General features: G+C 61.3%; 402 protein-coding genes, 3 tRNA genes and 1 pseudogene (2 of these 406 cut by a window edge). 177 read left to right on the plus strand and 229 right to left on the minus strand.

What is annotated here, in order from left to right; translation table 11 throughout:
* The 6 genes in view from tssF to ASD58_RS32195 are tightly spaced (at most 30 nt apart) and all read right to left on the minus strand, a layout consistent with a single transcriptional unit that may run on beyond the window.
* On the minus strand, positions 1-601 hold the 5' portion of the coding sequence (gene tssF, locus ASD58_RS12700) for a type VI secretion system baseplate subunit TssF (RefSeq protein WP_057261539.1). It extends 1,244 nt beyond the left edge of the window; only the first 601 of its 1,845 coding nucleotides appear in the window; its start codon is at positions 599-601; the stop codon falls past the left edge of the window.
* A gap of 1 nt (position 602) precedes the next feature.
* Entirely contained in the window at positions 603-1,094 is a 492-nt protein-coding gene (tssE, locus tag ASD58_RS12705; RefSeq protein WP_057261540.1) for a type VI secretion system baseplate subunit TssE, read from the minus strand.
* 11 nt (positions 1,095-1,105) lie between these two features.
* A complete protein-coding gene (locus ASD58_RS12710; protein ID WP_057261541.1) occupies positions 1,106-1,597 on the minus strand; it encodes a type VI secretion system tube protein Hcp in 492 nt (163 codons plus the stop codon).
* Positions 1,598-1,627: 30 nt separating this feature from the next.
* Positions 1,628-3,109 carry a type VI secretion system contractile sheath large subunit gene (tssC, locus tag ASD58_RS12715; protein ID WP_057261542.1) on the minus strand — a complete coding sequence of 494 codons (1,482 nt, stop codon included), beginning with the start codon at positions 3,107-3,109 and terminating at the stop codon, positions 1,628-1,630.
* 1 nt (position 3,110) lies between these two features.
* Positions 3,111-3,614, minus strand: coding sequence for a type VI secretion system contractile sheath small subunit (gene tssB / locus ASD58_RS12720; protein ID WP_057261543.1), 504 nt, complete (start codon positions 3,612-3,614; stop codon positions 3,111-3,113).
* Positions 3,615-3,640: 26 nt separating this feature from the next.
* Positions 3,641-4,258, minus strand: a complete 618-nt coding sequence (locus ASD58_RS32195; RefSeq protein WP_229209971.1) for a M48 family metallopeptidase — start codon at positions 4,256-4,258, stop codon at positions 3,641-3,643.
* Between the two features lie 204 nt (positions 4,259-4,462).
* Between ASD58_RS32195 and tssK the strand changes: the two genes are divergently transcribed.
* The 14 genes from tssK (at position 4,463) to ASD58_RS12785 (ending at position 18,419) form a co-directional block, all read left to right on the plus strand.
* Positions 4,463-5,803: a type VI secretion system baseplate subunit TssK gene (gene tssK, locus ASD58_RS12730; protein ID WP_057261545.1), complete on the plus strand. Its 1,341-nt coding sequence runs from the start codon at positions 4,463-4,465 to the stop codon at positions 5,801-5,803.
* Positions 5,804-5,816: 13 nt separating this feature from the next.
* Complete coding sequence (icmH, locus tag ASD58_RS12735; RefSeq protein WP_057261546.1) at positions 5,817-6,575, plus strand: type IVB secretion system protein IcmH/DotU; 759 nt, start codon at positions 5,817-5,819, stop codon at positions 6,573-6,575.
* Positions 6,575-9,514 carry a type VI secretion system Vgr family protein gene (locus ASD58_RS12740; RefSeq protein ID WP_057261547.1) on the plus strand — a complete coding sequence of 980 codons (2,940 nt, stop codon included), beginning with the start codon at positions 6,575-6,577 and terminating at the stop codon, positions 9,512-9,514. Before icmH ends, ASD58_RS12740 begins: the two co-directional genes overlap by 1 nt.
* A 5-nt stretch (positions 9,515-9,519) precedes the next feature.
* Positions 9,520-10,065: a hypothetical protein gene (locus tag ASD58_RS12745; protein WP_057261548.1), complete on the plus strand. Its 546-nt coding sequence runs from the start codon at positions 9,520-9,522 to the stop codon at positions 10,063-10,065.
* Positions 10,066-10,071: 6 nt separating this feature from the next.
* Positions 10,072-11,790: a TIGR02594 family protein gene (locus tag ASD58_RS12750; RefSeq protein WP_057261549.1), complete on the plus strand. Its 1,719-nt coding sequence runs from the start codon at positions 10,072-10,074 to the stop codon at positions 11,788-11,790.
* A gap of 2 nt (positions 11,791-11,792) precedes the next feature.
* Entirely contained in the window at positions 11,793-12,305 is a 513-nt protein-coding gene (locus ASD58_RS12755) for a hypothetical protein (protein WP_057261550.1), read from the plus strand.
* A gap of 318 nt (positions 12,306-12,623) precedes the next feature.
* Positions 12,624-13,181, plus strand: coding sequence for a hypothetical protein (locus ASD58_RS31205; protein WP_156401262.1), 558 nt, complete (start codon positions 12,624-12,626; stop codon positions 13,179-13,181).
* Positions 13,163-14,011 (plus strand): hypothetical protein, encoded by an 849-nt coding sequence (locus ASD58_RS31210; protein WP_156401263.1) that lies wholly within the window; start codon positions 13,163-13,165, stop codon positions 14,009-14,011. Before ASD58_RS31205 ends, ASD58_RS31210 begins: the two co-directional genes overlap by 19 nt.
* Positions 14,012-14,077: 66 nt before the next feature.
* A complete protein-coding gene (locus ASD58_RS12760) occupies positions 14,078-14,635 on the plus strand; it encodes a hypothetical protein (protein ID WP_057261551.1) in 558 nt (185 codons plus the stop codon).
* Between the two features lie 109 nt (positions 14,636-14,744).
* Positions 14,745-15,356, plus strand: a complete 612-nt coding sequence (locus ASD58_RS12765; protein ID WP_057261552.1) for a hypothetical protein — start codon at positions 14,745-14,747, stop codon at positions 15,354-15,356.
* A 17-nt stretch (positions 15,357-15,373) separates the two neighbouring features.
* The gene (locus ASD58_RS12770; protein WP_156401264.1) at positions 15,374-16,021 is read left to right on the plus strand and encodes a hypothetical protein; all 648 of its coding nucleotides are present in this window, start codon (positions 15,374-15,376) and stop codon (positions 16,019-16,021) included.
* 14 nt (positions 16,022-16,035) lie between these two features.
* Positions 16,036-16,569 (plus strand): hypothetical protein, encoded by a 534-nt coding sequence (locus ASD58_RS12775; protein ID WP_082565385.1) that lies wholly within the window; start codon positions 16,036-16,038, stop codon positions 16,567-16,569.
* A gap of 5 nt (positions 16,570-16,574) precedes the next feature.
* Positions 16,575-17,057, plus strand: a complete 483-nt coding sequence (locus ASD58_RS12780) for a hypothetical protein (RefSeq protein WP_057261555.1) — start codon at positions 16,575-16,577, stop codon at positions 17,055-17,057.
* 189 nt (positions 17,058-17,246) lie between these two features.
* Positions 17,247-18,419 carry a hypothetical protein gene (locus tag ASD58_RS12785; RefSeq protein WP_057261556.1) on the plus strand — a complete coding sequence of 391 codons (1,173 nt, stop codon included), beginning with the start codon at positions 17,247-17,249 and terminating at the stop codon, positions 18,417-18,419.
* A gap of 43 nt (positions 18,420-18,462) precedes the next feature.
* On the opposite strand, the gene ASD58_RS12790 is transcribed toward ASD58_RS12785, so the two are convergent.
* From ASD58_RS12790 to ASD58_RS12800, 3 genes are all read right to left on the minus strand, one after another.
* A complete protein-coding gene (locus ASD58_RS12790) occupies positions 18,463-19,530 on the minus strand; it encodes an acyltransferase family protein (RefSeq protein ID WP_057261557.1) in 1,068 nt (355 codons plus the stop codon).
* Complete coding sequence (locus ASD58_RS12795; protein WP_057261558.1) at positions 19,527-20,465, minus strand: hypothetical protein; 939 nt, start codon at positions 20,463-20,465, stop codon at positions 19,527-19,529. Before ASD58_RS12795 ends, ASD58_RS12790 begins: the two co-directional genes overlap by 4 nt.
* A 70-nt stretch (positions 20,466-20,535) precedes the next feature.
* Complete coding sequence (locus ASD58_RS12800) at positions 20,536-23,187, minus strand: TonB-dependent receptor (RefSeq protein WP_057261559.1); 2,652 nt, start codon at positions 23,185-23,187, stop codon at positions 20,536-20,538.
* A 281-nt stretch (positions 23,188-23,468) separates the two neighbouring features.
* Between ASD58_RS12800 and ASD58_RS12805 the strand changes: the two genes are divergently transcribed.
* Positions 23,469-24,209, plus strand: coding sequence for a GntR family transcriptional regulator (locus ASD58_RS12805; RefSeq protein ID WP_057261560.1), 741 nt, complete (start codon positions 23,469-23,471; stop codon positions 24,207-24,209).
* 19 nt (positions 24,210-24,228) lie between these two features.
* The gene (locus ASD58_RS12810) at positions 24,229-25,446 is read left to right on the plus strand and encodes a hypothetical protein (RefSeq protein ID WP_156401265.1); all 1,218 of its coding nucleotides are present in this window, start codon (positions 24,229-24,231) and stop codon (positions 25,444-25,446) included.
* 7 nt (positions 25,447-25,453) lie between these two features.
* Here the strand turns inward: ASD58_RS12810 and ASD58_RS12815 are convergent, their stop codons facing one another.
* The 8 genes from ASD58_RS12815 to rpsP form a co-directional block, all read right to left on the minus strand.
* On the minus strand, positions 25,454-28,147 hold the full coding sequence (locus tag ASD58_RS12815; protein ID WP_057261562.1) for a pitrilysin family protein: 2,694 nt from the start codon (positions 28,145-28,147) through the stop codon (positions 25,454-25,456).
* Positions 28,148-28,187: 40 nt separating this feature from the next.
* Positions 28,188-28,493: a DUF3579 domain-containing protein gene (locus ASD58_RS12820; protein WP_057261563.1), complete on the minus strand. Its 306-nt coding sequence runs from the start codon at positions 28,491-28,493 to the stop codon at positions 28,188-28,190.
* An 82-nt stretch (positions 28,494-28,575) separates the two neighbouring features.
* On the minus strand, positions 28,576-29,535 hold the full coding sequence (locus tag ASD58_RS12825; protein ID WP_057261564.1) for a CobD/CbiB family protein: 960 nt from the start codon (positions 29,533-29,535) through the stop codon (positions 28,576-28,578).
* Positions 29,536-29,579: 44 nt separating this feature from the next.
* Positions 29,580-30,242 carry a CoA pyrophosphatase gene (locus tag ASD58_RS12830; protein ID WP_057261565.1) on the minus strand — a complete coding sequence of 221 codons (663 nt, stop codon included), beginning with the start codon at positions 30,240-30,242 and terminating at the stop codon, positions 29,580-29,582.
* A 74-nt stretch (positions 30,243-30,316) separates the two neighbouring features.
* Positions 30,317-30,694 (minus strand): 50S ribosomal protein L19, encoded by a 378-nt coding sequence (rplS, locus tag ASD58_RS12835; RefSeq protein WP_057261566.1) that lies wholly within the window; start codon positions 30,692-30,694, stop codon positions 30,317-30,319.
* Positions 30,695-30,798: 104 nt separating this feature from the next.
* Positions 30,799-31,545 (minus strand): tRNA (guanosine(37)-N1)-methyltransferase TrmD, encoded by a 747-nt coding sequence (trmD, locus tag ASD58_RS12840; protein ID WP_057261567.1) that lies wholly within the window; start codon positions 31,543-31,545, stop codon positions 30,799-30,801.
* Positions 31,546-31,559: 14 nt separating this feature from the next.
* Complete coding sequence (gene rimM / locus ASD58_RS12845) at positions 31,560-32,102, minus strand: ribosome maturation factor RimM (RefSeq protein WP_057261568.1); 543 nt, start codon at positions 32,100-32,102, stop codon at positions 31,560-31,562.
* A gap of 15 nt (positions 32,103-32,117) precedes the next feature.
* A complete protein-coding gene (gene rpsP, locus ASD58_RS12850) occupies positions 32,118-32,363 on the minus strand; it encodes a 30S ribosomal protein S16 (RefSeq protein WP_057261569.1) in 246 nt (81 codons plus the stop codon).
* A 186-nt stretch (positions 32,364-32,549) separates the two neighbouring features.
* On the opposite strand from rpsP, the gene ASD58_RS12855 reads away from it, so the two are divergent.
* Complete coding sequence (locus ASD58_RS12855; RefSeq protein ID WP_057262076.1) at positions 32,550-32,966, plus strand: hypothetical protein; 417 nt, start codon at positions 32,550-32,552, stop codon at positions 32,964-32,966.
* Here the strand turns inward: ASD58_RS12855 and ASD58_RS12860 are convergent.
* Entirely contained in the window at positions 32,957-33,349 is a 393-nt protein-coding gene (locus ASD58_RS12860; protein ID WP_057261570.1) for a GtrA family protein, read from the minus strand. The genes ASD58_RS12855 and ASD58_RS12860 overlap by 10 nt on opposite strands.
* Positions 33,339-34,274, minus strand: coding sequence for a glycosyltransferase (locus ASD58_RS12865; RefSeq protein ID WP_057261571.1), 936 nt, complete (start codon positions 34,272-34,274; stop codon positions 33,339-33,341). The genes ASD58_RS12860 and ASD58_RS12865 overlap by 11 nt, the downstream gene beginning before the upstream one ends.
* Before the next feature lie 151 nt (positions 34,275-34,425).
* Here ASD58_RS12865 and ASD58_RS12870 point away from each other — a divergent pair, with 151 nt between their 5' ends.
* Positions 34,426-34,839 (plus strand): glycine zipper 2TM domain-containing protein, encoded by a 414-nt coding sequence (locus ASD58_RS12870; RefSeq protein ID WP_057261572.1) that lies wholly within the window; start codon positions 34,426-34,428, stop codon positions 34,837-34,839.
* Here ASD58_RS12870 and ASD58_RS12875 read toward each other — a convergent pair.
* Positions 34,836-35,456 (minus strand): LysE family translocator, encoded by a 621-nt coding sequence (locus tag ASD58_RS12875; RefSeq protein WP_057261573.1) that lies wholly within the window; start codon positions 35,454-35,456, stop codon positions 34,836-34,838. The genes ASD58_RS12870 and ASD58_RS12875 overlap by 4 nt on opposite strands.
* 60 nt (positions 35,457-35,516) lie before the next feature.
* Here ASD58_RS12875 and ASD58_RS12880 point away from each other — a divergent pair, with 60 nt between their 5' ends.
* From ASD58_RS12880 to ASD58_RS12890, 3 genes are all read left to right on the plus strand, one after another.
* On the plus strand, positions 35,517-36,506 hold the full coding sequence (locus tag ASD58_RS12880; protein WP_229209972.1) for a proline dehydrogenase family protein: 990 nt from the start codon (positions 35,517-35,519) through the stop codon (positions 36,504-36,506).
* Entirely contained in the window at positions 36,503-37,411 is a 909-nt protein-coding gene (locus ASD58_RS12885) for a polysaccharide deacetylase family protein (RefSeq protein WP_057261574.1), read from the plus strand. Before ASD58_RS12880 ends, ASD58_RS12885 begins: the two co-directional genes overlap by 4 nt.
* Before the next feature lie 97 nt (positions 37,412-37,508).
* The gene (locus ASD58_RS12890) at positions 37,509-38,573 is read left to right on the plus strand and encodes a bifunctional transcriptional activator/DNA repair enzyme AdaA (RefSeq protein WP_057261575.1); all 1,065 of its coding nucleotides are present in this window, start codon (positions 37,509-37,511) and stop codon (positions 38,571-38,573) included.
* Here ASD58_RS12890 and ASD58_RS12895 read toward each other — a convergent pair.
* The 6 genes from ASD58_RS12895 to ugpQ form a co-directional block, all read right to left on the minus strand.
* Positions 38,570-40,360: an acyl-CoA dehydrogenase gene (locus ASD58_RS12895; protein ID WP_057261576.1), complete on the minus strand. Its 1,791-nt coding sequence runs from the start codon at positions 40,358-40,360 to the stop codon at positions 38,570-38,572. The genes ASD58_RS12890 and ASD58_RS12895 overlap by 4 nt on opposite strands.
* Before the next feature lie 123 nt (positions 40,361-40,483).
* Positions 40,484-41,416, minus strand: coding sequence for an electron transfer flavoprotein subunit alpha/FixB family protein (locus ASD58_RS12900; RefSeq protein WP_057261577.1), 933 nt, complete (start codon positions 41,414-41,416; stop codon positions 40,484-40,486).
* An 84-nt stretch (positions 41,417-41,500) separates the two neighbouring features.
* Positions 41,501-42,250, minus strand: coding sequence for an electron transfer flavoprotein subunit beta/FixA family protein (locus ASD58_RS12905; RefSeq protein WP_057261578.1), 750 nt, complete (start codon positions 42,248-42,250; stop codon positions 41,501-41,503).
* Positions 42,251-42,397: 147 nt separating this feature from the next.
* Positions 42,398-42,625: a sulfurtransferase TusA family protein gene (locus ASD58_RS12910; protein WP_055936746.1), complete on the minus strand. Its 228-nt coding sequence runs from the start codon at positions 42,623-42,625 to the stop codon at positions 42,398-42,400.
* 189 nt (positions 42,626-42,814) lie between these two features.
* Positions 42,815-45,427 (minus strand): alanine--tRNA ligase, encoded by a 2,613-nt coding sequence (gene alaS, locus ASD58_RS12915; protein ID WP_057261579.1) that lies wholly within the window; start codon positions 45,425-45,427, stop codon positions 42,815-42,817.
* An 87-nt stretch (positions 45,428-45,514) separates the two neighbouring features.
* On the minus strand, positions 45,515-46,267 hold the full coding sequence (ugpQ, locus tag ASD58_RS12920; RefSeq protein ID WP_057261580.1) for a glycerophosphodiester phosphodiesterase: 753 nt from the start codon (positions 46,265-46,267) through the stop codon (positions 45,515-45,517).
* Between the two features lie 70 nt (positions 46,268-46,337).
* Here ugpQ and ASD58_RS12925 point away from each other — a divergent pair, with 70 nt between their 5' ends.
* Positions 46,338-47,564 (plus strand): CaiB/BaiF CoA-transferase family protein, encoded by a 1,227-nt coding sequence (locus ASD58_RS12925; RefSeq protein WP_057261581.1) that lies wholly within the window; start codon positions 46,338-46,340, stop codon positions 47,562-47,564.
* A gap of 81 nt (positions 47,565-47,645) precedes the next feature.
* On the opposite strand, the gene ASD58_RS12930 is transcribed toward ASD58_RS12925, so the two are convergent.
* A complete protein-coding gene (locus tag ASD58_RS12930) occupies positions 47,646-47,975 on the minus strand; it encodes a hypothetical protein (protein WP_057261582.1) in 330 nt (109 codons plus the stop codon).
* A gap of 73 nt (positions 47,976-48,048) precedes the next feature.
* On the minus strand, positions 48,049-49,248 hold the full coding sequence (locus ASD58_RS12935; RefSeq protein ID WP_057261583.1) for an MFS transporter: 1,200 nt from the start codon (positions 49,246-49,248) through the stop codon (positions 48,049-48,051).
* A gap of 76 nt (positions 49,249-49,324) precedes the next feature.
* Here ASD58_RS12935 and ASD58_RS12940 point away from each other — a divergent pair, with 76 nt between their 5' ends.
* The gene (locus ASD58_RS12940; protein WP_057261584.1) at positions 49,325-50,215 is read left to right on the plus strand and encodes a LysR family transcriptional regulator; all 891 of its coding nucleotides are present in this window, start codon (positions 49,325-49,327) and stop codon (positions 50,213-50,215) included.
* Between the two features lie 87 nt (positions 50,216-50,302).
* Here the strand turns inward: ASD58_RS12940 and ASD58_RS12945 are convergent, their stop codons facing one another.
* From ASD58_RS12945 to ASD58_RS12960, 4 genes are read right to left on the minus strand one after another with little or no spacing between them, the layout of a single operon-like run.
* On the minus strand, positions 50,303-51,175 hold the full coding sequence (locus ASD58_RS12945) for a hypothetical protein (RefSeq protein ID WP_057261585.1): 873 nt from the start codon (positions 51,173-51,175) through the stop codon (positions 50,303-50,305).
* Entirely contained in the window at positions 51,175-51,951 is a 777-nt protein-coding gene (locus ASD58_RS12950; protein ID WP_057261586.1) for a hypothetical protein, read from the minus strand. Before ASD58_RS12950 ends, ASD58_RS12945 begins: the two co-directional genes overlap by 1 nt.
* A gap of 2 nt (positions 51,952-51,953) precedes the next feature.
* On the minus strand, positions 51,954-52,454 hold the full coding sequence (locus ASD58_RS12955; protein WP_057261587.1) for a hypothetical protein: 501 nt from the start codon (positions 52,452-52,454) through the stop codon (positions 51,954-51,956).
* Positions 52,455-52,474: 20 nt separating this feature from the next.
* Positions 52,475-52,768: a DnaJ domain-containing protein gene (locus ASD58_RS12960; protein ID WP_055936718.1), complete on the minus strand. Its 294-nt coding sequence runs from the start codon at positions 52,766-52,768 to the stop codon at positions 52,475-52,477.
* A 265-nt stretch (positions 52,769-53,033) separates the two neighbouring features.
* Here ASD58_RS12960 and ASD58_RS12965 point away from each other — a divergent pair, with 265 nt between their 5' ends.
* The 3 genes from ASD58_RS12965 to ASD58_RS31640 all read left to right on the plus strand — a co-directional run bounded on the left by ASD58_RS12965 (position 53,034) and on the right by ASD58_RS31640 (position 58,155).
* Positions 53,034-54,794, plus strand: a complete 1,761-nt coding sequence (locus ASD58_RS12965; RefSeq protein ID WP_057261588.1) for a glutamine--tRNA ligase/YqeY domain fusion protein — start codon at positions 53,034-53,036, stop codon at positions 54,792-54,794.
* A gap of 120 nt (positions 54,795-54,914) precedes the next feature.
* The gene (locus tag ASD58_RS12970) at positions 54,915-56,699 is read left to right on the plus strand and encodes a CHASE domain-containing protein (protein ID WP_082565386.1); all 1,785 of its coding nucleotides are present in this window, start codon (positions 54,915-54,917) and stop codon (positions 56,697-56,699) included.
* 337 nt (positions 56,700-57,036) lie between these two features.
* A complete protein-coding gene (locus ASD58_RS31640; RefSeq protein ID WP_162253014.1) occupies positions 57,037-58,155 on the plus strand; it encodes a glycine-rich domain-containing protein-like in 1,119 nt (372 codons plus the stop codon).
* Between the two features lie 75 nt (positions 58,156-58,230).
* Here ASD58_RS31640 and ASD58_RS12980 read toward each other — a convergent pair whose 3' ends face one another.
* Positions 58,231-58,473, minus strand: a complete 243-nt coding sequence (locus ASD58_RS12980; RefSeq protein WP_055936706.1) for a hypothetical protein — start codon at positions 58,471-58,473, stop codon at positions 58,231-58,233.
* A 482-nt stretch (positions 58,474-58,955) separates the two neighbouring features.
* Entirely contained in the window at positions 58,956-59,840 is an 885-nt protein-coding gene (locus tag ASD58_RS32200) for an SDR family oxidoreductase (RefSeq protein ID WP_057261590.1), read from the minus strand.
* A 12-nt stretch (positions 59,841-59,852) separates the two neighbouring features.
* Between ASD58_RS32200 and ASD58_RS32205 the strand changes: the two genes are divergently transcribed.
* From ASD58_RS32205 to ASD58_RS13010, 4 genes are all read left to right on the plus strand, one after another.
* On the plus strand, positions 59,853-60,878 hold the full coding sequence (locus ASD58_RS32205) for a CDP-6-deoxy-delta-3,4-glucoseen reductase (protein ID WP_057261591.1): 1,026 nt from the start codon (positions 59,853-59,855) through the stop codon (positions 60,876-60,878).
* A gap of 66 nt (positions 60,879-60,944) precedes the next feature.
* Positions 60,945-62,168, plus strand: coding sequence for an MFS transporter (locus ASD58_RS13000; protein ID WP_057261592.1), 1,224 nt, complete (start codon positions 60,945-60,947; stop codon positions 62,166-62,168).
* A gap of 13 nt (positions 62,169-62,181) precedes the next feature.
* Positions 62,182-62,826: a DUF1345 domain-containing protein gene (locus ASD58_RS13005; protein WP_057261593.1), complete on the plus strand. Its 645-nt coding sequence runs from the start codon at positions 62,182-62,184 to the stop codon at positions 62,824-62,826.
* Positions 62,827-62,880: 54 nt separating this feature from the next.
* Positions 62,881-63,237 (plus strand): HPF/RaiA family ribosome-associated protein, encoded by a 357-nt coding sequence (locus tag ASD58_RS13010; RefSeq protein WP_057261594.1) that lies wholly within the window; start codon positions 62,881-62,883, stop codon positions 63,235-63,237.
* 3 nt (positions 63,238-63,240) lie between these two features.
* Here the strand turns inward: ASD58_RS13010 and ASD58_RS13015 are convergent, their stop codons facing one another.
* Positions 63,241-64,014 carry a helical backbone metal receptor gene (locus ASD58_RS13015; RefSeq protein ID WP_057261595.1) on the minus strand — a complete coding sequence of 258 codons (774 nt, stop codon included), beginning with the start codon at positions 64,012-64,014 and terminating at the stop codon, positions 63,241-63,243.
* Between the two features lie 66 nt (positions 64,015-64,080).
* Here ASD58_RS13015 and ASD58_RS13020 point away from each other — a divergent pair, with 66 nt between their 5' ends.
* A complete protein-coding gene (locus ASD58_RS13020; RefSeq protein ID WP_057261596.1) occupies positions 64,081-65,055 on the plus strand; it encodes a GGDEF domain-containing protein in 975 nt (324 codons plus the stop codon).
* 76 nt (positions 65,056-65,131) lie between these two features.
* Here the strand turns inward: ASD58_RS13020 and ASD58_RS13025 are convergent, their stop codons facing one another.
* Positions 65,132-65,692, minus strand: a complete 561-nt coding sequence (locus tag ASD58_RS13025) for a DUF5610 domain-containing protein (protein WP_057261597.1) — start codon at positions 65,690-65,692, stop codon at positions 65,132-65,134.
* A gap of 50 nt (positions 65,693-65,742) precedes the next feature.
* Here ASD58_RS13025 and sbcB point away from each other — a divergent pair, with 50 nt between their 5' ends.
* Entirely contained in the window at positions 65,743-67,188 is a 1,446-nt protein-coding gene (sbcB, locus tag ASD58_RS13030; protein ID WP_057261598.1) for an exodeoxyribonuclease I, read from the plus strand.
* A 15-nt stretch (positions 67,189-67,203) separates the two neighbouring features.
* Here the strand turns inward: sbcB and pyrF are convergent, their stop codons facing one another.
* Complete coding sequence (pyrF, locus tag ASD58_RS13035) at positions 67,204-68,025, minus strand: orotidine-5'-phosphate decarboxylase (protein ID WP_057261599.1); 822 nt, start codon at positions 68,023-68,025, stop codon at positions 67,204-67,206.
* 124 nt (positions 68,026-68,149) lie between these two features.
* Between pyrF and ASD58_RS13040 the strand changes: the two genes are divergently transcribed.
* From ASD58_RS13040 to ASD58_RS13055, 4 genes are read left to right on the plus strand one after another with little or no spacing between them, the layout of a single operon-like run.
* On the plus strand, positions 68,150-68,740 hold the full coding sequence (locus ASD58_RS13040) for a LemA family protein (protein WP_057261600.1): 591 nt from the start codon (positions 68,150-68,152) through the stop codon (positions 68,738-68,740).
* 9 nt (positions 68,741-68,749) lie between these two features.
* Positions 68,750-69,886: a YgcG family protein gene (locus ASD58_RS13045; RefSeq protein WP_082565387.1), complete on the plus strand. Its 1,137-nt coding sequence runs from the start codon at positions 68,750-68,752 to the stop codon at positions 69,884-69,886.
* A complete protein-coding gene (locus tag ASD58_RS13050; protein WP_057261601.1) occupies positions 69,886-70,410 on the plus strand; it encodes a TPM domain-containing protein in 525 nt (174 codons plus the stop codon). Before ASD58_RS13045 ends, ASD58_RS13050 begins: the two co-directional genes overlap by 1 nt.
* Positions 70,411-70,442: 32 nt before the next feature.
* Positions 70,443-71,207 (plus strand): SDR family NAD(P)-dependent oxidoreductase, encoded by a 765-nt coding sequence (locus ASD58_RS13055; RefSeq protein WP_057261602.1) that lies wholly within the window; start codon positions 70,443-70,445, stop codon positions 71,205-71,207.
* A gap of 145 nt (positions 71,208-71,352) precedes the next feature.
* On the opposite strand, the gene ASD58_RS13060 is transcribed toward ASD58_RS13055, so the two are convergent.
* A complete protein-coding gene (locus ASD58_RS13060; RefSeq protein WP_057261603.1) occupies positions 71,353-71,889 on the minus strand; it encodes a hypothetical protein in 537 nt (178 codons plus the stop codon).
* A 133-nt stretch (positions 71,890-72,022) separates the two neighbouring features.
* Here ASD58_RS13060 and ASD58_RS13065 point away from each other — a divergent pair, with 133 nt between their 5' ends.
* From ASD58_RS13065 to ASD58_RS13075, 3 genes are all read left to right on the plus strand, one after another.
* Entirely contained in the window at positions 72,023-73,885 is a 1,863-nt protein-coding gene (locus ASD58_RS13065) for a methyl-accepting chemotaxis protein (RefSeq protein ID WP_082565388.1), read from the plus strand.
* 80 nt (positions 73,886-73,965) lie between these two features.
* The gene (locus tag ASD58_RS13070) at positions 73,966-74,427 is read left to right on the plus strand and encodes a VanZ family protein (protein ID WP_229209973.1); all 462 of its coding nucleotides are present in this window, start codon (positions 73,966-73,968) and stop codon (positions 74,425-74,427) included.
* Between the two features lie 76 nt (positions 74,428-74,503).
* Positions 74,504-74,869, plus strand: a complete 366-nt coding sequence (locus ASD58_RS13075) for a hypothetical protein (protein WP_057261606.1) — start codon at positions 74,504-74,506, stop codon at positions 74,867-74,869.
* On the opposite strand, the gene ASD58_RS13080 is transcribed toward ASD58_RS13075, so the two are convergent.
* The 3 genes from ASD58_RS13080 to ASD58_RS13090 all read right to left on the minus strand — a co-directional run bounded on the left by ASD58_RS13080 (position 74,866) and on the right by ASD58_RS13090 (position 78,154).
* Positions 74,866-75,807, minus strand: a complete 942-nt coding sequence (locus ASD58_RS13080; RefSeq protein WP_082565389.1) for a TraB/GumN family protein — start codon at positions 75,805-75,807, stop codon at positions 74,866-74,868. The genes ASD58_RS13075 and ASD58_RS13080 overlap by 4 nt on opposite strands.
* Positions 75,808-75,939: 132 nt before the next feature.
* Positions 75,940-77,436, minus strand: coding sequence for a dipeptidase (locus tag ASD58_RS13085; RefSeq protein ID WP_082565390.1), 1,497 nt, complete (start codon positions 77,434-77,436; stop codon positions 75,940-75,942).
* Positions 77,437-77,440: 4 nt separating this feature from the next.
* Positions 77,441-78,154, minus strand: a complete 714-nt coding sequence (locus ASD58_RS13090) for an ABC transporter substrate-binding protein (RefSeq protein WP_057261607.1) — start codon at positions 78,152-78,154, stop codon at positions 77,441-77,443.
* 55 nt (positions 78,155-78,209) lie between these two features.
* Here ASD58_RS13090 and ASD58_RS13095 point away from each other — a divergent pair, with 55 nt between their 5' ends.
* On the plus strand, positions 78,210-79,391 hold the full coding sequence (locus tag ASD58_RS13095; protein ID WP_057261608.1) for an MFS transporter: 1,182 nt from the start codon (positions 78,210-78,212) through the stop codon (positions 79,389-79,391).
* On the opposite strand, the gene ASD58_RS13100 is transcribed toward ASD58_RS13095, so the two are convergent.
* From ASD58_RS13100 to ASD58_RS13115, 4 genes are read right to left on the minus strand one after another with little or no spacing between them, the layout of a single operon-like run.
* Positions 79,385-79,846, minus strand: a complete 462-nt coding sequence (locus ASD58_RS13100) for a hypothetical protein (protein ID WP_057261609.1) — start codon at positions 79,844-79,846, stop codon at positions 79,385-79,387. The genes ASD58_RS13095 and ASD58_RS13100 overlap by 7 nt on opposite strands.
* Positions 79,843-80,709, minus strand: coding sequence for a DUF6160 family protein (locus ASD58_RS13105; protein ID WP_057261610.1), 867 nt, complete (start codon positions 80,707-80,709; stop codon positions 79,843-79,845). The genes ASD58_RS13100 and ASD58_RS13105 overlap by 4 nt, the downstream gene beginning before the upstream one ends.
* Positions 80,709-81,500 (minus strand): hypothetical protein, encoded by a 792-nt coding sequence (locus tag ASD58_RS13110; RefSeq protein ID WP_200951604.1) that lies wholly within the window; start codon positions 81,498-81,500, stop codon positions 80,709-80,711. The genes ASD58_RS13105 and ASD58_RS13110 overlap by 1 nt, the downstream gene beginning before the upstream one ends.
* 43 nt (positions 81,501-81,543) lie before the next feature.
* Complete coding sequence (locus ASD58_RS13115; RefSeq protein ID WP_057261611.1) at positions 81,544-82,056, minus strand: DUF6160 family protein; 513 nt, start codon at positions 82,054-82,056, stop codon at positions 81,544-81,546.
* A gap of 449 nt (positions 82,057-82,505) precedes the next feature.
* Here ASD58_RS13115 and ASD58_RS13120 point away from each other — a divergent pair, with 449 nt between their 5' ends.
* The 7 genes from ASD58_RS13120 to ASD58_RS13150 are packed head-to-tail and all read left to right on the plus strand — an operon-like array spanning position 82,506 to position 88,746.
* The gene (locus ASD58_RS13120; protein ID WP_057261612.1) at positions 82,506-83,273 is read left to right on the plus strand and encodes a C39 family peptidase; all 768 of its coding nucleotides are present in this window, start codon (positions 82,506-82,508) and stop codon (positions 83,271-83,273) included.
* A 10-nt stretch (positions 83,274-83,283) separates the two neighbouring features.
* Positions 83,284-84,291: a transporter gene (locus ASD58_RS13125; RefSeq protein ID WP_057261613.1), complete on the plus strand. Its 1,008-nt coding sequence runs from the start codon at positions 83,284-83,286 to the stop codon at positions 84,289-84,291.
* Positions 84,292-84,301: 10 nt separating this feature from the next.
* Positions 84,302-85,903, plus strand: a complete 1,602-nt coding sequence (locus ASD58_RS13130; RefSeq protein WP_057261614.1) for an OmpP1/FadL family transporter — start codon at positions 84,302-84,304, stop codon at positions 85,901-85,903.
* A gap of 11 nt (positions 85,904-85,914) precedes the next feature.
* Positions 85,915-86,448, plus strand: a complete 534-nt coding sequence (locus ASD58_RS13135) for a hypothetical protein (RefSeq protein ID WP_057261615.1) — start codon at positions 85,915-85,917, stop codon at positions 86,446-86,448.
* Positions 86,449-86,463: 15 nt separating this feature from the next.
* Positions 86,464-87,426: an AraC family transcriptional regulator gene (locus ASD58_RS13140; protein ID WP_057261616.1), complete on the plus strand. Its 963-nt coding sequence runs from the start codon at positions 86,464-86,466 to the stop codon at positions 87,424-87,426.
* A complete protein-coding gene (locus ASD58_RS13145; protein WP_057261617.1) occupies positions 87,413-88,117 on the plus strand; it encodes a hypothetical protein in 705 nt (234 codons plus the stop codon). The genes ASD58_RS13140 and ASD58_RS13145 overlap by 14 nt, the downstream gene beginning before the upstream one ends.
* Positions 88,114-88,746 (plus strand): SRPBCC family protein, encoded by a 633-nt coding sequence (locus ASD58_RS13150; RefSeq protein ID WP_057261618.1) that lies wholly within the window; start codon positions 88,114-88,116, stop codon positions 88,744-88,746. Before ASD58_RS13145 ends, ASD58_RS13150 begins: the two co-directional genes overlap by 4 nt.
* A 16-nt stretch (positions 88,747-88,762) precedes the next feature.
* Here ASD58_RS13150 and ASD58_RS13155 read toward each other — a convergent pair whose 3' ends face one another.
* A complete protein-coding gene (locus tag ASD58_RS13155) occupies positions 88,763-89,578 on the minus strand; it encodes a DUF4019 domain-containing protein (RefSeq protein ID WP_057261619.1) in 816 nt (271 codons plus the stop codon).
* 81 nt (positions 89,579-89,659) lie between these two features.
* On the opposite strand from ASD58_RS13155, the gene ASD58_RS13160 reads away from it, so the two are divergent.
* On the plus strand, positions 89,660-90,409 hold the full coding sequence (locus ASD58_RS13160) for an FCD domain-containing protein (RefSeq protein WP_057261620.1): 750 nt from the start codon (positions 89,660-89,662) through the stop codon (positions 90,407-90,409).
* Between the two features lie 276 nt (positions 90,410-90,685).
* Here the strand turns inward: ASD58_RS13160 and ASD58_RS13165 are convergent, their stop codons facing one another.
* From ASD58_RS13165 to ASD58_RS13175, 4 genes are all read right to left on the minus strand, one after another.
* The gene (locus ASD58_RS13165) at positions 90,686-91,348 is read right to left on the minus strand and encodes a hypothetical protein (protein WP_156401268.1); all 663 of its coding nucleotides are present in this window, start codon (positions 91,346-91,348) and stop codon (positions 90,686-90,688) included.
* Entirely contained in the window at positions 91,308-91,886 is a 579-nt protein-coding gene (locus ASD58_RS30500) for a tetratricopeptide repeat protein (protein ID WP_082565392.1), read from the minus strand. The genes ASD58_RS13165 and ASD58_RS30500 overlap by 41 nt, the downstream gene beginning before the upstream one ends.
* A gap of 439 nt (positions 91,887-92,325) precedes the next feature.
* Complete coding sequence (locus tag ASD58_RS13170) at positions 92,326-92,886, minus strand: dihydrofolate reductase family protein (protein WP_057262082.1); 561 nt, start codon at positions 92,884-92,886, stop codon at positions 92,326-92,328.
* Between the two features lie 55 nt (positions 92,887-92,941).
* Positions 92,942-94,582 (minus strand): M28 family peptidase, encoded by a 1,641-nt coding sequence (locus tag ASD58_RS13175; protein ID WP_057262083.1) that lies wholly within the window; start codon positions 94,580-94,582, stop codon positions 92,942-92,944.
* A 116-nt stretch (positions 94,583-94,698) separates the two neighbouring features.
* Between ASD58_RS13175 and gluQRS the strand changes: the two genes are divergently transcribed.
* Complete coding sequence (gluQRS, locus tag ASD58_RS13180) at positions 94,699-95,616, plus strand: tRNA glutamyl-Q(34) synthetase GluQRS (RefSeq protein ID WP_057261622.1); 918 nt, start codon at positions 94,699-94,701, stop codon at positions 95,614-95,616.
* 47 nt (positions 95,617-95,663) lie between these two features.
* A complete protein-coding gene (locus ASD58_RS13185; protein WP_156401269.1) occupies positions 95,664-95,972 on the plus strand; it encodes a DUF4124 domain-containing protein in 309 nt (102 codons plus the stop codon).
* 8 nt (positions 95,973-95,980) lie between these two features.
* Here ASD58_RS13185 and ASD58_RS13190 read toward each other — a convergent pair whose 3' ends face one another.
* The gene (locus ASD58_RS13190; RefSeq protein WP_156401270.1) at positions 95,981-96,337 is read right to left on the minus strand and encodes a hypothetical protein; all 357 of its coding nucleotides are present in this window, start codon (positions 96,335-96,337) and stop codon (positions 95,981-95,983) included.
* 206 nt (positions 96,338-96,543) lie between these two features.
* Between ASD58_RS13190 and ASD58_RS13195 the strand changes: the two genes are divergently transcribed.
* A complete protein-coding gene (locus tag ASD58_RS13195; RefSeq protein ID WP_057261625.1) occupies positions 96,544-97,329 on the plus strand; it encodes an alpha/beta fold hydrolase in 786 nt (261 codons plus the stop codon).
* A 49-nt stretch (positions 97,330-97,378) separates the two neighbouring features.
* On the plus strand, positions 97,379-97,564 hold the full coding sequence (locus tag ASD58_RS13200) for a hypothetical protein (protein ID WP_057261626.1): 186 nt from the start codon (positions 97,379-97,381) through the stop codon (positions 97,562-97,564).
* Positions 97,565-97,577: 13 nt separating this feature from the next.
* Here ASD58_RS13200 and ASD58_RS13205 read toward each other — a convergent pair whose 3' ends face one another.
* Positions 97,578-98,456, minus strand: coding sequence for a LysR family transcriptional regulator (locus tag ASD58_RS13205; protein ID WP_057261627.1), 879 nt, complete (start codon positions 98,454-98,456; stop codon positions 97,578-97,580).
* 90 nt (positions 98,457-98,546) lie between these two features.
* On the opposite strand from ASD58_RS13205, the gene mdtH reads away from it, so the two are divergent.
* Together mdtH and ASD58_RS13215 are read left to right on the plus strand one after the other, a co-directional pair.
* On the plus strand, positions 98,547-99,746 hold the full coding sequence (gene mdtH, locus ASD58_RS13210) for a multidrug efflux MFS transporter MdtH (RefSeq protein ID WP_057261628.1): 1,200 nt from the start codon (positions 98,547-98,549) through the stop codon (positions 99,744-99,746).
* Positions 99,747-99,884: 138 nt separating this feature from the next.
* A complete protein-coding gene (locus ASD58_RS13215) occupies positions 99,885-100,763 on the plus strand; it encodes an SMP-30/gluconolactonase/LRE family protein (RefSeq protein ID WP_057261629.1) in 879 nt (292 codons plus the stop codon).
* Position 100,764: 1 nt separating this feature from the next.
* Here ASD58_RS13215 and ASD58_RS13220 read toward each other — a convergent pair whose 3' ends face one another.
* The 18 genes from ASD58_RS13220 to ASD58_RS13305 all read right to left on the minus strand — a co-directional run bounded on the left by ASD58_RS13220 (position 100,765) and on the right by ASD58_RS13305 (position 124,148).
* Positions 100,765-101,706, minus strand: coding sequence for a LysR family transcriptional regulator (locus tag ASD58_RS13220; RefSeq protein WP_057262084.1), 942 nt, complete (start codon positions 101,704-101,706; stop codon positions 100,765-100,767).
* A gap of 44 nt (positions 101,707-101,750) precedes the next feature.
* Entirely contained in the window at positions 101,751-102,707 is a 957-nt protein-coding gene (locus ASD58_RS13225; RefSeq protein ID WP_057261630.1) for a glycoside hydrolase family 43 protein, read from the minus strand.
* A gap of 11 nt (positions 102,708-102,718) precedes the next feature.
* A complete protein-coding gene (gene yjfF / locus ASD58_RS13230; RefSeq protein WP_057261631.1) occupies positions 102,719-103,672 on the minus strand; it encodes a galactofuranose ABC transporter, permease protein YjfF in 954 nt (317 codons plus the stop codon).
* Positions 103,669-104,694, minus strand: coding sequence for an ABC transporter permease (locus ASD58_RS13235; protein ID WP_057261632.1), 1,026 nt, complete (start codon positions 104,692-104,694; stop codon positions 103,669-103,671). Before ASD58_RS13235 ends, yjfF begins: the two co-directional genes overlap by 4 nt.
* Complete coding sequence (locus tag ASD58_RS13240) at positions 104,691-106,232, minus strand: sugar ABC transporter ATP-binding protein (RefSeq protein WP_057261633.1); 1,542 nt, start codon at positions 106,230-106,232, stop codon at positions 104,691-104,693. The genes ASD58_RS13235 and ASD58_RS13240 overlap by 4 nt, the downstream gene beginning before the upstream one ends.
* A complete protein-coding gene (locus ASD58_RS13245) occupies positions 106,232-107,194 on the minus strand; it encodes an ABC transporter substrate-binding protein (protein ID WP_057261634.1) in 963 nt (320 codons plus the stop codon). Before ASD58_RS13245 ends, ASD58_RS13240 begins: the two co-directional genes overlap by 1 nt.
* Before the next feature lie 89 nt (positions 107,195-107,283).
* Complete coding sequence (locus ASD58_RS13250; RefSeq protein ID WP_057261635.1) at positions 107,284-109,662, minus strand: glycoside hydrolase family 127 protein; 2,379 nt, start codon at positions 109,660-109,662, stop codon at positions 107,284-107,286.
* The gene (locus tag ASD58_RS13255; RefSeq protein ID WP_057261636.1) at positions 109,659-110,669 is read right to left on the minus strand and encodes an arabinan endo-1,5-alpha-L-arabinosidase; all 1,011 of its coding nucleotides are present in this window, start codon (positions 110,667-110,669) and stop codon (positions 109,659-109,661) included. The genes ASD58_RS13250 and ASD58_RS13255 overlap by 4 nt, the downstream gene beginning before the upstream one ends.
* A 2-nt stretch (positions 110,670-110,671) precedes the next feature.
* A complete protein-coding gene (locus ASD58_RS13260) occupies positions 110,672-112,213 on the minus strand; it encodes a glycoside hydrolase family 43 protein (RefSeq protein ID WP_082565393.1) in 1,542 nt (513 codons plus the stop codon).
* Position 112,214: 1 nt separating this feature from the next.
* On the minus strand, positions 112,215-113,744 hold the full coding sequence (locus ASD58_RS13265; protein ID WP_057261637.1) for an alpha-N-arabinofuranosidase: 1,530 nt from the start codon (positions 113,742-113,744) through the stop codon (positions 112,215-112,217).
* Positions 113,745-113,757: 13 nt separating this feature from the next.
* Positions 113,758-115,644, minus strand: a complete 1,887-nt coding sequence (locus ASD58_RS13270) for a glycoside hydrolase family 97 protein (protein ID WP_057261638.1) — start codon at positions 115,642-115,644, stop codon at positions 113,758-113,760.
* A gap of 16 nt (positions 115,645-115,660) precedes the next feature.
* On the minus strand, positions 115,661-116,428 hold the full coding sequence (locus tag ASD58_RS13275; RefSeq protein ID WP_057261639.1) for an SDR family NAD(P)-dependent oxidoreductase: 768 nt from the start codon (positions 116,426-116,428) through the stop codon (positions 115,661-115,663).
* A gap of 33 nt (positions 116,429-116,461) precedes the next feature.
* Complete coding sequence (locus tag ASD58_RS13280; RefSeq protein WP_057261640.1) at positions 116,462-118,033, minus strand: aldehyde dehydrogenase (NADP(+)); 1,572 nt, start codon at positions 118,031-118,033, stop codon at positions 116,462-116,464.
* Positions 118,030-119,022 (minus strand): AraD1 family protein, encoded by a 993-nt coding sequence (gene araD1, locus ASD58_RS13285; protein WP_057261641.1) that lies wholly within the window; start codon positions 119,020-119,022, stop codon positions 118,030-118,032. Before araD1 ends, ASD58_RS13280 begins: the two co-directional genes overlap by 4 nt.
* A gap of 9 nt (positions 119,023-119,031) precedes the next feature.
* A complete protein-coding gene (locus ASD58_RS13290) occupies positions 119,032-120,771 on the minus strand; it encodes an IlvD/Edd family dehydratase (RefSeq protein WP_057261642.1) in 1,740 nt (579 codons plus the stop codon).
* 86 nt (positions 120,772-120,857) lie between these two features.
* Entirely contained in the window at positions 120,858-121,838 is a 981-nt protein-coding gene (locus ASD58_RS13295; protein WP_057261643.1) for an aldose epimerase family protein, read from the minus strand.
* Between the two features lie 7 nt (positions 121,839-121,845).
* Positions 121,846-122,790, minus strand: a complete 945-nt coding sequence (locus tag ASD58_RS13300; RefSeq protein WP_057261644.1) for a family 43 glycosylhydrolase — start codon at positions 122,788-122,790, stop codon at positions 121,846-121,848.
* Positions 122,791-122,792: 2 nt separating this feature from the next.
* Positions 122,793-124,148: an MFS transporter gene (locus ASD58_RS13305; protein WP_229209975.1), complete on the minus strand. Its 1,356-nt coding sequence runs from the start codon at positions 124,146-124,148 to the stop codon at positions 122,793-122,795.
* Positions 124,149-124,383: 235 nt separating this feature from the next.
* Between ASD58_RS13305 and ASD58_RS13310 the strand changes: the two genes are divergently transcribed.
* The 11 genes from ASD58_RS13310 to ASD58_RS13360 all read left to right on the plus strand — a co-directional run bounded on the left by ASD58_RS13310 (position 124,384) and on the right by ASD58_RS13360 (position 138,949).
* Positions 124,384-125,481 (plus strand): sialidase family protein, encoded by a 1,098-nt coding sequence (locus ASD58_RS13310; RefSeq protein WP_057261645.1) that lies wholly within the window; start codon positions 124,384-124,386, stop codon positions 125,479-125,481.
* Positions 125,482-125,484: 3 nt separating this feature from the next.
* Positions 125,485-126,036, plus strand: a complete 552-nt coding sequence (locus ASD58_RS13315) for a hypothetical protein (protein WP_156401271.1) — start codon at positions 125,485-125,487, stop codon at positions 126,034-126,036.
* A 58-nt stretch (positions 126,037-126,094) separates the two neighbouring features.
* Entirely contained in the window at positions 126,095-126,430 is a 336-nt protein-coding gene (locus tag ASD58_RS13320) for a hypothetical protein (protein ID WP_057261647.1), read from the plus strand.
* Positions 126,431-126,498: 68 nt separating this feature from the next.
* A complete protein-coding gene (locus ASD58_RS13325) occupies positions 126,499-128,592 on the plus strand; it encodes a TonB-dependent siderophore receptor (protein ID WP_082565395.1) in 2,094 nt (697 codons plus the stop codon).
* A 122-nt stretch (positions 128,593-128,714) separates the two neighbouring features.
* A complete protein-coding gene (locus tag ASD58_RS13330) occupies positions 128,715-131,894 on the plus strand; it encodes a glycoside hydrolase family 2 TIM barrel-domain containing protein (protein WP_057261648.1) in 3,180 nt (1,059 codons plus the stop codon).
* Positions 131,891-134,272 carry a beta-galactosidase gene (locus ASD58_RS13335; RefSeq protein ID WP_057261649.1) on the plus strand — a complete coding sequence of 794 codons (2,382 nt, stop codon included), beginning with the start codon at positions 131,891-131,893 and terminating at the stop codon, positions 134,270-134,272. Before ASD58_RS13330 ends, ASD58_RS13335 begins: the two co-directional genes overlap by 4 nt.
* A gap of 102 nt (positions 134,273-134,374) precedes the next feature.
* The gene (gene dgoD, locus ASD58_RS13340) at positions 134,375-135,523 is read left to right on the plus strand and encodes a galactonate dehydratase (RefSeq protein ID WP_057261650.1); all 1,149 of its coding nucleotides are present in this window, start codon (positions 134,375-134,377) and stop codon (positions 135,521-135,523) included.
* Complete coding sequence (locus tag ASD58_RS13345; RefSeq protein ID WP_057261651.1) at positions 135,517-136,467, plus strand: 2-dehydro-3-deoxygalactonokinase; 951 nt, start codon at positions 135,517-135,519, stop codon at positions 136,465-136,467. The genes dgoD and ASD58_RS13345 overlap by 7 nt, the downstream gene beginning before the upstream one ends.
* Position 136,468: 1 nt before the next feature.
* Positions 136,469-137,122 carry a 2-dehydro-3-deoxy-6-phosphogalactonate aldolase gene (locus tag ASD58_RS13350; RefSeq protein ID WP_057261652.1) on the plus strand — a complete coding sequence of 218 codons (654 nt, stop codon included), beginning with the start codon at positions 136,469-136,471 and terminating at the stop codon, positions 137,120-137,122.
* Positions 137,100-137,969 carry an SMP-30/gluconolactonase/LRE family protein gene (locus tag ASD58_RS13355; protein WP_057261653.1) on the plus strand — a complete coding sequence of 290 codons (870 nt, stop codon included), beginning with the start codon at positions 137,100-137,102 and terminating at the stop codon, positions 137,967-137,969. Before ASD58_RS13350 ends, ASD58_RS13355 begins: the two co-directional genes overlap by 23 nt.
* Positions 137,970-138,001: 32 nt before the next feature.
* Positions 138,002-138,949 (plus strand): LysR substrate-binding domain-containing protein, encoded by a 948-nt coding sequence (locus tag ASD58_RS13360; protein WP_057261654.1) that lies wholly within the window; start codon positions 138,002-138,004, stop codon positions 138,947-138,949.
* Between the two features lie 6 nt (positions 138,950-138,955).
* Here the strand turns inward: ASD58_RS13360 and ASD58_RS13365 are convergent, their stop codons facing one another.
* Genes ASD58_RS13365 through ASD58_RS13380 form a run of 4 tightly spaced genes read right to left on the minus strand, consistent with a single transcriptional unit; the run spans position 138,956 to position 145,640 of the window.
* Positions 138,956-140,236, minus strand: a complete 1,281-nt coding sequence (locus ASD58_RS13365) for a DUF2264 domain-containing protein (RefSeq protein WP_057261655.1) — start codon at positions 140,234-140,236, stop codon at positions 138,956-138,958.
* Between the two features lie 13 nt (positions 140,237-140,249).
* On the minus strand, positions 140,250-141,380 hold the full coding sequence (locus tag ASD58_RS13370) for a glycoside hydrolase family 88 protein (protein WP_057261656.1): 1,131 nt from the start codon (positions 141,378-141,380) through the stop codon (positions 140,250-140,252).
* Between the two features lie 17 nt (positions 141,381-141,397).
* Positions 141,398-144,289 (minus strand): TonB-dependent receptor, encoded by a 2,892-nt coding sequence (locus tag ASD58_RS13375; protein ID WP_057261657.1) that lies wholly within the window; start codon positions 144,287-144,289, stop codon positions 141,398-141,400.
* 28 nt (positions 144,290-144,317) lie between these two features.
* Positions 144,318-145,640: a BNR repeat-containing protein gene (locus ASD58_RS13380; protein ID WP_082565396.1), complete on the minus strand. Its 1,323-nt coding sequence runs from the start codon at positions 145,638-145,640 to the stop codon at positions 144,318-144,320.
* A 145-nt stretch (positions 145,641-145,785) separates the two neighbouring features.
* On the opposite strand from ASD58_RS13380, the gene ASD58_RS13385 reads away from it, so the two are divergent.
* Positions 145,786-146,106, plus strand: a complete 321-nt coding sequence (locus tag ASD58_RS13385; protein ID WP_057261659.1) for a hypothetical protein — start codon at positions 145,786-145,788, stop codon at positions 146,104-146,106.
* Here the strand turns inward: ASD58_RS13385 and ASD58_RS13390 are convergent.
* Both ASD58_RS13390 and ASD58_RS13395 read right to left on the minus strand, forming a co-directional pair.
* Positions 146,101-147,114: a YafY family protein gene (locus tag ASD58_RS13390; RefSeq protein ID WP_057261660.1), complete on the minus strand. Its 1,014-nt coding sequence runs from the start codon at positions 147,112-147,114 to the stop codon at positions 146,101-146,103. The two genes, ASD58_RS13385 and ASD58_RS13390, sit on opposite strands and share 6 nt — an antisense overlap.
* A 39-nt stretch (positions 147,115-147,153) precedes the next feature.
* Positions 147,154-147,360, minus strand: a complete 207-nt coding sequence (locus ASD58_RS13395; RefSeq protein WP_057261661.1) for a hypothetical protein — start codon at positions 147,358-147,360, stop codon at positions 147,154-147,156.
* Positions 147,361-147,502: 142 nt separating this feature from the next.
* Between ASD58_RS13395 and ASD58_RS13400 the strand changes: the two genes are divergently transcribed.
* Positions 147,503-148,399 carry a 5'-nucleotidase gene (locus ASD58_RS13400; RefSeq protein WP_057261662.1) on the plus strand — a complete coding sequence of 299 codons (897 nt, stop codon included), beginning with the start codon at positions 147,503-147,505 and terminating at the stop codon, positions 148,397-148,399.
* On the opposite strand, the gene ASD58_RS13405 is transcribed toward ASD58_RS13400, so the two are convergent.
* Complete coding sequence (locus ASD58_RS13405; protein WP_057261663.1) at positions 148,325-149,101, minus strand: pseudouridine synthase; 777 nt, start codon at positions 149,099-149,101, stop codon at positions 148,325-148,327. The genes ASD58_RS13400 and ASD58_RS13405 overlap by 75 nt on opposite strands.
* Positions 149,102-149,227: 126 nt before the next feature.
* Between ASD58_RS13405 and ASD58_RS13410 the strand changes: the two genes are divergently transcribed.
* A complete protein-coding gene (locus ASD58_RS13410; RefSeq protein WP_057261664.1) occupies positions 149,228-150,010 on the plus strand; it encodes an EAL domain-containing protein in 783 nt (260 codons plus the stop codon).
* Here ASD58_RS13410 and ASD58_RS13415 read toward each other — a convergent pair.
* Together ASD58_RS13415 and ASD58_RS13420 are read right to left on the minus strand one after the other, a co-directional pair.
* A complete protein-coding gene (locus tag ASD58_RS13415; protein WP_082565397.1) occupies positions 150,007-152,859 on the minus strand; it encodes a PAS domain S-box protein in 2,853 nt (950 codons plus the stop codon). The two genes, ASD58_RS13410 and ASD58_RS13415, sit on opposite strands and share 4 nt — an antisense overlap.
* Positions 152,860-152,943: 84 nt before the next feature.
* Entirely contained in the window at positions 152,944-153,717 is a 774-nt protein-coding gene (locus ASD58_RS13420) for a trypsin-like serine protease (RefSeq protein WP_057261666.1), read from the minus strand.
* Between the two features lie 154 nt (positions 153,718-153,871).
* Between ASD58_RS13420 and ASD58_RS13425 the strand changes: the two genes are divergently transcribed.
* A complete protein-coding gene (locus ASD58_RS13425; RefSeq protein ID WP_057261667.1) occupies positions 153,872-154,525 on the plus strand; it encodes a DUF6445 family protein in 654 nt (217 codons plus the stop codon).
* Positions 154,526-154,540: 15 nt separating this feature from the next.
* Here the strand turns inward: ASD58_RS13425 and ASD58_RS13430 are convergent, their stop codons facing one another.
* Positions 154,541-154,996 carry a MarR family winged helix-turn-helix transcriptional regulator gene (locus ASD58_RS13430; protein ID WP_057261668.1) on the minus strand — a complete coding sequence of 152 codons (456 nt, stop codon included), beginning with the start codon at positions 154,994-154,996 and terminating at the stop codon, positions 154,541-154,543.
* A gap of 54 nt (positions 154,997-155,050) precedes the next feature.
* On the opposite strand from ASD58_RS13430, the gene ASD58_RS13435 reads away from it, so the two are divergent.
* From ASD58_RS13435 to ASD58_RS13455, 5 genes are all read left to right on the plus strand, one after another.
* A complete protein-coding gene (locus tag ASD58_RS13435) occupies positions 155,051-155,425 on the plus strand; it encodes a VOC family protein (protein ID WP_057261669.1) in 375 nt (124 codons plus the stop codon).
* A gap of 387 nt (positions 155,426-155,812) precedes the next feature.
* Positions 155,813-156,262 carry a thiol-disulfide oxidoreductase DCC family protein gene (locus ASD58_RS13440; RefSeq protein ID WP_057262088.1) on the plus strand — a complete coding sequence of 150 codons (450 nt, stop codon included), beginning with the start codon at positions 155,813-155,815 and terminating at the stop codon, positions 156,260-156,262.
* A 13-nt stretch (positions 156,263-156,275) separates the two neighbouring features.
* A complete protein-coding gene (locus ASD58_RS13445) occupies positions 156,276-156,935 on the plus strand; it encodes a class I SAM-dependent methyltransferase (protein WP_057261670.1) in 660 nt (219 codons plus the stop codon).
* A gap of 200 nt (positions 156,936-157,135) precedes the next feature.
* Positions 157,136-157,549, plus strand: a complete 414-nt coding sequence (locus tag ASD58_RS13450; RefSeq protein ID WP_057261671.1) for a helix-turn-helix transcriptional regulator — start codon at positions 157,136-157,138, stop codon at positions 157,547-157,549.
* Between the two features lie 148 nt (positions 157,550-157,697).
* Positions 157,698-158,279 carry a HipA domain-containing protein gene (locus ASD58_RS13455; protein ID WP_057261672.1) on the plus strand — a complete coding sequence of 194 codons (582 nt, stop codon included), beginning with the start codon at positions 157,698-157,700 and terminating at the stop codon, positions 158,277-158,279.
* A gap of 609 nt (positions 158,280-158,888) precedes the next feature.
* Here ASD58_RS13455 and ASD58_RS13465 read toward each other — a convergent pair.
* The 3 genes from ASD58_RS13465 to ASD58_RS13475 all read right to left on the minus strand — a co-directional run bounded on the left by ASD58_RS13465 (position 158,889) and on the right by ASD58_RS13475 (position 160,477).
* Positions 158,889-159,326, minus strand: a complete 438-nt coding sequence (locus tag ASD58_RS13465; protein WP_057261674.1) for a hypothetical protein — start codon at positions 159,324-159,326, stop codon at positions 158,889-158,891.
* A 99-nt stretch (positions 159,327-159,425) separates the two neighbouring features.
* Complete coding sequence (locus ASD58_RS13470; protein ID WP_057261675.1) at positions 159,426-159,734, minus strand: hypothetical protein; 309 nt, start codon at positions 159,732-159,734, stop codon at positions 159,426-159,428.
* Between the two features lie 311 nt (positions 159,735-160,045).
* Complete coding sequence (locus ASD58_RS13475) at positions 160,046-160,477, minus strand: hypothetical protein (protein WP_057261676.1); 432 nt, start codon at positions 160,475-160,477, stop codon at positions 160,046-160,048.
* A 326-nt stretch (positions 160,478-160,803) separates the two neighbouring features.
* Here ASD58_RS13475 and ASD58_RS13480 point away from each other — a divergent pair, with 326 nt between their 5' ends.
* The 5 genes from ASD58_RS13480 to ASD58_RS31645 all read left to right on the plus strand — a co-directional run bounded on the left by ASD58_RS13480 (position 160,804) and on the right by ASD58_RS31645 (position 168,152).
* Positions 160,804-163,551 carry a type VI secretion system Vgr family protein gene (locus tag ASD58_RS13480; RefSeq protein WP_082565399.1) on the plus strand — a complete coding sequence of 916 codons (2,748 nt, stop codon included), beginning with the start codon at positions 160,804-160,806 and terminating at the stop codon, positions 163,549-163,551.
* Between the two features lie 33 nt (positions 163,552-163,584).
* On the plus strand, positions 163,585-165,759 hold the full coding sequence (locus ASD58_RS13485) for a hypothetical protein (protein ID WP_057261677.1): 2,175 nt from the start codon (positions 163,585-163,587) through the stop codon (positions 165,757-165,759).
* Positions 165,756-167,234, plus strand: a complete 1,479-nt coding sequence (locus ASD58_RS13490) for a virulence factor (protein WP_082565400.1) — start codon at positions 165,756-165,758, stop codon at positions 167,232-167,234. Before ASD58_RS13485 ends, ASD58_RS13490 begins: the two co-directional genes overlap by 4 nt.
* A gap of 13 nt (positions 167,235-167,247) precedes the next feature.
* The gene (locus ASD58_RS13495; RefSeq protein ID WP_057261678.1) at positions 167,248-167,511 is read left to right on the plus strand and encodes a PAAR domain-containing protein; all 264 of its coding nucleotides are present in this window, start codon (positions 167,248-167,250) and stop codon (positions 167,509-167,511) included.
* Positions 167,512-167,612: 101 nt separating this feature from the next.
* Positions 167,613-168,152 (plus strand): hypothetical protein, encoded by a 540-nt coding sequence (locus ASD58_RS31645; RefSeq protein WP_162253012.1) that lies wholly within the window; start codon positions 167,613-167,615, stop codon positions 168,150-168,152.
* On the opposite strand, the pseudogene ASD58_RS31225 reads toward ASD58_RS31645, so the two are convergent.
* Both ASD58_RS31225 and ASD58_RS13510 read right to left on the minus strand, forming a co-directional pair.
* Positions 168,101-168,606 (minus strand): annotated as a pseudogene (locus ASD58_RS31225) (transposase); the annotation flags it as partial. The gene ASD58_RS31645 and the pseudogene ASD58_RS31225 overlap by 52 nt on opposite strands.
* 133 nt (positions 168,607-168,739) lie before the next feature.
* Positions 168,740-173,047: an ATP-binding protein gene (locus ASD58_RS13510; RefSeq protein WP_156401272.1), complete on the minus strand. Its 4,308-nt coding sequence runs from the start codon at positions 173,045-173,047 to the stop codon at positions 168,740-168,742.
* 327 nt (positions 173,048-173,374) lie between these two features.
* Between ASD58_RS13510 and ASD58_RS13515 the strand changes: the two genes are divergently transcribed.
* The 4 genes from ASD58_RS13515 (at position 173,375) to ASD58_RS13525 (ending at position 177,652) form a co-directional block, all read left to right on the plus strand.
* On the plus strand, positions 173,375-173,584 hold the full coding sequence (locus tag ASD58_RS13515; RefSeq protein WP_057261682.1) for a hypothetical protein: 210 nt from the start codon (positions 173,375-173,377) through the stop codon (positions 173,582-173,584).
* Positions 173,581-173,940 carry a hypothetical protein gene (locus ASD58_RS31230; RefSeq protein ID WP_156401273.1) on the plus strand — a complete coding sequence of 120 codons (360 nt, stop codon included), beginning with the start codon at positions 173,581-173,583 and terminating at the stop codon, positions 173,938-173,940. The genes ASD58_RS13515 and ASD58_RS31230 overlap by 4 nt, the downstream gene beginning before the upstream one ends.
* The gene (locus tag ASD58_RS13520) at positions 173,937-176,276 is read left to right on the plus strand and encodes a phage/plasmid primase, P4 family (protein WP_082565401.1); all 2,340 of its coding nucleotides are present in this window, start codon (positions 173,937-173,939) and stop codon (positions 176,274-176,276) included. Before ASD58_RS31230 ends, ASD58_RS13520 begins: the two co-directional genes overlap by 4 nt.
* Positions 176,277-176,695: 419 nt before the next feature.
* Positions 176,696-177,652 carry a hypothetical protein gene (locus ASD58_RS13525; protein ID WP_057261684.1) on the plus strand — a complete coding sequence of 319 codons (957 nt, stop codon included), beginning with the start codon at positions 176,696-176,698 and terminating at the stop codon, positions 177,650-177,652.
* A gap of 127 nt (positions 177,653-177,779) precedes the next feature.
* Here the strand turns inward: ASD58_RS13525 and ASD58_RS13530 are convergent, their stop codons facing one another.
* Entirely contained in the window at positions 177,780-178,313 is a 534-nt protein-coding gene (locus tag ASD58_RS13530) for a hypothetical protein (RefSeq protein ID WP_156401274.1), read from the minus strand.
* 98 nt (positions 178,314-178,411) lie between these two features.
* On the opposite strand from ASD58_RS13530, the gene ASD58_RS13535 reads away from it, so the two are divergent.
* From ASD58_RS13535 to ASD58_RS13545, 3 genes are all read left to right on the plus strand, one after another.
* Entirely contained in the window at positions 178,412-178,717 is a 306-nt protein-coding gene (locus tag ASD58_RS13535) for a helix-turn-helix domain-containing protein (RefSeq protein ID WP_057261686.1), read from the plus strand.
* Positions 178,718-178,810: 93 nt separating this feature from the next.
* Positions 178,811-180,163, plus strand: coding sequence for a hypothetical protein (locus ASD58_RS13540; RefSeq protein WP_057261687.1), 1,353 nt, complete (start codon positions 178,811-178,813; stop codon positions 180,161-180,163).
* Positions 180,164-180,801: 638 nt separating this feature from the next.
* Positions 180,802-181,191: a phage tail length tape measure family protein gene (locus tag ASD58_RS13545; protein WP_162253015.1), complete on the plus strand. Its 390-nt coding sequence runs from the start codon at positions 180,802-180,804 to the stop codon at positions 181,189-181,191.
* Between the two features lie 230 nt (positions 181,192-181,421).
* Here ASD58_RS13545 and ASD58_RS30505 read toward each other — a convergent pair whose 3' ends face one another.
* The 7 genes from ASD58_RS30505 to ASD58_RS13570 all read right to left on the minus strand — a co-directional run bounded on the left by ASD58_RS30505 (position 181,422) and on the right by ASD58_RS13570 (position 188,762).
* A complete protein-coding gene (locus tag ASD58_RS30505; protein ID WP_082565402.1) occupies positions 181,422-182,192 on the minus strand; it encodes a plasmid recombination protein in 771 nt (256 codons plus the stop codon).
* Positions 182,192-182,602, minus strand: a complete 411-nt coding sequence (locus ASD58_RS30510) for a helix-turn-helix domain-containing protein (protein WP_082565403.1) — start codon at positions 182,600-182,602, stop codon at positions 182,192-182,194. The genes ASD58_RS30505 and ASD58_RS30510 overlap by 1 nt, the downstream gene beginning before the upstream one ends.
* A gap of 667 nt (positions 182,603-183,269) precedes the next feature.
* A complete protein-coding gene (locus tag ASD58_RS13550; protein ID WP_156401275.1) occupies positions 183,270-183,893 on the minus strand; it encodes a hypothetical protein in 624 nt (207 codons plus the stop codon).
* Between the two features lie 38 nt (positions 183,894-183,931).
* A complete protein-coding gene (locus tag ASD58_RS13555) occupies positions 183,932-185,170 on the minus strand; it encodes an integrase arm-type DNA-binding domain-containing protein (protein WP_057261690.1) in 1,239 nt (412 codons plus the stop codon).
* A 166-nt stretch (positions 185,171-185,336) separates the two neighbouring features.
* Positions 185,337-185,427 (minus strand) — tRNA-Ser (locus ASD58_RS13560).
* A 134-nt stretch (positions 185,428-185,561) separates the two neighbouring features.
* Positions 185,562-187,553, minus strand: coding sequence for an acetate--CoA ligase (acs, locus tag ASD58_RS13565; RefSeq protein WP_057261691.1), 1,992 nt, complete (start codon positions 187,551-187,553; stop codon positions 185,562-185,564).
* Positions 187,554-187,622: 69 nt separating this feature from the next.
* Positions 187,623-188,762, minus strand: a complete 1,140-nt coding sequence (locus tag ASD58_RS13570; RefSeq protein WP_057261692.1) for an acyltransferase — start codon at positions 188,760-188,762, stop codon at positions 187,623-187,625.
* Between the two features lie 114 nt (positions 188,763-188,876).
* Between ASD58_RS13570 and ASD58_RS13575 the strand changes: the two genes are divergently transcribed.
* From ASD58_RS13575 to ASD58_RS13595, 5 genes are all read left to right on the plus strand, one after another.
* Positions 188,877-189,485, plus strand: coding sequence for a YqhA family protein (locus ASD58_RS13575; protein WP_057261693.1), 609 nt, complete (start codon positions 188,877-188,879; stop codon positions 189,483-189,485).
* A gap of 18 nt (positions 189,486-189,503) precedes the next feature.
* Positions 189,504-191,030, plus strand: a complete 1,527-nt coding sequence (locus ASD58_RS13580) for a fumarate hydratase (RefSeq protein WP_057261694.1) — start codon at positions 189,504-189,506, stop codon at positions 191,028-191,030.
* Positions 191,031-191,867 carry a glutamate racemase gene (gene murI, locus ASD58_RS13585; protein WP_057261695.1) on the plus strand — a complete coding sequence of 279 codons (837 nt, stop codon included), beginning with the start codon at positions 191,031-191,033 and terminating at the stop codon, positions 191,865-191,867.
* Positions 191,868-191,945: 78 nt separating this feature from the next.
* Positions 191,946-192,021 (plus strand) — tRNA-His (locus tag ASD58_RS13590).
* A gap of 115 nt (positions 192,022-192,136) precedes the next feature.
* Entirely contained in the window at positions 192,137-193,867 is a 1,731-nt protein-coding gene (locus tag ASD58_RS13595; protein ID WP_057261696.1) for a site-specific integrase, read from the plus strand.
* Between the two features lie 36 nt (positions 193,868-193,903).
* Here the strand turns inward: ASD58_RS13595 and mobF are convergent, their stop codons facing one another.
* From mobF to ASD58_RS13615, 4 genes are all read right to left on the minus strand, one after another.
* On the minus strand, positions 193,904-196,534 hold the full coding sequence (mobF, locus tag ASD58_RS13600) for a MobF family relaxase (RefSeq protein WP_057261697.1): 2,631 nt from the start codon (positions 196,532-196,534) through the stop codon (positions 193,904-193,906).
* Positions 196,528-197,802 carry a type IV secretion system DNA-binding domain-containing protein gene (locus ASD58_RS13605; RefSeq protein WP_057261698.1) on the minus strand — a complete coding sequence of 425 codons (1,275 nt, stop codon included), beginning with the start codon at positions 197,800-197,802 and terminating at the stop codon, positions 196,528-196,530. The genes mobF and ASD58_RS13605 overlap by 7 nt, the downstream gene beginning before the upstream one ends.
* A 328-nt stretch (positions 197,803-198,130) precedes the next feature.
* On the minus strand, positions 198,131-198,484 hold the full coding sequence (locus ASD58_RS13610; protein WP_057261699.1) for a hypothetical protein: 354 nt from the start codon (positions 198,482-198,484) through the stop codon (positions 198,131-198,133).
* A complete protein-coding gene (locus ASD58_RS13615; RefSeq protein WP_057261700.1) occupies positions 198,481-198,684 on the minus strand; it encodes a hypothetical protein in 204 nt (67 codons plus the stop codon). Before ASD58_RS13615 ends, ASD58_RS13610 begins: the two co-directional genes overlap by 4 nt.
* A 269-nt stretch (positions 198,685-198,953) precedes the next feature.
* On the opposite strand from ASD58_RS13615, the gene ASD58_RS31235 reads away from it, so the two are divergent.
* From ASD58_RS31235 to ASD58_RS13655, 7 genes are all read left to right on the plus strand, one after another.
* Positions 198,954-202,325, plus strand: coding sequence for a hypothetical protein (locus ASD58_RS31235; RefSeq protein ID WP_156401276.1), 3,372 nt, complete (start codon positions 198,954-198,956; stop codon positions 202,323-202,325).
* An 83-nt stretch (positions 202,326-202,408) separates the two neighbouring features.
* Positions 202,409-202,783, plus strand: coding sequence for a hypothetical protein (locus tag ASD58_RS13630; RefSeq protein WP_057261703.1), 375 nt, complete (start codon positions 202,409-202,411; stop codon positions 202,781-202,783).
* Between the two features lie 305 nt (positions 202,784-203,088).
* The gene (locus ASD58_RS13635) at positions 203,089-204,012 is read left to right on the plus strand and encodes a hypothetical protein (protein WP_057261704.1); all 924 of its coding nucleotides are present in this window, start codon (positions 203,089-203,091) and stop codon (positions 204,010-204,012) included.
* Positions 204,013-204,031: 19 nt separating this feature from the next.
* Entirely contained in the window at positions 204,032-205,009 is a 978-nt protein-coding gene (locus ASD58_RS13640; RefSeq protein WP_057261705.1) for a hypothetical protein, read from the plus strand.
* Entirely contained in the window at positions 205,002-206,324 is a 1,323-nt protein-coding gene (locus ASD58_RS13645; RefSeq protein ID WP_057261706.1) for an adenylosuccinate synthetase, read from the plus strand. Before ASD58_RS13640 ends, ASD58_RS13645 begins: the two co-directional genes overlap by 8 nt.
* A 30-nt stretch (positions 206,325-206,354) precedes the next feature.
* Positions 206,355-207,059, plus strand: coding sequence for an NIPSNAP family protein (locus ASD58_RS13650; protein ID WP_057261707.1), 705 nt, complete (start codon positions 206,355-206,357; stop codon positions 207,057-207,059).
* A 79-nt stretch (positions 207,060-207,138) separates the two neighbouring features.
* On the plus strand, positions 207,139-207,579 hold the full coding sequence (locus ASD58_RS13655; RefSeq protein ID WP_057261708.1) for a hypothetical protein: 441 nt from the start codon (positions 207,139-207,141) through the stop codon (positions 207,577-207,579).
* Between the two features lie 214 nt (positions 207,580-207,793).
* Here ASD58_RS13655 and ASD58_RS13660 read toward each other — a convergent pair whose 3' ends face one another.
* From ASD58_RS13660 to typA, 9 genes are all read right to left on the minus strand, one after another.
* A complete protein-coding gene (locus tag ASD58_RS13660; RefSeq protein WP_057261709.1) occupies positions 207,794-208,138 on the minus strand; it encodes a hypothetical protein in 345 nt (114 codons plus the stop codon).
* A gap of 80 nt (positions 208,139-208,218) precedes the next feature.
* Positions 208,219-208,782 (minus strand): hypothetical protein, encoded by a 564-nt coding sequence (locus ASD58_RS13665; protein ID WP_156401277.1) that lies wholly within the window; start codon positions 208,780-208,782, stop codon positions 208,219-208,221.
* Positions 208,783-208,862: 80 nt separating this feature from the next.
* Entirely contained in the window at positions 208,863-209,198 is a 336-nt protein-coding gene (locus ASD58_RS13670) for an energy transducer TonB (protein ID WP_057261711.1), read from the minus strand.
* Between the two features lie 33 nt (positions 209,199-209,231).
* Entirely contained in the window at positions 209,232-209,564 is a 333-nt protein-coding gene (locus tag ASD58_RS13675) for an energy transducer TonB (protein WP_057261712.1), read from the minus strand.
* A 49-nt stretch (positions 209,565-209,613) separates the two neighbouring features.
* The gene (locus ASD58_RS13680; RefSeq protein WP_200951605.1) at positions 209,614-211,344 is read right to left on the minus strand and encodes a methyl-accepting chemotaxis protein; all 1,731 of its coding nucleotides are present in this window, start codon (positions 211,342-211,344) and stop codon (positions 209,614-209,616) included.
* Between the two features lie 336 nt (positions 211,345-211,680).
* Positions 211,681-212,676 (minus strand): tRNA dihydrouridine(20/20a) synthase DusA, encoded by a 996-nt coding sequence (dusA, locus tag ASD58_RS13685; protein ID WP_057261714.1) that lies wholly within the window; start codon positions 212,674-212,676, stop codon positions 211,681-211,683.
* A 168-nt stretch (positions 212,677-212,844) separates the two neighbouring features.
* Positions 212,845-214,989 carry a DUF3141 domain-containing protein gene (locus tag ASD58_RS13690; RefSeq protein ID WP_057261715.1) on the minus strand — a complete coding sequence of 715 codons (2,145 nt, stop codon included), beginning with the start codon at positions 214,987-214,989 and terminating at the stop codon, positions 212,845-212,847.
* 66 nt (positions 214,990-215,055) lie between these two features.
* Positions 215,056-215,673 carry a DUF1080 domain-containing protein gene (locus ASD58_RS13695; protein WP_057261716.1) on the minus strand — a complete coding sequence of 206 codons (618 nt, stop codon included), beginning with the start codon at positions 215,671-215,673 and terminating at the stop codon, positions 215,056-215,058.
* A 49-nt stretch (positions 215,674-215,722) separates the two neighbouring features.
* Positions 215,723-217,558, minus strand: coding sequence for a translational GTPase TypA (gene typA / locus ASD58_RS13700; protein WP_057261717.1), 1,836 nt, complete (start codon positions 217,556-217,558; stop codon positions 215,723-215,725).
* Between the two features lie 167 nt (positions 217,559-217,725).
* Between typA and ASD58_RS13705 the strand changes: the two genes are divergently transcribed.
* From ASD58_RS13705 to ASD58_RS13715, 3 genes are all read left to right on the plus strand, one after another.
* Positions 217,726-218,916, plus strand: a complete 1,191-nt coding sequence (locus tag ASD58_RS13705) for a tetratricopeptide repeat protein (RefSeq protein WP_057261718.1) — start codon at positions 217,726-217,728, stop codon at positions 218,914-218,916.
* Positions 218,916-220,067 carry a polysaccharide deacetylase family protein gene (locus ASD58_RS13710; RefSeq protein ID WP_057261719.1) on the plus strand — a complete coding sequence of 384 codons (1,152 nt, stop codon included), beginning with the start codon at positions 218,916-218,918 and terminating at the stop codon, positions 220,065-220,067. Before ASD58_RS13705 ends, ASD58_RS13710 begins: the two co-directional genes overlap by 1 nt.
* Before the next feature lie 152 nt (positions 220,068-220,219).
* Positions 220,220-220,732 carry a DUF6622 family protein gene (locus ASD58_RS13715; RefSeq protein WP_057261720.1) on the plus strand — a complete coding sequence of 171 codons (513 nt, stop codon included), beginning with the start codon at positions 220,220-220,222 and terminating at the stop codon, positions 220,730-220,732.
* Positions 220,733-220,744: 12 nt separating this feature from the next.
* Here ASD58_RS13715 and ASD58_RS13720 read toward each other — a convergent pair whose 3' ends face one another.
* From ASD58_RS13720 to ASD58_RS13790, 15 genes are all read right to left on the minus strand, one after another.
* Positions 220,745-221,353 (minus strand): hypothetical protein, encoded by a 609-nt coding sequence (locus ASD58_RS13720; protein WP_057261721.1) that lies wholly within the window; start codon positions 221,351-221,353, stop codon positions 220,745-220,747.
* On the minus strand, positions 221,350-222,768 hold the full coding sequence (locus ASD58_RS13725) for a serine hydrolase (protein WP_057261722.1): 1,419 nt from the start codon (positions 222,766-222,768) through the stop codon (positions 221,350-221,352). Before ASD58_RS13725 ends, ASD58_RS13720 begins: the two co-directional genes overlap by 4 nt.
* 18 nt (positions 222,769-222,786) lie before the next feature.
* Positions 222,787-223,719, minus strand: a complete 933-nt coding sequence (truB, locus tag ASD58_RS13730; protein WP_082565407.1) for a tRNA pseudouridine(55) synthase TruB — start codon at positions 223,717-223,719, stop codon at positions 222,787-222,789.
* Positions 223,716-224,117 carry a 30S ribosome-binding factor RbfA gene (rbfA, locus tag ASD58_RS13735; RefSeq protein WP_057261724.1) on the minus strand — a complete coding sequence of 134 codons (402 nt, stop codon included), beginning with the start codon at positions 224,115-224,117 and terminating at the stop codon, positions 223,716-223,718. The genes truB and rbfA overlap by 4 nt, the downstream gene beginning before the upstream one ends.
* An 89-nt stretch (positions 224,118-224,206) precedes the next feature.
* On the minus strand, positions 224,207-227,095 hold the full coding sequence (gene infB / locus ASD58_RS13740) for a translation initiation factor IF-2 (protein WP_057261725.1): 2,889 nt from the start codon (positions 227,093-227,095) through the stop codon (positions 224,207-224,209).
* A gap of 63 nt (positions 227,096-227,158) precedes the next feature.
* Positions 227,159-228,724: a transcription termination factor NusA gene (gene nusA, locus ASD58_RS13745; protein WP_057261726.1), complete on the minus strand. Its 1,566-nt coding sequence runs from the start codon at positions 228,722-228,724 to the stop codon at positions 227,159-227,161.
* Positions 228,721-229,209: a ribosome maturation factor RimP gene (rimP, locus tag ASD58_RS13750; RefSeq protein ID WP_057261727.1), complete on the minus strand. Its 489-nt coding sequence runs from the start codon at positions 229,207-229,209 to the stop codon at positions 228,721-228,723. The genes nusA and rimP overlap by 4 nt, the downstream gene beginning before the upstream one ends.
* A 229-nt stretch (positions 229,210-229,438) precedes the next feature.
* The gene (rluB, locus tag ASD58_RS13755) at positions 229,439-231,466 is read right to left on the minus strand and encodes a 23S rRNA pseudouridine(2605) synthase RluB (protein WP_057261728.1); all 2,028 of its coding nucleotides are present in this window, start codon (positions 231,464-231,466) and stop codon (positions 229,439-229,441) included.
* On the minus strand, positions 231,453-232,187 hold the full coding sequence (scpB, locus tag ASD58_RS13760; RefSeq protein ID WP_057261729.1) for an SMC-Scp complex subunit ScpB: 735 nt from the start codon (positions 232,185-232,187) through the stop codon (positions 231,453-231,455). Before scpB ends, rluB begins: the two co-directional genes overlap by 14 nt.
* 180 nt (positions 232,188-232,367) lie before the next feature.
* A complete protein-coding gene (locus ASD58_RS13765) occupies positions 232,368-233,378 on the minus strand; it encodes a glucokinase (RefSeq protein WP_057261730.1) in 1,011 nt (336 codons plus the stop codon).
* A gap of 211 nt (positions 233,379-233,589) precedes the next feature.
* Entirely contained in the window at positions 233,590-234,579 is a 990-nt protein-coding gene (locus ASD58_RS13770) for a VTT domain-containing protein (protein WP_057261731.1), read from the minus strand.
* Positions 234,580-234,608: 29 nt separating this feature from the next.
* On the minus strand, positions 234,609-236,831 hold the full coding sequence (locus ASD58_RS13775) for a response regulator (RefSeq protein ID WP_057261732.1): 2,223 nt from the start codon (positions 236,829-236,831) through the stop codon (positions 234,609-234,611).
* Positions 236,832-236,901: 70 nt separating this feature from the next.
* Positions 236,902-238,575: an ABC transporter ATP-binding protein gene (locus ASD58_RS13780; protein WP_057261733.1), complete on the minus strand. Its 1,674-nt coding sequence runs from the start codon at positions 238,573-238,575 to the stop codon at positions 236,902-236,904.
* 1 nt (position 238,576) lies between these two features.
* Entirely contained in the window at positions 238,577-239,608 is a 1,032-nt protein-coding gene (locus ASD58_RS13785) for an ABC transporter permease (protein ID WP_057261734.1), read from the minus strand.
* Positions 239,609-239,617: 9 nt separating this feature from the next.
* Positions 239,618-240,553: an ABC transporter permease gene (locus ASD58_RS13790; protein ID WP_057261735.1), complete on the minus strand. Its 936-nt coding sequence runs from the start codon at positions 240,551-240,553 to the stop codon at positions 239,618-239,620.
* Between the two features lie 387 nt (positions 240,554-240,940).
* On the opposite strand from ASD58_RS13790, the gene ASD58_RS13795 reads away from it, so the two are divergent.
* Positions 240,941-243,832: a TonB-dependent receptor gene (locus ASD58_RS13795; RefSeq protein ID WP_057261736.1), complete on the plus strand. Its 2,892-nt coding sequence runs from the start codon at positions 240,941-240,943 to the stop codon at positions 243,830-243,832.
* 434 nt (positions 243,833-244,266) lie between these two features.
* Positions 244,267-247,056, plus strand: a complete 2,790-nt coding sequence (locus ASD58_RS13800) for a TonB-dependent receptor (protein ID WP_057261737.1) — start codon at positions 244,267-244,269, stop codon at positions 247,054-247,056.
* 66 nt (positions 247,057-247,122) lie between these two features.
* Here ASD58_RS13800 and aroG read toward each other — a convergent pair whose 3' ends face one another.
* Entirely contained in the window at positions 247,123-248,181 is a 1,059-nt protein-coding gene (gene aroG, locus ASD58_RS13805; protein ID WP_057261738.1) for a 3-deoxy-7-phosphoheptulonate synthase AroG, read from the minus strand.
* 400 nt (positions 248,182-248,581) lie between these two features.
* On the opposite strand from aroG, the gene ASD58_RS13810 reads away from it, so the two are divergent.
* A complete protein-coding gene (locus ASD58_RS13810; RefSeq protein WP_229209976.1) occupies positions 248,582-251,245 on the plus strand; it encodes a TonB-dependent receptor in 2,664 nt (887 codons plus the stop codon).
* 45 nt (positions 251,246-251,290) lie between these two features.
* Here ASD58_RS13810 and udk read toward each other — a convergent pair whose 3' ends face one another.
* The 4 genes from udk to ASD58_RS13830 all read right to left on the minus strand — a co-directional run bounded on the left by udk (position 251,291) and on the right by ASD58_RS13830 (position 258,428).
* Positions 251,291-251,923, minus strand: a complete 633-nt coding sequence (gene udk / locus ASD58_RS13815) for a uridine kinase (protein ID WP_057261740.1) — start codon at positions 251,921-251,923, stop codon at positions 251,291-251,293.
* Between the two features lie 63 nt (positions 251,924-251,986).
* Positions 251,987-253,447, minus strand: coding sequence for a metalloprotease TldD (gene tldD, locus ASD58_RS13820; RefSeq protein WP_057261741.1), 1,461 nt, complete (start codon positions 253,445-253,447; stop codon positions 251,987-251,989).
* 38 nt (positions 253,448-253,485) lie between these two features.
* A complete protein-coding gene (locus tag ASD58_RS13825) occupies positions 253,486-254,283 on the minus strand; it encodes a carbon-nitrogen hydrolase family protein (RefSeq protein ID WP_057261742.1) in 798 nt (265 codons plus the stop codon).
* Positions 254,280-258,428 (minus strand): YhdP family protein, encoded by a 4,149-nt coding sequence (locus ASD58_RS13830; protein WP_229209977.1) that lies wholly within the window; start codon positions 258,426-258,428, stop codon positions 254,280-254,282. Before ASD58_RS13830 ends, ASD58_RS13825 begins: the two co-directional genes overlap by 4 nt.
* A 101-nt stretch (positions 258,429-258,529) precedes the next feature.
* On the opposite strand from ASD58_RS13830, the gene glnE reads away from it, so the two are divergent.
* Both glnE and ASD58_RS13840 read left to right on the plus strand, forming a co-directional pair.
* Positions 258,530-261,259, plus strand: a complete 2,730-nt coding sequence (glnE, locus tag ASD58_RS13835; RefSeq protein ID WP_057261743.1) for a bifunctional [glutamate--ammonia ligase]-adenylyl-L-tyrosine phosphorylase/[glutamate--ammonia-ligase] adenylyltransferase — start codon at positions 258,530-258,532, stop codon at positions 261,257-261,259.
* Between the two features lie 120 nt (positions 261,260-261,379).
* Entirely contained in the window at positions 261,380-264,232 is a 2,853-nt protein-coding gene (locus ASD58_RS13840; RefSeq protein ID WP_057261744.1) for a TonB-dependent siderophore receptor, read from the plus strand.
* On the opposite strand, the gene ASD58_RS13845 is transcribed toward ASD58_RS13840, so the two are convergent.
* Positions 264,233-264,811 (minus strand): glutathione S-transferase family protein, encoded by a 579-nt coding sequence (locus ASD58_RS13845; RefSeq protein WP_057261745.1) that lies wholly within the window; start codon positions 264,809-264,811, stop codon positions 264,233-264,235. It lies immediately after the preceding gene.
* A gap of 93 nt (positions 264,812-264,904) precedes the next feature.
* Here ASD58_RS13845 and ASD58_RS13850 point away from each other — a divergent pair, with 93 nt between their 5' ends.
* Positions 264,905-265,876, plus strand: a complete 972-nt coding sequence (locus ASD58_RS13850; RefSeq protein WP_057261746.1) for a YafY family protein — start codon at positions 264,905-264,907, stop codon at positions 265,874-265,876.
* Here ASD58_RS13850 and ASD58_RS13855 read toward each other — a convergent pair.
* From ASD58_RS13855 to tkt, 4 genes are all read right to left on the minus strand, one after another.
* Complete coding sequence (locus tag ASD58_RS13855) at positions 265,873-266,085, minus strand: hypothetical protein (RefSeq protein ID WP_057261747.1); 213 nt, start codon at positions 266,083-266,085, stop codon at positions 265,873-265,875. The two genes, ASD58_RS13850 and ASD58_RS13855, sit on opposite strands and share 4 nt — an antisense overlap.
* 160 nt (positions 266,086-266,245) lie before the next feature.
* Entirely contained in the window at positions 266,246-266,746 is a 501-nt protein-coding gene (locus ASD58_RS13860) for a DUF3592 domain-containing protein (RefSeq protein WP_057261748.1), read from the minus strand.
* Between the two features lie 73 nt (positions 266,747-266,819).
* A complete protein-coding gene (gene gap / locus ASD58_RS13865; RefSeq protein WP_057261749.1) occupies positions 266,820-267,830 on the minus strand; it encodes a type I glyceraldehyde-3-phosphate dehydrogenase in 1,011 nt (336 codons plus the stop codon).
* Between the two features lie 24 nt (positions 267,831-267,854).
* A complete protein-coding gene (gene tkt, locus ASD58_RS13870) occupies positions 267,855-269,846 on the minus strand; it encodes a transketolase (RefSeq protein ID WP_057261750.1) in 1,992 nt (663 codons plus the stop codon).
* A 126-nt stretch (positions 269,847-269,972) separates the two neighbouring features.
* On the opposite strand from tkt, the gene ASD58_RS13875 reads away from it, so the two are divergent.
* On the plus strand, positions 269,973-270,698 hold the full coding sequence (locus ASD58_RS13875; RefSeq protein WP_057261751.1) for a 16S rRNA (uracil(1498)-N(3))-methyltransferase: 726 nt from the start codon (positions 269,973-269,975) through the stop codon (positions 270,696-270,698).
* 125 nt (positions 270,699-270,823) lie between these two features.
* Here the strand turns inward: ASD58_RS13875 and ASD58_RS13880 are convergent, their stop codons facing one another.
* Positions 270,824-273,616 (minus strand): TonB-dependent receptor, encoded by a 2,793-nt coding sequence (locus ASD58_RS13880; RefSeq protein WP_057261752.1) that lies wholly within the window; start codon positions 273,614-273,616, stop codon positions 270,824-270,826.
* 230 nt (positions 273,617-273,846) lie between these two features.
* Entirely contained in the window at positions 273,847-276,750 is a 2,904-nt protein-coding gene (locus tag ASD58_RS13885; protein ID WP_057261753.1) for a TonB-dependent receptor, read from the minus strand.
* A gap of 561 nt (positions 276,751-277,311) precedes the next feature.
* On the opposite strand from ASD58_RS13885, the gene ASD58_RS13890 reads away from it, so the two are divergent.
* On the plus strand, positions 277,312-278,946 hold the full coding sequence (locus ASD58_RS13890) for an NAD(P)/FAD-dependent oxidoreductase (RefSeq protein WP_057261754.1): 1,635 nt from the start codon (positions 277,312-277,314) through the stop codon (positions 278,944-278,946).
* On the opposite strand, the gene ASD58_RS13895 is transcribed toward ASD58_RS13890, so the two are convergent.
* From ASD58_RS13895 to glnA, 7 genes are all read right to left on the minus strand, one after another.
* On the minus strand, positions 278,921-280,264 hold the full coding sequence (locus ASD58_RS13895) for a sensor histidine kinase (RefSeq protein ID WP_057261755.1): 1,344 nt from the start codon (positions 280,262-280,264) through the stop codon (positions 278,921-278,923). The two genes, ASD58_RS13890 and ASD58_RS13895, sit on opposite strands and share 26 nt — an antisense overlap.
* Before the next feature lie 9 nt (positions 280,265-280,273).
* On the minus strand, positions 280,274-281,800 hold the full coding sequence (locus tag ASD58_RS13900; protein ID WP_057261756.1) for an HD domain-containing phosphohydrolase: 1,527 nt from the start codon (positions 281,798-281,800) through the stop codon (positions 280,274-280,276).
* Between the two features lie 57 nt (positions 281,801-281,857).
* Positions 281,858-282,823, minus strand: coding sequence for a magnesium/cobalt transporter CorA (corA, locus tag ASD58_RS13905; protein WP_057261757.1), 966 nt, complete (start codon positions 282,821-282,823; stop codon positions 281,858-281,860).
* A gap of 130 nt (positions 282,824-282,953) precedes the next feature.
* A complete protein-coding gene (gene ntrC, locus ASD58_RS13910; RefSeq protein WP_057261758.1) occupies positions 282,954-284,450 on the minus strand; it encodes a nitrogen regulation protein NR(I) in 1,497 nt (498 codons plus the stop codon).
* A gap of 9 nt (positions 284,451-284,459) precedes the next feature.
* Complete coding sequence (gene glnL, locus ASD58_RS13915; RefSeq protein ID WP_057261759.1) at positions 284,460-285,551, minus strand: nitrogen regulation protein NR(II); 1,092 nt, start codon at positions 285,549-285,551, stop codon at positions 284,460-284,462.
* Positions 285,548-286,033: a DUF4124 domain-containing protein gene (locus ASD58_RS13920; RefSeq protein WP_057261760.1), complete on the minus strand. Its 486-nt coding sequence runs from the start codon at positions 286,031-286,033 to the stop codon at positions 285,548-285,550. Before ASD58_RS13920 ends, glnL begins: the two co-directional genes overlap by 4 nt.
* Positions 286,034-286,132: 99 nt before the next feature.
* A complete protein-coding gene (gene glnA, locus ASD58_RS13925; protein WP_055933143.1) occupies positions 286,133-287,548 on the minus strand; it encodes a type I glutamate--ammonia ligase in 1,416 nt (471 codons plus the stop codon).
* 217 nt (positions 287,549-287,765) lie between these two features.
* On the opposite strand from glnA, the gene ASD58_RS13930 reads away from it, so the two are divergent.
* Positions 287,766-288,227, plus strand: a complete 462-nt coding sequence (locus tag ASD58_RS13930) for a rhodanese-like domain-containing protein (RefSeq protein ID WP_057261761.1) — start codon at positions 287,766-287,768, stop codon at positions 288,225-288,227.
* Between the two features lies 1 nt (position 288,228).
* On the opposite strand, the gene ASD58_RS13935 is transcribed toward ASD58_RS13930, so the two are convergent.
* The 9 genes from ASD58_RS13935 to ASD58_RS13975 form a co-directional block, all read right to left on the minus strand.
* On the minus strand, positions 288,229-289,653 hold the full coding sequence (locus ASD58_RS13935) for a sulfatase-like hydrolase/transferase (RefSeq protein ID WP_057261762.1): 1,425 nt from the start codon (positions 289,651-289,653) through the stop codon (positions 288,229-288,231).
* A 136-nt stretch (positions 289,654-289,789) separates the two neighbouring features.
* The gene (locus tag ASD58_RS13940) at positions 289,790-292,282 is read right to left on the minus strand and encodes a TonB-dependent siderophore receptor (RefSeq protein WP_057261763.1); all 2,493 of its coding nucleotides are present in this window, start codon (positions 292,280-292,282) and stop codon (positions 289,790-289,792) included.
* A 106-nt stretch (positions 292,283-292,388) separates the two neighbouring features.
* Positions 292,389-293,687: a TAXI family TRAP transporter solute-binding subunit gene (locus tag ASD58_RS13945; protein WP_057261764.1), complete on the minus strand. Its 1,299-nt coding sequence runs from the start codon at positions 293,685-293,687 to the stop codon at positions 292,389-292,391.
* Positions 293,688-293,799: 112 nt separating this feature from the next.
* Positions 293,800-297,009, minus strand: coding sequence for a transglycosylase domain-containing protein (locus ASD58_RS13950; RefSeq protein WP_082565411.1), 3,210 nt, complete (start codon positions 297,007-297,009; stop codon positions 293,800-293,802).
* Between the two features lie 312 nt (positions 297,010-297,321).
* Positions 297,322-298,107: a molybdopterin-binding protein gene (locus ASD58_RS13955; RefSeq protein WP_057261766.1), complete on the minus strand. Its 786-nt coding sequence runs from the start codon at positions 298,105-298,107 to the stop codon at positions 297,322-297,324.
* A complete protein-coding gene (locus ASD58_RS13960; protein WP_057261767.1) occupies positions 298,092-298,919 on the minus strand; it encodes an EI24 domain-containing protein in 828 nt (275 codons plus the stop codon). Before ASD58_RS13960 ends, ASD58_RS13955 begins: the two co-directional genes overlap by 16 nt.
* Positions 298,920-298,922: 3 nt before the next feature.
* Positions 298,923-299,888 (minus strand): sterol desaturase family protein, encoded by a 966-nt coding sequence (locus ASD58_RS13965; RefSeq protein ID WP_057261768.1) that lies wholly within the window; start codon positions 299,886-299,888, stop codon positions 298,923-298,925.
* Positions 299,885-300,688, minus strand: coding sequence for a polysaccharide deacetylase family protein (locus ASD58_RS13970; protein ID WP_057261769.1), 804 nt, complete (start codon positions 300,686-300,688; stop codon positions 299,885-299,887). The genes ASD58_RS13965 and ASD58_RS13970 overlap by 4 nt, the downstream gene beginning before the upstream one ends.
* Entirely contained in the window at positions 300,688-301,656 is a 969-nt protein-coding gene (locus ASD58_RS13975) for a cytochrome D1 domain-containing protein (protein ID WP_057261770.1), read from the minus strand. The genes ASD58_RS13970 and ASD58_RS13975 overlap by 1 nt, the downstream gene beginning before the upstream one ends.
* A gap of 141 nt (positions 301,657-301,797) precedes the next feature.
* On the opposite strand from ASD58_RS13975, the gene ASD58_RS13980 reads away from it, so the two are divergent.
* Positions 301,798-302,154, plus strand: coding sequence for an FKBP-type peptidyl-prolyl cis-trans isomerase (locus ASD58_RS13980; RefSeq protein WP_057261771.1), 357 nt, complete (start codon positions 301,798-301,800; stop codon positions 302,152-302,154).
* A 19-nt stretch (positions 302,155-302,173) separates the two neighbouring features.
* On the opposite strand, the gene ASD58_RS13985 is transcribed toward ASD58_RS13980, so the two are convergent.
* Both ASD58_RS13985 and ASD58_RS13990 read right to left on the minus strand, forming a co-directional pair.
* A complete protein-coding gene (locus tag ASD58_RS13985) occupies positions 302,174-302,932 on the minus strand; it encodes an anti-sigma factor (RefSeq protein ID WP_057261772.1) in 759 nt (252 codons plus the stop codon).
* Entirely contained in the window at positions 302,929-303,432 is a 504-nt protein-coding gene (locus ASD58_RS13990; protein WP_082565412.1) for an RNA polymerase sigma factor, read from the minus strand. Before ASD58_RS13990 ends, ASD58_RS13985 begins: the two co-directional genes overlap by 4 nt.
* A gap of 89 nt (positions 303,433-303,521) precedes the next feature.
* Between ASD58_RS13990 and ASD58_RS13995 the strand changes: the two genes are divergently transcribed.
* From ASD58_RS13995 to ASD58_RS14040, 9 genes are all read left to right on the plus strand, one after another.
* Positions 303,522-304,877 (plus strand): S8 family serine peptidase, encoded by a 1,356-nt coding sequence (locus ASD58_RS13995; protein WP_057261773.1) that lies wholly within the window; start codon positions 303,522-303,524, stop codon positions 304,875-304,877.
* Between the two features lie 106 nt (positions 304,878-304,983).
* Positions 304,984-306,372: a hypothetical protein gene (locus ASD58_RS14000; RefSeq protein ID WP_057261774.1), complete on the plus strand. Its 1,389-nt coding sequence runs from the start codon at positions 304,984-304,986 to the stop codon at positions 306,370-306,372.
* A gap of 173 nt (positions 306,373-306,545) precedes the next feature.
* Positions 306,546-306,833, plus strand: coding sequence for an HU family DNA-binding protein (locus ASD58_RS14005; RefSeq protein ID WP_057261775.1), 288 nt, complete (start codon positions 306,546-306,548; stop codon positions 306,831-306,833).
* A gap of 296 nt (positions 306,834-307,129) precedes the next feature.
* Positions 307,130-307,381, plus strand: a complete 252-nt coding sequence (locus ASD58_RS14010; protein ID WP_028100729.1) for an acyl-CoA-binding protein — start codon at positions 307,130-307,132, stop codon at positions 307,379-307,381.
* A gap of 81 nt (positions 307,382-307,462) precedes the next feature.
* Positions 307,463-307,801 carry a hypothetical protein gene (locus ASD58_RS14015; protein WP_057261776.1) on the plus strand — a complete coding sequence of 113 codons (339 nt, stop codon included), beginning with the start codon at positions 307,463-307,465 and terminating at the stop codon, positions 307,799-307,801.
* Positions 307,780-308,319, plus strand: a complete 540-nt coding sequence (locus ASD58_RS14020) for a DUF2867 domain-containing protein (protein WP_307177515.1) — start codon at positions 307,780-307,782, stop codon at positions 308,317-308,319. Before ASD58_RS14015 ends, ASD58_RS14020 begins: the two co-directional genes overlap by 22 nt.
* A gap of 14 nt (positions 308,320-308,333) precedes the next feature.
* Positions 308,334-308,882, plus strand: coding sequence for a hypothetical protein (locus tag ASD58_RS14025; protein WP_057261778.1), 549 nt, complete (start codon positions 308,334-308,336; stop codon positions 308,880-308,882).
* 30 nt (positions 308,883-308,912) lie between these two features.
* Positions 308,913-309,827, plus strand: a complete 915-nt coding sequence (locus ASD58_RS30520) for a GNAT family N-acetyltransferase (protein WP_229209978.1) — start codon at positions 308,913-308,915, stop codon at positions 309,825-309,827.
* Positions 309,824-310,435, plus strand: coding sequence for a hypothetical protein (locus ASD58_RS14040; protein ID WP_057261779.1), 612 nt, complete (start codon positions 309,824-309,826; stop codon positions 310,433-310,435). Before ASD58_RS30520 ends, ASD58_RS14040 begins: the two co-directional genes overlap by 4 nt.
* A gap of 31 nt (positions 310,436-310,466) precedes the next feature.
* On the opposite strand, the gene ASD58_RS14045 is transcribed toward ASD58_RS14040, so the two are convergent.
* Positions 310,467-310,748 carry a polyhydroxyalkanoic acid system family protein gene (locus tag ASD58_RS14045; RefSeq protein ID WP_057261780.1) on the minus strand — a complete coding sequence of 94 codons (282 nt, stop codon included), beginning with the start codon at positions 310,746-310,748 and terminating at the stop codon, positions 310,467-310,469.
* Between the two features lie 121 nt (positions 310,749-310,869).
* Here ASD58_RS14045 and ASD58_RS14050 point away from each other — a divergent pair, with 121 nt between their 5' ends.
* The 8 genes from ASD58_RS14050 (at position 310,870) to ASD58_RS14085 (ending at position 316,891) form a co-directional block, all read left to right on the plus strand.
* A complete protein-coding gene (locus ASD58_RS14050; protein ID WP_057261781.1) occupies positions 310,870-312,279 on the plus strand; it encodes a hypothetical protein in 1,410 nt (469 codons plus the stop codon).
* Between the two features lie 44 nt (positions 312,280-312,323).
* Complete coding sequence (locus tag ASD58_RS14055) at positions 312,324-312,602, plus strand: protealysin inhibitor emfourin (protein WP_057262094.1); 279 nt, start codon at positions 312,324-312,326, stop codon at positions 312,600-312,602.
* A 139-nt stretch (positions 312,603-312,741) separates the two neighbouring features.
* The gene (fdxA, locus tag ASD58_RS14060) at positions 312,742-313,065 is read left to right on the plus strand and encodes a ferredoxin FdxA (protein WP_055933073.1); all 324 of its coding nucleotides are present in this window, start codon (positions 312,742-312,744) and stop codon (positions 313,063-313,065) included.
* 82 nt (positions 313,066-313,147) lie between these two features.
* Positions 313,148-314,215, plus strand: coding sequence for an NAD(P)/FAD-dependent oxidoreductase (locus ASD58_RS14065; RefSeq protein ID WP_057261782.1), 1,068 nt, complete (start codon positions 313,148-313,150; stop codon positions 314,213-314,215).
* 208 nt (positions 314,216-314,423) lie between these two features.
* On the plus strand, positions 314,424-315,659 hold the full coding sequence (locus ASD58_RS14070; protein ID WP_057261783.1) for a polyhydroxyalkanoate depolymerase: 1,236 nt from the start codon (positions 314,424-314,426) through the stop codon (positions 315,657-315,659).
* Between the two features lie 74 nt (positions 315,660-315,733).
* Complete coding sequence (locus ASD58_RS14075; protein WP_057261784.1) at positions 315,734-316,039, plus strand: metalloregulator ArsR/SmtB family transcription factor; 306 nt, start codon at positions 315,734-315,736, stop codon at positions 316,037-316,039.
* A 4-nt stretch (positions 316,040-316,043) separates the two neighbouring features.
* Positions 316,044-316,475: a YeeE/YedE family protein gene (locus ASD58_RS14080; RefSeq protein WP_057261785.1), complete on the plus strand. Its 432-nt coding sequence runs from the start codon at positions 316,044-316,046 to the stop codon at positions 316,473-316,475.
* Positions 316,472-316,891, plus strand: coding sequence for a DUF6691 family protein (locus tag ASD58_RS14085; protein ID WP_057261786.1), 420 nt, complete (start codon positions 316,472-316,474; stop codon positions 316,889-316,891). The genes ASD58_RS14080 and ASD58_RS14085 overlap by 4 nt, the downstream gene beginning before the upstream one ends.
* Here ASD58_RS14085 and ASD58_RS14090 read toward each other — a convergent pair.
* Both ASD58_RS14090 and ASD58_RS14095 read right to left on the minus strand, forming a co-directional pair.
* Entirely contained in the window at positions 316,888-317,493 is a 606-nt protein-coding gene (locus tag ASD58_RS14090; protein WP_057262095.1) for a DOPA 4,5-dioxygenase family protein, read from the minus strand. The genes ASD58_RS14085 and ASD58_RS14090 overlap by 4 nt on opposite strands.
* A 78-nt stretch (positions 317,494-317,571) precedes the next feature.
* Positions 317,572-318,348, minus strand: coding sequence for an ABC transporter substrate-binding protein (locus ASD58_RS14095; protein WP_057261787.1), 777 nt, complete (start codon positions 318,346-318,348; stop codon positions 317,572-317,574).
* Between the two features lie 114 nt (positions 318,349-318,462).
* On the opposite strand from ASD58_RS14095, the gene rsxB reads away from it, so the two are divergent.
* Together rsxB and nth are read left to right on the plus strand one after the other, a co-directional pair.
* Positions 318,463-319,140: an electron transport complex subunit RsxB gene (gene rsxB, locus ASD58_RS14100; protein ID WP_057261788.1), complete on the plus strand. Its 678-nt coding sequence runs from the start codon at positions 318,463-318,465 to the stop codon at positions 319,138-319,140.
* On the plus strand, positions 319,137-319,784 hold the full coding sequence (gene nth, locus ASD58_RS14105) for an endonuclease III (protein WP_057261789.1): 648 nt from the start codon (positions 319,137-319,139) through the stop codon (positions 319,782-319,784). Before rsxB ends, nth begins: the two co-directional genes overlap by 4 nt.
* Positions 319,785-319,793: 9 nt before the next feature.
* Here the strand turns inward: nth and ASD58_RS14110 are convergent, their stop codons facing one another.
* From ASD58_RS14110 to rplU, 5 genes are all read right to left on the minus strand, one after another.
* On the minus strand, positions 319,794-320,411 hold the full coding sequence (locus ASD58_RS14110; RefSeq protein ID WP_057261790.1) for an SMI1/KNR4 family protein: 618 nt from the start codon (positions 320,409-320,411) through the stop codon (positions 319,794-319,796).
* Between the two features lie 87 nt (positions 320,412-320,498).
* A complete protein-coding gene (gene proB / locus ASD58_RS14115; protein WP_057261791.1) occupies positions 320,499-321,617 on the minus strand; it encodes a glutamate 5-kinase in 1,119 nt (372 codons plus the stop codon).
* 137 nt (positions 321,618-321,754) lie between these two features.
* Positions 321,755-322,864 carry a GTPase ObgE gene (obgE, locus tag ASD58_RS14120; protein ID WP_057261792.1) on the minus strand — a complete coding sequence of 370 codons (1,110 nt, stop codon included), beginning with the start codon at positions 322,862-322,864 and terminating at the stop codon, positions 321,755-321,757.
* 91 nt (positions 322,865-322,955) lie between these two features.
* Positions 322,956-323,216: a 50S ribosomal protein L27 gene (gene rpmA / locus ASD58_RS14125; protein ID WP_057261793.1), complete on the minus strand. Its 261-nt coding sequence runs from the start codon at positions 323,214-323,216 to the stop codon at positions 322,956-322,958.
* Positions 323,217-323,259: 43 nt separating this feature from the next.
* Entirely contained in the window at positions 323,260-323,571 is a 312-nt protein-coding gene (rplU, locus tag ASD58_RS14130; protein WP_057261794.1) for a 50S ribosomal protein L21, read from the minus strand.
* 228 nt (positions 323,572-323,799) lie between these two features.
* On the opposite strand from rplU, the gene ispB reads away from it, so the two are divergent.
* Positions 323,800-324,750 carry an octaprenyl diphosphate synthase gene (ispB, locus tag ASD58_RS14135; RefSeq protein ID WP_057262096.1) on the plus strand — a complete coding sequence of 317 codons (951 nt, stop codon included), beginning with the start codon at positions 323,800-323,802 and terminating at the stop codon, positions 324,748-324,750.
* Between the two features lie 32 nt (positions 324,751-324,782).
* On the opposite strand, the gene ASD58_RS14140 is transcribed toward ispB, so the two are convergent.
* Positions 324,783-325,595 (minus strand): hypothetical protein, encoded by an 813-nt coding sequence (locus ASD58_RS14140; protein WP_057261795.1) that lies wholly within the window; start codon positions 325,593-325,595, stop codon positions 324,783-324,785.
* A complete protein-coding gene (arsC, locus tag ASD58_RS14145; RefSeq protein WP_057261796.1) occupies positions 325,596-325,943 on the minus strand; it encodes an arsenate reductase (glutaredoxin) in 348 nt (115 codons plus the stop codon).
* 93 nt (positions 325,944-326,036) lie between these two features.
* Here arsC and ASD58_RS14150 point away from each other — a divergent pair.
* Positions 326,037-326,113, plus strand: a tRNA-Pro gene (locus ASD58_RS14150).
* Between the two features lie 67 nt (positions 326,114-326,180).
* Here the strand turns inward: ASD58_RS14150 and ASD58_RS14155 are convergent.
* Together ASD58_RS14155 and ASD58_RS14160 are read right to left on the minus strand one after the other, a co-directional pair.
* Positions 326,181-327,545 carry a type II toxin-antitoxin system HipA family toxin gene (locus tag ASD58_RS14155; protein WP_057261797.1) on the minus strand — a complete coding sequence of 455 codons (1,365 nt, stop codon included), beginning with the start codon at positions 327,543-327,545 and terminating at the stop codon, positions 326,181-326,183.
* Positions 327,546-327,575: 30 nt separating this feature from the next.
* Entirely contained in the window at positions 327,576-328,010 is a 435-nt protein-coding gene (locus tag ASD58_RS14160) for a helix-turn-helix domain-containing protein (protein WP_229209979.1), read from the minus strand.
* Positions 328,011-328,165: 155 nt separating this feature from the next.
* Here ASD58_RS14160 and ASD58_RS14165 point away from each other — a divergent pair, with 155 nt between their 5' ends.
* Positions 328,166-330,742 (plus strand): MXAN_6230/SCO0854 family RING domain-containing protein, encoded by a 2,577-nt coding sequence (locus ASD58_RS14165; protein ID WP_057261798.1) that lies wholly within the window; start codon positions 328,166-328,168, stop codon positions 330,740-330,742.
* 161 nt (positions 330,743-330,903) lie between these two features.
* Here the strand turns inward: ASD58_RS14165 and ASD58_RS14170 are convergent, their stop codons facing one another.
* The 10 genes from ASD58_RS14170 to ASD58_RS14215 all read right to left on the minus strand — a co-directional run bounded on the left by ASD58_RS14170 (position 330,904) and on the right by ASD58_RS14215 (position 348,601).
* Complete coding sequence (locus ASD58_RS14170) at positions 330,904-333,261, minus strand: TIM-barrel domain-containing protein (RefSeq protein WP_057261799.1); 2,358 nt, start codon at positions 333,259-333,261, stop codon at positions 330,904-330,906.
* Entirely contained in the window at positions 333,248-334,504 is a 1,257-nt protein-coding gene (locus tag ASD58_RS14175; RefSeq protein ID WP_057261800.1) for a sugar MFS transporter, read from the minus strand. The genes ASD58_RS14170 and ASD58_RS14175 overlap by 14 nt, the downstream gene beginning before the upstream one ends.
* A gap of 23 nt (positions 334,505-334,527) precedes the next feature.
* Positions 334,528-336,930: a GH92 family glycosyl hydrolase gene (locus ASD58_RS14180; RefSeq protein WP_057261801.1), complete on the minus strand. Its 2,403-nt coding sequence runs from the start codon at positions 336,928-336,930 to the stop codon at positions 334,528-334,530.
* Positions 336,930-337,853: a carbohydrate kinase gene (locus ASD58_RS14185; RefSeq protein ID WP_057261802.1), complete on the minus strand. Its 924-nt coding sequence runs from the start codon at positions 337,851-337,853 to the stop codon at positions 336,930-336,932. Before ASD58_RS14185 ends, ASD58_RS14180 begins: the two co-directional genes overlap by 1 nt.
* A complete protein-coding gene (locus ASD58_RS14190) occupies positions 337,846-339,060 on the minus strand; it encodes an AGE family epimerase/isomerase (protein ID WP_057261803.1) in 1,215 nt (404 codons plus the stop codon). Before ASD58_RS14190 ends, ASD58_RS14185 begins: the two co-directional genes overlap by 8 nt.
* Positions 339,061-339,079: 19 nt before the next feature.
* Positions 339,080-340,066, minus strand: coding sequence for a LacI family DNA-binding transcriptional regulator (locus ASD58_RS14195; protein ID WP_057261804.1), 987 nt, complete (start codon positions 340,064-340,066; stop codon positions 339,080-339,082).
* A gap of 191 nt (positions 340,067-340,257) precedes the next feature.
* Entirely contained in the window at positions 340,258-342,906 is a 2,649-nt protein-coding gene (locus ASD58_RS14200) for a glycoside hydrolase family 2 protein (RefSeq protein WP_057262098.1), read from the minus strand.
* Entirely contained in the window at positions 342,903-344,423 is a 1,521-nt protein-coding gene (locus tag ASD58_RS14205) for a tryptophan halogenase family protein (protein ID WP_057261805.1), read from the minus strand. Before ASD58_RS14205 ends, ASD58_RS14200 begins: the two co-directional genes overlap by 4 nt.
* A 64-nt stretch (positions 344,424-344,487) precedes the next feature.
* On the minus strand, positions 344,488-347,586 hold the full coding sequence (locus ASD58_RS14210; protein ID WP_200951606.1) for a TonB-dependent receptor: 3,099 nt from the start codon (positions 347,584-347,586) through the stop codon (positions 344,488-344,490).
* A gap of 250 nt (positions 347,587-347,836) precedes the next feature.
* Entirely contained in the window at positions 347,837-348,601 is a 765-nt protein-coding gene (locus ASD58_RS14215; protein ID WP_057261806.1) for a carbohydrate-binding family 9-like protein, read from the minus strand.
* Positions 348,602-348,735: 134 nt separating this feature from the next.
* Between ASD58_RS14215 and ASD58_RS14220 the strand changes: the two genes are divergently transcribed.
* Together ASD58_RS14220 and ASD58_RS14225 are read left to right on the plus strand one after the other, a co-directional pair.
* Entirely contained in the window at positions 348,736-349,500 is a 765-nt protein-coding gene (locus ASD58_RS14220; RefSeq protein ID WP_229209980.1) for an AraC family transcriptional regulator, read from the plus strand.
* 35 nt (positions 349,501-349,535) lie between these two features.
* Entirely contained in the window at positions 349,536-350,462 is a 927-nt protein-coding gene (locus tag ASD58_RS14225) for a DMT family transporter (protein ID WP_057261807.1), read from the plus strand.
* On the opposite strand, the gene ASD58_RS14230 is transcribed toward ASD58_RS14225, so the two are convergent.
* The 3 genes from ASD58_RS14230 to ASD58_RS14240 are packed head-to-tail and all read right to left on the minus strand — an operon-like array spanning position 350,454 to position 354,949.
* Positions 350,454-352,907, minus strand: a complete 2,454-nt coding sequence (locus ASD58_RS14230; protein WP_057261808.1) for an FtsX-like permease family protein — start codon at positions 352,905-352,907, stop codon at positions 350,454-350,456. The genes ASD58_RS14225 and ASD58_RS14230 overlap by 9 nt on opposite strands.
* A gap of 12 nt (positions 352,908-352,919) precedes the next feature.
* Entirely contained in the window at positions 352,920-353,600 is a 681-nt protein-coding gene (locus ASD58_RS14235; protein ID WP_057261809.1) for an ABC transporter ATP-binding protein, read from the minus strand.
* 20 nt (positions 353,601-353,620) lie between these two features.
* Positions 353,621-354,949 (minus strand): efflux RND transporter periplasmic adaptor subunit, encoded by a 1,329-nt coding sequence (locus ASD58_RS14240; protein WP_229209982.1) that lies wholly within the window; start codon positions 354,947-354,949, stop codon positions 353,621-353,623.
* Positions 354,950-355,095: 146 nt separating this feature from the next.
* On the opposite strand from ASD58_RS14240, the gene ASD58_RS14245 reads away from it, so the two are divergent.
* The 4 genes from ASD58_RS14245 (at position 355,096) to ASD58_RS14260 (ending at position 361,005) form a co-directional block, all read left to right on the plus strand.
* On the plus strand, positions 355,096-356,412 hold the full coding sequence (locus tag ASD58_RS14245; RefSeq protein ID WP_057261811.1) for a sigma-54 dependent transcriptional regulator: 1,317 nt from the start codon (positions 355,096-355,098) through the stop codon (positions 356,410-356,412).
* On the plus strand, positions 356,402-357,601 hold the full coding sequence (locus ASD58_RS14250; protein WP_057261812.1) for a PAS domain-containing sensor histidine kinase: 1,200 nt from the start codon (positions 356,402-356,404) through the stop codon (positions 357,599-357,601). The genes ASD58_RS14245 and ASD58_RS14250 overlap by 11 nt, the downstream gene beginning before the upstream one ends.
* A 94-nt stretch (positions 357,602-357,695) precedes the next feature.
* Positions 357,696-358,211: a hypothetical protein gene (locus ASD58_RS14255; protein ID WP_156401278.1), complete on the plus strand. Its 516-nt coding sequence runs from the start codon at positions 357,696-357,698 to the stop codon at positions 358,209-358,211.
* A gap of 82 nt (positions 358,212-358,293) precedes the next feature.
* Positions 358,294-361,005, plus strand: a complete 2,712-nt coding sequence (locus ASD58_RS14260; RefSeq protein WP_057261814.1) for a TonB-dependent receptor — start codon at positions 358,294-358,296, stop codon at positions 361,003-361,005.
* Here the strand turns inward: ASD58_RS14260 and ASD58_RS14265 are convergent.
* Positions 361,002-363,317, minus strand: a complete 2,316-nt coding sequence (locus ASD58_RS14265; protein ID WP_057261815.1) for a DNA polymerase II — start codon at positions 363,315-363,317, stop codon at positions 361,002-361,004. The genes ASD58_RS14260 and ASD58_RS14265 overlap by 4 nt on opposite strands.
* Before the next feature lie 120 nt (positions 363,318-363,437).
* On the opposite strand from ASD58_RS14265, the gene ASD58_RS14270 reads away from it, so the two are divergent.
* Positions 363,438-363,914, plus strand: a complete 477-nt coding sequence (locus ASD58_RS14270; protein WP_057261816.1) for an outer membrane beta-barrel protein — start codon at positions 363,438-363,440, stop codon at positions 363,912-363,914.
* 45 nt (positions 363,915-363,959) lie between these two features.
* Here ASD58_RS14270 and ASD58_RS14275 read toward each other — a convergent pair whose 3' ends face one another.
* The gene (locus ASD58_RS14275) at positions 363,960-365,300 is read right to left on the minus strand and encodes a S41 family peptidase (RefSeq protein ID WP_057261817.1); all 1,341 of its coding nucleotides are present in this window, start codon (positions 365,298-365,300) and stop codon (positions 363,960-363,962) included.
* Between the two features lie 143 nt (positions 365,301-365,443).
* On the opposite strand from ASD58_RS14275, the gene ASD58_RS14280 reads away from it, so the two are divergent.
* A complete protein-coding gene (locus ASD58_RS14280; protein ID WP_057261818.1) occupies positions 365,444-367,807 on the plus strand; it encodes a S9 family peptidase in 2,364 nt (787 codons plus the stop codon).
* A gap of 50 nt (positions 367,808-367,857) precedes the next feature.
* On the opposite strand, the gene ASD58_RS14285 is transcribed toward ASD58_RS14280, so the two are convergent.
* Genes ASD58_RS14285 through ASD58_RS14295 form a run of 3 tightly spaced genes read right to left on the minus strand, consistent with a single transcriptional unit; the run spans position 367,858 to position 370,755 of the window.
* Positions 367,858-368,307: a thioesterase family protein gene (locus ASD58_RS14285; protein WP_057261819.1), complete on the minus strand. Its 450-nt coding sequence runs from the start codon at positions 368,305-368,307 to the stop codon at positions 367,858-367,860.
* A 13-nt stretch (positions 368,308-368,320) separates the two neighbouring features.
* Positions 368,321-369,550, minus strand: coding sequence for an ArgE/DapE family deacylase (locus ASD58_RS14290; RefSeq protein WP_057261820.1), 1,230 nt, complete (start codon positions 369,548-369,550; stop codon positions 368,321-368,323).
* The gene (locus ASD58_RS14295) at positions 369,547-370,755 is read right to left on the minus strand and encodes a urate hydroxylase PuuD (RefSeq protein ID WP_057261821.1); all 1,209 of its coding nucleotides are present in this window, start codon (positions 370,753-370,755) and stop codon (positions 369,547-369,549) included. Before ASD58_RS14295 ends, ASD58_RS14290 begins: the two co-directional genes overlap by 4 nt.
* Before the next feature lie 113 nt (positions 370,756-370,868).
* Between ASD58_RS14295 and ASD58_RS14300 the strand changes: the two genes are divergently transcribed.
* Positions 370,869-371,801 carry a LysR substrate-binding domain-containing protein gene (locus ASD58_RS14300; RefSeq protein WP_057261822.1) on the plus strand — a complete coding sequence of 311 codons (933 nt, stop codon included), beginning with the start codon at positions 370,869-370,871 and terminating at the stop codon, positions 371,799-371,801.
* A gap of 5 nt (positions 371,802-371,806) precedes the next feature.
* Here ASD58_RS14300 and yidD read toward each other — a convergent pair whose 3' ends face one another.
* Positions 371,807-372,235 (minus strand): membrane protein insertion efficiency factor YidD, encoded by a 429-nt coding sequence (yidD, locus tag ASD58_RS30525; protein ID WP_082565415.1) that lies wholly within the window; start codon positions 372,233-372,235, stop codon positions 371,807-371,809.
* A gap of 118 nt (positions 372,236-372,353) precedes the next feature.
* Between yidD and ASD58_RS14310 the strand changes: the two genes are divergently transcribed.
* Positions 372,354-374,111: an allantoate amidohydrolase gene (locus ASD58_RS14310; RefSeq protein ID WP_057261824.1), complete on the plus strand. Its 1,758-nt coding sequence runs from the start codon at positions 372,354-372,356 to the stop codon at positions 374,109-374,111.
* On the opposite strand, the gene ASD58_RS14315 is transcribed toward ASD58_RS14310, so the two are convergent.
* The 6 genes from ASD58_RS14315 to ASD58_RS14340 all read right to left on the minus strand — a co-directional run bounded on the left by ASD58_RS14315 (position 374,095) and on the right by ASD58_RS14340 (position 380,516).
* A complete protein-coding gene (locus tag ASD58_RS14315) occupies positions 374,095-374,301 on the minus strand; it encodes a helix-turn-helix transcriptional regulator (protein ID WP_057261825.1) in 207 nt (68 codons plus the stop codon). The genes ASD58_RS14310 and ASD58_RS14315 overlap by 17 nt on opposite strands.
* A gap of 4 nt (positions 374,302-374,305) precedes the next feature.
* The gene (locus tag ASD58_RS14320; protein WP_057261826.1) at positions 374,306-374,752 is read right to left on the minus strand and encodes a hypothetical protein; all 447 of its coding nucleotides are present in this window, start codon (positions 374,750-374,752) and stop codon (positions 374,306-374,308) included.
* A 185-nt stretch (positions 374,753-374,937) separates the two neighbouring features.
* Positions 374,938-376,017 carry a CaiB/BaiF CoA-transferase family protein gene (locus ASD58_RS14325; RefSeq protein ID WP_057261827.1) on the minus strand — a complete coding sequence of 360 codons (1,080 nt, stop codon included), beginning with the start codon at positions 376,015-376,017 and terminating at the stop codon, positions 374,938-374,940.
* Position 376,018: 1 nt separating this feature from the next.
* The gene (locus ASD58_RS14330; RefSeq protein WP_057261828.1) at positions 376,019-378,151 is read right to left on the minus strand and encodes a 3-hydroxyacyl-CoA dehydrogenase NAD-binding domain-containing protein; all 2,133 of its coding nucleotides are present in this window, start codon (positions 378,149-378,151) and stop codon (positions 376,019-376,021) included.
* 12 nt (positions 378,152-378,163) lie between these two features.
* Positions 378,164-379,369, minus strand: coding sequence for an acetyl-CoA C-acetyltransferase (locus ASD58_RS14335; RefSeq protein ID WP_057261829.1), 1,206 nt, complete (start codon positions 379,367-379,369; stop codon positions 378,164-378,166).
* A 10-nt stretch (positions 379,370-379,379) separates the two neighbouring features.
* Complete coding sequence (locus tag ASD58_RS14340; protein ID WP_057261830.1) at positions 379,380-380,516, minus strand: acyl-CoA dehydrogenase family protein; 1,137 nt, start codon at positions 380,514-380,516, stop codon at positions 379,380-379,382.
* A gap of 93 nt (positions 380,517-380,609) precedes the next feature.
* Between ASD58_RS14340 and ASD58_RS14345 the strand changes: the two genes are divergently transcribed.
* The gene (locus ASD58_RS14345; RefSeq protein ID WP_057261831.1) at positions 380,610-381,245 is read left to right on the plus strand and encodes a TetR/AcrR family transcriptional regulator; all 636 of its coding nucleotides are present in this window, start codon (positions 380,610-380,612) and stop codon (positions 381,243-381,245) included.
* 146 nt (positions 381,246-381,391) lie between these two features.
* On the opposite strand, the gene ASD58_RS31240 is transcribed toward ASD58_RS14345, so the two are convergent.
* Genes ASD58_RS31240 through ASD58_RS14385 form a run of 9 tightly spaced genes read right to left on the minus strand, consistent with a single transcriptional unit; the run spans position 381,392 to position 392,627 of the window.
* Positions 381,392-381,853, minus strand: a complete 462-nt coding sequence (locus ASD58_RS31240; RefSeq protein WP_156401279.1) for a hypothetical protein — start codon at positions 381,851-381,853, stop codon at positions 381,392-381,394.
* A gap of 30 nt (positions 381,854-381,883) precedes the next feature.
* Positions 381,884-383,119, minus strand: a complete 1,236-nt coding sequence (locus ASD58_RS14350; RefSeq protein ID WP_057261832.1) for a Zn-dependent hydrolase — start codon at positions 383,117-383,119, stop codon at positions 381,884-381,886.
* A 10-nt stretch (positions 383,120-383,129) separates the two neighbouring features.
* Positions 383,130-384,524: a dihydropyrimidinase gene (gene hydA, locus ASD58_RS14355; RefSeq protein WP_057261833.1), complete on the minus strand. Its 1,395-nt coding sequence runs from the start codon at positions 384,522-384,524 to the stop codon at positions 383,130-383,132.
* Positions 384,525-386,003: an NCS1 family nucleobase:cation symporter-1 gene (locus ASD58_RS14360; RefSeq protein WP_057261834.1), complete on the minus strand. Its 1,479-nt coding sequence runs from the start codon at positions 386,001-386,003 to the stop codon at positions 384,525-384,527.
* A complete protein-coding gene (preA, locus tag ASD58_RS14365) occupies positions 386,000-387,286 on the minus strand; it encodes an NAD-dependent dihydropyrimidine dehydrogenase subunit PreA (protein ID WP_057261835.1) in 1,287 nt (428 codons plus the stop codon). The genes ASD58_RS14360 and preA overlap by 4 nt, the downstream gene beginning before the upstream one ends.
* Positions 387,286-388,653 (minus strand): NAD(P)-dependent oxidoreductase, encoded by a 1,368-nt coding sequence (locus ASD58_RS14370; protein WP_057262101.1) that lies wholly within the window; start codon positions 388,651-388,653, stop codon positions 387,286-387,288. Before ASD58_RS14370 ends, preA begins: the two co-directional genes overlap by 1 nt.
* Positions 388,654-388,664: 11 nt before the next feature.
* Positions 388,665-390,167 (minus strand): CoA-acylating methylmalonate-semialdehyde dehydrogenase, encoded by a 1,503-nt coding sequence (locus tag ASD58_RS31245; protein ID WP_057261836.1) that lies wholly within the window; start codon positions 390,165-390,167, stop codon positions 388,665-388,667.
* Between the two features lie 15 nt (positions 390,168-390,182).
* Positions 390,183-391,298: an alanine dehydrogenase gene (gene ald / locus ASD58_RS31250; RefSeq protein ID WP_057261837.1), complete on the minus strand. Its 1,116-nt coding sequence runs from the start codon at positions 391,296-391,298 to the stop codon at positions 390,183-390,185.
* 12 nt (positions 391,299-391,310) lie between these two features.
* The gene (locus tag ASD58_RS14385) at positions 391,311-392,627 is read right to left on the minus strand and encodes an aspartate aminotransferase family protein (RefSeq protein ID WP_057261838.1); all 1,317 of its coding nucleotides are present in this window, start codon (positions 392,625-392,627) and stop codon (positions 391,311-391,313) included.
* 163 nt (positions 392,628-392,790) lie between these two features.
* On the opposite strand from ASD58_RS14385, the gene ASD58_RS14390 reads away from it, so the two are divergent.
* The 6 genes from ASD58_RS14390 to ASD58_RS14415 all read left to right on the plus strand — a co-directional run bounded on the left by ASD58_RS14390 (position 392,791) and on the right by ASD58_RS14415 (position 398,997).
* Complete coding sequence (locus ASD58_RS14390) at positions 392,791-394,245, plus strand: PLP-dependent aminotransferase family protein (RefSeq protein WP_057261839.1); 1,455 nt, start codon at positions 392,791-392,793, stop codon at positions 394,243-394,245.
* Positions 394,232-394,858, plus strand: coding sequence for a TetR/AcrR family transcriptional regulator (locus ASD58_RS14395; protein WP_057261840.1), 627 nt, complete (start codon positions 394,232-394,234; stop codon positions 394,856-394,858). Before ASD58_RS14390 ends, ASD58_RS14395 begins: the two co-directional genes overlap by 14 nt.
* 62 nt (positions 394,859-394,920) lie before the next feature.
* Positions 394,921-396,330, plus strand: coding sequence for a circularly permuted type 2 ATP-grasp protein (locus ASD58_RS14400; RefSeq protein WP_057261841.1), 1,410 nt, complete (start codon positions 394,921-394,923; stop codon positions 396,328-396,330).
* A gap of 12 nt (positions 396,331-396,342) precedes the next feature.
* Positions 396,343-397,281 (plus strand): alpha-E domain-containing protein, encoded by a 939-nt coding sequence (locus ASD58_RS14405; RefSeq protein WP_057261842.1) that lies wholly within the window; start codon positions 396,343-396,345, stop codon positions 397,279-397,281.
* 9 nt (positions 397,282-397,290) lie between these two features.
* Complete coding sequence (locus ASD58_RS14410; RefSeq protein ID WP_057261843.1) at positions 397,291-398,112, plus strand: transglutaminase family protein; 822 nt, start codon at positions 397,291-397,293, stop codon at positions 398,110-398,112.
* 42 nt (positions 398,113-398,154) lie between these two features.
* On the plus strand, positions 398,155-398,997 hold the full coding sequence (locus tag ASD58_RS14415; protein WP_057261844.1) for a hypothetical protein: 843 nt from the start codon (positions 398,155-398,157) through the stop codon (positions 398,995-398,997).
* 170 nt (positions 398,998-399,167) lie between these two features.
* Here ASD58_RS14415 and ASD58_RS14420 read toward each other — a convergent pair whose 3' ends face one another.
* The 3 genes from ASD58_RS14420 to ASD58_RS14435 form a co-directional block, all read right to left on the minus strand.
* Complete coding sequence (locus tag ASD58_RS14420; protein WP_057261845.1) at positions 399,168-399,602, minus strand: nuclear transport factor 2 family protein; 435 nt, start codon at positions 399,600-399,602, stop codon at positions 399,168-399,170.
* A 236-nt stretch (positions 399,603-399,838) separates the two neighbouring features.
* Positions 399,839-400,210: a VOC family protein gene (locus tag ASD58_RS14430; RefSeq protein ID WP_057261847.1), complete on the minus strand. Its 372-nt coding sequence runs from the start codon at positions 400,208-400,210 to the stop codon at positions 399,839-399,841.
* Positions 400,211-400,255: 45 nt separating this feature from the next.
* Positions 400,256-400,858 carry a hypothetical protein gene (locus ASD58_RS14435; protein ID WP_057261848.1) on the minus strand — a complete coding sequence of 201 codons (603 nt, stop codon included), beginning with the start codon at positions 400,856-400,858 and terminating at the stop codon, positions 400,256-400,258.
* Between the two features lie 99 nt (positions 400,859-400,957).
* On the opposite strand from ASD58_RS14435, the gene ASD58_RS14440 reads away from it, so the two are divergent.
* The 7 genes from ASD58_RS14440 (at position 400,958) to ASD58_RS14470 (ending at position 404,829) form a co-directional block, all read left to right on the plus strand.
* Positions 400,958-401,509: a GNAT family N-acetyltransferase gene (locus tag ASD58_RS14440; protein WP_057261849.1), complete on the plus strand. Its 552-nt coding sequence runs from the start codon at positions 400,958-400,960 to the stop codon at positions 401,507-401,509.
* Positions 401,510-401,622: 113 nt separating this feature from the next.
* On the plus strand, positions 401,623-401,865 hold the full coding sequence (locus tag ASD58_RS14445) for a hypothetical protein (protein WP_156401280.1): 243 nt from the start codon (positions 401,623-401,625) through the stop codon (positions 401,863-401,865).
* Positions 401,858-402,754, plus strand: a complete 897-nt coding sequence (locus tag ASD58_RS14450; protein ID WP_082565417.1) for a sensor histidine kinase — start codon at positions 401,858-401,860, stop codon at positions 402,752-402,754. The genes ASD58_RS14445 and ASD58_RS14450 overlap by 8 nt, the downstream gene beginning before the upstream one ends.
* Positions 402,755-402,757: 3 nt before the next feature.
* Positions 402,758-403,546, plus strand: a complete 789-nt coding sequence (locus ASD58_RS14455; protein ID WP_057261852.1) for a LytTR family DNA-binding domain-containing protein — start codon at positions 402,758-402,760, stop codon at positions 403,544-403,546.
* A 78-nt stretch (positions 403,547-403,624) separates the two neighbouring features.
* Positions 403,625-404,050 (plus strand): VOC family protein, encoded by a 426-nt coding sequence (locus ASD58_RS14460; protein WP_200951607.1) that lies wholly within the window; start codon positions 403,625-403,627, stop codon positions 404,048-404,050.
* Positions 404,050-404,448 (plus strand): VOC family protein, encoded by a 399-nt coding sequence (locus ASD58_RS14465; protein WP_057261854.1) that lies wholly within the window; start codon positions 404,050-404,052, stop codon positions 404,446-404,448. Before ASD58_RS14460 ends, ASD58_RS14465 begins: the two co-directional genes overlap by 1 nt.
* Positions 404,449-404,829: an SgcJ/EcaC family oxidoreductase gene (locus ASD58_RS14470; protein ID WP_057261855.1), complete on the plus strand. Its 381-nt coding sequence runs from the start codon at positions 404,449-404,451 to the stop codon at positions 404,827-404,829.
* Here the strand turns inward: ASD58_RS14470 and ASD58_RS14475 are convergent.
* From ASD58_RS14475 to xapA, 7 genes are all read right to left on the minus strand, one after another.
* On the minus strand, positions 404,822-406,036 hold the full coding sequence (locus ASD58_RS14475) for a nucleoside deaminase (RefSeq protein WP_057261856.1): 1,215 nt from the start codon (positions 406,034-406,036) through the stop codon (positions 404,822-404,824). The genes ASD58_RS14470 and ASD58_RS14475 overlap by 8 nt on opposite strands.
* Before the next feature lie 10 nt (positions 406,037-406,046).
* Complete coding sequence (locus ASD58_RS14480; protein ID WP_057261857.1) at positions 406,047-406,451, minus strand: cytidine deaminase; 405 nt, start codon at positions 406,449-406,451, stop codon at positions 406,047-406,049.
* Positions 406,452-406,530: 79 nt separating this feature from the next.
* Positions 406,531-407,853: a thymidine phosphorylase gene (gene deoA, locus ASD58_RS14485; protein ID WP_057261858.1), complete on the minus strand. Its 1,323-nt coding sequence runs from the start codon at positions 407,851-407,853 to the stop codon at positions 406,531-406,533.
* 93 nt (positions 407,854-407,946) lie between these two features.
* Positions 407,947-410,334, minus strand: a complete 2,388-nt coding sequence (locus ASD58_RS14490) for an aldehyde dehydrogenase family protein (RefSeq protein WP_373994449.1) — start codon at positions 410,332-410,334, stop codon at positions 407,947-407,949.
* A 12-nt stretch (positions 410,335-410,346) separates the two neighbouring features.
* A complete protein-coding gene (gene deoC, locus ASD58_RS14495) occupies positions 410,347-411,309 on the minus strand; it encodes a deoxyribose-phosphate aldolase (protein WP_057261860.1) in 963 nt (320 codons plus the stop codon).
* On the minus strand, positions 411,306-412,499 hold the full coding sequence (locus ASD58_RS14500) for a phosphopentomutase (protein ID WP_057261861.1): 1,194 nt from the start codon (positions 412,497-412,499) through the stop codon (positions 411,306-411,308). The genes deoC and ASD58_RS14500 overlap by 4 nt, the downstream gene beginning before the upstream one ends.
* 126 nt (positions 412,500-412,625) lie before the next feature.
* A complete protein-coding gene (xapA, locus tag ASD58_RS14505; protein ID WP_057261862.1) occupies positions 412,626-413,465 on the minus strand; it encodes a xanthosine phosphorylase in 840 nt (279 codons plus the stop codon).
* Between the two features lie 221 nt (positions 413,466-413,686).
* Here xapA and ASD58_RS14510 point away from each other — a divergent pair, with 221 nt between their 5' ends.
* The 3 genes from ASD58_RS14510 to ASD58_RS14520 are packed head-to-tail and all read left to right on the plus strand — an operon-like array spanning position 413,687 to position 416,605.
* Positions 413,687-414,787, plus strand: coding sequence for a carbohydrate kinase (locus ASD58_RS14510; RefSeq protein ID WP_057261863.1), 1,101 nt, complete (start codon positions 413,687-413,689; stop codon positions 414,785-414,787).
* A 4-nt stretch (positions 414,788-414,791) separates the two neighbouring features.
* Complete coding sequence (locus ASD58_RS14515) at positions 414,792-415,718, plus strand: pseudouridine-5'-phosphate glycosidase (protein WP_057261864.1); 927 nt, start codon at positions 414,792-414,794, stop codon at positions 415,716-415,718.
* Complete coding sequence (locus ASD58_RS14520) at positions 415,703-416,605, plus strand: LysR family transcriptional regulator (RefSeq protein WP_057261865.1); 903 nt, start codon at positions 415,703-415,705, stop codon at positions 416,603-416,605. The genes ASD58_RS14515 and ASD58_RS14520 overlap by 16 nt, the downstream gene beginning before the upstream one ends.
* Positions 416,606-416,691: 86 nt before the next feature.
* Here the strand turns inward: ASD58_RS14520 and pcp are convergent, their stop codons facing one another.
* The 5 genes from pcp to ASD58_RS14545 form a co-directional block, all read right to left on the minus strand.
* Positions 416,692-417,336, minus strand: coding sequence for a pyroglutamyl-peptidase I (gene pcp, locus ASD58_RS14525; protein ID WP_057261866.1), 645 nt, complete (start codon positions 417,334-417,336; stop codon positions 416,692-416,694).
* Positions 417,333-418,283, minus strand: coding sequence for a DUF979 domain-containing protein (locus tag ASD58_RS14530; RefSeq protein WP_057261867.1), 951 nt, complete (start codon positions 418,281-418,283; stop codon positions 417,333-417,335). Before ASD58_RS14530 ends, pcp begins: the two co-directional genes overlap by 4 nt.
* The gene (locus tag ASD58_RS14535) at positions 418,280-418,984 is read right to left on the minus strand and encodes a DUF969 domain-containing protein (protein WP_057261868.1); all 705 of its coding nucleotides are present in this window, start codon (positions 418,982-418,984) and stop codon (positions 418,280-418,282) included. Before ASD58_RS14535 ends, ASD58_RS14530 begins: the two co-directional genes overlap by 4 nt.
* Positions 418,985-418,999: 15 nt before the next feature.
* On the minus strand, positions 419,000-419,506 hold the full coding sequence (locus ASD58_RS14540) for a hypothetical protein (protein ID WP_156401281.1): 507 nt from the start codon (positions 419,504-419,506) through the stop codon (positions 419,000-419,002).
* Positions 419,507-419,666: 160 nt separating this feature from the next.
* Positions 419,667-421,916, minus strand: a complete 2,250-nt coding sequence (locus tag ASD58_RS14545; RefSeq protein WP_057261870.1) for a TonB-dependent receptor — start codon at positions 421,914-421,916, stop codon at positions 419,667-419,669.
* Positions 421,917-422,308: 392 nt separating this feature from the next.
* Here ASD58_RS14545 and ASD58_RS14550 point away from each other — a divergent pair, with 392 nt between their 5' ends.
* The 4 genes from ASD58_RS14550 to ASD58_RS14565 all read left to right on the plus strand — a co-directional run bounded on the left by ASD58_RS14550 (position 422,309) and on the right by ASD58_RS14565 (position 426,980).
* On the plus strand, positions 422,309-423,307 hold the full coding sequence (locus ASD58_RS14550) for a BMP family protein (protein WP_057261871.1): 999 nt from the start codon (positions 422,309-422,311) through the stop codon (positions 423,305-423,307).
* 82 nt (positions 423,308-423,389) lie between these two features.
* Positions 423,390-424,919 carry an ABC transporter ATP-binding protein gene (locus ASD58_RS14555; RefSeq protein WP_057261872.1) on the plus strand — a complete coding sequence of 510 codons (1,530 nt, stop codon included), beginning with the start codon at positions 423,390-423,392 and terminating at the stop codon, positions 424,917-424,919.
* Between the two features lie 2 nt (positions 424,920-424,921).
* Complete coding sequence (locus tag ASD58_RS14560; RefSeq protein ID WP_057261873.1) at positions 424,922-426,004, plus strand: ABC transporter permease; 1,083 nt, start codon at positions 424,922-424,924, stop codon at positions 426,002-426,004.
* A gap of 4 nt (positions 426,005-426,008) precedes the next feature.
* Positions 426,009-426,980 carry an ABC transporter permease gene (locus tag ASD58_RS14565; RefSeq protein ID WP_057261874.1) on the plus strand — a complete coding sequence of 324 codons (972 nt, stop codon included), beginning with the start codon at positions 426,009-426,011 and terminating at the stop codon, positions 426,978-426,980.
* On the opposite strand, the gene ASD58_RS14570 is transcribed toward ASD58_RS14565, so the two are convergent.
* On the minus strand, positions 426,967-427,527 hold the full coding sequence (locus ASD58_RS14570; protein WP_162253016.1) for a PEP-CTERM sorting domain-containing protein: 561 nt from the start codon (positions 427,525-427,527) through the stop codon (positions 426,967-426,969). The two genes, ASD58_RS14565 and ASD58_RS14570, sit on opposite strands and share 14 nt — an antisense overlap.
* Before the next feature lie 147 nt (positions 427,528-427,674).
* Between ASD58_RS14570 and ASD58_RS14575 the strand changes: the two genes are divergently transcribed.
* Positions 427,675-428,577: a hypothetical protein gene (locus ASD58_RS14575; RefSeq protein ID WP_229209983.1), complete on the plus strand. Its 903-nt coding sequence runs from the start codon at positions 427,675-427,677 to the stop codon at positions 428,575-428,577.
* On the opposite strand, the gene ASD58_RS14580 is transcribed toward ASD58_RS14575, so the two are convergent.
* The 11 genes from ASD58_RS14580 to puuE all read right to left on the minus strand — a co-directional run bounded on the left by ASD58_RS14580 (position 428,567) and on the right by puuE (position 446,357).
* Positions 428,567-429,709 (minus strand): MFS transporter, encoded by a 1,143-nt coding sequence (locus ASD58_RS14580; RefSeq protein WP_082565440.1) that lies wholly within the window; start codon positions 429,707-429,709, stop codon positions 428,567-428,569. The genes ASD58_RS14575 and ASD58_RS14580 overlap by 11 nt on opposite strands.
* A 76-nt stretch (positions 429,710-429,785) precedes the next feature.
* Positions 429,786-430,811, minus strand: a complete 1,026-nt coding sequence (locus ASD58_RS14585; RefSeq protein ID WP_057261876.1) for a S1/P1 nuclease — start codon at positions 430,809-430,811, stop codon at positions 429,786-429,788.
* Positions 430,808-432,064: a phospholipase D-like domain-containing protein gene (locus ASD58_RS14590; protein WP_057261877.1), complete on the minus strand. Its 1,257-nt coding sequence runs from the start codon at positions 432,062-432,064 to the stop codon at positions 430,808-430,810. Before ASD58_RS14590 ends, ASD58_RS14585 begins: the two co-directional genes overlap by 4 nt.
* Positions 432,065-432,077: 13 nt before the next feature.
* On the minus strand, positions 432,078-433,736 hold the full coding sequence (locus ASD58_RS14595) for a bifunctional UDP-sugar hydrolase/5'-nucleotidase (protein ID WP_057261878.1): 1,659 nt from the start codon (positions 433,734-433,736) through the stop codon (positions 432,078-432,080).
* Positions 433,737-433,860: 124 nt separating this feature from the next.
* Positions 433,861-437,295 (minus strand): TonB-dependent receptor, encoded by a 3,435-nt coding sequence (locus ASD58_RS14600; RefSeq protein ID WP_057261879.1) that lies wholly within the window; start codon positions 437,293-437,295, stop codon positions 433,861-433,863.
* 423 nt (positions 437,296-437,718) lie between these two features.
* On the minus strand, positions 437,719-439,137 hold the full coding sequence (locus tag ASD58_RS14605) for an adenosine deaminase (RefSeq protein WP_057261880.1): 1,419 nt from the start codon (positions 439,135-439,137) through the stop codon (positions 437,719-437,721).
* Between the two features lie 35 nt (positions 439,138-439,172).
* Complete coding sequence (guaD, locus tag ASD58_RS14610; protein ID WP_057261881.1) at positions 439,173-440,480, minus strand: guanine deaminase; 1,308 nt, start codon at positions 440,478-440,480, stop codon at positions 439,173-439,175.
* Positions 440,481-440,482: 2 nt separating this feature from the next.
* Complete coding sequence (gene xdhC, locus ASD58_RS14615; protein WP_057261882.1) at positions 440,483-441,499, minus strand: xanthine dehydrogenase accessory protein XdhC; 1,017 nt, start codon at positions 441,497-441,499, stop codon at positions 440,483-440,485.
* 1 nt (position 441,500) lies between these two features.
* Complete coding sequence (xdhB, locus tag ASD58_RS14620; RefSeq protein WP_057261883.1) at positions 441,501-443,852, minus strand: xanthine dehydrogenase molybdopterin binding subunit; 2,352 nt, start codon at positions 443,850-443,852, stop codon at positions 441,501-441,503.
* Positions 443,853-443,861: 9 nt separating this feature from the next.
* A complete protein-coding gene (gene xdhA, locus ASD58_RS14625; protein ID WP_057261884.1) occupies positions 443,862-445,328 on the minus strand; it encodes a xanthine dehydrogenase small subunit in 1,467 nt (488 codons plus the stop codon).
* 78 nt (positions 445,329-445,406) lie between these two features.
* Positions 445,407-446,357, minus strand: coding sequence for an allantoinase PuuE (gene puuE / locus ASD58_RS14630; RefSeq protein ID WP_057261885.1), 951 nt, complete (start codon positions 446,355-446,357; stop codon positions 445,407-445,409).
* 93 nt (positions 446,358-446,450) lie between these two features.
* On the opposite strand from puuE, the gene uraH reads away from it, so the two are divergent.
* Positions 446,451-446,795 carry a hydroxyisourate hydrolase gene (uraH, locus tag ASD58_RS14635; RefSeq protein WP_057262104.1) on the plus strand — a complete coding sequence of 115 codons (345 nt, stop codon included), beginning with the start codon at positions 446,451-446,453 and terminating at the stop codon, positions 446,793-446,795.
* Here uraH and ASD58_RS14640 read toward each other — a convergent pair.
* Entirely contained in the window at positions 446,792-447,280 is a 489-nt protein-coding gene (locus ASD58_RS14640) for an NADH-quinone oxidoreductase subunit B family protein (RefSeq protein ID WP_057261886.1), read from the minus strand. The genes uraH and ASD58_RS14640 overlap by 4 nt on opposite strands.
* Before the next feature lie 79 nt (positions 447,281-447,359).
* Positions 447,360-448,241, minus strand: coding sequence for an AraC family transcriptional regulator (locus ASD58_RS14645; protein ID WP_057261887.1), 882 nt, complete (start codon positions 448,239-448,241; stop codon positions 447,360-447,362).
* Between the two features lie 70 nt (positions 448,242-448,311).
* Here ASD58_RS14645 and ASD58_RS14650 point away from each other — a divergent pair, with 70 nt between their 5' ends.
* The 8 genes from ASD58_RS14650 (at position 448,312) to yacG (ending at position 456,691) form a co-directional block, all read left to right on the plus strand.
* The gene (locus ASD58_RS14650) at positions 448,312-449,805 is read left to right on the plus strand and encodes a hypothetical protein (protein ID WP_057261888.1); all 1,494 of its coding nucleotides are present in this window, start codon (positions 448,312-448,314) and stop codon (positions 449,803-449,805) included.
* 75 nt (positions 449,806-449,880) lie between these two features.
* Positions 449,881-451,170 carry an HlyC/CorC family transporter gene (locus ASD58_RS14655; RefSeq protein WP_057261889.1) on the plus strand — a complete coding sequence of 430 codons (1,290 nt, stop codon included), beginning with the start codon at positions 449,881-449,883 and terminating at the stop codon, positions 451,168-451,170.
* An 83-nt stretch (positions 451,171-451,253) separates the two neighbouring features.
* The gene (gene pilB / locus ASD58_RS14660) at positions 451,254-452,987 is read left to right on the plus strand and encodes a type IV-A pilus assembly ATPase PilB (protein WP_057261890.1); all 1,734 of its coding nucleotides are present in this window, start codon (positions 451,254-451,256) and stop codon (positions 452,985-452,987) included.
* Positions 452,988-452,998: 11 nt separating this feature from the next.
* On the plus strand, positions 452,999-454,210 hold the full coding sequence (locus ASD58_RS14665; protein WP_057261891.1) for a type II secretion system F family protein: 1,212 nt from the start codon (positions 452,999-453,001) through the stop codon (positions 454,208-454,210).
* 5 nt (positions 454,211-454,215) lie between these two features.
* Positions 454,216-455,085, plus strand: coding sequence for an A24 family peptidase (locus tag ASD58_RS14670; RefSeq protein ID WP_057261892.1), 870 nt, complete (start codon positions 454,216-454,218; stop codon positions 455,083-455,085).
* A gap of 1 nt (position 455,086) precedes the next feature.
* Positions 455,087-455,689 carry a dephospho-CoA kinase gene (gene coaE / locus ASD58_RS14675; protein ID WP_057261893.1) on the plus strand — a complete coding sequence of 201 codons (603 nt, stop codon included), beginning with the start codon at positions 455,087-455,089 and terminating at the stop codon, positions 455,687-455,689.
* Between the two features lie 61 nt (positions 455,690-455,750).
* On the plus strand, positions 455,751-456,506 hold the full coding sequence (gene zapD / locus ASD58_RS14680) for a cell division protein ZapD (RefSeq protein WP_057261894.1): 756 nt from the start codon (positions 455,751-455,753) through the stop codon (positions 456,504-456,506).
* A gap of 5 nt (positions 456,507-456,511) precedes the next feature.
* Positions 456,512-456,691, plus strand: coding sequence for a DNA gyrase inhibitor YacG (gene yacG / locus ASD58_RS14685; protein WP_057261895.1), 180 nt, complete (start codon positions 456,512-456,514; stop codon positions 456,689-456,691).
* A gap of 67 nt (positions 456,692-456,758) precedes the next feature.
* Here the strand turns inward: yacG and ASD58_RS14690 are convergent, their stop codons facing one another.
* From ASD58_RS14690 to argJ, 3 genes are read right to left on the minus strand one after another with little or no spacing between them, the layout of a single operon-like run.
* A complete protein-coding gene (locus ASD58_RS14690; RefSeq protein ID WP_057261896.1) occupies positions 456,759-457,163 on the minus strand; it encodes an NUDIX domain-containing protein in 405 nt (134 codons plus the stop codon).
* Positions 457,160-458,026 carry an ATP-binding protein gene (locus ASD58_RS14695; protein WP_057261897.1) on the minus strand — a complete coding sequence of 289 codons (867 nt, stop codon included), beginning with the start codon at positions 458,024-458,026 and terminating at the stop codon, positions 457,160-457,162. The genes ASD58_RS14690 and ASD58_RS14695 overlap by 4 nt, the downstream gene beginning before the upstream one ends.
* Positions 458,027-458,030: 4 nt before the next feature.
* Positions 458,031-459,269 carry a bifunctional glutamate N-acetyltransferase/amino-acid acetyltransferase ArgJ gene (gene argJ, locus ASD58_RS14700; protein WP_057261898.1) on the minus strand — a complete coding sequence of 413 codons (1,239 nt, stop codon included), beginning with the start codon at positions 459,267-459,269 and terminating at the stop codon, positions 458,031-458,033.
* Between the two features lie 250 nt (positions 459,270-459,519).
* On the opposite strand from argJ, the gene ASD58_RS14705 reads away from it, so the two are divergent.
* The 3 genes from ASD58_RS14705 to ASD58_RS14715 form a co-directional block, all read left to right on the plus strand.
* Positions 459,520-460,752 carry a porin gene (locus ASD58_RS14705; RefSeq protein ID WP_057262105.1) on the plus strand — a complete coding sequence of 411 codons (1,233 nt, stop codon included), beginning with the start codon at positions 459,520-459,522 and terminating at the stop codon, positions 460,750-460,752.
* A 12-nt stretch (positions 460,753-460,764) separates the two neighbouring features.
* Positions 460,765-461,172, plus strand: a complete 408-nt coding sequence (locus ASD58_RS14710) for a hypothetical protein (protein ID WP_057262106.1) — start codon at positions 460,765-460,767, stop codon at positions 461,170-461,172.
* A gap of 144 nt (positions 461,173-461,316) precedes the next feature.
* Positions 461,317-461,373, plus strand: partial view of an ATP-binding protein gene (locus ASD58_RS14715; RefSeq protein WP_057261899.1) — the 5' end (the start) only. Its footprint extends 1,920 nt past the window's final position; 57 of the gene's 1,977 nt are visible here — the first part of the coding sequence; it begins with the start codon at positions 461,317-461,319; its stop codon lies beyond the right edge, outside the window.

Genomic DNA, 461,373 nt, shown 5'->3' on the forward strand with positions numbered 1-461,373 from the left:
GCAGGGCGGCGCAGAATGAAGGCTCGCCGTCGATGAACACGCGCAGGCTGGAAACATCCATCGCCGGCAAGCCCACCTGCTCGGACAAGGAATCGATCGTGACCGCCAGGCCGGCGCCGGCGCCGGGTGGCAGTTGCACAGCTTCCGGCGATGCCAGTGCGGCGCTGAACGAGGCCCGGCTCAGCGCCAACGGCGCCACCGTCACTGGATAGGAGGTACGGAAAGTGCACGCGACACCGTTGACCGGCCGCGTGGTGAGCACCGTGCCGCGCGCAATCTCGCTGGCCGCCGTCAACTGGGCGGCGGTAGCGGCGTAGTCCATGCGTGCGATCGAGCAGGATGGAAACGGACGCAGGTAGTGCGGATACAGCACTTCAAACAGTGCTTCGGTAAATTCGGGGTAATCGTCGTCCAGCCGCTTCGACACGCGCGAATTCAGCAGCGCGAAGGACTGGATCATGCGTTCGATATGCGGGTCTTCGCATACCTCGCCGCCAATCAGCAGGCGGCCGGCAATCTTGGGGTAACGCTCGGCGAATTCGCGCGCATAGCGCCGCAGGAATCCGAGTTCGCGCTCGTAATACGGCAGTAACTCTTCCAAATCAAGCTCCCGGCAGCGCGCGGCGTGCCTTGCTAATCGTGTATTGCAGGCTGGATGGTGTCAGGACCGCGTCGAAGTTGACCGGTTCCTGTGCTGCATGCAGCACCAGCAACGCCGTAATGGCGAAATTCAGGCGGTCGATGCCGCCCTCTTGCATTTCAAGTGAAGCGCGTACATTGCGCAGGCGAGGCTCGTGCCGTGCGATGGCACGTTCCAGGCCCTGGCAAATGGCAGCGCGGTCGTCCGGGCTCGCCAGCGACATGCCGGCGAAATCGTTCAGCCCATAGCTGACGATGGAGCGACCGCACTCCGGAAAGCGTTTGAGCAGATGCTCAGGGATGACGGTGCGGGTATTCAGCAATGCTTCCAGGTCGCGCGCGACGGAGTCCTTCATCTCGTCGAGCGACATCCGGTAGACGGCCGCACTGCCGGAGCCGTCGCCAGGCTGGAGCAACCGGTCCATCAGCCCCGGTGCGAATCCCCTTACCGTCATTCAGTCCCCGCTTAAGCTACTTTGTTGGACGACAGGTCCCAGCCGCCCGAGGTGTTGCCACCGGAGCCGCCGCCAACTTTCTGCTGGGTGTACTTCCACTTCACTTTCGAGTACTTCAGCGAAACGTCTTCGGCCAGGATGTCGCCTGGCTTGACTTCTGGAGCCACGCTGGAGATCAGCACGTTTTCCAGTTCGATTTCGAAGTATTTGACGCGGTCGCCCTGGCCGTCAGCACGCATGAATTCGATTTTTGCTTTTGGCAGGGTTTTGCCCGAGGAGCAATTCTGCAGCAGCAGTGGCGAAGCCAGGTCGGCCAGCTTGGAAACAACGATATCGCGGTGCTCGGTGCGTTCCGCGGTGTGGCCGCCGCCAGTAGATGCGGTGGCCGACTTTGGCTGCAGGACTTCCCACTGGACGGATTTGACTTCGATCCAATCCTTGTGGGCGGTATCGGTGGACTCGCCTTTGATACCGTCGATTTGCAGGTAAACGTCGATTGCCATGGTATTCCTTTCTGTGTTTGAAAATAAAAATTAAGACTTGGTCGATTGCGGCAGCTCCGCGACCAAACGGAGTGAGACGGACAGCTCGTCGAGCTGGAAGTGGGGACGCAGGAAGGACACAGCGCGATACACGCCTGGACGGCCAGGCACTTCAGACACTTGCACGTTAGCTTCACGCAGTGGGAACTGCGCTTTTTGCTCCTGGCTGGCGTTGTCGTCCAACAGCACGTACTGGGTCAGCCAGCGGTTCAGGTAATCCTCGACGTTGGCGGCAGCCGCAAAGCTGCCGATCTTGTCGCGCATCATGGCCTTCATGTAGTGGGCGATGCGAGATACGGCGAAGATGTACTGAAGCTGGGCCGACAGCACGGCGTTGGCGTTAGCAGCGTCGGTGTTGTACTTGCGCGCTTTCTGCGCGGACTGCGCGCCGAAGAAGGCCGCGTAGTCGGTATTCTTGCAATGCACCAGCGAGATGAAGCCAAGGTCGCTCAGCTCTTTCTCGCGGCGGTCGGTAATGGCGATTTCGGTCGGGCATTTCAGCGCGACTTCGCCTTCGTCGGTCTTGAAGGTGTGGGTCGGCAGGTCTTCCACCAGGCCGCCGCCTTCCACGCCGCGGATGGCGGCACACCAGCCGAAGTCCTCGAAGGCACGGGTCAGGCGCACGCCGAAGGCGTAGGCTGCGTTACACCACAGGTATTTCTCGTGGTCGGTGCCGTCCACGTCTTCCACGTAGTTGAAGCCTTCCACGGTGGCGCCATCGGCCGGGTTGAACGGCAGGCGGCCCAGGAAGCGCGGCAGGGTCAGGCCGACGTAGCGCGAATCCTCGGACTCGCGGAACGACTTCCACTTGGCGTATTCCACGGTATCGAAGACTTTCGACAGGTCGCGCGGCTTGCCCAGGTCGGCGTAGGTCTCCAGGCCGAACAGCTCTGGCGAGGCGGAGCTGATGAAAGGCGCGTGGGCGGCTGCCGCCACGTGCGACATCTGTTCGATGAAGTACATGTCTTCCGGCTGGCGAGTGATCTCGAAATCGCCCAGCAAGGCGCCGAACGGCGCGCCGCCGAAGGTGCCGAATTCTTCTTCGTAGACCTTCTTGAACATCGAGCTCTGGTCGAATTCCAGGGCGCCCTGGAAGTCCTTGACCAGTTCCTTCTTGGTCGCATTCAGCATCTTGATCTTCAGGCCGGTGCTGGTAGCGGTGTTCTTGACCAGGTAATGCAGGCCGGTCCAGCTGCTTTCCAGCTTCTGGAATTCCGGCGCATGCATGATGACCGACAGTTGCGAGGAGATCAGGCGGTCCAGTTCGGCCACGCGGGCGTCGATGGTGGCGGCCAGGTTATCCGACACCACCACGGTGCCGGCCATGACTTGCTGCGCCAGTTCGGCGATGATGTCTTTGGCACGGGCGTGCTCGGTGGTCGATTTGGCGACCTTGCTTTGCTCGACGATCTGGTCGAGCAGGTTAACTTCCGCGGTGGCCAGTGCACCGCCGGCGTTCAGTTGGGCCGACATCTCATTCTCCTTTTTCGGACTTCTGGCCCAGTTCGGCCAGTTTCTCGGTGCTGCGCAGCACGTCGTTCAGCAAATCTTCCAGCTTGTCGTTACCAGCCAGCTTGTTGCGCAGGTCGGCCAGCTTGTTGCGCGCTTCCAGCAGTTGGCGCAGCGGTTCCACCTGTTCCACCACCGCTTCAGGACGGAAGTCCGAAATGGCCTTGAATTTCAGGTCGACGCCGAACTGGCCTTCGCCGCCCAGCTCATTCGGCACGCGGAAGGCCGCGCGCGGTTCCACGCCCTTCATCACTTCGTCGAAGTTGTCGCGGTCGATGTTGACGAAGCTGCGATCCTTCAGGCGCTTCTTCTCCACCTCGGAATTGCCGCCGAAATCGCCGACAACCCCCATCACAAAGGGCAGTTCCTTGTTTTCGATTGCGTCGCCGATTTCCACGTCATAGGTCATCTGGACCCGTGGCGGACGGATTTTCTGCAGGCGCTTCTGGACGCTTTCGTTCTTGGACATGGCTTCTCCTTCTTTGGACTTGGTGGTTATTTCAGTGCGCCGAATGGATCGGCGCTAGGGGTGGATGCAGGTGGTTTGGCGCCCTGTACCCGGTTGCGGACAGCATTGGCAGCCGCATTGGCGGTGGAATTGCTGTTGGAGCGAACTGGCGGTTTTTTATCGGCGGTCGGCACCAGCACAGTTTCGCCCAGGCTCTCGCGCAGCAGCTTGGCCAGGTCTTGGGATTCGGTACGGATGGAACCGGACAGGTTGTTCTGGCGGCTCAAGTCACCCAGGGCACGAGTCGACAGGCGCAGGCCGGAAATGGCGATGATGCTGTTGGCTAGCTGGTCGGACGGATCGCGTACCAGGATCTCCTGGGCGCTGATGATCGCCTCGCCATATTGCCCTGCGTCATAACGGGACTGGGCGATGTTCACCCATGGCGATTTGTCGGCAGGGTAGGCAGTGGCGGTTTCCTTCCACAGGGTGATGGCCTGCTCTTGTTTACCGGCCACCTTGGCTTCGGTTGCCCGGGCCAGCATGTCTTCCAGCTTCGGTTTTACCGGAGCGGCGACCTTGGGTTCCACAGTCTGGCAAGCAGACAGGGAAGCAGCGATTGCTGCGATGCACAAAATACGGGAGATAACAGTGATTTTCTTCATAACTAACCTCATCGAACGGACAAATAGCTTTTTTACAATAGTTGCGTCCGACGAACGTTAGCAGAAAAAAAATATTACCCCCGCACAATTGAATCTCACCAATATTCACACCCCCGCGCACGATTGAGCCTTTTAATACAGGCTTTCCAAGGAAGTGTTATTGTTCTGGCACTTACCAGAAAACAATTATCAGAAGGATCATAGATGGCCAGCAAGGTGTTATGGGGGGAAGGTTTGTTTCTGCGCCCCCAGCATTTCCAGCAGCAGGACCGCTATCACGAGCACCGTTTGCATCGCAGCGTAAAAGCCGTGCACCCGTATGCGTGGGGCGTTGATCGCATGTCGATCGACATGGAAGCCCTGGCGCATAACACATTGCGCCTGCTCGAACTGTCTTTGGTATTGCCGGATGGTGAATTGATCGAAGCGCCGGGTCACGACAACCTGCCGGAAGCGATCGACCTGGGCCAGCTGGCACAATCGCAGCACAGCGTGACGTGGTATGCCGCCCTGCCCGTGTTCAAACACTTCGGTGGAAATTTTGCGGCAGCCGGCCAATCGTCGAACGGAGCCCGCTTCTCGCAAGCCAATGCCGAAACGCCCGACCTGTACACCCAGGCTGCGCAAGCCGAACTGGCCTACCTGAAAAAGTCGCTGCGCCTGGTATCGGACGCCGAACCGCGCGAAGGCTATGTGTGCCTGCCACTGCTGCGCCTGCGCCGCCTGTCCACTGGCGGCTTCGAACTCGATCCGGGCTTTGTACCGCCAAGCCTGACCATCCGCACGGCCCAGCCCTTGTTCCTGCAATTGCGCCGCCTGCTCGATGCGCTGCAGGCCAAGGTCAATGCGCTGTACGGGCACCATCGCGAGCCAAGCCGCAACGTGATCGAATTCCGCAGCGGCGACATGTCCACGTTCTGGCTGCTGCATACTGCCAGCACCGCTTTCGCCTCGCTGTCGCACTACTACCATAACCCCGAGCTGCATCCGGAACGCTTGTACGAACAACTGCTGTCGCTGGCCGGCGCGCTGATGACGTATTCGCGCAGTTGGTCGCTATCCGACCTGCCGCCATACCGCCACGACGATCCGGGTCCGGCATTTACACAACTTTACATGATCGTGCGCGAATTGCTGGATACGGTGATTTCCTCGCGCTACTTCGCCATCGCCCTGTCGCAGCCAAAGCCGGCCCACCACCGCGGCATGCTCGATTCCGGCAAGATCAGCGAAGACACCACTTTCTACCTGGCTGTCGGCGCCGAAATGCCGGCCGTGGAACTGGTGGAGGTAGTGCCGCTGCGCTTCAAGGTCGGCGCGCCGGACGACGTCGAAAAGCTGGTGCTGTCGGCCATGCCGGGCGTGCGCCTGGCGCACGCGCCGCAAGTGCCGGCGGCAGTGCCGGTGCGTCCGGACACCTGCTACTTCACGCTGGACTCCAAAGGCCCGCTGTACGAGCGCATGCTGCAGGCCCAGTCCATCGAAATCTATGCCCCCGCCGGCATGCGCGAATTGCGTCTTGAATTGATTGCTGTGAACTCCTGAACCAGAGCAGAACATGAACACCATCGCCCCACCTTCACTTATTGCCGAACCAATTGCCGCACCGGCCGCCAACGGCTCCCTGCTGGACATGATGTACGACGGCTTCTACGCCCTGTTCATGCTGAAGAACGGCAGCGCCCCCCAGGACCACACCGAATTCCAGTCGCGCATGACGCGCTTCCTCGACGACTTCGGCCGCAACGCACGCAAGAAGAACGCCTCCGCCGACGATATCGACGCCGCCAAATACGCCTTCTGCGCAGCGGTCGACGAGATCATCCTGCGCTCCCACTTCTCGATCCGCGATGCCTGGGAAATGAGGCCACTGCAACTGACCCTGTTCGGCGACCAGCTCGCCGGTGAAAACTTCTTCAACCGCCTGGACGCACTGCGCACCCGCAGCAGCGAGCACGTGGAAGCGCTGGAAGTGTTCCATATGTGCCTGCTGCTTGGCTTCCAGGGCCGCTATATCCTGGAAGGCTCGGAAAAACTGGGCTACCTGACCAGCCGCCTGGGCGACGAAATCGCCCACATGAAGGGCCGCCGCCCAGGCTTCGCGCCGCACGCCGAACGTCCCGACCAGGTGATGCACAAGCTGCGCAGCGACCTGCCGCTGTGGGTGCTGTGCTCCGTGTTCGCACTGATTTCCGCACTGGCCTATATCGGCCTGCGCACTTCGCTGTCCAGCCATACGGCGCAGCAAGTGAGCGCCTATAACGACGTGGTGCGCATGGCGCCGCGCCAGGCCCACGTCACCATCACCCTGCCGTGATGCGGTCGCTGTTTGGAACAGGCCTGGCCCAGCACGGCCGCCTGTTGACGCTCTCCAGCGCCCAGGAATCCGGCTTGCCGGAAAGCCTGATGGCGGAACGCTTTGTCGGCCGCGAAGGCGTGAATGAACTGTTCTGCTTCGACGTCGACGCGCTCAGCACATCCACCAGCCTGGACCTCGGCCAGTTCATCGGCGAAGAACTCACCATCCGCCTGTTGCAGCCGGATGGCAGCCGCCGTTCGTGGCACGGCTTGTGCACCCAAGCGAGCTGGCTTGGCGCCGACGGCGGCGTGGCGCGCTACCGCATGCGCCTGGAACCGGCGCTGGCCCTGCTGCGCCTGCGGCGCGACAACTTCATCTTCCAGGACAAGTCGGTGCGCGACATCGTGCAGGACCTGCTGGCCGATTACACGCAAATACGGCTCGATTTCGACACCACGCAGGAGCTGGCCCCGCGCGCCACCACCACGCAATACCGCGAAAGCGACTTCGAGTTCCTGTGCCGCATCCTCGCCTCCGAAGGCTTGAACTGGCGCTTCGAACACGACCAGGACGAACAGGCTACGCAAGACGGCCAGTCGCGCCACCGCGTGGTGGTGTTCGACAGCCAGGCCGCGCGTCCGGCCGTGCAAGCCCTGCGCTTCCACGGCGTGCGCGCCACGGAACGCGACGACTCGATCGACCAGTTTGCCGCGCGCCGCGCCATCGCGCCGAACGCCATCAGCATCGCAAGCTGGGACCCGGCCCAGGTTTCGGCACCAGCCGCCGAACAAACCAGCAACCTCGATGCCGGCGAACTGCCATCGATGTCGATTTACGACGGCAGCGAAGAGCGCAGCTATACCGCCAGCGGCGAGGCGGACGGCCATAGCCTGCTGATGCTGCAGGCCGCCGAACTGGCCAACAAACAATTCACCGGCGAAGGCTCGGCACGCCGCCTGGCCGCCGGCAGCAACTTCGCGCTGACCGGACATGACCGCTTCGACGGCGACGAGTTCACCACGCTGTGGGTGGAACACGAAGCCCGCAACAACTTCACGCCATCGCTGAAAGCCGGACCCGGCGTCGCTCCTGGCACTTACCGCAACCGCTTCGCCTGCGTGCGCTCCGCCGTTCCGCTGGTGCCGCCTGCCACCGCCCTGCGCGTGCCAGGCGCCGCACTCGGTGCGCAAACGGCCCTGGTGGTCGGCCTGCCTGGCGCAGCCAACACCACGCAGCGCGGCCAGCAGATCCGCATCCAGTTCCCATGGCAGCGCGGCCCCGGCGCCAATCCGGGCGGCGCCAACCACAATACGGACACGGAAGGCAATGCCCCGGGCGACGACAGCTCCGGCACCTGGGTACGCGTCTCCGAAGCATTGGCCGGGCCGAATTTCGGCAGCCAGTTCACCCCGCGCATCGGCACCGAAGTGCTGGTCGACTTCATCGAAGGCGATATCGACCGCCCTATCGTGGTGGCCCAGCTCTACACCGGCAGCGACCGTCCGCCCTTCTCGGCCGGCGTTGACTCCAGCGCCAACCACGCCGGCGTCATTTCCGGCATCCACAGCCACGCCCTCGACGGCAGCGGCTACAACCAATGGGTACTGGACGACACCAGCCAACAACTGCGCATGCGCCTTGCCAGCAGCACGGCCGCCAGCCAGTTGAACCTCGGGCACATCGTGCACCAGGCGCCCGATTCCGCAACCCGCGGCGCGCACCGCGGCACCGGCTTCGAGCTGCGCACCGACGCCTGGGCCGTACTGCGTTCGGGCGAAGGCCTGCTGCTGACCACCAGCGGCCGCGCAGCGCAAGGCAGCGGCATCAGCTCGACCCAGCTCGAAGTTGACGACGCGCTGGAACGCCTGCGCGCCAGCCAGAAGCTGGCCGACAGCCTGGCCAAGCCGGCCGCCCAGCAGCACGCCTTGTACAGCGCCGAAGCAATCAAGGCGCAGCAGGACATGCTCAAGCAGCTCGATCCGAAACAAGACGGCAAATACGCCGGTGCGGTCAACGGCCACACCGCCCAGCGCGCCCAAGACGGCACACGCGACCTCCATTCCGACAAGCCGGTGGAACGCTTCGCCAGCGCCGTCGCGGTGATCGACAGCGTGGACAGCATCAACCTCGCCACGCCCGCCTCCACCCTGCTGTTCGCGGGCGAGCAACTGCATTGGACCAGCGGCTCCGACCTGCACCTGACGGCCGGCCAGACCTATTCCAGCGTGGCAGGCAACGCCACAACCCTTTTCACCCGCGAAGGCGGCATCAAGGCCATCGCGGGCAATGGCGACGTCTCGCTGCAAGCCAATACCGGCGAACTGGAAATCCTGGCGGACAAGGAAGTTGTGGTCCTCTCTGTCAACGACGGCATTGAAATCAAGGCTAGCAAGAAGATCGTGCTGCATGCTGGCCAATCTTCCATCGTCCTTGAGGGCGGCAACATCACTTTCGCCTGTCCTGGCAACTTCACCGTCAAATCGGCCAAGCATGACTTCCAGGGCGCGGCCAGCGCCGGTGCGACGCAGTCCCCACTGCCAGATGGTTTGGTAACACTTCCGGCGGCGTTCAAGTCAGAAGCTGGCCCGCACAGCCTGCGCTTTGCATTTGCTGGTGCAGACGACATGGCCAACAGGATGGGGCTAGTCGGCAAACCATATCGCATTGAAGATGCCAAAGGATCGATCTTAGCGCAAGGCACAGTCGGCGAGGATGGCCGATTGCCGCGCCAGGACTTTTCTGGTCAACACGACCTGCGCCTCGAACTCGGCACCGATGAATGGCGTCCGTTCACAGTTCCAAATGAGGATGACACGTCATTGAGTCTCGGCCCCATTCAGCCAGAGGATACTGCTGAAGACCCATATTACGATCGTCTAAGCCACGGCTCCGACTCGTTGCATCTTCCAAGCGCACTCTTGGCGAAGTTGATTGAAGATCCACAAGGAGAGGAATAGTTTCAATGATTTTGAAGAAATTTAGCCCAGCATTTCTCGCGCTTTCACTGGCTATGGCGCTCGCTATGCCCGCGTCAGTACTCGCAAAGGCTGCGTCTCAAATCATCCCGTCAACAAAGCAAGGCATTCAAAAGTTCCCGCAGTTTGGCGGCAATCTCATTTTGATCGCGGGCAGCTACCAGGACGTCACCACCTATAACCGCAGCCTTACCTTTTACTTCACCGACAAGGATGGCGGCACTTGGAATCACGTTCCAATCTATGACGTTGAAGTTGGCAATACGCTGACATGGACCAGTATTTCGGCGGGGGAAACTACGACTGCTGATGCGATTCTCGTCATCAATAGCGATGCAGCCTACCTCGTCATAGCCGAGCGTCCCGCCAAAGGCCAGATCAATGCAACGTGGTTCAAGTTGATCGAGGCAGACGGCAACACAAACGACGGGCCTGCACACCAATTCGTCAAGATTGGCATGCACAACCATGCCCGCTCCAAGAGCATTGAAGACGTCTTGAAGGCCGAATCGATTCTGAAACCAAATAAGTAATAGAACATGGCAGCCCGATTCGTTAGCGCAAAGTATGACGTGAAAACGTTCACGGTAGACTACGCCTCAAGTGATGGAACACATTTGCTGCGCACCGGTGGCACCGTCGCCTGGCGATTCAACAATCCTGGCAATCTGCGTCCCACCGACAACCTGAAGCCCATCATGGGTGCAATTGGCGTTGGAACTACGGAAGGCAACGGTTCGTTCCTGATTTTCGCCAGCTATGAAGAAGGCCGCGCGCAAAAGAAGGCCCTGCTACGGCGGAAATATAACAATCGTACAATTTATACGATGTTGGCCGGTGTTCCGGATAAAAAAGGCAAGCTGATTGAAGGCTATGCACCGGCGGAAGACAACAATGATCCGCAGGCATATGCGCAAGAGATTAGCGATCATACCGGCCTACCGACAACAACCAAATTGTCCGACATCTCCGATGCAAAGCTCGAGTCTGTACTTGATGCAATGGAGAACAAGGAAGGATTCCATGGCAGGAAAAAAACCAGGAAAGAAAAGCTCATTCCTACGACGACAGTAACAATTTCAGACGGAGCGTTGCCCAAACCGGACGTGCCCGCGCGCGTGCAGATTGGGGACAAGACTTACGAGCAAAAGACAGATAAACACGGTCAATTGCCACGGATAGCGCACACCGAACCAGGAGCAACAGTCAAAGTTCATGTCCCGAATAACAAGGGCGAATGGATTGAAGCGCTGGTATTTGCCATGAATCCGACGTCGGCCGCATTCGTCCTATTCCACGATCTTCTTGCCTACACAGGCACTAGCGCACCAAAAGTTGCACCGCGTCCCGAACCTGAAGCTAAGCGCACGCCGATCAGGCACGTCGTCGCCCGCAAGGAAACCTTGGGAAGGATTGCGGATAAATTCGAAACCACCATTGCGGAGATCCAGAAGGACAATCCCGAAATAAAGGATCCTGGAAAAATCTACGTGGGCCAGGTTATCGGCATTTATGGTCCGGTAAAGCCTATGCCATCTGCGCCGCAACCACCTGCTCGCCCCTCCGCTTCAAAAGAGAAGCCTGCGGCAACCGCGACTGAGACCACTCGCAGCAAAAAAGGCGAAGGCGCGCCGATTGCCGTGGTGCCAGTAAATCAAAAAGAAGCGCCATGGATGGTCTCCGCAATTGCCGAAGCCAAGACCTGGGCAGGAAAGAAAGAGAGCGTCATCACAAAGACATCGAACTACCATAAGAAGATCGGCGGGGCTGGGAACATGAACTCTACGCCTTGGTGCGCATCGTTCGTCAACTTTTGTCTTAAAGAGTCAAACACGCCATTTGAGGCCAGCCAATCGTCACAGTTCCCAACTTCATCGAAGAAGTTCGTCAAGATTACTAAACCTGTATATGGCGCGCTAATGGTAATGAGAAATTACGTCAAAGCCACGGGAAAGTTCGATGGTACGGGACACGTTACCTTTGTCTATGCAAAAGATAAGAACGAAAAAATCGCAGCGTTAGGAGGCAACCAAAACGACTCCATCAAACTTTCAGGCTATGCCACGAGCGGGGTTGCATCCGAATTTATGTTGCATGGCGTAAAAATGGAGCAGCGATTCCACGCTTTTTATATTCCGGCGACATACGTAGAATATGCCAAGAACCAGGAAGACCTGGCTATCGTCGACATCGACACCGCAAACAAGGCATTACTGAAGGTAGAAGTCGCTTCTGCCGCGAACGAAGGAACACACTAGAAATGAAATTAAGGCATCTATCAATCGCAGGCCTACTGACAGCCCTTCAGATGGCGGCACATGCCGGCTCACCTGGCGGCTTACAGCTTGTTGTTTTGGGTACCTCCGGTGCTGCGGACTATAGGGTGAAGGTAGAACAGTTTTTCTCTGCATACGAGACTGATCCCACTGGATTCGATTGCGACAATCGCCAGCTAAACATTGAGAGTACAGTTCAGAAACCACTGAAAGCGATCACGGCTGACGTAGCCTCGGTAGCTGCAACCGATACAAAAAAACGACGATCATTTTCCAAAACGATCTCGAAATATCGTGATCGAGACCACGACCGAGGATTTGATGGGGCACTTCTGTATGACGTCATAAATGGCAAGCTCGTGTTCTATGGCATCTCAGCCTGGGATAAGGAACCTATTCAAAAAGTCGAGTTGTCGGCAAGTGAGTCGGACGACAAGCGAAAGTTCAATCTCGCCATTTGCAGGGCGTTACATATGCCGGTGCTGCAAGCTCCATAATTGCAACCTTGGATTTGAAGGGCTATGGTACGTTCACCTAGAAGACTGGCGAGGATCTCATTTCTGTTGATGATCGACCGACATAACATGCCCATAAAATCAGTCTGTGTCTTTACAATCCTTTGTGCCCTCCAATCGTTAGCACTCGCTCAAACTTCCGCGGCATCAAGCTCCATTTCCAGCGCCGAAGAACCGCAGGATCGTGCTGTGAGAGAAGGCATGGCGAGAATTGAGCGCCTTCGACACAATGGCGCCGACGAAGAACGTTGGTCGAGTGTTTGGTTATACTCCGAATCAACAAATCCATCTGAGTTGTCAATGACAGTAATCAAAGTAGCTGGAACGCAGATGGCTTTGGATCCAAACAAGGGCGATATCACCTTCACTGGCAAACAGGCAACGCATCGATTTCATCTGACCTCTGTCAGAGGAGATCCGAAGTCGGCTTGTCCGGACTACACAGTACGGATAGTCGAAGCCTCCGCTACCTATGCATTGGTTCGCCATACATGCAATACCTTCGAGTACCGACGGAATAAATTCATGTCGTCAGTGGACTACTTCCTCTACGACTTGGAAACCGGCAGCATGCGATCGATTTGGGCTAACACCGTTACTGGAAAGGGAGCGCCGCTCCCGTATGCAGATCCAGCGCCCGTGCTCAAAGTGACACCTGATGGCTATAAATTTAACTGGAAACCGCGCCCCGAGAATAAAGGTGACCAATTTGAACGTCACATTAGCTCAACACCTGACACGTGCCGAACCATAACAACTCCTGACAAGAAATCGGACATGAATTCTATCTGCCAGTGCTGCAAACTCTCCATAATCGCTTCCGTCGTATTTGAAGGGCAATGCTACATTCATCTATAAAACTGTCGTGGACCTCACTCCTGTTGGTAATCAACAGTTGGGCTATCGCACAAGTGTCTTCGAGCAGGGCCGATCTGGCCCTCGCGTGGGATGCCCCTAAATCGAAGTCCAATTGCTCTAGCATTTCTTGTGCAAACACGCCTACCGGCGAACACCCTGGCCAGGTCGCGCAAAGAAAAGCCGATGAGCTTAACGCTACGATTCGAGCGAGCGATGATGACAGGAAGCGCTGGTCCCGCTTTGTGATTTATGCGGATTCGACGGCCTCAGAGGATCTTAAGCTCGAAATACATAAGAAAAGCGGTTTGACCATCGAGCTCTCCCCGAGCAAGGGAGACTTGAAGTTCAGCCGCCTTGGAATGGCTCAGACTTTTCATATCGCGGCCCCCAGAAAAAGTACAAACGATCCCTGTCCTGAATATGATCTAAAGGTCTTAGACGCATCTGCAGATCATGCGGTCATCAGGAAAACTTGTCCAATTTTCGAATACCGGCCGGGAAGGAAGTATCGAGGCTACGAATATTATTTGTACGATCAAAAAAGTGAAACGATGCAGCAAATTTGGGCTGCCTCCGCCCTAGAAAACGTACAGCAATTGTTGCTACCGAAACCCGAGCCAATCGTGACGAAGACTCCGGACGGATTTAGTTTCAAATGGAAGAGCGAATCTCCTGGATCAACTGACTCAGGAGCCATTTACAACAACTTGTACACCCGCACTCGATCAAAAAATGGTGAGGTATTACTTTCCTGCAGAGATCTTTCTACCCCGAAAGGGGAAGAAGCTGGCGGGACCTGTGAAGGCGGAGTGCTTCCACTGATTAAGTGAGCTGAGATCTCGGTGTGGCTCAATAATCCCCCCTGACTTACATGCATAAGATGGCCAGCCAAGCCCATGAACTTGAATAGAACTAACCTGGTCAGCCTCGTGCTGCTACTAACAACCACAACCCCATTTGCGTCAACTCTCACTGATGAGCAAATAACGGCAATCAGTTACACCTACCCAACTCCCTTTGGCGACCTGAAGTTTTACAACGAGAGTGGCCAGCTCGGCGTCATGTCTGCGCGCGTCGATCTGGATTCGAAACCATTTCTCACCCCAAGCCCAATTCCCGATGGTTGGGGCAACACGCTCCAGTTCTTTCCGTTGGACACGATAAAAGCGATTGACGCCTTCCCTAGAGCAGGCAAAAAAATCGGTCGTCGCCTAACGAAGCGTCTGATCCTAGCCGAAGCTCCAGATGGCAACTGCATTACGCAATTCGTCATTCTGGACTTTACTCTCGATAAGCCTTATATAAGCAAGCGCTTTGGGGAAAACCCTGACATGAAATTCTGTCTGATTTTTGAACGTGCAAAATGGGGCAAGAGTGAATCGCGCATTGTTCTGGGCAATGGTACTTTCATTTATAAAACCGGCGGAGATCTCACTCCGGTCAACGATGAATGACGCGAGGGTTTTGCGCTCCAGTAGAGATCTTTCAGCTTCAAATGTAGGAAGCTGGCGGACTTATGGAGGCGGGGCACTTCACCGATTTAATACAGGAACTCAAACGAAAATGCGTATCCTCACGATACTCGCCTTATGTGGGGCCTTTTCTGCACAAGCGGCCGATGTGAAAGACTTCGGCTGCACGGCCGATGGAAAGCTACAACGACCAGGTGCCTCCCTTTGCCTCCCCGCGAAGACCCTGACACTCGACTACCAGCCGAAAACGCGCGCGGTCAACATCGTGATCAACGGCCGCCCTCACACAGTCGAACGGATCGATAAGAACTATGGCCCAGAGCTGATCGGCATGGCAAAGTACATCCGCTTCCTTCCCATGGAATTGCAGCCATACCTGTCGCGCAATGTGGTTCTGTTTAACTCCGTTGTGCGCAGCAGCGGCGGCGAGGGGATGGGCCAGTGTGGCTCAGGAGCTGAAAAATATTTGAATGCTGTAAGCATCAGCGGCACCAAGGTCAAAGTGCTCGGCAAGGTACATGTCGGAAGCTGTTACGAGCCAATAGAACCCGATGGCGAGGCGGGGAACGAAACGGACTTCTCCGCATACTCGGTCCAGGACGGCAAGCTGGCAATCAAGTTCCTCTATTACCAAGGGTTAATGGACCCGATCGGCGTCCTGTCAAAAGATTTTCAGCGTCTCGAATTTCCCCAAACCGACTAATGAAGACCCAGCACCTTATGGCAGCGCTGCTGGCATACATCGCAGCGGGGCTCAGCCCTGCTGCCGCAAGAACCAACGCGAGCGAGACACTGATCATCTTTGATCACTCACGCTTGATTGCCACGACTTCCAGCAAAGGAATTCGCGGCTATTTCAATACGCAGCACCAGATCCTTCATTTATCCTGCAGCTTCCTGTTCAAGGAAACCAGTCGCCAAGCCGATTCCGCAATCGTCATTAACTCGTTCCCCATTGAGGGCGGAACCAAAGAGGATGACATCCCGGGCAGAGTTTGGGAAAAGAACGGGGAATGGATCATTCAGACCGACGAACCCCAAGCGGGTTGCGGTAGTGCTGCAGGTACTTTTGACAAAGGCCCGGACGATGACCATCCGACACGCTATACCATCGTAAAAAAGATGCCTGCCATCGGTATACGCGTTGTCTTGCGCGCAACAAGGCTTAACGACAAAAGTGGCAGCGCCTTTAAGGAACGAAAGGGTTTCCTCGTTGCCGGAGACGTAGTTGCGGCACTTGATGATGACGAAGTTTTTACACGCATACGGTACGTACATCCTGCAACCGGTAAAACCACAACTGCCTGGGTAAGCACGGGCAACTTAGGTAATCCGTTCACTCCTTCGGCCACAAAAAAATCTCAATGAAATCGAGTTCGCTAATGAAGAAAGCCATCCTGGCATCACTCGCCCTCCTCTTCTGCTGCACCGCGTCGGCGCAAGCGCCAGGATTTGGGATGGAGGGTGAATACAACCTCACATCGTCGACCACCGCGCCGGTGAGCAACTGGGGCTTCAGCAAGGCCCATATCTCCATCAGGAAGCTGGACGAGAAGCACGTGGTGATCCTGTTTGCCTGCGAATGGAAGCGCGAACCGAAGGCGGCGTGTGATGATTACTATTTCGCCGAATGGCGGGGTGGCAGCTTCTATCTGCAGGACATGAACACTGATTTCATCCGCATGTACTTCACCCCAGCATCGCGCACCTTAACGATGATCAGGCGCGGTGCAGACGAAAAGGCCAGTGTACGGCGCGACGTGTTCTTGCCGGCGGGCGGTGCGCCTGAGGATACAACTCTTGCGCGACGCCTGAAGCGTGCCGAGAAGAGCTACGTGCATCCGGAAAACGTGCGGGTCTTCGGCCCTTACGCCAAGTGGAAATACGAAAACAATCGAATCGAAATCCAGAATTGAAAACGATGAACCGAATTCCAGCTGCTGCCACTATTCTGCTGCTAGCGGGATGCTCTTTCGGAGATCCGAAGCCGCAATCGGAAGACATAGGCGCGTTACGGGCAATTATCAATATTCCCGCTGCGGCCAAATCGGCCCGCTGGGATATGTTTGAAACTCCCGAGCCGGACGGCTTAATCCCTGGACCAACTGACTTCCACACTTTAGTCGCAGAACTGGAGTTGGACCAGGACTGGTTCAGCTCCCTCAAAGAACCGACTGGGGACATTTTCATTGTTCCGGAAGCCGGCCGCCGCTGGCTCACCAAGGAATTCCGCGATCTCCTGCACAAGAACAAGACCTCGAGAGCCAATTTATCCAGCCAGGCCGACTGCCGCAAATACTCGACTACGGTCACGCGTTCTGGCCGACAGGTCGATGGATTCGTCTGTAAATCCGCTGATAAAATATTGATGTACCTGCCGCTAGATCCGCCCTCGGCTTCATGATGAAAAGCTCACCTCTTGCACTGCGCCTCACCATCGAGGTCAGAGCAAAATCATTGTCAGGAAAAGCTCCTCGTCCGACGAGAATGCAATCGTTAGCCTCTACCTGACTCCTAAGCCAAACGGAGTCGACTACAACGTGAAAAACTATTAGGCGCCTGCGCACCTTCCGCTGGCCCAGCCAAACCCAATATGTTCTCAAAATTAGCAATTGCCCTGGCCATCCTGAGCTGTCTCCATTCATCCGCTTCAGCCAGTGTCATCGTCTCCCCATCGGTCAAATACCGAGTGTCTCCTGTCAAGCAGATCAATGGTAAGAAGGTCTCGAAAGACATCCTGATTCAAAAAGTGCAGCTCGACGCAGCATCGGGTATCAGTAATAACGCCATTAAGGCCATCAACCTCGAACTAGCGCGGGCAGTAAAGGCATTCAAGCGCGATGCGGACGAATGTCATAGCTACGCCGAGGGGAACCCTTGGGGCTATGAATCAAGAATTGAAAAGATCATGCTGACAAAGAAGTACATCAGCTTTGTCTTTGCGCGCGAAACGGTTTGCGCAGGATCCCCAGATTTCGAAAAGGATCCATTAGTCTTCTCGACCAAGGACGGAAAGGTCGTCTCCGTGGCAGAGCTCTTCGAAAATACCTTTCCAGGACGGACGGTGCCGGAAGTTCGCGACTATAACAAGCGGCGCATTGGACTGAGCGCGGAAATGGCCAGAGCGCTCCTCCATGATAGCCAGGCCGCGCTGAAGGACGTCCCCGAGGAATGTGCGTTCTTCTTGAAGGGCGCCTCCTACATGGCTTGGATGGAAGACAAAGGCATGGCCCTTGTTCCTGAATTCATTCAAGCCGAGTCAATATGTCAAAAGGAATATGTAATCAACCTGGCGCTTGCCGCTACACCTGGCATCAAATACGACAAAAAGAGTCGAACCATTTCGCTGACCGTCGATGGCCAAACGGTAGTTCTCGAACGCCTGGCTGAAGACGAAGCCCCGGAGTTGGTCGGCATGGACGAATATATCCGCATCCTTCCGGATGAACTGCAGCCATACCGTGATCGCGGCATCCTCCTGCTAAACACGACGGCCAGCAGTCGTTGCGCTAACGGCCCAGGCCAGTGCGACAGGGATTACGAAATGTATTTGCACGCCGTCGATATCGATCACGGTCCGCCACGGCAAGTAAGCAAGGTTCCGCTCGTGAGTTGCCCCATGCGCGTCCAACCCGATGAATTGAATCGCGGCACTGGCGACTTCTCAGCCTTTGTGGTTGACGATCACGAGAAGCTGAACGTCTTTTCTTGCGGACGTTCGGCAACGCTTTCAGACGACTTGAGCAAACTCAAATTTGATGAATAATCGCTGGAGCCTTCGAATACCCATCGCATCGAGTTTGTAAACGCTACACCTTGATGTAAATTTTCCGTTTGTCCAACCAATACCCTACCAGCCAGCAGGCAAGCATGAACAGCAACGCGAAAGCCAGCGAAGCCGCTTCTGGGCTGCCGACCGGCTCCAGCGCCGCGGCAAGCGGTGCGTATGTGCCAGTCTTGTCCAGCGCCACCACGGCCACTTGCGACAGCATATAGATGAACAGTGTGTTCTTGCCGAACACTTCGAAGAAGTAAGCCCAGCGCCGCGCGCCGCGTACTTCGATAATCCACGCCAGCGCGGCCAGCACGAGCAACGCGGTCCCGGTGGAGAGCAGCACATAACTGCCCGTCCACAATTTTTTATTGATCGGCAGCAGCGAGGCCCAGCATAACGCCAGCACAGACAGTACGACACCGGCGGCAGCCAATACGCCGAGCGTGCGCACACTGGCACCGTTCGCGCGCAGGTAGCGGCCCGCGAAGTAACCGCCGATGACGTTCACTGTGGCCGGCAAGGTACCGAGCAAGCCTTCAGGATCGAAGGGAATACCCTCGCCTTTGTACAGATGGCTGGCGCCAAACACCCAAAGATCAAGGGCTCGCCCCGCGTTGCCTTCGAGACTGTAGTCGCCGAACAGCACCATGACCAGCCAATGGCCCAGGAGCGCGACAACACTGAACGCCACCGCGCCACGCGCGCCCAGGTAATGCAACACCAGCGCAGCGATGCCGAAACACAGGCCAACGCGCTGCAGCACGCCCGCCAGGCGCACTTCGCTTAAAGGTCCTCCCAGCCTGGGCAAAAGGCATAGCAGCAATCCGAGAGCAATGATGGTAAGGGTTCGCTTGGTGATTTTGGCCAGCACCGCACTGCCGCCCATGCCCTCATAGCGAGGCAAGGTGAACGCAAGCGCGTTCCCCACCACGAACAGGAAACTTGGAAACACCCAGTCCGTCGGCGTGAAGCCGTGCCACGGTGCATGCAGCAGCGGCGCATAGACATGGCTCCAACTGCCGGGCGTATTCACAATAATCATCAGCGCGACCGTTAAGCCGCGCAGGACGTCCAACGATTGGTAACGGGTCGCAGTCGTCATTGCGCTGCCTCGCGTGCAAGTGCGGCGGTTGGTGCCAGGATGCGCTTGTAAGCTCCCGCCGGCACGTTCGCCATCGAGCTGCAGTTTGCTTCCGCCCCCTTGGACGGTTTGCAGCACGGCTGGTCGCGGTCGAACGACCAATAGTGAATTCCCGCCATTCCCAACTTGCGTGCTTCGGTGACAGTGAAGTGCGCATCCTCCAGGGTGTACACGTTTTCCACCACGTCATTCACCCCGATCATTGGTGTCAGTTCTATTTGCGCGTAAGGTACTTTGTACTTGCGATGCACATTGTGCGCAGCCTGCACGGCAGATGCGCCCATGTTGCAGCGCCCGCGCCGCACAACGCACGCCTTGCGGCTTGCAGGTCCATAATCCATCACCATCAGGTTCAGCACATAATCCTGCACCCCATGCTTGCGCAGCGCGGCCAGCACCTGCTCGCCTGTCTCGTTAAGGCTGCGCTCACTTCCGTCGGACGCGGCATGGGTGGCGATAGTAAAACTGAAGCGCAAGTGCGGGTGCGCGCTCTGCGCCAGCACGATGCGGCCGATCAACGAATCGATCTGCGCAGCCGTCTGGCCATGCTCGATGTCGAAGTCAAAGCCGAGCAACTGCGGCGATGCATAGCGCGATACAAAAGCCTCCATGCCTTCATCGGTGGCGCAGGTGAAGATATTGCCCTGCCCTCCCGTGGAAACGATATAGCCAACGCCAGCTTGCACAAAGCGCGGCACGTTTTCAGCAGCTACTGCTGCGCCTTCGACCTCGCCCCAGCGCTCTTCGCCGCATTCACCGCGCGCGAAGGCCCAGGTCTGCACGCCCTGCGCCGGATCCCATGGCGACAGGTATTTATAAGGACTATGGACCACGGCCGGCGCCGCGGCGGCTGCAGTCGAAATGGCGGTGAGCGCCGCCAGCAATACATTACGCATTCAAACTCCGGATACAAAAAAGGCAGGGCCCCGGAGGAACCCTGCCATAACACTCTCACATCGGGATCATTTACATCTTGCCGCGCACGCCGAAGAACAACTGCTTGCCGTTCTTGTAGAACGCGCGTGGCTGGTCACGGGACGTCGCGTAGGACTTCAGGGTTGGATCGTTCAGGTCCTTGCCTTCCAGCGACAGCGTGATGTTTTCGGTCAGGTTGTAGTTGAACGCAGCGGACAAGGTGCCTACATCATCCTGGTAGATTGCGCTGTTGCGGTCCAGGCCATTCAGGAACGCCGAGCGGAAGCTGTAGTTGATGCGCGCGCTGAACTTGCTGGTCTCGTAGAACACGCCCAGGTTATAGGAGTTCTTCGAGGTACCGATCATGCTGCAGTCGCCCAGGTCCGCACAAGCCGACTTCGGCGCTGCTGCGGTTTCCTTGCCATCGGCGTAGGTGTAGTTTGCGTTCAAGCCGAAGCCGTTGCCCAGGTCCTGTACATACTGCAGTTCCACGCCACGCACGCGGGCCTTGGTATTGACCGCGGAGCTCATGTTGTAAGTAGTGATCTTGCCGACCGACTGGTTGAAGAAGTCAGCTTTCGAGGAACCGAAGGTCACATACGAACCCATGTTCATGTTGTAGATGTTCATGCCCAGCAGGGATTTCGGCATGAAGTACCATTCCAGGCCCACATCCACGTTGTTCGACATGATCGGACGCAGGTTCGGATTACCGCCGGAACCGGAGAAGGTCAGGTCGTTCAGGCTCAACGCACCCAGCGAACCGAAGTCAGGACGTGCCAGGGTGCGGCTTGCAGCACCACGCAGTTTCAGGTCCGGCGTCAGGTTGGTGTACAGGTTGATGCTAGGCAGGAAGTCGTTATAGGTGTTCGAGCTGTGGGTCGGATTCCAGACGTTGTTCGGCGAGCCGTTGTCCACGTCGATCTTGGTCTTCACGAAGCGCACGCCGACGTTACCGCCGAAGTTGCCGAACTCCAGGTCACCCATCACATACGCCGCGGTAGCTTTTTCCTTGATCAGGAATTCGCTCTGGTAGGCGTGATTGGCGAAGGTGACATACTGGTCGCCCCAGGCCTTCATCGACTCGGCGTCGAAGGTCCATGCCTTGTTCAGCAGGTTAGGCAGCGGGCTGTCCGGGAAGGTGGTCAAGCCGGTTGGGCGGTTGGCCAACTGAGAACCGGCAGGAGCCACGGTGCCGCCCAGCCAGGTCAGGGAGCGCTCGTGGTTCGCATTGCGCACGCCGAAATGCAGGGTCGGCACGCCGTTCCACTGGGTCTTGTACTGGCCGTCAATCTGGCCGTAGGTTTCCTTGTCCTTTGCGGTTACGTCGGAAGCCCAGCCGCCGAAGAAATCGGCGCCAGTGCGCGGGTTGAAGGTGCCAGCATTGTCCACGGTCACGGTGGCAGGAGACTCCAGGCCATGGGTGGTCAGGCTGCTGCCCGAGTAGGCAAGCCAGGCTTCGTAACCGTAGTCGCGGGCGTAGCCGGTACCGCGGGTGGTACCAATCTGGCCTTTGAACTTCAGATCCTGGGTAGGACGGTAGTTGAAGTCGAAGTTGAGGAACTTCGAATCGCTATACGAACCTGGGCGGGCAATGATGTCCTGCACCGATGGACCCATCTTCGAGCAGTCCGCCACTGGGCAGGTGCTTGGGAAGGTGATCGAGGTGATGGTGTCGCCAGTGACGGTCCACTTGGAAGGGATCACGCCGCCCACGCCGGACCAGTTATTGGTCAGCGGCTGGTAAGGCGCCAGCATGAAGTTGGCATTGATATTGTCCGCATCCAGGCGGGTGTAGAAACCGTTGATGTCGAAGTCGAACTCTTTGTTGACCTTGACCTGCAGGTCGATCATGCCACCCTTGCGTTCACGTTCCTGGTTGAACATGGCGGTACCGGTCAGCAGGGAGATGTATTTGCCTGCCACTTCAGGATTGGCGGCCACCCACTGCGGCGCATAGCCTGCGCTCAGTTTGTCCCACCACAGGAATTCCTGGCCGATACGGCGCAGGGTGCGCTTCTCGTCGAACACCTGGACCAGCACGCCCACGTTGTTCTGTTCATTCTTCCAGTTGCCCAGCGCGCTGAATTGCGGATCGGTCTTCTTGGAGCCTTCACTGTACACCCCGGTCACGGCGCCCATGATGGTAAATGGATCCTTGAAGCTCAATGGCTTGCGGGTTTCGATGTCGACGTTGCCCGATGCGCCGCCTTCGATCAGGTCGGCCTGCGAAGACTTGTGCACGGTTACGCGGCCGATCAGCTCCGACGGGAACATCGAATAGCTGACGGAACGGCCGCCGTTGGTGATGTTGGAGATATACCAGTCGCCGCTCGACACGGTGTGGCCATTCAGGGTGGTCAGCGCCAGGTTGGATGGCGTACCTTTCAGGCTGACGCGGTCATTCTCGCCGAAGCCGCCTTCCGAACCGCCGGCCGTGGCAACCGATACGCCTGGCACACGTTGCAGCGAGTCAGCCACGCTCTTGTCCGGCATCTTGCCCACGTCTTCAGCGGTAATGACTTCAACCAGCGAATCGGCATTGCGCTTCTGGTTGATCGATTGGGCCAGCGCGGCACGCACGCCGGTCACGATCACGACGTTCTGCTCGGCTGGAGCGGCAGCCTGCTGTGCTTGCGCCATGCCAGTGGTGGCGATCAGGATGGCGACTGCGGTCGCGATCGGTGTCATATTGCGGTTCATTTACTCCCCCTAAGTATGGGCTGTCTCAAAGCCCGGTCTATTGTTACCAGTTTCTAAAACCACGTTCAAACCAATTGGACGCCAATATACCCCGATTGAATACCAGATCACTACCAATTTTCATATTTTTTTCACATGTTGTACTGAAAAGACATACCACTTTTGCCAGAAAGACTGATTGTTAGCGCTATCCCATGGGGAGGCGGAGCGCGAGTGGCAGCATACCGCTGGTCTTAAGGTCTTTTTTGGTATTATCAGCCGCACCACAAACGGGAGACCAAATGGCATCGCTCGCGCAGATCATGGAAGACCTGGTGCAGACCAGTAGCCAGCCGCTTTACCAACTTCTGCAACGCGCCTTGCGTGAAGCGATCAACATGCATGTCTTTGGTCCCGACGAAGCCCTGCCCGCCGAACGCGTGCTGGCTGCCGACCTGAATATCTCCCGCATCACGGTGCGCAAGGCCATCGACGGACTGGTGGAAGAAGGCTTGCTGGTACGGCGTCCTGGCTCCGGCAACTTCATCAACACCCGGATTGAAAAGAACTTCGCCAAGCTGACCTCCTTCTCGGAAGACATGCGCTCACGCGGACGCACCCCGCGCAGCGTCTGGCTGAAGAAATCGGAAGGCACCGTGACGCCGGAAGAAGCCCTGCGCCTGCGGCTAAGCCCGGGCGCTCCGGTGTACCGGTATCACCGCATCCGCTTTGCGGACGAAGTGCCGATGTGCGTGGAATACGCGACAATCGTGGCCGATGCATTGCCGACGTTGGAGTCGGTGGATGTGTCGATGTATGAAGCGCTGGAAGCGGCTGGCCACCGGCCGGTGCGCGCGCTACAGCGCCTGTCCGCCCTGCTACTGACGGGCGAACAGGCCAAGCTGCTGCAGGCGAAGGAAGGCGATGCCGGCCTGGCCGTTGAACGTTTGGGCTTCCTGCGCGATGGCCGCGCAGTAGAGTTTTGCCGATCCATCTTCCGCGGCGACATGTACGACTTCGTCGCAGAACTCTCTACGCCTTGATATGACCAGCCTGACGCAAATGATCGATGCATTTTGCAGCGGACGTCCCGGCAAGGATGCCTATGAGTTGCTGCCAGCGTTCTTGCACAATCCACCCGGCGTGATCGAACAGTTCGTCGATGCCGTTATGGCCACGCAGCCTGATGGCGGAACATTCCTTGATGCGGCGCTGTCCCACATGCCCGAGGAAGCGTTTGACCGCCTGGCCACCAAATGGCTGCCCCATGCGGCAACCGAAGGACTGACAGGCGCCATCGAAGCGCTGGTGGCCTATGCCAGCCTGCAGCGTCCAGCTGCCTTAAGCCCTTATCTCGACAAACTGTCCGAGATGGATGCCAATGGCTCGAGCTACTACGCGTGCTGGCCATGGCGCGCCTCGCCGCAAGCGACCGTTGCCGAACTGCTGGAGCAGGCGCGTACAGGCGCGTCAACGGAAGAACGGTTGCAGGCATTCGAGCGCCTGCTGGAAACCAGGCAGCCCGCCGCGTTGCAGGCGTGCGCCTCGATTGCGGCAGATATTCCTGTGCCGCATTCCATCGGCCTGTATCTTCAGGAAGTCGGTTTTGATGAGAACCAGCGCCAGCTCTTTCCGGACGAGGTGGCGCATGTGATTTTCCCGGCAGCGTATCTTCCTGCTCCACACGCCAGTTGGAGCCTGCAGGGATTGCATCCAAGCTGGCACCTGCCCGCAACTTCCACTGGTCGCTTTGGCGGAGCGGGTACCGGCACCTGCGGCCTGTGCGGCGGCAAGCTGCACAACTTGCTGGAAATTCCCGAGAAACAGGCCAGCTTGTCGGATAGCGAACAAGTCGTTTCACTGCAGGCCTGCCTGTCCTGCCTGGGCTGGGAAAAACCCGTCCTGTATTACCGGCACGGCGGCCCCGGCGAGGTGCTTGCGCTGGACGAGGGAACATGCAGTCCGCAGTTTCCCGCGCAGGGTCTGCGCGAGTGCACCGCGGAGCTGGCCCCGACACCCGCGCGCTGGCGCTGGCAGGACTGGGCACTCTCCAATTCGCGCGAAAACCTGAACCGGCTTGGCGGTCATCCCACCTGGGTCCAGGGCGCAGATTATCCGGATTGCCCTTGCTGCAAGAAGAAAATGCGCTTCATGCTGCAGCTTGACTCGCAACTGCCCGACCAGGATAGCGAGGAATGGCTATGGGGCAGCGGCGGCGTTGCCTACGGCTTCAATTGCGCCACGTGCCGCACCACCGCCTACATTTGGCAATGCACCTGAACTGAACTTAGCGCTTGGCCTTCGAGGCATCGCTGGCGATCACCACGGACAACTTGGCGGGGTCGATGTGCTTGCGGAACGCGGCACTCACCTGCTCCGCAGTCAACGCCTTCAGCTTCGCCTCGTACTCCTTGCTCCACACGAAAGTGCGATTCAGGTAGCGGAAGTGCGACCAGGCGCCTGCCACTACGTCATCCTTCGAACGGTTCTGTACGCGCTGCTGCATCAGGCCCGACTTGGCTCCAGCCACTTCGGCTGCGGTAAAGCCGTTCTTCACAGCGCGCTCCAGTTCCTGGCGAATCGCCGCTTCCAGCTTGACCATATTCTGCGGGGCGGCAATCGCTTCAACAGTGAAGCCGCCCGCATCGTCCTGGTCGCCGGCATCGAGCGAGGAACCGCCGCCGTAGGACAAGCCTTCCTTCTGGCGAATCCGGTCCATCAGGCGAGATTTCAGGCCGCCGTTGCCGAATATGTAGTTCGCCACTTCCAGCGCCGGATAATCCGCATCGTCCGAGCGCAGCGGGATATTGATGCGCGCCGCGAACATGCCGTTCTCCTTGTCCGGCGCATCCAGCGTGATGCGGGTCGCCGCCTTCTCGACATGCTTGTCCAGGATCGGTGCGTAAGCGGCCTTGCTTTGCCAGCCGGCCAGTTCCTCGCCTACCACCTTGACCAGTTCCGCCTTGTCGAAGTCCCCCACCACCGACAACTCGCCGCGCGACGTGCCATAGAACTCGGCGTGATAAGCCTTCACGTCGCCCAGCTTCATCGTCTTGACTGCCTCGATCTGCTCATCGAGCGTCATTACGCTGCGCGGGTCGCCTTTCGGCCAATGGTCGAAGTATTCAGCCAGCGAGCGGCCGGCCATCGCCTGCGGGTCGTTGCGCGAAGCTTCAATGCCGACGATCCACTGCTGGCGCATCTGCTCGAATTCCGCTTCAGGGAAGGTGGCATCCTTCAGCACATGCGCCACCAGCCGCAATGCATCACCCAGGTGCTCGCGCGTCGTTTCAAAGTGATACAGGCTGCCGGACATCTTCAGCTTCGACATCGCATCGGCCAACTGGGCACGCGAGTATTTGCTGGTGCCCCGCGGCAGCATCTGGTCGGCCGCTGCCGACAGCATCTGCTTGCCGAACTGGTTCTTTTCATCGCCCCAGTGCAGGCGCATGTCGACTGCCACAGTCTCGCCGCGATTCTTCTTCGGCAGCAGCGCCAGTTTCAGGCCGCCAATCTCCTTGAGCTCCGTGCGCGCCATGATGTTGTCCTGGCTCGGGTCGAAGTTCTCGGACGTCAGCGCGCTGGCCTTGCCCTTGTAATCTTTCAGCAGTTCGGCCGCCGTCGGCGACGCCCCGATTTCCGCGCGCTGCGGTGTATCGTCCGGAACGAAGGTGCCAACAGTGCGGTTATCGCGCTTCATGTAGCGCCCTGCCGCTTCCGCAACCTGTTTGGAGGTGATCGCTGGAAGGCCGTCGCGGCCCTGGAACAGCAGGCGCCAATCGCCCAGCGCGATATGCTCGCTCAGTGCCACCCCCACCTGCTGCGGATTGTTCAGCGACTTTTCGATCGCGTTGCTGTACTCGCGGCGCGTGCGCTCCATTTCCTCCTCAGTCGGAGGGGCCTTGGCAAAGCCTTCCACCGCTGCAATCAGCTCATCGCGCACCGGTTCGATCGGCTGCCCCATCTTCACCACCGCACCGAACACTTGCAGGCTTGGCGCGAAGCCAGGCTGGCTCATGGCAAACACCTGCGCCGCCTTGCCGCTTTCTACCAGTTGCTTGTGCAAGCGGCCGTTTGGCGTGTCGCCCAGCACCTGCCCCATGAAGGCCAGCGGATCGGCATCGTTATGCAGGCCCGATGGAATCTTGTAGCCCACCAGCACGATCTGCACGTCGCCCTTGCGGTGCACCGTGTACTGGCGCTCGCCGTCCTGCGTCGGCTCCACGGTCCAGAACTGCGGCAGCTTGCGCTTCGGCTTTGGAATCGCGCCGAAGGTCTTGCTGATCCAGGCCAGCGTCTGCGAGGGATCGAACTTGCCCGCTACCAGCAGCACCGCATTGTCCGGCTGGTAGTAGGTGTGATAGAAGGCTTGCAGGTTCTCGATCTTGACGTTCTCGATATCGCTGCGGTTGCCGATGGTGGAACGGCCGTAGCTGTGCCAGTCGTAGGCAATGCTTTCCATGCGCTTGTACAGCACTTCGAACGGGCTGTTCTCGCCGCTCTCGTACTCGTTGCGCACCACGGTCATTTCCGAATCCAGGTCCTTCTTCGCGATGAAGGACCTGGTCATGCGCTCGGCTTCCATGTCCAGCGCCCACTTCAGGTTTTCCGGACTGGCCTGGAATACTTCGTAGTAGTTGGTGCGGTCCATCGACGTGGTGCCGTTGAATTCCATCCCGCGCTCGGAGAACTGCTGCGTGATGTTGCGATGGTTTGGCGCCCCCTTGAACATCAGGTGCTCCAGCAAGTGCGCCATGCCGGTCTCGCCGTAGTTCTCATGGCGCGAGCCGACCAGGTAGGTGACGTTGACGGTCACCGTCGGTTTCGACGCATCGGGGAACAGCAGGACTTTAAGCCCGTTGGGCAGGCGGTATTCGGTGATGCCTTCCACGGAGGGGCCCTTGGCAACGCCGGCGGGCAAGGTCTGGGCAAGGGCTGAAGAAGCGGTCAGCAGCAGCGCTGCGACATATCGGATTTGCATAGGGTTCTGCTCAAGTTGGCAAAACCCTATCCTACGACACTTAGGCCTTTTCGTCAGGAATCAGGCAGGCTTCCACCACCTGCAGCTTGTTATCCTTGGCGAATTCCTTGACGAAGTTATAAGCCATTGGCTGGATTTCGCGCAGCCCTTCGTTGACGACGACGGCCTTGATGCCGTTGACGACGGTCGGGGTGACATAGGGCGAGAACTGCAGGTGGGCATGGCGCCCGCCGGAGCCTTCCGGGCGAAAGCACGACAGTACACCGGCCAGTCGTTCCGCCCAGTCGCTTGGACGGAATTGTTTGCCGTCGGTCGTAAGCCCAAGAATGAAGAACTCGCTGGCCATATACCTGAAACCCAGTTGCTGTGAGGAACCCCAGTATTATATCTTATAGAAGACTTGAACGGGGTTCGGGGTTCAGGTCATTTTAGCCGAGCCAGGACGCTCCGGACAGCAACAGCAACAACATCATCCACAACAGCAGTGCGCGCCACACCAGGCCGACGGTGCTTTGCAGGGCCCGCACGCCCGGCTCGTCGCCCGGCAACTGGTCCACTTCCATGTCGCTGATGTCGACAGTCGCCGCATCGGAAGGGATGATCTTGGCTGCGTTTTCATTCGGCGTTCCCAGGCGCACGCCCATGGCGCCGCCACCGGCCGACAGGATGATGCCGATCGCTTCATCCTTCCAGCGATGCGCGAAATTGCGCCAGGCGTAGATCGCGTCTTCGAAATTGCCGACCACGGCGAAGGCCACGGCTGTCAGGCGCGCCGGAATCCAGTCGATCAGGTAGAAAGCCTTGGCGGCGAATTCGCCGAAAGCCTCCTGGCGCATATGCTCAGGCTCGTTCCAGGCACGCGCCAGGTATTCGGATACGCGATACAGGATGGCGCCGCAAGGACCCAGCGGCATCAGGAACCAGAAGAACACACCGAACACATTGCGATGGGTGGTGACCAGGGCCTTTTCCACGGCAATGCGGGAAATCTCGTTCACTTCCATGCCCACGGTGTCGATCTTGCACCACTCGGCCAGCAGTGCGCGGGCCTGGCTTTCGTCGCCGCCATTCAGGGCGAGCTGGATCGAAGTGAAGTAATGGCTGTAATGGCGGAAGCCCAGCGTCAGGTAGACGATCAGCACGTTCCAGGCAAAGTGCGCCACCATGAAGTTATAGTGCAGCAGCAGCCAGGATACCAATCCGGCCGGCAGCGTCAGCGCACCTACCAGCAGGAACCAGCCGATCCGGCCATGGCTCGCATGCCCGGCGTTGAACCACTGCTCCATGCGCACGGCCAGGCGCTTGAACTCCGCCCAGACCGGGTTGTCCGCGCGCAGGGGCTTCAGTTGCTCAAACAGTAGGGCTACGAGAATGTAAAGAAAAGTCATCTAAATCCTATGATTAGCTGTACCGCAATGTCCGCTACGATAGCTTATGCGCGCAAGAAATGAAACAGGTTGCGCAGCATGCCGGCGGTTGCGCCCCAGATAAAATAGTTCTGGTATGGCATTGCGTAAAAAGTGCGGCGCCCGTTCGGCAATTCAGCCGCCAGGCGCTGGTGGTTGGCGCCGTCCATCAGGAACTGGAATGGCACCTCGAAGATTTCCGCTACCTCGAACGGATCGGCCTTCATGTCGAACGGCGGCGTCACCAGGCCCACCACCGGCGTCACGGCATAGCCGGTGCCGGTGTAATACAAGGGCAGCGTGCCGATCACGTCGATATGGCGGCGATCCAGGCCGATCTCCTCCTCCGTCTCGCGCAAGGCAGTATCGATCGCGTCGGCATCGCTTGCTTCGGCACGGCCACCGGGGAAGGCCACCTGCCCTGCGTGATCGTTCAGGTGCGCGGTGCGCATCGTCAGCAGCAGGTAGATGCCGTCTTCGCGCAGCACCAGCGGCACCAGCACGGAAGCCGGCGTCGGCTCGCCACGATGCAGGCCAAGCGGCGGTTCGGATGGTTCGGGCGCCCATTCCGGCGGCTCGGCAAAGCGCCGGCGCAGCCAGTCCGGCGCGAGATGTTCCAGCAGCACGGCCGCTTCGCCGGCAATCGCTTCAATCGGTAATTGGGTCGGGTCGAAAGGTGTTTTGGCCATAGTCGGCATTGTACCAAGCTGAAAAAAAAGGACGCCCGAAGGCGTCCTTTCCGAATCCGATACCGGGGTATGGATTACTCGGCAGCTGCAACCTTGCGGTTTGGCAGCTTTTCCTTGATACGTGCGGATTTGCCCGAACGCTCGCGCAGGTAGTACAGCTTGGCGCGGCGAACGTCACCACGACGCTTCACTTCGATCGAAGCGATCAGTGGGGAGTACAGCTGGAAAGTACGCTCAACGCCTTCGCCGGACGAGATCTTACGAACGATGAAGTTCGAGTTCAGGCCACGGTTACGACGAGCGATCACAACGCCTTCGTAAGCCTGGGCGCGCTTGCGGGTGCCTTCGACTACGTTTACGTTGACGATCACGGTGTCGCCAGGTGCGAACTCAGGGATGTTCTTGCCCAGGCGAGCGATTTCTTCTTGTTCCAGTTGCTGGATCAGGTTCATTTTAAACTCCTATTACCATCTTGCCGGCGCCAAAAAGATGCCCGGTAGAGGATGGGGTTGAAACACGGCAGGCAACATGCCTGCCACGGTACTACAACGGGTTTTTATAAACCCGCCAAAAACTTTTCGTCCTTCTTCGAGAGCAGGCCGGCCTCGCGGGCCTTCACCAGCAGGTCGGGACGCTTGCGCGCCGTCGCTTCCAGCATGCGCTCACGGCGCCACTTCTCGATCTCGGCGTGGTTGCCGCCCAACAGAACGGGTGGCACGGCCTCGCCTTCGTAAATCTCTGGCCGCGTGTAGTGCGGCGAATCCAGCAAGCCGTTGACGAAACTGTCTTCGACTGCGGAAGCATCGGTATTCAGCACACCGGGCAACTGGCGCACCACGGCATCCATCAGGGCCATGGCAGGCAGCTCGCCGCCGGACAGCACGAAATCGCCGAGGCTGATTTCTTCATCGACGCAACGGTCCAGCAAACGCTGGTCCACCGCTTCGTAACGGCCGCACAGGATCACGAGGCCGGACTCCTGCTTCAGCTGCATCACGCGCTCGTGCGTGAGCTGTTTGCCTTGCGGCGACATGTACACCACGCGCGGCGCCGGCAAGCCGGAAACCACCTGGCGCTGTTTAGCGGCCGCGATGGTCTGCTCCAGCGGCTTGGCCAGCATCACCATCCCCGGGCCGCCGCCATAAGGGCGATCATCCACGGTACGGTGGTTGTCGGTGGTGAAATCGCGCGGATTCCACAACGACAGGCCCCAGCGCTTCTGCTCGAACGCGCGGCGGGTGACGCCGGACTGCGTCAAGGCAGCGAACATCTCAGGGAACAGGGAAATGACGTCGAATTGCATTGTGCGGTTCCGGATTAGTAATCCAGGCCCCAGTCCACGATGATCTGCTTCGCGTCCTTGTCCACCTTGATAACAAACTGGCTAACAAACGGGATCAGGCGCTCCTGCGCCTTGCCATCAGCCTGGTACTCGACGCGCAGGATGGATTGTGGTCCATTGCTCATCATGTCCGCGACTGTTCCAAGGCTTTCGCCCTGTTGATTCTGAACTGCCAGGCCGAGCAAGTCGCCCCAGTAGTATTCGTCTTCTTCCAGCTGCGGGAAATCGGCGCGCGACACGAACACCGATGCGCCCTTCAGCGCCTCTGCTTCGTTACGGTCCGTCATCCCGACGATGGTGGTGACGACGTCGCCACCATGCAGCTTAGCCCGCTTGACTTCTACGTCACGCAGGCTTGGCTTGTCGAGCCACCAGGTGGTGGCGTGCAGCAGCGCATCTGCTTCGGAGTTGAAGGGTCGGACACGGACCCCGCCAGTGATGCCGTAGGCACCGAAAACAAAGCCGACCTGAACCAGGTCAGCCGGGGCTTGCGCCCCAGATGCGGTCTTGCTGCTCAAAACTTGTAGCTACTATTAAGCAGCCTTCTGGCCAGCAACCAGCTTGGCAACAGCTGGGGACAGCTGAGCGCCAACGCCTTGCCAGTAAGCCAGACGGTCAGCAGCAACGCGGAAGGTTTCTGCTTGGCCGGTAGCCATTGGGTTGAAGAAGCCGATACGTTCTACGAAACGGCCGTCACGACGATTGCGGGAATCGGTTGCAACGATGTTGTAGAAAGGACGCTTCTTGGCGCCACCACGAGCTAAACGAATAACGACCATAATAATTCCAAAAAAGTGTGCTGAGTCGGAAAAAGCCGCAAATTATAGCGCGCTTTAACTCCAACCGGCAAGATTAATCAAATTGGTGGGGAATTGGACAATCCAGGATTATCCCCTGAACTGGCCTCGGCGGCAACAGCTTTGTTGTGCGATACTGCCGGCTTTCCGGACTTTTCGGCTGCAATCATGTCTGTTTTACACAAGAACAAAACTTTCGCCGCCCTGCTCGCCGCCGTCGCCGGCGGCATCGGCCTGCACCGCTTCTACCTGCGTGGCCTGGCCGACAAATGGGGCTGGCTGCATGCCGCCAGCCTGCTGGGTGTCGCCGCCGTGTTTGCGCTGTGGCCGAAAGCCGATCCCTATTTCCTGTTGCTGCCGCTGATCCTGTCGATCCTGGTCGGCGTGCTCGAAGCCCTGGTGCTGGGCCTGATGCCCGACGAAAAGTGGGACGCTGCCTTTAACCCAGGCTCAGGCAGGCAATCGGATTCGCGCTGGCCGCTGGCAATCGTACTGGTGGCGGCACTGATGTTCGGCGCCTTCGGCCTGATCGCAGCCATCGCCCGCCTGAACGACCTGCTGTTCACCGGCGGCATCTACGGCTGATCGAAGACGAATCGTTTGGCGGAAATGAAATTGAATGTCATGCCCGCCAGCGAACCTGCCGCCACCCCGGCTGCAGGCGCCCACCGCGCTTCCGGCAAAAACTGCAGCAACAGCGTATAAGTCCCGAAGTTGATCGCGCCTCCGCCTGCCATCACCGTCAGGTAACGCCACCACTCCTGCCATGCCGATTCGGTCGCATCGAAAGTGAAGCGCCGGTTCAGGCGCCAGGTGACCCACACGGCGAAGAGAAAAGACAGCAGGCGCCCGAAGTAATACCCGGAGCCCAGCGCCATTGCCAGGTAGAGTGCCCCCATGTCGGCCGCCAGGCCGGCCACGCCGGTGATAGCAAAGCGCAGGAATTGGCGCGAAGTCTTAGCTGCCATGGGCCGGGAAGGCCAGGTAAGCGAAGCGCTTCTGCTCGATACGGGCCTTGGTCACCGCATCGAGGATGATGCCGCAAGCCAGCAAAACCACGCCAAACAGCATGATGGCGGAGCACAGTACCGCCGTTGGCTGGCGCGGCACCAGGCCCGTGCTCATCCAGACGCTCACCAGCGGTACCGCCAAGCCGACGGAGAGCAGGAAGCAGGCCAGGAAGCCCAAGCCGAAAAAGCTCAATGGACGCTCCGACTTGAACAGGCGCAGGATGGTCATCAGGATGCGCCAGCCGTCGCGATAGGTATTCAGTTTGCTGAACGAGCCTTCCGGACGCGCCTTATACACGGTTTCGACTTCAGCCACCGGCATGCGCAATTCCAGCGCGTGCACAGTCAACTCGGTTTCGATCTCGAACCCGGTGGAATGGGCTGCAAACGACTTTACGTAGCGGCGCGAGAACACGCGGTAGCCCGACAGGATATCGGTAAAAGTACGGCCAAACAGCATCGACACGCAACCGGTCAACAGGTTGTTGCCGAAGCGGTGGCCGAGGCGGTATGCAGCCCGCTCTTCGGTGACGCGATTGCCGACCACCATGTCCAGGCCTTCGCCAAACAGCTTGGCCACCAGTTGCGGCGCGACGGAAGCATCATAGGTATCGTCGCCGTCCACCATGATGTAGGCGTCGGCCTCGATGTCGGCAAACATGCGGCGCACCACGCTGCCCTTGCCCTGGTGCGGCACCAGGCGCACGCTGGCGCCCGCGGCACGCGCAATTTCAGCGGTGCCATCGGTGGAATTGTTATCAAAGACGTACACAGTTGCCTGCGGCAAGCTGGCACGGAAATCGCGCACGATGGCCTCGATAGTAAGCGCCTCGTTATAGCAAGGCACGAGCACCGCAATGCGCGCAGAAGACAGGTCGGTCATGAGAAAAATGCAAACAGCAACTATGGCAATCCGCAATTATATAGTCTTTCTTCTACATAACTATCAGCAACGTCTTGTCACAAATTTGCATTCCATTCGGCAACTATTGACCTATACTCACTATCACCACTACCGTTTTTGGAGAACCCACATGAAAGTAATTAAATTCCTCTTGCCAGCAATCTTGGCCGTAACGGTTACCGGCGCTTATGCACAGCCAAAGCGTTCTGTCTGCGCCGATTGCGGCACCGTGACCGCGGTTAAAGTCATCGAGAAAGATGGTGAAGGCGGCGCAGCCGGCATCGTAGCCGGCGGTATCGCAGGCGGCCTGCTGGGCCACCAGGTAGGCGGCGGCACCGGCAAGACCCTGGCCACCGTTGCTGGCGCTGCTGGCGGCGCTTACGCTGGCAAGAAGATCGAAGGCAAGATGAACAAAGTCAAGGAATGGCACGTGACCGTCCGCTACGAAACCGGCAAGGTCGGCACCGTGGTACTGAAGAACGATCCTAACCTGCGCAACGGCGACCACGTTCGCCGCGAAAACGGCGGCCTGGAACGCTACTAAGCCCTCCGCGACAGCAATAAGCCCATCCCCGCGCCGGCCAGCAGGCCGGCGCACATCCGGTTGAACACTCTCTTCCCGCGCGGCTGCGCGAACCACTTGTGCATGCGCGCGCCCATCCAGGCGTAAGCTGCCAGCGCCACCACCTCCAGCAGCAGAAACAATACGCCCAACACGAAGAACTGCGCGCCCACCGGCCCGGCAGGATCGACGAACTGCGGCAGGAATGCCGTGAAGATCAGGATCGCCTTCGGGTTGCCCGAAGCGACAAAGAATTCCTGCCGCGCCAACTGCCACCAGCCGGCTGCGGGCGCCGCGCTTGCCATCTGCTCACCTGCTTGCGCGCGCCATAGCTGCCATGCCAGGTAAAACAGATAGATCGCGCCCGCGGTCTTGATTCCGTAGAACAGCAGTTCCGAGGTATGCAGCACCGCTGCCAGCCCGGCCGACGCCAGGGCAATCATTCCTGCAAATGCCACCAGGCGTCCGGCGCCGGCGAGGCATGAGCGGCGAAATCCATAGCGCGTGGCATTGCTGACCGATAGCAGGTTGTTCGGCCCCGGCGCCATATTCAGCGCAAAACAGGCGGGCACAAACAGCAGAAGGGTTGAAGCATCCATGGCCGGCTCCATATTGAATTTTTAGTTAATATACAACGTCCAATTGCGCAAGGAGACATCGTGACAGACATTACCACGCCACACTTCCCGCCCCAGTGGCAACCGCTGGTCGACCGCGCCGCCAGCGCCTTGCGCGAACTGGCCGTCAATGAAGAGGCCAAGACCCGCTTCCTCGAAGACCCGATGCTGCGCCCATACATGGAGCGCGTGTCGCAGCGCTATGTTGCCGGCTGCACCGTGGCCGACGCGATCGTGCGCGCTGCGATGATCAACCGGAACGGGCACCGTGCGTCGGCTGAGTACATGGGCGAGAGCGTGCGCGACGAAGCATTCGCCAACGCGGAAACCAGCGTCTTCCTGCAACTGGCTCAGGCGATCGGCGAGCGGCGCCTCGATTGCTCGATCTCCTTCGACTTGTCGCACGTGGGCTCGCTGGTGGACCCGGAGCTGGGATATTACAATGCGCGCCGCATCGCGCGGGCGGCAAGGGAGATTGGCCAGGAAGTGATGATTTCGATGGAGGCATCGGACCGCACCTCCGGCATTTATGAAATCTACGGCCGGCTGCACGAGCAGGACGGGTTGTCCAACGTCGGCATCACCGTGCCGGCCAAGCTGCACCGCACTGCGAACGACCTCCCTGCCCTGCTGCGCTATCCGGGCCGCATCCGCCTGGTCAAGGGCGCCATGTTCGAGCCGGTGGAAATCGCCTATACTCGCAACGGCCCCGAACTGGCTTCGGCCTATCGCCGCTATGCGGCGCTGCTGCTGCGCAGCGGCCATCCATGTTCGATCGCCACACACGACCGCTCGATCCAGCAAGAGCTGGCGGCCATGATCCGCGCCGAAGACATCGCTGCCGGTCCGTATGAATTCGAATCATTGATCGGCCTGGGCGAGCAGAACATCGCCGGCCTGCGCGACGCCGGCTTTGCCACGCGCGAATACGCAGTTTTTGGAAAGGAGTACTTCTTGTACGTATTGAACCGCATCTCCGAAGAACCAGTACGCGTCTACCAGGCCGTCATCGACGCGCTGGGTGCCGCATGATGCGCAGCCTTCTCGCTGCCGCCATCCTGGCCGCTGCCAGCGCCGCGCAAGCGCAGTCGGTGGCGATTACCATCGACGATGGCCCCAACGCGGGCAGCACGCCGCGCATGTCCGCCCAGGAACGCAACCAGGCCATCCTGGATGCGCTGGCCAAACATCGCGTTCAGGCGGCGCTGTTCGTCACGTCCGGCTATGGCGCCAGCACGCCGCAAGGACTGCCGCTGCTGCAAGCCTGGAGCAAAGCCGGACACGCAATCGGCAACCACACCGTGACGCATCCGGACCTGGAAAAAGTCCCGCTGGCCGATTACCAACGCCAGGTGCTGGATTGCGACCGCCTGATCAGCACCCAGCCGGGCTACCAGAAATGGCTGCGCTTTACCTACCTCCGCGAAGGTAACACGCCGGAAAAAATCGACGGCATGCGCAAATTCCTGCGCGACCATGACTACCGCAACGCACATGTGAGCCTGGACACCAGCGATTGGCGCCTGAACGAAAAGCTGGAGGAAGTACTGAAGAAGGATCCCAAGGCTGATGTCAGCGCCATCCGCATCGCCTACCTCGCTCACATCAAGCAACGCGCGCTGGCTTACCGCGACCTGTCGCAGCAACTGCAGGGACGCGATATCTCCCAAGTCCTGCTGCTGCATCACAACCTGATCAACGCATTGTGGCTGGACGACGTGTTGGCACAGTTCGAGAAAATGGGCTGGAAGATCATCACGCCGGCAGAGGCTTTTGCCGATCCGGTCTATAAACTGGAGCCGGTACGCAAGGCAGCGGGACAGAGCTTGCTGCTGTCGCTGGGCCGCACCCTGGGCCTTGGCCTGACGCCGGGCGGCGAACGCCTGGTTGACGACGGCGATTACGAAATCGCTGAACTGGCGAAGCAAGGCCTGTAATACCCAGCAATAAAAATAGTCGTCCGAATTTCGGTTGCCGCCCTGGCAGGAGGCTCGCTAAGCTCCTGCCATCACCAATTCGCTTCCCATCCAGACGATGAAATTCACAGATCCCACTGACATCCAGCGCTGCTACCAAGCATTGGTCGCACGCTCGCCCGAACACGTCGGCGCTTTTTATGCGGCGGTCAAGACCACAGGCATCTTCTGCCTGCCAACCTGCCGCGCGCGCAAGCCAAAAGTGGAGAATGTCGACTTCTTCTCCGACATCAAGGAACCGCTGGCGCTTGGCTTCCGCCCCTGCAAGGTGTGCCGTCCCACAGAAGACGCGCCGGACGTGCCGCCGCAAGTCGCCCGTGCGGTCGCACTGGTACGCGAACAGCCCAAGCGGCGCATCCAGGATTTCGAACTGCGTGAACTCGGCATCAGCCCGGAACTGGTGCGGCGCTGGTTCCAGAAACACCATGGTTTCAGCTTCCAGGCTTACCAGCGCATGTTGCGCATCAACCTGGCCATGGCGGAGCTCAAGGAAGGCCGCAGCACGACCGATGTCGCGCTCGACAGCGGCTACGAGTCGCTCAGCGGCTTTGCCTACACCTACAAGAAGATGACCGGCAACGCGCCAAGCCATAATACGCAGCAGCTGGTGCTGCACCGATTCACGACGCCGCTTGGCCCGATGTTCGTTTGCGCCAGCGAAAAAGGCGTATGCCTGCTGGAGTTCACCGACCGGCGCATGCTGGAGACGGAGTTCCGCGATTTGCAGCGACTGTTCAAGGCCCGCATCCTGGCAGGGGAAAACGCACACACGCGCGAGGCTGAGATGCAGATCGCGCAATACTTCGACGGCAAACGCCGGCAATTCAGTGTGACGCTTGATGCACCGGGCAGCGATTTCCAGCGCAGCGTCTGGGACCAATTGCGTGCAATGAAGTTTGGCGAGGTGACGCATTATGCCGACCTGGCAGCGCGCATGGGGGCGCCCAACTCAGTGCGGGCAGTCGCTGGAGCAAATGGAGCAAACCGGATTGCGATCGTCATTCCCTGCCACCGGATTATCGGCAAGGATGGATCGCTGACGGGGTATGGCGGGGGATTGGCGCGCAAGGAATGGCTCCTTGCGCACGAAGGGCGGCACGATGGCCGCCCTGATACAGCTTAGAACTGCTCGACGCTCAGGCCCAGCACGCCTGCGCTGCCATCAACGATAGCGGCGCGCATGCCGGTGGAGCCCGACAGGATATGGTCCGCGAAGAAGCGCGCAGTCACGATCTTGGCGTGGTAGAACGATGCATCGCCCTCGTCTGCCGACAGCTTGGACTGCGCGATCAGCGCGGCACGGCCCATCTGCCAGCCGCCGAACACGATACCGGCCAGCTTCAGGTACAGCACGGAACCGGAGAACACACCCTTGATGTCCGACTTGGCGTGATTGACGACATAGTCCACCACTGCCTCCAGGTCGTCGGCGCCTTGCACCAGGTGCTTGCGGATGGCCGCGAAGTCAGGCGAATTCACGCCAGCCAGTTCTTCGGCAGTCGCGCGCACCTGGGCGATGATCGACTTGGCCAGCGCACCGCCGTCACGCACGGTCTTGCGGCCGATCAGGTCATTGGCCTGGATCGCGGTAGTACCTTCGTAGATGGTCAGGATCTTGGCATCGCGATAATGCTGCGCCGCGCCGGTTTCCTCAATGAAGCCCATGCCGCCGTGTACTTGCACGCCGTCGCGGGTCACGTTCTCGGACATCTCGGTCGACCAGCCCTTCACGATCGGTACCAGGTATTCGTACACAGCCTGGTTGGCCGCGCGAACCTCGGCGTCGGCGTGATGGTGTGCCACGTCGTGGATGCCGGCAGCCACGTAAGCCAGCGCGCGCGCCGCTTCGGTCTGGGCGCGCATCGACATCAGCATGCGGCGCACGTCCGGGTGGTTGATGATCGCCACGCCGGCTGGGGAGCCGTTCAGGTCGCGCGACTGCACGCGGTCCTTGGCGAAGGTCACAGCCTGCTGGTAAGCGCGTTCCGCCAGGCCCACGCCTTGCATGCCGACGCCGAAGCGGGCTGCATTCATCATGATGAACATGTATTCCAGGCCGCGGTTTTCTTCGCCCACCAGGTAGCCAATGGCGCCGCCATTGTCGCCGAACTGCAATACGGCGGTCGGGGAAGCCTTGATGCCCAGTTTGTGCTCGATCGACACGCAGTGCGCGTCATTGCGGTCGCCCAGGGAACCGTCGGCGTTGACCATGAACTTCGGCACGATGAACAGCGAAATGCCCTTCACGCCTGGAGGCGCATCAGGAGTACGCGCCAGCACCAGGTGAATGATGTTCTCGGCCATGTCATGCTCACCGTAGGTGATGAAGATCTTGGTGCCGAATACTTTGTAGCTGCCATCGCCCTGCGGCACGGCGCGGGTGCGCACGGCTGCCAGGTCGGAGCCGGCTTGCGGCTCGGTCAGGTTCATGGTGCCGGTCCACTTGCCGGTCACCAGCGGCTCCAGGTAGGTAGCCTTCTGTTCGTCGGAACCAGCGGTCAGCAGCGCTTCGATCGCGCCGTCGGACAGCAGCGCCACCAGTGCGAACGACAGGTTCGAACCGTGCAGCATTTCCACACAAGGGGTGCCGATCAGCTTCGGCAGGCCCTGGCCGCCAAACTCGGTTGGGTGCTGCAGGCCTTGCCAGCCGGCTTCCGCGAACTGCTTGAAGGCTTCCTTGAAACCCTTCGAGGTGGTGACCTTGCCGTCAGCCCAGGAGCTTGGCTCTTTGTCTGCCGCGTGGTTCAGCGGGGCGATCACGCCGCTCACGAACTTCGCGTTTTCTTCCAGTACGGCTTCCGCGGTTTCCGCGTTTGCATCTTCACAGCCCGGCAGCGCGGATACGCCTGCCAGGTTTGCCAGTTCGTTCATCACGAACAGCATGTCTTTCATTGGGGCTTGATAGCTCATTTATATCTCCACAAATCTCCAGAAACCAGTAAAACGGGGTCTGACCCACAGGGTCAGACCCCGATCAGGCGGCCGTCGCGGGCCAGTGTCTGACCCTGTGGGTCAGACACTGCATTACCGGTTTTAACCCAGTTCCTTGACCAGTTGAGGAACAACCTCGAACAGGTCGCCCACGATGCCGTAGTCGGCCACGGAGAAGATAGGAGCTTCCGGATCTTTGTTCACTGCGACGATGACCTTGGAATCCTTCATGCCAGCCAAGTGCTGGATCGCGCCGGAGATACCGACGGCGATGTACAGGGAAGGAGCAACGATCTTGCCGGTCTGGCCAACCTGCCAGTCGTTCGGCACGAAGCCTGCGTCCACTGCAGCACGCGATGCGCCCATGGCGGCGTTCAGCTTGTCGGCCAGCGGTTCCAGGATCTTGAAGGCGTCAGCGGAGCCCATGCCGCGGCCACCGGAAACGATGATCTTGGCAGCGGTCAGTTCTGGACGGTCCGACTTGGCCACTTCACGGCCGATGAAAGCGGACTTTCCGAAATCGGCAGCGGCAGCCACGGTTTCCACAGCAGCGGAACCGCCTTCGGCAGCAGCAGCATCGAAGCCGGTCGAACGCACGGTGATGACTTTGACCTTGTCCGACGATTGCACGTAGGCGATCGCATTGCCGGCGTAGATTGGGCGCTCGAAAGTGTCAGGCGCGTCAACCTTGGTGATTTCGGAGATCTGCGCTACGTCCAGCTTAGCTGCAACGCGTGGCAGGATGTTCTTGCCGTAGGCGGTTGCCGGAGCCAGGATATGGCTGTAGCTACCGGCGATCGCCAGGATCTGCTCGGAGACATTTTCGGCCAGGCCGTCGGCGAAGTGGGCTGCATCAGCGTGCAGCACCTTGGTGACGCCGGCGATTTTCGCGGCGGCAGCAGCGGCGGCGCCGGCGTTCGAGCCAGCGACCAGCACGTGCACTTCGCCTGCGCATTTGGCGGCGGCGGTAACGGTGTGGAGGGTGCTGCCCTTCAGGGATGCGTTGTCGTGTTCTGCGATTACGAGTGCGACCATGATATTTTTTCCTTGAGTGAAAACCGGCAAACCGGTGTCTGACCCATTGGGTCAGACACCTGCAGTTCCGGTTTTAGCAAATAATTAGATGACTTTAGCTTCGGTGCGCAGCTTGGACACCAGGGTCGCTACGTCAGGCACTTTGATACCAGCGGAACGCTTGGCAGGCTCGGCCACTTTCAGGGTTTTCAGGCGTGGGGTCACGTCGACGCCCAGGTCTTCCGGCTTGACGGTATCCAGCGGCTTTTTCTTCGCCTTCATGATGTTAGGCAAGGTCACATAGCGCGGCTCGTTCAGGCGCAGGTCGGTGGTCACGATGGCTGGCAGTTGCAGTGCCAGGGTTTCCAGGCCGCCGTCCACTTCGCGGGTCACGGTCACTTTGCCGTCGCCCAGTTCAACTTTCGAAGCGAAGGTTGCCTGCGGCCAGCCCAGCAGGGCTGCCAGCATCTGGCCAACCTGGTTGGAGTCGTCGTCGATTGCCTGCTTGCCCAGGATGATCAGTTGCGGCTGCTCTTTGTCGGCAACGGCTTTCAGCAGCTTGGCCACCGCCAGCGGCTCCAGCTCAACGCCGGTTTCGATCAGGATGCCGCGGTCGGCGCCGATCGCCATGCCGGTGCGCAGGGTTTCCTGGCACTGGGTCACGCCGGCGGACACGGCAACCACTTCGGTTACTTTGCCAGCTTCTTTCAGGCGGGTCGCTTCTTCCAGTGCGATCTCGTCGAACGGGTTCATCGACATTTTGACGTTGGCGATATCTACGCCAGTGCCGTCGGATTTGACGCGCACTTTCACGTTGAAGTCGACGACGCGCTTGACAGGTACCAGGACTTTCATAGGTGTGCCTTTGAAAAAGAGATAAGTAAAATTAGTGGGCTAGATTATATGGGAATTCGATATCACTGATCGAATAAAAGCACGGTCGTGCGTTTTTTAAGTACAATCCGGCGCCGAAAATCAGCAACCGGTAGCATACCGCAGTTTTTACTTGCGACGCATCAAAAAGGTAAATTCGGTGCCCTGCTGAATGTGGGACAACAATGCATTGCCAGTCTGCTTGGCAAAGGCCTGGAAGTCACGCACTGACCCTGGATCGGTAGCCACGATGCGCAATACCTGGCCGCTTTCCAATTCCGCCAAGGCTTTCTTGGCTTTCAGGATAGGCAGCGGGCAATTCAGGCCGCGCGCGTCGAGGTCCTTATGAAATTCCATGGTCTCGGACTCGAGAGTAAGAGTTTCGCTCATCAATATCTCGCTTCTGTACAACTGGTTCCGACATACTACTCCAATTTTGTGCGTCTGACGCACTGCACCAAAATAGTTAATGTTGCGTTGCAAAACCACAACGACCTTGCAATGTCGGAAAGGCCCGCCCTAGGAGGCGCGGGCCACAGGCAGCTCTTAGATACGCGACTCCACCCATGCTGCAACGCCACCGAGCGCACCTGGCAGTGCGTCCGGGTTGGTGCCGCCGGCCTGCGCCATATCAGGGCGTCCACCGCCCTTGCCGCCCACTTGTTGTGCAACGAAGTTGACCAGTTCGCCCGCCTTGACCTTGCCGATCGAGTCGGCAGTCACGCCAGCGATCAGGCTCACCTTGCCGTCGCTGACGGAAGCCAGCACGATGGCAGCGGACTTGAGCTTGTCCTTCAGCTTGTCCATGGTCTCGCGCAGCGCGGTCACGTCGGCGCCTTCCATGGTTGCGGCCAGTACCTTCAAGCCCTTCACGTCGACAGCCTTGTTGACCAGTTCGTCGCCCTGGCCGGAAGCCAGCTTGGACTTCAGTGCCGCCAGTTCTTTTTCCAGCGATTTCACCTGGTCTTGCACGGCGCCGATCTTGGCGGTCAGTTCTTCAGGATTGGACTTCAGTGCAGCAGCGGCTTCGTTCAACTTGCGAGCCATGCCTTGCACCAGCGCCAGAGCGCCTTCGCCGGTCACGGCTTCCACGCGGCGGATACCTGCTGCAACGCCGCCTTCCGACACGATCTTGAACAGGCCGATGTCGCCGGTGCGGTGCACGTGCACGCCGCCGCACAGCTCTTTGGAGGAACCGATATCCATCACGCGCACTTCGTCGCCATACTTCTCGCCGAACAGGGCCATTGCGCCATGCTTCACAGCGTCGTCGAAGGACATATTGTGCGACTGGGTCGCAGCGTTAGCCAGGATCTCGGCGTTGACGATGGCTTCGACCTTGGCGATTTCTTCGGCAGTCAGCGGCGCGGTATGCGAGAAGTCGAAACGCGCCTTGTCAGGATCAACCAGCGAGCCTTTCTGCGCCACGTGGGAACCCAGCACTTCGCGCAAGGCCTTGTGCATCAAGTGGGTCGCCGAGTGGTTACGGATGGTGCGGCCGCGCGAATGCTGGTCCACAGCCGCGCCGACAGCGTCGCCTACTTTCAGCGAGCCCTGTGCCACCACGCCATGGTGGCCGAACACGTCTGCCTGGATCTTCAGCGTGTCTGCCACGTCGAAGCGGCCGGTGGCGCCGGTGATCAGGCCCTGATCGCCCACCTGGCCACCGGATTCGGCGTAGAACGGGGTGGTATCCAGCACGACAATGCCCTGCTCGCCCGTCTTCAGTTCCTGCACCGGTGCGCCATTGGCGTACAGGGCGATTACTTTCGAGTCGTGCAGCAGTTGGTCGTAGCCGACGAATTTGTTCTTCTCGCCGGAGTATTCAACGTTGGCAGCCATCTTCTTGAACTTGCCAGCGGCCTGGGACATCTTCTTCTGCGCTTCCATCGCGGCAGCGAAACCAGCTTCGTCCAGCGTCACTTCGCGTTCGCGGCAGATGTCGGCGGTCAAGTCCAGCGGGAAGCCGTAGGTGTCGTACAGGGTGAAGGCGGTAGCGCCGTCCAGGTTCTTCGGATCCTTGGCTAGTTGCGCTTCCAGGATCTTCATGCCGTTTTCCAGCGTTTCGCCGAAACGTTCCTCTTCCGCTTTCAGCACCTGGGCAACGCGGTCCTTGGCGTCTGCCAGCTCAGGGTAGGCTGCGCCCATTTCCTTGTTCAGGTCTGCCACCAGCTTGTAGAAGAAGGCCTTGGTCTGGCCCAGCTTGTGGCCGTGACGCAGCGCGCGGCGGACGATGCGGCGCAGGACGTAGCCGTGGCCTTCGGGGCCTGGAATGATGCCATCGACGATCATGAAAGCAGCAGCGCGGATGTGGTCGGCGATCACGCGCAGCGATTTGTTTTCCAGGTCGGTCGCGCCGGTTTCGCGGGCGGCAGCCTTGATCAGGGCCTGGAAGGAATCGATCTCGTAGTTCGAGTGCACGTGCTGCAGGACGGCGGCCAGTCGTTCCATACCCATGCCGGTATCCACGCAAGGCTTCGGCAGCTTGTGCATCACGCCAGCTTCGTCGCGGTTGAACTGCATGAACACCAGGTTCCAGATTTCGATGAAACGGTCGCCGTCTTCTTCGGCGGAGCCTGGAGGACCACCCCAGATGTCGGCGCCGTGGTCGTAGAAGATTTCGGTGCAAGGACCGCATGGGCCGGTGTCGGCCATCTGCCAGAAGTTGTCCGACGCGTAGCGCGAACCCTTGTTGTCGCCGATGCGGATGATGCGCTCTTTCGGCACGCCGATTTCGTTGGCCCAGATATCGTAGGCTTCGTCGTCTTCGATGTAGACGGTGACGGTCAGCTTTTCAGCCGGCAGGCCGTAGACCTTGGTCAGCAGCTCCCAGGCGTACTGGATCGCATCGCGCTTGAAATAATCGCCGAAGCTGAAATTGCCCAGCATTTCGAAGAAGGTGTGGTGACGGGCGGTGTAGCCAACGTTTTCCAGGTCATTGTGCTTGCCGCCGGCGCGCACGCAGCGCTGCACGGTGGTGGCACGGGAATACGGGCGCACGTCCTGGCCCAGGAACACATCCTTGAACTGCACCATGCCGGAGTTGGTCAACAGCAGGGTTGGGTCGTTGCCTGGCACCAGCGAGCTGGAACGGACAATCGTGTGACCCTTGGATTCGAAGAATTTCAGGAACTTTTCGCGAATTTCAGCAGATTTCATGTCGTAAAAGGTAGGTTGCAGGCTGGTGCAAAGGGTTGATTATACGTGAACAGCCCGCCGTTGCGGTGGGCGTCGGCCTCTAGGCCGCTATGTGAAGTCCGGCCCGATCAGGTCGATACGGTCGGTGCAAAAGGCGTCCACGCCAAGGCAGAGGATTTCCCGCGCGCGCTCAGGGGTATTAACGGTATAGCAAAACAGGCCCAGGCCCGCCGCCTTCACCGCTTTCGCCTGTTCCGGCGTCAAGTACTTGTGATTGGTATGAATCGCCACGGCGCCCAGTTCGCGCGCCGTTTCCAGCCAATTGGCAGGAATCTTATCGAAAAGGCAAGCTCGCGGCAAATCAGGGGCCGCATCGCGGGCCGCCGCCAATGCAGGCATGCTGAAAGAGGACAGCAAAGGCACAGACGCCAGATTCCCGGCCGCCACTTCGGCCGCAAAACGGGCACGCGCGGTTTGCGCCACCCAGCGGCCGGTCGCTTCATCGTGGCCTTCGGCGGGCTTGATCTCGATGTTCATCCAGATCTTGTGCTCTTTGCAGTAATCGACCCACTCCAGGAACAAGGGCACCGGCTCGCCGCGGAACTCCGGGCCGAACCAGCGGCCGGCATCCATCTTCGCCAATTCGGCCGCCGCGAAGTTGGGCACATAGCCATCGCCATACACGGTGCGGCCGAAATGCGGGTCATGCATCACCACGCCGATGGCATCCGACGACAGCATGACGTCGAATTCCACAGCACGGAAACCATAAGCCAGGCCAGCGCGCAGGCCGGCGATAGTATTTTCCGGAGCGAGTGTGCCGCCTCCGCGATGCGCAACGATTTTTGGGTAGGGCCACATAGGATTAAGACACTAACACGGTTGGATGCGTTAAGCTAACGCTCCCTGAAAACAGTAGGAAGAAGACAACATGACCCCGAAGGCCCTTGGACACATTCGCGTACTGGATTTAAGCCGCGTACTGGCCGGCCCCTGGTGCTCGCAGAACCTCGCCGACCTTGGCGCGGACGTGATCAAGATCGAGCGGCCAGGCAGCGGTGACGACACCCGCGCCTGGGGTCCTCCCTATGCCAAGGATGCCTCCGGCGCCGACACCACCGAAGCGGCCTACTACCTGTCCGCCAACCGCGGCAAGCGCTCGGTGACTTGCGACATCTCCAAGCCCGAAGGCCAGGCCCTGATCCGCGAATTGGCGAAGCATGCCGACGTCGTCCTGGAAAATTACAAGGTAGGCCAGTTGAAGAAGTATGGCCTGGACTATGAATCGCTGAAAGCCATCAAGTCGGACCTGGTGTACTGCTCCGTGACCGGCTTCGGCCAGGACGGCCCGTATGCGCACCGCGCCGGCTACGACTTCCTGATCCAGGGCATGGGTGGTTTGATGTCCGTGACCGGCGAACGTGACGACCTGCCGGGCGGCGGGCCGCAGAAAGCCGGCGTGGCACTGACCGACCTGATGACAGGCATGTACTCCACCATTGCCATCCTGGCTGCGTTGACCCACCGTGACCGCACCGGCGAAGGCCAGTACATCGACATGGCGCTGCTGGACGTGCAGGTGGCGATGCTGGCCAATATGGGTTCCAACTACCTGAATAGCGGCAAGGCCCCCAAGCGCTGGGGCAATGCCCACGCCAATATCGTGCCTTACCAGACTTTTGCCTGCGCCGACGGCTACATCATCGTCGCCACCGGCAACGATGGCCAGTACCAGAAATTCGTCGAAGTGGGCGGCCGCTCCGACCTGGCTTTCCACGAACGCTACGCCACCAATCCGCTGCGCGTGAAAAACCGCGACGAGCTGGTGCCGATCCTGGCCGAGATGGTGAAGTCGCAAGCGCGCGACTGGTGGATCGAACAGCTGGAGGCGGTCGGCGTACCCTGCGGCCCGATCAACGACCTGCACGACGTGTTCAAGAACCCGCAAGTGCAAGCGCGCGGCATGATGATTGAAACCGCCCACCCGACCGCCGGCAAAGTAAAGCTGGTGCGCAACCCAATGCGCCTGAGCGCCAGCCCCGCCGAAACCGACATGGCTCCGCCCCTGCTTGGCCAGCACACCGACGAAGTCCTGCGCGACGTCCTCGGCCGCACTGAAGAGGAAATCGCCACCCTCCGCACCAAAGGCATCCTCTAAATATCTCTACGGCAGAGCCCGTGTCACACCCTGGGGTTGCCCCTAGGGGCGAAGTGTGACACGGGCTCGGCTGGTGCAGCTTTAGTGCAGGTGCTGTTTGAAGTCGAACAACTCGCGGTGCATGAAATTGACTGCGGCTTTCATCTCGGGCGTCACTTGCATGCGCTCGCTGGCGCAGACGCGGCGGGCCCTGGCGCCGAGCAGCTCCATGTCGTCTACCAACTTGGGTACGTTGGCGTAGTCTTCACTCACCAGCATTTCGCTGATGTCGTCGGAGCGGCGATCCAGCTTTTGGATCGTGTCGCGCAGCTCGCCTGTCAGGTGGCGCTCGGCCGATAGGGCTTGCGCGGCCTGGCTGACGGCCATTTGGATGTTGCTGAGCCTGATTCGGATTTCCCTGTCGTGCATCATGACAATCTCCTCGCTCAAAACGGCACCCAGCGTGCCGGTCGGACTTGGAGATCGTTCGCACTCGGCGGTTCAATCACCCTGCCTCAGCTTTGATCTGGCTCAACATTGGTACGATTGGCGTCAACCGGCGCAGGTGGATTGCTATCGCGACGGCTCCTGCCAGGCAGCTTCCGAGCAGCATCACTACCCCTGCCCAGCCCGCCCTGCCCCACAATATCCCCGCAGCCCAACCGATCACGCTGGAACCGAGGTAATAGAAGAACAGGTACAGCGCGGATGCCAACGCCGCCCCGCGGGCGCGCCGGCCAACCCAGCTACTTGTCATCGAGTGCGATGCGAAAAAAGCGAAAGTGAACAGGGCTAACCCGCCAATCACCAGCGGCAACCAGCTCGACAAGGTAAGGACGATGCCGGCCAACATCAAACCCAGCACAAGATAGAGGACGCCCTTGCGGCCATAACGGTCAGCCAGCTTGCCAGCCCAGACCGAACTGAAAATCCCCAGCAGGTACAGCAGCGAAATCCCGCCCACCACGCTCTGGCGCAACTCAAACGGCGCGGCCAGCAGGCGGTAGCTGATGTAGTTGTAGGCGCTGACCATGCAGCCCATCAACAGGAAGGCCAGGGTGAACAGCCATGGCAGCCCCTCGTCGCTCAGGTGCCGGCGCGCATTTTCCGGCAGCGCACGCCAACCGCCGGCCGAAGGACGGAAGCGGCGCGACTGCGGCAGGCTGCGCCAGAACTCGGCCGCTGCCAGCACGCCAGCCACGCCCATCGCTACCAGCGCCACGCGCCAGGAGAAAAAGTCGCTCAGCACGGAAGTCACCATGCGGCCAACCATGCCGCCGAACGCGCTGCCGCTGATGTACAGCCCCATCGAAAGCCCCAGTGATTCGGGCTCGATTTCCTCGGCCAGGTAGGCCATTGCCACGGCGGGCATGCCGCCCAACGCTACGCCGAGCAGGACGCGTGCGGTCAATAACTGGCCGTAGCCTCCGGCGAGCGCGCACAGCAAGGTCATCGCAGCGGAGATGGCTAGCGCGCCTACCATCAAAGGCTTGCGGCCGAAGCGGTCGGAAATAGCGCTCGATGCCACCAGCGAAACCGCCATCGCGGCTGTCGCCAGCGACAATGACAGGCTGCTTTGCGCCGGCGTCAGCGCGAATTCGTGGGCGAGCAGCGGCATCAGTGGTTGCACGCAATACAACAGTGCGAAGCAGGAGAAGCCGCCAAAGAACATGGCGCGATTGGTGGGGTGGCTGAGGGCTTTCATCGTGAATTCATCATAGGATTGCCCTGTATTACAGTCCAATATATATTTCAGGCGTTATTAATCGCTTTTGAATATTATGGAATTGCGTCACCTGCGCTATTTCGTGGCCGTGGCCGAGGAACTGAGCTTCACTCGCGCGGCGGAACGGCTGCATATCGGCCAGCCTCCCCTGTCGCAGCAAATCCAGGCGCTGGAGGCCGAAGTGGGTGCGCGCCTGTTTGATCGCAGCAAGCGCTGGGTGCGATTGACCGAGGCCGGCAAACTATTCCTGGAGGATGCGCGCGCCATCCTGGCACAATCCGAGCGCGCGGCGGAACGGGCGCGCCGGGCGCAGCGTGGGGAGGCGGGCGAACTGCGGGTAGGCTTCACTTTTTCCACGCCCTTTACGCCGCTGTTTGCGCGCACTATCCGCCGCTACCGCCAGCTTTATCCGGATGTGGCGCTCACCTTGCACGAGATGACGACGCTGCACCAGATCGATGCCCTTGAGGCGCGCAAGATAGATCTTGGTTTTGTGCGTCCGCCGGAGGTGGCTTTGCCTGAGCACCTGGCGCTGACTACCCTGCGTCGCGACGCGCTGTTGCTGGTGCTCTCCAGCGATTCGCCGCTGGCTCGCAAGCGCAAGATCAAGGTGGCTGACCTGGCTGAGCTTCCTTGGGTGATGTATCCGAAGGAGTCCGGCGTTGGCATCAACCACGCGATCTTGAGCATGTGCCGGGCGGCGGGCTTTGTGCCGCAGGTGGCGATGGAGGCGGGTGAGGCGGCGACCATTATCGGACTGGTTGCGGCGGGGATTGGGGTGTCGGTGTTGCCTTCGCCGTTCCAGTCGATGCATCTGGAGGGGGTGGTGTTTCGGCCGCTGGATGATACGGGGGCGGTCACTTCGCTGCAATTGGCGCAGCGGCGGGGGGATGGCGGGGCGTTGGTGGAGGCGTTTGTGCGGGTGGCACTTGAAGAAAACCGGTAAACCGGTGTCCGACCCATAGGGTCAGACACCGTCTGCTCGGCTGCCACTGGTGCACTCTAAAGTGTTGGCCGCGAGACCGTGCCGGTTTTAGTCGTAATCCGCGTCCAGCTCGGAGCCGGCGTAATTTTCCAGCTCCGTCCACAGCGTCTTCATTGCGAAGCGCCCTGGCAGCTTTTGCAGCACGGTACAGGTGCGGCGGTACAGGTCGATGCGGTGCAGCAGCACGGGACGATGCTGCTCCGGCACTGCGGCGACCAGCGCCTCCCAACCCGCCTCGTAATCCGGCTTGGCCTTGCGCACAGCCTTCACGAAACGTTCGAACTCCTTCTGGCCGGTGCGGGCGACGATGCGGCCGCCGCCTTCCACCGCGAAGATGATCGCCAGCGCGATCACGCCTTCCGCGTTCAGGTCGGGATCTTTCACCGCGCCTTCCACGTTATGGCGGCGCAGCCAGTTCGCCAAACGCACCACGGCTTGCACTTCCTGCCTTTGCTTCAACTGGGTCTGGTACTTGGAGGGACCATCCCAGTTGGCGCCCGGCTCAGTAAAGCAGATATCGAAGAACAGGTCGCGCAGGCGGCGCTGTGCGTACATCGGGTCGCTGTCGTACTCACCGATCAGCGTATCTTCCGGCATCGCGGCGAGGTCCTTCAACTGGAGGAAGCCGGCCTGGAAGGCCAGTTCCGCGCCCTGCTCCACCAGGAAGTCCAGCGCCAGCTCGTCGGAATCGACGGTCAGCACCTGCTCCAGGCCAAGCGACACGCCGCCGACGGTCAGGTTGACCGCCTTCTGGATGCCTTCCGCTGTGCGGTTATTGGTGAACTTGTCCGCGACCATGGCCGTGATGCCGCTCAATTCTTCGGCCAGGATGACGGCCGCATCTTCGCGGTCGTCGCCAGGCAGCAGTTTGATGGCGCGGGTCAGTCGCGGCAGGCTTTCTTTGACGAGTGCGGGCAGCATCAGCCGAAGATCCCCGTGCCGATCGAGCGGCGTGCGCGTTCGCGGCCGGTGCCACTGCGGGTGGTCGGCACTTGCTTGCGCAGGCGGTACAGCAGCTCTTTGGTGGAGCGCTGCAGGTGCTCCGGCTCTTCGTCCGGATCGTCGCTGAATTCCGCGTCGGCCAGGTCGGCGCTGTGGCGGAATTCCGGGAACAGTTCGAACAAGGCGCGGTCCCAGCCATCTTCATTGGCTTGTGCCAGCGCGACGGCCACCGGCACGATGTCGTTGTCGGACGCGGTCTGGCCGGTCAGGTAGGCCCCTTTGGAAATCACCTCGCCCGCCACTTCCAGCACTTCTTTCGGCGCCAGCGAGAACAGGATCGCGAACGCGGTGCAGCCCCAATCGGTGGCCGAAGCTTCCTTCAGCAGTTCGGCGCGGCGCTCTTCGTCTTCGGTGCCGAAGACAACGCCGTGAATATGGGCGAACAGCGATTCGGCGATGCGCTCAGGATCGTCTTCGATCATATCGTCCGGCCAGGTCGCGGCCAGGTAGGCCAGGCTTTCGGCCCATTGCTTCGGCGGCACCAGCAGGGTCGCCAGCGACATCTTGCCGCCGTCGAAACCGGACATGTGCAGCGCCGTCACGTGCGGCGGCAGTTCCTGCAGCACTTCGACCACGGCCAGGTCGCCGTGGGTATCCGCTGCTTCGGCAAAGGCGCGCTCGGCGTGCTCCAGGGAGCCCGCCAGAACGAGTTCGGTGACCTGCTTGCGAATGGCTGGCAGATTCTTGTCGGTCATGCTCAATCCTCCTGCTGGTCAAAGATGCCGGTGAAGTCGTCGGTTGCGACATCATCCGCGTAATCGTCTTCATCATCGCCTTCGTCGCCTTCAGCCAGGCGGTCGAGCGAAGTGTCCTCGTCGTCCCACATGCGCGGATGTTTGTGCAGCAGCGCGGTGATGATGGCCTGGCGCGCCAGGTCCGGGTGGTTCTCTTCCAATGCTTCCAGCAAGCCTTCCGCCTTCGGGCAGGTGGCGGCGCCGAACACGCGCGCCGGGTCGCCGTACTCGAAGTCCTCCGCGTCGGCAAATGCGGCCTTCGGGTCGTGGAACTCGATCACGTCCACCAGGGCGAACGCCATCATGTTCAAGTCATCGATGCCGCCGCCGTTCAGGTATTCGGTGCGCAGGGCTTCGACCATCTTCTTGTAGTTCTTGTGGTCAGGCGGATCGCCGAGGATGCCCTCGATCTGCCCTTCCAGTTCGCGCGCCTGGTAGGCGAACTCTGGGTGTACTTTTCTCATTGCTGCTACTTTCTGTTGGTTCAGGCGGCGGGGATCGTCACGCCGTTGACGCTGAAAACGGATCGCCACTGTTGGTAGGCTTCCGCTTCCGGGTCGATGATGATGCGGTGGTGCACACTCTGGTTGTATTCTTCCCGTTTTTCGGGGTCGGACAACACTTCGTAAGCTTTGACGATGGCCTTGAAGCGGGCGTCGGCGCCCGGTTCCTGGTTGCGGTCCGGGTGGAAACGCATGGCCAGGGAACGATAGACCTTCTTGATTTCCTCGTCAGAGGCATTGGGCGCGACACCGAGCACATTATATAAATTTTCCATATTGCAACTCCGGGCCGGTTTTTAAACGCGTAAGGACGAATTATCCTATAAAATGCCCTGTTTACGCTGAATATCACCCTAAAACCGGTAAACCGGGGTCAGACCCATGGGTCTGACCCCGTCTGCTCCACCGCCAGGGTTATGGTTTAAGTCCTTTGACTTTCGACGAAGATCAACGACGCACAACCCTCACCCAAGGCTTTGGCACATGGGGGGCGGACCCTTGGGTCTGACCCCGGTTTACCGGTTTTAAACCAAAACATACATGAGCAACGACAAAAAAACTGCTGCCCCGGCCCCTGCGCCGAATTTCCTGCGCAATATCGTTGAAGCTGACCTGGCCTCCGGTGCGCACACCCGCGAAGGCCTGCCGCCGGTCATTACCCGCTTCCCGCCGGAGCCGAACGGCTACTTGCACGTCGGCCACGCCAAATCCATCTATACCAACTTCGGCCTGGCGCGCGATTTCGGCGGCCGCTGCCACCTGCGCTTCGACGACACCAACCCCGAAAAAGAAGAACAGGAATACGTCGACTCCATCATCGACAGCGTGCGCTGGCTCGGCTTCGACTGGAACTACAAGGGCCCGGTAGGCGCCGGCGATCACCTGTATTACGCCTCCGACTACTTCGACAAGCTGTACGAGATGGCCGAATACCTGATCAAGGTCGGCAAAGCTTACGTCGACAGCCAGAGCGCCGACGAAATGAAAAACACCCGCGGCGGATTCGGCGTCGCTGGCACCAATTCGCCATTCCGCAACCGCTCGATCGAAGAGAACCTGCAACTGTTCCGCGACATGAAAGCGGGCAAGTACAAAGACGGTGAGCACGTACTGCGCGCCAAGATCAGCGAAGACGCCATGTCCTCGCCGAACATCAATATGCGCGACCCGGCCATTTACCGCATCCGCCACGCCCACCACCACCGCACGGGCGACGACTGGTGCATCTACCCGATGTACGACTACACGCACCCGATCTCGGACGCGCTGGAGAACATCACCCACTCGATCTGCACCCTGGAATTCCAGGACCACCGCCCGTTCTACGACTGGCTGCTGGAGACCCTGTCGGAAGGCGGCTTCTTCACCAAGCCAGTGCCGCACCAATACGAATTCGCGCGCCTGAACCTGACCTACATCGTCACCTCCAAACGCAAGCTGCGCGAAATGGTTCATAGTGGCATCGTCGACGGCTGGGACGACCCGCGCCTGCCAACCATCGCAGGCATGCGCCGCCGCGGCTTCACTCCTGAAGGCATCCAGTTGATGTGCGAACGCACCGGCGTGACCAAGTCCGACGGCTGGATCGATTTCGGCGTGCTGGAAGGGGCTGTGCGTGAAGACCTGGATCCGAAAGCGCCGCGCGCCATCGCCGTACTGCGCCCGTTGAAGCTGATCGTCGAGAACTTCCCGCAAGGCCAGTCGGTCGAGTGCACCTCGCCAGTCCACCCCCACCACCCTGAACTGGGCCACCGTACCTTCCCGTTTACCCGCGAACTATGGATCGAAGAAGAAGACTTCATGGAAGTGCCGACCAAGGGCTACTTCCGCTTCACCCCACCGGTCGGCGACCAGCCAGGCGCCCGCGTGCGCCTGAAGTACGGCTTCGTGGCTGAATGCACCGGTTACGACAAGGATGAAAACGGCAAGGTCACCGCTGTGCGCGTGAAGTACTTCGAAGATTCCAAATCCGGCACCCCGGGCGCCGACACCTACAAAGTGAAAGGCAATATCACCTGGGTCAGCGCCGAAGCGGCTTTGGAAGCGGAAGTGCGCCTGTACGACCGCCTGTTCACCGAAGAAAAACCGGATGCTGGCGGCAAGGAATTCAAGGATTTCCTGAACCCTAAGGCGCTGGAAGTCGTCAAAGCCTACCTGGAACCAGGCCTGAAGGATGCCGTTGCCGAGCAGCGCTTCCAGTTCGAACGGCACGGTTACTTCGTGGCCGACCGGGTGCTGTCGCAACCTGGCAAGCCGGTCTTCAACCGCATCGTCACGCTGAAAGATAGCTGGGCAAAATAACTGACCCGAACTGTGACAAAAAAGCCGCCTTCGGGCGGTTTTTTATTGTTAGTTTGATTTCAATCAAAGTGGCGTTTTTGCAACTTGACCTTGAATAGAGGAAATTCTTATAGTCGCGCAATGACCCGCTTACAACTCAGCCTGTTTGCCCCCGCCAAACCCTTGTGGTGGCTGGGAATTGCGCTGTCGTTGGGTGTTGGTCTCGGCCTGTACGTGGTTGCCACCCGCTCCGTCGAAAGTGAAGCGCAAGCCCGCTTCCAGAACCAGGCCCGCAATACGCAATTCAATATCAACGCCAGCATCAAGGCCTACACCGACGTCTTGCGCGCCGCTGCCAGCTACTTCCAGGCTGGCGGCGAGGTCAACCGCGAAACCTTTCACCGCTATGTGCAGGGACTGGACCTCGAACACAATTACCCCGCCATCGACAATATCAATTTCGCCGAGTACTACACCGACGCCCAGCGCCCGGCAGCGGAAGCCCGCCAGCGCCAGCTTACCGACAATCTTTACCCTGCCTACCGCATCCATCCCGAAGGAAAGCGCCGCGAATATGCGGTACTGACCCTGATCGAGCCCCTCGAAGGCTTCGCCGACCGATATGGCCTGGACATCGCAGCCCGCCCTGGCGTGGCGGACGCCCTGTTCTCGGCCCGCGACCAGGGCGCCATGAGCAGCTCCGGCCAGCCTATCCCGCTGCGCAGCGCACCAAGCCATGTCGGCATGGCAGTGCGCATCCCGATCTATCGCAACGGCATGCCGATAACCTCGGTCGCGGAACGGCGCCAGGCCTGCGTTGGTTCAGTAGGGCTGGGCTTCAGCGTGCCGCGACTGGTCGAAGCGGCATTGGGCGAAATGCCGGTGCGCACCGTGCGCGTATCCCTGCGCGACAGCAGCAGCATCGGCCGGCCGCCTGCCCTGCTGTTCGACAGCCAGCCCAATACGCCTGCTGCGGACAGCGACCATTTCATCACCGAGTTGCCGGTGCAGTTCCATGGCCGCACCTGGCATGCCCAGTTCAGCGTGCCGAAGCGCGCACTGTATTCAAACTTCGACCAGTTCCTGCCCACGCTGGCGGGCAGCATGGGCTTCGGCGCCAGCGTGCTGATATATGCGCTGTTCGTCACGCTGGCCTCGTCGCGCCGTCGCGCCGTCAAGATGGCGCGCGCCATGACGCGCGAACTGCGCGACAGCCAGGCGCGCCTGCAACTGTCGCACCACCGCTTACGCCGTCTCGCCGCGCACGCGGACCACATCAAGGAGGAAGAGCGCAAGCGCATTGCGCGCGAGATCCACGATGACCTGGGCCAGAACCTGCTGGCCCTGCGCATTGAAGCCGACATCCTGTCCACGCGCACGGAAAAAACCCATCCGCGATTGCATGCGCGGGCGCGGGCCACGCTGCACCAGATCGACAACACCATCCGCAGCGTGCGACAGATCATCAATGACTTGCGGCCAAATGTGCTGGACCTTGGCCTGTCCGCGGCCGTGGAATGGCAGATCGCACAATTCCGCCTGCGCTCCGGCATCAAATGCGAGTTCATTGAAGATGCCGTGGCCGACCATGGCGTCGATGACCATTGCGCGACCGCCTTCTTCCGCGTACTGCAGGAATCGCTCAGCAATATCCACCAGCACGCGGCGGCCACCGTGGTGCGGGTCGAGCTGCACCAGTCGCATGGCATGCTGCGCATGACCATTACCGACAACGGTATCGGCATCAATACCGCCAGCCGCCACAAGGCCGGTTCTTTCGGCCTGGTCGGTATCGAGGAGCGCATCAGCCTGCTTGGCGGGAACTGCTCGATCAACAGCCTTCCGCATGGCGGCACCACAGTCAGCATTGCGGTGCCGGTTGGTTATCGCGTGGCCCCCACCGACGATATGCGCCTCAGCGCTTAGGCATTTTTACCACTCGGTAGGACATTACCTGCCGTCGTTGATCCAGATCAAACTCCCTTTCCGCAGCTCAGCAAAAATGCATTTGTAACATTTGTCGGCGCGACAAGCTATTGATTTGAAAGGATGTTCGACTGTGTTGTTTATGCCGCGCACATTCAAATTGTTACTTGCATTAGTGGGGGCGAAGTCTATACTTGAGCTAGTTGATCTACATCAACACGCGTTCCCAACTCCGAACGCCTCAGATGCCTGGCACCACAACACCAGCCCCCCAGAACGGCGTCTTCTCTCTCTCAGTCAGTCTTACATTCGCTCACTTTTAAAGGGATTGTCACTCATGATTTCTGCCGAAAGCTTCAAGGCTATTGCCGACCTGGACCTGGAACCAATCAAGGTGAAACTGATGCACGTGGAATCTGGCGAAGGCTGGTCGCTGGAAAAGGTTAACGCAATCGAATTCGAGTACCGCCGTTTCCTCTATCTGATGAAAATGTTCCCTAACGAGCAGACCGCTCCGTTGATGGACGTGGACATTTTCTGGCATTACCACATCCTCGATACGATGAAGTACTTCATCGACTGCGAAAATGTGTTCGGCTACTACCTGCACCACTTCCCATACATCGGCCTGCGTGGCGAAGATGACGAAGAGGCGCACGAGCGCGTGGGTAATCGCATGAAGGAGCTGTATGAAGAAACCTTCGGCGAGGGGTATTTCCGCAGCGCGGTGGCTTATTCGGGCCGCGTGGCGGCGGAAGCTGCCGCAGACGGCGCCCAGGTCGCCTATTCGGGCCGCGTAGCGGACGAAGCTGGCCAGCAGGTCGCGTATTCCGGTCGCGTTGCCGCCGAAGCCGGTGCGCAAGTCGCGTACTCGGGCCGTGTCGCCGCCGAAGCCGGCGCGCAAGTCGCGTACTCGGGCCGTGTCGCCGCCGAAGCAGCCCCACAAGTAGCTTACTCCGGCCGCGTCGCTGCCGAAGCTGCGCCGCAAGTCGCCTACTCCGGTCGTGTCGCCGCCGAAGCCGCACCGAAGGTCGCATATTCTGGCCGCGTTGCAGCGGAGGCCGCACCGCAAGTGGCGTACTCCGGCCGTGTCGCTGCCGAAGCTGCGCCGCAAGTCGCCTACTCCGGTCGCGTCGCGCTTGCCTACTCCGGTCGCGTGGCCGCGGACGCCGCACCACAAGTGGCTTACTCCGGCCGCGTAGCTGGCGAAGCGGCACCGCAAGTCGCCTACTCCGGCCGCGTGGCAGCCGAAGCAAAGACTGCCTACTCGGGCCGTGTGGCGGCAGGAGCGAAAACGGCATACTCCGGCCGTGTCGCCGCTGAAGCGCAAACTGCCTACTCCGGCCGCGTGGCCGCCGAGGCCAAAACCGCCTACTCCGGCCGCGTCAGCGCCGAAGCCCAGGCAGCATCGCAATCGCTGTTCTATACCGCCCGTCCACGCCTGGCAGCCGCCTGAGCCAGATCGAGCGCGCAAATAAAAACGGCCGCCACCTGCTAGCAGGTGCGGCCGTTTTTTACATCCGAGCGAAGCTTAGTGCGCCATCAGGTCGCGCAGTTCACGAATGCTGAAATCGCTGATTTCATGCATGCGGATCAGGATCGTTGCGCCGATTGGCAGTGTATTGTGACGGATCTTGCTGATCACTGGTGGAGCAACTTCCAGCGCACGGGACAGTGCCGCATCATTTTTCAGTTGCAGCTTTTCGATGATGGCGTCCAGAACGCGGTTCGGATTGTAAGACGACGATGCAGTAATTTCTTTCAGAGAGCTCATGACTAGTACTTTTTCAATGTGTTGCGTGGTCGCAACAAAATTATTGGCGGAATTTTCGACAAAGAGCGCCAGAAAAAGCCGTTGTTGACGCAATTTTCGGCACACGGACGGTATCATACACCGTTTTATTGCCGTTCGCTTAACGCCGTGAGATTTTGATAGATTCTAGCGCGCAAAGCTGTGCTAGGAATTCATATAGTTTAACAAAAAGTCTACTTCTGGTCGTTTGTTGCTAAAGTAAATGGCAAACAGAGCCAGGCAAACGTGATCCAGACGAGGGCGGGCGGGAGATACATCAGGGCAGCCGGCATGGGAGTGTACTCCGAACGCCAGTCAAGGCGGCGCCTGATTTCCTCAGGCGGAGGCGGGGGTAGGTGGGCGTGGCCACGCTGGGCCAGGTAAGCACGGACTTGCTCCTTGGTGGGATGGCTGTACATGGCGCCCTCCTTGGCAGACATTGGCACAAGATAGCGCCGCCAGCATCACGGGCGCTTGATGCATCTCAAGGCGGCTGCGACATCCGGGTACAGCAGCCGAACCTGCAACTCTTGCTTCAGGCGCCGGTTCGCCAGCCTGCGCGACTCCGACATGAAGGACAACAGAGTTGGCGCCACCGCCTGCGCCAGTGCTGCACGGTCCAGGCGGGGTGGGCGCGGCAAGCCGAAATGATCGGCCACCATGTCGAAATAGTCCCCCATTTTCAGCTCCGTGTCATCCACTGCGTGATACACACGGTTACAAAATCCCTTGCGCAAGGCCGCCAAAACAACGCGCGCCAGGTCGTCCGCATGGATATGGTTGGTGTAAACATCATCTTCCGGCCGCAGCGCCGGGGTGCCCTGCTGCAGTCGCTTGAGCGGCAAGCGGTCTTCCGCGTAGATGCCTGGCACGCGCAGGATAGTCAGCCGCCCTTGCGCACGACGCGCCCAGGCCCGCAACACCTGCTCCGCATCGACCCGCCGCAGCGCCCGTGCATTGCGTGGCGCAACGGGCTGGGTTTCGTCGGCCCAGCGCCCGCCCAGGTCGCCATACACGCCAGTGGTGCTCACATAAACCACTTGCGCCCGGTCAGGTAAAATGGCGGTCACATTGCGGGTGCGCCGGTCCTGGGCTCCCTCGCCCGGCGGTGGGGCCAGGTGCACGATCTGTTGCGCCAGCCCGGCCAGGCGACGCAGCGACTCGGGCTGGTCCAGGTTGGCCAGCAACGGCACGGCGCCCGCCGCACGCAATTCGGCAAAGCGCTCGCGCTGGCTGGTCACGGCAAATACGCGGTAATGCGCGCGCACCAAAGGCAGCAAACGCATGCCCACATCGCCGCAACCAATGACCAGCAGGCGCGGCTTGTTGAATTTTTTACTGATTTCCATTTTTAAGATTGTATGTCTTTCCAAATTACTGTTCAGCCTAGCGGCCATCAATTCCTCTGCGAAGACGACGAAACCGTATTGGCCGCAGCCATGCGCGCCGGTGTCGGCCTGCCATACGGCTGCAAGAACGGCGCCTGCAGCTCCTGCAAGGGCAAGGTGGTATCGGGCTCGGTCAGCCACAAGGCCCACCAGCGCCGCGCGCTGAGCGAGGAAGAGGAAGCAGCCGGCATGTCCCTGTTCTGCTGCGCGATTCCGCACTCCGACCTGGTGCTGCAAGCGCGCGAAGTGGTGGGCAGCGGCGAATTCCCGATCAAGAAAATGCCGACCCGCGTCAACTCGCTGGAGAAAATGGCACCCGACGTGATGGTACTCACGCTGCAACTGCCGGCCAACGAAACTTTCCAGTACAAGGCCGGCCAGTACATTGAATTCCTGCTGCGCGACGGCAAGCGCCGCGCTTATTCGATTGCCACCGCACCGGAAGGCGGCGCGATCACCCTGCACATCCGCCACATGCCGGGCGGCCTGTTCACCGACCAGGTGTTCAGCACCATGAAGGAGCGCGACATCCTGCGCTTCGAAGGCCCGCTGGGCACCTTCTTCGTGCGCGACGATTCCGACAAGCCGATGGTACTGCTGGCATCGGGCACCGGCTTCGCGCCGATCAAGGCGATTGTCGAACATGAACGCGCCAGCGGCTCGAAGCGCCCGATGACGCTGTACTGGGGCGGCCGCCGCCCGCAAGACCTGTACATGGACGCGCTGTGCCGCCAGTGGGCGGACGAACTGCCGAACTTCAAATACGTGCCGGTGGTTTCCGACGCCCTGCCAGAAGAAAACTGGAACGGCCGCACCGGCTTTGTCCACCAGGCCGTCATCGACGACCTGCCGGACATGTCGGGCTACCAGGTCTACGCCTGCGGCGCCCCGATTGTGGTTGAATCGGCCAAGCGCGATTTCGTCAGGAATTGCAAGCTGCCGGAAGACGAATTCTACGCAGACGCCTTCACCTCCGAAGCAGATCTCCAGCAACCTTAAGGCTTTCCCCGCGCTGCGTGCCGTGGGGCGCGCAGCGCTCCACGGCTCTCCCAAGCACGCAAACGTATGTCATCCAACGGTTTCTCTGTCCTCCGCCACCGCAATTTCGCCTTCTACCTGTCAGCCCGCCTGCTCGGCACCATCGCCGTGCAAATGCAGAACGTCGCCATCGGCTGGCAAGTCTATGCGCAGACCAAAAACCTGTACTACCTGGGCATGATCGGCCTGGCGCAATTTGCGCCATTCCTGCTGCTGATCCTGTACGCCGGCCACGCCGCCGACCGCTACAACCGCCGCAACATCATCGCTACCTGCCTCGGCGCGCAACTGGTGTGCGGGCTGGCGCTGCTTGGCTACACCCACAGCGGCTTCAGCGCCGTATGGCCGATCTTCGCGGTGCTGGTGCTGTATGGTAGCGCTCGCGCCTTCATGAGTCCCGCTACCCAAGCGGTGCTGGTGAACATGGTTCCCACCGAAGATTTCAGCCGCGCGGTGGCGCTCTCCAGCTCCACCTTCCAGGTCGCCGTGATCCTCGGCCCAACCCTGGGGGGCCTGCTGTATATCTACGGCCCGGCCGCCGTGTACACCGTGACTTCGCTCATGCTGCTGGCCGCCGTGGTGCTGATGACGCTCACCCGCCCTGCCCCGCAAGCCACGCGCAAGGAGCCGGCCACCTGGCATAGCGTGCTGGAAGGACTGCGCTTCGTCTGGTCGCGCCCGATCATGCTGGGCGCGATTTCGCTCGACCTGTTTGCCGTGCTGTTTGGCGGCGTAACCGCCCTGCTGCCTGCCCTGGCGCATGATGTGCTGCACGTCGGGCCGACAGGTCTTGGCCTGCTGCGCACCGCGCCTGGCGCCGGCGCTGCCCTGTGCTCGATCGCACTCGCGTTCTGGCCGATCACGCGCCGGGTTGGCGCCTGGATGTTCGGCGGCGTCGCCGTGTATGGCATTTGCACCGTGATCCTGGGTACCACGTCCAGCTTCAGCCTCGCCCTCGCCTGCCTGCTGCTGCTTGGCACCGGCGACATGATCAGCGTGTACGTGCGTCACCTGCTGGTGCAGTTCGAAACGCCCGATGAAATCCGCGGCCGCGTCAGCGCGGTGAACGCGGTCTTTATCGGCGCCTCCAACGAACTTGGCGAATTCGAGTCCGGCGTCACCGCCGGCTGGCTAGGGCTGACGCGCGCCGTGATCTTCGGCGGTGTCGCCACGCTGGCGGTAACGGGCATCTGGGCCTGGCGCTTCCCTATCCTGTCGCGCATGGACCGTTTCCCCCATCACGACAAGTAGTAAGATTGGCCGCATGAGCTACCACATCGTTCGCAGCCGCCCCCATTTGAGCGCGGCCATCGGCGTCGGCGCGCTGGCCGGCGTGTTCCTGCCTTCGCACTGGCGGCCGCTGATCCGCGCGCTGTCGGCATGGGACATCGCAGTCTGGACCTACCTGCTCACCGTCGGCTGGATGATGATGCGCGCCGACCACCGTGAAGTGAAACGTGTCGCAGCGCGCCAGGATGAACGCGCCGCGACCATCCTCGCCAGCCTGGTCGTTGCCACGGTCGCCAGCATGATCGCCATCAGCAGCGAACTGGCCAGCCTGCGCGACATGCCTGCCAACGAACGCGGGCTGCACTATGTTTTCGTGGTGGTGACGCTGGTGGGCTCCTGGTTCCTGGTCGGCACCCTGTTCTGCTTCCATTATGCCCACCTGTATTACAACGTGGAAGGACGCCAGCGCCCGCTGTCCTTCCCGGGCGGCGAGACCCAGCCTGATTACTGGGACTTCCTGTATTTCTCCTTCACGATCGCGGTCGCGGCCCAAACCTCGGACGTCTCGGTGCAATCGCCCTCCATGCGCAAGCTGGTGCTCGGCCAGTCCGTGCTGAGCTTCTTCTTCAATCTTCTTATCCTGGGTTTATTTGTGAATATGGCGGCTTCGCTAATGTAGGAGTAAGATGAAATCGCGTGGCAACACGTTTTGGTTAACAAACGGGAGCAGCATATGCAAATCAGTGTGAACACCGACAAAACCATCGAACGTACAGCAGGCCTGGAAGACCATGTGAAGGAAGTGGTCAAGACTGCACTCCACCGGTTCGGCGAGCACATCGGACGCGTCGACGTCCACCTCAGCGAAGGCAATGCACAGAAGTCCTCTGACGGCGATATCCGCTGCATGATCGAGGCGCGCGTCAACGGCTACCAGCCGATTGCCGTCACCGACCACGACGCAACCCTGCATCAATCCATCCACGGCGCAGCAGACAAGCTGCAACGAGCTATCGATAGCGCATTGGGCCGCCTGAACGATAGCAAACGCCACACCTCGCAACCCAACTTCGAAGAGGCTGAGGAATAACCCTTAGCCCGCGGCGGCCAGGCCTTTCAGGTACCGGATACCTTGCAGGGCACGGCTGCCGTACCAGGACATCATTTCCCCATCGACCAACTGTACCGGCTTGCCGATCTGGCGCTCCAGCGCATCCACGTGTTCTTCCGTGAAGCGATAGGGCTCGGACGACAGCAGCACCTGGTCCACTTCGCGCAGCAGCGCATCGCTCCATTGGAAGATTGGATAGCGCGCGTCCCCGATGTCTGGAATCGACCAGCCGATCAGCGCCAGCATGCGCGCGATATAGGTATCGCGCGACACCGTCATCCACGGGTCTTTCCAGATGCAGTACAGCACGCGTTGCGGACGGCCTTCCTGCACTTGCGCCAGTTCGCGTTCGAACTCGGTGCACCAGGCGTCTGCCCGCTCCTGGGCGCAGAACACACCGCCCATCAACTGCACCAGCGCCAGGTTATCGCGCGGCTCGATCGGATGCGTGACCACGATGTTCGGCACAAACTCCGCCAGCTTGTCGACGGTAGGCTTTTCGTTTTCGTCGATGTTCACCACCAGGTGGGTCGGCGCCAGCTTGCGGATCTTCTCGATGTTCACATCCTTGGTGCCGCCCACCTTCGGGATATCGCGCACCACCTGCGCCGGGTGGATGCAGAAGCCGGTGCGGCCCACCAGTTGCGGCGCCAGGCCCAGTTCGCAAAGAAGCTCGGTAATCGAAGGCACCAGCGAAACGATGCGCGCGTTTGGAGCGGCCCCGTGCTGCTGGCCGAGGATGTCGGTAAAAGTCATGGGCGATATTGAACCACACTTAGGCTATCATTAACACCTGTTGATACCGTAGTAAGAAAGTTCATCTTGAAACCGATTGGCAGCTTCGGCGCATCCGCTTACCAGATCCAGGCCTTGCAATTATTCCGCGGCGCCGACAGCCTGCGCATCGCACCGCTGTTGAAAGACTGCCCGGTGGTGCAGGTCGAACAAGGCGAGGTGGTGGCTGACCCGCAGCGCGCACGCTTGTACATCGTGCTGCGCGGGGCACTGTCGGTGGCGGCAGACATGAGCACCGGCATGTCCGACGGCAGCACCATCAGCAAAGTGCTGCCCGGCGAAAGCGTCGGCGAACAGGCGGTGCTCGACGAAGAAGCCAACCAGGCCGCGATTACCGCGCTGGAGCAAAGTGAATTGCTGGTGATCGAATCGGAACTGGCGTGGGAACTGATCGATGCCGCCAATGGCGTTGCCCGCAACCTGCTGCGCATGCTGTCTTTCCGCATCCGCGCTGCCAATGCGCAATTGCGGCGCCGCCAAAAGCTCGGTGAATTCTATCGCCAGTTATCGATGGTGGATGGACTGACGAGCCTGTATAACCGCGCCTGGCTGAACGACTTCCTGCCACAACTTGTCGCCAGCGCCCAGGCTAGCGGCCAGCCGCTGTCGCTGATCATGCTCGACATCGACCACTTCAAGAAATTCAACGACAGCCACGGCCACCTGCAAGGCGACGAAGCGCTGCGCACCGCCGCACAAGTGCTGACCGGCGCCTTGCGGCCGACCGATTTCGCGGTCCGCTACGGCGGGGAGGAAATGATGGTGGTGCTGCCTGACACCAATGTGCAAGTGGCAGAAGCCGTCGCCGGCCGCCTGTGCCAGCGCATGCGCGAGGCCGTCGTTTTCAGCGACATGCGCCTGCCGCTGCCCCACATCACCAGCTCCTTCGGCGTTGCCGCCTTAAGCAGCGGCCAGGACGAAACCGCCCTCATCGCCGCCGCCGATGCCGCCCTCTACCGCGCCAAGGAATCCGGCCGCAACCGCGTTGAAGTCGCAAAATGAAAGTCGGGGTCAGCTCCGGCAATCGGACATTTGCCTGCGGCAAATGTCCGATTGCCGGAGCTGACCCCGACTTTTGTTATGCCACGTTGCCACTCTGGGATTCGTCGGTCGAGGACGCCTGCCTTTGATTGGTGGCAAAGGCATCCAGGCCTTTCTGCACCAAGTCGTATGTCTTGTCGATATTGGAAGCGATGTCGCCGCCCAGCACTTTCAAGCCCTTCAGGATATCGCGCGCTTCCTTGAAGCCTTTTTCGATGCCGCCCTTGATCGTGTCCATGAAGCGGTTCAGGGCGTCGTCGCCTTCCAGCTCGGAATGCTGTTGCTGGAAAGCGCTGAAGAAAGCGGTCGATAACGATACAATGCGCCCCGCCGTGCCTTCCGGCGAGTTGTCCTGGCCGCTAGCGTTCTGGATCGCATCCGGGCCGAAGTCGGCCTCAAGCTGCTCGTTAATCGAGGTAATTGCCGATTTGTAGACCAGCGCCAGCGGGTCATTTTCGGAATTCAGCGAAACCGAGGCCGATTCCTGCAGGATCGACACGTTTAGCTGCATCTTGGCGCGGGTGGACGCCGAAATGGCCGTGTCATTGCTCGCAGTTGCGGGCGTGGCACGGGTATTGACGGAAATGGGATTTGACACAACAGTCCTCCTTGCCTCAGCATTCGATAACGAGAACCAACATTTGCACCATGAGTAACCATACTTTCCTGTGGCATGACTACGAAACTTTCGGCGCCGTGCCACGCCGCGATCGCCCCGCCCAGTTCGCCGCTATCCGTACCGACGCTGAGCTGAACGAGATCGGCGAGCCAATCATGCTGTTCTGCCAGCCAGCCAACGATTACCTGCCCGACCCGGTCGCCTGCCTGATTACTGGCATTACCCCACAGCAAGCTTTGCAGCAGGGTGTGCCGGAACATCAGTTCGCGGCAACTGTCGAGAAGGCCTTTTCGGAGCCTGGCACCATAGGCGTAGGCTACAACACTATCCGCTTTGACGATGAAGTGACGCGCTTCTTGTTCTGGCGTAACTTGATCGACCCCTATGCGCGCGAATGGCAAAACCAGTGCGGGCGCTGGGATTTGCTGGATGTGGTGCGGATGACTTATGCGCTGCGCCCCGAAGGAATTGAGTGGCCCCTTAATGATAGCGGCAAACCGAGCTTCAAGCTTGAGCATTTGACCAAGGCCAATGGCCTGGTGCACGAGGCGGCGCACGATGCGCTGTCCGACGTGCGCGCCACCATCGCCCTGGCCCGTCTGATCCGCCAGAAGCAGCCGAAGCTGTTTGATTTCTGCCTGGCCTTGCACAAGAAGGACCGGGTCGCCGAGGAGATCGGCATGCACCTGGCGCGCGAGCTGCGCCAGCCGTTCCTGCACGTGTCGGGCATGTTCCCGGCGGAGCGCGGCTGCCTGGCGCTGGTGTGGCCGCTGGCGCCACATCCGTCCAACAAGAATGAATTGCTGGTGTGGGATTGTTCGTATGATCCGCAGGAATTGTTCGCGCTGGATGCGGAGACCATCCGCATCCGCATGTTCACCCGCGCCGATGCCATGCCGGAGGGGATGACGCGTTTGCCGATCAAGAGCATCCACCTGAACAAGTCACCGATGCTGGTGTCGAACCTGAAGACGCTGCGGCCGGAAATGGCTCAGCGCTGGGGCTTGGACCTGGAGGCGGCGCGTGCCCATGCGGCGCGGGCGGCGGCCGGGCCGGACATGTCGGCGATCTGGGAACAGGTGTTCTGGCGTCCGGTCGGCGAGCCGGCGGATGTGGATGAGGATTTGTACGGCGGCTTCGTCAGCAATGGCGACAAGCGCCTGCTGGAATCGCTGCGGCGCGAGCATCCGGCCAAGCTGGCGGCGGCGTCACCGCATTTCCAGGATGAGCGCTTGGGCGAGCTGCTGTTCCGCTACCGCGCACGCAACTTCCCCCAGACTTTGTCGGAGGAGGAGCATGAGCATTGGGAGCAGCATCGCGCGGCGCGCCTGTTCGAGGGCGCCGGCGGGGCACGGACTGTCGATGAATTGTTCTCGGAACTGGATCGCCTGGGGGCGGAGACCGATGAGCGTGGGCAGGAAGTGCTGGCTGCCTTGTACGACTACGTGGAGATGATTGCGCCGGAGCGCTACTGACACCGGTTTACCGGTTTAAGCGCGGTGCACGTTAATCGCGTCGCGCGTCTCCTGCGCCACACGGCGTGCGGCGGCAGCAAAATCCTCCCCACCCTGCGGCGCCGCGTACAGGATCGCTCGCGACGAATTGATCATCATGCCAGTGCCGTTGTAAGTACGTCCTGCCTTGACGGTCGCCTCGATGTCCCCGCCCTGCGCACCGATTCCCGGCACCAGCAGCGGCATATCGCCCACAATTCCGCGCACCTGCGCCAATTCCTCAGGGAAGGTTGCACCAACCACCAGCGCACACTGTCCATTGGCATTCCACTTCTCCGCCACCAGCTTGGCGACGTGCTGGTACAGCGGCTTGCCATCCACCTTCAGGAACTGCAGGTCCGAACCGCCCGCATTCGAGGTACGGCACAGGATGATCACGCCGCGGTCGCTCCACTCCATGTAAGGCTCAACCGAGTCGGAACCCATGTACGGGTTCACGGTCACCGCATCCGCGCCATAGCGGTCGAACGCTTCCCGCGCATACTGCTTGGCGGTGGCGCCGATGTCGCCGCGCTTGGCGTCCAGGATCAGCGGAATATGCGGGTAGTTTTCCTTGGCATAGGCGCAGATCTTTTCGAGCTGGTCTTCGGCGCCCAGGGCCGCGAAGTAGGCGATCTGCGGCTTGAACGAGCATGCCAGGTCGGCGGTGGCGTCGATAATCCCGGTGCAGAACTGGTAGATGCCCTGCGGGTTGTTCTGGAATTGCGCAGGCAGGCGCGCCATGTCCGGATCCAGGCCAACGCACAGCAGGGAATCGTTGGCTGCCCAGGCAGCGGATAATTTTTCGATAAATGTCACAGCGGGCCTCTTTATTCTTTGCGTTGCAAACCCTACATTATAACGGGCCGGGTGTGTGCACTGCCGCACATGGCCGCCGGCCGATTGCGTGTATATTTCGATAATACGTTCCAAGGAGCGAATAATGCGAAACTTTCTGGCAGTGGGTGTGCTGGCAACGGTTCTCTTGTCCGGCTGCGGTTACAACGATTTCCAGGCCAAGGACGAAGCGGTCAAGGCCCAGTGGGGCGAAGTGGTCAATCAGTACCAGCGGCGGGCCGACCTGATCCCGAACCTGGTCAATACCGTCAAGGGCTATGCTTCGCACGAACGCGAAACGCTGGAGGCCGTGACCAGGGCGCGTGCTTCGGCCACCAGTGTGCAGGTGACGCCGGAGGTGCTGAATAATCCGGGCGCCCTGCAAAAATTCCAGCAAGCGCAGGGCGAGTTGACCAACGCCCTGTCGCGCCTGATGGTGGTGGCAGAAAAATATCCCGAGTTGAAGGCCGATGCCAGTTTCCGCGACCTGCAATCGCAACTCGAAGGCACCGAGAACCGCATCACCGTGGCGCGCCAGCGCTATATCGCCTCGGTGCAGGAGTTCAATATCCTGGCGCGGCGCTTCCCGACCAACCTGACGGCGAAGATGTTCGGCTATGACGTGAAGCCTAGCTTCACCGTCGAAAACGAGAAATCCATTTCAACCGCTCCAACGGTGGACTTCAACAAGAAGTAAGGAGTCGCAATGGCGACCACGCCACGGCAAACGCGCGGAGGCGGTAAGGCTTCCAGGCGCGACGAGGATCGATTGAGCGATCCGCTGATCGATCGCGACCTGGCGCGGCGCACGGGCGGGCTGCCTGAGCATGCCCAGCGCTGGCGCATCCTGCCGGGTTCGCCATGGCTGAGGGTCGTGATCGGGCTGGCGATCCTCGCCCTGCTGGCGCTGGTCGTGACCGGGGCACGGGCGGCCGATGGCTTTGTCGCAGTGCCGGCGCAAGCGGCCCGCGTTACCGACCAGGCGGGCATGCTGAATGCGCAGCAGCGCACGGCCCTTGACGCCACACTGGCGGACTACGAGCGTCGGACCGGAAGCCAGGTTGCCATCCTGCTGCTGCCATCAACCGCGCCGGAAGCAATCGAGCAGTACAGCCTTCGGGTGGCAGAGGCCTGGAAGCTGGGGCGCAAGGGCATCGACGACGGCGTGCTGCTGGTTGTGGCGAAAGATAATCCCTCCTCGCTGCGCCGCCTGCGCATTGAAGCCGGTCGCGGCGTGCAAGGCTCGCTGACGGATGCGCAATCAAAACGCATTTTGCAGGATGTGATCGCACCCCGGTTTCGCCAGGGCGATTTCTATGGCGGGCTGGCGGCTGGCGTCAGCGCGATCACCGCGCTGATGGACAAGGAGCATTTCCCGGCTCCCGCCGGTGCCGCGCCCGCTGCCAGTGCAACAGCAGCAGGCAGTCCGGCATCGGGCGGCGTGGCGGGCATGGCGGATGCGGCGGGTGCCGGCGCAATTGCATCCACCGGCCCTGCGCGCGATACCGGCGACACGGCGCGCGGCACCCCGGCAGGTGCCGGCCACGCCGACAGCGGCTGGTCCGGCAGCTGGTTGTTGCCGGCCCTGCTGTTTGGGGCCTTCGTCATCCTGCCGATCTTGCGCGGCGGTTCGCGGCGAGGCTTGCGGCGCGGCGGTTGGGGCTCGGACGCGACAGGCGTCCTGCTTGGTGCAGCGCTGGGCAATGCCTTGAGCGCAGCGGCGCACCGCGGCAGCGCTGGCAGCAGCTGGGGCGGTGGCGGCTTCGGTGGTGGCGACAGCGGGGGTGGCTTCAGCGGTGGCGGCGGTACCTTCGATGGCGGTGGCGCTTCGGGAGACTGGTAATGACAAGCCAAGCAACATCGTTCTTCGGCCGCTGCAAACGTGCCTGGCGCCATATGGCAAGCGGCACCGGCGCCGGCAAGCGCGCCTTCCCTCCGGCCACGCTGCAGGCAATCGAACAGGCGATCACGCTTGGCGAACAACGCCACCGCGCCGAGGTGCGCCTGATCGTGGAGCCGGGGCTCGATGCCCGCTCTGCCTTCAATAACCTCGGCAACCGCCAGCGCGCCCGCGCCCTGTTTGCGCAATACGGCGTTTGGGATACCGAGGAAAACTGCGGCGTCCTCATATACATCAATCTCGCCGCGCGTGAAGTGGACATCGTGGCCGACCGCCATGTCGGCAGGCTGGTGGCCGACACCGAATGGCAAGTCATCTGCCGCACCATGACCACCGGTTTCGCACAGGGCGACTTCCACGCCCCTACCCTGTCCGCGCTGGAGCAGCTCAACACGCTGCTGGCGCGCCACTACCCTGCCGACGGCAGCCGCCCCAACCAACTGCCCAACGACGCGGTCATCCTCTAAAATAAGCTTCCTAACCGAACAGCGGAAGCGATATGAAATTAACAAATAAAGTAGCCATCGTCACCGGCGCGACCCAGGGCATCGGCCTGGCTTGCGCCCAGCGCCTCATTACCGAAGGGGCCAAGGTCATGCTGGTGGACATCAAGCCGGAAGGCGCCCAGGCTGCCGAGGCCCTGGGTGACCAGGCCCGCTTCTTCGCCGCAGACGTCAGCCAGAAAGCCGACGTGGACGCACTGGTCGCTGCTACCCTGGCCGCGTTTGGCCGCATCGACATCCTGGTCAACAACGCCGGCGTGACCCACAAGTGCAGCTTCCTCGACCTGGCCGAAGCCGATTTCGACCGTGTGCTTGGCATTAACCTGAAATCCATGTTCCTGTGCGGCCAGGCGGTGGCGCGGGAAATGGTCAAGCAGCAAAGCGGTTGTATTATTAATATGTCAAGCGTGAACTCGGAACTGGCAATCCCGGACCAGGTGCCCTATGTGGTGTCGAAAGGCGGCGTCAACCAACTGACCAAGGTCATGTCGCTGAACCTGGCGCCGTATGGTATTCGCGTCAACGGGATTGGCCCCGGCACCATCCTGACCGAACTGGCGAAACAGGCGGTCCTGGCCAGCCCGGAAGCCAAACGCACCATTTTGTCGCGCACTCCTTTGGGGCGTTGCGGTGAGCCGGAAGAGGTCGCTTCGATATGCGCTTTCCTCGCTAGCGACGATGCCAGTTACATGACCGGACAGACACTTTTCGTTGATGGCGGCCGCATGGCGCTGAACTACGTTGTACCAGTTAAAGAATAGTTATACGAAATCTGAATAACGATTATCGAAAAGGAAAATTGGACTGATATGTGGCGGTGCACCATAATTGCACATGTCTCCACTATTCTCCTCCAAGAAAATAGTTTAAGCCCGCTTTAACCAGCGGGCTTTTTTTTTGGAGCAATTACTCCGTGTCGGCGTAGATATACAGGTCGCCCTTGCCGAGCACCTTGGCGCCCTTGCCCGTCGCCCCCTTCAATGCGGCGTTGAGCGCCGGGTCCTTCCTCGCGTCCAGGCTCGAACCCAGCACTTTGCCGTCCCAGGTATACACCTGTTGCCATTCGCATTGGGCGCAATTGCCGCCATTGCTCATCATGATGACGATGAACTTTTCCTTGGACGGGGTCTCGGCACAGATGGCGTCGCTCAAGCGCTCGGGGATAACGGGATAGGCTTCGCCCGGCTCGAGCGGAGCCGGCTTGAAGGCCTGGCTGCCCAGTTCGCGCCCGGTGGCGGCATCGCTGATGCTCAGGCGCTGCCTGGTGCAGGACAGGCCGGGAATGCCATCCTGCTGGAAGCACTCGCCTTTCAGTTCAACTTTGCGGTCCGCGCATTGCATGGCAGCGCTGCGCTTGAGCAGCGGTACTTTCGCTGCCGCCGATGCGGTTTGTGCCAGGCCGGCGGCCACCAGGAGTCCGACAAATACAGGGATATTTTTCATGATAGTTAAAATATAGGCAATTTTTCCGGACGGAATTATAGCGCTCATCGCGGTATCGGGCCGCGCCATTCCCGGCTACACTGTCGAGACCTGCCAATCCTGGGAGAACGCGGTGGCCACCCTGCTGGATAGGATGAAGTTATGGCAACGTTTTCTATTGCTGGGAATAATGGGCGTGCTGCTGGTCGCACCGCCATCCTGCCTGTTCCTGCGCGAGAACAGCCGCAATATTCACTTTTCCTCCACCGAGCAGACTGGACTCAAACCCGGCGCCCAGGCACTCGACCTCCTGCAAAGCATCCAGCAGCACCGCGGCCTGTCGGCAGCCTTCGTCGGCGCCGGCCAGTTGGCCAGTGAGCGCAGCGCCAAGGAGGCCGAAGTCAATCGCCTGCTGCTGGGCATGTCCTCCTTGCTGGCCGAGGGCGATGGAGCGGACCGCAAAATGTTTGCCCGCATCCGCGACGAATGGAGCGCCCTGGCGCGCGACGTCAGCACGCGCAGCCTGGCCACCGTGGAGAGCTATGAGCGTCACACTGCGCTGTGCGAATTCATCCTGCTCTTCATTGAACAATTGGCTGACCAGTCCGGCCTGTCGCTCGATCCCGATGCCGATTCCTACTACCTGATGCGGGCCACGTATTTCGACTTGCCGCGCGTTGCCGAAGACCTGGGGCAGATGCGCGCGCGCGGCGCCGGCTTCCTGGCAACGCGCAAGATCGATATCGAAGGCCGCGCCATCATGTATAGCCTGCTCAGCAAGGCGCGCCATGCCAGTGCCGGCATGCAGCGCACCGTCGGCAAGGCGTATGCCGCCAATCCCGTGTTGAAGCAGAAGCTCGACGTCGCCGTCGCTGCCGCCACCGCTGCCGCCGCCGAAGTCACCGAACTGGCACGCACGCGCATCGTCATGGCCGACACGCTGGACTATGCAGCGCCCGATTACATCGCCGCCGCCACCCGCGCCATTGACCAGCAATTCAGCGCCGACGATGCAGCCTTCGCGCTGCTGACGGAGCACATCGCACAGCGTTTGCAGCAGCAGGATGAAACTCGCAAACTGCTGGCCGGCGCCATCGTCGGCATCGCCACGCTGGCGATCCTGGTCGGCTACGCGATCAGCCACCACCTGATTTACCAGATCGGCGGCGAGCCATCGGAAGTATGCGAGGTACTGCGGCAAGTCGCACAGGGCGACCTCACGCAGCGCATGCAGTTGCACCGGGAAGACAGGCGCAGCCTGGCCTATATGGTGCAGGACATGGCACAACGCCTGCACGCGACCGTGACCAGTGTGCGCCAGTCGGCCGATGCACTGGCCAATGCGGCGGCACAGGCCAGCGCCACTGCGCAGGCATTAAGCACCAGTTCGACCGAGCAGGCCGCCAGCGTGGAGCAGACCAGCGCCTCCATCGAAGAAATGAGCGCCTCGATTTTCCAGAACCACGAGAACTCGCGCGTCACCGACGACATGGCGGCACGCGTTGCCGGATATGCGGATGAAGGCGGCGACGCAGTGGCGCGCACCGTGACGGCAATGCAGCAGATCACCAGGGAAATCGCGATCATCGACGATATCGCCTACCAGACCAACCTGCTGGCACTGAACGCCGCCATCGAAGCCGCGCGCGCCGGCGAACATGGCAAGGGCTTCGCGGTAGTGGCGGCGGAAGTGCGCAAGCTGGCGGAACGCAGCCAGGCCGCGGCGCAGGAAATCAGCGGCGTCGCACAGAACAGCGTGGCCGTGGCCAACCAGGCCGGCAAGCTGCTGAAGGAAATCGTGCCCGGCATCCGCAAGACCTCCGAACTGGTACAGGAAATCAACGCGGCGTCGCGCGAGCAAAGCAGCGGCGCCAGCCAGATCAGCGAGGCGATCAACCAACTGAGCGACGCCACCCAGCGCAATGCCGCAGCGGCCGAACAGTTGGCCGCCACCGCCGAAGAGCTGGCGGGCCAGGCCGATTCTTTGCTCGATGCTGTTGCTTTCTTCAAAGTTTGAACGAAGCTTGATTTATGTCATGGTGCTGTCACACCCAATCCCTATAATGGCTACATCTGCTGCACACGCAAGCGATATGCGTGGCAGCGGAAGGTGCGCCGGCCCTGTGCCGGCGCAACCGCTTCCGTGGTATCTTCCCACCCATGCAAAAATTCCTGACCCTGCTGTTCCTCAGCGACGCCCACGCACGCTGGCGTTTCTGGGGCGCCATCACCCTTTTCGTCCTTAACTGCATCATTGGATCGATTCCCGGCGCGCGCGCCGAAGCGGCCGAATACGCCAGCGGCCTGGTGCTGCATAGCTGCGGCTATTCGGTGCTGGCTTTCATGCTGTTCACCGGCTGCCAGGGCGAGCCGGCGCAGCGCGCGCTGAAGGCCGTGTTCGGCATTGCCATCATGGGCGCGATCGATGAGTTCGTTCAATCCTTCTTCCCCTACCGCCACGGCTCGGTCGACGACTGGCTGGTCGACATGGCTGCCGCGATCATTGCGTCGACGGTGATGTGGGCCTTGTGGAGCCTGCGCAAGCGCCCTGCCGCTTGACGTGCGTCGGCCGGTAACGGAACGGGGTACACTTCCCCGGCGCGCAGACCTAACGTGGGCTTCTTATGGAGGATGTATGAAACTTTCCGTAATCATGCTGGTGAGCCTGGCCCTGGCGGGCTGCGCCCATGACAGCAGCAGGAAAACCGCCAGCATGGATGAAAACACCAGCACCAGCACATCGGTAGCCAGCGCTTCCGAAGGCAGCCAGGCAGCCGGCAACTGGGATGGCGTGGTGCAGTCGATCGACCCGGCGGGTTCAATGTCGGCAAGCGGGGCGGTTGGCGCAGCAGCGGCCGGCAGCGGCAGCGGTTACCGTGTCACCGTGAAAAAGGCGGATGGCTCCGTCGAGACCATCAATGTCGACAGCATGCCCAGCTACCGCGTGGGCGACAACGTCCGCTACAACAATGGCTCCTTGAGCACCAGCCCGAAATATTAATAGACCTTCTCGACCTGGTAGCCGTGCTGGCGCAGCAAGGCCGGCACGCCTTTGTCACCGACCAGGTGCAGCAGGCCGATGCCGATGAAGGCGTCGCCTTTGCGCATGATCGCTTCAATATTGGCTGCCATTTCCGGATTGCGCTTACCCAGCAAAGTGCTGTCCATGAAGCGGGCGGACACCGTGTCGCCCGTGGTCAACTCGCGTGTCAGCGCTGCGATGCGTTTGGCATCGGCAGCACTCCATGCTTCCACCAGGCCGGCGGATTTGCGCAGCGCTGCGCCGCTGTCAATATCGGCGATATTCTCCAGCAGGTAGGCTTCCTGTTGGGCGTCGCTCAGTGAACCGAACAGGCTGAGCTGGTAATCGGCCGTCTCCAGTTCCTGCAAGGGTTTCTTCTGCTGCGTTGCATTGCTCAGCAAATAGCCTTCCACGCCAAGACCGCGGTTAAAGCCGCTCTTTTCAATCTCCTGTCCGACCAGGATATTCGCCACCACCCATGGCCGGTAGTGCTCGACGCTGGACAGCGGCAGCTTGACCTTGTCCAGCGCTACCTGCAGCCTGGCCAGCGCGCCCGCCGACAAATGCTCGCGGATGGTTTGCCCGGCCGGGTATTGGCCATGGCGTTCCAGCGCGCGGTAGTAAGGACCGCTGGCGCGCACATCGAGTTCCAGCACCAGCGAGCTGGACTTGGCCAGCGCTTCGGTGACTTCAGGCTCGAGCGGGAAAAAGTCCTGTTTGCCCACGTGGATGGTGCCGAACAGGTAAGAAGTTTTGCCTGCGTGATGCACGCGGTACAGCGTGCCGCGACGCGGCACGTCGTTGACCTGCATGGCATCGGCGGGCGCGGCGGAATTCGCCGGCGGGATACTCATATCCATGGTGTGTGCCGACAGGGAAAATGACAATGCAGTCAGGAAGACAAGCTTGCGGAACATGGCATCTTTTCATGGGATGCCTGTGTCGCAGCCAGGCATGGGCTGAAGGCTTCCGGTGCGAAAGCCTTGTTGCCCATGGTAAGGTTATTTACTGCCGTAAAGCAATACTCGTTTCGCCAACAATGTCGACAATTACTTCGCCAACTCCACCAGCACCGCGGTATACATTTCCAGATTGAGAAGTAATTGTTTTTCCGTTATGAACTCGTGCTCGGAGTGGCCGCTGTAGACCTTGCCCGGCATGGTTGGGCCAAAGCTGACTGCGCGCGGGAACAGGCGCGAATTGGTGCCGCCGCCAATGGCAATCGGTTGCGGGTCCTTGATGCCGGTGTAGTGGGAGAACACCTTCATCAGGGTTGGCAATTGCGGCGCCTTGTCCTGCACCCAAGGCTCGCCAATCTGCGCTGCCAGGGTGGCACGCGGCTGGTTTTCCGCCTTCCAGGCGTCGAAGGCCTGGTTGATTTCCGCCGTCAGCTGGGCTGTTGTTTTTCCGCGCGGGCGGCGCAGGTTGATACCCAACACCAGCCCGTTGTCGGTCGACTTCAGGGTAGTCGGCGATACGGTCATCGGCCCCATGAAGTCGTCGCTATAGGCAATCTTGCCGAACTTCTCACCCTGCAGCCCGGTGCCGATCATGTCGTTGACGAAATCGACCATCATGCCGGCCTGGCTGGCGCCCCAATGCTGCACGTCCAGCGCATCGGCCAGCATGGCGATGGCATTTACGCCATCTTGCGGTTTCGAGGAGTGGGCAGCGAGGCCTTTGGCGGTGACGGTCAGGCGCGTGCCCTGCCGCGCGTACTGGTAGCTCATGCCCTTCTGCTGGGCGGCGCGGGTGCGGATCGCCGTTTCCAGCGCGGCGTCGGCATTGTCGATCACGGCGCGCGCATCTTCGGGAATCTGGCTGTCGAAGAAACCGCCGGTGAAACTGGCCACCAAAGGCCCGCTGCCCGGCGCCGAAGCGAAGTTCGGCAAGGTCACGCGCACGCCGCCCCAGCCCTTCTCCGCCGTCACTGCCGGATATTCGGCGTCGATGGTGATATTGGTTTGCGGTGGCGTATGGGTCTTGAGGAAGGCTTCCAGCGGCGCCCAGTCCGATTCCTCGGCCATGTAGATATACAGTTCAATGCGTTTTTTCAGCGGCACATTGCGGTCCTTGATCGCCTTCATCGCGTACATGGCGGTGGCAATCGGGCCCTTGTCGTCTTCGGTGCCGCGTCCCAGCAGCAGGCCAGGCTCGCTGGTGCGATCGAGCTTGAACGGCGACTGCTTCCACTTGCCCGGATCAACCGGCTGCACATCGCCGTGGGTAATCACGCCGACGCGTTCCTTGGCCTCTCCCAGGCCGACCACCATGATGTAGCCATGGTCGGCAAAGTCCAGCCCCAGGCGTCTTGCCTCGTCCTTGATGAAGCGCTTGAAGCCGATGTGCTGCGGGTTCTTTTCGAACGGCACCTTCTCGTCGGCCACGGTATTGAAGCTGACCATGCTGGCCAGGCTGTCGATCACCTTTTCGCCGTAGGCCTGGCGGGCATGGCGCGCGGCTGCGGTGGCGTCGTTGCTGAGGGGAGTTGCGGCATGGGCAGTGGCAAAGGCCAGCGTGGTGGCTAGTGCAAGTCTCTTGATCATTATGCTATTGGTAGTTGGACAGGATTTTGTTGATGGCGCCTTCGCGCACCAACTGGGTAATGGCGGCATCGACTTCCGCCAGGGCCACACGGCCCTTTTCCGAAACGGCGCAGCGTGTGTAATAACTGCGCACCACCAGCGGTTCATGGACGTTGACCTTTTCGCCCTTGTGCAGCTGGTAATCGTAAAACGTTTTGATGGTAGCGACATGGCGCAAGCGGCCTGCCGCCAGTTTGCGCAGGTTGGCCAGGTTGGAATGCGCATCGGCGCGCACAAAGCCGGTGCCCATGGCCTTTTCCATTTCGGGATACTGGAATCCCAGCACGGTGCCAATTGGCTGGCCCCACAGGTCAAGCAGGCTTTGCGGCTGCGCCACGGTCAGCGAAGTGATGACCATTTCAGTCTGCGGCATGAAGGCTTGGGTCCAGCCGAAATGCCCCTGCAGCCATTCCGGCAGGTACATGCAAATGACGTCGCCCTGCCCTGCTTCGAGCGCCATCGAGATGCGCTTGCGCGGCAACGCGAGCGTAACGGCGGTGCGGCCCATTCTTTGCGCCAGCGCCTCGGCCAGGTCCTTGTGGATGCCGCCAGCGACTTCGCCATTGCGAATGTCGGCCAGCGGCATCTCGGTGCCGGTATCGACCAGCATGACCACTTTCTCTGCGCGTGCCGAAGCTGCAGTCAAGAGGGCGAACATGATGGCGGAAATGGCTTTCATTTGGAAATATTAACCCACCAGCAGGCTTTTTGTTTCAGTGCTATCCTGCTGCGCAATGAAACAAGAGCACCACATCACCCCCGCCATGATCCTGCTGCTGGCTGTCGCCAGCGGCCTGATAGTCGCCAACCTGTACTACGCCCAGCCCCTGGTGGGGCCGATCAGCCGGGCCACCGGGATCGATCCCGGCGCTGCCGGCTTGATCGTCACGCTGACGCAGGTCGGCTACTGCCTTGGCCTGGCTTTCATCGTGCCCTTGGGCGACCTGCTGGAAAACCGCCGCCTGACCATTACCCTGCTGGGCGCAACGGCCGTTTCGCTGCTGGCTGCGGCGATGGCTGGCAATGCAGCGACCTTCCTCGCCGCCGCCTTCTTCATCGGGCTTTGTTCCGCCGCTGCCCAGGTGCTGGTGCCGTTTGCGGCGCACATGTCGGCGCCCGAACACCGCGGCCAGACCGTAGGCACTGTGATGAGTGGCCTGCTGCTTGGCATTATGCTGGCGCGGCCCGTCTCGAGCCTGGTCACCGACGCACTGGGCTGGCATGCGATCTTCTTCATCTCCACCGCCGCCATCGCCGCGCTGGCCGTGGTCCTGCATGTACGCCTGCCGCAGCGGGTGCCGGAAGGCGGCTACCGCTATGGCGGCCTGCTGGCCTCCATGTGGACGCTGCTGCGCACCACGCCGGTACTGCGCCGCCGGGCGGCCTACCAGGCATGCATGTTCGGCGCCTTCAGCCTGTTCTGGACCACGGTGCCGCTGGTGCTGGCCAGCCCGGCCTTCAATCTTTCGCAGACCGGCATTGCGATTTTCGCGCTGCTTGGCGTGGCAGGCGCGATCGCCTCGCCGATCGCCGGCCGGCGCGCCGACCAGGGCAAGAGCCGCTCGACCACCTTGATGGCGCTGCTGGCCGCCGCGGCGGCTTTCGGCGCGCCCTTGCTGCTGCATGGCGGGCGCGAATTCACGCTGGTGCTGCTGGTGCTGTGCGGGATCGTGCTGGACATGGGCGCTTCGGGCAACCTGGTGGTCGGCCAGCGCGCCATTTTTGCGCTCGGCGCGGAAATGCGCAGCCGCCTGAATGGCCTGTATATCTCGATCTTCTTTGCCGGCGGCGCCTTCGGCTCATGGCTGGGCGGCTGGACCTGGGCCCACCATGGCTGGAACGGGGTGCTGGTGGCGGGTCTGCTGTTCCCGCTGCTGGCGCTGGTCTTTTTCGCGACGGAACGCAGCGATCAATGAGCCCACATGCGGAACTCGCCCTGCATCTGCACGTTGCCGTTGATATTGACGCTGCCAAGGTTGCCGGTAACGGCGGCATTGGGATCGTTCTGCACGCTCATTGATTCGAAGCCGAAGTTTGTGTAGCGCATTTGCGACGGCAGCGTAATGGCGATGTAGTCGCCGTTGCCGTCCGGGCGGTTTTTCACGTTCAAGCCGATCGCGAACATGTCGACCGTGCCGCGTACATTGCGCAGCACGATGTAGCGCGGCTGGCCGCCGTCGTGAAAGCCCAGCGACAGGCGGCTGTCGGTCACGGCGCCAACCAGGGTCGGGTCGTTCAGCACCACGTGGGCGGCGAAGTTGATGCCGTCGCGGGCGCTGACGCCGGACAGTTCGCTGTCGTCAAGCGGCTGGGGCGGCGCGGCCTGCAGCCAGGCCGGGAGCAACAGCAATAGCGCGGCAAGTCTCTTCATTGGCGGAATTTGATATCAAGGTAGTTGATCTGGATATTGCCGATGCGCGATGAGCCCAGGTCCACATTCCCGCTGGGCGCCGTAAAACTGATCTTGCCGATTTCAATGCCGCCACTGGCCGCCTGGCCGGTACCGTACTGCGCGTCGGGCGCACCGATGCCGATGTGCAGGCGCGGCCCGTTTTCGTCGGCCAGCGCGTTGACCAGCGCAGGCTGGCGCGCCACGTCGGCAAACACCCAGGGCTGGCCGGTGAAGTTGCCGTTTTCGTCGGTGGCGCCGATGCGGATGTTATCGAGCGCCATCTGCCCGGCCATGTTGGCGCGGCCGTTCGGGCGCAGCGCCCATTGGCCGACGTCCATGCGCAGCGCTACGCCGAGCGCCAGGCCGTCCTGCGTGCGCGGGGTGGAGAATTGCCAGCCCCCGCCGTACAGGGCAAGGTCGCTCACCACGATGGAGCCACCGTCGCGGTCGATGCCGTCGGCGTTGACGCCGAAGTCGTAGGCGAGCTGCCATTTCTGTTCGCCGTTGAGGTTTTGCGGCAGGTTGAACTGCGCGATATCGGCCAGGCCATTGGTACTGCGCACGACGTCGAAGCGGTAGGGATCGGAGAACGGCGTGGCGCTGTCGCTGCGCGATGCGCTGGGATTGCCGGCCCAGATACTGGCGCCGTCCGGGCGCGTGTAGCTCACGCGCAGGTCGCCGTTCATCGAAAAGCCGTTCAGGTCGAAGCTGACGCCGTCGCGTCCCCGCACGTCGGACAGCGCGCTGTCGTTCAGGGGGCGCAAGCCGTCGGCCAGCGCCAGCGCCGGCGCCAGCGTCAGCGCGACGCACGCGGCCAGCAGGGAGCGGCGCGCGCTTTGCATCAGCGCCCCGCCGGCACGGTTGGCGCGGCAAGCGTGACCGCCGGCGCCACGGGAGCCGGCACCTGCACCGCAGGCAGGTTGGTGAGCGACACCAGCTTGTCGCGCCAATTGAGCCAGACGCCCGACTGCGCGGCATCGGGCATCTGCGTGGTGCCGCTGGGCGCCTGGAACTGCACGCCCGACTTCAGCACCGAAATCCAGAAATCGCGGCTCGGCCCAGTGGCATCGCCCGCGCGCACGCCGACCAGGGAGCTGGCGCCGTCCCAGCGCTTGCCGCCACCCGCATCGGTATGCGAATCGATGGTGGCCGGCTGGCCGTTTGCATCGGTGCCGCTGACCAGCAGCGAACCGGACAGGCTGTTCAGCTTCAGGCCCACATCGCCCTTGATGCTGTCGAAGCCCATGCGCATGCCCACCACTTCGCGCGGCGCGCCGGCGTCGCCAGTGTTGCGGTACACGACTTCGAAATACGGATTGGTGATCGACACCCTGCTGCCGTTCTGGCCGAACTGCAGTGCCGGCATGTCGATATCGGCGCCGGTTCCTTCGCGCGCAGGAAACCGGTAATCGCCCAGGCGGATATTGCGCAAGCCCGCATTCAATTCCACGTCCGCATCGAGCGCGATGCGCGTGAAGTCGAAGCCGCCCAGCGTGCTGTTGCTCACTGCCAGCAAGCCCTGCCCGCGTGCGCGCGACAGGTCGTCGTCGCTCATGGGCCGCAGTTGCGCCGCAGCCGGCGCGCAGAAAAAGACGGCCGCCAGGGCGGCCGCAAAGAGACGGGATTCCATCATCAGGACATTCGCAGAGCGGCCGCTCCCACGGCCGCCACAGCGATCAGTGTGCCCAGATCCACACTTGGGTGCCACGCAGATCGAGCTGGTTCATGGCCATCGAACCGTAGGAAGCATTGCTGCCGCCCATCTTGATTGCGTCAACCGAGATGTTCAGCAGTTTGCCTGCTGCCACCTGCACGTCGGCCGGGATCGCGATCTGCACCACGTCGCCGCCGGTGGCCGGGTTGTAGAAGGTGCCTGGGTTGGTCACGCCAGCAGCGCCGGCAGCCTGCAGGAAGGAGTTTTTCGACAGGATGTCGATGGTTGCAGCGATCAGGCCATTGACCTTGATGCCGTTGAAGCTCACCGAACCGCCGCCCAGGCCGTTGGCGTCGAGAGCGTCGGTGTCGGTGTAGACGAAGGATTCGACTTTGACGTTCAGGTTGGCGCCGATCGACACGCCGTCCTGGCCGGTAACTGCGCTCAGTTCCGCGTCTTTGATCGGGGTCATGGCCGATGCCGACAGGGCCAGGGTGGACAGGGCGATTGCTACAGCGGTGGTAATGCGTTTCATATCGTTGATCTCCGTTCGAATAAGAATAATGTGCTTGGTGTGGTGCTCCTGTATGCCTCCTTGCCGGTCGCGGGCCTGGTGGGCCCGGTGCGGCGAGGCACCGTCTTAATATTGTCGCAATATTAATTAAATTTATGATAGGTGGCGGCGCCGGACAGGGTCTAGCGTTTCACACTGACCGCACAGGCCAAACGCTTGTCCTGGCGAGCCAGCCAGAGGAAGAGCGCCGTTCGCCGCATGTTGCTTGCATTAGCATAAGTTTTCGTGTGCGAAGTAGAGGTGTGCATCTAATTTTTATGCATCGTGCAAGCCGCGAAACGTGCGTAAATAAATAACAAAAGAGCAAGGACGAACGTTCGTCCACATTACATTGGAGACGCCATGGGTGCAGGATTCGACGCGCGCGCGACGCGCAAGGGCAGCGCTTACCCCAACGATCGGGAGCTGCCATGCTGATGCTGTTGATGGGGGTCCTGGCAGCCCTGATTGGCGGTTCCGCCGCCCTCTCCCGCAACGAAGTGCAGGAGCGCCCCAAAGGCCAGTACGAGATGCCGCAAACCATGCTGGGCGGCGGCAGCTACTCGCAGGCGGTGAGCATGGAGCCGTTCTCCGAGCTCAAATACCGCCACATCGTGCGCCAGGCTTACGACTACAGCTGCGGCTCGGCGGCGCTGGTCACCATCCTCAAGTTCCACCTGGGTCTTGACGTCACCGAGCAGCAGGCCATGGAAGGCATGCTGGAAAAGGGCGAGAAGGAAAAGATCATCGAGCGCCGCGGTTTTTCGCTGCTGGACATGAAGCGCTACGCCGCTTCGCTCAACGTGCCCGCCGCCGGCTACAAGGCCGAAGTCAAGGACCTGCTGACATTGGACGAGCCGGCCATCGTGCCGATCGACTACGCCGGCGCCAAGCACTTCGTGGTCCTGCGCGGCATCCGCAACGGCGTGGTCTTCATCGCCGACCCTTCGGCCGGCAACCTGGCCTTCTCGGTGCAGGAATTTGCCACGCTGTGGGACAAGAACACCTTATTCATCCTGTCCGCACCGGCCGGACAGAAAGCGCCGGCACAACTGGCGCTGAATGACCAGGAGCTGGGCGTGGTCGACATGGACCGCGTCACCAACCATGGCCAGCTCGATCCTTTCAACAACACCACGCAACTGCTGGAACGTGCCGTCAACTCCGGCCCGGCCCGCACCTGGATGCACCGTCAATAAGGAAACGCGAATGAAATATCAGTACCTGCCATTCATGCTTGCCACCGCCCTGCTGGTGCATTCGACCGCCGGCGCGCAGGAAAGCACGGCAGCCACCAGTACCGCCGCCGCACGCGATGCGCTGGCGAAGAAGGAAGGCGAAGGCGACCAGAGCGCCCTGCTGAAAGAAACCCTGACTGCAGTCGACAAGCAGTATTCCCTGATCCGCAAAGGCAAATCGCAGTACACCTATGACCTGAACTACACCTACATCGGCCAGGAAAAAATCGTCACCGATATCGCGGCCGATGGCCTGAGCCTGTTCGAAATCGAGAACGTCTCGGCCCACGTGGTCACCAATACCCTGTCGGTCGACTACGGCGTGTGGGACAACCTGACCGCCAACGTGACCCTGCCCGTGATCGGCAAGTTCGCCGAGTCGCGCAACGGCAACAACACCTCGTTCTCGCTGGGCGACATCGCCATCGGCGCCCGCTACCAGCCGTGGGAAGCACGCCGCGACCGCGCCAACTTCACCGCCACCAGCAACCTGCGCCTGCCCACCGGCCGCAGCCCGTTCAAGATCATCGCCGGCAGCGGCGAGGCAACCGGCAGCGGCGTCGCTTCGCTGTCGCTGGGCATGAACGTCAACCGCATCGTCGACCCGGTAGCGCTGTTCGGCTCCCTGTCGCTGACCGGCAGCACCCAGGCCACCGGGCTGCACCAGGTCAACGGCACACGCGTGCTGACGCGCGTGGCGCCCGGCACACAGTTCGGCTTTGGCATGGGCTTCGCTTATGCACTGTCGTATGGCATTTCTACTACGATGTCGTTCCAGGGCGCGATCTCGCAAGGCGCCAAGCTGCGTTTTGAAGACGGCTTGAACGTGCGCACCAATTCGCAAACGTCGGCGATCCTCAACTTCGGCATGGGTTACCGCATGTCGCCGAAGAACACGGTGAACATGTCGGTCGGCATCGGCCTCACCAGCGACTCGCCGAACTTCTCGGTGGGCCTGAACTTGCCGCTGGCGTTCTGACGAGGCAGCAATGCGAGCCCCGCTCCGCCTGGCGGCATGCGCCGCCGCGCTTGCCCATGCACTGCCCGCGCACGCCGCGCTGGTGGAAAACCTGACCACCAGCGTGGTGGCCATGTCGCTCGGAAACGCCGTGACGGCCGACCCGCCCGGCATCGACTCCGTGCACTTCAACCCCGCCGGGCTGGCGCGCCTGCAGGGCGACAGCATGCAGCACACGGCGTTTGGCGCCTCGATCCGCGCCAGCGCCAGCTTCTCGGCGCCGGCCGGCTTCGACATCGGCGGCTGGAAGGACGATCCGGTCAGCGGCACCCGCACGGGCCCGATGCGGCAAGCCATGTATGTGCCGGCCTACGGCATGCCGGGCTGGCGCCTGCCCGGCGTGATCGTGCCGACCTTCGGCTTCGCCTGGAACAATCCCGGCTCGCCCTGGACCTTCGCCACCAATTCCTATATGGCGCAGGCGATCAGCCTTGACCGCACCAAGGACCCGGACGACCCGGGCCGCTTCGACGGCCGCCAGATCCAGTTGCAACGGCTGGTATGGGCTTCGCCGGCCGTCGGCTACAAGTATTCGGACACGCTGCGCTTCGGCGCTGCCGTGCCGATTGCGCACTCGGCCTTCGTGGTCGATACGCATATGCGCTTCCCCAACCAGCTGCTGGGCATCTTCGGCAAGCTGCAGGAAGGCTGGTGCCCGGAAGAAGGCGGCAACATCATCGACACCTTCGGCTTTGGCCTGTGCGGCGGCGGCAAGGCCGGCATGGTCAATCCGTTCAAGAAGGCTGCCGCGATGCGGCTGGAAATGACCTCGCCGGTCGATCCGACGCTGAACCTGGGCCTGCTGTGGGAACCGCAGCCGTGGTTTGCACTGGGCGTGGTCTACCAGGGCGGTTCGAAGACCCGCTACACCGGGCATTACACCTTCGAGACCGAGCCGATGCTGCGCAACTTCGTCAAGGGCCTCAATTCCAGCCTGTTCGGTCCCGTGGCAGGCGCCATCCTTGGCCTGCCGCAGTCGATCCCGGAAGTCCAGCACGGCAATATGTCGGCCAGCATTCCCTTCCCTTCGCACCTGCAGGTCGGCGTCAAGTTCAAGCCGCTGCGCTACGTGCAGCTGAACGTGGATGCCAGCTATGCGCGCTGGAGCGACTGGAACCAGCTGGTGTTCGAATTCGACCAGAGCATCAAGCTGCTGGAAGTGGCGCGCCTGTACGGCGTTCCCGATTCGAGCAAGCTGAAAATCCCGCGCGGCTACAAGAGCGTGCTGAATATGGGCTACGGCCTGCAGCTGTTTCCGTTTGAAGGCATGGCGCTGCGCCTTGGCTACGAGCCGCGCAAGTCGTCAGTCCCGGCCAACAAGATCGACCTGATCGCGCCACTGCCGGACACCAAGCTGTTCAGCGTAGGGCTGAACTGGCGCATCAGTAAGAAGTATGAGCTGAACCTGGCCGGCTCCTACATGAAGGGCAAGTTCAACGCGCCGGCCGAAACCTCGGACAACATGAACAGCAGCAAATTCCTCAACATCATCTACAACCCTTATGCCGGCCAGGACGTGGCTGGCGATATCAAAGTCCGGTACGCCGGATTCAGTCTTGTTGAACATTTCTAGGAGCGCACGAGATGAAAAAACTCGCGACAATGATCGCCGCCCTGGCCATCGGGGGCACAGTGCATGCGGCGCCGGTTCCGGCCGCGAAACAGGAGTTGGTCAACCGCGTGCTGCAGCTTTGGCACCCGGAGAGCATCGGCGAATCGATGCTGCAAGCGCCGGTGGGCGACGCCGTGCAGCAGGCGCGCGCCGTGCTGCAGGGCCGCGTTTCGCCGGAAAAGCGCGACGCTGCGCTGAAGGAGATCGTGGCCGATGCACGCCAGTTCATGGACCAGAACAAGCCGCTGGCGCAGGCCAGCGCGCAAAAGCTGGTCGGCACCACGGTGGCCCCGCTGCTGGCCGAGCGCTTCACCGATGACGAGCTGCGCCAGATCATCACCATCCTCGAATCGCCGGTGAAGAAGAAGTTCGAAGCCATGGTGCCCGAGCTGCAGAAGAAGCTGGGCGAAGGCGTTGCCGCCGATACGCGTGCCGTGATGGATCCCAAGCTGCAGGAACTGCAGCAGCGCATCGGCATGCGCCTGCGCAGTGCGGTGACACCATAAGCGGGAGCACAGGCCATGAGCTATTCTTCGGCTCTTCACCTGGTGCGCGGTGTGAAATCGCGCCTTTCCCACTCCGGCGTTGAAGCGGAGGCGCTGTTCGAGCTGGCCGGCCTGAATGAAGGCGACGGCCTGGCCTGCGACGCGCTGACGCTGTCGGACAAACTCAGCCACCTGTGGGAACTGGTGGTTGAACATTCCGGCGATCCGCTGATCGGCCTGAAGGTTTCCACCCCGCACCGCCTGGGCTGGCTGGGCGTGATGGGGCACATCATGCTGCTGTCACCGACCGTGCAAAGCACGATCGAGCGCTGTCACGGCCACACGCGGGTAGGCATCCTGCTGCCCGGCTTGCAGCGCGTGGTGCCGCGCCAGCGCTACGACTTCGTGTGGTGCGTGCTGCTGCGCACCCTGCGCTGCGCGTCCGGCCGCGACGACGCGGTGCCGGTGAAGGTGGAATACGCCTTTCCGGAACCGGCCAATTCGGCATTCTTCGAAAACACCTTTGGCTGCCCGGTGCATTTCAACCGGCCGCACAATGTGATGGAGTTTTCCGATACCGACATGGTGGCGGCGCTGCCCCATGGCGGCATGCCGCCGCCGGGCGGGCCACAGCCGATCCTGGCGCAACTGGCCGAGGCGCAGCCGCCTGCCTTCACGGCCCGGGTGCAGGAAATCCTCGCTTCGCTGCTGCCGAAAGGGCCGCCGCATCGCGATGCCGTGGCCAATTTGCTGGCCATGAGCGAGCGTACCTTGCAGCGCCGCCTGGCCGAGGAAGGCACCAGCTTTTCCGCCGTGGTGGACGACACCCGGCGCGCCCTGGCGCGGCAATCGCTTGAAGCTGGCGAACTGTCGCTGAAGATGCTCAGCTTCCAATTGGGCTTTTCCGAACCGAGCGCGTTTTACCGGGCCTGCAAGCGCTGGTTCGGCATGACGCCGTCCGACCTGGCCAATCATGGAGAAAAACATGGCATGGTATAAAGCGGAGCATCCTGCGCAACTGTTTGGCCAGTTGCTGGTCAAGCACAAGCTGGTCACTGAAGAACAGCTTCAGAGCGCAATCGAACACCAGCGGCAGACCGGCCAGCGCCTTGGCGAAATTTTCGCCGAATGGGACCTGGTGACGCACCAGCATGTGCAGGACATCCTGCTCAAGCAGCGTCGCGTGCGCATGGCGGCGGCGCTAATCGGAGCAATCTTTGCGCCGCTGGAAGCGTATGCCGCCGAAACGCTGGCGGCTGCGCCGGCAGCCATCAGCGCGCCTGCGGCAATCCTGCCGCGCGAGGGTTCGCTTGCCGCGCTGGCCGAGAGCGAACTGGATGCGGTGACCGCCCAGGGCCTGGATGAAGAGCTGGTGCGGCAGGTGCGCGAGCAGCTGAAGCGCAATGGCGTGGAAGTGAGCGGCGACCTGGCCAAGCTGGTCAATCCGGTGCTGGGGCTGGTGGAATCGGACGTCAGCATGCATAACGTGGTGTATGCGCCGAACCGCGCAGCAACCACCGTCAATCCGGACGGCTCGCTGTCGCTGAACCTGCCGACCACGATTGGCGAAATCAACTTCAACAACATCCGCCTGCACGGCGCAGCGGCAGGCGGGCCGACGTTCGGCAGTATCTCGATCCGCGGCATCGACCTGACCGGCACCGTCATCACACTGGCGCTCAAACGATGAAGACCACCGCCGCTGTCGCCGCGCTCGCCACCACCATCGTCACGGCCCTCGCCGCGCCCGGCACGGCAAGCGCCGCCGCTGCGCCGCTGGCGCCCGACGTGTCCGCACTTGCCAGCGGCACCATCCAGGTGGCGGAAGCGCCAAGCGCCGGCCTGCCCGGCAAGGCCTTTACCGCCTGGACGCTGGTCCAGGCCAGCGTCCCACGCCTGTGCGCACTGGTGCAGGACTACGCCTCCTACTCCTCCTACATGCCAAACACGAAAAGTGCGCAGCCGGTTGGCGAAGGAGATGGCTACGTCCTGGTCGACATGACACTCGATCTCCCGCTAGGCCAGCAGAAGAAATATCGCCTGCGCCTCGAACAGCAGCAGCAACCCGACACGACCCAATGCAAACTCGCCTGGCGCCTGGTCCCCACCGGCCTGGCGCCAGCAGACACCATCGCCGACACCACCGGCTATTGGCTCTTCACCCCGATCCAGGGCGAAGGCGGCAAAACGCTGATCGAATACCATGTGTACGCCGACCCCGGCCCCGTACCCTACGGCTTCGGCTGGATCGTCGAGATGATGAGCAAGCGCAGCCTCCCGCGCACGCTGGAAGCCGTGCGCGCGCAAGCGGCCAGGTAGGCGGCAGGCAGCGCAATCAATCAACGCAACGGAACACGCCCCTCATTTTCGACCGCTGTTCGGCTGTCAGCCGCGCGGCGGTCGCATTGTAGATATAGTTTTCCTCTTCCCGCATCAGGAGGAAGCTGCCATCGGCCTGTTCGCTCCAGACCAGATAGCCGCAGTACGTATCGGCATTGGCAAAGCTCCCGGTGAAATCCACCGCAGCATACGTACCCGGAGTGCCGTTTTGCGAGCTGCGATAAATCGTCACCTTTTTCAGCTCGCGCCGCTGCACGACGCCAGAGCGTGCAGCGCTGAATGCAACGGCATCGCGCCACCCTTCGAACGTCCACTGCCGCCGCAGGCCTGCCCCGAGGCGCTCCCATGCCTCGGTATAGTGCGCAGCGTCTTTCTCGGCAAAGTAAGCCTTGCTCAATTCCTCAACGCGCGCCTTCTGCGAACCTGTGGGTTGCCATGATGGTGCGGCGCCGCCGGCCTTGGGCGGCACCAGCGACTGTTGCAGCGCCGTGTTCATGCGGCGGAATTCCTCCAGCATGCTGTCGCAGGCTTCCTTCTTCGCCTGGCACAGCGAATTCATTTTGATCGACACCTGGCCATTTTCCATGACCACGGTGCGCCGCACAGCCGCGGGATGGGCAGGGTGGCCCGGCAGCGTGAAAGACCACAGCGTGCGGTTAGCCTTGTCGTCCGCAGTTGTCCAACTGCCCTCCTCGGAGACCGTGACGTCGCCGCGCGCTTTCAACGCCTCCAGCGCTGTGGCGGGTGAGGTGTAGCCGAAACCGTCCGGCGCTGCTGCCGATGCGGCCAGGATTATCAGGAGATCGATCATGTGTTGCAATATAGACCACGGCGCGACCAAAGGTCAATTGTGGTAGCATCCGGCGGTCTTACCACCAAACCACGAGCCGCCATGCCATCTGCCCAACGCCTGTCCGATGTCGTCGCCACGGAGCTGGAAACCCGTATCCTCGAAGGTTCGCTGAAGCCCGGCGACCGCCTGCCGTCCGAACGCGAGCTGGCGGTGGAACTGGGCGTGTCGCGCCCTTCCCTGCGCGGCGCCTTGCAGTCGCTGGTGGCCAAAGGCCTGCTGATCACACGCCACGGAGGCGGCACGTTCGTGACCGATTCCATGCAGGCGGCGTTCACCGACCCATGGCAGCAAATGCTGAAAGACCATCCGGATATCCACGGCGATATGCTGGAGTTCCGCCATATGCTGGAAGGCCAGGCGGCGCAACTGGCGGCCGAGCGCGGAACGGAAGAAGATTTCGCACGCATTCGCGCCTGCCATGAAGCGCTGGAGCGCGCCTTTACGGCGCAAGACCTTGAGCTGTGCATCAAGACCGACGTGGAATTCCACCAGGCGATCGCAGATGCTTCGCACAATGTGCTGATCGGGCATTTGAGTTCCAGCCTGCACAAGGTCATGGAAGGCCATGTGCAGAGCAACCTGGAATACCTGAATGCGCGCCCGGAATTGTGGGCGCAGCTCCAGGCACAGCACCGTGCGATCTGGGATGCAGTGCGGGAGCGCAGGATGGATGTGGCAGGACGCGCTGCCCACCACCACCTGGATTTCGTGCAGCAAACCATGCGCGAAACCATGAAGAATGAGGGACGCCGCAGCGCGGCAACGCGGCGGCTGTCAGCCAACGCATAAGCTGTATTACTTCAGATGTGCCAGTTTCGGACTTAAGCTGACCGGCGTCCGACGACCGGCAACATTCCCCCGTAATGCAACGGTTGGCCCGTCCAACTGTGTACGGCGTTTCCGCTGAAATGAGCCGCTGTTTTCCGCTGTTTTCCGCTGTTTCCCGCTGTTTTTGAGGGAACCATCCGCGCGCGCCGCGATCCAAGAAAAAACAGCGGAAAACAGCGCGTTTCAGCGCAAAACAGCGGAGGAAAACAGCATGAAAGACATAACGAGGGATGCGGATCACATACTCGCGATCCAGTTTTCGAATTCCTTCGTCAGGCCCGGCGGATTTGCGCGGCTGGTTTGCACGGCAATTTCGTCATAATATTCAAGCTCATGCACGATGATGGGGATCGGTTTGGAGAATTTTTGTTCGATCATCCCGGATGCATGCAGCGCCTGAGCGATCCGCACGCAGGCCTCAACGAAGTAAGCCGTAATCCGGTCTGCTGTCTGCATACATTGGTCAAAGTCCGCGTCCTCTTCTTCATCCGTGTACCAGATTCCACTTGCTTTCAAATGAGCTTGCAGCAGCAACCCACCTTGAGTCCCCGGTTCGCCGATGAACTGCAGGTCGTTCTGGAGCCAAAAAGCGAAATTCCATTTCGCTTCTTCAGCATTTGATGCTGACAGGGCACTCGCGGTCGCCTGTGACAGGGTGTTGTAACCCAGCTGGAGAACGGGATATCGGGGGTCGTCGCCGATATCGAAGACATGGAACGAAAGCGCATAGATATCGGGGTCGGCATATGTGTCGACGTTCGCCAATACAGTGCAAATTTCATCGTAAGCGAATCTTTCAAAATCGTTCATATAGTGTGGCGGCGCCTGCGAGGAGCCGGGCACCATCTTTCCCAGGTATTCATAAGTTTGAGTTTCCAAAGCCAGACACAGTTTGAGCATCAGGAATCAACCATCTTGATGAATAAGGAAAGGCATTAATGTACTGCCTTGCGAGAGCCTCTGATTCCTGAACTTGGTCCCCCGATAGCAGTGCGATGACCCGAGCAATCCCATTCGTAGTGTCATTCGCAGCTTCAAGGTCCGCCTGGTCTATCAATGGTGCGGCAGAATAGTTAGCCTCCGCACAGCGGTACCATGCATAAGCGGACACCAAGTCCCGTGTCACACCCTTCCCTTCTTCATACGCAGATGCCAGGTGCCATTGTGCTTCCCTATCTCCATTTTTTGCAGCAATAACCCAGAGCGAAACCGCACGCTCTGGCTCAGACGCGCCGCCCAGGCCAAAGTAAAGCAGATAACCGAGGTTGTTATAAGCTGCTCGTACATTTTTCTTCGCTGCTACTCCCCAATGGGCGCGCGCTTCGGAATAGTCCTTGGCTCGGAAAGATTTCACCCCTTGGTCGTATTCTGATTCGTTCGACGTTGTAGCGCATCCAGCCAATAGAGCCAACGCAAACAAGATAGCTTTAGTTTTCATTTTTTATTGAACGCGGATTCGAAACCGGTGGTGTCATAGCTGTAATTTTGAGGTGCTGCTGGTGTTCGACCATCGCCGACGCATGACTACACCCGTTCAATCGAATAAGGTTCTATCTCGCATCCCCAGCCGCCAAAGTGCCCGCAGCCACCAGGGCCGCGAGGCCCGCGCAGGATTCCAGTCACCAACACGCGCTTGCCGACCCACTTCGACAGAATTTTTTCATTAGCTTGAATGCTTCCGCTTCCAAAGCTCAACCACACACTGGATTGGTAGTATGGCGGCTCAACTTCCTCCGTGATTTCTCTCCGCTCAGATTTAGGGAAATGTCCGATGGACACGTTCTCAAACTCAAACGTCAAGAGTCCCGTTACCGCAACTGCCTGCCCATCCAGTTCGGAAAGCCGGTCTATAAGCTGATTTACCGATAGCATAATTATTAGTCGCGTGCGCGACGATAGTGCATGGCGACTGCCCCGTTGCCGAGCGCCTTGGCCGAGCGCAGCTCAAGCCGCCGTGTGCTGGGCAGCCCGCTTTGGTACAGTGTCGGACCATGGCCCGCGATCCTCGGGTGCATGAGGAACAGGTATTCGTCGATCAGCTCCAGCCGGTCCAACTCGGTGGCGAGCTTGCCGCTGCCAAGGAGTACACCTGCCGGCGTCGCATCCTTAAGTTGTTGCACACTCGAGCGCAAGTCGCCAACGATGTGGTGGCTGTTGGTCCAGGGGAAGTCCATCCGCGTTGACGACACAACGTACTTCGGCTTGGCCTCCAGCTTGACCGCCCATTCGCGCAGCGCAGGCGGCGCATCCACCTCGCCGCAGGCGACTGCGGGCCAATAGCCCTCCATCATCTCGTAAGTGGTGCGGCCCCATAGCATGGCCCCCTTCTCGTCCATGAGGCGCGTGAAGAAGGCATGCGTCTCGTCATCGGCGATGCCTTCCTGGTGGTCGACACAGCCGTCCAGGGTGAGGTTGAGGCTGAAGGTTAGTATTCCCATCCGAATCTCCTCCGGGTTGGGAAGGGGCACCACCCTTCCCATCCATTAGTACTCCTTATTTGGCGCGCGCCTTGCCGAAGGCGTCGCCGGCTTTCCACTCTGGCATCTTCGGCGCATCGGCCACAATTCGCCCCAGGTTCAGGGTGAACTGCGCCATCTGCGTCATGCCGGCCATGGTCCAGTTGGGATCATACTCGTCGCTGACCTGGTGGTAGCTCTTGCGGTAAGCGGCGCGCATCTGCTCCGCCTTCTCCTTGTCGCCCAGGTAGTCGCTGCCCGAGGTGATCGAGAACGCCGGCACGCCGGCCTTGGCAAAGCTGAAGTGGTCGGAACGGAAGTAGCCGCCCGCCAGGTCCGGCTTCTCTTGCGCGATCACCATCTTCATCCCTTTGGCAGCCGCTTGCGCCATCTTGCCCAGGTCCGTGCGTTCGCTGCCGGCGGTGCCGATATCGCGCGTGGTGCCGATCCAGTTCAGCGAATCGAGGTTCAGGTTCGCTGCGGTTTTCGCCAGCGGCCACAATGGCGCTTCCGCATAGGCCGCGCTACCGAGCAGGCCCTGCTCCTCGGCTGCGACCCACAGGAACATCTGGCTGCGCTTGGCTGGCGATTTCACCGCTTCCTGGGCCATGGCCAGCAAGGCTGCGCTGCCCGAAGCATTGTCGACCGCGCCGTTGTAGATGGTGTCGCCGCTGCTGCCCTGTTTGCCCAGGTGGTCCCAGTGCGCCGAGTAGATCACCACTTCATCCTTCAGCTTCGGATCGGTGCCCGGCACCACGCCAGCCACGTTGAACTGTTCGACGTGGCGCACTTCGGCCTTCATGTCGCCCACCAGTTTGGCTTTCAGCGCCACCGGCTGGAAGTCCTTGCGTTCCGCGGCCGCGCGCAACTGGTCCAGGTCCAGGCCGGCAGCCTTGAACAGCGCCACGGCGGTTTCGTTGGTCAGCCAGCCTTGCAGTTCGGTGCCGGGCGTGCCTTGCGCGAGCTGGAAGCGTTCCACACCATCCCAGCTGTTTTTCACCACGCTGTAGCCATAGGAAGCCGAAGCATCGGTGTGGATCAGCAGCGCGCCGATCGCGCCCTGGCGCTTGGCTTCTTCGAATTTATAGGTCCAGCGGCCGTAGTAGGTGAGCGCCTTGCCGCCGAAACGGTTGGGCGCTTCTGCCGTCGGCATCGGGTCATTGACCATCATGACAATGACCTTGCCCTTCACGTCCTGGCCCTTGTAGTCGTCCCAGCCCTCTTCCGGCGCGGTGATGCCGTAGCCGACGAAGACCAGGTCGGCATTGAAGCTGTGCGCGGCCTGGGCATCGCCCGGCGCATAAACCCAATCCTTGCCGAAGCTGGCCGGCAGCGCCACGCCGTTCGTTTCCAGGCGCAGGTTGGACGCCGCCGCATCGGTCTTGACGCCGGCAATCTTCACCAGCTGGCGGTAGGTGACGCCGTCGACCGGCTTCAGCCCCGCGGCCATGGCCTGGGTTTCCAGGTAAGAGACGGTCAGGTCGCCGCCGCGCTGGCCGGTGCCGCGGCCTTCCAACAGGTCGCTGGACAGGAATGCCAGGTGGGCGCGCAGCGGCGCTTCCTGCACGATCGGCTGCATTGCCTTGCCGCCTTTGACGCCTGCTGCATGAACCGGGGCCAGCGCCAGCGCAATGCTGGCCGCCAGGGTGGACGCTACGAAGGTGATGGATTTAGTCATGTCTTTGTCTTGTGGATTGTCCATTGGGGCGGCTGGTGGCCGCGCGGGCATTCTAGCGGATTTGCCGCGCGCGCCAAGCTGCAGCGCAGCATGCGCGGTGGTATGCTACGCCCCGTATGAAACAGACGCCTTACATCGGCCGCTTTGCGCCCTCCCCGACCGGACCGCTGCACCTTGGATCCCTGGTAGCGGCCATGGCCAGCTATCTCGACGCCAAAGTCCATGGCGGCCAATGGCTGGTACGCGTGGAAGACGTCGACCGCGACCGCAACGTGGAAGGCGCCGACCAGCACATCCTGGCATCGCTGCAGCGCTGCGGCATGCAGTGGGACGGCGAAGTGACATGGCAAACGCAGCGCGAAGAGCTGTACCTGGCGGCGCTGCGCCAGCTTGGCACCAACATCTATCCCTGCGGCTGTTCGCGCAAGGAGATCGCCGACTCCCAGCTGCGCCAAGGCCAGGCCGGCAACCCTAACCTGGTGTATCCCGGTACCTGCCGCAGTGGCTTGGCGCCTGGCCGTGCGGCACGGGCACTGCGCCTGCGCACGCCGCAGCAACCGCATTGCCTGATCCACTTCCACGACCGCTTCGCCGGCGATATCAGCCAGGACATAACGACCGAAGTGGGCGACTTCGTGGTGCGCCGCGCCGACGGATTCTGGGCTTACCAATTGGCCGTGGTGGTGGACGATGGCGCGCAAGGCGTCACCGATATCGTGCGCGGCGCCGACCTGCTCGACTCCACGCCGCGCCAGATCTTCCTGCAGCAGTTGCTTGGCTTGCCGCAGCCGCGCTACCTGCATTTGCCACTTGTGGTTAATGCCGACGGCGAGAAATTGTCCAAGCAAACCGGCGCGCAAGCCTTCGACACGGGCGCCCCTGCCGCCAGCCTGCTCGGCAGCGCTTTGCTGCCTGCCGCGCAATTCCTCGGGCTCGCCGTCAAGGCCGGCAGTATCGACGCCTTCTGGCGCGCGGCGGTGCCGGCATGGGATGCACTGCTGCGCGCCCACGGTGAGGCGCCGCACAGACCGTAAGCCGGGCCCGCTCGATACTGGTTCCACCAAGCGAAAGGAGGTGGGCCATGCGGCACTTACTGATCTCTTGCGCCTTGTGCGCGATGGCGCTGCCGGCAACCGCCGAGGACAATTTTTTCCGTTGCGTCGACAGCCAGGGCGTGGTCATGTTGACCGACCGTCCTTGCGAAAACCTGCCTAACGCGGCCCGCCCGGTCCTGGAAAAGGAGCACTTCGTGCTGCCGGCATCCGAACAGACGCGCAGCCACTGGGTCAACAAACCACCGGTTCACGTGCCGCCTAAAATCGATGTGCAGACCCTGCGCATGGCGCGCCAGGCCCTCGAACTGCGCGACAAAGTGGCCAGCGCGCGCTAGCGCCCGTCTCAGCCAGGACCGTCCCCGTCTTCCAGCGGCAGCAACAGCATGCAGCTGGCCGCCGCGCCATGCACGATCGGCAGCAGCAGCAGGGTAATCTGCGCCGGCGCGTCCGGATCGCTGACGGAAAAGTAAGTGATGGCCACGGCCATCACGATGGGCGCCAACGGCAGCACCGCCGCCGACACGGTCGCAGGATTCAGGCGACGTACCGCCAGCAAGTTCAGCAGCAGCGCCACCAGGTAGAGGGTGCGGTACACCCATTCCGCGCGTGCGCTGGCAAAGTGCGCCCCCGCCAGCATCCCTTGCATAAGTAACCCGAGCAATAGCGTCAGCAGAAGCGCGGGCAAGGCAGAGCGTTCCATGATCACTTTGGCCTCCATCGTCACTAAAAGTAACAAAGCAGTTTCTGTGCCACGCTTATGTGTCAAGGGGAACGGAGGTGTGCGTTGAGGAATTTGTAGATTTCTGTAAGGAATTTCGACATTGACCGTGTGAAGCAAGGAGAGCTTTGCTGCGGCGCGGTATAATAGCGGGCTTGTCTTTTGGATATCGGTTTTCAGAGAAGAAGATGCACACCACGCCAGACACCCGCCCCGCCGTTGTATTGCTGCACAGTTCACTGAGCTCGCGCAGCCAGTGGACCACCCTGATGGCCGAGCAAGAAGCCAATTACCGTTTCATCGCCATCGATCTGCTGGGCTATGGCAAAGCCGCCTTCCCGGCCGAAGCAGCTGCCGCCGGCTACACCCTGGCGCATGAAGCCGACGCCGTGGCTGCCGCCCTGGCCTCGCATCTTGATGCTGGTGAGCAATTCCACCTGGTTGGCCACTCCTACGGCGGCGCCACTGCCCTGCGCCTGGCGCGCCAGATGCGCGAGCGCGTGCTGTCGCTATCCTTGTTCGAACCGGTGGCCTTCCACCTGCTGCCGGCCAGCGACGCCGGGCGCCAGGAAATCGAAGCCGTGGTGGCCAGGATCAACGCGGCTGACAGCGCCGCGGACGCGACCCGCGCCTTCATCGATTACTGGAACCGCGCCGGCGCCTTCGACGCCCTGCCGGAAGTGCAGCGCCAGCGCTTCACCAACGGCATTGCCAAGGTCAAGCTGGACTTCGTCGCCCTTCTCGGCGAACCGGCGCGCGTGGCGGACATGGCGCAACTGGACGTGCCGGCACTGGTCATGGCCGGCGCCAAAGGCCCGGCATCCACCCGCCGTGTAGCGGAAACCCTGGCTGCCGCACTGCCGCAGGCGCAATTCACGCTGACCGTCGGCGGCCACATGGCGCCGATCACCCACGCGGCCGATGTCAACCAGATGCTGCTTGGCTTCCTGGAAAACCAGCGCTTGCTCGCCTGAGGCCATTGTTCGATAATGAGCCGATAACAATCCGGGAGAGGCAGGCATCATGAGCGATACACGCTATGACCAGCAGATGGCAGTCCAGGTGGACAAGGGCATCGAACTGCATGCGGAGATGGGCGCCGCCAACGCCTGGATCTACATGCAAAGCATGCATGTGCCGCGCAGCGTCATCCTGCGCGTGCTGGCCTATCCTGAGCAGCGCCGCAACTGCAGCCCCTCGGTGCACTAGCTCAGTGACTAGCTTAGTGCACTAATTCGCGCACGGCCTGCAGCACGCGCTGCTTGGCGGCATCGGGCCGCTTGCCGCTGCGCCAGGCCACCATCGCCTCCCATTCCCAGCGCGGCAAATCACCAATCTCCAGTTTTACCAGGTTGCCCAGCTTGAGCTGGCGCGCCGCCGCCATCTCCGGCATGAAGGTCAGGAAGCCATGCTCCAGCGCCAGCTCGATCGCTGCGCTGGCCGGTTGGATGGCGTGGATCGCGCTATCGCTGCGGCGGTGCGCACGCAGCATGCGTATCAATTCATCGCAAGCTTCGCCCCAGAATTGCGGCGCCAGCCGCGCATTGGCCAGGTCCGATAATGTCAAAGTGCTGCGCCGCGTCAGCGGATGGCCGCGCCGCACCACCGCAACGATCGGGGAACTGTACAAACGCTCCAACTGGATGCCCGCGATGGCGGGGCATTTCAGCACGAAGCCCAGCTGCGCGCGGCCGGTCAGCAGTTTTTCCATGATCACTGGCGAATGGTCGGTGCTGCAGCGGATCTCCAGCGGTGCGTCGGCAAGCTTGAGCAGCAAGGGGCCGAACAGCAGTGATGTCAGCGAAGGCACGCAGGCCAGCGTCACTTGCGGCAGCGCCGGCGCACCCTGCACTGCCAGCTTGCCGGCCGCGATGGCATCGAGCGCCTGCTGCGCCGACGGCAGGAAGGTCAGGCAGGCCGGCGTGGGCGATGCCCCGCGCCGGTGGCGGGAAAATAGCTGCACACCCAGTTGTTCCTCCAGCGCCGCCACGCGCTGGCTGACCTGGGGCTGCGACCAGCGGCGCCGTGCGGCGGCTTGGGAAAAGCTGCCCGATTCCACGATTTCCACCAGCAGGGCAAGGTCGTCGATGCCAAGAGCCATAATGAATTTGAATACGAAATATCATGAGTTAACGGCTTCTATTATGTCTTAACGCTGCCTACACTGTCTGCATTACTGATGGGAGCATGCATGGCGGCAGCGGCACGGGCAAGAAAATCGGGCAAACGGTTCCTGATGGCAGACCACATGCTGGTGGTATCCGGCTTTTACCTGGTGTTCCCTGTAGTGGCACTGCACTTCGTCGGCCAGCTGGGCTGGGCCGCCGCATCGGTCGGCCTGGCGCTCGGCGTGCGCCAGATGGCGCAGCAAGGCATGGCGCTGTTTGGCGGTTCGCTATCCGACCGTTTCGGCGCCAAGCCGATGATCGTCGGCGGCATGCTGCTGCGCGCCTTGGGGTTCGCAGCCATGGCTTGCGCCGTCAATCCCGCCATGCTGGTGTTGTCCTGCGTGCTGTCCGGCCTGGGTGGCGCGCTGTTCGATCCGGCTCGCGCCGCGCTGGTGGTCAAGCTCACCCGCCCCGCCGAACGTCCGCGCTTCTATTCGATCCTGATGATGCAGGAAAGCGTGGCCGCAGTGACAGGCGCCCTGCTCGGCACCATGCTGCTTGGTGTGGATTTCCTGTGGGTGGGGCTGGGCGGTTGCGCAGCTTTCCTGCTGGCGGCGCTGGCCAATGCCTGCCTGCTGCCGGCCTACCGCGTCGCCACGCCAGGCACTTCGGCCACAAAAGCCATGCGCATCCCCTTGCGCGACAAGCCTTACCTGATGCTGGTGCTGACACTGAGCGGCTACTACATCATGACCGTGCAGCTCATGATGCTGGTGCCGGTCACCCTGACCGAACTTTCCGGCTCGCCGCGCACCGTGGCCTGGATGTATGCCATGGATGCGGTGCTGGCATTGACGCTGCTGTACCCGATGGCGCGCCTGGGCGAACGTTACCTGTCGCTGGAGGCCCGCCTGCTGGCCGGCATCGGCATCATGTGCTGCGCCGTGCTGGCCATGTCGGCGGCGCGCGCGCTGGCGCCCATGTTCGCCTGCATCGCCATGTTCTATACCGGCTCGCTGGTGGCGGAACCGGCCCGCGAATCGCTGGTATCGCGCTACGCGCTGCCCGCCGCCCGCGCCAGCTACATGGGGCTCAGCCGTTTCGGACTGGCTGTCGGTGGGCTGTTCGGTTACACGGCCGGCGGCTGGCTGCTGGACTGGAGCCGCGCCGCGCACTCTCCCGCCTTGCCCTGGCTCGTCTTGGCAGCAATCGGGCTGCTGACACTGACGGTGCTGGCCGCCGCTGCCGCGCCACAAAAAAAGAGCCCGCCAGTGGCGGGCTAAACACTTTGGTTGGGTATTTCATTGTAGGTCGCGAACCAGTGTTTGATTCTCTCCAATCGTCACCCGATGTCAAATTAGTTATAGCTGGGCTGAAAAAATGAATCGCGCGTGCAAGCCTGCGCCGCATAGAATGCAGGGATGAAATCCTATCCCGCCCAATGCGTCCTGCCCCTCGCTGCCGAGCTGGGCGAAGGCCCGCTCTATGTGCCGGCGCCAGACCGCCTGCTGTTTGTTGACCTCAAGCGTTGCATCCTGCATGCGTGGGATGCGGCGCAACACCAGCATCGCAGCTGGCTGCTGCCCGACTATATCTGCTGGCTGGTGCCGCGCCGCGATGGCGATGGCTTCATGGCGGGCTTGCGCGACAGCGTGGTGCGGCTGTGGCTGGAGCCGGAACTGCGCGTCGAGTCGCTCATGCGCGTGGTCGATGCTGCCGCCGGCCAGCGCCTGAACGACGCCAAGGTCGATCCGAGCGGCCGCCTGTGGTTCGGCTCCATGCACAATACCGATTACCGGCAAAAGGTGGGCAAGTTGTTCCGCCTCGATCCGGACCTAAGCCTGCATGTGGCCGACGAGGGTTACCACATCTGCAATGGCCCGACGTTCGCGCTGGATGGCAGCGCGCTGTACCACTCGGACAGCTTCCTCGACGTGACCTACCGCTACCCGCTGGCAGCCGATGGCAGCCTTGGCGCGCGCGAAACCTGGCGCCACTATACCGGCGGCGGTTCGCCGGACGGCATGCAGGTCGACAGCGAAGGCTGCATCTGGGTCTCGACCTGGGGCGGCAAGCGCGTTTGCCGCTTCGGCCCGGATGGCGAATTGCTGGCGGAAGTACCGCTGCCGACATCGCACCCTGCTTCGCTGGCATTCGGCGGCGACGACCTGCGCACGCTGTACATCACCACCGCACGCGAAGGGCTGTCGGCGGAACAGCTGGCGCAGCAGCCGCTGGCAGGCGCCCTGTTCAGCGCCCGCATCGACGTGCCGGGCTTGCCGGCCAACGCCTTCGGCTGACTCAGTACAGCTCTTTCGCCGCGCTGCGCACGGCCTGCAACAGCAGGTTGGCGCCCGGCGACATCAGGTGGTCGGCCTTGGTGATGATGCCGAAAGCATCCATGCGGAACGGCAGTTCCAGCGGCAGGATCGACAGCACCTTCAGGTCGGCGTAATAGCGCGCCACTTCCACCGGCATCACATGCAGGGCATCGGTTTTTTGCAGCAGCGCCGTGATCAGGAGCTGGGACGTGGTGTCCACCACGTCGACCGGCGGTTCCAGGCCGGCGCGGCGGAACATCATGTCGCAGCGGTGGCGCAGGATGCTGCCTTGCGGCGGCAGGATCCACGGGCGGTTGGCGATATCCTTCAACTGCAGCTTCTCGCGCTCCAGCAGCGGGTGGCCGGTGCGCACCACGGCGCAGGCCGGTTCCTCGGTCAGTTCTTCGTACACCAGCCCTGCCGTGCTTTCCTTTTCCAGGATGCGGCCGATCATGAAATCCAGCGTGCCGCGCTGGAGCAGCTCCATCAGCACGTTGCTGGCTTCCACCTGCACGCCAATGCGCAGCAGCGGCGCTTCCTTTTTCACGCGGGTGATGGCGTTGGGCAGCAGGTTCATGGCCGGCGTCATGATCACGCCCACTTCCACCTGGCCGGACAGGCCGGCCTTCAGCGTCACGATATCGTCGTGCGCCAGGGCCAGGCTGGTCAGGGCCATGCGGGCGTGGCGGATCATGGTTTCGCCGTACAGCGTCGGCTCCATGCCGCGCGGCAGGCGCTCGAACAGCTTCACGTCCAACATGTCCTCAAGGTCCTTGAGCTGCTTGGAGGCGGCCGGCTGCGTCATGTGCAGTTCCTCCGCCGCGCGGTGGATGTTGCGGTGTTCATCCAGCGCGATCATCAGCAACAGTTGACGAGTTTTTAACCTCGCCTTCAGGAACCAGTTCGGATTCGGGGTAGTCATGCGGGGCATGATACCACCGCCATTATCGACCAATAAGTCGCGCTTCATTTGCAGCCCGGCGCAGGGTTGGCGGCCGGACCTTCGGCCGTTTGCGGGACCAAGGCGATGCTGCCGTCCGGGTTGTAATGCAGTTCTTCCACCGCCACCGAGCGGCGGAACTCTCCGCCGCCTGGCAGCTTGTCGTTGTGGTAGAAGATATAGGACTTGCCGTTGAAGTCGATCACCGCCTGGTGGATGGTCTTGACCACCTTGTTCATGTCCATGATCTTGCCGCGGAAAGTCCACGGGCCGGTGGCGCTTGGTGCGGTGGCGTAGGCGGTTTCTTCGGGGAAGTTGCGCGAATAAGTCAGGTAGTAGGTCTTGTCGTGGCGGTGCAGGTAGGCCGCTTCGGTGAAGTTGTCTATGCCCACGGTGTGGATCGGGCCATCGAGTTCGATCATGTTCGGCTTCAGCTTGGCGTATTTCAGCACCCGGTTGCCCCAGTACAGGTAGGCCTGGCCGTCCTTGTCGATGAAGACCGCCGGGTCGATGTCGTCCCAGGCAATGTCGCTTTCCCTGGTCATGTCGTTGGTGACCAGGGCACTGCCGCGCGCGTCGACGAAGGGACCGGTCGGCTTGTCCGATACCGCGACGCCAATGGCCTTGCCCGGCTTGCTCGCATCGTGTTCAACCGGGGCGTAGAAGTAGTACTTGCCGTTGCGCTTGGTGATGTCGGCGGCCCAGGCGTCGGCCTTGGCCCACTTGAAGGTCTTCACGTTCAACGGCGAGCCCAGGTCAGTCCAGTGCTTCATGTCGCAGGAGGACAGCACGCGCCATTCGCGCATCAGGTAGTCCTTGCCGTCCGGCGCGGCTTCGTCGTGGCCCACGTACAGGTAGACGCGGTTGCCGTCGACCAGGGCCGCCGGATCGGCGGTGAAGATATTGGCCACAAGCGGATTGCCGGCCTGCGCCAGGGTGCTCAGCGCGGCCAGTGCCGCGGCGAGGGCTGGTTTCTTGAACATGCAGTCTCCTTTTAGTTTTTCTGTTTCCAGGCCAGCAGCCTTTGCAGCGCGCAGAACGCGAACAGCAGGACGCCGATCACGATCTTGGTCCACCACGAGCTGAGCGTGCCGTCGAAGACGATCAGGGTCTGGATCGCGCCCAGCACCAACACCCCGGTCAGCGCGCCGGCCACATAGCCGTAGCCGCCGGTCAGCAGCGTGCCGCCGATCACCACGGCAGCAATGGCGTCAAGCTCGGTGCCTTGCGCGTGCTGGCCGTAGCCGGACAGCATGTAGAACGAGAACAGCAGGCCGGCCAGCGCTGCGCAGCCACCGCTGATGGCGTACACGGCGACCTTGGTGGCGCCCACCGGCAAGCCCATCATGTGCGCCGATTGTTCGTTGCCGCCGACTGCATAGACGGCACGGCCGAAGGGCGTCAGGTGCGCCACGACCATCGCCACCGCCAGCAGCGCCAGCGCGATCAGCACGCCCGGCGAGACAAAGCCGTCGAAGATGCCGACCTGTGCCTGCGAGATGGCGACGAAGGCCGGGTCTTCGATCGGGATCGAATTCACGCTGATCAGGTAGCACAGGCCGCGCGCCAGGAACATGCCGCCCAGCGTCACAATGAAGGGCTGCAGGCGGAAGAAGTGGATCAAGGCTCCCATGCCGGCGCCGAAGGCTGCGCCCATCAGCAATACCGCTGCCATGACGGCTGCAGGCGGCCAGTGTGCAACATGCAGCAGCCACGCTGCCACCATGGTGCTGAGCGCCAGCACGGAGCCGACCGACAGGTCGATCCCGCCGGACAGGATGACAAAGCTCATGCCGATGGCGATCACCAGCAGGAAGGCATTGTCGATCAGGAGATTGAGCATCACCTGCAGCGACAGGAAGCCGGGATAGGCCATGCCGCCCGCCACCAGCAGGACCAGCAGCAGGCCGACAGTGACGAGGGAAGTGAAGTACGGGGCGCGCGTCATGCCTTGCTCCTTTGCGACAGGCAGACCGCGAACACCACCAGCGACTTGACGACGAGGTTGACTTCCGGCGGCACACCGAGGGAATAGACGGTATAGGTCAGGGTCTGGATGATCAGCGCGCCGATCACGCTGCCAGCGAGGTTGAATTTTCCGCCGGCCAGCGAGGTGCCGCCCAGCGTGACGGCCAGGATGGCGTCCAGTTCCAGCAGCAGGCCTGCGTTATTGGCGTCGGCGCTCTTGATGTTGGAGCTGATGATCAGGCCTGCCAGGCCGGCGCACACGGCGCAGAAGGCGTAGCTGGCAAACATCAGGGCACCGGCGCGAATCCCGGCCAGGCGCGCAGCCACCGGGTTGACGCCGACCGCCTGCGTGAACAGGCCGAGCGCAGTCTTGCGCATCGCCAGCGCGACGGCTGCCACCACCGCCAGCGCCACGTACAGCGCCACGGGTAGCCCAAGCAGGTAGCCGCTGCCCAGCACGAAGAAGTCGTCGCGGTAGACGGTGATGATCTGGCCGTCGGTGACCAGTTGTGCGAGGCCGCGTCCTGCAACCATCAGGACCAGGGTTGCGACGATGGGCTGCAGGCCGAGGCTGGCCACCAGCAGCCCGTTCCAGACGCCGCACAACAGGGCGGCGCCCAGTGCGGCGGCAAAGGCCAGCCACAGCGGCTGTTCGGCGGCAACCATGGTGCAGGCGACGGCTGCCGCCAGCGCCACCACGGCGCCGACCGAGATATCGATGCCGCGCATGGCAATGACGATGGTCATGCCGGTAGCGGCCAGCATCAAGGGTGCGGCGCGGTTCAGGATGTCCACCAGGGCGCCGTACAGGTGGCCATCTTTCACTTCCAGGTGGAAGAAGCCGGGCACGGCGAACAGGTTGACCAGCAACAGGACGACCAGCGCACCGAGGGGGCGCGCCAGCGGGTGGGCCAGCAAGCGGGCTCCAATGGCCGGCGCGGCGTTCGCTGCGGCGGGCTGCGGGGCCGCAGTGCCGGCCAGGTTGGCGGCATTCTGCGTCATGCTGCCTCCCCTGCAATGGCATGCAGCACAGTGGTTTCATCGAGCTCGCCGCGCTGGTATTCGCCGCAGGCGGAGCGGTCGCGCATGACGATCATGCGGTCACTGACGCGCAGTACCTCCGGCAGCTCCGACGAAATGAACAGCAGCGACATGCCGCGCTTGCACAGCGTAGTAACGTAATCCATGATTTCCTGCTTGGCGCGCACATCGATGCCGCGCGTTGGTTCGTCCAGGATCATCAAGCGCGGGTCTGTCGCCAGCCAGCGCGCCAGCAGCACCTTCTGCTGGTTGCCGCCGGAAAGCGTGCCGATTGGCGTCTCGATGCTGGCGGTACGGATCCCGAGCGCCCTGACGTATTCTTCCGCCAGTTCGCGCTGGCGTTGCATTGGGATGGCGCGCAGCATGCCCTGGCGCGCCTGCAGCGCCAGCACCAGGTTCTCGCGCACGGACAGCGACAGGATCGCACCTTCCAGCTTGCGGTCTTCCGAGCAGAAGCCGATGCCGGCCGCAATCGCCTGGCGCGGATTGGTAAACGTGCCGTAAGCCTTGTCGCCGATCGCGATATCGCCCTTGTCGGCTCGGTCGGCGCCGAACAGCAAGCGCGCCAGCTCCGTGCGGCCGGCACCGAGCAGGCCGGCCAGGCCGAGCACCTCGCCCTCGCGCACCTGCATGTCGAACGGCTGCAGGACGCCTTTGCGCCCCAGGCCGCGCGTCTCGAGCACCACGCGCGCCGCTGCGGCATCAGGCGAGCCATCGCTGCGCCCTGCCACGGCAGCGCCGCCCTCGGTTCCATCGGAGGCATCGGCCGGCTTGCCGATCATCTTGTTGACCAGCGCCAGCCGCGACAGATCGGCCGCGGCATACTCCCCTTCCCGCTCGCCGTTACGCATCACCGTGATGCGGTCCGAGATGGCGTAGGTCTGGTCGAGGAAGTGCGTGACGAACAGGATCGCCATGCCTTGCCCGCGCAAGCGGCGCAGCACGCGGAACAGCAGCTGCACTTCCGCCTCGTCGAGGCTTGAAGTGGGTTCGTCCAGCACCAGCACGCGCGAAGAAATGTTCAAGGCGCGCGAAATCGCCACCATCTGCTGGATCGCCAACGGGTAGCGCGAAAGAGGCGCCGTCACATCGATATCGATCTCCAGCTCGCGCAGCAAGGCTGCGGCACGCGTGCGCATCCCGGCCCAATCGACCATGCCCCACTTGCGCGGATAGCGGCCGATGAAGATGTTCTCGGCCACCGACAAGTTCGAACACAGGTTCACTTCCTGGTAGACCGTGGAAATACCCAGTTCCTGCGCCTCCAGCGTCGAACGCGGATGGATCGCGCGGCCTGCCAGCGTGATGCTGCCCTGGTCCGGCGCATGCACGCCGGTCAACACTTTGATCAGGGTCGACTTGCCCGCCCCATTCTGTCCCATCAGCGTATGGACTTCGCCAGGATAGAGCCGCAGCCCCGCCTCGCTCAGCGCCTTCACGCCCGGGAATGACTTATGGATGCCGGACAGCTCCAGCACCGGCGCCGCCGCGTTAGCCATCAGTATTTCCGGTTAGGGAGTTCTTTTGCCGCCACTTCCGCCGGGAACACGCGCTCCTCAGTCACGATGCGCGGCGCCACAGGTTTGCCGGCGACGACATCCTGCGCCGCCTGCATCAGTTGCGGGCCAAGCAGCGGGCTGCATTCAACCGATACGTTCAACTTACCGGCGATCATGGCCTGGAAGGCGCCTTTCACGCCGTCGATGGAAACGATGATGATGTCCTTGCCCGGCTTCAGGCCCGCTTCTTCGATGGCCTGGATGGCGCCGATCGCCATATCGTCGTTGTGCGCATACAGCACGTTGATGTCCTTGCCGTGGGCTTTCAGGAAGGCTTCCATCACCTCCTTGCCCTTGGCGCGGGTGAACTCGCCGGTCTGGGTGCGGATCACCTTCAGTTTGGCGTTGCCCTTGATGGCTTCTTCGAAACCGGCTTTGCGGTCCAGCGCCGGCGCCGAACCCACGGTACCCTGCAGTTCAACCACGTTCAAAACGGGCTTGTTCGACTTGGCCGCATAGTCGGCCAGCCATTTGCCGGCACGCCGGCCTTCTTCCACGAAATCGGAACCGATCAGGGTCACGTACAGGGACTTGTCCGCGACCTTCACGGCGCGGTCGGTCAGGATAACCGGGATCCTGGCTGCCTTGGCTTCGCGCAGCACGGTCTCCCAGCCGGTTTCCACCACCGGCGAGAATGCGATCACGTCCACGCGCTGGGCGATGAAGGAGCGGATCGCCTTGACCTGGTTCTCCTGTTTCTGCTGCGCGTCTGCGAACTTGAGAGTGACGCCGGCCTGCTTGGCAGCGTCCTTGATCGACGCCGTATTGGCGCTGCGCCATTCGCTTTCGGCGCCCACCTGGGAGAAGCCCATCACCAGCGGCTTGGCCGCAAATACGCTGCCCGAAGCAGCAAAAGCAAAGGCGAACGCGCCGCCGAGAATAGTCCTGCGGGTGACAGTCATGCCGGTCTCCAAAATTGTTATAGATTAATATTAGGAGATTACGCCATGCCGATCTAATTCATTTTTTTACAGGATCCATATCGATTTTGTTATCTCAGCAGGCGCAAGCCATACAGGCCGCCGGCCAGCGAGCCGGCATGCGCGACGAACTTCACTTCCAACTTGCCGTCGGGCGCTGAACCGGCCGGCAACGGAAGGTCCAGGGCATAGAATGCCTCTCCCCTGCGTTCAATGGTGACCTCCTGCAGTAGGCGGCCGTTCAGCAATACGTCAAACGTGCGGCCTGCATCGCCGGATGCAAACGTCAGGCGCAACGTGCGGGCGACACCTTCGCGGTCTTTCAACTGGTAGCTGAACCACCCGCTGGCATGGCGCCAGTGCCGCGTGCCGTTCAGGCCCGCATCGGCCCCCTCGCCTTTGAACAAATGATCCGACTCGGGCTGCTGCTCGCCAGGCGCCACCTGGTCGACGGTGCGCGCGTCCAGCGCCAGGCGCTCGGCTTCGGCGGCTGCGGCCTTGGACCGCATTTCCGCCAGGCCGGCCGGCGTGGCCTGCTGCCAATAGATCATGTAGCGCGAATCGTGCAGGCGGAAGAAGGGAATGAAGCGTACTGAATTCGCGCCCGGCCCCTGCACCAGTCCCGGCGCCGTGAAGGTCAGCGGCTGTCCCGGCACCGGCTTGAACCTGTCGAGGAAGTCCTTGCTGTCGCTGACAAACACCGGCGCCGCCTCCTGCGGGCAGACTTGGCCCTGAGCGATATGGCCCATGCGCGAAGCGTCGGCCATGAGGTCCAGGCGCTCGCCGGGGAATGGCGCAGTCTTCGCCGCCAGCACGATAGGACCGTGCAGCACGGCGTAATAATTCGACTTGTCGGGCATCTGCTCAAGCGTGGTGCGCATCGGCAGGCGCACGTCGACAGTGTCTCCTTTTCGCCACTCTCGCGCCAGTTCCACGTAGCCGCCTGGTGCCGCATGCACCGCCACGGCCTTGCCGTTCACGCGCACCGCCAGCGCGCCTTTGGCCACCCAGCCCGGATAGCGAATCTTCAGCGTGAACCTGCCGCCGCTGTCGATCGCCAGCCGGGTGCTGGCCTGGTCCGGGAAGCGGTTCGATTGGGTCAGCACAACGCCTTTTTCGCGCCATGCGAGCCGGGAAGGGATGAACAGGTTGACCAGCAGGGCGTCGCCATCGCGGGCGTAGATGAACTCACCATATTTGGCGTGGCTCTCGATGCCCGAGCCCACGCAGCACCACATGCCCTTGTCCACTTCCGAATAAACCCGGTAGTGGTTGGGCCGCATCGGCGTGAAGTAGACGAAGCCGCCGCTTTCAGGACGCTGCGAAGACAGGATATGGTTGTACAACGCGCGCTCGTAATAGTCGCCGTATGCCGCGCTCGGATCGCGCTGGAACAGCAGCTCGGTGAGCTTGAGCATATTGTAGGTATTGCAGGTTTCCGGCCCCTCCACCTCGCTGCTCATCGAGGAGAAGTCCTTGTCGTCGTGGAAGTGCTCCTTGACGCTGTTGCCGCCAATGGCGACAGTGCGGTGGTCGTGCACTGTGCGCCAGAAGAAGCTGGCGGCCGCGTACCATTGCCGCTCGCCGCTCAGTTCCGCGATGCGCTCGAAGCCGATCACCTTCGGTATCTGGGTGTTGGCATGAAGGCCGGTCAGCTCGTCGCGGCCAGCTGCCAGCGGCTGCAGGATGGCCTGGTGCGAAAAGCGTTTGGCTGCCGTGAGGTAGCGCTGGTCGCCGGCCAGCTGGTAGACGTCGGCCAGCACTTCGTTCATGCCGCCATGCTCTGCGCGCAGCATGGCCTGCATTTGCTCGTCGCTCAGGGCACTGGTCATGGTAACCGTCCAGCCGGCGAACTTCACCAGCATCTGCCGGGCTTCCTCATTGCCCGCGTAGCGCCAGGCGTCGCGCAGGCCGGCAGCGATCTTGTGCAGGTTGTACCAGGGGACCCATTTGCCGTTGACCGAGAAATTATCGGCCTGTAGCTGGCCCCTGGAGATGTCGTTCCAGGCCTCGCGGCCGCCAGGGATGCCGCCGAGGTAGCCATCCGGCGCTTGCGCCTTTTTCAGCTCCTGCACGAAGTAGTCGAGGCGTTCTCGCACCGTGCCATCGCCGGTCGCAGCCCACATCAGCGACAGGGCCGAGAGGTAGTGGCCGCCCATGTGGCCATCGAGACCGCTGGATTCCCAGTTGCCGTAGGATGGTTTCGGCGACGGCAGACCGGCCTCGCGGCGAAATGGCGCCAGCAGGCGGTCGGCATCAAGCTCCAGCAGGTAGCGGCGGTTTGTTTCCTGGGCTTGCAGGAAAGGGCTGGGCAGGAGGCGAACGTCCTGCAGGGGGAATAATTCGGCGGCATTCGCCGCACCTGGCGCGAATGCTGCTGCGCTTGCGCCGACCGCCAGCAACGCGGCAAGGCCGCACCGCAACGTTCCGGCAAGCGAGAGCGCGCTCATTTCTGCACGCTTTGATAGCTGTCCAGGTCCGCCGCGTCGACCACCGGCCAGCCGGCGCTGTCCCAACGCATGTCCATGACCTTCAGTTTCTGCAGGTATTTGTCTGCAGTCTCGTAGGCATGCAGCACCATCACGTCCCTGCCGTCGAAGGTATAGGCACTATTGTGGCCGAGCGCCTTCCACTTTGCATTGCCTTGCACCACCAGCGAGCCGCCGCCAAGCGCCATGTCCTTGCCGTCCTTGTCGAGATATGGTCCGGTGACCGAGCGCGAACGGCCGACGACAACGTGATAGGTGCTCTTCTCCTTCTGGCAACACAGACCCCATGAGGCGAACAGGTAGTACCAGCCATTCTTACGGAAGATGAAGGGCGCCTCGATCTCCGCCGGGCCACCGCTGTCGTCCTTCACGAAGGCCGGGCGCTCGCGGGCCGCGATGGTACGCCAGACCTGCGGTTCGGCCGGACGCGTCCAGGCCTCGTTCAGCTTGACCAGCTTGATGCCGCCCCAGAACGAGCCGAACGCCATCCAGCCGGTGCCCTTTTCGTCTTCCACGACATTCGAATCAATAGCATTCCAGATGTCGCGGCCCGGCACCGACTGCACTACGATGCCCTGGTCTTCCCATTTGTAGTCGGGCGAACGCGGGTCCAGCGTCTTGTTGACCGTCACGCCGATCGCCGACGTGTTCTTGCCGAATGCCGAAACGGAGTAGTACAGCAGGTATTTGCCGTTGTGATGCTGGATGTCGGGCGCCCACACATGGTCATCAAAGCCCGGCGCCGCCTTGGCGGCAGCGGCGGGGTGACCGGGGAAGATACGGCCTTCCGGCCGCCAGACCCGCATATCCTTCGAGCTGTAGAAGCTGATGCCCGGCCCGGTCGAATACAGGTAATAGGTATCGCCCTGCTTCGCCATCACCGGGTCATGCACGCTCACCTGGCTCCCTTGCGCCAATTGCGCCAACTGCGCCAGCAGCAAGCCGGCGCCCAAGATCCACTTCCTCATTTTCAGTTCCCCGTCCTCGCGCCCCAGAGCGAAACGCCGGCTTTCGACTGCGCGGTGAAGGTCACCACGAAGGCGTTGGCATTGGTATTCCACTGGCGCGACAAAACACCATTGTAGGTCGTACCGTCGGACAGCACGATGCTGACCTTGTTGCCGCCTTGATGGGTCCAGGTTCCGGCCAGCGCACCGCCCACGGCGCCACCGGCAGCCAGGGTAAGGACCTGCGATTGCTTGACGACCGCCGAAATATCCTTGCCGTGGTTGATCGCCTTGTAGGTGCCCGCAACATCGGCCGCCGTTACTTCTGCCGACAAGGCGGTGGCGTTCTTCGACAGCGGCGCATAGCGGAACGGCGCAACGACCAGCCAGCCATCGGCATTGATGAACATTTCATGCACGCGCACCTCATGCGCCTCGCCCTGGCCCGGGAAGCGGGTATGGAAGACCAGGAAGTACTTGCCTGCAGCCGCATCGTAGTAGGCCGAGTTATGGCCAGGCGACACGTAGCCCAGCGCAGTGCCGCTCTCGCCGCTCGTCAGCGCGTACTGGTGGTTGCCCATCAGCTTCTGGCCGTGCGGGGCGATGGTGGCGTCGTCGAACAGCGGCAGCGCGGGGTTGGCCATGACGGTCGCCATGTCGGTGCCGGCGGCATCCACGTAAGGCCCGTCCGGGTTCAGGGAACGCGCCAGGCGGATGTTATAGCCGCCGTTGGCATCCAGGCCGCCGAACGACACGAACAGGTAGTAGTACTTGCTGTCGGGGCTATACAGGATATAAGCGCCTTCGATGCGCGCATGGTTGCCCCCCATCAGGTGCTTGCCGTAGCCCTGCCCCGGTTTCTGCAGGCCGGTCGCCGGATCCATCTCCATGATGAAGATGCCGCCCGAATAGGAGCCGTACACCATCCACAACTTGCCGCTGTTGTCGCGGAAGACGTTCGGGTCGACCACGTTCGGATGTCTGGTGGCGTCATAGACCGTGCCGTCAGGGCTGATCTCGCCCCACATGCCCGACTTCAGCAAGAGCTGCTTGTTGACGTATGGGCCATCCACCTTGTCTGCCACCGCCACGCCAAGGGCGGAGCGCGGCGAATCGCCTTTGCAAGCGCAGTAGTACATGTAGTACTTGCCGTCATCCAGCCTGGCGACATCGGGTGCCCACAAGGTATCCGTCTGCGCCCAGGTCAAGGCCTCGGACAAGGCAACGGTGACGTTGTTGAACAGCGGGTTGCTGGCATTGACGCCATCGGCTATCTTGGTCCAGTTCATCCAGTCGGTGGTTTTGGCCGCCGCCAGGTGGGACCCGAACACATAGTAAGTATCGGCCGATTTGATCACCGACGGGTCATGCACCGATACGTTGGTGAAGGCGACCGTGGTGGTGGGCGGCACCACCGGCGGGGTGACCGGCGGAGTAACGACAGGCGCCGACGTGGTAGACGACCCGCCGCCACCGCCGCCGCCGCAACCACCGACCGTTGCCAGCACCGCGCCAGCTGCCGCAGAACGCAGCAGAACACGGCGTTGCACGGAGATATTTTCCATCTCAGTCCCCGATTGCCACGACAACAACCGACTTGGCAGGCATCTTCACGGTCAGCTTGCCACCGTTCGACTGAACTGCGATCGGCACTGGTTTAACGGCATCCGGCTTGGCGAAGGTATTGTGCGCATCCATTTCATTTGCGGTCAACACGCGCGCACTTGCCTTGCCACCCGCTACACCTGCAATGCTCACTTCTTCCGCATCGCCCGGGTTGGTATTCACCAGCGCCACGTACACCTTGCCATCCTTGCCGCGAGCAGCCGAAGCGCTCACCTGCGGGATGCTCTTGTCGCCGGAACCATACTTGCGGTTACCTTCCAGCGACAGCGGCAACGTGGTCGCTCCCTGGAACGGCACGTACATTTCGTAGGCATGGTAGGTCGGGGTCAGCAGCATCTTCTCGTTGTCCGTCAACACCATGGCTTGCAGCACATTGACCATCTGAGCGATGTTCGTCATGCGCACGCGGTCGGCGTGATCGTGGAAGATGTTGAAGTTCAGCGCTGCCACCACGGCATCGCGCAGGGTGTTCTGCTGGTACAGGAAGCCTGCGTTGGTACCCTTCTCCACGTCATACCAGGTGCCCCATTCGTCGACGTAGAAGCCCAGTTTCTTCTCCGGGTCGTTCTTGTCCAGGATCGCGACGTTGTTGCGGATATGGTCTTCCATGCGCATTGTCGCTTGCAGGGTCGAGAACCATTCATTGGCCGGGAAGCCGGTCGCGGCGCCCTTCACTTCCCACTTGCCGGTCGGGATGGTGTAGTAGTGGAAGCTGATACCGTCCGTCATGTTCTTGGCCGACTTGCTCAATTCATCGGTCCAGGTGGTGTCGTTGTCGTTGCCGCCGCTGGCGACGAACTTCGGACGGCCTGCCGGCGGCGTCTTGAGGAAAGTGGCGCTCTGGCGGTACAGGTTCGAGTAGTACTCCGGCTTCATATTGCCGCCGCAGCCCCAGGCTTCATTGCCGACGGCGAAATAGGCTACCTTGAACGGCTTGTCGCGGCCATTCTTGCGGCGCAATTCAGGCAGGGTGGACTTGTTATCGGAGGTCATGTATTCCAGCCACTCCGCCATTTCCTGCGGCGAACCGGTGCCCAGGTTGCCGTTTACGTAGGCGTCCGCGCCCAGTTGTTCGACCAGGTCGAAGAATTCATGGGTGCCGACCGCATTGTCTTCGTCCACGCCGCCCCACATGGTGTTGATCTTCACCGGGCGTTTGTTGCGCGGACCGATGCCTTCGCGCCAGTGATATTCGTCGGCGAAGCAGCCGCCCGGCCAACGCACCAGCGGCACGTGCAGCTTTTTCAGCGCGCCGATCACGTCGTTACGCCAGCCGCGCGTATTCGGAATCCTTGATTTCGGGCCCACCCACATGCCGCCGTAAATGCCGGTGCCAAGGTGTTCGGCGAACTGGCCGTAGACGTCCTTGTTGATGACCGGGCCAGGCTTGGCGGTATCGATGTTTACTGTGGTGGCAGCTTGTGCAAGGCCTGCGCTGAGCAGGGCCAAAGCGATCAACGTCTTCTTCATAGCATCTCCTTGATTATTGTTTGAATACCGCAACGAAGCCGCCGTGTGGCTGCATCGTGATTTTCTGCTTGCCGGCGACGGTGGGCCGCTGGCTGAATTCGCGCTCGCCGGCGCCATCGGTCACCAGGGTGCCTGCGCCAAGGTCGACCGACGCTTCCTGCGCGCTGTCCTGCGCGTTGAAACCGGCCACGTACCAGGTGTCGCCGGCGCGGCGCGCCAGCACCAGGTAGCGCGCCGGTACGCCATCGACAAAGCGTACATCGTCCCAACTGCGCGGCAATTCGCGCAGCAGGTCCTGCACATATGCCGGCGCAGTCGCCATGCCTTCGGGGATTTCAGCGAAGTGCTGGATGCCGGAAGTGAACAGCACCGCCTCCGCCAGTTCGAAGCCATTGCGTGTGGCGCGCTTGATCTTGGGAATGTCACCGAAAGCCATTGGCGTAAAGTCCATCGGGTCGAACAGGTTGCGCGCGAACGGCACCATGGCGGCATGCGTGGCAACTTTGTCCTGCCAGCCCTGCTCGAACGTGGAAAACTCGAAGCCGCGCACCGCTTCCGCCGTCATCAGGTTGGGATAGGTGCGGCTCCAGCCGCGCGGCAACGTGGCGCCATGGAAGTTGACCAGCAAGCCCGCTTCGGCTGCGTCCTTCAGGATGTCGATGTAATAGGCAATGAAGGATTGGCCATCGCCGCCAAAGAAGTCGATTTTCACTCCCTTGATGCCCATCTCACGCAAGCGTGCAAATTCTGCACGGCGCGCATCATGCGTCAGCAACTTGCCCTTGGGCGAGTATTCGGTCTTGTTCCAGCTCCCTGAGGAGTTATACCAGGCCAGCAGGCCGATACCCTTCCCTGTCGCGTACTGCGCCAGTTCGCGCATGCGCTCGTAGCCGATCTTGCGGTCCCAGTCCGCATCGACCAGGGTGTAATCCCAATGCATCTGTACCGCGTAATCGATGAACTTCTTCTGTACGTCGAAGACGGTGGCATCGTCCTTCATGATTGCCCAGCTCCATGACGCATGTCCCGGCTTCACCAGCGCCGGGTCGAACGGGATTGCGGGTGCGGCCAGGTCGGTGCCGAGCGAGGACTGCATCACGGTGGCCAGCGGGCCAAGCGCCAGCACGCGCCATGGCGAACGGGCGCCATTGCCCATCAGCGCACCACCGGGGAATGCTTCCGGAGCAGTCGGGCCGCCGATACGGTATTCGCCACCCGGCGACTTCGCCTGCAGGCGCGAGGCGTGCCAGCTACCGTCCATGCCCGCTTCGGTCAGCGCGACCCAGTTGTCGCCGCTGCGGAACAGCGCCGGGAACACCCAGCCGCTGGGCAGCGGTGATGGCGTGCCGACTGCAATGTCTGCCTGGTAGTACTCTTCGTAGGATGGATTGGTGTTGGCCCAGCCGGTCTGTGCGACCGACATCGGCTGCAGCCAGGCCCGTGCCGCGCTCGGGAAGGCGAAGCTGGTGGCTTCGCTGCGCACGGTCCCGCCGGCGGTTTCATAGCGGAAGGCCACACCGTCGTTGGAGACGCGGAAAACGATATCGAGCTTGCGGCCCTGCTTGTCGCGCAAGGCGAAGCGACGTTCGCTGGCTTCGTAGTGGTTGTTGCGGCGCTTGCCGGTGGCCAGCGTGTAGTCGTCGGCGACGCGTTGCGTTTCTCCGGCCGACAACAGGCGCAGGCCGCGCGTCAGGTCGGCAGACTGCAGGCGCAGGCCAAGATGGGATGTGAGCAGCACGGGCTGTCCTGCGCGAGCGACCGCATAGGTCGGCTCGCCGCGCGGTGAAAGCTCGAACTGCACCTTTACCTGCTTGTCCGGGCTGGTGATGTCGTGCGCGAATGCGCACGCCTGGCCAGCCACCAGCAGCGCAGGAATTGTCAATACCTGGGCAAGCTTCATCGTGGTGGCGCCCCTCTTAAACCCAGCCTGCGTCGACGATGAAATCCTGCGCGGTGCACATGGCGCTGTCGTCCGCGCCCAGGAACAGGCACATGGCAGCGATATGCTCAGGCAGCAGCTTGCCCGGCAGGCACTGGTTGCGGGCGATTTCCTCTTCCGCAGCCTGGTCGACCCACAGGTCCACCTGGCGCTGGGTCATGACCCAGCCTGGCGTAACGGTGTTGACGCGCACATTGTGCTTGCCCAGGTCGCGCGCCATGCCGCGCGTCAGGCCATGCGAGGCGGCTTTGGCAGTGGCGTAGACGGGATAGCCGCCGCCCTTGGCATGCCAGGAGATCGAGCTGATATTGATGATGGAGCCGCCGCCTTTTTTCTTCATGCCCGGCAGGACCGCCTGGCAGGTGAAGAACAGCGGGCGCTGGTTGATGGCGATGCGCATGTCCCAGTATTCCGGAGTCACGTCTTCGACACTATGGCGCTGGTCATTGGCGGCGTTGTTGACCAGGACGTCGAAGTCGCCCAGTTCCGCAGCCAACTCCTTCATCGTGCGCTGCAGCGCAGGAATGTCGGTAATGTCGCAGGCACGGAACTGCGGGCGCGGCGCACCGCCCGCCGCGACCGATTCGCACAGGACGGCACTGGCCTCGGCCGCGATATCGACAAACGCCACCACGGCGCCCTGCTGCGCAAAGGCAGCAACGATGCTGGCGCCGATGCCGGTACCGCCACCGGTGATGAATACCCGTTTTCCCTTTAGGCTGGGGTAATTGGCTGTTGGTGTCATTCTGTCTCCGTGTTTTTTTTGACTTTTGCTGTTTTAGTGCTGGCCAAGAACCCCGTCGCGGCGTCGCCAGGTGTTGCCAGGATTCGCATCCTGCAGCACCGTTGGCAGCAGTGCGTCCGGCAAGTCCTGGTAGCACACCGCCCGCAGGAAACGGTAGATCGCTGCCGTGCCGACCGAGGTGCTGCGGCCGTCCGACGTGGATGGGAACGGGCCGCCGTGCACCATGGCGCTGGTCACTTCCACGCCGGTCGGGTAGCCGTTGGCCAGGATGCGGCCGGCCTTGCGCTCCAGCACAGGCAGCAGCTTGCGTGCCGCAGCGGCGTCGCCGTCCGCCATCTGCAGGGTCGCTGTCAGTTGCCCTTCCAGGTGCTCCGCCACGGCGATCATCTCGTCGACATCGCGGCAGGCGATCACCAGCGAGGCCGGGCCAAATACTTCGTCCGACAGCGCGTGCTGGGAAAGGAATGCTTGTGCGTTGGTGCGGAACAGCGCAGCACCGCCCTTGCAGCCGGAATGCGGGGTAGCGGTGACGGTTTTCACGTCGCCGTGCGAGGCCAGCGCCTGTACGCCGCGCTGGTAGGCGCCGGCAATGCCCGCGCTCAGCATGGTGCCCGGCGACACACCTGCCAGCGCTTGCGCTGCGCTGGCGCAGAAGCGCTCCAGGCCAGGGCCTTCAATGCCCAGCACCAGGCCGGGATTGGTGCAGAACTGGCCGACGCCCAGCGTCAGCGAGGCCGCAAAACCGGCGGCGATGCTGTCGGGACGGCCGGCCAGCGCTTCAGGCAACAGGAATACGGGATTGATGCTGCTCATTTCCGCATACACGGGAATTGGCTGCTTGCGCGCCGCTGCGGTAGCCATCAGCGCTGTGCCGCCGCTGCGCGAGCCGGTAAAGCCAACCGCCTGGATGGCAGGATGCGCCACCAGCGTCTGGCCGATATGGCTGCCGCTGCCGGTCAGCAGCGCGAACACGCCTGCCGGCAAGCCGCACTGCGCAACTGCCGCAACCACGGCACGGGCCACCAGTTCGGAGGTGCCCGGGTGGGCGGAGTGCGCCTTGACCACGACCGGGCAACCGGCCGCCAGCGCGGAGGCGGTATCGCCGCCAGCAACCGAGAACGCCAGCGGGAAGTTGGAGGCCCCGAACACGGCAACCGGGCCAACGCCGATCAAACGGTAACGCAGGTCGGCACGCGGCGGAGTGCGGGTCGGCAGGGCCACGTCGATGCGCGGATCGCACCACGAACCGTCGCGCAGCAGGGTTGCAAACATCTTCAGCTGGTTGCAGGTGCGGGCGCGCTCGCCTTCCAGCCGGGCTTGCGGCAGGCCGGTTTCCGCCATGGCGCGTTCGATCAGTTCCGCACCGAGGTCGAGTATGTTGCGGGCGATAGCATCGAGCAGTTCTGCACGTGCGGCATCACTGGTGGCACGGAAAGTATCGAAGGCAGCGCCGGCCAGGCGGCAGGCGTCGTTCACCTGCTCGACGCTGACTGCGTTGAATTCTTCGCCAAACTGCTGTTCGGTGCCGGGATTGAAGGCGCGCTGCGATCCGCCCTCCCCTCGCACTGAAACGCCGCCAATCAGGGCTTCACCGGTAATCGTCATAGTTGGTTCACTTTCTTGTAGCGGGATTCCTGCACACGCAGGGGGTTGCGCAGCGCCGGGCCGAAGGCGGGCGCCTCGACTTCAAAGGTTTCGCCTGGCTGCACCGAGATGCCGTCAGCAAAGCTCAGCGTCGCCGTGCCGAAGAAATGGATGTGCACATCGCCCGGACGGCAGAACAGTCCGTACTTGAAGTGGTGGTATTCCAGGTTGGCGATGGTGTGCGACATATTCTGCTCGCCGCTGACGAAGGCCTTCTGCCAGCGCACCGCGCCATCCTTGCCGATGATGCGCGAAGCACCGTCGATATGTTGCGGCAGTTGGCCCACGCGCAGCGCCGGACCCAGGCCGCAGTTGCGCAGCTTGGAGTGAGCCAGGTAGAGGTAGTTCTGGCGCTCGGTGACGTGGTCGGAAAACTCATTGCCGATCGCGAAGCCCAGGCGGTAGGGCTGGCCATCTTCGCCGATCACGTACAGGCCGGCGATCTCCGGTTCCTCGCCGCCATCGAGCGAGAATTCCGGCATGGTCAGCGCCTGGCCGCTGGCAGCGACGATGGAACCGTCGCCCTTGTAGAACCATTCAGGCTGTACGCCGCGCTGGCCTTCAGCCGGCTTGCCGCCTTCAACGCCAAGGCGGAACATCTTCATGGAATCGCTCAGGGTTTCCATGTCGCCGCCAATCTTGCGGTGCATGGCGTCGCGCGCATCGGCGCTGCCCAGGTGGGTCAGGCCGGTGCCGGTTACATAGCAGTGCGCCGGGTCGGCGTGGTCCAGCGGCGGCAGGATGCGGCCGGCTGTCGCAACGGCCTCGTAGCTGGCGGTGGTGGTGCCGATGGCAGCTTGCGCCGTTTCAGCCAGGCCCTTGCCGCGGCTGATGGCACGCTGCGCCAGTTCGTAGGTGGTGTAGACCCCGTCCAGCACGCGCAGCGTATCGCCATCGAGCGAAGCCACGCGGCGTGAACCGGTCTCTGTAGTGAATTGTACGAGCAGCATGAGTTCTCCTTAGTGCGAGTGGCGCGGCACGGCGGAGCCGCGGCAGCCGACGAGGAAGTCGAAGTCGCAGCCTTCGTCGGCCTGCAACACGTGGTCGATGTACAGTTGCTGGTAGCCGGACTTCGGCGGCTCCTGCTGCGCAGCGCGCTCGGCGAGGCGTGCCTTCATTTCCTCGTCGCTGATTTCGAGTTGCAGCTTGTTGTTGGCGCAATCGAGTTCGATCCAGTCGCCATCTTTCACGGCGCCCAGCGGGCCGCCAGCCATCGCTTCCGGCGCCACGTGCAGCACCACGGTGCCGTAAGCGGTGCCGCTCATGCGCGCGTCGGAAATGCGCACCATGTCCTTGATGCCCTTGGCCAGCAGTTTTGGCGGCAGCCCCATATTGCCCACCTCCGCCATGCCCGGATAACCTTTCGGGCCGCAGTTCTTCATCACCAGGATCGAGTTCTCGTCGACGTCCAGGTCCGGATCGATGATGCGTTCCTTGTAGTGGTCGAAGTTCTCGAACACCACGGCCTTGCCGCGGTGCTGCATCAGGTGCGACGATGCGGCGGAAGGTTTCAGCACCGCGCCGCGCGGTGCCAGGTTGCCGCGCAGGATGCAGATGCCGCCATCGGCGATCAACGGGTTGTCGATCTGGCGGATCACTTCATCGTTGTAAATCGGCGCTTCGGAGCAGTTCTCGCCGATGGTCTTGCCGTTGACGGTCAGCGCTTGTGGATGCGGCAGCAGGTTCGCTTCGCCCATGCGGCGGATCACGCCCGGCAGGCCGCCGGCGTAGTAGAACTCTTCCATCAGGTAGCGGCCGGAAGGCAGCAGGTCGACGATGGTCGGCATGCCTTTGCCGACCTTGGTCCAGTCTTCCAGCTCCAGCGGCACGCCGATACGGCCCGCGATGGCTTTCAGGTGGATCACGGCGTTGGTCGAACCGCCGATAGCGGCGTTGACGCGGATCGCGTTCTCGAAGTTTTCGCGCTTGAGGATCTTGGACAGGCGCAGGTCTTCCCACACCATTTCCACGATGCGGATGCCCGACATATGCGCCAGCACATAGCGGCGCGCGTCGACCGCAGGGATCGCTGCGTTGTGTGGCAGCGAGGTACCCAGGGATTCGGCCATGCAGGCCATGGTGGAAGCGGTGCCCATGGTGTTGCAGGTGCCTGCGGAACGGGACATGCCCGCTTCGGCCGACATGAACTGGTGCATGGTGATCTCGCCGGCCTTGACCTGTTCGTGCAGCTGCCACACGGCGGTGCCGGAGCCGATATCCTTGCCGTTCAGCTTACCGTTCAACATCGGGCCGCCGGTAACGACGATGGTCGGCAAATCGACCGATGCAGCGCCCATCAGCAGCGCCGGGGTGGTCTTGTCGCAGCCAACCAGCAGGACCACGGCGTCCATCGGATTGCCGCGAATCGATTCTTCCACGTCCATGCTGGCCAGGTTACGGGTCAGCATGGCGGTTGGGCGCAGGTTGGATTCGCCGTTGGAGAACACCGGGAATTCAACCGGGTAACCGCCCGCTTCCAGGATGCCCTTCTTGACGTGCTCCGCGAGCTGGCGGAAGTGGGCGTTGCACGGGGTCAGCTCGGACCAGGTATTGCAGATGCCGATGATTGGCTTGCCGCGGAATTCGTGGTCAGGGATGCCCTGGTTCTTCATCCAGCTTCGGTACATGAAGCCGTTTTTGTCCTGCGTCCCGAACCATTCGGCCGAGCGCAGTTTTATCGTTTTCTTTGTCTCTGACATGGATTCCTCCGCTTATCGATGGAGGAAATGTTACGGCTGGGAGCAATATATTTCTAATGACTTATTTGTCGATACCAATATCGAAATCAGTATCGAGAAAAACGGAAGGCCAGCGTGTTCCGGTACACCTCTCCAGGGCGCAGGATCACGCTGGGAAAATGCGGTTTATTCGGCGCGTCGGGGAAGTGCTGCGGCTCCAGGCAAAAGCCGCTACGGTGTGGAAAGCCCAGTGAACCATCGAGGAAATTCCCGCTATAGAACTGGATGCCCGGCTGGTGAGTGAGCACTTCCAACTGGCGCCCGGAGCGCGCTTCGCGCACCCGCACGGCGCGTCGCATGCCGACGCCCGGCGTGAGGGCAAAATTATGGTCGTAGACCGCTTCGCCGATGGCGCGCGGCTCACGGAAATCGAACGCGGTTCCCGCCACCGGAGCCAGTTCGCCGGTTGGTATCAGACCCTCGTCGACCGGCGTGTAATGCGGCGCATCGATCCACATTTCGTGATCGTTGACAGTGCCGCCGCCGGCCAGGTTGAAATAGGCGTGGTGGGTCAGGTTGACGGGTGTGGCGCGATCGGTGGTGGCGCGCAAGTCCACGGTCAGCGCACCGTCGTCGCCCAGCGTGTAGGTCGCCTGCACGTCCAGGTTGCCCGGGTAGCCCTGCTCCCCGTCCGGGCTGCGGTAGCGCAGTACCAGCGCCTCGCCTTCCACGGTTGCTTCCCAAACGACCTTGTCGAAGCCTTGTTCGCCGCCGTGCAAGTGGTTGGCGCCATCGTTGACGGACAGTTGGTGCTCGACGCCGTCCAGCGTGAAGCGGCCCCGCGCGATGCGGTTGCCGCAGCGCCCGATCAAGGCGCCGAAATAGGGCGAGCGGCCGAAATACTCGGCCGCCGTATCGAAGCCCAGCGTGACATTGCCCAACCGGCCGTCGCGGTCCGGTGCCAGGATGTGGGTGACAATCCCGCCGTAATTGGTGATCCTGACCTCCATGCCTTGGACATTGGTCAGGGTGTACAAGGACAGCGGCGAGCCGTCCGGTGCGTGGCCGAATGGCGCGCTCTGGATCATGGTGTGCTTACTCGATAACAGATGGTCGTCCGAAGACGGGCATGCCCTGCGCATCCCAGCGCAGCGGCTTGACGAAAGTATGGCGGTCCGGATTCCACAGCGGGTCGCCGACGATTTCGGTGTACGTGCGGGCATGGTACACCAGCAGCACGTTTCCGTCCGCGTCCACGGTGAAGCTGTTATGTCCCGGGCCGTAGATGCCGTGTTCAAAGCAGGTTTGCAGCACCGGCTCCTTCGATTTGGTCCACGCGGCCGGATCCAGCAGGTCGGCATCGGCGTCCGCCCACAGCAGGCCCATGGCGTAATTTTCGTCGGTGGCGCTGGCGGAATAGCTGATGAACACCTTGCCGTTGCGCTGCAGGACTGACGGGCCTTCGTTGACCCAGAAACCACGGATCTCCCAGTCGAATTCCGGCTTGGTCAGCATCACAGGCTTGCCCTTGAGCTGCCATGGGGTTTCCATCTCTGCGATGTACAGGTTGGAATTGCCCTCGATCTCATTATCCTTCTGCGCCCACAGGTAATACAGCTTGCCCTTGTGGGTGAAGGTGGTCGCGTCCAGGCAAAAGGTATCGATGCCGGAATCGACCTGGCCCATGAACTCCCACTCGCCTTCCAGCGGATTGGCGTTCTTGTTGCGGATGGCGTACATGCGGTGCTGGAACAGCTTGTATTTGATTTCGCGGCTGGGTGCAGCAGCGAAGTAGACGTACCAGGCACCCTGGTTGTAATGCAACTCCGGCGCCCAGATCAACTCACTGCAGGCACCGGTGTCCGGCTTATGCCACACGTCCACCGTCTGCGCATCGCGCAGCCCTTCGATGGTGGCGGCGCGGCGCAGCTCGATGCGGTCGTATTGCGGCACCGAGGCGGTGAAATAGTAATAGCCGTCGCTGTGGCGAACGATATAGGGATCGGCGCGCTGCTCGATCAGGGGAGACAATTTTTGCATATTCAAGCGCTTACATAGCCATGGGACTTCATGCGCTCTTTCACGGTGCCGTAGTATTCGTCGCTGATGCGATAGGCGAACATCAACAGCCCCATAAGCAGGTGGAAGAAGCCCGGAATCACCGACAGCATCAGGGCGATGCCATTCAGTGCGAATTCGGTTTGCGCCTGGTTGGGCACATAATTGAAATAGGTCAGCAGGATGCCCACCAGGCCGCCGGCGATCGCCATGCCCGCCTTCTGGCACACCGAGATACCGCCGAAAGCAAAGCCTGACACGCGCTTGCCGGTCTTGACCTGGCCGTAGTCGATCGTCTCGCCGATGGCGGACCAGAAAACCGGGGCATGCAGGTCAACGATGAACGAGAGCGCGAAGAACAGCACGAAGGCCAGCATCACGTCGCCCGGCCTGACGCACAGGTAGATCGCCAGGCTGATGCCGGCCACGATCAACTGCGTCCAGCGGAACAGCTTGACCTTGCAATAGACCTTGGTGATCCAGGTCGAAGCGACCATCGACAGGATGGCCGCCACCACGCCGGTGGACAGGAAAGCCGACACCTGCGCCGTGTTAAGGCCCAGGTAATATTTTGCGTAGTAGATCGCCACCGAACCGCGCACCACATAGCCGATGGTGCCGGTCACGCAAACGCCGCACAGTATCAGCCACTGGTCATTCTTCATCAGCACGCGCAACTGCTCGGCCAGCGACTGGCGCAGCACCACATGGTGCACGCGCTCGGTGGTGGTGAAGAAACAGAACAGGAACAGCACCACGCCCAGTACCGCCATCACCGCCATCGCCATCTGGTAGCCGTGGGCGGCATTGCCCTCGCCCCAGCGCTCCGACAGCAGCGGCACCACGATGGTCACCAGGAAGGCGCCGATCTTGGCGAAGAACAGGCGGTAGCCATTGGCCGACAGGCTTTCCTTCGGGTCGCTGGTCAGCGCGCTTGGCAGGGAGATATAAGGAATGCCGACACCCGCCGTCATCACAGTCATGATGATGTAGGTGGAATAGGCCCATACCAGCTTGGCGTCATAGCCCCAGTCCGGCGTGGAGAACACGAAAAGGATGCTCACGCCATACGGGACCGCGAGCCAAAGCAGGTAGGGACGATAGCGGCCGAAGCGGCTGGTGAAGCGGTCGGTGATCTGGCCCATGGTCAGGTCAGCCACTGCGCCAACCACCTTGACCAGCACGAACAACAGAGCCAGGTCTTGCGTGCGCAAGCCATAGATATCGGTGTAGAAGAACGTAATGATCAACATCATGGAGGAAATCACGACATTGAGTGCAGCATCACCCGCCCCGAAGCCCGCTTTTTCGAGCACCGACATCTTTTGCGTTTGCATCATAAAATTAGTCTCTTCCAGTCCTGCATCAGGCCAACGGGGGCGATGGCTCCAACTATAGTTTTTATAAGTTACGAGTCCTGAAATTATCTTAGGTAAATCACCGAGAACAAACTAATCATTTTTTTCAATAATTCGATATCGAAAATGGTATCGCACTCGGTTGATCTGGGTCATGGAAAGAGGTGCCGCAGATGCGGGATGATGGCTGGCAGTTATCCATCCTGCCACGTCCGACATGAACCTGACACTCCTGGCGGCCCTTGCCGCTTCCACCCTCGGTACCTCGGGGGCCTTTGACCAGCAGGGCCGCTTGTGGGTGGCCCAGTCCGGCGACAATGGCATCGTGCTGCAATCGAGTGCCGACGAAGGGCGCAGCTGGACACCGTGGCGCCAGGTCCTGCCGAAGCCGGAAACAGTGGAAGCGAACGGCGAAGCGCGCCCGAAAATCGCCTTCGGCCCGCAAGGCCAGCTCTATCTGAGCTACACCCAAGCGTTGGGCAAACACCACACTGGCAATATCCGCTTCATCCGCTCGCTGGACGGTGGGCAGACTTTTTCGTCCCCTTACACCGTGCAAAGCGACCGCGCGCCGATCGGCCACCGCTTCGACGACATCCAGGTTGACCCGCAGGGGCGTATTTTCCTCACCTGGCTGGACCAGCGCGACAAGGACACCGCCCAGGCAGCCCAGCGTCCCTATCGCGGCATCGCCATTTATTACGCCGTTTCCACCGACGGCGGGGCCAGTTTCGGCGCAGACGCCAAGCTGGCCGACCACACCTGCGAATGCTGCCGCATCGCCACTGCGCTGGCGCCGGATGGACGCGTCGCCGCCATGTGGCGCCACATTTTCGAACCGAACATCCGCGACCATGCCGTGGCCTGGCTGCCCGCCAACGGCCGCCCCGCCGCACCGGTGCAAGCCACGGAAGACGGCTGGAAGATCGACGCCTGTCCGCACCACGGCCCGTCGCTGGCGTTTGACGGCAAGGGCCAACGCCACCAGGCCTGGTTCAGCGCCGCCGGCGAGGAAGGCGGCGTCTTCTATTCCGGCAATGGCCAGTTGATGCGGCTGGGCGGCCCCCAGGCGGAGCACGCGGAAGTGGCCGCCGCTGGCCAGCGGGTCGCTGTCGCCTGGAAGGAATTCGATGGCAAGGCCACCGCCATCCACGCCCAGGTATCGCCCGATGGCGGCGCAAGCTGGAGCAAGCACACCGTCGCAACCACGCAGGGCAGCTCCGACCATCCGCACATCGTGCGGCGCAACACCGAACTGTGGCTGCTGTGGCGCACCGCAGATGAAGGCATCGTTGTACGCAAACTCGAGGACTGAAACATGAATACGACCCACACCACCGCGCCCACCGGCGCCAGCAACTGGCCAGCCCGGTTTGCCCGTCCCGCCCTGGCTGCAGCAACCCTCGCAGTAGCCATAGTCGCCGCCTCACTTGCCGCCTCACCCATGGCCATCGCGGCCGGCAATGTCCTGAAGGCTTTCGAGCCGCAAAGCGTCGAACAGATCGCCGCCAGCCACAAAGGCAAACCGTTCGTCGTCCTGGTCTGGTCCATGGATTGCGAATTCTGCCAGCACAGCCTGGACGTGCTGTCGAAAGCCCGTTCCGCCAATCCCGGCTTCGACATCGTCACCATCACCACCGACCCGCTGTCCGATGCCGCCCTGTCGCAAATGGTCAAGAAGCGCCTGTCCGGGATCGACCTGCTGGCCGACGCCTGGAGCTTCGGCGAGCTGGCACCGGAACGCCTGCGTTACGCCATCGATCCACGCTGGCGCGGCGAAAAACCGCGCAGCTATTGGTACGACGCCCAGGGCCAGCGCATCGCCTACTCCGGCGTCATCACGCCAAGCCTGATCGAGAAGATGCGCTGATCGCGAAAACTTGATCGAGTTCATGGTTTGACAACTGCCCAGTCGCTACGATGGGCACATGTTCTCGCACCGCACCACTCGCCGCTTCGTAACACTGCTGTTGCTGCTGTATGTAGCACTGCAAAGCTACGCAGCCGCAGCGCAGGTGGCGATGCCGAAGATGGATCACGCAGCATGCGCCGATCATCACGAAGGCCACAAACAACATGGGATGGCGGACTGCTTCACCCAGTGCACGCTGTGCGGCGCCCTGGTAATGGCGCCCGGCTACAGCAAGCCCTCCGCTCCCGCACCGCATGACCTCACAGGTCCTCGGATCGCCATCATCGCGGCGCAGTACGATGGCGAATCCCATCTGCCGCACCAGGCGCGGGGACCGCCGTCCGCAGTGTGACACCTGCTCTTATTCCAAATGCGCCGCCGCCCCCGGCGGCGCACGAATCGTCACACCGGAGAATAAAAATGAAACCGCAGCTACGCAAGCACCTGCTTGCAATGTCTGTTGCCGCCGCCCTTCCCTGCTACGCGCAAACCTCCCTCCCCAGCGTCATCATCACCGGCACCAATCCCGACGTCATGCAAGTAGACGTCAGCAAGAAAGGCTTCCCCAGCGATACCGCAAACCTGCTGCAATCCGTGGCCGGCGTCAGCATGGTCAGCGGCGGCGGCGTGTCCGGCCTGCCATCGATCCGAGGCCTGGCGGACGACCGCCTGCGCATCCAGGTAGACGGCATGGACCTGGTCTCGGCCTGCGCCAACCATATGAATCCCGCGCTGTCGTACATCGCACCATCGCAAGTTGAATCGATCCAGGTCCTGCCCGGCATTACGCCCGTCAGCGTTGGCGGCGACAGCATTGGCGGCACCATCCGCGTGCGCTCGGCCGACCCGAAATTCGCGGAGGCCGGCGCGCTACTGCGTGAAGGACAAGCCACCTTCGTCTACCGCAGCAACGGCAACGTGCGCGACGCCAGCCTGGCCGCGACCGCGGCCAGCGAAACTTTCTCCGCCAGCTATCGCGGCGCCGCGATCAAGGCGCAAAATTACGAAGAAGGCGGCGGCCAGGAAATCGGCTCCTCCGCCTATGAATCCCGCAACCATTCGCTGACGCTGGCCATGCGCTCGGAAGCGCGCCTGCTGCAACTCAAGCTCGGCCTGCAGCGCATGCCCTACCAGGGCTTCCCCAACCAGCGCATGGACCTGACCCGCAACGACAGCGAGCAAATTAACCTGCGCTACCTCGAACGCTTCGGCTGGGGCACGCTGGAAGGCCGCGCCTACCACGAGCACACCCGCCATGCGATGAACTTCGGACCGGACAAGCAATTCTGGTATGGCGCAAAGAAGAACATCCCCGGCATGCCGATGGATACCGAAGGCAAGAACACCGGCGTTTCGCTCAAGGCCACCATCGCGCTGTCGCAGCCCGACACGCTGCGCGTCGGCGCCGACTACCGCCGCTATCGGCTGGACGACTGGTGGGATCCTTCCGGCGGCGGCATGGCGCCGGACACCTTCTGGAATATCCGCGACGGCCAGCGCGATCGCCTCGGCGCCTTTGCGGAATGGGACCGCCGCTGGAATCCGGCCTGGTTCACCCAGTTCGGCGTGCGCGGTGAAGTGCTTACCAGCGATACCGGCACCGTACAAGGCTATAACGCCGGCTACAACAAGGATGCATCCGCCTTCAACGCCCTTGACCGCAAGCGCAACGACCATAACCTGGACCTAACGGCCCAGGCACGCTACGTGCCGTCGCAGGACATGACCGTCAAGTTCGGCTATGCCCGCAAAACCCGCTCGCCGAACCTGTATGAACGCTACACCTGGTCCACCGGCGGGATGGCGATGGCCATGGTGAACATCGCCGGCGACGGCAACGGCTATGTCGGCGATCCGTCGCTGCGGCCGGAAGTGGCGCACATGGCCACCGGCAGCATCGAATGGCACGATCCGGCGCAGGAAAAATGGTCGCTCGCCATTTCGCCTTACTACACCAGGGTCAGCGACTACATCGACGCACGCTGCCTCACTACCTGCAAAGCGGGCGCCTTCGTCAACCTGCGCTTCGCCAACGTCGACGCCCGCCTGTATGGCACTGAAGTGTCGGCGCATGCGGCCCTGGCCTCGGGCAGCTACGGCACGCTGTCGGGCGATATGCTGGTCAACTACGTGCGCGGGGAAAACCGCAGCACTGGCGACAAGCTGTACAACATGATGCCGCTGAACACCCGCCTGGCACTGAACCACCGCCGCGGCGCGTGGAGCAATGTGCTCGAACTGCAGGCTGTCACCTCGAAGGATCGCGTCTCGACGCTGCACAACGAACTGCGCACCGCCGGCTATGCGCTTGCCACCCTGCGTACCAGCTACGCCTGGAACAAGGTACAGCTCGACTTCGGCGTGGCAAACCTGTTCGACCGCCGCTATGACCTGCCTTTGGGCGGGGCCTACGTCGGCCAGGGCATGACCATGGCGCTGAACGGCGTTCCCTATGGGATCGGGGTGCGCGGCACGGGGCGTTCGGTGTATGCCGGCCTGACCTTCAGGCTGTGAAAAAACGGTATATCAAACCGATATAGGAGCCGCGAAATAAGCCATTGGTAAGCTATTGCTGTCGACCGTAGGATTGTGCTGCCGGATACCGTCCAACACACAAAACTACGAGACAAGCACCGATGACGACACCGCGATTCCCCGCCCTGCTGGCCCTGGCCGGCGCGCTGGCGGCAGCCTTCCCCCTGGCCGCCAGCGCAACTCCCGCAAGCAAATATGCCGAATGGGAGCAACCGGAAGTGGTTCAAGTGAACCGCGAGCCGATGAAGACCACCTTCTTCAACTTCGAGCGGCGCGACCTGGCGCTGAAGGGCGACAAGGCGGCTTCGCAGTATTTCCTCTCGCTGGACGGCACCTGGGCCTTCGCCTACTCCCGCAATCCGGAGTCGCGGCCGGTCGATTTCTACAAGCCGGGCTTTGACGTCAGCCGCTGGAAAACCATCCAGGTGCCGGGCATGATGCAGGCGCAGGGCTACGGCCAGCCCCTGTTCAACAACAGCGACTACCCGTTCCCGCCCAACCAGCCTTACATCCTGCACAGCATGAACGAGGTGGGATCGTATCGCCGCAACTTCGACCTGCCGGCCAACTGGGATGGGCGCGATGTCTTCCTGCATATCGGCGCGGCTGGCGCGGCTTACTACATCTGGGTCAATGGGCAACGGGTCGGCTACTCGGAAGACTCCAAGCTGCCGTCCGAATTCAAGCTGACGCGCTTCCTGCGCCCGGGCAGCAATGTCATCGCCATTGAACTGTACCGCTTCGCCGATGGTTCCTACCTCGAAGACCAGGACTTCTGGCGCGTCTCCGGCATTGAACGCAGCGTCTACCTGTATGCCGAGCAAAAAGCCCACCTGCGCGACTACGTCGTGCGCGCCACGCTGGACAAGTCCACTTACCGCAACGGCGAATTCACGCTGCAGCCCGAATTTGCAGGTGCCGCACAAGGCAAGGTGACGGCCACCCTGCTGGATGGCGACAAGACCGTGCTTTCCCTGGAAAGTGCCGTCAACGGCGGCAAAGCTGCGACGCCCCTGCGCGGCACCGTGCCAGGCGTGCGGCAGTGGTCGGCGGAGGCGCCGAACCTGTATCGCCTGCTGCTCGAATTCCACGACGCGAAGGGCGCCCTGGTTTCCTCCACCTCGCGCAAGATCGGTTTCCGCACCGTGGAGGTGAAAGACGGTGAAGTGCGCGTCAACGGCAGGCGCATAATGATCAAGGGCGTCAACCGCCATGAGCACGATCCGCACACCTTCCACGTGATGTCGGAGGAATCGATGCGCAAGGATATGGAGCTGATGAAGCAGGCCAATATCAATGCCGTTCGCACTTCGCACTATCCGAACGATCCGCGCTGGTATGAGCTGGCGGACGAATACGGGCTGTATGTGATGGACGAAGCGAATATCGAGTCGCACGAATACATGGGCATGGGTGATCGCGTGCGCAACATCCCGGGCGAGCGCGAGAAGATCCAGCTTGGCTACCAGCCGCATTGGGCTGTCGCCCACCTGGACCGCGTCAGCCGCATGGTGCAGCGCGACCGCAATCACCCGAGCGTGATCCTGTGGTCACTGGGAAACGAGGCCGGCACCGGCCCGAATTTCGAACGTGCGGCCAAATGGGTGCGCGAACAGGACCCTGACCGGCTGCTCAGCTACCTTGGCCATGGCACCATCGGCGAAGAACATTTGCCGAACGATTATGTCGACATCTATGCGCCGATGTACGACCCGATCGAAAAGATGATCGATTACGCGCAGGATCCGCGCTACAAGCAGCCAATGATCCAGTGCGAATATGCGCATGCGATGGGCAATAGCGTCGGCAACCTGGAGGATTACTGGCAGGCGATCCGCTCGCATCGCAAGCTGCAGGGCGGTTTTATCTGGGACTGGGTCGACCAGGCCATGCTGCTGAAGGATAAGCAGGGGCGCGACTATTGGGCGCAGGGCGAGGATTACGGCCCGAATCCGCGCAAGGACATGTCGGAGGTAGGCGATGGCCTGATCCAGGCCGATCGCACGCCGGATCCCGAGTACTACGAGGTGCAGAAGGTCTATTCACCGGTGGTGTTCGAGGGCGATCCGGCAGCGGGACGGCTGCGGGTGGTCAATCGCTATGACTTCGCTGACCTGTCCGGATTTAACTTTGACTGGTCGATTGCGCGCGACGGCACAGAGGTTGCAAGCGGCTCGCTGGCTGGCATCAACGCGGCCGCCCAATCATCGGCAGATGTGGCGCTGGTCCTGCCGAAGCTGGAACGCGATCCACGTTATGAATATGTGCTGACTGTGCGCGCCAAAGCGCGCGACGGCGCCATCCGCGGCGTCCCGGCGGGCATGGTGCTTGGCTTCAGCCAGTTCGTTCTCCAGTCGCCATTCGCCGCCGGCTCGGCGGACCGCGGCACTTCCGCGCAGGGCGCGTCGAACTCCGGCGGCTGGATTGCGCCGGTGCGTGCCGCAGGCGCCGTTGAGCTGCGCGCGGGCAGTGCTGTGCTGTCGGTCGACACAGCCGATGGCAAGCTGGCCTACTCGATTGGCGGCAAGAGCCTGCTGACGGGCGGCATGCCGAACTTCTGGCGCGCGCTGACCGAAAACGACCTCGGCACAGGCCTGAACAAAACCCACGCCATCTGGAAGCAATTCAGCGAAGAACGCAATGTCCGCGCCTTCGACACCCTGCAAGACGGGGTGCACGTGCAATACATCTTCGGCGCCGGCTCCGCGCGCTGGGATGCCACCTACCGCATGGATGCCAAAGGGGCCGTGCAGGTCACGGCCACCTTCGCCCCGCTGCGCAGCGACCTGCCGGACCCGCTCCGCATCGGCATGCGCTTCAACAGCAACCCGTCGCTCGACACCATCGAATGGTACGGCCGCGGTCCGCAGGAGTCCTACAGCGACCGCATCACCGGCGCGCCGCTTGGCCGCTACAGCGGCAAACTGGCCGACCAGTACCACAACTACATCCGTCCTCAGGAAAGCGGCAACAAGACCGGCGTGCGCTGGCTGGCGCTGAAAGGCGCCGGCACCGGCCTGCAACTGCGCGGCACGCAGCCGCTGTCGGTCAACGCCCTGGCCTTCCCCTACGAAGACCTGTATCCACGCCCACGCGGCACCTGGCACAGCTCCGACATCCGGCCCCATGGCGACGGTTCGCTGATGGTCGACGCCGTGCAGACCGGCGTAGGCGGCGACACCGGCTGGAGCCAGGTCGGCCGCCCGCATGCGCAATACCGCATCAAGCTGGAGCCCACCACCTACCAGTTCACCATCGCACCGCAAGGAGCCGCGCAATGACCAACCAATCCCGCCGCCGCGTACTCGCAGGTGCCGCTGCGGCTACCGCTGCCACGGCTGGCGCAGCCCTGCTGCCGATCTCCGCCACCGTGCACGCCGCCGCCAGCGCACGCTTCAGCATTGGCAAGGACGACTTCCTTCTCGACGGAAAACCGCTGCAGATCCGCTGCGGCGAAATGCATTTCGCCCGGGTGCCGCGCGAATACTGGCAGCACCGCCTGAAAGCCATCAAGGCGATGGGCCTGAACACCGTCTGCGCCTACCTGTTCTGGAACTACCACGAATGGCGAGAAGGCCGCTACGACTGGGACGGCCAGCGCGACGCCGCCGAATTCTGCCGCCTCGCGCAGCAGGAAGGCCTGTGGGTCATCCTGCGTCCCGGCCCTTACGCCTGCGCCGAATGGGAAATGGGCGGCCTGCCCTGGTGGCTGCTGAAGAAAAGCAGCAGCGACACTTTCCTGCGCACCCGCGACGACGCCTTCATGAAACCTGCCCGCCGCTGGCTGGCGGAAGTCGGCCGGGTACTCGCTTCGCAGCAGGTCACGCACGGCGGCCCGATCCTGATGGTACAGGTCGAAAACGAATACGGCTTCTTCAGCGACGACCTGGAATACATGCGCACCATGCGCCAGGCGCTGCTCGATGCGCAGTTCGACGTGCCGCTGTTCCAGTGCAACCCGACCAACGCTGTTTCACGCACCCATATCCCCGAGCTGTTCTCGGTAGCGAATTTCGGCAGCGATCCCGACGCCGGCTTCAAGGCACTGAAAGCCGTGCAGCAAGGACCGCTGATGTGCGGCGAATATTATTCCGGCTGGTTCGACACCTGGGGCAACCCTCACCGCCGCGGCGCCGCCACCAAGGCCGTGGCCGATATCCAGCAGATGCTGAAAGTGGGCGGCTCCTTCAGCCTGTACATGGCGCACGGCGGCACTACTTTCGGGCTGTGGGGTGGCTGCGACCGGCCGTTCCGGCCCGATACCAGCAGCTACGATTATGACGCCCCGATCGGCGAAACCGGTTGGACAGGCGAGAAATTCCAGGCCTACCGCAAAGGCATGGAACCCTTCCTGCCGCCCGGCGAAATCCTGCCGCCGCCACCGCCGCGCCAACCGGTGATGGCGCTTCCCGCCTTCACGCTGAAGGAGTCCGCTTCAGTTTTCGCCAGCCTGCCGCTGGAAGCGATACGCGACGTGGCGCCGCAACCGATCGAACACTACGACATCAGCCGCGGCCTGGTCTGCTACCGCGTTACCCTGCCCGCCGGCCCTGCCGGCAAGCTGTCCGCCGCCAAGGTGCGCGACCTGGCATGGGTGCACATGGACGGCAAGCTGCTTGGCACTTTCGACACCCGCCACCGCCGCTTCAGCATCGACCTGCCGGCACGCGACAAGCCGGCCACGCTGGAAATCCTGCTGTACACCATAGCCCGCGTCAATTTCGGCCCCGAGGTGCACGACCGCAAAGGCCTGCACGGCCCCGTGCAATTCCAGCCGCAAGGCGGCACGCCACGCGCGCTGGAAAACTGGGAAATCCGCGCCATCGATTTCGACGCCGATGGCGTATTGCCGCCATTGCAATGGAAACAGCAGCGCGCACGCGGCCCAGCCTTCTGGCGCGGCAGCTTCGACGCCAGACAAACTGCCGACACCTTCCTCGACATGTCGGCCTGGGGCCAGGGCGTAGTCTGGATCAACGGCCGATGCCTGGGCCGCTACTGGAGCATCGGCCCGACCCAGACCATGTACCTGCCCGGCCCGTGGCTGAAACGCGGCCGCAACGAGGTGGTGGTGCTGGACCTGACCGGCCCGCAGCGCGCCGAGCTGCGCGGCCTTGAAACCCCGATCCTCGACCGTCTGCAACCGGAACGCGACCTGCCCCGCCCGCCGAGCAAGGCCAGGCCCAAGTTGGAAGGCGTCGCCCCAGCATACAGCGGCCAGTTCCAGCCTGGCAGCGCCACCCAGGACGTGCGCTTCGCAGCCCCGGTCAGCGGACGCCAGTTCTGCCTTGAATCGCTGGACGCCTTCGACGGCAAGCAATATGCAGCCGTCGCTGAAATCTCGCTGCTGGACCCCAAAGGCCAGCCAATCAACCAATCCTCCTGGACCATCGCCTACGTGAGCAGCGAAGAGGGCCGGCGCGAAGACGGCCAGGCCCTGAACGCCATCAACGGCCAGGCCAGCGATTTCTGGCACACGGCCCTTGGAGGCAAGACAGCAGCCCCGAGCCACCCTCACCGGCTGGTGATCGACCTGGAAAAGAGCGTCGAAGTGGCCGGCATCCGCTATACGCCGCGCCAGGGAGACGACAAGGTGACGGGCCGCATCCGCCGTTTCAACGCCTACGTCGGCGCGCAACTGGTGGATGCAGGCGAGTAAAACAGCGTTATGCCCAATCGATATACATGGCGATAAATTTCTCATATTTCTGAACTAGCTCGCCAAGATAGACTTGCCTTACCACTTCACTAACGAACAAAAATGAAGATCACAAAACTGACCACCTACCGCATTCCACCGCGCTGGATGCTGCTCAAGATCGAAACCGACGAAGGAGTAGTCGGTTGGGGCGAACCGGTCATCGAAGGCAAGGCGCGCACGGTGGAAACCGCTGTCCACGAGTTCTCGCAATACCTGGTTGGCCAGGATCCGCGCCGCATCAACGACCTGTGGCAAGTCATGTACCGCGGCGGCTTTTACCGCGGCGGTGCCATCCTGATGAGCGCGATCGCCGGCATCGACCAGGCCCTGTGGGACATCAAGGGCAAGGCGCTCGGCGTTCCGGTGTACCAACTGCTGGGAGGCCTGGTACGCGACCGCATGAAAACCTATAGCTGGGTAGGCGGCGACCGCCCGGCCGACGTCATCGCCGGCATCAAGACCCTGCGCGAAGCAGGCTTCGATACCTTCAAGATGAACGGCACCGAGGAATTCGGCATCATCGAAAGCTCCGCTGCGGTGGACGCCGCCGTGGCCCGTATCGCGGAAATCCGCGAAGCCTTCGGCAGCCAGATCGAATTCGGCATCGACTTCCACGGCCGCGTCGCTGCGCCGATGGCCAAGGTGCTGCTGCGCGAGCTGGAACCTTACCGCCCCCTGTTCGTGGAAGAACCGGTACTGGCAGAGCAGGCCGAGTACTATCCGCGCCTGGCTGAAGCCACCTCGATCCCGCTGGCAGCCGGCGAACGCATGTTTTCGCGCTTCGAATTCAAGAACGTGTTCCAGGCCGGCGGCATCTCGATCGTGCAGCCCGACCTGTCGCATGCCGGCGGCATTTCCGAATGCCTGAAGATTGCCGGCATGGCCGAAGCCTACGACATCGCCCTGGCCCCGCATTGCCCGCTCGGCCCGGTGGCACTGGCAGCCTGCCTGCATGTCGACTTCGTTTCGTACAACGCCGTGCTGCAGGAACAAAGCATGGGCATCCACTACAACAAGGGCGGCGAACTGCTCGACTACGTGGTGAACAAGGAAGACTTCAAGATCGAAAACGGCTACATCAAGCCGCTGCCGAAGCCTGGCCTGGGCGTGGTGATCGATGAGCAGCGCGTGATTGAAGCCAGCCGCAATGCCCCCGACTGGAGCAATCCGCTGTGGCGCCACCCTGATGGCAGCGTAGCGGAATGGTAAGCGACGCCGCCACCACCAGCCTGCTCGGTCTTGACTGGGGCAGCACCAGCCTGCGCGCCTTCCTGCTCGGCCCTGGCGGCAAAGTGCTGGCGGAACGCAGCAACGCCAACGGCGCCTCCACCCTGTCCGGCGTCCCGGCTTTCGCAGCAGCGCTGGACGGCATAGCAGGCGACTGGCTGGCCGCGCATCCACGCTTGCCGGTACTGGCCTGCGGCATGGTGGGCAGCCAGCACGGCTGGCGCGACGTGCCTTACGCCGCCTGCCCCGCCAACGCTTCCGCCCTGGCCACCGGCATGCTGCCCAGCCCGGGCGCCGAAATCGCCATCGTGCCGGGCATGCTGTATGACGACGGCGCCCTGCCGCCCGACTTGATGCGCGGCGAAGAAACCCAGGTGGTTGGCGCCCTGCAAATGCAGCCTGCGCTGCGCGAAGCCTCCTGCATCGTCCTGCCCGGCACCCATTCCAAATGGGCGCAGGTGAATGATGGGCGCCTGATGCGCTTCGCGACCCATATGACCGGCGAACTGTTTGCTGTGCTGCGCACCCATTCGGTGCTGGGCCGCCTGATGGGCGATAGCGGAGCCTTCGCCGAACATGCCTTCGCCGCCGGCGTCGATGCTGCACGCGACTACGGCCACCTCGGCATGAGCCACCAGGTATTCGCAGCACGCACCCTCGGCGTCACCGGCCGCGCGCCTGCCAGCGACCTGGCCGATTACCTTTCCGGCCTGCTGGTCGGCCACGAACTGCGCGCAGGCCTGGCCTGGCGCGACGCCGCCGGCCTGGCCAAGGCGCCGCTGGCTTTGGTCGGCAGCGCTGTGCTGTGCCAGCGCTATTCGCTCGCCCTGCAACGCTTCCAGGCAGCGCCGCCGCTGCTGCTCGATAACACCGCGCCCGCCGGCCTGTACCACCTGGCACGCGCCGCCGGCATGCTCAAGGATTGAAATGAACGCTACCCCCTCCCCATTCGAATCCGCCTTCAAGGCGCTGCCACTGGTGGCTATCCTGCGCGGCGTCCAGCCGCACGAGGTGGAAGACATTGGCGCCGCCCTGTACGAAGCCGGCTTCCGCCTGATCGAAGTGCCGCTCAATTCACCCCAGCCGCTGGATTCCATTGCACGCCTGGCGCGCAGCCTTTCGGCCGATGCCGTGCTGGGCGCCGGCACAGTCCTCACTACCAGCGCGGTGCAGGACGTGCGCAATGCCGGCGGCGCACTGATCGTGATGCCGCATTCCGACACCGCCGTGATCCGCGCCGCCAAGGCCGCCGGCATGTACTGCGTGCCCGGTGCCGCCACGCCGACCGAAGCCTTTGCCGCAGCCCATGCCGGCGCCGATGCGCTCAAGCTGTTCCCGGCCGAACTGGTAACGCCAACCGTCATGCGCGCCATGCGCGCCGTGCTGCCGCCTGCCTTGCCGTTGCTGCCGGTCGGCGGCGTCACGCCTGGCAGCATGGCCACCTGGCGCGCCGCCGGCGCCACCGGCTTCGGTCTTGGTTCCGCGTTGTACCAGCCGGGCCTGGATGCTGCCGCGGTAGCCGAACGCGCACGCGCCTTCGTCACCGCCTGGAGGCAGGATGGAACCGCGCGTCCAGCCTGAAACCCTGCTCCCCTCCGCCCTCATAGGCTCCGTGCTCTGGCATGACGGCTGCTGGTGGTGGAGCGACGCCGCCACCCCGGCCCTGAAGGCCTGGCGCGGCAAGGGGCAGCCGGAGAACAGCCGCCTGCCCGAACACCTTGCGGCATTCGCCTTCTGCCGCAGCGGCAAGCTGCTGCTTGGCCTCGACAAATGGCTATACCTGGCCGAGCGCACCCCGCCCGGCGCCCTGAAATTGGCGCGCCGCCTGCCCCTGGCGGTTGCCGCCGTCGACCCGGCGGAAGCGCGCACCCGCATCAGCGACGGCTGCGCCGACCGCCACGGCAATTTCGTCCTCGGCACTGCCAACCTGAATCCCGACTCGCCGCCGATCGGCAGCTTCTACCAGTATTCGCAGCATTCCGGCTTGCGCCGCCTGGCGCTACCCACCGTCACTGCCGCGCACGGCATAGGCTTCAGCCCCAATGGCGGCACCCTGTATTTCGCCAGCAGCGACGGATACGAAATACTGGAAACTACTTACGACCCGGTTCGCGCCGAAGTGGGTAGAATCAGACGGTTCGCCAGCCTGGGCGATGCCCGCATTGGCGGCCTCACGCTCGATGCCGCTGGCAATGTCTGGATCGCCGTGCGCGAAGAGGGACGGCGCGGCCGCCTGGCGCAATTCACGTCTGGCGGCGCACTGCTGCGCGAGCTGCCGTTGTCGGCGACGCAACCATCGCGGCCTGCCTTCGGCGGGATGCATATGGAACAATTGGCTGCAGGCGCCCTCGATGGCGGCTTGCACACCATGGAGATAACCGGCGTGCAGGGATTGGCCCCGTCCCTGTTTGACGACGCCGCTGATTGACGCTGCGGGGGAGCGGCCCTATTATTGTCCGCATGTCAGATCCACGCTCGGACCGATTCGTAAGGTCCCACCTGAAAACGCGCCACCTGGTGCTATTGGTCGAATTGGGCCGGCACCGCTCGATCCTGCATGCAGCACAGGCGGCAAACCTCACCCAGCCCGCGGCATCGAAGCTTCTGGGCGAGATTGAACACGCGCTGAATGTGCAGTTGTTCGAGCGCTTGCCGCGCGGCGTGGTGCCGACGTGGTACGGCGAAGTGATGATACGGCGTGCCGGCACTGCCTTGGCGGAAATGGATGCGGCGCACCAGGAAGTGATGGAGCTGGTCTCCGGCCTTTCCGGCCGCGTCTCCATCGGCACCGTGCTGACGCCTTCCGCCGGCCTGGTCACTGACGCCGTCAAGCTACTGAAGAACCGGACTGCCAAGGTACAGGTGTCGATCACGGTCGACACCTCGAAAATCCTGGTCGATCGCATGCGCGCAGGCGAATTCGACCTGGTGATCGGGCGCCTGCTCGATTCCAACGTCGCCTCCGAATTTAATTTCGAGCCGCTCACCGACGAACCGCATAGCCTGATCGCTGCCGCCGACCATCCTTTCGTGGGACGCAAGGACCTGCAATTGGCAGACCTGGCGCGCGAGCCCTGGGTGCTGCCGCCGGCCGGCAGTATCCTGCGCGACCGCCTGACATCGATGTTCCTGTCGCAAGGCCTGGAGCCGCCGACCGAAGTCGTGGAGACGCTGGCCATGCCGGTGGTGGTCAACCTGCTGCCTGGCAGCCGCATGGTTGCGGCCATGCCGGAAGAAACCGTGCGCCCCTACCTGGACGCGGGCCTCTTGGCCGTGCTGCCCTGGGACCTGGGCCTGCGCATGGACATGTACGGCATTGTCACGCGCAAGCGCCACCGCCTGTCGCCGGGCGCGGAGGCCATGCTGGCGGCACTGCGCGACGCGGCGCAGGCGCGCTACCGGCGCTAGCCCCTTTCAATAACTGACGTGGTAATCCTTCGGGAATTTCTTGCCCCCGAAGGCCTTCTTCTGCGTCCAGTCCTGCGCCGGCGAAGTCCAATAGGAATCGTCGGCCGGCAGCCCCAGCGCCAGGAAGCTCGACGCGGCGATATACATGCTGCCATTGTTCGAGTACCAGTCGCCCAGCTCCGGCTGGTGGCCCGCAAAGCCGATGGTCAGGTAGCCATCCTTCGTGAAATTGCCCGGCTCCGACCAGATCGCCTTGTGCACGCTCGCCAGCGCCGCGCGCACCTGCCCTTCCGGCAGGCTGGCCGGCAACTGCTTGCGCCAGGCCAGCAGCGCCAGCGGCTGGAAGGCCGCCGTGCGATAAGTCAGCGAGCGGCCAATCGGAGGGAATGTTCCCTGCGGCGAGATAAAGCGCTCCAGGTGCTCGCCGTAGCGCTGCATGCGTTTCTGCGCCTGGGCCAGCAAATCGGCTGGCTTGCCGTTCCAGAACGGGCCATTTGCCTTCGCCAGCACTTCCAGGATTTCCACCAGCATCGGGTACATCACGAAGGAATTGTAGTAGTCGAAGTGGAAGGCTTCACCATCCTTGATCCAGCCATCGCCCACATACCATTCATTGACTTTACGGATCGCCACGTTCATGCGCATCGGGTCGTACTGTTCGCCGATGGATAGCAGGAAGGCTTCGTTCATGGCCGCGAACAGCATCCAGTTGATGTATGGCGGCTCGATGCGCCGCAAGCTCTTGACTTCGTCGACGATGCGCTGCCTGGTGGTCGCGTCCAACGGCTCCCACAACGCTTTGGGCGCACGCATCAGCGCATTGGTGAAATAGGCGGAGTCCACCAGCGTCTGGCCCGGCCCCTTCCACAACAGGTAGTCCGGCGATTTAGGATCGACCGAGTTGGTGTAGCTTTGCAGCGCCTGTTCGCGCAGCCGCTTGCGCGTGCGGCCTTCCGCGCTGTCATCGTCCGGAAGCGCCAGCCAGGGCGCCACGCCGGCAATCAGGCGGCCGAAGCATTCCAGGTAGGCCACGCCTGGATCGCGGCCGTCCCAGGTAGGGCTGAGCTCCAATGCGAATTTCTTTTTCAGCTCGCCCCTGGCCATGTTTGCCAGCACTGGATCGGCCATCTTTTGCAGCAGGCCGACCATATAGGCGCGGTCGCCGCCAGGCGCTCCCGCTGCGGCGCCCGCAGCCGCGCCGGCCGACAGAGCAACCGCAGGCGAGGCGGCAGCGGCTGCCGCCGCGCCTCCCGCCAGCACGCCGCGCATGAATTTTCTTCGTTCCATCCTGCTGCCCCCTTTATTTGTTCTTGTCGATGTAGCGCACCATTTCGGCTGCCGCCAGCAGGTAGGCGCCGACGCCGAAGTGCGAGGTTGAATTCCGATCGACCACTTGTCCCGGAATGGCGCGATCGCCGATCGGCTGCACATAGCCGATCTTCCCGTCCGGCTGCAAGGCAGTGCTAGTCAGGTAGCCCCAGCCCTTGAGCGCGACCGGCGCATACTCGGTCCGGTCCAGCAGACCATTATTGATGCCCCACAGGTAGCCGTATGTGAAGAACGCCGTGCCGCTGGTCTCAGGTCCCGGAGCATGCTGCGGATCGAGCAGGCTGCGCGTCCAGTAGCCCTGCTCCTGTTGCGCCTTTTTCAGCGCTGCTGCCATGCCCTGGAACTTGCGCACGTATTCCTCGCGGTGCGGGGCGTCTTTCGGCAATTCGTGCAGCACCTTCGCCAACCCCGCAAATACCCAGCCATCCCCGCGTGCCCAGAAGTCCTTGCGGCCGTTGATGCTCTTGTGCGCCGGGTATACGTAGCGCGCATCGCGGTAATACAGCTTCTCATCCTGGTCGTACATGATGCTGTTCGAGTACTGGAAATACTCGTGCAGCTTTTCCAGGTACTGCGGGTTGCCGCTAATGTTGTACAACTTGGTCATCACCGGCATCACCATATACAAGCCATCCGCCCACCACCAGTAATCGTTGCGCGGGGTGGACATCTGGTATTCCATCACCTCCCGGGCGCGAGCGATGCGGGCCGGATCCTTGTCGAGCTGGTAGAGATCCGCGTAAGTCTGGAAGCAGATCTGCCAGTCGCCAAACAGCACATGGTCGTCGGTCTCGCCATAGGTCAGCTTCCACTGGCTCCTGTCGGTGGATTTCGCGCCCTGCCACTGGTTATGCTGCGCCCACTCCAGCGAGTACTTCAGGTAAGCCTGGTTGCCGGTGATGCGGTAAGCCTCCATATTGCCGGTATGGTAGGCCGCCACGTTCCAGAACGACCACTCCTTCGCCGGCGTCCTGGCTTGCCAATAGGTGTTGACCTTGTCGATGATGCCGACGACTTCCTGCCGCTGCGGCAGCGGCGGCGTGGAAGCGCAGCCGCCCAAGGCGGCCAACAACACGATCAGTGCCGAATGTATCAACTTCATATTTTCGAGCCCCTTTGTTACAGCTTGCCGCGCAGGCCGATCTTGATGGTCCGGCCGTCATACTTCGCGTAGTCCATGCGGGTTTTCTTGCCGCTGCCGTACTGGCCGGTGGCATCCTCGAAGTAGTCATACGACAGGGTATTCGACAGGTTCAGCGCATCCAGTCGAAGTTCCAGGTTGTCGTTGATCTTGTAGCTGATATTCCCATCCAGGTAACCGCGTGCCGCGCGCCAGCGGATCAGGTCATCGCCGTTATTCTTCGGATTGTCCCCATGCAGGCTGCGTCCCTTGTAGTTATAGGAGAAGCGAACCGCCCAAGGGCCGGTCTCATAATAGGCAGTGGTGCTGTAAGCATACTTCGGCACCGAGTTGACCTCGATTTCCTTGCCCGCGTTGGTAATCCACTTCTGGCTGTTGAAGGGGTCGATGTGGGTGTAGCTGGCCAGCATGCCGAAGCCCTTGTATGGCGCCGGCAGGAAGTCGAAGTCCTGCTGGTACGACAGCTCGTAGCCCTTCAACACCTGGCGGCCGGCATTGCTGTAGGTGCGCAAGGTCATCGGCAGGTTCGGGTCCACGCGGCCGTCCGGGCCGTAGAAGATCGCGCCCATCGCGGTATCCGGCAAGCCCAATGCGCCAAAGGTGGTCTGGGTCGTGCTGGACACGGTGGCATCGGTCAGTACCTTGCGGAAGTACGCTGCCGACAGCAGGCTGCCCTTGCGGAAGTACCATTCCAGACTGGTGTCCATATTCTTCGACTGCTGCGGGCGCAGGTTCGGGTTGCCCGCCGTGGCCGAATTATCGAATGGATTCGGCACCACGGTCTGCGCGGCGATGATCGAGAGCGAAGCACGCGAAATCGTTTTGCCGAAGGACGCGCGCCACATCAGGTCCTCCGTCACGTCGAAGGCGCCGCTGACTGCCGGCAGCATATTGTGGTACGAGCCATTTTCCTGGTTAGGCTGGTAGGTACCGCCCGCGCCGGTTTTCTTGAAGTTGTCGATATCGAGCTCGGTGCGGGAATAGCGCACGCCGGCATTGATCCGCAAGCCATGTCCCAGCACCTCGCCTTTGAAGTCGGACTGCACAAAGCCCGAAGTCACCTTTTCCGTCGCGGTGAAGCTTTGCGCCGGCGTGAACGTGGCTTCGGTGTTGTAGGCCAGCGGGTCGAAGGTCGAGTAGGTGTAGTTGCGCGTGAAGGTGCCGAAGCGGTGCGGCCAGCCGTCTCCCATGTCCAGGTTGCTGATCGGCAGGTCGAACACCATGCCCTGGCGCAGGCCGGCGTTGCCCATGCTATTCAGCTTGGTCGTCATGTCCGACGTAGCATTGCGCTTGTGGACGCCCTTCTCGGTTTCCACGTACACCAGGCCCGTTTTCAGGTGGCCGGTCCAGTCGCCCCACAGCTTATAGTCCCAGTCCGCGATCACGCGGCCCTGGCGGCCACGATCGGTTTCCCGCGTCAGGCCGGTGCCGATGCCAAAGCCGGAGTAATTGGCCGGGTTCAGGTAATCGCTGGTCGAAGAGAGCGATGGATATACGTGGTCGCTGCCGTAGTCGATGGTCGAAGTAATGCCGAAAATCTGGCCGGACAAGGTGTCCTGGTAGCTTTGCGCCTTACTGCTATTGGCGCTCAGCTGCGCGGTCAGCGCCAGCCTGTCCGTGGCCTTCCAGTTCGCGTTCAGCGCCGCATAGCTGAACTTCGTTTCGTCCTCGCTGTAGGTGACGCCGCTGCTGTAGGAGGTATTGCCGAAGGTGCCGGTCAACAGGTTTGAACCGGGGTCGATGTGGACGTTGATCGGCACCAGTCCATTATGACCGGCGGTGCCGGGCGGCGCACTCGGGTTGGTGGTCTTGCTGTTGCGGATCAGGATGCCGTAATACAGTTCGTCGCGCGAGTTTTTCAGCTTGGAGTACATGGTATCGAGGCTGATATTCAGCCGGTCATCCTTGTACTGCAACGAGGATACCAGCCCGTCGCGGCTGCGGTCATTGGAAGAACCGTAGAAGCGGTAGATGCGCGGCAGCAGCGCATTGTCCACCTGGTCGCGCGTGTAGCCGGACAGGTTGGCGCGCGGATCGTCGTAGTCGAGCTGCATCGCGAAGTTGCCCTGCACAGGAGTCTTGCTGCCGCGTGCCGAGCTGTTATAGCCGCCGGTCGCCTCGAAGCCGGAGCGGTTGTTCATCGCCTTCGAATGCGCACCGCCGACCAGGAAACCCCAGTTGCCCCAGGTTTTCGAGAACAGGCCGAAGGCAGCCGGATCGGTCTTCTCGGACATGGTGTTGTACGCAGCCGTTACCGAATACCGCACCGCGCCTTTGGGATTGTCGAACGGGCGTGGCGACTGCAGGTCCACCACGCCGCCCATGCCGCCTTCCGGCAATTCGGCCAGTGGCGACTTGAAGAAGTCGACGCGGCCAAACAGTTCGGACGCGAACACATCATAGTTGAAGCCGCGCGCTGCGTTGCCGATGGAACCAGTACTGGTGGTATTCACCGGCGCCCCGTTCAGGGTGGTGACGGAATACTCGGTCGGCAAGCCGCGGATCGAGATGCGCTGTCCCTCGGCCGAGCTTTCATCGCGGTTCAGGATAATGCCGGGCACGCGCTGCAGCGATTCCGCCACATTCGATTCGGGGAACTTGCCGATATCTTCCGCAACGATGGAATCGCGCACGCCAATCGCCTGGGCTTTCAGGTTCAAGGCCTTCTGCAGGCTGGAACGGAATCCCGTCACCACCACGGTATTCGCCGCATCCACGTTGGCGGCAACATCGCCCGATGCAGCCGCCGCAGGTGCAGCCGGTGCTGCTGGAGTCACCGGTGCTTCTGCCGCTTCCTGCGCCATGGCCCCAGTGCCATATGCGGCAGCCAATGCCAATGGCACCAGCGTTGCCAGTACTTTCTTCCTCATTTTTATGTCTCCATTTTTGACTTCTTATTTAGCGAAACTGCTTTGACACCTCCCAGTCAAGCACACGCACAGGCTCTGCCGGCCGCTGCGCAACGCCCTCCCCGTCCACTTGCGCCACCTTCTGAACGAACAGGCTCAGGATGCCGCGCGATTTCCACAACTCGCTGTCGAAAGTCGGTTCCCATTCGCCAACCGAGGTTTCGGACAAGTCGCGCACAGACCACTGGAAAGACTGGAAATCCCTGATGACGGCGACCGACACCCTGCTGCCGCGCTCTTCGTCGCGAAATACCAGCAGGCCGCCCCTGTCGGCCAGCAGCAGCTGCGGCCGTGCCATCGGAATACGTTTCGTACCGCCGCCAGACAGGCTGAATGCTGTCTTGTGCAGCGGCAGGGTGCGCGCTTCCCAGCGCTGCCCCGTATGGAATACCACGCGATACTGGGGAATCGCGTTGCCCGGATCCCGCCAGTAGGTGGCGATATAAGGATGGCCTTTACTATCGGCGGCCATCGAAGTCTGGTTGATCAACTCACTGCGCTGCGGGATGCGCAAGGCATATTCCGCGCTGGCCGCGGTAATGGGAAGCCTGTACGGCGTTCCATCGGCATGCTCCCAGCTCTTGCCTCCGTCGCGCGAGCGGGCGTAGGCCAGGTCATGGTTGCTCGCCACGTCCGGCGATTCACGCCACACCCAGGACAGGTGCAGCACGCCACGGCTGTCGGCGTGCGCCTGCCAATAAGCGTTGCGCTGCCCCTCGCCGTCGATCAGTTTGTCCTGCAGGCGCTCCCACTTTGCGCTGGCGGGGTGATAGCGGTTCATCACCAGGTTACCGCGCCCCGAGGCGCCATCGCGATACAGGAATAGCAGGCCGCCATCCGGCAGGCGGTAAAACTCGGGATAGCTCACGGCTTGTTCATCGCGCCCCACCATGGACTGCTGCGCGCCCAGAGCCAGCTCGCCCGGCGCCGTGCTGCGGGCATAGCGCAATGGGTTGTCGTGATGATCCCACGCCACGTGCAGGTAGCCTGCGCCGTCGACCATGATGCTGATGCCGTTATGCGCGTCCTCGGCCTTGCCCTGGTACTGGCTGCGCTGCACAATCCAGTCGCTGCCGCCCACAGGGCGCTTGGCAAGCACCACGTAGCGCGCCGCATCGTAATAGGCGGCGTACTGCACGCCGTCATGCGTAACGAGGGAATTCTTGCGGAATACGGTCACGTTGACCGAATTATTGGCCCATCCCGGGCCAATGGTGGATTGTTTCACGTCGATCGCCTGCGCGGCCGGAATGCATAGCACGGCGAGCATCGCCGCAGCCATTGCCTTCCATTTCCTCGCAATAGATTTCATGGTTTCGTAGCAATCATTAATGAAGCCGAAACTATTCTAGGGAAATCGAAATGCAGAACGTATATATTCTTTCGCTATTTCTAGATCAAAACGATATACCTTAAACCGGGCGCGCCGCAAGGCCGAGGCGCAGTACCATGGCCACATGGCTAAGGAAGGGAAACGTCAACTCGACCATGCGGTCGATGACCTCGAGCATGAAGTGCCGGGCAAGGCGAAGCGCTTCATCGAGTGGGCGCGCTCGGACCGCGCACGCTGGGTGCGGATTCCCCTCGCCCTGGCGCTGATCGCCGTGGGGATACTGGCACCGTATATGCCGGTGGTTGGCGTGGAAGATGTACCAGTCGGCTTGCTGCTGCTGTCCTACGACATTCCTCTCCTGCGCAAGCCGATGGCGGCCTTCATCGAATGGCTGATCGGCCTGTGGCGGCGGCTGCGCGGCAAGCCGCCTCGCCGCCGCTCATGACTTGTCCTGGTATGCCGCAGCCATGCGCTGCGCGGTCTGTTTGATTTCTTCCCGCAGATCCGCCGGTTCGTGAACCACCACGCCATCGCCGAAGCCCAGCAACCACCAGGTCAGCGCCCTGGTACGCGGTACGGTGGCGATCAGCCGCAGATGGTCGGCCGATTCACTGTACAGCACCTGGTCCTTGCTCAACGGCGTTTCTGCCAGGTGTTCGCCTGCCGCCCGCGCAAAGACTGCCTGCAGCCGGATCTCGCCGCCATTCGCAATGCCGAACTGCCCCTGCGCGATGAAGGCATCGATATCGAAGCCCGCCTTGCGGCGCGCCTCCAGGTACAGCATTTCGGCTTGCTTCACGCGATGCAACGCAATGGTGCGCGCATCTTCGTAATCCGAAAACATGCAGACCAGGTAGACCGTACCAGCCTTCTGCACGATGGCCAGCGGATGCACTGCTTCATAGACCGTCAACGCACTGCCGTCGCGTTTCTGGTAATGCAGCTTGAGCTGGCGGTCCTTCATCAGCGCGTCATAGACGGTGCGCTGGCATTGTTCATCCACTTCCGCCGGCAGCAGCGGCTGCGCCGACGGGATGCTGCGCACCTTGCCCAGCCAGGCCTTGGTTTGCGTGCGATCGTCGATCGCCGCAAGGGTCTGTGCGGCAGCGGAAAAGTGCGGTTGCAAGGCGTCCAGGGTCGATGGCGGAAGTTGCCGCTGCAGGTGCTGCTCCACCATCGTCAAGGTCAACGCTTCCGGCACCGACATGCCAGGCAGGCTGAAGATCGCACCATCGCGCCGCCAGCTCCACTTGAATGGCTTGGCCGATTCATCGACCAGCAGCGGGAACAGCGATTCCAGCGCCTTCAGGTCGCGTTCGACCGTGCGTTTGTCGATCGGGTATTCGGCCTGGGCCAGGCGCTCGGTAATCTCGGCAGCCGTAATGCTCAGTGGTGCGCGCGGCACCAGCCGCAGCATATTCCACTGTCGGAACATGGAATCTTTGGAAGCCATCCGGGTAAATGCTGGGTTATCAAAGTTTCATTGTAGCAATTATTTAATCCGCGCGCCCCGCAATCCGCTTGGCGTGACGACGATCTCCCACACATCCAGTTCTTCCAGCCGCCCGGCCAGCTCGCAGGCACTCCGGTAGCCCAGCCGGAAACGGACCTGCAAGCGCGACACCGGGCAAGCCAGCAAACCGCCGCGCGCCGCGTTCAGCCCACGCACGAAATCGATGGCCCCTGCGATGTCGTTCATGGTGAATTTTCCTTCTCCCAAACTGCACCTCCTGTCATGACTGAAGATGCAGCAGTATTTGCCGCCAGTGCGACAGCATATGTCGCATGCCGTGCGACACAATCTGTCGCAGCGTCTGCGACAATAAGCGCAAGGAGGAAACATGAAGCTAGTCGTTGCTATTTCATCGCGGGCCCTGTTCCAGCTGGACGAGAGCCACGCCATCTTCGAATCCCAGGGTGTTGCAGCGTATTGCGCCCACCAGCGCGAGAACGAACATGTGCTGCTGGAACCCGGCCCCGCCTTCAACCTGGTGCGCAAGCTGCTGGCCCTGAACAAGGGTGCGCCCGCCTCGCCGCTGGTGGAAGTTGTGCTCCTGTCGCGCAACAGCGCCGACACCGGCATCCGCATTTTCAACTCCATCGAGCACTACCAGCTCGACATCAAGCGTGCCGCCTTCTGCTCCGGCGCCAGTACCCACCGTTATGTGGAAGCTTTCGGCGCGCAGCTGTTCCTGTCCACCAACCCGGACGACGTGCGCGAATCGCTGGCCCAGGGCCACGCCGCAGCCACCATCCTGCCCTCGCACCGCGAAGACGACAGCGGCCAGTTGCGCATTGCCTTCGACGGCGACGCCGTGCTGTTCTCCGACGATTCCGAGCGCATTTACAAGCAGCTTGGCCTGGACGCCTTTGCCCGCAATGAAAGGGAAGCCGCGCGCGATCCGATGCCGGGCGGCCCGTTCAAGAACTTCCTCGGCGCCCTGCACGCGATCCAGGCGGCGCACGGCGCCGATGACGCGCCGATCCGCACCGCACTGGTCACGGCCCGTTCGGCGCCAGCGCACGAACGCGTGATCCGCACCTTGCGTGCCTGGGATATCCGTATCGACGAAGCGCTATTCCTAGGCGGGATGCCGAAGGGCGCCTTCCTCAAGGCCTTTGGCGCCGACATCTTCTTCGACGACCAGACCATGCATTGCGATTCAGCGCGCGAATTCGTCCCAACCGGGCACGTCCCCTACGGCATCGCGAATGCCGCAGTCGCCGGGGAAAATTGACAGCACCTGGAGGAAGCTGGCTTCCGGTGCGGCACTGAGCTCCAACGGCTCGCCGCTCACCGGATGCTTGAACGACATGCCGACTGCCGCCAGCATCAGGCGACCAAAGCCGAAGCGCTCGGCGAAATAGCGGTTATGCCGACCGCGCCCGTGATTCGCATCGCCGATGATCGGATGGCTGATGTGCTTCATGTGCCGCCGCAACTGGTGGCGGCGGCCAGTTTCAGGAAACAGCTCCACCAGGCTGTAGCGGCTGCTGCTGTAGCCCTCGATGGCGACCGGAATCTCGGTCGTCGCCAGCCTGCGGTAACGCGTCAACGCTTCGCGTATCGGCGCTTCCTCGTGCTTGCAGCGGCGGTCTTCCGGTTCCTCGCGTAGCGGATGGTCGATAAGGCCCGCTTCCGGGGCCCAGCCACGCACCATGGCGAGGTAGCGCTTATGCACCTGGCCCGCCATGAACGCCTTGCCGAGCACACTGGCCGTTTGCTGGTCGCGCGCAAACACCAGCAAGCCGGAGGTGGGCCGGTCCAGCCGATGCACGGCATACACGTATTCGCCGCCATTCATCTCGCGCGCATATTGCAAGGCGAATTCGGTTTCATGCGGATCGATCGGACTGCGATGCACCAGCAGCCCGGCCGGCTTGTGCACCGCCAGCAGCCATTCGTCGCGGTAGATTTCTGTGAGGGGGTTCTGTTTCATTGCAGGCGGTATTCTCCCACAAGCCTCCTTCTGAGTATTGTGTAATTGGATATGTAGAAACCTTCGTTCACTTGTGCGATGGCTGCGGCGTAGACTGGGCTCCCACGTCACCCCGAGGAGCCCACAATGAGCTATCCAGCCTTGAATGCCTACCTGGAGCGTCTTGCGACCGGCGAAACGCCCTCCAGCAGCCTGCGCCAAAGCGGCGACGGCGAAGTGCAAGGCCATATCTTCAACTGCTGGCTGGGTAGCTCCTTCCTGCCGATCCGCGAGCTCGGTAGCGGCACCATCACCGCCTATGCCGGCCGCGTGCGCGGCGTGACGGAAGAAGACCGCGGCCTTCCCGTCTGGACTTACCTCGACGGCGCAGCCAGCGACGACGAATCGGTAGCGTTGGACCGCCTGTGCCGCACGCTCCACGCCATCAACTTTTTCCGCAGCGAAGACCTGGGTGCGCGCACCCTGCACCTGAACGTGCATGACCGCCTGCTCAGCGCCGTCAGCAGCAATCACGGCATGGCCTTCCGCCGCATTCTCGATTCGCTAGGCCTGCCGCTTGGGCAAATCGTGTTGCAACTGCCGGCTGTGAACGCGCGCCAGAACTGGATGCTGAACTACGTCGCGGACAACTACCGCCGCAACGGCTTCCGCATCTCGGTGAAGGTCGCCGCCGCGATCCAGCTTCCCTCCGTGTTCAGCCACGCCCGGGTGGACGCGGTACGCATCGCCAGCCTGCACGACGCCACTTCCGCCGACCTGACGAACGTGCTGGCCCAAGCCGCCGCGCTGAACGTGGAAATCCTGGTCAAGGACGATACCCCTGCCTTGCGCGAAGCCGTCGCCCGCACCGGCGCGCAGGTAATGGTGCAGGACAACGCCAAACGCGGCACCGAGCGCCTGGCGGCCTAATGATGCTCTGTCGGCAGGATCCTGCGCAGCGATCCCATGGCTACGGGCCGCTCCAGCAGATGATCGAAGCCAGCACCGCGCGCAATCACCTTGTCGTGAGACTGGTCCGAGTCGCTCAGGGCGATATAGGTCGCCTGCTCGTCGGGGTGCAGCGCCCGTAATTGCCGCGCAAGCTCATAGCCTTCCACCCCCGGCATATCGGTCCTGATCAGGACTGCGTCGGGATGCAGGTCGCGTGCCGTTTCGAGCGCACTTGGTTCGTCGGCGCACAAGGCCACCATATGCCCTTCCGCCTCCAGCGCTGCAGGCAGCGCCTCATCTCCGTCATCGGCGCGGTCAACCAGCAGGATCTGCAAAGGCCGCGCGGCACTGTCATGCTGCATCAGCGGCAGCGTAACGGTAAACGTGCTGCCCTTGCCGCGGCCGGCGCTGGCGGCATTGATCTGCCCTGCGTGGAGCGCCACGATGCTTTTTACCAGCGCCAGCCCGAGGCCAAGCCCGCCGCCACGGCGGTCCGGCGTCAGTTCTGCCTGCGCGAAGAGGTCAAAGACGCGCGGCAGCAAGTCGGCATCCATGCCCACGCCGTTGTCGCCAACGCTGAGGACGACGTGCCCGTCGCGCGTCTCCACCGCCAGCACAATGCGGCCACCCTGCTGTGTATATTTGGCCGAATTATTCAACAGATTGGCCAGCACTTGCACCAACCGGGTATCGTCCCCCAGCACGCTCGCGCCGTCGTCACGTATATCCAGGACCAACTGCTGGTTGCGGGACTCGATCAAAGGCCGCGATTGCTCGACCGCCCTGGCAACGACTTCCGAAATAGCCACATCTTCTTTCTCGATCGACACCAGGCCGCGCGTGACGCGCGACACGTCCATCAGGTCATCAACCAGCTCCGACATGTGCTTGACCTGGCGATCGATGATCTCCGTGGAACGCTGGACGTATTCGGGATTTCGCCCGCCCATTTTCAAGAGCTGCGCAGCAGTGCTGATTGGCGCCAGCGGATTGCGCAATTCATGCGCCAGCAGCGCCAGGAAATCATCCTTGCGCTGGTCGGCCTCGCGCTGCAAGGTGATGTCGGTGTTGGTGCCGAGCCAGCGCACGACACGGCCATCTTCATCGCGGATCGGCACAGCGCGCGACAGGAACCAGCGGTACTGGCCATCCGCTCCGCGCAGCGGAAAGGTGTCTTCCCATACGCTCTGCTCTTCGACGATCTTCTTCTTGTATAAAGCCACCACGCGCGCGAGGTGATCCGGATGATGCACCGTCGACCACCCCCAGCCCTGCATCTCCTCATGCGTCATTCCGGTGTATTCAAACCAGCGGTTGTTGTACCAGAAGATGTAGCCGCCGCTGTCCGCCATCCACGCCAGTTGCGGAATATTGTCGGCCAAGGTGCGGAAAGTCAGCTCGCTGGACTTCAACGCTTCTTCCGCCAGTTGCTGGCGCGTGACATCAAGCACAGCCCCGGACATGCGCAACGGCTTGCCTTCGGCATCGGTCGCAACCACGCCCCTGCCCTGCATGTAGCGAATGCTGCCGTCTGCCCGCATCACACGGAAACTCTCGCGATAGGGTTCGCCGGAAGCCAGCGACCTGCCGATGCTGGCCCGGACCGTGCCCACATCGTCCGGATGCAGGACCGCATAATAGGCATCGATCGGGCCACCGTTCGCCACTTCCGCGGAGACGCCGAACATGGCGGCCAGGTTGCTGTCCGAGTACACCCGGTCCGGTTGGATATCCCAGGTCCAGGTCCCGATTTCGGCCGCGTTCAATGCCGACTCCAGTCGCGTTTGCGTGTCACGCAAGGCGGCGCGCATGGCCATGCTCTCGTGGATATCAGTCGAGGTACCCATCCACCGCACGATCTCGCCATGCTCATCCCGCACCGGCAGCGCACGCGCGAGCGCCCAGCGGTATTCGCCGGACCGGTGCCGCAGGCGGAATTCGACTTCATACGGCTCGCCGGTAGCCAGGCTATGTTGCCAGCGCGATTCCATCAACGGCACATCGTCGGCATAGAACAATCCTGACCAAGCGTCGCCAAAGGCCAGGTCTTCCGGCACGCCGGTATAGTCGTACCACTGGTGGTTGAAATAATCGTGAAAGCCGTCTGGCCGCGCCGACCAGACGATCTGCGGCATTGCGTCGGCAATGGTGCGGAATTTCGCTTCGCTTTCGCGAATGGTGCTTTCAGCCTGCTTGCGGGCGGTAATATTGCGGTAGAAGATCGCCAGGCCGTCTTCAACCGGGAATGCCCGCGCCTCAAGCCACATGTCCTGGCCGTTATGCTGGTAGACCTGTTCGATCGCGGCGGGCATGCGTTGACGCATTGCCTTGCGATACGCGTCTGCAATCGGTAGCTGTTCCGATCCTGGCCAGGCTTCCCAATGTGTCTTGCCGATGAAGGCTTCGCGCGGACGGCCATCAATGCGCAAGGCTTCGTCGTTGATGCGTTGGATGCGAAAATCACGATCGAGAAGGACAAAGCCCTCATCAATCGCATGCAGGATAAGTTCGCTATCGCTTTGCTCGGTGAACTTGCGCATGAGCGCCAAGCATCGCAGCGGCCCGCTTCCGTTCAGGCACTTGCGCGACACTTCGCATTGGATTGCCTGTCCGTCCTTGGTCAGGAGTTCAGTGAGCCAGACTGCATCGTCGAGTTGCCGCTCGCTGCTGGCGGCCAGGTCCGAAACGTGCCGGCGTGCAAGCTCGTCCGGCGTATAGCCGACCAGTTCGCAGAACATCCGGTTGGCGGCAAGAATCTGTCCTGCGCCGGAGTACAGCATCGCAGCGCAAGGAATCAGCTCTACCAATGCAACGCTTGACTCCACCATGGAACTTGGCCCGGTAAGGAACGGTAGCTCGGGCCATCATACAAGAATCGCCGAACCGGGCACGCCACGGACAAGGCCTCGCGGTTAAGGCAACGCCACAAAGCCTGCCAGGAACGCTCGCGCTGATTGCGTATCGAGGCGGTAGATCACATTGCTTTGCACACAGGGCGTATCACCCGTGATGGTCGTTCCCGCAATCATCCTGGTTTCGCCGCTGCCGCTGCCGAAGAAATTGGGGCCGCCGGAGTCGCCGTAGCAGGTGCCGCCATTCCCGGTGGCATTGTTCTGCGACAAGCGCAGCCAGCTATCGTTCAGCGCACCAAAGGCCGACACCGACCATTCACGCGAGTCCTGGTAAGCGATGGTCCAGCCGCCCTTGCCGTCGAAACTGCGCTCCTGGCCGCCGAAACCTACTGCCGTGTAGCTGGTATTGGCCAGCAAGCCGTTATTCTTCAAGGTGTCGAACAAGCCCAGCGTCGGCAACCTGGCCGGTGCCACGGCGGGAATCGGCTGGTCGAACACGATCACGGCAATATCATGCGGATCGTTCTGCTGCTGGCGGTATTCGGGATGGGGGTGATACTGGCCCACGTACATCACCGCCGAATTCAGGACCTTGCTGTCGAATGTGACTTTCACCGCCGACACGCCGGGATTGCAGTGCGCTGCCGTCAGCATGACGGTCGGGCTGATCATGGTGCCGGTGCAGAAAGCGTAGGCCGTGCCCTTGCTGTCGTAATCCACCAGCGCGCCAACCTGCGGGTGCTTGTTGCCGTCGGCCTGCCCGTAGGTAATTGCCTGGGCATTGGTGGCGGCCAGCAGGGCCAGCGCTGCAAGGGAAAGCGTGGACTTCATCATGGTGCGTCATCTCCTTGTAGAGGCCCTCGTGAGGCCCGGTTATGGACGATATTGCATGCAAATCTTGCAACCGCCGGCAACAGCGTGTCAATCTGAACACAACAGGCACGTTAAGAAGTCGTTAAAACGCTGTTTTCTTGCTACGCTCTCGGCCATGCTGCCTATCCTCCCTTACCGCAAACCCCAGTTGGGCCGTGACTACTGGGTGCAGGACGACTTCCTGCCAAACGCCCAAGAGATCGCACAACGCTGCTATGGCCAGGATTACTGGGAGCTCGGCGCGCCCTACGCCAACGAACCCTGGCCCGGCAAGCGCACCCCAAACGCGCTCACGCCATCCGAGATCGAATTCGTAGAAACGTGGGTGAAGAAAATGACCGGCGCCAAGCGCCTGTGGCAGGAAGCGACGCCCGAAGGCACTTCGCTTAATCACAACTACGCGCAGTTGGTCGGCATGCCGGATTCGGGCGCGCGACCGCATACCGATTCGACCAAGCTATGCCGCTATGCCTGCGTGATCTACCTCACGCCCGATCCCGATCCGGATTGCGGCACGTCGTTCTACCGCCAGCGCCAGCCAAACGGCACGCTGGGCGGCAACCTGTGCATGCCGCCGCACGCCAACCTGCGCGAAGCGCTGAAGGTGAAGGGCCTGCCGCCGGAAGCCTGGCAGGAAGACGTGCGCGTTGAGAACCGCTTCAACCGAATCCTGCTGTACAAGGCAAACCTGGTGCATTCAGCGACCGGGTACTTCGGCTTCGACCACTTGGATAAACGCCTGACGGCTGTTTTCTTCTGGATGGCCTGAGCGCGCCGCCGCCCCTTAGTTGGATTCGTCGTCCAGGGCGGCAGCACAGCGCTTGAGCAAGTCACAGAGCAGCCTGGCCTCTTCAGCCGACAGCCTGGAGAGCATCTGCTTTTCCACCACGTCGGCCGCTTTGGCCCCATCGGCAACAGCCTTTTGACCGGCTGCCGTCAGCTCGGTCATGATGACCCGGCCATGCTCCGGGTGCGGGCTTCGCACAATCAACCCGCCCCGTTCGAGATTGACGAGGATGCCCTGCATGGTCTGCGGCGTCACGAACGCCGCGCGCGCCAAATCAGCATTCGAGATGCGCGGATTCCCGGCAACTGCAAGCAAGACCGCATTCTGCGGCGCTGTGATGCCGAGCCGCGCGAGTTCAGCATCCAGGCGCTGCCTTAGCCGATGCTGCGTAATTTTCAGGTTATAGCCAATCCAGTCAGCTCCTTTCCGAGGCGCCGGCTTCGCGGTTGACATATCAGGGTCCTTACAATAGTATCAGGGTACTGATATTACAGAAACGGAGCTCGCATGACAACCATCGCAACCCCAATTGGCCCTGACTTCATCGCCCTGCAAGTGCGCGACCTGGCCGCATCACGCAAGTTTTACCTCGAGGTGTTCGGCTTCGAAGCGTCGGCGCACTGCCCTCCCGGCGCGGTCATTTTCAAGACCGAGCCGATTACCTTGGCATTGCGGGAGCCTTTGCGGCCACTTCCCGAAAGCGGACCGCTCGGCGTGGGCATGGTGCTTTGGATCGCCTGCACCGACGCCGATGCGCTGCATGATCTCATCGTCAAGCGTGGAGGCACGATTCTCAGCCCGCCAGCCGACGGCCCGTTTGGCCGCTTTTTCGTCACGGCGGATCCGGATGGATATGCGATCACCTTTCATGGCCGGGCTTAAGCCGTGATGGGCGGACTTCTTCCTCGAGATCTCTTTGTCCCAGCTCCCAGATTCGATCCAACAGAACGAGAAAAATTAATGCGTCACTGCTAGAATTTTCTTTTGCAATTAATGCAACAACTTGAGTCTATGTGGCAGGTGAAATTATTCGTTTGGGTGACTCAACAAGTCATCATGATGATCCTGCAGGGCCTTCGCCTTTGATGCCCAGGCGTGCCGCCCTTTCGCGGGGAGCACACCTCCTTCTAAGCCGCCCACTGGGCGGCTTTTCACTATTTCAATGCGTGAAACCAATCGAAATCCGTTGACTTTGCCTTCTGCGTGGCGCCTAATTTCTGTATTGACAGAAATTAATGAATTCGCAGAAATAAGGCCTCGGCAATGCACATGGCTACATCGTTCAGTTATCGCCACGACCCGACAGTCCCGGACTTCCCCGACGACCGTCCCATCATCGTTTTCGACGGCCACTGCGTAATGTGCTCCGGCTGGGCCAATTTTGTGCTGCGCCATGACCGCAAGGCCCGCTACCGCTTGCTGCCCGCGCAAACGCCGCTTGGCAGGGCGCTCTATGTGCATTACGGGCTGGATCCGGAAAACTACCAGACCAATATCTTGATCGAGAATGGCGCCGCCTGGTTCAAATCGGAAGGGTCGATCCGCATGGCCGAGGGGCTGGGTTATCCGTGGCGCCTGGCGACGTTGGGTCGCGTACTGCCCCTCTCCATCCGGGACCGCCTGTATGAATGGATTGCCCGCCACCGTTTTCACTTTTTCGGCAAGCGCGATACCTGCTACCTGCCGGCCGCCGATTATGCCGACCGATTCTTACGGTGAACAAGGAGCGCACATGAACTACAGCAAGGAAGTCGCGCGTTCGCAGCGTTATTTCAATCCATTCAGTCTGCTAATTTACGACGCCGTTTTGTATGGCGTGATTTCGAAGTTCGCGTGGGGCAGTTCGATCGGGCGGCTCGATGCCCACTACAGGAAATACGCCACTTCCAACCATCTTGAAGTCGGCGTTGGAACAGGCTATTTGCTCGACAGGATACGCTTCGAAACGACCGCACCGCGCCTGGCTTTGATGGACCTGAGCGCCTCCTGCCTGGAAAAGACAAGGCAGAAAGTGGCACGTTATAGGCCGGAGGTTTACAACCAGAACCTGCTGGAGCCGATAGCGCACTGTCCTGCGCCGTTCGATTCAATCGGCATCAACTACGTCATGCACTGCGTGCCGGGATCGTTCGCCGAGAAGGGCATCGCGTTTCGCCACCTCACGAAACTGCTATCGGATCACGGCGTACTGTTCGGTACTTCCGTTTTGTCGGAGAGCGTCAACAAGAACCTGCTGGCGCGCCCGTTCATGTGGCTAATGAACGCAATGGGGGTGTTCAACAACCGGTGCGACAATGCGGCGGAATTGAAGACCGCGCTGGAAGCCTGCGGCAAGCTGGTCTACTTCGAGATTGTCGGCGTGACGGCTTTTTTTGCGATCAGGAAGTGCTGAGCAGGCATGCAGTTTTGCGAAGCCCCAGACCCCAATCGAACGATTTTGCCATCCCGATAATCCATATTTAACAGCTCATAGCCTGTAAAACAAAAGTACAGTCCACATACTGTAATTTACCAGCTTTACAAGTTTTGCATTGTAATTGTGATTTACAGTCCATATACTGTAAAAGGAAGCGCATTTACGGAGGTAAAACCATGGACTTCACGATCCAGACACTAGATCACCTGAAGCCGCTCATCCAAGGTTTCAGGAAGAAGGCAAATCTCACCCAGGCGGCGATGGCTGAAAGACTAGGTATTAGCCAACAGAGCTACGCCCAGATCGAATCGAACCTGGCATCGACGAGCGTCGAGCGCCTTTTCACCATTTTGCGGCTGATGAACGTCAAGCTTCAGATGACCGACAGCGACCCGGATACGTTGCCAGTCTTCCAGGTGAAGTCCAAATCGAGCACTCGACGAAGGTCCATCGGTGTGAAGGACGCACCAGATCGCAGCACTGACGATCGCGGAAGGGACAATGTAATGGCTTTACCTAAGGACGCAAAACCTGGCATCGGGGGTGCCCCTGCAAGAGTAGTAAAACCCGGCGACACAACCGAGTGGTGATACATGGCGCAACGCGGAATCCAACGCAGTCTCAACGTTTGGCTCAATGATACTCCGGTAGGCCAATGGACAATCAAACAAAACACCTCGACGTTCACGTACTTCCAAGAATGGCTGGAAGACGAGAGCCGTCGCCCGCTCTTTGTCGATGCCCTTCACGGCGGCAAACGCTCCGTATTCGGGCGACGTGGTTACGAACTACTTCGACAACCTGCTGCCTGATAGCGAACGCATTCGCCAGCGCCTGGCGCAGAAGCACAAAACTGGAAGCACCTCCCCTTTCGCCTTACTGCAGGCGCTGGGACGAGACTGCGTAGGCGCAGCCCAACTTCTAGCGCCGGATGAAAGACCGGACGACCTGTTCTCCATTCAAGGCGATTTGCTCGACGAGCACGAGATCGCGGAGTTGCTGCGGGCGACCACGGCACCAGCGAGTCTGGGCCGCCAAGACCACAGGGATGACCTACGCTTGTCCATTGCCGGCGCACAGGAGAAGAACGCCCTTCTGTGGCACGACGGACAATGGTACCGCCCGACCGGAAGTACCCCGACCACCCATATCCTGAAACTGCCTCTTGGCCTTGTGGGCAACAGCCGTGCGGACATGCGCACCTCCGTCGAAAACGAGTGGCTCTGCTCGCAGATCATGGATAAATTTGGCCTGCCTGTTGCCGCCACTGAGATTCTGACATTCGAGGACCAAAAGGCGCTGTCCGTAAAGCGGTTTTGAGCCTAGTGACCAATCCACCGTTGCCAATGTGGTGTGCCTGAACGCAGCGAACATCGTCTCGATTGGTAACTACAGAAATAGCATCGGGGGCGTATCCCTGGGCTTGCAGGTCCTTTATGGAAGGTCTTCCGCCTTGCCTCAGAATTTCAAGAATCTTTTGTACGTCGTCGTTCATGAAGTTTGTTCCTCGACCGCTTCCGGCCGGTGCGGGGCACGTATGCCAATTTCCTCGCCTATGTAAATATTGATTGAGGATTTCGCCATCGATACAAAATTAATGAGGCAGCTTCTGGCCGTAGCCAGTCCGATGGCTGCCTAGTTGGCTCGCTTATCGCTCGTCCATCCCAGTTGCAGTGCCAATCAAATGGTCCATCCAGCGTACCGTCGGATCGTAGGCAAACACGTCATCGGTAGTAATCAGCCCTTGCCCCCATGCTTTTGCAAGAAGGATCTCGAAATATACTCCCTTCGAACAACCAAGCCGAGCGCACTCAGTCGTGACCTTTTCCGCAAAGTCCTCTCGAAATCGAAACGATGACACAGGGCGTTTAACGAACATCTTGGCATTCCTAAAATTAAGTTTTCATGGCAGCTGTTGGCCGGCCACTCTCAGTTGGCCGCCGCGCCAAGATGCTCAGCGATCGCTCGCTTTCCGACACCACGCAAACCAAAGATCGCCTGCTGAAACTTCATGCGCGGGATGGCTTCGCCGTCTTCCCACTTGCGCACGGACTGGTCAGATGCCCCAACGAGCCGCCCCATTTCGCCGTAGGAAAGCCCTAAGCGACTTCGCATGGTAGCAAAGCCTTTGGCCGTGAAGCGTTGCCGCGATGCTTTCGGTACATCGTCAGAATTGTAAGGCGAGCGTCGCGTTTGCTTTTCCAGCGCTCTTAACTGCCTTTTGAGCGCGCTAACCTCTTCGCGTAGAACCGCCACCTGGGCCTTGGATTGAGCGGCCGACTTCTTTAGCGGTTCCAACTGTGCCCTCAATTCTTTGCGAGCGAGTCGGGAGATTTCGGTTTTCAATGCATGTGCGAGATCCGTCATTTCACTCCTTCAAACGTTGGTTTGACATCCACAGCCGAGAGGTTTTAAACAGTATGCAAGTCGAGCTGTATAAAACCACTACGTCACCCACGGCTTGCCCTAACGCCTATGCCTGGTCAGGTCTGCCGACGCATCCCAATGATAGATGAACGGCTTAATCCCACGAGCACGAATCTCTTTGGCTGCGGCGGCCGTCCCTAAGCCATAAATGTGCAACTCGTTAGCTCCCATTGCAACCGCTTTCTCCAATGCGAGCCGGCACGAAGCGATCTTTGAATGCGTTTTTTCCACGCCATTTCGGAACCTCTCTGGCGCCGCAATGACTTCAGGCGCGATCGACTTTTCGACAAGCCAATAGCCATCATGATCCAGCAGCAGGGTAAATTCCGCCTTCAGTGTGGTTCCCATCAATGAGGCAGTTCTTCCGCTTGGCACACTTGCGCGCCAGCCTTCAGGAACGATTCTGCCATAGCCGGAGGAATAGCATACCAGCGGCTTCCTTCGATCCTTGCCCACATTGGCTGTTGCTCGTTCTCGTGGTCGTCGACCAATTTCGTAACATCGCTCACAATTATTTCAACTCACATCAAAGACGGCGTTCGCGCTTGGTGCACGTAGCCGACACGGCATCAAGAAATTTGAATCTGTACATCCTGCCTTGGGCCTTCAAGCGAGACTATCGAAAAAGTCGCCCCTCGGTTACCGCCCTGGTCTATCTATCATTGGGGATGGATTCCCGCCGGGCGGAAAATATCCCACATTCCGATCAAAGTAAGAGTGACGAGCCAAGTGATTGCAAACAGAAGTAATACGCGCTTCGTCCTCCATGCGCTGCGGATTCCAATCGCGGCGAACGCGCCACATGCTAGTGCGGGCCCCATCAACCAAACTCCAACAAAGGCCACGCCCCACCATGAAGTGCTACCCAGCGTTGGATCGAAATAGGACGAAGGACGTCGGAAAAGGGGCTGCCAGCCGGCACCAGAAGCAGCATACGAGCTGGTCCAGGTCATGAAGAAACCCAACAAGATGGAAAGGACGACTTTAGATGTACTCTTCAACTCAGATCCCACGGTAAATTCCCATTGCCAGCCCCACCAGAAGAAAGCCCGACGAACTCGAGCGCCTTCTTTGACAAAGAACAGGATCATAGCTCCTGGCTGCGCATGTTCGCACCCGGCTACTGTGTCTCGAAACAGAGGTGCCCCAGAGTGGCTCACATTTCCGATGTGAGGCCCCGCAAGCATGTATCCCAAAATTTCCAATCGACAATAATACCGTGTACTTGGTATTAATGAAATACAGCATATCGGCTACGTGGCTAGCTTACAAATTGCTAGCAGCCGCGCACGATTGAATGTTGTCTAACAGAAAAAGATTACTCCATTTATAATCTATTGCCATTTTTGTACGCAGAATTGGCCGCGCTTTGGCACGCAGCCGAACGCGAGCAAGCCAATCGCTAGGATCTCTACTCATGAAATTGAATAATCTGCCTGCTTTATCGGCAGGTCTGCTTCCGCTCGGAACATTGGCCGGCGCTAACCGCCCGATTCGACTGCGCTTGCCCGACACGCGGGAAGACCTGCTGCTGGTCAAACATGTGAGCGGAACAGAAACCATCTGCGGTGGCATTGAATACAGCTTGCTCTGTGTGTCGGCTGAGGTGGGCCTTCCGCTCAAGCAGTTCATCGCCAGCCCGGTCGAGTTGCAATTTGTAACCGACACTGGCGGGCTGCGTTCTGTGTGTGGCATCGTCGCTTCCGTCGTCGAAGGTCAAGGTGATGGCGGCCTGGCTACCTACCAGTTGATCGTGCGCGATGCTTTGTCCCTACTGGAAAAGTCCAGCAATACGCGCGTCTTCCGCAACGCCAGCGAAATCGATATCACCAACACCATCCTGCGCGAATGGCGCGAAGCCAATCCCGCTGTGGCGCGCACGTTCCAATTCGACCTGGGCCACCTGAAAACCTATCCAGCGCGCGAATTCACCATGCAGTACAACGAGTCGACCTCGGATTTCCTGCAGCGCCTCTGGAAGCGCCGCGGTATTGCCTGGTTCATCCGTCCTAGCGCCGCCAGTGACCACGCCAGCAACGAGACTCCAGCCCATACCCTGGTCTTGTTCGACGATGCCATGTCGCTGGCGGAAAATGCGGCCGGAGCCATCCGCTATCATCGCGACGACGGCACTGAGCAACGCGACACGATCACTGCCTGGCATGCCGTGCGGCGACTGACTCCCGGAATCGTCAACCGCCGCTCCTGGGACTACGCGCAAGCTTGGTCGATGGGCAGCCAGAACCTCAATGAGATTGACCAAGGCAAACTTGGCAACCAGTTCGCGAACGGCCTTGACGACTACTTGGTCGACGTACCGCATGCCGGCGACAATGATGCCGATTACCGCAGCCTGGGCACTCTTCGCATGCAGCGCCACGAGTATGAATCCAAGTTCTTCCAGGGCGAAGGCAGCGACCGCAATATGTGCGTCGGCCAGTGGAACCGGGTGACAGGCCATCCGGAACTCGATACGCATCCCGAGGAGCAGCGCGAGTTTGTGATTACCGAACTGCGCGTCGAGGCCGAAAACAACTTGCCAAAGGCATTCGAAGACCGCGCACGCCGCCTGTTTGCACTCAATCACTGGCGTAACGACAGCAGTGGCCTTGAGCAGGCCAGCGCCGAACGCGGCGTGCGTTACACCAATCGCTTCACCTGCGTCCGGCGCGGCATACCTATCGTGCCACACTACGATCCACGCGTGGACCTACCGCGCACCGAAGCGCAAAGCGTCACGGTGGTTGGTCCCACCAACGAGGAGATCCACTGCGACGCACTGGGTCGTGTCAAAATCCGCTTTGCCGGTTGCCGCGACGAAGACCATGAGCACGCCAACGGCGCCGGCGCGTCTGACAGTGAGCGTGATTCAGCGTGGGTGCGCGTGGCCAGCGGCTGGGCCAGCGCCCAGTATGGCGCCATCTCCCTGCCACGCGCGGGCGACGAAGTGATCTGCGTCTTCCTCGGCGGCGATCCGGACAAGCCATTGATCATCGGCCGAGTACACGGCGGCAAGACCACCCCGCCATCGTTCAGCCACCGCAGCCGCCTGCCTGGCGACAAATACCTGTCCGGCATCAAGAGCAAGGAAGTCAAGGCGCAGCGCTACAACCAACTTCGCATGGATGACACTCCAGGACAGATCAGCGCCCAACTGGCCAGCGAGCATGGGCACAGTCAACTGAATTTGGGCTACCTGACGCATCCGCGCACCGACGGCGAGGCCGATCCGCGCGGCGAGGGTTTCGAGCTGGCCACCAATGACAGTGGCGCGATCCGCACCGCCAAGTCCCTCTTGATCTCAGCCTGGAAGCGGCTGGATGCCTGCGGCAACCAATTGAGCAGCGACGAACACCTGGCCCTGATGCAGGATTGCCTGAACCTGTTCAAGTCGCTTGGCCAGTACGCCGCCGAGCATCAGGGCTTGGCGCTCGATCCCGAGCCGCAAACTGAACTCAAAGAACACGTGGATGCAGCGGCGGGCGGCAGCAATACCGACCGCCAGCGCGACGGCGGCCAGCCGACGCTCAGCATGACTGCACCAGCCGGCATCGCCCTCAGCACCCCCAAGACGATGGTTAGCTACGCAGGCGTGAATGTCGACACGGTGGCCCAGCAACATTTGCAATTCACCAGCGGCCAGCGCTTCAACCTCAACGCGGGCAAAGGAATATCGCTGTTCTCGCACATGGACGGCATCACCCAGGTGGCGCACAAAGGCAAATTCCTGCTGCAAAGCCAGTTGGACGATATCCAGATCAATTCCGCCAAAGACATCAAGATCACCGCATCCAAACGCTTGATCATCATGGCCGAAGATGAGGTGACCCTGATGGTGAGCGGAGGCGCCTACCTGACGCTGAAAGGCGGCAATGCCGAAATCGGCGGCCCCGGACCTCTCACGGTGAAGACCGATGGTCACCACTGGAACGGCCCTGCGAGCGCTACAACCGAGCTGCCGAAGTTCGAATCGGGCGACTTTGGCCGTGTTCCGCGCCTGCTTCGCGCTACCGACGGCAAGCCAGTGGAAGGCATGCAGTTGCATGTCGAGCGTGTTGGCGATAGCCCGATGACGGGCCGGAGTGATGGCGCCGGTACCGGCGAAAAAATCGTGGCCGACCGCCTACAGCAAATCAAGGCCATCTTCTATCGTCCGCGCAAGTGAAGCGCACCCCGAATTAGCCTGGAAATCGCATCAATGACGAAGCCCTTATCTTTCGACAGTCCGTTTGAAGACCCCTGTAACCTGATCGTCGGCGCCAAGAGTGGTGTCTGCCTGGTCGATCCAAAACACCTCGATGTCATCGCACAGATGCCGCTGCCAGGCATCACCATCTTCGTCCATGGTGTCAATTCTGACGGCGAGTGGTATACGCAATCGGAAGATGGCTTGTGCAAAGGCCTGAACGATCGCCTCAAACGCAATGAGGGCCAGATCGTCTATGCCACGCCAGAAGGTGGTCAACTGCGACCGGCCAAATATTTAGACGAGTTGACGCCAGACGGCTTCATAAATCCCAAGATGACCGATAAAACCTTTGTATCCAGCGAAGGCAGCTTCTCCCCGGTCATCCACTTTCGTTGGGGGTACAAGGCCAGCAGCGAAGAACTGCAGGCCTTCGGTGACTCCATCTATCTCAACGAGCAGAATTACTGGGGCGGTGGCCCGTTTGCCAACGGCTGCACCTCGCTGCCCGATCTTTGGGGCAGCGGCATCGACGACAGCCTGTTCTTGTGGCTGCACATCCAGCACATGAACCCCACAAATGATCGCCTGGTCTATTCCACGCCGCCGCGTCCGTATTATGTATTGGCCGCGCTACGTCTGGCGAAGCTGGTCGAGTCGATCCGCAAGAAGCAGGCCGACACCCCCATTACCATCGTCTGCCATAGCCAGGGTAACATGATCGGCATCGCAGCCGCCTTTCTCGGTGACCGCCTCGATCCAGTGACCGATGCAACCGGCAAGACCGGCAACTGCGTGGCCGACACCTATGTGCTGTGTAACCCGCCGTATAGCTTGCTACAAAAGAACGCCACCCAGACGTGGGCGGAACGTGGCATGGAAGATCCGGAGGGTAAGCATGGCCGCACCAGCGGGGAGGCCCGGTACAAGACCATGGCCGCATTCTTCGAGATCATCCGCAAGCAATCGAATTACGAGCAACCTGCCGCCGCCATTGATGAGTTGATGAAAAACGAGGCACATGGTTTCGACGCGCGAGGCGATCGCAACAAATTTGGGTACGGTGACAAGCTATCCACACTCGGCCGCGTAACGCTGTATTTCAACCCGCACGACCAAGTGATTTCGTCCACCACTATCCAAGGCATCGGCTGGCGCGGCCTGAGCCAGCAGGAGATCAACGCGACCAATGGTCATGGCGTCTTCAGCCAGCGGGTGTTCGCGCAGGGATTCAAAGTTGGCGAACAAGGACACTATGATTTTGCGCAGGCAATGAAGGATCGCGGGATTACAGAATTCTGGCACCCGCCTTCGCCGAAAGCGAAGTACTCGTTGTCCAAGGGCCTGGCTGCAAACACGAACATCTTCGGCAAAGTGTTGACGATTGCCAGCGCCCCAGTGATGATCGTGGCGACATCCATCGCCCGTACCGCGATCAACGGAGACCCTCCCAAGGGCTGGAAGACGCCGTTAACAGCGCCCAACCTGCCGGAATCGTTCTTGCCGGTAGCACTACGCTTCGGCCAGACTTGCAGCGATTTCGATCAAGACTACGACATGCCAGGCGAATCGCGCGACCAACACCGCATCCGCAATGCTGACGATCCGTACGCCGGGGACCGCAATGTTCCGCGTGGTGGTACCGAGGGAGAAGCGCACAAGCAAACCGATGCGGCACAAGGCGATGCGTCTACCGAGGCTAGCTTGCGCTATGAACACCACGCAATGTTGCGGATGCAGGCAAAGCGCGAAGGACTCTATAAAAATGGAGAGAAAGTGATTGAAGAAGATGATCCGACCGCCACCGGCACAGAATACAATGCCTGGCGCACAAAAAAGATCAAAGAAAGCCTAGCGGATAACATAGACACGCACGCAACGGACCACTCGACCATCATGACCAATGGCATGCATGCGCAGAAGGCACTTGCGTACGATGTCGCCGTAGGTGTGTGTCACATCAGTGAAAAAGAGATGAACACGTTTAGAAAGGTCGCCGACTGGCGCTTCCTCGACGGCCTCAACGACATCGATCCAAACAAGGACTTTAAGGAGTACTTCAAGACCGGCCTATTTCGAAATGTTCCGGTCCCTAAGTGGGCAAATGAAACGCCGGAGGGCATGATGCCAGCTAAGATTGTCAATCAACGCGGCTTCTTCGCTAAAGTCCCCAAAGGTGCCCAATGAAATTCTTAGCTCAGACCCATCAGCGTCGCGTTGCTTGCGCCTTGGTCGCGTTCGTATTTGCGATACTCGCTGCCCTCTTTCTTACAAGAGCTTCTAATTTATCTGCGCCGCATGTACTATCAGATGGAGACCTTATGAATCGCTTTCTTCTTTTCCCTGCTCTGTTTGCGGCAGGCGTAATGGCATTGCTTAGCGTCAGTGCGTCAGCATCGAGCCAGACGACTGCCGTTGCGGTCGCGCCAGCAGTACCTCAGCCTGCCAGACCGTTCCAGGCTCAAGTCGTTGGACTACAATGGCTCAACCCACTGCAACGCCGCGACTATCCGACTGAGTGGCAATTGCTTTGGACCTTGGGATTAGCTCAGCCCAACAAAGACGATGATATGGTGAAGTCTGATCCCAAGACATTTTCTAAGCTTCAAGCGATCGGAATTATCGCCAATGGAAATGATGGTGAGGAAACCTTCAAGGGATATCACCACAAGTACGTCGAAGCATTGACGGCGCGCTTCCATGACATCTATTTCTCTAGCTCGACATACTTCTATAACGCACATTCACTTACGGACAAGAAGACTTGGCGTGAATTGGCCGGCATTCATATCGAATACGCTCTTCCTGAAGGACGACTAGACCCGGTTGAAGCAGCAAACTACCTGCGAAACGACATCATTTCTACTTTCAGTATTGGTAATAAGGCAGTTCCCAACGCTTGGAGCCGAGACACACCGCCTGATGTCCGCGTGACTATGGGCGGCGCGAACGCCGGCTTCACGTCGTTGGCAGCGGGCCTGGACTACTTGCAAGCACATCCGAACGAGACCGTCTGGGTGATGAATTGGGACGCCCCGAGCTTCCCCCCAAAGGACGAGCAAATTAACGAAAACATGGTCATGCTGGTACTGGCAGGACCAGACTACAATACAGAGCGCGCTCCGTTGGCATGGATCGGTTACCCAGCCACCAAAAAAGTAGGTGACTTCGAAGCACAGAAGGGCCAGCCCCCACGCCAGATCCAGGCTTGGAAAGCTGCAGTTGAAATGGCAGCGCGCAACGCTGGCAAACAGGATAGCGACATTGGGTACGTAATCCACGACGCAAACAACAGTCATCCCGCGTCGTCCGAACGCATCGGCGCCTTGGCCCAGACGCTCACGACGGAACTGGTGGATTTCGACTTCACGAAGCAGACCTTCAATACACCGGCCCTCCTGGGCGAGATGGGCGCTGGTACTGCACTGACCAACGTAGCACTTGGCATCGCCTATGCCAATCACATCGGCAAAACTGTACTGGTGGCCGGTACCACCAACGCCGAGCATCCGATGGCAGTCTTGGTGAGCCCGCCCGCCAAGGTGCGGCCTATCGATTCGAACGCCCCATGGTTCCGCGCCCGCGGCGGCGGCAGTGCGTTCCTGCCATGGTGGGGCTTGCGTCACGACGCCAAGCCGGCCTCGCAAGGGTATTCGAGGTGAATGAGGCACGGTCATGCATGGAGTGATCCGCCTGAACGACCCGACCAGCCACGGTGGCGTCGTCATTAGCGCAGCACCTAACTCAAAGGTACATGGCATTGCTGTCGCCCGCAAGGGTGACAGCTGCACCTGCCCGGTACCTGGCCATGGCGTTTGCATAATCGTTGAAGGAGATCCAATGGTGCTAATCGACGGTATCCCGGCGGCTTTCGACGGTCATAAGACCAGTTGCGGCGCCACCCTTATCTCCACCGCCCCTAAGAGCACGCGCGGGTAGAAATCGTAGTGTATTGACTCGTGAAAGGCGCTCGTCCAACGCCTCGACCGTCAAAAGCCCGCATTTATCCAGACTACCCAGTGCCATCTGATGCTGAATCTATGAATCGAATTTTCCCCTCGCCAGCCCGTCTTACCAGTGTGTTGACATTATTCAGCCTCCTTGCATGTGGTTCTACGCAGAACGTACCCAGCGCAGCGATGGCAGTGCGGCGGAATCTTGAACCGTTTCAGGCCCAAGTCGTTGGGCTGCAGTGGCTCAACCCGCTTCAGCGACGCGACTACCCTACTGAATGGCAGTTGCTGTGGACCCTAGGACTGGCGCAGCCCAACAAAGATGACGACATGGTGAAATCTGACCCTAAAAAATTCACCAAACTTCAAGCAATTGGAATTATTGCCAACGGCAATAACGGCAGAGAGAGTTTCGAGGGATATCATGAGAAGTTTGTCAGCGCTTTGACGGTACGCTTTCATGACATCTACTTTTCCAGCTCAACGTATTTTTACAACGCACATTCGCTGAAGGACAAGAAAACATGGCGTGAATTGGCAGGGATACACGTTGAATACGCTCTCCCAGAAGGCAGCTCAACCCGTTTGTGGTTGACCGCCAGGCCAGACTGCCGCACCTTCAGATAAATCATTCCGGAGCCATAGCGCCGATGCCTTTGGGCTAGCGCCACAATTTGCGCTCTCAGCGCCACATTTCGGTCCGGTGCCGGCTGGTAGCGATAGGCGCTGGCGCTCATGCCGATTGCCCGCAAGGCTCGACGTTCACTCAGGCCCTGTTGTGTCATATGACGCACCAGCTCTCGGCGTGACGGTGCGCCTACCACTTTTTTCGCAAAACTTCGCGCGTGACCTCATTCTCCAGCATCGATTCGGCCAATAGCTTTTTCAACCGGGCATTCTCGACTTCCAGCTCCTTCAATCGCTTGGCGTCAGGTACGCTCATGCCACCGAACTTACTGCGCCACAGGTAGTAACTGGCCTCTGAGAAGCCGTGCTGGCGGCACAGATCCTTGATGGGCATTCCGGCGTCGGCTTGCCGCAGGAAGCCAATGATCTGCTCTTCAGTGAATCGTTTCTTCATGTTCAATCTCCTAACTACGTGATTGAACTCTAAATCGCCGTGCTACTCAAATCGGGGGAGACGTCGAGCCTTATAGAAGGCCAATAGCACGGCGATTTCTCGACGCTCCGCTAGGCACGCTGCATTTGAAATCCTAGCGATAGCATTTGATATCGAAAACTTCAAGTGCACGCACTGGAACAACGCCTGGCGTTCGATTGTGCTCCTCGATAATCAATTGTGCCTGCCCCCTAAGATACGCAATCAACTCCTCGAACTTCTGGCGGCGCTTGTCGTTGACGTCCCACGTTCTCTCCTCAAGCCGAAATAAGACAAGAACGCCATGTGAGCTGTTATACCCTTTAAGATACTGACCCAATATTTGGGTGCGAAGCGTATCGACCAGTTCTGCTGCGCTATACCTCCCGTCTGAATCTAGCGGCTTAATCTCTACACAGACGACATATTTGTTGCTTGTCGAAAGCTGGATATCAGTCTTCTTGTCATCATCGACTTCCTCCTCTCTTTGCACATTGAAGCGCGCAAGCGGGACACGCTCAGAAAGGCGCGCGGCAAGCCAAAGTTGCACATCCTTCTCGCGCATTTTCGGCCTGAATAGATTCCTATCGCTGAACGGCCCTTCCTCCACACCGCGTTTGATCTCCCCCAACCTTGCTAGAACCTGCTGGAGCAACTGGTCAGCGGAATTTGCCTCCGTTTCGAATCCATCGATCAGCGCCTGCACTTGGTCGAAGCTTGTGAGCGCTTCAACTTCCGCAACCTGTGATGCATGACCCAATTGCTCAGACCAAAGCCACTGACTTGTAGAATGATCTGGCTCGATCTCGGCTAGCTTAGCCAACGCTCGGTTTGCTCCTTCGCTTGGTACTTTTTTAACGATGTTGGGAATGCGCCCGACCAACGACTCAACCGTTGACGTTCGAAATGGAAATGCGTCGTCCAGGTTCTTTGCATATGGTCGGAAGAGCGCATAAATTTCAACAAGAAGGTTCAAGCGCTCATCGCCATCAATTGCCAACGCTGCCTCAAGATTTCCTATATTCTCCGAAAATTGAGTGACGAGCGACTGTCCTCCATCGTTTGCAGACTCAACGCGGGCTTTGAACCACGACCATGCATCTTCAGGTGCACTATACAGCCACCGGCGAAGCCAGCCGATATCGATCACTTCGCTGCTGCCCGAATCCTTGACTCTTTCACTGGCTAGCGTTGCTCGCTCTGAAGCAGACAGAATATTCAACTCCGCCATCGCATCCCATATTCCCTTTCTAAGCATAGGGTGCGTGACATCATCCGAAACTACGGCTCCTTTCAGTTTGTTGAGCAATGGACGCTGGATCTCGTGTGGGGCTCCCAACAAGAACCGGATAGCGCTATGAGCTGCCTTACCAGCCTGCTCGGTTTCAGCCTCTCGCAAAACCCATTGCTCTAGCGCTTCCACAATTGCCGCTTCGTTGCCAGGCAAGACAGAATCGAAAGTGGACGATGGGCCATTGGGATACCAAACTTCGAGGCGGGCGATTTTGGAAATATCACTCACATCTAATGCACTTCTACGCGCCACAAGAATTTGAGAGCCCGCCGTCGCAAGCAGTAGGCGCCATGGCACCGAGCCATCCGGGTAGTTCGATGGATCATCTACATCGTAGCCTTTAAAGTGCTTGATCAGACCAACTGCAAGAGCATCAGCTATGTGTCTTCCGAACTTTTCTGCGACCTCATCTAAATCTACTTCTTCGAAGAATTTGCTACGTAAGTCGTGAAGAATGTACTGCGTCAACTTGAGCAAAGCATTGTATTCTGCGTTCTCAATAGCTGGCAGTTCATTCGTGATCAGCTCAATATCGAGCTCCTTCTGCCTTGCTCTTTCGAGCTTCTCTTCCTCTTGCTCAGCAAGGTACGCCTGATGTTCGCCTGAGAATTTTCCTTCCTGTTCTTGAAACCCCAGAATATACGTCGAGCGCTCCTCCTCGTAGGGCGGGACGATAAAGCGTTGCAACGCCTCTGACTTGAGAGACGCCTCGTAACATAAGCCCACTAGACGAACGCCGGCTTTGAACCAGGCCCTGTTTACTTCTGCGGGCAATGTCGTGAGGTTCGCTTTCGAAACAACTTCTTCCAAGTCCTCCTTTTCGAGGCCCACCAAGCAGACATCATGGAAGAGACTTGATCTTCCCTTCACTTCGTCTCGTAGCGCAACCTCATTCAGAAGATGCCAGCGAAGAACGTCATTTCTCGCGATCAGCACTTTCACCTTCTTGAATTCATCCAAAGGAGCATAGTTGGTGCGGCGCAGACGTTCTGCCTCCCAAGCGGCGGAAACGCATACGCCGATATCAACCTCCGTGCCTGGGAACAGTTCAAGAGCACGTTCGAACACATCTGAGAAAGCGGCATATATCCAAGGCGGCTGCAACATCTCTGACGCTCGCACAGGATCTAGCCGACTTGGCAAAGATTCCAACAGCGCTTGCAATGCAAGCAGTGCGATCTCGAACTCACTTTCCTCGCTCAGAACCTCGCCAAAGGCTCTTGCCATAGGCCCACCAATTCCTTCTTCAGGTTCTGCCTGTGAAATCAAATTCTTCAATTCATCCAGCGAGAACCGCCGTAGCCCAATGGCTTCCAACAGCTCTGCGATCAACTTGTTATTCTTCGCGAAGTCCCCTGCAAGAAGCTTCGTTTTAAGGTCGCTTAGCTGCTCTTGCGTCCCAACTTTCCCCAGTGCTGTTACAGCTTGGCGATATATGTAGCCGGTAGGTGATGTTTTCTCCAAAATGCGCTGGATTTCCGCATTGCAGCCAGCGACCTCTCCTTGATAAATGTAGGTAAGTACTGTTCCACACGCCGCATCATTTTCTGAGAAGTGCACGAGCATCGAAGGAAGAAAGGTCGGACGCAAGGCCGCGCAAACCCGCGCCATCTCGGCACCACTGTTGAACCAATCCCGATGCCAACCTTGTGATAGCTTGGTTAGATATCCTTTAAACGCTAGTTCGGCGGTAGGTGCATCCCACCGAGATGGATCACCGTCGAAGACGAATACCTCAGGATGTTTCGTCGCGACCCATCGCCGAATTTCATGATCCAAGGAACATGCCCAACTTAGGCCATAACGACGTGCAGGTATCAACACCGACTTGCCATACTGCTCCCGTACAAATAGACGCATCAGGCGTTCAAGCGGAACACCACCGGCCCTCCTGGCCGCAACCCATCGGCCAAAAAGATACTCACGCGTTGAACGATGATTGAACGTAAAACACTGAAAAGACGATAGGTCAAAGGCAGCTGTACCCAATAGTCGTTTGATCTCTTGAGAGTTCCATTCGCGCAGCAGCTCCGTTGCATTCAAGCTGGCTCGATTGGAAGTGACCTTTATCGAAATATCCTTCGTCGCAGAGACCTCCATCGCCATAGCGACCAATTCTGCTCCGGATTGTGCACGATCCGCTGATAGGGTAGCGACCCTATCGGAATACGATTCATTTTCCTCGCTCAATCGTCGTTCCACATGCGCGCGCATAAGCTCGGTGTAGCTGGACAGCTTCTGATTACTATTCCAATACTCCACCAGCCATGCAAGATCGCGAGGACTAACTGCCATCGCCGAGTAGTTCCCGCCATGCACAGCGTCCCAAAAGTCAGATTCATTTATAACGTTGAAGTGACGAGACAATTTTACTTGTTCGGTTCGCGAAAGCGGCTCGAGCACAAGCGGTTCAACCTCTTCGACCTGAGGAAGTACGGCGTAGCCCGAAGCAAAATCATTTTGATTTGAAATGACATACTGCGCCGAGCACAGAGGTTGTGTCAGCAAGCTGTGCACTGCATCTCGGACCTCGGGCACAGCCCAATCATAAAACCGACTGGAGAGAAAGATCTGTGTTCGATGAAGCTGCTTCTTTAATCGACGATGTACCCCAAGAAGTGCTTTTCTAAAATCATTAGGGTCACTCAATCTCGCTTCGTCGATTGAGTCTAAGAAGAAGATCCCTTTTCCACTTGCGTTCGCCTCCCATTTCTCCAGGCGCGCCTCCTCAATAGGATCTATGTTCCAACTATCGCCATCGATCTGACATAGCGGCACAAACAAAGTAAACGCGTTCTCCGCCATTTCAGTTGCTCGCAACCTGAACTCTGTTGTCTTCCCGATGCCTGGGGAACCGAGGATAACGACTACTGGCTTCGTTAGCTGCTCCCATTTGAGCCCGATACGATCATTATGAAATTGCTTTGCCATTGCATCGAGATCGTCAACTTCTGAGTAGCGACGAAATTCACGTACAAGTGAGACTGTTTTGGTCATCATGAGCAGGTTGGGGACGGCTATCGCGCCGACACTTTTGACAAGGAGTGCTCTTATTTTACATAGCCCACAACCCATGAAAAAAAACTCATCAAAACAGGTAGTTAAGATAGTGAATCTTGAATATTCCACTCGCAACGCGACAGGGTTTTACCCTGTCAAATCAGGCACATACAGAAAAATTAGCCCTTTACATCTCACGCTGGATAAGGCTAGACTTCAGCCGTCAGCAAACAACGCATTGAGAAACTCAATGCGGGGGCAACCAATTATTTGGCTGTTCTTGACCATGGAAGAAGGCTCACCCATTTAACTCGCTGTTGATGGGATGCCGCCTTCCGGGCGAAATCGAGTGATGAGCCGCACGGGGCGGTTAGACAGCGAACCCTTACCAATCATAGGGGTTCGTCCGTCTATCGTTTCCGAATGGACGGCGGGCCTCTGCAACGGAGGTTACTCATGGAAACCATTCCCGATAACTGGTGGACTCTTCCCGTTCAAAAGGTGAAGCAAGCCGCAGTAATTCTTGCGAGATCGCGTGCATCCATCTATCTCGATGTCCAACGCGGTGAACTTGACCTGGTGAAGATCGGCGAAAAATCATCCGCCATCACCACTGCTTCCATCTTGCGTTACTGCGCCCGTCGAGGCATCGAGGTTAAGAAATGACCAAGCCAAAACGCTACCCTCGTGCGCGTTCAGCATTGCACGCTCGATTTTTGAGCAGCCAGGGGCTACCCGTTCGAAAACCATTTCACAACGAATGGATCGGTCCTGCTACGCCAACGGGGCTTATCGAATTGCTCCGCAATAGATATGTATTTGACGATGAAATGACCTCTAAGGTACTTGGCCTGTTGAACAGTGTTGCCAGCGGTCGGGCGATCAAGTGCGGCAACAAAATTTCGATGATCCCTGCCGGGCCAGGGAAAGTGATGATTCAACTTCGCCCCCGAGAAATCGCTTCGGCTTCGGCCGGGTTTAAGGCTCGACCGCTTGCAGTGAAAGGTGGCCAAAACCCATGAGCAGCTTCACATCGATTGAATTGACACGGTTCCCAGCCGCAAGCAGGCCAACAGGCAAGAGATCGACATTGAGTTGGCAGGACTTCACTCGCATGTTCGAGGTGCCACGAGAGTATGCCAGCATCGATGAGCTTCCTTTGTTTAGCTGCACGCAGTTTGCTGACGACTATCGGAATGCGCAGAACGCGCGCATGACCTACGCGATTGTTGGAGATCACGACGCAGGGACCATGCAGCCACAACAAGCAGCGAAAATTCTTCTTGAACATGGAGTTCAGGCTGTCATCTACACAACAAGAAGGCATAGGCCAGAAAAGCCGCGCTTCCGCGTAGTAGCAAGACTGACGAAACCTGTCGAAGCTAAAAAGCACCTCCATTTTGTTCGGGTACTGAACCACCTGTTGAACGGAGCTCTTGCGCGAGAGTCCGAATTGTCGCACCAGGCCTGGTTTTTCGGACGCGTCAAGAATTCGGAATATACCTTCATTCAGACCGAAGGCAGCCCACTTGATTTTGCCGAAGGGATAGAGTTCGAACCGAGTGAACTGCCTTGCGGCGCGGAAAATGCATCATCCGATATCGCGCGTGGGAGCTTGCCGGGGGCACCGGTTGACAACGATGATTTCCTGTCCTGGCTCACGCCTTCACCAGAGTCACCTACACGTGAAGCGGCAGAACGTATCGCGAGCATGCTTCAGGCTGCGTGTCCCGATCCGGACATTGGTGGCTACAAAGTTTGGTTCGACCATCTGGCGATGGTTCACTCTAGCAGTCATCCCGATGCAAAAGAGATTGCTCGCACGTGGAGTAAGCAGGGGAAGATGTACAGCAAAAAAGAGTTCGACAAAACCTGGAAAAGCTTGGCTATCGACCGACCAAGCTTGCTTACATTGGGTACGCTGCATATGCGCGCAACGCAAAATGGTTGGAGCGACCCACGCGCAGTTCGTCACGATACTTTTGGTGACATCAGCAATGCACGCCGCTTTGCAGCCAAATACTGCCGCCAGTTCCTCTACGTGCATGCTGTCGGCAAGTGGCTTCGATGGGACAAAGTTAGATGGGTGTGGTGCAATAGTGGTGAGGCTACGAAGGCTGCGAGAACGATAGCGGTCGAGGCACTGGAAGAGGCGAATGCCGCATTGTGCGCAGATCCAACGGACAGAGCCAAAAACAACCAGAATCAGGCGCTTGCTGTGCATCGAAATGCTCGCCGTCTCGATGCGCTGCTGCACGTCGCCGCCACTGAAGACGGGATGAGTATTCCCAATCCGTCGTTTCTCGATTCTGATCCTATGCTCCTTGGCGTTCGAAATGGCGTCGTGGATCTGATGTCTGGCACGCTGCTGACGCCTGCGCCGGAAATGCGGATTAGCAGACAAGCCGGAGCCTCATTCAATAGAGAGGCGAAATGCCCGCAATGGCTCGCTTTTCTGAATGCCGTATTCAATGAAGATGCGGAGACCATTGCATTTGTTCAGCGGATGGTGGGGTATGCACTTACGGGGCGGATGGACGAAGAAATCCTCTTCTTCCTGCTTGGCACTGGGGCGAATGGAAAGTCGGTCTTCGCCAACATTCTTCACGCTATTTTCGGAGAGTATGCGGTCACCGTGCGCTCAACGATGCTGGCCCGCGACGCGAAAGGCAGTGGCAGCGAAGCCGAAAGGGAAAAAGCTCGGCTCCCTGGTGCGCGCCTGGCACTGATTAACGAAGTTGGGATCAACGATGTCTTCGACGACCAGCGTGTGAAAGAGCTCGTTAGCCGTGAGCATATCAGCGCTCGCGCCTTGTACGGGGAGTCATTTGACTTCATGCCAACCCACACCATATTCATCCGAGGAAATCATCAGCCTGTGGCCCTGGACGCCGGAGATGGATTTTGGCGACGCATCGCATTGGTTAGGTTCAAACGCCAGTTCAACGAGTGCGAACGCGTTCCCGATTTGGACAGACGCATACTGGAAACTGAGCGCGACGGAGTTCTCATGTGGGCTATTGATGGCTGCCTGAGTTGGCAAAAAACCGGAATGAGCATCCCGCGCACGATCCGTAAGGACGGTGATCAGTACAGGCGAGACAGCGATCAACTTGGAGAGTGGATAGAGACACGCTGCCAAGTCGATGAATCGGCAGAGACCCCCGTGGCACTGCTTTTTGAAGACTACTGCGAGTACCTTAGGAGCGGCGGGATGCGCACTCCTTCAAAGCCTGTTTTCAGTCGCCTCCTTGCTCAACGGGGGTTTGAGGCCGGAAGGACTAAGGCCACAAGATTCATTCGAAAACTAGCGCTGATCGACGACTTCTCCATCAAGGCGGAGGACGACGAGTTGTAGCGATTAGGTGACGGAAGTGACGCAATTCGGTTCATTCCCCTAAACCTTTTCCATGCATAGACAAAGGAGAATTTATGAGAAATGAGCTGATTCGCGTCACCACCGTCACCGGCCTCGCCTTTGTGCATTGTTGGTGCCATGCGAGGCTCAGAAAATTCGCAGATGGCGGGGCTCTACGCACCCTCATGGCTAGATATATCGCTAGGTAGTACCTTTCGGCCGAAGCAGTCCCGCCATCAGCAGACCAGTGAAACCGTGAAGCCGTGAAGCCGTGAACCCATATACCCGTGAATGCCTGAACAGTGAAGCCGTGAAACCGTGAAGCCGATAAGGCTCTTTACGCAGTCTAGACAGACAGGTTGGCCCCGAGAGCGGCCAGCAATGGCAATTCAACTTTCGTATTCTTAAAAGGACAAAATATGAAGACCAGCAGCACAAGGAATGAGATCCAAGACCGAATCTCCGTTGTTTCCAACGATATCGCAGAAGTGACGAAGCGCTGCTCTAAGGTGCGCGCTCAAATGAATCCTATTACCGCCCGCATCTCTGAATTGGAGCAGCAAATCAAAGCACGCGACTGGACGCTCACTGGAAGCCGACCCAAGGGCTGTACTGAGACGGTGAAGGATGCCAGTGATATCCGGCGTAAATTGTATGCAGAGCGAAGTAAGCTCACGCGAGAACTGAGCGAACTGCAAGGACAGGTTGCGCCAATGAATCGTCAACTCTCGGAGCTGAGAGGCGATCTGCACGCGCTCAAGCAGTCAGCGGTAACTCCAGAATCATTGCAACTCGAGATCGACGCGGCCAGTGCAATTTTGACTGGCCTGGAGGACGAAAGAACAGCTCTCGTGAGCATCCTAAATAACGCCGAAGATCAGATGGGTGAAATTTCGAAGCTTGAATCCGAGGAAACCCATGCAACAGAGCGTTTGACCGAAACTCAAGCAAAATCCTTCCTCGCTACGCCTCAAACAGCAGCCGGAATGAAGCGCGCGGTTATCGAGGCGGAGAAGGCTCTGAAGCATTGCTATGACAAAGCTTTGGAAGCACGAGCAGCTCGGCCTATGGTGCTTTCGAACATCAACAAGGCCAAGGAGGAACTGAGATCGATTGACGAACGGATCGAGCAGCAGAAAAATAATCTGGAGGAAAAGCAGAATCAGCTTTGGAAAATCGAAGCGTATGATGATTGGGAAGGAATCATGTCGTCGGTGCGCAGGGCATTGCGTAAAATGCTGAAGGGGGACCGAGCTATCGGACGCGCCCTCGTCGAAGCGTTGATGCATGAAGGCCTGCGAGAATTTGACGAGAAGGGACGCTTGATTCGCCCTAGCTGGCTCCACTCGAGCGGGGCTAGCCTTGACAATATCTGACACCTCGTCAACGGATACGTTGTAAGCCAACTTTGCCCGGCGCAACGCCGGGCATTCAGAATCTCTTGCAATAGTGACAGTCGTGTGAGTTGATGCACTCCGATGTATAAATGGAGCACACCAATCCTCAGAGATCGCTCTTCCCCGCCTTGGCCTCGGCCTCGTGCAGCGCCTTAAGCCCCTTTAAATCCACAAGCATAACTTCGCCAGCAATCTCATTGACTGTCAGTTGGTCATCACCGTTCGACCAGAAAACAGCTTTTGCGTGAGAAGCGGCTCGAGCAGGAGGACCAAATTTTTCTGTGAGAGATCGAATAACGCCAGGCTGAGAAAAGCCGCCAGTCTGAACCAACTTAAACATCACCGATACGATTCGTCCATCAAGCGCGACTACCCCTCCATAAGTCACAGCCGCTCCCCCGAGAGATTTATCTTCGAGTACACACGCAACCCTTCGTCCTTGCAGACCGACTTTCTTGTTGGGGCTTGGGCAGTCGCTGAAGGCCATACCTGTTCGGTAGCCCTTAAGTTCCAGCGGCACATCGGTGTGGCTTGTCAGGCCTGGGATAGTAGTGCTGCAGCCGCTAAGCAGCACACAAAGTAGTGCTGTGGACTTCATCATTTTTTTCATTGTTTCCTCGCCAATTATATATCGTTTCATGCTTCCCAGTTCACGGTAAAGTCAACACAAATACTAAGGAATTCTTAGTGTGAGCGCAAGGAAATACTAAGACTATCTTAGCCTTTACGGGGCTACGAATGTCGATCTTTGCAAAGCGGTTAAAGGAAGCCAGGAAGATTGCTGGCATTTCGCAAGAAAAGCTTGGTGTCGCTGCGGGCATTGACGAAATGTCGGCGAGCGCAAGAATGAATCAATACGAACGGGGGAAGCATGACCCGGACTTTTTAACCGTCACTAGGATCGCGCAAGTGCTGAACGTCCCAGAAGGATATTTCTACACAACAGACGACACAGCGGCCTGGCTGGCTGTTACCTTCCATCGAGCGTCACTATCCGGCAAAGAGATCGTGATTGAGGCAGCACGTTCGATCTCCGGAAGCTAATTGGAACTTCTACTTGCATAGCGAGGCGGGTTAATGCTTCACTGGTCTGCGACCAACCCCGCAAATACTGGATAACTCACATACTTAACCGCGATGGCAACTAGGAAGAAGAAAAACAGCAAGCAACCTGCGGCTTATTCCGGCTTTGTCCTAACATTTGAACCGGAGCGCACTGACTGGCTGGCCGAAAAGCTTCATTCAGGGAAAGACCTAGCGGATTCGTTTTCTGCTCTCGATTGGGAGTTCGAGCGTAGAGAGCTCGTATTGCTAGTGCTTAGCAAAGACCCTCTCGCCATTTCTGCGATGGCTATGATGGAGCGAATGCACGGTAGCGGTGGTTCGGGCAAACTCAAGATGCGTATGTCGAACATCGTCAAGTTCGATCCGCCCATCCAAAAAGGCGAGCTACTGATCTCCGATTTTGAGCCCCTCATGTGCACGCCCGAGACTTTGAGCCGGACGGCGCATCCAACTTGGGAAAGTCTGCTCGTAGAGCTTCGCCAGTGTCGCCCCAGCACATCGGAGGCAATTGATCAACTAATTGCACTGCGAGCCGAAGAACGTCGCCTGTTTGGCGAGTCCAACCGTATCGAACGCCTGAACGAGCAGCGCGACGGTGTTGGCATTAGCCTGGATCTCGCAGAGTTGGATAGGGCCAAGGTGCTCAAAGGCTTGAAAGCGGAAAAGGTCGAATCAGCTTCTTCAATAATTGATCTACTCGACGGAATGCCTGTACAGGAACGGACCCTCCTCGAGCATGATGCGCGCATTTTCGAACAGTTGCTGGAAGACGCCCCTAACAAGTCCGCAATGTTTTCGGATGGAGGTAAAAGTTCAGTGCGCGTCTATGTGGTTGATAAAGATCCACTTGAGACTGTCTTAGGTATTGATCTTATTATTTACAGCACGTGCTACGACAACTTCATACTTTTGCAGTACAAGAGAATGGAGAAGAATGGAACAGGCTGGTCCTATCAGGTTCCGCCGTCATCCAACATTCATCAGCAATTGCAACGAATGAGCGCCTTCCGCTCTGCCGCGTCGGCGAAGCCATCTACTCCAGCGACGCTTTGGAGCTATCGCCTACATGACGGCCCGTTTTACTTCAAATTCTGTGAACAAATTCGCCCCAATGCACGCGACGATAGCTTGATCCAGGGGATTACGATGCAGGAGTCGCATCTACGCGAATTTCTGACGCTTCCTGAAGCCAAAGGACCAGGCGGCGGAATATCCATCGGTTACGAAAACTGTCCTCGCTACTTGAGTAACACCGAATTCATTCAGTTGGCACGAGTAGGCTGGATCGGCGCTGGCCCTCAATCGATTTCATTGTTGAAGGAAGTTATAAAAGCCAACGCTGAGGGCGGTCGATCTGCAATGCTCGCCGTAATCGACACACCTAAAAGAACATCGGCCTCTGGACGTGGCAAAAAGGACAAATAAGCCCGTCTGGAGAAGTATGGCGCGGCCCGAGAAAATTGGATCGTGCCTAGACCTCCAAAACGCCCCAACCAAGCGATTTTGGTAAGTGGGCCTGGATGTGGGACAAAATAAAAAAGCGCCCCGAAAGGCGCTTATTTACTATGTTCTTGGCGGGAGAGGGGGACTCACATCATTCACCATACCTCGCATCAACACTAGCTTTTATCGTTGGGTTTTCACAACTTGGATGCAAACATGGACGCAAAAATTTATGCTTGGGGTTCGGTAGGGGCGTTCGGAAACGACTCGGCCTTATCGAATTTCCTGCGCAGCTATATTGTTAAATCCACTTGCAAATGGTTTGACTTCTCCTTTAGGTAAAGGCGCGCTTTGCCACGGTTGCGGCCATGAGTGCGTATTTATTTCTGGACGATTCGGCGCTACACTGAAAACAATCGTTTTGAAATTCTCGCGGCGACTGGCCCGAACCGCCTCTCTTTTCCTTCTTGCCGCAGAACGATATAACGAAACGCCTCAGAAATTACCAAGCGGTATCCGCTGCACGTTTGAGCGCCCATCAGGGTAGCAAATCCGCTAAGCGTCAAACGAATTGAAATATCCTAGCACACCTGTAACAGCTAGCCATGTGGAGGCGTCAGATGAAGATCGCGAAGTGGATAGGGGGACTGTTGCTACTTGCGTTCACCGTTGTTGTGTTCGCCGCCTGGCAAGGGAGAACTGAGCAAAGACGATTGCAAAATGCGCTTATCATGACGGGCAACTACGTTGGCATGACCGAAGGGCAACTGCATTTGCTTGGCTCAAAGATTGCTGACGAAGGCGTTGGCACTATTGGCGAAGCGCATGAGGTAATATTTTGGTTAGTATGTAGTGGCAGAATTTCGAATGAAAACATCGAAAATGCTACTCGAACAGCGCTGCGTTTAATGACCTCCCAGGATTTGAATGAGAAGGAAGCGGTTGCTCGACTTCTGTACATAATAGGCGAAGCCAACACAATAGATCCCTTCATGGCTTGTCCAAGGTAGACGCTGAAGATAAGCCCTTTTTTCTGCGCCTCCTGATCGATGAGCTTCAGGCAGCCTTGAAGCAAACGGCCAAGTTTTTACAGCCAGATCCGCTACTCACAGACCATAACTGGTCCTCCCCTCGTTGCGCATTCGGTATCACATCGCTTGCGCAAGTTATCGAAACCTATTAGGGCAACTTATGCAAACCCTACACAGGATAGGGTTTGGCTATTTTTCCTTTACAAACTCTATGGCTTTTCGGGCTTTACCTTTCTAGTCATCAATGAGACAAAAGATCGTGGCGATACAGCCGTACCCGCACTCGGCATAGGTATCCCTAATGCAGTCAAAAGGGGCTCTGGATCGCGAAGGTGCGGAGCCAATAACACGCGAAGAATGAATGAATGGAGCCCGCTGTTTCGATCCAAAATCGTAAATGCGCTGTCAATGGCTTTCTTGCACACAGATCGACTGGGCCGTTGTGCAGCGACGTAACGCTCTAGACCATAGCGCTTTCCAACTTCCAGATTGAAGTCTGATTGGATTGCCCGAAGCCTTGTACGATTCCCCATAAGTTCGCTCCCCTTCATCCGACCACCAATTAGTGGTAGCAGAAGCACATGGCAGTGTGGGGCCACCTCATCAAGATGGACAACTGCACTAAGGATTGGCACTTGAAATGTAGCCTCTGTCCAGATTACGGCATCAGTAAAGAAGGCCGCCTGATCGATATTAAGTCCTTCTGGTAGGCTAAAAACAATCTCAAGGGCGCGAACGGCATCCTTCCGTAACCTGGGAAGGTCAGCGCATTCAAGCAGCCTCTTAGCGTCCGCAGCCACTTCTGCTGCAAGGTTCGCGCCACGTAGCACGTAATTCAGGTCCGTCAAAGCTGGATCAATCGAGCTAGCAGCCCCTTGGCTAAGCTCGGCTTGAATTTCGCGGAGGTTGTGTTTTGCTGCGACCAGCACAATTGACTTACCGGTAAGTTTTTTTATGCATAGAATTTGCGCGGAGGACATTATTTCACCTCCGAAAAATCGAACTCGATTTGCGCCGAAAGAAAGTCAGCACATCTTCCCCGGAGAAAATAACGTGCAACTCCAATGTGCATCAATCCATCCGCTGTCACAACATTTTCACGCACCGTATCAATCAGCCATCCTTGCTTAATAAGTTCAAATATTCTAGTTGCAAGACGAGCAAATCCGAGGCCGAAACCTTCCGGTGTGTTGAGACCCCGTTCACCTAAGAATTTAAGTATTTTTAACAGGGTCTTTCCTTGTTTTTCGGTGCTAGAGTCACATAGCAAAAGGCCAGCATCTCCCAACGTTCTTCTTAGTGTGGCGATGTCGCTGTTTAAACACCGCCTAACGGGGGAGTGTCCGCCGTTGCGCTTATGCTCTGCGGAGGGGTCGTTTTTAAATCTCATTTGACGCCCTCCGTGGCAACCGAATACCCCGTGGGATCGCTAAGCCAGCGATGAATTTCTTCGTTAGAGTAAAAAGTGCATCGATCCGTTAGCCTTATAGGCTGAGGAGCTTTTCCGTTTAAAACTAATTTTCGCCAGGTTTCGCGACAAACCGGGATAAAGTAACGCAACTGATTCCATCGCGATAAACCAACATTCGGAAGCGGCAGAACAGAAATATTTTTTGGAGGTAGCTCCTTCATTACAGGTCCCCCTTCCGCTGTTCCTGAAGATCGTCTAAGCGCCAAACGGAGGGCGCGCTTAGGTGTCTAATAGGGGAAGTTCCATGGTGACCACAAGTGCATACATTCTTCCGAATGGCTCTTCGGAAACAGTGCAGGTACGTCGCGAACTTATTGGTCGCAAGCAATACAGGAATGACATTAGTTAAAGATTTCATCACATTCAATTCAATTTATCGCACATCAACCGCGCAAAGAATAGGCAACGTGCCGAATCGCCACCTATTTCTATGCGCTTGGTTGCATTACGATATAACCATCGGCCTGATCTATTTTATCTAAGTAGCAGATGATTTATACAAATAGACGAAAAACCGCCTAAGTTATTGAATGCTATGAGTTTTCCTATAAAAACCAAGAAAACTATCGACGAAAGTTTGAAAGTTTTATCCTAAATCAACGTTAACAAACGCCTTTAATACAGTACCGGCCTGAAAAGGTACTTTACCTCCGCGCTTGCACACTCCATTTTCAGCCATTACCGTTGCCGTTAATTCTGCAAGCTTATTTTTATTGATCAGTAACTTTTTATTATTTTTAACTAATTCCCTAGCGAAATATCTTGCGCAGGTATACCAGTTTTGGAAACCAGCTCCCTTGGGATCGCCGATTTTCTCGATTTCCCAGTTTTTCTTATTTTCCAAACCCTCGCTAGAATTGCCAATTTGCACCACTTCATCGCCTATGTGCTTACGCTTTCTGCCGGGTGTGCGCGGCAGAGGGCCGACGGGCTCCGAGTATTCCAAGGCCCAAGTATCAATAAGAATAATCAATTCGATGTCAAACGCAGACACAGGAGTTAACAGAAAAACCTTCGACAACGACTTTCTGCATAACAGTGAATGCAGTTTCACATCCCAGCCTTGGAAATAGTCAGAGGCTTTTCGCGTCACTCCCCCTTGATTTCTGATCTCTGCCTCAAATTGTTCATATGCCCCGCTAAGTTCTATTAAGCGGGCTTTCGCTAGGGTAAGCAATCTCGATTTCAAGTCACGTACTTCGACGCTCATGCTATTACCCCCGCTCATCTGGCAACCATGCTACACCGCTATTTGACGTTCGAATTTGCAACGTTATCCAAGAAATCTGCATATTTTTGCATCATCACACGGCGCTCGTCCAAAAACTGCGCTCGATCATATGCTTCTCCGTAAGCGTCTCCAGAAGAATGTGCTAACTGGCGATCAACAACTTCATGCCGGTATCCGAGTCTTTCCTTAATCACCCCCATTGCAAGAGACCGAAAGCCATGTCCCGTGTGCTTACCGCCGTATCCCATTCGCTTAAGGGCGGAAAGAATTGCCCCATTACTTGCGGGTTTTTGATGATCACGTTGATTAGGGAACAAGAACAGACCGCCTCCAGTGTAAGTGCTCAATTCACGAAGCAGTCTCCAACCTTGGCTCGGCATGAAAACGTGATGATCGACCTTGCGCGGTTTGACTTTTTTCTTCCCCATCTTCATTCGCTGCCAGGGTATAACCCATAACTCTCGCTCCAAATCAATCTCGGCCCATGGCGTCTCTATCAGCTCGCTCGTGCGCACGAAGGTCAGCATCATTAAGCGCATCATAATTCTGGTGGTTGGATACATACGTATTTCATTGCGTTCTAGAGCCAGGAGAAATTGAGGTAGATCGTCTGGGGTGATGGCCGCATGATGACCATCGGCGCTAGGCTGTAAGGCAGTGCGCAAACTTGGAACCGGATCAGACTCGGCTCTTCCAGTAACGATGGCATATCGAAAAACTTGACTTATTACTTGGGCCTGACGTTTAGCCATGTCCACCGCGCCACGACGTTCAATCTGACGAAGAACGTCAAGCACTAAGGGAGCTCCTATGGTAGAAATCGGCTGTTTCCCTACAAGAGGAAACACGTCTTTTTCTAATCGATGAAGGATGTTGTTTGCGGTGCGTAATTGCCACGAACTGAGCTTTGTCGCATGCCATTCACGCGCCACTGTTTCGAAGGTATTCGCGTTGGCGAAAGCCTGATTCCTCTTTTCGATACGCTTTGCTTGCGCCGGATCGGTTCCCGCCGCTCGTAGCTTGCGCGCCGCCATGCACTTTTCTCGTGCGTCTTGTAAAGATGTCTCAGGATAGCGCCCGAACGTGAGCCGCGTGGTTTTGCCGTTTGGCTGACGATAACTCATACGCCAGATCTTGGACCCCTTTGAACTTATCTCAAGGTACATGCCCCCGCCATCCGCCAGAGTGTATGTTTTCTCCTTTGGCTTCGCATTCCGAATCTGAGTGTCGGTAAGTGGCTTGGCTAGCTTTGGCATTTTGCATCCATCCTGTGCGGAGGTTTGCATCCATGGAATCAAGTATGGACTCAAAAATGCTGGGTGTAAATGGGCAAACTTGGGCAGACCAAGCGCAAAAAAGCCCCTAAAATCAATATAGACTTAGGGGCTTCTGGGCAAACTTTGTTGTTACTTGCCATGTCCTTGGCGGAGAGAGGGGGATTCGAACCCCCGATAGGCTATGAACCTATACACGCTTTCCAGGCGTGCGACTTAAACCACTCATCCATCTCTCCTGCATTCTCACGCTGATCGCGAGAGGCCCGAATTATAGCAGGGTTAACGGGGAGTGCAAAGACTTTCTGCTTTAAACCACCAAAACCGGTAAACCGGTGTCAGACCCGCAGGGTCTGACACCTTCTGCGCATACTTAAGAGGTTTCTTTCAGTTGCTCAAGGATGGCCGGGTTTTCCAGGGTGGAGACGTCTTGGGTGATGGTCTCGCCTTTGGCCAATACGCGCAGCAGGCGGCGCATGATCTTGCCGGAGCGGGTCTTGGGCAGGTTGTCGCCGAAGCGGATCTCTTTTGGCTTGGCGATCGGGCCGATCTCCTTGCCTACCCAGTTGCGCAGCTCGGTGGCGATTTGCTTGGCTTCGTCGCCGGTTGGGCGGGCGCGCTTCAGCACCACGAAGGCGCAGATCGATTCGCCAGTGGTTTCATCGGGCTTGCCGACCACGGCGGCTTCGGCCACCAGAGGGTTGGCAACCAGCGCCGATTCGATCTCCATCGTGCCCATGCGGTGGCCGGATACGTTCAGCACGTCGTCGATGCGACCGGTAATGGTGAAGTAGCCCGTTTCCGAATTGCGGATTGCGCCGTCGCCTGCCAGGTAGTACTTGCCGCCCAACTCCTCTGGGAAGTAGCCGGCCTTGAAGCGGTCCGGATTGCCCCAGATGGTGCGGATCATCGATGGCCATGGGCGCTTGACGACCAGGATGCCGCCGCTGCCGTTCGGTACGTCGTGCCCTGCTTCGTCCACAATCGCGGCCATGATGCCTGGCAGCGGCAGGGTGCAAGAACCTGGAACCATCGGGGTGGCGCCTGGCAGTGGGGTGATCATGTGGCCGCCGGTTTCGGTCTGCCAGAAGGTGTCGACGATCGGGCATTTCTCGCCGCCGACGTTCTTGTAGTACCACATCCAGGCTTCCGGATTGATCGGCTCACCCACGGTGCCCAGCAGGCGCAGCGAGGAGATGTCGAAGTTCTTCGGATGCACTTTCGGATCGACGTCGGAGGCCTTGATCAGCGAACGGATCGCGGTCGGTGCGGTGTAGAAGATGTTGACCTTGTGCTTGGCGATGGTTTCCCAGAAGCGGCCAGCGTGCGGGAAGGTCGGGATGCCTTCAAATACAACTTGGGTCGCGCCGACCGCGGTCGGGCCGTAAGCGATATAGGTGTGGCCGGTGACCCAGCCGATATCGGCGGTACACCAGTACACGTCTTCCGGCTTGATGTCGAACGACCACTTCATGGTCAGTGCGGCCCACAGCAGGTAGCCGCCGGTGGAGTGCTGAACGCCCTTCGGGGTGCCGGTCGAGCCGGAGGTGTACAGGATGAACAACGGGTGCTCCGCTTCCACCCATTCAGGTTCGCAGGTGGCAGCCTGGCCTTCCACCAGGTCGTGCAGCCAGACGTCGCGGCCTTCGGTCCAGGCGATATTGCCGCCGGTGCGCTTGTACACCACCACGTTCTTGATGGTGTCGCAGCCGCCCATTGCCAGGGCTTCGTCGACGATGGCTTTCAGCGGCAGTTGTTTGCCGCCGCGCAGTTGCTCGTCGCAGGTCAGCACGGCCACGGCGCCGGCGTCGATGATGCGCTCTTGCAGCGATTTGGCGGAGAAGCCACCGAACACCACGGAGTGCGTTGCGCCGATGCGGGCGCAGGCCTGCATGGCAGCTACGCCTTCCACCGACATCGACATGTAAATCACGACGCGGTCGCCCTTCTTGATGCCGCGCGCCTTCAGGCCGTTGGCGATCTTGCAGGTCTTGTCGTGCAGTTGCTGGTAGCTGACGCGGGTCACCTGGCCGTCGTCGGCTTCGAAGATGATCGCGGTCTTGTCGCCCAGGCCGTTCTTGATATTGCGGTCCAGGCAGTTGTAGGAAACATTCAGCTTGCCGTCTTCGAACCATTTGTAGAACGGCGCATTGTCTTCATTCAGCGTGCGGGTGAACGGCGTTTGCCATACCACGTGTTCGCGCGCCAGGCGCGCCCAGAAGCCTTCATAGTCGCGCTCAGCCTCGTCGCACAGCGCCTTGTAGGCGGCCATGCCGGATACGGCGGCCTTTTCCACGAACGCCGCTGGCGGCGCAAAAATGCGCGATTCGGTTGGTCCCTGTTGGTCTGCGCCCTGGTTGGTCATGCTTGTCTCCGGTTAGTGATGGTTTGCTTGCAACAATAGAGCTTGTCGCTTACTGCGCCCTTACATGATTCAAGGCGCTACTTTTGCCATTTTAATCACATCCTGCCCCTCTGGCATAGGCGGCGCGGGCAGCCAGCGGTCGACCAGCAATACCAGTTTGTGGCGCGTCCATCCGCCCAGTCGCTTCTCCAGCAGCCAGTGCGAAGCCGAGGCGAGCGGGATCGCCAGCAACAGCGCGAGGTAGACCTCATTCCAGCTTCGCGTATGCAGGTAGTGCTGGTCCAGCCAGCGGGTCAAGACCACTTGGCCAAGAAAATGCGTGAGGTACATCGAGTAGGAGACGTTACCTACCCATTGCAGCCAATGCGGCGTGCGCAGCGTGACCGTTTTACTGGCAACGGCCGTCGCCAGCAGCATCAGGGCCAAAGGCCAGCCCCACCCTGCCGGCCCGTGGAAGCCGCCCACGCCGGACCAGCCCCACCACAGCACAAAGCCCTCACTGCAAGCCACGGCCTGCCAGGCCAGCGCAGCATTGGGGAAGCGCACCTTGGGGTTCAGGTAAAGCAGCCCAGCCGCCATGCCGGCCACGAATTCCCAGATGATCGGGTTGGTCACCAGGTGCAGGTAGGCCGTGTCGAACATCAGGTACTGCCGCACGTCCAGCGTTGGACCGCCTGCCGTCATCGGCAGCAGGATCAGCGTCAGCGCCATCCAGCTCGCCAGCACCAGCCAGCGAAGCCGGCCCGCGAGCATGCTGGCGCCAAATACCAGGTAGAAGTACATTTCAAATGCCAGGGTCCACGCCAGCGGGAATACAAGGCCGAAGAACGGTGCATCCTGCGGAACCACCGGCCGGAAAGTCAGCGACTGGAACAGTGCCAGCAGGCGTTCGGGATCGTCGAAGAACCACAGGCCATCGCGCTTGATGAAGATCCAGGCCAGCGTCACCACCACGTAGGCTGGCCAGATGCGCGCAAAACGCTTGGCCGCGAACAGCGCCGCTTCGCGCGGGCCGCTGGCGTTCCGGGTGGTGTAGACCATGATAAAGCCGCTGACCAGGAAAAACAGGTCGACGCCCATGGCGCCCGGCAGGAACAGCGCGCTGGCCAGGCCTTCATTCGGCGTGCCATCCAGGAAAAACCGGCCATGTGTCAGGACCACCAGCAGCACGGCGATCCCGCGCAGCCCCTGCACCCAATCGAGCTTCATAATCTTCAGGCAAATTAGACAAAACGGCAATGTAGCACAGCCGCCCCGCTACCGCGCCGCCGTTGCGAGTGTAGAATATCGGCTGTTTTTCCAACGCTCCTCCAATATCCGCAGATGACCGAACCTCAGAACAACAACGGCAAACGCCTTAGCCCTATCCCCGCCTTCATCTTCATGTCCCGCTGGCTGCAGCTTCCGCTGTACCTGGGCCTGATCCTGGCGCAGTGCGTCTATGTGTTCCACTTCTGGGTCGAACTGAAGGACCTGATCGGCGCCGTGTTCGGCGACGCGCATTCGCTCGAGCACATTATCAGCGTGACGTTCCACGGCTCCGCCACGGCGCCGACCAAACTCACCGAGACCGTCATCATGCTGGTGGTGCTGGGCCTGATCGACGTGGTCATGATTTCCAACCTGCTGATCATGGTGATCGTGGGCGGCTACGAAACCTTCGTCTCGCGCATGCACCTGGAAGGCCATCCAGACCAGCCGGAATGGCTGTCGCACGTGAACGCCTCGGTGCTGAAGACCAAGCTGGCGATGGCGATCATCGGCATCTCTTCGATCCACCTGCTGAAGACCTTTATCAACGCGAAGGACTATGAGCCACAAGTCCTGATCGCGCAGACCGTCATCCACGTCGTATTCCTGCTGTCCGCAATGGCGATTGCGTACACCGATCGCATCACCACCCTGACGCACAACGATTCCAAGCACCACTAATTAGCCAACGAGCCAATCATGACCATCATCAAGCAAGACGACCTGATCGAATCTGTTGCCGCCGCGCTGCAGTACATCAGCTACTACCACCCTGCCGACTACATCCAGCACCTGGCACGCGCTTATGAAGCCGAGCAAAGCCCGGCCGCCAAAGATGCGATCGCCCAGATCCTGACCAACTCCCGCATGTGCGCGGAAGGCAAGCGTCCGATCTGCCAGGACACCGGCATGGTGAACGTCTTCCTGAAGATCGGCATGGGCGTGCGCTTTGAAGGCTTCAAAGGCACCGTGACCGACGCCGTCAACGAAGGCGTGCGCCGCGCGTACAACTTCGCCGACAACAAGCTGCGCGCCTCCATCGTGGCCGACCCGCACTTCGAGCGCAAGAACACCAAGGACAACACCCCGGCCGTGGTCCACATGGAACTGGTGGAAGGCAATACCGTGGAAGTAGCCGTTGCAGCCAAAGGCGGCGGCTCCGAGAACAAGACCAAGTTCGTCATGCTGAACCCTTCCGACTCGCTGGTGGACTGGGTGCTGAAGACCGTGCCGCTGATGGGCGCCGGCTGGTGCCCGCCTGGCATGCTGGGCATCGGTATCGGCGGCTCCGCCGAGAAAGCCATGCTGCTGGCCAAAGAGTCGCTGATGGAAGACATCGACATGTTCGAGCTGAAAAAGCGCGGCCCGCAGAACAAGCTGGAAGAACTGCGTATCGAACTGTGCGACAAGATCAATGCCCTGGGCATCGGCGCGCAAGGCTTGGGCGGCCTGACCACCGTGCTGGACGTGAAGATCAATATGTATCCGACCCACGCTGCCTCCAAGCCAGTCGCCATGATCCCGAATTGCGCGGCCACCCGCCACGCCCACTTCGTCCTGGATGGTTCCGGCCCGGCCTACATCGAGCCGCCGAAGCTGTCCGACTGGCCTGATGTCACCTGGGCTGCCGACACCGAAAAATCCAAGCGCGTCGACCTGAACACCCTGACCAAGGAAGAAGTGGCCTCCTGGAAGCCGGGCCAGACCCTGCTCCTGAACGGCAAGATGCTGACCGGCCGCGATGCTGCCCACAAGCGCATCCAGGACATGCTGGCCAAGGGCGAGCAGCTGCCGGTGGACTTCACCAACCGCGTGATCTACTACGTCGGCCCGGTTGATCCGGTGGGCGAAGAGGTCGTTGGCCCAGCCGGCCCGACCACCGCAACCCGCATGGACAAGTTCACCGACATGATGCTGGAAAAAACCGGCCTGATCTCCATGGTCGGCAAGGCTGAACGCGGCCCGACCGCGATCGAATCGATCCAGAAGCACAAATCGGCTTACCTGATGGCGGTTGGCGGCGCTGCTTACCTGGTGTCGAAGGCGATCAAGGGCGCCAAGGTGGTCGGCTTCGAAGACCTGGGCATGGAAGCGATCTATGAATTCGATGTGGTCGACATGCCTGTCACCGTAGCCGTCGATTCCACCGGTACTTCCGTCCATAACACCGGCCCGAAAGAGTGGCAGGTGAAGATCGAGTCCCTGAAAGCGGCACAGCCAGCATAAATGGTCCATCCAGTTCCCTCCTCCGCCGACGCACCGATCGGCGTCTTTGATTCCGGCGTCGGAGGGCTCTCCGTGCTGCGCCATATCCATGCGCAGTTGCCGCACGAGCACGTGATGTACTTCGCCGATTCCGCCTTTACGCCCTACGGTGCAAAGACGAACGAATGGCTGGTACAGCGTGCCATCGCGGTGACGGCCTTCCTGCTCGAAAAAGGCGCGAAGGCGCTGGTGGTGGCCTGCAACACCGCCACGGTGGCGGCCATCAAGGCAGTGCGCGCGGCCTACCCTGCCCTGCCGGTGGTTGGCGTGGAACCGGGCCTGAAACCCGGCGCCGCTGCCACCCGCAACGGCACGGTCGCCGTCCTGGCAACGGCGAGCACACTGCGCGGCGAGAAGTTCCTGGCGCTGCGCGAGCAGATTTCCAGCACCAGCGGCACGCGCTTCCTGCTGCAGCCATGCGTCGGCCTGATGGAACGCATCGAACAGGGCGACCTGACCGGCAAAGAAACCGCAGCCATGCTGAAGGGCTATGTGGAGCCGCTGCTGGACCAGGGCGCCGATACCCTGGTTCTCGGCTGCACGCACTATCCATTCGTGCAGGACGCCATCGCGCAGCTTGTTGCAGCACGCGGCGATGCCACTGCCGTTACCCTGATCGACACCGGCGACGCCGTGGCGCGCCAACTGGCACGCCTGCTGGAAGGCGCCGCCCTGCTGCGCCCGGGCGGCACCCCGGCCCACCTGCACGGCTACACCAGCGGCAGCGCGGCAGCCTTGCAACAGCAGTTTGCCAACCTGCTTGGCCTGCACCCCAAGGTCGAATCCGTAGTGGTTTGAAATATATTTGCCAGTTCCGGCACAAGCCTATATAATCTCGGCTCTGTCGCGCTACGGGGCGATAGAAAGCAGTCAGTGGTGGCTGTAGCTCAGTTGGTAGAGTCCAGGATTGTGATTCCTGTTGTCGTGGGTTCGAGCCCCATCAGCCACCCCAAAGAATACCGCTAGTGCGCGCAAGGCCTTGATTTCTATAGGAATCAAGGCCTTTTGCGTAAAAGGCTAAACGGAGTTGATACACGGTCTGTCACACAACCAACGTGGAGCAGACTATGAAAGCAATCTCTGAAGGTATTTACCAACGCGGCAAAAACGGCACGAAGTATGTGCGTCGCCGCATCCCAGCCGACATTCGCGCGGCCTACCCTGCCTGCCAAGAACACATCGTCCGGAGCCTCGGCACTGCCGACCTGCGCGACGCCAAAGAGCTGGCGCGTGCTGAACTTGCACGTATCGACACCGAGTTCCGGCAGAAGCGTCAAGAGCTCGACCTGAGCCGAGTTTCGTTGAACCCGAAGCGCATTGCCCGGCTTGATAATGAGCAGCTCGAGAGCGTTGCCCGCTTCTGGGTCCACCGGGTCTTGCTGAACGATGACCGTATTCGCCAGGATGGTCTGGATGATACAAAATTCGATGAGCTCGGCGAGAAGCTAGCAAGCCAACGTACCGAGCTCGGCCGAGTGCTCGCCCAGGGGAAGAGCATGAGCGTGTATCCAGCGCTGCACGGCTTCCTACGTCTGTGCGGCTTGGACTTCGCGCCCGAAAAAGACGAGGCGAAGCGTGCCTCTTACACCTTCCTGCGTTCGGTGATTGAGTCGCTGGACTACCAGCTCGCGCGGCAACGGGGGGAGCTGGTGGACACCGACAAGGTGGCCCCAGCAACGACTCATCCGCTGTACGTCGTAGCGCCTGAGCGCGCTCCCGAAAACCCGGAGATGCCAACTTGGGCGAAAGTATTCGAGACCTGGCGCGATTATGTTAAGAACCGCCGGTCCACCACCACCATTGCCTCCCAAACTCCTTGGCGCGACCTGGAGCGGTTTGCTGCAACACGCGGCACGCGTATGCCAGCCGAAGTTACTCCGGAGCTGATGACTTCCTTCGCACATTACATGTTCGAACGGGGTCTGGAAGTCGGGACCATCAACGAACGGATATCGAAGGTTCGCGCCATCTACAAGATTGCTGTGGGCAAGCACGTTCTAAAAACGAATCCTGCTCTGCACACCTTAGGCTTCAAGGAAAATGGCGTCAAACAACGCAAGAAGCGTCGTTTGCCCTTTGACCCTGCCGACCTAGCAACGGTGTTCTCTTCTGAAGTGTTTACGCAGCACAAGCGGTCCAGAGGGCAGTCCGGAGAGGCGAGTTACTGGATTCCTTTGTTGATGTTCTACACCGGCGCACGCCCTGAAGAGATTGCGGGGCTGGCGCTGAGCGACCTCTGCCGCGATGCAAAGTTCGGTTGGTATTTCAATATTGTCGACCGGCCTGGCGACGAAGACCGCGACCTTTTTGACGACGACGACGTGCCTGAAAGCCATCGCCGGACCTTGAAAAATTCGATGTCCATCCGTCGAGTCCCTGTTGCACAGGAGCTGATTGATTTGGGCCTGCTGCGTTACGTCGAGTGGTTGCGCGGAAGTGACTCAACCGTTTTCTTCCCAACGCTAAAGAAAGACTTCCACGGAAAGCTCTCGGGCTCGTTCTCGAAGTTCTTTGGTCGATATAAGCGAGCTATCGGCATCACCGATAGTCGCAAGGTGTTGTACTCGTTGCGCCACTCGATGAAAGACCTGCTCGAAGCGGCCGGCGTGCCATCCAAGTATTTGCAGCGCGTACTCGGCCATACCACAGGCGATGGCAAGGTTACTGATGGCTACGGTTCGGACTTGCCGTTCAGCCGCCTGTCCAAGTACTTCTCTCGCGTACAGTTTCCTGTTATCCCAGCGCTACCCTGGGAACCAGGTCACGGAACTGTCAGCCTGAAAGACGGCAAGTCCTGACTACACCGGCCCGTCGGTTTGTTCGACGGGCCGGAACTATAGAGCCAGAGCGCGCCGGGACGTGCGTTCGAGGTCAAGGGCCGCGTGCTTGACGTCCAGCCGCGACATAGCCTGCGGTAGCAGCTCGCGGTCGTCGGTATAAATCGTCACCCCGTGGCGCGCGCGGCTGATGGCGACGTAGTAGAGGGAGTGGTTAGCCATCGCACTGGTTACGTCCGCCTCGACCAGAACGCGGTCGCAGGTCTGCCCTTGCGCTGCATGGACGGTCGTGCAGTACGCATGGTCCAGCTTCAAGGGCTGGTCCAAACTCAATTTCAATGTACTCCCGGCGTCCACCCTGACCGTGAGCTCGCGCGCTGACTCGTCGATTGCCTCGACGATGCCGGCCTGCCCGTTGACGATGCCGCGCCGATAGTCGTTCGCAGTGAACCGAAGCCGGTCGCCGACGGCAATTTCGCGCTCTTCCAGCGAATGGACGGCGACGTGAGGCATGGCGGTCGGTCGCCACTGCACCAAGTCACCGCTTGCCCGACGTAGCGTGATGCAGCCGGGCTCTACTTCCACGACTTGCGCAGTGTCGCCGCGCCGGAGACCGATACTGTCATAGTGCCGCAGCGCCTCGATGATGTTGCCTGGTGAGTAGCTTAGTGAACTCTGCAACTGTGCCCGTGTCAGGTCCTGGCTCTCCATGACCGACACGATGACACCGGTACTTGCGAGTCCGAGCCGCTGGCGCACCATCTCATTGATGGACCGGCGGGCTCGGTTCGTCCCCGCTACAACCAATATCTTTGCGCGGTCTTCTGGCAGGTGACGGGCATAGTCTCGGGCAATCCGCTGGTAGCGCTCCGTGGCGTGTGGTACCTCAGCGACGGTGGCCGCAAGTTTCTCCAGTGAGGCCTCGACACGGCCCTCCGCCGCGTCCACCACCGCGGCTCTCAATTTCTCATTCTGCTGGCGCAGGATATCTGTCATCCGCACGGTTGCCATGCCCTGCTCTTGGAGCTGACGAAATGGGACCCCGGCCTCGACAGCTTTAAGCTGCCCAGTGTCACCGACCAGCACGGCCCTGGAGCCAGCCTGCTCAATGGTGGACAGGAGTGCATGCATGTCGCGCAGGCTTACCATCCCGGCTTCGTCTACGACAACCAAGGTCTGGTCGTTCAGCGGCCGGCCCTTAGCAAGGAATCCAGCAATGGTCATGGCCTGGAATCCCGATTTCTCCAGCTCGCGCGCTGCCGCCGCAGAAGGAGCCAATCCAAACGCCCTGAACTCCGAGCCGAGATTATCCGAAACCGTGCGCAGCATCGAGGTCTTGCCCGTACCCGCCAGCCCCTGGACACCGACAATGCGGCTATGCGTTGCCAAGATTAACTCTGCGGCTCGGCGCTGCCCTTCCGTCAGGCTTTCGGGCAGTGCCAACAGGGGCGCAAGGGTTGTGGGTCCCCCGGCGAACAAGTCACCCTGAGTCGGTTGCCAGATAGCCCTGGTCAACGCACTCCGCCCACGTGCCTCAATCGCCAAGAGCTCTCGCTCTGCCGCTTGCGCTTCCGGTGTAGTAATTCGACGGCCGTCGGCCGAAGCCAACAGCTCGCCAGAGCTGAGGCGCTGGTCGATGTTAAGCTGCACGTCGTCCAATACGACGGTGCCAGTGCCATGCGCTAGAGCTACATGCGCGATTGCGACTCGCTGGACGATTGCACTTCGCTCCGTTAGATGCGCCACCGCATAGTCGACAGCATTCCGGGCGGCCGCCACTAAATCTGCTTGTGGCAGAAGTGGCGGTTGCGTGGCGCCCCAGTCAATGCCCAGCTCGACCGCCTTCGCCAGCCAGACCTCGCGCAACGCCACACGGTCGATTGACCGGTCCTTACTGCGCCGCGTGCTTAGTCCTGCTATTTCCCTTTCGCCCGCCGATGCACTGGCGCGGTCCTTGCCCCGCGCCGCCAACGCAGCGTCAATAGCGCGACTGCGCGTACTGAACGCGGCAACGTGATGGTCACTGATATGAGCCAGTTCGAATCGCCCGTCCTGATGCGTCCGCCGGACACGATAGCCAAACAACTGTAAGCCTCGGGCAAGCTCGGCCCGATAGACCGCGCCAAGGAGCTTCTGATGCTCATAAAGGGGCCGACCATCCAATGCACGCCATTGACCGTCCGAGCGCTGGGTCATGTTCAATAATACGGAGTGCGTATGCACCTGAGGGTCTGCATCCCTGCTTAGGTCATGCTCAAAACGGGCAACGACCAAATTTTTACTATGGACCGTGGCCGTTTCGCCTTCCTGTGTGCTGCGATACACCGCCAGATTGTCCTGGACGTACCGTAGCGTTGCGCTAACTGCTTCCTGGTGGGCGTCGAGCAAGCGCTCGTCTCCGCCTATCAGCGCTTGCATACTGACCGATTTAGGCGCGCTAAAGGTCAAATCAAGTCCGGCGGTTCGCACTCCGTCACCGCCGCGATGCATCGCTTCCCCGTCTGGCAGCGCCCCTTCCAAGAGCGCCTTGAAGGCTTTTGCATCTACGACGCCTTCGAGGCCCAGGGTGGTCGCCCCCGTGCCCCACCATTCCGAGGGAGCCCGTCCACCCTCTCCGTAATAGTCATCGCTTCCCTCGTAATAGCTGGCAGCGGATTCAGCCGAAGTGACTTTAGCTAGTGTCAGCACAGGTCCTCCGCTACGAATGCATCCGTCACTTCGTCCCACTGTTGTGGTACCAATCGCAGCCGGTGAACCGGTTCGTCGCCAGCCAACGCGAGGAATCCGCCAAGATTCGGCAGGCTCGAAATCTCACTGGCGAGCACCAAGCGCTCTTGTGCATGCCGCACACTTTGCGACTCCCCTTGTCCACTCGCGCCGGAGCTACGGCTCAACTCGTGGCGAAGCACCTCGCGTTCGCCTAGCGCACGAGAGAGCTCATCAGCGGTCGCCGGGTCCGACTTTGCGATAGCCAAAACTGCCAGATTGCGGAAGCAGGAACGGAGTACAGTTGCCGATTCACGGCCATACAAGCGGTCGAGTTGCGCCGTGCTTTGGAGCCCAGCGACCACGGCCAGCCCGTGTTTGCGACCGAGCGTTAACCCCGCCTCCAGGCCGCTGAGCTTGCCCAAGGCGGCCAGCTCATCAAGTAACAGCCATATCCGCCGCGCAGGGTCCGGTGGCAGTGTCAGCACAGCGTTCGTAGCAATACCAACCCAGCTCGCGAGCAGTGGCGCCAACGCTGCTTGCATATCGGCTCGCCAGGTCATGAACAGGCTGCCATCGCCAGCTTCGAGCCACTCACGGATGCTGAAGGGTCCCGGCTTCAGGAACCGCTGCGGTGACAGATGCGCTGTCAACACGAAGCGCGTAGAAGCCAAGGCCTTGTCCGCACCCTCGTCGAACAATCCTGCTGCGGGTGTCCCTAGCAAGAGGGCCTCCAACTCCCGTGAAGGCGCAGTAGTGCACCAGTACAGCAAACGCTCTGTCGTCGTCTCGCCCGACCGAACCAGCGCACGCAACACCTCGGCCAGCAGCACCTGGGCATAGTGGTGCCATGGGGCCGATTCCCCGTGGCCGGCCGGGACGAGGCTGGCTGCGAGGCGGTCAGCGTCGAAATCGGCGCGGATTTCGTTGAACACACACCAGCCCTCGGCCCGCGCATCGAAGGGATTCAGGAGCCGGTCTCCATCGCGTGCAAAGCGACTCAGGTACGTACCGTTCGGGTCACAGACGATAGCGCGCTGGCCGCGCGCTCGGATACCGGCCAGTAGCTCTTCGATAAGGGTAGATTTGCCAGCCCCGGTCGTGCCAGGAACCAGCAAGTGCAGAGTTTCCAGCTCGACGGGCCACGGGTGACCACCGAGCGTCAACCGACGATGCTCCCAGGGTATGGGCTGGGCAATCAGGGCTTTTGCTTTCGTCGAGCAAAAGCGCCGCAAGGCGTCACGCATCATTGCTCACTCTCCCAACGTGAGCCGCGAAGACGAAGCACGTCGAGTGCTGCGCGACGCTGCCAGCGGCGGAGCATCCACCCACTAACGAGCGTTGCGCAGGTAATGCCAAGTCCAGCGCATAGAACCAGCATGGTCAACGCCGTGCGGTCTCTGGCTCGGCCAAGCAATGCCCCGGTTAGGAGTTGCCAGCCGTCCAACGCCGGGATACCGAGACCGCGCTCCCAAGCGGCAGTCCATGCCAAAACTGTTATGACAATGGCCAGCACGGTCCGAACAACGCAGCGGTCCACCGCCGCAAGCAGATGACGCAGGAAAGGGTCGTGCGTTCTCATGCGGCCCCCCCTCGCTGTTCGACGCCGCCGGTACGAGCGGCAAGCTGTGCTCGCACTCGGCTCAAGATTTGAGCATCGCGCGCAGCTGCCAGCTCACGCAGCAATAACAGCATTTCGCGTTGCTCGATGCTGCCAGCACTAGCCAAGGCTGGCGAAGGGGTGGATACCTTACCCAAGTGTTGCCGCAGTTCCGATAGCTGGGCGGCCACATCCGACGCCTTGTGCACCGTTGTGACCGTTACGCGGACGTGTTCAGACATCGTGATGCCCTGCGCATCGGCTCTCTGGCGCAGCTCCTTGTACTCGGCCTCGCTTACTCGCACTTTGATGAAACGGCTCCGCTCGCTCATTGCTGCGCCTCCACTGAAAATACGGCCTTGGCACTCAGGCTTTTGGACGGCAGACCACAAATGTGGACCGCCTCGAAATCGGCGGTGGACTGTTGAAAGCCAGCATTGGCGCGGGTTTTCTGCTTTTCGAACGGGCTATCGAAGATTGCAGGGGTGTGTATCGTTCTGTTGTCCTGTTTGGGCAGGCTAAAGTGGCGCATTTTCGCTCTCCAATCGGTTAATGGATGAGCCGTATAGCAACCACCTGTTTATCTGGCCTAAATCGCTTCCAGACCACTGTGCACTCTGCAAACTACTTGCTAAACTACAAATTTCCTCGACACACCGTCGCCGAGACCGAAGTGCCGGTGGCAAGGCGCGAGCAACTCCTCTTGCAAGTCGCGAGTCCCGCCGGGGATGTACAGGCTGTGAGGGACGCGCTGCAGCGCTACGTGGGCACTACAAACTTTAAAGTTGAATAGGCGACTATATGAGCTGGTTGAAAATGCCGTGGTCTATCCGCGGCGTTGTTGCGCGCGACGAGCGTGAGTGGCGTAAAGCGAACGTAGACAGACGACGGCTGGCATTTTCAAGACTTGAGCGAGAGTTGCTATTTGCCGGAGAACACCCGTTCCGGTTTGTTATTTCCCTGCTTGCACTTCAGTTAGTGCTCCTTTGTTTGGCCAGCGTTCTGCCGAGCGACTGGTTCACCCCCCCTTGGGTTAATTGGGAAGCTGCCGAGCAGTTCACCTATTTTTCTACTCTCTGGACTGTCCAGGTGACACTGGTAGCGCTTGTTTATCCTCTTGTCATTGCTTTCGTCGCCGTTTTCCTCCAACGTCGCCCGGCGGCCGAAGTCTTTGTACACCTTTACATGTTGGACTCTGGCGCATTAGCCGCAGGGCTATCGTCTGTCGTCCTGGTCGTCGTGATGAGTATTCAGTATCTGATGCTTACCACGTGGGGACTAGCCGCGCTACCTAGTTGGACGGCATTAGACACGGTGTGGTTTTTGCTGAACGCCGCCTTAACTACATTCTTCCTATATCGTACCGTTGAGTTTTTACTCCCTGAAGTGCAGGCGAGAGTGGTTCAGCGATACATGGTCAGTGTTGCGCTTCCACGCGACGTTAGCCGACTTAACTCCTATCAAGTGCTTGCAGGGTCTCAAGCACGAGGTTGGATACCAATTCCAGACTATGCTGACGAGTCAACCCCGAACAGTCCGACTATGCTTATCGGGCGCTTCGGATTTAGGGATGGGGATGCTCAAGGTACGGTTGGATTGTCGGGACCTCATCGCTTAGTCAATGTGCGCTTGTGGTTGATGCGAGCCGTCGCGACAAGCTGGTACCGCCGGGCCAAGAAAGCTACACAGTCGCAGCCAAATACAGGCCCTTCGGAGCAGAGGCCAGTGCTTACGTTCCCACTGACTCCAGGTACTGTTTCAGAGGGAGAGGTTTGTTTGGCTAGAGTTGCGCATGGGCCCTCGCTCGGGTGGTGGCACCTCTTAATGCTGCGATGGTCGCTCGTATTTCGTCCTCTTGAGAGAGAGCGTTTTGGCATTCGAGTCCAGGCCATTCTCGAAGAACTTGCGTCGGACGCAAGACAGGCAGCATCAATTGGAAACAGCGAATCCTTCGAGCGCAGTTACAACACTCTTGTGAACATGCATGAGCTACTGCTCAATGCTTGTTTGGACCGTGATGATGTGGGTGAGCTAAATAGCTGGGCAATGCTTCCGGACCCGCAAACCTTTGCCGGTCGGCGACTTCACGAAAGCTGGAGCGAAATTTATCGAGGTGTGTTTGAAGCGGCAATCCACAATGTTATCCACGATACGCGTCCTCTGCGGCGTCTGTGTCATCTTCTCCAGCATCTGGACAGCAAACAGCTTCGTAGCTCCCCTGTGAGAATACAAGAGCATCTGCTTCACTTACCTCCACTTATGATGTACCTCTTGGGGAATTGGTGGTCTCAACGTGTTGAAGAACAAGGGGTTCTGGTGCACGACGTCTTTAACGCTGTGCTGTTGCGGCCGCCTTTGAATCGAGTGTATGAAGAGGTACTCTCCAGCTTTGTAAGCGGGTGGGAAAACGGCAGACCAAGTAGGGGACGTATTCGTCAAGAGGATATTCTTCCGGATTGGAGCGCTCTTCCAAATGCGGCGCGACTAAATGCGAAACATATAGATGAAACAGCTCGTATGCTATTGGCGGCAGTTCATCAAGGGGACGTAGCCGCCGCTGAATGGATGGCTGATGTGCTCAATAAGTGGTGGGATACATTTGACTTTGAACACGAGCCCCACCAGCTTTACAACAAAACCGCGTTCATAACTCTCGACCATCTCGAGCTTGATTGGGCAACCTTTACTAGAACGTTCGGTATTGAGCAAGACCAAATTTACGGCACTGAACAGTTAACCCAGACGCTTCAGAAAGGCGCATATCTTGCTGCCTTGCGCAATTATTGGTATGACATTCGACTGCTTGTTCTTGAACTCCTGATTAACTGGATTCAGCACCATCCTGGCGCTCAGGCAGAGTCGTCCTTGGCTGCTGAGGTTCTTGTAGGGTTCCTGACCGGAAGACAATGGCGCGGGGGTGGCCGACTTAGCGGGACACTTAGCAGTTTTTCTGCCATTGCATATTTGACGGCGAAGGCTCGTCAATATGCCGCAACAGGCGAGTGGTCAGCGGGGTATGTAGCGCGGCTCAACAGTTTTGTTGAACATGTTAAAGATATGCGCAGACCTAATATGGTAAGTTCGCGGGTTTACTCTTTTAGCGGAGCGGACGATGTCGAGTCATTGCAAGACGCTCAACTCGCATTTTTTGCGATGTTAACTAGTGGTGCCTGGCGCATTCCAGAGCCCTTTTATCGTCAAATTGACTTGTGGCTTATTGACCAATACCGCAGCGTTGAGATTCTACGGGAGCGTTTCCGAGCCTGGATTGAGCGCCTTGATACTGAACCATCGGTTAGTACGGACACGGTTTCCGACCTAAAAGGCCGCGTTAGACCCGACATGAATATTGTAGATGCTTGGGATGCCGTCAGGGCAGGTTTACGGGCTGTCCTGGACGCTGTCGAGGTGAGAAGAGAGGAGGTACTGGCAGCGCAGCCTATCAGTATGGAACGCTTGCTTGAGATTGCTTCGTTTGCGTCTTCGACCGGGTTTACTGGTGAGGATGGCGGATTTCCACTGCAATTGTTAACAATTAGGACTACCGAAGAGGAACTGCAGCCGTTCACATTGACGATGCGTGAGGTCAGGAGGGGCGAACTGACTGAACTTGAAATGGAGCCACGGGCAATTAATGAATCTGACAGCTATGCCGAGAGTGTGGCACGCCAAGTCAGACTGGTAGTACTTGCAGATATCCTTCATCTATGTACGATTCGAGAAGTGCTGGCGACTACTGCTGAAGCATATTGGCAAGCGCTAAAAGCTGAAGCAGCGAGGATGGTATCCAGGGGAGCTCGCCCCATCCTTCTCCTTGATAATGCAACCCGTCCTGACTGGGTATGGGATTGGCAGCACCCAGATTACGGCGCCGATTACAGCCGTCCGGATGACCTTCAGCTGCAGCGTTTGGAAGGCAACGGGGACGACTATGTGTGTCATTTTAACGAAATAGCAGTCTTCGTCGCACCATTGACTTCTGGGCAATCTATTCTTATGGCCCGAGAAACGTTTGAAGACGTAACGTTCACCGAGTACAGGCCTGGGCAATGTGTACAAGCCCAAGTTGAAGAGCTAGCCGAAAGACGAAATCTCGTAGACCTTCGGCTAACCTTCTCCCGGCGCGTTACCGTGGGCGATGTTGATGCTGTACGTCTGCGGTACCTTGAATAAAGCACGAGTCCCCAGACTCCGCTAGTAGTCTATCGCCGATACAAGAGGGAGTAACCATTCAGTCAACCGAGAACTAAGCGCCAATGAAGTACAAACTTATACGCTCCATGGCTCACAACTGGTCGCACTCCTTCATGAGTGCAATGAATTATGTGGACGGTGCCTTCGTCTACGAGGACGTGCACAGGCTGGCTAGAGAGCGACGTGGCGAGAAGGTCATTATCAACTGGATTCCACCTGGCGGCGAAGAGTCGCACGACCTCCCATTGCGGGTTCAAAAATGTGTGGAGGCTTACCGCGCAGGATTAACGGAGCACCTTCGGCGACATCACGTTGACGCTTCAGCACTCAAGATTTTCCGCACCGAAGTGTACGTCGCTGAAAATTTTCGCATGTACGTTCGAGCTTTCGTCGTCGACGATAGAGAAAAGGAACACGTGGCGTTTGTCTGGAGCTAGCCGGGCAACTTTGGCCATCGGCGGCAGCTAGACCTGCCTGGTACGTGATACCGATGAATGACGCCCCGGCGCCAGCGACATGAACGAAACGGGCATTGCAAGCGGACGGCTTTTGTAACACAATCCGTCACACAGACCCGTGGTGCAACTGCCTTGACGCCCCGCGCACGTAGGTACTTCGCTGTGGCCAGTGGTCCCCCATCAGCCACCCCAAAGAATTTTAAAGCCCAGCCTAGCGCTGGGCTTTTTCATTTCCGGGATGTTGGTAAAATAGAATTAGTTTCAATCTACCAACCAGGAATCGCGTGGACTTCCAGTCATTGAATTGCCCGCAATGTGGCGGCGTGCTTCCGCGCCAGGCCATCTGGCGCACCGTCGCCTGCCCCTATTGCGACGCCACGGTCACCCGCTCCGATTCAGTCGTCGACGTTGCCCGCTTCCACGAGGCGCTGCAGCGCTTTCGGAACGATCCTGCCGGCCAGGATGCCCGCTGCGGGGAACGGCGCTACCGCATCATCCGCCAGTTGTACCAGGGCGCCGATTCGCGCGTCATGCTGGCGCGGCGCTGCGGACGCCTGGGCGAACACGTGGTGCTCAAATACGCCGATGCCGCAAAACTGGAGCGGGAACACGGCGTCCTGCGCCAGCTCCAGGCAGATACATCGTCGGGCTCCGCCTATTTCTCGCAGCGCCTGCCGGAATCGGTCGCACTGGGCCCGGACGGCAACGGCGGCACAGTGCTCGCGTTGCGCCACCCGCCGGGCTATTGGGGCAGCCTGTCCGAAGTGCACCGTCACTACGGCACCGGCCTCGATGCACGCCATGTGGTCTGGATGTGGCGCCGCGTGCTTGAAGTATTGGCGCATGTGCACAGCATCGGCTGGAGCCATGGCGCTGTAAGCCTGGAACATATGCTGGTGCATCCTGCCGACCATGGCGTCTTCCTGGTCGGCTGGTCCCGTGCAAAACGCCATGGCGACCAGGCGCGCGACCTGATGCAGTCTGCATGGAGCATGCGCGCCCTGCTGGCCGGCCAGCGCACTGGCGACGATGCGCCAGCCCTGCCGGCATCGGTGCCGGCGCCACTGGCGGAACTGTTGCAGCGCGCTTCTTCCGATGCGCACTGGCTGAGGGCGCAGGGCGCCGCCGGCTTGCACTACGAAGCCACCAGCGCGGCGGCTGCCGCTTTCGGCCCGCCACGCTTCCTTCACTTCCACCCAACACACTAATCGTATCCAGAGGAGCCAAATGGGCCACGGTAACTACTCCTTCTCAGCGCACGCCGCCCTGGTCGCCGACCGGGCATCCGCATCGCGCAGCCAGGTATTCCAGCAAAATTCCTGCCATCCGCTGATGAACCCCAAGGGCATCAAGATGCGCGAGTCGCGCGACAACGCCGACCATCCGAATTCTCTGGGCATCGTCTTTGCGCTCGACGTCACCGGCTCGATGGGCGATATCCCGGAGCAGTTGGCGACCAAGGAGCTGCCGACCTTCATGCGCCTGTTGACGGCCTGCGGCGTCGCCGACCCGCAAATCCAGTTCATGGCGATCGGCGACGCCACCTGCGACGACGCGCCCTTGCAGGTCGGACAGTTTGAATCGACCGCGGAGCTGATGGACCAGTGGCTGACCTGGAGCTATATCGAAGGCGGCGGCGGCGGTTCGAGCGAAGAAAGCTATGAGCTCGCCTTCTACATGGCAGCCCAGCATACCGACCTCGATTGCTGGGTAAAACGCCGCAAAAAAGGCTACCTGTTTTTGACCGGCGATGAACTGCCCTACCCTGCCATTTCGCGCCACCAGATCGAAACGCTGGTTGGCGACCGCCTGGACGAGGATTTGCCGATCAAAGAAGTGATCGCTGCTGCTTCCGAAACCTTTCACCTGTTCTTCCTGATCCCCGACCTGCACCGCCGCCAGCGTTGCGAAGCGCGTTGGCGCGAGCTCCTGGGCGACCACGTGATCTGCATGGAAGCGCCGCAAGATGCCTGCGCTGTAGCCGCCTCCATCGTTGCGCTGACCGAAGGCGCCTTGCCAAAGCTGGATGCATTGCCAGGCGTACTGTCCGGCGAAGGAATTGATGGCAGCCGCGTTTCCGCCATCGTGCGGTCCCTGCGGCCATATGCCGCCTTGCTGGAAGGCGGCACGGCGCACGAGATTCCGGTGTCGTCGCCCGCCGTGGCGCTGGGCGAGCGTCCTTGGTGGAGGCGTCTGTTTGGTTGAGGGCAGGATCGTATCGGTCATCGGACTGGCCTTCGGTGACTGCGGCAAGGGCTTGTTCACGGACTACCTTTGCCGCGTCAAATCGGCGCACACCGTCATGCGTTTCAACGGCGGCGGCCAGGCGGGGCACAACGTGGTCCTGCCTGATGGCCGACATCACACCTTCTCCCAGTTCGGCGCCGGCACCTTCAATCCCGGCGTCGCGACAGTCCTGTCGGCGCCGGTCGTGGTTCACCCCACGGCCTTGCTGGTCGAAGAAAGCTACCTGCAGCGCGCGGGCGTCAGCGATGCGCTGAATCGCCTGTTCATCGACGCGCGCTGCCTCGTCACCACGCCCTACCACGAAGCAGCGGGCCGCCTGCGCGAACGCGCGCGCGGCGCTGCTGCGCATGGAAGCTGCGGCGTAGGCTTCGGCGAAACCGTGGGCCACGCGCTGGCCCAGCCCGAACAGGCACTGCGCTATGCCGACCTGCTGCATCCTTCGCGCGCGCGCGACAAACTGGACGCCATGCGCCACAGCCTGCGCGCTTCGCTGCCCGGCGATATCGCGGCGCTGAACCCGCAAGACGCAGCGATCCTCGACGATCCCGGTTTTGGTTTGCTATGGCTCGAACATGCGCAACGCCTCGTCGCGAAAGTGCCGCCGTCCGCGTCCGAACAAATCGCCGCGCAGCTGGTGCGCGCCGGCAGCATCGTGATGGAAGGCGCGCAAGGCATGCTGCTCGACGAATGGCACGGCTTCCACCCGCATACGACGTGGAGCAGCACCGGCCCCGCCGCAGCCGAAGCTGCACTGGCGGGCTACGGCCTGTCCGAGCGCATTACGCATCTCGGCGCCACGCGCAGCTACCTTACTCGTCACGGCCAAGGCCCCATGCCGACCGAGGACCAGGCCATGCAAGTCCTGGCAGAACCGCATAACGCCGACAGTGGCTGGCAGGGCCGCTTCCGCCGCGGCCATCCCGACGCCGCGCTGCTGCGCTATGCGCTCGCCGCCGCCGGCCGCATCGACGGCCTGCTGGTCAGCCACCTCGACGCATTCGCAGGCGCAACCAACCTGCGCTGGTCCCACAGCTACAGCGTGCACGGCCGCGAAGTCCGCGAGCTCCCGTCAGCCACCCGCCCGGACCTAACGCACACGGCAGCGCTTTGCGAGCTGCTGAACGCCGCCAGCCCAAATTACGCCACAGCCCCCATCGCCAACGCCGACGCATTCCTGCGCGAACTGCAAGCCATCACCAAGCTGCCAGTCGTCCTCGGCTCACACGGCCCCACTTGGCACGATGTTGTGGCACCTCCCGGATATAGGGCGTGATCCGACCGCATTGCCGCCTATGCTGGCGGCATGGATACCTACCCAGTCATTGAATTCCGCCGCTACACGACTGTAGAAGGCGGGCAGGCAGCGTTTTCACGCTATTTCGAAACCCTGTTCCCGGAAGCCTTCCAGCAACTGGGCGCGCTGGCGCTCGGCCAGTTCACCGAGCGCGGCAATCCGAACAGCTTCCTCTGGATGCGTGGCTTCACCAGTTGGGAGCAGCGCGCCGTGGTCAACGCCGCCTTTTACTATGGCCCGGTATGGAAGGAGCATAAGGCCACGCTGAACGGGCTGATGACCGACAGCGACAACGTGCTGCTGCTGCGCCCTTTGCGGCCCGGCGCAGGCGTGCCGGCCATGCCCGCCGTCGATCCGGTGCTGGAGACGGATGGCGCGCAAGGCGAAGTGGTGGCCATCGTCTGCACCGTCAAGCCCGGCCAGCTGGAACGATTTGCCGAACTGGCAGCGGCTGCCTTCGCCGCATGGAACGACGCCGGCTGGCGCGACGCCGGCACCCTTGTCACGCTCGACATGCCCAACAATTTCCCGCAATTGCCAGTGCGTGGCGACGGCCCGCACCTGGTGTGGCTGGGCAGCGCCGCGCCAGGCAGCCAGCCACCGGCGCTGGAAGTGCTCACTGACGCCGCGCTCGAGCTGTTGCGCGAGCCGCCCGAACGCATCCAGCTGCGCCCGACACATCGTTCGCGCCTCCGATACAACACAAAAATTTAAGCAACATCCGTTGTGCTACGGTATTTGTTTTGGGGATAAAATAAAGACTCAGAAAAACATTGCACCGACGAAAGAAGTCATGTCTGAGTTGAAAGAACTATCCACTTACAGCAAGGACACTCCGGTGGGCCTGCCCACCGTTGGTGGCCGCGCCGCTGTGTTCGTCCCTACCGACCTATTCGACCTGGCGAACTCCAGCACCATCCGCAAAGGGGCCGGCATTGTCGGCTTCGGCAATCCGGATGGTTCGCTGACCGTCTACTTCGAGGCCAATCGCTTCGACGATTCCTCCCTGCACAAGTGGGAAAACAAGGCCCGCAAAGCCTATGACCGCATGGTCGCCGTGGCCCCGACCGTGTCCAAAGCCAAAATGGATGCCAAGTTCCTGGAGCAGGTTGGCTACATCGACGGCGCCGGCATCACCCTGAAGGAACCGGACCGCCTGCACGATTGGCTGAACCTGTCCAATGCCCTGGATACCGCGCCGGAAGCACCGGTTGTGCTGTGGGGTAAAAAATAGCGGACGAGCAATAGTCCTACAAAGGCATCGGCGCCTCTCCGATGCCTTTTTTGTTTGCTCTTGATTAAGATGAGATTACGATCTTAGGCAGGAGCATCCCATGTCCCACCATCCATTTGCCAGCAGCGCTGTGCTGCTCAGCCTGGTGGCCTCTGCAACCTGGCTGCTGTGCTCGGCGGACGTGCTGACGCACATCCCCCTGTTCTTCCACTGATTACCAGCGACGGCCGCCGCGGCCGTGGTAGTGACGGCTGGAGAACAGGAAATCAAAGCCGATTGTCACCGGTGGATAAGCGTACACCGGGGCCGGCGCATAATAGGGCGCAGGCGCCACGTACACCGGCTGAGGCGCCACATACACCGGCTGCTGTTCGACATACACCGGCTCGCTCGAATAGGTCACCGGCGCACCGGAGCGCGCAGCGGTACCGCTCGGCACTGGCGTCACCGACACCGTCCGCCATTCGTATGGATTGCTGGAGGCATAGCGCACCGGCTGTTGGGTGGCGCAACCGGCCAGGCCCAAGGCCAGTACCGGCAAGATCATCAAGGTTTTCATGGCATTCTCCTTCCCAGGATTCAACTATAGGGAAAAATCGGGCGCATGGCGCAGCTTTTACAAATGCTTACCCAGGCAACTCAAATATACGGAATATCGCATTTGTCGACCGGTTTTCCGTCCGCATCAACGCGCTGGGCGCATAGCTGGTAAGTGATCCCATAATCCATGTCGACACGGTACACCTTTCCGTAAGGCAGGGAAACCGTCTCCTGCAGCACGCGCTGGTAGCTCAGGGCCGGCACGTCCGCCGGCACCGCGATCGAGGTATGGAAGTTGCGGCGGCGGTCCTGCTGGCGGCGGTGCACGTCGACATTCAGGCCCAGGTCGAGCGTGACGCCGCCCTGCTCATAGGTGTAGCGCGTGACGTTGCGCGAGGCGAGCAGCACGCCCCAGGCGCACGGCAAGGCGTCCGGGCAATGCTTGAGCTGGGCCAGCGGGAAGATTTCCTCGTTATTGTTTAATTCCTGGAGCTGCCAGACGGTCCGGGTGCCATCCTGCTTGCCGCTGGCCGCGTTCGGCCAGCTCATGGAATTAACGACCACCACATACTGCTTGTTGCGCGCCGGGTCATTCGGGTTACGCCACATGGCGCAACCGGATAGCAAAATGCCGGCTAGTGGAATGAGAAACAGAAATTTCATACGGGCTACCCAGACGTGATACCCGCAGATTAACAAAAAACGGCCCGCGAGGGGCCGTTTTCTTGTACAGGAACAGTGGATCAGTCCAGTTTCCAGGCGTAGTCCACTTTGGTCCAGGTTTCGGCAGGTGCGCCGTCCTTGGTGCCAGGCTTGAACTTGCAGGCGCTCAGCGCCTTCATTGCCGCCTTGTCCAGGTTCTTGAAGCCTGACGACTTGTCCAGCTTGGAATCCTTGACGTCGCCGTTGGCGGCAACCAGGAAGGACATGCTCACGGTGCCCTGCTCTTCATTCATCAGGGACGCTTTTGGATACTCAGCCTTGCAATTCTTGGCATCGAACGACGCTGGTACTTCGGCCGCGAAGGCCGATGCCCCCATTGCGAGCGCTACAGCCATAACACTCAACTTGGTAATCATGATGTTCCCCTACTGAATGAGAAATGAAATGAATTACAGGGACCAGACGTAGTCGACCTTGGTCCAGGTCTGGGCTACAGCGCCGTCCTTGGTGCCTGGCTTGAATTTGCAAGCGCTGATGGCCTTGACTGCAGCCTTGTCCAGGTTTTTGAAGCCGCTGGATTTATCCACTTTGGAATCCATCACTTCGCCGGCAGCCGAGACCAGGAAGGACATGGTGACCTGGCCTTGTTCTTCGTTCAGCAGGGAAGCCTTCGGGTATTCAGCCTTGCAGTTCTTGGCGTCGAATACTGCCGGGGTTTCAGCCGCGAACGCGGAAACGGAAACGATGGATGCTGCGATAAAACCAATCAGACGCTTGTTCATTTCAAATCCCAATTAAATTTATAAAAAACTGCGGGTCTGTCCCCGATTATTAAAATTCTTCCCATTCGTCGCTGCCGGCGGTAGCGGCGACCACTTTCTTAGGTGCCGGTGCTGCGGCCGGCTTGGCAGCAGCCGCGCGTTTCGCTGGTGCCTTCGGTACTACGGCAACAGCGGTCTGGGTGACGGCCGGCTTGGCGGCGGTCAGCGCATATTCGGTTTCGGCGTCCAGCTTGAAGATCGACACCACGCGCGACAGCTCGCCAGCCTGGTCTTGCAGCGACTGCGCAGCGGCAGCAGCTTCTTCAACCAGCGCAGCGTTCTGCTGGGTCATGGCATCCATCTCGATGATGGACTGGTTCACCTGCTCGATGCCGGCACTCTGTTCCTGCGAGGCGCTGGCGATTTCGCTCATGATGTCGGTCACGCGGCGCACGGAAGCAACCACTTCATCCATGGTCACGCCAGCCTGGCCTACCAGTTTCGAACCGCGTTCCACTTTCTCGACGGAGTCGCCGATCAGGGACTTGATCTCCTTTGCAGCGCCAGCCGAACGCTGGGCCAGGTTACGCACTTCGGATGCCACCACGGCGAAGCCGCGGCCCTGTTCACCGGCACGAGCTGCTTCAACTGCGGCGTTCAGTGCCAGGATGTTGGTCTGGAAGGCGATGCCGTCGATCACGCCGATGATGTCGACGATCTTGTTGGCGGAGGCATTGATCGAGCTCATGGTCTCAACTACTTGCGACACGACCTGGCCGCCCTTCAGCGCCACGTCGGAAGCCGATGCGGCGAGCTGGTTGGCTTCGCGGGCATTGTCGGCGTTCTGCTTCACGGTGGAGGTCAGTTCTTCCATGGCGGAAGCGGTCTTCTCCAGGTTCGAAGCCTGCATTTCGGTACGCGACGACAGGTCGATGTTACCGGCGGCGATTTCGCGCGAAGCGGTGCCGATGGTTTCGGTACCCTGGCGAACCTGGCCAACGATGTCCACCAGGCTGTCACGCATTTCCTTGATTTCGACCAGCAGCGAATCCTTGTCGGTGGACGAGGTGTTGATGCTCACCGACAGGTCGCCGTTGGCGATAGCGCCGGCGATCGACGCAGTGTAGTCAGGCTCGCCGCCAAGTTGCTTCAGCAGGCCGCGGGTAATCACCCAGGCTGCGAAGATCGACACCACCATGGCGGCCAGGCCAGCCACGATCATGAACAGGCGCGCGGAGGAGAAGCCGTCGGCAGCTTCCACCTTCATTTCTTCGTTGATCTTGTCTTCCAGCGAAGCCAGTTGGCCCAGCGCTTCCATCCACTTCTTCTGCGCAGGCTTGATTTCTTTCAGGTAGATCTTGGTTGCGGCCAGCGCATCGTTGGCCAGCCACAGTTCGGACGCCTTTTTCACAGCCGGCAGCACCACGGATTCCTGCGCCTTCACTTGGGACAGCAGCGCTTTTTCTTCCGGGGTGGCGTCCTTGGAGTACAGGGTGCTCAACTTGGCGTCGGCATCCTGGTACTCCTTCAGTTCCTTGTTGATGCGCGCCAGTTCCGGCTCCATGTCGGACGGCTCGGACATCAGGGTCAGGATTTTCAGGTCGCTGACGTTTTCGACGTTGTTGCGCATGTCGATCACCAGGCGGGTAGCGACAGCATTCACGCTCACTACGTGATCCAGGCGGTCCTGAATCTGAGCCATGCGCCAGATGCCGACGATGGTGATAATGACGAGAAACGCCAGTACCAGTGCAAAACCGAGACCGAGACGGGCCCCTACTTTCATTTTACTCAAATTCATTTCGGCTCTTATTTAGAAAGATTTTCGATTGCCTGAAGGATGCTTTGACGAAATGTTAACCACATCCACTGACCCTTGCTGCTACGCAAGTATCGACAGTAGCAAACTATGACTGCGAATGCAAAGACCGCTATCGCCGCGGGATGAAACCTGTCGTATTTCATCCCAAAAACACGGTCGGAACCGTAAAGTGCAAGCGTGAATCAGGGAAATTATAGATCCGAGGTTTCCACACGGCAAGCAAATTTTGCTTAAAGTGTGGGCAATTGAACTTTCTACGGAGAAATAGCTCAGCAGCAGCGCAGATCAGAAGTGAATGCGCAGGACTACCTGCGTTTACTTGGTTCGGCTGTAAGCCTCGAGCAAGATGCGTGGATCGCCGGCAGCCAGTTTTTTGGCGTCGGACAGGGTCTGGCGGAACTGGCGCGCGCCCTTCAAGCCTTGTGCCAGGCCTAGCATATGACGGGTGATGGTGTTGATTTTCAAGCCCTTGCCGCCCTCTTTCGCCAGCTGCTCTTCGATGTAAGGCATCATCGCCTCCAGCACCTGCTCGCGGCTGCGCGGCTCTCCGGGCGCGCCATAGTAGCGCTGATCGAAGGCGGCCATTAGGTAAGGGTTGTGGTAAGCCTCGCGGCCCAGCATGACGCCGTCCACATGCTGCAGGTGGGTGTCGATCTCTTCCAGGGTCTTGATGCCGCCGTTGATCAGGATCTCGAACTGCGGGAAGTCCTTTTTCAGCTGGTAGGCGTACTCGTACTTCAGCGGCGGGACTTCACGGTTCTCCTTCGGCGACAGGCCCTTCAGGATAGCGTTACGGGCATGCACCACGAAGGTGGTGCAACCGGCTTCGGCCACGGTGCCGACGAAATCGCGCACGAAATCGTAGCTTTCCTCATGGTCGATGCCGATACGGTGCTTGACAGTGACTTCGATCTCGACCGCATCCTTCATCGCCTTCACGCAATCGCGCACCAGCTCCGGCTCGTTCATCAGGCAGGCGCCGAAAGCGCCCTTCTGCACCCGCGGCGACGGGCAACCGCAATTCAGGTTGATCTCATCATAGCCCCACTTCTCGCCCAGTTTGGCGGAAATGGCAAGATCCTTCGGATCGGAGCCGCCAAGCTGCAGCGCCACCGGATGTTCCTCGTCGTTGAAGCGCAAGTGGCGCTCCACATCGCCGTACACCAGCGCACCCGTGGTCACCATCTCCGTGTACAGCCAGGTGTACTGCGAGATCAGGCGATGGAAATGGCGGCAATGGCGGTCGGTCCAATCCATCATCGGCGCCACGGACAGGCGGCGGGAAGGCTTGGGGACGATCGAGGTGGTCATAATGCAAAGGTCAACAAAAGGGGCTGCACATTATACAGGCACCCGCCAATCCGTGGGCTGAGCCCGTGTCACACCTTGGGGTCACACCCCAAGTGTGACACGGCCTCTACCGTTATACGGTTGGGCCCGTGTCACCATTGGGGTGTGACCCCATGGTGTGACACGAGGTCAGCCGTTGAACAGTTCTTCGACGCGGGACAGGCGGCGGGCCGCTTCCCCTGTCAGGGTGCCGGAGGCGGTCATGATCTGGCGGATGCCTTCCAGTGCGCGCTTGCGGTCGGCATCGCCCAAGAGCTTGGGCAGCGCAGCCATGGCGCGCTCTTCATCCAGTTGCAGGATCATGTTCTGCTCCTGCACCACTTCCTTGAAACGCGCCAGCGATACGCGCTCCTTGGCCGGCAGCAGCGCGCGCAATTCGCGCAGGACGCCAAATGCACGCTCGTCGGCCACGCGCACTTCCGGGCTGCGGGCGATATACAGGATCGAGCGCACCACCGCCTCGCGCTCGCCGCCACTGGCCAGCCGCTTGGCCGCTTCGGTGCGGCGCGCCGCCACCACCGATTCGCGCGCTATATCGCGCCCGATGCGCCGGCGGATATTGGCTGAATCTGCGCGCAGGCCGACCAGTGTTTGCAACAAGGGCTGCCCATAGGCCGACAGGAAGAACTGCTCCACTGCCTGGTCACGCATCACCTGGTATTGGTCCAGCGCAGCCACAATCTGCTCCGATGCCGCCTCCTGCATCTTCAGGAAGAAGTTATCCGTCGCAACCGGCTTGCGCTGCCCGCGCACCTGCTCGGCCAACGCGCTGATCCCATTCAGGAAGGGATTCATGTCTGAGAACAGTTCATAGCGCATGCGGTAGGGATGCATGCGCCGCATCCACTCCGCCGATTGCTCATTGGTGGCGGCCTGCACGAACGGGCTGACGAAGGTGCGATACAGCCCCTGGTTGATCTCCGACAGCCGCGCCACCGTGGCGAAGCGGCGCTCATCCTCATCGTCATTGCCGCCAAGGGCGCGCAGTTCGTTCAGGTCGCGCCGTTCGAAGCGCACCACGTAATTCCCGTCCGCCAGCTCGGGGCTGTGCACGCCCTCGCCTGCCTTGTCGATAAACACGGCTTCATACAGGCCAGGCGGCAGCACGTCGATCAGGTCCATCGAGCGGGTGAATTCGTCATGCTCCTTGTTGGCGACCGAGGCCGATACGAAGATGCCCAGGTGCCCGATCGATTCATGCAGCGTGTACACCACCGTTTGCCCGCCTGCCACCAGCGCCGCATCGTCCTCGTACAAGTCCAGCAGCCAGCCCAGCGCCTGCTGCGGCGGCGTGATGTCGTCGCCCCAGGAGCAGAACACCACGATCGGCGAGCGGATATTGCGCAAGTCGATGCGGCGCCCGGCCGTGTCGTGGATGGTGCCGTTGCTCAGGCGATTGCCGACAAACAGGTTGTCGGTGATGAACTGGATTTCCTCGGCGTTCAGCAGCACCGGATTACCCCACCAGCGCTCGAATTCGAGGAAGCGCTTTTCCTCGGTGTCGACGTTGGCATATACGTGGTAGCCCTTCTTCCAATAGGTGTTGGAAGGATTCATGTTCTCGAAGTTGCTGACCAGGTGGGCGCCGTCGAACTTGCCGTTGCCAAGGTCGCCCACCAGGGACGTCATCCATGTGCCGCCAGTCAGGCCGCCCAGGTAGCGCAAGGGATTCTTGCCGCGCACGCCGGCCCAATACGACAGCGGCGCTCCGGCCAGCACCAGCGGGCCTGCCAGCTCCGGGTGCAGCGCGGCCGTCATCATGATCTGCCAGCCCGCCTGGCAATTGCCGATCAGCGCCGGCTTGCCTTCCGCCTGCGGGTGCAGGTAAGCCACCTGCTCGATGAACTGCGCTTCCGCATGGCAGACATCTTCAATCGTCTGGCCTGGCACTGGCGCCGGCAGGAAGCCGATGAAGTAGCAGGGATTGCCGGCTTTCAGGACCACGCCGATTTCGCTGTCCTGCTTCATGCCGCCAATCCCCGGGCCATGGCCGGCGCGCGGGTCAACCACGATAAAAGGACGCTTGGTGTCGTCGATCACCACGCCCTCGGGCGGGATAATGCGCATCAGTGAATAATTCACCGGCCGCGAAAGCGTGCGGCCATCAATCACGGTCTCGAATTCGAAATTGAGCACATGGGGCGCGGTTTCGCGCTCACGCGCATTGCGCTCGGTGCCGCGGCGATACAGGACGTCCATGAACAGGATCGAGCGCTGCCAGGCGTCAGTCCAATATTCCACGGCCTGTGCGGCCAGGTTGCTAGGTTCGGCCATGCGGGTTCTCCTCGTCGATTCCGGCTTGGGACATACAGGTTACCACGCCCATGTGACCGGTGTGAGTCACTCCAGCGGCGTCAATTCCACATGGCGCAATTCGTAAGGCGTGCCTTCCAGCTGGAAGCCGATCCGCCCTTCACGCGGCGTTGCGCCGGTCACCCGGTTTTGCGGGACGCCGTTCACCATCACCTCGATCACGCCATCGCGCGACACGATATCCGCACTATTCCACTCGCCCGCCGGCCGCTCGGAACTGGCCGCCATGCGCGCCTTCACGGCAGGCTTGTCGCCGGTCAACGGCTCGGCAAACTTCGCTCCCGCCATCGGCAGCAAGTCACCCGCGTTGCCGGACTTGGTCTGCACCTGCACACTCAAAGGCCAGACACGGTCCATCGGCCCGTCGCTGATATTCAGCAGCACGCCCGCATTTCCCACCTTGGCCGGCCAGCGCCACTCCACATGCAAGCGGTAGTTGCGGTAACTGGCAGTCGTGGCAAAAAAGCCCGAGGGCGAGCCGCTCACCGCTACCACACCGCCGGCATGCACGCCGATAGCGCTAGCAAGGTCCGCCGCAGGTTCCGTGCGCAGCTCCCAGCCACGCAAGTCGCTGAACATGTCGCCCGCCGCTGCACTGCCGGTTGCCGCGAACCATGCCGCGGTGAAGAGGATTTGCTTGATCATCTGGTCTCCGAACAAAAAAAAACCCGCCTCACGGCGGGTTCTTCATGCATTACGCGTTTTCTTTGTTGGCACGCTTGCGCTCGTGCTCTTTCAGGTAGCGCTTACGCAGGCGAATCGATTTCGGCGTGACTTCCACCAGCTCGTCGTCATCGATGAATTCCACTGCGTATTCCAGCGACATCTGGATTGGCGGCACCAGGCGCACTGCTTCGTCGGTACCGGACGAACGCACGTTGGTCAGCTGCTTGCCCTTGATCGGGTTGACCACCAGGTCGTTGTCGCGCGAGTGGATGCCGATGATCATGCCTTCGTACACTGGGTCGTTGTGGACCACGAACATGCGGCCGCGATCCTGCAGCTTCCAGATCGCGTAGGCCACGGCCGCGCCGTCGTCCTGCGAGATCAGCACGCCGTTGCGACGGCCACCCAGTTCGCCTTTCGAGCTGTCAACCGGAGCGTAGGCGTCGAACACGTGCGACATCAGGCCGGTACCACGGGTCAGGGTCATGAATTCGCCCTGGAAGCCGATCAGGCCACGCGCAGGAATGCGGTACTCCAGGCGCACACGGCCCTTGCCGTCCGATTCCATGTTCTGCAGGTCGCCACGACGACGGCCCAGTTCTTCCATCACGCCACCCTGGTTGGCTTCTTCCACGTCAACCGACAGGTTTTCATACGGCTCATGGCGCACGCCATCCACCATCTTGAACACTACGCGCGGACGCGACACAGCCATCTCGAAGCCTTCGCGGCGCATGTTTTCGATCAGGATGGTCAGGTGCAGTTCGCCGCGGCCCGATACTTCGAAGACGGTATCGTCGTCGGTCGGTGCAACGCGCAGTGCAACGTTGGCCTTCAGTTCTTTGTCCAGGCGGTCGCGCAGCTGGCGCGAGGTTACGAATTTACCTTCGCGGCCGGCCAGTGGCGAGTTGTTGACCATGAAGTTCATGGTCAGGGTAGGTTCGTCGACGGTCAGCATTGGCAGCGCGTCCGGGGTATCCGGTGCGCACACGGTGGAGCCGATGCCGATTTCTTCGATACCGTTGATCAGGATAATGTCGCCTGCAACCGCTTCGTCCACCAGCACGCGCTCCAGGCCCTTGAAGTTCAGCACCTGGTTGATGCGGCCCTTGATCGGGGTCGAATCAGGACCGTTCAGGACCACTACGTCCTGGCCGGTCTTCACGCGGCCACGGGACACGCGGCCGATACCGATCTTGCCGACGTAGGACGAGTAGTCCAGCGAGGTGATTTGCATCTGCAGCGGGCCGTCCGGATTGTCGTCGCGCACCGGCACGTACTTCAGGATGGCTTCAAACAGCGGCTTCATGTCGCCATCGCGCACGGATTCGTCCAGGCCGGCGTAGCCGTTCAGGCCCGAGGCGTACACGATCGGGAAGTCCAGCTGTTCATCGGTTGCGCCCAGCTTGTCGAACAGCTCGAAAGTCTGGTTGATCGCCCAGTCAGCGCGGGCGCCCGGACGGTCGATCTTGTTCACCACCACGATCGGCTTCAGGCCCAGGGCCAGTGCCTTGCGGGTCACGAAGCGCGTCTGCGGCATCGGGCCTTCCTGCGCATCGATCAGCAGCAGCACGGAGTCGACCATCGACAGCACGCGCTCCACTTCGCCGCCGAAGTCGGCGTGGCCAGGGGTGTCGACGATGTTGATGTGGGTGCCTTCATACTCAACGGCGCAGTTCTTCGACAGAATGGTAATGCCGCGTTCTTTCTCCAGGTCGTTGGAGTCCATGACGCGGGTATCAACCTGCTGGTTCTCACGGAAGGTACCGGACTGCCTCAGCAGCTGGTCCACCAGGGTGGTCTTGCCATGGTCAACGTGGGCGATGATGGCGATGTTGCGAATTGCGCGTTTAGTATTAGACATGATTTGTGTGTGGACAGGAATTCTGCAAGTGCGGGAGCACTGAACCCACTAGTATAGCATGCTGCGCCGCAAGCTAGAAGCTCCCCATCTTTGATTTCCGTAGGGTATTATTAGAAAATAAGCAATCACGCTTATTTGAGCCCTATGAACTGCCTGGAGAGCACTACATGAAATTGCGTTTGACGAACACCGTTTTGACGGCTGCCCTGTCCCTGCTGGTGGCTGGCGCCGCCGCTGCCGCACCGGTCGGCGTGCAGATCCTGAGCGCCACGGTCAAGGACAAGAAAATCGACGGCGCCACCGTCACGCTGCAAAAGAACGGCGAACAATCGGTCAGCGCGAACACTGACGCACAAGGCCAGGTCAAGCTGTCGCCTACTTTCGCCGACGATGCCGCAACGCTGATGATCGTCAAAAAGCCAGGTTACTCCAACCTGGTGGTCAAATGCCCATGCAACGGTTCGACCTACGCCATCAGCCCGGTCATGAATAACCTGGATGGCATGCGTATCGTGTTGAACTGGGGCGCCAACCCGGCCGACCTGGATTCCCACGTCGTCTACCCGGACAACCATGTCTACTTCATGCAGATGCGCGGCGCCGATGCCAAGCTGGATGTGGACGACACCAATGGTTTCGGCCCAGAGACCATCACCATCGACCGCAAGCACGTCGGCCAGCGTTATGTCTATGCGGTGCACGATTTCACCGACGGCTCCAACCCGAACACCCGTAACCTGGCCAATAGCGGCGCCAAGGTCTTCGTCTACGTCGGCCAGACCCTGATCCGCACCTACTATGTGCCGACCACCGGCAGCGGCAACCTGTGGACCGTGTTCGCCGTCACCGAAGATGGCGAGTTCCAGGACTTCAACACCCTGAAAGGCGTGACCAGCCATGACCGCCTGCAAACCTCCGAGTTTGCGGGCGTCGGCCGTGCAGCCGACCTGCAAGCCGTCAATTACAGCGCGAGCAGCCAGGATAGCGCCAAGCGCCTGAACAGCCAGGGCGAAGCTGCCTACCACGCCGGCAACCTGGATGAAGCGATCCGCCTGTACCAGGAAGCGATTGAATTGAACGGCAACTACGGCCAGGCATACAGCAACCTGGGCCTGGCGTTCCAGAAGGCCAACCGTACTGCGGAAGCAATGTGGGCCAACCGCAAGGCCATCGCACTGGCCAGCGGATCGACCGCCGCCACTGTGCGCGCCAGCTCGCACTACAACAACGGCAAGATCTACGAAGCGGCTTCGCAGTGGGATGACGCACTGCGCGAGTATCGCGCCGCGCAGGCCGAGAAGAGCAACCCGACCTACGACAAGGCCATCGCGCGCATGCAGCAGAACGGGGCCAAATAATGCGCTGGCCAGCGCTGCCCTCGCTGTGCATGGCCGCCGCGCTGGCTGCGGTTGCCATGCCCGCCTCCGCCGTTGGCCCGGCGGCGGTGGCCAAGGCCGACCGCCGCCTGTGGACGGAGACCCTGAATAGCCGCAATGGCTTCGACAAGGCTTCGCGTGCGTCGATCCTGACCTATGCTTCGGCACTGCAGGAAATGCACAAGATGGCCGATGCGGACATGATGGTCTCGTTCAAGATCAAGAGCCTGAACCGCGCTTCGGTCGACAAATGGCTGAAGTCTGAAATGGCGCTGTCGCTGGCCAACTACCAGCGTGCGGCGCGTGACTGCGCTGGCGGCGATTGGACTTGCGTGGCGCCCGTCGACAATGTGGACGCCCTGCTGCGCCAGGCCGATAGCTGGCAGAAGTCGGTACCGGCCGGGCAGCAGGCGTGGCACGCCAACCTGTCCGCCTTCACCCGCGCCTACCTCGCCGAGCAATTACGCCTGGCGGCGCTGTTCCCCAAGATCAGCAGCGAGATCGACCGCTTCGGCCCGCACGAATGGAATGGCGACACGCTGGAAGATCGCCAGTTCCTGCTGACCTTCGACGACGGGCCTTCGCCAGGCGCGAATACCGATGACACACTGGCCATGCTGGCGAACGCCAAAAAGACCGGTGTGTTCTTCATGCTGGGCGAGAATCTGCAGAACCGCGTCAACAAGGCCGGTGCTGCCAAGGTCGCGGCTTCGTACAAAAACCAGTGCATGGCTTCGCACGGCTGGCAGCACCAGTCGCACGCCAAATGGGAACAGTGGCAGGATTCGATCACCCGCACCCACGGGCTGTTGAATTCGACGTTCGCCAAAGGCGACGTGCTGCCCTACTTCCGCCCGCCGTATGGCCAGCGGCCGGCAGATAGTGCATCGTTCTTCCAGCAGCAAGGCCTGCAGGTCGCGCTGTGGAACCTGGACTCGCAGGACTGGAGCAGCCAGGTCACCGCGGACGACGTCAGCAACCGCATGATCGCGCTGATGCTGATCAAGCGGCACGGCGTGCTGTTGTTCCATGATGTGCATGGCAAGGCGAAGTCGGCGCTGCCCGTCATCTTCGACGAACTGGGCAACGCAGTAAGCTGGCGTGACTGCCAGCAGCCAATAAGCAAGTCCTGAGGTACCGGGGCGGCACCAGCTGCCTTGGGTCTTCGATCCGGCTCGGGCTGGATTCGCGCCTGCCCGCACTGGTTTCGTCGCAAAGTGGTCGCCGCGCAGCTGATGCAGGCGCAAAGTGTGTCCATCGAAACCCACTTTGCGAGGAACTCAATATGCTGCAACAAATCGTCAGCCACACTCCGGCCTACGTCTGGGTCATCCTGGGCGTCCTGGTGTATCGCGGCGTGGCCGCCTCGCGTGACCGCAGCCTGACCGTGCGTTCGGTCTTCATCCTGCCGGTGGTTATGCTGGTCCTGGGCCTGCAAAGTACGGCCAACGGCTTTGGCCTCGAATCGCCGGCGGGAGCCGCGTGGCTGACCGGCTTGGCCGTCGGCGTGGCGATGATGTGGCAGCGCGCCGGTACAACCTTCGTGCTTGACCGGGCTGCCGGCAAGGTCCAGCTGCGCGGCAGCTGGCTGCCAATGGCGCTGATGATGACGATTTTCGTTGGGAAGTTTGCGATGGCCGTGGCATTGGCTACGCAACCTGGGCTGCGCGCCAGCCTGGCCTTTGCGCTGCCTGCCGGCGCCTTGTTCGGTGCACTCTCCGGCGTCTTCATGGCCCGCCCATTGCGCGTAGCAGCGGCACTGCGCGCCACACCCGCCGGCGCCAGGGCGCCGGTGTAAGCCGTGCGCCAGTCAGGCAACGGAAATGAGCAGGCTGCTTCCCTCTTTTTTTGCCGACTGGAGTGCTGCGAGAATCCAGGATACCCCTGCCAGGCCGTCGTCCTCATGATTGAGAAGGTCCGCATAGTCCAGCAGTTTGCCGCAAAAATCCGCAACCTCGTGAGGCAACAGCCAGGACCAGCGGAAAACACCGTCTATTGAACGATATGCGTGACCGCAGCACTCCGCCAGGGAATCGCCGGCGAACAGCCTGCGATAGTAGCGGCACATTTCGTCGCTTGCGGTCGGCAGCACCTGGGTGAGCTCCGTGGCATACCGCTGCCATTGGTGGACGGAAGGCGTGACGTCCTTGTCGCCATGGATACCGGTCATGGTGCAGAAGGTCCAGTAATCGTGCGTGAGGTGGTCAATCAGTTGCGCCTCCTCCGGATCGATGGTCTTCAACGCAACCGCGCCTCGCATCGCAATGTCCGCGAGCTTGGTCAATTTCGCGCGTGGATACTGACGCGGAAATTCCGCGGCCAGTTCGCAAAGCCAGCGCTCGAATTCGGGCGCATCTTCGAGAAACCTGGAGCGGAGACCGTCGGGTGCGCCGAGCTCAAAGTAGACGTATCCGCTCAACGGGCAAACACGAGATACTGGTCGAACAGCCCGTCCTTGGTGAAATAGGCGGAGATTCTCAGCTTGCGGCCCGCTGCTGCGACACGGTAGCCGCGGTAGACCATGCCGCCACGTTCTTCTGTGGAGCCAGCCTGGATGTCGGAAACATCGCCCAGTGGCGCCAGCGAGGCCGCGAAATCTGCCACGACAGCCTCCGTGAAATAAGCCTGCAAATCGGCCGTCATCAGGCTGCGGTCCGGATGGCCGGCTTGAAGCTGGGTGAACAGCGTGCGCACCCGGGCCAGGCTGGCGTCAGCTGCAGCATCCTGCGTGGCCGGCGCAATAGGAGGCTTGGGCAACTCCAGCATCAGCTTTTCCAGCTGCGTCTTCGCCGCAGCGGTCGCCGGGCCGGGGCCATTGCTAAGCACCACGAGCGCCATGCCATCCGCCGGATACATGGCGTTTTGCGAAATGAAGCCAGACATGCCGCCGCTGTGTTGCCAGCGTTCGCGCCCATCTGGGGTGCGGTCGACCTGAAGGCCCAACGCGTAGCCGGTACCCTGGCCATTGGACAGGCGAGCTTCCGTCACCAGCGCTGCGCGTGACGCAGGCTTGAGCAATGCGCCATTCATCAGGGCGATGTCCCAGCGCGCCAGGTCGCTGGCCGACATCGCCAGTTGCCCGGCGGCCCACACCCAGTTGCGGCCTTCCGGTTGCGCTGGCCGCAGCGGTCCCAGCGCATGACGGCCGTAGCCGCATACTTCACCCTCGCCCCACGCGGTGGTGTTCAGGTCGATCGCCGAGCGCATGCCCACCTTGTCCGTGATACGGCTGCGGATCAGCGCTTCCAGCGGCTGCCCGGACGCTTTCTCCAGCATGCGGCCCGCAATCACGTAGTTCGTATTGCTGTATTCCCAGCGCTGGCCGGGCGCAAAGTCCAGTGGCTGGCGGCCCCATTGAGCCATGATGGCGCCCGGTGTGGTGGCGCGGGCCAAGGCAGGCGATACGTAGTCGATCGCGTAATAGTCGCTGTAGCCAGCAGTATGCGAAAGGAGCTGGCGCAGCGTGATGTGGTTCGCCTGCGTCAGTTGCGGGAAGAAGCGCGCCACCTTGTCGTCCAGCGACAGCTTGCCTTCCTCGGCCAGCTTGAGCGCGGCGACGGCAAGGAATTGCTTGCTGTTGGAACCGATCTTGTAGCGCATGTCCGGCGTGGCGGCAACGCGCGGCTCAAGTCGCGCCGCACCGTAAGCCTGCGCATAGGCCAGTTTGCCGTCCTTGACAATGGCGATGGACAGGCTGGCTTCACCAGTTTCCGCCAGCACCTTGTTGACGATGGCATCGACTTGCAGCGCCGTTTCCGGCGCCAGCTGCGCCATGGCCGGTGCGCAGCAGAACGTGAGGATCAGGGGCAGGATGCCGTTGCTGGCAAGGGCCATGGAGTCTCCAGGTTTTATTTAATTTTGGGGCGCAGCGATCAGTCTTTCAGGTGCCAGGATGGCGTATTCGCCAAAGATGCCAGTGCCGAGCAGGCGTCCGTCTTCGGCGTAGATGCGCACGCGGCCTTCATATGGCGTTGGGACAGTAATGCCTGGTTCCTTGCCGAGCGGTAGGCGCTGGCCGTGCAGGAAGCGTTTCGCGAGCTCGGCGTTCAGCACGATGCGCGGGAAGGACGACAGCAGCGCGTCCACTGGCGCCAGCAGTTCGCGTGGGGCAGCATGCGCAGCCAGGTCTTCCAGCGTGACCATCTTGTAGGTGGTCAGCGCGCCGACCTGAATGCGGCGCAGGGCGTTCAGGTGAGCGCCGCAACCCAGGGCTGCACCGATGTCTTCACCCAGCACGCGGATATAGGTGCCTTTGCTGCAGGTGACTTCGATCTTCAGGAATGGCGCTTCCCAGGAAACCAGTTCCAGCTTGTGGATCACCACGTCGCGCGCTTCGCGTTCCAGCGTGATGCCTTCGCGGGCGTATTCGTACAGCGGCTTGCCGTCGCGCTTCAGCGCGGAGTACATCGGTGGCACTTGCTTGATCGGGCCGCGGAAGCGGGCCATCACGGCCTCGATCTCCACTTGCGTGCTTGTTACCTCGCGCGTTTCCAGCACCTGGCCTTCGGTGTCGCCGGTGTCGGTGCGCACGCCAAGGTGCACGGTGGCCAGGTAGGTCTTGTCGGCTTCCAGCAAGTCTTGCGAGAACTTGGTCGCTTCGCCGAAGCACAGCGGCAGCAGGCCGGTGGCGAAGGGGTCGAGCGTGCCGGTGTGGCCGGCTTTTTTCGCGTTCATGAAGCGCTTGGCCTTGATCAGGGCGTCGTTGCTGGACAGGCCTACCGGCTTGTCGAGCAGCAGCACGCCGTCAACGGCATCGCGCACGCGCTTTACACGTGCTTCGGTCATTCTTCGTCTGCGTTCTCGTCGTAATCGGCGGCGCGTGTGGCGTTGGCCTTGTCGATCAGGGCGGACATTGCCATGCCGCGCGATGCCGACATGTCGTGCAGGAAGTGCAGCTGCGGCAGCGTGTGGATGTGCAGGCGCTTGCCCAGCTGGTTGCGCAGGTAGCCGGCGGCGGCGGCAAGGCCGGCCAGGGTGTTCTTGATCGACTCCGGGTCGTCCTTCAGGGTGGTGAAGAAGACCTTGGCGTGCGCGTAGTCTGGGGTCAGCTGCACTTCGGACAAGGTAATCATGCCGACGCGCGGATCCTTCACTTCGAAGGCGATCAGCTCGGACAGGTCTTTCTGGATTTGATCCGCCACGCGCAGGCCGCGCTGGGGGATCGATTTGCTATGTTTTGCCATGATTTGCTTTCGATAAAACTAAAAGGCGGGTGCCCTGCCCCGCTCTCGCGAGGCGGGAAGCACCCGCCGTGTATCGCGCCGTCCTGCTATTACAGGGTACGGGCGATCTCCTGCACTTCGAACACTTCGAGGACGTCGCCCACGACGATGTCGTTGTAGCCCTTCAGGTTCAGACCGCACTCCAGACCGGCGCGAACTTCCTTCGCATCGTCCTTGAAGCGCTTGAGCGAGTCGATCTCGCCGGTCCACACCACGATGTTGTTGCGCAGCAGGCGGACGGAAGACGAACGCTTGACCACGCCGTCGGTAACCAGACAGCCTGCAATCGCGCCGACTTTCGAGACCAGGATAACCTGGCGAATCTCGACCTGGCCGGTAACGTGCTCGCGCTTCTCCGGCGCCAGCATGCCCGACAGCGCCGCTTTGACCTCTTCGATCGCATCGTAAATGATGTTGTAGTAGCGGATGTCGACGCCGTTGGTCTCGGCCAGCTTGCGCGCCTGTGCATCGGCACGGGCGTTGAAGCCGATGATGACCGCCTTGGAAGCGGTCGCCAGGTTGACGTCCGATTCCGTGATGCCACCCACCGCTGCGTGGACGATCTGTACCCGCACTTCGGAGGTCGACAGCTTCTGCAGCGAGCCAACCAGCGCTTCCTGCGAGCCTTGCACATCGGTCTTGACGATCAGCGGCAGGTTCTTCACTTCGCCTTCGGCCATCTGGTCGAACATGTTTTCCAGCTTCGCGGCTTGCTGCTTTGCCAGCTTCACGTCGCGGAACTTACCTTGGCGGAACAGGCCGATCTCACGGGCTTTACGCTCGTCAGCCATGACCATGGCTTCTTCGCCAGCGGCCGGCACTTCGGTCAGGCCCTGGATCTCCACTGGGATCGAAGGACCCGCTTCGGAAATCGACTTGCCGTTTTCGTCCAGCATTGCACGAACGCGGCCGAAGGACGAACCTGCCAGCACCACGTCGCCGCGGCGCAGGGTACCCGATTGCACCAGGATGGTGGCCACAGGACCGCGGCCCTTGTCCAGGCGGGCTTCCACCACCAGGCCGCGCGCAGGCGCTTCGACCGGTGCTTTCAGTTCCAGCACTTCGGCTTGCAGCAGCACTTGCTCCAGCAGGTCGTCGATGCCCTGGCCGGTTTTCGCCGACACCGGCACGAATGGCGAATCGCCACCGTATTCTTCCGGCACCACTTGTTCTGCCACCAGCTCCTGCGTCACGCGGTCAACGTTGCCACCTGGTTTGTCGATCTTGTTGATCGCTACAACCAGCGGCACGCCTGCGGCTTTCGCGTGGGCGATCGCTTCCTTCGTTTGCGGCATCACGCCGTCGTCGGCCGCCACCACCAGGATGACGATGTCGGTTGCTTTCGCACCGCGGGCACGCATTGCCGTGAAGGCCTCGTGACCTGGGGTATCCAGGAAGGTGATGGTGCCGCGCGGGGTGTCCACGTGGTACGCACCAATGTGCTGGGTAATGCCGCCGGCCTCGCCCGACGCCACTTTCGCGCGACGGATGTAGTCCAGCAGGGAGGTTTTGCCGTGGTCGACGTGACCCATCACAGTCACCACTGGTGCGCGCGGGGTTGCTTCGTACTCGGCGTGTTCGCCCTGGTCGGCCAACAGCGCTTCCGGATCGTCGACAGCGGCAGCGAAGGCTTTGTGGCCCATCTCTTCCACCACGATCATCGCGGTTTCCTGGTCCAGCACCTGGTTGATGGTGCACATCTGGCCCAGCTTCATCAGCTGTTTAATGACCTCAGATGCCTTGACCGCCATCTTGTGCGCCAGTTCGGCCACGGTGATGGTTTCCGGCACGTGCACTTCATGCACGATCGCTTCGGTCGGCTGCTGGAAGTTGGTTTCACGGTCGTCATGGTGGCCGCCGCGGCGACCGCCCTTGCCGCCCGCGCGCCAGCCGTCACGGCCACCTGCATTGCCGCCGGTGTTGCCACCGCGGCCTTTGCCGGCACCGCCGCCTGGGGCGCCACGGCGCTTCTCATCCTGCCAGGTCGAAGCCACGTTGGCCGACTTGATGGATTTCTTGTCGCCTGGCTTGGCATCCTTCTTGTCACCGGCAGGCGCAGCTGCGGTCGTCGCAGGCTTCTTGTCGGCTGGCTTGTGCAGCGTGCCTTCAGCGACCTTCGGCTTGGCGGCGGCCGCAGCAGGTGCCGGCTCAGGAGCCTTCATCACGCGGCGCGGCTGGCTCATCATCAGTTTGATCTGGGCCACTTCATCTGCAACAGCTTTACGGGCACGTTCGGTCGCTTCGGCGCGCTCAGCGGCTTCCTTGGCGGCGACTTCGTGCTTGCGCTTGGATTCTTCGGCGTCAGCCAGGCGTTTCTTCTCTTCTTCGTCGGCGGCGGCTTTCTGCGCAGCGCCGGCAGCAGCGGCAGCAGAAGCCTTCTCGGCGGCGGCCTTGTCGGCGGCGGCCTTCTTGGCTTGCTCTTCCGCTACGCGCTTGGCTTCCTCTTCGGCGGCTTTGGCTTGTGCAGCCTTTTCCTCGTCGAGCTTGGCCAGGCGTTCCTGCTTTTCTTTCAGTTCCGCTTCCTGGCGAGCAATCAGCTCGGCCTGACGGCGTGCCTCTTCTTCACGGCGCGCCTGTTCGGCGGCGTCGATTACCGGTGCGGCCGGCTTGGCGGCTGCCGCGGTGGTCAGGTCGTCGCGCTGCACGAAGGTGCGCTTCTTGCGCACTTCGACCTGGATGGTGCGGGCCTTGCCGGAGGCATCGGCCTGCTTGATCTCCGTGGTCTCTTTACGAGTCAGGGTGATCTTTTTCTTTTCGCCCGGCTCTGCGCCTGCGCCGTGGGTACGGCGCAGGTGTTCCAGCAGCTTGTCCTTATCATCTTTTGACAATGGATCTGACGCCGAACTCTTGTCGACGCCAGCAGAACGCAGCTGCGACAGCAGCAAATCTGCAGGCATCTTCAGTTCGGTGGCAAATTGGGCTACGTTGTTACTCGCCATTCAGTCCTCTTTTCTATGTGTCTCGATGATAATTAAAGCTGCTTCTGCTGTTCAGGCCATGATTTAGGCCTTGGCCGCTTCGGATGATGCCCATGCCTTGGCTTGCAGGGCCTTGGCGCGATCATCGTACTTACCGTCGACCAGCTTCATTTCATCGTCGGTCACATTCTCAAACTCATTCGAAATCAGTTCACGTGCGCGGTCGCTCGACAATGCCAGGATGGCGCCGAACTCGTCGTAGGCCAGACCGGCAAATGCTGCCAGGGTCTTGATGCCTGCGAGGCCCAGCTTGCCCGCGGTAACGCGGTCCATGCCTTCCAGGCCAACCAGTTGCTCTTCCATGCCTTCCAGGCCCTCTTCCGAAGCGATGGCTTCGGTCACCAGGGCGTCGCGGGCACGGGTGCGCAGCTCGTTGACGGTATCTTCGTCGAACGCTTCGATGTCCAGCATCTCGGAGATCGGCACGTAAGCGATTTCTTCCAGGCTGCTGAAGCCTTCTTCCACGAGGATGTCGGCCACTTCCTGGTCCACATCCAGTTTTTCCATGAACAGTGCGCGCACTACAGCGGTTTCGGTAGCCAGCTTGTCGGCCGATTCTTCCGCGGTCATGATGTTGATCTTCCAGCCGGTCAGCTCGGAAGCCAGGCGCACGTTCTGGCCGGAGCGGCCAATGGCGATTGCCAGGTTTTCTTCGTCGACCACCACGTCCATCGCGTGCTTGTCTTCGTCAACCATGATCGAGGACACGTTGGCAGGAGCCAGCGCGCCGATCACGAATTGCGCTGGATCTTCCGACCACAGCACGATGTCCACGCGCTCGCCGCCCAGCTCCCCGGTCACGGCCTGCACGCGCGAGCCGCGCATGCCGACGCAGGTACCGATCGGGTCGATGCGCTTGTCGTTGGTGTGCACAGCAATCTTGGCGCGCACGCCGGCGTCGCGTGCAGCGGATTTGATCTCCAGCATGCCTTGTTCGATCTCCGGCACTTCCAGCTCGAACAGCTTCATGATGAATTCCGGCGCGGTGCGCGACAGGATCACTTGCGGGCCGCGCATATTGCGGTCAACGCGCAGGATGTAGGCACGTACACGGTCGCCGATACGCAGATTCTCTTTCGGGATCATCTGGTCGCGCGGCAGGCGGGCTTCGATCTTGCCGGATTCGACGATCGCATCGCCGCGCTCCATACGCTTGATGGTGCCGGTGACCAGCGCGTCGCCGCGCTCCAGGAAGTCTTGCAGGATCTGCTCGCGTTCAGCATCGCGCACGCGCTGCAGGACCACTTGCTTGGTGTCCTGGGCGAAGCGGCGGCCGAATTCCACGGATTCGATCGGCTCTTCGATGTATTCATCGACTTCGATGTCAGGGATCTGTTCTTTCGCTTCGAACAGCAGCACTTCCTGGTCGGGCAGTTGCAGGCCGGCTTCGTCCGGCACTACGTGCCAGCGGCGGAAGGACTCGAACTCGCCGCTTTCACGGTCGATCGAAACGCGAATATCCACTTCGCCTTCATAGCGCTTCTTCGTGGCTTGCGCCAGTGCGAATTCAAGCGCGCCGAACACGACTTCCTTGTCGACGTTCTTTTCGCGCGCCAGCGCATCAACCAATAACAATACTTCGCGACTCATGCTTTGCGGCTCCCAAAATTCACCTGCGGCACCAAGCGTGCCTTATCAATGTCCGCGAGCGTGAAATTCAGCACCGCCGGACCTTCTTTACCTTCAAATTCAATACCCAGTTGATCGCCTTCAGGCTCCGTCAGGATGCCCTGGTAGGACTTGCGGTTCGCAGTTCCTGGAATGGCCATGCGCAGCTTGATGATCACTTCGCAGCCGGCAAAACGGACGAAGTCGCTGAACTTGCGCAGCGGACGGTCCAGGCCAGGCGAGGAAATCTCGAGGCGTTCGTAAGGAACGTTCTCGACCGTCAGCACGTGCGACAATTGGTGGCTCACCGTGGCGCAGTCTTCAACCGTGATCGGGCCCTTCTCTTCTGCATCTTCCGCCGTGAAGTCGATATAAACACGCAGCAGTCCGCGTTCGGCCCGTTCGAAATCGACCAGGTCGTAGCCGAGGCCAGCGACGGTTTTTTCAATCAATTCAGGCAGTTGCAAAGAAAATCTCCAGATACTTAAAACGATTCAACCAAAAAAAAATGGGCAACTGCCCATCTTTCGTTACTGCAGCCAGATGAAAGCACTCTCAGCAAAATAAACTGCGAAGAACTTTAACTAGGCTGCTCATTATAGCGTGATATTGATTTCGCTGCAATGCCGCATACCACATCGGGAGCGGGTGTAACAATAGGAAGGTGCCTTAAATCCAACACCTTGCGCTGGCGCTTTAGCCTTTGCGGCGGCGCGGCATGCCGTGATCGGACGCCCCGCCGCGCGGCTGGTGGCCGCCGCGGCGCTGCTGTCCCTGGCCGTGGCCATGGCCCTGGCCGGCAAAACCAAAAGTAGTCATCAGCGGATCAGGCTGGCGTGGACCGCCCTTACCCTGGCCCTGGCCCTGACCCTGCCCTTGTCCTTTACCCTGGCCGGCGCCTTTGCCCTTGCCCTTGCCGCCGGCACCGCCACCGGCACCACGGCCGTAACCGCCCGGCTGCTGGTCGCCAAAGCCGGCACCACCATGACGCGGAGCACCAAAGAAGCCGCCCTGGCCCTGGCCACGGCCGCCACGAGGCGCCTGCGGGAATGGATCTGCATTCTTATTGCTCACATCCATGCGGTTGCCGTTCGGCTCACGATCACGCTCGCGCTTACCCTGGCCCTGGCCTTGGCCACCCTGCGCCTTGGCACCGTCGCCGGCACCAGCGCCGCCTTCTTTCTTGAAGCCGACAGCCGACAGCAGGTCGCGCACGGTGTTCTCTTCCATCTCTTCCCAACGGCCGCGCTTCAGGTTGCTCGGCAGGGTCAGCGCGCCGTAACGGGTACGGATCAGGCGCGACACGGTCAGGCCGATCGCCTCGAACATGCGGCGCACCTCACGGTTTCGGCCCTCGCCGATCACCACGCGGTACCACTTGTTGACGCCTTCACCGCCGCCATCGGCGATCTTGGTGAACTGCGCCATGCCATCTTCCAGCTCGACACCGGCCAGCAGCTTCTGGCGCATGCCCTCCTCCAGCTCACCCAGGGTACGCACAGCGTATTCGCGGTCGATGTTGTAGCGCGGGTGCATCAGGCGGTTGGCCAGGTCACCGGAGGTGGTGAACAGCAGCAGGCCTTCGGTGTTGAAATCCAGGCGGCCGACGGCCAGCCATTTGCCGGTTTTCATGGTCGGCAGGCGGTCAAATACCGATGGACGGCCATCCGGGTCGTCGTGCGACACGATTTCACCAGCCGGCTTGTGGTAGACCAGCACGCGCGGCGGCTTCTTGGAAACCTTGCGCTGCACCAGCTTGCCGTTGATGCGCACCGCATCGGTCGGCAGGATGCGCTGACCGATGTGGGCCGGCTCGCCGTTCACCGACACGCGGCCGGCGATGATCAGTTCTTCCATGTCGCGGCGCGAACCCATGCCCGCCTCCGCCAGCACCTTGTGCAGCTTTGGTGCATCGTCTTCCGCCGTCAGGTCGCGGCGGGCCTTGACCGGCTTGCCGGAACCGCCCTCGTCGCGGTCGAACGCGTCGGAGGTCACGAAGGAGAACACTGCATCGGCTTCGGACGACTTGTCCTTGGCCTTCATCTTGTTGCCGAAAGCGCCATGAACACGTTGCTTGCCCTGGCCGCCTTGACCCTGGCCGCCTTCGCCGGCCTGCGCGCCCTGGCCTTCGCCATGCGCTTGCTTGCCGTGCTTGCCCTTTTTGCCTTTATGCTTGCCCTGCTTGTCATGACGCCTTTCCGCAGGAACAGCTGCTGGCCATGGGCTGCCACCTTCAGCGCCCTCGGCACCAGCAGCTACGCCCGCAGCAGGTTCACCAGCCGTATCGGAGGCAACAGCCGATGCAACCGCGACCTTCTCAGCCTGACGCAGTGCACGCTGCTCGCGCATCTGGCGCGGGCCGCGCGGCGCGCGGCCGCGATCCTTGCCCTCACCTTCGCCAACTGGCGCCGCCTCTACCGGCGCCGATGCGGCCGGCGCAGGAGCGCTCTCCGCAACCGGCGCAGCTTCCGCAAGCACGGCCTTCCTGGCACGCGGCTTCTTCGCCGGAGCAACTTCGGCGCCCGCAGCAGGCTGTTCGCCAGCCAAAACTTCAGCTACGGCAGCAGCTTTGGTACGGCGCTTGGGCTTCGGCGTTTCGCCGGCCGCCAGCGCGGCAGCGTTATCAGCCTCAATCTGCGCCTTGGTGCGGCGTTTCGGCTTGGCGGGTGCCGAGTCGGCGGCGACCGGAGTGCCGGTCTCTGGGGTGTTATCAGGCTTGTTCATTATTCGTTTCTGCTAAGGGCTCGACGTTATCGGGCGCCGGGTCGTCTATTACCGACGGCGCCTCGTCCGGCGTCGCCTCTTTCTCTTCTTCTGCTGCTTGCGCTTCGTGTGCCGCCTTCTCGAAGTTTTCTGTCAGGCGAGCCTCCAGCACTTCCAGCGGATTTTCATTCTGCGTATCGCTGATCTGCTGCAACGGCGGCAGTTGCGACAGCGATTCCAGCCCCAGGTCGTCCAGGAACTGCTTGGTGGTGCCCAGCAAAGCCGGGCGGCCCAGTACATCGCGGTAGCCGACAGTGTCGACCCAGCCGCGGTCTTCCAGCATCTTGATCGTCTGCGAATTCACCGCGACGCCGCGGATTTCCTCGATATCGCCACGGGTGACCGGCTGGCGGTAAGCGATGATGGCCAGCGTTTCCAGCGTGGCACGCGAATACTTCTGCGGTTTTTCCGGATTCAGGCGATCCAGGTACATCTTCATTTCAGGCCGGCTCTGGAAGCGCCAGCCGCTCGACAGGCTGACCACCTCGATGCCGCGCCCCTGCCAATCCAGGCGCAACTCTTCCAACAATTCCTTGATCGTATCGGCGCCAACGCCGGCGCCGAGCGGATTGCCCTGGTCGTCGGTTTCGACGTACAGCTTTTTCAGGCTGTGGATCGATAAGGGTTCACGGGCGCATAGCAGCGCAGCTTCGAGGACTTTCTTAGCCTCTGCATTATCCATACACTACAAGTTGGTTGTGTAACTCAGTAAGAAGGCGCCGGACCGCTGCGCGCCGGGGCGAGAGTCTCAGGTGGAGAGCGTTTTCAGGGCGAAAACAAGGCAGGCGACGGGCGCCGCTTCATCCAACTGGGCCAATTGTACCTGATAAAACCGGGAAGAAGTGTAAAAGCCTGATTTCGCTTAACCAGCGAGCCGCTCGGACAGGATTGCCGAAACGCCAACAAACGCTGGATACTCGGCAGTAATCACATAGGTGGGAATGGCGGCCAGGTATTTATTGAAGCGCCCTTTTTCCTCGAAACGAGCGCGGAAGCCGGAACGGTCGAAGCGTTCGCCCAGGCGCGGCACGATGCCGCCGCCAATATAAATACCGCCGGTGGCGCCCAGCGTCACGCCCAGGTTGCCGGCGATGGTGCCAAGCATGGTGCAGAAGTGTTCGATGACCTCGTCGCACAGCGGGCATTCGCCCGACAGCGCCCGGCGCGCAATCTCCGGCGCGGCCAGCTCCGGCTCCTCATGGCCGCGCTGGGCTGCCAGCGCACGGTAAATCAGCTCAATCCCGACACCGGACAGCAAACGTTCGGCCGAAACATGCGGGAATTCAGTCCATGCGTATTGCAGGATCGCGACTTCTTGCGGATTCATGGGAGGGAAGCTGACATGCCCCCCCTCGCTCAGCAACGCAGTCCAGCCCGATGCGGACGGGATCAGGCCCGACACGCCCAACCCGGTACCGGCGCCGATCAGGCCCAGCGGCGCCCCCGCTTGCGGCGTGCCGCCACCGACCTGGCGCTTCTGGCTGTCGGCCAGCAAAGGCAGCGAACGCGCCAGCGCAGTGAAATCATTGGCCACCACCAGCACCTCGAAACCAGCCTCCAGGCGCAGCGCCTCGATCGAAAATTCCCAATGGTGGTTGGTCATCTTGACGTAATCGCCATTGACCGGATTGGCGATGGCAATCGCACCATGGCGCACGCCCAGGCCGGCAGCAGCCACCACGTCCGGCAAGGCCAGGTAGGCTTTCAGCGCGTCGCCCAGCGTTGCATAGGCTCCCCCGGACAGCACATGAATGTTCTCGATCCTGCCAGGCGCCAGTTCCAGAGCAAACCGGGCATTGGTACCGCCGACATCGGCCAGCAGGCGCGGGCTTGGGAAGGTGGCAGGCGTTGCGAAGTTGGTCTGAACAGTCATGGGCGCAAGCAGTTAAGTTGAGCCTTAATGCTAAGGGATATGTTAGCCAAGACGCAAGGACTTCTTTGTAGTTTGAGTACAAGAACCGGTAAAATTAGGTTCGGATGCTACATTGCGGGATATATCGCCGGTAGTATGACTACTCAATTAGCCAAAAAACGGGTGTGCGCCACCCCGCCCGAAAGGGCGCGCGGCACGTCGGCATCCATGATTAATGGCGGGAATCTGCGGGGGTAAAGCCGTCCGGCGCCTGTTCGGCGATCACGGCAGACTCGCTCTCGCTGCGGAAAGCGGTATTCCAGGCATCCAGCCCGCCGTGCAATGGCTTGGCGCGCTTATAGCCGTGGGAATGAAGCTGTTTGGCCACCTTGGCGGCGGTAACATCGTTCGGGCAACTGCAATAAACGATGATGTGGCGATCCTTGGGCAAGGATTTGATGATGGCCAGCGGGTCGCTCGCCCCCACCAGCAAAGCGCCCGGCACTGGCGGATCGAGCAACTGCGCGGTGGCGCTGCGGGCGTCCACCATCACTGGATCGTGACCGGAATCCAGCAGCTCTTTCAGTTCGTCGATACTGATGCGCTCGGTCTGCATCGCTTTCTGGAAGCGGCGGCGCTCAATGAACTTGGCCAGCACGAACAAGCCAAGCAGGATGGCCAGCACGGTCAGTGCAGTCGACCCCATGGTCGACAGCACATCAAGTACCTTATCGACATCGGCATGGAAGTAGGCGCCGATCAACAGGCCGGTGGCGCTCCACAGCAAGCCGCCCAGCAGGCTGAAACCGAGGAAAGTCGGCACACCCGTCCCCAGTGCCCCGGCCATCGGCGGCGCAATGGTGTTAAAGCCCGGGATGAACTTGGCCACCACCATCGACTTCGGCCCCCATTTGCGGAAATTATCCTCCGTCTGGCTGACGCAATAATCGGGCGACAGCGAAATCTTGCAGAGCAGCTTGAGAATGCGCTTGCCGAAGCGGCGGCCGGCGCGGAACCAGAAGAAATCACTGAGCAGGCATGCCAGCATGGCAACCGCCAGCACCACCGGGAACGGGGCGCTATTGCTGTTATCGATGGCCAGCGCTCCGGCCACAATCAGCACTGGATAGGCAGGAATTGGCAACCCCATCTGTTCGACCAGCACCACGGCAAAGACGATCAGGACACCATACTGCTGCAACAAGGTAATTAGGTTAGCCATAGTTCGCCTATGGTAGCGCAAAACGAGGCCTAAGGCAGGGCCCCTTCCACATACTGCACCAGCAGCTGTTGCTGCAGCATCCGGAACAGCTTGTCCTGCTCCACCGGCTTGTGCAGGAAGTCGTCGGCGCCGGCGGCCTGCGCCTGCTGCCGCTCGCCGCCGAAGGCCGATGCCGTCAGCAGCACCACGCGCGGTTGCGGCAGGCTGTGGTCGGCACGCAGGCGGCGCGTCGCTTCCAGCCCGTCCATCACCGGCATGCGCCAGTCCATCAGGACCAGTTCCGGCTGCGACTTGGCGATCGCGTCCAGCGCCTCCACGCCGCCCGACGCTTCATACACTTCGAAGCCGGCGGGAACCAGCATGCTGCGCAACAGGTGGCGGCCATCGACGCCGTCATCCACCACCAGGATACGCCGGCCCTGGTGCATCGGCGCCAGCTGCGGCAGGCGCGCCAGGGGCTCCCCGGCATCGGCTTCTTCCGCCTCGATGGTGAAGCGGGTTACCGAGCCCTCACCCGGCTGCGGCGCCGCGTCGATTTCCAGCTCGCCGCCCATGATGCGCACGTACTGGCGCGAAATCGCCAGGCCAAGGCCGGACTCTCCGGGAATGCCCACGCCCTCGGCGCGCACTGCAAAGGCCAGTCCATGCCGTCCACCCGGCAACAAGGTTGGGCGCAAAGAAAGCGTGATCGTGCTGTCGCGCGCGAACTTGAGCGCATTGGTCACCAGGTTGAGCAGCACATGGCGCACTTTGGCGCCATCCATCAGCAAGGCACGCGGCAAGGCGCCGCATTCGAGCTTCAGCGTCACCCCGGCCTGCGCGGCGCGTTCCCCCACCATATCGCACACATCGCGCAGCAATTGCGCCACGTCGACCGCCTCCCGATGCAGGCCGACGCCGCCGGCTTCGATGCGGGTCAGCTCGAGGATGTCGTTGATCAAGGCCAGCAAATGCTGGCCGGAGCGATGGATGATCGCCATATTGCGCTTTTCATCGGCCGACATGGTGGTCGAATGCGCCATCAGGCGCGAAAAGCCGATCACGGAATTCAGGGGCGTGCGCAATTCGTGGCTCATGGTGGACAGGAACACGCTCTTGGCGCGGTTGGCTGCCTGCGCTTCGGCGACGGCAACCGACAGGGCCGCCGTGCGCTCGCTGACCAGCTCTTCCAGGTGGCTGCGGTGGCGCCGCAATTCCTGCTCGCTTTCGGTAGCCTCGGTCACATCGAGGCTGACGCCGACCATGCGTATCACCCTGCCTTGCGCATCGCGGAAGGAACGCGCCATCGACCGCAGGTGGCGCAAGCTGCCGTCTGGCCGGCGAATGCGGAACTGCAGGGAAAAATCATGTTCGCCGTTCAGCGCCGCCGCCACCTCGGCGCGTGCGCGCTCGCGATCCTCCGGTATCACGCACTCCAGCCAGGCCTTGTAATTGCCGCCGCCCAGCCGGGAGCTCAGCCCATACTGGCGCATGATCTCGTCGTCCTGCATCAATTCATCGTAGACGACATCCCAATCCCAGATGCCAATCGCCGCGGCGCGAGTGGCCACGCTCAGGCGCTCCTCGCTTTCGCGCATGGAACGGTAGCGGCTATCGAGCAGCTCCCACATCTTGTGGATGGACTCCTTCAAGGTGCGCAACTCGCCGTAGAACCAGGCCTTCTGCGGCGTATCGCCCATCACGTACTGGCCGACCGCCTTCAGCGGCCGCAGGATCATGAACCATAGCAGGCCATACAGGCTGGTGACCAGCACCGCTGCCAGCACCAGGATCGCCACCAGGTTGGCACGGCGCTGGTATTGCAGGTCCTGCCGCACGTAGGCTGGCGTTGCGAAGACCTTGATGGTACCGATGGCGGCGCCGTCGACGATGATCGGGCGCTGCGCCACCAGCATGTCCGGCGTCGTTGCCAGCGGCAGGCCGGTTTCCAGCTTGTCGCCAGCACCGCGCTGCACGACCTGTTCACGCTTGCTGCCGGTACCATACAGCACAATGGCGTGCAGGTCGCGCTGGTTCATGCTGGCGCGCATGATGGACAGCACCTGCTTGTCGTCGAAATTCCAGGCTGGCATGGCTACGCCCAGCGCAAGCTGGTCGGCGCTGATATTCAGGACGCGCTGCAGCTCCTGCCAGCGCTTGCTGCTTTCGGAGGAGTAGGAATAAGCGGCGAACACCAGCAGCACGGCGCTGACGATGGTCGTCAACGCCACGCTGACCAATAGTGCGATGGAGGCAACTTTGTTCGAACGCAAAGACCTGCTCCGGCCGGGGCGCCGCGGTATGCGGCGCAGATAGCCAGTTTGCCAGCTTTACAAGTGGCGATCAAGCAGCCCTTGGGATGGCCGCCAGCAGCGAGCGCGTGTAGGGATGGCGCGGGTTGCGATACAGTTCGTCCGAATCGGCCATTTCCACCACCTCGCCCTTGTGCATCACCATCACCTGGTCGGAAATGTACTTCACCACCGACAGGTCGTGCGAGATGAAGATATAGGACAGGCCGAATTCATCCTGCAGGTCCTGCAGCAGGTTCAGCACCTGCGCCTGCACCGAAACGTCCAGCGCCGATACCGATTCATCGCATACCAGGATTTCCGGCTTCATCGTCAGGCAGCGCGCGATGGCGATGCGCTGCCGCTGGCCGCCGGAAAACTCGTGCGGGTAGCGCTGGTAAGCCTGCTGCGGCAGCCCTACCCTTTCCAGCAGCGCCAGCGCCATTTGCGTGCGTTCCGCGTCGCTGGCGCCGATCGCATGCAGCCGCATGGGCTCCAGCAGGATCTGCCCCACCGTGAAGCGCGGATTCAGCGAAGCATAGGGATTCTGGAAAATGATCTGGATGCGGCGCTTGTAGGGCTGGAATTCCCTGGCGCTCATGGCCAGCAGGTCGCGCCCCTCGAACAGGGCGCTGCCGGCGCTGGCCTGGTGCAAGCGCAGCAAGGTCAGGCCGACGGTCGACTTGCCGCTGCCCGATTCGCCCACCACGCCCAGCGTCTTGCCGCGCGCCAGCTTGAACGAGACGCCCTTGACGGCCTGGAACTCGCGCTTGCCGAACAGGCCTTCGCGCAGCCAGAAGCTCTTTTTCAGCCCCTGCACGTCGAGCACGATCTCATCCCCGGGCGCACTGCCGCGCACGCGCTGCGGCTGCTGCTCGGCGGCGCCGAAACGCCCTTCCATATAGTCGTTGATCACCGGCAGCCGCTCCGGGCGCGCATCGAGCGAGGGTCGGCAATGCAGCAATGCGCGCGTGTACAGGTCTTTCGGTTCGGCGAACACCGCGCGTGCATCGCCGCTTTCGCGCACTTCGCCGTGCCGCATCACGATCACTTCGTCTGCGATCTCCGCCACCAGGCCCAGGTCATGGGTGATGAACAGCACCGACATCCGGTGTTTCTTCTGCAGGCCGGCAATCAGCTCCATGATCTGCTTCTGGATCGTGACGTCCAGGGCAGTGGTCGGCTCGTCGGCGATCAGCAGCTTGGGCTTGCAGGCGATGGCCATGGCGATCATCACGCGCTGTTGCTGGCCACCCGACATCTGGCTCGGATAGGCGTCGATCTTGCTGGACGGATCGGGGATGCCGACTTCCTCCAGCAGTTCCAGCGTGCGGGCGCGGGCGCTGCGCCGATCCATCCCCATGTGCAGGCGCAGCACCTCGCCGATCTGGGCGCCCACCGTAAATACGGGATTCAGCGAAGACATGGGCTCCTGGAAGATCATCGCGATGTCCTTGCCGCACATGGCCTGGCGTGCGGCGGCCGACTGATGCAGCACTTCGCGGCCTTCGAACAGCACGCTGCTTTGCGCATCGATCAAGGTCGTCTGCGGCGGCAGCAAGCCCATGACGGCCAGCGAGCTGACCGACTTGCCGCTGCCCGATTCGCCCACCAGGGCGACCGTGCGGTGCTGCGGGATGTCGAAGGAAATGCCCTTCACCGCTTCGACAGTGTTTTTCTTGTCGGTGCGGAAGCGGATGCGCAAGTTGCGGACCTGTAGCAGCATGTCATTTCACCTTGGGGTCGAGCGCGTCGCGCAGTGCGTCGGCAAACAGGGAGAAGGCCGTCACCAGCAAGGCCATGGCACTGGCAGCTGCAGTCAATTGCCACCATTTGCCGAGGATCAGTTCATTCTGCGACTCGTTCAGCATCGAGCCCCAGCTCACCACGCCGACCGGCACGCCAAAACCGAGGAAGGACAGGATCACCTCGGCCTTGATGAAGCCGACCACCAGGATCGACACCTGCACCAGGGCCACGTGGCTGACATTCGGGAAGATGTGGCTGAACATCTTGCGCCAGGCCGAGGCGCCGATGGCATCGGCTGCCATCACGTATTCGCGCGCCTTGTGCTTGATGTATTCGGCGCGGATCAGGCGGTAAGGCCCGGTCCAGCCGGTCAGCCCGAGGATCAGGACGATGGTCAGCACCCCTTTCTGCTGCAATACCGCGGCCACGGTCAGGATCATCAGGATCGACGGAATCGAAGTGAACACGTTGTAGAACCAGTTGAAGAAATCGTCGACCGGCCCGCCGTAGAAGCCGGAAACGGCGCCGAACAGCGTGCCCAGTCCCACTGCCAGCGTGGCCGCAGCCAGCCCGACCACGATCGAGGTTTCGCCGCCCTTGATGGTTTTCTTGATGATGTCATGGCCCCATTTGTCGGCGCCGAACGGCAGGCTTGGCGCCCGCTCGGCAACCGGCTCGGCGACGGCCTTGCCAAGAGTGGCGCGCAGCGCGCGCAAGTCGTCGGCCAGGGGATCGAACTCGTTGGCCGGCGGCGCGACAGTGCTGGTGGCGCCCGGCACAGCCGGCGCGCCAGCAGTCAACTGGGCAGCGGGTGGCGCCGCAAAGGTGGGCGGTGCGTAATTGGCCGCGACTTCTTCTTCCCAGTCGGCGGCCACGATCCCGCTGGCCGAAGCCGCAAGCAGCAGTAGGAAGGCCGCCACCACCGCCAGCGCCGCCATGGCCAAGCGGTCCGCCCGCAGGCGGCGCCAGGCCAGGGTCCACAGGCCGGCCGAGTCATGAATTGCATGCATGCGCTGTCCTTACTTGAGCTGTACGCGCGGATCGACAGCCTGGTACAGCAAATCGGTCAGCAGGTTGAATACCATGGTGGCCACGGCAACGTAGACGGTAATCGCCTTGATGACGGGGAAATCGGAACGCTCCACCGCCAGGATCACCTCGCGCCCGATGCCCGGGATGCCGAAGAAGCGCTCCAGCAGGAAGGCCCCGATCAGCATGGCCGGCAAGTTCGCCATCACATGGGTAATGATCGGGATCGCCGCATTGCGCAACACATGCACCCACATCACGCGCCGCTCCGGCAAGCCCTTGGCGCGCGCCGTGCGCACATAATCCTGGCCCACCTCGTCCAGCACGAAGCTGCGGTACAGGCGCAAGGTCGGCGCCAGCGAGACGGCCAGCCCGATCAGGATCGGCAGCGCCGCAAACCGCAGGTTTTCCAGCAAGCCCTGGCCCCAGCCCTGCACCGGGAACCAGCCGGCCTTATATGCCAGCCAGTATTGGAACACGATGATGTAGACCAGGATGGAAATGGACATGCCCACCGTGCAAGCGACCATCACGGCGCGGTCGGTCAGCGAACCGCGCACAAAGGCCACCGCCAGCGCCAGCGCAATGCCAAGCACGGTTTCCAGTAAGGTCAGCGGCACCAGCACCGTCAGCGAAGGACCGAGGCGCGAAGTGATGATGTCCGAAACCGCCTCGCCGGTGGCCCAGCTCTGGCCGAAATCGAAGGTGGCGATCTGCTTCAGGAAAATGCCCAACTGCACGTACCAGGGCTGGTCGACGCCGAGCTGGCGCCGGATATTGTCGATGCTGGCCGCATCCGACATTTTGCCGGCCAGGATAAAAGCCGGGTCGCCACCGACCCAGTTAAACAATACGAACACCAGCAACACCACACCCAGCATGGTGGGCAGCATTTGCCACAGGCGGCGCAATATATAAGAAGCCATGGATGGGTTTCAGCAAGAATTGGCCGTAACAATAGCGCAAAACTGTCTCAAGAAAAACTTCCAACGCCCACCAGGGCTCTTCACGGCTTGTGTACACAAGCCAGATGTTTCAAAACAGTTACAAAACAAAAGATACAGCAACAAATAGTCTTCATTTTGACCGCCAATCCGCTGGCAAAATCCGCCAACCTCTCGCAAATAGCACTCATCTCGCGCAACCGCCTCCTTTAATAATAAAGACTTCTTGTTGCGCTTTCGTAACAGCTTGTGTCGTTTTGTTTCAAAAAGATTGCAAGCAAAGAATACTTGCAAGAGAGTACTAACAACCTATTGCTAGGTTTTGCGCAAATGCAAAGAACAGTTCACCTTCTGGGAGATCAGAGAATTATGATGAAAGAGAACACCCTGTCGCATGCAATTCGCCTGGCGTGCGCCAGCGGTTTGCTGGCAGCCGGAGTCTGTGCACCAGTTTTCGCCCAGCAAACCGACGCGCCTATCCAGCGCGTTGAAATTACCGGTTCCTCGATTAAGCGCATCGCCCAAGAGGGCTCGCTGCCGATCCAGACCCTGAGCCGCAAGGATATCGAGCAGACCGGCGTGAAAAACGTCGCCGACCTGATCGCCATCCTGCCGTCCATGCAGGGCATGATCACCTCGTCCGCATCCATCAACGGCGGCGGGGGCGGCGTGCAAAGCGCGTCGATCCACTCGATCGGCACCGACTACACCCTGGTACTGTTGAACGGCAAGCGCATGGCGCCATACGGCACCGGCAGCGCAGTCAACCTGGCATCGATTCCGCTGGCAGCAGTCGAAAAGGTCGAAATCCTGACCGACGGCGCCTCCACCCTGTACGGCTCGGACGCCATCGCCGGCGTGGTCAACTTCATCCTGAAAAAGAACCAGAGCGACCTGAACATCGACCTGACCTACAACCGCCCGCAACACAAGGGCGGCCAGAGCGCCAACATCTCGATCACCAAAGGCTTCGGCGACCTGCAGCAAGACGGCTTCAATGTAATGCTGGCTTATAGCCACGACCAGGCCAAGGCATTGAACGCCGAGCAGCGCGAGTTCGCCAACTCCGGCGTGCGCAAGTTCTCCATGGGCGGCAAGCAGTACGCGACCTGGCAAAACTCGATCAACTCGATCCCGGCCAATGCGGAAGTGGTCGACAGCGCCGGCAACGACGTCGCCTTCTCGCCTGACCTGGTCAACAATGGCAAGTGCAGCGGCCCGAATACTTTTGCGCGTGGCGGCGTCTGCCGTTACGACTACGCGGCAACCGTCGAACTGCTGCCTGAATTGAAGCGTGACAGCCTGTTCACTTCCGGCACGCTGAAAATCTCCGACAAGACCCGCCTGAGCGGTGAATTCGTCTACTCCAAGTTCACCAGCACCGCGCGCTACGCCGCGCCGGCGCAGCCGCTGACCACCATGAGCACCGACCCGATCAGCGGCGTGAAGACCGTCAGCCCGGTCTACATCGTGCCTTACCAGAAGTCGGTGGAACCGCTGCTGGCTGGCCAGGGCATCGATCCGAACCAGGTCACCGACGCCTGGCTGTACTTCCGCGCACGCGACGCGGGCGGCCGTGCCGACGACTGGGGCACCAAGGCGCTGCACTTCTCGGCAGCCCTGGATTCGGAAATTGCCGACTGGGCCGTCAACGCGACTTACACCCACTCCGAAAACAAGCAGACCGATGATGCGGCTGGCGGCTACATGAGCGGCGACAAGTTCGAAGCCCTGGTCAAGTCCGGCGCCTACAACCCTTACATCATGAACCCGAACGCCAGCGCCATCCTGGCGCCGGCCGTGCTGAACGAAAACCTGGAAACCCAGAAGTCCAAGCTGGACGTGTTCAGCGCCCACGCTTCGCGCGAACTGTTCGCCATGGGCGGCGGTAACGCCGCGCTGGGCATGGGTGCCGACTACACCATCCAGCGCTACATCGATACCCCAAGCCGGATCCTGATGGGCCCAGGCCCAGGCAACCCGGGCTGGACCGACACCGTGATCGGCGGCGGCACCGGCTCGCAGCCGCTGGACGCCAAGCGAAATAACTGGGGTGCGTTCGCCGAACTGGTGATGCCAGTGATGAAGGAACTGGAAGTGACGGCGGCTACCCGTTACGACAGCTTCGACGCGGTCGACAAGCGCAACACCAGCTACGACGTGAACGGCAATGCCTCGCCAGCCGGCAAACAGGGCACCGACGTATCGAAGGCCACCTACAAGCTGTCCGCAAAGTGGCAGCCTTCGCGCCAGTTCATGCTGCGCAGCTCCTACGGCACCGGCTTCAAGGCGCCGACCATGAACAACATCTCGGATCCCCTGAAGAACGGCGGCTCGTCCAACTTCTTCGACTGCCCGATCAAGACCGCAACCGACCCGCGCTTCCCGTACTGCCGCGGCGTGCAGGAATACGGCTTGCTGACCGTGGGTAACCCAAGCACCGGCGCCGATGCGCTGAAGCCGGAAACCTCGAAGCAGGCGACCCTCGGCATGCGCCTGGAGCCAATGGACTCGCTGTCGCTGGGCGTGGACTTCTGGGATGTGAAGCTGAAGAACCAGATCCAGAAGCTGTCGCAGGACATGCTGTTCCGCACCCCTGCCCTGGCCGACAAATACGCCACCATCTACTACGACCCGATCCAGAAATCGAAGGTCCTGGTAATGACCCAGTCGCCGCTGAACCTGGCCAGCTCGCATTACCGCGGTGTCGATTTCGATGCCACCTTCCGCAACAGCACCCCGATCGGCAAGCTGACCACCAACTGGTCCGCCACCTACATGCTGAAGGCGGAAAAAACGGTCCCAACGGCCGACGGCAGCAACAAGACCGAAAGCAGCATCGGGCGCTTCGACTCGTATGACGACGTGACCTTCCGCTGGATCTCGCGCCTGGTGTTCTCGCTGAAGTCGTCCGAGCAGTGGGCCAACTCGCTGACCGTGAACTACAAGTCCAGCTACGCCGACAAGGAATATGTGGCAGACGATGGCCGCGTGCGCTCGGTCAACGCCGACGGCACCCTGGGCGGCTACGTCGACCTGAAGGGCCACAAGGTCAAGGAATACTACACCGTCGACTGGCAGTCGAAGTTCAACTTCAACCAGAACTGGTCGGTCACCGGCGGTATCCGCAACCTGCTGGACAAGGATCCTCCTCTGTCGATCCGCGATACCGGCGGCGGCAACCAGGTTGGCTACGACGGTCGCTACGCCGACCCGCTGGGCCGTACCTTCTACCTGACCGCCAGCTACAAGTTCAAGTAATCCAGCTTTTACTTTCAGTAGTACTCCCGCTCCCCGCCTGCGCAAGCTGGCGGGGATTTTTTCGCCGCCGCCGAAAGCACAGAATTAACGTTTTTAAAAGTTTTGTAGCAAAATCGGCACACTTCTCAAGTCATCACAAAGCTGCATTGAAGCAAGTTTCCCTTCTTAATCTTTTTGCGGAAAAGTCCCGTTCTCCGGCCTATATCGCGCAAATTCATCCATTTAATTAACTTTCAAATATGAATAAACGCGCACAACCGGCAAGTTGTCTGGACTACTTCAGGATGACTTTCGATTGACATCCTTTGCCGATGAATGATTTGATAAGCGCGGGCGAAAAGCAGTCACACAAGTTGCGCTGGTTTTCGTCAAAAAAAAGATTAAGGGTCGGAGACGATCTTAAACAGTTTGTAATTCTTGGGAGTAACAAAGATATGTTGAAGGAAACCATCCTGTCTCGCTCGGTTCGCGTAATTTGCGCCGGTGGCCTGGCACTGGGCATGCAAGCTGCTGTTGCACAGTCCGCTGACCAGCCTATCCAACGCGTGGAGATCACCGGTTCGTCGATCAAACGTGTGGACGCTGAAACCGCACTGCCAGTGCAAGTGCTGACCAAGGCCGAAATCACCCGTACCGGCGCAACCAGCACCCAGGAACTGCTGAACAGCGTGTCGGCCCTGTCCACCGCCGGCGGCACGTCGAATGCTACTGGCGCCGGCAGCTCCACCTACGGCCTGTCGACGATTTCGCTGCGCGGCCTCGGTGAAGACCGCACCCTGGTGCTGGTCAACGGCCGTCGCCTGGCAGCTTTCGCTGGCGGTGGCGGTGCAGCCGTCAACGTTAACGTGATCCCTCTGGCTGCAATCGAACGCGTTGAAGTGCTGAAAGACGGCGCATCCGGCGTGTACGGTTCCGATGCGGTTGCAGGCGTGGTTAACTTTATCCTGAGCAAGAACTTCGAAGGTCTGGAACTCGGCGCCGGTTACGGCACCCCGACCCGCGACGGTGGCGGCCAGAACAACAAATTCTCCCTGACTGCCGGTTTCGGCAACATGGAAGAGTCGGGCTATTCCGCTGTCATTTCCATGTCGGTGGAAAAAGAGCGTGCCCTGTTCGGTTCTGAGCGTGGCTTCTCCAGCAGCGGCGTGCGCGAGCCATACTTCGTCAACGGTGCGACCGGCCACGGCAACATCGAGGGCGGCATTGATCCGACCAAGACCTATCCTGACGAACGTATTCCAGGCTTCGGCAACAGCCCAGGCACCGGCTACGGCAATCCGCTGGCCGCTTCCGGCAAGTGCGCCGACATCAATATGTTCAAGAACCCGACCAACACGACCAAAGGCGCTCCGTATTGCACCTTTGACAGTGCGTCGTTCGTCGGTCTGACCCCTAAGCGCGAACTGCATAACCTGACCGGTAACTTCGGCTACAAGATCAACGAGAATCACCAGCTGTTCGCCGATATGCTGTACTCGGAAAGCAGTGTGACCCAGCGCTTCCAAGGCAGCCCGCTGCGCCGCTCCTTCCTGGAATCCGACGCTGAGTTCGCAAATCAAAACGTTGAACCGGCACTGCTGCTGTACCCAAGCAACCCTGCTTACCAGACCGTTGCCGTGCCTTACCTGAACAGCCTGGGCGGTGCCGCAGCAGCGCTGATCGGCCAGCCACTGGCGATCACCAGCCGCGTGTTCGACTTCGGCCCACGTACCAGCCTGGACAAGGCACGCCAGTCGCGCCTGGTCATCGGCGCCAAGGGCACCGTGGCAGGCCAGGACTACGAAGTAGCCCTGACCCAGAACGAATCGAAGCTGCACGGCGCCGTTCCAGATGGCTACTTCTCGCAAGTGGCATACGCCAAGATCATCAACGATCCGACCAACAACTGGAACCCATGGGCACCAGGCGCGGTTCAGACCGGCGCGCTGGCAAGCAAGCTGCAGCAGGCCAAGTACACCGGCGACACCCTGAACGCCAAGTCCAAGTCGACCCTGTTTGATGCCAAGATCAACGGCGAACTGCCGACCTTCGCAGGCATTACCGGCCAGTATGCTGTGGGCGGCCAGTATCGTGACGAAAAATACGTGACCACCCCAAGCCCGGCACTGGAATCTGGTGACATCGCTGGCCTGGGCGGCAGCGTGCCTCCAGTCGACCGTTCGCGCAAGATCAAGTCGCTGTTCGGCGAAACCAACTTCCCTCTGCTGAAGACCCTGGAAGTTGGCGCGGCTGTGCGTTACGACAACTACAACGACGTCGGCAGCAGCACCAACTACAAGGCCAATATGCGTTGGCAGCCTGTGAAGGCAGTGCTGGTACGTGCTTCCCTGGGTTCGGGCTTCCGCGCTCCAACCCTGACCGACCTGTGGACCCCACAGAGCCTGGGCACCTCGGCAGCCTTCGACGATCCGGCAACCGGCCAGACCGACCTGCAGGTTAATGCCCTGAGCGGTGGTAATCCGAACCTGAAGCCAGAAGAGTCCCGCCAGCAGTCCGTGGGCCTGGTGCTGTCGCCGATCAACAACCTGACCGTCGGCCTGGACTGGTTCCATGTGAAAGTGACCAACATCCTGTCGACTCCATCGGCACAGGAAGTGGTGTCCGGCTTCCGCAAGGGTGACCCAACCTACGCTGGACTGGTCACGCTGAATGGCAATGACGTGGATCGCATCATTACTACCCTGGCCAACAACGGCAATGCCGACGTGAAGGGTATCGATGTATTCGCCCAGTATCGTCAGAACACTTCCATTGGCCGCTTCGACGTAGCACTGAACGGCACCTACATGGATAAGTATGACCAGACCAGCCCAGGCGGTGTGATTTCGCAGAAAGTGGGTACCCTGGTTGACAGCGCTGGCAACCCAGTGCTGGATGCGGACAACGGCGGCGTCGTGCTGAAGTGGAAACACGCCCTGTCGGCCACCTGGAGCCAAGGTCCATGGGCAGTCACCCTGACCCAGAACTTCACCAAGCGCTATGAAGCCGGCCACGACCTCAATGACGAGCGTACCTTCATTCCTTCCTACTCGCTGTACGACCTGAACGTGAACTGGAAGGCCTGGAAGACGCTGGTGCTGAATGCTGGCGTGCGTAACCTGTTCAACAAGGATCCAGCCATCTTCGTGCCTGTGTCCAACCAGTTCCAGAACGGTTACGACATTTCCCAGTACGACCCACGCGCACGCGTTGTGTACGTATCGGCTAACTACACCTTCAAGTAATCCTTTCGGGGCTTGAAATAAAAAACCCGCCGTGAGGCGGGTTTTTTTTTTCTGCTGCCGGATTGCTTATTCGCCCTGCAGGCGGCGCTGGCGCACCGCGGCAGCCAGGTTCTCCAGTACCTGCACGCTGGTCTCCCAGTCGATGCATCCATCAGTGATCGACTGGCCGTAGGTCAGTTCCTTGCCCGGCACCAGGTCCTGGCGGCCTGCCACCAGGTGCGATTCCACCATCACGCCGACGATGCGGGTGTCGCCGCCCGCCACCTGCTGCGCAATATCGGCGCACACCGGCACCTGGTTTTCCGGCTTCTTCGACGAGTTGGCATGCGAGGCGTCGATCATCAGGCGCGCCGCCAGGCCGTAGCCCGAGATGGCCTTGCAGGCGTCTTCCACACTGGCCGCATCATAGTTCGGCGTCTTGCCGCCGCGCAGGATAATGTGGCAATCCTCATTGCCGTTGGTCGACACGATGGCCGAGTGGCCGCCCTTGGTCACCGACAGGAAGTGGTGCGGCTGCGAGGCGGCCTTGATCGCTTCCACCGCGATCTTGGTATTGCCGTCGGTGCCGTTCTTGAAGCCGACCGGGCAGGACAGGCCGGACGCCAGTTCGCGGTGCACCTGCGACTCGGTGGTGCGGGCGCCGATCGCGCCCCACGAGATCAGGTCGGCAATGTATTGCGGGCTGATCACGTCCAGGAATTCGGTACCGGCCGGCAGGCCCATCTCGTTGATGTCGCGCAGCAGTTCGCGTGCCATGCGCAGGCCGTCGTTGATGCGGAAGCTGTTGTCCATGTAAGGGTCGTTGATCATACCCTTCCAGCCCACCGTGGTGCGCGGCTTTTCGAAGTACACGCGCATCACGATTTCCAGGTCGCCCTTCAGGCGCTCGCGCACCGGCGCCAGGCGCTGTGCGTACTCGAGCGCCGCTTTCGGGTCATGAATCGAGCACGGGCCGATCACGACCATCAGGCGGTCGTCCTGGCCATGCAGGATGCGGTGCAGCGCGACCCGCGCTTCGGAAGCCGTGTTGGATGCCGCTTCAGTGCAGGGAAATTCGCGGATCAGGTGCGACGGTGGCGTCAGCTCCTTCATTTCACGAATGCGCAGGTCGTCGGTACGTTGCATGATGGTTTCTCCTGGATTTAAATAAAAAAAAACCGCCATTGCTGGCGGTTTGTCTTGGTATCTGCTGGGATCTCGTTTTGCTGCTACGTGAACCGGCCGCTACTCCACCGCCTTTGGGTTGGAATTGCTAAAGTAAAAAAAGCCGGTAAAGAAGTGCAGGTACATGGATCGAGTTCCGTGGATTTCGATCCACTATAACAACAGTTAACTACTATTGCAAGCGAGCCTTAACTAACTTGCCATCTGGAAGCCGACGTGCGAGCGCAACAGTAAATATTTCTCAACGGAGGTTTTTGGCGAACGTTATCAAATATCAAATAGAATTTATTCAACCTTTGCAAGTGCCTAACTCCGGCCCTTCCATCGGCCCTGGCATACCATCTATTTGAGGAGAAATACGTTGGCTACAATCAAGGCTAAATCGATGATCTATTCCCTGTTGTCCGCATTCGGCGCGTTGGCAGTGTTGCCGGCCATGGCGCAGCAACAGGCTCCCGAAGAAAAAATGATCCGCGTCGAAGTGACCGGTTCTTCCATCAAGCGGCTGGTGTCGGAAACCTCCCAGCCGCTTTCCGTTTTCAAGGCCGAGGAATTCACCAAGCAGGGCCTGACCACCGCCCAGGAAGTGCTGGACCGCATCCCGTCCAACCAGACCAGCATGGGCGCCGGCAACGTGGTGGGCGGTAACGCCAGCGGCCTGCCGACCGGCGGCCAGGCGGTGGCCGACCTGCGCGGTCTGGGGGGCGACAAGACCCTGGTGCTGCTGAATGGCCGCCGCATCGCCAACCACCCGTATGACGGCGCCAGTGTCGACCTGAACGTGATTCCCGTTGCCGCGCTGGAGCGGGTTGAAGTGCTGCGCGATGGCGCTTCCGCGATTTACGGTACCGATGCCATCGGCGGCGTAATCAACTTCATTACCAAGCGTTCGGTGACCGGCACCACGGTCACGGCGGAAACCATGCTGCCGCGCGAAAAAGGCGGCAAGGAGCGCCGTGCCAATATCGTCAGCGGCATCGGCAACCTCGATAACGACGGCTGGAACCTGATGGGCGTACTGGACTGGCAGAAGCAGGATGTACTGACTTCGCAGCAGCGCGATTTTTCCAAGACTGCCGTGATCCCCGAGCGCGGCATGACCGTGGCCGATGGCACCTCCGGCACCACCTTCCCCGGCAACTACTTCGACCCGGTGACCGAGGCCACCGGCAACCCTGGCTTTGCCAGCGGCTGCCTGCCGCCGTTCTCGATTCCACGCCCTTCGAACGGCACCTGCCGCCAGGACTATACGCGCCAGATCGACGACCTGCCGCAACAGGACCGATTGGTGTTCTTCGGCAAGGCTGCCTTCAAGCTCAATCCAGACACCACGGCCAGCCTGGAATACCTGCATTCGCGTAACAAGGTGATTTCGCGCACCGCACCGCCGCCGCAGACCGGCCTCTCTTTGCCGGTCACCAGCCCCTATTACCCTGGCAATTCGGGCGGGGTACCGGCCCAGCCGAACTTGTCCGGCCAGCCGCTGTCGGTCAACTGGCGTCCGACCGAAGCCGGCCAGCGCCAGATCAATTCGAAAGGCGAAGGCGACCGCCTGGTCGCCGCGCTGGAAGGCATCGCCGCAGGCTGGGACTACAAGGCTGGCCTGAACCACTCTGTCAGCAAGTCCGAAGAAAACTTCACCGGCGGCTACGTGCAAGATGCGGGCTTCGCCGCAGGCGTGCAGAACGGCATCCTGAATCCTTTCGGCCCGCAGAATGAAGCCGGCCTGGCCTACCTGGCCAGCGTGGCGCTGCGCGGCAAGGTGCAGGACGCCAAGAACAAGTCCACCACCTTCGACATCAAAGGCTCGCGCGATGTGATGCAACTGAGCGGCGGCGCCATGGCGGTGGCGCTGGGCGCCGAGTACCGCAAGGAAGACGCCGACTTCAACGTGAACCGCGATATCGCCGGCCAGGCAACCAGCTCCGGCTTGTCCGGCTCGCAATCGAAGACCGGTTCGCGCAACGTGAAGGCGGTGTATGGCGAATTGAGCGTGCCGCTGATCAAGGACCTCGATATCCAGGCCGCCGTGCGTTATGACCACTACAGCGACGCGGGCAGCACCACCAACCCGAAACTGGGCGTGCGCTACCAGCCAACCCAGCAGCTGCTGCTGCGCGGTTCGGCCAGCACCGGCTTCCGTGCCCCGACCCTGTTCGAGAAAAACGCGCCGCAGTCGAAGAACGACACCAGCAACTCCTATGACGACCCGATCTTGTGCCCCGGTGGCGTGCCGCAGCCTGGCGCCAACCCGCTGCGCGATTGCGACCTGCAACAGTTCAAGCTGCAAGGCGGTAATACTGCGCTGACGCCCGAAAAATCGAAGACCTTCTCCTTTGGTGCCGTGTTCGAGCCAATGCGCAATACCACCATCGCTCTGGACTACTGGAACATTCGCCTGAAAGACAAGATCGGCGCCCTGCCGGAGCAAGCGATCTACGGCAACTACGAGAAATACAAGGACCGCTTCCTGCGCAACCCGGACGGCTCGCCATTCGCCATCCTGGACCTGAACGAGAACCTGGGCCGCGTAAAGACCGACGGTATCGACCTGAGTGCGACGGTCAGCTCAGGCCGCACGGAATACGGCAACTTCACCTTCACCCTGGATGGCACCTGGGTCCACAGCTACAAGTACCAGAACGAGCGTGAAGGTGTGTACATCGAGAACGTCGGTACTTACGGCGACAACGGCCCGATCATGCGCTGGCGCCACAACGCCTCGCTGACCTGGCGCAACGGCGACTGGAGCGCGACGCTGTCGCAGAACTTCAAGTCCGGCTATGTGGACCAGAACTTCGTGGCGCCCGAGTTCTTCAACAAAGTGGACTCCTACCAGTTGTGGAACCTGTCGGCCACCTATACCGGCTGGAAAGGCGTGACGCTGACAGGCGGCGTGAAGAACCTGCTGGACAAGGACCCGCCGTTCACCAACCAGGGCACCGTGTTCCAGAAAGGCTATGATCCGCGCTACTCCGACCCGATCGGCCGCGCGATCTACCTGCGCGCCAGCTACAGCTTCTAAACGCAGACGGGCAAGTAAAAAAAACCGGGCGCGAAGCCCGGTTTTTTATTCGCCCTTGATCAGGCTTGCTACCTTGGTGGTGATGATATCCACCGCCGGCCCGTTGGCGCCGTGCGGCAGGATCACGTGCGCGTGGCGCTTGGTCGGTTCGATGAACTGCTTGTACATCGGGCGCACGGTCTCCAGGTACTGGTTGATCACGCTGTCCGTGCTGCGGCCGCGCTCCGCGATATCGCGCTGCAGGCGGCGGATGAAGCGCACATCGGCTGCGGTGTCGACGAAGATCTTCAGCGACATCTGCTTGCGCAAGTCGGCATCGAACAAAGCGAACAGGCCCTCCACCACGATCACCGGCGCCGGCTTGACGGTGATGGTCTGCCTGGTGCGGTTATCGATGGAAAAGTCGTACACCGGCATCTCGATCGACTGGCCTTCACGCAGCTTCTGCAGGTGCTCGATCATCAGCGGCCAGTCAAAGGCTTCCGGGTGGTCGTAATTGACCTTGCGGCGGTCTTCCGGCGACATATGGGTCTGGTCGAGGTAATAGTCGTCCTGCAGGACCACCGACACCACCTCGGAGCCGAAAGATTTCAGTACTTCACGGGTGACGGTCGACTTGCCGCTGCCGCTGCCGCCTGCGACGCCAATCACGAAGGGTTTATTGTTCGAATTGTTCATGTGATTTCCGTCCCAGGCAAAAAAAACCGGGTATTTTACCCGGTCTTCATGCTGCACCTGCGTTTAGGCGGTGCCGCCGACTGTCACGCCATCCAGGCATAGGGTTGGCTGGCCGACGCCGACCGGCACGCTCTGGCCTTCCTTGCCGCATACGCCGACACCGGGGTCGAGCTTCATGTCGTTGCCGATCATGGTAATGCGGTTCATCACGTCAGGCCCGTTGCCGATCAGGGTAGCGCCCTTGACCGGATAGGTCACCTTGCCGTCCTCGATCATGTAAGCCTCGGAAGCCGAGAACACGAACTTGCCGTTGGTGATGTCGACCTGGCCGCCGCCGAAGTTGACCGCATAGATGCCGTTCTTGACCGAGGCCAGGATTTCTTCCGGCTCCTTGTCGCCGCCCAGCATATAGGTGTTGGTCATGCGCGGCATAGGCAGGTGCGCGAACGATTCGCGGCGCGCATTGCCGGTGACATTCATCTTCATCAGGCGCGCATTCATGGTGTCCTGGATGTAGCCCTTCAGCACACCGTCCTCGATCAGGGTGGTGCACTGGGTCGGGTTGCCCTCGTCGTCGATGTTCAGCGAGCCGCGGCGGTTGGCCAGCGTGCCGTCGTCGACCACGGTGACGCCCTTGGCCGCCACGCGGTCGCCGATGCGGCCGGAGAAGGTGGAAGAACCCTTGCGGTTGAAGTCGCCCTCCAGGCCGTGGCCAATCGCTTCGTGCAACAGGATGCCAGGCCAGCCAGGGCCCAGCACCACGGTCATCGGGCCGGCCGGCGCCGGACGCGCATCCAGGTTCACCAGCGCCGACTTGACGGCATCGGTTGCGTACTGGTCCAGCAGCGCGTCCGAGAAGTAGCCGTAGTCGTAACGGCCGCCGCCGCCGGAGGAGCCGACTTCGCGGCGGCCATTCTGTTCCACGATCACGGTCACGGAGACTCGCACAAGCGGGCGGATATCGGCTGCCAGCACGCCATCGCTGCGCACCACCAGCACGACGTCGTATTCGCCTGCCAGGCCTGCCATCACCTGCACCACGCGCGGATCCTTGGCGCGCGCCATCTTTTCCACGCGCTCCAGCAGTTTCACCTTGGACGCCGCGTCCAGCGACACCAGCGGGTCATGCGGCATGTACAGCGAACGGCCGCCGACCGGCGTCATGTTGCCGGCCACCTTGATCTTGCCGGCGCCCGCGCGCGCGATGGTGCGCGTTGCCGCGGCCGCATCCAGCAGTGCCGATTCGGAAATCTCATCGGAATAGGAAAAGGCGGTCTTGTCGCCCGACACGGCGCGCACGCCGACGCCTTGGTCGATCGAGAAGGAACCGGTCTTGACGATGCCTTCTTCCAGGCTCCAGCCCTCGTTCTTGGTGAACTGGAAGTACAGGTCGGCGTAGTCGACCTTATGGGTGAACATGCTGCCCAGTGCTTTCAGCAGCTTGCTTTCATCCAGGCCAAAAGGCGTCAGCAAGATATCTTTCGCTGCGGCCATGGCGGACAGGTTAGGGTCGAATGGTTTCATATGAGAAGAATTCTTTTAAATGTGCTCTTAGCCGAATTTTAGAGGATTCGGTGCTTCAGCGCTGGCAAGCTCTCGCGCACGCCCTTTACAAAGGCCGGGTCCAGCTCACCGGTAACGACGCCCTCGCCTTCCGCCAGCACAGCCTTGACCTCGCCCCACGGGTCGATCAGCATCGAATGGCCCCAGGTACGGCGGCCGTTGACATGCGTCCCGCCCTGCGCGGCAGCCAGCACATAACACTGGTTTTCGATGGCGCGGGCACGCAACAGGATTTCCCAGTGCGCCTTGCCGGTGGTGTAGGTAAAGGCGGCCGGCACCACGATCAGGTCGAGCGGGCCCATGGCACGGTACAGTTCCGGGAAGCGCAAGTCGTAGCAGACCGACATGCCGACCTTGCCCACCGCGGTCTCGACCGTGCCGACAGTCTTGCCCGGCACGATGGTGCGCGCCTCGTCATAAGACTCGCTTCCTTTGGTGAAGCCAAACAGGTGGATCTTGTCGTAACGGCCAACATGCTTGCCCTGTGGATCGTAGACCAGCGTGGTATTGATGACACGTTCGGGATCGTCGGACGCCAGCGGCAGCGTGCCGCCCAGCAGCCAGATGCCATGCTCGCGCGCCATGGCCGACATGAAGTCCTGGATCGGCCCCTGGCCCAGCGCTTCCGCCTTGGCGACCTTGTCGCTATCGCTCATGCCCATGATGGCCCAGTATTCCGGCAACAGCACCAGCCTGGCGCCCTGCGCGGCAGCTTCGCCGATCAGGCGGGTGGCGGTAGCGATATTCTGTTCCACCACCGGGGTGGAGACCATCTGGATCGCTGAGACTCTGGTCATGGCGTTGCCTCCTTGGGATTCTCGATCTTGGTGATGACCGGCGCCTTCCACGGGCCGGTCACCTGCATCTGGTACGTCAGCGCCTTCATCACCGGCGCGCTGAGGAACAACTGCGCCAGGTAGCTGCCGAGGCCAATCACCGGGTTGACCGCCAGCGCATACACCAGCGGCGCCGTACCCAGGTTGACCTGCGGGATCACCACCACGCGCAAATTGGTCGATTCGTTGGCAATGTCGGCCGTACCGTCCATCAGCACCGTGGCCTGCACCCCGTGCATCTTCAGGTTTTCGGTCTTCACGATGCCGTGGTTGATGGTGGCATTGGCCGTGATGCCGTCAAACTGCAAGCCTTCCGAGAACACATCGTTGAAGTCCAGCTTGAGCAGGCGCGGCAAGGCTTGCAGGCTGAGCACGCCAAGCAGCTTGGCGGCGCCCGGGTCCTGCTTCAGGAACTGGCCCTTCTCGACGTTCAGCGCCAGCGTGCCGGACAGGCTGGGCAGGTCCATATGGTAGGGCAAGCCCTTCCACGCGATGTCGCCGCTCAGCTTGCCCTTGCCGTTGCGCAGCGTGTCCTTGAAGCCGAAACGCTCCAGCAGCTTGCCGGCGTCATGGATGTCCATATTGAAGTTGAGCGCCGTGTTGTGCTGGCCATCCTTGCTTTGCCAGCGGCCGGTGCCGTTCAATTCGCCGTCGGCATTGACCAGCGACAGCTTGCTGATGCGCCATTCGCGTGCCGAGGTGATCAGCGCGTTATAGGCATGCAGTTCCAGCTGGCCCAGCGGGCGGTTGAACCACTCCAGGCGCTGCACTTCGATATCCAGCGCCGGAATGGTCGGCGCATTGGTCGAGCTCTCCAGCAAATCCTTGACTGCCGCGGCCTGCGATTCCGGAATGATCAGCGACGACAGGCGCGCGGTCACCTTGCCCACGCCCTTGCCGGTCGGCGATTCGTTCCACGTCACGTAGCCGGCCGCCTGCTGCGAATCGATGCTGGCCTGCCACACGCCCTTGCTGTGGGTGACGCCGGCCACCACGTTATCGAGCTTGCGCTCGCCGACAATCAGTTCGGCTGCGCGGGCCGCCATGGTTTCCGGCACCACGTATTGCGAGATATCGGCGCCTTCGCTTGCCCCTGGCGCAGCGGCTTTGCTGTCATTGCCCGCGATCTCGCTCGCCAGGTCGATCCAGTCATCCACATTGAGCGACTTCAGGCTGGCGTTGATCATCATGCCGCTGTCCGGTTCCGGCGCCGGCAGATTGACGCCGATACCGCCATTGACCAGCTTCCACGGGCCCTTGTTGACGCGCATGCGGTGGTAGCGCGCGGCGTAGGCATTGCCCAGCGTAACGCGGATATCGTCGCGCGCCACGCCCTGTTCATTGGCACTGCCGCCGTTGAGCTGGAAGTGCAGCGGCATGCTGTCGAGCGCGGCTTTCTTCAGCGGCGCCGGGAAATCCAGGCTGGCACCCTGCATGCTCGAATCGATCGCCACCTCGTATTTGTGGTCCTTGGCCGTAATCAGCCCGTTGAACTTGGTACCGCCGCCCAGGTGGTTGGCCAGGCGCTGCACCGCAGCCGTCGGATATTGCCTGCGCAGCCCGTCCACTGTCGCCGTGCCTGCCAGGCGCACCTGGATGCTGCCATCCTTCTGGCTGCCGCCGGTCACCGACAGCGGGCCGCCCAGCAAGGTGCCGGCCAGGTTGTTCAGGTTGACGCCCTTCTCATCGAATTCGATCTTGCCGGTGGTGCCGGCGACGGACGGCATGTCATGCCACAGCATCACGTCGTTGCCTTGCAATTGCAGGGCACCCAGCACCTTGGCATCGATGATGTGCGACAGCGGCAGGTGCAGGTTGAGCGCCAGCCTGGCGTTGCCGCTGGCCGTGGTTTCGTCGGTGAAGTGGCCGATCCACTCCAGTACCGGGCTGGCGGTCACGTACTTGAGGAAGTCCTGCATGGGACCGGCGGCGCTGCCGTCGATATCGAGCATGCTGTCGTGGCTGCTGAGGTCGGGAATCACGGCCTTCACATTGCTCAGGGCCACACCCAGGGTGCGCGCGGTTTCCGCCTTGATTTCCATGCGCGCGCGGTCGAACACGATGCTGCCGCGGATCTTTTCAGCCAGCGGCCAGACCGGGGTCTTGCCGTCCTTGGCGAAATAGCCGGGTTCGTAATTGAGGCGCCCATCCGCGATGCGGCCGGCCACGCGGAATTCGCCCTTGGCCTTGTCCGGCGAGCCGTCCTTGAACGGGAAGTACGACAGGTCGCCGCGCAGGCGCAGTGAGGTTTCGCGCAGCATGCCGTCTTCCAGTGCGCCCACCAGCCAGTGGCGGGTGTGTTCCGGCGTCTGCTTCGGCAGGTAGCGGCCGATGCGGTTGATGGTGAAGTCGTCGATGCTGCCGCTGAAATCGGATACGCCGGGCCCCTTGGCGCCGGGGCCGCGCGGCAGCGTGTGGCTGCCGGCCAGCTTCAGCTTCATGCCATCCTGCACCAGGTCCAGGCCATCCAGTTTGACGGCAAGCTGCCTGGCGTCCGCCAGCGACCAGCTTGCGTTCAGCTTGAACTGCTCGAAAGCCATCGGTTCATCGTCGAACCAGGCGGGCATGGCCAGCGTGAAGCCGGGCGCGTCGAGGGCTACGCTGCCGCCCTGCTCGCCGGCTTCCACATGGCCGCTCAACTTTTCGAAGCCGGGAATGTTCGGCAGCGCCGGCATCGGCAGCGCCTTGGCCGAGCGCGACACCGCGGGGCGTGCCGCCAGCGCTTCCATGCCCAGCGCGTCGAGGTCGGCCGTCAGCTTGTATTCCCTGGGGGCCGACAGCGGGCCGCGCCAACCTGCCACCAGGTTGCGCACGCGGCCGCGCGGCGCAGCTTCTGCCAGCAGGTCGCGCTGCGCCTGCGGCAGCGGCAGCCGGGTGGCCAGCTCGGACAGGATCTTCAAGTCCAGCGCGGCAGCCTTCACTTCGGTCCAGCTTGGCTGGTTGGCGGCCGTCACATGGCGTGCCGAGGCGGTGGTCGGGGCCAGTTCCACGCCGTCGCGCGTGCGCAGCGTCACATCCTTCAATTCCAGCGTGCGCGTGATGGCCGCCGGGGTGCCCGCGGTGGCCACCAGGGTAGCGGCCCGTTCTTCGCCGGCCGTCACGCGGCCGCGCAGCGCCGCCACGTCCAGTTGCGGCAAGTCCTTGCCGAGGGTGGCCACCACATTGTCCAGTGCCACGTCGGCAGTGATGGCCGCCGGGCGTGCACTATCAATGCTCAGCCAGGCGCGCACGCCGCCGCTGGCCGACTGCACCTCAAGCTTGCCCGGCAGGTAGGGCTTCCAGCCTGCCAGGTCGGCGCGGCGCAGTTCGGCGTACAGCTCGCCCTTCCACAACTTGACGTCGGAAATACGGGAAAACGGCTGGTGGCTGAAATCGGCGCGCACATCGAGCGGCGCGGCCATCGTGGCCGGCGGCGTGGCCTTGAAGGCAAACTGGTGGCGGCGCCACTTGTTCAGCATCAGGGCGGTGACATTGTCAAGCTGCAGCGGCGGGCTGCCGCGCTGCAAATCGGTCCAGGTGATGCGGCCATCGCGCACCACCAATTCGCGTTGCGACAGCAGCCAGTCGGCGCTCTTGCCATCGCCCTTCTTTTCCAGGTCGATGTAGATGCCGGCGGCATACAGCTTGCCATCGGCCTCGCGCCGCACATCGACTTCGGGACGGTGGAATTCCAGCGATTCAAAGCGCAAGCCGCCGGCCGGCACGCTCCACCAGGACAGCGTGGCCGACACGCTGGGCAGGTGCAGTGCCTGCTGGCCGCGCGCGTCGCGCATGACCACGTCGCCCAGGATCAGCTGCGGACGCAAGCCTTTCCAGGAGGCGTAGACGCGGTCGATGACGACCGGGTTGCCGACCGCCCGGCTGGCCAGGCTTTCGATATCGGATTTGTAATGGTCGATATTCGGCAACACCACCCAGCGCAAGGCCAGGAACAGGATCGTGAAGCCGAAGTACAGCAGCAGCGCCAGCTTGACGGTGAAGCCGAGGAGATGGTGGGTGGCCAGGTTCCAGAAGCGATAGGCGGCCTGCAATCGATGCCAGCGCTCCTTGAGCGGGGCCTCGACTGCCTCGATTTGCTCTACCAGGTTGTCCTTCAATACGCTCAAGCCAGGCCCTTATCAATACAGCATTTTACCGCACCGCCCCGTTAAACTATGTTCCAATAGGCACGGTTTTTCAGGCTTTTTACACTCTCTAACATCTGTCAATGAGCACTTCCGCACTCGTTTCCGCATCCCGCTTTTACCAGCGCTGGCTGGCCGCCGATCCTTCCCGCCAAGCCAAAATAGATGCTTTAGCGCAATTATCGCTTGCCTCGCTCAACTTTGCCGATGTTTTGGCAAGCGAGCAGGGCGAGCTGCCGCTGGCGCGCGGCATGCGCCGCCTGCGCAACCTGGTGCTGGCCACCCTGATCCGGCGCGACCTGGAAGGCAAGGCCGACCTGGACGAAGTGGTGAGCACCATGACCCGGCTGGCCGACTTCGTGATCCAGCGCCACCTTGCCGAGCTCGATGCGGCCATGCGGGCAGCCCACGGGGTGCCGATCGGCGCCGAATCGGGCGCCGAGCAGCAAATGATGGTGCTGTCGATGGGCAAAGGCGGCGGCGGCGAACTGAACGTGTCTTCCGACATCGACCTGATCTTCGTCTATCCGGAAGACGGCGAAACCGCGGCGGAGCCCGGCCAGCGCCAGCTCTCCAACCACGAATACTTTGTACGCCTGGGCAAGCAGCTGATTGCCGCCATTGCCGAAATCACGGAAGACGGCTTTACCTTCCGCGTCGACATGGCGCTGCGCCCGAACGGCGCCTCCGGCCCGCTGGCAGCCAGCCTGGGCATGGTGGAGAACTACCTGATCGTGCAGGGCCGCGAATGGGAGCGCTATGCCTGGGTCAAGGCGCGCGCCGTGACCGGCCGCCAGGAAGATATTGCGGCACTGGACGCCATCGTGCGCCCGTTCTGCTTCCGCCGCTACCTCGATTTCGGCGTGATCGACGCCATCCGCTCCATGCACGCCCAGATCCGCGCCGAAGTGGCGCGCCAGGAAAGGCTGCACCCGGAGCGCAGCCACAACGTCAAGCTGGGCCGCGGCGGCATCCGCGAAATCGAATTCCTGGCCCAGGTCTTCCAGCTCATCCGCGGCGGCCGCGATCCCGAGCTGCGCGGCCGCTCCACGCGCGGTACCCTGCGCCAGTTGCCGGAAAAAGGCTTGCTGGGCGCCGACGTGGTGGCACGCCTGATGGATGCCTACACCTTCCTGCGCAACCTGGAACACCGCCTGCAATACATCGACGATGCCCAGACCCACACCCTGCCTCCCAACGAAGCCGACCGCCTGGCCGTGGCGCAGATGATGGGCTTGCCCGACGCAGCCACCATGCTGTCCGAAATGGACGCCCACCGCCAGTACGTGGCGGAGCAATTCGACGCCATCTTCGCCGATAAGAGTGGCAACGGCAGCGAAGATGTCGACCCGGCCACCAGCAACGAATGCGCCGACCCCGACAACCGCGAAGCCATCGAAGCCCGCTTCACCAGCCTCGGCTACGAAGACCCGGCCGCCGCCGCCCAGCGCCTGATTGCCACCTGGCAGGCGCCCAAGCTGGCCAGCCTGCCCGACGCCAGCCGCCAGCGCCTGGTGGCCCTGGTCAATGCCGCCCTGCCCCAGATCGCCCGCGCCGCCGAACGCAATAGCGCCGGCAGCAAGCTTGGTACGCTGGGCCGCCTGCTCGACTTCCTGGAAGCGATCTCGCGCCGCTCGTCCTACCTGTCGCTGCTGACCGAATACCCGCACACGCTGGAGCGCGTGATCACCATGATGCACGCCAGCGGCTGGGCCGCCAAATTCCTGACCCAGCACCCGATCCTGCTGGACGAATTGCTGGACGACCGCATCCTCAGCGCGACCTTCGACCCGGCTGCTGCCGCTGCCGAGCTGGAGCGCCAGCTGGCCACCGCCCCCGGCGATACCGAACGCCAGCTAGATATCCTGCGCGAAGTGCATCACGCCCAGCTATTCCACCTGCTGGCGCAAGACCTGGCCGGTTCGCTGACGGTGGAAAAGCTGGCCGACCACCTGTCCGCCCTGGCCGACGTGATCGTGGCCGCCGTGGTGAAAGCCGCCTGGCAGACTGTCGCCAAGCGCCACCTGGAAGTGCCCAAATTCGCCGTCATCGCGTATGGCAAGCTGGGCGGCAAGGAACTGGGCTATGTCTCCGACCTCGACGTGATCTTCCTGTTCGATGATGAAGACCAGGATGCGCCGGGCCTGTATGCCAAGCTGGCGCAGCGCTTCATTACCTGGATGACGTCGCACACCCCGGCCGGCATCCTGTTCGACATCGACACTGCCCTGCGCCCGGACGGCGCCAGCGGCATGCTGGTATCCAGCGTCGGCTCGTTTGAAAAATACCAGCAGGGCTCGGCCTGGCTGTGGGAACACCAGGCCCTGACCCGCGCCCGTTTCTGCGCCGGCGATGCGGCCATCGGCCAGCGTTTCGAGCAGATCCGCTGCCAGGTGCTGCGCCAGGAGCGGCCGGATGTCGCCGCGTTGAAACAGGAAGTGCTGGCCATGCGCCAGAAGATGCGCGATGCCCGCCCCAAGCGCAGCGAGCAGTTCGACCTCAAGCAGGATCAAGGCGGCATGATCGATATCGAATTCATCGTGCAATACCTGGTGCTGCAATACGCAGCAAAATACCCCGAATTGACCGGCAATATCGGCAATATCGCCCTGTTGCACCTGGCTGGCCAGCTGGGGCTGATCGACGCCGCGCTGGCCGGCACGGTAGCCGACGCCTACCGCGACATGCGCAGGTGGCAGCACCAGCTGCGCCTGCAAGGCCAGGACCAGTCACGGGTGGCACCGGACAAAGCGGCAGCGCACGCTGAAAATGTGCGTAAGCTGTGGGAATGTATCTTCTACACCACGCAATGAGCACCGATCCCGGTGCATTTCCACCAAAGTTATTGAGTTTATAACGTCCGCTTCCTAGATTGAACGTGCGGCCATGCGACAAATTCATGGCCTTTGTGCGACATCTATGGGAGAACAATAGTGAAGCGAATCCTGCCGAAACGCAGTGTCATCGCAGTAGCCTTGACCCTGCCTGTATCGCCGCTCCTGCTGGCCCAGGAAGCCACCGACAAGCCGATCCCCAAAGTCATCGTGACCGGCTCGAATATTGCGCGCATCGAGTCCGAAACCTCGCAGCCGGTGCAAATCATCCGGCAGCAGGACATCAAGCGCCTTGGCGTCAGCTCCGTCAAGGAATTGATGGATACCCTGACCTCATCCGACCGTTCGGCCCTGACCGATGCCGGCGGCAGCAACTCATTCGCCGGTGGCGCCTCGTCCGTGTCGCTGCGTGCCCTCGGCAAGCAATCGACCCTGGTACTGCTGAACTCGCGGCGTGTCGCGCCTTATCCGCTGGCCGACTATAACGAAGTGTTCACCAATCTCGACTCGCTGCCGCTCGACGCGGTGGAACGGGTCGAGATCCTGCGCAATGGCGGTTCGGCCATCTATGGTTCCGACGCGGTGGCTGGCGTGATCAACGTGATCACGCGCTCCGATTTCCGCGGCTTGACGGCCAGCGGCAGCTTTACCCGTTCCGTCGAACAGCAAATGATCCGCAACGGCACCGTCAGCGTGACCGGCGGCATGGGCGACCTCGACACCGACCGCTTCAACGTCCTGGCCAACGTCGAGTACTACAAGCGCAACGGCGTGTTCTGGCGCGAAATCGTGGACGATATCAACACGACGTATGGCGATTACTTCGGCGCCCTGGCGCCCAAGAGCGGCCAGATGTTCGGCAACCGCGGCCTGCCATCCACCTTCAGCTTCCCCGGCAACCTGATCGGCCAGGGCCCGCTGCCGGGCTGTACCACCCTGAATGCCGGCGGGCTGTGCGTGTATGACCGCTTCAGCCGCTTCCAGGCCCAGCCGGCTGCCGAGCGCGTCAACAGCCTGATTTCCGGCCGCTTCAAGATCAACGACAGCACCGAAGCGTTTGCCGAAATCCTGTATTCGCACACCACCACCGATTATGGCGGAGCCTTCGCCACCTATGGTTCGGCCAATCCCGACGCCGTGTGGGGAGATCCCGCTACAGGCCAGGCGCGCACCTTCGTCTACCGCTACCTGCCGGCCACCCATCCGCTCAATACCAGCGGTGAAGAACTCGAGCTGCGCTACCGCTTCGCCGACGATCCATCCTATCGCAAGTCGACCAGCGACCAGTATCGTGCGCTGACGGGCATCAAGGGCATCCTGCCCAACAAATGGGATTGGGAAGCGGCACTCGGCGTCATGGGCGGCAAGACCAAGGACCGCAGCCGCGGCGGCTTCTTCAGCGACACCGGCTTCAAGGAAGTGATCGGCGACTACACCATCGACGATCCCAATTTCTTCAACCATGCGTACAAGCTCGGCCAGATCAACTCGCCCGACGTGATCGCCAAGCTGTTCCCGGAAAACGGTTACGACGGCAAGATCACCCAGACCTTCATCGACTTCAAGGCTTCCGGCCAGGCCGGCAGCATCGCCAACCGCCCCATCAATGTCGCGCTGGGCGGCGATGTGCGGCACGAGAAGATCCGCATCACCCCGACCGCCAACCTGCTGGCCGGCGACATCGTCAGCAATGGTGCGTCGGCGGCCAACGCCAGCCGCACCAATGAATCGGTTTTCGCCGAGATCAGCGTGCCGGCCCTGGAGAAGCTTGAGCTGGTGGGCGCCGCCCGCTACGACAAATTCCCCGGCTTTGCCGGCCGTTTCTCGCCGAAAGCGGCGTTGCGCTGGCAGGCAGCGGAGACTTTCCTGCTGCGCGCCACGGTGGAGTCGGGCTTCCGCGCACCGAACCTGACGGAGAGCGCGCCATCCAGCAAATTCGCTTTCGATAACGGCGTGACCGACCCGAAACGTTGCGACCAGGCGCAAGCGCTAGCCAACGACCTGCGTACCCAGGCCGATGCGCTGCCGCCCAGCGACCCGAATGCGGCGCTGCTGCTGGCACGCGCCGACACCGTGGAAGGCAATGAATGCGCCGGCGGCGTGGCGTCGATCGTGCGTAACAACCCGAACCTGAAGCCGGAAACCTCGCGCAGCTCCACCGTGGGCTTCGTTCTGGAACCGGTCAAGGGCACCTCGATTGCTGTCGACTATTTCCGCATCGAACGCAAGAACGAGATCGGGCTGAAAAACACTTCCGAACTGCTGTCGGCCGAGGATTCCCTGCAACCTGGCATCGTCAACCGCCTGCCACTGTCGCAAGACAAGACCTTCACCGCCGCCGAACGCACGCAGTACGGTGTCACGGTGGGCCCGCTGTCCTCCACCTCCGGCATGTTCGAGAACGTGTCGAAGACCAAGACCAGCGGCGTCGACCTGGGCCTGGCGTCGCGCTTCACGGTGCCGGTGGGCCGCCTCGACATCAACGGCAACGCCACCTACCTGCTCGACCTGCGCAACTTTGCGCCGACGCGCAATGGCGGCAGCTGGGGCGACAACCTGGCCGGGCGCTACGGCTACTCCAAGCTCACCGCCAACCTGATGGCGGCACTGACCACGGGTCCCTTCACCAACAGCCTGCGCGCCGTGTTTTTCAGCCATCAGAAGCTGCAGGGCGATTACTTCGACGAGGAGTACACCAGGGAAGGCTGCGAAGCGAACGATTGGGGGCCGGGAGTCTGCCGCGTGGATTCCGAAGTGCGCTGGGACTATAACTTTGCCTATAGCGGCATCAAGAACCTGACGCTGTCGGTGAATATCCGCAACCTGTTCGACCAGCGCCCACCACTGGACCTGAAGGCGGTCAACCGCGATGGCGGCGGCATTATTCCGCAAAACCTGGATGACGTGGCGGGCCGCCGCATCCGCCTGACGGCAGAGTACCGCTTCTTCTGATCAGGCAGCCATAGGCAGCGCAGCGGCCGATGCGCTGCCCAGGTAGCGGCCGCTGCTGACAGCCGGCCGCTGCGTTTCAATGGCGTCCGCAAAGAAGACGGCCGGGTCCGCATGCAACTCCTCCACGTGGCGCTGCAATGCCGGGTAGCTTGCCAGGTCCAGCCCCGCCTGGCCCTGTGCCCAGCGCACCACGGCCACCAGGCAAGCATCGGCCACCGTGCGCTTGCGGCCATCGATCCACTCCTGGCCCGCCAGCACTTCATCCAGCGCGGCACAGCTCAGCGCCATGCGCGCCTGGCCGCCATCAAAACCTTCATGCAGGAAGTCAAGCAAGGTATCGAGCTTGCGCGCCTCTGCCGTGCCGGCCCGGTAGCCCAGCAGGTAGCGGCGCTGCTGGCCGATATGGCGCAGGATGCCGCGGCAATCGCGTAGCAGCTTGCCGCCCGCTTGCAGCACCGGCACCGGCAAGCCCGGCAGGTCGACCTGCACCAGCCGGTACGGCCGGCACAGCCATTCAAGGGCGACGATCACGCCGAATGCGCAACCCTGCGGTGCGCCGTGATACAGGATGGTTTCCATGTGCTTGCCTCATTCTTCTTGTTGGGGGATGAGGTATTGTCAGACGAATATAGGACAATATCCGCCCTGATTTCGTGCAATGATTGCATCATCGTGTCGAAACCTGCCATCAAAGCCCTGTCCATCCTCGAACTGCTGCAGAGCCAGCGGCAGATTTCGGGCGCCGATATGTCGGAACGCCTCGGCATCGACCGCCGCACCCTGCGCCGCTATATCGCCATGCTGGAAGAGCTGGGCATCCCGATCACCGCCGAGCGCGGCCGCTATGGCGGCTATATGCTGGTGCCTGGCTTCAAGCTGCCGCCGCTGATGTTCACCAACGACGAAGCTTCCGCCGTCGCGCTGGGCCTGATGGCAGTGCGCTCGCTGCGCCTGGCCGATACCGCGCCGTCGGTAGCCAGCGCCCAGGCCAAGCTGGAACGCGTGATGCCGCCGGCCCTGCAGGGCAGCGTGCAGGCGCTGCGCGAGACCGCCGTACTCGACACGCCGGAACAACGCTGGACCTATTCCGGCAACGCCCGCCCTGCCCTGACCGGTGAACTGACGGCGCTGGCGCTGGCTGCGCAGACCCAGCACCGGGTGCGTTTCCGTTACACGCCGCAAGATGGCGAATCGATGCAACGCGAGTTCGATCCCTATGGCCTGGTATTCAGCCATACACGCTGGTATGTGGTGGGAATGTGCCGGCTGCGGCTGGCGATCCGTTCATTCCGGCTGGACCGGATCGCAGAGGTCAGCGAAACGGGCGCCGTGTTCGACAAGCCCGACAGCTTCGACGCCGCCGCGCAACTGCAGCACGCGATGGCGACCTTGCCGCGGCCCCTGCCTGTGCAAGTGCTGCTGCACACCGACCTGGCCAGCGCAGCGCGTGAAGTGGGCCGCTATATCGGCCCGCTGGCCGAAGCGGAAGGCGGCGTGCGCCTGCAGACCACGACCACCAGCTACAGCTGGTTCGCTCGCCTGCTGGCCTCAATGAATTGCGACTTCACCATCGAAGGCCCGGAAGAATTGCGGGAGGCTGTACGTACCGAGGCGAGCCGCCTGGCCCGCCTCGCGGGACGTTAGAAGCAGGCGTAGGTGTCGACCAACACTTTGGTACCGCTCGTGTCACCCCAGTAGAACCAATGGCCGCTGCAGTTGAACTCGGCGCCGCCAATCTGGTAACCATCGGCATCTTGGTACTCATAAGTACGGCCATAGGATGGCATTGCATAGGCGAATCCAGCGCCAGCCAGGGTCGCCAGCGCTACGATTGCGTAAATCGCTTTCTTCATCTTACTGATCTCCATTTCTTTATAAGAATTTAGGCAAGAACCAGCTTACTCACGGTGATGAGCAAGCCATTGTAGGAAGCGAAGCGAGAATTCATCAAATGTTATTTTTATTAAAAAGTCACTAAAAACCAGCGGCGTGCAGGGCGCGCTTTGACTAGCGCTAGCAAAGGTCTGGGTCAAGTTTACGCAAGCCACCAATGCCGAGCAGCAGGCCAAAGCCCATCAGCAACAGTGCCGAATTGGGGATATAACGGAACAACACCGCGCGCTGTGGGTTGCGGGGGTCGACCCAGACGGTCAGACTGCGCCCCAGCAAAGGCCGTAATTGCTCGCGCATCTCGAACAACGGATCCAGCCCGCTCGATTGCACACCGCAACAGATCATGTTCTCGCCGCGATATTGTTGGCCCGCCACCGCATAGCGGTAGCTGACCGTCACGGTCGTGGTAGCGCGGGATGATGTCGCTGCCTTGCCGCCGGTTTCGGCTTTGTCCAGCACGCCTTGCACCGGCACCATGCGCGGCAAGGCCCACATGTCGGCGCCGCAGATTTCCCAGCAGAGCAGTGCATACAGTCCCAGGGGCAGGACATACCACGCCGCGCGCCGCAAGCGGCGGTGCAGGCCAGGGCTTGCCGCCGCTGTCACAAAAGGCCGGTGCATACGATGAATGTCGTCATGATTGTTGAAAGAAAAAAGCGCCCGGATGGGCGCTTTCTCTTGTTGATGCCTGCGATTACTTGGCGTTCATCAGTGCCACGGTGGTGTCCAGCATGCGGTTGCTGAAGCCCCACTCGTTGTCGTACCAGGACGATACCTTGACCAGCTTGCCCGACACCTTGGTCAGGGTGGCGTCGAAGTTCGACGATGCCGGGTTGTGGTTGAAGTCGACGGAGACTAGAGGCTCGGTCTGGTAGGTCAGCACGCCTTTCAGTGCGCCTTCCGATGCTTCCTTCATGATCTTGTTGATTTCTTCAACGGTGGTGTCGCGCTTGGCGATGAAGGACAGGTCGACGATCGACACGTTGATGGTCGGAACGCGGATCGCGTAGCCGTCCAGCTTGCCGTTCAGTTCCGGCAGCACCAGGCCAACAGCGGCGGCAGCGCCGGTCTTGGTCGGGATCATGGACTGGGTGGCGGAACGGGCGCGGCGCAGGTCTTCGTGCATCACGTCGGTCAGCACCTGGTCGTTGGTGTAAGCGTGCACGGTGGTCATCAGGCCGGTTTCCAGGCCGATCGCGTCGTTCAGCGGCTTGACCAGCGGGGCCAGACAGTTGGTGGTGCAGGAGGCGTTCGAGATCACGGTGTCCGAAGCTTTCAGCACGCCGTGGTTCACGCCGTACACGACGGTCGCGTCAACGTCTTTGCCGCCTGGTGCGGAAATGATCACTTTCTTGGCGCCGCCTTTCAGGTGGGCCGATGCTTTTTCCTTGGTGGTGAAGAAGCCGGTGCACTCCAGCACCACGTCCACGCCCAGCTCGCCCCATGGAATTTCAGCAGGGTTGCGCTGTGCGAACACGCGGATCGGGTCGCCGTTCACGATCATGTTGTCGCCTTCCACCGTGACGGTGCCAGGGAATTTGCCGTGGGCGGTGTCGTAGCGGGTCAGGTGGGCGTTCGACTCGGCGTTGCCCAGGTCGTTAATCGCCACGATCTGGATGTCCTGCTTTTTGCCGCCTTCGTAGAAAGCGCGCAGGACATTGCGGCCGATACGGCCATAACCGTTGATTGCTACTTTGATCGTCATGCTGTTTACTCCTGATGATAGAAATTAGATGACTGCTTTGACTTTTGCCACGACATTGTCGACGGTGAAGCCGAAGTGCTTGAACAGCACGCCGGCCGGCGCGGATTCGCCGAAGGTGTCGATACCAACCACTGCGCCTTCCAGGCCAACATACTTGTACCAGAATGCGGTGACGCCTGCTTCAATCGCCACGCGCGGCAGGCCCTTGGTCAGCACGGATGCCTTGTAGGCTGCGTCCTGGCGGTCGAACACGTCGGTCGACGGCATGGACACCACGCGTACCGGGGTGCCGGCTGCCTTCAGTTCGGCGGCGGCTTTCATGGCCAGTTCCACTTCGGAACCGGTGGCGATCAGGATGGCCTTGGCGCCGGCTTCGTCGGACAGCACGTAGCCGCCCTTGGCGACGTTGGCCAGCACTTCAGCGGAACGCTCGATGAACGGCAGGTTCTGGCGCGAGAAGATCAGGGTCGAAGGGCCATCGGCGCGCTTCACGGACTCGCCCCATGCCACCATCGATTCGACGGTGTCGGCAGGGCGCCAGTTGTCCAGGTTAGGGATCAGGCGCAGCGAGGACACGTGCTCCACCGACTGGTGGGTCGGGCCGTCTTCGCCCAGGCCGATCGAGTCGTGGGTGAACACGAACAGGGAACGCTGCTTCATCAGCGCAGCCATGCGCAGTGCGTTGCGGCTGTAGTCGGCGAAGGTCAGGAAGGTCGCGCCGAACGGAATGTAGCCGCCGTGCAGGGCGACGCCGTTCATGATGGCGGACATGCCGAACTCGCGCACGCCGTAGTTGATATGGTTGCCCGGCACGCCGGAACGAACGGCGATGCATTCCTTCCAGTTGGTCAGGTTGGAACCGGTCAGGTCGGCCGAGCCGCCCAGGAATTCCGGCAGCACTGGCGCCAGGGCCTGGATCGCGTTCTGCGATGCCTTGCGGGTGGCGATGGTTTCCTTCTTCTCGACGCAGGCGGCGATGGCGGCGTCCAGGGTTGCCTGGAAGTTGCCCGGCAGTTGGCCCTTCATGCGGCGGGTCAGTTCGGCGGCTTCGGCCGGGTACTGGGCCGAGTACTTGCCGAACATTTCGTTCCAGCCGGCTTCGAATTTCGCGCCTTCAGCCTTGAAGTCCCACGCTTCCTTCACGTCGTGAGGAATGTCGAACGGCTCGGCGCCCCAGGAAATGTACTCGCGCACCGCGGCGATTTCCTTGTCGCCCAGCGGTGCACCGTGCACCTTGTCGCCGCCTTGCAGGTTTGGCGAACCTTTGCCGATGATGGTCTTGCAGCAAACCAGGGTTGGCTTGTCGGATTTCTTGGCGGCTTCGATAGCGGCCGATACTGCTGCCACGTCGTGGCCGTCCACGTTGCGGATCACGTTCCAGCCGTAGGATTCGAAGCGCTTAGGCGTGTCGTCGGTGAACCAGCCTTCAACCTTGCCGTCGATGGAGATGCCGTTGTCGTCGTACAGGGCGATCAGCTTCTTCAGGCCCAGGGTGCCGGCCAGCGAGCACACCTCGTGCGAGATGCCTTCCATCAGGCAGCCGTCGCCCAGGAAGGCGTAGGTGTAGTGGTCGACCACGTCGAAGCCAGGCTTGTTGAACTCGGAAGCCAGCAGCCATTCAGCCAGCGCCATGCCGACTGCGTTGGCGATGCCCTGGCCCAGCGGGCCGGTGGTGGTTTCCACGCCTGGGGTGTAGCCGACTTCAGGGTGGCCTGGAGTCTTGGAATGCAGTTGGCGGAAGGCCTTCAGGTCGTCGATCGAAACGTCGTAACCCGACAGGTGCAGCAGCGCGTAGTGCAGCATCGAACCGTGGCCGTTGGACAGCAGGAAGCGGTCACGGTTGACCCAGGCTGGGTTGGTCGGGTTGTGGCGGTGATGGCCGCTCCACAGTGCTACTGCGATCTCGGCCATGCCCATTGGCATGCCTGGGTGGCCGGAGTTGGCCTTCTGCACAGCGTCCATTGCCAGCGCACGGATTGCATTGGCCATTTTGGTGAAGGGGAGCGAAGTTTTCATCGTATATCGAGGAAGGTTGAGTATTTGGTGCACTGCGGCAGGCGCCGCTTTCGGAACCCGATATTTTACCAGAGCGTGACACCAACGCTTAAAATTGGTGCATTTCAACCTTTCCGAATTGACTATATGCCCCGTTTCCACGTGCCACAGCCCCTTGCCGCAGGCCAGCAACTGGAGCTGCCAGCGAACGTTGCCCACCATATCAATGTGGTGCGCATGGAGCCGGGCGACACTTTGACCCTGTTCAACGGGGATGGCGGCGAGTATACGGCAGTGTTGACAGAAGTGCAAAAGAAAAAGGCTTGGGCGGAGGTCAAAGTCTTCGAACCGCGCGAAGCGGAGCTGCCGTTTGCCGTCACCCTGGCCCAGGCCCTGCCGGAAGGGGCGAAAATGGACTGGATCATCGAAAAGGCGGTGGAGCTGGGCGTGGCCGGCATCCAGCCGCTGGCGGCGCGCCGCTGCGTGGTACGGCTGTCGGCCGAACGGGCGGAGAAGAAGCTGGAACACTGGAATGGGATCGTGATATCGGCGTCGGAACAATGCGGCCGCAACCGGCTGGCGCCGGTGGCGGCGCCGGTGGAGTTTCGCGAGTGGATTTCGCAGCAGGATTTGCACAGGCGCGTGATCCTGACGCCGCGCGCCACCGAATCGCTGGCCGATTGGGCAAGGCACCAGCCGCCGCAGGCGCTCAGTATCATGGTCGGGCCGGAAGGCGGCTTTTCCGATGAGGAGGAGGCTGAGGCTTTGCGGCATGGCGCCCTGCCCTTGTCGATCGGGCCAAGGGTGCTGCGCACGGAAACTGCGGCGCTGGCAGCGGTGTCGATTCTTGCTGCGGCCTGGGGCGGGATTTAAAACCGGTAAACCGGGGTTGGTTCCAGGCTTTTGACTTATTGAAAACGTCAAAGACATCGAACCCTACTCCCTGCTTCGAGACCGTAGGGTGTCAGACCCTGCGGGTCTGACACGGGGTTACCGGTTTAGAACTTGTAGTTCCCCACCAGATAAACCTGCCGCCCCAGCGGATCGGTATACCGCGCATCAAACCCCATCTGATTGCCGCCACCCGCAATACGCTGCGAGAACGGCGGCTCACGGTCAAACAGGTTCTTGATGCCGCCAGTCAACACCAGGTTCGGATTGAAGCGGTAGCGCGTCTGCCAATCCCACACCAGGTAATCGCCGACCTTGCGGTTCAGGGCCACGAAGTTGCCCGCATCATCGCGCACCGCCTGGTTGCCCTCGCTGATCGGCATATCGTGGTAACCGGACTTGTACACCCCGGTCAAGGAATGGGTCAGCACATCCGACTGCTTCCAGCTCGCCACCACTTTGCTGATCCAGCGGAAGGTCACCGAGTTATACGAATCGAAGCGCCCCACGCTGTTCTCGACCGGATCGGTCGCCAGCGTCTGGAAATCGGCCTTCTTCATATAAGTACCGGTCCAGTTGAACGATAGCTTGCCCTGCTTGTAGGTGTGGTCCCAGTCGATGCCCTGGTAGTGCGACTTGGCCAGGTTGAACGGCGTCAGTGAGGCGGCTAGCGTGTTCTGCTTCTGGATCGGATCGTAGTAGGACACGAACAGGCCCATATACTTGGCCGGGTTGTTGAACACCTCGTTTTCCGGCAGCTTGGAAATCTGGTCATTGATCTTCACATCCCAGAAATCGAAGCCGATCGACAGCTCGCGCACAGGCTCGACGCGCAGGCCAATCGATGCCTGCTTCGACGTCTCCGGCTTCAAGCCGGTTGCGCCGGAATAAGGATTGCCGCCATTGAGCAGGTTGTACTCCGAGTTGCCGTTACACAGCGGCAGCAGCGGGCCCGAGGTGATCGGGCATGGGTGCGCATTCGACGAACCGCCGCCTTGCAGCGGGTTGGTGATGTCGGTCAATACCGGCGCCTTGAAACCGGTGCCGTAAGAGCCGCGCACCAGCACGCTTTCCGCTGGACGCCAGGCTGCGGCCAGCTTGTAGGTGGTCTTGCTCGCATCATTGCCCTTGGTCGCCGGCGCAATCAGCTTGCCGGCGCTGTCGAAGTTCATCTTATCCTTCACGGCATCGTAGCTGTCGTAGCGCACGTCGCCGGTCAGCTCCAGCCCTTTTACCACCGGCACCACCAGCTCGGCGAAGGCGCCCCAGTTCTTGCGCGAAGCATCGGTCGGCAGCGCGCCCGAAATGCCGCCGATCGGGCTGTCGGTGAAGTTCGGCTGCAGGCTGTTGGCGCCCATCGTGATCGAGCTTGGGTCGTAGACATATTTCTGGCGCAGGAAGTCGCCGCCCAGTGCCAGCATGGCCGAGCCGCCCGGTGCTTCGAATACGGAACGCGAGCCGCGCAGGTTCACCACATCGATTTTGGACGTGGTTTCATCCAGCTTCTGGTGCAGCACGGCGGAAGCCAGTGCCGCGCGCGTTTCAGCGGTCGGCACGATGAATGGGTTGTAAGCGCCGGAGGCCATCAGGGCGTCCAGCTTGTCGCTGCTGGTGTAGCCCGATACCGCGTGGTCTTCCGCCGTGGTCTCCGAATGGGTGTAGGAAGCATTCAGATCCCAACCGCCCAGGCGCCCTTCGACGCCGAACGCCAGGTGCCGCGCTTCAGTCTTCCAGTCGTCGGTACGGCCACCGGCATCGACCAGGCGCAGGCTCATGGTGGCTGAATTCACGGTCGCCGGGTCCACGCCCAGCTTGACCAGCGCCGGCACCACATTCGCTTTGTACAGCGCGGAATTGATATCCAGCGACAGCGGCTGGGCCGGCGGCGCATAGCGCGCCGTGCTGGTGAACTTCGAATACAGGCCTTCGGCAAAGAAGGTCCAGTCGGCATTGAGCCTGAAATTGGTGGAGGCGAACAAGCCATCGCGCTTCAGTTCGGGCAGCAGTTCGACCACCGAGCCATAGTTGAACATGCAGCGGTCGCCCACCTTGAACGTATTCGGCGCACCGCATGCGCCAGTGTTGATCAGGCTTGGGTTGAACAGCACATTGCCATTGCTGGTGCGCGCATTGACGTTGCCCGGGATCGAATTGGCCGATACCTGGTACAGCGAATAGCGCTTGCCGCCTTCACTGAATTCATGCACCCCACCTGGCGCGGAGAAGCTGCGGTCGCTGGCGCTCAGCTCTTTTTGCGTGTCGTGGCTGTAGGCCAGCAGCACGTTGAAGCCATCGGTCTCCAGCTCGCCAAAGCCCTTGGATATCGCAACGTTCGACGTGGCGCCTTCGCTGCCCTTGGTGGGACGGTTGTAGGTCAGCTCGATATGGGCATCGGTCTGGTTTTTCTTCAGGATGAAGTTGACCACGCCGGCAATCGCATCGGAACCATACAGCGCGGAAGCGCCGTCGGTCAGGATCTCGACCCGTTCAACCGCCGACAGCGGGATCGAAGCCAGGTTGACCGCGGAGCCCGAGCTATAAGGCGCGATGCGCCGACCGTTCAACAGCACCAGCGTGTAGCCGGTGCCGATGGCATGCACCGAAGCGGTCTGCACGCCCCCGCCGCCGCCATTGATCGACGCGGCCGACGTGACAAAGCCCTGCATGGAAGGCAGCGTGGCGACCAGGTCGGCCACGGTAGTGGCGCCGGTCTGCTCGATCTGCGCCTTGGAAAGGGTCTGCACCGGCAATGCGCCTTCGACTGCAACGCGCTTGATTGCCGAACCGGTGATCTCGACCCGCTGGATGTTCTCCTCAGCCATGACCGGCAGGGCTGCAACGCCCATGCCGGCCATGAACATCAGTCGCACGGAGCGCGACAGGATGGTTTCTTTCATCATCGTTTCCTCTTTGACTCTCTGTTTTTGTACTCGCCGCGGCTTGCGGCTCGTTTATCAGAGCATGTCAATTCAGCAATGAAAAATGAAAAAAGCAGATTGTGCAGGAGTCGATGGAAATCCGGCTTCGAATCAACAAGTTTCCTGTCGTTTTTACGACAAGCGAAAGAAAAAGCAAAAAAAAACGGATACCCGAAGGTATCCGTTTTGTAGGGCTTGCTAGCTAGCTCGAATTAGAACTGATAGGTCAGGCCGAGCGAGAAGAAGCGGCCAACTGCGCCAGCCTGGTGCAACGAAGCGTTGTACGCGGTCTGTGCGGTTGCATTGCCGTAGGTACCAACGTCGATCGGAGGCTGCTTGTCGAACACGTTCAGGATCGCGCCGCGGACCGACAGGTCCTTGGTGATCTTGTACACCACGTTCAGGTTGGTGGTGGTGAACGACGACACGCGGCAGTACTCAGCAGGCTGGGTCACACCCTGGAAGTAGGTACGGCCACCGACGTCAAGACCGGTCGAATCGCAGGAGGTACCGCCAACCGATGGATCCAGGGTCGAGAACGAGCTGGTGTAGTTCATGGTTGCGCTCAGATCCAATGGACCACGGACATAGCCCAGGGTGAACTGTGCACGGTCTTTCGGGTTACCGGTCGCGCCGCCAACCACGGATGGGCCTTGGGTGCCGGCCATCGAGTAGACGGTGCCATCAGCAGCGATCTGCTTGTACGACAGGGTGTGCGCTACGTTCAGGTTAGCGCGCAGGGTACCCATGTCGCCCATGCGCCATTTGTAGCTGATGTCAGCTTCGAGGCCGCTGGTCTTGGTCTTGCCGCTGTTGATGTACGGCGACAGGGCGTAAGCCGCGGTACCGACGCTAGGCGTGCCCAGGAAGGTGCCGCCGTTGCCGTCGGAGATCTCCATCGGAACCGGTGCAACGCGCACGAAGGTCGGCACGAAGCCTGGCAGATTGCCGGCTGCGGTCACGATCTGGTTCTTCACTTCGATGTTGTAGTAATCGAAGGTTGCGCTCAGATCCTTGACCGGATCCAGGATAATGCCCAGGTTGTACGAGGTCGACTTCTCAGGCGCCAGGTCCTTGTTGGTGATCTGGACGTATGGTGGGCTGATCGCGCACTGGTTAACCGCGTTGCCTGCGGTCGTGGTCTTGCCGTCCGGGCACAGGATCGGGTCAGGAATCGCGTTGAAGGTGAAGAACGAACCTGCGTTGCCCACTTCAGCCGGGTTAGGTGCACGGAAACCTTTGGCGATGCCACCGCGGAAGCCAACCTGCTTGGTTGGAGCCCACTTGAAGTTGGCAGCTGGGGTGAACGAGTGACCGTAGCTGTTGTAGTGGTCGTAACGAGCCGACAGGTGAGCTTCCAGAGTCTTGAGCGGGTTGGCTTGCAACTCGGCAAACACAGCGGCGTTGGTCTCATCGCCGATCACGAAGGCGGAAGTGCTAGCCACTTGACCGGTCAAGGTTGGGCCGGCTGGCGGCGAATTCTGCTTGCGCTTGTGCCAGTGACCACCAACCGCCAGCGCCAGAGGACCTTGACCCAGTTGCATCAGTTCACGGGAACCGATCAGGTCAATGTAGTTCAGCTTGGAGGTCAGCTCATTGGTGAAGTGCGGCGAAACGCTGGCCAGGATCGATGGATCGTTGCCGCCCAGCACGTTGAAGCTACCGTTGTTCAGAGCCGCGTACAGCGAAGGACGGTCGATGTAACCGCTGTATTTGATGTCGGTCTTGACTTCGGTGATACCTGCGCCGCCGTTGATATCCCAGCCAGCAGCCGTGCCCTTGATGTCGGCAGCCAGGCGGGTGGTCTTGGCGGTGTTGTCCAGGGTGTTGGTTGGATCGACGCCAGGGATATAGCCGTACAGGCGTGCTGCAGAGCCCAGGTTGTTGGTGATGCCGCCACCGCCAACTTTTGCACCGGCTGCGAACAGGGTGCTCGGGATGCGGTTGACGCCGGCAGTCAGCACGCCATTATTCAGGGTGGTGTTACCAGCGAAGGTGCTTGGCGAGAAGGTCGCGCCCATGCCGCGGTTGTTGACACTGTCACGGCGGAACAGCGAAGCTTTCAGGCCCAGTTCCCAATCGGCGCCCAGCTTCTTGGTAAAGCCAGCCATCACGTTGATGTTCTGGGTCCGTGGCTGGATGTTACCTGCGGTATCACGCACGATGCAGTTATCGGACATGTACTTGTTGAAGTTGCAGTTCGAATCCAGGAACTGGTAGTTCGCTGGGTTCAACGCTGCAGAGCCGTTGACTTTCGCGCCGGACGGGTTGTACAGGAACGGGGTGCTGGCTGCGGTCAGGAAGCTGTTGATGCTGACTGGCTGCAGGGTCACAGGGTCGATACGTGCGACCGGTGCGCCCAGGCTGATGTTGTTGCCGCCGCGCAAACGCCAGTCACGGTTGTCCCAGTCATTGCCTTCGCGGTCAGCGACCTTGATCGCTTCCTGGCGACGGAATTCCGCAGTGATAAAGGCGTTGTAGCCGTCGGCGTCCAGATCGCCAAAGCCGGTGCCGAACGAGGCACGGGTGGTCTTGCCGCCGCCGTGCTCGGTGGTGCCGCCTTCCACGTTGACGCGGGTGCCGGTGATGCTCTTCTTCAGGACGATGTTGACCACGCCTGCGATAGCGTCGGAACCGTAGGTCGCCGATGCGCCGCTCTTCAAGACGTCGATGTGGTCGATGGCGTCAAATGGGATCGACGAAACGTCGACGAAGGAGCGCTGCGAGTCATCCGACAGCGGGTATGGTGCCACACGGTGGCCGTCAACCAGTACCAGGGTTGCGCCGACGGTCAGGCCGCGCAGCGAAATGCCGCTGGCGCCGTTTGCAAACGCGCCGGAGAAGCCAGTGCCCAGGGTACCTGCGCCGTTGGCGGCCAGGTCGGTCAGCAGTTCGGCGACCGAAGTCTTGCCACTACGCTGGATGTCTTGGGCGGTCAGTACTTGCACCGGTGCAGCGGTTTCAGTGTCGGTGCGGCTGATCAGAGAGCCGGTCACCACCACGCGCTGGACAGTTTCGCCAGACTGCTGCTGCGCCATGGCTGGCATAGCAGCCAGAACGGCCGCGCCGCCGAAGGCCACGGCCAGCGAACGAACAAGAATCGTCTTTTTCAACATTTTGGTTCCTAAAATATTTGTTTGTCCCGACTAAACCAAAAAAACATGATCACCTTTTGGGCGATACCGAAGTCAATTGCATCAATTGATTTCAGCGTAGGATAAGACCATGACCAACTTGTCTATGTCAATAAAAGCACCAGCAATATGATAAAAAACAACAGTGCTAAAGCATTAGCGCGTAGGATTACGTAGTTCGATACGTATCGCTACAAAAGCAAATAATTGACTGGAGATTGGCGAAATTTGCACGCCCGAGCCATTTTCACGATCAGGTGCAAATGTGTGGGAATTAATACCTGGACATTATCGCCAATACAATTGGTGATAATTAGACAGTTCGCCAAATTAATCGGCGAACTAATTGAATTACTGCGAGAGATAATCGAACTTGCAAATAAGCAAGCTGCGCAATTTATCAACTATTGCATCCTTCCCCTGCAAAGTACAGTAAATGTTTGTATCGAGGCGCTACCCCGTTGCGTGATTACAACCATTGAAAGCGGGTAGAATGTCGCCTTTGGGCCCGTTGCGCGCCCCATCTTGCTGAGAAAGACCATCATGTTGCGACTAAATGAAATCAAACTCCCTCTCAACCACGAGGAACCGGAGCTGGCCAAGGCCATCCTGGCCCGACTGAAGATTTCACCGCAGCAGATGCTGGGCTTTACTGTCTACAAACGCAGCTATGATGCGCGAAAGAAGGCCAACATCTCGCTAATCTACTCGGTGGACGTCGAAACCACGGACGACGCCGGCATCCTGGCCAAGGGTGCCGACGACAAGCACCTGATGCCCTCGCCGGACATGGCCTATAAATTCGTGGCCCATGGCGTCAACGCCGACGGCAGGCAGCCGCGCCCGGTAGTCATCGGCATGGGGCCGTGCGGGCTGTTCGCGGCCCTGATCCTGGCCCAGATGGGCCTGAAGCCCATCATCCTCGAACGCGGCAAGACGGTTCGCGAGCGCACCAAGGATACTTTTGGTTTCTGGCGCAAGCGCGTGCTGAATCCTGAATCGAACGTGCAGTTCGGCGAAGGCGGCGCCGGCACCTTCTCGGACGGCAAGCTGTACAGCCAGATCAGCGACCCCAGGCACTATGGCCGCAAGGTGCTGACCGAGTTTGTTAAATCCGGCGCACCGGAAGAAATCATTTACGTCAGCAAGCCGCACATCGGCACCTTCCGCCTGGTCAAGATGGTGGAAAACATGCGCGAGGAAATCACCGCCCTTGGCGGAGAAATCCGCTTCGAGCAGCGCGTGACCGATTTCGACATTCGCGAGGAGAACGGCGTGCGCCAGGTGCGCGGCGTGCACCTGGCCAGCGGCGAATACATCGAAACCAGCCATGTGGTGCTGGCCATCGGCCACAGCTCGCGCGACACGTTTGAAACCTTGTACCAGCGCGGCGTTTATGTGGAAGCCAAGCCGTTCTCGATCGGCTTCCGCGTCGAGCACCCGCAATCGCTGATCGACCAGTGCCGCTTCGGCCCGAACGCCGGCCACCCTATCCTGGGCGCGGCCGATTACAAGCTGGTGCACCATGCCAGCAATGGCCGCGCGGTGTACAGCTTTTGCATGTGCCCGGGCGGCACCGTGGTGGCGGCAGCATCGGAACCGGGCCGTGTCGTGACCAACGGCATGTCGCAGTATTCGCGCGCCGAACGCAATGCCAACAGCGCCATCGTGGTATCGATCAGTCCAGAGGAAGATTACCCGGGCCACCCGCTGGCCGGCATCGAGCTGCAGCGCCGCCTGGAAGAGAAAGCCTATGTACTGGGCGGATCCAACTACAACGCACCGGGCCAGTTGATGGGCGATTTCGTGGCCGGCCGCGCGTCGAGTGACGTCGGCGCCGTCACGCCGTCCTTCAAGCCTGGCATCACCTGGACCGACCTGGCCACCATCCTGCCGGAATACGCCGTGGTGGCGCTGCGCGAAGCCTTCCCTGCCTTCGACAAGCAGGTCAAGGGCTACTTCAAGCACGACGCCGTGCTGACCGGCCTGGAAACCCGTACCTCGTCGCCGATCCGCATCAAGCGCAATAACGACGACCTGCAAAGCCTGAACACGCGCGGCCTGTTCCCGGCCGGCGAAGGCGCAGGCTATGCCGGCGGCATCCTGTCGGCCGGCGTGGATGGCATCAAGGTGGCGGAAGCCGTCGCGCTGTCTATGCAGGCGGCAGACAAGACTTGACTTCAAACGGCATGCGCAGGTGGAAGCGGCAGCCCTGTCCGGGCTGGCTGTGTACTTCCACCGCGCCGCCCATCTGCTGCATGATGGTGTACACGATATGCATGCCCAGCCCTGAACCACCCTGCCCGCGCTTGGTGGTGAAGAAGGGCTCGTAAATCCTCTCCCGCACGCCGGGCGCCAGCCCGACGCCCTGGTCGACGAAATCCATCTCCAGCCAGCCGTCGGCCACGCTGGCGCGCACCGTCACCGTGCCGCCCTGCCCGTTCGGATAGGCATGGCGCGCCGCGTTCATCAGGAGGTTGGACAGCACCTGGGAAAACTTCCCGGGCGGCAGGCGTGGCCGCAGCAGGTGGTCGATCTCCACCTCGACCTTGATGCCGGCCTTGCGCAGCTCAGGGCTGTGCGCCGACACCACACCCTGCACATAGTCTTTCAGCGCCAGCGTGCTGACATGCTCCGTGCCCTGGTCCACCGCCAATTGCTTGAAATTGCCGATCAGGGCCGCCGCGCGGTGCAGGTTCTGTTCGATCAGCGCCGCAGCATCGTTCAGGCGCGCCGCCAGGTTGACCAGGTCGGAGCGGCTCACTTTCGGCGCCTCCAGCGCCTGCACCAACTGTGCCGTGTAGCTGCTCATTGCCGATGCGGCCGTCAGCGCCACGCCCACCGGCGTATTTACTTCATGCGCCACGCCAGCGACCAGCGAGCCCAGTGCCGCCATTTTTTCCTGCTCCACCAGGCTGGCCTGCGCCGCGCGCAAGGCATCGGTGCGGCGCGAGACCTTTTCTTCCAGCAGGTGCTCGCGGTCCTGGTGCTGCAGTTCCGCCGCCGCACGCGCCGCGAAAATCGACAGCAGCGACAGCGCCAGCAAGCGCTTGTTCTCGTCGATCTGCTTGGTGTCGATGGCCGACAGGATGCCCAGCGTCTTGCCCTCGGTGTCGACCATCGGCATGCCGACATAGCTTTCCGCCTTCATGTCCACCAGCAGCGTGTCCAGCGGATAATCCTGCTGGATGCCGCAGCCGTGGAAGCACATGGTCTGGTCGGTGACGTTGTGGCAAGGCGTGTGTTCCAGGCTGTATTCCATATTCGGCAGGAACTCCTCGCCGGCCCACACGGCAAGCGTGCGGATGCCCTCCTGCCCATCCGGCATGCGGATCACGCGGCCGGCGATCACGTAAGTCACATCCAGGGCCGCCGCCAGGTCGCGCACCAGCACGCGGAAAAACTCGCCGCCGCGGGCACGCGCAGTGGAATCGGTAATCGAGCGCAACGCCGCCTCGGCCAGGGTGCGCGCGTCGTTGGCGTCGAATAATTCCATCGCGGGCTCCTAATGGGGTGGGTAGCGCCGATACAGGTCTTGCAGGTCATCCTTATGCTGCAGCAGCAGGTTGGCCAGCGCAGGATCGAAACGGCTGCCGCTTCCCTCGCGCACTTCGTCCAGCGCACGCTGCAGCGTGTGTGCCGGGCGATAGCTGCGCGGGCTCACCATGGCGTCGACGAAGTCGGCCAGCGCCGTGATGCGCGCGGCCAAGCTGATGTCGGCGCCCTGCAAGCCTTGCGGATAGCCGGCGCCGTCCCAGCGCTCATGATGCTCATGGGCGATGCGTGCGGCCAGTTGCAGCACCGGCTGCGTCGATGAGGACAACATATGCCAGCCGATATCGCTATGCCCCTGCATGCGCGTGCGCTGCGCCGCATCGAGCGGACCGGGCAGGTTGAGGATCTCGTCCGGGATGCCGGCATGGCCGATATCGTGCAGCGGAGCGGCCTGGCGCAACTGGCGCACGGCGTTGTCCGGCATGTCGACCGCTTCGCCCAGCATGGCGGCAATCTCGCCCACCCGTTCGACGTGGCCGCCGGATGCGGCCGAACGGCGCTCCAGCGCCTCGCCAAGGATGTGGATGATGGCGTCCTGCGTCGCTTCCAGCTCCTCGCGCGCCAGCAAGCGCTCGTAAGTGATGGCGACATTCGCCGAGAACAGGCCAAGCAGCTCGCGCTCCTCGTCTTCCAGCGCCTCGCTGAACGACATGTAGAGCAGGCTTTCATTGCCGTCGCGCGTGCGGTAGTAGCAGGCGTAGTACAGCGCTCCGTAATGGTCGGCCTGCTCCGCCATGCAGCGCAGGAAGGCGTCGCGCACGCGCACCGGCAAATGGTCCAGCGTTTCTTCCAGTGCCAGGTCGGCATAGGCCGTGGTCACCGCCAGCACCTGCAGGCGGCCCGGCTGGCGCGCGGCGGCATAGGCATTCATGCGGCTGGCGCACACGCCCTCCGCCTGGCGCCCCAGCAAGGCCGAAGCCTGCTCCAGCACGGCGGAACAGAAGTGGCGCAAATTATCCGAATCGCAGACATGGGTGATGGCATCGATCGAGCGGCGCAAGCCGAGGCGGGCACGCTCCAGGCGCATCAGGTCGCGGTAGGCGCGCAAGCCGGAATAGAACACCGTGCTGAGCTTGGCATGCGTCAGTTCGGTCTTCTCGCGGTAATCGTTGATGTCGTAGCTTTTCAGCACCTGCGCCTGTGGCGCCTGGCCCGGCTGGCCGGTACGCAGCACGATGCGCACATTGCGGTCGCCCAGCTCCTCGCGGATGTAGCGCACCAGTTCAAGGCCGGCATGCTCGGATTCCATTACCACATCGAGCAGGATCAGGGCGAACTGGCCGGGCTGCGACAGGCGCTGGCGCGCCTCGGTGCCGGAATAGCAATGGGAGAAATGGACGCGGCGGCCGTCGAACTCAAAGTCCGACATCACCAGTTCGGTGACCTGGTGTACAGCTTGCTCATCGTCAACGACCAGGATTTCCCAGGGCGGGAGTGACGCAGCCGGGACTGGCGTCTCATCATCGTCGAACAACATTGCGTCATCCACCATGCCCAGCCCCACGAGAGGTTGTTTATTGTAAATTATATACCGCTACAGCCAGCCCACCTTCTTAAAGCGTCGATACAATGCGCCGCAAACAACAGCCATCAGGGTCAGGGCAGCCGGGTAGCCGAAGCGCCAGTCCAGTTCGGGCATATGCTTGAAATTCATGCCCCACAGGCCGGCAAAGGCAGTCAGCACCGCGAAAATTGCCGCCCAGGCCGCCAGCCGCTTGTTGACCTCCCCTTCTTCCAGCGCCACCATCGACAGGTTGACCTGGATCGCGGTACCGATGGTCTCGCGCATGGTATCGAGGGCGGAATTGATGCGCAGCAAGTGATCGTGGACGTCGCGGAAATATTCCTGCGTATTGCTGCAAACCGCGGGCACGCGGCCGCCATGGAGCTTGCCGATAGCATCAAGCAAGGGAGCCACGGTGTGGCGCACCGTCATGACTTTGCGCTTGAGTTCGTACAGCCGTTCGATGTTGTCCTGCTGGGAGCCGCGGATGAAGATGCGTTCCTCGATCTTTTCCAGCTCCACTTCCAGCGTATCGATGATGGGGAAGTAACGATCGACCACCGCGTCCATCAGGGCGTACAGCACGAATCCGGAGCCTTGCTGCAGCAGATGCGGTTCGCGTTCCGCGCGGGCACGCACGCCGAGGAAGTCCTTGGTGGAATTGGATCGGTTGGACAGCACGTAGTTGGGGCCGACGAAGATGTCGACTTCGCCGACGTGCAATTCTTCCTCGCGCAGTTCGAGCATCTTCACGACCACGAACAGGGAGTCGCCGTATTCCTCGATCTTGGGGCGTTGCTGGCCGCGGCCGGCGTCCTCCACCGCCAGTTCGTGCAGGCCGAACTCCTCCTGCATCACTGCGAGTTCATCGTGGGTGGCATCGCGCAGGGCGACCCAGACAAAGGCGTCGTTACGCGCCACGTAATCGCTGATGTCCTCCACCGGGATATCAGCCAGCTTGCGCCCATCCTGGTAGGCGACGCAGTTAATCAGCATGCAGGCTCCTCAATTTTCCAAGCCCGCAGCATAACTTAAACCGGTACCCCAGTGTCAGACACAAGTGTCTGACTCTTGCCTGCGGCTGCCGCGGGTCGGACGGGGCGGCCAACCGACTGGTTTGCCGGCTCTAGTCGTCTTTGGCGCCGTCGATCCCCAGTTCGGCAATCTTGCGCGTGATGGTATTGCGCCCGATCCCCAGCCGGATCGCCGCATCGTTCTTGCGCCCGTGCGTGTACTTGAGCGCCGTGCGGATCAGCGCCGACTCGAACTGGCGCCCCAACACATCCATCACATCCTGCTGCCCGCTGCTCAACATCCCCGCAGCTTGCAGCTCGAGCAAGCTGAGCCACCCTTCCGGCGACGAAGCCAGCGCCGGCGGCGCCAGCGGCTGAACGGTGCCATGGTGCTGCGGCATCGCCGTCTCCGAAGCGGCCGGAGGAACGGCGTGCGCGGCGGCGGCATGGCTGTCCTGCCCTTGCGTCAGCTCCAGCGGCAAGTCCTTCACTTCCACCGTCTGCCCCGGCGCCATCACCGTAATCCAGTTGCACAGGTTTTCAAGCTGGCGCACATTGCCCGGCAACTCAAGCTGCTGCAAAAACGCCAGCGTCGAATCGCTCATGCGCTTGGCTTCCACGCCAAGCTGGCGCGCGCTTTGCACCAGGAAGTGGCGCACCAGGATGGGGATATCCTCGCGGCGCTCCCTCAAACTGGGCAGGCGCAGGCGGATCACGTTCAGGCGGTGGTACAAGTCCTCGCGGAACAAGCCATCACGCACGCGCTGCTCGAGGTTCTGGTGCGTCGCCGTAATCACGCGCACATTGGCCTTCAGCGGCGAGTGGCCGCCGACGCGGTAGAAGTGCCCGTCCGACAGCACCCGCAGCAAACGCGTTTGCAGGTCGAACGGCATGTCGCCGATTTCGTCCATGAACAGCGTGCCGCCTTCGGCCTGCTCGAAACGTCCGCGGCGCGTGGTCTGCGCACCGGTAAAGGCGCCGCGCTCATGGCCGAACAGTTCGGATTCCAGCAAGTCCTTTGGAATCGCTGCGGTATTGATGGCGATGAAGGGCTGCTCGGCGCGCGGGCTGTGCTTGTGCAGCGCGCGTGCCACCAGCTCCTTGCCGGTACCCGATTCGCCGGTGATCAGCACCGTCACATTCGATTGCGACAGGCGGCCGATGGCGCGGAAGACTTCCTGCATGGCCGGCGCCTGGCCCAGGATTTCCGGCGTATCGGCCGGCCCCGATTCGATGCTCGACTCGCGCAGGCTTTCGTCCAGCGCGCGGCGGATCAGCTCCACCGCCTTGTCGATATCGAAGGGCTTGGCCAGGTATTCAAAGGCCCCGCCCTGGAACGCCGCCACGGCGGAATCCAGGTCGGAGAAGGCGGTAATGATGATCACCGGCAGGCCGGGATGGCGCTGCTTCACCAGCTGCAGCAAGTCGAGGCCGGAGTCGCCCGGCATGCGGATGTCCGACACCAGCACCTGCGGCGTCTCATGTTCCAGCGCGGCGACCGCATCGCGCGCATTGGCAAAGCTGCGCGTTGCGAGGTTCTCCCGCGCCAGGGCTTTCTCCAGCACCCAGCGGATCGATTCGTCGTCGTCAACTATCCAGATTGGTTTCATGTATTCCGATCAAGGCAAAGGCAATAAGATTCTGAAGTCCGTTTGACCAGGCCTGCTTTCGCATTCGATAACCCCCATGTGCTGTTGCACGAAGGTTTGCGCCAGCGTCAGTCCCAGGCCGCTGCCGCCATCCCGGCCCGACACCAGCGGGTAGAAGATACGGTCGCGGATCTGGGGCGGGATGCCCGGTCCGTTATCGATGATATGCAAATCTAATGCCAGCTGATAACGCACCTTCGCCAGCGTCATCTGGCGCGCGACGCGGGTGCGCAAAATGATCTCGGCATCGCCCTGCTCGATGCGCGCGGCGAGCGCTTGCGCGGCATTGTGGGCAATGTTCAGCACCGTCTGGATCAACTGTTCCTTGTCGCCGCGGAATTCGGGCAAGGAGGCATCGTAGTCGCGGCGGATGGTGAGACCGACCGGGAATTCGGCCAGGATCAGGCTGCGCACCCGTTCCAGCACCTCGTGGATATTGACGTCGCCCACGATATGCGGCCGGCGGTGCGGCGCCAGCAGGCGGTCCACCAGCGTTTGCAGGCGGTCCGCTTCCTTGATGATGACCTGGGTGTATTCGCGCAAGTGCGTCAGGTGCAGCGGCGGCAGCTCCATTTCCAGCAATTGCGCCGCGCCGCGGATGCCGCCCAGCGGATTCTTGATTTCGTGCGCCAGGTTGCGGATCAGCTCCTTGTTGACCTGGCTCTGGTCCATCAGGCGCTCTTCGCGGTCCTGCTTCATCTGCTGCACGATTTCGCGCAGCTCGATCATCACTGTGCCGTCCGGCTCGTCCAGCGCACTGGCGATGATGTGCACGTGCAGCGCTTCGCGCCCTGTGCGCTCCAGCACCAGCTCCTGCCGCACGTCGGAGAACTTGTGTTCGCGCGCCTGCGCAATGATGTTGTCGAGTTCCAGCGGCGCCGCAAACAGGCCGCCCAGTGGTTGGCGCGCCAGGGCCTTGAGCGATGACTCCAGCAGGTTTTCGCCGGCCGCGTTGAGGTAAAGGATATGGCCGGCGCCATCGACGATGACGACGGCCGATGCCAGCAGGTCCAGCCCTGCCAGTTCAGCGGGCCGGATACTGGCAAGGCTGTCTGAGGTCATTTTATGTTGGCAAGCTCGCGCTTCAGCGCTTCCACGTTTTGTTCCGCACGCGCGATGCTGTCCTTCAGGCCAGCCACGCGCTCCTGGTACTTGGTGGAATTGCGCTCGTCGGCACGGCGTTCAGGCTCGCCGTTATTGAATTCCTTGCGCAAATCCGCCAGCTTACGGTTTTCGGTGTTGAGCTCATCGGTCAGGATGGCGCGGCGGTCCGCATCGCGGGCTTTCTGCTCCGAGCTTTCCACGCGCGGGAAGTTGGCTGGCGCCACGGCCGGTGCGGCCGGCGTTGTGCCGCGGCGCGCGCCGCCCGGCGCGGGAATGGTAGCGCCTGGCAGGTCCAGCATCTTGCAATTCTTCCCCTTGCGGGAATCGGTCAGTTCCTTGCGGCCATCGGCATCCACGCAGAGAAAAATTTGCTGCGCCTGCGCTGCGCCACTCACGGCCAGCAACGCCAGCCCATGTAATACGAGAGTGCGAGTGTTCATGCCCCGACTATACAACATCCGAAAAAAAACGCGAGGAAAGCAGCTTGCTGACCTCGCGTTTTTGTTGATTGCCAGTTAATCCCGGCAATCGAGCCCTGATTACAGGGAGTAGTACATGTCGAACTCGACCGGGTGAGTAGTCATGCGCATGCGGGTGACTTCGGTCATCTTCAGTTCGATGTAGGCATCGATCATCGAATCGGTGAACACGCCGCCGCGGGTCAGGAACTCACGGTCTTTGTTCAGGTGATCCAGCGCTTCTTCCAGGGATGCGCAGACGGTTGGGATCAGTGCATCTTCTTCCGGTGGCAGGTGGTACAGGTCTTTGGACGCTGCTTCGCCTGGGTGGATCTTGTTCTGCACGCCGTCCAGGCCGGCCATCATCAGTGCCGCGAAGCACAGGTATGGGTTGGCCAGCGGGTCCGGGAAGCGGGTTTCGATACGGCGGCCTTTTGGATTGGCCACGTGTGGAATACGGATCGAAGCCGAACGGTTACGTGCGGAGTAAGCCAGTTTCACCGGAGCTTCGTAGCCTGGCACCAGGCGCTTGTACGAGTTGGTGCCTGGGTTGGTGATCGCGTTCAGTGCTTTAGCGTGCTTGATGATGCCGCCGATGTAGTACAGGGCGAAATCGGACAGGCCGGCATAGCCGTCGCCAGCGAACAGGTTCTTGCCGTCTTTCCAGATCGACTGGTGCACGTGCATGCCGGAACCGTTGTCGCCAACGATAGGCTTAGGCATGAAGGTAGCGGTCTTGCCGTAGGAGTGAGCCACGTTCCAGACGATGTATTTCAGGTTCTGGGTCCAGTCGGCGCGCTCGACCAGGGTCGAGAACTTGGTGCCGATTTCGTTCTGGCCAGCGCCAGCCACTTCGTGGTGGTGCACTTCGACCGGGATGCCCATCGATTCCAGGATCAGGCACATTTCGGAACGCATGTCCTGGAAGGAGTCGACTGGAGGCACTGGGAAGTAGCCGCCCTTCACGGTTGGACGGTGGCCGGAGTTGCCGCCGTCGATGTCCTTGTCGGTCGACCAGGAAGCTTCGTCGGAGTCGATCTTGACCATGGCGCCGGACATGTCGATCTTCCACTTCACGGAGTCGAAGATGAAGAATTCTGGCTCTGGACCGAAGTAGGCGGTGTCGCCCAGGCCGGAGGATTTCAGGTAGGCTTCTGCGCGCTTGGCGATGGAGCGTGGGTCGCGGTCGTAGCCCTTGCCGTCCGACGGTTCGATCACGTCGCACTGCATGAACAGGGTGGTTTCTTCGAAGAATGGGTCGATATTGGCGGTCGATGGATCCGGCAGCAGGATCATGTCGGAAGCTTCGATGCCTTTCCAGCCGGCGATGGAGGAACCGTCGAAGGCGTGGCCCGATTCAAATTTGTCGATGTCGAAATGGGACACAGGCACGGTTACGTGCTGTTCCTTGCCACGGGTATCGGCGAAACGGAAGTCCACGAACTTGACTTCGTGCTCTTGTACCATCTTCAGAACATCTGCGGCGGTCAGTGCCATTACATATCTCCTAAGTGAAAAAACTGCCGCGACCTCTTGGGTGCGGCGAACGCTGGTGGTACATTAAGCAGATATCATGCCAGCTAATTCCATGCTACCGACACGTAAACAACGCACCATGCGGGTGCGCCTGCCGATTATTGCACCTTTGTGGTGCATTTTTGCACCAATTGAAGCAAATGCATCGTTGTGGTGCAGTCATCATAAAGGAAAAACCATGAGTTCCAATTCCGAAATCCTCGACCGTGCACGCAAACGCGACACTTCCCTGCCCTACGCCGGTGCGGTGACCCCGCATGAGGCATACGAGCTGTTGAAATGCGACCCGCAGGTGCGCCTGGTGGATGTGCGGACCAATGCCGAGCGGGATTGGGTGGGACGGGTGTCGATTCCGGCCGATCAGCACCATGCGGCGCAGTGGAATGTTTATCCGGGCGGGACGCCCAACCCCGACTTCCTGGGCCAGTTAGCGGCAGCGGTGCCGGGCAAGGATACGGTGATCGTTTTCCTGTGCCGTTCGGGCGTGCGTTCGCGCCACGCAGCCAAGGCGGCGACTGAAGCCGGCTATACCCAGTGCTACGACATCCTGGAAGGCTTCGAAGGCGACAAGGATGGCGAAGGCCACCGCAAGACGGTAGGCGGCTGGTGCAAGGCCGGCCTGCCGTGGACCGGCGCCTGATTCATTCTCCCCCGTTCCACAAGGCCAGGTATTTGCCTGATCGATTGAGCAGGTCGCGCTCCATTGCCGCCAGCCGCTGCGGCGGCGGCGCGCGGCGATGGGCATTGAAGCCGCTGTAGCCCAGGCCCAGGCGGCCGCCCGGCACCTGGTAGCCGATGAATTCCATGATCGTCGGCAGCAAGTCGAAATGCAGCAACTGCGCGCGATTCGGCGCCGGCGCCTCATGCGCCAGGAAGGCGTTGAAGATGGTCCGCTGCGGCATCTGCGCCAGTTGCGGCGACAGCGGATTCTTGCGCGACAGGTGGTCGCCGACAATCACCACATTGGTGTTTTCCAGGTAGCCGTTGCGTTCCGCAAAACGGACAAAATCGGCCACCGCTGCGGCGCTGCAGGACACGATGCCATCGAATTGTTCCGCATAGCCCTGCTGCGCGCATTGCGCCGACAGCATGCCGGCCGGTTCGTGGGTATCGACTGTCAGCAGCGACAGGTTGAACTTCTGTTTCGAAGATGCCAGTTCGCGCAACCTGGCCTTCGCCTCGCGGAACAAATCGGCATCGTACAAACCCCAGCCGTTCATGGCGCTTTCGCTGGCGCCGCGCTGCAGCCATTCATCCTTGCCGTAGATCTCGTGATAATGGTGCTGGCGCAGGAACTTGTCCTTGCCCGCAAAGCTGGACGCGGCGCCGCCCATGAACACGTTGCGGTAGCCGCGCTGGGCCAACAGGTCGCTCAGGCACACGGCCTTGCCGAGAAAGGACTCCATCATTTGCCCTTGTGTATTGCCGTCGAAAATGGAGACCTTTTCCAGCGGCACCGCGCATTGGGTGGCAACCATCGCGGCAATGGTCCAGCCGGTGCCCGGCGCCTGTTCATAGGCGGGAAAACTGGTGCCGTGCAAAGCGGTCAACGGCTCAAGCAGGTTGCGCCCGAAAGCATTGCGGTCGGCGTAGCCGGTCTCCAGGCTTTCCACGTAAATCAGCACCAGGTTTTTCGCCTGCCGCTCGTGCAGCGCAACCGAAGCAGGCGGCACATAGTTCGCGCCGAAATAGTCCGGTCCGAAGTTCGCTTCCACGTATTTGATGGCCGACACGTCCCATAGCCAGAAAGCGATGGCGGCGGCAAGCAGCAGCGGCGGCAACAGGCGCTGGTGTCGCGGCACCAGGCGGCTCTGGGCCCAGGCCAGCAACACGAACAACAACAATGGTGCAAGCACGCACCAGCGTATGAAGCGCTTGGTGAAGACAGGGTCGGAAGTTCTTGCGAGATCAAGCCCGAAGTTCAGGTGATATGCGATCTGGTAAAGATCGACCTGCCCGAAATACCGGTGGATCCAGTAGCTCAGGCAAAACAGGAATATGGCGGCCAGCGACAACGCGCTGCGAACCAGGTGTTCGCGCTGGGATGTAAGAAATGAAATGGGCATCGGGATAATTCAATATCGTCGATGCCCATCGTCTCAAGCAGATGTAACAGCCGGTTATCCAAATCCCGGCTTTTTGTATCGCAGCTTTATGCTCTTGTAAAAAAACTGCGCAACTGTAAAGCCGGGTTAAGACAGGTTAAAGCGCGTAATTCAAACGGGCATACACGAAGCGGCCGGAGCGCCCGAACGGCGAGTAGTTGGAATATGGCGCATTGCCGGTGCCGTTCAACAGCGCCGGATACGGATCCGGATACTGGTCGAACAGGTTCTCCGCCCCCACCGCTGCAGTCAGGCGCTGCGTGATCTTGTAGCGCCCTTCCACGTCCACCAAGGTCTTCGGCGTCATCCAGTGATCGCGTGCGGGATTCGCATCCGGCTGCAGCACCTTGCCGTAGCGCGTGGCGCGGAAAGTACCGCTCCAGTTGCCCAGCGTATGGTTCACACTGGCAGTGAACTTGGTCTGCGGCGTGCCATGCTCGAAGGTCAGCACGTTGACGCGGTCAAACAGTGGCGGTGCGGGATTCAGCGCGGCCAACTGCGCGGTCACCGGCACCTTGGTCACTTCGGTCTTGGTGTAGTTGCCCGCCAGCGTGAAGTCGAACTTGCCCACATTGCCGGCATTCCATGGATAGTTCGCCACCACGTCCACGCCGCGCGTCGTGGTGTTCACGCCGTTGATGAAGAAGCGCCCGCCGCCAATGCCGATGAAGCCCAACGACGTCAGGTAATTGCGCACATTGTCCTGCAGCAGGTTCTCCGACAGCACGATACGATCGCGGATCTTGATCTGGAACGCATCCACTGTCAGACTGGCCTTGCCCATCTTCGCCACCGCGCCGAGCGAGAAGTTGGTCGACTTCTCGGCATCGAGCGGCTTGGCGCCCAGCGCCACTGCCGCCGGATCGCTCGGCTTGAAAGTGGTGATGTCATACGGTACGCCGCCGACGAAGTTGGTCGCCGTGGAGGTAAAGAACTGTTGTTGCGGCGATGGCGCGCGGAAGCCGTTCTGCGCAGAACCGCGCAGGGCAAATGAAGGCGTGAAATTGTAGCGGGCCGCCAGCTTGCCCGACCAATTGTTGCCGAAGTCGGAGTAATGCTCGCCGCGCACCGCGGCCGACGCCAACAGGTTCTGCGTCACGTTCGCTTCCACGTCGGCATATACAGAATAGGCCTTGCGGTTGGCATCCGATTCATCGCTCGGACGGAAGCCAGGGAAAACCTGCGACCCTGAGGCCGTTGGTCGTGGGACCTGCGGAGCCGGCGGCGGCAGCGGTGGCAGCATCACCCCGCCGTTACGCCAGGAGTCGGGCTCGCCGGCGTGCAGGGAGTAGCCTTCGCGACGCGCTTCCGCGCCAAGCGCCACGTTGAGCGGCGACGACAGGCCCACTTCGTACTGGCGCACGGCCGACAGGTTGAGCGTCAATTGGTCGTACTTGAAGCCACCCGCGTCGAATACGGTCTTGGAGGCAGGGCCAAGGGAACGGTTCAGCGTGTTCTCAATGGTGAAGTCCATCCGGTTGTCGCCGTAGACGAGCGAGGCATCCATGTCCCAATCGCCAGCGGTCCAGGTGGCACCAAAGGCGGCGCTGAAATCCGCGACCGCTGGCGCGATGATCGGCAGGAAGCCGTCCGGATAAATCTGGATCGTATTGTTGTCCTGCAGCGCGCGGCGGAAGAAACCACCGGAGCGCGCATCGCGGTCCTGGTAGCTGGTCCAGCCATACAGCTTGACGCCGTCGGCCAGGTTGTAGCCTGCATTGGCGAAGAAGGTGTTCTGGGTCAGTTCAGGCTCGCCGTACCAGGCGTTGAAGCGATTGATCGTCGCCTCGCGCGGATCGAAGGCGCCGTTCACCAGCGGGTATTGCTGGCGCACGTCCCAGCCCGAACGCTCGGTGTGGTCCTGTCGCTTGCGCTCCAGCGCGATGGTCAGGAAGCCGTTCTCGCCAAGCTCCATGCCCTTCCACAAGCTCAGGTTCAGCGTATTGCCATCCTTGCGCTCGCGCGAGTTCTGCGTGCCCCAGGTAGCGCCGGCTGGCGGCGTGCCGGGATTGAAGTTGTATTCGGTATCGCGGCGGCCATAGCTCACGCTGGCCTCGCCTCCGGTGCGGTCGGTGCGCAGGCGCACGTTGATCACGCCGGCAATCGCGTCCGAACCGTATTGTGCGGAAGCGCCATCGCGCAGCACTTCAATGGTCTTGACGATGCCGGCCGGGATGGTGTTCATGTCGACCGCTGCCGAACCGCGGCCGATCGTGCCGTTCAGGTTGACCAGCGACGACGTATGGCGGCGCTTGGAATTGACCAGCACCAGGGTCTGGTCAGGCGCCAGGCCGCGCAGCGTGGCCGGGCGAATGGTGTCGGTGCCGTCGGCCAGGCCGGGACGAGGGAAATTCAAAGAAGGCAGCGCGACCGACAGCGCTTGCGTCACTTCCGGAACGCCGGCGTTCCTGATGCTGTCGGCGCTGATGACGTCCACCGGTGCGGTGGTGTCTAGCACCGTGCGGTTGGAGACCCGGGTACCGGTCACCACCACAGTAGCGGTTTCGCCGGCAGGCGCTTCCTGCGCCCACGCGGCATTCGTGAAAAGAGATGCAACTGCGATTGCGAGAACCTGTTTTTTTGGTGCCATAGCTACCCCTTGTAGTTAAACCAGTTTCACTCCCCGGCTTATCTTTGAGGTAACTGTAAGCAACTGTCAATTAAGGGTCTCGCGGATACAACACTTTCATCTTGTTTTACGTGTTTGTACGTAGCTTCTGCCGCACGAACTCAATGTGGTTGCGCAAGCCATAGAACTCATCGGCAAAGGACAGCGGCACGCTCAGGCGGTTCACCCGTTCTTCGATCTGGTCCAGGCGGTGCAGCAGCTCTTCGCGCGGCTTGCCTTCGTCGACGCCTTGCTCCACCGAGCGCAGTTGACCGTACCAGCGATAGACGCGGGAGCGGATGCGCCACACATACAGCGGCGGCACGACTTTCGACAGCGGCAGGATCAAGGCGCCGACGGCCAGCACCACCACCCACAAGCGGTCGAACAGGTTGGCCAGCCAGAAGGTCATGTAGTGCTGCAGGAACGGCGGGCCATCCTTGTAGAACTTGGCTGCTTCGCGCGCGACCGGAATCTCGGTGTAGCGCGGCGATGGGAACTGGCCCTGCTGCTGGAACCAGCCTGCCCCGCTGTGGATGCTGCTGGCGGCTTGCACGAACAGGTCGACCAGGGCTGGATGCAGGTCTTCGCGCGCCACCAAGGTGGCCGTTGGCGCGATCAGGTGATAGTCGCGGGCCGGCAGGTCGCGGCCCAGGTCGACGATCCCGCGTGGCAGGGTGACGTGGGTCAGGAATGGCAGGCGGCGCGCGTAGGCTTCGGCTTGCGTGAAGTTGAACAGCCTGATCCCGGGCGTCATCAGCAGCATCTGGATCAGCGGGTCGTCGGGCGCGGCAGCGAATACCAGGGCGTCGATGCGGCCTTCCAGCAGTTCTACTGTGGCGGGGGTGTTTTCCAGGTCGCTCGCCGTGATGTCGCCGTTATGCACGCCGTTGATCTGCAGCACCTGCCGGAACAGGCGCGGTACGCCGCTGCCCTCGGGGCCGAGGTTGACCTTCAAGCCTTTGAGGTGGGTCAGGCTGGTGACGGCCTTCTTTTCGCGCATGAAGAGCCACAGGGGCTCGGTAAACAGGCTGCCCAGCGAGACCAGGCCGGTACGCTCGGCTTCTGCTTCGTTGGTGGAGCCGCTTTGCACGAAGGCGATGTCGGTGTCTCCCTTGTTCAGGCGTTGCAGGTTTTCCTGCGAGCCCTGGCTTTGCTGGAGGACGACCTTGATGCCGTGCTTGGCCATCGCCTGGGCGTAGCGCTTGCCGATGTTTTCGTAGGCGCTGTTTTCCTGGCCGGTGGAGAGCTTGACTATCCGCGGCGGGGTGGGGTCGATGATCCAGTAGGCCAGCGCACAGGCGCCGGCGATCAGCAGGACGGTGGGGGCGAACGAGACCAGCAGGTCGCGCAGGCTGATTCGGGTGAATTTGGTGATGAGTTTCATGCGCGCATTTTAAACCGGTAAACCAGTGTCAGACCCGCAGGGTCTGACACTTGCGTTGGCCTGGAGACTGCAGGGTGTCTGACCCTGGGGGTCAGACACCGGTCTACCGGTTTTAGCGGGCGCCGCAAGCGCGCAGCGGCGCGGCGGGAACGGCTGCAGCGGTGGCAGCCACCAAAGCCGCGGTGGCAACCGGCTGCACGCCACCCGGCGCCCCAGCCGCCATGGCCGTCACAACCGGCGCCGCCTTCTGCGCATTGGGCTCAATCAGCGGCATCAGCGAAGGCGCCAGCACCGTCAGCAACTGCACCGGCAGCGCGGAAGTAAAGTCGTAATTCTTCGACTCCGGCCCATGCACGTAAGCCGTCATCGAGCCAAAGAAGCGCTCGCCGATATTGAACACAAAGGTTGCCGAACGGTTCACATAACGCGACTCGATCAGGCGTCCGCCAGCGGCAAACACGTCGAAGCGCTGGTCGCCGGTGCCGGTTTTGCCGCCCACCGGAATAATCTGTCCATCCGAGCCAACGAATGCCGACTTCACGCGCCGCGCCGTACCGTCCGACACCACTTCACGGATCGCATCGGCCACCGCGCGCGCCACTTCCGGCGTCAGCACCTGCTCGTTGGTAGACGACTTGGTGCGTGCCACCGAAGTGTCGTATGGCGTGCCTTCCGCAAAATGCAGCGATTCGATGCGCTGCGTGGTCTTGCGCACGCCGCCGTTGATGATGATCCCCATCATCTCCGCCAGCGCTGCCGGGCGGTCGGCCGAAGCACCAAGCGTGGTGGCATACGAAGGCACCAGCGAATCGAACGGATAGCCCATCTTCTTCCACTGGCGGTGGATGCCCATGAAGGCTTCCATTTCCAGCAGGCCGGCAATACGCTTGTCCTGCGCGTACTTGTGATGGGTCTTGAACAGCCACTGGTAGACCTCCTGGCGCTCCTTCTCGCTGGCGGCAACCACGTCGGACAGCGAAGCCCCTTCGTTCTGGTGCAGGTAAGCCACCAGCCACAATTCCAGCGGGTGCACGGCAGCCAGGTAGCCGCGGTCGGCCAGGTTCCACTTGTCCATCGCGTACTGGTCGTACATCTTGGCCAGACGGTCTTCCGGCACATCGTTCTGCACCTTCAGGTTTTCGTTGACGAACTTGTCGAACTCCGCCAGCGTCGCGTTTGGATAGACGGTGCGGTGGATGTTCGCCAGGCGCACCGGCGTCGGGCGAATGGTGTCGAGCAGGATTGCATCCAGCTCCGTCGCCTTCTTGCCCTTGTACTTGGCGTAGAAGCGGTACAGGAACTCCTTGCCTTCCTTGTCGGCGAAGCGCGCCAGGTAGGCGGCGCGGCGCGGATCGTCGGAGTCGGTCAACAGGGTCTGCGAGGAGCCCGGCATCTGGAAGGAATAGTACTTGACCACGTCGCGCATCAGGCGCACGAACACCAGGTTGGTGGAACGGCGCAGCGCTTCGCGCACCGTCATGATCTTGAAGTCGTCGTCCTTGCTGAAGTTGCCGAAGTAATGCAGGCCGCCGCCGGTGAAGAAGCCCTCGCCCGGATTGGCCGAATACTTGCGCTCCAGCGCCGCCTGCAGCATGGCCGGCAGGTCGCGCTTGTCCTTCGGCGTCATGGTCAGGTATTCGATGCCCCAGGTGGTCAGGCGGTCGCGCTGGTCGACGTTGACCTTCTTCAGCTCCGCCACATCCATCTGGCCATACTTCTTGTGCAACTGGTCGACGATGTCCATATACGTCACCAGGGTGCGCAACTTGGCGGTCGAGCCCAGGTCCAGCTTGGCGCCTTCGTTGATGTCCAGCGGCTGGTCGTAGTTATCGGTCTGCACGCGCAGGTAGTTGGCGTGCTCGCCGCGCTCCAGCAGCGTGAAGCTGTACACCACATTGGCCGGGTCGCCATTGCCCAGCATGCCCTTGCCGGTCAGGCCGGCCTGCACCGCGGTCTCCGGCTCGCGCAGCTGGCGCAGCATGGCGGTCACGGTTTTCTGGGTCTCGGCGTCGAGCGTGGTGTTCACCGACAGGTCGAGGCGGTCCAGGTTGTACATGCGGTTGTCGCCCAGCAGGTTGGCCAGGTGCACGCGCACGGCGTTCGAGGCTTTCTTGGTCACATACGTCATCGGCGGCGCGGCCTGCAAGCCGTTGCCTTTTGCCGGATGCAGTTTCTCTTTCAGCGCGGCGTCACGCAATTGCGGCGTGATGATGCCCGCGCTGGCCAGCAGGCGCAAATGGCTGTTGGCCAGCACTTCCAGGTCCTCATCGCCCTCGCCAAGGTAGTAGCTTGGACGGCGTTGTGCGATCAGCAGCGACAGCGCTTCCTTGAAGGCCAGTGCGCTGCCCGGCTGGTCCATTTTGCCGCCCAACAGGCGCTGCACTTCATCGAATTCACGGCCGTACCAGACCCACATGCCGTCGCCCACGCCATTCACTTCGCCATAGCCCGGCTTGGCCGACAGCGGCACCGTATTGAGGTAGTCGAGCACGATCTGGTGCCGCACCTTGGTGGTGTCCTCGCCCTGCTGGTAGGCGCGCAGCGAAGCCGACACCATCTGCTGCAGCTTGTCCTTCATCGAGCCGGTGCGCCCTTCCGGCGAATGGCGGTACTTCTCGATCTGGGTCGCCAGCGTGGAGCCGCCAGCGGCGCGATGGCCGCCCGCGCCGACAGCGCTCATGGATTTTTCCAGGATGGCCTTGGACAGGCGGTCCCATTCCACGGCCGGATTGCGTTTCGGGTATTTGTTGTCCAGCAGTTCGCGGTTCTCGATAAACAGCAGGCTTTGCACCAGGGCGTTCGGCGCCTGTTCGAATTTGCCGTAAATGCGTTCCGGATAGCTGGCCGTGAACAGCGGCTGCTCGCGGCAATCGAAAATCGACAGGCCGGTGCGGGTCTTTTCGCGATAGGTCGCGAACACGCCCATATCGGTCAGCTCCAGCATCTTCGGCGAGAAGCGTGCTTGCGAGGTGACTTCGTAATCGCGCGCCTTCAGTTTGTCCAGGTAGTCCGGCAGGTTGGCGTAGCCAAGGCGTTCGTCGTAAGGACTGTCGTGCGGGAAGCGGATCGACTTGCTCGCTCCCGGCTCCACCTTGTAAGTCAGCTTGCCAACCAGGTCGGTGAATACCTTCGCCTGCATCGTCGAGGTGCGGGTCTCGTGATAGCCCCAGAAACCGGCAACTGTCAGCAGCACCAGTATCAGCACAATGAACGCATTGCGCAAGCGTGAACCTTTTTTCGGTTCAGACGGCGGTGGTGGTGCTGGCTCGGTTGGTTGGTGTGGTTCGAAGGAGCTTGATTCGTGATCTTGTTGGGAAGGCATAGGTACCGAGCGCAAACGCCGCCTGCTGCCGCCATATCCAATCGCTGCCGCGCCAGCACGCATCTTGCGCACCGCTCTGACGACAACTCGGGGCCGGCGAAAACGACGATTGCTTAACATAGTGTTCAAACCGGACAGTACACGCAGAGTATTTCTGCTTGATTACCATTGCACCACATCGGCGTGGACTGCACGGGGCAACTCGCAAAATATTTAAACTTCGCGTATCAGTTTCGCAAAAAAACAACGGCGCTCCACACGTTTTGTGAGCGCCGTTGCAAGAGCAGTTAACACCCTTTTCACACTGTGGATTCAGGGCTTCACGTACTCCACATTCAAGGCATCGAGCTCACGGCACATTTGGGCAAATGCAGCCTCGCATTGGGGCGGATCGCCTTTCACACCAAGCTCGATGTGGCGCCGGGTCTTCGCATCGCCCACACTTGGCAGGCTGAAGACCTTGATGCGCGGCCAGGCAGATTCAAGGGCCAGCATCAGCGGAGTCAGCGCGGCTTCCGCTGCCTCGTACACTAACACTGATCGCTCAGCGCGGGGCTCACGATTGAACAGGTCGGTGTAGTGCGTGTCGAGTACCCATTCGATCATCGGCCAGGCCATCACCGGAAAGCCGGGCACGAAGTAATGCGTGCCGTGCGCGAATCCAGCCACGTTGTTATAAGGATTTGGAATAAGCGCGGCGCCTTGCGGGAATTCCGCCATTTGCAGGCGCTGCAGGTTTTCCGCCGAAGTGAGGTCCGCTACCTCTCCCTTTTCTTCAGCCACCTGGCGCACGCGCTGCTGGATGCTTTCCTTCGCGCCTTCATGCAGCAGCAGCGGCAACCCCAGCGCGGCAGCGGCGGCCTGCCGCGTATGGTCGTCCGGCGTGGCGCCAATGCCGCCGCAGGAGAACACGATATCGCCGCTGGCAAAGGTGCGCTTCAGCGTGGCGGTGATGCGCTCGCGGTCATCGCCGAGGAATTCAGCCCACGACAGTTGCAGGCCGCGCGCTGCCAGCAATTGCACCACTTTGGGGAAGTGCTGGTCGGTCCGCTTGCCGGAAAGGATTTCGTCGCCAATGATGATCAGTCCGATTCGCATAGGCTTTCCTCGAAAGGTGCATGGCGCAGCTGCGCCAGCGCTTGCAGACAATAATACTCAAACCACAGGCCGGTGAAGATGAAAATCACCACGTAGACCCAGATCGATGCGGCCAGCAGGATCGGGAAGAAGGCAATCGCCGCGGCGGCGCCACCCACCCACACCAGCGCCGGCAGCGAACCCGCCAGGCCGGACACCACGCCGATCGACATCAACTGCCAGCGGTGTTCGCGCTGCAGCCTGGACAGCTCTTCCGCGCTGGCGTAATCGGCCAGCGCGTCGTAGCTCATGACGCGGCTGGTGAGCCAGCCCCACAGCAGCACCGTGGCCAGGCCGGCCAGCGGCGGGAAGATATACATGGGCAGGATGCACAGCCAGGCCAGCACGAAGATGCCGAAGGCGCCGAACGCCTTGACCACGCCGCCCAGGATCGAGCCGCCCTGCTTTTTCTCCAGTTGCGGGAAATGGCGGCCGCCAACGTGGCGCACGATGAAGGGCATGGCCGCCACGCCGATGAAGATCATGGCGGTCACGATCATCAGCGGCAGCAGCAGGAGCAGCGCAAACAGCGGCACCACGATCGAGCGCAGGCCGCCCAGTCCGATCGATTGCAGCCAGTCGCTGGTGACGCGATAGATTTCGAATTCGACGAAATGGCCGTGCAGCCAGTCCAGCAGCGGCTGCAGGCCAAGCCATAGCAGCAGCGCCCACACAGCGACTGACAAGACGAAAGGAACAATACTCAGCAATAAAATCTTGCCGTGGAACTGGGACAGCAGGGCCCTGCCGTAAGCGTTGATCACTGCGCGCATTAATTAACTCGGTTTCTTTCTCATATATTCAAACATCCGCTTCAAGCCAAGCCATTGCTGGGCCCAGAAGCCGCGGCCGTAGTCGCGGCCCGCCAACTGGTCGCGCACCCCGGTCGCTTCGAAGCGCGGCGTGAAGTTAGCGGTGCGGAAAATAATGTCCCAAATCGGGAACAGCACGGCGAAATTGCAACCTCCCAGCGTGCCCTGCCCTTTCGATTCATGGCCAATGCCAATGGCGTGGTGCATGCGGTGGTAGCGCGGCGAAACCAGCAAGCGTTCGCCAATGCGGCCGAAGTGTATACGAACATTGGCGTGTTGCAGGCTTTGCACGATCCGGGACAGCGACACCAGCAGCACATACTGGCCTGGCGGCACGCCGATGGCCAGCGCCAGCACCGCCATCACGATGTCGCGCAGCAGGTCGTCCAGCAGGTGGTTGCGGTCGTCGCTCCACAGGTTCATGTTCTGCTGGCTGTGGTGCAGGCTGTGCAGCCCCCACCACCAGTTGAACTTGTGCTCGGCACGGTGGAACCAGTAATCGGCGAAGTCCAGCACCAGCAGGTAGATGGCGAAGCTGGCCAGCGGATGCATATTGGTGACCAGGTTTTCCAGATTGAAGGGCTGCACGCCTTCCATGTGCAAGGCGCCGGAAATGGCGTCCATCAGCGGGTCGAGCGTAAAGAACAGCACCAGCGGAATCAGTCCAAGACGCTGGATGACGGTGTAGGTGAAGTCATTCCAGCGCGCGCGCTTGTCGGTGAACCGGTGCACCGGGATGGCGGCTTCCAGCGGGCGCAGCACCAGGTAGATCAGCAGCAGTTCGGCCATGCCGATCAGCAGCCATTCCGTGCCTTCAAAGGCTTCTTCGGTGATGTCGCCCATGCCGGTGTAGTAGATCAGCGGCTGGATGGCGTTTTCAAACAGCCAGCCCTGGGCTTGGCCCAGCAGGTCCAGAAAGAATTGAATCATTTGCGGTAGTCCGGGTGTTCTCTCAGGGTCGCGAAGCAGAAGCCTTTCTGCTTGAGGCCTTCAATCAGGGGTTCCAGGTTGGCCGGCGCCCAGGGGTCTTTGCGCGACCAGATGCCCATATGGGCCATGAAGATGTCGCCGTCGCGCAGGCCGTCGAGGGCGCGTTGCAGCAGTTGCGCGTTGGAAGCGCGTTCCACCGGCAATTCGTCACCGGAGAAGCCGGCCGGCGTGGCCCATCCTGCGTGCTGGTAGCCGCAAGCCTTGCCGGCCGCCAGCGTGCGCGGGCTGGTTTTGCCGCCGGGGGCGCGCCAGAACGGGTCCAGCGCTTTGCCGGTCAGCTGGTGGAAGCGCTGGTCGACGCGGCGCAACTCATCGCAATACTGCTGCGAAGTCCAGTCCTGCACCTTGCCGGCGTGGCCGCCGAACTGCGGCTTGACCGTGATCTTGCCGTGCGCGGCGTCGCGCACGTAATAAGTATGGTCGAAGGTGTGGGTGCCGAAGGCGTGCCCCTCGGCCACGCGGGCGCGCCAGTAAGCCTGCCAGGACGGATCGAGGCTGTAATCGCCCTTGACGGTCTTTTCGTTGGCCAGGAAGAAGGTGGCCTTGACCTTTTGCCGCACGAGGACGGCGGCGATCAGGTCGGCCTGCGACTGGCTGCCGGTGTCGAAGGTCAGGTAGATCGTGCCGTGGCACGCCACAGGTGGCGGCGCAGTTGCGCCGGCGGCCAGCGGCAACAGCGCAGCCAGCGCCAGCACGCGGGCGGCGAGCGGCGCGGTGCGGGCAGGCGCTGCGGCGTTCATTACATGCGAGCCGAAGAGTTGGCGAAGAAGACGCCGTGCGGCGAGCGGCCGACCGGAATCATCCTGACGACCTTTTTCTGCTGCAGGTCGATCACGGCCACTTTCTTGATCCAGCGCAGCGTGGCCCACATGTATTTGCGGTCGGCGGTGATTTCCATGCAATCCGGGCCGCCCGGCACGTCGATGGTGCCGACGTTTTCCAGCGTCTTCTGGTCGATGATGTTGATGGTGTTGGACACCCGGTTCGACACATAGGTGTAGCGTCCATCGCCCAGGGCGCGGAAATTGTGGGTGCCGGCACCGGCCTTGATGCGCTTGACGGTCTGGCGGGTGCGCCAGTCGATCACTTCAACGTAGTCGCTACCCATGATCCCGACCAGCAGGTATTTGTCGTCCGGCGTCATGGCGATCCCCGCCGGCAGCTTGCCGACCGGGATGGTCCACAGTACGTTCTGGGTCTTCAGGTCGACCGCGCTGACCTGGTCGCTGCCCTGCTGGGTGACGAACACGGTGGTGCTCTTGGCGTCGAATGCCACGTGACTAGGCAGTTTTGGCAGCGGAATCCGCTTGGCCAGCGTCATTTCCTTGCCATTGTAGGAATAGACATCCAGCCGGTGCAGGCGCAGCGAAGTCGCGACGAACCATTTCTGGTCCGGCGAAAAGCCGATCTGGTACGGGTCGAGGATATCCTTGACGTGGCGCTGCACCTGGCCGGTGACCGGATCCAGGAACACCAGTTCATTGCCCACGGCGCTGGCGACGATCAACGACTTGTTATCGGGGGTGGCCATCAGGTGGTGGGGCTCTTTCCCCACCGGGAAGGTCTGCAGGCTCTTGTAGCTTTCCTGGTCCAGCAACTGGACCGTCGCATCGCGCGAATTGAGCACGACGACAACGTTTGCCTGGACAGACTGCACGCCTGCCAGCAAAGCTAATAAAACTGCTGCGCTACGGATACTGCGGAACATGAAAACTCGCTTATTGGTTAAGCCAACCAGTATTTTACGGTCAAACGTCTTGTATAAAGGTATTGCCGACAACATTTAGGGGATATCGGCCGCGGATGCACTACAATCGCGGCCTGAGTCCCACATTTCCAAGGAATCCAAATGACTATCATCACTAACGCATCCGGCCTGCAATACGACGACATCAAAGTTGGCGATGGCGCCGAAGCCAAGGCTGGCCAGAATGTCACCGTGCACTACACCGGCTGGCTGCGCAACGACGACGGCAGCAAAGGCCCGAAGTTCGATTCCTCCAAAGACCGTAACGACCCGTTCGAATTCGCCCTGGGCGCCGGCATGGTGATCCGTGGCTGGGACGAAGGCGTGCAAGGCATGAAAGTCGGCGGCACCCGTCAGCTGATCATCCCTGCTGAACTGGGCTATGGCTCGCGCGGCGCCGGCGGCGTGATCCCGCCAAACGCCACCCTGATCTTCGACGTGGAACTGCTGGGCGTTTAATCCAGCCCCGTGAGGGGGCTTAGCGCAGCCACTTGCGCTGCACGGCCTCCTGCTCCGCTTTCGCATCCAGCGGTTGGCCGGCGATACGCTGGTCGATCGCATCCAACACCTGCGTCGGCATGTCCGCCGCTGCCTGCCGGTATTCCCCCTGTTGTGGCTTGCCCTGGCTTTGCACCGCCAGTTGCACCTTCCATGCGCCGCCCTGCTTGCAGGCCAGGCCCGACATATCCTGCGCCGTCGTAAAGCTGCGGCAGTAGCTGTTGTCCTGCGCCAGGAAGCTGGTACCGATGCGCACCGGGCCGCCGCTGCCGGCCAGTTGCTGGTCCAGCGCCGTCGCCAGGCGCCCTTGCGCCACAAGCATGCCGTCGCGGCTGGCCACCGTTTCGCCGTGGTCGACCGGCAGCATGCCGACGCCGTAATGGCCGGCCATCACCCCCACCATCAGCATGGCCGCCAGCGCACCCCATTCCGGCCACGACCAGCGCCGGCCGCGGCTAGCCTTGCGGGCAGCTTGCTGCTCCGCCTCGCGCCGGGCGCGCACGGAATCCAGGCTGACCACGGTGGCCTGGCGCAGCGGCTGCGCCAGCCTTGGCGGTACCGCTTCCTCCGCCACCGGCGCGAAGGCGGCAAATACGTCGTTGCGCATGGCCTTGTGCTGGGCCACGCGGCGCGCCAGCGCGGCATCCTTGTGCATGGCTTCCTCGACCGCACGGCGGGTCACTTCATCCAGTTCGCCGTCGGCATAAGCCATCAGGATTTCGTCGGAAAAACTCTTCATACCGTCCTCGCTTGTTCCGATAACATTTCTTGCAACGCAGTGCGGGCGCGCGCCAGGCGGCTGGTCAGGGTGCCGATCGGAATTTCCAGCACTTCGGCTGCCTCTTTATATGGCAAACCTTCCACCAGCACCAGGCCGACCACCAGCCGGTGCTCCTCGCTCAGCAGGCTGACGGCTTTTTGCACCGCCATCCGCTGCTGGTGAGCTTCGGCATAATCGTCGCCTACGTGCTCGCCCTCCTCTTCCGGCGCAAACAGCTCGCTGCGGCGGGTACGGGAGCGCACTTCGTCGATCCAGGCATTTTTAATAATGCGGAACAACCAGCTATCCAGGCGGGTTCCCGGCTGGTAAGAGCTGCTGTGCAGGATGGCGCGCTCCACGGAGAGCTGGACCAGGTCGTCGGCATCCTCGCGGTGCCAGGCCAGGGTACGGGCGAAACGCCGCAGTCGCGGCAACAGTGTGGCGATTTCCTCGTGCAGGGCGCTATCGTTGTCCATCATATGAAGATAACGAATGGGATGGGGATTTTCTTCCCTGTCCCAATCGTTAATACAGAATAGATACCGGTAGCCTATATTATCATCCGACCATGTCATCCTTGCGCCCGACTTATACCCTGTTGCGTACATGCCGCTGCCTGCTGCTGGCCCTTGGCCTGCTGGCCGGCGCGGGACCTGCGGCAGCGCAAATCGGCCTGCCCGGCATGCCGCAGCTTCCCGGCGGACTGTCCTCCCGTCTCGGCGACAACAGCTTGCGCGACCGCCTGCGCGAAACGTTGCTCGATACCACCGAGCTGCCGCGCAAGGTGGCGCTGGACCAGCTTCGGTCGCTGAATATGCGCGATTTACTGCAGCGCCATCCGGCGCAGCTGGAGCCGGATCCTTCCGGTTTCCCAATCGTGCGCAGGGAGATCCTGGCGTGGTCGCCATCGGAGGCCGGTCTTGCCGCAGCCGCCGCGATCCGGCTGGCCGAGACCGGCCGCCAGGAAATGCCGGAGATCGGCCAGGTGCTGGTGACCTTGAGGGTACCGGAAGGCGTCGCCACGGCCGACGCGCTGGCCAGGCTGCGCGCGGCCGATCCTGAGGGCAGCTACGATTTCAACCACTTGTATACAGGGGCCGAGTCTGTCGGCGAGGAGGAGGCGGCCGGCGTGCCGGGCATGGAAACCAGCGGCGCCGGTACCACCGGTGCGGCCGGCGGCGAGGTGCGCGTCGGGCTGGTAGACAGCGGGGTCGATGGCAGCCACGAGGTATTTGAAAAAGCCCGGATCGTGCGCTGGGGCTGTGACGGCGCCTCGCGCCCCGCCCCCCACGGCACGGCTGTCGGCGCCCTGATGATAGGCAAGTCCGAACGTTTCACCGGCGCACAGCCCGGTGCCAAGCTGTATGCCGCAGATATCTATTGCGACCAGCCGACAGGCGGCTCGGCGAGCCAGATCGTGCAAGCCCTGGCCTGGCTGGCGAGAGAACAGGTAGGCGTCATCAATATCAGCCTGGTCGGCCCGCCCAACCAGATGCTGGGCCGCGTGGTGCAGGCAATGGTGACGCGCGGTCACCTGCTGGTGGCGGCGGTCGGCAATGACGGGCCGGCGGCTCCTCCTTTGTATCCAGCCAGTTATCCCGGCGTAGTCGGCGTTACCGGCATCGACCCGAAACGCCACCCGCTGCCGGAAGCTGCGCGCGGACCACAGGTGATGTTCGCGGCGCCGGGCAGCCAGATGGCGGCAGCCGCCATCGGCACGCCACCGTACAAGCTGGTACGCGGAACGAGTTTTGCCTCGCCGCTGGTGGCGGCACTGCTGGCGCCACGCCTTCCTTCCCCGTCCCCGGCGCAGGCCGCCGAAGCGGTATCTGCACTGGCCGCCAGCGCCAGCGCAGCCGGCGAAGGCACCGGGCGCGGCGTTGTGGCGGAAAACCTGCGTATTCCCCCTTCCGCCTTCCGCTGAAAAAAAATTCAAAATTTTTTTCGAAGGGATGGAAGAAATCCCAAACCCGGTTCGTTCTCTGTATGTAAGCGGCGGATTTCCCGCAGCCAGACTAAGGAGAACTGATATGAAAACCAACATCGCAACCCTCATCCGCGCTGCCTTTATCGCTGCTGCCAGCGCTGCCTCCATCGCCCAGGCCGGCCCACTCGGCGGCGCGCTTGGCGGGAATATTGGCGGCGGCATCGGCGGTGCTTTCGGTGGCGGCATGAGCGCCATGCGCGGCGGGATGACCGGTGACATCGCTGGCAGCACCATGCGCGGGAGCCGTGCCGGCGCGGATATCGCCGGCAATGCAGCCGGTAATGCCACGGCTACTGCTTCCCGCGCTGCCGCAGCAGATTCGGCAGCAAATAACGCCAGCCAGCGCGGCCTGGATGCCAGCGGCGCGGCGAGTGGCGCCGGCAACCTGACCGGCAACCTGTCGCGCAATTCCGGCGCGGCCGGCGGTAATGCGGACGGTGCTGCAAGCAGTGCTGCGAACGGCGGCGCAAACGGCATCGCGGGCAGCCTGGCGGGTGGCGCGAACGGCGCTTCTTCACTGGGCGCACAACTGGCACGCGGAGCTGGCACAAGCAGCGGCAATGCGGACGGCGCGGCCAACGGCGCAGCTAATGGTGCCGCCAATGGTGCCGCCAACGGTGCCGCAAATGGTGCCGAAGGCGGCCTCGCCGGCGGTGCGGCCGGCGCTTCCGCTCTCGGCGGCAAGGTGGCGCATGGTGTCGGCTCGGCGACTGGTGCTGCCGATGGCGCGGCATCCCGCGCCGCAAACGGTTCGGCAACCGGTACGACAAATCGCGCTTCGAACAGCGCCGCAAACAGCAATGCCAGCGGCAATGCGAATGGCGCGGCCAACGGTGCCGCCAATGGCCTGGCGGGCAGCCTTGCCGGCGGTGCGGCAGGCGCCCATTCGCTCGGCGGCCAGGTGGCGCGCAATGCGGGTGCCGCCAGCGGCAGCGCAGACGGCGTGGCGAATGGCGCAGCAAACAGCGGCTCCAACAGCACCGCGAATGGCACGCCAGGCGGCTCGTCGAACGGCGGCAAATCCGCTTCCGCATCGGGTAATGGTAGCGGCGCATCCGGCCTCGGCGCCAGCCTGGCGCGCGGCGCAAACGGCTTGAGCGGCAGCGCCGACGGTGCGTCGAATGGCGGCGCAAATGCGAATGCAAGCCGTTCCGGCGGCAGCGGTTCTGCAAACGGCAACGGCGCGGCCAGCGGCCAGGCTGCAGCACCATCCCGCAGCGCCAACCGCCACGCCAACGCCTCGGTAAACGGCTCGGCGAACGGCTCCGCCAGCGCCAGCAAAACCCCTCGCAGCAGTAGTGCCAACGGCAGCACCGGCAGCCAATCCGCACCGCAGCAATCGACGAAAAGCGCCTCCGCCAACGGCAATGTGAACGCCGGCTTCAACGCCCAGGCAGGCAAGAACGCCGCCGTTGAAGGCTCCGCACAGTAGCGCACCACCCTGGGGAGGCACGGCGAAAAAGCTTAAACTACCTGAGGTTTTCGCCAAAACCTTCACCGGATTTCGTGGCGAGCCAGTCACTATATGGGCTTCTTCAAAAAACGGTACACACTTTTTTCAATTAATGTGCTAATCTGCGCGCTCCATTAACCAAGGAGGTAGTAATGAAAAAAGGCGAACTGATTGCAGAATTTGCGAAGCGTACCGAAATGTCCGGCGCAGCCGCTAACGACGCAATTAACACCCTGATCGCGATCGTTACCGAGCGTCTGAAAAAGGGCGACACCGTTGGCATCACCGGTTTCGGCACCTTCTCCGTCGCCAAGCGCGCCGCTCGCAAAGGCCGCAACCCAGCAACCGGCGAAGCGATCAAGATCGCTGCATCCAAGACCCCTAAGTTCTCGGCTGGCGCGACCCTGAAAGCCGCTGTGAACCCAACCAAGAAGAAGTAATTCTTCAGGCTTACCGCCAGAACGGCGGTTCAAGACTGGCCAAACGGCTCGTCTTGAACCGCCGTTTTTTATTGTGCGCTGCACCGATCACTTCCTGCGTAGGACGAACAAGGACATGCAAACTTCCCATATGCTGGCTGCCCTCCCGCTGCCGTTGGCAGCGCACGCGTTCGATTCAATCCGGTGCGGGCCGTGGTAACGAGCGTGCGCTGAATTGGAGCCTATCCTCTAAGGCTCAGGCAGTTTTCTTTTGTATGATGGCGCTTCATAACCCCACTAAACCAAAGGTAGACACCATGAGCCTGCAAGAACAATTCGACCAAGCGATGGCCGATTCCAAGAACCTGCCGGAACGCCCAGACAATATGACCCTGCTGAAGATCTACGCCCTGTTCAAGCAAGGCTCGGCAGGCGATGCCACCGGCGAGCGCCCAGGCATGACGGATTTCGTCAACCGCGCCAAGTTCGACGCGTGGGCGGCACTGGCCGGCACCAGCCAGGACGACGCCAAGCAGCAGTACATCGACCTGATCGAAAGCCTGAAGTAATCCTCCCGCCTTCGGCGCCGCGCTTGTCAAAACCTGCGCGGCGCTGCACACTGCAGCATTTGCAAAATAATTAACAGTCAAATGCTGGATAACCATTCCAGGATCGCCGCGATCGTCCACATCGTCCTCGGCTTCCTTTCCTTGCTGTTGCTGGCCTGCCTGGGCATCTTCTTCCGCGCCCTGGCGGAAATAGTACGCGATGTCCCTGCTGTCTTTGAGTTCATCGCCGGTGCCGGCATCATTATCCTCGGCGTGCTGGTTGCCCTCTGCCTGCTGCAAATCGGCTCCGCCATCGCTTTCCTGAAAGGTGCGCGCGCGGCTCGCACCCCGCTGATTATCTTCAGCTTCATCGCCCTGTTTAACGTTCCGGTCGGTACCGTGGCAGGCGGCTATTCCCTGTGGGCGCTACTGCGCAAGTGATGCGCGGCGCCGTCATCCCCGCCACAGCGCCGGCAGGCAGCCAGGCCAGCCTGCGTCTGCCGGGTGCGTATTTTCATGACTGCTACCAGATCGCGGCGCCGGATGCCAATGCCTCGGCGCTAGAACTGTACATGCACGTTGTGGGCCAGACGCCCGGTTGGGTGAACCGTCTCATGGCCTTGCGTAACTTGCTGGTCGGCCTGGCCGGACTGAAAAACCTGGGCCACCTGGGCGCGCTGAACGCCGCCAAACCGATAGCCGAGTATCGTATCGGCGACCGCGTAGGCATCTTCTCCCTGCTTTACCTGTCACCGGATGAAGTGCTGCTGGGCGATTCGGACAAGCACCTGGACGTGGTGCTGTCCGTCTGCAAGGTACCGCAAGGTGCGGTCAGCATTACCACGGTGGTCCATGTCCACAACTGGCTGGGCCGCCTGTACATGCTGCCGGTCACGCCGCTGCACAAGATCATCGTCAAGACCATGCTGAAGAGGACAGCTTCCCTGCCCTCGCTCTGATATGCTGGGGGCGTATGAAAAGCCTCGAACGAATCCAGCAAAACTCCCGCGAAATCAACCGGATGCTGGCGCGTATCAACACGCTGGTCCAGGAGCGCGACACATCGTCAACGAAGCGCACGGAATGGCAAGCGGCCTGCCAGGATTTTTTTGCACGCTACGATGCCTTGTCCTTCCCGGGCGGTGCGGCGATGCTGGCGCGCGTGCGCAGTGGCGATCTCGATGCCCTGGAAGCGGCGGTGCAATTCCTGCTGGCCGATCCTTACCATTTCCGTTCCGGCTATTTGAAAGAGCGCCTGTGGCGCTGGCTTGCACGCCAGCCTCTCAGCGCCAGCGCGCGCGACCAGCTGGAACAAGCGGCCCTTGCCTATCTTGACCGCCGCATCTGCCGCGAGTTCTGGACGATGTGCAAAACCATGGCGCGCCTTGGCCGCACGCAGTTCTGGTCGCGGGTTGCAGAACGCGCTGCGACGGGCGATGTTCGCGCAACGCTGTTGCTTGCATACCGCACCAACTTGCAGGCTGGTGCGCAGGCCCGCCACCTCTTCTACCAGGCATGTTAGAGTTGCGCTTTTTATAAGCCGCCCTCACGCATGACACTTGAATTTCGACGCGCGACGACTGCCGATATCCCCGCCATGAGCGCGATCCGGCTGGCCGTGCGCGAAAACGCGCTGACCAATCCAGACCGCATAACACAGCAGATGTACGAGGATTACCTGGACCGGCTGGGCCAGGGCTGGGTTTGCGAGCGCGATGGAACCGTGATTGGCTTTTCTTACGCCGCGCACGAGGATAATTCAATTTGGGCGCTGTTTGTCGAACCGGCGCATGAAGGATTGGGCGCAGGCAAACAATTGCTGCAGCTGGCGACGGATTGGCTGTTTGCTGGCGGCGCCCAAGCCGTCAGTCTCTCCACCGCAGCCGACACTCGCGCTGACCGCTTCTACCTGGCCCAGGGCTGGGTGCGCGGTGAACTGACAGCCAATGGCAACGTCGACTACCGTGTTGTGCGTGGAGCGACGATCCGCCGCGCAGAAGCCGGCGACCTTGATGCCATGTGGGCGATCTTCCAGCCGCTGCTGGCAGGTGGCGATGCATTCCCCTTCGGCGCGGGATTTGAGAAGTCGACCTTCCAGCTTCATTGGTTCAGCAGCCACCCGGCGTATGTCGCTTGCGCTGGCGAACAAATCCTCGGCATGTACAAGATGGGTGCCAACTATCCCGACCACGGTGCCCACGTCGCCAGTGCAACCTATGCCGTTGCCGGGCAGGCGCAAGGCAAAGGCATCGGCCGCAAGCTGGTTGAGCACAGCCTGGCACAGGCACGGCGGGAGGGCTTCCTGGCAATGCAGTTCAACTACGTCGTCAGCACGAACGCTTCGGCGATGTCGTTATACCGCAAGCTCGGCTTCAATATCGCCGGCACTTTGCCGCAAGCTTTCCGTCACCGCGAACTTGGGCTGGTCGACTGCTACGTTTTACATCGATTCCTGGAAGAAGAATGAAGAAGTTAATGGTCCTGCTGTTTTGCCTGGTGCTGCCCTCGGTTTGGGCCGAAGGCAATTCTTCTGCGCTGGCAAATGAGGTAAATGCAAGCAGGGATTGGGCGGCCGATCTTGCAAAGTGCCCTGCCGACCTGATGCCTGCGACAAGCCATCCAGACTACGACCGTAGGGTTAAAGCGCAATGCGAGGCTGAATCAAGCCAGGCGGCATGCCTGGCTGCTTGCAAAGCCGGCAAAGGTGAACATTGTTATTGGTTGGGGAATGCGCTGCAAGCGTCGGAGCATGATGATCGCGCGTCGGAAATTCTGTTCCAGCGCTCCTGCAAATTAGGCGTGCCATCCGGCTGCACCAACCGCGCGGCCATTCTGTTACCGCCCGCAAAAACGACGGTGGATGCGCAGAGCTGTCCTGCCCGCACCTTCGCGCGGACCTGCGCGGCGAACGACCCATGGGGCTGTACGATGTACGGCTTTATCCTGGGCGGCGACAAGGGCAATGCAAGCAGCAAGCAAAAAGCCCTGGAGGTCCTCAGGAAGTCGTGCCAGTTTGGCGAAAAAGATCCAGCCTGCCGGGCCGCCAACGCGATGCGAAAAGACCTGGAACGATGAAGAAGATCGTTCCTGCTGCGATTCCGGTTGCTTAAGCGGTAGCGAACACCGAACGCATCTTCTCAGCCACCTTGCCTTCGATGGCGCTCTTGAAGGCGCCCATCAGGAAGCCGAGCTTGATATTCATATGGGCCGCGCTGTCCGCCAGGGTCAGCGTGCCTTCCACGCCGCTGCGACCGAACTTCAGGGTGTCGCCGTGCCATTGGCAGGCCAGGTCGAATTCCTTGGCAATACGTTGTGCGACTTGTTCTGCTGCTGCGCGCGCTTGCGCAGGTTCCAGGCTGTGGGCCTGGGTGATGTTGATATCGGCCATACTCTGCTAATCAAAAAGCACAAAAGGCGCTATTTTAACGCACGTACCTTTGTGCTGGATCAAAGGGCGCTGTCGCAGACAGGGTAACCATGGTCATTCAACCGCCCTTGGGAGAGTGATCATGGATGAGAATATGTGCATGACTTTGCCTGTCAGCTTTGTGCCGACGCCATCCGCCCTGTACCGCGCGCACCGCAAGTCGGCGCAACTGCTACAGCAGCCCAGCCTGCCACGCCTGAAAGATACCGCGTTGCCAACGCGTGCCGCCGCCGCACCGCCCGCCGGCGCGCGCGTGCTGATCTGGAAGCAGGATCCTTCCGTCAGCGAAATCGGCACCCGCAAGATTTTTCTGCCAGGCGTGATCCTGGAAGGCCCGCGCGATGCCCGCATCACTTACGGCGAGCCCGGCATTGCGCCGGTCAGCCCGAATGCCTTCGGCGACTTCATCATGGCGCCGGACACCGACCAGTTCGATGCCGTGCACGCCTTCGCCGTGGTGCGCCTGACCCTGACCATGTACCAGCGCGTGCTGTCGCGCGCCGACAGGAGCGCACCCCTGCCCTGGGCCTGGAACAGCGGCAGCAACACCGATCCGCTGCAAGTCTTCCCGCACGGATTGCCGAATGTGATGAACGCTTATTACAGCCGCAGCGACCGCGCGCTGAAGTTCGGCGACTTCGTGCCAACCGGCGCGGCGGGCCGGGTGTTCACCTGCCGCTCCTTCGATATCGTATCGCACGAAACCGGACACGCGGTGCTGGACGGGCTGAAGCCGAAGTGGATCCTGAACAGCGCGCCGCCGCAAACCGGCGGCCTGCATGAATCCTTTGGCGACCTGACCGCCATCTTCCTCGCGCTATCCCAGCTCGACCAGGTGGAAGCGGTGATCGCGCAAACCAAGGCCGACCTGCACGACAAGACCTTCCTGGCCGATATGGCGGAACAGTTCGGCCTGGCGCTCGGCCGCCCGAATGGCCTGCGCAACGCGGACAACGACCTCAAGCTGTCCGAAACCGGCAACGAGGTGCATGCGATTTCGCAGGTGTTCACCGGCGCCATCTATGACATCCTGGCCGACATCTTCGCCTTCGAACGGGCACCGGGCCTGCGCGACGACGCCGCTTGCCTGCACAGCGTGGCGGCCTACCTGTGCAGCCTGGTGCTGCGCGCCCTGGTGGCAGCGCCGGACGCGAACGCCAAGTATGCCGACGTGGTCAATCAGATGCTGCGCATCGCGGCGGAAGACGGCAAGCCGGTCGACTACGCCAACTTCATCCGCAACCGCTTCGCCCTGCGCGAGGTGGTGGTCTCGCCCGTGCCGCTGACCGAGGACCAGCCGCAGAACCTGGAACTGCCGGCCATGGTGGAAGACGCGCCCGACGCGCGCCAGGACCGCCGCGCCTGCTGCGGTACCATGAACCACGCCGAGTACTTCGAACTGGAAGGCGTGCTCGATGCCGAGCGCCAGGCTTTAGCCGCCTGGTGCAAGAATTACAGTACCCGTCACGGGGAGGTAGCCATCGAAAATTGACGTCCTCCCCGTCCTGAAGGAAGGGGTTTCACGGAGCGATGCTGATGAAGATCACCGCGACCGGCGGGGGCGGCTTTGCCGGACTCAGCCAGCACTTTGAAGTTGACACGGATGCAAGCCCAGCTGGTCCGGCGCTGGAGGCGGCCCTCGCCTCCAGTGGTTTTTTCACATCTGCGGAAAATTTTTCGCCCCCGATCGGCGCCGATTTGGGGCACTGGACTATCACGGCCGACGACGGCCGTCGACGACATAGCTTAAGCTTTGTCGAGACCGGCGCCCCGCCTTGGCAAAATCTGCTCGATTTGATCCGTTCTGCTGCCTGAAAGCAAGACTGTTAGAGGCACGCCACGAATTTGCTTATTTAGATTGTATCTAAGCCCGAATTGTGAGAAATAGCGGATTGCCTTAAAATACAGTGCTTTGCTGAGCTTTTCCCAGCGCTCCAATATAGATAGGACTGTTATGACCCACGTTGTCACCGAATCCTGCATCGCCTGCCGCTATACCGATTGCGTCGATGTTTGCCCGGTAGATTGCTTCCGCGAAGGCCCGAATTTCCTGACGATTGACCCAGACGAATGCATCGACTGCGCCGTGTGCGTGGCCGAATGCCCGGTCAACGCCATCTTCGCCGAGGAAGACGTGCCGTCCGACCAGCAGCAATACATCAAGATCAATGCGGACTTGTCGCGCAACTGGCCTTCGATCACCAAGACCAAGCCTGCCCTGCCGGAAGCCGAGCAGTTCAAGGACGTTAAGGAAAAGGCCCATTTGCTGAAGCGTTAATCGTTTCGCAGCAGCCTGTTATTCACCGTGCAACACCGCGCCTGACGCGGTGTTCGCTTATTCAGATGGAATGAGAATCATTATGAATGTCGTCAGCACCCCACCAGGCGGTCTCCACGAGACCGATGCAGTCATCATCGGCGCCGGCCCGGTTGGCCTGTTCCAGGTCTTCGAACTTGGCCTGCTGGAGATCAAAGCCCACGTGATCGACTCGCTGAGCGCCGTTGGCGGCCAGTGCGTGGAACTGTACCCGGACAAGCCGATTTACGACATTCCAGCCATTCCATCGTGCACCGGCCAGGAATTGACCGACGGCCTGCTGAAGCAGATCGAGCCGTTCGGCGCGACCTACCACCTGGGGCAGGAAGTGACCGTCGTGCAAAAGCGCGAAGACGGCCGCTTCGACGTCGAGACCTCACTGGGCACCAAGTTCATCACCAAGACCATCTTCATCGCAGCTGGCGTGGGTTCGTTCCAGCCGCGCACCATGAAGGTTGACGGCATCGAAGCCTTTGAAGGCTCGCAGCTGTTCTACCGCGTGAAAAACCCGGCCCAATTCGAAGGCAAGAACCTGGTGATCTGCGGCGGCGGCGACTCCGCGCTGGACTGGGCGCTGAACTTCGTCGGCAAGGCCGAATCCGTGGTACTGCTGCACCGCCGTGAAGACTTCCGCGCTGCCCCGGCCTCCGTGGCCAAGATGAAGCAGCTGTGCGATGAATACGAGATGCAACTGATCGTCGGCCAGGTGTCGGGCATCGAAACCAAGGACGACAAGCTGTCCGAACTGCGCGTGACCGGCGCCGATGGCGTGACCCGCCGCGTGCCGCTGGACATGCTGCTGGTGTTCTACGGCCTGTCGCCAAAGCTGGGCCCGATCGCCGAGTGGGGCCTGGACATCGAGCGCAAGCAGTTGAAAGTGGTGTCGACCGAGAAGTTCGAAACCAATGTGCCGGGCATCTTCGCCGTGGGCGACATCAACACCTACCCAGGCAAGAAAAAGCTGATCCTGTCGGGCTTCCACGAAGCCGCACTGGCCGCTTTCGGCGCTGCACCATATATCTTCCCGGACAAGAAGATCCATATGCAATACACCACCACGTCGCCAAAACTCCACAAGGTTCTTGGCGTGGAAACCCCGGTGTTCGACTGATCCGACCAGTTCTTCAGACGCATCCTACAAAAAAGCAGCGGAAACGCTGCTTTTTTTGTTTTCATGCTCGTATTATGTTGGAATCATGGCGTGTTAGCCCTTGTTTATGTACTTTCTGTGGGGTATTGCGGAATGCTGTAGGTCATGTATAAATGGCCTATAATTGAACCATCTTTGCGCATTGCCACAATTTTCGGCGGGACATACTATGCTTTACCAATTGCACGAAATGCAACGCTCGCTCCTGCACCCACTGATGCAGTGGGCTGAAGCCTCGTCCAAGCTGTTCACCAATCCTGTTTCGCCATTTGCGCATACACCGTTCTCGCAACGTATCGCCGCGGGCTACGAATTGATGTACCGCCTGGGCAAGGAATACGAGAAGCCGGAATTCGGCATCAAACAGGCTGTGGTCAATGGCAAGCAAGTCCACATCGACGAACGCATCGTCGAGAATAAGCCCTTCTGCAAGCTGCTGCACTTCCGCAAGGATATGAGCGAGAAGGAGTTCAAGGCCCTCAAGCAGCCGACCGTGCTGCTGGTGGCGCCGCTGTCCGGCCACCATGCGACGCTGCTGCGTGATACCGTGCAGGCCCTGTTGTCCGAACATGACGTCTACATCACCGACTGGATCGATGCGCGCCTGGTGCCGCTGTCGGCCGGCCCGTTCCACCTGAACGACTACGTAAAATATGTGCAGGAGTTCATCCGCCTGCTCGGCCCGGACCTGCATGTGATTTCCGTCTGCCAGCCGACCGTGCCGGTAATGGCGGCGATTTCGCTGATGGCGACCGCCAAGGATCCAATGCTGCCAAAGACCATGACGATGATGGGCGGCCCGATCGATCCGCGCAGGTCGCCGACCCAGGTCAACAACCTGGCCGTGGAAAAGAAGTTCTCCTGGTTCGAAAACACCGTGATCTATGCGGTGCCGCCTAACTACCCCGGCTTTGGACGCAAGGTCTATCCAGGCTTCCTGCAGCACGCCGGCTTTATCGCCATGAACCCGGGCCGCCATGCGCAGTCGCACCGCGAGTTCTATATGCACCTGGTGCGCGGCGACGACGAGCCGGCAGAATCGCACCGCAAGTTCTACGACGAATACAACGCTGTGTTGGACATGCCGGCCGAGTACTACCTCGACACGATCAAGACCGTGTTCCAGGAGTTCCGCCTGCCGCAAGGCACCTGGGAAGTGGACGGCGTGTTCGTGCGCCCGCAGGACATCAAGAACGTGGCGCTGATGACCGTCGAGGGCGAGCTGGATGATATTTCCGGCGCCGGCCAGACGCAGGCGGCGCACGACCTGTGCTCCGGTATTCCCGCCAATATGCAGGAAGACTTCGTGGTGCCGGGCGCCGGCCACTACGGCATCTTCTCCGGCCGCCGCTGGCGCGAAATGGTCTGCCCACGGATTTCGGCATTCATCAAGAAACACGGCTAAGGGCCTGCCCTCCAGCCGGCCGGGCCCGCGTGCCCGGCTTTTATTACGGCAAACATTATACTTTTTTATATAATATGAAGATTGATCCCGTTGCTTTGCAGGCTGCTGCCGGCCGCGCGTCCGGGCTGCTGAAATCCCTGTCAAACCAGGACCGCCTGCTGCTGCTTTGCCAGCTTGTGCAAGGCGAGCATTCGGTCGGCGAGCTGGAAGCGGCAACCGGCGTCGCGCAACCCACCCTGTCACAGCAATTGACCGTGCTGCGCAACGGTGAACTGGTCGCGACGCGGCGCGAAGGCAAACAGATTTTTTACAGCATTGCCAGCGCGGAGGCGATGGCGGTGCTGCAGGTGCTGTACAAACTTTACTGTCCAAAGGAGTAGGGAAATGAGTGCTTACTATGCGCCGCTGGCAGGCGGCATCATGATTGGCCTGGGAGCGGCGATGCTGTTGCTGCTCAACGGACGGATTGCCGGCATCAGCGGTATCGTCGGCGGCCTGCTTGGCCAAGCCTTTGCGCGCCAGCCGGGTTCCGGCAGCGACGCAGGCTGGCGCATCGCCTTCCTCGCGGGCCTGGTGGCCGCGCCACTGCTCTATGGCGCCTTCACGGCGCTGCCGGCAGCACAAGTCGACGCCAGCGCTGGCACGCTGGTGGCTGCAGGCCTGCTGGTCGGGTTGGGCACACGTTACGCTTCCGGTTGCACCAGCGGCCACGGCATCTGCGGGCTTTCCCGTTTCTCTCCGCGCTCGCTGGCAGCAACGCTTACCTTCATGGCAGCCGGTTTTGCCACCGTCGCCGTTGTGCGGGGCTTGCTATGAGTACGCTGACCTCCTTGCTGGCCGGACTGATATTCGGCCTGGGCCTGGTTGTCTCGGGCATGACCAATCCCGCCAAGGTGCTGGGCTTCCTGGACATATTTGGCAGATGGGACCCCGCCATGGCGTTTGTCATGGCGGGCGCGCTGCTGGTTGGCACCCTCTCCTTCCACATCGCAGGCAAACGCACTCGCGCCATCCTCGGTGCTCCCATCAGCCTGCCGACGGCACGCGACATTGACCGCCGTCTCGTCCTGGGGAGCCTGGCATTCGGCATAGGATGGGGGCTGGCCGGTTACTGCCCCGGCCCGGTCATCACATCGCTGGCAACCGGCGGCGGCAAGCCATGGATCTTCTTTATCGCCATGCTGGCCGGCATGGCGATTTTCGAAATCGCCGAACGGCGCAAAGAAGCCTAGGAAGCCTTTTCGATCGCTACGGTAGGTCGCGTGTTCGGGAATATCTGCTCGACTCGCGGCTCGCCCGGGCCAGGCTTCTTGATGCTGTAGCCATTCACGGGCTGTGACCGATTCACCCACAGTGCGTAATACAGGTGGTCCGCGCGCGGATCATCCGTATTCGGGTGAATCAGGATTGTCAGTCCCAGGCTGTTCAGCTGCAGCCACGGCACGATAACCTGCAGCAGGTCGTTGGTGAAGCCGAAATAGAAGGACGGCGTAACGTGCGGGCCGCGCGGCTCCAGGTTCCAGTCGCCCAGCTCCACCTTGAATCGCTCGGCCACCCATTTGCGGATCAACGCTGCCTTCTGGTAATTATCCTCGTCGAAGTAGATGTGGGCGTGATAGCTCTCGATATCGGTGAAAGCGCGCGGCTTGGCAGGCAAGCTTTGCTCGCCCGGACGCACGCCGTTTGGCCGCGTCGTCGCTTGCTTATAGGTTTCATATCCCCAGGGGCTTTGTGCCATCACCGGCGTCGCAAGTGCACCGGCCGCCGCAGCCAATAAATTGCGCCGGCGCGGCGACAACAATTCCGCCCAGTGGCGATCAACTGCATCAGTCATAGATTCCTCCGTCGAAGGCGCCAGCGTAAGTTCGGCGGCCTGCAACGCCAACGAATTCTTTCGTATGAACTTATTTGCTTAATTGACGGTGGGGCGGTCGGTGTCGAGGCGGCGCAGGTAGTCGCGCTCGAAGCGCAAGAGGTCGATATCCCGGGCAGCTTCGGTAAAGGCGCGTTGCTGCGCCTGGCCTGCGGAATTGCGCTGGAAGCAGACGTGTACCGTGCGTTCGTGGAACAGGTTTTCAGTAAAGACGATGCGCTCCCGTTCGGCGCGGGTAAAACGGTTGCTGGCCAGCAGATGGCGCAGCACGCGCTTCTCGATCAGCATCGCATCGAAACGTTTGCTAAGCAACTTGCGCAGATTGATTTCATCATTGACGCCTTCCTGCACATGCAGCGCGCCACGCCGTACCAAGCCGTCGAACTCTTCGCCATTCGAATAACCGGCCACGATACCGATGCGCGCGTTGCTCAGTTCGCGCAATGTGGAGGCAGCAACCGGCGCTTCTTTCAAATAAGCCAGCACATTCAAGGTACTGCCGATCGGGGGCGAAAAATAGCACTGGGCTTCGCGCTGCGGCGTGCGCCACACGGCCAACAAGCCCGCATAGTGCGGGTCGTTCATGCCCACTTCCATGGTGCGCTTCCAAGGGAAATAATCGATGGCGACGGCACTGCCGATCCGCGCGAAGACCGCGCTGACATAGGCGCCGGACAAGCCGTTTTCAGGCAACGCAGCCGAAACGAAGGGCGGCCATTCCTCCGATGCCAGCCGCACCGGGGCGCCAGCGACAGCAAGGCCCTGCCGCCAAAGCAGCAAGCAAAGCACGCAAGCAATCACCCGCACAGCACGCATGGTTCCCCACCTTATGTAAGAAGCGGTATGTTCCCATAGAAGTTGATGCCAAGCAACTTCCGCACAGGCAGCGCAGATATTGGATAATAGCGCTTTACCGTTTCGCCTCTCACCGTGACTGATTCGAAGACCCTGGCCGACCGCATCGAGGACGTGCTGCCGCAAACCCAATGCACGAAGTGCAGCTACAAAGGCTGCCGACCGTATGCGGAAGCGATTGCGTCCGGTGAAGCGAACATCAACCAATGCCCGCCTGGCGGCGCAGAAGGCATCCGCCGCTTGTCCAGCGTTACCGGGCGCCCCGTCATTCCGCTGAATCCCGTCAATGGCTTCGAGCGCCCGCGCGCGGTGGCCTTCATCGACGAATCGCTGTGCATCGGCTGCACGCTGTGCATCCAGGCCTGCCCGGTCGACGCGATCACGGGGGCGGCCAAGCAGATGCACACCATCATTCCGGAACAGTGCACCGGCTGCGACCTGTGCGTGCCGGCCTGCCCGGTCGACTGCATCGTGATGTACCCGGTGACCGAGACCACCGGCTGGGATGCCTGGACGCAGCCGCAAGCCAACGAAGCGCGCGACCGTCACGACTTCCGCCTGGCGCGCCTGATCCGCGAGCGCGAGGAGAACGATGCGCGCCTGGCCGCCAAAGCCCACGCCAAAGCAGCAGCCGTGGAACGCCTGACGCCGGAAAACGACGCCGAGCTGGCGGAAAAAGAACGCAAGCGCCAGATTATCGCCGCAGCCATGGAACGCGCCCGTCAGCGCGCGGATGCCGACAAAAATAAATGAACAACGCCAAACGCCAACTGATCTTCGAACGCCTGCGCGAGGCGAACCCGACCCCTGAAACCGAACTGGAATACACAACGCCATTCGAGCTGCTGATCGCCGTGCTGCTGTCGGCGCAAGCGACCGACGTCGGCGTGAACAAGGCCACGCGCAAGCTGTATCCGGTAGCGAACACGCCGCAAGCCATTCTGGACTTGGGACTCGACGAGTTGACCGAATACATCCGCACCATTGGCCTGTACAAGACCAAGGCGAAAAACGTCATCGCAACCTGCCAGATCCTGGTGGAGCAGTACGGCGGCGAAGTGCCGCAGACGCGCGAAGAACTGGAGCAGTTGCCCGGCGTGGGCCGCAAGACAGCCAATGTGGTGCTGAATACCGCCTTCCGACAAATTGCGATGGCGGTCGACACGCATATCTTCCGCGTCTCCAACCGCACCGGCATCGCGCCGGGCAAGAACGTGGATATCGTCGAACAGAAGCTGATGAAATTCGTGCCGAAGGAATTCCTGATGGATGCACACCACTGGCTGATCCTGCACGGCCGTTACACCTGCATGGCGCGCAAGCCGAAGTGCTGGAACTGCATCATCGCCGACCTGTGCGAATTCAAAGGCAAGACGCCGGCGCCTGCCGACGCTTAAGCCAGCGCATCAAGCCTTTGTACTGACGGCGCCTCCGCGGTTGTCGAGCAGTTCCTCAATCCACCATTGGACCATTGGGTCGCCAGTAATAAAGCGCATGCTGGAGGCGAAGTCAGTCAAGCGGGAGCCGGTTGGGGCCATGATGCGCTCTACATAATCCACCAAGTCATTGCCCGCGCAATTGAATTCGTAGCCGTCATGGTCGAACTCCCAAACCTGGCCGGCAGCGGGGCCTTGGGTCGGCATCAGGATATAGTTACCGGAACGCGGAGTTTCGCCGATTACCAGGCAAGTATTCACCCAGCGCGGCAGAAGTTCTTCGTCCGGCTCATCCATTACCGGCTCCATCCAATCCATGAAACTATCGTGAAGCTCCGGCCATTCGGAGACTGGCGCCAAATAACGCGCCGCATCGCCACTTTGCTCGTCGCAATAAAACAGGATACTGCCAAACGTGGCGTAAAACTCGCGCAGCTTACCCACATCCGGCAGCTCCGTCGCTGCGACGGCCGGCGTGACGACGTGACGGAATGGCACCAGTTTCTTATTGCCCTCATCGCGGATCTGAACACACTGGAATTCGCCGCCATGTGCCAGTACGGCACGCTCAAGTTCTTCAAGCCTCATGTCCACCCCTGTTGATTTGCCGCCTAAGAAGCCAACACCCGAGCCCGTGTCACACCTTGGGGTCACACCCCAAGTGTGACACGGACTCTACAGCAGGACCATATTGTCGCGGTGGATCAGCTCATGGCCTTCGACATAGCCGAGGATCGCTTCGATCTCGGCGGAAGGCTTGCGCTTGATGCGGCGGGTTTCGGCGCTGGTGTAGTTGCTGATGCCGCGCGCAATGGCGTGGCCGTCTTCGCCCACGCAGGTGATTACTGCGCCGCGGCCGAATTCGCCGTGCACTTCGATCACGCCGATCGGCAACAGGGACTTGCCCTCTTTCGCCAGTTTTTGCACGGCGCCCGCATCCAACACGACCTGGCCCGCGGTGTGTAGGTGGTCCGCCATCCATTGCTTGCGGGCCGTCAAGTGGCCGGTCTGCGCGGACAGTTCGGTGCCGATGCTTTCGCCGCCCGCCAGGCGGGTCAGCACATCGGCCTCGCGGCCGAAGGCGATCACGGTATGCGCGCCGGACTTGGCGGCACGCTTGGCGGCCAGGATCTTGGTCAGCATGCCGCCGCGGCCCAGCGAGGAGCCGGCGCCGCCAGCCATGGCTTCCAGCGCAGGATCGCCGGCACGGCCATGAGTGATCAGGTAAGCCGCCGGGTCCTTGCGCGGATCGGCGCTGAACAGGCCGCGCTGGTCGGTCAGGATGATCAGCGCGTCCGCTTCAATCAGGTTGGCGACCAGGGCGCCCAGGGTGTCGTTGTCGCCGAACTTGATTTCGTCGGTGACGACGGTGTCGTTCTCGTTGATGATCGGGACCACGCCCAGGCGCAGCAAGGTGGTCAGCGTGGAGCGCGCGTTCAGGTAGCGTTCGCGGTCGGCCAGGTCGGCGTGGGTCAGCAGCACTTGCGCGGTGCCGATGCTGTGCTCGCGGAAGCTGGTTTCGTAAATCTGTGCAAGGCCCATCTGACCCACGGCGGCGCATGCCTGGAGTTCGTGGATATCCGTCGGTCGCTTGTCAAAGCCCAGTCGCAGCATGCCTTCGGCTACGGCGCCGGAGCTGACCAGCACGACTTCCTTGCCCATCGCACGCAGGGCGGAAATCTGTGAGGCCCAGCGGGCGATAGCGGCGTGGTCGAGCCCACGACCGTCATTGGTGACGAGCGAGGAGCCCACTTTAATAATAATGCGGCTGGAGTTCTGGATAAGCGAATTCATAGGACGGCAAAAGTCTGATCAAACAAAAGGTGGTGAAACTTCTGGTGATGCGCCGGGCGGGGTAATGCCGGCTTGCCGCAGACAATGCGCGCCCCCGCGTTTGGCAGGGGCGGCAAAGATAAGAGGTTGTCTCGATTTTAATCGAGAACTTTGAAACGCGGGTCGTCCGGATCGATGGAGGAGATACCGCGGGCTTCTTCGGTCATCTGCACTTCTTCCGAGCGCTGCTCGGAGTAGCGCTGCTGCTCCAGGTGCAGGTAGATGGCGTTGACCAGTTCCTGCGTGCCTTCGTGCGACAGTGCGGAGATTTCGAACACCGGGCCCTTGAAGCCGAACTTCTTGACGAAGTCCTTCACGCGCTTGGCGCGTTCTTCTTCAGGAATCACGTCCAGCTTGTTCAGCACCAGCCAGCGCGGCTTGTCGCCCAGCGCCGGATCGTACTTTTGCAGTTCCTTGACCAGGGCCTTGGCTTCCTTGACCGGATCGACAGTCGCCTCGAACGGCGCCAGGTCGACGATGTGCAGCAGCAGGCCGGTGCGCGACAGGTGGCGCAGGAACTGGTGGCCCAGACCGGCACCTTCGGAGGCGCCTTCGATCAGACCAGGAATGTCAGCGATCACGAACGATTTTTCGTGCGACACACGTACCACGCCCAGGTTCGGGTGCAGGGTGGTGAACGGGTAGTCGGCGATCTTCGGACGGGCATTCGACACTGCGGTGATGAAGGTCGACTTGCCGGCATTCGGCATGCCCAGCAGGCCAACGTCGGCCAGCACCTTCAGCTCCAGGCGCAATTCGCGGCGCTCGCCGTCTTTGCCGTCGGTCTTCTGGCGCGGAGCGCGGTTGGTCGAGGTCTTGAAGTGGATATTGCCCCAGCCGCCCTCGCCGCCCTTGGCCAGCAGTTCCATCTGTCCGTGTTCCGTCATGTCGGCGATGATTTCGCCCGACACTTCGTCGATCACCAGGGTGCCGACCGGCATGCGCAGGAAGATGTCGTCTGCGCCCTTGCCGTAGCAGTCGGAGCCGCGGCCGGATTCACCGTTGCCGGCGCGGTGCATCTTGGAATAGCGATAGTCCACCAGCGTATTGACGTTACGGTCGGCTACCGCCCAGATGCTGCCGCCTTTGCCACCGTCGCCGCCATCAGGGCCGCCGAACGGACGGAATTTTTCACGGCAAAAAGAGGCGCAGCCATTACCGCCGCTGCCGGCGATGACTTCGATGCGTGCTTCGTCAATAAACTTCATAATGAACCACCTTGAAAACTAAAAAGGCCCTACCACTGGCAGAGCCTTTTGGAGAGAAGGCTTTCGCCTTACTGTACCTGTATTTGCTGTATTAAGCAGCAGCTACGACGGTAACGTACTTCTTGCTGTCCGGACCCTTGGTCACGAACTTCACAACGCCGTCCACCAGTGCGAACAGGGTGTGGTCTTTACCGGTGCCTACGCCTTCGCCAGCGGACACTGGGGTGCCGCGTTGACGGATGATGATGCCACCAGCGTTGATGGTCTGGCCACCGTACACTTTAACGCCCAGGCGTTTTGATTCAGAGTCGCGACCGTTGCGGGTAGTACCGCCGCCTTTTTTGTGTGCCATTTAGTTACTCCTTGATAGCTCGGTGAGTCTTGATGAACAGCGATTAGCCGTTGATCGAAACGATTTGGATTTCGGTGAAGTTTTGGCGATGGCCTTGACGCTTCTGGTAGTGCTTACGACGGCGCATCTTGAAGATACGGATCTTGTCGTGACGACCTTGTGCGACTACTTTCACCAGAACCGATGCACCTGCAACCAGTGGAGCACCAAACTTGATGCTGTCGCCCGCGCCTACGGCGAGAACCTGGTCGATAGTGATTTCGGAACCAATGTCAGCCGGCAACTGTTCTACTTTAATTTTTTCGCCAGCAGCAACTTTGTATTGTTTGCCGCCGGTTTTTATGACCGCGTACATGATTGGAAACCTCTTGGATTGTTAATAAGTCTCCCTCGCTCGACGCCCAAAAACAACAAGGCGAAAGCCGGGGAACCGCTGATTATACATAGATTCGGGAAATCGGTCAAAAGGTATTGTCGACGGGCGGCCCACGTGGTATGTGGGCAACGAGTAACGTATAATCGCGGCACTCTTACCAACCTTACCAGTAGGTTTGCCTTGTCGAACAACGCCCAGAACAACATCATGAGCACCATTGCCGCCGATATGGACGCGGTCAATTCGGTGATCCGCCAGCGCCTTCACTCGGAAGTGGCACTGGTCAACCAGATTGCTGAATATATCATCAGCGCGGGCGGCAAGCGTATCCGACCAGTCCTGGTCCTGCTGGTAGCAAATGCCTATAACTATAAGGGTGCCGGCCACCATGAGTTGGCCGCCGTGGTGGAATTCATCCACACCGCGACCCTGCTGCATGATGACGTTGTTGACGAATCGTCAATGCGCCGCGGCCGCCAGACCGCCAATGCGCTGTTCGGCAATGCCGCCTCCGTGCTGGTGGGCGACTTCCTCTACTCCCGCGCCTTTCAGATGATGGTGTCGCTGGATTCCATGCGCGTGATGCAAATCCTGTCCGATGCGACCAATGTGATCGCCGAAGGCGAAGTGCTGCAGTTGCTGAATATGCACGACCCGGACGTGACCGAGGAAAGTTACCTGCAGGTGATCCGCTCCAAGACGGCCAAGCTGTTCGAAGCGGCGGCGGAGCTGGGTGCGCTGGTGGCCGGTGCCTCGGACGCCGACATCGCCGCTGCCGGCGAATATGGCCGCTCGCTGGGCACCGCTTTCCAACTGATCGACGACGTGCTGGATTACGCCGGCGATGCGGAGGAAATCGGCAAAAACGTAGGCGATGACCTGCGTGAAGGCAAACCTACCCTGCCGCTGATCTGGCTGATGGAAAACGGCACCGAAGAACAGCGCGTCCTGGTTCGTTCCTGCATCGAGAATGGCGACGAGCAGCACTTCGACACAATCCTGGCCGCCATCACCAACAGCGGCGCACTGGATTACACCCGCCGCGCCGCCGAAGTGGCCGCGCAACGCGCCATCGATGCGATTGCCGGCATGCCGGACGGGATCTACAAACAATCCCTGCTGCAGCTGGCCCGCTTCTCGGTGGACCGCAGCCACTAAAGAACAAGGCGCCGAAATCGGCGCCTTTTTTCTTACTGCGGCTTGATTGAGGCGATGCGCCGTTTGGCGAAGTAAGTCTTCCATGCATGCGGCGCGACCGACGGGTAACGCAGCCTGGCCAGCGCCAGCCATGCATCTCGGTAGGCCAACCAGCTTCGCTGCCTTTCGGGCCAGATCTTCATCTGGTTCATCTCCCGCTCGGCACTTGTGGCTTCCTCCACGGTGAACGAAGGCAGCTTGCCAGCCTCGAAGTCCAGCAAGGAATTAAGTATCTCCTCGATCTGCGCCGAATCGGCTCCTTGGTGCCGCAACTGCAGCAACGCAGCCTTCTCGGCATCGCTCCAGCGTGCAGAGATGGTGTCGATACGCGCATTGCGATCCTGGTCGACCAGATCCAACTTGATCGTGTCGCAGCGCACGACAAGGTGGCTATTGCCCGCGTCATCGCACATATCGATCTTCGGTGAAGGCCCCTCCTTGCCGGTCTGCATGCGCGTCAGCCGGGCCAGGCGAGCTTCGATTTCGGGGCCGTCCGACCGGCAGGCAGCCATCTTCGCCACGGCATAGTTGCGCGGCACGCCCAAGCCGTTCGCATACAGCATCATCAGGACATCCTGGCTATCCGTAGCAAAGGCGCAGTGCCGCGCTTTCACATAATCGAAATGCACGCCAATGCCGTAATACAGCTTGTCCGCGTCGCAATCCTTCAGGGCCGCAGACTGCTCCGCCGTCGGGCGATGCGGGAATGGATAGGTGGCCAGCTTGTGGATCTCGCACTCCGAGGTATCGGCATGCGCACTGGTAGCCAGCGCAAGCAAAGCGGTGACGAAGAAGGCTTTACGCACTTAGAGGATCTCTTTGACCGTTTCCGGTGGACGGCACAGACGCACGCCCTTGTCCGTCACCACGAAGGGACGGTTGATCAGCTCCGGATGCGCCATCATCGCGTCAACCAGCTTATCTTCGGACAGCGATTCATCCGCCAGGCCAAGCTGGTCATACAGCTCGCCCTTGTTGCGCATGGCGCCGCGCGCTGTCAAGCCGGCACGCGCGATCAGGTCGATCAGCACTTCGCGCGATGGCGGCGCCTTCAGGTATTCAACGATTTCCGGCTCGATGCCCGCTTCACGAATCAGCGCCAGCGCGCCGCGCGAATTGCTGCACGAGTTGTTGTGGTAGATGGTAATTCCCATGATGCAAATGAAGTTAATTCAAAGCCGCACTATATCACCGGCAAGGGAGTTGATAAATCCACAAAATTATGTGTAGAATTAACTCACACCAGTCGGGGTGTAGCTTAGCCCGGTAGAGCGCTACGTTCGGGACGTAGAGGCCGGAGGTTCGAATCCTCTCACCCCGACCACAGAATTCCTTACAAAACAGCGTTTGAAGCATGAAGCAAGCTGATAACCGCTATTATCAGGTCCAGCCTACTTCGAGGTAAGCTCTTTGCGCAACGAGGGACTCGCAACTTCTTCGAGCTCTCGGAATGCTGTCGACAACCGGTCGATAAGCGCGCCGGATGCGCCGTGTCCCTCGAAAAAACCGCGCCACTGCTGAACCTGGTGCACGATGGTGGCCATTACCATCACGGCGTCCTGTCGTTCGAGGTCGAAGCGCGCGTAGGCAGACAACGCGTTGTCCAACGTAGCAAGCTTTCCCTGCAACCCCACCTCCAGGTGCAAAAAACGCTCATAAGCTACGCCCGGACGCGGCACTACGTCGTAGAGGGGACTCAAGCGCCAACCCGCCAGCCGGGGGTCTCGCACGAAGCCATGATTGCGCAGATGGTCGTCGTCGTTGCTCACCAAGATGTTGAAGACCATTCTAGCGAACAGCTCACGGGTGTTCTGTCGAATCACCGAAGGGTGCGCGCGCTGGCGCACTGCAGCCGCGATGTCTGCATATCCTTTGGTGCGGGACTCCATTTCGTCGCATGCCACCATCGTCAGCGAGCTGGCGAAAGGCAAACGCAGTTCATGGCCGGTATCGGCGCTGGGCAGCGTGGTGTGCAGGCTCAAAGCCTCGGGGAGGCTCTCGGGGCCAGCTCCCAGCTGCGCCTCGGAAACCCAGTACCTGTCGAACCGGCGGACGAGCAAACAGCTTTTGCCGCCCAGATCGGTCACCGAGGTGGCGGGCACAGTCATGCCGCAGGCTTCTGCCAGGCGCAGCGTCGCATGCTCGGCACGAGCGACGTCGAAGGTGTCGCTGCGACTTGCGAACTTGGCCAGCCACATCAATCCTTCCGGATCGCGGACCGTCGCTTTCGGACGCGCGCCGCCGGCGCCCGGGCTTGAGCCGAACAGATCGGTCAGGCGACTCGGTATCGGCTCACCCAGCTCGATGCGCTCAGTGGCCTCCAGCAAGTACGGAAGGGACTGCACACCGGAGACTCCCTTGGATACTTCTGCCGTCAGGCTCTCGCGCACGTCCAGCGCCCCCACACGGTCGCTACCTGCCTCGAGGAGGTATGTCGACTCGAGCAGACTGTTTGCAGGCACTTTGAATTTCGCCTCGATGACCCGGCGCCCCCAAGCATCAGGGGCAGCGTCGCGCAGGCCTCCAAATAGCGGCAGCCCGTTAATCGGAACCAACTCTTTGTGACGAACGAGATTCTTGTCTGCCAAGCTCAAGCTGACTGGGTCAACCTCGACGGCGTGCGGACGATCCAGGTAGCGCGTGCCGTAAGCGAACTTCGACGCCTCGACGCCCTGTGGTGTCTCGGTGAGCGTCAGAATGCCCGCTGGGACAAAGCCGCCAGGCAGATTGGCAAAAGTGTAGAGCTCTTTTGGCATCAGCTCAATACGGTTACTTGAAGGGTCATGTTAGAAGTCCAGCTTGTCGCGTTCTGCTGCACTCAATTCACGCACACGCTGTCGTTTCTCGGAAGCCTCCAAGGCAAGTAGCGACGGGTCTTTCCCCTCCAAAAGCTGCTGCAGAGTCATACCGGGCGCGACGGCACCCAGATAGCGCAGCACCTGTCCCAACGTCCGCCCCGGGTCGCCATGCTCGATCTTTCGGGCAGTGGGCCTGGAGAGGCCTGCGCGCACGGCAGCGTCTTCCTGGCGAACGCGACGGGCTAGACGCAGACGGGACAACCGCTTCCCCAAAAGCCGGGTCTGCGCGAGTTCGGACTCCGACAGCAGGAGGGTCTCTTCCTTTTTCATGGCAACAAAAAATGCCTTTACGGCGATAATGAAAATGATTGTTTCCATATTATGCCCGTTAACGATCAACGTCAAGGAAACGATCTTTTCCACTGCGACCTTAATGGAAACGATTGTTATCATCCCAAGGGCACGCATCCCCTTGCCCCTCGGTTGTAAATATATTACGATCCTTACCGAGAAGGCTTAGGACGGGCTTCCTTCTAACTTCCGATTCAGTTCGTCCGCTTCCCTTCTCCCCGAATTCCATGATCTTCACCGCCTCCCACGCCATTCTCCTGCGCAGGCAAGGCTTGCTGTTTGTTGAAGCAGGCACTGCGACCCTCCCCAGCAACTTCATCGAAGCGTTCGAGATCAACCTCGCGAAGCTGGGGTATGCGGTTTCCACGCGCTTGCGCCAACGCCTGCAAACCATTTCCACCGAAGCCCTGACCATGCTGCAGGCGCAGGCCTGGGGCGTTTTGGCGGAAAGCCTGGGCGGGCATCGGGCACACGTGCCGCTGTACCGCAGCTTCCCGGACGACGTTCCGGCTGATACCTTCGGCTTATGGCAGCAACGGGTGCTGTCCCACTTCATGCAAGCGGAAGGCCAGCCTTGCCTGCATTGCGGGCTGACGGGAACCACTCACGTGCTGAATCCCTGCATGCACGTGGTGTGCGACCAGTGTTTTGATGGAAGTAATTACTCCGCATGCCCTATCTGCGAACGGCAGGTTGACCAGCAATCTGCCTTCTTCAAGCCTGCGCCGGACAGGGGCGCGCCGAAGGAAAACGTCACGCTCAAGTTGCTGGACCTGGGCACGTCCGCCGAACAGGCCGCACGTCAGTTATTCGTCGCCTTCTGCCAGCGCACGCAAGCCATGTCGCCGGTGGATGTTGCGGACTTGTCGGCCATCGTCACCGAATACGGCGCCGCAATCCTGTCCTCGCTGCCGGCCGCGATTCCGGTGCGCGAAAACATCGCTCACGTTTTCGGCACGCTGCTGCGTCAATGCGGCCCTGCTGTCGCCTTGCCGGCCGCTGCGCCTTACATGAACACCGCGACCGACGTGTTGCGCTTGATCGCCAGTTATTCGAGCGCGGACCCCAGCCTTCTGCCGCAGACAGTTTTGCGCGATTTCTCACTCGCGGAGGCGAGACAGAAGAAGCATTATCGCGAGCTGTATGCGCATAGCTATTACGACAGGCTGAAGTCCCTCAAGCTGCCGGTCGAAATCTACCGCTTCAAGATGGCGAAGCTTGGGCGCCCGCTGCGTCGCGCCTTGCTGGAGTTCATGGAGAGCCTCTCGCCAGAATCGATGACCGACGACATGCTGCGCCATCGCCCGTATTGGGTCTGGCTCGGCGAGTTCCTGCATCCAGCCGAATACAAGCAGCGTTTTCCAAATGTGGCGCGCGCCTTCGAGATCGTGCGACGAAAGGCGCCGGATGGCAGCCGTGCCCCGGCCTGGCTGACTTACTACGGCAAGCTGGAAGCCGCCATCAATCTCAGTGACGCCGGCAGCATGACAGCCTTGCTGCTGCAGCGTCCAGGTGAATTGGCCAGGCGGTTCGATCACGCGCTGCGCATTGCAGGCAACGACGAACCGGCTGTCGAAGTCCTGCTGGCGGGCTTTGAACGCTGCGCGCCCAAATTTTCAACGCCGGTTCTGTTAACGTTGCTTGCCTTGCTTCCGACGCGCGGAACGCGGGCCAGATCGCGCGTGTACTGGCCGAAAGGCTCCGTCGTCAACGGCATATTTGCACGTGACAAGCGGCCGGTCCTTGCACCGGCAACGATCGCACGCAGCGCCGCAATCGTCGAGCGTGAATTGCTCGCGCGGTTTGAAAGCAAGTCCGGTGTCGGCGATTTCATCATCGACTCGGCGCTGAAAACCGTCATGGTTCCGTTCAACGAACGAACTGCCTCGCCAGCGGCAATCCAGCTGCCGCGCGGCTCGACCATCGATGTTGCGCCTGAGAAGACCATACGTCTCTTCCTTCACTGGTGCGAACCGGAGAAGACGCACTTCGATACAGACCTGGATTTGTCGGTCGGGTTCTACGACGCGCAGTGGCAGCACGTCGGCGTCTGCTCTTATTACCAGCGCGTGCTCCAGGGCCAGTTTGGCCAGGTTGCAGTCAGCTCCGGCGATTTGACCAGTGCGCCCTTCCCCAATGGCGCGTCAGAGTTCATCGACATGGACTGCGCGATGGCCGAAAAGCATGGCATCCGCTATGCCGTAGCTGTCGTGAACAATTACTCCGGCCAGGCGTTCGAGCAACTGGAGCATGCATTTGTCGGCATGATGCTGCGTGGCGATACCCAGGGCCAGCATTTCGATCCACGCACGGTCGAAATGAAATTCAACCTGCAGGGTGCCGACGGTATTTTCATGCCCATGGTGATAGACCTGGAAAAGAAGTCGCTGCACTGGCTGGATGTCTACTCGCGAGGAAAACTGGAATTCAACAACGTGGCCAGTTCCAGCACCGCGATTACCGCTATCTGCCCGACGATGATCGAATATTTTGCCAGCGGAGTGCGGGCAAATATGTTCGACCTCGCCTTGCTGCACGCGGCAGCGCGGGCAAATCGCGTGCTGATTCGCGGGAAGGAGAATATCGCTATCGAGCGCGTGGTCGGTGAATCAAACATTCAATTCCTGCTACGCTTGCGGGCAGGCGATGGCGCCGAGGCGGCGGCTTTCGATCTGCGCGGCGACAGGCCGGTAATGGCTGCATTGCTGGCCGGCGATATGGTGCTGCCGCAGGACGCGACAGCCTATGTGTTAAAGCCCGGCGCCATCGGAGGCACGATGTCCGCGAGCGATTTCCTGTCTTGAAGAGTTGGAAGCATTTCCTGCCTACGCCTGGATGCCGAACGCGAGCTGTTGTCGGCACGCGACCGCCTGGCGCAAGCGCAGTCCGATGCAGCGGTTTCGCTGGTCGTGGTCTACAAGGCGCTGGCCGGTGGCTGGGGCGGGCCCTGACCACAGGCCAGTCACTATCGGCTGATTTCGACTGCGCCGCCGGCCATATCAGGCAATAGGACGGCCTTGGGCGGCTCATCGGCCGTCCATCCGTGAACGTAGAGCGCCAGGCCGGTCCACCACGGCTTCCAGCTTCCCTCGCGCTGTTCGAACAGTAACTTCAGCCCCGATGGCGATTCCTCGCAGCGGATGCGCTGACGCAGGAAGCTGCCGCGCTGGTACGCCATGCTGATGCCATCATCGGCATAGATGTCCCCGTGGCAGTCGGTGCCAGGATAAACGTGCAACTCCAGCCGCCCTTCAGGCACGAAAGCGGTGCTTTGAACCAGCGGCTGCTTCGGGATGATCGCACCGGGCCTTACATAGACCGGCAACTGCGCGATATCCGGCCTCACTAGTTGGCTCTTTCCGTCCAGGCGCTGGCCCGTCCAGTAGTCGTACCAGCCCTTGCCGGGCAGTTCCACGTTGTAGTCTCCCGGCGATTCCAGCGTCGGCGATGGGGCCACGAGCAGGTCGCTGCCCACCATGAACTGGTCTTCCGAGCCGCCAAGCCTGTCGCCATTCGCCAGCACCGAGGGGAAATTGAGGAAGACGGGCCGCAGCAGCGGAATGCCACTACGGCTGTTCTCCTCGGCCGCGGCGTACAGGTAAGGCATCAGGCGGTAGCGCTCGGAAATGAAACGCCGGCGGATCTCCACGTGCGGCTCATCGCCGACCCAAGGCTCCTGGTCGGGCCGCCCGGTTTCGGCATGGGCGCGGAACAGCGGCATGAAGGCGCCAAGCTGGAACCAGCGCGTCAACAGTTCCGGCGACGGGCGTTCGCCGGCGTAACCGCCAACGTCGTTGCCGGCATTTGAAAAGCCGCTCAGGCCAAGATTGAGCAGCTGCTGCACGCCCATCTTGAGGTGCTGCCAGCTGGAGACGTTATCGCCGGTCCAGGTCGCGGCATAGCGCTGGCCGCCAGCGTAAGTTGCGCGGGTCAGCACGAAGGGTCGCGCATCGGGCTGCAGCCGCGTCAGGCCTTCGTAGGTGGCTCGCGAGTTGAGCTGGCCGTAGACATTATGCATCTCTGCGTGAGAAGCGCTCCGTGGCGCGAAGTCGTCGCTTTCGATCCGGTGTAAAACATCAAGCGGCATGGTCCTGGTGGGCACGTTGAAGATCGACGGCTCATTCATGTCGTTCCAGAAGCCCGCCACGCCATCGCCCAAGAATCCAGTGTAAAGCTCCCCCCACCAGCGGCGGGCCTGGGCGCGGCTGAAGTCCGGGAACACCGCCGCGCCAGGCCACACATCACCGGAGTAATACTGGCCGCCCGGGAGCTTCAGGAACACATCCTGGGCTGCGCCGCTGTCATATGCTGCGTAACCCTCGCCAGGCGCTTTGGCGATGTGCGGGTCGGTGATCAATACCAGGCGGATGCCCTGCCCGCGCAGGTCGCCGGCAAGCTTTCGCACATCGGGAAAGGCCGCTCGGTTGACGGTGAAGGGGCGCGAACGGTCCTGGTAATCGATGTCCATGTAGATCAGGTCGGACGGCAGGCGCTCGCTGCGCAGGCGCTGCGCGACAGCGCGCACTTCGGCGTCGCTTTTGTAACTCCACTTGGATTGCTGGAAGCCAAGCGCCCACTGCGGCATCAGCGGCGCACTGCCGGTCAGGTGCGCATACTGTCGCAGCACATCTTTCGGAGCGGGACCGGCCATCACATAGTAGTCAACCGGGCCGCCTACGCCGCTGATTGACAGCACGCCACGTTCGGTCTTGCCGAAATCGAAATTGCTGCGCCATGTGTTGTCGAAGAACAGGCCATAAGCCTGGCCGCGGTCGCTCACCGCCATGAAGAACGGGATCGTTTTATAGAGCGGATCGGTCGCCTGCGTGAACTTGTAGGTATCCGAATTCCACATGGTGTAGACGCCACCTTTGCGGTCGAAGGTACCGGTCTTGTCGCCCAAACCGAAAATATGGTCATCGCCACTCATGCGCCCGCGCAGGCGGAAACTGCCTTCCGAAGACAGAGCGCTCCGGCCTGAAAGATCAGCGAGCAGCAGCTTGCCGCCGCCATCCAGCACATCCGCCCGCAAGGTGCGCAAGTCGATGCGTGCACCGATATCCGTTGCGCCCACTTGCACCGTTTCGCCGTTGCGCGTGATTTTCAACGGCAGCCGGGCGGCGCGAGTAGCGGAAGGAACCGCCCAGGACGCGTCTTCCGGCAATTTTCCCCGCCCCATGCGGATGCGCACGATACCGCTGGCCGGTGCGCTGACTTCAAGCACTACGCCGCCGCGCGACAGCAGCATGCGGTCAACGGTTTCCGCGTGCAGCGTGCTTGCCGCACACAGTGCGAGCGCAGCCAGGAACTTACTGGGCCGCATACATGGAGGAATACTTCACGCCGAAGTAGAGGATGAAGGCATAGCAGGCGGCCGGCAGTATGAACGATGCCTGCACGCCGATCGCGTCGGCCAGTGCGCCTTGTGCGAATGGCACCAGCGCCCCGCCGACAATTGCCATGCACAGGATGCCCGAACCCTGCCCGGTGTACTTGCCAAGGCCGTGCAGCGCCATGCTGAAAATAGTCGGGAACATGATCGAGTTGCACAAGCCAACCGCCAGAATGGCCCACATCGCCACGCTGCCCTTGCCGAAAGTGGCCGCTAGCACCAGGCCGATTGCCAGCAGCGAATTGACAGCCAGCGTCTTGCCCGGGCTGGCAACGCGCATCACCACAAAGCCGATGAAACGGCCAACCATGGCACCACCCCAGTAAATGCTGACATAGTGTGCCGCATCTGCATGCGCCAGGCCTGCGATCTGCGATTCGCCGAGGAAGTTGATCAGGAAACTGCCAATACTGACTTCAGCGCCAACGTACAGGAAGATGCCGATTGCGCCCAGCACCAGGTGGCGATGGGCCCAGGCCGATCCATGGCCTTCGCCTGCCAGCGATACGTCTTCACTATCTGCGATCTGCGGCAGCCTGGCGACGAAGAACAGCACGGCCAGCAGCGCCAGTGCGCCAGCCAGCGCCAGGTAGGGTCCACGCACGGTGGCCGCCGAACCGGCGGCGACGCCCGCCGTTGACAGGATCAGGAATCCGCCCAGGGAGGGACCGATCGTGGTGCCGAGGGAATTGAAGGCCTGCGTCAGGTTCAGGCGGCTGGATGCGGTACGCGGCGGGCCGAGCATGGTGACATACGGATTAGCGGCGACCTGCAGCACAGTGATGCCCGAAGCCAGCACGAAGAACGCCAGCAGGAACAAACCATAGCCGCCAAACGAGGCCGGATAGAACAACACGCAGCCACCGGCCGCTATCAACAGGCCGGTGACAGCGCCTTTCTGGTAACCGATACGGCGGATCAGGGCGCCCGCCGGCATCGACACGATGAAGTAGGCGCCGAAGAAGCAAAGCTGCACCAGCATCGCCTGGAAGTAGGACAGCGTGTAAATCGCCTTCAGGTGCGGGATCAGCACGTCGTTCAGCGAGGTAATCAAACCCCACATGAAGAACAGCAGTGTGACGATGACCAGCGCGCTGGTGTTTGTTCCGTTCTGCGCGCCGCCTGCCGCCTGCGGCGGTGCGGCGGGCGTGGTGTTAGGTGCCGTGGATGCCATGCTTGTCTCCTTGATTTTTATAGTTACATGCCTGCGGGTGGACGCGGCAGGTCGCGGCCCTGCGTGCCCCAGCCAGCCGTATCAGCTTTCGGCGCCAGCTTGAACGACAGGGTACCAGCACCCTGCAGTTGTTCCCAATCCAGCCACACGCGCGACAGTGGGCGGCCGGCCCACTGCACCGACTGCACGAAGCGCCGCTCGCCCGGTTTGGCCTCCGGCGCTTCGATGCGCAAGGTGCGGCCCTGCGGCAGGTCGATCTCGGCGCGTGCAAAGCGCGGCGCATGCAACAAGAAGCGGCCGCTGCCCGGCGCGTCCGGATACAGGCCCAGTGCGCTGAACAGGTACCAGGCCGACATCGCACCCAGGTCGTCGTTGCCGGTCACACCGCCCGGGCCGTTGCCGAACAGGGTTTCGGCCGCACGCAGCACAGTGGTAGTCTTCCACGGCTGCCCCATCAGGGTGTACATCCATGGCGTGTGCAGGTCCGGTTCGTTGTTCGGGTTATAGCGGAATTGGCTGTAGTAGCTGTAAGCGCCAACCACCCAGGACTTGCGCACGGCCGACGGGTCGGCCAGCACGGCGTCGTAATCGAAGAACTGGTCAAGGCGCTGCAGGGCTTTGGCCTGGCCACCCATGGCCGCTGCCAGGCCTGGAACGTCCTGCGGCACCAGCCATTGGTACTGCCAGGCCGTGCCCTCATGGAAGCCGCGTTCGGCGCGCGGGTCATAGCTGCCGTTTAAGTCGGTGAACCAGCTTCCGTCCAATACGCGTGGGCGCGGGAAGCCGCGCTGCCCGGTCGGCGCATCGATCACCGACGGATCCCACACCTTGCGCCAGTTGAGGGCGCGCTGTTCAAGCAACCGGGCGTCCTTCGGTTGGCCAAGCGCCTTCGCCATGATCGCCAATGAGCTGTCGGCCAGCGCATATTCCAGCGTCGCCGAAGCGCCGTGGTGCGGGTCGATGTCCATGCCTTTGGCGACGAAGCCGCGGTCATACTGGACGAAGCCCTTTTCAAGGTAGTTTGGATTGCCGGCCCGGCCTTCGGCGCGGATGCGCGACGGCGGCACGCCAAAGGCATTTTCACGCAACGCGGCGTAGGCCTCGCGTTCGCGGCCTTTCAGTGCACCGAAGCGCCACAGGTCGACCAGGAATGGCGTAACCGGGTCGCCGGTCATCACGTTGCTGTCGAAATTGGCGTAGCCCCAGCGCGGCAGCCAGCCACCCTGCTCGCGGATCTTCAGCACCGAATTGGCGATGTCGCGCGAGCGCTGCGGACGCAGCAGGGCAAGCAGCTGGTTTTGCGCGCGGTAGGTATCCCACAGCGAGAAGAACTCATAGTAGGTCCAGTCCTTGGCGGTGTGCAGGGCATCGTCATAGCCGCGATAGCGGCCATCGGCATCGCTGCCGGTCAAAGGTTGCAGCAACGCGTGGTACAGGGCGGTGTAGAACACGGTGCGGTCGTCGGTGCTGCCGCCGTCGATACGCACGCTGCCCAGTTCCTTCTGCCATGCCGCCTGTGCTTTTTCGCGCATTGCGTCGAAGGTGAGCGGCTTGCCGCCCGCCATGCCCTCGGCCTTTAGGTTGATGCGCGCGCCTTCTGCGTCGACGTGCGAAATGGCGCTGACCGCTGTCACGGCCGGGCCGTTTTTGAGCTCAAAGGTGAGCCAGACGCCATGGGGACGGCTGTCGCCTTGCTGGCTTGGTCCCTTGACGCCCGGCCAGCCGCCGCGGTCATCCCAGATGCCGCTGGCGACGAAGGGCTGGTCGAACACCATGCGGAACCAGGTGGTGTACTGTGCGCCGCCGCAGAAGCTCTTCGTAACAATCTTGCCTTCCACGCTGCGGTCATCCACTACCCGCACCTCGCTGCCGACTACCGAATGGCGTTCATTGGCCTGGCCCAGATTAAGCAGCACGTGGCCGCTGGCGGTACCATGAGCAAACGTATAGCGCTCGGCGGCGGCGCGGGTCAGCGCGGTCGCCTCGGCCCTGATGCCGCCATAGCTGGTGAGCTGCACCTTGTAGTAGCCGGCCTGCCCAACCTCGCCTTCATGGCTGTAGTCAGCGGCGTAGTGCTTGTAGTTGAAGCTCCCCGCCTTCTTGGTGTCGAAATCGCCGCCGGGACCAATGCTGCCGGTGACCGGCAACACCGAGAGCTGGCCGCCCTGCTCCCAGCAACCTGCGCCGGACAGGAAGGAGTGTCCGAAACCGCGAATGCGGGCATCGCTGTAGTGCCAGCCGGCATAGTGCTCGCCGGTCGGGCTGACCTGGATCATGCCAAAGGGGGCCGAAGCACCGGGAAAGGTATTGCCCTCGTCCTGGGTGCCGATGAAGGTATTGACCGGCATATCGGCCGGCGCCGCCGCCAGCGGCAGCGTAAATGCTGCCAGCAGGACGGAGCAAAGGGTCAGGCGGAATGCTTTCATTACGAGGCATCTCCTTCGAGTAATTCGAATAGCTGTTGCATTGCTGCGGGCGGTGGCGGAGTGGCGCCGGACTGCAGGCAAGCTGCGGAGCCGGCCGCCAGCGCCGCGTGCAGGTGGGACTGCAGCGAACGGCCCGGATGGCGCGCAAGGCTGTGCAGCAGGCCGGCCACGCTGGCGTCGCCCGCGCCGACCGTGTCGACCACTGCGACTGCCGGCGCGCGCGCATCGGCACGCTGGTCGCCATGGAATAGGCTCGCGCCCTGACCGCCGCGCGTCAGCAGGCAGAAGGCGGATGGCGCCGCGGCGCGCAACTGCCGCAGCGCTTCGTCCAGCGGAACGCCGGGAAACAGGCCGCGCAAGTCGTCGTCCGAAACCTTGATCACGTCGGCCAATTCCGCCATGCTGCGCAGGGTTGGCGCGTAGCGTTCATCCATCAGGTTGCGATAGTTCGGGTCGTAGCTGATGGCCACGCCCTGCTCTTTCAGCTTCTCCGCCAGCGCAACCAGGTTCGATGCCAGCGGTTCGCGCGCCAGGCTGATGCCGCCGAAGTGGGCCCAGCGCAGGTCCCGCGACCAGTATTCCGGCAGTACATCCGGATCGAAATGCAGGTCGGCGCTATCGTCGCCGATAAAGAAGTAGCGCGGCGGCTCGCCCTGTTCCACAATCGCCAGCAGCGGCGATCGTTCAACGCGCTGCAGCAGGCGCAAGTCCAGCCCTACCGCCTCGCTGGCGGCCCACAGGGCGTCGCCGAATCGATCGCGGCTGATGGCACCGGCGAACGCGGTGCGTTCGCCCAGCACGGCCAGGGCACGCGCCACATTCCATACCGAGCCGCCGACGCGGCTGACCCAGCGCTCGTCGCCTTGGTAGATCATGTCGGTGAGCGCCTCGCCGGCGCACAACATCAATGGTGCGTCATGCATGATCGGCCGCCCCCAGCGCCGCCACGATGTCGTAGCAGGCGCCCATGGTGTGGTAGTCCACTTTGCCGGCCGGGCTCTTTTCGTCGCTCAGCTTGCGGTTATCGCCGGACAGGATGCGGTACCAGGCGCCGTGTTCGTGGTCCACCAGATGAGTCCAGCTATAGGCCCACAGGCGTTCGTACCACTCCCAGTACTCGGCATTGCCGGTACGCTTGGCCAGCATGGCAGCGGCCGCCGTGCTCTCGGCCTGTACCCAGAAATACTTGTGCGGGTCGCAAATCGCAAGGTCCGGCGCCAGCGAGTACGCCAGGCCGCCGTGCACAGCATCCCATCCTTTGTTCACCGCAGTCTGGAACAGGCGTTCTGCGGTCGGCAGCAGCCAGTCCAGGTCCTTGTTCAGCACAGCGCCGCGCGCCTCCAGTTGCAGCAGCAGCTTGGCCCACTCAGTGAAGTGGCCGGGCTGATAACCCCATGGGCGGAACAGGTTTTCCGGATCGTCGATATTGAAGCGCCAGTCCGGCTGCCAGTTTGCATCATAGTGCTCCCAGATCAAGCCGCCGCAACGGGAGGCCTGACGCTGGGTGATGTTGTAGGCGACGGTATACGCTCGCTCCAGGTAGTGCAGTTCGCCGGTGGCCTGGTGCGCCGCCAGCAGCGCTTCGCAAGCGTGCATATTGGCGTTCTGGCCGCGGTAGTCCGAAAGCACGCTCCAGTCCTGGCTCGCTTCATCGGCGTACAAGCCGTCTTGCTCGTTCCAGAAGCGCTTTTCCATCAGCTCGAAAGTCTCGCCGATCCAGGGGCGCGCCTCTGCCAGCCCCGCCATCGTGGCGTGGGAATATGCGAGCAGAACGAAGGCCTGGCCATAGGCGTGCTGGGTACCGTCTTCCACTTCACGGCCGTTCAACATCCAGGCATAACCATTGCCCGACGCGTCGCGGTGCACATCGCGCAGGAAGCGCAATGCGTGACGCGCGCCGTCCAGGTAGGCCGGGTCGTGGAAATGACGGTAGGCCATGGAATAGGTAAACACGAAGCGCGTGCTGCTGACCAGGTGCCGATGCTGGGCGTCATAGACGGTGCCGTCGTCCTTGAAGTAGTGGTAAAGGCCGCCGGCCGGATCGATCGCGCGCGGATGGTAAAAACGCATGGTGTGGCGCGCGTGTGCGAGCAGGACGTCCGGGTTGCGGAAATTCGGGAGATTGGTCATGTTAGGCCTGGTGGGTATGCTAGTCATCGCAACTGCTTTCGCGCACGATCAATTCGACTGGCATGGTTATCTGGGAGGAGTCTTCTTCCGGTTTTTGAAGCAGTAATTCAATCCCCGCCCGTCCCAGGTCTTCCTTGTCGACGTGGATGGTACTGAGCGGGGGAATGGCAGCGGCAGCGCTGCTGATATCGTCGAAGCCGACAATCGCGATGTCATGCGGGATCTTCATGCCCTCGTTCAGGCAATGCTTCATGGCGATCAGCGCCGTGCTGTCGTTGTAACAGAACAGGGCGTCGGGCCGCTTCGGAAGGCTAAGCAGGCTGCGCATGGCTTCCACCACGGCCTCGTCGCCCTCGCCCATGGTGGGAACGATAACTTCCAGGTCCGGGTCGGCGAACACCTTGGCATCGAACAGCGCCTGGCGGAAGCCTCGGTTGCGCTGCTGGATACTGTAGTGGGCCAGGGAGCCGGACATCATGGCGATGCGCTTGCGGCCGCAGCGCAGCAGGTGCTGGGTGGCCAGGTAGCCGCCGCGCACATTGTCAGGATTGATCGAGGTGAAGCCGCGACGGTGCATGTCCACCAGCACGATAGGCTTGCCGGACTGCTGCAGGGCCGCCAGCACTTCCGGCTCGAAGAAGCCAGCGCACAGGATGGCGTCCGGCTGGTGCACGCGGATCAAGCCCTGCACCGGCTCGGCCGGTCCCACTGCGATAAAGGACAGGGCAATGCCTTCGCGCCGGCAGGCCGCCTCGGCGCCGTGCAGGACCGGGGAATAGAACTGGCTCGAAGCCAGCGTGTTGTGCTGGCTGTGCAACAGGAAGGCGATGCGGCGGATGCGCCCTTTCTTGAGCTGCCCGAAGTCATAGCCCATTTTTTCGGCGGCCTGGCGCACCTGATTGCGGGTGACCTCGGTCATGCCGGCCTGGTTTTTCAGTGCGCGCGAGACGGTGCCGATCGACAGCCCGGTGGCTTCGGCAATGTCGCGCAGGGTTACCTGGCTCAAGGCAGTACCCCGGGGCGAGAGATCGTGTGCATGAAGGGTCTCCAAAATTCGGTTTATTAAACGCCTATTCTGGCGTTTTCCAGGGCCGGGCAGAAATGCTTTTTCTCGCGCCTGATATAGGTAAGTTTTATATCAGCCGGCTTTTGCGGGCGTCAACAAAAGCAGTAAAAACCACGGTCTTTTAGCTTGTTTTAGTAAACACGCACCTCACCAGCCAAGGTACGCAAGCGCAAGGAATTGCGCAGTGTCGCCAGACTGGCTTTAGACGCAATGTACAAGCTCACTGCTTCGCCAGGCAGCAGCGTTATTGCGTTATCGGCAATCTCGGCATCAGCGTCGCCGAAATCGATCCACAGGGCGCGCGCGAGCGTCGCAGCACGCAGTGCCAGCACAAAGCCGGTGCCGTCACGGCGCAGCGCGGCATGCAGGCCGGGATCTGTCCAGCGCATATCCTTCGCGGCCTTGAAATAGACCACGCGGCGCGAGGCCGGTTCACCCTCTGTTTGCAAGTCGAATACCGCGACCGTCGATGCGGGATCGGCGCTGCCCAACAAATCCGCGTCGCTAAAGCTGGCCAGCCGGACAGCCGACAGGGGCGCAATGTCGACCGGCTTGCGCTCGTCGCGCAGCAGCTTGCCGTCGAGCGTCATCAGCCGCATTCGCAACTCCCCGCGCACCGGGTGACTGCGATCGTTGAGCAGGCTGAGAGCAGTCTTTCCTTCCGCGTCCCGCAGCGCGGCCACTGCAACGGGCGCATAAAAACGGCGCGCATGGAACTGCAGCGCCTTCCAGCGGCCGAACCAGTCCACGCTCGACCAGGAAGCGCCCGGCCATACGTCGTTAAGCTGCCAGTACAACGAGCCCATGGTGTAGGGCCGGCTGGCGCGGTGATGCAAAGCCGCCAATTCGATGCCTTCGGCCTGCGCGGCCTGGCTAAGGTAGACGAAATTTTCAAAGTCCTTCGGCAGGCCAAATTCGTACTCCACATACTTCATCAGGCGTTCATTGCCCTTCCCGGCCAGGAACTTCTGGTGGGCTTCGATGACGGGCGTGGCGATTCCTTGCTCGCCGCGCCTGGCGAAGGCGTCGATGCTGCGCTGCACCGGCCACGCCTGAAGGCCATATTCGGACATGAAGCGCGGCGTGATGCCCAGGTATTTTGAAGGCGGATGGGCCGGATTGCCCCACACTTCCCAGTAGTGCATGTCGCCACTGCTTGGCGTATTGGCCGCTTCGGCCAGGTCGTCGCTGGGCGAACTGGCCCAGTAGGCGATGCCGCCGCCCTCCTCCGCCACGACCTTGCGCAGCTCAGTACCGAAAAGCTGCACATATCCGTTCCAGACCTTGGCGGCGAACGTTGGATCGGCATCCATCATCTCCTTGCCGGCCCCCCAGTACTTCCAGGCGATTTCTTCCTCGTTATTGCCGCACCACAGGACCAGGCTCGGATGGTTGCGCAGGCGCCGCACATTGTCGCGCGCTTCAGCGGCGACATTGGCGCGGAAGGCATCGTCATAGGCTGGCGGCATGCCGCCGCCGAACATGAAGTCCTGCCACACCAGCAGGCCAAGTTCGTCAGCCAGGTCAAAGAAATCGTCGCTCTCGTAGTAACCGCCGCCCCAACTGCGCAGGAAGTTCATGTTGGCATCGCGCGCCGATTGCAGGACGCGGCGTAATTGCGCCTTGCTCACGCGCGGCTGGAACATATCGAACGGAATGCTGTTCGCCCCCTTGGCGAACACCGGAATGCCGTTAACCTCGAAATAAAAGCTCTTGCCCTTGTCGTCCGGTTCGCGGCGCAAGGCGACGCTGCGCAAGCCGGTACGCGCGCTGGCTTTGGCCACGGTCACCTTGCCGTCACTGATTTCGACCTCGAAGCGGTACAAGGGCTGTGCGCCATAGCCGTTCGGGAACCAGCGCTGCGGACTCTCGATGCGCACGGGAAGTTCGATACGATTTTCACCTGCGCGCATCTCAACACGGCGCAGTGCAGCCAGCGAGCGCTTGCCGCCCGGTGCAGTCTGCCACAGGCGCAGGTCGAACGTGCCATTACGCACGGCATCGGCCGAGACGACGGCGGCGATATCGGCGCGTGCTTCATCCACGCGATCCTGGCGCAGTTGCAGGTTGTCGATGCGCACGGCATCCCAGCTCTCCAGCACGACCGGTTTCCAGATGCCGGCGGTAACGTAGCGCGGCCCCCAATCCCAACCATAGTGATAGCCTGGCTTGCGGGCAAAGTTGCCGGTCATCGCGTCCGGCGGTTCGTCGCCATACGGCGAGGGATAGTTGCCTGCCAATTTGCGCGGCATGGCTCGCACCGCAGGCAGCAGCCTGGCGATCGGCGAACGCAGCACGATGCGCAGCTCATTGCCTTTGGTGCGCAGCTTGCCTTTCACCGGAATGCGCCAGGTACGGAAAGCGTTATCAGCGTCGGTCAGCTTTTCGCCATTCAGCCACACCTCCGCGAAGGTATCCAGGCCTTCAAACACCAGGTCATTGCGGGCGGCCTGGCGCGGCGCATCGAAGCGCGTGCGGTATTCCCAATCAGCGAGCCCGATCCATTGCAAGCCGGCTTCCGGCGCGCCAACGTAGGGATCGGGGATCAGCTTGTTCGCAAACAGGTCGGTATGCACAGTGCCAGGAACTCTCGCTGCATGCCAGGGCAGGGCTTCGGGATGCGCAGCCAATTGCGCGTTGCCGGGCACGAGCCTGAATGTCCAGCCTTGGTCGATGACGGCGCGGTTCGGCGTGGCAGCTGTCGCAACTGCGGCAACCACTGTCAGGAACAGGCCAAGCAGCAGGGCCACCAGGGAACGCCAGTACAGGTGCGTGCTCATGGCGCGCTCGCCTTCCAATGGCGCTCAATCCACTCCTGGTGGGTCGGCATGGCGGCAACCGCGCTTGCCAGCATCGCGCGCATGCTTTCGACCACGTCGACCAGTTTTTCCTCTGGCATGTCGTCCACGATCGGGTGGTAGCTTTGCGGAACAATGCGCTGGCCCAGCATCACCTGCACCCAGCTTGGCAACGCGAAGAAGTCTTCGCCATTGCGGAAGTAGCGGCCATCGTAGCGGAATAATTCGATTGCCTCGTGCAGGCTCTCCGGAATCGGCATGGTGCGGCAATAGTCCCAGAACGGCGAGTCGTTGCGCTCCGTGGCGTTGTAATGCAGGATCAGGAAGTCGCGCACCCGTTCATATTCGAATACGGACTCGCGGTTGAAGCGTTCCGCCAGCAAAGGGTTGAAGTCGCGTTTAGGGAATAGTCCCAGCAATCGGGTGATGCCGGATTGCGCCAGGTAGATGCTGGTGGATTCAAGAGGCTCGAGGAATCCGCTGGCCAGCCCAAGCGCCACCACATTCTTGTTCCAGAACTTCTTGCGCATGCCGGTGGTGAAGCGCAGTGCGCGCGGCTCTGCCAGCGCCTTGCCGTCCAGGTTCGCCAGCAAGGTCGCGGCGGCCTCGTCGTCGCTGATATGCCGGCTCGAATAGACGTAGCCATTGCCGGTGCGGTGCTGGAGCGGGATGCGCCACTGCCAGCCCGCCGTGCGCGCGGTGGAGCGCGTGTACGGCGCGATCGGCGTTACGCCCTCGCACGGCACCGCCATGGCGCGGTCGCACGGGAGCCAGTGGCTCCAGTCCACATAGCCGGTTTTCAGTGTCTGCTCGATCAACAGCCCGCGGAATCCCGAACAATCGATGAACAACTCACCATCGACAACCTGCCCGCTTTCCAGCGTCACCGATTCGATAAAGCCGTCGTCGGCGCGCTGGTTCACACCGACGATCTTGCCCTCGATTCGCTGGACCCCGCGCTGCTCGCCCAGTTCGCGCAGGAAGCGCGCATACAGGCTGGCGTCGAAGTGGTAGGCATAGGCGATGTCGGCCAGCGGAGAGCCGGGCGACGCGTTGCGGTCGCAGGGTGCGAACTTGCCCTGCGGCGCCATCACGGTCTGCGGCGAGTATTCGCCAATCGGCGCCGCGCGCCCGGATTGATACAGCTTGAGCCAGAACTGGTGGAAAGGCAGCGGCCCGACCGAGCGGCCGATAGTGCCGAAGCCGTGGATATAGCTGTCGCCGAGGCGGCTCCAATCCTTGAATTCAATACCGAGTTTGATCGTGCCCTGCGTCCGCTTGATGAATTCGGCCTCGTCGATGCCGAGCATTTGCCCGTTGAACAGCCGGATATGCGGAACGCTTGCTTCGCCCACGCCGACGATGCCGATTTCCTCGGACTCGATCAGGCGCACCGAAGCCCCCTTGCCAAGATAGGTGGCCAAAGCGGCAGCGGCCATCCAGCCCGCGCTCCCGCCACCGACGATTGTGATCTTGCTGATTCGGTTGTGCTGGTTCATTGCGGCACCCAAAACAGGAAAAAACCTCCCCAGCCGCGAGGCGTGGGGAGGAAGGAGGGAAGCATCAGAACTTGTAGTTCAGGCCAAAGTAGGCAATGCGGCCGGCATAACCGTTGGAATAGAAGCGGTCCTTGGTGTCGTTACCCAAGTGGGAGCGCGTTTCTTCCTTGGTCAGGTTCAGCACCGAAGCGGTCAGGCTCAGCTCCTTGGTGATGTTGTAGGCCACGTTCAAGTCCACCTGGTAGTACGGCTCCTCATACACGTTCAAGCCGTTTTCCAGGCCATCCACCACTTCGCCGCGACGATTGTACGAAGCGCGCGCCAGGAACTTGTCGGTTTCGTAGAACACGGTCAAGTTCATCTGGTTTTTGGCGCTGCCCACCAGAGGGGATTCGCCAATCTTGGTGCCATCCGCCATGGTGATATCGGCCTGGTTGGTCTTGTTATAGGTGTAGTTGAACTGGAAGCCGAGGCCCATGTCCAGGGTATGCTGTGCGTACAGTTCAACGCCTTTCGACACACCATCACGGCCGCCCGCGCTGGTGGAGTAACGCTGCACGGTCACATTCTGGCCGCCGACGTTCATGGTCACGTCGCGCACCACAGGCACGGCGAAGTTGCTGACGTTCTTGCGGAACAAGTCGATGCCGAGCACCGAGCCGCGGTGGAAGTACCACTCCAGGCCCAGGTCGAACTGCTTGGCCTTGTACGGTTCGAGCTGCTTGTTGCTGCCGGCGCCGAACCAGCCCTGCTGGTCGCCACCGCCGATCAGGCGGCGGTCGTTGACGTATTCCTGGCTGTAATACTGCAGCCCGCCCGGCGAGGCAATGTCGTTGTAGCTGGGGCGCGAGATCACCTTGGACGCGGCCGCGCGCAGCAGCAGGTCCTTGGTCAGGTCATAGGCCAGGTTGAAGCTTGGCAGCACGTCGTTATAGGTGCGATCGAGCGAACTGACCACGAACGACGATTCGCGCGCCATGCTGTCCGGCAGCCTGGTGAAGCCGCTGGTGCAACCCGAACCGGCCGGTGCGCCGGCCGCAGGCAAACCGCCCGCCAAGCAAGGTGCCGGGTTGCCATTGGCGCCGTTGTAGAAGTAGTCGTTGTAGCTTTCCACCTGGTCGGTCGAATCGGCATGCTGCCTGGTGCGCACCAGGCGCAGGCCGACGTTGCCGCGCAGGCGCTCCGTCTTCACATTGGCTTGCAGGTAGGTGGAGGCAATCTTCTCGTCGACGTTGTAGACGAAGTTGTCTTCGTTACGGGTCTGCATCTGGCCATAGCTCTGGTTCAGGAAGGAGATGTAGGCCGGATAGTTAATCGCCGGGAAGGCGCTGGCATTGATGCCGCCTGCCAGGTTGCCCAGCGAGCCGCCATACAGGAACTGGGGCTGGAACTTGTTTGCAGTCGGATCGCAGCCGGCCTGGTAGCGCTTGTCGTAGTCGGACGGATCGGCGCCTTTGCAGACCCAGTAGTTGTTGCCGGTGGCGCGGTGGGTGCCGCCATTGCGATACTTGGCGCCGAATTGCAGCGAATCGAGCCAGTTGCTTTCGGAGTGCCAGGTCATGTCGGCCTGGACGTACTTCTGCTGGGTGCTGTTCTTGGTCCACGATGACGAAGTGGAACCGAGGTCGATTTCACCGATGCCCTTGCCCAGGTTGGCCATCAACTCCGGCGAGAACACCATGGTCGGGGTGCCGACCGTGTTCCAGGAGCTGGCGTAGTTACCGAGAGTCCAGCTGCCGTCCGCGTTCTGCAGGCGCGGCTTGATCGGCATCGTCATCTGCATTTGCGGGCCGCCGCTGGCCCAGGTACGGCCAAACTTAAAGATGCCATCCAGCGACTGGCCGCGCCATTCGGCTTCAAAGTCGGCAGTCTGCGACAGCGATTTCTCCTGGTTGTAGCTGCCGGTGATCTGCGGCGTCGGGATGGTGCAATCGTCCGGCCCCCAACCGCCAGGCTGCTTGCCGGCCGCTGCGGCTTGCGCCTCGCTGCAATAGTAAGCCTTGCCCGGATGGACGCTGTACTGCGCGCCGGTGACCAGGGTGCCGCTGCGGTCGAAGGTCAGGCCATCCAGCATGCGCCCGCCCGGCCAGTTGCCGTCGCCGCTGTAGCGAGCCAGGTTCCACTCCGGAACCTTCAGGATATTGGTCTGCGAATTCTGCTTCAGGTCGAAGCGGAAGTAATTGGCGGTCAGGGTCAGGTTGCGTACCGGCTTGAACTGCATGGTCAACTGGCCGCCCTTGCGTTCACGCTCTTCGCTCTTCACGTTCAGGTTGACCGACGTCGGCATCATGAAGTTGGTGTAGTACTTGCCGTTCTGGTCGTAGAAGCCGGACTGCCCCCACCAGTATGAGCTAAGGTCTGAAGGCTTGCCATTGACGTCGGTGGCGGGATGAGCATCGTAATCGTCGCCATACCACTGCCAGTTTTCAGTGCTGGCGCTCATCGTGCGGGTGGTGCGCTTCTGGCTGGTCAAGCCGACCAGGATGCCGAAGCGGTTGTCGTCATCGTGCCAGGCGTATTGGCCGGAGAACTGTCCGTCGGTCTTCTTGGTGGTGTCTGCCCAGGTACCCTCCGCGGAAACGAAGCCGGAGCCGGATTTCACTTCCAGTGGGCGGCGGGTATGCAGGATCACGGTGCCGCCAACGCCGCCTTCATCGATGCGCGCTTCCGGCGTCTTGAACAGCTCCGCGCTGGACAGCATGTTCGACGGCAGCAGCGTGTAGTTGAACGAACGAGATGGGTCGCCATTGGATTCCGCCGTGGCGATGTAGTTGCCGTTCAACTGGGTCAGGGTCAGTTCCGACGACAGGCCGCGCACGCTGACGTTCTTGCCTTCGCCGCCGCTGCGGGTCACTACCACGCCCGGCACGCGTTGCAGCGCATCGGCGACGTTCTTGTCAGGGAATTTGCCGATGTCTTCGGCGGTGATCACTTCAACGATCGAGTTGGCGTCGCGTTTCTGGTCGAGGCTTTTCTCGATCGCATAACGGTAACCGGTGACGACCACGGTATTCGGGTCGGCCTTCTGGTCGGGCGCCTGCTGGGTGGACGCGGTTTGTGCCTGGGCGCTGGCAAGGGAAAGCAGTGCCACGCTCACCGCCATGGCGATGGGCGTTGCGCGGCAGCCGCGCTGCCGTGAAGCGAGATGGGTTCTGAACGTCATGCGTGTCTCCTGGTTATGCCCGATGACGGGCTTTATATCGCGGTAGCAAGCCTCGAATCATCGATTTACTAAACGACGATGATGCCGTTGCACATCGATGGGATCGCGTCCACTCAAGGAGAATTCTTACAAAAGAGGCTATGGCACTTCAACAAACTTTCAAAGTTTGAATGAAGTTTAGTTTTGATTAGTAAACAAGAGTGCGGCGGATTTGCGACAGTGGCTTTTCGCCCTGGAGCGATGCCGGCGGCTATTTGTTTAGTGTGGAAGTATTTTCGGAAAACTGCAGGTAGCCCCACCGGCCCGGCACATGCATGTCGATCAGGCCCTGCGGCGACCACACCCAGTTGTCTTCCTTCGGCTGGCCGGCAGTCCATTCCACGCGGCTGAAATTGATGCGCCAGGTGGTCCCGTGCCCAGGAAGCGGCACTGCCTGGCGCGAAGCGAAAGCACGCAGGGGATAGGCGATTTCCACGGTCCAGCCCTGGTCCTTGTCGGCCGGCTGGTTCAGGGTTCCCTGCACGGCGATGGCGGTTTTCAGGCCTTCGATGTCCCAACTATTGTCCGGCTGCCCATCCTCGTTGTAGGGCTTGGGCAGGAACAGGTCCCAGCCCGTATTGAGGGCGTTGATCTCGAATTCGTAATAGCTTTTGGTGTCCGGCAGCGGCTTGATGAAGACCTCGAAATCGTTGTCCTTGAAGATCACGGAATCGCGCTGCGTCAGCGTGGCTTTCACCTCCGGCTCTTCGAGTTCGGCGGCGATGTAGAGGAATTGCTCGTCCCACAGCATTTTCACGCGCGTGCGGAACTTCGGGCGCGGCTTGCTGTCGCCTTCGATGTCGACGAAATCGGAAGTCCACGGCGCGTTCCGCCAGGCAGGGTCGTCCAGCTTTCCATCGATACGGATCGGGCCCGCAGCCCGCAGGCATTCATAGGCCAGCGGCGCGGACTCCCCGGCTGCGGTTGGAACGGCGCCAGCCAGCATGGCCCCAAATACGATAGCAAATGCCTTCATCAAAGTGCCCTCCCTGGATGGTCAAAACTTATATCAAGGAGACAAGGCCGGTTCAACTGGCCTGGCGAAATTCGGCCACTCTTTAGTGAACTTTAGTAAACTGGGAATGTCCGTCCCGTCTTCCTGGTGTCCTCGTGCCTATCATCCAACCGCCATTTGCCGATATCGACATCCGCAGCTACGGCCAGCAGTGGATGGCAGACCGCCATGCGTTCGCCCAGCTGGTACTACCTTTATCGGGCGCAGTGGATCTTGAAGTCGAAGGCAAGGGCGACCGGCTGACTCCCTTGAAAGGCGCCGTCGTCGTGGCCGGGGCTTGGCATTCGCAGCATAGCGCCGTCGACAACCGCTCGCTGATCGTTGACGTCGACCAGGCTGCGATGAACCATCCCGCCTGGGAATGCCTGGCGCAGCGGCCGTTCGCCGGCATCAGTCCCGCCGCGCGCAAGCTGGTCGAGTTCATGCAGCTTTCCATCGCCGGGAATGCAGTCCCAGGGGCGCTGCTTCGCGGCTGGGTGCCGCTGCTGCTGGATACGCTCATGCTGCAACCGCCACGCCTGCAATCGCGCCTGGCGGCCCTGCTGGCGCACGCCGAAGCACATCTTGCGCTGCCGTGGACGACCGAATCGATGGCGCAATATGCACGCATGAGCGTGAGCCGCCTGCATGCCCTGTTCCAGGACGAACTGGCAAGCAGCCCGCGCGCCTGGCTGCTGTCAAGGCGCCTCAATCGCGCCTGCGAACTGTTGCGCCATTCCGGCCAGCCGATTGCGGATATCGCGCTGGCTACCGGCTTTGGCGACCAGAGCGCCCTCACACGCGCCATGCGCATGCATCTCGACACCACGCCGGCCGCCTATCGCCGCCTGGGACAGGAGCCTGCGACAAAAATCCGGTAGACCGCGCCAAGACCTTTGCCCGCACAGCATCCACCATGTCCCTATTTGGGAGATGGGCATTGAATATTTCACTTGGCATTATTGCCGGCGTCATCGCCGGCGCATTCTGGGGACTGGTTTTCCTCGCACCGGAGCTGACGCGCGGTTTCACGCCGATCCAGCTATCCGCGGGCCGCTACCTGGCCTACGGCCTGATCGCCGCCCTCCTCGTCTCGCGCTCGTGGCGCCGCCTGCTTGCCAAGCTGGCCTGGCGCGAATGGAAGGCCCTGGCCTGGCTCAGTTTTGCGGGCAATATCGTCTACTATTTTTTCCTGGCGAAGGCGGTGCAGGCCGGCGGCATTGCCATGGCATCGATCGTGATCGGCCTGCTGCCGGTGGTGATCACGCTGGCCGGCAGCCGCGATGCCGGCGCCATTCCGTTGCGTCGCCTGCTGCCGTCGATTATGCTCAGCACCGCCGGGCTGTTTTGCATCAGCTGGCAGCACCTACAAACAGGCTCGCTGGCCGGCTTGCTGTACGCGAGCGGCGCCCTGGCATCGTGGACCGCCTACGCAGTCGGCAACAGCCGGTGTCTGGCACGCCTCAAGTCCATTACGCCGCATGAATGGAGCATGCTCACCGGCCTGGTGACAGGCGCGGAAGCCCTGCTGCTGGCAGTGCCGGCCCTGGTTTCCGGAGCACCGCAGCACAGTGCTCCCGAATGGCTGTATTTTGCGGCCGTGGTTACCAGCGTCGCCATCCTCTGCTCCATCATCGGCAACGGTTTCTGGAACTACGCCAGCCGCGCCTTGCCACTCACCCTGACCGGCCAGATGATCGTGTTCGAGACCTTGTTTGCGGCGCTGTACGGCTTCCTGTGGGATGCGCGCTGGCCGACTGCGATCGAGGCCGCGGCGATGGCATTGCTGGTATCGGGCGTGGCCACGTGCGCGCTGGCGCACGGGCCAAAAGCTTCACGCTGACTGCAAGGCCGATGCAGGATGCATGCACATGGCGATCCATGCATGGCGGGCCACCGCAGCGGCTGCGACAATTGCTGTCGCAGCCAGCGCGCCAGGCAGGGTCCACCACGCGATAGGCGCTCGCTCGACAAATCCGGCAAGGTAGCGCTCAATCGCCACGCCAGCCAGAGGAATCGCAATGACGGCAGCCGCCAGCACCAGTGCCCCCGCCTCGCGTGCCACCAGCCAGCCGATATCCCGCGGACTGGCCCCATGCAGCTTGCGCAGCACGATCTCCTTGCTGCGCCGCTGTACGGCGTATGCGGCCAGCACATAGGTACCAAAGGCAGCAATGGCGAGGGCGATCGCGGTTGCCAGCCCGAGCAACTTGGCCATGCGGGCATCTTCGGCATAGCTGTCGGCCATCACCTGGCTGGCAGAACGCACTTCCAGCATGTCGTCCGGGAAGTATTTGCTCCATAGCTGCCTGACCTGCAACTCCGCCGCGCGGATGTCCCCCGAGGTACGGATGTTCAGCGTCACCGACGCAGTCCAGAGCTCGTAAGCGAGCGGGCCAGGCTGCTCGCGCAGGGAGCGGTAGCGGATCTGCGGTGCGATCCCGATCACCTGCTTGCGGATGGTTGCTTCGGGCGTGACCATCTCCACTGTCTGGCCAATCGCTTCGGCATCGGTAGCGAAACCTAAAGCGCGGGCCGCGAGCGAATTCAGGACAACCAGGCTGGGGTCATCATCCTTGTCGCGGCTGCGCTCGAACAAGCGTCCTGCCACGGGGTTGATCTGGTAGCTGCGGAAGAAGTCGTTACCGACCGATTTGATGGCGACGGCGGCATTGGTTCCGCTTGGACGCCGCAGCGTGGCGCTCCACATTCCCTGGTCGGCGGTAGCCGGATCATCTGAAACTGCGATGCCGGCGATGCCGGGCTGCGCCTCCAGTTCGGCCATGAAAGCCCGCACATCAGGGTCCTGGCGCGCCGGACCCGGCGTATTCACGATCAGGATAGGCGCCGGATCGAAGCCCGGCGAGACGGTCATGGCGAATTGCGTTTGCCAGGCTACCGCAAGCGCCACGGCGGCAAGTCCCATGGCGCTGGCCATCTGGAACACAGTCAGTGCACGTCGTAGATAGCCTCCGCCCACAGGCTCCGCATCCGGGCGGCCGCCCAGCGCCTGGGCTGGACGGGCCCGGATCGCAATCCATGCCGGGTACAAGGCAGTCAGGAAGCCGATTGCCAGGCCCAAGGCCAATGCATAGCAGACGGTTACGGGCGACAGCAACGCCGCCAGGTCGCGCTGCATCAGTCCGGAAAAAGCGGGCAGCAGCAACCATGCCAACACCAGGCCCAGCACCGTCGCCAGAAGGCAAACCAGCAGCGATTCAGCCAGCATCTGCAATACCACCTGCCTGGTGCTCGCACCAAGAACCTTGCACACCCCAATCTCGCGCTGGCGGCGAATGACGCGCACCACGGTCAGGTTCACATAATTTACGCTCGCAAGCAGGAGCACCAGCACGGCCACCGCCGCCAGTGCTGCGATGGCGGCCGGGTTGCCACGGTCACCCCTCGCCCAAACCTGGTCGCCAACTACCTGGTCATCGAAATAGGCATCACGCATTGGAAACAGCGACACCGCAATCGCATGGCGGCCGCCCAGCGCCTGGCGTGCCTCCGGCGTCATTTCCCTGGCCATGGGTGAATCTTCAACCGCGGCCTGGAGGGCGCCAACAATGGCCGGCAAGGATGCTTCCTGGCGTACCCGGACCAGGATACGGCCGCCCCAGCCACGCGCGCCATCCTGCATTTCTTCCTGCATGACGCGGTCGGCCAGATGCGTATGACTGCCGGCCAGGGCTTCAAAAGGTATGGTGGTATTGGCCGGCTGGTCGCGTACCACGGCCATGACGCGCAATTGCTTCGGCTTGGGGCCGGCAAGCACTGCGGTCTGGCCCAGGGCTTCCTGCTCGCCGAACATGCGTTGTGCAGCCGATTCCGTCAGGACCAGCCCTTCCGGTGCCTCCAGTGCATGCTCAAGATCGCCCCGCAGCGCCCGCAGGCCCAGCATGCGCGTAAAGCCAGGCATGACGAGCAGGGCATTCAGCCGAACCAGCCTGTCATTCACCCGCAGGGCGAGCGGAGCGACGGCCGGCCGTGCCGGAACAAACGCCGTTGCCGCCTCCACGCCGGGCAACGCCAGTGCCGCTTTACGCAGCATCAGCGGTGCCGTGTCATATACCGGAGCTCCCGCATGCATATTGAGCTGCTGCTTCAGGATATACGTCCGCTCCACATTGGGGATGTGCACATTGTATTGGGTCGAGTGGCGTACAAAACCAAACAGCAGCACAGCAACGGCAAGGCCGATGCCCAGGCCTGCGATGGCCACCAGGGAATACACTGGTTCCTGCATGAGAGTGCGCCAGCCGATACGGAAATCGCGAAAAATCATCCGGCTTCTCCTTCAGGCGGCTTGCAGCGCATCGACCAGGATGCGGCCATCCAGCAGCCGCAGCACGCGCGATGCTTGCGCGGCGTGGGCCGGCGAGTGGGTCACCATCACCACGGTCGTGCCTTCGGCATTGATCTGCCGCAGCAGGCGCATGACTTCCTCACCATGGGCGGTATCCAGGTTGCCGGTCGGTTCGTCCGCCAGCAACAAGGCCGGATTTGCAACCAGGGCGCGGGCAATCGCAACGCGCTGCTGCTGACCGCCTGATAGTTGTGAGGGACGATGCCTGGCGCGGTGGGCGATGCCAAGTTTTTCCAGCATTGCCGCGACACGCTGGCGGCGTTCAGCCGGAGCGACATTCATGTATTGCAGCGCCAGCTCAACGTTCTCGGCAACGCTTAGCTGTTCGATCAGGTTGAAACCCTGGAAGATAAAGCCGATGCGGCCGCGACGAAGACGATTCAATTCACCCTCGCTCCAGGAACTGACCGGCCGGCCGTCGAAGCTGTATTCGCCGCTATCCGGTGCGTCGAGTAGTCCGAGGATCGACAGCAGCGTGGACTTGCCGCAGCCGGAGGGGCCAGTCACGGCAAGGTACTCGCCGGCTTCGATATCGAGGTCGATGTGGTCGAGTGCACGGGTGCGGACTTCGCCGCCTTCAAAGGTCTTGGTGATGTTCCGGAGGCTGAACATGCTGGTTCTCATAGTCTTTATCATGGTGATTGTAGCGGGGTGGAAATCGGAATGGGTGCATCAAATTGCAGGTGCTGCATCGCGCCGTAACGCGCATAGCTGGAAACGATGACGCGCTCGCCCGCCGCCAGCCCCGCTGCCACTTCGACCTGGGCGTTGTTGCGGCGCCCAAGTCGCAGCGCGCGGCGGCTGGCGCCGCGGCCGTCGGCGTCGACTACATAGGCCCAGGCGCCCGCGCCGTCGGTGGCGAAAGCATCGTTCGGAAGCAGCAGCGCCGCTTGCGCGCCGCCGAGTGTGATCGTGGATTCGACTGCCTGGCCCGGACTAAGCCGGGGAACAGCATCGGCGTCAAACGACAGCTCGACGGCGAAGCGGCCGTCCTTGACTTGCGGGTAGATGCGGCTGACTGCAAGGCCATATGTCCCGTTGCCGATGTGTGCGGTGCCACGCAGGCCAGGCACCAGCCGGGCAAGATAAAACTCATCGACCTGGGCATCAAGCTTGAAGCGCGCCTGCTCGTCGATGCGCCCGATGTGCTGTCCTGGGACGACCGTTTCACCGACCTTGAGGCGAAAGTCGGTCAGGCACCCTGGCGCAGGGGCGCGCACCACCAGCGCGTCCACTGCGGCATGCACCAGTTTGAGGCCCGCTTCCAGGCGCGCCGTGGCGGCCTCCATCTGGTGCAGGGCTTCGGCCTGCGTCGCAGCTTCGATATCATTATTGCTGCGCTCATTGGCAAGCAGGCGGCGCTGCTGCTGCAGGCGGTCGCCCGATTCCTCCAACCCGGCCGCAGAAATAAAGCCCTGTGCGGACAGGGCACTGGTGCGGGCATGCTGCTTTTCCGCCTGTGCCATTGCAAACTCCATATCGGCCAGCCTTCGCTGGCGGGCTGCCCGCCCGGCCTCCATATTCACGCGCAGGTTGGCCAGGTTGGAGATTTGCTGCGCATGTTCCGACTCGCGCTGCAGCACTTCAAGGCGGCGCTGCGGGTTCGACAGGCGGAACAGCGCATCGCCTTGCGCCACCACTGCGCCATCCTGCACCGGCACCTCCTCCACGCGGCCCGACTCCACCGCATCAAGCATCACCGATTGCAGCGGCGAGGCAATGGCGCGAAGGGAAACGTCATCGCGGAACATACCGCGTTCGACGCTGGCAATACGCAGTTGGGCGCTCGCCACCATCAGGCCATGCGGCGCAAGCAGCCAGGCTCCCAATGCAAGGGCGGCCACGGCGGCAGTGAGGGCCAATGTAATGCGCAGGCGCCGGCCATGGCGTGGCGGCATGGGCAGGTCCATTCCGGCGCCGCTCGGCGCGCGTTCCCGGGGTCTTGTTGCGTGCAGGTTCATGCAGCATGCATTTGCAAACCCCGTGCCACCCCTGAAACAGGTGCCGCTGGCAGCCATGAGGACGAAATTTGTCCGATTCCGGACAGTTTCAGGTGTTCGAAACCGGCCACTGTCCGGGGCTGAAGGGGGCTGCTAGAATCGCGGCCATGCCTTCGCATATCCTGATCCTCGATGACGATGCCGACGTCGCACTGGCGGCGCGCCTGCTGCTGCGCCAAAGCGCTGAACGGGTCGATACGCTGGGTGAGCCACGCTTGCTAGCGCACCGTTTGCGCGATGGCGTGCCAGGCCTGGTTCTGTTGGACCTGAACTTCACTCCCGGCCGCACCGACGGCAGCGAAGGCCTGGCCGCGCTGGCGCAATTGCGCGCGCTGCCGCAGCCGCCCAGCGTGATCGTGATGACTGCCTATGCCGATATCCCGCTGGCGGTGGAGGCCATGAAGCGCGGCGCCTGCGATTTCATCACCAAGCCCTGGAACAATGATCGGTTGTTGGCGATGGTGGAAAATGCACTTTCCGCGCCAACGCCAATGCCATCGGCGGCATCCGGGACAGGCGCCTTGCTCGGCCAGTCGAAAGCCATTCGCGACCTGCGTGCGCTGATTGCCCAAATCGGGCCGACCGATGCGAATGTGCTGGTATTGGGTGAAAACGGCACCGGCAAGGAATTGGTGGCACGCGCACTGCACCAATGCTCGCGGCGCGCGGCCAAGGCCTTCATGGCAGTCGACATGGGCGCCTTGCCGGAATCCACGCTGGAAAGCGAATTGTTCGGCCATCGCAAAGGCGCCTTCACCGACGCCCGCAACGACCGCGCCGGACGCTTCCAGGCCGCTGCCGGCGGCACGCTGTTCCTTGACGAAATCGGCAACCTGCCCCTGCCGGCCCAGGCTCGCCTGCTGGCTGCCCTGGAGCGGCGCGAAGTCACCCCGCTGGGCGCCGACCGGGCCGAAGCTGTTGACGTGCGGGTCGTCAGCGCCACCAACCTCGATGAAGCTCGCTTGCGCGATCCACAGTCATTCAGGACCGATTTGCTGTTCCGGCTGAATACGATTGTGGTGCGTGTCCCGCCCCTGCGCGAACGGCGCGAGGATATCCCGCTCCTGGTCCGCCACTACCTGGCGCATTATGAAAAACAGTATACCAAGCCGGCGCGTTTATTCGCGGCCGACGCGGAAGCGGCATTGGGTGCGCTGCAGTGGGACGGCAATGTGCGCGCGCTCCGGCATGCTTGCGAGCGTGCCGTCATCCTTTCCGAAGGCGGGCGCTACGAAGCCGCAGACTTCGGCCAAGAGGCAAGCGCCCCGGTCGAAAACACTCCCGCACGCAGCCTTGATACGCTGGAGCGCGAAGCCGTGGCTGCGGCGCTCGACCAATGCAAGGGCAATATCTCGCGCGCAGCCCGGCTGCTTGGAGTAAGCCGCGCCGCTTTGTACCGAAGACTGGAGAAACATGGACTCTGACCGCTGGTCCGCCGCCACCGGCGCTTTCCTGTTGGCGGCTGCTGCCTTTTCGGCTGGAGCCTGGCGGCAAGCTGCGGCACTGGCAGGCAGCGCAGTTGTCGCCTGCGTCGCGCTGTACCTGCTGCAGCGCGGCCTACGCGGCGTAGCCGCCGGCAATGCGCTGCCGCTGGAGCCGCCTGTCCCGGTTTCCGAACTGCAGCGCCAGCAGTTTGCGACGCAGGCGGTTGTGGCCGAGTCGCGGCTGGAGTTCGCACCGATCGCGTTGTTCAGGATGCCCGGCCTGGAGCCATTGAACGCCAGCGCACGCCGCTTGCTCGCGCCGGGACGTGCCGCCGATCGCGATGTCCTGGCTGCCAGCCTGGCCGGCCTGGCGTCCGGGCAGCGGCGTGTGCTTGGATTCGACACCGAGGCAGGCAGTGAACGTGCCCTGGCCTGTGCCAATACGCTGAACGTGGACGGCCGCCAGGAAAAGCTGGTCGCCCTGTTGCCGATGGAGGACGAACTCGCGGCCGAAGCCATGCAAGCCTGGCAAAAGCTGGTCCACGTGCTGACGCACGAAATCATGAATTCCCTGACCCCAGTCGCCTCGCTGTCGAAGACTTCGCGCGAGATGCTGTCCGGCGCACAATTGCCGCCCGGCCTGGCACAGGACCTGGACACCGCGCTCGATGCAATCAGCCGCCGGGCCGATAGCCTGGCGCATTTCGTCAGTGCATATCGCGCACTTGCCACGGTGCCTGAAGCACAGCCGCAGACCATCGAATTGAGAGCCCTGTTCGAGCGCGTCAAGGCACTGGCCGCGCCAGGTTGGCTGGTGATGGGCGGCATCTTGCTGGTCAGCGTAGAACCGGAATCCCTGCAATTACGCGCCGATCCCGGCCAACTGGAACAGGCCCTGGTCAATTTGCTGCAAAACGCCGCTGAAGCCAGCGTTGGCGCCAGCACGCCGCAAGCGACGCTCAGCGCCAGCCTGGCACGTGGCGGTCGCCTGCGCATCGAAGTCGCCGACAACGGTCCCGGCGTCCCTGACGAAGTGGCGGGACAAATCTTCACGCCCTTCTTCACAACGAAACCAAAAGGCAGCGGCATCGGGCTCGCGCTGGTTAAGCAACTTGTGCATCGCAACGGAGGAACGGTGCGATATAGCCGCTCTGTTGCTGGCGGCGCGCGATTCGTCGTGGTGTTTTAGCAGTGGATTGCGCCGCTCGGTGCATATTGGTTAATATTTGGCGATTCGTCCACGACAAACGACCAGCATGACAAGCGTCCGCCAGAACCTCTCCATGATCCTTGCAACGATGGTCATGTTCGGGGCCGCACTGCTGATCAATGAACTCCTGTTCAAGCAACTGGAGTTTGCCGAAGGGATCAACTGGATTTACCTGCCCGCCGGCGTGCGCCTGTTGGCCACCTTGCTGTTTGCCGAAGCTGGTGCGATCGGCCTGCTGGCAGTCTCCTGGCTTTACTGCTTCCTTATCCTTTTCCCGCACGAACCGGTGCGCGCCTTTGCCGGCGGCATCCTCGCCAGTGCCGCGCCCTACCTGGTCTACCTGGGCGCCAGGCGCTGGCTCGACCTGCAAGGCTCACTGGCCAACCTGGCCGCATGGCAGGTGCTGGCCTGCGCCGTCGCCTATTCCTTCGCCAGCCCCTTGCTGCACCATATCTGGTTTGCCCTCTACGAGGGACGCGGCCACCTGCTGGGCAGCTTTGCCGTCATGGCACTGGGCGACCTGGCGGGAACCGTGATCCTGCTGTTTTTCACGAAATGGGTGATGCGCCTGTCCACGCCGCGTACTTAGTGTAAACTCGCGCCCCCGCTGCAGCAGCTCCCAATTTCGCATGCATCAAATAACAGACCGACATCGCCTGGCCGGCATTGCCATGGCTATCCTCAATACGCTCGGCTTGCATGACCAAGCGCGCGCCGGCGAAGCACCAGCGATCACCGAAGTCGTCATCAACGGCTCCAGCATGCCACAGCAGGATAGTCTTGCGGCCAAACTTGGCTACCCCGGCGTTGCCGACGTAGCCAGCGCCAGCGACGTACAGGCCTTGCCCGACCTGACCCCGCTCGACGTCCTGCGCCGCTTGCCTGGCGTGTCGGTGTTGTCCGCCGTGGACAATGAGCGCCCGCGCGATGAAGCCGCCGCGCCGGTCATTCGCGGCCTTGGCGCGGCTTACAACCCGGTCACCATCGACGGCATTCCGGTCGCGTCGCCCGGCATTGCCAACAGCAATGGCTCCGCCAGCCGCGGCGCGCGCCTCAACCTGCTGCCTTCGTCGATGATCGGCGAAATGCTCGTATCGAAAACCTTCCTTCCCGACCAGGACGCCCACGGCATTGGCGGCGCCATCGACTTGCGGACGCGCAGCGCTTTCGCGCGCGGCGGCAAGGACTTCTTTTCGCTGGACATGAGCATCGGCAAGCCGGACGACGTCGCAGGACCGCGCAGGCATGAGCGCATGGGACAACGTCTGGCCGCCACCGGCAGCACGATCTTCGGACCGCAGCGCCAGTTTGGCCTGGTGGTATCGGCCGGCTACCAGGCGACGGACGGCAACGCCAACGCGCACATGACGACCGACAGCACCAATGAGAGCTTCTATAACGCGGCCGGCATCCTGCAAGGAGGGGCGAACCAGGGCAACGGCTTCGCCGTGCCGCAACAGGATAAATACTGGTATTCGCAAAACCAGCGCAGGCGCTACGACCTGACCGCCAAGCTGGAAGCCCGGCTCTCCGGCACGCTGCAAGGCTTCGCCACTGCCGGCCGCTACATGGCGCATGACGACATGGAGCGCAATGAGCTCATCATCGATCCGCGCAACCGCGCGAAAGTGCTAAACCAGTCGGCTACCGCGGGCCGTTATGCGGCCGGCGACGTTGAAGTTGGCTACGCGCGCCAGCAAGCCACCACCGCCACCAATTTGCTCCAGGCTGGTGTGGATTGGCAAGTTGCGCCCAACCAGGTGGCCAGCCTGCTTGCCGGCGCTTCGCGCGCCTCCTACCGCGAGCCTATCCTGATGATCAAATATTCGACGGGCAGCCGCAATAGCGCGCCTGGGGGCGGCGACACCTCGCCTACCCCGACCCCCGATTTCGCGATCGACTACGATACGCAATCGCTCAATCACTCCTTCAATATTTCTCCGGCCGCTTACTACAAGCTGGATAACTACAAGCTCAATTACTACCGCCCCGATTCCGGCTTCCATCGCAATGCCGGCAACGACGTCCAATACCTGCGCCTGGACATTCGCAGCAACGGCGATGGCCCCGGCTTGGGTTATGCCGCCGGCACCAGCTTCACGCGCGATGCATCCTACTACAGCCTTGCCCGTACCCAGTTTTCGCCGAACACCAGCGCGAAACAGGGCACGCTGGCCGACGTGACTGGCGCGGCCGGGCCGAGGCTGATGTACAACCAGTCCAACCTGGACATGTTGACGATCGACCCGCAGCGCGTCGCCGCTTATATCGACACGCTGAGCGCCGCAGGCGGCCTGAATGCGGTGGACCAGACCGCCTTGAGCATGCAGGACAACTATGAGCATGCGGAGCGCATCGCCGGCGCCTACGGCATGCTGAGCTACGCGGCCGCCGCCTGGACGACCCGCTTCGGCGTGCACTTCGACTCCACGCGCCAGTCGACAATCGGCCGCGCGCGCGTGGCAGGCGCCTGGACGGAGCTGCCAACCAACTCGCGCTACCGCTTCGCCCTGCCCTCCGCGCTGGCCAGCTACCAATGGACGCCATCAGTCGATTTGCGGCTGGGCGCCAGCCAGACCATCGGACGCCCAGCCTACGACGCATATGCGGCGCGCAGTTCGATCGACTTCCAGAACCCTGCTGAACGCGGCAACGCCAACGCAAGCGGCGTCACCGTCATGGCAGGCAACCCCGAGATCAAGCCGCGCCTGTCCACCAATACCGATCTTGGCATCAATTGGAAGCTGCCGGCGCGGACCGGCGGCCTGCTGTCTGCCGCGGTGTTCAGCAAGGACATCAAGGACGAGATTTTCAACGCCTCCTCGCTCGGCTACACCTACGAAGGCGTCAACTACGCGAGTGCCGTCGTCACCAAGCCGGTCAACGCTGCATCGGCCTCGATCAAGGGCCTCGAGATCGGTGCGGTGGTCAATTCGCTGGCGTGGCTGCACCCTGCCGCGCGCGACTTTGGCTTCAGCGCCAACTGGACCTTGCTGAAAGGCCGCATGGAAGTGCTGAAATCGGACAAGCGTTCCCGTGTTATCGGCCACCTGGCCGGCCAACCCGGCCAGATGCGCAACCTGTCGCTTTTCTACAGCAATGGCGCACTGGAATTGCGTGCCGCCTACAACAAACAGGGCCAGGCCTTGCGTGCGGTCGTGCCGGACATTGAATGGCAAGACCTGTATTGGGCGCCGCGCCACCAGGTCGACCTGCAGGCCAGCTACCGGCTCCAGCCCGGCCTCATGCTGCTGGCCCAGGTGCAGAACCTGACTGGCGAGCGCCTAACCAGCACGGTCGGTGCAGGCGGAACGCTGCTGAAAGACAGCCATTCAGTTCCAATCGTCTACTGGTTCGGCCTGCGCTATACGCCAGCGCCCTAGAACAGCGCCTGCTGCGCCGTGGTCAGCGCGGCGAAGCTGTCATGCAGTGGCAGCAGGATCGCGTCCGCGATCGGCTGCAACTGCTTATCCAGGTAATGCTGGTAGTCGATCGGCGAGCGCCGCACTTCCAGCGGCTCCGGCCCGCTGGTCGTGATCACGTAGCTGATACGGCCGCCATTCTGGTAGCGCAGCGGACGGCCTTGCGCCTTGTTGAATTCATCGGCCAGGCGCGCGGCGCGCACCTGTGGCGGCACGTTGACCTGGTATTCGTCCAGGCGATGACGCAGGCGCTTGCGGTACACCAGCAGTTCGTCATTCGCGCCGGACAACGTGTTGCGCGCGTAGTCGCGTACAAAGTCCTGGTACGGCTCGTTGCGGAAGATGCGGGCAAACAGGCCTTGCTGGAACTGCTGCGCCAGCGGCGTCCAGTCGCTGCGCGCCACTTCCAGGCCGCGATAAATGATGTCGCCATCGCTGGTCAGGCCGGCATAGCGCTTTTTGCTGCCCATATCGGTACCGCGAATGGTCGGCATGAAAAACTTCTGGTAATAGGTATCGAATTCGATCTCCAGGAAGCTCTCCAGCTTGTACTTCTTGCGCAGGCGATCCTTCCACCATTTGTTGATCCTGGCGACCAGCGCGCGTGCAATGGCCAGCGCCTCGTCCGTTTCATGCGGCCGCTTGAGCCAGATGAAGATGGAGTCGGTATCGCCGTAGATCGCCTCATAGCCTTCCTTTTCCACCAGCTCGCGCGTGAGCTTGAGCAATTCGTGGCCGCGCAGCGTGACCGAGGAAATCAGCTGCGGGTGATAGAAGCGGCAATCGGTGGAACCGAGCACGCCAACGAAGGAATTCATCAGCAGCTTGAGGGCGGTCGACAGGGCGTCGTTCTTTTCGCGCTTGGCGGCATCGCGGCCTTGCCAGAGCTGGGTGGTGATGGCCGGCAGGCAGTGACGCGTGCGCGAAAACTGGGCGCCGCGCATGCCGGGCACCGGGTCGCCGCCGGCTTCCGCCTCCGCCTCGCCTTCCAGCATGCCGACCGGATCGACCAGGAAAGTGCGGATGATCGAGGGGTACAGGCTCTTGAAGTCCAGCACCACTACCGAGTCGTACAGGCCGGGCTGCGAATCCATCACGAAGCCGCCGGGCGATGCCACCGCCGGCACCTCGCCCACATTCGGCGCCACATAGCCTTCGCGATGCATGCGCGGCAGGTACTGGTGGCTGAAGGCGGCAATCGAACCGCCCATATGGTCGGGCACCAATCCCGTCACATGGGAACGTTCCAGGATGAAGTCCATCACGCGCGTCTTCTCGAAAATACGCGTGACCAGCTCGCAGTCTTTCAGGTTGTAGGTGGCCAGCGCCGGCTTGTCTTCGCGGAAGCGGCGCTCGATTTCGGCCATCTTGTCGTAATCGCTGCCGATATCCTTGCCCTCCCCCAGCAAGGCCTGCGACACGTTCTCCAGGCTGAACGACGGAAAGGTCCACGACGCTGCGCGCAAGGCCTCGATGCCATCGATGGCGATGCGGCCCGGGATGGTGGCGAATACATAGCCGTCGCGCGCCTGGTGGGTACGCCATTCGACAGGGCGGCCTTCGCGGCCAAGCAGCAGCGGCACCTTGTATTTCTCGGCGTTCTTTTGCAGTGTTTGCAGGTCGAACTGCACCACGCTCCAGCCGATGATAGCGTCCGGGTCGTGCACGCGGAGCCATTCGTTGAGCTTTTCGATCACGCGGCGCGGCGTCGGGCAGTATTCGAGGTCGAAATCCACCTGCGGCGCCACGGCGGGCTGCTCGCCCAGCATGTAGACCTGGCGCTGGCCGCAACCTTCCAGAGCGATCGAATACAAGTCGCCAAACGCGCTGGTCTCGATATCGAGCGACACCATGCGCAGGCGCGGGCGGTATTCCGGCGCCGGCCGCAGCTTGCCGCCTTCGACTTCAACGCCGGCGGTGATGAAACGCTCCATCAGGTAGCGTTCCGGCGGTTTGATGTCGGCCTCGTACAGGCGGATGCCGCGCTCGCCCAGCTTGCGCTCCAACGCCTGCAACTGCTTGTAATGGCTGGCGTAGATGCCGACCACCGGCTCGCGCCGGAAAGTCTTGAGCGCCACCTCGCGCACATCGATGCCCGGCATGTCGGCCACCAGGGTGGCAATGGTGTCGCGCAGCGAAGCCTCGGCGAAGGCGACCGAAGCTTGTGCTGTCAGCAATATTTTGCGGGGGCCGTCATCGGTTGCGAGCCAGAACTCGATTTCCGTGCCGTCGCGGGCGTCGCGCCAGGCGCGGGTGAGGATAAAACCAGGCATGCGCAGGATTATACTGTATGGACAAACAGTGAACTTGCATCATTAAAATAACATTGCTACAATAGTATGTTGCCTTGAGTCAAGAACAGGCAACCTAACTAGAAATAGGACTACTTAATTATGATCAAGCAAATCACCGCCGCCACTCTGATGGCAGTTGCATCCTTCGCTGCTTCCGCAGCTGAACCATCGTTCTACGTCGGTGGCGACGTAGGTACCAGCAAGCCAAAAGACGTTAAGAGCGAAACCAGCTACGGCGTGTTCGGCGGCTACAAGTTCAACGACAACTTCGCTATCGAAGCCGGCCTGCGCCGCCTGGGCAACTGGAAAGAAGACGGCATTGACGACAAAGTCAACCAATTCTCCCTGTCCGCAATCGGCTCCCTGCCAGTAGCTGACCAGCTGTCCGTATACGGCCGCCTGGGCTACAACCGCGTTGAAGAGAAATTCGAAGGCGAAAAAGAAAGCCGCAACAAGGCCCTGTTCGGCCTGGGCGTGAGCTACCAGATCACCAAGGAAATCTCGGCACGCGTTGAATGGCAGCGTCCAGTCAGCCACTCCCGCAACATCAGCGTAGGCGTGGCTTACCACTTCTAAGCTTTTGCTTTGCATAGAAAGCCGCCGGACCTCCGGCGGCTTTTTTTATTTCGGCTGCAGCGAAGCCAGGGCTGCTTCCAGCACCTCGTCGCGGCCGGCCCGAACGCCTTCCACCGTTTGCTTGACCAGGTGCTGCGGCTGCACCCCAACGCCGACGAAGACGCGGCCATCCGGATAGGTATCCTGCTTGGTGCAAATGCGGGCACTGCCGCCGCCCGGCAGCTTGATGAACAGCGGCTGGCCGGTACTGCCCCCGGTAGCTTCACCCACCAGCGTCCCGCGCTGCATGACGTCAAAGGCGACTGCAAAGTCCTCGGCTGCCGAGAAGGTCGCGGCACTGGTCAGCACCAGCACCGGCTTCTTGTACTGGCGCTGGGGGTCGGGCTGCACGGCATCCGGCGCTTCGGCATACATTGGCTGCGCCTTGTCCCAGGCGCGCCAGGTTGGCTTGTAGTCGCGGGTGGCCCAGCGGCTGGTCAGGAATGCCTTGTCGTCCAGCGTCGACAGGATCTTGTAGCCCACATCCGAATTGCCGCCGCCATTGCGGCGCACATCGATCACCAGCGCGGAAGACTTGGCAATTTCATCGAAGGCCGCCATCCAGGCATCGGCCGCGCTGTCGTCGTCGAAGCTGTTCAGCGAGACATAGGCCACGTCGCCCGGCAGCATGCTGAATTCAAACGAGGGCGAGCTGACCATGGCAGCCTTGCGGGCATCGCGGCTTACGCGCGCAACTTGCTGCTCGAACTGCCTGCCGGCGGCATCGCGGAAGGTCACGCGCGCCGCCGAACCGACTGCGCCGCGCAGGAACTGGGTGCCGAAGGTGCGCAGCGCCTCATCCTGCTGTGTGGAGGCGCTCACATACGGGGCAATTTCGCGCGCGGCGTAAGTCTTCACTTCGGCGCCATCCACCGACACCACTTCCAGGCCGGGCATGATACCTTTGGCGCGCAAGCCAGGGTCAAGTACTTCGGTCACGATGACGCGGCCTTCGACCGGGCGGGTCACCAACAGCGGCAAGCCGGATAGTCGATCCGACAGCTCGCTCGGCGGCATTACGTTCGTGTGTCCGTCCTTCAGCCTGGCCACCAGTTCCATCAGCACGCGGTAATAATCCTCTGTGCTGCGGGTCGCGCGCACGCGCGGCAAGGTCTCCAGGTACACCTTGTCCCAGTCCAGCTTTTCCAGGGTGGCGGTATCGACGAAGTTGTATCTCACTTCCGACCACAATTTGGACAGGCCGGCGATCTTCTCGTCTTCACTGATGTTTTCTTTATAAGGCCCGGCCAGGGCTGCGGTCTCCCACTGCATGGCAGGCTGTTGCTGCGCCATTGCGCCGGCGGCCGCCAAGGCCAGGACCAGCGCCGCTACATGGCTTTTTGCCATTTTGTCTCCTGAATAAAGCTGAATGCCCGACATTCTAGAGGCCCGGCGGCGCAGACGCTACCCTGTTACAAGCCTGATACTTTTCGTACAGGGAGCGGCTGTTAGAATCCTTCCTCGAAGTTCTTCATTTCCCTTTCGAGACCATGCGACCACTTGCACTTCCCTTGCTGGCAGCCCTGCTGGCAGCCCCCGCATTTGCCACTACCCCAACCCCTATTACCCTCGACCAGGCCATGTCGCATCCGGACTGGATCGGCACTCCCGTTGAAGCCGCGTGGTGGAGTTGGGACGGCAAGCAGATCTTCTATAAACAAAAGCGCATCGGCTCCTCGCTGCGGGACACCTTCCAGGCCGGCGACAAGCCACGCCTGGTAGCGGACTCCGAACTGTCCAACCAGGACAGCCCGAACATGGTGTTCAACCATGAGCGCTCGCGCGCCATCGTGCTGCGCAACGGCGACCTGTTCGAACGCGACCTGAAGTCCGGCGCCCTGGTCCAGATCAGCCGCGGTACCGCCAACGCCTCGGCGCCGCAATATTCGGCCGACGGCCGCAGCGTGCAGTTCAAGGTCGGCAACGACTGGTTCTCCTGGAACCGTGCCGACCGCCTGGTCTCCCCTGTGGCGTTGCCGCGCGCGGCAAAAGACCCCGCAGCCACGCCGGATGAAGACTACCTGCGCGATATGCAGCTTCGCCTGATCACCACCCTCAAGCGCCAGAAGGATGAGCGCGAGGAGACGCGCGCCCGCGCCAAGGCCGAACGCGCTGCCGATGCCACCCGTGCCCCGGCACCGATCTACTTCGGCGACAAAGTCTCCATCGACGCATCTTCGCTTTCGCCGGATGGCCGCTGGCTGGTGGTCGCCACCTCGCCGAAAGGCAGCGAGAACGGCCGCGTCGGCAAGATGCCGCGCTACGTGACCGAATCGGGTTACGAAGAATTCGACGACCAGCGCACCCGCGTTGGCCGCAACCTGCCGCTGGCGCAATCGCTGAAACTGGTGGACCTGCGTACAGGCACCATCAAGGACCTGCCGTTCGATTCCCTGCCTGGCATCGCCACCGATCCTCTGGCCAGCCTGCGCGAAGCGGTCAAGCAGCCGGCCCTGAAAGGCAACCGCGCCACCCGCCTGGAAAACGACGAAGGCGACGGCATCGCCTGGAGCGACAATGGCGCCAAAGTCGCCGTCATGCTGCGCACCGTGGACAACAAGGACCGCTGGCTGGCCGGCATCGACCTGGAAGGCGCCAAGCTGAAGTCCCTGCACCGCCTGACAGACAATGCCTGGATCAATTACAGCTACAACGACTTTGGCTGGCTGCCCGACAACAGCACGCTGTGGTTCATGTCCGAGGAAACCGGCTACGCCCACCTGTACACCCTGGGCGCCGATGGCAAGCAGCGCGCCCTGACCAACGGCAAATGGGAAGCTTCGAACGTGAAATGGAATGCCGACGGCACCCTGGCCTATATGCTGTGCAACCGCCGCACGCCAGGCGAGTACGAAGTGTGCGCGGCCTCCGCCAAGGACGCCGCTGTGCGCGAAGTGACCCAGCTCAATGGCGGCGTAGAACAGTTCGACCTGTCGCCCGACCAGCGCAAGCTGCTGGTGCACTATTCGTCCGCCTACGTTCCTTCGCAACTGGCCACAGTGCCGGCTGCCGGCGGCGCAGCGACAAGGCTGACCGATACCCGCAGCGCCGAATACAAGGCGCGCGAATGGATCCAGCCGCAGATGGTGGCTGTGCCATCGACCCACGGTGCGGGCCAGCCTATCTGGTCCAAGCTGTATCGTCCGGCCACGCTGGAACCGGGCAAGAAATACCCGATCGTGATGTTCGTGCACGGCGCCGGCTACCTGCAGAACACTCACAACCGCTTCCCGAACTACTTCCGCGAGCAGATGTTCCACAACCTGCTGGTTGAAAAAGGCTACATCGTGCTGGACATGGATTACCGCGCCTCCAAGGGCTATGGCCGCGATTGGCGCACGGCGATCTACCGCCAGATGGGCCATCCGGAACTGGATGATTATGTGGACGGCGCCAAGTGGCTGGCTGCAAACCACCAGGGCGATATCGACAAGGTCGGCATCTACGGCGGCAGCTACGGCGGCTTCATGACCTTCATGGCCCTGCTGCGCGAGCCAGACCTGTTCAAGGCCGGCGCTGCCCTGCGCCCGGTGACCGACTGGACCACCTACAACCACGGCTACACCGCCAACATCCTGAACACGCCGGATATCGATCCGGAGGCTTACCGCAAGTCCTCGCCGATCGAGTACGCGGACAAGCTGAAAGGCCACCTGCTGATCGCCCACGGCATGGTGGACGATAATGTGTTCTTCCAGGATTCGGTGCGCATGGCGCAGCGTTTCATCGAGCTGAAAAAGGACAACTGGGAACTGGCGGCGTACCCGATGGAACGCCACGCCTACGTTCAGCCAGAGAGCTGGTACGACCAGTACCGCCGCATCTACAAGCTGTTCGAGAGCACCCTCAAGTAAAACAGGCAAGTCCGGGTCCGACCCATAGGGTCAGACCCTGGTTTACCGGGTCAGGGTTTCGCCACGCTGGAAGGCAAGGCCTGAAAATCATCGGTCTGGTAAAGCGATTGCCAGGCCGCCAGCAGCGCCGGCGGCGGCGTGACCAGCTTGCGCGCCGTCAGGTCCAGCCAACCGCCCGAGCTGTTGATGCGGGCGGACAGCTTCCCATCACTGCGATACACATCGCTGCGCAGCATCCAGCGGCTGCCATCCTGCGACATCCCGGCCAGCGCCAGCGTCACGGTGATGGTATCCATCAGCAGCACTTCCTTGAAATACGCGATATCGTCCTTCATCACGACAGGACCGATGTTCAGGCGCTTGAATTCCGCCATCGGAAAGCCATTCTCGCCCAGGAACATCATGCGGATATCGCCTGCCTTGTTCAGGTAAGCCGTGTTGGCCATATGGCTATTGAAATCCATATCGCCCCAGCCGGCCAGCATCTTGCGCTCAAACATTACCACTCCCCTTTTACTCGGCTGCGAGGAAGTCCAGCAAAGTCAGGGCCACAATCTTGGTCGCCTTGCGCAAATCTTCCAGCAGCAGTTTTTCATCCGCCTTCTTGGCATTCGATTCGGGCACGCTACGCGGCCCAGCGCCATATAGTACTGCGGGAATGCCTTGTTCGCCGTACAGTCGCGCATCTGCGTACAGCGGAGTGCCAACGGCAGGGATATCCTCGCCCAGCACTTCGCGCGCGTTCTTCTGCAACTTGGCCACCAGCTTGTCGCCGGCCGGCAGCGGGCGCAGGGCATGCGACAGCAGCAGGCGCTTGATCTCGATCCGGATGCCGGGCTCGCCCTGGACCGCATCTTCAATCAGCTTGCGCACCTGGGTTTCCACCGCCACCGGATCCTCTTCCGGGATCATGCGGCGGTCCATCTTCATCACGACCTTGCCCGGCACCACATTGGTATTAGTACCGCCGTCGATGCGGCCCACCAGCATGGTCGGCGAATCGATGCCGGGCACTTTCGACTTGATCTTTTTCAGCTCAGGCAACTGCCCGTAGATCGCATTCAGAATCTTCGTAGCAGCCTGCAGCGCATCGTGGCCGGTCTCCGGCATGGCGCCATGGCCGGACTTGCCGTGCACCGTGATCTCAAGCTGGAGGCAGGCATTGTGCGCGGTGACGATGTTGTAGCTGAAGCCCGCCGCGATCACGTAATCCGGCTTGGTCAGTTTCTCGCGCAGCAGGAAACCAGGACCCAACAGGCCGCCAAATTCCTCGTCATACGTGAAGTGCAGCTCCACCCCACCCTTCAATTTGACGCCCAGCGCTTCCAGCGCGCGCACGGCAAAGATGTAGGTAGCGAAGTCGCACTTCGACACGGCTGCGGCGCGGCCATAGATATAACCGTTCTCGATCACGCCGCCATAGGGCGGATAAGTCCAGCCCTCACCTGGCGGAACCACGTCGCCGTGGGCATTCAGCGCGACAGTCGGCCCGCCTGCCGCATACGGGCGGCGGATGATCAGGTTGGTGATCGACTCCATGCCGTAGTCGCGCACTTCCTGCTCCGGTACGGCGTGCTTTTCGGCGCTCCAGCCGTATGCCTTCACCAGTTCCGCCACGGTTTCCGCGTGCGGCGTGTTGTTGCCGGGTGGCGTATCGGTAGGCACGCGAAGCACCTGCTGCATGAAGGCCACTTCCTCGTCGAAGTGGGCGTCGATCCATTGCGTCAGTTTGTCGTTCATCATTTTTCTCCTGCGGCGAACCATGCGCCCAGTTCGGCGCGTTCCGCGTCAGTCATATTGGTCAGGTTACCGATCGGCATATCCTTCTGCTCCACCGCGCGCTTGTGAATCTGCGCCGCGCGCTGGTGCACCTGGTCGGCCGTATCGAACATGACGCCTGCCGGTGCAGTGGCGAAGCCAGGCTGCGTCGGCGTCGCGGAATGGCATGCAAGGCAGCGCTGGTCGATAATGGCTTTAACCTTCGCAAACTGCGCTGCAGGATCGGCGACAGGCTTCACGGCCTGCGGCTTGGGCGGCGCAATCGCCACCGCAACCGCCAGCAGCAGCGCCACGCCGATCGCCGGGTAACGCCATTCGATGCGGCCCTTGTGGCGCAAATTGAAGAAGTGGCGGATGAAGACACCGGCCGCCATGATAAAGCCGAGCACCAGCCAGGCATTCCTGTTCTGGTAAGTCATCGCGTAATGGTTGCTGATCATGATGAACAGCACCGGCAGCGTGAAGTAGTTGTTATGCACGCTGCGCTGCTTTGCCTTGATGCCATGGATCGGGTCCGGCAAGCTGCCGGCCTGCATTGCCTGCACCATCTTGCGCTGGCCAGGAATGATCAGCATCGCCACGTTGGCCACCATGATGGTGCCGATCATGGCGCCAATGTGGATAAAGGCTGCGCGTCCGCTAAGCAGGTGCGTCAGCGCATAGGCTGCGCCAACCAACAGCAGGAACACCACCAGGCCAAGCCACTTTTCGCTCTTGCCCAGCGGCGAACGGCACAGCGCGTCGTACACCACCCAGCCAGCGACCAGGAAGCCGATGCCGATGCCAACCGCCTGCAGGCTGGAGAGGTCGGCCACCTGTTTGTCCACCATCATGGCCTGCGCATTGAAATAGTAGGCGATGGTCAGCAGCGCAATGCCGGACAGCCACGTGCTGTAGGCCTCCCACTTGAACCAGTGCAGCTCCTTCGGCAGTTCAGCCGGCGCCACCAGGTATTTTTGCGGATTATAGAAACCGCCGCCGTGCACCGCCCACAACTCGCCGGACACGCCCTTTTTCGCCAGGTCCGAACCTGGGACCGGCGGACGGATCGAGTTATCCAGCCAGACGAAATAGAACGACGCACCGATCCACGCAATGCCCGTGATGATGTGCAGCCAGCGTACCAGCAGGTTCGCCCATTCCAGGCCATAGGGCAGCAGGTATTCCATGTAAATCCTTGAGTTGAAGAAGTGGCAATCTATCGAAGATACGCGTTTTCGAGCCCCCACAACATGAAATATGTCGTATATTCAAGATATTCGAATTCATATACGTAAGCAAGATGTCCGGCCTGCCGCAACACCTCGATATCCACCTCATTCGCATCCTCTACCTGCTGCTGGTCGAGAAGAACGTCTCGCGCGTGGCGCTCAAACTGAACCAGCCGCAGCCCTCCATTTCGGCCTCGCTGCGCAAGCTGCGCGAGCTGACCGGCGATCCTCTGCTGGTGCGCGGCGCGCGCGGCATGGTGCCAACCCAGCATGGCGAAAGCCTGCTCAAACCGGCCAAACGCATCCTGGACGAGACGGAATCGCTGTTCGTGAAAAAGACGCCTTTCGTGGCGCAGGAAGAAGCGCGGACCTTCAATATCGCCGCACCGGATTACCTGGACAGCCAATTCCTGCCGAATGTGGTGGCGATGCTACGCCGTGGCTCGCCCAAGAGCCGCGTGGTGATCCACTCGATCGGGCCCGGCACCGACTACCTGCGCCTGCTGTCGGATGGCGACATGGACCTGGTGATCGCCAACTGGGACGAGCCGCCCCAGCACCTGCATATTTCCAAGCTGTTCGAAGACCCGATCATCTGCGCCATGCACGCGGGCAGCCCCTACGCCAAACGCACTGCCAGCGATGCGATGTCGCTGGACGACTACCTCACCCTGCCCCACGTGGCGCCATCGCAAATGGTGCCCGGCTACGGCGGCGTGATCGACTCATTCCTGGAGCGCCAGGGCATGCGGCGCAATGTGGCAGTGGAATCGGCCTATTTCAGCCTGATTCCCTACATGCTGGCGCAGACCGACCTGGTGCTGACCACCGGCCGCCAGTTCCTGCGCTTCTATGAGAATTCGCTGCCGCTCAAGGTGTTCACGCCACCGGTCAAGTTCCCGCCGATGCGCTTCTACCAGCTTTGGCATGAGCGTGTGCACCAAGCACCCGAGCATAAATGGCTGCGCGACCAGGTCACCGCCGCCGCCAAGGCGCTCACGTAGGCGGACTATTGGTTCCGTTCGCGTTCGCGGCGGCGACGTTCATATTCCTTCTTCTTTTCTTCAACGCCAGGACCGGCCTGCATATCGCGGCGGCGTCCCGGCCAGCAGTCGCCTACGCCGGCGCAGCAGTCGGCGACATCAAGCGCATCGCCGCACCCGGCATCGCAACCATGGCAATCAACGGCCGGCAGGTCGCAGCTACCGGCCTGTGGATGCATGCGGGGACTATGCAGGCGGAACTGAATGCCACAGGCACGCAGCCGGCGATGCAGCAAAGCAAGGCCCTTGCGGGCGCCATACCGCGAAATCACGCGATACCCATAACCGGAGCATCCCTGTCCGCCTTTGTACACCCGATGCGCGCAGGAGTACCCCTTGTAAGGCGAGATAAAGCGCTGGTACAACCCGATTGCCCACAGCAGCAATCCCTTCATCGGCACTCCGGTATTTGAGGAGGCTATATCATATCGTATAGGGGCTACATTCCCGACTGCTTATAGGTCGGGCTGCCCCGGCGGGATATGATCGAAGATCCACTATGGGACACCTGCGATGACCACGACTCTCTCCGAATTGAATTCCAGCGGCCTGGCTGCCTTTGTTGACCAGCTGCGCGGCATTTACGAGCATTCGCCATGGATTCCCGAGCGGGCAGCGGCTCAACGCCCCTTTGCATCGCTGGCCGCACTGAAGCAGGCATTGCAAGGCGTGGTAAGTGGCGCAACCGAGGCCGAGCAGCTCGGCCTGATCCGCGCCCACCCTGAATTGGCAGGCAAGGCCGCCATCGCCGGCCAACTGACTGCCGAATCTACCAGCGAGCAAGCCAGGTCCGGACTGAACCTGTGCAGCCCGGAGGAATTCGCAACCCTGCACAAGCTCAACGCGGACTACAACGCCAAATTCGGCTTCCCCTTCATCCTCGCCGTCAAAGGCCCCACGGGACAAGGCCTGACGCGTGAAGCCGTCATCGCCACGTTCGCGCGCCGCCTGAAAAACCAGAGGGCCGATGAAATGGCCGAATGCCTGCGCCAGATCCACCGTATCGCCGAAATCCGGCTGAACGACCTGTTGGGAGTGAAGCTGGAATTCGGCCCACAAATCATGCAATGGGCGGAAGACCTGGCGCAATGGAGCGACGACGAAGGCGCCCTTACCTGCGCCTATATGACCGACGCCCATCGCGCCACCGCAGAACAACTCGCTACCTGGATGCGCGAAGCAGGCATGCAGGTCGAGATCGATGCAGTCGGGAACGTCGTTGGCCGCTACCTGGCCGATGCACCAGGCGCAAAGACCATCCTCACCGGTTCGCATTACGACACCGTGCGCAACGGCGGAAAATACGACGGCCGCCTGGGCATCCTGCTGCCGATCGCCATCGTGCGCCACCTGCAAGCAAAGGGGGAGAAGCTGCCGTTCAATGTCGAGGTGATCGGCTTTGCGGAAGAAGAAGGCGTGCGTTTCCGCAGTACCTTCCTTGGCAGTAACGCCGTTACCGGCAAATTCGACATGTCCCTGCTGGACGCGGTCGACGCCGACGGCATCAAAATGCGCGACGCACTTTCCGCCGCCGGCCACGATAGCGCCGCAATTCCCGCCATCGCGCGGCGTCGTGAAGATATTGCCGCCTATGTCGAAGTCCATATCGAGCAAGGCCCGGTATTGCTGGAACATGGCTTGCCAGTTGGCGTGGTGACCGCCATCGCCGGCAGTTCGCGCTTCCTGCTCGAATTGCAGGGCGTCGCCAGCCATGCCGGCACCACGCCTATGCATATGCGCAAGGATGCAGCGGCAGCGGCGGCCGAAATCGTGCTGCTGGTCGAACAGCGCTGCGCGCAAGGCGAAGCACTGGTTGGGACGGTCGGCCAGCTTCAGGTGCCCGGTGGTTCGGTCAATGTGATCCCTGGCGCGTGCAAACTGTCGCTCGACATCCGCGCCGCCGACGATGCGGTGCGGGAAGCGGCGGTGGGCGATGTGCTCGACGGCCTGGCCGCGATCTGCGCTCGCCGCAATATCGAATTCAAGCTGGAGAAGATCGTCGAAGCCAAGGCCGTACCATGCGCGCCGTGGCTGATGCAGCAATTGGGCGACGCGGTCCAGCGCAGCGGCCTGCCGCGCTTCGACCTGCTGTCCGGCGCGGGTCACGATGCGATGGCGATTGCCGCCCTCACCGACGTATGCATGTTGTTCACACGCTGCGGCAACGGCGGCATCAGCCACAACCCGCTGGAGACCATGACAGCGGATGATGCCGACCTGGCAGCGCAGGTGCTGCTGGACTTCCTGCGCCGCTTCAGACCTCAAGCCTGAAAAGCACCTCCACCGTTACGCCCAGCGCACGCGCCAGCTTGAGCGCCAGGACGGTGGACGGCACCATGCGCCCGGCCTCGATGGCGTTGATCGACTTGCGTGTGACGCCTACCAGTTGCGCCAGGTCTTCCTGCGTCAGGTCGTGCGTGGCGCGATGAGTCTTCATCGTCGTGAGCAGTTGCTCGGTCATCGCGTCACCTGTCGTGATACAGGACGCTGGCCAGCATGGTGCTGACGCCCACCGTGATGACCAACACCATGATGACAGCTGGCGCCTTTTCCACCCCGGACAGCGCGACGATGAGCGAGGCCACCACCGTTGTCACCAACGTGGCAAAGAAGCCGTTGCGATAACCCTTCGATAGCGCCATCTGGCGCAATTCATCGTTCATCACCGCGCGCATTTGCGGCGACCTGGCGCATTTGGCCTTGCCCGACTTACTGAGCAAAGCGCCGAAAGCAATTGCGTTAAACACCGGCAGCATGACCAGGGCCAAGCGCCCCCTGGCGGCGGTTTCCGGATCGCCCAGCAACAGCACCAGCATCGCGCTGCCGACATACAGGATCGTCGCCAGCAGGATCCAAAGGCTCATATGGGAGATCCGCACCAGCACGTCGGAATTCATTTTTTCTTGCGTCATGACAGTCACCTCAGCGAAGTTATCCTGTCATCGAATGCAACATAAACTTCCCAAAATGAAACCTATAGGTTCCATTTTTTTTATCGCACCCGCGTTGCTTTATTGACTTTGCGACAGCTCGCTGATATCGGCTGAACAGATATCGACTTTTGTTTGAATTTTATGAAATAGGGAATCTCGCCCCATCAGCGAAGTTGCGATAAGATCTCTTCGTTGTGCTGGCCGACAGCGGGAATCGCATTGGGCACAGACGGCACCGGAGTGGCCGAAAAGCGCGGTGCGGCGTTCGCTTGCAAAATGCCGTCATTGGCATAGGTGCCCCGCGCCTGCAAATGCGGATGGCGTGCAGCTTCGGAGGGCGCCAGCACTGGTGCGAAACAGGCATCGCTGCCCTCCAGCAAGGCACACCATTCGTCGCGCGTGCGCATCGCAAACAACTCCGCGAACGCCGCCCGCTGCAGCGGCCATTGGCCCGCTGCGTGTTGGGACGCAAAGCGGCGGTCGCCGGCCAATCCCAGCTTTTCCAGCAGCAGCTTGTAGAACTTGCCCTCCAGCGCACCAACCGTGATATCGCGGCCGTCCTTGCAGCGATAGGTATTGAACCAATGCGGGCCATCCAGCACGGAAGTGCCGCGCTGTTCACGCATCAGGCCAACCGCCGACAGGTCGAGCAACAGGTTCATCATGTGCGCCGAACCATCGACGATGGCGGCATCGATCACCTGCCCCTTGCCGCCACCGCGTGCGTGCAGGATGGAGGAGACCAGCCCTAACGCGAGATACAGCGCGCCGCCGCCAAGGTCGCCCACCAGCGTTGGCGGCGTCACCGGCGGCGTATCGCCCGCACCTGCGTAATGCAGCGCGCCGGACAGTGCGATGTAGTTGTTGTCATGCCCGGCCGCCTGCGCCAGCGGGCCGTCCTGGCCCCAGCCGGTCATGCGGCCGTAAGCGAGGCGCGGGTTGCGCCCCAGGCAGATTTCGGGCCCAAGGCCAAGACGCTCCATGGCGCCAGGCCGCATGCCCTCGATCAGGCCATCGGCATCCTCGATCAGTTTCAGCACGGTGTCGATAGCGCCGGGCTCCTTGAGGTCCAGCGCAAGCGAGCGCTTGCCACGGCGCAGGATGCCGGCAGTTGGAATCTCCGCCGCGCCGGGGCGCTCGACCACGATCACGTCCGCGCCCAGGTCCGCCAGCAGCATGCCGCAAAACGGACCTGGGCCGATGCCCGCAATCTCGATAATCCTGACTCCGGACAGCACGCCCATTTCAACGCTCCGCGTAGAAGGTAGCGCCGGTAGCGGCCATCGCCTTCAGTTGCGCGGGGGGCGCAAAGCGGTCACCGTGGGCGGCCGCCAGGCGTTCGCACTGCGCCACGAAGGCTGCCGAACCGGCATTGTCGATCATGCTCAATGGGCCGCCGCGGAACGGCGGGAAGCCCCACGCGAGGATAGCGCCCACATCCGCATCGCGCGCGGAACGCAGAACGCCTTCGTCCATGCAGCGTGCCGTTTCCACTGCCTGCACCACGGTCAGGCGTTCGACCACTGCGCTCACATCGGGTTGCGACGCAGCACGCGGGAACAACTCGGCCAGGCCGCTCCACAGCGACTTCCTGCCGCCTTCCGGATAATCGTAGAAGCCCTTGCCAGCCTTCTTGCCGATGCGGCCCAGTTCCACCATGCGCGCTGCGACTTCGTGACCCGGGCGCGCCTTGTGCGCCTCGCCCAGGTCCAGGCGGGTCTGGCGGTCGATCTTCCAGATCAATTCAGACGACACTTCATCCGTCAGCGCCAGCGGCCCGACTGGCATGCCAGCCTGCAGCCCAGCGTTTTCGATCAGCGCCGGCGCCACGCCCTCAGCCAGTAATGCCAGGCCTTCCAGCACATAGGTGGAAAACACGCGGCTGGTGTAGAAGCCGCGCGAATCGTTGACCACAATCGGCGTCATGCCCAGTGCACGCACCAGGTCCATCGAACGGGCCAGCGTCGCCTCGGAGGTCTGCTTGCCGACGATGATTTCGACGATCGCCATGCGGTCTACCGGCGAGAAGAAATGCAGGCCGATGAAATTGGCCGGGCGCGAACTCGCTTCCGCCAGGCCGGAGATCGGCAAGGTGGAGGTGTTGGACGCAAAAATCGCGTCGCTGCCGAGCACGGCCTCCGCACGGCGCGTCACGTCCGCCTTGATGCCACGATCCTCGAACACCGCCTCCACCACCAGGTCCGCGCCGGCCAGCAGCGCATAATCGGTAGCAGGCGTAATGCGCTCCAGAAGCGCCTCCGCCTTCTCAGCAGAGACCTGGCCGCGTTGCTGCTGCTTGGCGAGCAGCGTAGCGGAATACGACTTGCCTTTATCAGCAGCCTCTTGCACGGTATCGATCAACACCACTTCGATGCCCGCCTTCGCGGCCACATACGCAATACCGGCCCCCATCATGCCTGCGCCCAGCACGCCAATCTTGCTGTACTTCTGATGCGGCACGTCTTTCGGGCGCGACGCCAGCTTGTTCGCTTCATTCATGCTGAAGAACAGGGTGCGGATCATATTCTTCGCTTCCGGCGACAACACGGTCTGCACGAAATATCGCGCTTCCGTCATCAAGCCGGTATCGAGGTCCGTGATCAAGCCTTCGTATACGCACGACAGGATATTGCGCGGCGCCGGGTAGTTGCCATGGGTTTTGGCGCGCAGCATGGCGTTGGCGGCCATGAACACTTGCTGCACGGCGGGCGACGATACGGCGCCACCGGGGATCTTGAAGCCCTTGATATCCCACGGCTGCTGCGCGCCGCCAGCGGCGATAGCGCGTTCGAGCCAGCTGCGTGCGGCAGCCATTTCGCTGCCGGCAGGGACCACGTCATTCAGGATGCCCAACTCGCGTGCAGCAGCGGCGGTCAGGCGTTTTCCTTCCAACAGCAAAGGCAGCGATTTCTGGATGCCTACCAGGCGCGGCAAGCGCTGCGTGCCGCCACCACCCGGCAGCAGGCCAAGCGTCACTTCCGGCAAGCCAAAGCGCGCTTTCGGATTCTCGGCCGCCACGCGGTAATGCCCGCACAGCGCGACCTCCAGCCCGCCACCAAGCGTTGTGCCAGGCAGCGCCATGGCGACAGGCTTGCCACAGGTTTCCAGCTTGCGCAGCGCGCGATCCAGGCGCACCACGCGCTCGAACAAGGCCTCGGCAGTCTTGGCGGACAGGAGCCATTCCAGGTCACCGCCCGCAATGAAGTCGGGCTTGGAGGACGTCATCAGAACGCCTTTCACAGCGGCGTCGGAGACTACCCGGTCAGCCAACTCGCACAACGCAATGCAGCTTTCTTCGTTCAGCACATTCTGGCTGCGCCCAGGCATATTCCAGCTCAGGGTCGCGATGCCATGGGAATCCAGGCTGTAATCAATCATGGTCCGTCTCCCTCAAATGCGCTCGATGATAGTGGCAGTGCCCATGCCTGCGCCAACGCACAGCGTGGCCAGGCCGGTCTTCAGGTTGCGGCGTTCCAGCTCGTCCAGCAGGGTGCCGAGGATCATGGCGCCGGTCGCGCCCAACGGGTGGCCCATGGCGATGGCGCCGCCGTTCACGTTCATCTTCTCGTGCGGCACGTTCATCACTTCCATGAAGCGCAGCACTACGGAAGCGAAGGCTTCATTCAGCTCGTACAAATCAATGTCGGCAGCCTTCATGCCAGCGCGCTTCAGCGCTTTCTCCGCGGCGTAGCTAGGGCCAGTCAGCATGATGGAAGGTTCGCTGCCGATGGACGCGAAGGAACGGATGCGGGCGCGCGGCTTGAGCCCTGCCCGCTCACCGGCCTCGCGCGTACCGATCAGCACTGCCGCTGCGCCGTCCACGATGCCGGAACTATTGCCGGCGTGGTGTACGTGCTGCATCTGCTCGATCTGCGGATAGCGTTGGGTGATGACCGAGTCGAAACCGAAGTTTGCGCCCATTTCGGCAAACGACGCCTTCAGCGCGCCAAGCGATTCGACGGTAGTTTCAGGCCGGACCAACTCATCGCGCGCCAGCATGGTCAGGCCATTGCGGTCCACCACCGGCACCACGGAGCGCGCGAAGCGGCCTTCCTGCCAGGCGCGGTGGGCGCGCTGCTGCGACTCCACTGCAAACGCATCGACATCGCGACGGCTGTAGCCCCAGATGGTCGCAATCGCATCGGCCGAAATCCCCTGCGGCACAAAATAGGAATCGAAAGCGCTTTGGGGATCGACCGGCCATGCGCCGCCCGAGGAACCCATCGGCACACGCGACATCGCTTCCACGCCGCCGCCAACCACCATGTCGGATTGGCCGGACATCACCTGCGCTGCCGCCATATTGCAGGCCTCCAGGCCGGAGGCGCAGAAGCGGTTGATCTGTACGCCCGCAACCGATTCCGCATAGCCGGATGCCAGCGCCGCCACACGGCCAATGCAGGCGCCCTGCTCCCCGACCGGTTCCACGCAGCCCAGCACCACGTCGTCGATGATCGCGCTGTCGAAACTGTTGCGGCTGACCAGCGCACGCAGCGCAGTCTCCGCTAAACGCAACGGCGTTACACCGTGCAGCGAACCGTCCTTCTTGCCTTTGCCGCGCGGCGTGCGCACGGCGTCAAAGATATAAGCTTCCAAGCTGGTCTCCTTACAGCGTGCGGCTGATCAGTTCTTTCATGATTTCGTTAGTGCCGCCATACACGCGCTGCACGCGTGCGTCGGCCCAGGCGCGGGTGATCGGGTATTCCCACATATAACCATAGCCGCCATGAAGCTGCACGCACTTGTCCAGCACGCGGAATTGCATCTCGGTGGTCCAGTATTTGGCCATCGATGCTGTCGCGGCATCCAGCTTGTCTTCGATCAGCAGTTCCATGCAGCGGTCGACGAACACGCGGCACATCTGGACCTCGGTCTTGATCTCGGCCAGGGTGTGGGCGATGGTCTGGAACTCGGCGATCGGACGCTTGAAGGCCTTGCGGTCGCGCGTGTACTGCACCGTCCATTCCAGGCCGGATTCGGCTGCTTGCACGGCCATGATGGCGATCTGCATGCGCTCCCACGGCAGTTCCTGCATCAGGTACTTGAAGCCCGCGCCCTCTTCGCCCAGCAGGTTCTTGGCCGGCACGCGCACGTTTTCGAAGAACAGTTCCGAAGTATCCTGCGCCTTCATGCCGGCCTTCTTCAAGCGCTTGCCTTTGCTGAAGCCTTCCATCGAGGTGTCAACCACGAACAGGCTGATGCCCTTGGCGCCAGCAGCCGGATCGGTCTTCGCGACCACGATCACGCAGTCGGCATTCCAGCCGTTGGTGATGAAGGTCTTGGAACCGTTCATGATGTAATGATCGCCGTCGCGGATGGCGGTGGTGGCCACGCCTTGCAGGTCGGAGCCGGTGCCTGGCTCGGTCATCGCAATGGCACCGATCATTTCGCCGGTAGCCAGCTTCGGGATGTAATGCGATTTCAGGTACTCGCTGCCGTAGTGCAGGATGTAGGGCGCCACGATTTCCGAGTGCAGCATGAAGCCGGGGCCGGATGCGCCGATGCGTGCCTGCTCTTCGATCAGCACCATGCTGTAGCGGCGGTCGACGCCGACGCCGCCGTATTGCTCCGGCATGGTCGGGCAAAGGAAGCCTGCAGCACCGGCCTTCTGCCAGGCGTCGCGGTCCACATAGCCCTGCTCTTCCCAGCGCTCATGGTGCGGGGCGATCTCGGTTTCCATGAAGCGGCGCGCGGATTCGCGCAGCATGTCGTGTTCTTCGGTGAATAAGGTGCGAGGAATCATCAGGCAAGGTCTCCGTTGATGTTATAGGTCAGTTGACCGAAATAGTATCGGTCAGTTGACCTATTTGTCAATCGACGAGATAATTCGTGTTCTATGAAGAAAAAGTCAGACACGCCCCTGCAGGCAAAGGAATCCAACACCACGACCAAGGGCTTTGAGCGCGCCAGCGCCATCCTGGAGGCAGCACGGTTGTTGTTGGCGCACGACGGATATGCAGCGCTGGCCATGCGCAGCGTGGCGCAGCAGGTAGGCGTCAGCCTGTCGACGGTTCAGCACTACTACCCGAGCCGGGATGCCCTGATCGAAGCGCTGCTGGAGCAGACGTTTGCCCGCTACCAGGCCGGCATCGACGAACGCGTGGCCGCCGCAGGCACCGGCCCGCGCGTGGAGTTGTTCGAGTCGATCATCGATTACTTCCTGGCCGACCTGCGGGACCAGGTGTCGAGTGGCCTGTTCTTCGAGATCGCCGCCCTGGCGAACCGCCACCCCGTCGCCACCAAGCTGTTCGACACCATGATGACCCGCGCCCGCCGGACGCTGCGCAACCTGATCCACGAGATTGATCCAGCGCTGTCGATGCAGCAATGCGAAATCCGCGGCACGCTGATCGTGGCGCAGATGCTGGGCACCATGCTGTTCATCTCCGAAACCCGCCCGCAGCACAAGGAACTGGCAGACCTCGCACACGAGGCGACCATCGCCATCACCCGCATCGCTTTTGGGCGCTAATCTTTCTCTAGGGCCTCGAGAAGTCGCACCAGCGACTTCTCACTTCGTTGTAGGTCATTTGGGGAGGTAAATGATGTGTGCTTCTCCATTCGCTGCATCAACTGGACCAGTTGCCCATTTCTGGATCCAGGCTTGGGCGACCAGGCTTATGCACAGCGATTGTCAGGAGTCGCAAAAATGTACGACACACCATCGATACCTGCCCAGCCAGAATCTTTGGACTTCGCAATTGCATTGGCGAACACTTGTTCAACGCGGTTCGCGACATCCTGGCTCAAAGAAGCACGACGAACCTTTCCAACTATCCGGGGTTTAGTGAAATCCATGCGACCATTCTCCCCTTTGGGATAAGACTCGTACCAGAATGAGGTCGGGAATTCCACATGATAGATCTCATTCCCGACCAACCGAAGTCCGGATTCGGCTTCAAAAGATGGAACAGTAGTCAGGAGTAGCCGCGCCGGTTTAGCGACTGCATTGTCGATCACTCGCTTTACGGCAGCATGATACGGATCATTAAATCGATCTCGGCAGGGCTCGAGCGCTTCTTGCGCAGTAACGCGAACTCCGAAGGCGCATGCAAGAAAAACGAACAATACTCGCCTCATGTCCAATCTTTGACCTCACGGCTACAACGATCAGGCGACACCGGCCCGCTCCAGCATGGCGTGCAGCAGCACATTGCAGCCAGCTTCCAGATGCTCCTTCTTGGCGTCTTCGATTTCGTTGTGGCTGATGCCGTCCTTGCATGGGACGAAAATCATGCCGGCAGGAGCGACGCGGGCGGCATAGATGGCGTCGTGGCCGGCGCCAGACACCACGTCCATGGTGGAGTAGCCCAGCTTTTCCGTGGCCTTGCGCACCGCGCCAACGCAATCGGGATGGAACGGGCATGGCGGGTAATACGACACGCGCTCGATCTTCACTGGCAGCCCTGTTTCGGCGGAGGTCTTGTCAATGAAGGCCAGCATATCTTCATGCATCTTGTTCAGCAGTTCGTCGTTCACGTTACGCAGGTCGATGCTGAATTTGACCTGGCCCGGAATCACGTTGCGGCTATTCGGGAAGACCTGCATCATGCCGACCGTGCCGCGCCCATACGGCGGATAGCGATTGGCGATGGCGACGACTTCAGGGATGATCCGGGCTGCGACCTGCATCGCATCTTTGCGCAGATGCATAGGCGTGGGGCCGGCATGGGCCTCCATGCCTGTCACGGTGCAGTCGTACCATGAAAGACCCATCACGGCCGGGACTACGCCGATCACCTTGTCGGCATCTTCCAGCACAGGGCCCTGCTCGATATGCGTTTCGAAATAAGCGCCGATGGGATGCTGGCCGGGCACTTCATCGCCCTTGTAGCCAATGCGCTCCAGCTCCTCGCCGACCGTCTTGCCCTCGGTATCCTTGGCGGCATAAGCGTGTTCCAGCGTGAAGGCGCCGCAGAAGACGCCGGAGCCCATCATCACCGGAACAAAGCGCGAGCCCTCTTCATTGGTCCAGAACGCAACCTCGATCGGCGCGCGCGTCTTGATGCCTTTATCGTTCAAGGTGCGAACCACTTCCAGGCCAGCCAGTACGCCATAGTTGCCATCGAACTTACCGCCTGTCGGCTGGGTGTCGATATGGCTGCCCGTCATGATTGGCGGCAGCGTGTTGTCTTCGCCATCGCGGCGCATGAAGACATTGCCGATCTGGTCGACCGAGATCGACAATCCCGCGTCGCGCGCCCAACCTGTCACCAGGTCGCGGCCCTGCTTATCGAGGTCCGTCAGCGTCAGGCGTTTAACGCCGCCTTTTGGAGTGGCCCCGATCTTGGCCAGTTCCATCAGCGAATCCCACAGGCGGTCGCTGTTAATACGTAGATCGCTCATGATGCACTCCTTAGCGCGCCGTTACTGGCGCAAAGGCCGGACGGTCGATGTGGCGCCCGGCGCCTTCGACTGCCCGCAAATCGCCACGATGGAATACGACTTTGCCCGCCGCCACCGTGGTGCTCGGAATCCCTTTGACGGTACGTCCCTCGAAGACATTGAATCCGCCCTTTGCAAACTGGGTCTTGGCCGAAATCGTGCGGCTGCCTTCCGGGTCCCACACCACGATATCCGCATCCGAGCCGGCGGCAATCAGGCCCTTGCGTGGATAGATATTGAAGATCTGCGCAGCATTGGCGGACGTTACGCGCACAAATTCTGACGGCGTCAGTTTGCCGCTGTTGACGCCTTCATCCCAGATCACCGCCATGCGGTCTTCCACGCCACCGCAGCCGTTGGGGATTTTGGTGAAGTCATTGCGGCCAGCCGCCTTCTGCTCGGCGCAGAAAGTGCAGTGGTCGGTCGCCGTAGTATGCAGGTTACCGCCTTGCAGGCCTTGCCACAGCGCTTTCTGGTGCTCGCGGCTGCGGAACGGAGGACTCATGACGTGGCCCGCTGCGAAATCGAAATCAGGATGGTCGTACACGCTGTCGTCCACGATCAGGTGACCCGCCAGCGCCTCGCCGTAGACGCGCTGGCCGGCAGCGCGGGCACGGGTAATAGCGTCGAGCGACTCCTTGCAAGACACGTGCACGATATACAGCGGCGTATTCAGGACGTTGGCGATAGCGATGGCGCGGTTGGCCGCCTCCGCCTCCACGGCCGGAGGGCGCGACAGCGGATGCGCTTTCGGGCCAGTGATCCCCTGGCGCAGCAGGTCCTGCTGCAACTGGTACACCAGCTCTCCGTTCTCGGCATGCACCGTAGGAATCGCACCCAGCTCCAACGCGCGGCGGAAGCTTTTGACCAGCGTTTCGTCGTCCGCCATGATGGCGTTCTTGTACGCCATGAAGTGCTTGAAGCTGTTCACGCCATGGTTGCGCACCAGCGTTCCCATTTCCTCATGCACCTTGTCCGACCACCAGGTAATCGCCACGTGGAAGGTGTAGTCGCCAGCCGCCTTTTCCGCCCAGCCGCGCCATTGGTGATAGGCCTCGAGCAGCGGCTGCTGCGGGCTGGGGATGACAAAGTCGATGATGGTGGTATTGCCCCCCGCGAGTCCGGCAGAAGTGCCGGTGAAGAAGTCGTCCTGGGTGACGGTGCCCATGAAGGGCAGGTTCATATGGGTGTGCGGGTCTATCCCGCCCGGCATGACGTACTGGCCGCCGGCATCGATCACTTCCGCCCCGGCCGGCGCCGTCAGCGCAGGACCAACGGCGACGATCTTGTCGCCTTCACACAGCACATCGGCGCGGAAAGCCCTGTCCGCGTTCACTACAGTACCGCCACGTATCAATGTCGCCATTTAGGCCTTCTCCGCAAGTTGTGGCTGGACCGCGCGTGCCGCCCTGCCCTTCATCAGGATGCCGTACACCAGCGCCGCAATTGCGATGCCGACGAACCATGCATAGGTATATATCAGCTTGAAGCCGTCGCCGACGTCGCCGAACGAGGCCGGGAAGGCCGCATTCAGGAAGCCCGGCACATTTGGCGCCACACCAAACGCGAAAGCCAGCAGCGCCGCAGAGTTCCAGCCATTGGTATAGCTGTACTCACCGTTGTCGACATACAGTGCCCCGACATTCAGCTCCGTCTTGCGAATCAGGTAGTAGTCGACGATCAGCACGCCGGCGATTGGGCCAAGCAAAGCCGAATAGCCAATCAGCCAGGTGAAGATGTAGCCCTGCGTGGTCTCCAGCAGCTTCCAGGGCATCATCGCCAGCGCAATGCCGGCAGTGATGTAGCCGCCAGTGCGATAGGAAATATGCTTTGGCGCCAGCGCGGAGAAGTCATACGCCGGCCCGACCAGGTTGGCCGCCAGGTTGACCGAGATCGTGTCGATCAGCAGGATCACCAGTGCCACCAGCACGGCAACGCCGGTCATGCGGCTGGCCAGGTCGACCGGATCCCAGATCGCTTTGCCATACAGGACGACCGTAGCGGAGGTGACGATCACCGCCAGCGCCGCCAGCAAGCCCATAGGCACGGGCAGGCCAACCGACTGGCCCAGCACCTGGTCGCGCTGCGTTTTTGCAAAGCGGGTGAAGTCGGGGATATTCAACGCCAGCGTAGCCCAGAAGCCGATCATGGCCGTCAGCGAAGGCCAGAACGTCGGCCAGAATTGCCCCGCCTTCTTGCCGCCTTCGACGAACTGCGATGGCTGCTCCAGCAAGGTGCCGAAGCCACCCGCCTTCTGGTACACCCAGCCAAGCAGCACGAAGCAGATGATGATCTTCAACGGTGCGGTATAGGTTTCCAGTTTGCGGATCGCATCCATGCCATGCACGATGTACCAGAACTGGATCGCCCAGAACGCGATGAAGCAAAGCAGTTGCGCGCCATTGATCCCAAGGCCGCCGATCTTTGAACCGCCAATCTCGCCGCCCATCATCACGCCAAGCAACGTATAGATCATCTGCCCGCCGAACCAGGTCTGGATGCCGTACCAGCCGCAAGCCACGATGGCCCGCATCAGTGCCGGCAGCCGCGCTCCCGAAGTGCCGAACGAAGCGCGGGCCAGCACCGCATACGGAATGCCGTACTTGGTGCCCGCGTGCCCAATCAGCAGCATCGGCAGCAGCACAATGGTATTGGCGAGGAAAACAGTGAGGACCGCCTGTCCCGCCGACATGCCGCCTTCAATCAGGCTGGCTGCCAGCGTGTAGGCAGGGATGCACATGACCATCCCAACCCAGAGTGCAGCGAAGTGATACCAGCGCCAGGTGCGCTGCGATTCATTGGTCGGGGCCAGGTCTTCGTTCCACAACTGGGAATTGTCGCTCATGCAGTCTCCTTGATCTCGGCCCGCGGGTTGCGCGGGTCCTGTGTCCAGTTCATGTAAGGCTTGCCCGTGGGGACTGCGACCATCGTAATACAACCTTGCACCGGACAGGTAATTTCGCACAAGTTACAGCCAACGCATTCCTCCTCATTGACCTTGTACGTCCGTGTGCCGGTCGCTTCGTCGACCAGCTGGAAGATCGACTGGTGCGACGTGTCTTCGCAGGCCACATAGCAGCGGCCGCACTTGATACAGTCGTCCTGGCTGATATGCGCAATGGACTTGTAGTTCATGTCCAGGAATTTCCAGTCCGTGGTGTTGGCTACTGCTTTGCCCATGAAATCATCGAGCGTCTTGTAGCCTTTGCTGTCCATCCAGCGCTCCAGGCCGTCCTTCATCTCCTGCACGATGCGGAAGCCGTGCAGCATGGCCGCGGTACAAACCTGCACGCAACCAGCGCCCAGGGCGATGAATTCCGCCGCATCTTTCCAGTTGCCGATGCCGCCGATGCCGGAAATCGGCAGGCCGCGCGTTTCAGGATCGCGCGCAATCTCGGCCACCATGTTCAGCGCAATCGGCTTGACGGCCGGGCCGCAGTAGCCGCCGTGGGTGCTGGCGCCGCCGACATTGGGGAAGGCGACCATCTTGTCCAGGTCGAGGGACGTGATGGAGTTGATCGTATTGATCAGCGAAACAGCGTCGGCGCCGCCAGCCTTCGCAGCCCGCGCCGGGCGGCGAATGTCGGTAATGTTCGGCGTCAGCTTGACGATCACCGGCAGCCTGCTGTGCTTCTTGCACCACGCTGTCACCTGTTCCACATATTCCGGCACCTGGCCGACAGCGGAACCCATGCCGCGTTCCGGCATGCCGTGCGGGCAGCCGAAATTCAGCTCGATCCCATCGGCGCCGGTGGCTTCGACTTTCGGCAGGATGGCAGCCCAATAATGTTCTTCGCACGGCAGCATCAGCGAGACCACGATAGCGCGGTCCGGCCAGGCCTTTTTCACTTCAGTGATCTCTTGCAGGTTCAATTCCAGCGAACGGTCGGTAATCAGCTCGATGTTGTTGAAGCCCAGGACTTCGCGGTTCTTGCCGTAGATGGCGGAGTAGCGCGAAGACACATTCACGGCTGGCGGATCTTCGCCCAGCGTTTTCCAGACCACGCCACCCCACCCTGCTTCGAAGGCCCGGATCACGTTGTATGCCTTGTCGGTCGGCGGCGCGGAGGCGAGCCAGAATGGATTCGGCGCCTTGATGCCGCAGAAATTGACGCTCAGGTCGGCCATTATGCTGCCCCCTTCTTCGATTGGATGTCGGAATGGATCGCCATTGCGGCGCGCTTGCCATGCTCCACGGCTTGCACAGTCAGATCCTGGCCCAGCGAGACGCAGTCGCCGCCGGCATAAATGCCCGGCAGGATGGTGCGGAAGCTGTCGTCGACATGGATCTTGTCGCCATCGCGCTTCAGCATCGCGGCCAGCGGATCGGCCAATGCGGCCGTTTCCATCGCCTGGCCAATGGCCTTGAAGATCGCATCGGCCGGCAACTCGAAGGTGATGCCGGTGCCGATCATGCGCGATCCTTCCATCGCCGTGCGCTCGAAACGCATGCCGCGCACGCGGCCTGCTTCATCCAGCAACACCTGCTGCGGCTGCGCCCAGGTCTGCATGCGCACCTGGTTGGCCTTGGCAATGTCCTGCTCGTGGTGGGTCGCGCTCATCGCATCAAAGCCGCGGCGATAAACCATCGTCACCTCTTCCGCACCCAGGCGCTGGATCTGCACTGCCATGTCGATGGCGGTATTGCCGGCGCCAATCACGATGGCGCGGCGCGGCACCGGCAGCTTGGCCAGGTCGTCCGCCTGGCGCAGTTCGGCGATGTAATCCACTGCGGCCATCAGGCCCGGTGCATCTTCGCCGGTCAGGCCCAGTGCGCGGCTGGCCCCCAGGCCCAGGCCCAGGAATACCGCATCATACTGCGCGTGCAGCTCCTTCAGGTTCACGTTCACGCCCAGTTTCTGGCCGTGGCGCACTTCAATGCCGCCGATCCCCAACAGGAAGTCGACTTCCTTCTGTGCGAAGTTGTCGGTCAGTTTGTACTTCGCAATGCCGTATTCATTCAGGCCGCCGGATTTCTCATGCGCCTCGAAAATCACCACGTCATTGCCCAGCATGGCCAGGCGGTGGGCGCAGGACAGCCCCGCTGGCCCGGCACCGACCACCGCAACCTTCCTGCCGGTCGATGGTGCACGCTTGAACGGGTGGCCATCCAGGGTGGCGTTATCGAGCGCAAAGCGTTGCAGCAGGCCGATCTTGACCGGCTGGCCCTCAGCGTCGTGATTGCGCACGCAGGCGTCCTCACACAGGATTTCGGTGGGACAGACGCGCGAGCAGCTACCGCCCAGGATGTTCTGCTGCAGGATCGTCACGGCAGCGCCATTCACGTTCTTGTCGTGGATGTTGCGGATGAAGCTTGCCACATCGATGCCGGTCGGGCAGATGCGCGTGCACGGCGCGTCGTAGCAATACAGGCAACGCGCACTTTCAATAGCCGCCTGGCGCGCGTTCAAAGGCGGCGCCAGGTCGGTGAAATGACCGGCCAGCTCTTCGTTCGTGGCTTTAGGCTGCGGTATGTATTTGAGTGACTCGATCATTGGTTCCATCCTCACTTCATCTGTGGGAAAGCAAACTGCGCGCCAGCACTTGCAGTATTTGGCCAGCGCTCCATGACGGCCTTATGGCGGGTATAGAAACGCACACCCTCCGGACCATAGGCGTGGTGGTCGCCGAACAGGCTGCGCTTCCAGCCGCCAAAACTGTTAAAGGCCATCGGCACCGGCAGCGGCACGTTGACGCCCACCATGCCGACCTGGATCTGGCGCACGAATTCGCGCGCCACGCCGCCATCGCGCGTGAAGACTGCGACGCCGTTGCCATATTCATTTTTGTTGATCAGCTCCACCGCCGTTGCCACGTCCGGCAGACGTACCATGCACAGCACGGGGCCGAAGATTTCTTCCTTGTAGATCGTCATGTCCGGCGTCACGTGGTCAAAAAGCGTGCCGCCGATGAAGAAGCCGTTCGGGCGGTCGGCAACCTGGTAGTTGCGGCCATCGACCACCAGGGTGGCCCCCTGCTCCACGCCTTCGCCGATCAAGCGTTCGATGCGCTGCTTGGCAGCCGACGTCACCACCGGCCCCATCTCGGCGTCGGACGCCATGCCGTCGCGCACTTTCAGTGCAGCGGTGCGCGCTTTCAGTGCATCCAGCAGCTTGTCGCCGGCATCGCCGACCGCCGCCACCACCGAGATCGCCATGCAGCGCTCGCCCGCCGAACCGAAGGCGGCGCCCATCAGGGCGTCGACTGCCATGTCCATGTCGGCGTCCGGCATCACCACCATATGATTCTTGGCACCGCCCAATGCCTGCACGCGCTTGCCGTGCTGCGAGCCGCGCGAGTAGATATATTCGGCAATCGGCGTCGAGCCGACAAAGCTGACCGCCTGGACCACCGGGTGGTCGAGCAGCGCATCGACGGCCACTTTATCGCCCTGCACCACGTTAAACACGCCGTCAGGGAGACCTGCTTCCTTCAACAGCCGCGCATGCAGCAGGGATGGCGAAGGATCGCGCTCGGAAGGCTTGAGGATGAAGGTATTGCCGCAGGCGATAGCGATGGGGAACATCCACATCGGTACCATCACCGGGAAGTTGAATGGCGTGATGCCCGCCACCACCCCCAGCGGCATGCGCATCGACCACGCATCGATGCCGCGCGCAATCTGGTCGGTGTACTCGCCCTTCATCAGCTGCGGAATGCCGACCGCGAATTCCACCATCTCGATACCACGCGCCACTTCACCCTTGGCGTCCGCGAAGGTCTTGCCGTGTTCACGGGTCAGCATGGCGGCGAATTCCTCGGTGTGCTGGTGGCACAATTCGAGATATTTGAACAGCACGCGCGCACGGGTCAGCGGCGGCGTATTGGACCACGCCGGGAATGCCGCCTCCGCAGCGCGCACGGCGGCATCGACTTCTTCCGCTGTGCCGAGCGCCACGCGGGCAACCGGCTCGCCAAGCGCTGGATTGAAAACGTCGCCATAGCGCCCGCTGGCCGTATCGACCTTGGCGCCATTGATAAAGTGGGTGATGGTATCGAGATTGCTCATTTCAAGCCCTGAGGATTAAGCCAGCAGTGATTCCGCCGGCACATAGGTATAGCCAAGATCGTGCGCCACCGCTTCATAGGTGACGTGGCCCTGGCAGACGTTAAGCCCATTGCGCAGGTGCGGGTTGGCCTTCATGGCCTTGGCCCAGCCTTTGTCGGCCAGCGCGACGGCATGTCCGATGGTGGCGTTATTCAGCGCAAAGGTGGAAGTACGGGCAACCGCTCCCGGCATATTGGCGACGCAGTAATGCACTACGCCGTCCACCATGAAGGTAGGGTTCTCGTGCGTGGTGGCGTGCGAAGTCTCGAAGCAGCCGCCCTGGTCGATGGCTACGTCGACCACCACCGAGCCTTGCTTCATGCGCGACACCATGCTGCGCGTGACCAGCTTGGGCGCCGCAGCACCCGGCACCAGCACGCCGCCGATCACCAGGTCGGCATCGGTCACGGCATCGTCGATGGTATGGGCGTTGGAAAACATGGTCTGGATGCGGTTGCCGAATATCAGGTCAAGCTGGCGCAGGCGGTCGACGTTCTTGTCCAGCACCGTGACGCGGGCGCCCATGCCGACAGCAATCTGCAGCGCATTGGTACCGACCACGCCGGCACCGATAATCGCCACATGGCCCGGCGCCACGCCAGGCACCCCGCCCAGCAACAGGCCCATGCCGCCTTTGGATTTTTCAAGATGGGCAGCGCCAGCCTGGATGGACATGCGCCCTGCCACTTCACTCATCGGCGCCAGCAGCGGCAAGCCGCCGTTCGCGCCGGTGATGGTTTCATACGCAATGCAGACCGCGCCGGATTTCACCAGCGCCTTGGTCTGCTCCGGATCGGGAGCCAGGTGCAGGTAGGTGTATAGAATCTGGTTCTCGCGCAGCATCGCGCATTCTTGCGGCTGCGGCTCCTTCACTTTGACGATCATTTCGGCCTTGGCGAAGATTTCCTCCGCAGTCGGGATGATCGTGGCGCCGGAGCCCACATACATTTCGTCGGTCAGACCGATTGCAGCGCCCGCGTTGTGTTGCACCAGGACCTGGTGCCCGCGGAGTGTCAGTTCCTTTACGCTGGCCGGGGTAAGGCCAACGCGCGATTCCTGATTCTTGATTTCCTTCGGTACGCCTACCAACATGGTTCGTCTCCTCTAGTCTAGGTCCTTCAACACCTTTCCAAGCTTCCCGAACAATTCGTCGATGTGCTTCTTCTCAAAGGTGAGTGGTGGCGACAGCGCGATGATGTCGCCGGTGGTGCGGATCAGCAGCCCATCCGCGAAAGCTTTCTTGAACGCGGCGTAGGCACGCGCTCCGGGCGCACCAGCACGCGGCGCCAGCTCGATGCCGGCCACCAGGCCAATGGTGCGAATATCGATGACATGCGGCAGGCCTTTCAGCGAATGCACCGCATCTTCCCAGTACGGCTGGATTTCCTTGGCGTGGTCCAGCAGCTTCTGCTCCTTGAACACTTCCAGCGTAGCCAGCGAAGCGGCGCAGGCCACCGGATGGCCGGTGTATGTATAACCATGGAACAGTTCAATGCCGGCCGGCGCGTCCATGAAGGCGTCGTGGATGAACTTCTTGCTGAACACTGCGCCCATCGGAATGGTGCCGTTGGTCAGGCCCTTGGCCGTGGTCATCATGTCCGGCTCGACGTCGAAGTAGTCGGTCGCGAACGGCGTGGTCAGGCGGCCAAAGCCGGTGATCACTTCATCGAAGATCAGCAGGATGCCGTGCTTGGTGCACAGCTCGCGCAGGCGTTTCAGGTAACCTTTCGGCGGCACCAGCACGCCGGTGGAACCAGCCACCGGCTCCACGATCACGGCCGCAATCGTGGACGCGTCGTGCAGCGCGACGATGCGTTCCAGTTCATCGGCCAGGTGGGCGCCGTAATCCGGTTCGCCGCGTGTGAAGGCATTCTTTTCAAGGTTGTGCGTATGCGGCAGGTGGTCGACGCCTGGCAGCAGCGTGCCGTAAGGCTTGCGGTTGCCGGCGATGCCGCCGACCGAGATGCCGCCGAAGCCGACGCCGTGGTAGGCGCGCTCACGGCCGATCAGGCGGGTGCGGGAGGCTTCGCCGCGCGCCTTGTGATAGGCCAGCGCGATCTTCAGGGCGGTGTCCACCGCTTCGGAGCCGGAGTTGGTGTAGAACACGTGGCCGAAGCGATGGTTGGTATATTCCATCAGCTTATCGGCAAGGTCGAAGGCCGCCGGGTGGCCCATCTGGAAGGTCGGCGCGAAGTCGAGCTGGCCAACCATTTCGCTGACTGCGGCCACGATCTTCGGCTGGCGGTGCCCGCACGGTACGCACCACAAGCCTGCGGTGCCGTCCAGCACCTGGTTACCATCGACGTCCTTGTAATACACGCCTTCCGCCGAGACCAGCAAGCGCGGGTTCGCCTTGAAGTCGCGGTTGTTCGTGAACGGCATCCAGAAAGATGCCAGGGACTGCGGCCGGGCTTCATTCATTGCTATCTCCCTTGGTGGGTTTTTTACGATGCTCAAAAAACTTTACCAGTTGGCAAAATCATGATGCAATAATAGACAGCAAGTTAACTATGGCACATATACACACACGCGGAAACGTTCCAACCGTACAGGTAGCAAAAACAGTACAGTTTTAGAGGACCGAATGGACGACAGCGCAACTCCCAACTCCGCATGGCCCGTGCTTTCCATCGAGCGCGCGAAGAAGGGCAGCCTGGTTGAAAAGATCGTGGACGCCATCAGCGCGATGGTGGCAAGTCGCGAGCTGCGCGTGGGCACAAAGATGCCCTCAGTCAGGCAATTCGCGAAGTGTAATGGCATCAGCACCTTTACAGTTGTGGAGGCTTATGACCGCCTGGTGACCCTCGGACTGTTGTCATCACGCCGCGGTTCCGGCTATTTTGTTGCCCGTCACGACGCCCCCGCCCTGCTGCCGCCGGCGGCCATGTTCGCCACGCCGGCCGCCGTCGATGCCCTCACCCCCGAACTGTATTCCGGCGCATCCGAGGCGCTGCCGGTCGGCGCCGGCTGGTTGCCGCCCGAGTGGTATGGCGAAGACACCATCCTCGACGCTGTGCGGCACGCCATGCGCATCCCCGCCAACCGCCTGCGCGGCTATGGTCACCCGCTCGGCTTTCCGGGCCTGCGCCAGTACATGGCGTCCACGCTCAGCGACGAACTGTTCGCGCTGGAAGCCGAACAAATCCTGCTCACGCATGGCGCCACCCATGCCTTCGACCTGATCCTGCGCACGCTGACCAAGCCGGGCGACACGGTCTTCGTCGAAGACCCGGTGTACAGCAACCTGCTGTCGCTGATCCGCCACCACGGCTGCCATGCCATCGGCATTCCGCGCGACGAGCATGGCCTGGACATGGACTTCCTTGCAGCGCAGGCGCGCGAGACCCAGCCCAAGCTCATGTTCGTCAACACCGTGCTGCAAAACCCGCTCGGCACCAGCCTGACGCAAGCACAGGCGCATCGCCTGCTGGGCTTTGCCGAGCAGTTCGACTTCTGGCTGGTGGAGGACGACATCTACCGCGAGCTCACCGCGCGCGGCGAAGCTTCGCTGGCTGCGATGGATGGCTTGCGCCGCGTGATCCGCGTTGGCAGTTTTTCCAAGACCCTGTCGCCGGTACTGCGCGTCGGTTCGATCTGCGCCTCGGCTTCGCTGCTGCCGGAACTGGTGCGCGTGAAGATGCTGGCCGGCCTCACCACGTCGGAAGTGAACGAACGCGCCGCCTACCACGCCATCACCGCGCGGCCGTATAAGCGCATGGTGGAAAAGCTGGTGGCGCAACTGGCCGAAGGCCGCGAGCGCACCATCGACCTGCTTGCCCTGGCCGGCATGGTTCCAATCGCCAAGCCGCGCGGCGGCATGTTCGTCAGCGCCGGCTGGCAACAAGCGCCGTCGCAGGAATGCAACGGCAAGCAGCTGGCCGAACAGGCACTGAAGTCCGGCATCCTGCTTGCGCCGGGTGAATTTTTCCAATTGCGGCAACCGGCATCGATTTGGTTCCGCTTCAACGTCGCTTATTCGGACAGCCCACAACTGCGGAACTTCCTGCAGTCAATGAGGAGGGAATATGGGGTCAGCTAAATTGCGCCGCGTGATCAACCGCGACCGGCTGGAAGCCGATATCGCCGCGGAGGCGGTGCGCGTGTTCGCGGAATCGGGCTACGAAGGCGCTTCCGTCGCCACCATCGCGGAAAACGTCGGCTTGTCGAAGCAAAACCTGATGTACTACTTCCCCACCAAGCAGGCCCTCTACCAGCGCGTTTTGGACGACGTGCTGGATAACTGGCTGGAACGCATGGCCAACCTGGCCGAGCCCGAAGGTGAACCGGCCGAGGTGTTGCGCGCCTATATCCGTGCAAAGCTGGCCTTCTCGCGGGAGCACCCGCTGGCTTCGCGCGTTTACGCGATGGAGGTGATCAGCGGTGCGCCCATGTACGGCGAGCAGATTCGCGAACGCGTCGTGCCGCTGGTGCGCAAGGACATCGAAGTGTTCGAGCGCTGGATCGCCGAAGGCCGCATCGCCGCCGTCAACGCCACCCATCTCCTGTTCGCCATTTGGGCCATGACCCAGTCCTACGCCGACTTTGCAGCGCAGATGAAACTCGTCATGGGGCGTGAAGAGCTGCAGGCTTCCGACTTCGTCGCAGCCGAAGATACCATCATCAAACTGGTCGTCACCGCCCTCGCACCTTAATAGTGCATTTATTGCTGGCATAAAACTTGAATGGGATTAATCGTCCCCCAAGGAGAGCGCCTATGCCAAGCTTTTTCAATGAAATGACCGATGCCGGCAGCACGCGCGAACACTACCGCGAGTTCTGCCGCTGGCTTGAACAGCAGCCAGCCGACAGCGTGGCCCGCAAGCGCGCCGAAGCCGATCTGAGCTTCCGCCGTGTCGGCATCACGTTCGCCGTGTACGGCGACGATGCCGGAACCGAACGCCTGATCCCCTTCGACATCATCCCGCGCATCATTCCGGCGCAGGAATGGTCCATGCTGGAGCGTGGCCTGGCGCAGCGGGTCAAGGCACTGAACATGTTCGTGCACGATATCTACCACGGACAGAACATCATCCGTGCCGGCATTATTCCCGCCGAGCAGATCTTCCGCAACGCCCAGTACCGGCCAGAAATGCAGGGCATCGACGTCGCCGCCGGCATCTATTCCCACATCGCGGGGGTCGATATCGTGCGCGCAGGCCAGGGCGAGTTCTACGTCCTGGAGGACAACCTGCGCGTGCCGTCCGGCGTCTCCTACATGCTGGAAGACCGCAAGATGATGATGCGGTTGTTCCCCGACCTGTTCGCACGCAACCGGGTGGCGCCGGTCGACCACTACCCGGACCTGTTGCTGGACAACCTGCGCTCGGTGGCGCCGCAAGGCGTGGACGATCCCACGGTGGTGGTCATGACGCCCGGCATGTACAACTCGGCCTATTTCGAACACGCCTTCCTCGCCCAGCAGATGGGCGTGGAACTAGTGGAAGGCAAGGACCTGTTCGTCAACGATAACGCGGTCTATATGCGCACCACGCACGGCCCGCGCCGCGTCGACGTGATCTACCGCCGGCTGGACGACGACTTCCTCGACCCGCTAGCCTTCCGCGCCGATTCCTCGCTGGGCGTGCCGGGCTTGCTGTCGGTGTACCGCGCCGGCCGCGTCACCCTGGCCAATGCCATCGGTACCGGCGTCGCGGACGACAAGTCGATCTACCCCTTCGTGCCCGACATGATCCGCTTCTACCTGTCAGAAGAACCGGTGCTGCACAACGTCCCCACCTGGCAATGCCGCAAGCCGGCCGACCTGGATTATGTGCTGGCCCACCTGCCGGAGCTGGTGGTCAAGGAAGTGCATGGCGCCGGCGGCTACGGCATGCTGGTCGGCCCGGCCAGCACGCGCGAACAGGTAGCGGCCTTCCGCGAACGCCTGGTCGCCAGGCCGGACGGCTACATCGCCCAGCCGACGCTGGCCCTGTCCAACTGCCCCACCTTCGTGGAAAGCGGCATTGCGCCGCGCCATGTCGACTTGCGCCCCTTTGTCCTGTCCGGAAAAACCGTTTCGATGGTGCCGGGCGGCCTGACCCGGGTCGCCCTGCAGGAAGGTTCCCTGGTGGTGAATTCCTCTCAAGGGGGCGGCACCAAGGACACCTGGGTACTGGAAGCATAAGGAGAATCCGTCATGTTAAGCCGAACCGCCGACCACCTGTTCTGGATGTCGCGCTACACCGAGCGCGCCGAGAACACTGCCCGCATGCTGGATGTCGCCGTGCAGACCTCGATGCTGCCGCAATCGCCCGCCGATACGGAGCGCAGCTGGCGCGCCCTGCTCGGCATCTCCGAGCTGGAGCCGGCCTATTGCGCCAAGTACCCCGCCGTCACCGCGCGTGACGTTATCGACTTCATGGTGCGCGATCCGTCCAACCCCTCGTCGATTGCGGCCTGCATGCGCGAAGCGCGCGAGAATGCGCGCGCCGTGCGCGGTGCACTGACCACCGAAGTGTGGGAAATTCAGAACCAGACCTGGCTCGACCTGCAGAAACACCTGGGCAACGGCTTGCTGGACCAGGATCCCGGCAAGTTTTTCGACTGGGTCAAATACCGCGCCCACCTGGCGCGCGGCGTCACGCTGGGCACCATGCTGAACGACGAGACGGTCAACTTCATCCGCCTTGGCGCCGCGCTGGAGCGCGCCGACAACACCGCGCGCATCCTCGACGTCAAGTTCCTTGGCATGCGCGACGGCGCCAGTGGCGAGCGCGATTTTTACTACTGGGCTGCGCTGCTGCGCTCCGTGTCGGGCTTCGAGATCTACCGAAGGGTCTACCGCGACGTGATCACGCCGGGGCGCGTGGCCGAACTGCTGATCCTGCGCCCCGACATGCCGCGCTCCCTGCTGGCCTGCATGGCGGAAGTGGTGGACAACCTGCGCGCGGTGCGCAACGACCTGTCGGCCGACACTGAACGCTATGCCGGCCGCCTGCACGCCGAACTGCAATTCGCCCGCATCGAGGACATCATGCAGCGCGGCCTGCACGACATGCTGAACGGCTTCCTGGCGCAGGTAAATGAACTGGGCAACCGGGTCAGCCGCGTCTTCCTGGTACCGCTGGCAGCCTGAGGACCAAGCATGCAACTGACAATACGCCACGAAACGCGCTACACCTACAGCAGTGCCCTGGCCTACAGCATCCAGCTGCTGCGCCTGACGCCGCGCGTGGAAGCCCAGCAGCACGTGCTGCAATGGGACCTTACCGCGCCCGGCCAATTGCACGCATTCACCGATGCCTTCGGCAATCGCTCGCATATGCTGACGCTGGCCACCCAGCACGACAAGCTGTCTATCGTCGCCAGCGGCACCGTGGAGACCAGCGACCCGCCCGGCGGTCGCATCCTGCACGATGATGCCTTGCCGCCGCTGGCCTATACCGTGCCAACGCCATTGACGTCCGCGACGCCCGCCATCCGGGCCCTGGCAGCTGCCACCCTGCCGCCGGGCAGGGCCAGCACGCCCGAACTGCTGCTGCTGGCCAGCCAGATCGTTGCCGCTGTCGCCTACCAGAGCGGCACCACTGAAGTCAGCACCAGCGCCGGCGCCGCGCTCGAACTGGGCAGCGGCGTCTGCCAGGACCATGCGCACGTCTTCCTCGCCTGCTGCCAGGCGCAAGGCATCCCGGCGCGCTATGTATCGGGCTATATCGACCCCGGCGGCGGCAGCCATGCCGCCAGCCATGCCTGGGTCGATGCCTGGGCCACGGACCCCGGCTATGAAGGCTGGGTCAGCCTGGACGTGACCCATGCGCGGCTGATGGACGCTGCCTATTGCCGCCTGGCCGTGGGACGCGACTATGAAGCGGCCGCCCCGCTCCGCGGCGTGCGGCGCGGCGGCGGTACCGAAACGCTGTCGGTCCTGGTACGGGTGCAATCGGGCCAGCAATCGAACCAGCAGTAGCGGGTGTAGAATCGGCTTTTCCTTCCTCAGGCCTTTTTCCGTATGACTTATTGTGTTGGCATGCGCCTCGATGCGGGGCTGGTATTCCTGTCGGACTCGCGCACCAATGCCGGCGTCGACCAGGTCAGCGCGGTGCGCAAGATGAGCGTGTTCGAAACTCCCGGCGAGCGCGTGCTGGTGTTGATGACTTCAGGGAACCTGTCGATTTCGCAATCGGTACGCCAACTGGTGGGCGAACTGACCGGCAGCAACGGCTATAGCGTCTGGGATGCGCCGAACCTGTTCGAAGCCGCCCGCGTGCTGGGCGAGGCCGTGCGCATCGTCCATGCGCGCGACGCCGAATCGCTGGGCAAGTTCGGCATCGACTTCAACATCAACCTGGTCTTCGGCGGCCAGGTGAAGGGCGAGCGCTGCCGCCTGTTCCACATCTACTCGGCCGGCAATTTCATTGAGGCCCAGGCCGAGAGCCCTTACTTCCAGATCGGCGAAGCCAAGTATGGCAAGCCGATCATCGACCGCGTGATCACCCCTGCCAGTTCGCTCGATGCAGCGGCCAAGTGTGCGCTGATTTCCATGGATTCGACGCTGCGCTCCAACGTATCGGTCGGCCTGCCGCTGGATTTGCTGGTGTACGAAGCCGATAGCCTGGCGGTGACCCGCTTCGTCACGGTGGACGAGAAGAACGCCTATTTCCAGATGATCCGCAGCACCTGGGGCCAGCAATTGAAAGCGATATTCGATGGCATCGATGCTCCCGAGTGGACGGCGATGTCCTCGCGCCCCAGCCAGCCAGTGCGCGCGCCGCGCCCCGCAGACCTGGACGGCGGCAAGACGCCTGCCGCGCCGCAAAGTTTCGCCCAGCACTTCGGTGACGGCCAGCAGTAAAACGCAACCCGGCTAGGCAGGCAAGCGCGCCAGCGTCCGTCAACTGCATCGCTTTCGCCGCAGCGAGCTCCATCAGCGCCCGAAGGCAGGCCCAAGCCGCGCCAGTTCAAGCTGGGCATCAACAATGACAACCAGCTTCGACGGGGAAGATCCAGCCAGTCGCTCATGGCTTATTCCTGAACTGGTGTGACCTGCACGCTGGTCACGCGCCACTTTCCTTCCTTGCGCACGTAAACGTCGATATAGCGGTAATGGCTGCCGAACTGCTTGCCGTCGTAGCTGCCGGTCATGCGCGTGCGGCCGCTCACCAGCGCCACGTCGCCGTAGAAGCGGATGTCCATGTCTTCCACGCCGTAGGGATCTATCACAAGCTTGGGCGACGTGATCGCATCGACGAAAGCTGCCTTGCCCGCCACGTCGCCGCGCGCGCTGATCTGGCGGAAATCCTCCGCCATGTTTTCCGCGATGGCGGCGCGGTCCTTGCGGATGATGGCTTTATCCCAGGCGTCGGCCTGCCGCGCAAGTTCTTCTGATGGCGACACGGCGAAGGCACTCACAGTGCCAAGCGCCAGCGCGGCTGCGATCACCATTTTGCGTATCTTCATTGGCTTTCCATATAAAGTTGACTAAATCGGGAACCGAACCCTGAACACCCGCGGATATTCGGCCGGGTATGGGGCGGCAAGCGCCGCCTCATACGCCTCGCGCAAGGTCTGGAACGCTGCAGGCTCAGCTTCCTGGTCGATGAGTTTCAGTTTGCGTGCGTAAGCGCGGCGAACGGCTCGCGCATCCGCGGACGAATCAAGGTCAAGAAGATCGAGAAAATTCAAGGGTAATGCGATCAGATATGCTGGTCTATCAGGATAGGATTGCCGTCAGGGTCGACGGCAATGATGTAAGCCGGTCCGGTGCTGGACTCGTCGACGCGTGAGGCCAGCGCCACGCCGTTTTCTTCAAGCTGGCGTTGAAGCTGGCGCACGTCGGTGTAACCGGGTACGAGCTGGGCGTTGCTGTCCCAGCCCGGATTGAAGGTCAGCGTATTTTTTTCGATCATGCCCTGAAACAGGCCGATGACCTGTTCGCCGTTCTTCATGATCAGCCAATTCTGCTCGATGTTGCCGCCAAAGTCCTTGAAGCCGAACTTCGCGTAAAACTCGCGCGAAGCCCGGATGTCTTTGACGTTCAGGCTAAGGGAAAATACGCCGAGTTGCATGCCGAATTCCTCCGCTCACTTGGACCATATCAATCTAACATCGGCTTAGATTGCCAGCAAGGCCTCCGGCACTTTGGCGCCCGCTTGCTGAGCCGCCTGCGCCACAGCGTGGATCTCTTTTTTCAGGCTGGCGGTGCTGGATGACAGGCTGCGCAGCATGAAGAAGGTTGGCGTATCCACCTTGGTCACCTGGCGCATGGTATTCATCGCAGCTTTGGCTTCCGGCAGGTCCTTCATCAATTGGTCGTATTGGGCAACCGCTTGTGCCAGCGAAGCCAGGCCTTGTTCGAGTTGCGCAACCGGCACCTGGCCGCCTGCGGCGAGTGCCTTGGTGGACGCCGTGACGCCGCGCAACTGGGCCTCCAGGTTTTTTTCAACGGCAAGGCGCGTCATCGATTCGGACAGTTGGCCGGCCTGTTCGCCCATTGCGGCAGCTTCCTGCGACTGGCCGAGGGCGGCCAAGAGTTGCTGGTTGCCGGTCAGGGTCATGCGGCTGGCATCGATGAAGCGCGCCATCATTTCCTTGGTGGGATCATTGGCACGATCCAGGCTGTTGAAGCTTGCACCGCCGTTCCCGTTCGACATCTGGGCTTGCGCCATCGGGGCGAACAAGGATAAAACCAGGGCACTGGCCCGCAAAATACGCATCAGATTACTCCATTCATGAAAAACCAATGACAAAAAGTTAAAATCAATTTTACTGGCCTTCCTTGTTAAAATGCAAAAATTTCCTAGAGTCAGCATTCCATGCCAGCTTTCGCGCCATTCACCCTGACCGCCCAGCGCCTGCAACTGCGCTCCCTGTCCCCTGCCGACGTGCCGGCGCTATTCCGCATGTATTCCGACCCGGATGCCATGCGCTACTGGAGCAGCGCACCGTGGGACAGCATGCAGCAGGCCGAGGCCTATTTCGCCGCGGCGCAAGCGGGCTACGAAAACGGCGAACTGCTGCGCATGGGCGTGGAAGTCGATGGCGAACTGGCCGGCATCATCAACCTGTACAGCTTCCACCGCCAGAACCGCCGTTGCGACATCGGCTACATGCTGGACCGCGCTTTCTGGGGCAAGGGCTATATGCAGGAAGCCATGGCCACCCTGATCGACTACGCCTTCCGCGTGCTGCGCCTGCATCGCATCGAAGCCGACATCGACCCGCGCAACACCGCCTCCGCCAAGCTGCTGAAAAGCTTGCACTTTGTGCATGAGGGCCATATGCGTGAGCGCTGGATCATCAATGGCGAGATCTGCGACACGGACTTTTTCGGCCTGCTGCGCTCCGATTGGCTGGCTGCACGCTAGCCGTTCATCGCGCGACACAGCAAGTCAGCCACCCCGCAGTGCAGTTCGTCGGAAGGCGCTCCACTGTTGCCGGCCGCAGCGGTACAGTTGCATCATCGAAACGCAAGGAGGAAATGATGAAAACGATTAACAAAAGCGCCAAGGAAACCGTGAAAGAAGTGTGGCAAGCCTTTGTCGGCATCGGCCGCCACTTCGTCCGCACGCTGGACCATATGTCCTGGCCTGCCATCGTCGGCATGTGCATCGTGATTGCCCTGTTCCTGACCATCCTGCCGCTGGCCATCACCCTGTTCATCGGCGTGCTGATCGCCAAGCTGGCCATCAATGCCTTCGGACACAAGAAACAACATGGGTAACCGGACCCGCAGCGTGCTCTCCTTTGTTGGAGAGATTGGCGACACAGCCAGCAGCCTGTGGTGGGACTTCTTCGACTGGCTGGCGCAAGTGCCTTTGCGCCAACTGGTGGTAACGTGGATGCTCGCCTTCCTGCTTGGCCTGACGCCCGTGCTGCATCCGAAACAGGTCGCCTTCTTCATCGTCGGCTCGGCCGGCCTGAAGATCCTCGCCGGCGGCAAGCGCAAGGCCGAAATTGAAGGACGCAAGGCGGCTGCGCAAGCCGGCACCGAAAGCCTGGAGCGCCGCCTGGTCGAAGCCCAGATGTCGGCCCTGCAAGCGCAGGTCGAACCGCACTTCCTGTTCAACACCCTGGCCCTGATCGGCCAGTTGATCGAAACCGACCCGCCGGAAGCGGCCAAGATCCACACCCACCTGATCGAATACCTGCGCGCCACCCTGCCACAGATGCGCTCACGCGGCAACGGCACGCTGGGACGCCAGATCCAGATGGCGCATTCCTATCTCGCCATCATGCAGGCTCGCATGAAGTCGCGCTTGTCCGTCTCGTTCGACGTGCCGAAGGAATTGGAAAGCGCCACCTTCCCGCCGATGATGTTGCAGATCCTGATCGAAAATTCGATCAAGCATGGCCTGGAACCGAAAGTGGAAGGCGGCCGCATCGACATCCGTGCCAGCGTCAGCGGCAGCGTGCTGCAGGTGGACGTGCAGGATGACGGCGTCGGTTTCAACGCCTATGCCGGCGACGGCGTCGGCCTGACCAATGTGCGCGAACGCCTCAAGCTGATGTACGGCACCCGCGCCCAGTTGCTGATCGAGCAGCCGATGGACGGCGGCTGCCGCGCGTCGATTTGCATTCCGTTTGCACCAGATATCTTTGCGAAACCTTGAGTCATGAGCAACCAGCCTAAAGCCACTGCCATCATCGCCGACGATGAAGAACCAATGCGCGACATGCTGCGCAAGCGCCTGCACGAAGCCTGGCCCGAACTGGACATCGTGGCCGAAGCGGCCAACGGCATCGAGGCAATCGCACTGGCCGGCCAGCACCAGCCCGACATCGTGTTCCTCGATATCCGCATGCCCGGCCTGACCGGCATCGAGGCCGCGCGCATGCTGTTCAACCGTTGCCACATCGTCTTCATTACTGCCTACGACCAATATGCGATCGAGGCCTTCGAACAAGGCGCGCTGGATTACCTGCTCAAGCCGGTCAACCTGGAGCGTTTGAAAACGGCCTGCGAACGCCTGCAGGCGCGCCTCGGCAAGACGCCCAACAATATCGAGCGCCAACTCAGCCAGCTCTTGCAGCAGACCGGCCGCAGCCCGTCCTCCGGCGCAGGCCCCGCGCAGCCCGAATACCTGCACTGGATCCAGGCCCAGGTCGGCAACAGCCTGCGCATGATCTCGACCAAGGAAGTGTTGTTCTTTCGCGCCGATGAAAAATATACGCGCGTGCAAACGGCACAAGGCGAATTCCTGATCCGCAAGACCTTGAAGGAGCTGGAAGATGAGCTGGACCCGAACGAGTTCTGGCGCATCCACCGCTCCACCCTCGTGCGCGTCGATGCGATTGCCGAGGTGACGCGCGACCTGCGCGGGCGCCAGATGGTCCGCGTGCGCAACTCCACCGAGGAACTCGAAGTCAGCCGCGGCAACACCCATTTATTCCAGCAAATGTGAGCTGCCCGCGCTCGCTTGCCCCCTGTACGGTGCTAGTCTATATTGACCTGACCATGCTGTAATTACAGGGAGAGAGTGATGACGATTCCAAAGGCCACGCGCGCGACCATCATGCCTTGCCTGCGTTACCGCGACGCGCCCGCCGCTATCGATTGGTTATGCAAGACCTTGGGCTTCAAGGCCGCGCTGGTGGTCCCCAACGAAGACGGCACCATTGCCCACGCCCAGCTTTCTTACGGCAATGGCATGGTCATGCTAAGCTCCATCTTTGACACCGACTATGGCCGTTTATTGAAGCAGCCAGCCCAGCTCGGGATGGTTGTCACCCAAACCGCCTACCTCGTCGTCAACGACGCCGACGAAGTGCACGCGCGCTGCGTGCAAGCCGGGGCGCCAATCGAGATGCCCTTGCAGGACGAAGATTACGGCGGCCGTGGATTTACCTGTCGAGATCCCGAAGGGCATGTGTGGAGCATAGGCACTTATGACCCTTGGGAGCACTGATGGGACGCACAGTTCACTTTGAAATCCAGGCCAGCGAGCCACAAACCCTGATCGACTTTTACGGCAAGATGTTCGACTGGAGCTTTTCCAAATGGGAAGGCGGTGAGTATTGGCTGGTGGGCACCGGCGAAGTCGGTGCGCCCGGCATCAATGGCGGCCTGCTGCCGCGCCGTGGCCCGCGGCCGGAAGAAGGCGCCTCCGTCAACGCCTTCGTCTGCACCGTCGATGTGGAAGACCTCGACCAATCCCTGGCGCTGCTGAAGGAACTCAAAGGCACCGTCGCCGTGCCGCGCATGCCCGTGCCTGGCGTCGGCTGGCTGGCCTACGCCAAGGACCCGGACGGCAATATCTTCGGCATGATGCAGAACGATGCCAGCGCTTCGTTCGAGGGGGCCTGAATGAGCGATGAACAGGCAATCCGCGACCTGGTCGCGGAATGGACCCGTGCCACCCTTGCCGCGGAAGTCGACCGCATCCTGCCGCTGATGACGGAAGACGTCGAATTCTACGTCCCCGGCCAGCCCATCATGCGCGGCCGCGCAGCGTTCGAAAAAGGCGTGCGTGCCGTGTTGGCGTCCCATCGCGTCGAATCCCACGCCGATGTGCAGCAGGTGGAAGTCAGCGGCAACCTTGCTTATTGCACGACTCACCTGCGCGTCGCGATTACGCCGCTGGCTGGCGGCGAAACCATGCGTAAGGAAGGCAATGTGCTGTCGGTGTATCGCAAGAGTCCTGCCGGCAAATGGCAATTGGCGCGCGACGCGAATATGCTTAATTGATCGCCGCGACCAGGGCGGCATCCGTCACCTGCGTCGGGCGGATCCTGATCAGGCTGCGGTATAGCGGAGGCAGGTGGCTGCACAATTCGTGCAGCGCCTGCTCCGCCATTGCCGGACGCACGTATTGGAACTGCGCCGGGTTGTTGAGTGGCAGGGCGCCTTCCATCGTCGAACCATAAGCGCCGAGCGCCATGAAGCTCAGCGCGCTTTCATCCGGGCCGACCGCGAACACAAAGGTGCCGTCTTTCGGATGCCCCAGGTAATGGCGCACTTCTGCTTGCATCGCCGCGTCGGCGCCTTCCATCAACTTGTAGCGCAGTTGCGCGTAAGCCCGCGTGCACTCCATGAAGGCAGTGCGGATGCTGGAAGTCTGCAGGCGGCCGTGACAGCACAGCAGCAGGTTGCCGAAAGAATCCAGCAGCGCCACCGCATCGCCCTTGCCGCCTTGCGCCTTGTCGCGCGCCATGGCTTGCTGCAGGTAGGGCGCCAGCCCGACGTCCGGCGTGCGCGGCTCGCAGCGGTAGGTCAGCGCATCGGGGAAAACGCGTTTCAGGGCGCGCACGATGAAGTGATCTTCCGGCAGCGTGGCCGGGTCTTTCAAGTCCGCTTGCGGTGGGTCGATATTGAACAGGTCCATCACGTTAGCCGACGTGGCCTCGAACACCAGCGAACACAAGGCTTGCGTTGGTTCCGCGATGGTTTTGCCGATGAAGAAAGGCTTTGGCGAAGCCCCGGCCCCGCGTCGTGCATACGACGAAGTACCCAGCACTGCCGGGTAGGCGAACGTGCGTTCTGCCTGCGGGCGCAACGCCACCGGCAGCGAAGGATAGAAGGCGGAACCGTTGTAGTTGATGCCTGCTTTGCTGTCAGGCGCCGCAACCACCACGTTGAAACCAGCCGCCAGGATGGCGCCCGTGCACATGCAGCACGGGTCGAGCGATGTCACGATGGTGATTTCTTCAGGGGGCGGCAGCTCGTGGCCTTTGGCGCGTTCGGCAAAGTACCAGTCGATCAACTGGCGTTCGCTGTGCGCGGTGGGGTCGTAAATCAGGCCATGCCTGATGACGTTGTTATGCAGCGCCTTGAGCACGGTGCCTCTGGCGTCCAGCATTACCCCGCCCACGCCGAAAGTGCCCTGGGTCTTCGCTGCAATGGCTTCAGACGCCGCAATGGCGACTGCCGTTTGAACGTCGATGGCCTTCTTCACGCTTGCGTCTTTACTTCTTCAAGTCCCAGCCGCCGAAGGCTTCCGGGAGTAATTCGGCGGCGGTGGTTTCACGCGTGTCGCCTTTCAGGTTGGCCAGCACAACCGGCAACTGGTTGCCGCCCAGCTCCAGCGTGACCTGGCGGCAAGCGCCGCATGGAGCGATCGGATTGTCCGTTTCGCCGACGACGGCCAGCTTGTCGAAATCGCCGGGCTGGTAGCCTTGCGCGATTGCGCTGAAGAAGGCGGTGCGCTCGGCGCAGTTGCACAGGCCGTAGCTGGCGTTTTCCACATTACAGCCGTGGAATACTTTGCCGTCCTTGGTCAGTAGCGCAGCGCCGACCTTGAAGTTGGAGTATGGGGTGTAGGCCTTCAGGCGCGCTGCCTTGGCCTCTTCGATCAGTTTTTCGTTGTTCATATATCTCCAGACCGGTAGTTGAGACGCGGCCGGCGCAGGCGGATGTCTGACCCTGCGGGTCAGACATCGGGGTACCGGTTTAAGGGCGAATAGTACGGTACACGATCGGATTCGCCATCGGCGCCGCATCGGCAATCGTGTATGCCGCCTGCACCTCACGCACCGCCTGTTCCGCAGCAGCCTGCGTGCGAGCGTGCACCATCGCCATTGGTTGCCCCGCTTGCAGCGGCTGTCCCAGCTCTGCCAGGTCGGTCAAACCAACAGCAAAGTCAATCGCATCGGTCGGACGACGGCGCCCGCCACCCAGCGATACCACCGCCAGCCCGATATCGCGGCAAACGGCAGAGGCAGCATAACCGCCACGCAGTGCCGGCACCGGCACCACGATCGGCGCCTTCTCCAGGTGTTTGTCCATATTCTCCACCAGGTCAGCCGGGCCGCCCAGCGCAGTCACCATGCGCGAGAAGCGTTCAGCCGCTTCACCGGAATCCAGTGCGTGCTGCAGCTTGGCGCGTGCATCGGCTTCATTGGCAGCCAGCTTGCCCAGCACCAGCATCTCGGCGCATAGCGACATCGTCACTTCGTGCAGGCGAGCAGGACGGAACTTGCCGGTCAGGTAGTCGATTGCACCGCGAACTTCCAGCGCATTGCCGGCCCATGGGGACAGCGATTCATTCATATCGGTCAGCAGTGCAGAGGTCAGCGTGCCTGCGCCATTGCCCACCTTGACGATGGATTCAGCCAGTTCAACCGATTTCTCGTAGCTTGGCATGAAGGCGCCGGAGCCGACCTTCACGTCCATCGCCAGCACGTCCAGCCCAGCGGCCAGCTTCTTCGACAGGATGGAGCCGGTGATCATCGCCACCGATTCCACGGTCGCGGTGACGTCGCGGATCGAGTAGAAGCGCTTGTCCGATGGCGCCAGCGACGAGGTCTGGCCGATGATGGCCACGCCGACGTCCTTCACCACTTCGCGGAACTTGTCGTTAGTCGGGACGGTGGAGTAGCCGGGAATCGAGTCGAACTTGTCCAGTGTGCCGCCGGTGTGGCCGAGGCCGCGGCCGGAGATCATCGGCACGAAGCCGCCGCAGGCCGCGATCATCGGGCCGAGCATCAGGGATACCACGTCGCCAACGCCGCCGGTGGAGTGCTTGTCCATCACCGGGCCTGGCAGGTTCAGGGATTTCCAGTCCAGCACTTCACCGGAATCGCGCATGGCCAGGGTGAAGGCTACGCGTTCGTCCATGGTCATGTCGTTGAAGAAAACTGCCATCGCCAGCGCGGCGATCTGGCCTTCACTGACGCTGTTGTCGGTGATGCCTTTGACGAAGAACTGGATTTCTTCTTTCGACAGCACGCCACCGTCACGTTTTTTACGGATGATTTCCTGAGGGAGGAACATTTTTTATCTCTTTCTTTTTGCTTCGAGCCGGTAGACCGCGGCTGTCGCAGGCCAAGTGTCTGACCCTGTGGGTCAGACACTGGTTTACCGGTTTTAGACGCCGTAAGGAATCCAGATATTTTTCACTTGCGAAGCATGCGCCAACACAACGCGGCCGCCTGCCTGTGCGGTCGAGAACCAGTCACGGCCCTTCGCGCCACCCGTCCAGGTGCGCTTCAGCGAACCGGCCGACAGCTTCTCAACTTCGGCACAACCAGCAGCCGAACCGTCGTGGCGCCATACAGCATCCACATCCGAGTGCGACGCCAGGGTACGCGCCAACTCATCCGCCGAACCGGTGACGATATTCACCACGCCACCCGGCAGGTCCGACGTATCGAAGACCTGGTACAGATCGGTCGCCGACAGCGGATAGGCTTCCGAAGGCACAGCCACCACGCGGTTGCCCACAGCGATCGCAGGCGCCACCAGCGAGATAAAGCCCAGCAGCGGATTCTCGTTCGGGCAAACGATGCCGATCACGCCGATCGCTTCGTTCAGCGCCACGGTGATGCCGTGCATCGGCGGCTGGTGGGCCAGGCCGTCGTACTTGTCGGCCCATGCTGCCCAGTAGAACAGGCGCTCGATGGAGGCTTGCACTTCCTTCTCGGCGTTCTTGGCGCCGGTCTGCGCAGCGATACGCTCGGCAAATTCGGCGCCGCGAGCGGCCAGGTTTTCGGCAATGTAGTACAGCACTTGCGCGCGGTTGTGCGCAGTGGCCTTGGTCCAGCCAGTCGCCTTGTGTGCAGCTTCTACCGCGTTACGGATGTCCTTGCGGTTGCCCTCGCCCACTTCGCCGAGGAACTTGCCGTCGGTGCCGTGGACGGCGCGCGAGTAAGCGCCGTCAGGGCGTGCCTGCTTGCCGCCGATGTACAGCTTGGCGGTGCGGTCAACCGCAAACGGATCAGCCGATGGGGCGAATTCGGTGTCAGGCTTGGACGGTTTCTTGAAGGTCGGGGCAGCCGGACGTGCATCTTCCGACACAGGCACCAGATACTCGAACATGCCTTCGCGGCCGCCTTCACGGCCGTAGCCGGATTCCTTGTAGCCGCCGAAGCCGCAGGCAGCGTCGAACTGGTTGGCGGTATTGATCCACACCACGCCAGCCTTGATCTGCGGCGCCATGTCCAGCGCCAGCGAGATGTTCTCGGTCCACACGCAGGAAGCCAGGCCGTACACGGTGTTATTAGCCAGTTGCACAGCTTCGGCAGGAGTACGGAAGCTCATTGCCACCAGTACCGGGCCAAAGATTTCGGCCTGCGCCACTGCGGCGGAAGTCGAGGCGCCGGTGATCAGGGTTGGCGGGAACCACGAGCCGGTGGCCGGCAGTTCGCAGCCGGCAGGCTGGTACACCTCGCAGCCTTCGGCACGGGCGGAATCCACCAGGCCGGCGATGCGCTGACGCTGGATCGGATCGACCAGGGCGCCGATGTCCATCGACTTGTCCAGCGGGGAACCCAGGCGCAGGTTGTCCATGCGCGCCTTCAGCTTCTTCAGGAAACGGTCCTGCACGGATTCCTGCACCAGCAGGCGGGAGCCGGCGCAGCAAACCTGGCCCTGGTTGAACCAGATCGAATCGACCAGGCCTTCGACTGCGGCATCCAGGTCCGCGTCTTCGAACACGATGAAGGGCGACTTGCCGCCCAGTTCCAGCGACAGCTTCTTGCCGGTGCCGGCGGTGGCTTCGCGGATGATGCGGCCGACCTCGGTGGAACCGGTGAAGGCCAGCTTGTCGATGCCCTGGTGGCCGACGATGGCTTCACCAGTGCGGCCGTCGCCGGTCACGATGTTCACTACGCCGGCAGGCACGCCAGCCTGCTGGCAGATTTCGGCGAACAGCATTGCGGTCAGCGGCGTGAATTCAGCCGGCTTGAAGACGATAGTGTTGCCGGCGGCCAGGGCTGGAGCGATCTTCCATGCCAGCATCAGCAACGGGAAGTTCCAGGGTACGATCTGGCCGACTACGCCGACGGCACGGTGACCGGGGAATTCTTCGTCCAGCAACTGCGCCCAGCCAGCGTGGTAGTAGAAGTGGCGCGCGACCAATGGCAGGTCGGCGTCGCGGGTTTCGCGGATGGTCTTGCCGTTGTCCAGGGTTTCCAGCACGGCAAACAGGCGCGCATGCTTTTGCATCAGGCGGGCGATCGCGTACATGATCCTGGCGCGGCCATGGCCGCCCAGTGCCTGCCAGCCCGGCAGCGCCTTGCGTGCCGCGGTGACGGCGCGTGCCACGTCGACGGCAGTCGCCTGGGTCAGTTCAGCCAGTTGCGAACCGTCGGCCGGGTTGAAGCAGGCGAAGGTTTCGCCAGGCTCGGTCCACTGGTTGTCGATAAACAGGCCGAACTTGCGGGAGCGCTGCTCCAGCCACGCTTGCGCTTCTTTCTGGCTTTCTGGTGCAGGGCCGTAGTCCATGGTGTTGAGGATCTCGTTAATAGTTGGCATGGCGTTGTCTTCTTATGGTTGCGCGTGGCGATGGGCGGCGGAGTAGGCGCCGGTCACATGGTGCTCCAGCTGGCGCTCGATGTCGGTCAGCAGGGACGAAGCACCGATACGGAACAGGTGCGGCTCCAGCCACTCGTTGCCCAGTTCTTCCTTCATCACGGTCATGTATTGCAGCGCGGCCTTGGCGGTACCTACGCCGCCGGCCGGCTTGTAGCCCACCTTGAAGCCGGTGCGCTCATAGTATTCGCGGATCGCGCGCACCATCACCAGCGACACCGGAATGGTGGCGTTGACGCCTTCCTTGCCGGTCGAAGTCTTGATGAAGTCAGCGCCGGCCATCATGCAGACCCACGAGGCCTTCGCCACGTTTTCCAGCGTCACCAGGTCGCCGGTGGCCAGGATGGCCTTCACGTGCGCTTCGCCGCAAGCCTTGCGGTAAGCCAGCATTTCATCGTACAGCGCTTGCCAGTTGCCGGTCAGGACGTGCTGGCGGGTGATCACGATGTCGATTTCTTTAGCGCCAGCCGCGACGGACAGTTCAACTTCGCGCACCTTGGTTTCCATGCTGGTCAAGCCGGCCGGGAAACCGGTCGACACTGCGGCGATTGGCAGGCGGCCTTTCAGCACTGCGTCCGCATGCTGGATCATCTCGTGGTACACGCAGACGGCGCCGGTCATGATCTTGCGCTCCTGCAGGCCCAGTGCTTCCACCAGGTCCTGGCGCAGCGGGCGCATGGCCTTCATGCACAGGCGCTCAACGCGGCCCGGGGTGTCGTCGCCGGCCAGGGTGGTCAGGTCGATCAGTTCGATTGCCTTCACCAGCCAGGCGGCCTGGTACTCTTTCTTCACGGTGCGGCGGTTCGCCAGCGATGCGGCGCGGCGGTCCGCGGCGGCCTTGTTCACGTGGATGTGATTCAGCCAGCCCAGGTCGAGGCCAATGGCCTCGTTGCGCTTGAAGTTTTCGATGATGGTCATAGCAGGTTGGTTCCGTTGGAAAGAGGTTTCACGCCCAGGTGATGCGCGATGGTCTGGCCGATGTCGGAGAAAGTCTCGGAAATGCCGAGCGACTGTGGCTTGACGCCAGGGCCGAAGAACAGCACAGGAATATGTTCGCGGGTATGGTCGGAGCCTGGTGCGGTCGGGTCGCAGCCGTGATCGGCGGTGATCACGCACAGGTCGCCGTCCTTCAGGTTGGCGATGAATTCCGGCAGGCGCGCATCCATTTCATGCAGCGCGTTCGAGTAGCCGGCGACGTCGCGGCGGTGGCCGAAATGCATGTCGAAGTCGACGAAGTTGACAAAGGTCAGCGACTTGTCGCCCGCTTCGCGCTGGGCTTCCAGCAGCTTGTCGAACAGCGCCATATTGTCCGGGCCCTTCAGCACGCGGCTCACGCCTTGCGCAGCGTAGATATCGCTGATCTTGCCCAGTGCGATCACCTCGCCGCCTTCGTTCTTCACGTGGTCCAGCAGGGTTGGCGCGCTTGGCGGCACGGCATAGTCGTGGCGGTTGGCGGTGCGCTTGTAGTCACCGTTGGCGCCTACGAACGGGCGGGCGATGATGCGGCCGATGTTGTACGGCTTGACCAGCTCATAGGCCTTCTCGCACATATCGTACAGGCGCTCCAGGCCAAAGTGCTCTTCGTGGCATGCGATCTGCAGCACGGAGTCGGCGGAGGTGTACAGGATAGGCTTGCCGGTCGCGACGTGCTCGTCGCCCAGTTCATTGATGATGGTGGTACCGGAGGCATGGCAGTTGCCGAGGAAGCCCGGGACGCCGGTCAGCTCCTGCAGCTTGTCGGTCAGTTCTTTCGGGAAGGACGGCACTTCTTTCGGGAAGTAGCCCCAGTCGAACAGCACCGGCACGCCGGCGATTTCCCAGTGGCCGGACTGGGTATCCTTGCCGGTGGATTGTTCGCGTGCCGCGCCGTAAGCGCCGGTGAAACCGTCGCGCTTCTCAAAGCCGGCAGCCCACTGGCCGGACGCGGTATGCGCGGCGGCCGCCAGGCCCAGGCCTTCCATGGTTGGCAGCGACATCGGCTTGCCTTCGCTGGCCGCCCATTTGGCGATGTGGCCGAAAGTGTTGTAGGCCTGGTCGCCGTATTTATGGGCGTCCGGCGTTGCGCCGAGGCCGAAGGAGTCTAACAACAGGATAAATGCGCGGGACATGGGGTGCCTCTCTCAAAACCGTTAGTTCGGTGCCCGACCCGCAGGGTCAGACACCTGTGTGCCGCAGCCGCAGGCCGCCGATCTGAAGGTGTCTGACCCTGCGGGTCAGACATCGCTTTACCGGTTTTAAGCCTTAGGAGCCTTGGCCACATTCTCCAGGAACGCCAGAATCAGCTTGATCAGCGACTCCGCGCCAACAGCCGCATACTTCAGCGTCTGCTCGTGCGACAGCGGGAACGGCGACAGGCCTTCCGCCAGGTTGGTAACAACGGAAACGCCAACAACTTTCAGGCCGCAGTGACGCGCCGACACCACTTCCGGTACCACCGACATGCCGACAACATCCGCGCCCAGGGTCTTGAACGCGCGGATTTCAGCAGGAGTCTCGAAGTTCGGGCCCGGGTAAGCGATGTACACGCCTTCATGCAGGGTGATCGACTTGTCAGCAGCGGTCGACTGCAGCAGCTTGCGCAGGTCCGCATCGTAGGCATTCGCCATCGAGAAGAAACGCGGGCCGAAACGCTCATCGTTCGGGCCAACCATCGGGGTACCCGGCAGGAAGTTGATGTGGTCATTCAGCGCCACCAGCGAACCTGCGTCCACTTCGGTGCGCAGCGAGCCGGCAGCATTGGTCACGAACAGCATCTCGCAGCCCAGCAGCTTGATGGTGCGCACGGCGGAAGTCATCACCGCAGGGCCGTAGCCTTCGTAGAAGTGGCCGCGGCCCTTCAGGCAGACAACCTGCACGCCCGCCAGCGTGCCCAGTACCAGTTGGCCGGCGTGGCCGTGCACGGTAGAGATCGGGAAACCTGGCAGTTCGTCGAAGGAGATCGACACTGCATCGGTCATCTGTTCGGCCAGCACGCCAAGGCCGGAGCCCAGGATCATTGCAACGCGTGGCTGGAAATTGGCCGGCATGCGAGCACGGATGATGGCGGCTGCCTGGAATGGGGTATTGGAAGACATGGAGTTCCTCGTTTTTATATCTTTAGGTGAGCTGGCCAGAACAGGCCCTTGAACGTACCACGACACTATGCATCATCGTCTATATGTATGGCAAATACCATTTTTCTTTACTATTTATACGCAAGCGCTATAAATATGTGTTTATTATAGGAGCAGCTTCCGTTTGACACGCAACGGACAAATGTTTAGCATCACAAACAAATGTTTATAGCGAGCTTTTCGTGACCGATCTCTCCCGCAAGGAACAGCTTTACGAGCTGATCCGGGCTAACCCTTTCATCTCCCAGCAAGAGCTGGCGGAGCAGCTCGCCCTGTCGCGCTCTGCCGTGGCCGGCCACATTGCCAGCCTGATCCGCGAGCGCAAACTGCTGGGCCGCGCCTATGTGTTGCGCAACGAGCGCACCGTGCTGTGCATCGGCGCAGCCTGCCTTGACCGCAAGCTGCGCCCACATGCCCCGCTGCAAATGGCCACCTCCAACCCGGCTTGCGCTGAGGAAAGTTTTGGCGGAGTGGCAAGGAATATCGCCGCCAACCTGGCCCAGCTCGGCCTGCCCTGCTCCCTGCTGACCGCCCTCGGCGACGACTCGTCCGGCCGCGCCCTGCGCGCCCAGGCCGAAGCATTCGGCATCGGCATGGAAGGCAGCCTGCAGGTCAACGGCATCGGCAGCGGCACCTACACCGCCGTGCTGGACGCCTCCGGCGAGATGGTGGTCGCGCTGGCCGACATGGCCATCTTCGACCAGCTTACTCCAGGCTGGGTTGCCAGCCGCCAGCCGCAGCGCAATGCCGCCGGCATGGTGGTGGCGGACCTGAACGTGCCAATCGAATCCGTTGCCATGCTGATGGCCGATGCCCGTGCCTCCGGCGTGCCGCTGGTGGTGGTCGCCGTTTCGCAGCCAAAAATGGCACGCCTGCCGAAAGACCTGACCGGCCTGTCGCTGCTGATCCTGAATCGCGGCGAACTGGAAACCCGTGCCGGCCGCGTCCTGCCGACCGAAGCCGACGTGCAAGCGGCCTGCCACACGCTGCAAGCCGATGGCGCGCGCGACATCATCGTCACCTGCGGCGCCAGCGGCGTCTATCACACACTGGGCGCTGCGCTGCACTGGCTGCCGGCGCATGACGCCAAGGTAGTCGACGTGACCGGCGCCGGCGATGCCTTCTCGGCCGCCGTCTGCTGGTCGCTGCTGCAGGACCCCGAACAACTGACCCTGGCCTGCGAGCGCGGACTGAAAGCCGCCTCGATCACCCTGGCCAGCCCGCACACCGTGTCGCCCGAGCTGAGCGCAGACCTGCTCGCCATCGCGCATACCGAGGAGTAAAACCATGCACCAGTTCCTGTCCTTCTCCCCAGAAGTCGCCAATGCCCGCGCCACCGGCAAGCCGATCGTCGCGCTGGAATCGACCATCATTTCGCATGGCATGCCCTACCCTCAGAACGTGCAGACCGCGCGTGAAGTGGAGCAGATCATCCGCGACGCAGGTGCCGTGCCGGCCACCATCGCCATTATCGGCGGCAAGATCTGCGTCGGCCTGACTGAGGAACAGCTCGAAGAACTTGGCAACTCGCCGGACGCGATCAAGGTCTCGCGCCGCGACCTGGCCTACGTCCTTTCGCAGGGCAAGCTGGGCGCCACCACCGTGGCAGCAACCATGATCTGCGCGCAACTGGCCGGCATCAAGGTATTCGTCACCGGCGGCATCGGCGGCGTGCACCGCGGCGCCGAGACCAGCATGGATATTTCCGCCGACCTGCAGGAACTGGCCCAGACCAATGTGGCCGTGGTGTGCGCGGGTGTGAAATCGATCCTCGACATCGGCCTGACGCTGGAATACCTGGAGACGCATGGCGTGCCGGTGGTATCCGTCGGCCAGCCTGGCTTCCCGGCATTCTTTACGCGCGAAAGCGGCTTCAATGCCGACTTCCAGCTCGACACGGCCGCCGAACAGGCATCTTTCATCTCCACCAAGTGGGCCCTTGGCCTGCATGGCGGCGTGGTGGTATCCGCACCGGTACCGGTGGAAGAAGCCATGCCGAAAGACGAAATCGACGCCATCACCCTGCGCGCTCTGCAGGAAGCCGAAGAAAACGGCGTCACCGGCAAGAAGGTTACGCCCTTCCTGCTGGCACGCATCAAGACCCTTACCGAGGGCCGCAGCCTGAAGACCAATATCGCACTGGTGAAAAACAACGCGCGCGTCGGCGCTGCCCTGGCGCGTGAGCTGCAGGAGCATCCATGTCCATCGACCTGAAACAGTTAAAGTACTTCCTCGCCGTCGCCGAAGAGAAGAGCTTCAGCCGCGCGGCCGAACGCCTGCATATCTCGCAGCCGCCGCTGTCCCAGCAGATCATGAAGCTGGAAGCGGAGCTGGGAGTGAAGCTGTTCGCCCGCACCACGCGCACCTTTGAGCTGACTGTCGCCGGCAAGGCCCTGATGCAGGAAGCATCGGACCTGCTGGCCAAAATGCGCATGACCATCGACACCGTGCGCCAGATCGACCGCGGCGAAGTGGGCCGCCTGCGCGTGGGCATCGTGGGTTCGGCAATGTGGGGGCCGATTCCTTCGATGCTGGAAGAATTCCAGAGCAAATATCCGCGCGTGACCTGGACTATTCACGAGTCGGGTCCAACGGTGCAGTATGACGCGCTGCGCGCCAAGCAAATCGACGTCGGCTTCTGGCGCGAGCCAAAGCTGGATGATGATGAACTGCGGCGCGACAATCTGAAGCAGGAACTGTGCTTCCGCGAGAATGTCTGCGTGGCGGTGAATGAACACCACCCGCTGGCGAAGATGGATGCGATCGAGCTGGCGGATATTGCCGATGATCCGATGCTGACGCTGGCGTTGGACAAATCGGCGTTTCCGCGCTACCTGATCCAGTGCTGCGTGAATGCGGGATTCCAGCCGGAGATTTTCCAGGAGGCGCACGAGCCGCAAACCTTGCTGGCCATGGTCGGCGCAGGCCTGGGTGTCACGCTGATGCCGGAAACCACGGCACGTATCGGCTGGCCGGGCGTAGTGTTCCTGCCGATCCGCACCAACGCGCCGTCGGCAAACCTGTACATCACCTACACCACGCTGGATGACGCGCCCGTTGTGCGTGCCTTCCTCAATATCTTGCGGCCACCGGCAACCTGAGGCCGGCTTCAGTTGGCGCGGGCAAAGACCTTGTCCGCGATCAGCCAAGGCCGGAAAACCAGCAGCGCGCCAACCAGGCCGCGGCCTCAGTGTGTCGTCCCTGCCCCCGCCGAAATATCAACTTTGACAGCCAGCGAAGTGCGCACGGCAATGCGCACTCCTTCGATCATCTGGACCAGCGACATGCTGGCTGCGCCGGGATGCCGTGCCGCCTGCTCCGGCAAGTATGGAATGTGGATGAAGCCAGCCTTCACGTCGCGGCGGCCCGCGAGGGCATGCATCAAGCCGTAGAACACATGGTTGCACACGAAGGTGCCGGCAGTCTGCGACACTGAAGCCGGCAAGCCGACCGCTCGCAACGCAGCGACAACAGCCTTGATCGGCAACGTGGAAAAATACGCTGCCGGCCCATCCCGCACAATCGGCTCATCCACCAACTGCTGCTCGGCGTTGTCCTTGATCGGCGCATCGTCGACATTGATTGCCACCCGCTCCACCGACAGGTCGACCCGGCCGCCAGCCTGGCCGACCGCGATCACCAGCGCCGGCTGCAATTCATCGATCAGCGCCGCCATGGCCGCGTTCGCGTCGCCAAACACGCAAGGCAACTGGCGCGCCACAACACGGAAATCGCCCTCGCCCCAACCATCCAGCGCGCGCACGGTTTCCCAGGCAGGGTTGATAGGCTCTTTATTAAAAGGCTCAAAGCCCGTCAGCAGAACAGTTTTCATAACAGGAAATACAGCAGAATGATATTTGCACCCAGCAGCGGCAAGGCCGTCGGCACCTGCGCCTTGATCACGGCATGACGGTCGGTCAGTTCCAGCAGCGCGGTCGGGATGATGTTGAAGTTGGCCGCCATTGGCGTCATCAGCGTACCGCAATAGGCACTGAACATGCCGATCGCAGCCATGACCGAGGGATTGCCGCCAAACTTCGCCACCAGCACAGGCACGCCGACGCCGCCCGCCATCACAGGGAAAGCGGCAAAGCCATTACCCATCACGATCGTGAACAGCGCCATGCCGACACAATACACCGCCACCGCCACCAGTTTCGAATCGAGGCCGATATAGCTTGTGGTCACCTGCGCCACCGCCTTGCCCACGCCCGCTTCGCTGAACAGCAACCCAAGCACCGCCAGCATATGCGGCAGCACAATCATCCAGCTCATGGCGTCTATCAGGCGGCGCGATTCGCGGCCAGCCTGCAGCGGCGTGGAACGCGTCAACCAGCAGGCCACGCCGACGGCGATCACTGCCGCGCAACCCAGGCTGGCCAGCGTAAGGTACTTCGGGTCCAGCACAAACAGCTCACCGATGCGCACATCCTTGAGCAGCGTGGAGCCCGCCATCGTAACGGCGGGAATGACCAAAGCTGGCACGAACAGCCTATGCCCAAGCCGCGCCGCGCTGGCACGCCGGGCATCGTCCGGCAGCACATCCGGCTTGCCGCTCCTGACGCCGCCAAATCCCGCCAGGATCGCCATGACGATCATCGCCAGCCCCGCCATGGCCGGCGGCAAACGCTCGCCTGCCAGGTACACCATGGCATAGAGAGTCCAGAACAGGCCGGTAGTCCAACGGCGCGGATTGCTGCGGTCGCCAAAGGACATCAGCGCCACCATCGCCAACAGGATGCCCAGCAGGTAATAGAAATACTCGACGCGGATGATCATGCGCTGCCTCCGGCGCGCGGCATCAGGTAGCGATCAAGCCGGCGCAACCGCCATGCGTGGATGATGAACGCGCTGATCGCCGTCGGGATGCCCCACAGGGCCATATGCAGCGGGTCGACTTCAATGCCCTCGGCGCGCAGCACGGTCTGCATCAGGACGATGGCGCCGAATGCAACGAAAATATCTTCGCCGAAGAACAAGCCTACATTGTCGGTAGCGGCAGCCATGGCGCGAACGCGCTGGCGTTGCTCGTCATCGAGTTCAGGATTTCGAAGCAGTGCCGCCCCTTCCGCCATCGGCGCCACCACCGGCCGCACCATATTCGGATGTCCGCCGAGCGAGGTCAGTCCCATCGCGGCGGACAACTCACGGACGGCCAGATAAACAATCAGCAGCCGCCCGGCTGTCGCAGACCGCATGCGCGCCACGGCAGCTTGCGCATGCTCGCGCAAGCCGAAACGCTCCAGCAAGCCGATTGCCGCCAGCGGCAGCAGGTAGATCATCGGCAGGTTTCGCGTCTTGACAAACGCCGTGCCGAGCGAGGCAAACAGTGCCTCGACCGGCATGAAAGCGGCAAAGCCGGTGGTGAAGCAGGCCGCGACAACCACCAGCACGGGGTGCAGCCGCAGCAGGAATCCGAGCACAATCACGGCGACGCCCAACAGCGGCCACATATTGATGGTTGATTGCCATGCCTGCATACTAATTCCCAATAGTCAGGGTTCAACCAGTTCGACAAATTCGGTCGTCCCATTGGCATCATAAATATGCCAGGTCCGTGCCTTGCCGCATGCATTCACTCCCCAGCGTTCCGAATATGCCTGTGGTTCGATAACCTGCTCGCCATTGGCAGTTCGTAAGGTCGCCTGCTGAAGCGGAAGGCGCTCAACTGCCGTTAAGTCAAAGTCGTCGCAACCAGTCATTTTCATGCCAAGTATGACCAGCTTGGAGATCACGTCATTTTCGCTGAACGAAGAACTTGCCAGCCTGGATGCTGACGCTTCACTCCATTGCTGCAAAGAATATGCGACCATTTCCTCCGGCATCGTTCCCAACACCACCCACCCATCTTCGGTTTTGCCACGGTATACAAGCTCGGAGGACATTGCTATTTCTGCCTTCGCTCCTGCGTCTTTGACATACGCTCGCATATTCTCCATGAACGACCCCGTATAGCTCGGCGCGGCACTCGCAAGGCCCGACAACACCGACAGCACCAACAAACTCGCTCCAACGCCAAATCTTCGTATCATAGTCATGAGATAGTTTTCAATATTGGAATGGGCGACTGTAGCTCATCTCGCACTGCATGTCATTTCCTGCCTGGAGACAGCAAAAAAAACGCGCACCGGAGTGCGCGTCTTTTGCGGCAATGCAGAACGATCAGAAGTTCGCCTTGAACTGCACGCCGTAGGTGCGCGGTTCGTTGACGATACCGGTCAGGTTGTTGAAGTCGATCGCGCCCAGGGCCTGGATACGGTTGGTGATATTGCGGCCGTAGGCAGCCAGCTCATACTTGCCGTCGTTCCAGCGATAGCCCACGCGCAGGCCGCCTTCCAGCAGTTCCTTGGCCTTGTACTCGGCTGCTTCGTACAGGAAGAAGTTGTACGAGGTGCGGTATGCCCAGTCGGTGTAGGCGTAGATTTCGCCATCGCCCAGCGGCTGGCTGAAGCGCAGGGTGAAGTTATGCTGCCACTTCGGTGCGCGCGGCAGCGGGTTGCCGTCGATCACGGCGACAGTGCCGCCAGCAATTGCCTTGGTCGGGTCCAGCACGGTGCAACCGCCACCGCAAGGCTGCACGAACAGGTTCGCGTCCTTGATCTTGGTGTCGTTGTAGCTGGTGCCGAAGGTCACGGCCCAGGCATCGCTCAGGTTGGCCTGCAGGTCCAGTTCCACGCCGCGGCCGGTCACCTTGTCGGCGTTGACCAGCTGGTTCATGTTGACCGAGCCGGAACCGGCGGTCAGCTGCTTGTCTTTCACGCGGTAGTTGAACACGGTGGCAGACATGCGCGCGCGGCGGTCGAACAGGTCTTGCTTCACGCCGAATTCCACGGACACCGCCTTTTCGGCATCAGCCTGCGATGGCTTGGAGGTCAGGTCGAACAAGCGGCCTTGCATCGATGGCGCACGGTAGCCGGTAGCGATGCGGCCGAACACGTTGGTATCCTTGTCGACGGTGTAGGTACCGCTCAGGTCCCAGCTTACGTTGCTCGAGGTGTTGTTCAGCGTATTGGATGCCGACTGAGGCGGCTCAACGCGGGTCGCGATGAAGTCCTTCTTATCCTTGGTGTAGCGCAGGCCGGCACGCAGCTTGAACGCTTCGTTCACGGTGTAGTTGATGGTACCGAAGGCGGCATAGGACTTGGCATCCTGCTGCTGGGTCGAGTAGGCGGCGTTCTGCGGGTTGCCGGCAGTGAAGGAGTCGAACGAGATCGAATCGATCTGGATATGCTCGTCGAAGTAGAACAAGCCGGCGATCCATTGCAGCGGGCCCTTGTTGTTGGACTCGACGCGGAATTCCTGCGACCACTGCTTATGGTCAGGAATCAGGTCGGCGGTTTCGACCGGGAACGGGATGAAGCCTGGGCCCATCGGAGGATGGAAGGAGGCGCCATAACCGCCGTCCACGTCGCCACGGCTGTAGAAGTCCAGCGTTTCGTAGCCGGTAATCGAGTGGAAGGTCAGGCCCGGGGTATCCCAGCGCAGGCGCAGGCTGGCGCCCTTGTTCTTCAGGTGCTGCTCGTTGCCGCCATCGGTCGGGTAGGACTTGTAGTCGAAGTTATCGACCAGCTCATTGGTGCCCTTCTTCAGGATATTGGCGCGGAACAGGGTGGCATTGCCGTCCATGTCGCGGGCATGAACGTTCAGCAGCGCGCTGAAGTCCTTATTAGGCTTCAACAGGAACTGGATACGGCCGGCGTTGTCCTTGTAGCCTTCGAAATCGGCGATCGGCGCGCCCGGACGGTCGTTGTGCACGCGGTCGCCGCGGTGCTGCGATTGCAGCGAGATACGGGCGGCCAGCACGTCGTTAACTGGAATATTGTAGGCGCCTTCCAGGTTGCGCACGCGGTCCTTGCCGAAGCCTGCGTTGACGTAGCCTTCCTGGCGGAACACCGGCTTGGCGGAGTCGAACTTGATCACGCCGGCCGGGGAGTTACGGCCGAACAGGGTCCCTTGCGGGCCGCGCAGCACTTCCACCTGGTCCACGTCGAACACCGGGAAGCCCTTCAACATCGGGTTTTCCTGCACGATGTCGTCCATCACCAGGCCAACCGGCTGGGAGGCGTTCAGGTCGAAGTCGGTATTACCCAGGCCGCGGATATAGAAACGCGGGAAGGTACGGCCGTAGTCGGATTCGACGGAGACGGATGGCGAACGGCCGTTCAGGAAACGGATGTCCTGGCCGCCGGAAGTCAGCACGTCCAGCTTTTCGCCCTTCAGGGTGGCGATCGCCATCGGCACGTCCTTGATGTTTTCGGCGCGGCGCTGCGCCGTAACGATCACGGTCTCCAGCTGGCCCGGCTTTTTCACTTCTTCGGTGGTGGTAGTGGCTTCTTGCGCGAACGCGCCATGAAGGGGAAATGCGCCGGCCACGGCCAGTGCAATCAGGGAGTGCTTGAGGCGTTTATCCATACCCGATGTTCCAATCTTTAAAAGAAAAGTAACGTAATGTTGCAATGGCGCAAATCCTAACACGAAAGCAAATGCCTTCTCTTACTTACGAGAAACCCCTCATTTAGTTGACTTGCATATAAATAAGTAAGCAAAAACGTATTTGCCATACATATAGCGCCTGCTGCATAGTAGTGAGCCACGAATCCATGCCGTGAGAAGCGGATTCGACTGCAGGAACAAGTGATTGCAGTTTGATTACGTGCCCAAGAATTAATCAAGGGTACATGTACAAAATTTGCATTTGTGCGTTGTTGGCAAGCTACAAGGTGCCGTGGCAGGGATTGGCGCGAAAAAGCGGAACGAGGCACTCCATAAAAATATACAATAACGAACTTCGACGGAGCCCTTACATGAAAATCAAACAACTTAGCATGATGATCGCCGCAGTTGCGGTGGCAGCCAGCGCAAATGCGGCTGATCCGAAGCTGGGCATCGTGTACGACGCTGGCGGCAAGTTCGACAAGTCGTTCAACCAGTCCGCTTTCGAAGGCGCTTCGCGCTTCCAGAAGGAAACCGGCATCAAATTCATCGAAGTGCAAGCCAGCAGCGATACCCAGGCTGAGCAGGTGCTGCGCGGCCTGGCCCGCAAGAACCTGGACCTGATCGCTTCGATCGGCTTCGCCCAGACCCAGGCGGTGCAGAAAGTCGCCAAAGAATTCCCGAAAGTCCGCTTCGTCCTGATCGACGGCGTTGCACAGGGCAATAACGTCAATTCCGTGACGTTCAAGGAAGAAGAAGGTTCTTACTTGGTTGGCGTGGCCGCTGCCATGGCCTCCAAGTCCAAGAAGCTGGGCTTCATCGGCGGTATCGATATTCCGCTGATCCGCACTTTCGCCTGCGGCTACGCCCAGGGCGCCAAAGCGACGGACAAGAAAACCGAAGTGATCTCGAACATGGTCGGCACCACTTCCGCCGCATGGAACGACCCTGCCAAGGGCGGCGAACTGGCACGTGCCCAGTTTGACCGCGGCGTGGACGTGGTGTTCGCCGTGGCCGGCGGTTCCGGCATGGGCACCCTGCAGACCGCCAAGGAAAAAGGCAAGTTGTCGATCGGCGTCGACTCCAACCAGAACCACCTGTACCCCGGTTCCGTGCTGACCTCCATGGTCAAGCGCGTGGACAATGCGGTGTACGACTCCTTCATGCAAATGAAGAACGGCACCTGGAAGGCCGGCGTGACCGCCAAGGGCCTGAAGGAAGGCGGCGTGGATTGGGCACTGGACGAGAACAACCGCAAGGTGATCACGCCTGAGATCGAAAAGAAAGTCATGGGCGCGCGCAAGGACATCATCGATGGCAAGATCAAAGTCATCGACATCCGCACCACCAACGCCGCCTGCCCGGCTTAACAAGCGATACCAATAAAGAGAACGCGCCGACGGGGGACTCCCGTCCGGCGCGTTTTTCAGTAAATAAGACCCGAAAATCCTTATGACGCCAGCAGTAGAATTCCGCAATATCTCCAAGCATTTTGGGGCGGTCAAGGCGAATACGGACGTCACTTTCTCCATCGCCAAAGGGGCCATCCATGGCCTGGTGGGGGAAAACGGCGCCGGCAAATCGACCTTGATGAGCATCCTTTACGGCTATTACCGCGCAGATGGCGGTGAGATCCTGCTGGACGGTAAGGCGCAGCACATCCACAACTCGCACGAAGCGATCCGCCTCGGCATCGGCATGGTGCACCAGCACTTCATGCTGGTCGAGAACATGACCGTGCTCGATAACGTGATGCTGGGCAGCGAAGGCGGCTTCCGCTTGCGCGAGCACCGCGCAAGCGTCGAAAAGAAGCTGCGCGAAATCTGCGACCGCTATCGCCTGGACGTCGATCCGCTTGCCACCATCCACGACCTGTCGGTCGGCGCCCAGCAGCGCGTCGAAATCCTGAAGCAGATCTACCGTTCGGCCAACATCCTGATCCTGGACGAGCCGACCGCCGTCCTGACCGCACAGGAAACCGAATCGCTGTTCGAAATCCTGAAGCTGTTCAAGGAGCAGGGCAAGACCATCATCCTGATCACGCACAAGCTGCAGGAGATCAAGGACATCACCGACACCGTCACCGTGATGCGCGGCGGCCGCGTGGTGGGCGCAGTGCAGACTGCCGACACCAGCAAGGAAGAACTGGCGCAGATGATGGTCGGCCGCCCGATCGAAAACAACCTGCCGCGCGGTGAGTACAATCCGGGCAAGGCTGTGCTGGAAGTGAAGAACCTGCAGCTCTCCGACGACAACGGCGTCAAGCTGCTGCAGGACATCAACTTCACCCTGTGCGCCGGCGAAATCGTGGCGATTGCTGGCGTGTCCGGCAACGGCCAGTCCGAGCTGATGGAAATCCTGTCCGGCATGAAGCTGCCGACTTCCGGCGAAGTGGACTTCGAAAGCAAGCCGCTGCCGTTCGCCGGCCGCAGCGATGCCGACGGCCTGCCGACCAAGTTCCGCGAGCTGGGCATCGGCCACGTGCCGGAAGACCGCCTGCGCGACGGCGTGATCAAGGCTTTCTCCGTGATGCAGAACACCTTCTTCGGCTACCAGGACAAGGTGAAGAACAAGTGGGGCCTGATCGACTTCAAGGGCATCGCCCAGCGCTGCGCCGGCCTGATGAAAGAGTTCGACGTGCGCCCGGCCAATCCGGACCTGCGCATTGGCCTGCTGTCCGGAGGTAATCAGCAGAAGGTGGTGATCGCTCGCGAAGTGCTGGCCAAGCCGAAGCTGATGCTGGTCGGCCAGCCGACCCGCGGCGTCGACATCGGTACCATCGAATCCATCCACACCCAGCTGCTGGCCCTGCGCGACCAGGGTGTGGCGATCCTGCTGGTATCGGTCGAGCTGGAAGAAGTACGCGCCCTGGCCGACCGCATCCTCGTGATGTGCGGCGGCAAAATCACCGGCGAACTGAAAATCGACGAATTCGACACCACCCGCATCGGCCTGCTGATGGGTGGCATGCACAAACACTGATCATGACTACGAACGATATGCCACGTTGGGCAACCGGCTTTGTCCTGCCCATCCTGAACCTGATGTCCGCCCTGCTGGTGGCCGCGCTGGTGATCCACCTGCTCGGCGAAGACCCGCTGGAGTCGATGCAGATCCTGATCAACAGCGCCGTCGTGAATCCGGAAGGCCTGAGCTACACGCTGTTCTACGCCTCCACCTTCGTGTTCACCGGCCTGGCCGTGTCGATCGCGATGCAGGCCGGCCTGTTCAACATCGGCGCCGAAGGCCAGATGTACTTCGGCGGCCTTGGCGTAACGCTGGCCATGCTGGCCTTTGACGCCTCGCTGCCGTGGTACCTGCTGATCCCCGCCGGAATCATCGGCGCAGCCCTGTTTGGCGCCCTGTGGGCCTTCATTCCCGGCTACCTGCAAGCCAAGCGCGGTTCGCACATTGTGGTGACCACCATCATGTTCAATTTCATCTGCGCCTCGCTGATGAACTTCGTGATCGTGAAGTACCTGATCCCTGCCGGCGAACAGAATACCGCCTCGCGCGTATTCTCGACCGCCGCAGAAATGCCGCGCCTGAATAGCCTGTTCCCGATCCTGGGCGAAACCCCGCTGAATATCGGCTTCTTCTTCGCCATTGCCGCGCTGGTGGTGTACGGCGTCGTCATGGGCCGCTCCGCCTGGGGCTACAAGGTACGCGCACTGGGCCTGAACCAGCACGCCGCCCACTACGCCGGCGTGAAAATCAGCGCCATGATCATCATCGTCATGATGATTTCCGGTGCGCTGGCCGGCCTCGGTGCGGTCAACTCCATCATGGGCTCGACCCACTACCTGTCGCTCAACTTCGTCGGTGGCGCAGGCTTCGTCGGCATCGCGATTGCGCTGATGGGCCGCCAGCACCCGGTCGGCATCTTCCTGTCGTCCGTGCTGTTCGGTGCGCTGATCCAGGGCGGCTTCGACCTGTCGCTGGAAAAACCGAATATTCCAACCGAAACCTTCATCTTCATCCAGGGCTTGATCATCCTGTTCTGCGGCGCTATGGAAAACCTGTACGCTCCGGCCATCATCAAGCTGATCAAATCGCGCAAGGGCTAACACCATGACTTTCGAAGATCTCCACCTGGGCTCCATCCTCGTCTCCACCGTGCGCAATGCGCCGGTGCTGATTTTCGCCGCCATGGCCGGCCTGTTCGCGGAACGCTCCGGTGTCATCGACATCGGCCTGGAAGGCAAGATCCTGGCCTCCGCCTTCGTCTCGGCGGCCGTGGCCTTCGCCACCAAAAACCCATGGTTCGGCATCCTGGCCGGCATGGGCGTGTCCGTCGTGCTGGCGATGCTGCAAGGCTTCGTCGCCATCACCCAGAAGGGCAACCAGCTGGTGGGCGGCATCGCAATCAATATCGCCATGAGCGGCCTGACCTTCGTGGTCGCGCAGTACTTCTTCCAGCAAGGCGGCCGTACCCCCGACCTGGGCGAAGCGCGCCTGTTCGACGTAGTGCTGCCGGGCAGCGCCGCCGTGGCCGACGTGCCTTTCCTCGGCTGGTTCTACACCAAGCTGATTGGCGGCCACTCCGTGCTGGTCTACCTGGCCTTCCTGCTGGTGCCTCTGGTGCACTGGTTCCTGTACCACTCCCGCTTCGGCCTGCGCCTGCGCGCTTGCGGCGAGAACCCGCATGCAGCCGATGCGGCCGGCGTCTCCGTTGAACGCACCCGCTACACCGCCATGCTGATCGCCGGCGTCCTGTGCTCCTTCTCCGGCGCCTACCTGGCCATCGTGCAATCGGGTTTCTTCCTGCGCGATATGTCGGCCGGTGCCGGTTACCTGGCGCTGACCGCCATGGTGTTCGGCAACTGGCGCCCGCTGTACACCTTCCTCGGCTGCCTGATGTTCGGCTTCTTTGGCGCCGTGCAGATCCAGCTCGAAGGCGTGGACCTGCCGGTCATCGGCCGCATCCCGGGCGCCCTGATCCAGATGGTGCCTTACGTCGTCACTGTGATCGTGCTGGCCGGCCTGATGGCCAAGTCGGTGGCGCCAAAAGCCATCGGCGTACCGTTCGTCAAGTCGCGCTAGGCGCCCCCTCCTTCGCCCTGCGCCGGCCCAGGCCGGCCAGGGTTGCCAATCCCGCCAGCAGCATCAAGCCCGCAGCCGGTTCCGGTATCGGCGCCGGCAAGATTTCATAGATGGTCAAGTCGGTCCAGTACCAGGTACGGCTCCAGTCCTCCCATCCGTAACTCCATTGCGAATATTGGTCCCCGGTGCGGAAGCCAGCCCCCCAGCCGGAAAACGCCTCGTCGTTTCCCCACCAATTGGCGTCCACCGACAACTGGCCGGTCAACCTATAACTGAATCCAGTAATCTCGCAACGGAAATAGGGATCGCTCAAGCTCAGGCACCCATCCAGGTACTCGCGCCCCGCAATGACCAGCGACGTGAGCTCCGCCAGCGAAATCACACCATCTCGATTTATGTCCTTGCCGCGGAAGCTGCCTTCGACGCGGGCATCGTGAATGAACGCACCATTCTCGTTAAAGCCCGTATAACTGAATTGCCAATCTTCCGCGCAGGCACTGCCCGCGGCGCAAGCTAATGCAAGCGCCAAAACTTGTTTGCAAGCCATGATGCCCTCCCCTCGTGAGAACCGGACTTTGATGCTAGCAGTAAGCCGCCAAAGATCGAGCCCAGCCGGTATGCGGTGCGCAACACCCGTCATTGTTGTGCCGTGAGGATGAGAGGTTTATATTGCAAGAAGCAAGGAGGGCTCTCCATGGATCGGCGCGTCTGGTTTCTGCTCAAATTATTGCTCGCGGCAATTTGCTGCTTCGGGTTAAGCCTTGCCGCACGTGCGCACGAGACCCCGGTCACGCACGTGGTATTTCCCCGCTATTTCTCGATACTCGACACCGGCAAGGGTTTCGACTGGATCGTACTGCAGGCAGCGATGGAAAAGACGTCAGCAAGGTTCGGTCCCTTCACGCTATCGCCTTCACGAGAACCGGTATCGGTCCCGCGCATGCTGCAAGAACTGGCCCGCCAGGATGGCGCCATCAACGTCATTGCCCGCGCCACCCACCGCGACCTGGAGACGCAGTTCCAGCCCATTCGCATCCCGATCGACCGTGGCTTGATGGGCATGCGCCTGCTGCTGGTGCGCAAAGCCGACCTGCCGCGCTTCGCCAGCGTGCGCACGTTGGAGGAGCTGAGGCATTTAAGTGCCGGTCAGGGCACAGGCTGGGTCGACTCCGCGGTGTTGTCAGCTGCTGGCATCAGCGTCGTGGAATCGCCGAGGCCGGGCAGCCTGTATGGGATGCTGGCAGCGGGCCGTTTCGATTTCTTCCCGCGCGCGGTGGACGAGGCGCCACGCGAATACGATGTCATACGCAAGTCCCACACCGACATCGCCATTGAGCCGACGCTGATGCTGCGCTATCCCTTGCCCCGCTATTTCTTCGTGCGCCGTGATGCGGAAGGCGACAGGCTGGCAGAGCGTATCAAGACCGGCATGGAGATGATGGTCAAGGACGGCTCGCTCGCGGCGCTGTTCCACAAACACAAGGGCCCGCTGCTAGAACAAGCCCATATCGGAAAGCGGCGCATCATCGAGCTGCGCAACCCCGAGCTGCCGCCGGAGACTCCGCTCCAGCGTAGCGAGCTGTGGATCAAGCCTTGAGTTGCGGCGCATCGTGCCGGTCTACTCGCACAAACGCGAGTATCCCCAGCGTCAGCACAGCAAACGCGGCCCCCGCCCCAAAAGTAAAGGCGGGGCCGTAACGGTCCCACAGGAATCCTGCCAATGCACTCGATACCAGCAGTGCGACGCCGCTGGCCAGGTTGAACAAACCGAAAGCCGTACCGCGCAACTGGGCCGGCGCCGCGTTTGCCACCATGGCCGACAGCAGGCCTTGCGTCATCCCCATGTGCAGGCCCCACAGGCAAACACCGGAGATGACCGAATGCCAGCCCTGTGCCACTGCCAGTACGGCGTCCGCTGCCACCAGAACCAGCAGGCCACATGCGAGCAGAAACCTGGGACTCACGCGGTCCGACAATTTCCCGAAGGGATAAGCTGACAGCGCATAGACCAGGCTCATTGCAGCCATCACCAACGGCACCTGGGCCAGGCCCATGCCGCGCTCCTGTGCGCGCAAGACAAGAAAGGCTTCGCTGAAGCGGGCCAGCATGAACATCACGCCAAGGCCGACCAGCCACCAGTAGGAACTTTCAAGAAGGCGCAACTGCTCGCGGCGCAGCGGATTGACACGCTTCCGGCCCGGCGCAGCATTCGGTTCGCGCACGCCCGCCATCAGCAATAATGTCGCCAGCACACCGGGAACCACGGCCACCCAGAACACGCTACGGAAATCGTTGGCCCACAACAGCATCAGGCCTGCTGCAAGCAGAGGGCCGGCACAGGCGCCCACGGTGTCAAGAGACTGGCGCAAGCCGAAAGCCTCGCCGCGCATGGCTTGCGGCGCCAGGTCGGCCACCAGGGCGTCGCGCGGCGCACCGCGGATCCCTTTGCCTGCCCGGTCCAGCAGGCGCGCCGTGGTGACCATTGCCATCGAGCCGGCAATCGCGAACAGGGGTTTGGAAAAGGCCGCCAGGCCGTAGCCGATAACGGCCAGCAGTTTGCGTTTGCCCAGGTAGTCGCTGAGAATGCCGGAGAAGACTTTGACGCCCAGGGCGGTAGCTTCCGCCAGGCCTTCGAGAATACCGACAGCCAGGCCGCTGGCGCCCAGCGCCCCGACCATAAACAAAGGCAGCAGGCTGTGGATCATCTCGGAGGAAATATCCATCAGCATGCTCACCAGCCCCAGCACCCAGATGCTGGCAGAAAGCCTGCTGTTGGGTGGATGCCGGGAGGCCACCTTCAAGACCTTAAGGCCAGATCTTTTGCAGCAGGCCAGCCAGGTTGTAGCCGCCCTTGATCAACTGCTCGCGCGCCAGCGCCGATGAGGGCACTGGATAGCTGTCAGGCACGGTCATCGCCCACACGGTATAGCTTTCGCCATTGCGGCTGGTCTGCTTGCTGGCCACGCCTACTTTCACGTCGGCATAAGCCTGCTTGGCGGCGACCAGCGAGTCGTTGGCCCATTGCTCTGGCCAGGTGATGGCATCGCCCTTTGGCAAAGTGACGACCGGCTTGCCGTCGATCGCCCACTGGCTGAACTTGTCCACCGTGCGCATGCTGCTGCGGCGCATGGCGTAGTCGACCACCGTGGTGTCCCAATAGGAGTGGAACGGCTTGGTCGGGTACTTGGAAGGTGCTTCGTCGCCAGCAGGAATGCCGCTCTTGGTGCTGGCGGCGGCAAGTGCCGCTTCATCCATCTGCAGGTTGTTGCCGCCGCGCGAATCGAAGATGTTCAGTGAGTCGATTTCCTTGTCGGACTTCGGCACCACGAACTTGCCTTCCTTGTCCACGAAGGCCGCGCCAACGTGCAGCGGCTGGTGGATGTCTCCGGCCAGGTGGGTCAGGATCAGCAGCGCCTGGCGCTTGGTGAATTTGCCGTCGCCCTTGCCCTGCAAGGCGGCGATGCATTGCTGCAGCACCTGCACCACGTCGTGCTCGGAAGTACCGGCGCCGTGCAGGTGATACTCGGTCAGTTGGAAAGGCACGTCCGTGTAGTGGTATTCGCTATGCTTCGGATGCGCCGCCACGTAATCGTTCATCTCTTGCGTCTGCGGGCCGCAGAAAGTGCCCTTCACGCAATCCGCCCAGTTGGCGATCTTTTCCAGGTCTTCACCCGGCTGCAGCAAGGCCTTGACTTGCTTCTCGGCGTTGGAGCCTTTGATCAGGTTATCGGCAATCGCGCCCACGATACGGTGGCCGGCATTGCCCCAGGCCAGCGCGTTGGTGGACAGGAAGGCGCCGGACAGCGCAGCGATCAGTGCTAATTTCTTCATTCTTCTTTACCTTTGTTCGGTTTCGGGTAGTTCTTGTTGACGTCCAGCGGCTCTGCATACTGCGAGCTCCACGCCTGTTCCTGCAGCGCGTACACGCGCTTGGCCATCGCTTCGTTGCGCATCACCACTTCCATATTGCGCGACAGGTCGAAGTAGCCGCCAGCCCAATTGCTGGTGCCAACCCATGCCAGTTTGCCGTCGATGACCAGGGTCTTGCTATGCCACACGCGGGCGAACGGTATGAAGCCGGTGGAAGCCTTCGGGATGGTCACGATGCGTACTTCCACATTCGGCAGGATGGCTAGAGATTTCAGGTGCTGGATGGCCGGTGCTTCGAGGTTCCAGTTCGACACCAGCAACTTGACCTTGACGCCGCGCGTGGCGGCAGCGCGCAGGGCGTTGTCGACCACCGCGTAGAACGGACGCGTGCCGTTCGGCCCATAGCTCAGGGGCGCGTAGTCCAGCATCGAAACGCGGATCTCCTGCTTTGCATCGGCCAGCAGCGCCGGCAGAACGACCTCGGAATCGGGCACACCTGCCGGGTTAAAGCCGCCAGGGCTCGCAATCAGGAAATTGGCCTCGGCAGGCAGCGTGGACGCCAGCGCAGCGGCTGCCGGTGCACTGGCCAGTATCGCGGCCTTGGCCTGCAACGGTGCGACCACCTTGCCTGCAGCCAGCGCTGCTTGCGCAGTCCAGTCCTGCTCGAAGATGGCCTGGACCTGGCCAACGATCTTGGCATCGGTAATGCGCAAGCCGGTCTCGTGGATATGCGTGAATGCGCGCCAGTCGAAGTTCTGGCTGCCGATGAAGGCAACCTTGTGGTCCACGGTCAGGTATTTGGCGTGGATGATGCCGTTGCCGGTGAGCAGGCTCACGTCCAGCACGCGCATCTCGAGGTTCGGGATGGCGCGCACGCGTTCCACCGTGGCCTTGTCGGACAAGCCGGTCACGCCCTTCTTGTCTACCAGGAAGCGGATCTTCACGCCGCGCTTGCCTGCCGCCTCCAGGCGCTCGATCACCTTCTCGAACGGCGCTCCAGGCACGCTGGCGATGTAGAACTGGCCGATGCAGATTTCTGACTTCGCATTGTCGAACAACTCGGTCCAGACTTCGGCCGGGCCGCGCAGGTCGTCGCTCTTCAGCGTGGTTTCAACCGGCGCGGTCTGCACCAGTTCAAAGCCGGGAATCTGGAAAGCCGCGTGGGCGCTGGTGAAACATGCAGCCAGTGCGGCTGCGAGGAGATAGCGGCGCATAGCCTGCCTTTCTTTACTTGGTACGAATAATGCGCGGCACGGCGCCGTAAGTGCCGGCCGGTTTATTGTCCTGCTCCAGCCGCACCAGGTAGCTACGCAGCGAATCGACATCGCGCACGCCGGTCGCCGCCTGGTTGCTGCCCTGGCGGAAGGTCACAAAGCCGTCATTGCCTTCAGCCAGGAAGTTATATACCGCCACTCGATAGCTGGCGCCTTCGTCGAGCGGCGCACCATTCAACTTGACGCTGTCGCGCACGATGCGCTGGCCCTTCGGCTTGCGAGTATCCCAGGAATAGGTGAAACCTTCCGAAACCTGCAGCAGGCCCCGTTTATCAGCCTCACTGCCGTTCCACTGCCCTTCCAGCAGCGCGAGAATTTGCGCACCGGTCAGGTTCATCACCACGATCTCGTTCCCGAATGGCAGCACAACCTGAGTTTGCGCCATAGTCACCACATTGTCGGCGCCTGCGTCGAGCGCGGTGCGGATCCCGCCTGTATTGGTGAACGCAATCTGCCCCCCCCACTTGCGGGCCGACGCGAGAATGGCGTCTGCAACCACCTGGCCCAGCGGCGATTCGTCGGCATTCGGCATCAACTGCTTGCTGATCGATGCCAACGCGATCTTTGCCACCGGCTTGTTCAGCTCATCGCTGCTGCGTGCGCGCACCGAAGCGAGCAGCGCATCCACTTCCGGCATGCCCGCGTATTTACCTGGCTCCACCACGATATTACGCGCGCTGGCATCGACCACGGCCCCTGTCTGGCGATCCACCACCAGAGAGATGCGCGACAGCATGTGGCCGAATTTTTCAGCCTGCGTCACCAGCTTGCCGTCCACGCGGCACAGGTAGCCGGTGTGCGAATGCCCGCTCACCACCAGCCGCACGGCGGGGTCGAGGCGGCTGACCACGTCGGCGATGTCGCCATCGAGATCGTTGCAGTATTGCTGGTCGTAGCGTGCCTTGGAATGGCCGCCCTGGTGGATCAGCACCACGAAGACAGTCGCGCCTTGCGCGCGCAATTCCGGCAGCAGGCGATTGACCGCCTGCGCCTCGTCAATGAACTGAAGGCCGCTGATGCCGCCCGCGGCCACCAGTTCCGGCGTGTCCTTCAGCACGGTGCCGATGAAGGCGACCTTCACGCCCTTCACTTCTTCGATGCGGTAGGCCGGCAGCAAGGGCTGGTTGCTGCGGGTGTCGATCACGTTGGCGGCCAGGTAGCTGAACCTGGCGCCATCCCAGGACGGGTTGAATTTGCAGGCCTTCTCGGGGCGCGGCGAATTTGCGCAGCCGCCTTTGGCCTGGCGCAGCAGTTCCACGCGGCCGGCGTCGAATTCATGGTTGCCGACCGAAGTGGCGCGCATGCCGAGCAGGTTCAGGGCCTGGATGGTCGGCTCGTCGGCAAACATCGCCGACATCGCCGGGCTGGCGCCGATCATGTCGCCGGCGCCGACCACTACCAGGTCCGGATCATCCTTGCGCCAGGCCTGTACCGTGGCGGCCACGGCGTCGATGCCACCCGCCTTGACAGAGTCATTGAAGCGCGACGCCTCCAGGTGGCCGTGCAGGTCATTCAGGCCGACCAGGGTCAGCTCAACCTGGTTGTCGGGACGCTGCGTTGCGCAGCCAGCCAGCAAGGCCGCCAGGGCCAGTGGGCGCAGTAAAGGCTTCATGGAGATCACTTTGGATAAAAGGAGATTGTACAGGTCCCGCTGTTTCCGGCGCATACCGGGAAACGATATGTTACGCACAAAAAAAACGGGCCTCGCGGCCCGTTTTTTCTTCATGCACTCAAGCTTAGAACTCGTAGCGCAGGGTAGCCTGGATGGCCCACTGCGATTCGCCCTTAACCTGGCGAACTTCGTAGTCTTCCACCGAGTCGCGCACGCGGTACACGTACTTACCGGTAGCTGGATCAACACCTGCGAAGTCGACGAAGGAACGAGCGTGGCCGCCGGAAGAGGCGAAGCCGACTTCGTTGATATGACCCCATTTCTTGTTCAGCAGGTTGCCGACGTTGAAGATGTCGAAGGTGAAGGAAGCCTTGTTACCTGCGAACAGGCCAGGGATTTCCTGCTTCACGCGCAGGTCGAAGGAGTGGGTCCATGGAGCGAACGAATCGTTACGCTTCACGACGTGGCCCTTGGCGTTGCGCAGGGAGCGGTACTGGTCAACAGTCGCCCAGAAGCGGTCTTCGTTGGCGTGGTTGGTTGCAGTGTCGCCAGCAAAGATGACTTCACCCGAACGCGGCGCCGAAGGAATGTACATCAGGTCATTCGAGGTGGTGCCGTCACCGTTCATGTCGTTGTTGAAGGTCCAGCTGTATGGCTTGCCGGTCTTGCCTTCATAGAACAGGCCGAAGGTGGTGTTGTAGTTGCCGAAGAAGGCCTTGCGGAAGTTGACCATCGCGTTGAAGCGATCCTTCACCAGGTACGAAGAGTTGGACGCAACTTCTTCGTTCGGGTTGAAGGCTGGACGGGAACCGTAGTTCGAGCCCGAGGTCGACGAGGTCAGAGGCGAAACTTCCTTGGCATCGGTGTAGGTGTAAGCCATCGACCAGCCGAAGCCACCCAGCAGCGGACGGCTCAGGGACACGGTTGCCAGGGTGCTGTCGCCTTCCTTGGTGTTGGTTGCGACCAGTACGTTGCCGTAGTTGGCGTTGCTGTTTGCCTTGCTGCGCGCACCAGAGCACTGTGGGCTGCCTGGAGCGGTGCCGTTGGTGGTGGTCAGGCTGCCGGTCGCGGTCCAGCAACCTGGCTGCAGCGCCTTGTCGGTGTAGTACAGCGGACGGCCGTCGGTGCCGATCTTCTGTGGCGCACCCAGATTCAGGTTCTGGTAGTAGATCGAGTCTTTGGTCTTCAGCTTCAGCAGTTCTGCGCCGAACACGACGTTGTACCAAGGCAGTTCGGTGTCGAAGGCAATGTTAGCTTTCCATACGGATGGCTGCCGCAGGCCCTTGGCCAGCGCATCGACGTTGGCAACTGGCGGCGAACCGCCGGCCAGGGTCGGCTGCTTGTTCACGTCTGGGCTGAAGATGCCGGTTGGGCAGGTCACGGAGGAGCTGCCGCACTGGATGGTCATGGTGGCCACACCGTTGTTCTGGTATGGGTTGCCCAGCCATACGGACATGGCAGCGCCCTGGAACAGGCCTGCACCGCCGCGGATCTGGGTCGGACGCTCGGTATCCAGCTTATAGTTGAAGCCAACGCGCGGCTGGAACAGCTTCTGGCCGTCGATGGTGTTGGTGTTGTCCAGGCCGAAACCACCGGTCTGGCGGCCCTGGGTTGCGGCGGTGCCTGGCACTGGAGCAGCAGCCACGGCAGCGTTCTGGGTCGGGGACTCAGGCAGGTCGGCGTAGTCGACACGCACGCCAGCCATTACGCTCAGGCGGTCGTTGACAGTCCAGGTGTCCTGCAGGAACAGGCCGTAGGACTTCAGGGTGAAGTGCGCGATCGCGTCGTTGAAGCTGCGGCCAGCTTGCGGCACCTGCACCGAGAAGCTCGATGGACGGCCGTTGGCGTAGTTTTCCAGCACGGCAGCGGTGATTTGCGCGTTGGTCGCGGTACCGCAGCTGATCGGCTTGTTGCCATTGAAAGCGTAGTTGACGTTGTTCAGGCAAGCGAAGGTGTAGGAACCGTATACGCCCTGCAGGAAGGCGTTGGTGACTTCGTTCTTGTTCAGGTCACCGCCGAACTTGATCTGGTGGTCGCCCATGGCCAGGTTGCCGCCCAGGTAGGCGTCCAGGGTCTTGGTGCCCAGCACATTGCGCTGGCGCGAGAACTCGGTACCGAAGTTCAGGAAGCGGTTGCCGGTCGACACGGTCGACGGGGTGCCGGCTGGGTTAGGACCGGAGAACTGCAGGCCGATCGATGGCAGGGTGGAGTTCACCGCTGGCACGGAATCGTAGTCGCGGGTGGAGAGCTTGAATTCGGTCGAGAAGTTCGGGGTCCAGTCGGAGTACAACTGGGCTACCTTGGTCTCGATGGTTTTCTTCTGCGCGTACCAGTAGGAGTTCAGCGACAGGCCAGTGCCGCTCAGGCCTGGGAACTGCGGCTCGGACTGTGCTGTCTTGGACCAGCGCACCATCAGGCGGTGATCATCGTTGATGTTCCAGTCCACCTTCAGCAGTTTGTCGGTGACATCCATTGCCAGGCCTTCAGGGATCTGCGAAGTGCCGGCGTCAAAGCCATACTTGGTCTTGGAGATGTCTTGTGCCTGGGCGATCGCGTCCGGAGTAATGCCGACGTTGGTCATGCTCGAACCCAGTGGGCCGAACTGTGGCGCAGCGCGCGACGACTCCAGTTTTTCGTAGCCGGCGAACAGGAACAGCTTGTCCTTGATCAGTGGCAGGCCCAGGGTGGCGCCCTTGGTAGTTTCCTTGAATGGAGCCGGGGCGGTGTAGGTATCGGTCGACAGGTTGTAGCGGTCGCCTGCCAGGGTATCGTTACGGAACACGTAGTAGACCGAGCCGTGCACCTTGTTGGTACCGGACTTGGTCACAGCGTTGATATTACCGCCGGTGTAGCCCTTCTGGGTCACGTCGTAGTTGGCAACGTTTACCTGCACCGATTGGATCGCCTCGATCGAAATCGGTTGCTTGGCGGTTGGGGAACCATTAGCTTCCAGGCCGAACGTGTCGTTCACGGCCACGCCGTCGATGGTCATCGAGTTGAAGCGCGAGTTCTGGCCGGCGATCGACAGTTCGCCGCGTTCCTTGTCGGTCTGGGAAACGCGTGGGTCGGTACGGGCGTAGTCTTGCAGGTTGCGGTTGATCGAACCCTGGATGGACAGTTCGGAAGCGCTGATCGAGGTTTGGGTGCCCATATTGGTGCGCGAGAACTTCTCGGCACGTGCGGCGTTGGCGCCGGCAATGGTCACGGTCTGCATGGCCTGACCGATGGTGGCGTCCACTGCTGCGGTTTCAGCAACTTCAACGTAGACGTTTTCACGCTTTTCGGAAACGCCGTTCTTGGTAATGGTGATCGTGTACGGACCGCCGGCGCGCAGGCCGCGAGCGATGTAGCGGCCTTCGCTGTCGGTAACGACATTGCTTGCCGAGCCGGACTCTACGTGCAGCACGGTAACGGTTGCGCCAGCCGCTGGCTTGCCGTCGGAACCCGAAATACGGCCACCAATCGCGGAGGTCGTGTTCTGGGCGAATGCCGGAGCGGCAAACACCAGGGACAAGCTAAACGCAATTTGCGTCAGCCGGAGCCGTTTGTGATTCATCATTGATATACCCCAAAAGAGAACAAATTATTGGTAAATGTCGGCATCTTGCTGCTTGCCGCATTTGCGCTTTTTACTAATGTTGCAAAAATAGTTGCCGCCCAGCGAGTTTAGGCACCTTCCATGACAGGGGTGCTACAGCTTCGTGACATTTGTGTGACGCTTGGGAATTCACAGTTGCATAGACGTATCTTTTCGCCAACTATGCCTGAAAGGCCCTCGCGAAGACAAATTCATTTTCCCTTGCGTATTTATACGCAGGGAAAATAAATTGCTCTTCGTTATACGATTTTCTGCAATTACTGGGGGCGTTCAGGCGGAATTATAAAGAATCCTACGCCTTGTGTGACTTTTGTAACCTTAAGGATTTACAAAACGATGCGCGCACTTGTGGCAAAAGGGCCACAAGTGCGGCTAAACAAGCGCTTACTTTGAGGAAGTTGCAACGTCGGCTTCGAATTTGGTGAAACGGGCATCCAATTGTTTCAGCAGGCGCTGCTTGTCTGCTTCAGCCAGGAAGCCGTAGCGGATGCTGTCATAAGAAAGCTTTTTCACTTCGGCATAGCTGGTTTTGTAGCGGCTGGCGAACAGCACGTATTCGTTGGACAAGGTATTGCGGCTCACGCCGGTATCGTCACTCGACAGCACGAAAGGCACGCCATACTTTCGGTAGATATTGAGCGGATGCGCCTCCCCCTTTACGCCCAGGATGAATTCGTTTGAAGTCAGGTTCACTTCCACCGGAATATTTTTCTCGCGCATCTTCTTCAGGATCGCCAGCGGCTGGCTCTCGTGGGCAATATCCATGCCGTGGCCGATGCGCTTGGCGCCGGCGACATCGATCGCTTCGGCGATATGAAACTTCAGGCCTTCCGGCGGCACCTGGCCCAGGGCCAGCTCGCCGGCGTGCAGCGACAGCTTCACCTTCGGGTATTTGGCGCTCAGGAATTTGTACATGCGCATGTGCAGCTTGTAGTCGCGCATCGAAACCGGATAGTGCTCGGCGCCGACGATATTCACCGACACCACTTTCGGATTCTGGCTGGCGATCTTGAAACCGGCTGCCATCTGCGAGAACACGATCGACGGCGACAGGAAGCGCAGCACGAAAGGCTGGTAGCGCATGGTGAAGTTGTCATCGTCGATGCCGGCGCTGCTGCTGTCGACGTAGGCGCTGTAGTCGGCGACGCCCTTATTGAAGGCCGGGCTGGCTTCCAGCTTGGCCAGATAGGCGGCGAAGCCAGCTTCATCGCTCAGCTTGCCGTCGAATTCGGCGTCGAAAGTGATCGGGGCGATCTCGAACACAGTTTCGATATAGCCCACATTTTCGGCGATCGCGCGCTCTTTCAGTCGCTTTTGGCCGTCATTTCCGTTAGTCGAGGCAACGTCGTTGAAGCGCGGGAAGGTGGTGAAGAAGGCCAGGTCGGGCGCCAACTGGTTTTCGCTGTGGTTGTAGAAGTCCAGGGTAGACCATTTGTGCAACAGTTCGCGGTAGGCGACAGGATCCTGTTCGAGTTGGGCGACCGTCGCGCAGTTCTTGCGGTCGGCAGCCTTGTCGGCCTGCACGCTCCAGGTGGTCTTGTCGACGCAGTAGCCCAGCTTGTCGACCCATTCCAGGTATTGCTCGGCGTAGATGGAGCCGGAGTAATGGTGGTGCAGGTCGGCACCCTTCGGCATATTGTTGAAGAACAGGGCCAGTTCCGCCGTCTTCGGCGCCGGGCCGGAAACCAGTGAAGCGAAGTGGCGCGCGGTGATTTCCGCATTCGACGCCGCCCCGGCGCCTGGCGCGGCAAAGGCGGTGGAAATCGCGGCGGCAAGCAGGAGACGGGTCAGTGGCTTTGGCATGTTCTTTCTCTCGGCGTAGTGGACTTGGGCCAGCCCTATGCACGCGCATGCACCAGGCGGCCACCCGAGTAGGTCGCCGCAACGGCGCGGTCATCCCCCAGCAGCGCCAGTGCGAACAGCAATTCTTCCAGGCTGTCGGTCTTGGCGCTACGGCGTGCCAGCAGCGGCGTGGCCTGCGGGTCGATCACGATAAAGTCCGCTTCGCGGCCGGCGGCAAAGCTGCCGATCGTGTCGTCCAGGTGCAGGCTGCGCGCGGCGCCCAGCGTCGCCAGGTAGAACATGCGCATGGCAGGCAAGTAGCTGCCCTTCAAGCGCGCTACTTTATAGGCTTCATTCATCGTTTGCAACATGCTGAACGAGGTGCCCGCGCCGACGTCGGTGGCCAGCGATAGCAGCATGCCGGCCTTGTCGGCTTGCTCGAAGTCGAACAGGCCGGAACCGAGGAACAGGTTGGAAGTCGGGCACACGGCAGCGGCGGCCCGGGTTTCGGCCATGCGCGCGCGATCCCCTTCATCGAGCCAGATGCAATGGCCGTAGACGGCGCGCGGGCGCATCATGCCGTAGCGGTCATACACGTCGAGGTAGCTGCGCGCCTGCGGGAACAGGGTTTTGACCCAGGCGCATTCTTCCTTGTTTTCCGACACGTGGGTCTGCAGGAAGGTATCCGGATATTTCCGCGCCAGCTCGCCGGCCAGTTGCAACTGGGCTTCCGTTGAAGTCGGCGCAAAGCGCGGCGTGATGGCGTACAGCGAACGGCCCTTCTTATGCCAGCGCTGGATCAGCGCTTCGCTTTCCGCGGCGCCGCTTTCGGCCGTATCGCACAGGAAGTCGGGGCAATGGCGGTCCATCATGACTTTGCCGGCGATCATGCGCAGGCCGCGCTTTTCACTGGCAGTAAAGAAGGCATCCACCGATTGCGGATGCACGGTGCCATACACCATGGCGGTGGTGGTGCCGTTGCGCAGCAACTCGTCGAGGAAGAACTCGGCCACCTGGGCGCCATGCGCCGGGTCCTCGAACTGGCGCTCGGTCGGGAAAGTGTATTGCTCCAGCCATGGCAGCAGGCCGGGCGCCGGCGAGGCGATCATGTCGGTCTGCGGGTAATGCACGTGGGCGTCGATAAAACCGGGCATGAGGATCTTGCCGCGGTAGTCTGTCACCGCCACGCCCGGCGCCAGGGTTGGCGCCAGCGTCGCGTAGTCGCCTGCCGCTTGCACCTTGCCGTCGGCAACGATCAACAGGCCGTCTTCGTGCCAGGCGTGAGCGCGTTCGATGAAGGCCGGATCGGCGTGAAAATGCAGCAAGCCTGCTCGGTAGGCTTGCACGCTGGTGGATTTGCTCATGCTTAGTCTTTCGCCTGGGATTCCCAGACCATCAGTAATTGTGCGGCAACCGAGGCGGCAATGACCGCTGGAGCCTTGTTGATGATACCCGGTAGCCCGATCGGGCATACCATGTTTCGCGTGCTCAAGCCTTTTACCTCGAGGCGGGAGGTGAACTGGGCGCGCTTGGTTTTGGAGCCGATCAGGCCGAACCAGCCGACGTCCGGCCGACGCAGGATCGCTTCGGTCAGTTGCAGGTCCAGCGCGTGGCTGTGGGTCAGGACCAGGTAGCTGGCATTGTCCGGCGCCTCGTCGACGCAGGCTTCCGGCGTGTCGGTGGCCTCGATGGTGACGTTGCCCGGCACCTCGGCCGGGAACATGGCGTCGCGCTCATCGACCCAGGTAACCGTACAGGGCAACTCGGCCAGCGCGCGCACGATGGCGGCACCGACGTGTCCCGCGCCAAACAGGACGAGATGCGCACGCGGAGCCTTGACCGGATCAATCAGCCAGCGGCGTCCGCACGCATCGGTGTGGATATGCGTTTCCTTGTGCTGCTCGGCTATCAGCCGGCATTCCGCTTCGCCATCGATGGCGGTGCTGCGGCAGCTATCGACCTGCCGGCGTTGGCGCAGCTGCGCCATGGCCTCTTCCAACCCGCCGCTGACCGGTTCGAACAGCAGCCAGACGACGCCACCGCAGCATTGGCCCAGTGAGGGCCCCAAGGCAAACCGCTCAAAGTGAACCCGCATGACACGCGCAGCGTGTTGTGCGGCCGCAGGGGTCTGGCGTTGGGGCGTGACACGCGCAGCGTGTTGCGTCCCAGGGCCTGACCCCACGGTTTCCGCCGCGCAGAGAGACAGCATTTCACGCGCAATCTCCAGCGCCTTGTGCTCCAGGTGCCCGCCGCCGATGGTGTCGAACTGGCCGCTTGCGGTGACCAGCATATGCGTTCCCGCCTCGCGCGGCACCGAACCTTCGGCGCGCGCGACCGTGACCAGTACCGCCGGTTCCCCGGCTGGCGTCAACCAGTCAGTCATGTCAGCCTGCCGCTTCGACGGCCGCTTCGACTGCCACTTCAACCGCCGCGATTGCGCGCAGGATTTCCTCGCTGGTCGCAGGCGCGTTCAGTGGCGGATTGACGCGGTGCCCGCCGACTGCGGAAATCGCATCGCGGATGGCAAAGAACACCGAGAACGGCAACAGCAGCGGCGGTTCGCCCACCGCTTTCGAGCGATGGATCGAATCCTCCACATTGCGGTTCTGGAACAGCTTGACGCGGAAGTCTTCCGGGCAATCGGAAATGCCGGGAATCTTGTAGGTGGACGGTGCGTGCGTCATCAGCTTGCCGGCGCCGTTCCACCACAACTGCTCGGTGGTCAGCCAGCCCATGCCCTGGATGAAGGCGCCTTCGACCTGGCCGATATCGATGGCCGGGTTCAGCGACTGGCCGGCATCGTACAGCGCATCGGCACGCAGCAGCTTCCATTCGCCGGTCAGTGTATCGACCACTACTTCAGCCACCGCAGCGCCGTAAGCGTAGTAAGAGAACGGATGGCCGTTCATGGTCTTCGGGTCCCAGTGCAGGTTCGGCGTCGCATAGTAGCCGTCGGACCACAGCTGCACGCGGGCCAGGTAAGCCTTTTGCACCAGCGCTTCGAACGGCACGCTCTGGCCGTTCACGTGAACCTCGTTGGCGAAGAAACGCACATCGGCCGCTTCGCCGCCCAGCGTTTTCGCGGCAAATGCCGCCAGCCGTTCGCGGATCTGGCGCGCCGCATCCTGCGCGGCCTTGCCGTTCAGGTCTGCGCCGGTGGAAGCTGCCGTGGCTGAAGTATTTGCCACCTTACTGGTATCGGTCGCCGTGATGCGCACACGCTCCAGGTCCAGGCCCAGTTCGTGGGCAACCACCTGCAGCACCTTGGTGTTGATGCCCTGCCCCATTTCGGTACCGCCGTGATTGACCAGCACCGAACCGTCGACATACACATGCACCAGCGCGCCGGCCTGGTTCAGGTGGGTCACGTTGAAGGCAATGCCGAATTTGACCGGGGTCAGCGCCAGGCCGCGCTTCAGCACCGGGCTGGCCGCGTTGTAGGCCGCCACCGCAGCGCGGCGGTCACGGTATTCGCTGCTTTGCTCCAGCTCCGCCACCAGCTCATGGATCACGTTATCGACGATCACCTGGCCATACGGCGTTGCATTGCGCTCGGTCTTGCCATAGAAATTCAGGCGGCGGATATCCAGCGCATCCTGCCCGAGATTACGCGCGATTTCGTCGATCACGTACTCGATCGCGATCGCGCCCTGCGGGCCGCCGAAACCGCGGAAGGCGGTGTTCGACTGGGTATTGGTCTTGCCGCAGGCGGCGTGGATCTCCACGTCCGACAGGTAGTAGGTATTGTCGAAGTGGCAGACCGCGCGGGTCGCCACGGGGCCCGACAGGTCGGCCGAGTAGCCTGCACGCGAAGTCATGTCGACCTTGGCCGCCACGATGCGGCCAGTGTCGTCGTAACCCACTTCGTATTCATAATAGAAGCAGTGGCGCTTGCCGGTCACCATCATGTCGTCGTCGCGGTCGGCGCGCAGCTTGACCGGCTTGCCGGTGCGCGCGGCAGCGATGGCCGCTGCGGCAGCCCACAGCGCCGATTGCGATTCCTTGCCGCCAAAGCCGCCACCCATGCGGCGGCATTCGACCGTCACATGATGCGAGTGCAAGCCCAGTGCGTGCGCCACCACGTGCTGCATCTCGCTTGGGTGCTGGGTCGAGCATTGCACCAGCATGGCCCTGCCTTCTTTCGGGATGGCGTAGGCGATCTGGCCTTCCAGGTAGAACTGCTCCTGGCCGCCGACGTAGAGCTGGCCCTTGACCGTATGCGGCGCCTTTTCGAACGCCGCTTGTGCGTCGCCCCGCAGCAGTTTCATTGGCGGCAGCACGTAGGAAGCGGCAGCCTTGGCTTGCTGGGGAGTCAGGATGGCCGGCAGCTCTTCGTAGCCGACCACCCCGCGCTTGGCCGCACGGCGGGCATTGGTGTGCGAATCGGCCACCACGATGAAGATCGGCTGGCCGACGTACTGCACCAGGCCATCGGCCAAGATCGGGTCGTCGTGGATGATCGGGCCGCAGTCATTGGTGCCCGGGATATCGGACACCGTGTACACCGCCACCACGCCGGGCGCGGCGCGCACCGCGTCCAGGTCCAGCGAGGTAATGCGGGCATGGGCCTTGGACGACAGGCCAAGCGCAGCATGCAGGGTGCCCTGCACTTCCAGGATGTCGTCGGTATAAGTCGCCTGGCCCAGCACGTGCAGCTCGGCCGATTCGTGCGTGCGCGGAATGCCGACACCAGTCCAGGTGGCGGCCTTCAGTTCAGGAGTGACGGGATGGTTCATGCTGTCTCCTTACGCACTGACGGCAAAAGCGTTGACGGCATCGGCCGCCAGCGGCGCATCGTTGCGCGTCTCAAGCCAGAAGCGGCGCAGCAGGTTCTGCGCCGTCTTCATCCGGTATTCGCTGCTGGCGCGCATATCGCTCAACGGTGCGTAGTCGCACGCCAGTGCCGCCATGGCGTCGGCCAGCGCAGCCTCGCTCCAGGCGCGCCCGTTCAGCGCGGCTTCCGCCTGTGCCGCGCGCTTCGGCGTCGCAGCCATGCCGCCGAAAGCGATGCGCGCTTCGGCGATTGCATCGCCGTCCATGCGGAAAGCAAAGGCGGCGCAGACGGCGGAAATATCCTGGTCGAAGCGCTTGGCCAGCTTGTAGGTGCGGAAGCGCACGTCCCCGCGCGGTAGCGGCACACGCACCGCCTGGACAAATTCGCCCGGCTGCAGGTCCTTCTTCATGTAATCAAGATAGAAATCTTCCAGCGCCAGCACGCGTTCGCCGGCCGAACCGCACAGCACCACTTGCGCGCCGAGAGCGATCAGCCATGGCATCGAATCGCCGATCGGCGAGCCGTTGGCGACATTGCCGCCCAGCGTGCCCGCATTACGGATCGGCAGCGAGGCGAAACGCTGGCGCAGCTCACCCAATTCATTCGGGTAGTGCCGGCACAGCGCGTTGTAGGCGTCTTCCAGCGACACGCCGGCGCCGATTTCGATGGCGCCATCGTCCACGCGCAGCACTTTCAGCGCATCCACATGGCCGAGGTAAATGATGTCGCCCAGCTCGCGCATCTGCTTGGTGACCCACAGGCCAACGTCAGTGGAACCGGCCAGCAGCACGGCAGACGGGTTGGCTGCGCGCAGCTGGATCAGTTCATCAAGGGTGCGCGGGGCCAGGAAGGTCTGGCCGTGTGCGCTGTAGACGGCCAGCGAATCGCGTTTCAACGCTTCGAGCTGTTCGGCCACACGGGCTGCGTCGAATTCGACTTTCGGCAGTTCGACCATGCGCTGGGCGGCGTCGATGATCGGGCGGTAGCCGGTGCAGCGGCACAGGTTGCCCGACAGGCAATCGTCGATTTCCTTGCGCGAGGCGCACTGGCCTTCTTTTTTCAGGTACAGGCCCCACAGCGACATGGCGAAGCCCGGCGTGCAGAAGCCGCACTGCGAGCCATGGCATTCGACCAGCGCCTGCTGCACCGGGTGCAGGGCGCCATCGGCCTGTTGCAGGTCTTCCACGGTGAACAGGGCCCTGCCGTCCAGCGTCGGGGTGAACTGGATGCAGGAATTAACCGCTTTCAGTTCCAGCTTGCCGTCGACCACGCTGCCCAGTACCACGGTGCAGGCGCCGCAGTCTCCTTCGGCGCAGCCTTCCTTGGTGCCGGTGCAGTGCAAGTCTTCGCGCAGGTGCTGCAACACAGTCTGCGTCGGGGCGGCGTCCCGTACTTCATGTACGGCGCCGCGGTAGTAAAAGCGGATCGGTTCTGACATCTTGTCCTCGCAGGTCTCCTAGCTTGCAAGATAACATTACCGCACCCCAGCCATATAAGAAAACTCTGATTTTGAATATCAGGCGTTTCGCATATAAGGGTGATGCTTGTGCCAGTGCTCGGCAATGTCGATGCGGCGCGTGATCCACACCTTGTCGTGGCTTTGCACATAGTCAAGGAAGCACGCCAATGCGGCAGCGCGCGCCGGACGTCCGACCAGGCGGCAATGCAGGCCGATAGACAACATTTTCGGCTGGTTCAGGCCGTTCGGGTCCCCTTCCTTATAGAGTACGTCGAATGCGTCCTTGAGGTAATCGAAGAATTGGGTGCCGCTGTTAAAGCCTTGCATGGCGGCAAAGCGCATATCGTTGGTGTCCAGGGTGTACGGCACGATCAGCTGCGGCGTGACGGCCGGCTTGCCATCGGCGCCGGTGTGCGCCACTTCCTGCCAGAACGGCAAGTCGTCGCCGTAATAGTCGGCGTCGTAGCGGAAACCGCCATGTTCGACCACCAGGCGGCGCGTATTGGGCGAGTCGCGCCCGGTGTACCAGCCCAGCGGTGCGCTGCCGGTCAGCTCCTTGATGATCTGCACCGCTTCCCTCATGTGGGCGCGCTCGGTTTCCTCGTCCATGTTCTGGTAGGTGATCCAGCGTAGGCCGTGGCAGGCGATTTCGTGGCCCAGCTCCTGGAATGCCGCCACCGCTTCCGGATGGCGTTGCAGTGCCATCGACACGCCAAAAATGGTCAGTGGCAGCTTGCGCTCTTCGAACATGCGCAGGATGCGCCACAGGCCGGCGCGCGAACCGTATTCATAGATCGATTCCATGCTCATGTGGCGGTTCTGAAACGCTGCCGCGCCGATGATCTCGGACAGGAAGGTCTCTGAAGCCGGGTCGCCGTGCAGCACGCAGTTTTCCCCGCCCTCTTCGTAATTCAGCACGAATTGCAGGGCCACGCGGGCCTGGCCCGGCCATTGCGCATGGGGTGGATTGGGGCCGTAGCCAACGAGGTCGCGCGGATAGTTGCTCATGATGGTCCGTGATCAAAGGTATATCCACCATAATATATTGGCGTTATGGCACCGGTATATGATCTGCCGGATAAGCAAAATAAGGAATACAAAATGGGAAAACTGAGCACTCACGTCCTGGATACCGCCAACGGCCGCCCCGCCGCCGGGGTGCGTGTCGCGCTGTACCGCGCCGATGGCTCGCTGGTGAAGGAAGATGTGACCAATGCCGACGGTCGCTGCGGCGCGCCGTTATTGGAAGGGGCCACCATGCAGCCGGGCCAGTACCGGCTGGTGTTTGGCGCCGGCGACTATTTCGCCGCAGCGGGCGTGGAATTGCCAGAGCCCCGCTTTATCGATGAAGTGACGATCGCCTTCGGCATCGCGCACGCCGACCAGAACTACCACGTGCCGCTGGTGGTGTCGCCCTGGTCGTATTCAACGTACCGCGGCAGCTAGTCGCGCAGCATGACGGCGCGCTCGCCGCGCCGGGCTTTCCGCTGGAGCTGCATCAGGCCATACAGCAAAGCCTCCGGCGTCGGCGGGCAGCCCGGCACGTAGACATCGACCGGCACGATGCGGTCGCAGCCGCGCACCACTGAATACGAGTAGTGGTAATAGCCGCCGCCATTGGCGCAGGAACCCATCGACACCACGTAGCGCGGTTCGGCCATCTGGTCGTACACCTTGCGCATGGCACGCGCCATCTTGTTGGTCAGGGTGCCGGCCACGATCATCAGGTCGGCCTGGCGCGGCGAAGGCCGCGGGCACATGCCGAAGCGGTCCATGTCATAGCGTGCCGACGCGGCTTCCATCATCTCCACCGCGCAGCAGGCCAGCCCGAAGCTCAGGTACCACAGGCTGTTGGTGCGCACCGTTTCCATCAGCGAGTCCAGCGAAGTGAGCACGTAACCGTCGCGCTCCAGAGTAGCTTCCAGTTCCATTTGGTTCCCCTTTCAGTAGCGTCGCTACGATAGCGGGGAGTGCATGGAAAATATTGTATGGATGCGACACGTGCGGCGCTTAATAGTCCTCGCGGGTGACGATGGCACGCGAGGCGTCGTCGTAGCGCAGCAGGCGCAAGGCGCCGCTGGCATCGGTCGCCGCTTCCATCAGGGCCTTGGGCGCAAGTCCTGTGAACAGCACGAAGTCGCGCACCATATGCGCCTGGTCGTGGTAACCGCAATCGACCGCCAGCCGGGTCAGCCCGCCGTGCCGCAATGGCGTGGCAATCATGCGCGACAGGGCACGAATGTAGCGCATCATGCGGCGGCCGTCGCGGATGCTTTGGCCATAGCTGGCCATCACGCGCCGCTCAAGCTGGCGCACGCTGATGCCGAAGCGGCTGGCTATTGCATCATTAGGAAGGGCCAGCAATGCCGGCGGCAGTATGAACGGCGCCGCACCGCGTGCCAGCCGCTCTTCACGCGCCGCCAGGCGCTGCATCAGCCAATCGCACACCAGCGCCACCCAGCGCGCACTGTCGGTGCTGGCGCGCAAGCGCTCTTCCAGCGTCGCCGCGCCCTGCCACTCGGGGGCGGCATCGGCCAGCGGCACCACGGCGTCACGCAATTCACCCAGCGGGATATCGAACAGGCGGCCGAACTGGCCCGACTCGATGACGACGCTGATGAAGGTGGTGCCGGGTTCCCACACCGCAGGAAAGTGCTGCGTCAGCGGGCCGGTGACAAAAGGTTCGGCATGCAGCCGCTCGCGCCCGCCGGCATCGGCAAAGCGCGAGCCGCCACGGATGAAGAAGGTGAGCATGGCGCAGGGTGAGGCCGGCACCAGCACCGCTCCCGGGCTGGACAGCTCAATATGGAAATACCGCACCACCCGCGCCAAGCCGGGCGGCGGGGCAATCGCTAGTCGCAGCGGTTCGCTGCTCGTCTCTGGGGTGCGCATCCAGCCATTATAGAAGAATGTGGTTCGGGCAAGGCCTATGGCAAAATCAGCACTTTTTCCAAGGAATAAGATGGCCCCAACTTTTCGGGTCCTGGTGCAAGGGCTGTTGCCCGGGCATGTGCGCGCAGAATCCGTGGCGCGCCTGGCTGCACTGTTCAAGCGTGATGCCAGCCAGATGGAAGCCATGCTCGATAGCGGGCCAATGGTAGTCAAGAAAAACGTTGCGCGCGAAGTCGCCTTGCAGTACGTGGATGCCCTGGCGCGCTGCGGCTGCGCCGCCGGCATCGAGGCCGAGCAGGCAACGCCGGCGGTGGATCGCAACGCGATCCTGCCGCAATTGCAGCGCGCCGATGCGCGCGGTGACGCTGCTGAACAGGCCTTGCGGATCAGCTTGCCAGGCGACCTGGCCCTCGGCTTTTATGCCGACGGCCCGTCCGGCCGCTCGACGATCAACCACGGCATGCTGGCCGCCCTCGGCCTGACAGTCGAGGAATTGCAGGACATTGCCGCGCACAACCTGTATGCCAAGGTACGTCCCCAGTTACAGTTCGAGCGGGTGGCAATGCAGGGACCCACGGGCGAAACCGGGCCCGGCTTTTTCCACTACCTGACGGCCGGCGAGGGCCTGTCCGCCACCTGCATGCTGCTGTCCCCGATCTGGGACCACATCGGCCACCTGGTACAGGGGCGCTTCCGCATCGCCATCCCCAATGCCGACACATGCCTGTTCTGCGGCTCCGATGAAGAACTGACTGTTGCAATGATGACCGATATCGCCGACGACATCTGGCGTGAGTCCGGCGACAAGGCCCTGTCCAGGCAGATATTCACGCTGGATGGCGCCGGCCTGCTTGCCGTGGTGCCGGATGCCGGCCTGGCCCACAAGAAGTCTTCCGTTATCGATCCCCGCAGCAGGGCTTCCGACCCCGGCCTGCTGCAACTGTCGCAGGCCCGCTTGCGCCAGCTCCAGCGCGAACTGTTCGAACCAAGCCAGGAACTGAACGCGGCCGACCGCCAGGCCTGGCTGCAATTGTTCGAAGAACAGTTGGCGCGCGGCGATAGCCGTGCGGCGATCGTGCTGGACCCGGAGCGCGCTGTGGTGGCCGCCTATACCGACGAGCTCGATTGCGTGGTCCTGTTGCAGTTCGACCCGCAACTGGCCCGCCTGCACGGCTGGCAGGAAGGCAGCCGCCTGCTGACCGTCAACCTGTATGTGCCACGCCAGCATGGCCTGGCAGGCGACGTGAAGCCGGGCCCGGCCGACACCGGCACCTATGGCAACTTCCGCCCCATGATCGCCGACCTGCTGACGGACGACCAGCGGCGCCTGGCAGACCGCAAGGCGCAGATCGACGAAGCCGAATGGCAGCGCATCTTGCTGCAAGGCCGCCATGCCTGGCACGACGAACGCCGCACTCCGCGCGATGGCCGCCCCCTGCATTGCGGCACGCCGGTCGAGCAGCCCATCCCGGCGCCGCGCCAGCAACCAACCGGCAATGGCGCCAGGGGCGGCCTGTTCGCCCGCCTCGCCCGCCTCGCCAAGCGGCTGATGTCGCGCGGCTAGGCGGAGCGCCGGAGCGTCCGGGCCAGCCCGGACGCCATGTTAGAATCGTCCTCTTACTGACTCGTCATTACGACCTTGGATACCGTTCCCTTGTGGGCGCAATTTGCCGTCCTCGCCTTCCTGATTCTCGCCTCGGCCTTCTTTGCCATGGCCGAAACCGCCCTGATGGCGGCCAATCGCTTCCGCCTGCGCCACCAGGCCAAACGCGGCAGCCGCCGCGCCATCGCCACCCTGTGGCTGCTCGAACGTACCGAACAACTGCTGTCGCTGGTCCTGCTTGCCAACACCCTGATCAACGCCATGGCCATTGCCCTGGCCACTGCCATCGCGATTACCCAGTTCGGACTGGAACAGCATGTGATCCTGCTGTCGACCGTGATCGTGGTATTCATCCTGATCGTGCTGGCCGAAATTTCGCCGAAGATAGTCGGCGCGCGCTACGCCGACCAGATCGTGCTGCCGGCTTCTTTCGTGCTGCGCCCGCTGCTCTCGGTGTCCAAGCCGCTGCTGTGGTTCGTGCACCTGTTCGTCAACACCTTGCTGCGCCTGTTCCGCATCAAGCCCACCGGCCAGATCCACGAGGGCAAGCTGTCGCCGGACGAATTGCGCTCGGTGCTGCTGGAAAACGGCAGCTTCATCCCGAAAAAGCACAAGAGCATCCTGCTCAACCTGTTCGACCTCGACACCATTTCGGTGGAAGACATCATGACCCCGCGCGCCCATATCGAGGCGCTCGACCTGGCCATGCCGGTGGACGACATCAAGTCCCAGCTCACCACCTGCTTCCACAACAAGCTGCCGGTGTGTGACGGCGAAATCAACCGGATTGTCGGCATCCTGCACGTGCGCAAGGCCATCGCCCTGCTGAACGAACAGGATGAACTGACGGTCGAACACTTCCGCAAGCTGCTGTCCGAGCCCTTCTTCATCCCGCAGGACACGCCAGCCTTCGCCGCCCTGCAGAACTTCCAGGAGAACAAGGAACGCCTGGCCATCGTGGTCGACGAGTATGGCGAGGTGCAGGGCCTGGTCACGCTGGACGACATCATCGAGGAAATGATCGGTGAATTCACCACCTCCACCCCAAGCGCGGCGCGGGCCGACAGCTTCGGCTGGGACGAGCACGGCGAATGCCTGCTGGAAGGCAGCACGGCATTGCGTGACATAAACAAGCGTCTGGGTTTAAACTTTCCTCTGGATGGGCCCAAGACCCTGAACGGCATGCTGTTAGAAGTTTTACAAGAAATTCCCGACGCCCCCATTTCCGTCAAAGTGGGTTCCTGCATCGTGGAAGTGGTGCAAGCGCAAGACCAGGCCATTAAAGTAGTGAAATTACGACGTCCGGAGCCGCGCCAGGCAGAGTGAACTGTGCGGACCTTTACAAAAATGATGCCTACAGGCATCATCCGGAGACTCACTCTTTATTAACATTCTGATAGTGCGCTCCTATGGCAGCAGTCCAACCCAACTCGGCGTCCGGCTCCCCTATGCCGGGATTGGCCCGAGCCCTCATGCAAGCGGGGCGTCTTACCCTGCCGCAAGCGGACGCGCTGAACAAAAAGGCTATTGCCGAAAAGTCCACGTTTATTGATGTGCTGCTGGCTGGCGGCACCATTAACGCGCGCGATCTGGCTCTCTTCTGCGCCGAAACCTTCGCCTACCCGCTGCTCGACCTGAGCGCCATCAACACGGAAGTCCTGCCGCCCAAGGCCATCGATATCCGCCTGATGGCCACCCAGCGCGTGATTCCGCTGGCCAAGCGCGGCAACAAAATGTCGGTAGCGCTGTCCGACCCAACCAATACCCAGGCCCTGGACCAGATCAAGTTCCAGGCCGAATCCACGGTGGAACCGGTGATTGTGCAGCACGACGTGCTGCTCAAGATGCTGGAAACCCTGACCAAGAGCTCGACCCAGACCGTCCTCGACATGGCGGGCGACGAAGGCGACATCGAGTTCGCCGAAGACGACAGCTCGGCCCAGGCGCCGGGCGCCGCGGCTGCCGACGCCGAGGTGGAAGACGCCCCGATCGTGCGTTTCCTGAACAAGATGCTGATGGATGCGGTCAATATGGGCGCCTCCGACTTGCACTTCGAGCCTTACGAGAAGTTTTACCGCATCCGCTTCCGCGTCGACGGCAACCTGATGGAGCACGCCCAGCCGCCGACCTCGATCAAGGACAAGCTGGTATCGCGTATCAAGGTGTTGTCCAAGCTCGATATTTCGGAAAAACGCGTGCCGCAGGACGGCCGCATGCGCCTGATCGTGTCGTCCACCAAGACCATCGACCTGCGCGTATCGACCCTGCCGACCCTGTTCGGCGAAAAGACCGTGATGCGTATCCTGGATGCGACCCAGGCCCAGATGGGCATCGATTCGCTCGGCTACGACCCGGACCAGAAGGAAGTCCTGATGGACGCCGTGCACCGCCCTTACGGCATGGTGCTGGTGACCGGCCCGACCGGTTCCGGCAAGACGGTGTCGCTGTACACCTGCCTGAACATCCTGAACAAGCCCGGCATCAATATCTCGACCGCGGAAGACCCGGCCGAGATCAACCTGCCCGGCATCAACCAGGTCAACGTCAACGACAGGGCCGGCCTGACCTTCCCGGTTGCGCTGAAATCCTTCCTGCGCCAGGATCCGGACATCATCATGGTCGGTGAGATTCGTGACCTGGAAACGGCGGACATCGCGATCAAGGCCGCACAGACCGGCCACATGGTGTTCTCCACCCTGCACACCAATGACGCGCCGTCGACCCTGACGCGTCTGATGAACATGGGCGTCGCGCCCTTCAATATTGCCTCCTCGGTCATCTTGATCACGGCACAGCGCCTGGCGCGCCGGCTGTGCACCTGCAAGAAACCAATCGACATTGCGCCGGAACTGTTGGTGAAAGCCGGCTTCAAGAACGAGGACCTGGATGGCACCTGGAAACCTTACGGCCCGGTGGGCTGTGAGCGCTGCAACGGCTCGGGCTATAAAGGCCGGGTCGGTATCTACCAGATCATGCCGATCACGCCCGCGATCGAAGCATTGATCCTGGCAAATGGCAACTCGATGCAGATCGCGGCACAATCGGAAGCAGAAGGCGTCAAGTCGCTGCGCCAATCGGGCCTGGTCAAGGTCAAAAACGGACTGACCAGCCTGGAAGAAGTGCTGGGCTGCACCAACGAATAGGAAATTAGGATATGGCTACTGCGGGCACCGCAAAAGAACAGGTTTTCACGTGGGAAGGCAAGGATAAGACTGGCAAGACCGTGCGCGGAGAAATGCGCGCCGGCGGCGAGGCCGTGGTCAATGTAACCCTGCGCCGCCAGGGCATCATGGCCACCAAGATCAAGAAAAAGGTCTATCGCTCGGGCAAAAAGGTCAGCGAGAAAGACCTGACCCTGTTTACCCGCCAGCTGGCGACCATGATGAAGGCCGGCGTGCCGCTGCTGCAGGCCTTCGACATCGTCGGCAAGGGCCATTCCAATCCTTCGGTATCGAAACTGGTGCTGGACCTGCGCGCCGATATCGAGACCGGTACCAGCCTGAACATGGCGTTCCGCAAATACCCGCTGTATTTCGATCCGCTGTTCTGTAACCTGGTGGCCGCCGGCGAACAGGCCGGTATCCTGGAGGAACTGCTGACCCGCCTGGCGATCTACAAGGAAAAGACGCTGGCCATCAAGGGCAAGATCAAATCGGCCCTGACCTACCCGGTCGCCGTGCTTGGCGTGGCATTCATCGTCACGGCCGTGATCATGATCTGGGTGGTGCCGGCCTTCAAGGAGGTATTCTCCAGCTTTGGTGCCGACTTGCCGGCGCCGACCGTGTTCGTCATGACGCTGTCGGAATACTTCGTCAAATACTGGTACATCATCTTCGGCACGCTGTTTGGCGGCCTGTACTTCTTCTTCCAGAGCTGGCGCCGTTCCGTCAAGATGCAGGCGTCGATGGACCGCCTGCTGCTGAAGGTTCCGGTGTTCGGCGAGGTGATCCGCAAGGCCACCGTGGCACGCTGGACCCGTACCCTGTCCACCATGTTCGCCGCCGGCGTGCCGCTGGTGGAGTCGCTGGATTCGGTGGGCGGCGCAGCCGGCAACCACGTCTACATGGAAGCAACCAAGAAGATCCAGACCGAAGTCAGCACCGGTACCAGCCTGACCGTGGCAATGCAAAACGCCGACGTGTTCCCGAGCATGGTGACCCAGATGGTGGCCATTGGCGAAGAATCCGGCGCGCTGGATGCGATGCTGAGCAAGGTCGCCGACTTCTACGAGGAAGAAGTGGATGAGGCAGTATCGCAGCTTTCGAGCCTGATGGAACCGATGATCATGGTGATCCTGGGTGTCCTGATCGGCGGTCTGGTGGTTGCGATGTACCTGCCAATCTTCAAACTCGGTTCGGTGGTGTAATCAGCATGCAAGACGTCTTCATGCTGTTCTCGCCGCCTGCCACGCTGGCCGCCGCCGTGGTGGCCGGCATCCTCGGCCTGCTGATCGGCAGTTTCCTGAACGTGGTGATCCACCGCGTTCCGGTCATGATCCAGCGCGAGATCGACAGCGTTTGCGCCTGCGAGCGCGACGAAGAGGAGCCCCATCCGGAGCGCTACAACCTGGTGGTGCCGCGTTCGGCGTGCCCGCACTGCGGCCACCAGATCACGGCGCTGGAAAATATTCCGGTCATCAGCTGGCTGGTACTGCGCGGCAAATGCAGCGCCTGCAAGGCGCCGATTTCGGCGCGCTACCCGGCCATCGAGATGCTGACCGCCGTGCTGTCCGCGGGGCTGGTGTGGCACTTCGGCTCCGGCTGGGCCGGCATGGCCGCCGTGGTCTTTGGCTGGCTGCTGCTCGCAATGACCTTCATCGACCTCGACACCCAGTACCTGCCGGACGACCTGACCTACCTGCTGCTGTGGCTTGGCCTGCTGGTCAACGTCAAAGGCCTGTTCGTGCCGCTGCCGGATGCGGTGCTGGGCGCAGCCGCCGGTTATCTGACGCTGTGGACCGTGTACTGGATCTTCAAGCTGGTGCGCAACAAGGAAGGCATGGGCTATGGCGACTTCAAGCTGCTGGCCGCACTGGGCGCCTGGATGGGCTGGCAGATGCTGCCGGCGATTATCCTGTTGTCCTCGGTGGTAGGTTCAGTGATTGGCATCGGCATCATCGTCGCCTCGCGCCTGGGCTTCGACCACAAGATCCCGTTCGGCCCTTACCTTGCCGGCGCCGGCCTGGTGGCGCTGCTGTACGGACAGCAAATCACCAGCTTCCTTTACGGAGTACCGGGCTGACATGCCGGCGCGCTTCGTGGTCGGCCTGACAGGCGGCATCGGCAGCGGTAAAAGCCTGATTGCCAATATGTTTGCCGACCGCGGCGCCAGCATCGTCGACACCGACCAGATTGCCCACTCCCTGACCGGGCCCAATGGCGCCGCCATGCCCGACATCCTGGCCGAATTCGGCCCCTATATGGCTGACAGCCACGGCGCCATGGACCGCGCCAAAATGCGCGAACTGGTGTTCCGCGAACCGCCTGCCAAGCGCCGGCTGGAAGCCATCCTCCACCCCATGATCCGCGACGCTACCCTGGCCGCCGCCGCCGCCGCCAGCGGCGACTATGTGATGCTGGCGATTCCCCTGCTGGTCGAATCCGGCGCCTGGAAACAGCGCGTCAACCGCGTGCTGGTGATCGACTGTCCGGAAGAAGTCCAGGTGGCGCGCGTGATGGCGCGCAACGGCCTGGCGGAAGACCAGGTGCGGGCCATCATGGCGACCCAGGTGCCGCGCGCAGTGCGTTTGGCGGCTGCCGACGATGTCATAGACAATGGCGGCCGGATCGACGCTTTAACCCCTCAAGTAGACCGTTTGCATGGTTTTTATCAGCAATATTTGTAATTTTGCTTCGCATAGTTCAGAATCACGAGATTATTAATAGGTCTTCCACACGAGGGATGCTTTGATCGTTTACGAATATCCTTTCAATGAGCGCATCCGCACCTTGCTGCGCCTGGAGGATTTATACGAGAAATTCAAGTTCTTCGTGCATCAGGAACACCCGATGCAGCACCACGTCGCTCTGGCCACCATCTTCGACATGCTTGAAGTGGCCGGGCGCGCCGACCTCAAATCCGACCTGTTGCAGGAACTCGAACGCCAGCGCCAAAGCCTGCTTGGCTACCGCTCCAATCCGAATGTCCAGGCCGACATGCTGGACGCCATCCTCAGCGAACTCGACAGCGTTTCAAGCGCCCTGGTCGCCTCGCAAGGTAAGACCGGCCAGAACGTGCGCGACAATGAATGGCTGATGAGCATCCGCGGCCGCACCATCATTCCCGGCGGCGCCTGCGAATTCGACCTGCCCTCTTACTATGCCTGGCAAAAGCAGCCGGCCGAAAAGCGTTTCAACGATATCGTCACCTGGTTCAATCCACTGGCGCCCTTGTTCGACGCGCTGGCCCTGGTGTTGCGCCTGCTGCGCGATTCCGGCGCACCGGTGAAGATGATTGCTAATGCGGGCAGTTACCAGCAAATGCTGCAAGGCAAGGTCTACCAGATGCTGCGCCTGTCGGTTGACGGCGCGCTGGGTGCGATCCCCGAGATTTCGGCCAATAAATACATGCTGTGGGTGCGCTTCACTTCCCAGGGCGGCGACCTGAAACCCAAGCCGCTGGAAGAAGATGTACCATTCGAGCTCACCCTCTGTAATTTCTAAGCACCATGCCTACTGTCGTTGAATGCCCCACCTGCCATGCCAAGGTAGAGTGGACGGAAGCCAATCAATTCCGCCCTTTCTGCAGCGAACGCTGCAAGATGATCGACCTTGGCGCCTGGGCCGAGGAAAAGTACACCATCCCCGGCACCGCGCCGACCGATCCGCTCGACGAAGACAAGCAATAAGAAAGTCGGGGTCAGCTCCGGCAATCGGACATTAAGCTCCTCGAGAAGCCGGAGCTGACCCCGACTTTTAATATCGTACTTTGTCGAGCCATTCCAGCAAGGGAATGGTGGCTGGCAGCAGCGGCTCCACGCCTACCGTTCCCTGCCAGGCAAAGGCCTGGCCTTCCAGGCTTTGCGGCTCGCCGCTCCATTCGCGGCTGATGAAGAAATGCAGCCGCACGTGCGCGTGTTCGTACACGTGCTCTACGCCGCACCATTCTTCGGCGCTCAGGATATGGATGCCCAGTTCCTCCACGAACTCGCGCTTGAGCGCTTCGATGATGGTTTCGCCCGGGTCGACTTTCCCGCCCGGGAATTCCCAGTAGCCGGCATAAGGCTTGCCTTCCGGGCGCTGGCCGAGCAGGACATCGCCATTGGCCTGCATCAGGATGCCGACCGCAACATCAATCGGGCGTTGCTGCGCGCCGCTCATTTCAGCCTCCCCGCATAGTCGCGCGCGAACTGCCACGCCACGCGGCCGGAACGCGAGCCACGCTGCAGCGCCCATTGCAGTGCTTCGGCGCGCGCGTCGGCAATTTGCGGCACGCTGCAGCCAAAGGCGGCCAGCCAGTGCGCCACGATGCCCAGGTAATCGTCCTGCTTGAACGGGTAGAACGACAGCCACAGGCCAAATCGCTCGGACAACGAAATTTTCTCCTCCACCGTTTCGCCCGGATGCAGGTCGCCATCCTCATCATGCTTGTATGAAGCGTTGTCCGACATGCGTTCGGGCATCAGGTGGCGGCGGTTGGAGGTGGCGTAGATCAGCACATTGTCGATCACCGCCGATACCGAACCATCCAGAGCCACCTTCAGCGCCTTGTAGCCGCTCTCCCCTTCCTCGAACGACAGGTCGTCGCAGAACACCACAAAGCGTTCAGGGCGGCCTGCCACCAGGTCCATGATGTCTGGCAGGTCATGCAGGTCTGCCTTGTCGACTTCGATCAAGCGCAGGCCTTGCGGTGCGAACGCCGCCAGGCAGGCCTTGATCAGCGAAGACTTGCCGGTACCGCGCGCGCCGGTCAGCAGCACGTTGTTGGCAGGCTTGCCTTCCACGAACTGGCGCGTGTTCTGCTCGATCTGCGCCTTCTGACGGCCAACGTGCTGCAAGTCGTCGAAGGCGATTTGCGCAGGACGCAGCACCGGCTGGAGATAGCCGGTGTGGCCCCGCTTGCGCCAGCGGAAAGCGGTGGAAGCCTTCCAGTCCGGCTTGGCAGCTGCCGGTGGAACGATGGCTTCCACGCGCGCCAGCAGAGCCTCGGCGCGCTTGAGGAATTGGTCGAGTTGGGCAGACATCCGCTCAGGAACGGTAGTCGGCGTTGATCGACACGTAGTCGTGCGACAGGTCGCAGGTGTAGACGGTGGCAGCGGCAGCGCCGCGCGCCAGCTTCACGCGCACGGTAATTTCGCTTTGCTTCATCACGCGCTGGCCCTGCTCTTCCTGGTAGTCCGGATTGCGGCCGCCGTCCTTGGCCACCCACACGTCGTCCAGGTAGAGGTTGATCTTGCTGACGTCCAGGTCGTCCACGCCGGCATAGCCGATGGCGGCCAGGATGCGGCCCAGGTTAGGGTCGGAAGCGAAGAAAGCAGTCTTCACCAGCGGCGAATGGCCGATCGAGTAAGCGATCTTGCGGCATTCGGCGGCGTCCTTGCCGTCTTCCACGGTGATGGTCATGAACTTGGTGGCGCCTTCGCCGTCACGCACGATGGCTTGCGCCAGGAATACCGACAGTTCGGTGACCGCGGCAGCCAGCGCCTTGTATTCAGGCGAGTCGACGGAATCGACCACCAGGGTTCCGGCGCCGGTGGCAACCAGCATGAAGGAATCGTTGGTCGAGGTGTCGCCGTCGATAGTGATGCAGTTGAAGGACTGGTCGGCCGCTTCCCTGACCAGCACGTCCAGTACCGGCTGCGATACCTTGGCGTCGAAGGCCAGGTAGCCCAGCATGGTGGCCATGTTCGGCTTGATCATGCCGGCGCCTTTCGAGATGCCGGTCATGGTGACTTGATGGCCGGCGATATCGACCGTGCGCGAGCCCGCCTTCGGCTGGGTGTCGGTGGTCATGATCGCTTCGGCAGCGTTGAACCAGTTATCCAGCTTGAGGTTCTGGATGGCTTTCGGCAGGCCGGCCACAATCTTCTCGACCGGCAGCGGCTCCAGGATCACGCCGGTGGAAAACGGCAGGATCTGCTGCGCGTCGCAACCCAGTTCCCTGGCCAGCGCAGCGCAGGTAGTGCGGGCATTGGCCAGGCCGGATTCGCCGGTGCCGGCATTGGCATTGCCGGTGTTGATCATCAGGGCGCGGATCGGCTTGCCGCCCGCTTTCACGGCCGCCAGGTTTTCCTTGGAGATCTGTACCGGTGCGGCGCAGAAGCGGTTCAGCGTGAACACGCCGGACACGGTGGCGCCATCGGCCAGCTTCAGGACCAGCACGTCCTTGCGGCCCGGCTTTTTGATACCGGCTTCGGCAAAGCCAAGCTCGATACCGGCGACCGGCTTCAGGTCGGCGGCGACAGGGATGGGGGAATTGACGGCCATGGTTTTCTTCTCAATCTTGATGGGGAACGAAGTAGTTATTTTAAACGCACGCGCATTTCAGTGCGCGGTGCAATATCGCTAATCAAAGAACTCCAAAATCCCACAGTTTCTAGAATCTGCTCTCTATTTGTGCAAGTTCAGATTCATTTTGGTGGAATTTTAGTTTATTCTAGGAAACTGCCATAAACAAAATGGCATGACTTTGGTGCGCTGCACTAACAATAAAACAACATTCGATCGGATCACTTTCATGAAGAAACAGCTTCTCGCCGCCGCCATGCTGGCTGCTACTGGCATGATGGCTCAGGCCGGTACTCTGGGCGACGGCAACCTGAGTATCAGTGGCTTTGGCACCCTGGGTGTAGCCAAGACCAACTCCGATGACGCGAAATTCGCGCGCTACAACCAGGCCGCGGGCACCGGTGACTCGCCGCGCATCGGCCTGGACAGCAACCTGGGCCTGCAAGCCACCTACGCCTTCAACGACAGCCTGTCGGGCACGGTGCAGGTACTGACCCGCAAGAACACCAGCCAGCAGTTCACCACCGACCTGACCTGGGGCTTCCTGAAATACAAACTGAACGACGAGACCAATGTGCGCCTGGGCCGCGTGGTGCTGCCTGCCTTCCTGATCTCGGACTACCAGAACGTTGGCTATGCCAACACCATGATGCGCCCGCCGATCGAAATGTACGGCCAGGCCCCGATCGAAAACATGGACGGTGCTGACGTCAACTGGCAGCACGCTTTCGGCGACACCAACGTCACCGTGCAGGGCTTTGGCGGCGTCAGCCGCGGCAAGCTGTACATCCCGACCGGCGGCGGCTCCGTCGCCAAGCACCAGTCGCCGGTTTTCGGCGCTGCCGTGACTGCCGAATACGGCCCGTTCACCGCCCGCCTGGCGCATGCCCGCGCCAAGATTGAAGTCAACAACCTGGCCCCGATCAACGCCCTGACCGGCGGCCTGGCTGCCACCGGTGTTCCAGCCGCGATCCAGCTCGCCGACGACCTGACGCTGAAGGGCGGCAAGAAGATGAGCTTCACCGAAATCGGCCTGACGATGGACTGGAAGAACATCGTGCTGCAAGCCGAATACGCCCAGCGCCGCGCCCACGAGCCGGTCTATATCCCTGAGACCAACTCGGGCTACATCATGGCCGGCTACCGCTTTGGCAAAGTACTGCCTTACTACGCCCACGCTTACTATAAGGGCCACGGCTCGTCCGTGACCGTGCCGACCGTGCCTGCTGCCCACCCATTGGCGCCAACTTTCGGCGCCGTGCGCGGCCTGCTGGTATCGCCAGAGCAGAAGTCCGACCTGGTCGGCATGCGCTGGGACTTCGCCAAGTCGCTGGCCCTGAAGGTACAGATCGACCACGTGAAGCCGCAAGTCAAAGGCGGCTCCCTGATCCTGCCGTCCGGCGTGATGACCTATGACAAGAGCGTCAACGTCTATGCCGCCGGCATCGACTTCGTCTTCTAAGGAGATATGGCCATGCAAAAAATCCTGACCGCCCTCCTCGCTTCGGCCCTGCTTGCCGCAGCCCTGCCGGCATCGGCCGAGATCGTCGTGATCGTCAACAAGGACAATCCGGCATCGCGCATGTTCTCGGAACAGGCGTCCCAATTCTTCCTCGGCAAATCGGCCATGTTCACCCCGGTGGACCAGTCGGAAGGCTCCAAGATTCGCACCGACTTCTACCAGAAAGTCGCCGACAAGGATCCAGCCCAGGTGAAAGCGATCTGGTCCAAGCTGGTATTTACCGGCAAGGCCACGCCACCGAAGGAATTCAAGTCCAACGCCGAGGTCAAAAAGGCCGTGGCGGACGATCCGAAAGCCATCGGCTACATCGACAAATCGGCTGTCGACGACAGCGTCAAGGTCATCCTGACCCTGCCATAAGCCGCAAACCTTTACTGCGCCCGCTACGCGCCCACGCCGCCCCGCAACAGCCGGGCGGCGTTTTTTTTAGATTTCGGCAACTTTCACTAATGAAGGGATACAATGTTCCGATAATCAAAAATTAACAAAGCTGGGGAGCACAACTTGAAGCTTTCGCTGCGCGCGAAATTCCTGCTGCTAAGCGCTTTCGTCCAGGCCATG

This window comes from Duganella sp. Root1480D1, from assembly GCF_001427305.1.
Taxonomy (GTDB): Bacteria; Pseudomonadota; Gammaproteobacteria; order Burkholderiales; family Burkholderiaceae_D; genus Rugamonas.

Bases quoted from the DNA above. Each gene is read 5' to 3' on its own strand.
- ASD58_RS14415 (WP_057261844.1), top strand. From the start codon at position 398,155: ATGACTTATTGTGTTGGCATGCGCCTCGATGCGGGGCTGGTATTCCTG.
- ASD58_RS13715 (WP_057261720.1), top strand. From the start codon at position 220,220: ATGCTGCAACAAATCGTCAGCCACACTCCGGCCTACGTCTGGGTCATC.
- ASD58_RS13295 (WP_057261643.1), bottom strand. From the start codon at position 121,838: ATGATCCAGAGCGCGCCATTCGGCCACGCACCGGACGGCTCGCCGCTG.
- ASD58_RS13885 (WP_057261753.1), bottom strand. From the start codon at position 276,750: ATGTTGAAAAAGACGATTCTTGTTCGTTCGCTGGCCGTGGCCTTCGGC.
- ASD58_RS13980 (WP_057261771.1), top strand. From the start codon at position 301,798: ATGACTATCATCACTAACGCATCCGGCCTGCAATACGACGACATCAAA.
- ASD58_RS31645 (WP_162253012.1), top strand. From the start codon at position 167,613: ATGAATCGAATTTTCCCCTCGCCAGCCCGTCTTACCAGTGTGTTGACA.
- typA (WP_057261717.1), bottom strand. From the start codon at position 217,558: ATGTCTAATACTAAACGCGCAATTCGCAACATCGCCATCATCGCCCAC.
- ASD58_RS14215 (WP_057261806.1), bottom strand. From the start codon at position 348,601: ATGAAGGCATTTGCTATCGTATTTGGGGCCATGCTGGCTGGCGCCGTT.
- ASD58_RS13470 (WP_057261675.1), bottom strand. From the start codon at position 159,734: ATGGGAACCACACTGAAGGCGGAATTTACCCTGCTGCTGGATCATGAT.
- ASD58_RS12785 (WP_057261556.1), top strand. From the start codon at position 17,247: ATGTTCTCAAAATTAGCAATTGCCCTGGCCATCCTGAGCTGTCTCCAT.
- ASD58_RS14055 (WP_057262094.1), top strand. From the start codon at position 312,324: ATGAAGATCACCGCGACCGGCGGGGGCGGCTTTGCCGGACTCAGCCAG.
- ASD58_RS13515 (WP_057261682.1), top strand. From the start codon at position 173,375: ATGGAAACCATTCCCGATAACTGGTGGACTCTTCCCGTTCAAAAGGTG.
- ASD58_RS12950 (WP_057261586.1), bottom strand. From the start codon at position 51,951: ATGACCGACAAGAATCTGCCAGCCATTCGCAAGCAGGTCACCGAACTC.
- ASD58_RS14570 (WP_162253016.1), bottom strand. From the start codon at position 427,527: ATGGCTTGCAAACAAGTTTTGGCGCTTGCATTAGCTTGCGCCGCGGGC.
- ASD58_RS31205 (WP_156401262.1), top strand. From the start codon at position 12,624: ATGACAGTAATCAAAGTAGCTGGAACGCAGATGGCTTTGGATCCAAAC.
- ASD58_RS14245 (WP_057261811.1), top strand. From the start codon at position 355,096: ATGCCTTCGCATATCCTGATCCTCGATGACGATGCCGACGTCGCACTG.
- ASD58_RS12860 (WP_057261570.1), bottom strand. From the start codon at position 33,349: ATGGCAGCTAAGACTTCGCGCCAATTCCTGCGCTTTGCTATCACCGGC.
- ASD58_RS12865 (WP_057261571.1), bottom strand. From the start codon at position 34,274: ATGACCGACCTGTCTTCTGCGCGCATTGCGGTGCTCGTGCCTTGCTAT.
- ASD58_RS12955 (WP_057261587.1), bottom strand. From the start codon at position 52,454: ATGAGAAAAGTACACCCAGAGTTCGCCTACCAGGCGCGCGAACTGGAA.
- ASD58_RS13355 (WP_057261653.1), top strand. From the start codon at position 137,100: ATGGAACCGCGCGTCCAGCCTGAAACCCTGCTCCCCTCCGCCCTCATA.
- ASD58_RS14190 (WP_057261803.1), bottom strand. From the start codon at position 339,060: ATGACCAATCTCCCGAATTTCCGCAACCCGGACGTCCTGCTCGCACAC.
- ASD58_RS14370 (WP_057262101.1), bottom strand. From the start codon at position 388,653: ATGATCGAGTCACTCAAATACATACCGCAGCCTAAAGCCACGAACGAA.
- ASD58_RS13075 (WP_057261606.1), top strand. From the start codon at position 74,504: ATGAAACTTTCCGTAATCATGCTGGTGAGCCTGGCCCTGGCGGGCTGC.
- ASD58_RS13890 (WP_057261754.1), top strand. From the start codon at position 277,312: ATGTTGCGACTAAATGAAATCAAACTCCCTCTCAACCACGAGGAACCG.
- ASD58_RS12765 (WP_057261552.1), top strand. From the start codon at position 14,745: ATGCGTATCCTCACGATACTCGCCTTATGTGGGGCCTTTTCTGCACAA.
- ASD58_RS13690 (WP_057261715.1), bottom strand. From the start codon at position 214,989: ATGGCCGAACCTAGCAACCTGGCCGCACAGGCCGTGGAATATTGGACT.
- trmD (WP_057261567.1), bottom strand. From the start codon at position 31,545: ATGCAATTCGACGTCATTTCCCTGTTCCCTGAGATGTTCGCTGCCTTG.
- ASD58_RS14075 (WP_057261784.1), top strand. From the start codon at position 315,734: ATGAAGATTGATCCCGTTGCTTTGCAGGCTGCTGCCGGCCGCGCGTCC.
- ASD58_RS14235 (WP_057261809.1), bottom strand. From the start codon at position 353,600: ATGTTCAGCCTCCGGAACATCACCAAGACCTTTGAAGGCGGCGAAGTC.
- ASD58_RS14260 (WP_057261814.1), top strand. From the start codon at position 358,294: ATGGCTATCCTCAATACGCTCGGCTTGCATGACCAAGCGCGCGCCGGC.
- ASD58_RS14550 (WP_057261871.1), top strand. From the start codon at position 422,309: ATGAAAATCAAACAACTTAGCATGATGATCGCCGCAGTTGCGGTGGCA.
- ASD58_RS13315 (WP_156401271.1), top strand. From the start codon at position 125,485: ATGAATACGACCCACACCACCGCGCCCACCGGCGCCAGCAACTGGCCA.
- ASD58_RS13875 (WP_057261751.1), top strand. From the start codon at position 269,973: ATGCCCCGTTTCCACGTGCCACAGCCCCTTGCCGCAGGCCAGCAACTG.
- ASD58_RS13480 (WP_082565399.1), top strand. From the start codon at position 160,804: ATGAAATTGAATAATCTGCCTGCTTTATCGGCAGGTCTGCTTCCGCTC.
- ASD58_RS13265 (WP_057261637.1), bottom strand. From the start codon at position 113,744: ATGAAGAAGACGTTGATCGCTTTGGCCCTGCTCAGCGCAGGCCTTGCA.
- ASD58_RS14515 (WP_057261864.1), top strand. From the start codon at position 414,792: ATGCACCAGTTCCTGTCCTTCTCCCCAGAAGTCGCCAATGCCCGCGCC.
- ASD58_RS13100 (WP_057261609.1), bottom strand. From the start codon at position 79,846: ATGAAGAGACTTGCCGCGCTATTGCTGTTGCTCCCGGCCTGGCTGCAG.
- ASD58_RS31230 (WP_156401273.1), top strand. From the start codon at position 173,581: ATGACCAAGCCAAAACGCTACCCTCGTGCGCGTTCAGCATTGCACGCT.
- ASD58_RS12760 (WP_057261551.1), top strand. From the start codon at position 14,078: ATGAACTTGAATAGAACTAACCTGGTCAGCCTCGTGCTGCTACTAACA.
- ASD58_RS12870 (WP_057261572.1), top strand. From the start codon at position 34,426: ATGAAAGTAATTAAATTCCTCTTGCCAGCAATCTTGGCCGTAACGGTT.
- ASD58_RS14180 (WP_057261801.1), bottom strand. From the start codon at position 336,930: ATGAAAGCATTCCGCCTGACCCTTTGCTCCGTCCTGCTGGCAGCATTT.
- xdhB (WP_057261883.1), bottom strand. From the start codon at position 443,852: ATGAACCATCCCGTCACTCCTGAACTGAAGGCCGCCACCTGGACTGGT.
- glnE (WP_057261743.1), top strand. From the start codon at position 258,530: ATGAGCACTTCCGCACTCGTTTCCGCATCCCGCTTTTACCAGCGCTGG.
- gluQRS (WP_057261622.1), top strand. From the start codon at position 94,699: ATGAAACAGACGCCTTACATCGGCCGCTTTGCGCCCTCCCCGACCGGA.
- araD1 (WP_057261641.1), bottom strand. From the start codon at position 119,022: ATGCTGCTCGTACAATTCACTACAGAGACCGGTTCACGCCGCGTGGCT.
- ASD58_RS14520 (WP_057261865.1), top strand. From the start codon at position 415,703: ATGTCCATCGACCTGAAACAGTTAAAGTACTTCCTCGCCGTCGCCGAA.
- ASD58_RS14250 (WP_057261812.1), top strand. From the start codon at position 356,402: ATGGACTCTGACCGCTGGTCCGCCGCCACCGGCGCTTTCCTGTTGGCG.
- ASD58_RS13950 (WP_082565411.1), bottom strand. From the start codon at position 297,009: ATGCCTTCCCAACAAGATCACGAATCAAGCTCCTTCGAACCACACCAA.
- ASD58_RS13260 (WP_082565393.1), bottom strand. From the start codon at position 112,213: ATGGAAAATATCTCCGTGCAACGCCGTGTTCTGCTGCGTTCTGCGGCA.
- ASD58_RS13250 (WP_057261635.1), bottom strand. From the start codon at position 109,662: ATGAGCGCGCTCTCGCTTGCCGGAACGTTGCGGTGCGGCCTTGCCGCG.
- ASD58_RS13015 (WP_057261595.1), bottom strand. From the start codon at position 64,014: ATGACTTTTACCGACATCCTCGGCCAGCAGCACGGGGCCGCTCCAAAC.
- ASD58_RS13550 (WP_156401275.1), bottom strand. From the start codon at position 183,893: ATGAGCGTCGAAGTACGTGACTTGAAATCGAGATTGCTTACCCTAGCG.
- ASD58_RS13800 (WP_057261737.1), top strand. From the start codon at position 244,267: ATGTTGAAGGAAACCATCCTGTCTCGCTCGGTTCGCGTAATTTGCGCC.
- ASD58_RS31640 (WP_162253014.1), top strand. From the start codon at position 57,037: ATGATTTCTGCCGAAAGCTTCAAGGCTATTGCCGACCTGGACCTGGAA.
- ASD58_RS13415 (WP_082565397.1), bottom strand. From the start codon at position 152,859: ATGGTGGAGTCAAGCGTTGCATTGGTAGAGCTGATTCCTTGCGCTGCG.
- tssB (WP_057261543.1), bottom strand. From the start codon at position 3,614: ATGTCCAAGAACGAAAGCGTCCAGAAGCGCCTGCAGAAAATCCGTCCG.
- alaS (WP_057261579.1), bottom strand. From the start codon at position 45,427: ATGAAATCTGCTGAAATTCGCGAAAAGTTCCTGAAATTCTTCGAATCC.
- ASD58_RS13455 (WP_057261672.1), top strand. From the start codon at position 157,698: ATGCCCTTCACGGCGGCAAACGCTCCGTATTCGGGCGACGTGGTTACG.
- ASD58_RS13190 (WP_156401270.1), bottom strand. From the start codon at position 96,337: ATGGAACGCTCTGCCTTGCCCGCGCTTCTGCTGACGCTATTGCTCGGG.
- murI (WP_057261695.1), top strand. From the start codon at position 191,031: ATGGTCCATCCAGTTCCCTCCTCCGCCGACGCACCGATCGGCGTCTTT.
- ASD58_RS12810 (WP_156401265.1), top strand. From the start codon at position 24,229: ATGATCGATGCATTTTGCAGCGGACGTCCCGGCAAGGATGCCTATGAG.
- ASD58_RS14590 (WP_057261877.1), bottom strand. From the start codon at position 432,064: ATGCGCCGCTATCTCCTCGCAGCCGCACTGGCTGCATGTTTCACCAGC.
- ASD58_RS13060 (WP_057261603.1), bottom strand. From the start codon at position 71,889: ATGAAAAATATCCCTGTATTTGTCGGACTCCTGGTGGCCGCCGGCCTG.
- ASD58_RS13110 (WP_200951604.1), bottom strand. From the start codon at position 81,500: ATGATGGAATCCCGTCTCTTTGCGGCCGCCCTGGCGGCCGTCTTTTTC.
- ASD58_RS13970 (WP_057261769.1), bottom strand. From the start codon at position 300,688: ATGAACGCCGCAGCGCCTGCCCGCACCGCGCCGCTCGCCGCCCGCGTG.
- truB (WP_082565407.1), bottom strand. From the start codon at position 223,719: ATGACCGAAGCACGTGTAAAGCGCGTGCGCGATGCCGTTGACGGCGTG.
- gap (WP_057261749.1), bottom strand. From the start codon at position 267,830: ATGACGATCAAAGTAGCAATCAACGGTTATGGCCGTATCGGCCGCAAT.
- arsC (WP_057261796.1), bottom strand. From the start codon at position 325,943: ATGGGAATTACCATCTACCACAACAACTCGTGCAGCAATTCGCGCGGC.
- ASD58_RS14210 (WP_200951606.1), bottom strand. From the start codon at position 347,586: ATGACGTTCAGAACCCATCTCGCTTCACGGCAGCGCGGCTGCCGCGCA.
- rplU (WP_057261794.1), bottom strand. From the start codon at position 323,571: ATGTACGCGGTCATAAAAACCGGCGGCAAACAATACAAAGTTGCTGCT.
- mdtH (WP_057261628.1), top strand. From the start codon at position 98,547: ATGGCGGCAGCGGCACGGGCAAGAAAATCGGGCAAACGGTTCCTGATG.
- acs (WP_057261691.1), bottom strand. From the start codon at position 187,553: ATGACCAACCAGGGCGCAGACCAACAGGGACCAACCGAATCGCGCATT.
- ASD58_RS13525 (WP_057261684.1), top strand. From the start codon at position 176,696: ATGAAGACCAGCAGCACAAGGAATGAGATCCAAGACCGAATCTCCGTT.
- ASD58_RS13665 (WP_156401277.1), bottom strand. From the start codon at position 208,782: ATGAAATTTCTGTTTCTCATTCCACTAGCCGGCATTTTGCTATCCGGT.
- ASD58_RS13155 (WP_057261619.1), bottom strand. From the start codon at position 89,578: ATGATCGATCTCCTGATAATCCTGGCCGCATCGGCAGCAGCGCCGGAC.
- ASD58_RS31245 (WP_057261836.1), bottom strand. From the start codon at position 390,167: ATGAGCAATCTCGATACCATCACCCACTTTATCAATGGCGCCAAGGTC.
- ASD58_RS14200 (WP_057262098.1), bottom strand. From the start codon at position 342,906: ATGAGCACGCACCTGTACTGGCGTTCCCTGGTGGCCCTGCTGCTTGGC.
- ASD58_RS13270 (WP_057261638.1), bottom strand. From the start codon at position 115,644: ATGAAGCTTGCCCAGGTATTGACAATTCCTGCGCTGCTGGTGGCTGGC.
- ispB (WP_057262096.1), top strand. From the start codon at position 323,800: ATGAGCACCATTGCCGCCGATATGGACGCGGTCAATTCGGTGATCCGC.
- ASD58_RS14170 (WP_057261799.1), bottom strand. From the start codon at position 333,261: ATGCGGCCCAGTAAGTTCCTGGCTGCGCTCGCACTGTGTGCGGCAAGC.
- ASD58_RS13520 (WP_082565401.1), top strand. From the start codon at position 173,937: ATGAGCAGCTTCACATCGATTGAATTGACACGGTTCCCAGCCGCAAGC.
- ASD58_RS13175 (WP_057262083.1), bottom strand. From the start codon at position 94,582: ATGACTAAATCCATCACCTTCGTAGCGTCCACCCTGGCGGCCAGCATT.
- ASD58_RS12825 (WP_057261564.1), bottom strand. From the start codon at position 29,535: ATGACTTTTCTTTACATTCTCGTAGCCCTACTGTTTGAGCAACTGAAG.
- ASD58_RS13000 (WP_057261592.1), top strand. From the start codon at position 60,945: ATGTCATCCAACGGTTTCTCTGTCCTCCGCCACCGCAATTTCGCCTTC.
- ASD58_RS12755 (WP_057261550.1), top strand. From the start codon at position 11,793: ATGAAATTAAGGCATCTATCAATCGCAGGCCTACTGACAGCCCTTCAG.
- ASD58_RS12905 (WP_057261578.1), bottom strand. From the start codon at position 42,250: ATGAAAGTCCTGGTACCTGTCAAGCGCGTCGTCGACTTCAACGTGAAA.
- infB (WP_057261725.1), bottom strand. From the start codon at position 227,095: ATGGCGAGTAACAACGTAGCCCAATTTGCCACCGAACTGAAGATGCCT.
- ASD58_RS13965 (WP_057261768.1), bottom strand. From the start codon at position 299,888: ATGATTCAATTCTTTCTGGACCTGCTGGGCCAAGCCCAGGGCTGGCTG.
- ASD58_RS14585 (WP_057261876.1), bottom strand. From the start codon at position 430,811: ATGAAGAAATTAGCACTGATCGCTGCGCTGTCCGGCGCCTTCCTGTCC.
- ASD58_RS32200 (WP_057261590.1), bottom strand. From the start codon at position 59,840: ATGGAAATCAGTAAAAAATTCAACAAGCCGCGCCTGCTGGTCATTGGT.
- rpmA (WP_057261793.1), bottom strand. From the start codon at position 323,216: ATGGCACACAAAAAAGGCGGCGGTACTACCCGCAACGGTCGCGACTCT.
- ASD58_RS13655 (WP_057261708.1), top strand. From the start codon at position 207,139: ATGTCTGAGTTGAAAGAACTATCCACTTACAGCAAGGACACTCCGGTG.
- ASD58_RS13945 (WP_057261764.1), bottom strand. From the start codon at position 293,687: ATGAAACTCATCACCAAATTCACCCGAATCAGCCTGCGCGACCTGCTG.
- ASD58_RS13360 (WP_057261654.1), top strand. From the start codon at position 138,002: ATGTCAGATCCACGCTCGGACCGATTCGTAAGGTCCCACCTGAAAACG.
- ASD58_RS13900 (WP_057261756.1), bottom strand. From the start codon at position 281,800: ATGTTGTTCGACGATGATGAGACGCCAGTCCCGGCTGCGTCACTCCCG.
- ASD58_RS14050 (WP_057261781.1), top strand. From the start codon at position 310,870: ATGGATGAGAATATGTGCATGACTTTGCCTGTCAGCTTTGTGCCGACG.
- ASD58_RS14340 (WP_057261830.1), bottom strand. From the start codon at position 380,516: ATGATTCCTCGCACCTTATTCACCGAAGAACACGACATGCTGCGCGAA.
- rbfA (WP_057261724.1), bottom strand. From the start codon at position 224,117: ATGGCAAAACATAGCAAATCGATCCCCCAGCGCGGCCTGCGCGTGGCG.
- ASD58_RS13040 (WP_057261600.1), top strand. From the start codon at position 68,150: ATGCGAAACTTTCTGGCAGTGGGTGTGCTGGCAACGGTTCTCTTGTCC.
- ASD58_RS12805 (WP_057261560.1), top strand. From the start codon at position 23,469: ATGGCATCGCTCGCGCAGATCATGGAAGACCTGGTGCAGACCAGTAGC.
- ASD58_RS13435 (WP_057261669.1), top strand. From the start codon at position 155,051: ATGACAACCATCGCAACCCCAATTGGCCCTGACTTCATCGCCCTGCAA.
- ASD58_RS14045 (WP_057261780.1), bottom strand. From the start codon at position 310,748: ATGGCCGATATCAACATCACCCAGGCCCACAGCCTGGAACCTGCGCAA.
- argJ (WP_057261898.1), bottom strand. From the start codon at position 459,269: ATGGCCGTCAATTCCCCCATCCCTGTCGCCGCCGACCTGAAGCCGGTC.
- ASD58_RS14595 (WP_057261878.1), bottom strand. From the start codon at position 433,736: ATGAAGCCTTTACTGCGCCCACTGGCCCTGGCGGCCTTGCTGGCTGGC.
- ASD58_RS14460 (WP_200951607.1), top strand. From the start codon at position 403,625: ATGACGATTCCAAAGGCCACGCGCGCGACCATCATGCCTTGCCTGCGT.
- ASD58_RS14155 (WP_057261797.1), bottom strand. From the start codon at position 327,545: ATGCCAAAAGAGCTCTACACTTTTGCCAATCTGCCTGGCGGCTTTGTC.
- ASD58_RS14435 (WP_057261848.1), bottom strand. From the start codon at position 400,858: ATGCGTATTTTGCGGGCCAGTGCCCTGGTTTTATCCTTGTTCGCCCCG.
- ASD58_RS30500 (WP_082565392.1), bottom strand. From the start codon at position 91,886: ATGAAAACTAAAGCTATCTTGTTTGCGTTGGCTCTATTGGCTGGATGC.
- ASD58_RS14255 (WP_156401278.1), top strand. From the start codon at position 357,696: ATGATCCTTGCAACGATGGTCATGTTCGGGGCCGCACTGCTGATCAAT.
- ASD58_RS13200 (WP_057261626.1), top strand. From the start codon at position 97,379: ATGAGCGATACACGCTATGACCAGCAGATGGCAGTCCAGGTGGACAAG.
- ASD58_RS13345 (WP_057261651.1), top strand. From the start codon at position 135,517: ATGGTAAGCGACGCCGCCACCACCAGCCTGCTCGGTCTTGACTGGGGC.
- ASD58_RS14320 (WP_057261826.1), bottom strand. From the start codon at position 374,752: ATGACGCAAGAAAAAATGAATTCCGACGTGCTGGTGCGGATCTCCCAT.
- ASD58_RS14545 (WP_057261870.1), bottom strand. From the start codon at position 421,916: ATGGATAAACGCCTCAAGCACTCCCTGATTGCACTGGCCGTGGCCGGC.
- ASD58_RS13375 (WP_057261657.1), bottom strand. From the start codon at position 144,289: ATGAGGAAGAAAGTACTGGCAACGCTGGTGCCATTGGCATTGGCTGCC.
- ASD58_RS13930 (WP_057261761.1), top strand. From the start codon at position 287,766: ATGAGTTCCAATTCCGAAATCCTCGACCGTGCACGCAAACGCGACACT.
- ASD58_RS12780 (WP_057261555.1), top strand. From the start codon at position 16,575: ATGAACCGAATTCCAGCTGCTGCCACTATTCTGCTGCTAGCGGGATGC.
- aroG (WP_057261738.1), bottom strand. From the start codon at position 248,181: ATGCAACGTACCGACGACCTGCGCATTCGTGAAATGAAGGAGCTGACG.
- ASD58_RS14005 (WP_057261775.1), top strand. From the start codon at position 306,546: ATGAAAAAAGGCGAACTGATTGCAGAATTTGCGAAGCGTACCGAAATG.
- ASD58_RS32195 (WP_229209971.1), bottom strand. From the start codon at position 4,258: ATGAAGAAAATCACTGTTATCTCCCGTATTTTGTGCATCGCAGCAATC.
- ASD58_RS13545 (WP_162253015.1), top strand. From the start codon at position 180,802: ATGAAGATCGCGAAGTGGATAGGGGGACTGTTGCTACTTGCGTTCACC.
- ASD58_RS13385 (WP_057261659.1), top strand. From the start codon at position 145,786: ATGGCTAAGGAAGGGAAACGTCAACTCGACCATGCGGTCGATGACCTC.
- ASD58_RS13245 (WP_057261634.1), bottom strand. From the start codon at position 107,194: ATGACTGTCACCCGCAGGACTATTCTCGGCGGCGCGTTCGCCTTTGCT.
- ASD58_RS14345 (WP_057261831.1), top strand. From the start codon at position 380,610: ATGAAGAAAAAGTCAGACACGCCCCTGCAGGCAAAGGAATCCAACACC.
- ASD58_RS14500 (WP_057261861.1), bottom strand. From the start codon at position 412,499: ATGTCCCGCGCATTTATCCTGTTGTTAGACTCCTTCGGCCTCGGCGCA.
- ASD58_RS13650 (WP_057261707.1), top strand. From the start codon at position 206,355: ATGGATACCTACCCAGTCATTGAATTCCGCCGCTACACGACTGTAGAA.
- ASD58_RS14640 (WP_057261886.1), bottom strand. From the start codon at position 447,280: ATGGAACTGGAAGCTACTCTGGAGCGCGACGGTTACGTGCTCACTTCG.
- ASD58_RS14175 (WP_057261800.1), bottom strand. From the start codon at position 334,504: ATGGCATCCACGGCACCTAACACCACGCCCGCCGCACCGCCGCAGGCG.
- ASD58_RS12830 (WP_057261565.1), bottom strand. From the start codon at position 30,242: ATGGCCAAAACACCTTTCGACCCGACCCAATTACCGATTGAAGCGATT.
- ASD58_RS13530 (WP_156401274.1), bottom strand. From the start codon at position 178,313: ATGAAACGATATATAATTGGCGAGGAAACAATGAAAAAAATGATGAAG.
- glnL (WP_057261759.1), bottom strand. From the start codon at position 285,551: ATGACCTCAGACAGCCTTGCCAGTATCCGGCCCGCTGAACTGGCAGGG.
- ASD58_RS14230 (WP_057261808.1), bottom strand. From the start codon at position 352,907: ATGATTTTTCGCGATTTCCGTATCGGCTGGCGCACTCTCATGCAGGAA.
- ASD58_RS31235 (WP_156401276.1), top strand. From the start codon at position 198,954: ATGAGCTGGTTGAAAATGCCGTGGTCTATCCGCGGCGTTGTTGCGCGC.
- icmH (WP_057261546.1), top strand. From the start codon at position 5,817: ATGAACACCATCGCCCCACCTTCACTTATTGCCGAACCAATTGCCGCA.
- ASD58_RS13495 (WP_057261678.1), top strand. From the start codon at position 167,248: ATGCATGGAGTGATCCGCCTGAACGACCCGACCAGCCACGGTGGCGTC.
- ASD58_RS13705 (WP_057261718.1), top strand. From the start codon at position 217,726: ATGAAATTGCGTTTGACGAACACCGTTTTGACGGCTGCCCTGTCCCTG.
- ASD58_RS13305 (WP_229209975.1), bottom strand. From the start codon at position 124,148: ATGATGCAAACGCAAAAGATGTCGGTGCTCGAAAAAGCGGGCTTCGGG.
- ASD58_RS13845 (WP_057261745.1), bottom strand. From the start codon at position 264,811: ATGGAAACCATCCTGTATCACGGCGCACCGCAGGGTTGCGCATTCGGC.
- guaD (WP_057261881.1), bottom strand. From the start codon at position 440,480: ATGAGCAAATCCACCAGCGTGCAAGCCTACCGAGCAGGCTTGCTGCAT.
- coaE (WP_057261893.1), top strand. From the start codon at position 455,087: ATGCCGGCGCGCTTCGTGGTCGGCCTGACAGGCGGCATCGGCAGCGGT.
- ASD58_RS12820 (WP_057261563.1), bottom strand. From the start codon at position 28,493: ATGGCCAGCGAGTTCTTCATTCTTGGGCTTACGACCGACGGCAAACAA.
- ASD58_RS13725 (WP_057261722.1), bottom strand. From the start codon at position 222,768: ATGGCCCTTGCCAGCAACGGCATCCTGCCCCTGATCCTCACGTTCTGC.
- ASD58_RS14090 (WP_057262095.1), bottom strand. From the start codon at position 317,493: ATGACTGATGCAGTTGATCGCCACTGGGCGGAATTGTTGTCGCCGCGC.
- ASD58_RS14385 (WP_057261838.1), bottom strand. From the start codon at position 392,627: ATGAATGAAGCCCGGCCGCAGTCCCTGGCATCTTTCTGGATGCCGTTC.
- ASD58_RS13195 (WP_057261625.1), top strand. From the start codon at position 96,544: ATGCACACCACGCCAGACACCCGCCCCGCCGTTGTATTGCTGCACAGT.
- ASD58_RS14430 (WP_057261847.1), bottom strand. From the start codon at position 400,210: ATGCAACTCGGCGTATTTTCCCTTAGCCTGAACGTCAAAGACATCCGG.
- ASD58_RS14480 (WP_057261857.1), bottom strand. From the start codon at position 406,451: ATGAACAACGAAAAACTGATCGAAGAGGCCAAGGCAGCGCGCCTGAAG.
- proB (WP_057261791.1), bottom strand. From the start codon at position 321,617: ATGAATTCGCTTATCCAGAACTCCAGCCGCATTATTATTAAAGTGGGC.
- ASD58_RS14290 (WP_057261820.1), bottom strand. From the start codon at position 369,550: ATGATGAACGACAAACTGACGCAATGGATCGACGCCCACTTCGACGAG.
- ASD58_RS13710 (WP_057261719.1), top strand. From the start codon at position 218,916: ATGCGCTGGCCAGCGCTGCCCTCGCTGTGCATGGCCGCCGCGCTGGCT.
- ASD58_RS12815 (WP_057261562.1), bottom strand. From the start codon at position 28,147: ATGCAAATCCGATATGTCGCAGCGCTGCTGCTGACCGCTTCTTCAGCC.
- ASD58_RS13610 (WP_057261699.1), bottom strand. From the start codon at position 198,484: ATGAGCGAGCGGAGCCGTTTCATCAAAGTGCGAGTAAGCGAGGCCGAG.
- ASD58_RS12910 (WP_055936746.1), bottom strand. From the start codon at position 42,625: ATGGAATTTCATAAGGACCTCGACGCGCGCGGCCTGAATTGCCCGCTG.
- ASD58_RS13390 (WP_057261660.1), bottom strand. From the start codon at position 147,114: ATGGCTTCCAAAGATTCCATGTTCCGACAGTGGAATATGCTGCGGCTG.
- ASD58_RS13785 (WP_057261734.1), bottom strand. From the start codon at position 239,608: ATGCATGCAATTCATGACTCGGCCGGCCTGTGGACCCTGGCCTGGCGC.
- ASD58_RS13005 (WP_057261593.1), top strand. From the start codon at position 62,182: ATGAGCTACCACATCGTTCGCAGCCGCCCCCATTTGAGCGCGGCCATC.
- ASD58_RS14265 (WP_057261815.1), bottom strand. From the start codon at position 363,317: ATGCCTGGTTTTATCCTCACCCGCGCCTGGCGCGACGCCCGCGACGGC.
- ASD58_RS13605 (WP_057261698.1), bottom strand. From the start codon at position 197,802: ATGATGCGTGACGCCTTGCGGCGCTTTTGCTCGACGAAAGCAAAAGCC.
- ASD58_RS12925 (WP_057261581.1), top strand. From the start codon at position 46,338: ATGACCCCGAAGGCCCTTGGACACATTCGCGTACTGGATTTAAGCCGC.
- pcp (WP_057261866.1), bottom strand. From the start codon at position 417,336: ATGAAAACTGTTCTGCTGACGGGCTTTGAGCCTTTTAATAAAGAGCCT.
- obgE (WP_057261792.1), bottom strand. From the start codon at position 322,864: ATGAAGTTTATTGACGAAGCACGCATCGAAGTCATCGCCGGCAGCGGC.
- ASD58_RS14535 (WP_057261868.1), bottom strand. From the start codon at position 418,984: ATGCAGGCATGGCAATCAACCATCAATATGTGGCCGCTGTTGGGCGTC.
- ASD58_RS13290 (WP_057261642.1), bottom strand. From the start codon at position 120,771: ATGTCAGAGACAAAGAAAACGATAAAACTGCGCTCGGCCGAATGGTTC.
- ASD58_RS13765 (WP_057261730.1), bottom strand. From the start codon at position 233,378: ATGACTGTTCAGACCAACTTCGCAACGCCTGCCACCTTCCCAAGCCCG.
- ASD58_RS12790 (WP_057261557.1), bottom strand. From the start codon at position 19,530: ATGACGACTGCGACCCGTTACCAATCGTTGGACGTCCTGCGCGGCTTA.
- ASD58_RS14405 (WP_057261842.1), top strand. From the start codon at position 396,343: ATGTTAAGCCGAACCGCCGACCACCTGTTCTGGATGTCGCGCTACACC.
- ASD58_RS14710 (WP_057262106.1), top strand. From the start codon at position 460,765: ATGCAAAAAATCCTGACCGCCCTCCTCGCTTCGGCCCTGCTTGCCGCA.
- ASD58_RS13170 (WP_057262082.1), bottom strand. From the start codon at position 92,886: ATGGGAATACTAACCTTCAGCCTCAACCTCACCCTGGACGGCTGTGTC.
- ASD58_RS13680 (WP_200951605.1), bottom strand. From the start codon at position 211,344: ATGAATTTGAGTAAAATGAAAGTAGGGGCCCGTCTCGGTCTCGGTTTT.
- ASD58_RS13580 (WP_057261694.1), top strand. From the start codon at position 189,504: ATGACCATCATCAAGCAAGACGACCTGATCGAATCTGTTGCCGCCGCG.
- yacG (WP_057261895.1), top strand. From the start codon at position 456,512: ATGCCTACTGTCGTTGAATGCCCCACCTGCCATGCCAAGGTAGAGTGG.
- ASD58_RS12930 (WP_057261582.1), bottom strand. From the start codon at position 47,975: ATGATGCACGACAGGGAAATCCGAATCAGGCTCAGCAACATCCAAATG.
- hydA (WP_057261833.1), bottom strand. From the start codon at position 384,524: ATGGCGACATTGATACGTGGCGGTACTGTAGTGAACGCGGACAGGGCT.
- ASD58_RS13855 (WP_057261747.1), bottom strand. From the start codon at position 266,085: ATGAAGAAAGCGATTTACGCAATCGTAGCGCTGGCGACCCTGGCTGGC.
- tssK (WP_057261545.1), top strand. From the start codon at position 4,463: ATGGCCAGCAAGGTGTTATGGGGGGAAGGTTTGTTTCTGCGCCCCCAG.
- ASD58_RS30520 (WP_229209978.1), top strand. From the start codon at position 308,913: ATGACACTTGAATTTCGACGCGCGACGACTGCCGATATCCCCGCCATG.
- ASD58_RS14470 (WP_057261855.1), top strand. From the start codon at position 404,449: ATGAGCGATGAACAGGCAATCCGCGACCTGGTCGCGGAATGGACCCGT.
- ASD58_RS14575 (WP_229209983.1), top strand. From the start codon at position 427,675: ATGGATCGGCGCGTCTGGTTTCTGCTCAAATTATTGCTCGCGGCAATT.
- ASD58_RS14280 (WP_057261818.1), top strand. From the start codon at position 365,444: ATGCGACCACTTGCACTTCCCTTGCTGGCAGCCCTGCTGGCAGCCCCC.
- ASD58_RS13825 (WP_057261742.1), bottom strand. From the start codon at position 254,283: ATGACCAGAGTCTCAGCGATCCAGATGGTCTCCACCCCGGTGGTGGAA.
- ASD58_RS13555 (WP_057261690.1), bottom strand. From the start codon at position 185,170: ATGCCAAAGCTAGCCAAGCCACTTACCGACACTCAGATTCGGAATGCG.
- ASD58_RS12940 (WP_057261584.1), top strand. From the start codon at position 49,325: ATGGAATTGCGTCACCTGCGCTATTTCGTGGCCGTGGCCGAGGAACTG.
- ASD58_RS13475 (WP_057261676.1), bottom strand. From the start codon at position 160,477: ATGATCCTGTTCTTTGTCAAAGAAGGCGCTCGAGTTCGTCGGGCTTTC.
- rplS (WP_057261566.1), bottom strand. From the start codon at position 30,694: ATGAACCTGATCCAGCAACTGGAACAAGAAGAAATCGCTCGCCTGGGC.
- tldD (WP_057261741.1), bottom strand. From the start codon at position 253,447: ATGAAACCATTCGACCCTAACCTGTCCGCCATGGCCGCAGCGAAAGAT.
- ASD58_RS13150 (WP_057261618.1), top strand. From the start codon at position 88,114: ATGAAGACCACCGCCGCTGTCGCCGCGCTCGCCACCACCATCGTCACG.
- ASD58_RS13860 (WP_057261748.1), bottom strand. From the start codon at position 266,746: ATGCACCGGCCTTTTGTGACAGCGGCGGCAAGCCCTGGCCTGCACCGC.
- ASD58_RS14330 (WP_057261828.1), bottom strand. From the start codon at position 378,151: ATGATTGATTACAGCCTGGATTCCCATGGCATCGCGACCCTGAGCTGG.
- ASD58_RS12740 (WP_057261547.1), top strand. From the start codon at position 6,575: ATGCGGTCGCTGTTTGGAACAGGCCTGGCCCAGCACGGCCGCCTGTTG.
- ASD58_RS14605 (WP_057261880.1), bottom strand. From the start codon at position 439,137: ATGCCAAAGCCACTGACCCGTCTCCTGCTTGCCGCCGCGATTTCCACC.
- ASD58_RS13895 (WP_057261755.1), bottom strand. From the start codon at position 280,264: ATGGAATTATTCGACGCCAACGACGCGCGCACCCTGGCCGAGGCGGCG.
- ASD58_RS12890 (WP_057261575.1), top strand. From the start codon at position 37,509: ATGAAATTCACAGATCCCACTGACATCCAGCGCTGCTACCAAGCATTG.
- ASD58_RS30505 (WP_082565402.1), bottom strand. From the start codon at position 182,192: ATGTCCTCCGCGCAAATTCTATGCATAAAAAAACTTACCGGTAAGTCA.
- ASD58_RS14225 (WP_057261807.1), top strand. From the start codon at position 349,536: ATGTCCCTATTTGGGAGATGGGCATTGAATATTTCACTTGGCATTATT.
- ASD58_RS13370 (WP_057261656.1), bottom strand. From the start codon at position 141,380: ATGAAGTTGATACATTCGGCACTGATCGTGTTGTTGGCCGCCTTGGGC.
- ASD58_RS32205 (WP_057261591.1), top strand. From the start codon at position 59,853: ATGTCTTTCCAAATTACTGTTCAGCCTAGCGGCCATCAATTCCTCTGC.
- ASD58_RS13165 (WP_156401268.1), bottom strand. From the start codon at position 91,348: ATGCTCAAACTGTGTCTGGCTTTGGAAACTCAAACTTATGAATACCTG.
- ASD58_RS14390 (WP_057261839.1), top strand. From the start codon at position 392,791: ATGGACGACAGCGCAACTCCCAACTCCGCATGGCCCGTGCTTTCCATC.
- ASD58_RS13215 (WP_057261629.1), top strand. From the start codon at position 99,885: ATGAAATCCTATCCCGCCCAATGCGTCCTGCCCCTCGCTGCCGAGCTG.
- ASD58_RS14530 (WP_057261867.1), bottom strand. From the start codon at position 418,283: ATGATCATCCGCGTCGAGTATTTCTATTACCTGCTGGGCATCCTGTTG.
- ASD58_RS13485 (WP_057261677.1), top strand. From the start codon at position 163,585: ATGACGAAGCCCTTATCTTTCGACAGTCCGTTTGAAGACCCCTGTAAC.
- ASD58_RS14010 (WP_028100729.1), top strand. From the start codon at position 307,130: ATGAGCCTGCAAGAACAATTCGACCAAGCGATGGCCGATTCCAAGAAC.
- ASD58_RS14650 (WP_057261888.1), top strand. From the start codon at position 448,312: ATGGCCCCAACTTTTCGGGTCCTGGTGCAAGGGCTGTTGCCCGGGCAT.
- ASD58_RS30510 (WP_082565403.1), bottom strand. From the start codon at position 182,602: ATGAGATTTAAAAACGACCCCTCCGCAGAGCATAAGCGCAACGGCGGA.
- ASD58_RS13160 (WP_057261620.1), top strand. From the start codon at position 89,660: ATGCCATCTGCCCAACGCCTGTCCGATGTCGTCGCCACGGAGCTGGAA.
- ASD58_RS13145 (WP_057261617.1), top strand. From the start codon at position 87,413: ATGGCATGGTATAAAGCGGAGCATCCTGCGCAACTGTTTGGCCAGTTG.
- ASD58_RS14420 (WP_057261845.1), bottom strand. From the start codon at position 399,602: ATGAAGATACGCAAAATGGTGATCGCAGCCGCGCTGGCGCTTGGCACT.
- ASD58_RS13095 (WP_057261608.1), top strand. From the start codon at position 78,210: ATGAAACAAGAGCACCACATCACCCCCGCCATGATCCTGCTGCTGGCT.
- ntrC (WP_057261758.1), bottom strand. From the start codon at position 284,450: ATGAAACCAATCTGGATAGTTGACGACGACGAATCGATCCGCTGGGTG.
- puuE (WP_057261885.1), bottom strand. From the start codon at position 446,357: ATGAGCAACTATCCGCGCGACCTCGTTGGCTACGGCCCCAATCCACCC.
- ASD58_RS14325 (WP_057261827.1), bottom strand. From the start codon at position 376,017: ATGGGCGTGCTGTCCGGAGTCAGGATTATCGAGATTGCGGGCATCGGC.
- ASD58_RS14285 (WP_057261819.1), bottom strand. From the start codon at position 368,307: ATGTTTGAGCGCAAGATGCTGGCCGGCTGGGGCGATATGGATTTCAAT.
- ASD58_RS12750 (WP_057261549.1), top strand. From the start codon at position 10,072: ATGGCAGCCCGATTCGTTAGCGCAAAGTATGACGTGAAAACGTTCACG.
- ASD58_RS13080 (WP_082565389.1), bottom strand. From the start codon at position 75,807: ATGTTCCGCAAGCTTGTCTTCCTGACTGCATTGTCATTTTCCCTGTCG.
- ASD58_RS13640 (WP_057261705.1), top strand. From the start codon at position 204,032: ATGGGCCACGGTAACTACTCCTTCTCAGCGCACGCCGCCCTGGTCGCC.
- ASD58_RS14580 (WP_082565440.1), bottom strand. From the start codon at position 429,709: ATGCTGATGGATATTTCCTCCGAGATGATCCACAGCCTGCTGCCTTTG.
- ASD58_RS31210 (WP_156401263.1), top strand. From the start codon at position 13,163: ATGCTACATTCATCTATAAAACTGTCGTGGACCTCACTCCTGTTGGTA.
- ASD58_RS12895 (WP_057261576.1), bottom strand. From the start codon at position 40,360: ATGAGCTATCAAGCCCCAATGAAAGACATGCTGTTCGTGATGAACGAA.
- ASD58_RS13235 (WP_057261632.1), bottom strand. From the start codon at position 104,694: ATGACGCAGAATGCCGCCAACCTGGCCGGCACTGCGGCCCCGCAGCCC.
- ASD58_RS13065 (WP_082565388.1), top strand. From the start codon at position 72,023: ATGAAGTTATGGCAACGTTTTCTATTGCTGGGAATAATGGGCGTGCTG.
- xapA (WP_057261862.1), bottom strand. From the start codon at position 413,465: ATGTCTTCCAATACCCCATTCCAGGCAGCCGCCATCATCCGTGCTCGC.
- yjfF (WP_057261631.1), bottom strand. From the start codon at position 103,672: ATGACGCGCGCCCCGTACTTCACTTCCCTCGTCACTGTCGGCCTGCTG.
- ASD58_RS13300 (WP_057261644.1), bottom strand. From the start codon at position 122,790: ATGCAAAAATTGTCTCCCCTGATCGAGCAGCGCGCCGATCCCTATATC.
- ASD58_RS13975 (WP_057261770.1), bottom strand. From the start codon at position 301,656: ATGTTCCGCAGTATCCGTAGCGCAGCAGTTTTATTAGCTTTGCTGGCA.
- ASD58_RS13675 (WP_057261712.1), bottom strand. From the start codon at position 209,564: ATGAACAAGCGTCTGATTGGTTTTATCGCAGCATCCATCGTTTCCGTT.
- glnA (WP_055933143.1), bottom strand. From the start codon at position 287,548: ATGGCACTGACCGCCGCAGATGTTCTGAAGATGGTACAAGAGCACGAA.
- ASD58_RS13770 (WP_057261731.1), bottom strand. From the start codon at position 234,579: ATGGCTAACCTAATTACCTTGTTGCAGCAGTATGGTGTCCTGATCGTC.
- ASD58_RS13115 (WP_057261611.1), bottom strand. From the start codon at position 82,056: ATGAAACGCATTACCACCGCTGTAGCAATCGCCCTGTCCACCCTGGCC.
- ASD58_RS14095 (WP_057261787.1), bottom strand. From the start codon at position 318,348: ATGCGTGCTGTGCGGGTGATTGCTTGCGTGCTTTGCTTGCTGCTTTGG.
- dgoD (WP_057261650.1), top strand. From the start codon at position 134,375: ATGAAGATCACAAAACTGACCACCTACCGCATTCCACCGCGCTGGATG.
- ASD58_RS13135 (WP_057261615.1), top strand. From the start codon at position 85,915: ATGAAAAAACTCGCGACAATGATCGCCGCCCTGGCCATCGGGGGCACA.
- ASD58_RS14000 (WP_057261774.1), top strand. From the start codon at position 304,984: ATGAAAACCAACATCGCAACCCTCATCCGCGCTGCCTTTATCGCTGCT.
- ASD58_RS14555 (WP_057261872.1), top strand. From the start codon at position 423,390: ATGACGCCAGCAGTAGAATTCCGCAATATCTCCAAGCATTTTGGGGCG.
- sbcB (WP_057261598.1), top strand. From the start codon at position 65,743: ATGAGTAACCATACTTTCCTGTGGCATGACTACGAAACTTTCGGCGCC.
- ASD58_RS14690 (WP_057261896.1), bottom strand. From the start codon at position 457,163: ATGAGCGGCGCGCAGCAACGCCCGATTGATGTTGCGGTCGGCATCCTG.
- ASD58_RS12945 (WP_057261585.1), bottom strand. From the start codon at position 51,175: ATGCTGCCCGCACTCGTCAAAGAAAGCCTGCCGCGACTGACCCGCGCC.
- preA (WP_057261835.1), bottom strand. From the start codon at position 387,286: ATGGCCGACCTGAGCGTCAATTTCTGCGGCATCAAGGCGCCGAATCCA.
- ASD58_RS14315 (WP_057261825.1), bottom strand. From the start codon at position 374,301: ATGACCGAGCAACTGCTCACGACGATGAAGACTCATCGCGCCACGCAC.
- ASD58_RS13400 (WP_057261662.1), top strand. From the start codon at position 147,503: ATGAAGCTAGTCGTTGCTATTTCATCGCGGGCCCTGTTCCAGCTGGAC.
- ASD58_RS13335 (WP_057261649.1), top strand. From the start codon at position 131,891: ATGACCAACCAATCCCGCCGCCGCGTACTCGCAGGTGCCGCTGCGGCT.
- ASD58_RS13955 (WP_057261766.1), bottom strand. From the start codon at position 298,107: ATGCGAATCGGACTGATCATCATTGGCGACGAAATCCTTTCCGGCAAG.
- ASD58_RS14465 (WP_057261854.1), top strand. From the start codon at position 404,050: ATGGGACGCACAGTTCACTTTGAAATCCAGGCCAGCGAGCCACAAACC.
- ASD58_RS13280 (WP_057261640.1), bottom strand. From the start codon at position 118,033: ATGACGATTACCGGTGAAGCCCTGATTGGCGGCGTTTCAGTGCGAGGG.
- ASD58_RS14015 (WP_057261776.1), top strand. From the start codon at position 307,463: ATGCTGGATAACCATTCCAGGATCGCCGCGATCGTCCACATCGTCCTC.
- corA (WP_057261757.1), bottom strand. From the start codon at position 282,823: ATGCTGATTAACTGCGTCGCCTACCAGGATGGGCGCAAGCTGGCTGAT.
- ASD58_RS14665 (WP_057261891.1), top strand. From the start codon at position 452,999: ATGGCTACTGCGGGCACCGCAAAAGAACAGGTTTTCACGTGGGAAGGC.
- ASD58_RS13465 (WP_057261674.1), bottom strand. From the start codon at position 159,326: ATGACGGATCTCGCACATGCATTGAAAACCGAAATCTCCCGACTCGCT.
- ASD58_RS13995 (WP_057261773.1), top strand. From the start codon at position 303,522: ATGTCATCCTTGCGCCCGACTTATACCCTGTTGCGTACATGCCGCTGC.
- ASD58_RS13490 (WP_082565400.1), top strand. From the start codon at position 165,756: ATGAAATTCTTAGCTCAGACCCATCAGCGTCGCGTTGCTTGCGCCTTG.
- ASD58_RS14240 (WP_229209982.1), bottom strand. From the start codon at position 354,949: ATGAACCTGCACGCAACAAGACCCCGGGAACGCGCGCCGAGCGGCGCC.
- ASD58_RS14300 (WP_057261822.1), top strand. From the start codon at position 370,869: ATGTCCGGCCTGCCGCAACACCTCGATATCCACCTCATTCGCATCCTC.
- ASD58_RS14400 (WP_057261841.1), top strand. From the start codon at position 394,921: ATGCCAAGCTTTTTCAATGAAATGACCGATGCCGGCAGCACGCGCGAA.
- ASD58_RS14450 (WP_082565417.1), top strand. From the start codon at position 401,858: ATGGGTAACCGGACCCGCAGCGTGCTCTCCTTTGTTGGAGAGATTGGC.
- ASD58_RS31240 (WP_156401279.1), bottom strand. From the start codon at position 381,853: ATGAGGCGAGTATTGTTCGTTTTTCTTGCATGCGCCTTCGGAGTTCGC.
- ASD58_RS13010 (WP_057261594.1), top strand. From the start codon at position 62,881: ATGCAAATCAGTGTGAACACCGACAAAACCATCGAACGTACAGCAGGC.
- ASD58_RS14440 (WP_057261849.1), top strand. From the start codon at position 400,958: ATGCCAGCTTTCGCGCCATTCACCCTGACCGCCCAGCGCCTGCAACTG.
- ASD58_RS13275 (WP_057261639.1), bottom strand. From the start codon at position 116,428: ATGACACCAACAGCCAATTACCCCAGCCTAAAGGGAAAACGGGTATTC.
- ASD58_RS12775 (WP_082565385.1), top strand. From the start codon at position 16,036: ATGAAGAAAGCCATCCTGGCATCACTCGCCCTCCTCTTCTGCTGCACC.
- ASD58_RS14065 (WP_057261782.1), top strand. From the start codon at position 313,148: ATGAATGTCGTCAGCACCCCACCAGGCGGTCTCCACGAGACCGATGCA.
- ASD58_RS13630 (WP_057261703.1), top strand. From the start codon at position 202,409: ATGAAGTACAAACTTATACGCTCCATGGCTCACAACTGGTCGCACTCC.
- ASD58_RS14295 (WP_057261821.1), bottom strand. From the start codon at position 370,755: ATGGAATACCTGCTGCCCTATGGCCTGGAATGGGCGAACCTGCTGGTA.
- nusA (WP_057261726.1), bottom strand. From the start codon at position 228,724: ATGAGTCGCGAAGTATTGTTATTGGTTGATGCGCTGGCGCGCGAAAAG.
- dusA (WP_057261714.1), bottom strand. From the start codon at position 212,676: ATGACCACCTCGATCGTCCCCAAGCCTTCCCGCCGCCTGTCCGTGGCG.
- ASD58_RS14490 (WP_373994449.1), bottom strand. From the start codon at position 410,334: ATGCCAACTATTAACGAGATCCTCAACACCATGGACTACGGCCCTGCA.
- ASD58_RS14695 (WP_057261897.1), bottom strand. From the start codon at position 458,026: ATGTCTGCCCAACTCGACCAATTCCTCAAGCGCGCCGAGGCTCTGCTG.
- ASD58_RS14040 (WP_057261779.1), top strand. From the start codon at position 309,824: ATGAAGAAGTTAATGGTCCTGCTGTTTTGCCTGGTGCTGCCCTCGGTT.
- ASD58_RS14270 (WP_057261816.1), top strand. From the start codon at position 363,438: ATGATCAAGCAAATCACCGCCGCCACTCTGATGGCAGTTGCATCCTTC.
- ASD58_RS12900 (WP_057261577.1), bottom strand. From the start codon at position 41,416: ATGGTCGCACTCGTAATCGCAGAACACGACAACGCATCCCTGAAGGGC.
- nth (WP_057261789.1), top strand. From the start codon at position 319,137: ATGAACAACGCCAAACGCCAACTGATCTTCGAACGCCTGCGCGAGGCG.
- ASD58_RS12855 (WP_057262076.1), top strand. From the start codon at position 32,550: ATGTCTGTTTTACACAAGAACAAAACTTTCGCCGCCCTGCTCGCCGCC.
- ASD58_RS13540 (WP_057261687.1), top strand. From the start codon at position 178,811: ATGGCAACTAGGAAGAAGAAAAACAGCAAGCAACCTGCGGCTTATTCC.
- ASD58_RS12935 (WP_057261583.1), bottom strand. From the start codon at position 49,248: ATGAAAGCCCTCAGCCACCCCACCAATCGCGCCATGTTCTTTGGCGGC.
- tkt (WP_057261750.1), bottom strand. From the start codon at position 269,846: ATGAAAACTTCGCTCCCCTTCACCAAAATGGCCAATGCAATCCGTGCG.
- ASD58_RS13440 (WP_057262088.1), top strand. From the start codon at position 155,813: ATGGCTACATCGTTCAGTTATCGCCACGACCCGACAGTCCCGGACTTC.
- ASD58_RS13320 (WP_057261647.1), top strand. From the start codon at position 126,095: ATGTTCTCGCACCGCACCACTCGCCGCTTCGTAACACTGCTGTTGCTG.
- ASD58_RS13255 (WP_057261636.1), bottom strand. From the start codon at position 110,669: ATGAGGAAGTGGATCTTGGGCGCCGGCTTGCTGCTGGCGCAGTTGGCG.
- ASD58_RS13595 (WP_057261696.1), top strand. From the start codon at position 192,137: ATGAAAGCAATCTCTGAAGGTATTTACCAACGCGGCAAAAACGGCACG.
- ASD58_RS14080 (WP_057261785.1), top strand. From the start codon at position 316,044: ATGAGTGCTTACTATGCGCCGCTGGCAGGCGGCATCATGATTGGCCTG.
- ASD58_RS12710 (WP_057261541.1), bottom strand. From the start codon at position 1,597: ATGGCAATCGACGTTTACCTGCAAATCGACGGTATCAAAGGCGAGTCC.
- ASD58_RS14645 (WP_057261887.1), bottom strand. From the start codon at position 448,241: ATGCGCACCCCAGAGACGAGCAGCGAACCGCTGCGACTAGCGATTGCC.
- ASD58_RS13365 (WP_057261655.1), bottom strand. From the start codon at position 140,236: ATGGAACGAAGAAAATTCATGCGCGGCGTGCTGGCGGGAGGCGCGGCG.
- ASD58_RS13055 (WP_057261602.1), top strand. From the start codon at position 70,443: ATGAAATTAACAAATAAAGTAGCCATCGTCACCGGCGCGACCCAGGGC.
- ASD58_RS12970 (WP_082565386.1), top strand. From the start codon at position 54,915: ATGACCCGCTTACAACTCAGCCTGTTTGCCCCCGCCAAACCCTTGTGG.
- ASD58_RS14565 (WP_057261874.1), top strand. From the start codon at position 426,009: ATGACTTTCGAAGATCTCCACCTGGGCTCCATCCTCGTCTCCACCGTG.
- ASD58_RS12745 (WP_057261548.1), top strand. From the start codon at position 9,520: ATGATTTTGAAGAAATTTAGCCCAGCATTTCTCGCGCTTTCACTGGCT.
- uraH (WP_057262104.1), top strand. From the start codon at position 446,451: ATGGGAAAACTGAGCACTCACGTCCTGGATACCGCCAACGGCCGCCCC.
- ASD58_RS13240 (WP_057261633.1), bottom strand. From the start codon at position 106,232: ATGGCTAACGCGGCGGCGCCGGTGCTGGAGCTGTCCGGCATCCATAAG.
- udk (WP_057261740.1), bottom strand. From the start codon at position 251,923: ATGAACAATTCGAACAATAAACCCTTCGTGATTGGCGTCGCAGGCGGC.
- ASD58_RS13985 (WP_057261772.1), bottom strand. From the start codon at position 302,932: ATGAAGAGTTTTTCCGACGAAATCCTGATGGCTTATGCCGACGGCGAA.
- xdhA (WP_057261884.1), bottom strand. From the start codon at position 445,328: ATGTCAGAACCGATCCGCTTTTACTACCGCGGCGCCGTACATGAAGTA.
- fdxA (WP_055933073.1), top strand. From the start codon at position 312,742: ATGACCCACGTTGTCACCGAATCCTGCATCGCCTGCCGCTATACCGAT.
- deoC (WP_057261860.1), bottom strand. From the start codon at position 411,309: ATGACCATCATCGAAAACTTCAAGCGCAACGAGGCCATTGGCCTCGAC.
- ASD58_RS13185 (WP_156401269.1), top strand. From the start codon at position 95,664: ATGCGGCACTTACTGATCTCTTGCGCCTTGTGCGCGATGGCGCTGCCG.
- ASD58_RS14560 (WP_057261873.1), top strand. From the start codon at position 424,922: ATGACTACGAACGATATGCCACGTTGGGCAACCGGCTTTGTCCTGCCC.
- ASD58_RS14025 (WP_057261778.1), top strand. From the start codon at position 308,334: ATGAAAAGCCTCGAACGAATCCAGCAAAACTCCCGCGAAATCAACCGG.
- ASD58_RS13935 (WP_057261762.1), bottom strand. From the start codon at position 289,653: ATGCCCATTTCATTTCTTACATCCCAGCGCGAACACCTGGTTCGCAGC.
- ASD58_RS14185 (WP_057261802.1), bottom strand. From the start codon at position 337,853: ATGCATGACGCACCATTGATGTTGTGCGCCGGCGAGGCGCTCACCGAC.
- ASD58_RS13090 (WP_057261607.1), bottom strand. From the start codon at position 78,154: ATGAAAGCCATTTCCGCCATCATGTTCGCCCTCTTGACTGCAGCTTCG.
- ASD58_RS13410 (WP_057261664.1), top strand. From the start codon at position 149,228: ATGAGCTATCCAGCCTTGAATGCCTACCTGGAGCGTCTTGCGACCGGC.
- ASD58_RS14275 (WP_057261817.1), bottom strand. From the start codon at position 365,300: ATGGCAAAAAGCCATGTAGCGGCGCTGGTCCTGGCCTTGGCGGCCGCC.
- ASD58_RS14205 (WP_057261805.1), bottom strand. From the start codon at position 344,423: ATGAACCAGCACAACCGAATCAGCAAGATCACAATCGTCGGTGGCGGG.
- ASD58_RS13125 (WP_057261613.1), top strand. From the start codon at position 83,284: ATGAAATATCAGTACCTGCCATTCATGCTTGCCACCGCCCTGCTGGTG.
- ASD58_RS13445 (WP_057261670.1), top strand. From the start codon at position 156,276: ATGAACTACAGCAAGGAAGTCGCGCGTTCGCAGCGTTATTTCAATCCA.
- ASD58_RS13045 (WP_082565387.1), top strand. From the start codon at position 68,750: ATGGCGACCACGCCACGGCAAACGCGCGGAGGCGGTAAGGCTTCCAGG.
- ASD58_RS13325 (WP_082565395.1), top strand. From the start codon at position 126,499: ATGAAACCGCAGCTACGCAAGCACCTGCTTGCAATGTCTGTTGCCGCC.
- ASD58_RS14410 (WP_057261843.1), top strand. From the start codon at position 397,291: ATGCAACTGACAATACGCCACGAAACGCGCTACACCTACAGCAGTGCC.
- ASD58_RS13310 (WP_057261645.1), top strand. From the start codon at position 124,384: ATGAACCTGACACTCCTGGCGGCCCTTGCCGCTTCCACCCTCGGTACC.
- ASD58_RS13940 (WP_057261763.1), bottom strand. From the start codon at position 292,282: ATGGCACCAAAAAAACAGGTTCTCGCAATCGCAGTTGCATCTCTTTTC.
- ASD58_RS14310 (WP_057261824.1), top strand. From the start codon at position 372,354: ATGACCACGACTCTCTCCGAATTGAATTCCAGCGGCCTGGCTGCCTTT.
- ASD58_RS14705 (WP_057262105.1), top strand. From the start codon at position 459,520: ATGAAGAAACAGCTTCTCGCCGCCGCCATGCTGGCTGCTACTGGCATG.
- ASD58_RS14085 (WP_057261786.1), top strand. From the start codon at position 316,472: ATGAGTACGCTGACCTCCTTGCTGGCCGGACTGATATTCGGCCTGGGC.
- ugpQ (WP_057261580.1), bottom strand. From the start codon at position 46,267: ATGTGGCCCTACCCAAAAATCGTTGCGCATCGCGGAGGCGGCACACTC.
- ASD58_RS13120 (WP_057261612.1), top strand. From the start codon at position 82,506: ATGCTGATGCTGTTGATGGGGGTCCTGGCAGCCCTGATTGGCGGTTCC.
- ASD58_RS13615 (WP_057261700.1), bottom strand. From the start codon at position 198,684: ATGCGCCACTTTAGCCTGCCCAAACAGGACAACAGAACGATACACACC.
- ASD58_RS13330 (WP_057261648.1), top strand. From the start codon at position 128,715: ATGACGACACCGCGATTCCCCGCCCTGCTGGCCCTGGCCGGCGCGCTG.
- ASD58_RS14395 (WP_057261840.1), top strand. From the start codon at position 394,232: ATGGGGTCAGCTAAATTGCGCCGCGTGATCAACCGCGACCGGCTGGAA.
- scpB (WP_057261729.1), bottom strand. From the start codon at position 232,187: ATGGATAATGCAGAGGCTAAGAAAGTCCTCGAAGCTGCGCTGCTATGC.
- ASD58_RS13105 (WP_057261610.1), bottom strand. From the start codon at position 80,709: ATGCAAAGCGCGCGCCGCTCCCTGCTGGCCGCGTGCGTCGCGCTGACG.
- ASD58_RS13795 (WP_057261736.1), top strand. From the start codon at position 240,941: ATGATGAAAGAGAACACCCTGTCGCATGCAATTCGCCTGGCGTGCGCC.
- ASD58_RS13695 (WP_057261716.1), bottom strand. From the start codon at position 215,673: ATGATCAAGCAAATCCTCTTCACCGCGGCATGGTTCGCGGCAACCGGC.
- tssE (WP_057261540.1), bottom strand. From the start codon at position 1,094: ATGACGGTAAGGGGATTCGCACCGGGGCTGATGGACCGGTTGCTCCAG.
- xdhC (WP_057261882.1), bottom strand. From the start codon at position 441,499: ATGACTGACTGGTTGACGCCAGCCGGGGAACCGGCGGTACTGGTCACG.
- ASD58_RS12875 (WP_057261573.1), bottom strand. From the start codon at position 35,456: ATGGATGCTTCAACCCTTCTGCTGTTTGTGCCCGCCTGTTTTGCGCTG.
- ASD58_RS13140 (WP_057261616.1), top strand. From the start codon at position 86,464: ATGAGCTATTCTTCGGCTCTTCACCTGGTGCGCGGTGTGAAATCGCGC.
- ASD58_RS13780 (WP_057261733.1), bottom strand. From the start codon at position 238,575: ATGCTGCTACAGGTCCGCAACTTGCGCATCCGCTTCCGCACCGACAAG.
- ASD58_RS14070 (WP_057261783.1), top strand. From the start codon at position 314,424: ATGCTTTACCAATTGCACGAAATGCAACGCTCGCTCCTGCACCCACTG.
- ASD58_RS13130 (WP_057261614.1), top strand. From the start codon at position 84,302: ATGCGAGCCCCGCTCCGCCTGGCGGCATGCGCCGCCGCGCTTGCCCAT.
- ASD58_RS13430 (WP_057261668.1), bottom strand. From the start codon at position 154,996: ATGTCAACCGCGAAGCCGGCGCCTCGGAAAGGAGCTGACTGGATTGGC.
- ASD58_RS12960 (WP_055936718.1), bottom strand. From the start codon at position 52,768: ATGGAAAATTTATATAATGTGCTCGGTGTCGCGCCCAATGCCTCTGAC.
- ASD58_RS13570 (WP_057261692.1), bottom strand. From the start codon at position 188,762: ATGAAGCTCGATTGGGTGCAGGGGCTGCGCGGGATCGCCGTGCTGCTG.
- ASD58_RS13790 (WP_057261735.1), bottom strand. From the start codon at position 240,553: ATGGCTTCTTATATATTGCGCCGCCTGTGGCAAATGCTGCCCACCATG.
- ASD58_RS13220 (WP_057262084.1), bottom strand. From the start codon at position 101,706: ATGACTACCCCGAATCCGAACTGGTTCCTGAAGGCGAGGTTAAAAACT.
- ASD58_RS13085 (WP_082565390.1), bottom strand. From the start codon at position 77,436: ATGATCAAGAGACTTGCACTAGCCACCACGCTGGCCTTTGCCACTGCC.
- ASD58_RS14360 (WP_057261834.1), bottom strand. From the start codon at position 386,003: ATGAGCGACAATTCCCAGTTGTGGAACGAAGACCTGGCCCCGACCAAT.
- ASD58_RS13990 (WP_082565412.1), bottom strand. From the start codon at position 303,432: ATGATGGACAACGATAGCGCCCTGCACGAGGAAATCGCCACACTGTTG.
- ASD58_RS13880 (WP_057261752.1), bottom strand. From the start codon at position 273,616: ATGATGAAAGAAACCATCCTGTCGCGCTCCGTGCGACTGATGTTCATG.
- ASD58_RS12965 (WP_057261588.1), top strand. From the start codon at position 53,034: ATGAGCAACGACAAAAAAACTGCTGCCCCGGCCCCTGCGCCGAATTTC.
- ASD58_RS12885 (WP_057261574.1), top strand. From the start codon at position 36,503: ATGATGCGCAGCCTTCTCGCTGCCGCCATCCTGGCCGCTGCCAGCGCC.
- ASD58_RS14350 (WP_057261832.1), bottom strand. From the start codon at position 383,119: ATGAGCGATCTACGTATTAACAGCGACCGCCTGTGGGATTCGCTGATG.
- ASD58_RS13405 (WP_057261663.1), bottom strand. From the start codon at position 149,101: ATGAAACAGAACCCCCTCACAGAAATCTACCGCGACGAATGGCTGCTG.
- ASD58_RS13225 (WP_057261630.1), bottom strand. From the start codon at position 102,707: ATGTTCAAGAAACCAGCCCTCGCCGCGGCACTGGCCGCGCTGAGCACC.
- rluB (WP_057261728.1), bottom strand. From the start codon at position 231,466: ATGAACAAGCCTGATAACACCCCAGAGACCGGCACTCCGGTCGCCGCC.
- yidD (WP_082565415.1), bottom strand. From the start codon at position 372,235: ATGAAGGGATTGCTGCTGTGGGCAATCGGGTTGTACCAGCGCTTTATC.
- pilB (WP_057261890.1), top strand. From the start codon at position 451,254: ATGGCAGCAGTCCAACCCAACTCGGCGTCCGGCTCCCCTATGCCGGGA.
- ASD58_RS12800 (WP_057261559.1), bottom strand. From the start codon at position 23,187: ATGAACCGCAATATGACACCGATCGCGACCGCAGTCGCCATCCTGATC.
- ald (WP_057261837.1), bottom strand. From the start codon at position 391,298: ATGTTGGTAGGCGTACCGAAGGAAATCAAGAATCAGGAATCGCGCGTT.
- ASD58_RS13050 (WP_057261601.1), top strand. From the start codon at position 69,886: ATGACAAGCCAAGCAACATCGTTCTTCGGCCGCTGCAAACGTGCCTGG.
- tssC (WP_057261542.1), bottom strand. From the start codon at position 3,109: ATGTCGGCCCAACTGAACGCCGGCGGTGCACTGGCCACCGCGGAAGTT.
- ASD58_RS13395 (WP_057261661.1), bottom strand. From the start codon at position 147,360: ATGAACGACATCGCAGGGGCCATCGATTTCGTGCGTGGGCTGAACGCG.
- ASD58_RS13535 (WP_057261686.1), top strand. From the start codon at position 178,412: ATGTCGATCTTTGCAAAGCGGTTAAAGGAAGCCAGGAAGATTGCTGGC.
- rpsP (WP_057261569.1), bottom strand. From the start codon at position 32,363: ATGGTCGTTATTCGTTTAGCTCGTGGTGGCGCCAAGAAGCGTCCTTTC.
- ASD58_RS13660 (WP_057261709.1), bottom strand. From the start codon at position 208,138: ATGAAAACCTTGATGATCTTGCCGGTACTGGCCTTGGGCCTGGCCGGT.
- ASD58_RS13425 (WP_057261667.1), top strand. From the start codon at position 153,872: ATGCTGCCTATCCTCCCTTACCGCAAACCCCAGTTGGGCCGTGACTAC.
- ASD58_RS13205 (WP_057261627.1), bottom strand. From the start codon at position 98,456: ATGGCTCTTGGCATCGACGACCTTGCCCTGCTGGTGGAAATCGTGGAA.
- ASD58_RS14670 (WP_057261892.1), top strand. From the start codon at position 454,216: ATGCAAGACGTCTTCATGCTGTTCTCGCCGCCTGCCACGCTGGCCGCC.
- ASD58_RS13380 (WP_082565396.1), bottom strand. From the start codon at position 145,640: ATGAAATCTATTGCGAGGAAATGGAAGGCAATGGCTGCGGCGATGCTC.
- ASD58_RS13575 (WP_057261693.1), top strand. From the start codon at position 188,877: ATGACCGAACCTCAGAACAACAACGGCAAACGCCTTAGCCCTATCCCC.
- ASD58_RS13960 (WP_057261767.1), bottom strand. From the start codon at position 298,919: ATGCGCGCAGTGATCAACGCTTACGGCAGGGCCCTGCTGTCCCAGTTC.
- deoA (WP_057261858.1), bottom strand. From the start codon at position 407,853: ATGTTCCTCCCTCAGGAAATCATCCGTAAAAAACGTGACGGTGGCGTG.
- ASD58_RS14600 (WP_057261879.1), bottom strand. From the start codon at position 437,295: ATGATGAATCACAAACGGCTCCGGCTGACGCAAATTGCGTTTAGCTTG.
- ASD58_RS13420 (WP_057261666.1), bottom strand. From the start codon at position 153,717: ATGATGAAGTCCACGCTTTCCCTTGCAGCGCTGGCCCTGCTGGCCGCC.
- ASD58_RS14455 (WP_057261852.1), top strand. From the start codon at position 402,758: ATGAGCAACCAGCCTAAAGCCACTGCCATCATCGCCGACGATGAAGAA.
- ASD58_RS12795 (WP_057261558.1), bottom strand. From the start codon at position 20,465: ATGCGTAATGTATTGCTGGCGGCGCTCACCGCCATTTCGACTGCAGCC.
- ASD58_RS13450 (WP_057261671.1), top strand. From the start codon at position 157,136: ATGGACTTCACGATCCAGACACTAGATCACCTGAAGCCGCTCATCCAA.
- ASD58_RS14110 (WP_057261790.1), bottom strand. From the start codon at position 320,411: ATGAGGCTTGAAGAACTTGAGCGTGCCGTACTGGCACATGGCGGCGAA.
- ASD58_RS13670 (WP_057261711.1), bottom strand. From the start codon at position 209,198: ATGATTACCAAGTTGAGTGTTATGGCTGTAGCGCTCGCAATGGGGGCA.
- ASD58_RS13350 (WP_057261652.1), top strand. From the start codon at position 136,469: ATGAACGCTACCCCCTCCCCATTCGAATCCGCCTTCAAGGCGCTGCCA.
- ASD58_RS14445 (WP_156401280.1), top strand. From the start codon at position 401,623: ATGATGAAAACGATTAACAAAAGCGCCAAGGAAACCGTGAAAGAAGTG.
- ASD58_RS13920 (WP_057261760.1), bottom strand. From the start codon at position 286,033: ATGAACACTCGCACTCTCGTATTACATGGGCTGGCGTTGCTGGCCGTG.
- ASD58_RS12770 (WP_156401264.1), top strand. From the start codon at position 15,374: ATGGCAGCGCTGCTGGCATACATCGCAGCGGGGCTCAGCCCTGCTGCC.
- ASD58_RS14165 (WP_057261798.1), top strand. From the start codon at position 328,166: ATGATCTTCACCGCCTCCCACGCCATTCTCCTGCGCAGGCAAGGCTTG.
- ASD58_RS12980 (WP_055936706.1), bottom strand. From the start codon at position 58,473: ATGAGCTCTCTGAAAGAAATTACTGCATCGTCGTCTTACAATCCGAAC.